This is a genomic window from Mycobacterium sp. IDUB_1, from assembly GCF_055419625.1.
Window position 1 is genome coordinate 338227 of sequence record NZ_JBVAYA010000001.1, and the last position, 444222, is coordinate 782448.

Consider the following 444222-nt stretch of genomic DNA (forward strand, 5'->3'; position numbering starts at 1 on the left):
CGGCTCACCTGGCCGCGGCAGGATCACGCGCGACAGCGGGCTCACCGCCTGCGACTGGCCTGACGCGAGCGCACCGGACGGGATGTCGGTGGTTGTCATGTGTCTGTCTCCTCGGCCAGCGGCGCACCGTCACGCAGATGCGGCGCCAGCGTGTTGTCGTACATGTTGAGCGCGCTGGCGATCGCCATGTGCATGTCCAGGTACTGGTAGGTGCCCAGCCGCCCACCGAAAAGGACCTTCGCCGAGGCGGTCTCGGCCTTGGCCCGGGTGCGGTAGGACGCGAGCAGCGCGCGGTCGGACTCGGTGTTGATCGGGTAGTAGGGCTCGTCATCGGCCTCGGCGAACCGGGAGTACTCCCGCATGATCACCGTCTTGTCTTCTGGGTAGGCCCGCTCTGGATGGAAGTGACGGAACTCGTGGATGCGCGTGAACGGCACGTCGGCGTCGTTGTAGTTCATCACCGGGGTGCCCTGGAAGTCACCGGTCGGCAGCACCTCGAGGTCGAAGTCCAGAGTGCGCCAACCCAGCCGGCCTTCGCTGTAGTCGAAGTAGCGGTCGAGCGGACCGGTGTAGACCACCGGCGCGTCGGGGTTGGCGGCGCGCAACTCGTCGCGCACGTCGAACCAATCGGTGTCGGTGCGCACCTCGATGCGGTCGTCGGCGGCCATGTTCTCCAGCCAGGCGGTGTAGCCCTCGACCGGCAGACCTTCGTAGGTGTCGTTGAAGTAGCGGTTGTCGAAGGTGTAGCGCACCGGCAGCCGGTTGATGGTCGAGGCGGGCAGCTCCTTAGGGTCGGTCTGCCACTGCTTGGCCGTGTAGTCCTTGACGAACGCCTCGTACAGCGGGCGCCCGATCAGCGAGATGGCCTTCTCTTCGAGGTTCTGCGCGTCGGCGGTCTCGATCTCGCCTGCCTGCTCGGCGATCAGCGCGCGCGCCTCGTCCGGGGTGAAGTAGCGCCCGAAGAACTGGCTGACCAGCCCCAGGCCCATCGGGAACTGATAGGCCTGCCCGTTGTGCAGGGCGAACACCCGATGCTGGTAGCCGGTGAAGTCGGTGAACTGCCGCACGTAGTCCCACACCCGCTGATTGGAGGTGTGGAAGAGGTGGGCGCCGTAGCGGTGCACCTCGATACCGGTCTGCGGCTCTGGTTCGGAGTACGCGTTGCCGCCCAGGTGCGAACGCCGTTCCAGGACCAGGACGCGCTTGTCGAGCTGGGTGGCCACCCGCTCGGCGATCGTCAGACCGAAGAACCCGGAGCCGACGACATAGAGGTCGAAGGCACCTTCGGGCAGGCGGGAATCAGAGGAGAACATCGGCAGCAAGGGTATCTGACGGTGGGTGCGCGCCCCGCGGTGGCGCAACGGCGGAGGTCGCAATTAGCTCACGATTCCATATCGTCACTCTAGTCTCACCAGTCACATCAGTACCATCAATCGCGTAGCACAAATCCGCGATCTACCGCCTGTAGTCCATGTATTGAGGAGACTTCCGTGCCGAACCGACGTCGCCGCCGGCTCTCGACAGCCCTGAGCACAGTCGCCGCTCTGGCCGTCGCAGGTCCCGTTGCAGTTGTCGCCACCACCCAGCTGACCTCGCCGTCCCCGCAGCAACCGCAGCACCGCGAGTTCCGCCAGGCCGCCACCATCACCGATCTGCCCGGCGAGCTGATTTCCGCGCTCACGCAGGGACTTTCGCAGTTCGGAATCAACCTGCCCCCGCTGCCCACCGGCCTGCTGACCGGCACCGGAGCCGCGTCACCCACCACCCTGTCCCCCGGGCTGGGCACCGGCCTGGGCACAACAGGCCTCGGTACGGGCCTCGGTACGCCGTCGCTCACCGACCCCGGTCTGGCCAACCCCGCGCTGACCAGCCCGATCGGCGCGACCCCGTCGCTGACCGACCCGGCGCTGAGCGCCCCCGGCCTGACGACTCCTGGTTTGACGACGCCTGGTTTGACGACGCCTGGTTTGACGACGCCGTCGCTCACCGATCCAGCACTGAGCGCACCCGGCCTCACGACCCCGTCGCTGACCACACCCAGCCTGACCACACCCGCAGGGCTCACCACGCCGGGGCTGAGCACTCCCCCGGCGCTCACCGATCCCGTACTCGGCGCAGCCCCGATCTCCACCGCCGGGTTGCCTGCCGCGGGCGAGGTGCCGATCTCGGCTCCCATCGGCCTCGACCCGGCGCTGGGCGCGGGCTACCCGATCCTGGGCGACCCGTCGCTGGCAGCCACCCAGCCGGTGGCCTCCAGCAGTGGCGGTCTGCTCGGTGACCTGAGCAGCGCGGCCAACTCGCTGGGTGCGGGCGAGGCCATCGACCTGCTCAAGGGCGTCCTGATGCCGGCGATCATGTCGGCCGTCAAGCCTCCTGCCGCAGCGGCGGCCGCCGCACCCGCGGCAGCGGTCGACGCGGCCGGTGCCGCGGCCGCCCCGGCCCAGGCCGGGCTCGGCGCTGCCGAAGCGGCGCTCGACTCCGGCGCCTGACCCTCGAGCCACTCACGACCCGAGCCACCCACGACCCGAGCCACCCACGACCCGAGCCACCCACGACGATGGCACCGCAGAAGCCTTGCGCTCTGCGGTGCCGTCGGCGTGTCCTGCGTGTCGGAACACCAGTAACAGCTGACACATACGTAACATCAGCCCGTGCTGTGTCGTCGCCCGAGGTCGACACTGATCGCCGCGCTGGCGGGGACGGTGTTGCTCACCGCGCTGCTCGTGCGCGCGATCGTCACCGCCGCCCCGTCGCCCACCCCCGCAATCGCCGCTCCGCAGATGGCCTCCCAGCCCCTGGCCGAGCTCGGCGGAGGCCGCACGGTCCGGGAGATCCACCAGGACACCCCGTTCTCGATGGTCGCGCTCACGTCAGGTGACCTGACGGGCACCACAGCCCGCGTGCGGCCGAAGAAGGCCGACGGCAGCTGGGGGCCGTGGTACGACGCCGAGACACTCGAAGGCGTCGGCCCGACCAGCCACGAGGCCCCCCGCGGCACCGAACCCGTCTTCGTCGGAAAAACCACGACGGTGCAGATCGAGGTCACTCGTCCCCCGAACGCCCCCGTCACCGGACGCGCAGAACCTCCGCAGGGCGCGCGACCGGGACTCGGCTACATCCCGGCCACCGTCGAGCAACCGTTCGGCGAGAACATCAACGCCGTGCTGATCAGCCCTCCACAGACGCCGGTCGATCTGCTCCCGCTGCCCAACGCCGCGACCCCGCCAGGGCAGCCGCCGAGCATCATCAACCGGGCCGCATGGGGCGCCGACGAGTCGATGCGCTGCGGAGAACCGCGCTACGACAACAAGATCCAAGCCGGCGTCGTGCACCACTCCGCGGGCAGTAACGACTACACGCCCCAAGATTCGGCAGGGATCGTCCGCTCGATCTACGAGTACCACACCCGCACCCTGGGCTGGTGCGACATCGCATACAACGCGCTCGTCGACAAGTACGGGCAGGTGTTCGAGGGCCGCGCCGGCGGCATCTTGCGACCGGTCGAAGGCAGCCACACCGGCGGGTTCAACCACAACACGTGGGGCGTGGCGATGCTCGGCAACTTCACCGACGTGCCCCCGACTCCGATCCAATTGCGCACCACAGCAAGGCTTCTCGGCTGGGTGCTGGGGCAGGCCGGAGTCGACCCGAAGGGTACCGTGGTGCTGCCGTCCGAGGGCGGGGCGTTCACCAAGTTCCCGTTCGGCTCGTCACCGACGCTGCCGACGATCTTCACCCACCGCGACGTCGGCAACACCGAATGCCCGGGTAACGCCGCCTACGCGGTGATGGACCAGATCCGCAACATGGCAGCAGCATTCAACGAGCCACCCGGTGCCGACATGCTCATCGAGCAGCTGCGCGGCGGCGCGATCTTCACCACGTGGGAGAAGCTCGGCGGGGTACGCAGCTACCTCGGGAAGCCGACCTCACCCGAAGCGTTCGGCGAAGGCCCGACCCGCTATGCCACCTTCGAGCACGGCGCGGTCTATTGGTCACCGGCCACGGGTGCCGAGCCCATCACGGGCGAGCTATACAACGCCTGGGGCACACTGGGATTCGAGCGCGGAGCGCTGGGCCTGCCGACCAGCGCAGAGATCGCCGAACCGCTGTGGATCGTGCAGAACTTCCAGCACGGCACCCTCAACTTCGACAGGGAGAAGGGCACCGTCACCCGCGTGCTCGACGGCATCCCGGTCGAGCTGACCCGCCGGGGTGACGCGCCGGTCCAACTCGAGCGCTTCACTCCCCCGATCAACCCGGCCTGAATCAGGCCCAATCACTCAGCCCCAGAACCGCTCCAGGACGCGCGCGACCCCGTCCTCGGCGTTGGTGGCCGTCACCTCGTCGGCCGCTGCCACCGCGTCGGGATGAGCGTTGCCCATCGCGACCCCCAGCCCCGCCCACGCGAGCATCGGGACGTCGTTGGGCATGTCGCCGAAGGTGACGATGTGCGCGGCGTCGATGCCGAGCGGTGCACTCAATTCCGCGATGCCGGTCGCCTTGCTGATGCCGGTGGGGACGATCTCGATCAGCCCGTTGTTGGTCGAGTAGGTGATGTCGCCGGCGCGGCCGACGTGCTCGAGCAGCACCGCCGCCATGTCGGCGCTGCGCGCACCCGCCTTGCGGATCAGCAACTTCACCGCGGGCGCACTGAGCAGATCGTCCAGCGAGACCTCGGTGTTGTCCGGATTGAGCCACGCATGTTCGTAACCCGGCGAGCTGACGAACTGCGGAGTCGCCGCGTCGTGCGCGGATCGGCCCACCCGCTCCACCGCGAGACCGGCGCCGGGGATCACCCGCGCGGCGATCTCGGCGAGCTCGGCCAAGTCATCGGCGGACAGCGTGCGTGCGCTGACGATGCGATCCGCGGACGGGTCGTAGATCACAGCGCCGTTGGCGCACACCGCCATCGGCGCGAACCCGAGTTGGTCGACGATGGGGGTGATCCAGCGCGGCGGCCTGCCCGTGGCGAGCACGAACTGTGCACCCGAGTCGACGACGGCGCGCACGGCCTCGCGGGTGCGCGGGCTGACGATCTCGTCCTCGTCGAGCAGTGTGCCGTCGACGTCGGTCGCGACCAGTTCTGGTGTCATGCGGACCCTCCCCGCTTGCGGGCCCGCTCGGCGAGCTCGGCCTCTTCGCGCCGGGCGGCTTCGACCGGCGTGGGCGCGCTTCCACCGAGCCGCCGGGGCAGCCACGGCGCCCCGGGCGGCGCCGGGTACCCCTGTTGAGCGTCGTGCAGCAGCCCGGTCATCGCCTCCCTCATCCGGCCATTGAGTTCGTCGACACCCTTGTCGGGGGCGATCGGTGCACCCACCGCAACGGTGACGGGAATCTTGTTGCGGCCCAACGCTCGTGGTTGATCTTTGGTCCAGATTCGCTGCGCGCCCCACACGATCAGCGGCACGATCGGTACCTGCGCCTCACGCGCCATTCGGGCCGCACCGCTCTTGAATTCCTTCAGCTCGAAGCTGCGGCTGATGGTGGCCTCGGGATACACCCCGACGATCTCGCCGGCCCGAAGTGCCTGCACGGCATGGGCATAGGCTTTCGCGCCGGCCCTGCGATCCACCGGAATGGTCTTGGTGTGCTTGATCAGAAAGGCGACGATCTTCACCTCGTTCATCTCGGCCTTGATCATGAACCGCATCCGGCGGCCCCGGCGCATGGCCGCCAATGCGGCGGGCAGCCAGTCGACATAGCTGGTGTGGTTGATGGCGATGACGGCGCCCCCGGCGGCAGGCAGGTTCTCCACCCCGCGAAAGGTGATCGTCGTTCCGGTGGCCCGCACCGCCAGCATCGCCGTGATCTCGAGCGAGCGGAAGACCGGCTCCACGGCTTATCCCGGCGCCTCGGTGGACGGCCCGGCGCGACGGGCGGCCTTGGCGGCTGCCTCTTCGGCGTCCATCCGATTGGCCTCGGCCAGGGTCGGCGCGCCGCCGCCGAGGCGGTGGGGCACCCAGAACTCGCCGGGCGGATGCGGCCCGTAGGCGTCTTGCACCTCGGTCAGCAGATGCTGCATCCGCGAATGCAGCAGAGCGGTCAGTTCGGCGGCGGGCAGCGTCGGGTAGATGGGCGCACCCACCGCGATCGAGATCGGCACCTTGGGTCGCCACATCTTCTTCGGATGACCCTTGGTCCAGATGCGTTGGGCGCCCCACACGATGTGCGGCACGATCGGCACGCCGGCGTCGATCGCCATCCGGGCCGCACCGGACTTGAAGTCCTTGATCTCGAAACTGCGGCTGATCGTGGCCTCGGGGTAGACGCCGACGAACTCACCGTCGGCGAGCTTCTGCACCGCCTCGGCGTAGGACGCCGCGCCGCTGTCGCGGTCGACCGCGATGTGCCGCAGGCTGCGCATGATCGGCCCGGTGATCTTGTGGTCGAAGACTTCTTTCTTCGCCATGAACCGGACCTTGCGGCCCAGGTGCTGCCGGTAGGCGGGCAGCCCGGCGAACGTGAAGTCGAAGTAGCTGGTGTGGTTGATCGCGATCACCGCACCACCGGTGCGCGGCAGGTTCTCGACGCCGGTGACGGTGAACGTCAGGCCCTGCGCCCGCCAGACGAGGCGGGCGAGCTGGATGACTGTGCCGTATACCGGTTCCACCACAGGCGCCAGCGTAGTGCGTGGCACAGTGGGGCTCGCCGTGAGTACGCCGAGCCACCCGATGCCCGTCCCTGCCGTCGTGTCCCACATCGCGGGCGGTCGGCCGGTGACCGCGGTGTGGGTCAACGAGCTGGGCGGGGTGACCTTCTCCGTCGGCGGCGACCCGCCCTGCGAGTTCGTCAAGACCTACCCCTATGCGGTTGCCCATCTGCTCGACGACGAGGCGGTGCGGCTGAGGTGGGCACGTGCGCGCCACCCCGTGCCCGAGGTGCTGGCCAGCGGTCACGGCTGGTTGCGCACCGCGGCGCTGCCCGGCCGCTCGGCTGTCGACGCGCGGTGGACCGACAGGCCCGCCGACGCCGCACGGGCCATCGGCGCCGGGTTGCGCGCGCTGCACGAGGCTCTACCGGTCCCCGACTGCCCGTTCGGACCGCCGTCGTGGATCGGCGCCGACGCTCCCCCACCAGACCGGCTCGTGGTCTGCCACGGCGACGCCTGCGCCCCCAACACCCTGATGGCCGACGACGGTTCGTTCGCCGGCCACGTCGACCTCGGCGACCTCGGTGTCGCCGACCGGTGGGCCGACCTCGCCATCGCGACGATGTCGTTGGACTGGAACTATCCGGGGGACGGTTGGCAGGCTCTCCTGCTCGACGCGTACGGGGTGCGCCCCGATGTCGAACGCATCGCGTTCTACCGGCAGCGGTGGAACGACGAGCCGTCGCCGCCGGGCTAAGCTGACAGGCGAGCAAGCAGTCGTCAGAGGGGTATTTGTGCAGGTCACCAGTGTCGGGCACGCCGGCTTTCGCATCGATACCAAGGCCGGGAGCATCCTGTGTGATCCGTGGGTGACGCCGGCGTACTTCGCGTCGTGGTTCCCCTTCCCGGACAACGGTCAGCTCGACTGGACGGCGCTGGGCGATGTCGACTACCTCTACGTCTCGCACCTGCACAAGGACCACTTCGACCCGGTGATCCTGCGCGAGCACGTCACCAAGGACGCGGTGGTGTTGCTACCCGACTACCCCGTCCCGGACCTACGCCGTGAGCTGGAGAAGCTGGGCTTCCACCGGTTCTTCGAGACCACCGATTCGGTGAAACACCGCGTCAGCGGACCCAAAGGCGATCTCGACGTGATGATCATCGCCCTGCGCGCCCCCGCCGACGGTCCGATCGGCGACTCCGGGCTGGTCGTCTCCGACGGCGAGACGGTGGCGTTCAACATGAACGACGCCCGACCGGTCGACCTCGACGTGCTGGCCGCCGACTTCGGTGACATCGACGTGCACATGCTGCAGTACTCCGGGGCGATCTGGTACCCGATGGTCTACGACATGCCCGACCGTGCCAAGCACGCATTCGGCGTGCAGAAGCGTCAACGACAGATGGACCGTTGCCGGCAGTACATCGCGCAGGTCGGCGCCACGTGGGTGGTCCCGTCGGCGGGTCCGCCCTGCTTCCTCGATCCTCAGTTGCGCGATCTCAACGACGACCACGGCGATCCGGCGAACATCTTCCCTGATCAGGTGGTGTTCCTGGACCAGATGGCCAGTCACGGACACACCGGCGGCCTGTTGATGATTCCGGGATCGACGGCGACTTTCACAGGCTCGCAACTGGATTCGCTGAACCACCCGCTGCCCGACGACGAGGTCCGGGCGATCTTCACCACCGGCAAAGCTGACTACATCGAGGCGTACGCCCAGCGGATGGCGCCGGTGCTGGCCGCCGTGAAGGCGTCCTGGGCGCCGGCGGAGGGTGAACCGCTGCTCGAGCCGCTGCGGGAACTGTTCGAGCCGATCATGTCGGCCTCCGATCAGATCTGCGACGGCATCGGCTATCCCGTCGAGCTGCGCCTGTCATCCCGAGGCCATCAAGAAACAGTGGTGCTGGACTTTCCCAAACGTGCTGTGCGCGAACCCGTCTCGGACGAGAAGTTCCGCTACGGTTTCGAGATCCCGGCCGAGCTGGTGCGCACGGTCGTGCGGGATCACGAACCGGACTGGGTCAACACCATCTTCCTGTCCACGCGGTTCCGGGCCTGGCGGGTCGGCGGATACAACGAATACCTCTACACCTTCTTCAAGTGTCTGACCGACGAGCGCATCGCCTATGCCGACGGGTGGTTCGCCGAGGCGCACGACGACACGGCATCGATCACGCTGGACGGCTGGGAGATTCAGCGGCGCTGCCCCCACCTGAAGGCTGATCTGTCGAAGTTCGGCGTGGTGGAAGGGAACACGCTGACCTGCAATCTGCACGGCTGGCAGTGGAATCTGGACAACGGCCGGTGCCTGACCACCAAGGGCCACGAGCTCAGGTCGCAGAAGCTGTGAGCGCCGGCGCCATCTCGAGCCCGTTCTACGACGACGGGCTCATCCAGCTCGACCGGGAAGCGCTGACACTGCGCCGCTACCACTTCCCGTCAGGCACCTCGAAGATCATCCCGCTGCGCGACATCCGCGGCTACGAGGTCAGCCCGCTCGGCATGTTCATGTCACGATTCCGGCTGTGGGGCACCGACTTACGGTGCTGGTTACCGCTAGATGTGAACCGGCCGCGAAAGTCCACGCTGGTCACCCTCGACGTCCGCGGGGCGTTCCCTCGGCCCGCGTGCACACCGGTGGATCCGAAGGCGTTCGTCGCGCTACTCGAAAATCTGCTCGACGGGCACTAGTTCGGCGTGAGCACCTCGGTGCCGAGGTAGGGCACCAATGCCTCGGGCACCCGCACGCTGCCGTCGGGCTGCTGGTGGTTCTCCAGGATGGCGACCAACCAGCGCGTGGTGGCCAGCGTTCCGTTGAGCGTCGCGGCGATCTGCGGCTTGCCGTTCTCTTCGCGGTAGCGCACCGCCAGCCGGCGGGCCTGGAACGTGGTGCAGTTCGAGGTCGAGGTGAGCTCCCGGTAGGTCTGCTGGGTGGGCACCCACGCCTCGCAGTCGAACTTGCGGGCCGCAGACGATCCGAGGTCGCCCGCTGCGATGTCGATCACCCGGTAGGGCACCTCGATCGCGGCCAGCATCTGGCGCTGCCAGCCCAGCAGCCTGTCGTGCTCGGCCTCGGCGTCGGAGGGCCGGCAGTAGACGAAGCCTTCGATCTTGTCGAACTGGTGCACCCGGATGATGCCGCGGGTGTCCTTGCCGTAGCTGCCCGCTTCGCGCCGGAAGCACGACGACCATCCGGCGTAGCGGCGCGGACCGGCGGACAGGTCGAGGATCTCGTCGGAGTGGTAGCCGGCCAGCGGCACCTCGGAGGTCCCGACAAGATAGAGATCGTCGTCGGCGAGGTGGTACACCTCGTCGGCGTGGGCACCCAGGAACCCGGTGCCGGCCATGATCTCGGGGCGCACCAGCACCGGCGGGATCATCAGCGTGAAGCCGTTCTCGGTCGCGGTGCGGACCGCGAGCTGGAACAGCGCCAGCTGCAGCAGCGCGCCGTAGCCGGTGAGGAAGTAGAACCGCGACCCGGAGACCTTGGCGCCGCGATCCATGTCGATCAGCCCCAACGACTCACCGAGGTCCAGGTGATCCTTGGGATTGTCCAGTGCGGGGGGTTCCCCGACGGTGTCGAGCACCACGAACGCGTCCTCGCCGCCGGCGGGCACGCCGTCGATGATGACGTTGGCGATCGCCATGTGCGCCGCGGTGAAGGCTTTCTCGGCCTCGGCCTGAGCGGCTTCGGCGGCCCGCACACGCTCGGCGAGTTCCTTGGCCGTGGCCAGCAGCGCGGGGCGCTCGTCAGGTGAGGCCTTGCCGACCGCCTTGCTGGCGGTCTTCTGCTCGGCGCGCAGGGTGTCCGCCTCGGAGATGGCGGCTCGGCGGGCGACGTCGGCATCGGCCAGGGCGTCGACGAGGCCGGGGTCTTCACCGCGCGCTCGCTGGGATGCCCGCACCGCGTCAGGGTTTTCTCGCAGCACTTTCAGGTCGATCACATCGCGCAACCCTACGGGCCGCGGCGTCAGCCGCATAACGTTACAACTGCATCACTTGTCACAGCACCTGACACGCCTGCCACAATGGTGGGCAATGTTCTCGTCGTCGTCGAACCAGCCTTCCGCACCGCCCGCCGGCCCGGAGCGGCGCTCGACGCGCTGGTGGCACAGCCTGCAGGCCGAGTCGACGCGCCGCGCTCTGCTGCTGACCGCCCTGGGTGGCCTGCTGATCGCGGGAGTCATCACCGCTCTTCCGCAGGCCGACCCTGCCGGGGGACTGACCGCCAACTCGATCTCGCTGGGCCCGCGCGGCAACGACACGTTCGACCACGCCAAGAGCGGCGACTGCCTGAATTGGCCGGAACGCACCCCCGACGCCGCCGAGGTCGTCGACTGCACTGCCGAGCACCGATTCGAGGTGGCCGAATCCGTCGACATGCGCACGTTCCCGGGGAGCGAGTACGGTCCCGACGCCGCGCCGCCGTCGACCGCCCGCATCCAGCAGATCAGCCAGGAACAGTGCACGGCCGCGGTCCGGCGCTACCTCGGCGCGAAGTTCGACCCCAACAGCAAGTTCACGATCAGCATGCTGTGGTCCGGCGACAAGGCCTGGAAGCAGTCCGGCGAGCGCCGGATGCTGTGTGGCCTGCAGCTGCCCGGCCCGAACAACCAGCAGCTGGCCTTCACCGGCAAGGTCGCCGACATCGACCAGTCCAAGGTGTGGGCCGCCGGCACCTGCCTGGGCATCGATCCGACCACGAACCAGCCCACCGACATCCCCGTCGACTGTGCGGCCCCGCACGCGATGGAGGTCACCGGCGCGGTGAACCTCGCCGAGAAGTTCCCTGGAGGGCTGCCGCTCGAGGCCGAGCAGGACACCTTCATCAAGGACACCTGCACCAAGATGACCGATGCCTATCTGGCGCCGATCCAGCTGCGCAACACCACGCTGACGCTGATCTACAGCACGGTCTCGCTGCCCAGCTGGTCCGCCGGCAGCAGGCAGGTGTCGTGCAGCATCGGCGCCACGCTCGGCAACGGCGGCTGGTCGACGCTGCTCAACAGCGCGAAAGGCCCGTTGATGATCAACGGGCAGCCGCCGGTGCCGCCGCCCGACATCCCCGAGGAACGTCTGAACCTGCCGCCGATCGACGTGCCGGACGTGCCGGACACGTCGTCGCAGTCGAGCAGCTCCAGCTCCAGTTCAGGGTCGAGCTCGAGCTCCCAGTCCACCCAATCGGACGACAGCAGCCAGCAGACGCAGCACATGCCCCAGCTGGCGACCACAGCCGCGCCGACGGCCACCCAGCAGGCGCCGGCCACCGATCAGCTGCCGCCGCAGGGCAACACGTTCCTGGGCGGCCCACCGCCCCCGCCGGCCGCGCCACCGGCAGATGTGCCGTTGCCGCCCGCCGAGCAGGCACCCCCGGCTGCGCCGGCTCCGGTCGACCAGGTACCTCCGCCGGCCGTGCCGTTCCCACCGCCTGCCCCGTGATGGCCGTGCGGATGAGTCCGCAGCGGTTCGACGAGCTGGTCGGCGACGCGCTCGACCTGATTCCCGGCGAGCTGGCCGCGGCGATCGACAACGTGGTCATCCTGGTGGCCGATCGCCATCCCGACGAGCCGGAGTTGCTCGGGCTCTACGAGGGCGTGGCGCTCACCGAACGCGACTCGTGGTACGTCGGCGCGCTGCCCGACACCATCACGATCTATCGTGACGCGCTGCTCGACATGTGCCACACCGACGCCGAGGTCATCGACGAGGTCGCGATCACCGTGATCCACGAGATCGCCCACCACTTCGGCATAGACGACGAGCGCCTGCACGAACTCGGCTGGGGCTGAACGTCACTCGAGCGCGGCAACCCGATCCTGTCGGCAATCGGTGCTATGAACGGACCATGAGCGATCAGTGCCGTGCCTGCGCGGCGGGTCTCGAGCACTGCCACGGTGCGCTGATCCACCACGCCTACCGCCGGGAAGAGTGCACCGAGGACGGCTGCCTCACTCCACCCGCCGCCCACGACATGCATCTCGACTGCGGTGCCGTCGGCTGCGCGTGCGACGACATGCGGGTCTCAGCCCATCGGGTCGGCTGACGCCTCGCCACCGTCGCCTGCGGCCGCCACCGAAACATCGGGCCCGAACGGCGGCGTCAGAGCACCCCACTGCAGGCAGCTCCAACGCCCGTCGGTGACGGGCGCCAGCACCACTGCTTCGGTGTTGGCAAGGTGGTGGTCGATCGCGAAGGTGCTGTCCACGCCGGCGAGCACGGCGGCCACCAGCCGGATGGCCGCGCCGTGGCTGACCACGACGATGTCGCTGCCCCAGCTGTCGTCGTCGAGGTAGCGCATCCGGAGGTCGTCGAGCACCGGGACGTACCGCTCCAGCACCTGGTGGCCGGATTCGCCGCCGGGTAGCGAAAGACCGAGTTCCCCCTCCTGCCAGCGCCGGTAGATCTCGGTGAACTGGTCGTGGGCAGCCTCGTCGGAGCGGTCTTCCAGGTCGCCCACCTGTACCTCGTGGAGGCCGTGGAACTCCGAAGGCGGTCGCGTGGCGCCGAGCGCCGCGCTGATCTCCTGGGCGGTCTGCACGGCGCGGGTCGCGATCGAGTGCGCGATCAGACCGGGCTCGTGCGTGAGCGTGCTCGCGAAGCCGCGGGCCTGCTCGCGGCCGAGGTCGGTGAGATGGGCACCCGGAGGGCGGGTGTCGAGCCGTCGCGCCACGTTGCTGTGCGTCTGTCCGTGGCGCACCAGCAGGAGTCGACCACTCACGGCGTGCCCTCGCGCAGCCGCCCCAGCCACGTCGTCGCCTCGTCGGTGGTCGGGGGCGGGGTGCCCGCCGGATCACCGGTGGGCCACGACCCCAGGTAGCGCACGTCGTCGCAGCGCCGATGCAACGCACGCAGCGCCTCGGCCACCGGGCCGTCGTCGATGTGGCCCACGAAGTCGAGGAAGAATTTGTAGCTGCCCAGTTCGGTCCTGGTCGGCCGCGACTCGATGCGGGTCAGGTCGATGTCGCGGATGGCCAGTTCGGTCATCGCCATCGCCAGGGAGCCCGGCACGTTCGCCAGCCGCAGCACCACCGACGTCCGGTCGGCACCGGTGCGCGCCGGAGGCGCGGCAGGCGCTCCGACGAGGACGAAGCGGGTTCTGGCGTTCGGCTCGTCGACGACGCCGGCGGCCACCGTGTCCAGGCCGTACCGCTCGGTGGCCAGCGCCGTCGTGACCCCGGCGTCGGCCCGCCCGGCTGCCACGTCCGCGGCGGCCGCCGCATTGGACAGGGCGGGCAGCAGCGTCGCGTCGGGCAGGTTCTCGGCCAGCCACTTCTTGACCTGGGCGGTGGCGACCGGGAAGCCCGCGACGGTGCGCACCGACGCGGCGGTCACTCCTGGCTGCACCGCGATCGTGAACGACACGTCGAGGGTGAGTTCGGCATAGATCTGCACGGGCGGTCCGTCGGCGAGGCTGTCCAGCGTCGGCAGCACGGATCCCTCGATGGAGTTCTCGATCGGGACACAGGCGAAGTCGGCCTCGCCGCAGCGCACGGCGGCAACGGCCGCGGGGGTGCTGTCGATGGCGATTCGGGTGACGGGGCCCGATGCGGGGATCAGCTGGTCGGCGTCGAGCTTCCGCAATGCCGCCTCGGTGAACGTCCCCTCAGGGCCGAGGTAAGCGATGCGGGACACGGGGTCAGCCTATCGGGTGGGCGCAGTTGTCCTGGTCGACGACGGAACGCCTTGCGAGATCTGCCTGACTTGATTAAGTTAGCCTCACCTTACTTTGGGAGGCGGGATGACTGTGCAGGCACCGACGACGGCTGAGCGGATTCGCAGCGCGTGTGCGCGCGCAACCGGCGCGATGGTCGCCACCGACGGGATCGACCCGACTCCCACCCCGGTGGTCCACCTGCTCTGCGACGGGTCGGTCGCCCTGACCGTCCCCGCCGCGAGCGCGCTCACCGCGACCGTCGCCGCGGCCGGTGCCGCCGGCGTCCAGGCAGTGCTCGAACTGACCGATTACGCACCGCTGCCGCTGCGTGAACCCGTCCGCTCGCTGGTCTGGATCCAGGGCCGGCTGTGGACCGTTCCGGACCGCGAGGTGCCCGCGCTGCTCGATCTGATCGCCGCGTCCAACCCCCACCCCGCTCTGCTGGAAGTCAACAGCGACGAGGCGCAGGACGAGCTGATGCGCCTCGAGATCGAGTCCGTGGTCGCCGCGGACTCGACCGGCGCCGAATCGATCTCGGTCGCGAGTCTGCTCGGCGCACTTCCCGACCCGTTCTGCGCGATGGAGTCCGCCTGGCTGCAGCATCTGGAGGCCGAGCACCGCGACGTCGTCGACCGGCTGGCGAGCCGGCTGCCCGGCACGCTGCGCAACTGCCACGTGCGTCCGCTCGGACTCGACCGCTACGGCGTCGCGCTGCGTGTGGAGTCCGCCGACGGTGACCACGACGTGCGGCTGCCGTTCCCGCAGCCGGTCGACGACGTGACGGGGCTGAGCCGGGCGATCCGGATCCTGATGGGGTGCCCGTTCCTCAACGGGTTGCGCGCCCGCCGCGTCTGACGCGCGCCCGGATCGAAAGGCCCGGCGCACCGCTACCGTAGCTGCGGTGAGCGAACCGCCGACCGATGCGCAGCGGCGCGCCCTGCGCATCGAGATCGCGGTGGTCCTGGCCGTCACCTTCGGGCTCAGCGGCTACACCGCGCTTCTGCGCCTGATCGAAGCGGTCCTGCTGGGACTGTCCGGGCAGACGGTGGCACTCAACCCGCGCCGGTCGCCGTTCAGCCTGATCGACCTCGGCCTCAACCTCGCCGGACTGTTCCAGCTGCTGGCCTGGGGCGGTCTCGCGCTGTACCTGCTCTGGCGCGCCGGCGACAGCCCCGCACGCATCGGATTGGCCCGATTCCGTTGGCGCACAGACTTTCTCCGCGGCGTCGGACTGGCCCTGATGATCGGGATTCCCGGGCTGGCGCTCTACCAGCTCGCTCGTGTCCTCGGCGTCAACGCCTCGGTCGAACCCGCCGAACTCAACGACACCTGGTGGCGCATACCGGTGCTCCTGCTGTTGTCGTTCGGCAACGGGTGGGCCGAGGAGGTGGTCGTCGTCGGCTTCCTGCTGACCCGGTTGCGTCAGCTGCAGGTCAACCCGTGGGTCGCGCTCGCGCTGTCGAGCCTGCTGCGCGGGGTCTACCACCTCTACCAGGGCTTCGGCGCGGGACTGGGCAACGTCGCGATGGGCCTGGTGTTCGGCTATGCGTGGCAACGCACCGGCCGGCTGTGGCCACTGATCGTGGCGCACACGCTGATCGACGCGGTGGCCTTCGTCGGGTATTCGTTGCTGGCCGGTCGATTGACCTGGCTGCAGTAGGTTCTTGCTGTGAACGACGAGCGGCCGCCCGTCCCCCGGCCGGCGCCACCGCCCCCGCCGCGTGGTTATCCGCCGCGGCGGGAGCCGCCGCCACAGCTGCGACGCGACCCGCGCTACCGTCCGCCGGCACCCCCGGCGCAGGCCGTTCCGCCGCCCCCGCCGCGCCGACCCCCCGCGCCCCCTCCGGTCCCGCCGCGCCGACCCCCGGCTCCGCCGCCCGCCCAGGTGCGCAGACCCCCGCCAGCCGCGCGCCCACCAGCCGCGCACCCGCCGGCCCTGCCCGTCCCGCCCCAGCGCCGCACCCCGCGACGCCGCAGACACTGGCTGCGTCTCATCCCGATCGTGCTGCTGGTGGCAGTGCTGGCGATGATCGGCGCCGGCGCCTGGATCGACACCACGCTGCGACACGTCCCCGCACTGGCCGACTACGCCGACCGACCCGCCCAGGGCGCCGGAACCACCTGGCTCCTCGTGGGTTCCGACAGCCGGTCGGACCTGACGCCCGAGCAGCAGGCCGAGCTCGCGACCGGCGGCGATCTGGGCTTCGGCGGCTCCGCGCGCACCGACACGATTCTGCTGGTCCATCTGCCCGGGCTCGGGTCGAGCACCCCGGCGACGATGGTGTCGATTCCCCGCGACTCCTACGTGCCGATCCCGGGATACGACAGCGACAAGATCAACGCTGCGTTCTCCCTCGGAGGCCCCGCGCTGCTCACCCAGACCGTCGAAGAGGCGACCGGGCTGCGCATCGACCACTACGCGGAGATCGGCTTCGGCGGGTTCGCGGGCCTCGTCGACGCGGTCGGCGGCGTCACCGTCTGCCCACCGGAACCGATCAACGATCCGCTGGCCGGCATCGATCTGCCCGCCGGCTGCCAGCACGTGGACGGGCAGCAGGCGCTCGGCTTCGTCCGCAGCCGCGCCACCCCGCGCGCCGATCTCGACCGGATGGTCAACCAGCGGGCCTTCATGTCCACACTGATGCATCGCGCGGTGAGCCCGTCGGTGCTGCTGAACCCGCTTCGCTGGTACCCCATGACCACCGCAGCCGCTGACACCGTCACCGTCGCCGACGGCGACCACGTGTGGGATCTCGCGCGGCTGGGCTGGGCGTTGCGCGGCGACATGCAGACCATCACGGTGCCGATCGGCGAGTTCACCGAGAACGGCTCCGGCTCGATCGTCGTGTGGGACAGCGACGCCGCACAGCAGCTCTTCTCGGCACTGGCGTCGGATGCGCCCATTCCGCAGGACGTGCTCGACGCCGCGAATCCCTGAGCGGGCTAGTCCCGACCCGCGCCCTTGAGTCCGTTCTGCAGCCAGTCCTTGGTACGCCCGGGATGGTTGGTTGCGATCCAGGCCACCCCGAGATCGCGGCAGTACTGCACGTCCTCGTAGTGATCGACGGTCCAGCAGTACAGAGCGCGGCCCTGCGCCGCGGCGCGATCCACCAGCTCCGGATGCTCACGCAGCGTCGCGATCGACGGCCCGACCGCGGTCGCGCCGACCGTCGTCGCCGCGCTGCCCCCGAGGAATCGTGACGTCTCGCCCAGCAGCACCGTGGGCAACAGCGGCGCCGCCCGCCGGATCCGCCACACCGCGGCAGCGGAGAACGACATGACCACCGCCCGGGAGAGATCCGCCGATGCGGGTGAGGCGATGCCGTACCGGTGCAGAAGCGCCAGCACCTTGCTCTCCACCAGCGCGCCGTACCGGACCGGATGCTTGGTCTCGATGAACATCTTCACGGGCCGGTTCCAGTCCAGGACGAGCGCCACCAGATCGTCGAGGGTGAGCAGACCGGTGTCGCCCTGACTGCCGTCGGACCGCCAACTGGGATGCCAGGAGCCGTAGTCCAGCTCTCGAAGCTGCGCCAACGTCATCTCGCTGACCAGGCCGTTGCCGGTGGAGGTGCGATCCAGCCGGCGGTCGTGCACGCAGACCAGATGCCCGTCGCGGGTCAACCGCACATCGCATTCCACCGCGTCGGCGCCCTCATCGAGCGCCCGCTCGTAGGCGGTCCTGGTGTGTTCGGGCAGATCGGCTGAAGCTCCGCGGTGAGCCACCACGAAGGGGTGGCCGTCGGACGTCCCGCCGGAGTTCATATCGCTATGCTGCCGGGTTCTGCCCTTCGGGCTCAACCGCACGCGCCTGATCGTCAGCGGAATCTTTGCCCGACGGCGCGTCGACCATCAGCCACCGCTTCGACGGTCGTTCCACCGGCTGGCGTTCGAAGCCGAGGTACACCTGGAGCGCCAGGAGCAGAGCCCCCGCCGCGAACAGATACGCCACGATCGTGGTGACCGTGTTGTCGGCAATGCCCTGCGGGTCGGTGGTGAAGCTGGTCGCGATGGAGAACACCGACACCGCGGTGCTGGCCGCCCACACCACCCACCACACCGAGATGGGCCGTCGCAGCCAGTTTTCTCGGCCTTCGACCTGCGCCAGCTCGATCACGAACACCGGCGCCCAGAACAAGTTCACCAGCGGCACCAGGCAGCACACCCGCAGCATCCAGGCCGGTCGGGGATCCTCGTGTCCGTGATGGGCGTAGGCGGCGGCCCGGCGGGCCACCAGCCACTGCGTGAGCATCAGTGCGCTGGCCACTGTGGTGAACAGGGCCACCACGCTCACCGCCACCCCGCCCCAGGTGGCGATGCCGGCGACCCACGGGTTGAGCAGCACCGTGCGGTTGACGATGAGCAGCACATACCGGATCAGGTGCACGAATGCGGCGGCGGCGAGCACAGCGGCCGTGGTCACCAGCGTCATCTGCACTGCGGTCAGGGACGGACCGGTGCGCACCGGCGTCTCTTCGGCCGGGGCGTCGAAGTGCTCGACGAGACCCCACCGCGGGATGACCGAGTATCGGGGCGTGGGGCCGAGGTCGCGGCGGGGGCGGCGCGGCGGGGGCGGCGCGCCCGGCCGCACGGCCACCCACTTGAATCCAGCAGGCAGACCGGGGGTGGGCCGCCGCTGGGTGGGCACAGCATCTCGTCGGCCCCACTCCGGCGCGGGCGCCGCGCTCCCGGGGGCGAGCAACGTGCCACGACACCGCGGGCACCACACCCGCTGCCGGTCGCGCACGTTCCACCGCGTCCCGCACTGGGAGCACACCTGGATCATTCGGCCAGCTTAATGTCGTCCCCCGGCAGGCGGCTCAGACGCGGGCTCAGACCCGAGCTCAGACACTGCCCGGCTGACCGTCATCGGTCACCACCGGCCTACCGGCCCCGGCCCACGCCGACATCCCGCCGCTGACGTTGACCGGCTCGAACCCGTTGCGTGCGAGGTAGTCGGCAACGCGCTGGGATCGTCCACCGGCGTGACAGATGACGTACAGCTCGGCGTCGGCCGGGATCTCGGCCATCCGGGCCGGCACCTCGCCCATCGGGATGTGCCGCGCGCCCGGCGCATGCCCGAGCTGCCACTCGTCGTCCTCGCGGACATCGAGCAGCACGGGCCCCTCCGACGACGAGTCGAATTCGGCCGGTATCTCGGCGATGCCTACTTGCCTCACCCCGGTGTGGTCCATGTGGCCATGCTGACACGAGCCCGCGGTCCGGCACCACCGCATCCGGGCTGCAGCGAAACTCGACTCGGCGGCCACCTATCCACAGTTTCCACAGGTTCATCCACAGGCTGTGTGGGCAGTTGCCAGCGCTCTCTCGGTGCGTTGTGGATGATCACGCCGCGACACGCACCGAGAATTCACAGCCAATCGACAGTCCAGGAAACGAACAGAGCGAAATGTCTCGGCTGCCTAACGATTTGGTGTGCGCACCCGCAGCCGGGAGGCCGATTTTTCCGAGTAGGACAAATGAGGTTATGATCGCGATCACATGGTTTGTCTGTGACAGAAGTCACTGGGGTGTGCACGTGGGGGAGGCAGCATCAACGTGCAGGTGAGGAGCATCTGATGGCGCGATCTTCCACGGGGCCGGGCTCGACTTTTCCGCCGTCGGAGTGGCAGTCGTCGTCGCGCGCATATACCCGCAGTCAGTTGATGTCATTACTACGGGCCGGCGTGATCGCACTGGTGCTGCTCGCCGTCCTGGCGCTGATCGTCCTGTTCTGAATCACGTCCTCCGGCGCACGGTCCACAGCACGCGGTAGCTGCGGTCTGCCCGCACCCACCCGAACGTTCTTGAGTCGACCACCCCCGGCGCGTTCGCGTTGTCCGACACCGCCTCGAACACCAGACCTGTCGCGTCGCGGCGCACCCGGCCCACCCGCTTGACCAGATAGCGCGACGACCGCGACGGGTCCGGGAACACCCGCAACTGGCCGGCCCGCAGACGCCCACACCGCATCGCGAGCAGGCCGTCACCGGGGTTCACAGTGGGCTTCATCGAGTCCTCGACCACCAGGAATCGGCGCACCGGCGGACCGTGTGGAAATACCGGCCGTCCGTGGTTAGGCCTCATGATCTTGAGGGTAAGTTAAAGCCATGCTGCATCGACTCTTTGACTCCGTGTTCTCCAATGCCACTCCTGCCCACGCTCACTGCGATCTGTACTGCGGCGTCTACGACCCCGCGCAGGCCAAGATCGAGGCGCTGTCGTGCCTGAAAACCATTCAGAAGTACCACGATTCGGATGACGACCACTTCAAAGCCCGCGCGATCATCATCAAGGAGCGCCAGGCCGAAGAGGTCAAGCACCACCTGATGGTCCTGTGGGCCGACTTCTTCACCAAGGACCACTTCGAGCAGTTCCCCAACCTCCACCAGTTGTTCTGGGACGGCGTTCACGGCGCAGGCGACGTCAAGAAGTCGCTCGACGCCGCGGTTGCCGAGAAGCTGCTGAAGACCATCGACGAGATCGCCGACATCTTCTGGCAGACCGACAAGGGCAAGCAGATGGGCGTCTACCCGCCTGCGTAAGCCTTTCGCACAGTCCTCCACCGGCCCGGTCCTCGTCGACCGGGCCGGTTTGTGTCTGGGGTGTATCGATCGGCCGTGTCCGCTTGCGCGGTTGCCGCAGCCTGCCGCATCCTGAGCGGATCGACCCACAGACGTGTCTGGCTGTTGCTCACCGATGCCGGGAGGCGAGATGGATTTCGGGTCCGGTCGGGCGATCGAGATCGCACCGTTTCATTCGCGGGGGTCCTTGAAGGGCTTCGTCGTCTCCGGGCGGTGGCCTGACTCGACCAAAGAGTGGGCCCAGCTGTTGATGGTCGCGGTGCGGGTGGCGTCGCTTCCGGGTCTTCTGTCCACGACGACGATCTTCGGGGCGCGGGAGGAGCTGCCCGACGAGCCGGCACCGGGGACGGTGGGGCTCGTCCTGGCCGAGGGCACGGTGGTCGGCGATTCCGCGGTGGCACCCGGACATTTCGCGGAACGCCAGCCGCCCGCCCTGTTGATGCTCCATCCCCCGTCGGAGACCACCCCGTCGTTACCTGAGTGCACCGGGGCTGCGTCGGGATGTGTCCTCCTGCCCGGGCTGCCCCACTTGGGTCTCGAGCATCGGGCCGCCTGGGTGGAGGCCGAGTCCGACGGTACGGTCACCTCGATGGTGAGTCGCGTGGGCGTCGATCCGATCAGCCACCCCGATACCGCGATTCTGGCGATGCTCCTGGCCGCCTGACCGGTCGGAAAGTCTTCTCGCCCGCTGCCATTGGCTACTGACACCGTCACGGCGCACGTGAGCGCGCGGATTTAGCAAGTTTGCGCATCACCGGGTGCGCAGCGCGGCCCCCGATCCGGTTCACACCGCCGCCGTCCGACCGTCCAGCAAATTTCCGTCTGTTCGCGTTGCGCGTGGCGGGTGGTTGCCGGCCACATCCGCAACGGCCACAGACTCCTCGGTTCTGGGAAAGCCGCACGTATGCTGGCTACGGTGGCGTTATTATTTGCCTAGCTGCACTATGCCCCGCCCGTGGCAGATGCCCCGTCTACGCCGTTCACACCAGTAGCGGCAGCCAGCGACGTAAGCCGTGGTTCACATTTCTGTGGTTTGCACTTGGTTGTGGACACATCTGTCGCTACGATGATCAGCAAATCCACCGCCCTTGGACAACGCTCGTCAGTATGTGGAGGTCAATCCGATGAGCAATACGTTTGCCGCTCGCCTGAACCGCTTGTTCGACACCGTCTACCCGCCCGGACGTGGTCCGCACACCTCTGCGGAGGTGATCGCCGCACTCAAGGCCGAGGGCGTCACCATGTCTGCCCCGTACCTGTCGCAGCTGCGTTCTGGCAACCGAACCAATCCGTCCGTCGCCACGATGGCCGCGCTTGCCAACTTCTTCCGGATCAAGCCCGCGTACTTCACCGACGACGAGTACTACGAGAAGCTCGACAAGGAGCTGACCCTGCTCGCCGGAATGCGTGACGAGGGTGTTCGCCGCATCGCCGCCCGCACGGTCGGTTTGTCCGCCGAGGCGAAGCAGGACATCGTCCAGAAGGTCGACGAGCTGCGGCGCAAAGAGAACCTCGACGTTTAGCCTTCCTCACTCCTGCGGGGTCGACCGGCGAAGACGCGCCTGGGATCCCCCGGAGTCGAGAGTTCGGTATTGACGGGCGATTTCCAGGATCCACTCGCGGTCGGAGTAGCTCGCCGGCTGCCGCAGCCAGGACAGACCTGGAAAGTCCTGCCGCTCGGCGATCCACGCCGCGACGGCGGTGGCCTGCTCTACCGGCGTCGCATCCGGTGGCGGCAACTCCGCGAGTTCGTCGTCACTGTCGGGGTCAGCAGGCTCGGCGGCCGCCGAGCCTGCGTCGACCGGGCGCAGCGCTCCTGCCGCAGCGGTCGCTTCCAGGAACAGCGCGTCCGAGATCAGGGACATGCGCTCGGCAACGCGGAACACCAGGGGGCCGCGCGGACGTACCCCGATGCCGACGTCGGGGTGACGTCGACCGAGTTCGGCCAGGATCGGCCCGATGATGCGAAGCTCGCGGCGCGCCCCGAACCAATCCTCCAGGCTGGGCAGCAGCGAACCCGCCGCCACGATCAGCATGGCAGCGCCGAGCAGCGTGGCTGCCGCACCCACTCCGACTGCGGCGCTGGTGCCGACCGCCCGCAGGAGGAAGAACGCCAAGGCCGCGACGATCAGCGCGATGCCGACGGTGAACACGAACAACGCACGCCCGCGGCGGGTCCGGTTGCTGTGCCGCAGCCCCGCCCAGGCGACCAGACTCAGCGCCAACATCACGTAGAGCAGCGGCAACAGCCACGGCAGCGAAGCGCCGTCGCCGCTGAGGCTGCGGCGCAGGTACTCCTGCGGAGCCATTTCGGTGCCACGGCCTGCGGCGAAGAACACCAAGAGGCTTGCCACCGCGATCGCCGCAGCGACCCCGTACTGCACCATGGCGATCTTCTTCGCCGCCGTGGGTGATCGATTGCTCGAGACCGTGGTGATCATCACGCAGCTTCCCGCGGCGCAGGCGATCAACGCCACCTGGCTGAAACCCATCGCGATGTTGGGCCAGTGCAGAAGCGTGTCGATCAGCAGCGCCAACGGCTGCCAGTTGAGCGCGGCGACCACACCGAGGCTGCCCAGAGCCAGGATCATGGAGGTGCTGACCAGCGACTGCTTGTTGACCAGCGCCCATCCGATGCGAAGTCCGGTTGCCAATCCCAGGAGACCGGCGATGACCCAGACGATCAACCAAACGCCTCTCCGAGACGCACCTGGACGATGGACGACCGGTCCGACGGCAACCGCCCCAGCCGGTAGATCAGCAGCGCGGCGAAGTCCTCAGCCTCCTGCTCGGCGTCCTCACCCGCGGGACCCATGCACCCGGTGCGCTGATTGAGCATGTACCCGATCAGTTCCGAGCTGGCGACCTCGGTGTTGTCCCGGGCCGCCTGCGTGACGTGGATGCCCTCATGACCGAGGACGAGGTGGCCGAGTTCGTGGGCAAGGGTGCGATCCCATGCGGGAAGCCCCTGCTGGATCAGGAACACGTCGTGATCGGCGTACTGCCGCCACTGGCCGCAGACACCCGGCGGAAGTTCTGCCGTGGTCAGTTCGATGGTGCGGCCCCGGTGCTCGCTGACCGCCTGGACCAGACGCGGCAGGGTGATCTCACCGCGTCGCGGGGCGAGATCGAGCACCTCCCCCACCGCACGGGTGACTCGCCGGCTCGCAGGCATCGCTTCCCCCTTTCGACCCTCTTCGACCCTTCGGACCCCACTCCGACAGCTTTACTATGCGCCGCTTACCCCCTGCCGGCACGCATATCGTCTCAGTTCATGAACCGCGCTGTGCCGCGAGCCCGGACCACCTGGCCTGCCTTGGCCTGGCGGTACCCCAGTACGCCGCCGGCTGCGGTCAGTATCACGATGCCTGCGACACCGGGCAACGCGAGCGCCGCCAGCTGCGATGTGCCTGCGGTGCGCAGGGTTTCGCCGTAACCCACCCGGATCGGCGCCGGTGGAGGCGAGCCGGCGAGGATGTTCTCCACGGGCTCGATCGGCCGGGCCGGTTGCGGTTCCGGTGCGGCGCGAGGCGGCGCGGCAGGTGCCGGAAGGGCCTCGACGGGGCGCGGAGCGGCTACGGCCGGTCCAGCTACGGCGGCCGGTCCAACTGCGGCGGCCGGTCCAACTGCGGCGCCTGGCGCGAACACGGGCAGCACCGGCAGCGTGATCGGTGCGCCTGCTCCCGCGGCAGGCAGGCCGGCGCCGGGCACGACGTCGAGGACGTCGGGGTCCAGGGGCAGCTCGACGGGTGGCCGCGTCTGGGGTGCACCGACACCCGGGGTGCCGATTCCGCCGGGGCGGGGCGCGACCACGGGCCGGTCGCTGACGCCGCCGTGACTCTCCGGCGGCGTCGGGGCCGGGATCCCGGGTGGCTCCGGATCATCGGGAGGCCACGGCCAGCCCGGTCCGCAGTCCTTCCCGCCGTCGTCGCAGCAGGGTCCGTCGGAGTCCCGGTCCACGTCCTGTACACCTCGGTGAGCACGGCGCCACGTCGTGCCGATCCCGCGACGGGCCGACGGTTCGTCGGCCGTCGGAGGAGGAGTCACTCGGGGCGGGTCCGCGGTGGGTTCGCCCGAGGTGGCGGGCCGCATCGTGTCGGCGGGGGCCGTGTCGGCGGATGTCGCGTCGGCGGGTGCCGCGGACGCTGTCGCCCCGACCCCACCGATCCACAGCCCGCCTACGGTCAGGCCGGCTGCCACGGCTCTGCGCGCTCGCGCACCCACGTCGTCACCACCTTCGCGGACGTCGGGCGGAAGATGGGCCCGGGTGAGGGTCGATTCTCCCACACCGGTCCCGGCCCTCCAGGCGGTTGATCACCGGGGGCGAACGATAGTGTGGGTCAGCGCCGACAATGACAGTGGAGAGGGCCCCAGGGATGAGTCTGTTCAAGCGACGTAAGTCCCGCGCCACTCGGCGAGCCGAGCGACGGGCGATCAAGACCAAGGCCAAGCTGGAGGCCAAGCTCTCGGCCAAGAACGAGGTGCGACGCTTCAAGGCCGAGCAGAAGGCCACGGCGAAGGCGCTGCGGGCGCAGTTGCGCGCCCAGCGGGACAGCGATCGCGCCGCGCTGAAGGTCGCCGAAACTCAGCTGAAGGCTGCTCGTGAGGGAAAGCTGTTCACCCCCACCAAGATTCGCCGGGCGTTGACGGTGTCTCGCCTGCTGGCGCCGGTCGTCATCCCGCTCGTGTACCGCGCGTCGATCTCGGCCAGAGGGCTGATCGACGAGCGTCGCGCCGATCGCCTCGGCATCCCCGTCAGCCAGCTCGGGCAGTTCTCGGGCCACGGGGCTGAGCTGTCCGCGCGGATCGCGGGAGCCGAGCACTCGTTGCGCCAGCTGACCGAGAAGAAGCCGAAGGACGCGGAAACCAAACAGTTCGCGGCCGCCATCAGCGAACGCCTCACCGATCTGGCGGCCGCGGTCACGGCCGCCGAGACCATGCCGCCCGCTCGCCGTAAGCCGGCGCACGCGGCGATCGCCCAGCAGCTCGACGGTATCGACGCCGATCTGTTGGCGCGCCTCGGCGTGGCCTGAGCGTCTTGTCCGACGCGACCGTCCGGCACCTGGTCCTGCTGCGTGGTGCAGCTGCGGGTCTGGTGACGGCGGCGCTGTCGCTGGCCGCCCACGCCTCCGGCGGTGGGCATCTCGCCGTCGGACCAGCCGTGATCGGCCTGCTGCTCGTCGGGGTGACCGTCGGTGCCGCGGCGGTGGCGACGTCCCGCGCCGACGGTGTTGCCGCGATGGCCCTGCTGCTGACGGTGGGGCAGGTCGCCGGCCACGCCGTGCTCGCGGTCAGTCATCCCCACGCGGCAGCTGCACCGTCCGGGGCGATGGTGGCCGCGCATGTGGGCGCGGTTGCCCTGGGCGCGCTGCTGATCACCACCGGGGAGCGGCTGTGCCGTGTGCTCGCGCGCGTGATGCGACGCGCGACGGCCCCGGCATGCGCGACGGCGTTCGCGGCGCCGGCACGGGTTCTCACCCCCGGTGACCAGCCGCTGTTCGCTGAGCTCCTGCTCGCCACGTCGATGTCGCATCGGGGTCCGCCCGTCGCGGGCTGACCCCGACCCCGACAGATTCGACACAGGAAGCAGACAACCGAATGAATGCAGTTCATCGTGGGCGGCCCCGGCGTGCCCACCTTCTCGCGGTCGGAGCGACGGCGTTGGCCCTCGTCCTGACCGCACTGATCAGTGCCGGTCCGGCATGGGCGCACGCTGCCCGCCTCGCCGGCGACCCCGCCGACAACGCCGTACTGCCCCAGGCGCCCACCAGGGTCAGCGCGACGTTCAACGAGACGATGCAACCCGAGTTCGCCGCGATGACGGTGGTCGGTCCGGACGGCGCCCAATGGGGCGAGGGGACCCCGACCGTCGACGGCGCAGTGATCAGCATCGGGGTCCGTCCCGGCGGGCCCGCGGGCACCTACACCGTCAACTACCGCGCGACATCGGCTGACGGTCACGTCGTGACCGGTTCGTGGCCCTTCCAGGTCACCACTGGTGCCACCGAGGCTTCGGCCACTCCGACGCCGTCCGGGGCTTCTGGGGCGTCGGGGGCCTCGCCGGCACCGGCCACCACGCAGGCCGCGCCCGCTTCTCCGTCCCCGGCGGGGCTGCCCGCGTGGCCGTTCGCGGTCGGCGCGGTCGCCGTCGTGGCCGCGGGTGCGGTGTGGGCGGTCCGCCGCAGGTCATGACGCACGGCCGGGCGGTGGCGGGCGGTCTGCTCGTCACCGCCGCGGCGTGCGTCCTGGCTTGGGCGCTGGCGTTCCCGGGGGCGTCGCTGTCGGCTGCGCTGGTCCGTGCACTGGCCGACGGTGCCGCGGTGGTGACCGTGGGGTTGACCGTCGTTCCCGCACTCGACGGTCCGCGCTACCGCGATGAGCTTCTGCGCCGCGCCACCGTGCCTCTGCTGGCCTCCTCGGCGGTGTGGGTGGCGGCAGAAGTCGTGCGGCTCGTCGTGGCGACGGCAGAGGCCGCGGGCCGCAGCCTCGCCGGTGTCGGCCTTCACACCGTGTGGGACTTCACCGTGCACACCGCACCTGGGCGGGCCGCTGGAGTGACGATCGCCGCCGCCGTGGCGGTCGTGCTCGCGGCGGGGTTCGCGCCCAGGAGCGAGGCGGTGGCAGCCGCCACCGCGGGGGTGGCGGCGATCGGTGTGGTGGGCCATCCGTTGACGGGCCATCTCGGCGAGGACGCGGTGGGCGGTATCGCCGTCGCTGTGCATTCGCTCTCGGCCGCGCTCTGGTGCGGGGTGCTCGCCGCGCTGGTGCTGACCGTGTCGCATCGCGGGCAATGGGCGCGGGTGTTGCCGCGGTTCTCCGCGCTGTCGCTGGCCAGCGTCGCCGTCCTGCTCGTCGGTGGCGTGATCGCGGGTCTGGCGGAGCTTCAGACGCCCATGCACCTCCTCACCACCGGATGGGGCCGTGTGCTGTGCGCCAAGCTGGTGCTCACAGCGGTCCTCCTGGCGCTGGCCTGGCGTAACCGCGCATCCTGGTTGCCCGATGCGCGTGCTCACCGCTCCAGTGCCGAGCTGTCGCGCACCCGCGCCTACACCGAGCTGGGGTTGATGGCGGTGACGCTGGCCGCGGCGGCGACGCTGGCGGTGACCGGCTGACACGGCAGTGGGTCGCCCTGGCCCACCTGGCATGATGAATTGACGCGCACGCCTGGACAGTCGAAGGAGCGGTGACATGGAGCAGTCGGATCGGCCCGAAGACCGGTCGGAAGCTGCGTCCCCCGGCAGTGATCCCGCGGCGGTTCCCGCCAAGAAGACGCCTGCCAAGAAGGCACCCGCCAAAAAGGCTCCCGCCAAGAAGGTCCCGGCGAAGAAGGTGGCGGCCAAGAAGGCGCCCGCCAAGAAAGCACCTGCCAAAAAAGCTCCGGCGACGAAGGCATCCGCGACGAAGGTCACTCCCCCGCAGAGTGCGGAAGAACTGGCTGAGGCCGCCAAAGAGGTTGCTGCCCAGGCGAAGTCGACAGTCGCCACGGCGAGCTCGGCGGCCACCGCTCCGGTACCCGCCGCTCGGGAGGAGTCGCGGTCGGCGCGGCTACCGCTCGCGGCCGCGGCCGTCACCGGCATCCTCGCTCTCGTCGTGGTACTACTCGCCGCACGGCGTAATCAGGACTGACGCCTCGGACTTGACTCTGACGCGACGTCAGGGTCGATAGTGGCGTCCATGACAGCCACACACTCCGTCGGCGTCGTCGCCGCGTTGACCGGCGTCTCGGTGCGCACGCTGCACCACTACGACCACATCGGTCTGGTCGTGCCCAGCACGCGCACCGCCGCTGGCTACCGCAACTACACCGACGCCGACATCGAACGCCTGCACATTGTGCTGGTGTACCGATCCGCCGGCTTACCCCTGGACGAGATCCGTTCGGTCCTCGACGATCCCGACACCGACATCCGCGCCGTGCTAGCCCATCAGCACGCCCTGTTGACCGCCCAGGCGAGCAGGCTCGCCGACACCATCACTGCAGTGGAGAACCTCATGGCAGCGCACCGACAAGGAATCCAGCTCACCGCCGAAGAACAGGTCGAGATCTTCGGAAGCACCGCATTCGGCGACGAGTACGCCGCCGAAGCCGAAGAGCGGTGGGGAGACACCGACGCGTGGAGACAATCACAGCAACGGGTTTCGTCGTTCACCAAGCGGGACTGGATCGCGGTCAAGGCCGACAGCGACGCGCTGCTGGCCGACCTCGCCGCCGCGAAGCGCGACGGCGTGGCGCCGAACTCGCCGAGGGCACGCGAACTACGAGCCCGCCATCGCACGTCGATCGACCAGTTCTACGACTGCAGCGACGAGATGCAGGTCTGCCTCGCCCAGATGTACATCGCCGACGAGCGGTTCACCCGCTACTACGACGACGTCGAGCCGGGACTTGCGCAGTTCCTGCACGACATCATCACGGCATAATGGCGCGGTGACTGTCACCCCTCGCCCCACCGCTGACCTGGTCGACGAGATCGGCCCCGACGTGCGTAGCTGCGATCTGCAGATGCGCCAGTTCGGCGGGCGCACCGAGTTCGCCGGCCCGATCACCACGGTGCGCTGCTTTCAGGACAATGCGCTGCTGAAGTCGGTCCTCTCGGAGCCCGGCAATGGTGGAGTGCTCGTCATCGACGGCGCCGGGTCCGTACACACCGCCCTGGTGGGCGACGTGATCGCCGAGCTCGGCCGGGCCAGCGGCTGGTCCGGCCTGATCATCAACGGGGCGGTACGCGACGCCTCGACGTTGCGCACTCTCGACATCGGCATCAAGGCGTTGGGTACCAATCCGCGCAAGAGCACCAAGACCGGCGAGGGTGTGCGCAACGAGGCGGTCGAGTTCGGCGGAGTGGTGTTCACCCCGGGCGACATCGCCCACAGCGACGACGACGGGATCGTCGTCATCGCGGCGACCGATTGATCACGCCGAAGTCGGCACCCCTGCAGGGTGTTTCGTGAACTCCAGGGCCTCGTCGTCGACCTTGCCACGGCGAATCAGCTGCAGATCGAGGAGGTAGTTCTGCTTGAGCCGCCACGGGGTGCGCGAGCCTGATTTGGGCAGGTAGTCCAGCGCCCGCAACACATACCCCGGCGTGAAGTCCATCAGAGGCGCCTCGTCGACACTGCCGCCGGGATGCCTGGGTTCCACGGTGTCGTATCCCTTGTCTTTCATGTAATTGATGACCCGACAGAAGAACTCGGACACCAGATCGGCCTTAAGCGTCCACGACGCGTTGGTGTAGCCGATCGTGAACGCCATGTTGGGCATGTTCGTCAGCAACATGCCCTTGTAGGCCATCGACTCGTTGAGCACCAGGGGCTCGCAGTTGCGGGAGATCGTCGCGCCGCCGAACAGCTGGAGGTTCAATCCTGTTGCCGTGACGATGATGTCAGCGTCGAGATGCTTTCCCGAGGACAGTGCGATACCCGTCTCGGTGAAGCGCTCGATGGTGTCGGTCACGATGTCGGCCTTGCCCGCGCGGATCGTCTTGAACAGATCGCCGTTGGGCGCCAGGCATACTCTCTCGTCCCACGGGTTGTAACGCGGGTTGAAGTGCTTGTCGACGTCGAAGCCCTCGGGTAGGCGGTGGCGGGCCATCGTCAGGAGCTGCTTGCGGAAGAAGTCGGGGAAGCGGCGGGCGATCTGGTACTGCGCGGACTGGGCCAGGATGCTCTTCCACCGGTTCAGTACGTACGCGACCTTGGCGGGCAGGCGCTTGTTGGTCGCGACGGTGAAGGGGTCGACGTCGGGGAGCGCGGCGATGAAGGTCGGCGACCGCTGCAGCATGGTCAGATGACCGGCACCTGAATTGGCAAGGGCGGGAATCAACGTGACAGCGGTGGCGCCGCTGCCGATCACGACGATGCGCTTCCCGGCGTAGTCGAGGTCAGTGGGCCAGTGCTGCGGGTGCACGATCGGTCCGGTGAAGTCGTCGGCGCCGGCGAAGTCCGGGGCGTAGCCCTGGTCGTAGTTGTAGTAGCCACTGCAGGCCATGAGGTAGCGGGCGGAGATCTCGACCTGTTCGCCGTCGCGGTCAACGGTCACCGTCCAGCGGTTCTCGTCGTCGGACCAATCGGCGTTGGTGACGTTGTGCCCGTACCGGATGTGCTTGTCGATCCCGAATTCGGCGACGGTCTCCTTCAGGTAGGCCATGATCGACGGGCCGTCGGCGATGGCCTTGTTCGATGTCCACGGTTTGAAGCGGAATCCGAGCGTGAACATGTCCGAATCGGAACGGATTCCGGGGTACTGGAACAGGTCCCAGGTGCCACCCAGGTGGGCTCGCCGCTCGAGGATGACGTAACTGGTGCCGGGGCAGCGATCCTGCACGTGCCACGCGGCGCTGATGCCGGAGATTCCGGCTCCCACGATGACGACGTCGACGAACTCGGTCATGAAGGCAAGCTATCAACGCCGCGTCGAGACAGTCAACAGTGCGTCGATATTATCAACAGGGTGTAAAGTGCAGGAAGTGTCCACCACCAGCCATGCGCGTGCCGGCCGCGGCCGGCGCAGTTCGCGCCCGTCGGGTGACGACCGAGAGCTCGCGATCCTGGAGACCGCCGAGCGCCTGCTGGAGCACCGCCCGCTGGCCGAGATCTCCGTCGACGACCTCGCCAAGGGCGCCGGGATCTCACGGCCCACGTTCTACTTCTACTTCCCCTCCAAGGACGCTGTCCTGCTGACGCTGCTCGAGCGCGTCATCGCCGAGGCCGATGCCGCGCTGGCCGAGTCGATAGCGACCCGGCCCGCCGATCGCCGGGCATTCTGGCGCCGCGGTATCGATGTGTTCGTGAGCACCTTCGGCGCTCACCGCGCGGTGTGCGCCGCGACGGTCGGTGTCCGCACCACGGACTCGGCGGCGCGCGAGATGTGGGCGCGGTCGATGCAGCGCTGGATCGACCATTCGGCGACGGTGATCGAGGCGGAACGGGCCGCCGGCGCAGCGCCGGTGACGGTGCCCGCGATCGAGCTGGCGACCGCGCTGAACCTGATGAACGAGTCGGTCATGGCGGCGACATTTGCCGGCCAGCAGCCCGCGATCCCCGATCACCGCGTGCTCGACAACCTCGAGCACATCTGGACCACCAGCATCTACGGCGACTCGGCCTAGCTTTTCGTGTCGGCCCTTGATGCGAACATGTGTTCGTGTCCGGGGAAGCCAGCATCCTCCACGCTGATCTCGACTCGTTCTACGCGTCGGTCGAGCAGCGGGACAATCCTGCGTTGCGCGGTCAGCCGGTGATCGTGGGCGCCGGGGTGGTGTTGGCGGCCAGTTACGAAGCCAAGGCGTTCGGTGTGCGGACCGCGATGGGCGGCCGGCAGGCCCGGGCGCTGTGTCCGCAGGCCATCGTGGTGCCGCCGCGTATGTCCGCATATTCGAAGGCCAGCGAGGCCGTGTTCGAGGTGTTCCGGGACACGACACCGGCTGTCGAGCCACTCTCGATCGACGAGGCGTTCCTCGACGTGTCCGGGTTGCGCCGGGTGTCCGGCACTCCGGTACAGGTCGGCGCCAGACTGCGGGAGCGGGTGCGTGACGAGGTCGGGTTGCCGATCACCGTCGGGATCGCGCGCACCAAGTTCCTCGCGAAGGTGGCCAGCCAGGAGGCCAAACCCGATGGTCTGCTGCTGGTGCCGCCCGACCGTGAGCTCGCCTTCCTCCACCCGCTGCCGGTGCGGCGGCTGTGGGGCGTGGGTGCCAAGACCGCGGCCAAGCTTCGCGAGCACGGGATCGAGACGGTGTCGGATGTCGCTGAGCTGAACGAGGCCACACTGCGGTCGATGGTCGGCGGCGCGATGGGTCGTCAACTGTTCGCGCTGGCTCACAATCAAGACCGCCGTCGGGTGGTGACGGGGCAGCGGCGCCGCTCAGTGGGAGCCCAGCGCGCGCTCGGCCGGGCCGGCAACACGATGTCGCCGGCGGAGGTGGACGCGGTCATCGTCAACCTGATCGACCGGATCACGCGGCGCATGCGCGCCGCCGACCGGACGGGACGCACCATAGTGCTGCGCCTGCGGTTCGACGACTTCACCCGTGTCACCCGCTCCCACACCCTGCCTCGAGCCACGGCGTCGACGGACGCGATCCTGCAGGCGGCGCGGGCTCTGGTGGCGGGCGCGGCACCGCTGATCGCCGAGCGGGGTCTGACGTTGGTGGGGTTCGCGGTCTGCAACATCGACCGCGACGGTGCGCAGCAGATGGAGCTGCCGTTCTCGCACTCCGCCCTCGCCGCGGACAGTACGAGCATCGACGCGGCGATCGACCGGGTGAGGGGTCGTTACGGCAACGCGGCGGTCATGCGGGGAGTGCTGGTCGGCAAGGACACGGGATGGGAGATGCCGATGCTGCCCGATTGACGCTCACGAGCGGGTCCATTCCAGCAGAGTGTCCGCGTCCCACGTGTTGACGATGCGGTCGGCGGCCAGGCCGGCGTCGAGTGCGCGTTGGGCGCCGTAGCCCAGGAAGTCGAGCTGGCCGGGTGCGTGGGAGTCGGTGTCGATGGAGAACACGCAGCCGATCTCCATCGCAAGGGTGAGCAGTCGGGTGGGCGGATCGCGGCGCTCCGGTCGCGAGTTGATCTCGACAGCGGTGCCGGCGTCCCGGCACGCCGTGAACACGGCGTCGGCGTCGAAGGTGCTCTCGGGGCGCATCCCCCGCCCGCCGGTGACCAGCCGGCCGGTGCAGTGCCCGAGGATGTCGGCGTGCGGGTTGGTGACGGCCTTGATCATCCGACGCGTCATCGCGGGAGCATCCATCGCGAGCTTGGAGTGCACGCTCGCCACGACGACGTCGAGCCGCTCGAGAAGCTCGGGCTCCTGATCGAGTGAACCGTCTTCGAGGACGTCGACCTCGATACCGGTGAGAATGCGCATGGGAGCGACACTTTCGCGGAGCTCGTCGATGACGTCGAGCTGATGGCGCAGTCGGTCGGGTGAGAGACCGTTGGCGATCTTGAGGCGCGGCGAGTGGTCGGTCAGCGCGCAGTACTCGTGCCCGAGATCGCGGGCGGCCAGCATCATCTCCTCGATGGGCGCCGAGCCGTCGGACCAGTTCGAGTGCACGTGCAGGTCGCCCCGCAGCGCGACACGGATCTCACCGCCGCCGAGATCCTGGGCGGACTCGCGCAACTCGACCAGCACGTCGGGCTCCTGCCCGGCCCAGGCCTGGGCGATGACCTTGGCGGTCTTGGGTCCGATCCGCGGGAGCGATTGCCAGCTGTTCGCGGCGCCGTGCTTCTCACGCTGGGCGTCGGTGAGCGCCTCGACGACGTCGGCGGCGTTGCGGTAGGCCATCACTCGGCGCGGATCGTCGCGGGCGCGGTCCTTGTAGTAGGCGATCTGGCGCAGGGCGGTGACCGGATCCATGCCTTCAGTGTGCCCGCAGGGCAGGGCAGAAATTCCTGTCAAGACCCCTCTTGGCCGGTTGTTAGTGTTTTCTGCGACGGACGGGGGTGTCGTGGGGCTGTTCGAGGATCTCTTCCAGATCGGCGACGGGATACGCAGCGGTGCGATGGACGCACCGAGTTTCGTCGTCAACCTGCTCAGCGGTGATGTGCACGGCGCGACCACCAACGGCCGCAATCTCATCGGCGACGTCGTCGGCGTTCTCGACGGTGTCGAGGGACTGGGGGTCAGCCTGGGCGAGATCCCCCGGCGATACCTGGGGCCGGCCGCGAAGCTCGCCGACTCGAAGATCCTGTCCGCCGCGCAACTGGCCATCGAGGGCCAGAAGGCACTGACCGGCTCCGGCGACCCGGACGAGGGCAACGGCTATCGGGAGTCCGCACGCCGGCTCGAGGACACCGTCGAGACGCTCATCGATGCCGCGCCCAAGGACGATCGGTGGGATGGCGCGGCGGCGGAGACCTACCGGAACACGAATGCGGAACATCGACGTGTGACGTCCGATGCCAGTGTCGCGGACAAAGCGATCGGTGACGTGATCGCAACGCAGGCGGGCCAGGTGCGTCGTACACGGCAGACCTTGGACGAAGCGTCTCAGAGCTTGTACGACTTCGGACTCGCAACATCGTGGATGAACTTCATCCCGGGTATGGCTGCTGCAAAGGCGGCGGCAGATCTCGCCAGCGCTAGCGCTGCTCTGGCCACCACTCAAAGCGCGTTAGCGATTCTGATCAGAAACTCGGTGGAGAACGCAGGGCGGATCGAGCGTATCCACGGCGAGTACACGGAGTCCGTCAAGTCCATGAGCGAGGAAGACAGCGCGGCAGCCCCTACACCTGAGCTTGCGGGACCCTGCGGAACCTTTGTCGAACAAAACGAGGACCTCGCGAAACTGCCTCGACGAATCCGCGAGCCGGGCACTTATGAAATACCCGATACCGAGCCCAAATGGGGTCCTCCCGCAACACCTTACGGTCTAGTTCCGCGCGCTCCCTCGGTCACGCCAAATCTCTCCGGTCCCCCTTCGCTCCCCGAGCAGAAGCGGTCTGCCGCTCATGCGACTGCGCGGACCACCCCTCACATTCTTCGCAGCCCTTCACCCGGGGGAGCGACAGGTGGCCAATCCCCGACGGTCGGCCCCGCGCCGCTAACCAGAGTCGAAGACGAGAATGAAAAGGCAGCAACCCGTGACCAACCCTGAGATCAACGTGCATGTCGTGACCGACCACATCCGCCAGTTGGCTGATACGCAGTCTCGGGCAGCTGACCAGTTCACGGGGGCGAACCGCGCAATAGCCGGTGTCTCGGACCGGGTCCGTGAGACCCACGGACTCATCTGCGCGATGACAAGCACCGCGCTGTCCGATGTCGACCAGACGCGAGTGTCGCTGGGACAGCGATTGTTCGCACGATCCACGGAGCTGTCGGCCAAACTCACTACGGCGGCATCCAACTACGAGAATGCCGACTACCTCGCCGGCCGGGACATCGGCAGTGAATGCCGCTGGTAACGAGGTGAATTCCCCACGCAAGCGAACACCGCCGCGGTGGGCCACGTGGGAGCACGATGCCAATGAGACGCCGCTTCCCAGACGCCGGTCGCACTGGCCACTCGTAGCTGGAGTATTCGTGGTCGTGTGCCTCCTCATCGCTGGGGCGGCGTTCTTCTTGAGGGGAGATCGCGGGGGCATCCCGCCAGAACTCCGCGTCAGTTGGCAACCGTCGGGCCAACACTTCGTCAGCGCGTCCATGAGTTCTCTGCCGATCCCCGGCTGGCATCTACATCTCGAAGACCTCGGCTTGCCAGAGGACAGCCAGCTGTCGACCGCTGACATGCCCATCCATTCCCGTCCGTTCATCAACAACGTCGGTGATCGAGCGTTTTTACTCGCGCGAACACCCGATGAACCCACCCAGTGGTGGCTTGCCGGCATCGACGTGTCACGCGGTGTCTCTCTTTTCCCGGCCGTCAGACTCAATACAGGAGGCAAACCGGAGTGCCTTCTCAACGGGCCTGATGCTGTTCTCTGTGTCACAAGCGATATCGCCGACCGGACAGCTTGGGTCATCGATTCGCGCTCCGGCGCGGTGACCTACAACGGACAGACTGACCTCAACGTTCGACCCAACGACCTCGAAGTGACGCAGCTAGGCATCTACGCCGTCGCAGAATCTGTGAACGAGGGGGTTTACGGCATCGGCCCCACTGCGAACACCACCTGGTTCGTACCCGGCGCCGGCGACCCGGGACCGAAGTACCTTCACCCACTGGACATCGACCCTCCCGCTTTGGCGTACCAAACCACCTCCGGGAGGGGTTCATTCGGCAAGGTGGTGTTTTCGCCGTCTGACGGACGAGTACTTCGCCCCCAGCTCCCAGACGGCGCTGAGCAACAAACCACCCTGTTGTTCCCCGGAGGCTTTGTGTCCCTGATCGACACGAGCGACCCACGAGACCAGATCGAATTCTTCGACGCAACAGGCAACCGCACGTCGACACGAAACTTCACCGGCGGGTTGTCCTCGCTGCGGGGCTATTTCGATCTACCAGTCGTCTCCTCGTTTGACGGTGAGGACAGCTGGGCCTTGGTGACATCGCGTGGCGACCTCGTGTTCTCGGCGCCGTCCGGTACGGGTGACCCTGTCCGCCTGGTCGGTTCACGCTTGATCATCAGTGCCAGCGACTTCTCGACCCGCGGTTGGGCCCAATACGACGTGCGCTCCGGGACGTGGGGAAAGCGATGCACCAATGTGGACATGGACGCCGGGTACATCGGCTTTGACGGCCGCGTCGCGGTGACGAGTGACGGGAACCAGACAATAGGACTCGACACCGAAGCTACCGACCTCGACACATGCGAGCGGTTGTGGACTATCAGCTCGGCTCCGGGTTCCTGGCGCAACGTCTGGCGCATCAACACCACGCTTGTTCAATTATCTGACGACGGAACCGAATTGATGTCACTCGTCGCGCCCTAGGGCGTCCAGGCCGGGTCCCGTCCGGTGAGCGCCACCACCCGATCGAGCAGCGGCGCATCATCATTCACGGGAACCGCCGCGGCGAAGAGTCCCTCGACCGGCGGCCCGGAGGCGAACTCCGTCACGTGCGGCAGCACCGCGCGCAGGACGTCGTCGTCCACCGCATACGGTCGGCCGGTGGCCCGCGCCAGATCCCAGCCGTGCACCACGACCTCGGTGAGCGCGATCCTGCCGCCGACCTCGGCCGGGAAATCCACGCCGCCGGCGCGCGACATCCCCTCCCACGCCGCGGGGTCTCCCCACGCCGCCGCCATTGCCGTCAGACGCTCCGGGTACGAGGTCCGCCAGTCGTCGTCGAGCCGGTCGCTGACCTCCGGCGGAGAGTTGGTCAGCTCGCAGAAGTCCTTCCGCGCCGCCGCGGTGAACGCCGCCGCCAGCCCACCCAGGTGCGACACCAACGCCGCCACGCTCATCTCCGAACAGGGCGTCGGCCCCGTCAACTCGCCGTCACCGACGGTCCGCACCAGATCCGCGGTGCCCGCACACGCTGAGGTCATATCGATCATGTGCATGCTGACTCGGATCGTTCGCCGAACTCATCGGAGCGTCCTAGAGTCGACACAGTGAGATTCGCCTTCAAGACTTCCCCGCAGAACACCACCTGGTCCGACATGCTCGCGATCTGGCAGGCCGCCGACGACATCGATGTCTTCGAATCCGGCTGGACCTTCGACCACTTCTATCCGATCTTCTCCGACTCGACCGGCCCCTGCCTGGAGGGGTGGATCACGCTCACCGCTCTGGCCCAGGCGACCACCCGATTGCGTGTGGGCGTACTCGTCACCGGCATCCACTACCGGCACCCGGCTGTACTCGCCAACATGGCCTCGGCACTCGACATCGTCTCCAACGGCCGCCTCGAGCTCGGTATCGGCGCCGGCTGGAACGAGGAGGAGTCCGGCGCCTACGGAATCGAACTCGGCAGCATCAAGGAGCGGTTCGACCGCTTCGAGGAGGCCTGTCAGGTGCTGCGGGGCCTCCTGAGTCAGGAGACCACGACCTTCGACGGCCGGTTCTATCAACTCAAGGACGCCCGCAACGAGCCGAAAGGTCCGCAGCAGCCGCATCCGCCGATCTGTATCGGCGGCAACGGCGAGAAGCGCACCCTGCGTATCACCGCCCAGTACGCCGACCACTGGAACTACGTCGGCGGCACGCCAGAGGAATTCGCACGCAAGCGAGATGTACTGAAGCGGCACTGCGCAGACGTGGGACGCGATCCCAAGGACATCATGCTGTCCTCGCATGTGCGGCTGGAGGAGCGAAACTACCGCAAGCTCATCGAGGATTGCATCGCGCTCGGCGCCGAGGGCCTCGATCTGGCGATCATCTATCTGCCCCCGCCCTACGATCCTGCGGTGCTCGAGCCGCTCGCCGAGGCGATCCGCGACTCAGGTCTGCTCAGCAAAGATCGGTGATGATCACGATTCGGTAACGAAGGGCAACGTTGCGGGTCGCAGCGTCCACCTGGAGATCGACGGACGCGACAAAATTCGCTAGAAGCCGTACCGAACGAGTTCGTCAGGGGTGATCAGGCGCTCTGCCTTGGCCGGAAATTCGCGGCTTTTGACGGGGTGGCGGAACAGTGACCAGGCAATACGACTGATCCGAGTGCGGGTAACCGGGGTGATGGACACGGTGTCTACTCCTGCGGTGTACGTATAGCTGAACCGGGGAGCCACCTTACCGCAGCGCCCTCACCAAGTCATTAGATACCTGACCGCTGGCAAACACTGGAAGGCACGCCGAAAAAAAATATGCTGTTTCTGGTGTGACTCATGGGGCTGGTGTTAACGCCGCGAAACCGGTCGTTGACCGTTCCGTGCACCGAGCGTGGCGTAGTGGTTGTGAAATCGATGCACTCGCAGCGGGCTCGCTCACGTTCGGCGGAACAGCTCCGGCGGCCTTCCGCGACAGACCGTCACCCGATCCCCGGTCGCTGTCAGTTGGGTTCCATCGCGCAGGTGTCGCGCTGCAGCGTCACTCCCGCGACGGCTTCGTAAGCCAGGCGCAGCTCCCGCAGCGTGAACGCGTCACCCAGCAGCCTTTCGAAGTCGGGCGCGCTCGCGCACCTCAGCGACAGCCATCGCGATGATCTCGCGGTGCGCACGGTCGAACCACTCGTTCGGTTGCGGGCGCGCTTCGGCGAGCCGTTGCGGGGGCCGCGATTCGAGACGACCCCCGTCGTCTGACTACCGCTGCGGCACCGCGGTCGGCTTGATGGGCGCCGGCAGCGCCGTGTGCCCCATGAGGTACGTGTCCACCGCGGAGGCCGCCGCACGTCCCTCGGCGATCGCCCACACGATCAGGGACTGGCCCCGACCCATGTCGCCGGCGACGTACACCCCGGGAACCGAGGTGGCGAACTTCGAGTCACGCCCGACGTTGCCGCGCTCGTTGATCTCGACCTTCAGATCCGTCAGCAAGCCCTCACGCTCCGGACCGGTGAAGCCCATGGCCAACAGCACCAGATCGGCCGCCATCTCGAAGTCGCTGCCCTCGACCTTCTCGAACTTGCCGGCCTTCATCTCGACCTCGTAGCCGCGCAGACCCGTCACACGGCCGTCCTCGCCGAAGAACTCTTCGGTGTTGACCGAGTAGACGCGCTCGCCACCCTCCTCGTGCGCGGAGGTGACCCGGTACACCAGCGGGTAGGTCGGCCACGGCGTCGAATCCGCGCGGGTCTCCGGCGGCCGCGGCATGATCTCGAACTGGTGCACGTGCTCGGCGCCCTGGCGGTGTGCGGTGCCCAGGCAATCGGCGCCGGTATCACCGCCGCCGATGATGATGACCCTCTTGCCCTTGGCCGTGATCGGCGGCTGGTTGTCGTCGTCGACGACGGGGTCACCGAGCTGCACGCGGTTTGCCCACGGCAGGTACTCCATGGCCTGGTGGATGCCGTCGAGTTCACGTCCGGGAATCGGCAGATCGCGCCGCGCCGTCGCGCCGCCGGCCAGCACCACAGCGTCGAACTGCGAACGCAGCTGCGCGGCAGTGATGTCGACCCCGACGTTGACGCCGGCGCGGAACTCGGTGCCCTCGGCTTCCATCTGCTCGAGGCGCCGGTCGATGTGGCGCTTCTCCATCTTGAATTCGGGGATGCCGTAGCGCAGCAGACCGCCGATGCGATCGTCCCGCTCGTACACCGTCACATCATGGCCGGCACGTGTGAGCTGTTGCGCCGCGGCCAGTCCCGCCGGGCCCGAGCCGACCACCGCGACCTTCTTGCCGGTCTTGCGGTCCGGCGGCAGCGGAACAACCCAGCCTTCGTCGAAGGCCTTGTCGATGATCTCGACCTCGACCTGCTTGATGGTCACCGGGTCCTGATTGATGCCGAGCACGCACGAGCCTTCGCACGGCGCCGGACACAGCCGCCCGGTGAACTCCGGGAAGTTGTTGGTCGCGTGCAACCGCTCGATCGCCTCGCGCCACCGGTCGGTGCGGACCAGGTCGTTCCATTCCGGAATCAGGTTGCCCAGCGGGCATCCGTTGTGACAGAACGGGATACCGCAGTCCATGCACCGGGCGGCCTGAACCTGCAGATGGTCGGGAGGGAATTCCTCGTAGACCTCTTTCCAGTCCCGCAGGCGCAGGTCGACGGGGCGACGCTGCGGCGTCTCCCGCTGGGTGTATTTCATGAAACCGCGCGGATCAGCCACTTGCGGCCGCCATGATCGCTTCGTTCACATCGTCTCCGTTGCGTTCCGCATCGGCGATGGCCTGCAACACACGCTTGAAATCGCGGGGCATCACCTTGGTGAAAGAACCGGACTGGGCGTCCCAGTCGGCCAGAATCCGTTGTCCCACGGCAGAATCGGTGGCGTCCACGTGCGCCGTGATGATGTCGCGCAGGTACTCGGTGTCCTCGTCGTCGAGGCTCTCCAAGGCCACCATCTCGCCGTTGAGATTGTCGGCCAGGACGTTGTCGGGGTCGTAGACGTAGCTGATGCCGCCGGACATACCCGCCGCGAAGTTGCGGCCGGTGGGGCCGAGGATGACGACCCGTCCACCGGTCATGTACTCGCAGCCGTGATCACCCACGCCCTCGACGACGGCGTGGGCGCCGGAGTTGCGCACCGCGAACCGCTCTCCCACCTGGCCGCGCAGGAACATCTGGCCGCTGGTGGCGCCGAACAGCACGACGTTTCCTGCGATGATGTTGTCCTCGGCGACGTAGTCCGCCGGCGCGTTCTCCGGCGGACGCACCACGATGCGCCCACCCGAAAGGCCCTTGCCGACATAGTCGTTGGCGTCGCCGTAGACGCGCAGGGTGATGCCCTTCGGGACGAACGCGCCGAAGCTGTTGCCCGCCGAACCCTGGAACGTGATGTCGATCGTGCCGTCGGGAAGTCCCTGTCCGCCGTAGGCCTTCGTCACCTCGTGGCCGAGCATGGTGCCGACGGTGCGGTTGACGTTGGCGATCGTCGTGGAGAACCGAACGGGGGACGCGTCGTCGATCGCCTCCCGGCACTGCACGATCAGCTGTTGGTCGAGCGCCTTGTCCAGCCCGTGGTCCTGCCGCGAGCTGCAGTACAGGTCCTGGTTCATGAACGCCGACTCGGGCTCGTGCAGAACCGGGGTCAGATCGAGCTTGTGCGCTTTCCAGTGCTCGGCAGCCTTGGCGGTATCGAGCGCGCCGACCTGGCCGACCATCTCGTTGACCGTCCGGAAGCCCAACTGCGCCATCAGTTCCCGAACTTCTTCGGCGATGAACATGAAGAAGTTCTCGACGAACTCGGGCTTGCCGTTGAAGCGCTGACGCAGCAACGGGTTCTGGGTGGCCACGCCGACGGGGCAGGTGTCGAGGTGGCAGACGCGCATCATGATGCAGCCCGACACCACCAGCGGGGCGGTGGCGAAGCCGAACTCCTCGGCGCCGAGCAGCGCGGCGACCACCACGTCGCGGCCTGTCTTGAGCTGGCCGTCGACCTGGACCACGATGCGGTCACGAAGTCCGTTGAGCAGCAACGTCTGCTGCGTCTCGGCCAGCCCCAGCTCCCACGGCGCGCCGGCGTGCTTCATCGACGTCAGCGGGGTGGCGCCGGTGCCGCCGTCGTGCCCGGAGATCAGCACCACGTCGGCGTGCGCCTTGGACACGCCCGCCGCCACGGTGCCGACACCGTTCTCCGACACCAGCTTCACGTGCACGCGTGCCTGCGGGTTGGCGTTCTTCAGGTCGTGGATCAGCTGAGCGAGATCCTCGATCGAGTAGATGTCGTGGTGCGGCGGCGGCGAGATCAATCCCACGCCAGGCGTCGAGTGCCGCACCTCGGCCACCCACGGGTACACCTTGTGCCCCGGGAGTTGGCCGCCTTCACCGGGTTTCGCACCCTGGGCCATCTTTATCTGGATGTCGGTGCAGTTGGACAGGTAGTGCGACGTGACGCCGAAGCGACCCGAGGCGACCTGCTTGATCGCGCTGCGCCGCCAGTCGCCGTTCTCGTCGCGGTCGAAGCGGGCGACCGCTTCACCGCCCTCCCCTGAGTTCGACCGGCCGCCGAGCCGGTTCATCGCGATGGCCAGCGTCTCGTGCGCCTCGGCGGAGATCGAGCCGTAGCTCATCGCGCCTGTGGAGAACCGCTTGACGATCTCGCTGGCCGGCTCGACCTCCTCAAGAGGAACCGACGGGCGTTCGCCCACACGGAATTTCAGGAGCCCACGCAGCGAGGCCATCCGCTCGCTCTGGTCGTCGACCAGCTTGGTGTATTCCTTGAACACCTCGTACTGACCGGTGCGCGTGGAGTGCTGGAGCTTGAACACCGTGTCCGGGTTGAACAGGTGGTACTCGCCCTCGCGGCGCCACTGGTACTCGCCGCCCACCTCGAGCTCCCGGTGCGCCCACTCGTCGGGGCGGTCCAGGTACGCCAGGGAGTGCCGAGCGGAGACGTCGTTGGCGATGTCGTCCAGGTCGATGCCGCCGACCGGACAGTTCAGCCCGGTGAAGTACTCGTCGAGCAGCTTCTGGCTGATACCGATGGCCTGGAACAGCTGCGCACCGGTGTAGGACGCCAACGTGGAGATGCCCATCTTCGACATCACCTTGAGCACGCCCTTGCCTGCGGCCTTGACGTAGTTGGCCTTGGCCTGGTCGCTGCTGATGCCGTTGATGACACCTCGATCGACCATGTCCTCGATCGACTCGAACGCCATGTAGGGGTTGATCGCGGCCGCACCGAAGCCGACCAGGCACGCCATGTGGTGCACCTCGCGGGCGTCGCCGGCCTCGACGACGAGGCCGACCTTGGTGCGGGTCCGGTCACGGACCAGGTGGTGGTGCACCGCAGCCACCGACAGCAGCGACGGGATCGGCGCCATCTGTTCGTTGGACTCGCGGTCGGAGAGCACGATGATGCGGGCACCGTCGCGGATCGCTGACGACACCTTGGCGCGGACGTTGTCGAGTGCTTCCTTGAGCCCTCGGCCGCCGCGGTTGACCGGGTAGAGGCAGCGGATGACGGCGGCGCGCATGCCGTGCTTGTGGCCGCGGATCTCGTGGTCGGGGTCGACGCAGATCAGCTTGGACAGCTCGGCGTTGCGCAGGATCGGCTGCGACAGCGCGATCTGGCGACACGACTCGGCGTCGGGATTGAGGAGGTCACCCTCCGGGCCGACGGTGCCGGCGAGGCTGGTCACCACCTCTTCGCGGATGGCATCCAACGGCGGGTTGGTGACCTGCGCGAACAGCTGCTGGAAATAGTCGAACAGCACACGTGACCGTGCGGAGAGCACCGCGATCGGGGTGTCGGTGCCCATCGAGCCCAGCGCCTCGGCGCCGGTGCGCGCCATCGGCGCGACCAGGAGGTTCAGCTCTTCGTAGGTGTAGCCGAAGATCTGCTGGCGCAGCACGACGCGGTGGTGCGGCATCCGCACGTAGTCACCGGGCGGCAGTTCTTCGAGCTTGAACAGACCGGCGTCGAGCCATTCCTGGTACGGCTGCTCGGCAGCCAGCTCGGCCTTGATCTCCTCGTCGTCGACGATGCGACCCTGCGCCGTGTCGACCAGGAACATGCGGCCGGGCTGCAGGCGCATCTTCTGCACGACGGTGGCCGGGTCGAGGTCGAGCACGCCGGCTTCGGAGGCCATCACGACGAGTCCGTCGCTGGTCACCCAGATACGGGAGGGCCGCAGACCGTTGCGGTCCAGGACCGCACCGATCACGGTGCCGTCGGTGAAGCACACTGCCGCAGGACCGTCCCAGGGCTCCATCAGCGAGGAGTGGTACTGGTAGAAGGCCCGCCGCGCCGGGTCCATCGACTCGTGGCGCTCCCAGGCCTCGGGGATCATCATCAGCACTGCGTGCGGCAGGCTGCGACCGCCGAGGTGCAGGAGTTCGAGCACCTCGTCGAAGCGGGCGGTGTCCGACGCCCCAGGCGTACAGACGGGCACGATCTTGTCGAGGTCCTGGCCCGAACCGAAGATGTCGGTCTTGATGAGCGCCTCGCGGGCCCGCATCCAGTTCTCGTTGCCGGTGACGGTGTTGATCTCGCCGTTGTGGGCGACGCGCCGGAACGGGTGAGCCAGCGGCCACGACGGGAACGTGTTCGTCGAGAAGCGGGAGTGCACGATGCCGAGCGCGCTGGTGAGGCGCTCGTCCTGCAGGTCGAGGTAGAAGGCCTTGAGCTGCGGCGTGGTCAGCATGCCTTTGTAGACGAACGTCTGCCCGGACAGGCTCGGGAAGTAGACGGTCTCGCGGCCGGGACCGTCCTGGCCCGGCCCCTTGGTGCCGAGTTCGTGCTCGGCGCGCTTGCGCACCACGTAGGCGCGGCGTTCGAGGTCCATTCCGGAGGCGCCGGCGAGGAACACCTGGCGGAAGGTCGGCATGGCATCGCGAGCCAAAGCCCCGAGCGACGATTCGTCGGTCGGCACGTCGCGCCACCCCAGCACCTGCAGGCCTTCGGCCTCGGCGATCTTGCCGACGGATTCACACGCCGTCGCAGCGTCCTTGGACGACTGCGGCAGGAACGCGATGCCCGTGGCGTAGTTTCCCGGCTCGGGCAGATCGAACTCGACGACCGCCTGGAAGTACTCGTGGGGGACCTGCAGCAGGATGCCTGCGCCGTCACCGGTGTTCGGTTCGGCGCCCTGGGCGCCGCGGTGTTCGAGGTTGAGCAGCGCCGTGATGGCCTTTTCCACGATGTCGCGGCTGCGGCGGCCGTGCATATCGGCCACCATGGCCACGCCACACGCATCGTGTTCGAATGCGGGGTTGTACAGGCCCTGAGGACTGGGCGCCATTCCCACCTACCTTATTTCTTCAGATACCTCGGCGCGAGAACGTTAGCCGGGGCGGCGGCGGAGGGGCTCTCGTGCAGCACTGAACGACGGCCCTTTTTCCACTCGCCACAAGTGCTCAAAACGATATGACAAAGGGCCCCTGACATGCCAACTTAGTGCATCCTAACGAGGTTGGGCCGCCCGGACTTCGCCCGACGGCTCACGGCGCCAGGTCACAGGCGAATAACGTTGCCATGGACGGTCTTTCACCTCGATAAAGAGGAGATCCACCGGGTGAGACCCACATCACACACTCGACACTCCCGCGTCCAGTATTTGCCACATCAGTCTCTCACCGTCATGACGTGCACGTGACGTTCTCGTTGCATTTGCTGAAAGCCTGGCGAGATTCTTAGAGTTGTCGCCCGAGTGGCTGACAGAGCCACCGAGGGTGCCCGGCGGGCACCTGCTGGCCCAAACACGCTGCGCCACAGCAGGATCGATGGCAATGACGGCCCCACCGCTGCGCGGATGAGGCACGCCGGTCAGGCTGGCTGGGTGCGCTACCCGCTGAATCATCCCCTCGGCCGGTTCGGAATCGAGACCGACGACGACGACCCCGACCTGGCGACGGCGTCCATTCCGATCGCCGGATTGGTCAATCCCCTCACCGGGCTGCCCACCGTCGCCCCGCTGGCGATGCTCGTCGACCATGTCGCCGGCGCGGCCAATCACGTCCGCCGAGCAGCTGACGAGTGGACGGTGTCCAGCGAGCTGTCGCTGGAGGTCGCTCCCGGGGCGGCAGAGGCCATCGCGGCCGCGCCCGATCACCCCGTGATCGGCGTCGCGCGGCCCGTCGGCCCCAAAGGAACGACCGCGCTGGCGCTCTGCGACCTGTCGGTCGGCGGCGCAGTGATCGCGACGGCGACCGTCCGTTCCTTCTACATCCCCGCACCGGCGACCTTCACGACATGGTCCGACGACACAGACGGGACGACAGTGGGTCCGCGATTGGCCGATCGGATGGCCGTCGAGGTCGGCGAGACCGGCGGCGCGGCGGCGGTGCTCTTCCAACGCGACGACCCCGCGGTCTACAACGGCGTGGGCACCGTCCACGGCGGAGTGTCGTCGATGGGGCTCGAGCTGGTCGGATCGGCAGCCCTGAACGGCGGCACCGGACCCGAATTCGTCACCGGCTCGCTGCGGGTGAACTTCTACCGGCCGATGCACGGCGGAGCCGGAGCGCACTACAGCGCGACGCCGACGCGCATGGGCCGGCGCAGCGCCGCCGCCGACGTCGTCGCCGTCGGGTCGGACGGTCGCACCGCACTCACGGGACGGGTGACCGCCTACCGCTGACCTGGGTGAATCGTTCATTGCCAAAGTGCATCGGTTCGGACACAGCGCGGCCTTCAGGCACCCGACCGTGTCACCGTTGAGCCCTCGACGGCGGAAGAAGGTCCCTGATGCGCGCACCGACGATGCTGCATCGAGTTGCAGCGGAGTTCATCGGCACGTTCTGGCTCGTATTCGGCGGATGCGGAAGTGCCGTGTTCGCCGCCAAGTTCCTCTCCGGCGACGGTGTCTCTCTGGGGATCGGCTTCGTCGGCGTCTCACTCGCCTTCGGTTTGACGGTTCTCACCGGCGTCTACGCCTTCGGCACCATTTCGGGCGGCCACTTCAACCCGGCCGTCACCCTCGGCGCCGCGCTGGCCAAGCGGGTGGAATGGAAAGCCGTACCCGGCTACTGGCTGACCCAGATCGTCGCTGGCGTCGTAGCCGGCGCCGCGATCTACGTGATCGCCAAGGGCCGCGACGGCTTCAGCGCGACGGGAAGTATGGCTGCCAACGGGTACGGCACGCACTCCCCCGGCGGGTACTCGCTGGTGGCGGTGATCATCGCCGAGGTGCTGCTGACGTTCATCTTCCTGCTGGTGATCCTCGGATCGACCGACGATCGCGCACCGAAGGGCTTCGCGGGGTTGTCGATCGGGTTGACCTTGACCCTGATCCACCTGATCTCGATCCCGATCTCCAACACGTCGGTCAACCCGGCACGCTCCACCGGCGTCGCGTTCTTCAACGGCGACGGGGCACCCGCGCAGCTGTGGGTGTTCTGGATCGCGCCGCTGGTCGGTGCCGCCCTGGCCGGAGTCGCCTACCCGTACCTGTTCGGCACCGCCGAGGAGCTCGCCGATCGTCCTGTTCGCGACGACACGCTCCCCGGCGGCAGCCCAGATCTGGCGACGACCTGACCGGTCAGGCGCTCTTGGCGGCGTCGGCCGCGCTCTTCTCGGTCTTCTGGCCTTCGTTGGCCAGCTGACCGCCGGCGTTCTCCAGGTGCGCCCGCACGAACCACTGGAACTTCTCCAGTTCGGCGGCGTGGCCGATCAGCATGTCCTCAGTGATCGGGTCCAGCTCGCCGACCCGCTCGATGCTCTTGCGGGTGTCCTCGATGACGCCGGTGTAGACCAGGTCGAGGGCGGCCAGGTGCGCCTGCACGGTGTCGCGCCCGACCGAGTAGTCATCCCAGGTTCGGTCCTTCTGGATCGCACCTGGGGTGCCCTGCGGGGAGGCGCCGAGAGCGGCGATGCGCTCGGCCACTTCGTCGGCGTACCCGCGGACCAGTTCGACCTGCGGGTCGATCATTTCGTGGACCCCGATGAAGTTGGGGCCCACCACATTCCAGTGCACGTGCTTGAGCGTCAGGTGCAGGTCGTTGTAGCGGCTCAGCGCCTTCTGCAGCAACTCAGCGACCTCGGCGCCCGCCTTGTCGGACAGTCCGGGCACGGTGAACGTAGTCATGTAACAACTCCTTCGTATGTCCCGCCCCGTGTACCCCTGCCGTCGGCGCGATAATCACCTGCGCTCGACGTCACAGTTCGGCAAGATTCGGGATCGCCGCCCGCGGCCCGAAGCGCGGATTCACCGCGAGCCCACTGACTTCCAGTAATCGGACGGCGCGCTGCCGGTGCGGCGCCAGGGGCGCCAGCAGTGTCACCATCTCGTCGTCGTCGATGGGATGGCCGAGCAGACTCCAGCCCACCATCGTGGACAGGTGGTAGTCCCCGATGGACAGCGCGTCGGCATCCCCCATGGCCCGCTGGGCAACCTCGGCCGCCGTCCACACGCCGACACCGGGCAGCGACATCATCGCTGCGCGCGCCGCCTCACACGACCGATGCACCAGCCGTTCGAGTGCGTCGGCGCGTTGCGCGCACCCGACCACGGTCCGCGCGCGACCCGGATCGACATTGGCGAGGTGGAAGTCCCAGGACGGCACCCGACGCCACACGTCGGCGCTCGGCGGCACCCGCATGTGCGCAGGCGCGGGACCCGGGGCAGGCGCTCCGTACTTCCCCACGAGCGTGCGCCACGCCCGTCGAGCGTCCTTGCCGTACACCCGCTGTTCCAGGATGGCGGGAACCATCGCCTCGAGCACCCGCCCCGTCCGCCCCAGCCGCAGGTGTGGCACGCGTCGGTGGGCGCGCGCGATCGTGAGCTCCTGCGGGTCGAATCCGCTCACCTCGTCCTCGGCCCCGAGTAGGGCGGGCAGCGCGGCGGTGAACTCCGCGGCGCCGGGCCCCCACGCCTCGCAGCCGACGGTGTCGACGGCTTCGCGGCCGATCCGTGCGGTGACCGGACCGCTGGCCAGCAGGCTGGTCCGCCAGATCGAACCGTCGGGAGCGACGTGGTAGCACGGGTCGGCCCGGCCCCGGCGCAGCGGCGACAGCGTCAGCGCCGGACTCGCGGGGCCGGCGAACGTGACGCTGGCCGTCCTGCTGTGCGGCACAGGCTAGGGCTCCACCACGACGTCGGCCTTGTCCGGGTAGAACGCGACGTGCCCGGCGATCGCCGCGACCGCCGGGTAGGGCTGCTCGTAGGTCCACACCGCGTCGGTGACGGTGTCGTCCCCGGTCCGGACGTCGTAATAGCCGGCGTCACCCTTGAACGGGCAGTACGTCGCGGTATCGCTGCGCTGCAACTTCTCGGCCGACACGTCTGACATCGGGATGTACTGCACCGCAGGGTAATCGGCCTCCTGCAGCGTCAACGCGGCAGAGCTGTCGGCGATCACCTCGCCGGCGATCCGGACGACGACGCGACGTCCGGTGGGGGTGACGGTGATCGGGTGGCTGCTCGACGGTTCGAGCACAGGTCGGTCGGTCATGACTCCATTGAACGCCTCGGCGCCACTCAGTGCGGGCGGCCGGCGATCTTGTCGGCGACGACGGCGATCGGTGAGGTGCCGGCACGCCCCCGCGCCTCGTGCCAGTCGGCGGCCTTGTAGGCCAGGTACATGCCCCGTACCCCGAGCCAGCGCAGCGGCTCGGGCTCCCACTGCTTCGACCGGTGTCCCACCCAGGGCAGCTCGGTCAGCGGCGTCTTGAGGCCGAGCACGAGGTCGACGAGCGTACGGCCGGCCAGATTGGTCGCGGTCACTCCATGGCCCACGTAGCCGCCCGCCCAGCCCAGCCCGCTGGCCCTGTCGAAGTCGACGGTCGCCTCCCAGTCGCGCGGCACGGCCAGCACACCGCACCAGCCGTGCGCGACACCGATGTCGGCCACCTGGGGCAGAACGGTGCGCAGTGTGGCGGTCAGCGCGGTGATCGTGCGTTCCGGCACCCGGCCGTCCCGGTCGGTGCGGGAGCCGAACCGGTAGGGCACGCTGCGCCCTCCGATCGCGATGCGGTCGTCGACAGTGCGCTGCGCGTAGAAGAACCCGTGCGCGGTGTCGCCGAGCGTTTCCCTGCCCTGCCAACCGATCTCGTCCCAGATGTGCGCCGGGATCGGATCGGTGGCGATCATCGAGCTGTTCATCGGCAACCAGCGACGCTTCAGCCCGCGCAGCCCCGCGGTGAACCCTTCCGTCGCGCGCAGGACGATCGGGGCCGTGACGGTGCCGCGCGGGGTGACCGCGCGCCCGGCCGCGATCTCGACGACGGGTGAGCGCTCGTAGATGTCGACGCCGAGCGCGGCGACGGTGTCGGCCAGCCCACGCACCAGCTGCGCCGGCTGAATCCTGGCGCAGTGCGGGTTGTGGTAGGCCGCCACCACGTCGCTGAGCCGGATGCGTTGCCGCGCTTCGTCTCTGGACAGTTCCTCGATACCGTCGATCTGCCAGCGGCGCTCGGCCGCGGCCGCGGCAGCCAGTCGACTGGCCTGCGCGCGGTTGCGGGCCACCTCCAGCGTCCCGCCCTTGACGATGCCCGCCTCGATGCCCTCCTTCGCGGCGACGTCGATGACCTCGTCGACAGCCTCGTTCAGAGCGCGCTGCCAGGCCACCACACCGTCGCGGCCGTACTGCTGCGCCATGCGCTCACGATCTCCGGGCACCAGACCCGACAGCCAGCCGCCGTTACGTCCGGACGCACCGAATCCGGCGAACCGCGCCTCGAGCACCACGATGCGCAGGCTCGGATCGGCCTTCTTCAGGTAGTACGCCGTCCACAACCCCGTGTATCCGGCACCGACGATGCAGACGTCGGCGTCACGACTGCCGGGCAGGAACGTCCGCGGTGTGGGGAGTCCGTCGTACCAGTGCGAGATGTAACCGTTGAGCACCGACAGATTGTGGCAGCCTCTACCGTTTCGCGGAGCGCAGGTTGACCCAGAACGTCGCGGCCTCCCGGATCGACTCCTCGACCGGTCGGGGCGTCCACCCCAGTTCGCGCTTGGCCTTGCTGCAGTCGACGGGGGCCTCGGCGCGCATCAACCGCACCGAATCCAGCGAGAGTCGCTCGTCGGTTCCGGTCAGGCGCGCCTTGAGGCTGCCCAGTGCCGCCATCGCGTAGGTCAGGGGCAGCGGGATCGTCCTACTCGGCGCGGGCACCCCGACGGCCTCGGCGGCAATGCGGACCACCTCGGCGTTGGAGATCATCTTCTCCGAGATCAGATAGCGCTCGCCGACCCTGCCCTTCTCCGCGGCCAGCAGGAGCGCGGCCGCAGCGTCGTCGATGCCGACGGCCTCCAACTCGATGCTCCCCAGCACGAACGGCAGCTTGCCGAACGCGGCTCCGGCGATGATCGCGCCGTGCGGGGTTCGGCCCCAATCCCCGGCGCCGTAGGTGGTGGACACGCACATCGCGACGGCGGGCAGTCCGCGGGTGCGGGCGTAGTCCAGCACGAGCCGCTCCGCCTGTACGCGCGACTGCACGTAGGGGGTGAGTGCGCGCTCGTCGGTGATGACGTCGTCCTCGGTCGCGGTGTGCCCGCGTCGCCGGGCGACGGTCGCATAGCTGCTGGTGAACACGAACTTCTGCAGTCCCGCCGCGATCGCCGGCTCGACCGCGAGGTCGAGCACGCGCCGGGTGCCCTCGACGTTGGTGCGGAACAGCGGCGCCGGGTCGCGCAGCCACCCGCGGGTGTCGACGACGCAGTAGTAGACGACGTCGGCGCCGATCATGGCCTCGCGCAGCACGTCGTCGTCGAAGATGTCGCCGACGAAGCGGGTGACGGAGAGGTCGTCGATGCCGACCGTGTTGGCGCCGTCGCGCACCATCACGCGGACGTCCACACCGGCGTCGACGAGCTGGCGGGTCACGTGGCTGCCGAGGTAGCCGTTGGCCCCGATGACGAGCGCGCTCATCGGGTCACCCCGGCCATCCACTGGGCGGCTTCGTCGGGCAGGGTGCCCAGCTCCTGGGCCTTGCGGCACCACTTCAGCGTCGCCTTGACGAAGCGCAGTGGGTTGTAGATGTCTTCCTGGCGACACCACCTGCCGTCGCCGGCGTAGGTGACGATCGAGATGTTCGTGGCGCTGATGATCGTGCCGTCACCGGGGTCGCGCATCGGGTTGTCGAGCTCGCAGATCACCCGTCCGGTGTCCTCGTCGAACACCTTCCACCGCGAGGGGAACGCCGTCATGTAGCTGCCGGGAAAGGTCTCCATGGTGTCCCAGATCCACGGCCGCACTTCCTCACGGCCGCGCATCGTGCCGGCGGCGTGCTCGATGTAGAGCACGTCGTCGGTGTACTGCGCGACCCAGGGGTCCCAGTCGCGGGTGGTCGCCGCGCGGTCGACCGTCTTCTCGAACTCGGCGAACGCCGCGGCGAGTTCGTCGCGACTGAAAGTGCTACCCGTCACACCCAGAACTAGAACACGTTCTACCTGGTCTTGTCGACCAGTCGTAGTGTCATCGACGTGAAGAAGCTGCTGGCGACAGCTATCGGAGTCATCGCCGCGCTCGCAACCGCACCGACCGCCCTCGCACAGGACGTCGCCGGGCTCATCGACATCGGCGACGGTCGCAGCCTTCATCTGGACTGCCAGGGCAGCGCCGCTGCGGGCTCGCCCACCGTCTTCGTCATCCCCGGCATGGGCAGCTACGCCCAGGCCTGGAACGCGTCGATCGCGCCGGCCGACCCGGTTCGCTCACAGCCCTACGACCTCGTCGACGAGGCTGCGATCGTCTACCCCACCGACGTCGCGACGCAGCCGACCGTCGCGAGGACGACGCGCATCTGCTCCTACGACAGACCGGACACCCGGCCCGACGGGCCGGATCGGTCGACCCCCGTCGCACAGCCGCACACCGCGGCGCAGGACGTCGACGACATCGTCGCGCTGATCGCCGCGGCACAGCTGCCCACCCCGATGGTGTTCGTCGCCCACTCCTACGGCGGCCTGGTTCTCGACCTGCTGGCTCGACAGCATCCGGAACTCGTCAGCGGCCTGCTGTTCTCCGAGCCGACGTCCGAATTCCTGGTGAGCGTCGGTCGGCCCGACCAGAACGACGCGTTCGACGCCGACGGGCGCACCAAGCCGCCGGGAGAGGAGGCGATCCTGGCGTATGACGCGTTCGCGCGGATCGCGGCCGCACCACCGCTGCCCCGCGTCCCGGCGATCGTTCTGAGCGCCGACAAGTTCGCCGCGCCGAAGAACCTCGAGCCCGACAACTACACCCAGACTCAGGTCCATCAGGCGAATGACATGTTGGCGGCCGCGCTCGGCACCACCAACGTCATCGTGCCGGGGACCGGGCACAACCAGATGCTGTATCAGCCGCAGGCCGTGGCTGACGAGATCGTGACGCTGGTCGACGAGGTCCGTAACGGGAACTAACCGCAGGCCACTCACGGTTGTACAAGTGCCAACCCGAGGAGGTTCCGTGATCCAGACCTACAACAGAAATCCCGACGCGCTCGGCGCACTGTCGCCCGAGCAGTATCACGTCACCCAGGAAAACGGCACCGAGCGCCCCTTCACCGGGGAGTACTGGGACAACCACGAACCCGGCCTCTACGTCGACGTCGTCTCCGGTGAGCCGTTGTTCGCCTCGGTCGACAAGTTCGAGAGCGGTTCGGGGTGGCCGAGCTTCACGCGCCCCGTCGACGCGGAGAACGTCATCAGCAAGCGGGACTTCTCGCACCTGATGATTCGCACCGAGGTCCGCTCCGCCCACGGAGACAGCCATCTGGGGCACGTCTTCACCGACGGTCCCCACGACCAGGGCGGCCTGCGCTACTGCATCAACTCCGCAGCCCTGCGGTTCGTCCACCTCGACGACCTCGAGGCCGAGGGCTACGGGCAGTACCGTGAATTGTTCACCCCATCCGACGAATCCACTGAGGAGCGCGCATGAGCGACTACAAGCGGGCCGTGCTGGCCGGCGGCTGCTTCTGGGGCATGCAGGACCTGATCCGGCGTCAGCCGGGCGTGGTGTCCACCCGCGTCGGCTACACCGGCGGCCAGAACGACCACCCGACCTATCGGAACCATCCGGGGCACGCCGAGGCCGTCGAGATCGTCTACGACCCGGCGCAGACCGACTACCGGGCGCTGCTCGAGTTCTTCTTCCAGATCCACGATCCGACGACGAAGAACCGGCAGGGCAACGACGTCGGGAGCAGCTACCGCTCGGAGATCTTCTACGTCGACGACGAGCAGCGTGACGTCGCGCTCGACACGATCGCCGATGTCGACGCCTCCGGCCTGTGGCCCGGCAAGGTGGTCACCGAGGTCAGCCCGGCTCCGGAGTTCTGGGAGGCCGAGCCCGAGCATCAGGACTACCTGCTGCACTACCCCAACGGGTACACCTGCCACTTTCCGCGCGCGGGCTGGAAGCTGCCCAAGCGCACGCAGGTCTGATTCGCCTACCGGTGGTGCCAGACTCAGCGGGCGTGCACCACGATGCGCCCGCCCAGCTTGGGCGTGTGGGCGACACCGCGGAAGTGCTGCTTCTCCGCCGGCTCGGTGGTCGGCTCGATGGCGAAGTGGCGCAGCACAGTTCGTAGTACGACATCCATTTCCACGTTGGCGAAGGTGGCCCCGACACAGCGTCGGGTGCCACCGCCATAGGGGATGTGCGCGACGGTGGACGGGCGCTGACCCACGAAGCGCTGCGGGTCGAACCGTGTCGGGTCCGGGAACTCCTCGGCGCGACGGTGTATCTGGTTGATGGCCACCAAGATCGAGTAGCCGTGCGGGATGACCCAGTCCCCGAGGTCGAACGACGGTGCGTACACGTGACGTCCAGCGAAATCGATGATCGTGCGGGTGCGCTGCACCTCGAGGATCGCCGCCTGCCGGTAGGTGTTGTCGTCGGTGTCGGCTTCCGCGGCGAGCTCGGTCAGTACGTCGGGGTGGCGGCTGAACCTCTCGAAGGCCCACCCGAGGGTCGCAGCGGTGGTCTCGTGGCCGGCGGCCAGCAGGGTGAGCAGTTCGTCGCCGACGTCCTCACGCGACATCGACGAGCCGTCCTCGTAGGTACTGCGCAACAGCAGCGAGAGCACGTCGTCGCGGGAGTCGAGCTCCGGATCAGACGCGACGGCATCGATCAGTCGTCCGATGATCTCGTCGTAGGTCCTGCGGTAGGCCGCCAGCTTGCCCCACGGGGTGAACCGGCCATACGTGTGCGAGGGCATCGGGAGCACAGCGAGCCTCGATCCCAGCGTCACCCAGGGCGGGATGCTGCGCCGCAACTCGTCCAGATGTGCACCGTCGGCGCCGAACACCGCCCGCAGGATGACGTTCAAGGTGATCCGCATCATCGGCTCGAGCGTCTCGAAAGGCTTTCCCTGCGGCCATGTCCGGATCTCCCGCAGCGTCTCCTCTTCGAAGATCCGCTCGTAGTTCTTGATGCTCTTCCCGTGCAGCGGCGGAGTCAACAGCTTGCGCCGGAGGCGGTGGTCGGTGCCGTCGAGAGCGAACACCGAGCCAGGCCCGAGCACCCGCGACAGATTGGGCGAAATATTGCCCACCTCGTCGGGATTGGCCATGAACACCTGCTTGGCCAGCATGGGATCGGCCACGATCACCGACGGACCGAACACCGGCAGGTGCAGCGTGAACACGTCACCGCATTGACGGGTGGCCTGCCGCACGGTCCACTTCCGTGCGAACGAGAACCCGAGCCCCTGCAGCGCATGCGGAATGCGTGGCTCCGGCGGCAAGCGATCGATGTTCACCGTTTTGGTACTGCTGTGTACCGCAGTCATGTGGGGTACGGTACCGTTTGGTACCAGGGACCGCAAGAGGTGCAGATGACCGTGACCGCAGTGCTGACGCCGGACCGACTGCTCGATGGTCTGTCCGCGTCGATCGGTGAGCGCGGCTACCGCGACACCACGGTCGCCGACATCGTCCGGCATGCACGGACCTCGAAACGCACGTTCTACGAGCACTTCGCCGGCAAGGAGCAGTGCCTGATCGAGCTGCTGCGCCGCAACAACGCCGACTTGATCGCCGGCATCCGTGCAGCTGTTGCGCCAGATGATGATTGGCGATCGCAGATCCGGCAGGCCGTCGAGGCGTACGTCGCACACATCGGGGCGCGCCCCGCGATCACCCTGTGCTGGATACGGGAGGCTCCAGCGCTGGGCGTCGTGGCCCGGCCGCTGCACCGCCAGGTGATGGGCGACCTCACCGAGCTGCTGACGACGTTGACCGCCAGCCCCGGGTTCCGACGGGCAGGCGTGCGCCCGTTGCCACCCGCCACCGCGCTGATCCTGCTGGGAGGCTTGCGCGAGCTGACGGCATTCGTCGTCGAAGACGGCCGCGACGTCGGCGACATCACCGAGCCTGCGATCGCAGCGGCGGCCGCCCTCGCCATCGGTTGAGCCACTGCCAGGAAAGTCACCACCCGTTCACCTGCCGAGAATGCGCGCGCTGCAATGCGTTCCGACCACCCATGTGCGAGCCCCGTACATTTCCGTCCGTCCTGACACCCCTTACGAAGGCGACGGTATGCACTCGTCCATTGGCAAACCCCTCGTGGCACTCGTCTCGGCCGCCTGCCTGGCAGCCCCGGCCATGACCTCGACCACTCCCGATTCCGTGCGCGCCACCGCGACGATCCCCGTCGAACTGTCAGCCGCGGTCAGCACGTTCGATCCGGTACCGCCGTCGCTCCGGACGCTGAACTCCCCTGTGGCACCGACCGATGACGCCACGCTGGTCGCTGCGGTCGACACGATGGCCGAGCTGTCGGGCGTCGACAGGGCCACGCTGCTCCTGCAGCTCCTGACCGCGCCGTACCACAATTTCGTCGGCGTCTCGAAGGCCGTCGGAAGCGCCGTCAACGCCGTCCTTCAGGTGGCGTCACTGCCGTTCTCCGTCGCGACCTACGTCCTGGCCAACCGCACCACCGAGATCCCCGCCTACGTCGACAGCGTCCGGAAGAATCTCGACGGCGCTCTCCCCGGGATCTCTACCGCGATCAAGACCGAGATCCAGTACGACCTCGACCTGATCTCGCAGGTGTTCGGATCGCAACCCGACGCCACCACCGCGGGCGCCAAGAGCGTTGCAGCACAGGCTGATCCGGTTGATCAGGGCACCGTGCTGCTTCAGCTCCTGACCATCCCCTATCACAACTTCGTCGGCGTCTCGAAGGCCGTCGGAAGTGCCGCCAACGCCGTCGTCCAGCTGGTCTCGCTGCCCTTCTCGGTCTTCACCTATGTGCTGGCTAACCGCACCGACGAGATCCCCGGGTACGTCGACACCGTCCGCGCGAACCTGAAGAGTGCGCTGCCCGGCATCTCCACCGCCGTCAAGAATGAGCTCGCCTACAACAAGAGCGTCATCGACCAGGTCTTCGGTGGCAACACCGCGTCGCTGGCACTGCAGACGCGGCACGCCCCGAACCTGCTGGCCGGCGATGACTCGGCGACTACCGTTCTCGACAGCCCGCACCCGTTCCTGGCTCGGCTCGCCGAGACTCCGAAGACCCTTGGCGGTAAGCACCGTGCACCCGAAATCCAGGAGTCGGCCGAGCCGACCGTGAGCGAATCCGAGAAGACCCCGGACACCAAAACCGAGAACGCTTCTGAGACAAAGACCGACACCACGGACGAGTCGAAGACCGAGACGAAGACCGAGCCCAAGACCGAGACGAAGGCGTCCGAGTCCGATACGACGACAGCGTCGACGTCCGATGCCAAGAGCGAGACGAAGAAGTCCGCTCCCTCGCTGGGTGGCAAGCACCGCAAGCCGGAGGCTGACGCCGCCTGACCGCTGACGCAATCGGCCCCCACCGTCTTCGGTGGGGGCCGATTGCCGTTGGGGCGCCGCGAAAGTGCACACACGGTCGCAGCCAGCGAAGAACTACAGCACTGGAGGCACTTTCGCGGAGCCGAGGACCGTCAGCCCGGCGGCGGCGGCGGAGCTGCCGGATCGGGCAGGAACTGCACCAAGCCCGGCGGAATGTTGGTGCCCGGAGGTGGAGCCGTTCCCGGCAGTGGCTCACCGAGTTGCTGCTGCGGCAACTGGTTGAGCAGTGCTCCGTGCAAGCGCCCATCCGCGGCCAGGTCGTAGAAGCGGCCCAGCCAGGTGCGGCCGTTGACATCGGCATTTTCCTGCCCAGGGGCGACGTCGAACTGCTGGCCCTGCCCCGGGGCTGATGGCACCTCGTTCTGCGGCAGCCCGTAGGCATTGTTGAACGCTCGCAGGTTCGGCACCACGCCCGGCCCCGCGCCCGGCGCCGACGGCACCGCGTTCTGGCCCAGGGCTGTGGTGCGATCGATGCCCGGAATCGCGGGCGCCCCAAGCATTCCGGGAACAGCGGGTTGCCCCGTCTGGGCGAGCATGTTCCAGCCCTCGGGTCCCAACGGTGCCCCGATGACCGGGATGGTGGGCCCCGGCGGCGCGGGCGGCGGGGCGGGTGGCGGTGGCTCCGGCGGCGCCGGCGGCTGCGCGTGGGCCGCGGCCGCGAAGACGACAGCGGCACCGGCGGCGAGAAGCGCCGCCGGTGCCTGCCGGATCACACGTGTCATACCGACTTCGTGACGCCGTAGTACGCCACGATGTCGTCGGTGTCGGTGGTGGAGCTCGTCAGTGTCGCGTAGGAGCGCAGGAACGACTGTCCCGCACAACCATCCACCTTGATATGCACGTCTTTGAGCGTCACGCGCGCAGGTGCGGCCTTGAACGACTTCTTGTCGACGGACACCTGGTTCACCGTGCCAGGCTTGAGATGGATCTCGAGCGTGCCCGAGATCGGGAAGTTCACGCCCGTCGGCACGAGCCCTCCGGTCAGAGTCGACCCCGAGGTGCCGATGCCGACGGACCCGATCAGACGGACCTGGCCGAGCTCGATACCGCAACCGATCTGGTAACCGGCCTCGAGGACACCTCCGTTGAGCTTCGTCTTGCCCGAGCCCGTCACCGTGCCGACGAATGTCCCGCCGACGAGGTATTCGCGCGAGGACACGGCAGTGGTCAGCGGAGCGATGGGCAGTTGCGTCTCACCGGTGGCGGCGACGCTGAGCTGCCAACCGTCCGGAGACATGACGGTTCCGGGAGGTGCCGACGCGACGATGCCGTTGTCCGGCGGCGGCGGTGGCGGGGCACCGTCGACCGGGGGCGGGAGCGGGGCGGGCGGAGCAGGTTGGGCGAGCGCGGTGGGCACCGCGAAGGCCGGGAGAACGAGGCCGACGACGGCCATCGCGAGCAACTTCTTCTTCATGAATGCAATTGCCTCTCAGAGTCTTTCGGGTCAGCGAAGTCTGTGGTGACGAACAAGGTCCGGATAGGGGCTCACACCGCCTTCGTCACGCCGAGGTAGGTGACGACGTCATCGGTGTTGTCGGTCGAGCTGGTCAGCGTCGCGTAGGACCGGATGAAGGACTGCCCCGCGCACTGATCGGTCTTGACCCGCACGCCGGTCAGCGTGATGCGGGTCGAGGTGCCTTTGAAAGACTTCTTGTCGAGTGCCACGGTGGTGACCGTGCCGGGCTTGAGGTAGACCTTGCCCTGCAGGCTGAGCGAGGCGCCGAAGGCTGGGTTACCCGTGAACGGGATGCCGATGCTGGGCGTGATGCTGGCGCCGGGGTTGATCTCCGTTTCGTCGGAGATGATGCCGCAGCCGATCTGCTCGCCGGCCTCCATCGACCCACCGGCCAGTGTGGTCTTGCCGGTACCGGTGATCTTGCCCGTGAAGGTGCCGCTCACCAGGTACTCGCGCGACGAGATGGCTGTGGTCAGCGGCGCCACCGGAAGCTGGGTTTCGTTGCTGCCCAGGACTTCCAGATGCCAACCGTCGGGCGTGTCGAGGATTCCGGGCGGGCCCGAGGGGACCGCGCCATCGGGCGGAGGCGGAACGGGCGCCGCATCCGCGACGGGCTGTACACCTGGATTGGCGGGTGCCGGTTCCGCAGCGACGATCGGCGCGGCCAAGACCGGCGCCGCCAGGCAGACAGCGGCGAGCGAGACATAGCGGTTGAACATGGGTCTGACGACGCCTCTCGTGGGGTGTGGACGGGTTGTATCGCCTTTGACTCGCAGAGCGTCCATGGGCCGGGTGTCCGCCGGGTGAACGCACGGTGGCTCGTTCAGGCCTGCTCGCTATCGAGTGCGCACCTTTGCTGTAAGTCAGCTGTGAGGTTTTCTGTGAAGTGGCCGGGAACCTCTGAATAGTGTGCATTCGGCCATCCGGATGTCGCCGTTCGTTCACCTTCGGCGCATTGAGTACGCACGCCAGAGCACGAAACACGTTGGCGTTGAGAATTTTCGCCGACCCACATCACGCTTCTGAATCGATCGGAGAACGAACGTGCCAACCGGGATCTGCGCCAAGCGAGCAATGCTGGCAGGACTTGTCACAACCACCATGAGTTTTTTGCTGGCGCCCACCGTCGCCGCACAACCCGTCGATGCGGTCGCCGATCCGTCGGCGCCTCCCGTGCAGGTCGCCACACCGGGAAGTGACAACGCCGATCCGGCCGCCGTCGCAGCGTGCAGCCAGTTCGCCCAGGTGCTGGACGACACCGCGACCTACTACGGTGACTTCGCCGACTCGCTCGAAGCCTTCGCCGCGGTCGACTATTCCGATCCCGCCGTGGAGAGCAGCAATGTCGTGGGCCGCACCGCCTTACGGCAGGGGGCCGTCGTCGCGATGGCCGCCGCCAATACGCCCGGTCTGGCGCCGGCTGTCGCCGACCCGATGCGGCAGTGGTCGGTCGACGCCACCAAACTCCTGATCAAGATGGGCCTGCGCGGCGGGCGCGACACCCTCAACACCACCGCTGACGAGATGAACAACGACGCGATCGCCGCCCAGCAGGCCTGCGCGGCCGCGGGTACTCACGCATGACCTACGCCCGACCACGGCGCGTCGCCGCGTTGTGCGCCGGGTCTGTCTCACTGGCATTCGTCGTAGCCGGCTGTGGCGGGACGCCTGCACCGACGCCGACCGCGCAGGAACTGGTGCCTGATTCTGCACTCAACGGACTTCTGTTGAGTGCCAACGACATCGACGCGATTATGAACGGTGCTCCACTGATCGCCGACCCCGTGAACTCCGCGATGGACGACAACCGGAACATGCTGCCCAACCTGAATTGCCTCGGTGTCTGGCATCCCGGCGAGACGGCCATCTACGGCACCGCGGACACCCCGGGGTCGTGGACGTCGGTGCGTCGGCAGCTCCTCCGGGCTCCCGGCAACGATCAGTGGCGCTCGTCGGTCGTCCAATCCGTGACGTCCTACCCGACACCCCAGGGGGCGCGCGACTTCCTCACCCAGTCCGCGGACCGATGGACCAGGTGCAGCAATCACACGGTCAACATCACACTGAATGACCAACGCTTACCCCGTTGGCGCAGTGGTGATCTCGACGCGGCACCCGAGCGCTTGAGGATGCCGATCAGTCGCTCGACCGAGACAGCCTCGTCGTCGTGCGAACACGTTCTCTCGGCGCGAGTGAACGTGGTCATCGACGTGCTGGCTTGTGCGCCGCAAGCCACCGACGTGAAGCAGGCCAGCGTGATTGCCGATCACATCGCGTCGCACGTTCCGACGCCCGGCTAGTGCGACCGCCCTCAGACAGCGCGAACAACGCCCAGGCCGACTACTACCTGACGATGCTTGCTGCGCGCTGGCAGACCCTCGAGACAGAGATCGTCGAACGGTGCAACGAACTGCGCAATCTCACCCCGGCGGCACGAAAATCCGAACGCGGCCGCAACATTCGGCGGGTCATCAAACGCAAGCAGGCCGAGGTGGCCTCGGTACGCGAGATGTGCGCCGCGCTTGTCGACCGGGCTGAGAAAGGCTAACCCAGCAGTAGGCGCGCAGATGTCGGCCAAGGCGTCCAGCGTCTCTCGTAGGCCACGCTCTCGGCGAGGCGCTCACTGCCGGTGCCGATGGCGGTGCCGATATCGGCGTGATCCTGGTGCGCTGCGAGTGCACGAGAGTTTCATGCCAGATCAGACACCACTCGTCCAGTCTTAGCCACATAAACAGTATGCAGAATCGGCTCTCCGGGCTTTGCCCCAGCAACCCGTCCCTGCGCAGTCCGTCAGTGGCTACGTCATGATGTCGCGCAGAGTTCACAATCTGATGGAAGCATCTTCCAAGTGGCCGCCACCTTGCCAGAAAACCCGCAGACCATCGCCTACCCCGCGCCGGACGCCCGCCCGCATCGCCGTGACGGCGACCCGCTCGAGCCCCACGTCATCGTCCTGTTCGGGGCGACCGGCGATCTCGCCAAGCGCAAGCTGCTCCCCGGGATGGCGTACCTCGATCAGTCCGAACTCGCGCCCAACATCCAGGTGGTCGGTACCTCACTGGAGGACCTCACCGACGACGAGTTCCGCGCGCTGGCCAAAGAGGCCATCAGCAGGTACGGCACCCATAAGCTGACCGATGAGCAGTGGGCGAACTTCGCCAAGATCGTGAGCTACGTACCTCAAGGTGCGGGCCCGGAGGCACTGGCCGCGGCAGTCGCCGACGCCGAAACAAGGCTCGGCGGCAATGCTCAACGGCTACACTATCTTTCGGTACCACCCAAGGCCGCTCGTTCTGTGATCACCATGTTGCGCGAGGCCAATCTTGTGGACCGATCGCGGGTGGTGATGGAAAAGCCGTTCGGCACCGACCTCGCCAGCGCGGTCGCGCTCAACGATTTCGTGCACGAAACCTTCAAGGAACGCCAAGTCTTCCGCATCGACCACTTCCTGGGTAAAGAAGCGGCACAGAACATCTTGGCGTTCCGATTCGCCAACGGTCTCTTCGAACCAATCTGGAACCGCAACTTCATCGACCATATTCAGATCGACATCCCGGAGATGCTCGGCTTGGACGAGCGCGCCAACTTCTACGAGAGCACCGGCGCGTACAAGGACATGGTGGTCACCCACCTGTTCCAGGTGATGGCCTTCGTGGTGATGGAGCCCCCGACCGCCCTGGAACCCCGGGCGATCAGCGAGGAGAAGAACAAGGTCTTCCGTTCCATGCTGCCGATCAAATGCAGCGACGTGGTGCGCGGCCAGTTCGCCGGCTATCGCGAACTCACCGGCGTCGCAAGGGATTCAGACACCGAGACGTTCATCGCGCTGAAGGTCGGCATCGACAACTGGCGGTGGGCCGGGGTGCCCATCTACCTACGCACCGGCAAAATGATGGCCGAGGGTATGAGGATCATCTCGATCGCCTTCAAAGAGGCCCCGCGGACGATGTTCCCGGCCGGCTCCGGTGTCGGCTCACAAGGACCGGACCACTTGACTTTCGATCTGGCGGACAACTCCAGGGTGTCACTGTCCTTCTATGGCAAACGGCCGGGGCCTGGGATGAAGCTGGACAAGATGTCGATGCAGTTCTCGACGACGGAAATCGCGACGAATGGCGACGTGCTGGAAGCATACGAACGGCTGATCCTGGACGCCATGCGGGGCGACCACACCCTGTTCACCACCGCCGAAGGAATCGAATCGCTGTGGGAGCGCTCGACACAACTGCTCGAGGACCCACCCCCGGCCAAGGTCTACCAGCCGGGAACATGGGGCCCGAACGCCATCCACCAGCTCATCGCGCCGAACGCTTGGCGGCTGCCGTTCGAGCGAGCCTGGCGCGAAAAGCCGAAGTAGTCCCCGGGCTAACCCAACAGCAGGCGCGCCGCGTTCTCCAGCCTGCGGGCGATCTCCTCGTACGAGGCATAACCCATGCCCGACCGGACGAGGGCGCCTGCGTACAGCAGTTCCAGCGTGTCGACGACACCTGAGTCGGCGTCGGGGCCGACGGCCTCGGCCAACCGATCACGGATGTCGCGGCCGATGCGTAGGCGTAGCACTTCGACATCCGGGTCGCGGCCGAGCAGCGCGGTGGTGACCGCGCCGGCGAACTCCGGCTCGTCGGCGACCGGTTTCGAGATGTGCCCGAGCACTTCGATGACCCGTACGGCAGGATCATCGGATTGGTGTGCCACACAGGGAGATCCGGTGAGACGGCGCCAAAAGACCTCCGCGACCAGATGCTCTTTCGACGAGAAGTACGTGTAGGCGGTCGCCGCACCGACACCGGCTTCGGCGGCGACCCGCCGCACTGTCAGACCGGCGAAACCTTCACGGCCGAGCACGTTCACCGCGGCCTGCCCGAGCCGTTCCACGGTCTCGGCCTGCTTGGCCGTCAGGCGCCGACGAGTCGACTCGCGGGCCGGATCGGACACATGTCCGGACGCTACTACAACCCCGTGATGCCAGCAACGGTAAGTTGGGTGTCATGACCATGCCGCCGGCCGCCACGACGCTGTTCGACCTCGCGGAACGGGTCACCGGTTTCATGCCCGCCGACGAGGGCCGAGCGCTCTACGACACCGCGCTGCGCTACCTCGGCGACGGGGTGGCCGTCGAGATCGGCACGTACTGCGGCAAGTCGACGGTGATGCTCGGTGCCGCGGCACAGCAGACCGGAGGCCTCCTGTACACCGTCGATCATCACCACGGCTCCGAGGAGCACCAGGCCGGGTGGGAGTACCACGACTCCTCCCTCGTCGACCCGGTGACCGGCTTGTTCGACACGCTGCCCACGTTGCGGCACACCCTCGACGCCGCCGGCCTCGACGAGCACGTCGTCGCGGTGGTCGGCCGCTCCCCCGTCGTCGCCCGAGGATGGCGAACACCGTTGCGGCTGTTGTTCATCGACGGCGGCCACACCGAGGAGGCAGCCCAACGCGACTTCGACGGCTGGGCGCCGTGGGTGGAGGTCGGTGGCGCCCTGGTGATCCACGATGTCTTCCCCGATCCGGCCGACGGCGGTCAGGCACCGTTCCACATCTACCGACGGGCGCTGGATTGCGGCGATTTCCGCGAGGTGTCGGCGACGGGGTCGATGAGGGTGCTGGAGAGAGTCGGCGGCGACGTCGGAACGCTGGGCGACCGCTAGCGTTCGCTGGTCGCGCACTCGCAGTCGTACTCGCCCTCCAGGCCACGGGGCAGGTCGGTGCCGCGGAAGATGCCACTGCCCGGGGTCGCCGACGACAGCGCGTCAGCAGCCAGGATCACCGCCGCCCCCGTCCACGTCGTGCGCTCCACCGGCCAGCGCTTTCCGTCGTCGTACACCAGGCCGGTCCAGTAGGAACCGTCCTCCTCGCGCAGGTGGTGCATGGCCGTGAACTGCTCGTGGGCCCTGCTACGGTCGCCCATCGCCTCGAGTGCCAGAACCAGCTCACACGTCTCGGCACCCGTCACCCAGGGACGGTCATCCACGCAGCGGATGCCCAACCCGGGAACCACGAAATCCTGCCAGCGCGCGTCGATGCGAGCCCGCGCACGCCGACCTCGGATCGCGCCGCCCAGCACCGGGTAGTACCACTCCATCGACCAGCGGTCCTTGACGACGAAGCCCTCCGGGTGTTCGGCGATGGCGTGACCGAGGCGCCCGACCGCGATCTCCCACTCCGGCTGCGGTTCGCCGACATAGTCGGCCAGCGCCAACGCACACCGAATGCTGTGGTGGATACTCGAACACCCGGTCAGCAGAGCCTCCGCGGCCGAGCCCGAAGGACCTGCGGCCCAAGCGATCTCGCCGGTACTCCTTTGCAGGCTCAGCACGAAGTCGATGGCAGCGGCCACGACCGGCCACATCGACTCGGCGAACGTGCGATCACCGGTGATCAGCACGTGGTGCCACACCCCGGTCGCGATGTAGGCGCAGAAGTTGCTGTCGCTGTTGGGATCTTCGATGATCCCGTCACGCAGCTGGATCGGCCAGCTGCCGTCGGGCCGCTGCGTGACGCGCGACCACTCGTAGGCCGCACGTGCGCTGTCCAGCAGACCGGCCGCAGTCAACGCCATCGCGTTCTCGACGTGATCCCAGGGATCTGTGTGCCCACCCACCGACCAGGGGATCGCGCCCGAGGACTCCTGCGTCGCGGCAATCGACTCCGCGGTCTGCAGACACTGCTCGGGCGTGAAAACGCCTGCCACGTGGGGGACGTCGGCCATCAGCTGGGTTTGGTGAAGTAGAGGGCGACGCTCTTGCCGATGACCGGATTGAGAACCGACTCGGCGGTCCGGGTGAGCCATGGCCGGCTCATCATGTCCCACACCAACATCTTGTGGTACGCGGTCACGGCAGGGTGGCTGTCACGTTCGGTGCCGACCGCGCACTTGAGCCACCAGTACGGCGAGTGCAGCGCATGGGCATGATGGGTGTGAGTCAACCTCAAGCCGTGCGCGAGGACCTTGTCCCGCAGCTCGTCGGCACGGTAGATGCGGATGTGGCCGCCCTCGTTGGCGTGGTAGGAGTCCGAGAGCGCCCAGCAGATGCGCTCGGGCAGCCATCGCGGCACGGTGATCGCCAGTGCCCCACCGGGTTTGAGGACACGGACGAGTTCGGCGATGGCCCGTTCGTCCTCGGGGACGTGTTCGAGGATCTCCGAGGCGATCACACAGTCGAACGTGGCATCGGGGTACGGCAGGTCGAGCGCGTCACCCTTGACGGCCTCGCCGACCGCAGACGCGGGTGCCTCCCCCTGCTCCTTCATCGCCTGCAGAATCGCGTCGACGTCGTTGAGATCAGCCGCATTCTGGTCGAATCCGACGACGTCGGCACCCCGACGGAACGCCTCGAACGTGTGGCGGCCGGCCCCACAGCCGACGTCGATCACCTTGGTTCCCGCACCGACGTCGAGGCGGTCGAAGTCCACGGTCAGCATGCAGCGACCCTCTCTCGAGCTTGTTGGTACACCGCAACCGTCTGTGCGGCAACCGATTCCCAGCTGAACACCTCGAGCGCGCGGCGCCGCCCGTTGGCCCCGAGCCGGCGCAGCTCGAGCGGCGAATCGAGCAGCTCGCCGAGCACGGCGGTCAGTTCGTCGACGTTGGCCGGGGTCACCAGCCGTGCGCAGTCACCGTCGGGGCCGACGACCTCGGGCAGCGCGCCCGCCCGGCTGGCGACGATCGGGGTACCGCTGGCCATCGCCTCGACGGCCGGAAGCGAAAAGCCTTCGTACAGCGAGGGGATGCATGCGACCTCCGCTGAGGCGAGCAGGTCGGCCAGTTCGGTGTCGGACAACCCGCTGGAGCTGTGCACGATGTCGGAGATGCCGAGTTCGGCGATGAGCTTCTCCGTGGGCCCGTTCGGTTCGAGTTTCGCGACCAGCTGCAGTTCCAGGTCCCGTTCCACACGCAGCCGCGCGATCGCGTGCAGGAGGTGACTCACGCCCTTGAGCGGCACGTCGGCACTGGCGATCGCGATGATCCGGTTGCGCACGCGGTGCTCGGACGGGCCGAACAGCTCGGTGTCCACGCCGAGGGGCACGACATGCAGCTGTCGCGGGTCGACCGCGAAGTCCTCGGCGATGTCCGCGGCCGACGTCGAGGAGACGGTGACGAGTTCAGGGATGCGCCGCGCGACGGCCTTCTGCATCTCGGCGAACGCATACCAACGGCGCACGAGCGGCTTGCGCCACCACGGGGCCGCGGCCACCTCGACGACACGATCACGAGTGATCGGGTGGTGCACGGTGGCGACCACCGGCATCCCGGCGGCGGCGATGTCCAGCAGCCCGGTCCCCAGACACTGGTTGTCGTGGACGACGTCGAAATCGTCGAGGCGATCGGCGAGCAGCCGGGCCGCCCGCTTGCTGAAGGTCTTCGGTTCGGGGAACCCGGCCGTCCACGTGGTCAGCAGTTCCTCGAGATCGACGGTGGTCTTGATCTCGCTCGGCCGCGGCACGCGGAAGGGATCCGGCTCGCGATACAGATCGAGGCTGGGCACTTTGGTGAGGCGCACCCTCGGGTCGAGCCCCTCGGGATAGGGCTGGCCGGAGAAGAGCTCGACGTCGTGGCCGAGCTCGACGAGCCCACGGCTGAGGTGGCGCACGTAGACGCCCTGCCCGCCACAGTGCGTCTTGCTCCGATAGGACAGCAAGGCGATACGCATCGTCAGTTCACCTATGCCGCGGCACGCAGGTGAGCGCGAGTCCAGCGAGAGAAGCCGCTGCGAGCTGGCCGAATCATGTGGCGCAAGGAATCCGAACCCCTCCTGGACATGTGTCCAGACTATAGTTTGACGTGCTAGCTGATGCAACGCGTCTGCTTGCTCTGACTATCACAATCGGCGCCGGCCGTCCTGCTCGCCCCTGGCGGTCACGGAGGCGGAAAGCCGCCCGTGGCCACCGGGCCCCACCGCTGCGGAGTGACTCTGATCAGGCACTTTCCCTGATCGAGCATCGCCTGCCGGTACTCGTCCCAGTTCGGATGTTCGCCGGCCACCGCGCGGAAGTAGTCGACAAGGGGCTCCACCGCCTCCGGCAGCGAGATCACCTCGGCCGGTCCGTCGACCTGCACATAGGGGCCGTTGAAATCGTCGCTGAGCACCAGGACGCTGGCGCGCGGGTCCCGGCGGATGTTGGCCGCCTTCGCCCGCTGCGGGTAGCTCGCCACCACGATGCGTCCCTGCTCGTCGAGTCCGCCCGTGACCGGCGAGGTCTGAAGCGATCCGTCGGAGCGAAACGTGGTGAGCACCATGTGGTGGCGCCCTCGGATGAAGTCGTGGAGATCGTCGGCGGCGACGGTGTCGGCTGTCGCGTACTTACGGGCCATCACCTCAGCGTATTCGACATGTCGGTGGGCTCTCCTACGCTGTCGAACATGAGTTCGAATAATCTGTTCACCACCCTCGACGCCCTCGACACCGCCTACCGTGCTCTGGACGATCTGCCGCTGCAGGACCTTCGCCCCACCGATCTGCGCGCGCTGATCGTGCGACTGGAGGAGCTGGACAAGGCCGTCGTCGCCCTCCAACGCCGAATGATCCGCCGGCTGGTGAGCGCGCCGCCTCCGGCCGAGTTCGCGGGCGCCTCGTGGGCTCAGGTGCTGTCCCGCCGCCTGCGCATCTCCGTCGGCGAGGCCCAGCGTCGCATCGTCGAGGCCGGCGGGCCGCCGCAGGCGATGTCGGCATGACCGGTGGATTTCGGTGCGCCCGCGGGTACCCGCCGACATGACCTTCGACATCACTCCGACTGCCGCGCAACACGACTTGGCAAGGCGCGCGCACGAATTCGCCGAACAGGTGGTCCGGCCCGTTGCCGCTGAGTACGACCAGCGCCAGGAGTTCCCGTGGCCGGTCCTCGAAGAGGCGGCACAGAGGGGCTTCTACAGCCCGCTGTTCTATCGCGATCTCATCGGCGACCCGACCGGTCTGTCCCTGCCGATGTTCATGGAGGAGCTGTTCTGGGGCTGCGCCGGCATCGGGCTGGCCGTGGTGATGCCCGCGCTGGCGCTATCGGCGATCGGACAGGCCGCCTCCCCCGAACAGATGCTGCAGTGGGCGCCGGAGTGTTTCGGGACTCCCGGTGACCTCAAGCTCGCTGCGCTGGCCATCTCCGAACCCGAAGGCGGCAGCGACGTCCGCAATCTGCGGACCACGGCCCGGCGCGACGGTGACGGCCCGGATGCGGACTGGATCATCGACGGCCACAAGATGTGGATAGGCAACGGCGGCATCGCCAACGTCCACGTCGTCAACGCGGTCGTGGACCAGGAGCTGGGCCACAAGGGCCAAGCGCTGTTCATCGTGCCGGGCGGCACCCCAGGGCTCGAGATGGTCCGCAAGCTCGACAAACTCGGCTGCCGCGCCTCCCACACCGCCGAGCTGAAGTTCAATGGCGTCCGGGTGCCGGCCGAGAACTTGCTGGGCGGGCAGGAGAAGTTGCAACACAAGCTGGCCCGCGCCCGCGAAGCCGTCGAAGGCGCCAAGCACTCGGGCTCGGCGACATTGGGAACCTTCGAGCAGACCCGGCCGATGGTCGCCGCCCAGGCGCTCGGAATCGCCAGAGCCGCATTGGAATACGCCACCGAGTACGCCAACCGGCGAGAAGCGTTCGGCGCACCCATCATCGACAACCAGGGCATCGCGTTCCCGCTGGCGGACCTGGCTACCGGGCTGGACGCGGCGCGACTGTTGACCTGGCGGGCGTCGTGGATGGCCGCGACCGGCGTGCCGTTCGAACGCGGCGAGGGCTCGATGTCGAAGCTGGCAGCCAGCGAACTGGCGGTACGGACCACCGAGCGCGCGATCCAGACGATGGGCGGCTGGGGGTACATCAAGGACCACCCCGTGGAGAAGTGGTATCGAGACGCCAAGCTCTACACCATCTTCGAGGGAACCAGCGAGATCCAGCGCATCGTGATCTCCAACGCGCTGGGGGCCGCGGACGGCAGACCACCGTTGCACGTCGACCTGGAGCCGACCGGCGGCCCGCTCAACCGCATGTTCGGCCGGGGCACGCCGGCGCGCACGCAAGCGGCGAACACCGCGCTGGCGATGAAGGACCGCGTGCCGGCACCGGTCATGAACGCCGCGATGAAGGTGCTCCGCCCGCCCAGGAAGTGAGGCCGAGGACAACGCGACGCTGGCGACCCGCGCTAGCGATTGCTAGCAACCGCTAGCGGTCCCTGCCGGCGGGGTCACCAGACATCGGAGCCACGCGTTTGTGGGGCGTTCGCGGCCTGATCTGGAGACGAGGGCAGAACGACGGGCGGACCGCGCGAAAGCCGGGATAGGGCCCCATATCTGCCCAGTGCCGGTTACTGTGCACGTCCTTCGCGAGGCCTCAGACACGGAAAGATGTCAGTCTGCGAAAAAACCCGATACCCCTGGTTTCACCTCACCTGCTTCTGGCAACATTACCGCCCAGTAATGACTCCATCGGTACGGGTGAAGGAATGACGATGACGCATTCTCGACCGGACATCACGGTGCTCGCACAGGGCAGCGAAGGTGGCGGCGCGGAGCTCAGCCAGGTATTCGGGCTTTCCGCAGTGGCTCTTGCCGTCACCGCGGTCCTGCTGTGGATCGGGTATCTGCACCGCCAACACAAGATCTCGTGGCTGGGCAATCTTGCCGACTGGCTGGGCCGCAAGTTCAACCGACCGGGATGGGTGGCACTGCCCATAGCGATTTTCGTCAGCGCGATCATCTGCGCGCTGTTCGGATTCATCTGGGACGTCAGCCTGCACATCGGCAAGGGTCGCGACCCCGGCCCGCTGGCCAACCCGGCGCACTATTTCATCATCATCGGGTTGTTCTTCGTGTTCATCGCCGGATGCACGGCGATCGTGCTGCCCTTCGACAAGCCCGGCCCGGCCGCAGTCCGCATCACCGACGCATGGCACGCTCCCGTCGGCGGCATCGTGATGGCCGGCTGCGGCATGTACGCACTGATCGGGTTCCCGCTCGACGACGTGTGGCACCGAATCTTCGGCCAGGACGTCACGCTGTGGGGTCCGACGCACCTGATGATGATCGGCGGCGCCGGCTTCTCCACCATCGCCGCGGCCTACCTCGAAGTCGAAGGCAAACGGGCTGCCGGCGCAGATGCGCCGCGCGACAGCATCGCCCTGAAATTCATCCAGTACCTGGCGTTCGCCGGCGTGCTGATCGGACTGTCGGTCTATCAGATCGAGTTCGACTTCGGCGTCCCCCAATTCCGGCAGGTCTTCCAGCCGATGCTGATCGCCGCCGCGGCGTCCGTCGCGCTCGTGGCCGCGCGTATCTTCCTCGGCCGTGGCGCGGCGATCATCGCCGCCGTCGTGGCCATCGGCCTGCGCGGCATCATCGCGTTCATGGTCGCGCCGCTGCTCGACGCGCCGGTGAACTGGTTCCCGCTCTATCTGGGCCCCGCGCTGGTCGTGGAGCTGGTGGCACTCACCCCGCTGATCAGAAAACCCGTGCTCTTCGGCATGGTCAGCGGGCTCGGTATCGCCACGGTCGGGCTGTGGCTGGAATCGCTGTGGATCGACGCGATCTACCCCTACCCCTGGCCCACCAGCATCTGGCCTGAAGCACTGGCGATGGCCGTCCCGGTCGCGATCCTGGCGGGTGGCTGCGGCGGCATGATCGGCATGGTCCTCACCGGCCGCAAACTGCCCGGCCGCGCAATCTCCATCGGCCTGGTCGTGCTGACGGTGCTGGCCATCGGCGGCGCGACGGCCAACGGTCTGCGCTACACGGTGCCCGAGAACGAGACCGCGACGTTCGCGCTGACCGAGGCCCAGGGCCCCGGTCCCGGCCGGTTCGTCACCGCCGACGTGCGCTTCAATCCGCCGGACGCGATCAGCGACGACCCGAACTGGGTGTCGGTGCTCGGATGGCAGGGCGGTCTGTCGAACGAACGCGGCCAGTTCATCGACCATCTGGAGCAAGTCGGCCCCGGTCATTACGTCTCGACCAAACCGATGCCCGTGTCCGGTCAGTGGAAGACCCTGTTGCGTGTCCACGACGGCACCACCCTCACCGCGGTCCCGATCTACCTGGCCGGCGATCCGGGCATCGGCGCGAAGGAGGTGCCGGCCGAAGCACAGTTCACCCGGCCGTTCGTCTCGGAGATCACTATCCTGCAGCGCGAGCGCAGCCCCGATATCCCGGCCTCGCTGTGGCTCATCGGTTGCCTGATCGTGCTGGTCTGCACGCTGGCGATGATCGCCGGTATCAGCTGGGGTGGTGGCCGGATCAACAACCACGAGCCGAGCGGCAGCGAGAACGAACTGCAGCCGTCCGGGCAGGCATGACGTCAGCCGAACAGGTGGTGATCCTCGCGGATCACTCCATCTGGTTGGCGCTGCCCGCGTTCGCCCCCGCGTTCGTGGTGGCCGGCGTGGTGTTCTACATCGCCAGAAAGAACCGCAGGAAACCCGACGAGACAGGAGAACCGTGACCAGACTGCTCGTGCTGACCGCCGCCGCGGTTCTGCTGCTCGCCGGGTGTGGAGGCAACAAGAGCGACGATGCCGACACGGGGAGTTCCAGTCCAGGAGCCCCTGCGCCCACGCAGATGAGCGATGCACAGGCAGCGCCGGAGCGGCTGGTCGTGACCGTGACGATCAAAGACGGTTCGGTGACCCCGACGAACGAACAGCTGCAGGCAAAGCTCAAGCAGCCGATCGTGATTCAGGTCGACAGTGACGCCGCCGACGAGCTGCACGTGCACTCCACCCCGGAGCACTCGTTTCCGATTGCCGTCGGCAACGGACAATCGTTCCAGTTCTCCGTCGACATGCCCGGCCGCGTCGACGTGGAACTGCACGAACTGAACAAGACCATCGCCACCATCGCCGTTCAGTGACCACCCACGTGCTCGCCCACGGGCTGGGCGGCTCGACCGATCTGCCGATCCCGTTCACCTACGCGCTGATCGGCGCGGCGTGGGCTCTGACGTTCACCTTCGCCGTCGTCGCGCTGGCGTGGAAGCGACCGAAATTCGACACCACGCGTCCAGGCCGGGCACTGCCCGACGTGGTCACGCGCGTCGTCGACGCAGCGGTGACCCGCTGGATCCTGACGGTGCTGACGCTGGTGCTGACGGCGTGGGTGGCCATGGCGGCCTTCGTCGGGCCGCAGAACTCCGACAACGCGCTGCCGGGCGTCTTCTACGTGTTGCTGTGGGTCGGCCTGGTCGCTCTGTCGCTCGTGTTCGGCCCGGTGTGGCGGGTGATCTCGCCGGTGCGCGCCCTGCACCGCATCACCGGACGGCCATCGCTGGGGCGCAGCTACCCGGACCGGTTGGGGTACTGGCCGGCCGCGGTGGGATTGTTCGCATTCGTCTGGCTCGAGCTGGCCAGCCCGGACCCCGGTTCCCTGCCGGCGATCCGCGTCTGGCTGCTCATCTACCTGGGCATCACCGTCGCGGGCACGCTGTGGTGCGGCACCCGGTGGTGTGCCCGCGCCGATCCGTTCGAGGTCTACAGCGTCGTCGCGTCGCGACTTTCTCCGATACGCCGCAACGCCGACGGCCGGATCGCGATCGGCAACCCGTTCGACCACCTGGGGACCCTGCCGGTGCGCCCCGGCATCGTCGTCGTGCTGTCGGTGCTGCTCGGCTCGACCGCGTTCGACAGCTTCTCGGCCACGCCTGCGTTCCGGAACTTCTCCGATCGGGTCACCGACTCCGCGGCGACGGCGAGCCTGCTGCGCACCGCGGGTCTACTGCTCTTCGCCACCGTCGTGGCGGTGTCCTTCACGCTCGCGGCCCGCTGCACGGGAGGCGTCGATGCGCAGCAGCGGCGCGAACTCCCTGGCAAGATGGCCCACTCGCTGATCCCGATCGTCATCGGTTACGTGTTCGCGCATTACCTCACGTATCTGGTCGAACGGGGTCAGGAGACGATCATCCGGCTCGCGGATCCCCTCGGGCGCGGCTGGAACGTGTTGGGCCTGGCCGACAACGAGGTCAGCTACCTGCTGTCGATGCATCCCGCGGTCGGCGCCACGCTCAAGGTCGGCTTCGTCGTGGCGGGCCACATCGCCGGAGTCATCGCCGCGCACGATCGCTCGCTGGCCTTGCTACCGCGCGCTCATCAGGTGACCGGACAGCTGGCGATGATGCTGGTGATGGTCGGCTACACGTTCATGGGCCTGTATCTGCTGTTCGGCGGCTGACCCGGCACCGCCGCAGCTATCGTGCTCGATGTGCCCGATGAGGAACCACTCGAGCAGGCGCCGGTAGGTGATGAATCCCAGCGCGTCGGATGGTTCACGTTCCACTTCGACGACGAGCGATGGGATTGGTCCGACGCGGTGCAGATCATGCACGGCTACGAACCCGGCACGGTGACCCCGACCACCGAACTCGTGCTCTCCCACAAGCATCCCGACGACCGGCAGACGATCGCCGCGACTCTCGAGGAGATGCGTCGCGCGCACCGGCCGTTCTCGACCCGACATCGCATCGTCGACACCCGCGGTGACGTCCGCGACGTCGTCGTCGTGGGTGACCGGATGACCGACGAGCAGGGTCAGGTCGTCGGGACGCACGGCTTCTACGTCGACGTCACTGTCAAGACGATGACCCAGGAGATGGTCACCGCCGCATTGACGGAGATCGCCGAGAACCGTGCGGCAATCGAGCAGGTCAAGGGCATGTTGATGCTCATCTACCGGGTCGACAGTGATGCCGCGTTCGAACTGCTCCGCTGGCGATCCCAAGAGTCGAACGTCAAGCTGCGCGCGCTCGCCGAGCAGCTCCTCGCCGACTACCGGCAGCTCGACTACCAGGACACCCTGCCCAGCCGTGAGACCTTCGACCACCTGCTCCTGACCGCCCACCAGCGGGTGGGAGGCGGCGCGGATACCGTAAGGCCATGAACGCGCTCATCATCGTCGACGTGCAGAACGACTTCTGCGAAGGCGGATCGCTGGCTGTCGAGGGAGGCGCCGCGGTCGCACGCTCCATCACCGACCTGCTGGCCGGCGAGCACGGCTACGACCACGTGGTGGCCACCAAGGACTTCCACATCGACCCGGGTGAGCACTTCTCCGATCACCCGGACTATGTCACGTCCTGGCCCCGACACTGCGTCGTCGGCACCGACGGTGCCGAGTTCCATCCCGACCTGGACGTCACGCCCGTGGAGGCCGTGTTCCACAAGGGCCGGTACTCGGCCGCCTACAGCGGCTTCGAAGGCGTTGACGACGACGGCACCTCGTTGGCCGACTGGATGCGCGAACGCGGCGTCGACACCGTCGACGTCGTCGGCATCGCCACCGACTACTGCGTCAAGGCGACCGCCGCGGACGCGGTCGCCGCCGGGCTGAACACCCGCGTCCTACTCGATCTCACCGCCGGGGTCGCCCCCACCACGACCGATGACGCCGTCGGCGCGCTCCGCGCGGCCGGCGTCATCGTCAATTGACGTCCCTGTGACATAACGAACGGTTGCAGCACCCCCGTTGTGGGCATCCCCTACCGCCACCCGCCGCACGCACACCAGGAGAGCTCCTTGACTCAGACCGCCGCCTCGCCCGACACCTCGTATGCGCTCGAGGTGTGGCCCGGCAAGGCTTACCCTCTCGGGGCCACCTATGACGGATACGGCACCAACTTCGCGCTGTTCAGCGAGGCCGCCGAGAAGGTCGAGCTGTGCTTGTTCGACGTCAACGGCGAGCAGACCGACTGCATCACGCTGCCCGAGGTGGACGGGTACATCTGGCACGGGTTCATCCCGAACATCGAGCCGGGCCAGCGCTACGGCTACCGCGTGTACGGCCCCTACGACCCGCCCAACGGGATGCGCTGCAACCCGAACAAGCTCCTGCTCGACCCCTACGCCAAAGCCATCGACGGACAATTCGACTGGAACCAATCGCTGTTCAGCTACGACTTCGGGGATCCCGACAGCCGCAACGACGACGACTCCGCGGCGAGCATGCCCAAGTCCGTGGTGGTCAATCCGTACTTCGACTGGGGAAACGACCGACCGCCCAACCTCGAGTACGCCGACTCGGTGATCTACGAGGCCCACGTCAAAGGCCTGACGCAAACCCATCCCGACATCCCCGAGCAGATCCGCGGAACCTACGCCGCGGTCGCGCACCCGGTGATCATCGACCACCTGAAATCGCTGGGAATCACCGCGATCGAACTGATGCCGGTGCACCACTTCGCCAACGACTCGACCCTGATCGACAAGGGGCTGTCGAACTACTGGGGCTACAACACGATCGGGTTCTTCGCCCCCGACTCCAAGTACAGCTCGAACCCGAACCCGGGCGGGCAGGTCCAGGAGTTCAAGGCGATGGTGCGGGCGCTGCACGAAGCCGGCATCGAAGTCATCCTCGACGTCGTCTACAACCACACCGCTGAGGGCAACCACATGGGGCCGACACTGTCGATGCGCGGCATCGACAACGCGGCGTACTACCAGCTCGTCGACGACGACAAGCGGTACTACATGGACTACACCGGTACGGGTAACAGCTTCAACGTGCGGCACCCGCACTCGTTGCAGCTGATCATGGACTCGCTGCGGTACTGGGTCACCGAGATGCACGTCGACGGGTTCCGCTTCGACCTGGCCTCGACCCTGGCCCGCGAGTTCTACGACGTCGACCGGCTGGCGACGTTCTTCGAACTCGTGCAGCAGGACCCGACGGTCAGCCAGGTCAAGTTGATCGCCGAGCCGTGGGACGTCGGCCCGGGCGGCTACCAGGTCGGCAACTTCCCGCCGCAGTGGACCGAGTGGAACGGCAAGTACCGCGACACGGTCCGAGACTTCTGGCGCGGTGAGGGCGCCAATCTCGACGAGTTCGCCTACCGGCTGACCGGCTCGTCGGACCTCTACGAGCACACCGCGCGACGGCCGGTCGCATCCATCAACTTCGTCATCGCCCACGACGGCTTCACGCTGCGCGACCTGGTGTCGTACAACGAGAAGCACAACGAGGCCAACGGCGAGGACAACAACGACGGCGAGAGCCACAACCGGTCGTGGAACTGCGGCGTCGAAGGGCCGACAGACGACCCGGAGATCAACGCGCTGCGGGCCCAGCAGGAACGCAACTTCCTGACCACGCTGCTGCTGTCGCAAGGTGTGCCGATGATCTGCCACGGCGACGAGCTGGGGCGCACCCAGGGCGGCAACAACAACGGTTACTGCCAGGACAACGAGATCACCTGGATCGACTGGTCGACCGTCGACGACGGTCTGCTGGACTTCACCCGGGCGGTGTCGGAGCTGCGAGCCAACCATCCGGTGTTCCGGCGGCGGCGGTTCTTCTCGGGCAAGCCCGTCGGCCGCCGCGGTGACGCCGGTCTGCCGGACATCGCGTGGTTCAGTCCCGACGGCACGGAGATGACCGGTGAGGACTGGGGCGCCGGTTTCGCGAAGTCGCTGACCGCGTTCCTCAACGGCCACGGCATCCCGGACATGGATGCCCGCGGCCAGCGCGTGATCGACGACTCGTTCCTGCTGTGCTTCAACGCCCACTACGAGCCGATCGACTTCACACTGCCTCCCAAGGAGTTCGGGGCGGCGTGGGTGCCGGTGATCAACACCGCCGAGCTGACTCCCGACGGCCAGCCGGACGAGGCTCAGCCCGCAGGGGAGACGCTGAAGGTGCCGGCGCGGACGACGGTCGTTCTGCGCGCGCAGACCGACTGAGACAGCGCTGTGAAAAGACTGCCTTGAAAGACGTTGCGCGGCATCGCGCTTAGACGCCAGGTTCAGCGTCTTTGCTGCATCGGTGTGTTAGCTTTGGGGAGCTGTTGCAGCCGTGGTCGCTAGTGGGCGAGCGTCTTGACGCGAGGCCACCGGTCGGGCGGGCCGGAGTAGGAGCCGTAGAGCGGCGGTGACCTACCGGGCGGCCACGGTTGCCAGCTTTTTATGCAGTCTTCAGCTGCCCACGATGCGTTCGATCGACCGCATCGGGATCGGCAGCCACGACGGACGGAACCTGGCTTCATAAGCCGCCTCGTAGACGGCCTTGTCCAGCTCGTAGGCAGCCAGGATCTGCCCCGCGGCAGCCGGATCCGCCCCGCCACCGGCGGCATAGCCGTCATAGAAGGCGGCGCTGTTGCGGTCCACCCACTGCCGCGCCCGCTCCGCCAGTTCACCGTCGTCGCTCGTGTCGGAGCTGCGCTCGACCACCAACTGGTAGGCGGCGTATTCGAACGACCGCAAGACACCCGCCACGTCGCGCATCGCCGAATCCGGACGGCGCCGCTCGTCGAGCGGCTGTCCCGGCTCACCCTCGAAGTCGATCAGCACCCAGCCGTCCTCGGTCCGAAGCACCTGCCCCAGGTGCAGATCGCCGTGCACGCGCTGCACCACCATCGCCTCGTCGGCCAGCGCGCGGTAGCGCGCCTCGATCCGCGGCGCGTGCTCAGCCAACGCGGGCGCTGCGTCGACCGCAGTGCGCAACCGGTGCAGCACCGTATCGACAGGAAACCGGACGGTCGACGTACCGAGGGCGTCGGCCAGCGCCGCGTGCACGGAGGCCACTGCCTGTCCCAGTCGTCGGGACTCCCCGGTGAAGTCGGAGAAGTCCTCGCGCGTGCTCGCGGTCGCCATGTCCCAGCCCTCGCAGCTGTCTGCCGCGAACGCCGTCACCATCCCGAGTGCCGACGGCTCCTCTGGACCGGTCTCGAACGATCCGAACAGCGTCGCCACGTGGGTGTTCTGTGCCCGCGCGAGGACCCGGTTCAGCTCGATGTCCGGATTGATGCCGGGGGTCACCCGCCGGAACACCTTGAGGATGGCGTCGCTGCCGAAGATCACGCTGGTATTGCTCTGCTCCGCCCCCGAGACGCGCGGCGCCGCGTCGAGCGGCAGCGCGGCGCCGGGCTCCTTGACGAAGGTCAGCGGGCCCACCGTCGCGGACTCGTCGATCAGCGTGAGCAGGCGGGTGGCCGCGGCCGGATCGAACATCGCATCGTAGGCGAAACGGTCCTGGTCCGATCCGATGGCCGCGAGGTCTCCGAAATCGGGCACCGGGGTGTCACTCCAGCGGATCAGCACCTGGTAGCGCTCGGTGGTGCCGTCGCCGTAGCCGACGTCGAGCAGGACATGGTCGAGGTCGGCACTCAGCGAAGTCACGGCGGTCGGTTCGGCACTGGTCAATTGGCGGGTGCGACCGGCGTACCAGCGCTGTCGCACGATCCAGTCAGCGAAGGGCAGTCTCATCACGGTGTCCTTGTACCCGTTCCGCCGCCGCGACCCCACGCTCAGGCGAGGAAACGCTCCGCTCCGGCGGTGCGGACGAACCTCAGACTGTTGGCCTGCCGGTAGCCGAGCACGCCCCCGCCGAAGGTCAGCAGGATGAGGCCGGCGAGCCCGGGAAGCGCGACGGCGGCGAGCTGGGTGATGGTCGGGCTGACCATGGAGCGCGGCATCGCCTCGGGTCGCGGCCCCGACGCACCGGTGGCCATGGGTTGTGCGGCGGCCCCCGGCGTCGGTTCGATCGAGCCGCGGATCGTCGGCGTGCTCGCTCCGGCGACGCCCGGCGCGGTCACACCCGGCTCGGCGGCGACGGCGTCAGGTGCGCGGGTGCCTGCCCTGGGGCTGGCGACCGTGATGGCGCGCGGAACGGTCACGACCAGCGGCGCGTGCAGCACCGTCGGATCTTGGCCTACGCCTGCGCCGCCGCCCCCTCCGCCTGCGGTCCCGGTGGCGGCGTCCACCACCGGCGCTTCCTCCTGGGTCCGGAACGCGGGGCCCGGCGGCGGCGCGGGCGGCACGATCGACAGGGCCGAGAGGAACTGCGTGAGCGTCGGCACGGGGATCTGGACGGTGGTGTAGAAATTTCGCGGCAGCGGCAGCTGGCCCGAGGGGATCTCACCGGGGGCGGGCAGCCGCAGTACCGGGATCGTCAGCGAGCGGCCCGAATCGACCTTGCCGGATTCTCGGGGTGGCTCCGGGCTGTCCGGCTCGGAGGGTTCACGGGAGCCGCCGTTGCGAGACGGTTCCTCGGGTTCGGTGTCGACGGTGACCGACGAATCGGTGTCCGGGGTGTCAACCGAGGGTGACGAGCCGCCGGAGGTGTCCGTCGACGTGTTGTTGGAACCTTCGGTACCGCCGCTGTCGGTGCCGCCGGAGTCCGTCTGCGAGGAACCGTCGCCGTCCGACGGCTGAGCGAGGACGGGCCCGACACCTATCCCAGACCCCACCCCGCCGAGGAAAAGAACCATGGAGAGCGCACCGGCAGCGGCGAAGGCACGCGATGCGGGCCGCCCCATGATGCCCCCTAATCCGGCAGACGCACTAGCGAGGAGATGCCGCCGACTATCCTCCCCATCTCGGCAATTCTCGCACATCAGCACAACCCCGCGGCCCGATCCGAGTTTGCTGACGACGGGCCGAAATCGACGCGCGCGTCAGTGCGTTATCGTGCCGTCGTGACGTCCGGAAGCCGACCCCGCGATCACGGCGACCCCGGCGATGCGCCGACCATCCCGCCGCCGCTGCGCGAACCCGTCAATCCTGCGCGCCCGTCGGCGGCCGAGGAGGCCCGCACGATCGCGGCGTCGACGAACTCCGCGACGCTGGCGACGCTGACCGGCGACGGCGACCCGTGGGCCTCGTTCGTGACGTACGGCCTCCTCGGCGGAGCTCCGGTGCTGTGCGTGTCGAACCTCGCCGAGCACGGCCGCAACCTGGCGGCCGATCCGCGCGCGAGCCTCGCGATCGTCGCCCCCGCCACCGAGTCCGACCCGCTGGCCAATGCGCGCATCACGGTCGCTGGTCGTGTGGAGCGACCGACGGGCGACGAGCAGGCGGCGGCTCGCGATGCGCACCTCTCGGCGGTGGCCGCGGCCAAGTACTACATCGACTACACCGACTTCACGCTGTGGGTGCTGCGGGTTGACCGCGTGCGATGGGTCGGTGGCTACGGCCGCATGGAGTCCACGAGCGGCGCCGACTATGCCGCGGCGCAGCCCGACCCGATCAGCCCTCATGCCGCAGGTGCCATCGCCCATCTCAACGCCGACCACGCCGATGCACTGGCCGCGATGGCCCGCGAGCTGGGTGGCTACCCCGACACGACGACCGCCTCGTGCACCGGCGTGGATCGCTACGGCCTGGATCTGCGGCTGATGACCGAACGCGGAATGGCCTACACCCGAATCGGTTTCGCCTCACCACTCGATTCCGCCGACGAATTGCGTTCCGCCGCGGTCGAGTTGACGCGTCGGGCGCGCGGGCACTGATTCGGGGCGGGCACTACCATCGCGCTATGCCCGAGCAGATGCAGCGTCCCGAGACCTGGCAGGCCGCGTTCGAACTGATCCGCACGCGCGGGCACGAGCGTCGCGAGGAGCCCTTCCGGCTGGCCAGTGGTCAGCTCAGCCACGACTACATCGACGGCAAGTTCGCGGTCGACACGGGCGAGCGCCTGTCGGTGGTCAGCCGTGCGGTGGCCGATCTGGCGGCGGCGGAGGGCATCGAGTTCGACGCCGTCGGCGGACTGACGATGGGTGCCGACCCGCTCGCGCACGGCGTGGCGATGGTGACTGGCAAGGCGTGGTTCTCGGTGCGCAAGGAGCAGAAGAGCCGCGGCCGCGAGCAGTGGATCGAGGGCACCCGGTTGCAGTCCGGGGACCGGGTGCTGCTCGTCGACGACGTGATCAGCACAGGTGGCTCCACCGAGCTGGCTCTCGAGCGCATCGCGCCCCTCGGGGTGGTGGTCACGGGTGTGATCCCCATGGTCGATCGCGGGGACATCGCGGCCGCGCGGTTCGCCAAGCGCGGCATCCCCTTCCACGCGCTGGTGAGCTACCGCGACCTGGGCATCGACCCGGTCAAGGACGTGTGATTTCGGCGTGGTTGTCGTCGCTGACCGACGATAAGCACGCCGAAATCACGCTGGGGTGACGAGCACGGCGTCGCTGTCCACTGCGACCGCGACCCGCTCCCCCGGCTGCAGGTCCCGGGCCGCCGAGCTGGCCATCTGAGCCATCAGCGCCGCTCCGTCGGCCGCCGTCAGGTGCACTCGTGAGATCGCCCCGAGAAACGACACCGACGTCACGGTCGCGGTACCCGACGGATCGGCGGTCACGCTCACCGACTCGGGCCGCACCATCGCCACACCCTCACCGTCGACGGACCCCGGCGCCGCGGGCAGTGACAGACCGAGCAGCGACGCATGTCCACCGGACACAGAAGCCGGCACCTTGTTGTTCAGCCCGACGAAGTCCGCGACGAACGGGGTCGCGGGGTGTGCGTAGAGCTCGGCGGGCGCCGCGAGCTGTTCGAGCCTGCCCTTGTTCATCACCCCGACGCGGTCCGCGACGGCCAGCGCCTCCTCCTGGTCGTGGGTGACGAACAGCGTGGTGGTGCCGACGTCGAGCTGAACACGCCGGATCTCGTCGCGCAGCTGAGTGCGCACCTTGGCGTCCAGCGCCGAGAGCGGCTCGTCGAGCAGCAGCACCCGGGGCTGGATCGCCAGCGCGCGGGCCAGCGCGACCCGCTGCTGCTGACCGCCCGACAGCTCCTTCGCGTAGCGACTGCCCAGCGCGCCCAGGCCCACCAGGTCGAGCATGTCGGCGGCACGGGAAAGCCTCTCGCTCTTGGCTTTTCCGCGCATCTTCAAACCGAACGCGACGTTGTCGAGCACCGTCAGATGCGGAAACAGGCTGTACGCCTGGAACACCATGCCCATGTCCCGCTTGCTGGCCGGCACCCTGCTGACGTCGACGCCGCCGACGGTCACCGTGCCCGACGTCGCCTCGTCGAGGCCCGCGAGGATGCGCAGTGCCGTGGTCTTTCCGCAGCCCGACGGTCCGAGCAGCGCCACCATCTCGCCCGGCTCGATGTGCAGGGTCAGCCCGTCCAGCGCCCTGGTCTCGCCGTAGAGACGGGTCAGCTCGGTGAGCTCGACGGCAACTCCGGTCACGTGGTGACTCCTGTCTGGTGGCGGCGGCCGCGGGTGACCAGCGAGAGGATCAGCAGCAGCGCGAAGCCGAACAGCAGCGTGGCCAGCGACGCTGCCACCGAGGTGGGGCCGTTGCTCTTGCCGATGGTCACGATCTGTACCTGGAGCGTCTCGTATCCCGACAGCGACGCGATCGTGTACTCGCCGAGCACGACGGCGATCGAGATGAATGCGGCCGACAGGATGCCCGACCAGATGTTGGGCACCACGACCCGCAGGATCGTCGTCGCCCAGCCCGCGCCCAACGACCGCGCGGCCTCCGAGAGGGTCTGCAGATCGATGCTCGAGAGCGCAGCATCGAGCGCCCGGTAGGAGAACGGCAGCACCACGACGACGTAGACGAACGTCAGCGTCAGTGCGGACTCACCGAGGAAGTAGGTGACCCACAGGTAGACGTTGCGCAAGCCGACGACGATCACCAGCGCCGGGATCGTCAGCGGCAACAGGCACAGGAACTCGACCAGCCCCTTGGCCCAGGGGGCGCGCAGCCGTACCCAGATCATGGTGGGCACCAACAGGATCAGCATCGCCACGACGGTCAGGACCGCCAGCGACAGCGACACGACGATGGCCCGGTACAGCTGCTCGTCGGCGATCAGGTTGGCCCAGGCCTGCCCGGTGCGTCCGCCGGAGATCAGGTCGCGGGTCGAGAAGTCGGCCATCGCGTAGAGCGGGAAGCAGAAGAACAACCCGAAGACCACCCACAGCAGCCCGCGCACCGCCCGCGTCATGACAGCCACCGCGCGCTGCGCCGCACCAGCAGGTTGTAGGCGATCATCACCAGGGCCACGACGACGATCATCTCCAGTGCCAGCGCGTAGGCGAAGCCGGCCTGCCCCAACACCACCTCACTGACCAGAGATGCTCGGATCAGCAGCGGCAGGATCGGGCTGCCCTGACTGACCAGGGCAGCGGCCGTCGCGTAGGCGGCGAAGGCGTTGGCGAACAACAGCAACATCGAACCGAGGAACGCCGGTGTCAGCAGCGGCACCGCCACCTCTCGCCAGTAGTCCCACGTGGACGCCCCGAGGCTGACCGCCGCCTCGCGCCACTGCTCGCGCAGCCCCTCGAGTGCCGGCACGAAGACGATCACCATCAGCGGGATCTGGAAGTAGGTGTAGACCAGGATCAACCCACCCAGGCCGTACAGCCAGCCCGAGCCGGCGAGGTTCCACCCGGTGGCCTGCTGCACCCACAGCGTCAGCACACCGTTCAGACCGACCGTCGCCAGGAACGCGAAAGCCAGTGCGACACCGCCGAACTGGGCCAGCACACTGCACAGCGACAGCACCGCCCGGCGCACCATCGACGTCGGTGGGCTGCTGACGATCAGCCACGCCATCACCGCACCGAGCAGCGCACCGAGCACGGCCGTGGCGGCGCTCAGCAGCACGCTGTTGAGCAGAGCCGAGAGCGCGGTTCCGGTGAACAGCGCCGCGATACGACTCAGCGAGAACACCCCGTCGATGTAGACAGAACTCACCACGACGGTGACCGTCGGGATGATCAGGAACACCACGACGACGGCCAGGAACGGCAGCAGCGGCAGGCCGTCACGGACGCGGCGCATGTCAGCCAACCGCGGCAGCCCAGTTCTCCGACAGGTACTTCGACGCCGCCTCGGTCTGCTGGGGAGTCGGCACCGTGACCGGCCCGTCCACGACCGGCAGCGACTTGGCGACCTCGGCGTTCAACGTCTTGTTGGCGAGCATGTTGTCGGCGCGCACCGGCCGAACCCCGCCCTGGGCGTACAGGTTCTGACCCTCGTCGCTGTAGAGGAACTCCTGCCACAGCCGCGCCGCCGCCGGATGCGGTGCCTCTTTGTTGATGGCCTGGTAGTAGTACCCGGCGACGGCGGCATTCGGCGGCACCACCACCGTCCACGACGGAAGCTTCTTGGTCTCACTGGAATTCGTGTAGTTCCAGTCGATCACCACCGGCGTCTGTCCGGACTCGATGGTCGCGGGCGTCGGGTCGACGGGCAGGAAGTTGCCTGCCTGCTTGAGTTTGCGGAAGAACTCGACACCCGGGGCGATGTCGTCGGCCGAACCACCCTGCGACAGCGCCACCATCAGCACCCCGGAGAACGCCGCACCGGCCTGGGTGGGATCTCCGTTGAGCGCGACCTTGCCCTGGTACTCGGGCTTGAGGAGATCGTTGACCCCTGTCACCGGGGGGACTTTGGCCGAATCGAAGCCGATCGACATGTAGCCGCCGTAGTCGTTGACCCATGTTCCGCCCGAATCTTTGAAGGCAGCCGGGATGTCGTCGAAGGTGGCCACCTTGTACGGCGCGAACATCGCGGTGTTGGCCAGGGCGACGGACTGGCCGAGGTCGAACACGTCCGGCGCGCTGCTGCGGCCCTTCTGCTGGTTGGCCGCGTTGATCTCGTCCTGGCTCGACGCATCGGGTTGCGCGGAGTTGACCTTGATGCCGTACTTGTCGGAGAAGGCCTTGATGATCGCCCCGTAGTTGGCCCAATCTGGCGGCAGCGCAATCACATTCAGCTCACCCTCGCCTTTGGCCGCCTCGACGAGGCCGTCCATGCCACCGAAGTCCTGTGCCGAGGTGGCCTCCGATGCCTTGGCGCCGGACTGCGTCTGCGAGCCGGAATCGTTCTTCTCCGGCGGGGCGCATGCCGCGGCGCCGACGACCAGCAGGGCGGAGGCGGCGCAGGCGAAGAAGCGGGACAGACGTCCAGTGGCGTTGGCAGAGGGCATGGTTGAGACCTTCCGGTGAGCAGGAGGCTGCGCAGTGGCGCGGCGATTACCTGGCCGTGTCATCGCGGTGAACCATAACCTGGCGGCGCTGTTCGCGCCTAGGGTTGAGCCGGTGAGCATGTCCCGGCCTGTCGCCGAGTTCGGTGGCGCACCGGTGGCGGTGCTCGCCACCGTGCGCCCCGACGGTGCTCCTCACGTCGTCCCGGTGGTGTTCGCGATGGCCGCCGATCGCGACGACGTGGTCTTCACCGCCGTCGACGCGAAGCCCAAGTCGACGCAGCGGCTGCGCCGGTTGGACAACATCGCCCACCAGCCGGCGGTGAGCCTGCTGGTGGAGCACTACGACGACGACTGGTCACGGCTGTGGTGGGTCCGTGCCGACGGCACGGCGACGATCCACGACGCCGGCGAGACCGTGGCGGCGGGGTACGCGGCGCTGCGCGCCAAGTACCCGCAGTACGAAAAGGTCGCGCTCACCGGGCCAGTGATCAGCATCCAGATCCACCGCTGGACGTCCTGGAGTGGGGGCTAGCCGGTAGAGGCTGCGGTGGTTGTCCGCCGCCGGGTTGGAGGTCAGCCGGGCAGACGCGGGGGCAGCCCGGCGGAAGAGTCAAGGGCATCATCCACGCGTTGCCGAGGAGCCCCGATGACCGATCAAATCCAGCTCACCGAACGATTCGAACGCGACGCGGTGCCGCTGTTGCGTCAGCTGCGCGGGCACGCGGTGCGACTGACCCGCAACCCGCTGAGCGCCGAGGACCTGCTGCAGGAGACGGCGGTCAAGGCGTTCGCGTCGTTCGGCGGGTTCACCGAGGGCACCAACCTGGCCGGCTGGCTCTACCGAATCATGGTCAACGCCCACATCAGCGAGCACCGCAGAGCGCAGCGACGCCCGACCCTGGAATTCACCGACGAGTTCTCCGAACGCCAACTGCTGAACCATCATCAACGCGCCGGTGTCGCGCACTCCCCCGAAGATCAGGTGCTGGCGCTCCTCGGCGATCCGGCGATCGCAGCGGCGATGCGCTCCCTGCCCGAGCACTACCGCACCGCGGTGTACTTCAGCGACATCGAGGGCCTCGCGGTCCGAGAGATCGCCACCCGGCTCCAGGTGCCGATCGGCACCGTGATGTCCCGCGTCCACCGCGGCCGGACCCGACTGCGGCTGGCGCTGCGGGACAGGGCCGCCTCCGTCGGCTACTCGGTGCCCGAGGCAGCCTGACGCTCTGCGAGTTCGGTAGCGGTCAATCGCTCTTCGTAGGCGCCTTCGTCGCGCCCCAGCGCGATCGTGCCCGCGGCCATCGCCAGCGTCGCGACTGTCAGCGCCACGGCATCGAGGCGGCTGACGTCGAGCTGTTCGCCGAGCACGACGGCCCCCAGGATGACCGCGATCACAGGCTCCAGGGTCAACATCGTCGGCACCGAGGTCTGCAGGGATCCCGCATGGAACGCCGACTGCTGCAGCAGCACCGCGATCACTCCGAGCACCACCAAGAGGTAAGGCACCGGCGTGATCATGACGGGGAGGAGGCCCTCGTGGGTCAGCACGTGCATGAACAATTTCGTGAGCACCGCGACGACGCCGAACAACACACCGACCGCGACCGCGAGCAGCACCGCCCGCCGCCAGTCGGCACTGCGCAGAGCGACCACGACACAGACCATCACCAGCACCGTGCAGACCACGGCGACGATCGCCGACGTGCTCAGTGAGGCCTCGTAGTCGCCGGGGCTGGGCTTGGCCAGCACCACGAACACTGCGAGCGCCGCGGTGAGCAGCAGCGCCCAGGCCCACTCCGCGCGGGTGACCCGACGATGGGCCAGCCGGGCCGACAGGGGCAGCGCAAACAGAAGCGCCGACACCAGGATCGGCTGCACCAGCAGCAGCGAACCGTTGGCCAGCGCCAGCGCCTGGAAGACGTAGCCGGCGATCGCCGCTGCCGTGCCCGCCCACCACAGCGGCCTGCGGATCAGCGTCAGCACCATCTTGCTGCTGACACCGTGTTCGGCCGGCACGTCGAGCGTGGCCCGCTGCCGCACCACGATGCCGATGGCCAGAAACACCGCCGCCAACAACGACAGCAGGACGGTCACCCCATGGCCGATCACCCGACAAGGACAGCACATCCGAGGGGCTGCTGCCCACCCGGCTCGGCGGGCGCCGATGATCGATCTTGTTTCGTCATCACAGAACTGGGCACTCCCTGCGCCATGAATCTGCGGAGAGTTGTCATGCTCGTCGGCGCGGTGGTGTTGCTCGTCGGAGTCATCGCGTTGCTGGTGCCGGTATCGGTGCCGGGACCCCAGGGCGACATCGGGTGCGGCAATGCGATCGCGTCGGATCTGTCCCAGGCGCGCGACGTCGACAGCAAGAATCTCGCGAACCTGCCGGTGCTCAACGAGATCATCCCGCACAAGGATTTCGTGGCCGAGTGCGACTCGGCGCTGTCGTCGCGGCGGTCGTGGTCGATCCCGGTGGCGGTGGTGGGTGTACTGGTGCTCGCCGGCTCGTTCTTCGTCGGCGGCCGCACCGGCCGGGTGCGGGCCTAGCAGCTAGCTGGCGCGCTCGCTCTTGACCACCCGCAGCCGGGGCCGCTCCTGCGGTTCCGGCTGCGCCGACGGTTGCGGCCCGATCTTGTCGGTGACCGTTGCTGCCACCGAGTCGATGCGGTTGACCGCGCGGTCGCACAGCCCGCGAACGCGATCCCCAGCGGTGTCGACGGCCGTGTCGACATCGTCGGCGGCGCTGAGCAGGTAGGCCCGCATGTTCAGCCGCCAGCGATCCCCGGCGAGCCGCAATCTGCGCCGGAGCCGGTCGTCGACCTCGACAGTGACATACGGCAGCACTCGAAGCTTCATCTCCCGCGCCTCCCTGTATGGATGCCTGTGCCCAGGGTAGCGGGAATCAGCGTGCCGATCGGGCCGCCGCGACGGCCGCCGCAGCCTCCCGGCTCGCCTGCTTGCCGGCCTCGTAGGCGTCCTCGGCGGTGCGCAGCGCCTCTTCGGCGGCGTGCAGCGCCTCTTCGGCGGCGGTGAGGCGGCGCCGCGCATCCTCGACGCGCAGCCGAGTCACGGCCAGATCGGACTGCAGCTCCGGTAGCGCGGCGTCGGCGTCCGCCTGTCGTGCCAACGCCGCTGTCAGCGCCGGGGACGGCCCTCGTCGGGGCGGCTCTGCCGGCGCGGCCGGCCGGGCGGGGGCGCGTGTCGCCGTCACCGGGGTGGCGACGCCGAAGTCGCCGAAACCGGACCACTGCTCGGCCTTGGTCAGCCGGCCGAGTCGAGCGAGCACGTCCGGATCCGCGACGGCGGCTTGCAGCGTCGAGACGACGTCGTCGCGCAGCGCGGCCGACGGGTCGGTGATCCCGGCGGCGACGAATCCGGCCCGGCTCAGTTCCTCAACCAGCCGGCGTTGCTGCGTGGTCAGCGCGCGGATCGCCTCACCGTCCATCGCCGCGTGCGCGTCCCGCAGGCGTGTCCGCAGATCGGTCAGTTGTGTTCGCGCCGTTCCCTTGAGCGCCAGCAGGTTGACCACCCATGCCGCGACGGTCGGTTTACGGCTGCCGCGGATCTGTGTCGCCGCGGGACCGTCGCCGGCACGCTTGGCGGCCGCCGCCAATTCCGTGCGGCGCGCGGTGAAGTCCTCCGGGCGCGCCGCGTAGAGGACGTCAAGTGCGTCGGACGCTTGAACGGCCGGAGGATCGGTCACACTGTCCACTATCACCGAGAACACTGGTCGCCATCCACTCCGCCCGGCCATCGTGGTCGGGGCACTGGGTGTGGTGTTCGGCGACATCGGCACCAGCCCGATCTACACGCTGGCCACCGTCTTCGATCCCCACGATCCGCACCCGGTGCCGGTCACGCGGGACCACGTCTACGGCGTGGTCTCGCTGATCTTCTGGTCGGTGATGATGATCGTGACGTTCACCTACGTCACGCTGGTGATGCGCGCCGACAACCACGGCGAGGGCGGCATCATGGCGCTGATCACGCTGGTCAAGAAGTTCTCGAAACCGTCCACCCGGCGGGTGTCGTCGGTGCTGGCCGCTCTCGGTGTGTTCGGCGCGGCGCTGTTCTTCGGCGACAGCATGATCACCCCGGCGATCTCGGTGCTCTCGGCGGTCGAGGGCGTCAAGGTGATCGACCCCGGGTTCGCCGACTTCGTGGTGCCGGTGACGGCGGTCATCATCGTGATCCTGTTCTCCGTGCAGCGCCGTGGCACTGAAACCGTCGGCCGGTTCTTCGGTCCGGTGATGATCCTGTGGTTCGCGGTGATCGGTGCGTGCGGCATCCGCGGCATCGTCGCCGATCCCGACATCCTCTGGGCGCTCTCCCCCACCCACGCCCTGGAGTTCCTGTCCGGACGCTTCCACATCGCGTTCTTCGCGCTCGCGGCGATCGTGCTCGCGGTCACCGGCGCTGAGGCGCTCTACGCCGACATGGGGCACTTCGGCCGCAAGGCCATCACCGTGGGCTGGCTGGGCCTGGTGTTGCCGGCCTGCACGCTCAACTACTTCGGGCAGGGCGCGCTGGTGCTGGCCGACGAACGGAACGTCTCCGCACCGTTTTTCCTTCTCGTGCCCGAGTGGGGGCGCATCCCGATCGTGCTGCTGGCCACCGCGGCGACGGTGATCGCCTCGCAGGCGGTGATCACCGGCGCGTTCTCGGTGGCGTCGCAGGCTGCGAAGCTGGGGTACCTGCCGCGGCTGCGCATCCACTACACATCGGCCACCGCGATGGGGCAGGTCTACGTGCCCTGGATCAACGGGATGCTGATGGTCGCCGTGCTGATCCTGGTGTTCGCCTTCCGCAGCTCGTCTGCGCTGGCCTATGCGTTCGGTATGGCGGTCACCGGCACGATCACGATCACCACGCTGCTGTTCTTCTACATCGCCCGCACCCGTGCAGGCGCCCCGCTGTGGCTGGTGATCGGTGGCGGCGCGGTGCTGTTGACCGTCGACCTGATGTTCTTCGCCGCCAATATGACCAAGCTGGTGCACGGGGCATGGCTGCCGCTGCTGATCGCCGTCGTCGCGTTCGTGGTGATGACGACGTGGCAGCGGGGCCGGGTGATCGTCACCGCGGAACGCCGCGAGGTCGAGGGCCCGATGCAGGAGTTCATCGACGGGCTGCGCTCGATGGACCCGCCTCTCGTGCGGCTGCCGGGCACGGCCGTGTTCCTCAACAGGGGCGACGACACGGCGCCGCTGTCGATGCGCACCAATGTCGAACACAACCACGTGTTGGCCGAGCACGTGGTGATCATGAGCCTGACGACCGAGCCGGTGCCCCGCATCCCGGATTCCGAGCGCCTCAGCGTCGACGAGCTCGGGCCGCGTGACGACGGGATCGTGCACGTGGTCGCCCGGTTCGGCTACATGGAGCACATCAACGTGCCGAGGGTGCTGGCCATGCTGGAACCCGAGCAGACCGAAGGCCGGCTCGACCTCGCGAACGCGACCTATTTCCTGTCGAAACTCGAACTGTGCGAAGGCGATCGGCCGTCGATGGCGCGGTGGCGCAAGCGGCTGTTCATCGCGACGTCCTACATCACCTCGGACGCGGCCGCCTATTTCGGACTGCCGCTGGAACGCACGGTCGTCATCGGATCACGGCTCGAGGTCTGATTTCTGCAAATGCCGACGCATCGGCTCTCGGCCGGGCGGCTGGGTCGGCGGCGGCAGAAGTGGGGTGATCGGGCGAACCTGCACCGTGGTCGGTGAGTCCGTGTTGATCTCCAGCGGTTCACCGGCGTGCCGGATGGTCAGGCGGTGGTGCGGGCCGTCGCGCAGCGTGTAGGTCACCGACGAGTGATCGGCCTCGACCGTGACGCGAAAGTTGCGCCAGCGCAACCGGAAACAGAGCCGCTTGATCCCCGCGGGCAGGTGTGGGTCCAGGCTCAGCATGCCCTCGTCGTCCCGCAGTCCGCCGAAGCCACCGACGAGCGCGGTCCAGCTGCCCGCCAGCGACGCCAGATGCAGACCGTCGCCGGTGTTGTGGTGCAGGTTGCGCAGATCGATCAGAGCGGCCTCGTAGGCGTAGTCGTGGGCGAGCTCGAGATGGCCTACCTCGGCGCACATCACCGCCTGCGTACATGCCGACAGCGACGAGTCGCGGGTGGTCCGCTTCTCGTAGTAGTCGACGTTGCGGGCCTTCTGCTCGGGCGTGAACGCGTGGCTCTGCCACTGCATGGCCAGCACCAGGTCGGCCTGTTTGACCACCTGTGCGGGATACAGCCGGACGTACGGCTCGTGAAGCAGCAGAGGGTATTCCGTGTTCTCCCGGAAGTCCCACTCCCGCAGGGTGGTGAAACCGTCGCACTGCGGATGCACGCGCAAGTCTTCGTCGTACGGGATGTGCACGGCATCAGCGGCATCGCGCCACGCGGCCGTCTCCTCGTTGTCGACGCCGAGTTCCGCCGCGGCGTCGGGATTGCGGTGGCAGGCGTCCGCGGCGATGCGCAGGTTGTTGGCCGCCATCAGATTGGTGAACACGTTGTCGCGCACCACCGCGGTGTACTCGTCGGGGCCGGTGACGCCGTCGATGCGCCACAGACCATCGCGGTCGTGGTGCCCCAGCGATATCCACAGCCGCGCCGTGTCGACGAGAACCGCCAGACCACAGTCCTTTTCGAGGGAGTCATCCCCGGTGACCACGCGGTAGCGGTCGAACGCCATCGCGATGTCGGCGTTGACGTGGAACGCGGCGGTACCTGCCGGCCAGTACGCCGAGCACTCCTCTCCGGCGATGGTGCGCCACGGAAAGCTGGCACCCTCGAGATCGAGCTCTTTGGCGCGGTCGCGCGCCAGGCCCAGCGTCGACGACCGCCACCGCAGCGCGTCGGCGGCGGCGTGCGGCGCGGTGTAGGTGAGCACCGGCAACACGTAACCCTCGGTGTCCCAAAAGGCGTGGCCGTCATAGCCGGTACCGGTGAGACCCTTGCCGGCGATCGCGCGGCGTTCGGCGCGGGCACTGGCCTGGATGACGTGGAAGAGACCGAACCGCACCGCCTGCTGGCAGTCGGCGTCGCCGTCGACCTCGACGTCGGCGCTGTCCCAGAAGTCGTCGAGATACTCCCGCTGTGAGTCGAGCAGCCCGTCCCAGCCGGTGTAGCGGGCGCCGGCGATGGCCGCGGCGACCTGGTCGCGCAGGGCGGGCCGGGACCGGATGCTCGACCAGCCGTAGGCGAGATACTTGACCAGGCGCAGCTTTTCACCCGGCTCCAGTGCGCACACCACGGTGGTACGCGCCCAGTCACCACCGGCATCGCCGCTGATGTCGACGCGTCCGGGCGCGTCCACGACGTGATCCATCGCCGCAGCCATCATCAGCTTGCTGTTGCGGGTGCGGTGGATCAGCACCGCGCCGTTGTCGCTGACCTCGTGCTGGATCGCCTTCAGCGGGTTCTTCAGGACCGACGCCACCCGCGGATCGTCCGAGGGCGCCGGCTGGTCCTCGTTGGCCACCAACTCGGACTGCAGGGTGACGCGCACGGGGTCGTCGACCGCTTCGACGATGTACTCGATGGCGGCCAGACCGCGCTGCGCGAGCGACACCAACCGCACGGAGGTCACCCGAACATGCTTGCCCGCAGGCGATTTCCACTCCGCGGTCCGCGTCAGGGTGCCCGCCCGCATGTCGAGCACCCGTTCGTGGGACAGCAGCTCGCCGTAGCGGACGTCGAACGGTTCGTCCTCGACGAGCAGTCGGATCAGCTTGCCGTTGGTGACGTCGACGATCGACTGGCCGTCCTCCGGGTAACCGAACCCTGCCTCGGCGTAGGGCAGAGGCCGCGTCTCGTAGAACCCGTTGAGGTAGGTGCCCGGCAGACCGAAGGGTTCCCCTTCGTCGAGGTTGCCGCGTAAACCGATGTGGCCGTTGGACAGTGCGAAGATCGACTCCGTCTGGGGCAGCAGGTCGAACACGAGCTGGGTTTCGCGGATCTGCCACGGTTCGACCGGGAAGGCCTCGTCGGTGATCATCATCGGTCGAGCAGCTCCCCGAGGTCGGTGACGACGATGTCGGCGCCGTGGTCGCGCAGGGCGTCGGCCTGCCCCACGCGGTCGACGCCGACGACGCTTCCGAAGTGCCCGGCGTGGCCGGCGGCCACACCCGACTGCGCGTCCTCGAACACCGCGGCATCGCCCGCTGCCACGTCGAGCAGTTCCGCGGCCCGCAGGAAGCTGTCCGGTGCGGGCTTGCCCCGCAGGTGCTCCTCCTGCAACGTCACGCCGTCGACGCGCACCTCGACGTACTGGGCCAGACCGGTGATCTCGAGAACCTGTTTGGTGTTGGCGCTCGACGACACCACGGCGCGGCGCAGCCCGGCTTCGGCGACCGCCTGCAGGTAGCGGCGCGATCCGTCGAACACCTCGACCCCGTCTTTCTCCAGGGTGTGCTGGAAGGCCGTGTTCTTCTCGTCGCCGAGCCGGCGCACGGTCGCGTCGTCGACGTCGATGTGCCGGCTCTGCAGGAAGGACCGCACCCCGTCCTCGCGCGGTTTGCCGTCGACGTAGTCGTCGTAGTCGGAGCCGATGTCGAACGGGGTGAAGTCGTCGCCGTCACGCTGCCGGAGGAACTCGTCGAACATCGCCTTCCACGCCCGCTTGTGCACGCTGGCGGTGTCGGTGAGCACTCCGTCGAGGTCGAACAGGCACGCGCGGATGCCCTCCGGTAAACCGAACACCCACCCTTTCTACCCAGACGGACTAATTTCCACGCTGTGGCGGTTGGCCCCGGTATGCGCATCGGCGTGGTTTTTCCGCAAACCGAGCTCGGCGGCGACCCCGGCGCGGTGCGCGCCATGGGGCAGCGGGTCGAGGAACTCGGGTTCACCCACCTTCTCGCCTACGACCACGTGCTCGGAGCTGACCCGGCCGTGCACCGCGATTGGGCAGGCCCGTACGACGTGGACACCACGTTCCACGAACCGCTGGTGATGTTCGGCTATCTCGCGGCCGTGACGACGACGCTGGAGCTGGTCACCGGCGTGATCATCCTGCCGCAGCGCCAGACCGCGCTGGTGGCCAAGCAGGCCGCGGAAGTGGACCTGTTGACGGGCGGACGGTTCCGGCTTGGTGTGGGGCTGGGCTGGAATGCCGTCGAGTACGAGGCGCTCGGCGAGAACTTCCGCGATCGGGGCAAACGGTCGGAAGAGCAGATGGAGCTGCTGCGCCGGCTGTGGACCCAGCGCTCGGTGACCTTCGAGGGGCGTCATCACCGCGTGGTGGGCGCGGGCGTGGCTCCGCTGCCGGTGCAGCGTCCCATCCCGTTGTGGATCGGCGCGGCGTCGCCGCGGGCCTATGACCGGGTGGGCCGGCTCGCCGACGGCTGGTTCCCGATGTTCGCGCCGGGGCCGCGTCTCGACGAGGCGCGTGCCGTGGTGGACCAGGCGGCCCGCGACGCCGGACGAGATCCGGCGAGCATCGGGATGGAAGGACGCGTCAGCTGGGAGGGCGATCTCGACGCCGCCGTCGCGGCGATCGAGTCGTGGCAGCAGACCGGCGCCACGCATCTGACGGTGAACACCATGGGCGCCGGCCTGACGTCGGTCGACGAGCACCTGGCTGCCCTGGAGGCTGTCGCGGGCGCGACGGGCCTGTCCGCTTAACCGGTCACAGCCCGAACGTCGCCTGGAGGTCTGCCGTGCGCCACACCACGATGGCGACCAGGAGAACGAGGATCGCGGCGCAGGCGCCGGCCTGGACCGCGGTGCGCTGGGCGCGCGGTGCGTAGGCGAAGACCGCGGCCACCGCGGCGCCGGTGATCAACCCGCCGACGTGGCCCTGCCAGCTGATGTTCTGCGAGCTGATCAACGGGAAGACGAACGTGAACGCCAGGTTCAAGACGATGACCCCGACGACGCCGCGGACGTCCATGTTGAGCCGCTTGCCCACGACGAACGTCGCGCCGAAGAGTCCGAACACCGCACCCGAGGCACCGGCGGTGAGCGCGTTCAGCGTCAGCAGGTAGGCCAGCGTCGAGCCGCCCAGCGCACTGAGCAGGTACAACGCAGCGAACCGCAGCCGGCCCAGCGCCACTTCCAGCGGCGGACCGACGAAGTAGAGCGCGAGCATGTTGAACGCGATGTGGGCGAACCCGAAGTGCAGGAACGCCGACGTCAACAGCCGGTACCACTCGCCGTCGGCGACCGCGATCGGCCACAGCGCCAGCGCGCGCTCCAAGCCGGGCAGCGCCATCTGCAGCGCGAACATCGCGACGTTGAGCCCGATCAGCGCGTACGTGATCACCGGCGTCGTCGACTGGCGCGCGACCGCGCCGAACGGAGTGGTGGCCTGGCGGACCGACCGGGCGCCCGCGCCGACACACTCCGCACACTGATGACCGACCGCCGCGCTGTGCATGCACTCCCCGCAGATGAAGCGGTTGCAGCGGGTGCAGCGGACGTAGGTTCCCCGGTCAGGGTGCCGGTAGCAGGCCGCGGGCGGTGGGGGCGGGTACCCGGGCTGGCTCATAGGGTGCCGAACAGTTCGACGTGGTTGCCGTCGGGGTCGGCGACGAACATGAAGCCCATCCCGGGCACCGGCGCGAACTCCGTCGGCGGCTCGACGATCTGATAAGGCGACGCCTCGAACGCCGCCGCGACGTCGCGCAGCCCGGTGACCCCGATCGTGAAGTACCGCAGGCCGGCCTGGGCACGCCCGCCGCCGGGCATCGCGGGGGCGGGCGGGGTGTCGTAGGTGACGAGCTTCAGCACGCACGTGCCGAGCGTGTAGCGGCGCTGCGATCCGCCCGCGAAGGCGATCTCCCCTTGCGGCTCGAGTTCGAGGAACCCCTCGTAGAACGCGGTCATCGCGTCGAGGTTCGTGGTGACGAGCCCCACCTCGATGCCGGGCATCAGCAGATCCAGCTTCACGCCACCAAATTAGCCGTTGGCACATAACGATTCGGACACAACGCACATCACGATCATTTAAGGAAGCGTCACCGATCGTGAGAAATCTCAACGATGACCCAACGTCAGAGGGGGTTTCGCGGTTGTTTTGAGGCCGATCTCACGCCTCGATCCTGTAACACTCCACCGGTGGATGCGGCGGCGTCATCCGGTCCGGTTTGAGCCCTCTCGCACGGGGTTACCGTGGATTTCGGGCGGGGAAACGCAATACGTACGACGTCAACAAACTCTGACAAGGACCACAATCACCATGAATTCCAGTGCTATCAGCGTGCGCAAGAATATGGCTCGCGTCGGGGCGGCGTGTGTCTTCGGCGGGCTTGCTGTCGCAGGTGTTGCCGCGCCTGTCGCGTCGGCTCAGCCCATCCAGGGCTGCAGCGCCAGCCAGGTCGCGGGCACGGTCGGTTCGGCGACCACCGCGGCACGCCAGTACCTCGACAGCCATCCCGGTGCCAACCAGGCCGTGACGGCCGCGATGCACCAGCCGCGACCCGACGCCGAAGCGAACCTGCGGACCTACTTCACCGCGAACCCGGGTGAGTATTACGACCTGCGGGGCATTCTGGCGCCGATCGGCGACACCCAGCGCACCTGCAACGTGAACGTGCTGCCCGCCGATCTGCAGTCGGCCTACAACACCTTCATGGCCGGCTGACACCGAGCAGAACACCAGGTGCTGCGGCGGCGGGTTCACGCCCGCCGCCGCAGCACTTAGACTGTCTTTCTATGAGGCTGGTTTTCTCATGAGATCGCTGCGTTTCGCGACCGCCGCCGTCGCGCTGACGTGCTCCTGCGTCGTGGCGCCCCTGGCCCACGCTCAGCCCGCGCCTCCTGCGCCCGCCCCTCCGGCCCCCGCCGGCGAGGGCCCGAAGACGACGATCGACGCCGACGGGTCGTACGCGGTCGGCAAGGACATCCTTCCCGGCGTGTACCAGTCCGCCGGCCCGGTCGACAACGGCGCCTGCTACTGGAAGCGCGCAGCCGGAGACAAGCTGGTCGACAACGCCCTGACCAAGAAGCCGGCGTTCGTGCAGATCGATGCGACCGACACGTCGTTCACCACCAGTGACTGCCAGGCCTGGCAGCTCACCAACGGCCCGATGCCGCCCCAGCCCGGCCCCGGCGACCTGCTCGGCGCACTGACCCAGGCCATCGGCAGCGGCATGTTCAACGGAGGGCCTCGCTGAGCTCGGCCGGTTCCGACCGGGGTGACGGCCGCATCGCGGTGCCAGCGGACCTCGATGCGGTGACCTCGGTCGGCGCCGAGGACCACACCGGTCTCGACCCGGCCGCCGTCGAGCGCATCTGGCAGGCGGCCCGGCACTGGTACGCGGCGGGCATGCAGCCGGCCATCCAGGTGTGTATCCGCCGCGACGGCCGCGTCGTCCTGGATCGAGCGATCGGCCACGCGTGGGGTAACGGCCCCGCCGACCCGCCCGAGGCGGAGAAGGTCGTCGTCGGCACCGACACCCCGTTCTGCGTGTACTCCACCGCCAAGGCGATCACCACCACCGTCGCGCACATGCTCATCGAGCGGGGTGTGTTCGCGCTCGACGACCGGGTCTGTGACTACCTGCCCACCTACACCAGCCACGGCAAGGACCGCACCACGATCCGGCACGTGATGACGCACAGTGCCGGTGTGCCGTTCGCGACCGGTCCGCGACCGGACCTCAAACGGATGGACGACAGCGACTACGCGCGCGACATGCTCGGCAAGATGAAGCCGGTCTACCCACCGGGTCTGGTGCACATCTATCACGGTGTGACATGGGGTCCGCTGATGCGCGAGATCATCAACGCCGCGACGGGTCGCAGCATCCGTGACATCCTGCGCGAGGAGATCCTGGCGCCGCTGAACTTCCGCTGGACCAATTACGGTGTTGCGCCGCAGGATGTTCCACTGGTCGCGCCGAGCCATGTGACCGGCAAGCCGCTGCCCGCGCCGATCGCCAAGGCGTTCAAGACCGCCGTCGGGGGTACGCCGCAGCAGATCATCCCGTTCTCCAACACCCCGGCCTTCTTGACCAGCGTGATCCCGTCGTCCAGCACGGTGTCCAACGCCAACGAGCTCTCCCGGTTCGCCGAGATACTTTGTCGCGGAGGTGAACTCGACGGTTTCCGGGTGATGTCGCCGGAGACGCTGCGCGCAGCCACCCGGGAGGCCCGCCGGTTGCGCCCGGACCTGGCGACCGGGTTGAAGCCGATGCGCTGGGGCACCGGATACATGTTGGGCTCCAAGCGCTTCGGCCCATTCGGGCGGGATGCCGCCGGCGCCTTCGGCCACACGGGCCTCACCGACATCGCGATGTGGGCCGACCCCGAGCGTGCCCTCTCGGTCGCGGTGGTGAGCAGTGGGAAGCCGAGTGGGCACCCCGAAGCCAAGCGGTATCCGCAGCTGCTGGACCGCATCAACGCCGAGATGCCCCGCCAGTAGCGGGGCATCTGCGGGTTCGTGCCGTTATTCGTTGTAGCCGAAGATCGCGTTCCAGGCCTTCTGGTCGTCGGGGGCGTGGGTGATGGAGTCGGCCGGGGTGATCCGGTGCACGCGGGGATCGTCGAAGTCGGGCAACGACACTCCGCGCACCTCGGGAGCCGGGACGTCGGTGCGCACCGAGTACTCGCCGATGTCGCGCATGACGTTCTGACCGCGCTTGGACAGGTTCCAGTTCATGAACACCTTGCCCGCCGCGACGTTGTGCGCGGTTGACGCGAGACCGGTGTAGTAGTCGTAGGCCGTGACCCCCTCCGGCGGCACGACGAACGTGACGGGTGCGTTCTCGTTGATCGCGATGTTGACGCTGCTCACCACGACGGTGCCTGCCTCGATCTCACCGCGGGCCAACGCGTCGAGCTCAGCGCCAAGGGAGTCGAAAACCCTTGTCCGGCCGGCGTAGTCCCGCAGATAGTCATCACCGAGCACCTCGCGCTGAAAGCGGGTGAGCGCCAATGCGCTGCCACCCGCCCCAGCCTGGGCGATGCCTAGCTTGTTGTCCCAGCGGGAGTCGAGCAGCGACTTCCACGCAGTCGGCGCAGCGTCCTTGTCGATCATCGCGGTGTTGTAGCCGAAGGTGTAGATCGGATCGAAGGTGCGGTAGTAGGCACCCCCGTCGAACACCACGTCGTCGCGCAGATTGACCGCGGTCGACGGCGTGTACGGCGCGAACACGCCGCGCTTGCTGAGCCCGGAGACGAATCCCGCGTCGGAGATCCGCACCACGTCGGCGTTGAGCTTGCCTGCCCCGTACTCGGCGACCAGGCGCTCGTAGAGGCGGTTGGGCGTCAACCGGATCAGCTTGACGTCCAGGCCCGTGTCGGCCTTGAACTGCTCTAGCACGGTGGCTTCGCTGTCCTGGGTGTAGCCGCTGTAGAGGACCAGCCCGCCTTCTTCCTGGGCGGTCTTCCACAGTGCCGGATCGGCGATGGTCTCTCCGTCGATCACCAGCGCGCCGTCGCGCTGGATGGACTGGGCGGGCTTGGCCAGGGGCGGGGCCTCCGGCGGGGGTGAGCAGGCGGCCAGGCCTGCACCGACCACCAGGGCGGCCAGCAGGGTGCTGATCTTTTTCATGAGATCTCCTTGGAACCGAAGCGGCGGGCCAGCACCGCGAGTACGCCGATGACCGCGCAGTAGAGCAGGCTGAGCTCAGCCGCCGACTGGAACGATCCGTTGTCGTACGCGTCGAAGATCGCGATCGACAGCAGGCGGGTGTCGGAGGTGAACAGGAACAGTGCGGCAGTCAGCTCGCGCATCGAGAGCATCAGCAGGAGAAGGAATGTCGAGGACAGTCCGACGCGCAGCAGCGGGGCGGTGACGAAGGTGATTGCCCGCCTGCGGCGGGCGCCGAGCATGATCGCGCTGTCTTCGAGGTCCTTGTCCAGCTGGATGATCGACGCCGACACCCCGCGGTAGCCCTGCGGCAGGAAGACCGCGACGAAGGCGATGACGAGCACGGCCAGCGTGCCGTAGATCGGCACGGGCAGCGCCAGCCAGGTCCACAGCAGACCCAGGCCCAGCACGATCGCCGGCACCGCGAGCGGCAGCATCGCCACGTACTCGAGCAGTTTTCGGCCGGGCGCATTGGTTCGGTAGCGGGTGTAGGCCAGCGCGAAGCACAGTGCCGTTCCGATGGCAGCAGTCGCCACGCCCACCACCACGCTGTTGATCACCACACTGTGGAAGTCCGGATCGGTCAGCGTCTGCCCCATGCCCCACAGCGAGAGTGCGCCGGGGCGGGCCAGCTGGCCGAGGTCGGCGACATAGGGGCTGGTCTGCATCGCTGCGATCACCAGGGCGCCGACGGGCAGCAGGACCGCCAGGGCGAAGTACGTCCACGCGAACACCGCGGCGGGAATCCGCCAGCCCCGCAATGGGACTCGGCGCGCACGTACACCCTTGCCGCTGACGGTGGTGTACTGCTTGTTACCCATCGCTCGCTGCTGGAAGGCGACCACCACCACGAGCAGCACGGTCAACACGACGGCCACGGCGGCGGCGTCGTTGGACCGGGCTGGTGAGGCGTTCATCAACCGGTAGATCAGCGTGGGCAGCGTGTCGACACCACCGGGGACGCCGATCACCTGGGCCACGGGGAAGTTCTCCACGGTCAGCGCGAAGACCAGGATCGCCGAGCCGAGAACTGCGGGCATCACCAGCGGGAACGTGATCTTGCGCAGCATCTGGCTGACGCGAGCGCCGTGCAGGCTCGCGGCGTCTTCGAGGTCGGGGTTCATCAGCGACAGGGCGGAATGCACCATCAGGAAGGGGTACGGGGCGTAATAGAGACCCAGCACCAGAACCATCCCGGCGAAGCTGTAGATGTTGATCAGGTGAGGCAGCCCGATCGCGTTGAGCGCGAGGTTGAGATAGCCGGTGGCCGGTCCACCCAGCAGGGCCCAGGCCAGCGCGCCGACGAGTGCGGGCAGGAACAGCGGCATGATCGCGATGCCGTACACCGCTTTTCGGCCCGGCACGTCGGTGCGTGCGGCGAGGAACGCCAGCAGGCAGCCGATCACGAGGGCCACGATCGAGGCGCCGATGCCCACGGCCGCGGAGTTCAGCAGCGCGGTGCGTGCCGTTCCGGAGCCCAGGACGGTGAAGTTGTCGAGCGTGAAACTGCCGAAGTCGAACAGGGATTCACGGTCGGAGTCGGTGGTGAACGCACCCGCCAGGATGAAGAACATCGGGCAGAGCACGATCACGGCCAGCACCGCGAGTTGCAGCAGGACCGGAATCCAGCGGCTCATCCGCCGCCGGGGCTGGGGCACCTGCACGTCCGGGCCTCCTGGGGTCGGCGGCGCCGGCCGGGTGAGGGTGGGGGCGCTCATGCCGTCACCGCCGGCGTGGTGTCGGCGCGGTCGTCGATCAGGACCTGGGCTGCGCCGGGGCGCGCGGTGACGATCGCGTCCTCGCCGATGCCCAGGACGGGGCTGCCGTGTCCGGTGGCGATGGCCTCGATCTCGGGGCCGTTGTCGAGGGTGACCCGGTAGCGGATGGAGGCGCCCTGGTAGCTGGCGACCTCGATGCGTCCGGTCCAGTGCTGACCGGCCGGGCGTGGCTCGTTCGGACCGGTGACCAACAGGTCCTCGGGGCGCAGGCACACGATCGACGGGTCGTCGCCGGCATGGTGATCGACATCGACGGTGATCGCCGGGTAGTCGGACAGGCGGAAACCGTCGGCGCCAGAGCTACCGCGGAAGATGTTGCCGATGCCGAGGAAGTCGGCGATGCTCGCGCACGTCGGCTGCTTGTAGATCTGCTCCGGGGTGCCGATCTGGACGATGCGGCCCTTCTGCATGAGCGCGATCCGATCGGCGAGCGCGAACGCCTCGATCTGGTCGTGGGTCACGTAGACGGTGGTCAGTCCCAGCCGCAGCTGCAGTTCGCGCAACTCCATCCGGAGGCGTTCGCGCAGCCGCGCGTCCAGGTTGGACAGCGGTTCGTCGAGCATGAGCACGCTGGGGCGCATGACGAGGGAGCGGGCCAGGGCGACGCGCTGCATCTGGCCGCCGGAGAGCAGGCTCGCACCCCGCGACGCGAACTCACCCAACCCGACCAGATCCAGTGCCTCGCCGACGCGCGTCGCGGTCTCGGCGCGCGAGACCTTCTGCATGCGCAGCGAGAACGCGACGTTCTCGAAGACGGTCTTGTGCGGCCACACCGCGTAGGACTGGAAGACCATGCCGACGTTGCGCTTGTGCGGCGGAACCGATTTCCCGCTGGCACTGTCGTGCACCACCCGGTCACCGATCGTGATGCGCCCGACGTTGGGCGTCTCCAGACCCGCGATGCAGCGCATGGTGCTCGTCTTGCCGCAGCCCGACTGGCCGAGCAGGACCAGGGATTCGCCGTCGTTGATCTGCAGGTCGAGATCGCTGACGACCGTGTTCCCCCCGTAGGCGAGGGTGAGGTGCTCGATCGTGACTTTCATGGTTTCCTTCATCTGCTCGAGGTGACCGCGTTCGCGGTCGCCGGTCGGGGGCTGGGTGGGATGGCTCCGGCCGGCGGGCTCGCTGCCAGTATCGGCAGGAAGAGACCCGCAAGTCCGGAGAACGGGCCGATCACGGTGCCCCCGCGAGCGCGGCGGTGGTGTCGGCGACATACAGCTCGGCGGTGGCGATGCGGCGCGCTGCCCGGTGCAGGCTGACCGAATCGACTGTGCCGTCGTCGTGCCGGGTGTAGGTCGCGTGCACGACCCCGGCGGCCGTGCCGATCCTCAGCCGTCCCGGGGCGCAGGCGCCGATGTGACCGGCGACGGTGCTGCCGTCGACGGCTGCCGCGGCGACGATCGCGACCGCGGACGTCAATCCGATCGACGGATGCGGCGCCATCATCGACACCATGCGGACCGAGACGTCGTAGTCGCGCGCGTCGACGGACTCGCCCGCGGTGGTGCGGTACGGCACTGCGGGGCCGACGATGCCGACCTTCGGGACGGCATGCGACACCGGGTCGGTGCATCGCGCCAGGCCCATCCGCAGGGCGGCCTGGCGGCGCAATTCGATGAGCACCGGGAGCCGCTCGGCGAGCACGTCGTTGCTCTCGGCGCCCGTCATCGCGAAGTCGCGTGCGGCGAACAGCGCAGCGGGCGCACCGGCGGCGACCAGTGTGGCGTCATAGTGCCGGCCGGCAGCTTCCAGCGAGTCGGTGACGGCGCCGCTGGGAAGCAGAGCAGCGGCGGACGGGACGACGGCATCGAAGGTGAGCGCGACGGGCACACCCAGCGCCGTCGTGCCGGGCACGGCGGCGGTGCCCTCGGTGGGAATGCGTGCCTGCGCTGTGTCGATCTCCGCGGTCAGGACAGCGCCCGTGTTCTGGTTGCGCATCCGGATGACAGTGCGTTCAGCGGCGACGGGCACCAACCCGGACTGCAGCGCGTACAGCCCGATCGCGGTGGCGCAGTTACCGCAGTTGCTGCCCCATTCGACCGCGCGCCGTCCGATTGCGACCTGGGCGAACAGGTAGTCGATGTCGATGCCCGGCACTGCGGACCTGCGGACCACAGCGGCTTTCGACGTCGTCGAACTGCCGCCGCCGACACCGTCCAGTTGCGCGGGGTCCCCGGAACCGAACGCGGCGCTGAGGAGACGATCGAGGTCACCGTCCTCGCGAACCAGCGGGTCGACGTCGACGGCGTTGAACAGCCAGCACTTGCTGGTCCCGCCGCGCATCCACGTGCCTCGCAGGGTGAGCATGTGACGACCTTTCGTCTGTGCGTGATACCGGTCACGTTTGGCCGGTGATTCGAGGATGCAACACATCCAGCCTCTAGAACAATCTCGGAAAACTCGATATGGCTTAAGTTCAGCTATAGTCTGGTGGGCATGAGCGATCTGGACCCGCGGCGGCTGCTGCTCCTCGTCGACGTGGTGAGGGCCGGGTCGCTGACCGCTGCCGCCACCCGGTTGAGCTACACCACCTCGGCCATCTCTCAGCAGATCGCCAAGCTGGAAGCCGAAGCGGGACAACCACTTCTGGAACGACATGCCCGCGGCGTACGCCTCACCGAGGCGGGAGGCGCCCTGATCCGGCGCGCCGAGCGGATCGAACTGCAGCTGCGCGCCGCGCGCAGCGAGCTCGACGACATCGCCGGCCTTCGGTCCGGGACCGTGCGCCTCGGCACCTTCCCCACCGCCGGCGCCGGGCTGCTGCCCCGGGTGGTCAAGGACTTCAAGTCCCGCCACCCCGCCGTCTCACTGACCGTGCGCAGTTCCCGCTTCGCCGCGCTGCGCGCGATGCTCGACGCTCGCGAGATCGAGCTCTCGCTGCTCTGGGACTATCACTGGGCCCCCGTCGCCGACACCGATCTGGTGGTCCGCGAGCTGCTCGTGGACCCCCCGATGCTGTTGGTGTCGGCCAACCATCGCTACGCGGACCGTTCCTCGATCGACATGACCGAACTCGCCGACGAGCAATGGATCACCCGTGAAGACACCCACCCGGTCGGCGAGGCCCTCGAACGAGCCTGCAGCGCAGCTGGATTCACCCCGTCAGTGGCCTTCGCCGCCAACGACTACCAGGAGGCGCAGGCGATGGTGGCCATCGACCTCGGGGTGTCGATGGCACCGCGGCTCGCGCTGTCCAATCTGCGTGACGACGTCCGCGTGGTCGCACTGCAGGGGGCACCCGCCCGCCGAATCCTGCTGGCCCATTTGGCCGAACACCGGCTCACCCCAGCCGAATCCCAGCTGTCCGTCACGTTCTTCGACGTGGCCGGGTGAGCGCTCAGCGCGCCCGGATACCCCGGTAGATGCCCCGGGCCACGATCCAGGGCATCAGCACCCGGTCGAACGACCAGGCCGGGAACCGGAACGCACGGCCGTTGGGTGCGAACACCTCCAGCCCGTCGGGCTGGATGCCCAGCACCGATCCCCACCGCCGCGTGGGCGCGCGGTAAGACTTGAGCTCACCGCCGTCGAAGAACGCACGCACGTTGCGGGCCAGCAGGCCGTCGGCACGGTTGCGCGCCGAGCTGCGCAGCGGATCGGTGGCGGCGACGTCGCCGATCGCGAACACCTCCGGGTGCCCCGGCACCTGCAGTGTCGGGGTGACGCGCACGAAGCCCTGCTCGTCGAGCACGTCGCCGGGCAGCCAGCCGGTGTTGGGCACGACTCGCCCGATCGCCCAGAGCACCACGTCGGCCGCCGCCGGAGCTTGACCGGTGCGCCACTGCACCGGGCCAGACGTCAGATCGGTCGGCAGCTCTGTCACGTCGGCCCGGTGACCGGGATGGCACCTCACTCCGGCATCGGTGAGCCTGCGCTGCACTGTCTTCCACGTTCTCGGATGGTGTCCGGCGAGCGCGCGCTCTCCGGGGAAGTACAGGTCCACTCGTTTCCCCGGCCACGTGGTCGCGATCTGCGCAGCGCTGCTGACCGCGGCCGCTCCCCCGCCGACCACGATCACCGACCGCGCCGCGGCGAGCTTCTCGTGCGGCGCGCGCAGATCCGCGTCGACCTCGTCGGCCCCCTGCAGCACGGGTGTGCGCCAGAACCCGTTGCGCACCCCGGTCGCGATGACGAGCGCGTCGTAGGGCACCTGCTGCGTTGCGCCGTCAGCGAGTTCGACAGCAACACTGCGTGATTCGAGGTCCACGCCGGTGAGTGTGCCGTGCACCGTGGTGACCCGGTCCAGCCCCCGGAACCGGCCGTAGGGGATCCAGTTGTGCCGCGCCCACTCGTCAGGCCGAGCGAGCCGCCAGCCCAACTCCTGACCGCTGACCAGGCCCGGCTTGCTGCAGATACCGGTGACCTGCGCGTGGCGCGCCAACTTGATCGCAGTCAGCACCCCGGTGTCGCCGAGGCCGGCGATCACCACCCGCTTCACGCGCGCACCTTCGCCGGCGGCCGGGGCACGAACCGGGGCACGCGGTCGATCACCGCCTGATAGTCGGGCCTGCGGGCCAAGCTGCGCTCCTCCATCATCGGGATGCTCGCGCCCAGGAACATCGCCAGCATCGCCGCGGCACCCGCGAACAGCCACCACGCCGTCGGCCAGGCCGCCACACCGAAAAGCGCTACCGCGAACCAGAACCCGAACTCCCCGAAGTAGTTCGGATGGCGCGACCAGGCCCACAGGCCGCGGTCCATCACCTGACCGGGCTCACGGTCGCGGACGAAGCGGTGCATCTGCGCGTCCGCGGTGAATTCGAGTGCCACCGCGGCCATTCCGAGCACGAACGCGACCACGCTGAGCCATGCCAGGCCGCGCTCCGGCGTCGTCACGGCCACGTAGGCGGGCACCATCGCGAGGAACACCTGCAACGTCGGGATCAGGTGGATGGCGACCAGGTCGACCACGAACTCCCAGCGGCCCGCCCTCTCGCGGAACATCGGGTAGCGCCAATCCTCGTGGTGCAGCCCGGGAAACGCGTAGAGCCAGTTGCCGGTCAGCCGCACCGCCCACACGACGACCAGAACGGCGAGCAGCCAGGACCGCAGCGGATCGCCGTGCCCCTGGCTCCACCAGTAGAAGAGCAGCAGCGGCGGGATCACGCTCCAATAGGCGTCGTAGAAGCTCGAATTGCGATAGGCGCGGCTGAACGCGAACACCACCAGGGTGGCCAGCACATCGGCGATCAGGGTGTCCAGCCACAGCCGCCCGGTGCCTGGTCCCCACAGCAACCACGCGGCGGCCACGGCAACGGCCAGCACGTAGGCCAGGGTGACGATCGACAGCGAGCGCGCCTTGCTCATCTGGGTGCTCACCGTGCTCACCCGAGCCTGACCCGGAACGTCGTCGGCCAGTACTTGCCAGTCAGCAGGAACTCGTCACCGGCGACGTGCGCGATCCCGTTGAGCACCTGCGCCGTCGGCGGAATCCCGCGCGCGCGGAGCCCGCTGGCGTCGACCGCCAGATCCACCGCACCGGTGGCCGGATCGATCCGCACGATCGTGTCGGTGGGCCACACGTTGGCCCACACCCGGTCGCCGACGCACTCGAGTTCGTTCAGGCCGGTGACCGGCAATCCGGACTTGGTGACGTCGACGCCGCCGGTCTCGGTCAGATCGTCCGGGTTCTGGAAACGCAGCCGCGACGTGCCATCGCTGCGGATCAGCCGGTCGCCGTCCCGGCACAGCCCCCAGCCCTGCGGCGTGATCGGGACTTCACGGATCGGGGTCAGCGTGGCCCGATCCCATTCGACGGCGACCCCGTCGGTGTAGGTGAGCTGCCAGACCCGGTCCCCGACCACGGTGACACCCTCACCGAAGTAGCGGCCGGGCATGTCGACGGCCTTGCGGACGGCGCCGGTGTCAGGGTCGAGCTCGCGCAGCTGGGAGGTGCCCACCTCGCCGGTGCCCTCGTACAGCACGCCGTCGTCGATCTCGAATCCCTCGGTGAACGCCATCGGATCGTGCGGCATCTCTCCCAGCACGACGGGCTCGACGACCGGCACCGCGGCGACCCCCGGAGGCGACTCGGGTTCGGCGTGCGCGCCCGGCACGACGGTGACGACGGCCAGTACCGCCAGTGCGATCCCCGCCCACTTCTGCCGTCTGGTCATAGGCCTGTTCTACCGTGCGACGATGGGCCGATGAAAGCGGTCCGCTGTGTGCACGGCTCTCTCGACGTCATCGACCTTCCCGATCCCGCCCCCGCCGAGGGCCAGCTGGTGCTCGAGGTGCTGCGCTGCGGCATCTGCGGATCGGACCTGCACGCCAAGGATCACGCCGACGAACTCCGCGAGGTGATGGCCGAAGGCGGTTACACCGACTTCATGCGCGGCGACACCCCTGTGGTGATGGGCCACGAGTTCTGCGGCGTGGTCGCCGAACGCGGACGCAAGGTGGGCAAGGAGTTCACTCCCGGCACCACGGTGGTGTCGTTCCCGCTGCTGCGTGCGCGCGGCGGCGTGCATCTGACGGGTCTTTCACCGTTGGCGCCGGGCGCCTACGCCGAGCAGGTGCTGGCCGAGGCCGCGATGACGTTCGTCGTGCCCAATGGCCTGGACCCCGCGACGGCTGCGCTCACCGAGCCGATGGCGGTGGCCTACCACGCGGTGCGGCGCAGCGAGATCGCCACCAAGGACGTCGCGATCGTGTTGGGCTGCGGCCCCGTGGGGCTCGCGGTGATCTGTCACCTGAAGACGCTGGGGGTCCGCACGATCGTCGCCAGTGACTTCTCCCCCGGCCGGCGGGCGCTGGCCGCGCGGTGCGGTGCCGACGTCGTCGTCGACCCGGCTGTCGACTCGCCGTACGAGGCCGTGCCGGGCAAGCAGCGCGGGATGACCGAACTCCCGGCGCTCTACGAGCTCGGCATGGGGTCGATGGAGAAGTTGCGCAAGATCCCGGGCTGGTCGCACGTCTATCGGCTGGCCGACCGCCTCGGCGGCACCGCGCCGAAGCGGCCGGTGATCTTCGAATGCGTCGGGGTGCCCGGGATGATCGACGGGGTCATCGGCGCCGCCCCGCTGGCCTCGCGGATCGTCGTGGTCGGCGTCTGTATGGGCGACGACAAGATCCGGCCCGCCATGGCGATCGGCAAGGAGGTCGACATCCGGTTCGCGTTCGGCTACACGCCGCTGGAGTTCCGCGACACCCTGCACATGCTGGCCGACGGCAAGCTCGACGCCTCGGCACTCGTGACCGGAACCGTGGGCCTCGACGGCGTCGCCGCGGCCTTCGACGCCCTCGGTGACCCCGAGACGCACGCCAAGATCCTCATCGACCCCGCGAGCGCCGCGGTCAGCCCCTAGAGCGGAAGCGCCGCGTTCGCGGAGTCGAGGTGCTCGACCGTGGTGAACACCAGCTCCGTGTCGCCGACGTTCTCGATGTCGTGCAGCAGGAATTCACCTGCCGCGAAACCGAAGTGGCGGGTCTCGCCGGCGTCGTAGGAGACCTCGCGGGTGGTGCCGTCGGCGGTGTGCTGTTTGCTGCGTCCGGCGGTGACCGCGGTCCAGAAGTAGTCGAGGACGTGACGGTGGGCGTGCCACCGCTGCCCCGGCGCCAGCCGGATCTCCCAGACCCGGACCCTGTCGTTCTCGCTGAGCAGCCGGGAACCGACACGACCGTCGTGCGCGTGCTCGGCGAATTCGGCGCGCAGCTCGTCGGTCCAGCCGTCGAAGTCGGTGCCCACCAGGGTCCCCGCCAGCGGGGCGTCTGTCAGGAATTCACGGGTACTTGTCATGGTCTCTCCTCGTGGGTTATCGGCCCGGGCCGTAGAGGCCGAACCGGTTGTCGGGATCGCCGGGGACCCAGGTGCAGTCCACTTGCGAGCGGGTGCCCATCTCTTTGACACGGCGCAGCAATCGCTGCCCCAGCTCGAGCTGGCCGGGCTCCCATTTGGCCAGCGCTTCGGCGACGTCGGAGCTGTCGGACAGCGCGTCGTAGAGCGCCCACGCGTTCGCCGCGGCCTTGGCGGTGCCGGCAGCCGCGTGCGGGCGGGCGGCACTGGCTGCGTCCCCGACGAGGGCCACCCGCCCGAGCGCCATCTGGGAGGCGCCGACGTCATAGACCGCCTGCAGGTAGGGCTGTTCGGTGCGCAGCACCACCTCTGCGGCCGCCGGTGCCAAGAGTTCGGTTGCAGCCGAACGCATCTCGTCCACGAATCGGTCCTGCACCTGGCCGGGATGCAGCGACACCCCGGCGACGAAGCCGCGCTTGTCGGTCATCAGTTCGTCGAGCTGGTGCCCCTCGGGGACATTGCGGTACCAGACGTAGTTCAGGAGCCGCTCGCCGATCTTCAGCCCGCCGCCGGGGGCGGGGATCGGGTAGACGTTGATATGAGTGTGCGGCGCCACGCTGTAGGTGATCGAATCGTGCAGCAGCTCGAAGGTCTCGGGCGTCACGTCCCGTTCGGGCACGGTGCCGCGCCAACCGACGTAGCCGGAGTACTCCATGTGTGATTCGGGGGCGATGCGCCGCCGGCTCGGGGACCCGATGCCGTCGGCGAAGACGACGAGCTCGGCGGTCTCGGACCGGCCCGACGCGAACCGCACCGTCACCGAGTCGGCGTCCTGGTCGAAGCCGGCGGCGTACTCGCCCAGGTGGTAGTGCTCGGTGCCACTCAGACGATCGAAGTCGGCCAGCAGCGCCCGGTAGAACGTGCCCCACGACGTGTAACTCCACGGCGCGTGTTCACGGTGCACGACGGCGTTGCCCGCACCCAGGTACTGAACGAAATGCGTTTGCGTGCTGACCGTCTCGGGGTGCTGAGTGCTGCACTCGGCGAACCAGCGCAGCGTGTCGGGCTGCAGGACGATGCCGCCGCCGCGGCCGTCGAGGTCGGTCGGCGTGCGTTCGTAGACGTCGACGTCGAAGCCGAGGCGGCGCAGCAACAGCGCTGCCGTCAGCCCGCCGATCGAACCGCCGATCACCAGCGCGCGGTGACCGCGCCAAGCAGTGTCGCTCATCGTTCATCTCCTGTGTCGAGTCCGAGGAATGCTCGGGCGTTGGCCTCCAGTGCGGCGTCGTCGATGTCCGCCGCGTGCGGAAGGTGCAGAGGGTCGGGCGTGCCCATGTCGAACGGGTAGTCGCTGCCGCACATCAGATGGGCCGGATCGGACTGTGCTTTCAGCAGCTCCAGTGCCGGCACATCGTGGGTGAGTGTGTCGAACCACAACTGGGAGAACGTCTCCCGCGGCGGCCGGGTGCCTGTGCCGCGCACGTCGGCGCGCTGCTGCCAACCGTGTGCCCAACGACCCACCAGAGCAGGTGCGCAGCCGCCCCCGTGCACCAGGCAGATCCGCAGCGACGGGTACTCGTCGAGGACGCCGCCGAGGGTGAGTGCGGCCGCGGCCGTGGTGGATTCGACGGGGTTGCCGATCAGGTTGACAAGGTAGTGCGACGCCCACTCCGGCCGGGGCAGCTGCATCGGGTGCACGAGTACGGCGAGTCCGAGTTCTGCTGCCGTGCCCACGATCTCACGCATCGGCGCGACATCGAAGGAGGTGGCGCCCAACAGTGGCGGTACCGCGACACCACGGATCGCCTCGACCCCCGCCAGCGCCTCCATCTGCCTGCGGGCGGCCACCGGGTCATGCAGCGAGATCAACCCCAGTCCGATCAGTCGACCATCGCTGTTCCGGCAGACCTTCGCGAGATCGTCGTTGTAGGTCCCGACGAACTCGTCGACCCCATCGGCGCCGTCGGCGACCGGGAACGCGAACGGCGGGGCAGACAGCACACGGGCACCCAGACCGGCGGCGTCGGTGTCGGCGAGCACCCGGCTCACATCGCTCATCGCGTCGGTCTCGATGGACAGCGGCAGTTCACCGAGATGCAGTTCGCCGTGGTGATCCCGCAGCGGTGGCAACGGAGAACCGGGGGCGAGGCCGAAGAGGTGCCGCGGCAGCCAGTGCGCGTGCACGTCGATCGGCCCGCGGCGCAGTGTCGTGCTCATACGGCGGCCCCCATCGCTTCCAGCGCCTCGAAGCGGGCGAGGACCTCGGCCTGCAGGATCGCCACCGCGGGATCGGACGCCTTGCGCGGGCGCGGCAGGTCGACGTCGATGATCTCGTGGATTCGCCCGCCGGGGGCGAGCACGACGATGCGGTCCGAGAGCTGCACCGCTTCGGTCACGTCGTGGGTGACGAACATGACGGTGCGCCGCGACTCGAGCCAGATGCGTTCCAGGTGTTCGCGCAGTGTGCGCGACGTCATCGCGTCGAGGTGGCTGAACGGTTCGTCCATCAGCAGGATGTCGGGTTCGACGGCGAACGCGCGGGCGATGCCGATGCGCTGCTGCTGCCCGCCGGAGAGCTGTGCGGGGAACCTGTCCGCGCAGTGGCTCAGCCCGACCAGGTCGAGGTAGTGCCGCGCGCGGTCCTGCCAGCCGTCGCGCTCGTGCTGTACGAAGCCGAGGTTGGCCATCACGGTGCGCCACGGCAGCAACCGGGGGTCCTGGAAGACGTAACCGACGCGGGCGTCGCGCTCCCCTGCCCGCAGCGACACCGTGCCGGACGTGTGCGGTTCGATGCCAGAGACGATGTTGAGCAGTGTGGTCTTTCCACTGCCCGACGGGCCGACCACCGACACGAACGTCTCTCCCGAGATCGTCAGGTCGATCGCGTCGATCACCCGGGTGACTGCACCCCGGCGATCGGTGTACTCCTTGATCAGCTGCTGGATGTCGATGGAAGCCATGCGTTTTCTCGCTTTCTAGACGGTGCGCCAGCGGGTGGTGCGGCGCTCGATGGGACCGAGGATCAGCAGGTCGGCGACGACCAGCAGGGCGATGAAGACGAGCACCCAGGCCAGGAACCCGTCGAGCTGGTTGGCGTCGTACCAGTAGCGGGCGCGCCAGCCGACGCCCGAGGTGGAGCCGAACCATTCGGCGAGGAGCAGACCGTTCCAGGCGCTCATGATCGCGAAGCGCACGGCGGCGACCGCGGAGCCGGCGACGGCCGGCGCGACGATCTGGCGGAGCACCGTTGGCTGGGAGACACCGAACGCGCGCGCCATCAAGAGCAGGTCCGCAGGGACCGCGCGGGTGGCCTTGGCGATGTTCACGATCACGAACGGCAGACCGGACAGGAACACGGTGACCACCGGGGTGAGCCAGCCGAAGCCGAACCACATCGTGGTCAACAGGGCCCAGATCACCGCGGGGATCGCCAGACCGGCCGCGGTCAGGTCGGCGAAGGCCAGATCGGCCAGTCGGGACAGTCCCATCAGCACGCCCAGTGCGGTACCGACGACGAGGGCCGCCAGCAGTCCGAGCGCGAATCGGTTCATGCTGATGGCCAGGTTGCCCCAGAGTTGGCCGGCGGCTGCCTCGGAACTCAACCGGGTCAGTGCATCCGGCAGCGACGGCACCCGGTTGCCGAGCACCACAGCCAAGCTCCAGACGGCCAGGATGCTCGCCACAGCCGCCAGAACTGCTGTGGCCGAACGGGTCCCGCCTGTGATCCGATGACGAGTGAGGGTGGTCATGCGATGTCCTTTCGCCAGGCGAAGAAGCGGTCTTCCAGCGCAGCCAGTCCGCGTTCGATCAGGACCATCGCGATGATGAACAGGGCGGTCCACGCAAGCATGTCGTCGACGCGAAACTCTTGGTAGGCCTTGCGGATCATGAAGCCGACGCCGCTGCTGGCGCCGAACACCTCGGTCAGCGCTTCCACCTTCCACGCCATCGCGAAGCCGTATCGGACACCGGCGAAGACGAAGGTCGTGACCGCGGGCAGGTAGAGGTGGCGCACTACGTCGAAGCGATTGCGCCCGAAGGCATGACACATCGACAGCAGCTTGCCGTCCACCGACCGCACGCCCTCGGCCACGTTGATCGCGATGAACGGCAGGGCCACCAGGGCGGAGACGACGATCGGTCCACCCGCGCCGACCCCGAAGATCAGCAGCCCGAACACGGCGTAGGTCAGCCCGGGCATGTTGCCGAGCACGAACAGCGGCAGAGAGAAGTAGGACGTCATGAACGGGCTGCGGCCCATCAGGAATCCGATCACCAGACCGCCTGCCATCGCGATCGCGAAACCGGCGGCGATCTTGGCGATGCTGACCGCGAAGTTGGTCAGTGCCTCGCCCGAGACCACGATCGCGACGACCTGCTCGGCGACTCCTGCCGGCCGGGGCACGATCGGGTCGTCGATCAAGGCTGCGACGGCCGCCCAGATCGCGATGGCGGCGACCAGCGCTGCGCCCGAGGCGAGCCACCGGAGGTTCAGCGTGCGCCGGGGCGCCTGCGTGAGGGTGGCGGTCACGGCTGGACTCCTTCGGTGGGCAGGAACTTCGGATCGGTGACGTCGTCGCCGATGACTCCGGTGGTGCGCATCAGGTCGAACACCGAGCTCTCGTCCTCCGCCCACGTGGGGTCGAAACGGACCTCGTCGACTACCCAGTCATGTTCGGCGACATAGTCTTTCATCCACGCGATGTCCTCGGGTGTGGCGACTGCGAAGTGCTGGGGGTAGCGTTCGATCATCTCGTCGCGGTGTGCCTGCCATTCGGCGAGGCCGCGGTCCCACAGGTCGAGGAAGGCCGACACCTCGGCCGGATGGCCTTCCACCCAGTCCTTGCGAGCGACGAAGACATTGCCCATCGGACCGTCGTGACCCGGCGCGACGAGTTCGGCGAACAGGTCGGCCGAGGACTTTCCGTCGTAGAGCGGGCGCACCGACCCGTCGCGCAGTTCGCGGGCAGACAGATCGGGATAGCAGATGCAGGCGTCGATCTCGCCGCGCGCCAACAAGTTCGACAGGTTCTGGATGTCTGCGACGACGACGTCGTAGTCACCGCCGGTGAGGTCGACGCCGTGCAGCTGTTTGACCAGCGCACTCCAGACGAGGGTGCCCGAGACGGTCGTGAACACGCCCAGCCGCTTGCCTTTCAGGTCGGCCAGCGTCTGGGCGGGATCGCCTGCGCGGACCAGGATTCGGCTGCGTTCGGCGTTGTAGCGGCCGATGATGAGGGTCTCGCGGCGCGTCTGCTCCTCCAGTCCGGGCACCTCGAACGACGCGGTGGAGATGATGTCGGCGTGGCCGCCGGCGAACAGACCGAACTCGTCCCAGGTCGCGCTCGTCTCGATGCGGTAGCCGGTGTCGTGCTCCCACTGCGCGACGACTCCGGTCTCGTGCATGTAGTCCCAGATCGGGTCGGGCGCGAACGTGAACCGGATGACGCCGTCGCGCGCTGTGCGCGAGGACGCCGGGCCGCCGAGTCCGGCGGCGCACCCGGTGCTCACGAGCACCGCCGATATCGACGCGAGCGCGATCGCCACGCGGACCCAGATCCGAATCGAACGTCTCACCGAAAAACCTCCTTGACGTGTGACCACCGTCACGACCACCACTGTGCGGCCCCGACCGAGATGCGGGCAATGTCTTGACACACACACTTAGACTTTTTCTTGTGTCCTCTGATACATACGGTGGCGTGCACCAGCTGGAACTCTGGCTGGATGCGCTGGCCGACATCGGTGAAGCCGTCGGCGGGGACACCCCCGTGGCGGCCGTGCTGACCCGGGTGGCCGAGACCGCCTGCACCCTGCTGGGCTACGACTTCTGCGCGGTGTTCCTGCCGACGTTTCTCACCACCGCCGGCCGCACCGCCTTGACGATCGTCGGCTCCCACGGGCTGTCGCCGGACTACGTCGCTCAGGTCAACGCCGACCGGCCGATCCTGCTCGACGTGCGCGACGAATCCGAGGCACCGACCAGCATCGCGTTTCGCACGGGTGAGGTGGTGACGGTCGACGACATCGATCGCAAGCCGGGCTTCACCTGGAGCGGGGTGGCGCACGAACAGGGCTACCGGGCGCTGATCTCGGTGCCGCTGCGGCGCGGAGCCACGATCGTGGGCGCGCTCAACGGATATCGCGCTCGTCCCCACCGATTCGATCGCGCCGAGATCGGCCTGGTCAGCACACTGGCCACCCAGGTCGCCATCGCGCTGGGCACCGCACAGCTGCGGGCCGCCGAACAGGCCACGATCGCCGAACTGCGTCGCGCAGAGGAAGTCCACATCTTGCTGACGGCGACGGCCCTGCGCGGTGAGGGCGTCGCCGGTGTCGCCGAGGCACTCGCCGAACTCCTGGGGCGGTCCGTACTGATCGACGACGCCTACGGCGAGCAGCTGGCGGCCGCGGGCTCGGTCACCGAGACAGACAGCGCCCCCGATGAGCCGAGGGCCACCGTCACCGACGTGATCCTCGACGGCGCCGCGGTGGCGCACATCCGCGTCGGCGCACCAGCAGATCAGTTGTCGCCGGTCGATGTGCGCGCCGTCGAACAGGCCGCAGTCGTCACCGCGCTCGAGCTGCTGCGTGCCCGCACGGCCGCCGAAGTGGAACAGCGCCTGCGGGGTTCGCTCGTGGCCGACGTGCTCGGCACCGCCCCCGCCGGCCTTCCCGCCATCCTCGACCGGGCCCGCAGGCTGGGCTGGGACCTCGGCGGCACCCAGACGCTGATCGGGTTGCGCTGCACCGACACCGAACGCGTGCTGGCCACCGCCGACAGGTTCTTCCGGCGTGCGCCGGTGCGGCCGCTGTCGGCCGTGCACCGCGGCGACGTCATCCTGCTCTGGCCCGCCGAATCCGCCGTGGAGACGACACGCCGACTGCTCGACACCCTTGCCGTGCCAGGGGTGTACGCCGCTGTGTCGAGAACGGCGAGTGCCTCGGAGCTGCCCGCTGCCTTCCGGACCGTGCGTGGCGCACTCGACCTGGCCGCCGGGGCAGACTCCCCCACCGTGATCGATCTGACCCAGCTGACGGTCGACCAGCTTCTGCTCGAGCTCGGCGATCCGGCGCGGCTGCGGGAGTTCGCAGTGTCCGTCCTCGGCCGCGCGATGGACTATGACCGCGCCCGCTCGACGGCACTGCTCGACACCGCCCGGGTGGTCGTCGACACCGGACTCGATCGGCGCGCCGCCGCGGAACGGCTCCACCTGCACCCCAACACGGTCGCCCAGCGGATGCGCCGGTTGGAAGACCTGACGGGGCTGGTGATGTCGCGACCCGCCGATCTGCTGCAGCTGACGTCCGCGCTGACGGTCGCGCGGATCGCCGCACTGGGCTGAGGAGATTCAGCCCGTGATCGCGTCGAGCGCGCGGTAGATGCGCTGCTCACTGATCGGGCGCGGCGTCCCCAATTGCTGCGCCCACAGGCTGACTCGCAACTCCTCGATCATCCAGGCGATGTCGCGAACGTCGGCGGCGGCCGCCCGCGCCGGGGACAGCGCCGCCACCACGTCGTCGTAGGCGTCCTGTACGGCGCCTATCCGGTCCATCCGCTCGCGGTCCGCCGCCGGCGCCTGCGGCAGCCGCTCGAGCCGTCGGCTGACGGCGGTCAGATAGCGGGTCAGGTCGGCCAGCCGCGGCGCCCCGGCGGCAGCCACGAAGCCGGCGGGGACCAGCCGCGCGAGTTGGGCGCGGATGTCGGCGACCGCATCGGCCTGCACCGACGACGGAGTGTCGGGCAGTGCGAGCGACACGTCGTGCAGCGCGACGAGCACCTTTTCCGCGCGCCGCACCACGTCGAGGGTCGTGGCGACCAAAGATTGCCCGACACGCGTACGGACTTGATCGAATTCTGTTCTGGTCCAGAGTGGTTCGGGAGCCAGCAGCTGCATCGCGGCGTCGGCGCAGTCCTCGATCAACGCCGCCAAGGAACCGTCCGGGTTGGTCCCGAGCGACAGCCGGGTCCGCATGTCGAGCGCCTTCTCGACCTGTTTGACCACCGACGGTCCGGTCAGCCGCAGCAAGCGGCGGGTGCCCGCCGGCGCAGCGATGGCCTGCTCGGCCGCACTGGCGAACACCCGCACCGCCACCGACGTTGCCTCGTCGACCAGAGCAGGGTATCCGCGCACCGTGTTCCCGGACCGTCCCTGCCGTTCGACGACGCGCGGCACCTCGTCGATATCCGGCCACGCTCGCAGCCCGGACCGTTCGAGATCCCCGGCTGCGGCCGCCACGGCGTCACGGGCCGGCGCGGCCAGCGTTCGCTGCAACTCCGTGAGGTCCTTACTACGTGCGACGACCTTGCCGTCGGCCGCCTCCACCGCGAACGTCACCCTCAGATGCGGCGGGATCTTGTCGAGGTCGAATGCGTCGATCGGGACGAGAATGCCGGTGCGCCTGCGTAGTTCCCTCTGCAGTGAGTCGAGGAGCGGACCGTCCTCCGGTGTGATCGAGGACAGCAGCGCGCGAGCGGTGTCCGGGGCGGGCACGAAATTGCGGCGCAGGTCCTTCGGCAGCGAGCGGATCAGAGCGGTCACCAGTTCCTCGCGCAGAGCGGGCACCTGCCAGGCGAAGTCGTCACCGCCGAGCCGAGCCAGGACGTCGACGGGCACGTGGACGGTGACGCCGTCGTCGGTCGCGCCCGGTTCGTAGCGGTAGGACAGCGGCAGCGCCACATCCTCGGCCTGCCACGCGTCGGGTTGATCAGCATCGGACTCGTTGCGCAGCAGATCATCTCGCGTCATCGTCAGCAGATCAGGCGCGCGGTGCCGCTCTTTGCGCCACCACCCGTCGAAGTGCCGCGCCGACACCACGTCGGCGGGAATCCGGGCGTCGTAGAACGCGAAGATCTCGTCGTCGTCGACCAACAGGTCGCGGCGGCGTGCGCGTTCCTCGAGGTCGGCGACTTCTGTTCTGAGACGGGCGTTGTCGGCGAAGAAGTGATGTTTGGTGCGCCAGTCCTGGTCGACGAGGGCGTGCCGGATGAACAGCTCACGGGCCACCGGCGGATCGATCTGCGCGTACCCCACCCGCCGTCGCGCCACCAGCGGCAGCCCGTACAGCGTCACCTTCTCGTAGGCCATCACCGCACCGCGCTCGGCATCCCAGTGCGGCTCACTGTGCGTGCGCACCACCACATGCCCCGCCACCCGTTCCACGGCCTCGGGATCGATGCGGGCCGCGATCCGCCCGTACAGCCGGCTGGTCTCCACCAGGTCGGCCACCACCACCCAGCGCGGCGGCCGGCGGGTCAGCACCGATCCGGGCGCCAGCACGAACTTCGCGTTGCGAGCGCCGAGGAACTCCCGGGACTCCCGGCCTTTGGCGTCGTCACGCATCCCGATGTGCGACAGCAGGCCGGCGGTCAGTGCCGTGTGCACCCGCTCCACGTCGGCCGGCTCGTCGGATTCGGTGATGCCCAGATCACGGCAGATGCCGCGCAACTGACCGACCAGGTCCTGCCACTCCCGGATACGCAGGTAGTGCAGGAACTCCTCGCGGCACATCCGACGAAAAGAGCTGCCGGAACGCTCTTTTCGCTGCTCCCCGAGGTAGCGCCACAGGTTCAGGAACGACACGAAGTCGGAGTTCTCGTCGGCGAAGCGCGCGTGCTTCTGCCGGGCCGCCTCCTCGTTGTCGGTCGGCCGCTCCCGCGGATCGGGGATCGACAATGCCGCGGCGAGCACCAACATCTCCCGTACACAGCCCTCGGCGTCGGCCTGCAGGATCATCCGGCCCAGCCGGGGATCGACCGGGATCTGCGCGAGCCGACGGCCCAGCGGGGTCAGTTCTCCATCGGTGAACGCACCCAGTTCGGTGAGCAGGGCGATACCGTCGCGGATGCTGCGGGCATCGGGTGGGTCCAGGAACCCGAAACCCTCGATATCCCCGAAGCCGAGCGCGGCCATCTGCAGGATGACCGCGGCGAGGTTGGTGCGCAGGATCTCCGGATCGGTGTAGCGGGGCCGTGATTCGAAGTCCTGCTCGGAGTACAGGCGGATGCACACACCGGGCGCGGTGCGTCCCGACCGGCCGGCGCGCTGGGCCGCGGAGGCTTGGGAGATCGGCTCGATCGGCAACCGCTGCACCTTGGTGCGTCGGCTGTACCGGGAGATCCGCGCGGTCCCGGGGTCGACGACGTAGCGGATGCCGGGCACCGTCAGCGATGTCTCGGCGACGTTGGTGGCCAGCACGACCCGCCGGAGCGCGCGGCTCGGGCTGAACACCTTCTGCTGCTCGGCAGTGGGCAGGCGGGCATACAGCGGCAGGATCTCGGCCCTCTCGCCGAGGTCTGCGCGCAATGCCTCTGCGGTGTCACGGATTTCACGTTCACCGGACAGGAACACGAGCACGTCACCCGGCGGCTCGCTCGCGAGCTCGGCGACAGCGTCGACGATCGCCTCGGTCGGATCGCGAACCTCGGTCCGGACCACCTCGTGGTCGGGGTCGTCAGGATCGTCACCGTCGGCGACCACCGGAACTTCCAAAGGGCGATAACGGATTTCGACCGGATATGTGCGCCCACTGACTTCCAGGATCGGGGCGCCTCCGAAGTGCCGGGCGAAACGCTCCGGCTCGATGGTCGCCGACGTGACGATCACCTTGAGATCGGGGCGGCGCGGCAGGAGCTGGCGCAGATACCCGAGCAGGAAATCGATGTTGAGGCTGCGTTCGTGCGCTTCGTCGATGATCAGGGTGTCGTAGCGCAGCAGGCGGCGGTCCCGCTGGATGTCGGCCAGCAGGATGCCGTCGGTCATCAACTTCACCAATGTGCGGTCACTGGCCTGGTCGGTGAAGCGCACGGTGTAACCGACCGCCTCGCCCAGCGGGGTGTCCAGTTCGTCGGCGATGCGCTGGGCCACGGTGCGCGCGGCGAGACGACGCGGCTGCGTGTGCCCGATGGTGCCCCGGATACCGCGGCCCAGCTCCAGGCAGATCTTCGGCAGCTGTGTGGTCTTTCCCGATCCCGTTTCGCCGGCCACGATCACCACCTGGTTCGCGGCGATCGCGGCGGCGATGTCGTCGCGGCGATCGCTGACCGGAAGGTCCGGGTAGCTGATCTGCGGAACCGCAGCCCTGCGGGTGGCGACCAGCGCCTCGGCGGCCGAGATCTGCTGGGTCAGCCGGTCCAGCTGGGAGGGCGCGGGGGACCTGAGCTGACGCAGCTTGCGGCCCAGCCGCGACGCGTCCCGCAGCGTCAGACCGTCCAGCCGCGCGCGCAGGGCGCGCACGTTCTCCGTGCTCGGCTCGGGCATCTCAGCCGGCGGACACCGTGGTCAGGCAGAACGGATGACCCACCGGATCCAGCATCACCCGCCACAGCGTCGGCTGCGGCTGCACATCGGCCTGGCGTGCGCCGAGCCGCTCGGCGGCCGCCACCGCCGCGTCGACATCGGCGACCGACACGTCCAGGTGAATCTGCGCCGGGACATCGGGATTCGGCCACGTCGGCGCGCGGTAGTCGTCGACGCGCATCAGCGCGAGGATCGCGGCACCGTCGGTGATCGCCACGACGCCGCCGTCAGGAGTCTCCACCAGTCGCCGCATACCGAGCAGCGCCGCGTAGAAGTCCGCCAGCTCGCCCGGGTTCGGACAGTCGATCGACGTCGCGCCCAGCGTGCCGACCGGAGGATCGGAGATCATGGGGTGTCTGGAGCCCAGAAGGCCAGCATCTCGGCGAACGTCTCGAACGCCGGGGTGTTGATGCCGTAGGTGGCCTCGAAGTGCACGCTGAGCGGGAAGCCCAGCTCGCCCACACCGTCGATCACGCGCTTGTACAGGTCCACCATCAGCTTGCGCCGCTCCACCGGCTCGGCGCCGGCCAGCTGCTTGACGAAGTCCTGCTCGGCGGCGACCGCGGCGTTGCCCGGGTCCTGGATCAGCCAGTTGATCAAGCCGACCTTGTTCTCCACCGCAGGCACGAAGCCGAAGGACAGCAGGATCTCGGGCCGGTACTCGTTGGTGGCGGCGAACTCGGTGAGGAAGTCGACGATCGTGTCGGAGTACAGCAGCTGCGTCATGCCGTAGGTGGCGCCGCGGCCGCATTTGAACGAGAACCGGCCCTGCTCGCCTTCGCGGGTCGGGATCAGGATGACGCCGCGGTTGTCGACGACCTCGTCGAACATCGTCAACGCATCCGTGGGCGCCACCCCGGAACCTTCGCCGTCGCTCAAGGTGCGTGGCACACCGACGAAGGCGATGCCGTCGAACCCGCTCTCGCTCAGCTCGGTCAACCGGCCACGCAGCGTCGGCTCGTCCATGAACGCGGTGACCTGGGTGCACAACCCGCGCACCTCCGGCAGTTCGGGCTTGATCATCGACCAGAACTCGAGCACGTCGAGTTTGGGCTTCATCTCCAGGGGACGGTCGTCGTCCTCCTCGATCATGCCCGGGATCATCACGTGCCGAACCCGACCGCCGATGCCCGCCTCGGCCGAGCAGCGCAGCACCTTCTCGGCGTCGGAGAGAGCCTGCTCGCGTCCGCGATCGACGTTCGGCGGCACCAGCTCCAAAGCGATGGTGTTCAGGCTCACAGCGTTGCTCCACATCTGAGGTTTCGACAGTCGGCGGCCCGGCCGACGGTGCTCGTCAGCCCACGATTCCCCCGTCGCCGGCGAGGAATCACCATACCGAGCGTGACGGTCCGGGGCGCGCCGCGGACCCACCCCGCGGCCACCCGCTCCGTCCGGCCGTCCGATCTTCGGCCACCATGGAGGGCGATCCCCTATGAGAAATTCGCTTCACAGTTCCGTCAGACATGCCCTGACCGCCGCGCTGTTCGCGCTGCTGGCCGTCCTGGTCGCAGCCTGCAGCGGTCTTCAGTCACCGCCCGGTTCGACGTCTTCGAGTAGCACGGGCTCGTCTGCACCGAAAGTCACCTCGCCCTTCGACCCGACGACAACGCCGGCCCCGCCCACCGGCCCGATGCTGGCCTACCGCGCCGCCGACGAGATCGGCATCATCGACGGCACGACCAAGGTCGCGACCGTGCCAGGAGCCTTTCCGCCCAGCAACGACCTGATCACCACCGAGGACGGCCGCTTCGTCTTCACCCGCACCGTCGACAACCACCTCGCCGCAATCGACGTGAAGAACCGGCGCGGCGGTATCCGCCAGATCTCGGTGGGGCCGACGCTCGGCACGTCGGAAGGGAGCACGATCGTCTGGTGGGAACAGCCGAACCGGCTGATGGGTCTCGACCTGTCCGCCCCCGACGCGGCACCGCGACTGATGCAGTCCGTCGAACTCCCGCCCACCCCCGGCGTCGGCGACGCGCGTCTGATCGTGGCGCGCGGCGGCACCACCGTGCTGGCCCGCGTCGAAGCGCCGCCGTCGCCGTTCGGCGGGCCGGACACCCTGTACGCCGTGCGGGGTCCCGGCGCGCCGGCCTCGCTGGGGCAGGTCGACGCCAACAGCCCGGTCTCTGTTGCCCGGCTCTCCCCCGACGGCGGCTCGCTGGCCTACGCCCTCTACCGCGCCACCGATGACGCCGCCGGGCAAGCCTGCGGCACCGCGGCCGTCGTGCAGTCCGACGCGGACGGCAACCAGCAGACGTTCGACGTCGCTGCGGCCGACCCCGCGGCCGGATTCCGCATCACCAAGCTGTGGTGGCCGCAGCAGGGGCCGCCGAAGCTCAGCCTGACCACCTGGCGCTGCGGTCAATCGCAGGCCGCGCCACCCGTGGTCTGGCAGCTGACCGGGGACCACATCGCCCAGGTCGCCCCACCGACGTCTGCGCTGCAGACCACCGAATTGACCCCGGGGCAGCGCGCGCTGATCCTGCCGCACAGCGACGGCTACGACGATCCCGCCGGCGCACTGGTGATCGAAGAGAGCAACCGCCGGATTCCCGTGAAGGACGACGTCGACGCCATCGCACTGATCGAGCCATCGCCCTGATCCACCCGTCTCCGTAGGCTCGGAAGGATGAGCATCGCGCTGGGAGACACGTTCGTCCGGGACCTTCCCGAACTCGCCGTGCGATGGCAGGCCGAGGATGCGCCCAACCCGACACTGCTGGTCCTCAACGAGGCGCTGGCCGCCGAGCTGGGCCTGGATCCGGCGTGGTTGCGCAGCCCCGACGGGGTGCGTCTGCTCGCCGGCACCGCCGTTCCTGACGACGCCACCCCGGTGGCCCAGGCCTACGCCGGCCACCAGTTCGGGGGCTTCGTCCCCCGGCTCGGTGACGGGCGCGCCCTCCTGCTCGGCGAACTCCTCGACGCCGACGGACGGGTTCGCGATCTGCACCTGAAAGGGTCGGGCCGCACCCCGTTCGCGCGCGGCGGCGACGGCCTGGCCGCGGTCGGGCCGATGCTGCGCGAATACGTGATCAGCGAGGCGATGCACGCCCTCGGCATCCCGACCACCCGCTCGCTGTCGGTGGTCGCCACCGGCCGGTCCGTCTACCGGGAGACCGAGCTGCCCGGCGCCGTCCTGGCTCGGGTGGCGGCCAGCCATCTGCGCGTCGGCAGCTTCCAGTACGCGTCGCTGGTCGCCCGCCAAAGCCACGGTGTGGGTGTGCTGCGCCGCCTCGCCGACTACGCGATCGCACGGCACCACCCCGCCTGCGCGCAAGCCGCCCAGCCGTACCGGGCGCTGCTCGAGGCGGTCATGGACGTGCAGGCCGATCTGATCGCACAGTGGATGTTGGTGGGCTTCATCCACGGCGTGATGAACACCGACAACATGACGATCTCGGGCGAGACCATCGACTACGGCCCCTGCGCGTTCATGGAGGCCTTCGATCCGGAAACAGTGTTCAGCTCGATCGACCACGGCGGCCGCTACGCCTACGGCAACCAGCCAGGCATCGCGCTGTGGAACCTGGCGCGCTTCGCCGAGGCGCTGCTCCCGCTGTTCGACGAGGACACCGACCGCGCCATCAGCCAGGCCGAGGATTCTCTGGGCCGGTTCCGCGATCGTTACCAGAGCCGCTGGGACGAGGGCATGCGCGCGAAGCTCGGCCTTGCCGGCGCCCCGGCGGAACAGGCCGATGCGCTGAGCCAGGACCTGCTCGTGCTGCTGCAGGCGAACGGCATCGACCACACATCGTTCTACCGGCGGCTGGCCGAAGCGGCCCGCGGTGAGGCCGAGCCGGTGCGCGGCGAGTTCGTCGACCTCGCCGGCGTCGACGCATGGCTGGGCCGGTGGCGTGCGCTCGATCCCGATCCGGTGGCCATGGACGCGGTGAACCCGGTCTACATCCCGCGCAACCATCTGGTGGAAGAGGCGCTCGCCGCCGCCACCGACGGGGACCTGGGTCCGGCGGAGAACCTGCTCGCCGCGGTGCGCTCGCCCTACCAGATACGACCGGGTTTCGAGCGCTACGCGGAGCCGGGCCAGCAGGAGTTCTCGGCCACGTTCCGAACATTCTGTGGGACCTGATCACACCGCGTACCGTGACGGGGTGAGCGCGACTAGCAAGAGGCTCGGCCTGCAGGACCTGCTGTTCATCTACGGGGAAACGCCCAGTTCGAAGATGCACGTGGCCGGCCTGCTGCCGTTCACGCCGCCGCCCAACGCGACGGTCGAGTATCTGCGCGAGATGATCGCCGAGGCCCGCCGCCAGGAGGTGATGCGGCCGTGGAACCTCAAGCTCGCCCACCCGCGACTGCAGTACAGCCCCCTGCACAGCTGGGTCGAGGACAAGGACTTCGACTTCGACTACCACGTGCGTCGCTCGGCACTGGCCAGCCCCGGTGACGAACGCGAGCTCGGCATCCTGGTGTCGCGGCTGCACAGCAACCACCTCGACCTGACCAGGCCGCCGTGGGAGCTGCACGTCATCGAGGGTCTCGAAGGCGGCCGGTTCGCGCTGTACATGAAGATCCACCACGCGCTGGTCGACGGCTACAGCGCGATGCGCATGCTCGCTCGCAGCCTGTCCACCGACCCGGAGTCGAACGACACCCGGATGTTCTTCAACGTGCCGATGCCCGAACGGGCGCAGGGGCCGAAGGCCACCGGATCGAACGGGACGTCGGTCAATCCGCTCACCGCGGCGCTGCGGACGATCAGCGGGATCGGCGCCACCGTCAGCGGTGGTGTCAGCGCTGCCGTCGACCTGACGACGGCGGTGGTCAACACCCAGATCCGCCGCGACGGCGAGTACGCCCAGATCGCAGGGTCGGCGTCGGCGCCGCACAGCATCCTCAACGCGCGGATCAGTCGCAATCGGCGCTTCGCGACTCAGCAGTACGACTTCGACCGTCTCAAGAAGCTCAGCTCCCAGCACGGAGCGACGATCAACGACGTGTCGCTGGCCATCCTCGGCGGCGGCCTGCGTCGCTTCCTCTCCGAGATCGACGAACTGCCCGACCGATCGCTGATCGCGTTCCTTCCCGTCAACGTCCGACCCAAGGGTGACGAAGGCGGCGGCAACGCCGTCGGCGCGATCCTGGCTCCGATGGGCACCGACATCGCCGATCCGGTGGAACGGCTGAACGTCATCACCGCCGCGACCGGGGCGGCCAAGGCGCAGCTGCAGAACATGTCTCCGGCGGCGATCATCGCCTACAGCGCGGCACTGCTGGCGCCGGCGGGCACGCAGATCGCCGGCGCTCTCACCGGTGTGCAGGCGCCCTGGCCCTACACGTTCAACCTCTGCGTCTCGAACGTGCCGGGACCACGGGAACCGTTGTGGTTCAACGGCTCCCGGCTGGAAGCCACCTACCCGGTGTCCATTCCGATCCACGGCATGGCGCTGAACATCACGCTGCAGAGCTACGCCGACACCCTGAACATCGGGTTCGTGGGCTGCCGGGATCGGCTGCCCCACCTGCAGCGCCTGGCCGTCTACACCGGCGACGCGCTGGCCGAGCTCGAGAAAGCCTCGGAGGCCTAGTCGCACCCCAAAAGGGACCCCTCGGCGAGGGGTGCACCTGTTCGCGGCTTTCACGCCGCTTCGTTGTCGGGTGGTGCGGGTCCGCCGGGTTCTGACGGTCCGCTGGTTGAGGGTGACGGGCACGCGGCGGCGCCCCTGGTCGAATCGGCTTGCGCCTCAACGTCGTTCTTCTCGTCGTCCTCGGGTGGGCGCAGGAGGCGTTCGGGTGTGTGGTGGGTGTTGACCCGGGTTTGTCCGGTGTCTAGGTCCGGTGGTGGGGTCCATTCGACTTCATGGCGGGCGTTCATCGACGTGGTCCAGCCGCCGGGTGCGACGGCGCGGTTGTCGGGCGGGCAGGCCAGGCCGAGGTCGTCGATGTTGGTCAGCCCGCCCTCGGCCCAATCCTGTGTGACGTGGTGGACCTGGCAGCCGTAAGCCCCGACCGGGCAGCCGGGTTTCGTGCAGCCACCCTCGCGGCCGATCAGCATGATCCGCTGGGCTGGTGATGCGGTGCGGCGGGTGCGGAACAAGTCGAGCGCCGCGCCGGTGGCGCGGTCAAAGATCGCCAGGTAGTGGGACGCGTGCGCCCCCATCCGGATCACGTCCTTGATCGGGAGGCGGGTGCCACCGCCGGTGACCCCGATCCCGGCGCAGGACTCGAGGTCCTGCAGCGTCGTGCGGACGATCACCGTGACCGGTAACCCGTTGAGCTGACCGAGTTCGCCGCTCATCAGGGCGATGCGTCCGACGGCGAGCAGGGCGTCGTGTTGGCGTTGGGCGAGGCTGCGGTGATCGTTGTCGATCTGCGCCTGCGTCGGTGTCCCGGAAATACAGGGCTCGTCATCGTCGGGGTTGCACATGCCGGGGGCGGCGTATTTGGCGAAGATCGCCTCCCACACCGCCGCGGCTTCCGGGGTCAGATCCGCCCACCACTGCGTCATCCCGTCGCGGCCCTGCCGAGATTTCTTCAGACCCCGTTTTCGGGTGCGTTCGGTGTCATCAGGTTCAGGCCCGTCTTGATCGAGCAGGAACAGGGTCAGGTCTGCGGCGTCGCGGGTTTCTTTCGGGCCGGCCCCGACGGCGGTGCGGACCAGTTCGACTTCGAACTGTTCCCGGGTCGTGGTGTCGCAGAAGACGGGGAGTTTGTCGACGGCTTTACGGATGATCTCCACATGCTCGCCGTTGATCAGCCCCTGCTCCTGGGCGACCGCGGTCGCGGGCAACACTGGCGGCAACGGCTCTCCGGTCAGTGACTGACACGGCGCCAGCAGCGCGGCCTCAGTCAACCGGCGATTCGCCTCCGGACCGCTGATCCGGTAGCGGATCGCGAGGACGTCTTTCCAGTTCTTGGCGCCCATCTGCTGCGGGGTGGTCTCGGCCTGCAGCCGCGCCAGGCCGCGATTGCGGGCGGCCGGCAACCGGCACCCGGCGGATTCCAGCTCGTCGAGCAGCTCCTTCAACTCGCCGGCCGTCGAGAGGTCCAGATCGCAGGCGAGCACGCCATTGACCGCGGCCCGCAGCACCGCCACCGCCTCCCGCACCTCCGACATGAATCGAACATACGTACGATCACCGACAAAAAGAGTCGCCTAAACGGCGTGGCAGCTGATCACGCAAAAGGACTACGGTTTACCTGTGGCGAACCCGACCCTGACCGACGACACCGCGACCCTGCCAAACGGCCTGACCGCCGACGAGGCCCGCGCCGAAGCCGCCCGCGCGTACGAACTCGACCGTGCCCACGTGTTCCACTCGTGGTCGGCACAGGCGGAGATCGCGCCGATGACGATCACCGCGTCGGAGGGCTGCCACGTCTGGGACGGCGACGGCAACCGGCTGCTCGACTTCTCCTCCATGTTGGTCAACACCAACATCGGCCACCAGCACCCCAAGGTCGTCGCGGCGATCGCCGAGCAGGCAGCCAAGCTGTGTACGGTCGCGCCCCAGCACGCCAACGCCGCACGCTCCGAAGCCGCCCGCCTGGTCGCCGAACGCACACCGGGCGAGCTGAACAAGATCTTCTTCACCAACGGCGGCGCCGACGCCGTCGAGCACGCCGTGCGCATGGCCCGCCTGCACACCGGCCGCTACAAGGTGCTCGCCCGCTACCGCTCCTACCACGGCGGCACCGAGACCGCGATCAACCTGACCGGCGACCCCCGCCGCTGGCCCAACGACCACGGCAACGCCGGGATCGTGCACTTCTTCGGGCCCTTCCTCTACCGCTCGCAATTCCACGCCGTCACCGAGGAGGAGGAGACCGAGCGCGCGCTCGCGCATCTGCGCGACATCATCCGGATGGAAGGCCCGTCGACGATCGCGGCGATCATCCTCGAATCCATCCCGGGCACTGCAGGCATCATGGTGCCCCCGCCCGGTTACCTCGCCGGTGTCCGCGCCTTGTGCGACGAGTACGGCATCGTCTACATCGCCGACGAGGTGATGTCGGGCTTCGGTCGCAGCGGCAAGTGGTTCGCCATCGACCATGCCGACGTCGTGCCCGATCTGCTGACGTTCGCCAAGGGAGTGAACTCCGGCTACGTGCCGCTCGGCGGGGTCGCGATCAGCCCCCACATCGCCGAGACGTTCGCCCACCGCGCCTACCCCGGCGGGCTCACCTACTCCGGGCATCCGCTCGCGACCGCCGCCGCAGTGGCGACCATCACCGCGATGGCCGAGGAAGGCATCGTCGAGAACGCCGCCCGCATCGGCACCGAGGTGCTCGGACCGGCGCTGCGCGACGTCGCGGCGCGGCACCGCAGTGTCGGTGAAGTGCGCGGCACCGGCGTGTTCTGGGCCGTCGAGCTGGTCTCCGACCAGACCACCCGCGAACCGTTGGCTCCGTACGGAAGTTCCAGCGCGGCAATGAATTCCGTGATCGCCGAATGTAAGAAGCTCGGCATGCTGCCGTTTGCCAACTACAACCGTATCCACGTGGTGCCGCCGTGCATCATCACTGAAGAGCTGGCCCGCGAAGGCGTCGACATCCTGGACCGGGCGCTCGACGTCGCCGACGCCGCGATCGGCTAATCCCCGAGTTCGCCGCTGATTCCGCGTTCCAGCGCATGTCGTGCGCGCTCGGGCAGCACCAACAGTCCGTCGAGTTCGCGCTGCGCCAGGCGGTAGGCCCGCTCACGTTCCTGCGGGGTCGCGGCGGTGTCGGCGGCGACCCGCAGTAGCCGTTGCGCGCGCGCCAGACGCTCCTGTTCCTCCGCGGTGAACGCGGCCCGTTTGCGCCGCCGCGCTTCGGCTTCCGCGACGTCGAACGCGGTCGCGTACTCACCGACCGCCTCGACATAGGCCCGTAGGGCGTCCCGGTCCTCGAGCAGATCAGCGATGTCAGCGGGCCGCAGGAAATCCGCACGCAGCTTCGCGCGGTGGAAGCGTTCGGTCAGCGGATCGCGCAGATCGGTCATCAGCGGGAAGTCCAGCACCTTCGCGGCGTCCAATTCGTACTCCAGCCAGCGGGTGTCGGTGCGATCATGCTGCTCGATCGTCCGCAGCACGGTGCGACGCTGAGCCGCCGTGGCGGGCCGCACTGCCGGCGGCGCCGCGGGGAGTTCGGGGTCGCGTTGGCGCCGCGCGGCGGCTATCCCGCGATAGGTGGCGTAGGCCACGCCGACCAGCGGCACGAGCACCACCAGCAGCTCGACCAACCGGAAGATCAGACCCATCCCGCCAGAATGCCATCAACCCGTGGTTTCGATTCGATACCGACTGGGGAACTAATTAGTCATGCGACACAAGACTCTGAATCTCGGTTCCTTGATCTTCGCGGGCGCGGCGGCGACTGCAATCGCAACTGCGCCCCTGACTTTCGCTCAGCCGGCTCCCCCGCCGTGCTTCAACCCGGACGGCACGCCCTGCGCGTCGATCGGGACAGCGGGTCCGGGTGGTGCGAGCGGCGCCATCCCCGGCGGCCCGGGCGGCGCAGCCGGTCCCGGTGGTGTCAGCGGCGCCACCAATCCCGGTGGTGTGGCTGGTGCGGCCGGTCCCGAGGGCGCCAGTGGCGCGATCCCCGGCGGGCCGTCCGGTGTGGCCGGTCCGGGTGGTGCCAGTGGCTCGACAAACCCGGGCGGTGTCGGCGGTACTGCCGGACCCGGCGGCGTCTCGGGCTGCATCCCCGGCGTGGGGTGCGCCTCCATCCCCGTCTCCTGACTCCTGACCGACAACTGACCACCGAACGCAGCCGGACCCGCAACGCGGGTCCGGCTTTTCGGTGTCTGCTCAGCGGCTAGCGTGAGCGCCATGCCGCTGCTGATCAAGAACGTGCGCATCTTCGACGGGCTGTCCGACCGGGTGACGGACGGGCACGTGCTGATCGAGGGTCAGATGATCTCCGCCGTCGAGACATCGCCCATCGCCGAGGCCGACGGCACAAGTGTGATCGACGGAGCCGGACGGACATTGATGCCCGGCATGATCGATGCGCACGTTCATCTGGTCGGGATGGCGAACTCGCTGTTGAACCTCGCCATGGGTTCTCAGACACTGCTCGCCGCGACTGCGCTGGCCGGCGCCACCGACACCCTGCTGCGCGGTTTCACCACGGTGCGCGACATGGCCGGCGACACCGCAGGCCTCAAGACGGTGATCGACGCACGACCCGCGCTCGGTCCGCGGATCTACCCCAGCCAGGCCGCGCTGTCGCAGACCGGGGGGCACGGCGACTTCGGCTTCGTCTACGAACGCCCGACCGCGCTGGGCGGCAGCGAGTCCCGCGCCGAACAGATCGGTTTCATGCGGGTCGCCGACGGGCCCGATCGCGTGCTGGCCGCGGTGCGCGAGCAGCTGAAGCTCGGCGCCAGCCAGATCAAGCTCATGGTCGGCGGCGGTGCGGCGTCGCTGTACGACCCGCTCTACACCGTGCAGTTCACCCCCGCCGAGTTGAGAGCCGCCGTGCAGGCCGCCGAGGACTACGGCACCTACGTCGCCACGCACGTCTACAACGTCACTGGGATCCGTCGCGCCGTCGACGCCGGGGTGAAGTCCATCGAGCACGGCCACCTCGCCGACGAACCGACCATCGCGATGCTCGCCGAACGCGGGGTGTGGTTGTCCACCCAGCCGTTCGCCGAGCACGACCACACGTTCGCCAATCCGGCCAGCGCGCAGAAGAACCGGGAGATCTGCGCGGGCACCGACCGGCTGTTCGGCTGGGCCGCCACCCACGGGGTGCGTCTGGCGTGGGGCACCGACCTGCTGTTCGAGCCGGAGCACGCCGATCTGCAGAGCGCGATGATGGTGCGGCTCGGCGACTACATGAGCGCCGTCGCTGCGCTCAAGCTCGTCACCTCGGGCAACGCCGCGCTGCTGCGGATGGCCGGCGACCGGGACCCCTATCGGTCGGCCCGCCTGGGTGAGATCACCGCCGGCGCATGGGCCGACGTGCTGCTGGTCGACGGCGATCCGACCGCCGATCTCTCCCTGTTGGGCGATCCGGCGAAGAACCTGCGCGTGATCGTCAAGGACGGCGTGATCGTGAAGGGGGCCGCATCGTGACGGACCTGGCCGGGCGCTCCGTCATCGTGACCGGCGCGGCCCGCGGTGTCGGCAAGGGCATCGCGACCGCGCTCACCGCGCGCGGTGCGTCGGTGCTTCTGGTCGACCGCGACGAGGAGATGCTGCACGCGACGACCGAAGAACTGTCCGGTGGTTCCGTCGTCTCGTTGGTGGAGGATCTGCGCGAGCCGGACGCCGCCGGACGCATCGTGGCGGCCGCGGTCGAAGCCTTCGGCACGGTGCACGGTCTGGTCAACAACGCGATTGCGACCAACGAGCCCAAGGCTTTTCACGAGATCACCGAGCAGGATTACGACCTCGTGTTCGACGTCGGGCCGCGCGCCACGTTCCTGCTGATGCAGGCCGTGTACCCGGTGTTCGTCGGCAACGGCGGAGGCAGCATCGTCAACCTCGGCTCGGGATCGGGGACCCAGGGTCTGTCCCGGTTCGGCGCCTACGGTGCGGCAAAGGAAGCGATCCGGGGCATGTCGAAGGTCGCGGCACTGGAGTGGGGCCGTCACCGCATTCGGGTCAACGTGGTGTGCCCGTACGCCGAAACCGAGAGCATCCGAGCGTGGCGGGAGTTGGACCCGAAGACCTACGAACGCACGGTGCGTGCTGTCCCGCTGGGCCGGCTCGGTGACGTGGCGACCGACATCGGGCCCGTCGTGTGCTTCCTGCTCAGCGACGACGCCGCGTTCGTCACCGGTCAGACGCTCATGGCCGACGGTGGATCGGCCGGTTTCCGCTGACCGATCCGGGTCACGCAGTAGGCCGCAAGAATCCTTGCCAGCGGCGCGATCTCGGCGAGATCGGCGTATCCGTCATGGGAGTAGATCTCCATCAGATAGCTGTTCTCGCCCGCGGGCACACCGATGCCCAGCACCGCCTGATATCCGAGCGCTTCCAGGAGGGCGACCTCGTCGGGATCGGCGGACTCCATCCCCACCGCGGCCAGGAAGGTCGAGCCGTCGGCGATCGCACGCGCCGAGGTGGGGTAGTCGGCGAGGGCGTAGTTCGGCGGTCCGAAGTCCACGAGCACCGTCAGCCCGGCCTCTTGCTTGCGTACGCTGGCGACGTTGCTCACCAGCCGGAGCGCCGTCCCTCCCCCGGTGGTCTCCGAGATCGCCCAGGCCGCCGCGTCCAGAGCCTGCGCGAGGGCGACGGCCACCGCCTCCAGCGCCTGGGCGAGCGTCATCTCCGGCTGCTCGTCGAGCATGCGCACCAGATCGGAGGCCAACCGGTCCACGGCGCGGCGCGGCCCCGTGCGGCGGTCCCACCCGGCGAGGTCTCGTGCATCCACTGACGCCGGTGCGCCCGTGCTGTAGCGCGCGGGTCCCTGCCGTTTGGCGTGCAGCAGTGCGGCGTCGGCGGCGGCCAGCAACTCCGCGGCACTGCGAACATCGGGACCTGTCGTCGCGGCACCCCAGCACAGGCTGACCTCGCGATCGACGACGTCGTGCAGGGCGCGGGTGGCATCGGTGGCGAACACCTGCGCCGAGGCCAGCGACGCATCGGGAAGCAGGATGCAGAACTCGTCGCCACCCAGCCGCGCGGCGATCGCGCCCTCGACGGTGTCGGCAAGACCACCCAGCACGGCGGCGACGTCGCGCAGCAGTGCATCTCCCGCAGGGTGACCGTCGCGGTCGTTGATGCGCTTGAACCCGTCCAGGTCACACAGGATGGCCACGGGAGTCGATGTCTCCCAATCCAATTCGGCGAAACGCTGGTCGATGGCGCGGCGGTTGGCGATGCCGGTGAGCGGGTCCTGGAGGGCATATCCCCACACCATGTTCAGCGTCTCGGATCGGTTGATCGCCACCGTGATGTACGCCGCGATGGCCGAGAGCAGCTGCGCGTCACCGAGGTCGAATCGCCGGCCGTCGACACCGGAGGCCCAGATCTCACCCCACATCGAGTCGCCGCTCATGATCGGTACGGCGATTTCACTCTCCTTGCCGATCTTGTTCAGCCAGGCGGTGCAGTGCGGGGGGCAGTCGGGCTCGTCCAGGGCGTTGAGGTAGGGGCGGCCGTGCAGCAGCAACTCCGCGACGTGGGGGTCGCCACCCATCGGGTAGTACTCGTCGGCGGGCCAGCGCGTCTCGTCGGGGCCGAGGTCGCCGACGTTGATCAGGGTGCGCAGCGATGCGAGGTCGGCCTCCCAGCGGCTGATCGACAGCGACGACGCCCGAAGCGCGCCGAGCGCCTGCTCGGCGATCACCTCGAGGGCCTCGTCGAATGCGTCGGCCCGAGCAACGGCCTCGGCCACGCGCAGGAGACACCGGAGTACCTGCAGGTCAGAGGCGGCATCGGGGAGCGACAGCTCTTCTGCCGTGCCACCGTCCATGTCGCCGCGCACCCGTCCCACCCCCACGATCCGCGCTCCTGGCGCGGAGAGGCTGATGCTACCGGCGAATGCTGGGAGCCGTCATTTCTTCGCGCGGCGGTAACCTGCCCAGCTGTGCAACCGATACCTGTCATCGCCCTGACCGGTTATCTCGGCGCCGGGAAGACGACGTTGCTCAACCACGTGCTGCGCAGCCCCGACGCGCGAATCGGCGTGGTGATCAACGACTTCGGCGAGCTCAACGTCGACGCCGGGCTGGTCACCGGTCAGGTCGACGAGCCCGCCTCGATCGCCGGCGGATGCATCTGCTGCCTACCCGACGACGGCGGTCTCGACGTGGCGCTGGCCCGGCTCGCCGACCCTCGTCTGCGGCTGGACGCCATCATCGTCGAGGCCAGCGGGTTGGCCGACCCGGTGGCGATCTCCCGCATCATCCGGTTCAGCGGCGTGGACGGGATCCGCTCAGGTGGCGTGGTCGACGTGCTGGATGCGGTGACGCACTTCGACACCGTCGACCGGGACGCCAGCCCACCGGCACGCTACGGCGCCGCGACGTTGGTGGTGGTCAACAAGCTGGACCAGGTCGAGCCGCAGGAGCGCGACGCGGTGCTGCGCCGCGTCACCGACCGGGTACGCGAGACCAACCCGCACGCGCAGGTCGTCGGCGCCACGGCTGGACGGATCGACCCGGCCCTGCTGTTCGACGTGGCCGCCGACGAGCAGATGGGGCAGCTGACGTTCCGGGAGCTGCTGACAGCTGCCGACGACCGTCCGCACGAGCACACGCACGCGGATTCGGTGACCGTGCTCAGCGACGGGTGCGTGGACCCCGGCGCGGTGCTCGACCTGCTCGAGGAACCGCCCGCCGGGGTGTACCGGATGAAGGGCACGGTGGCGGTCCGGTTCCGTGGCGCGGTGCGCCACTACGTGGTCAATGTCGTCGGCGCGTCCGTGCACGTCGCGCCCGCCCCGGCGAACTCGCCGGCCAACTCTCTGGTCGCGATCGGCATGCACCTCGACATCGACAGCGTGCGCGCGGCCGCGTCGGCGGCGCTGGCGCCCAGCGACGGAACCGCGGCGGCACCGGCCATCCGCCGGCTGCAGCGCTACCGCAGGCTCAGCATCTGACACCTAGGCTGAACCGGTGGCAGAACTGAACGTGCTCGGCGAGCAGCTGGACCCGTGCAGCACCGAACCCCTGACCGGGTTCTATCGCGACGGTTGCTGCAGCACCGGCGACGAGGACCTCGGCGTGCACACCATCTGCGCGGTGGTGACCGCGGAGTTCCTCGCCCATCAGCGCTCGATCGGTAACGACCTGAGCACGCCGATGCCCGCCTACCGGTTCCCCGGCCTCGTGCCCGGCGACCGCTGGTGCGTGACGGCGCGCAACTGGCTGCGAGCACATCAGGACGGGCAGGCCTGCCCCGTCGTGCTGGCCTCGACACATGAACGCACCCTCGACGTCGTACCGCTGGACGTGCTGGCGTCCTATGCCGTCGACGTGCCCGACGACTTGGCGGACCTGTGATGGCTTCGGTGTTGACGGTGAACACGGCGTCCTCGCCCATCGATCTGGGCGAGTTGCGCACCGGGATCGACAAGCGGCCCAGTGCCGAACCCCTCGAGGTGAGGGCTCCAGGGCCGCGCAAGGACGGCCTGGGCAGCGGCGTCGTCGGCGACTCGATCTGCAACCGCCGCTATCACGGCGGCGACGATCAGGCGGTGTACGCCTACGCGCGGGAGGATCTCGACCGATGGGCCGCTGAGCTCGACCGGGAACTGACCAACGGGGTGTTCGGCGAGAACCTGACCACGACCGGCGTCGACGTGACCGGTGCGCTGGTGGGTGAGCGGTGGGCGGTCGGCTCGGACGGCCTGGTGCTCGAGGTCACGAGCCCGCGCACCCCGTGCCGGACGTTCACCACCTGGCTGGGGATTCGCGGCTGGATGAAGACGTTCACCGCCGCCGCGCTGCCCGGCGCCTACCTCCGCGTCATCTCCCCCGGAACCGTGCGCGCGGGCGACGCGATCGAGATCGTCTCGCGGCCCGACCATGGCGTCACCGTGGGGGTTGTGTTCCGCGCGTTGATGTCCGAGCCGGAGCTGTTGCCCGAGCTCGCGGTGGCCGACGCGCTGCCGGACAAGATCAAGCGACAGGTGGCCAAGCGTGTGAGGTGAGTCGCAATCGCGTCGCAGATCCTGCGATGCGGTTTTGCACCGGGACATCGCAGGGAACGCTCCTGACGCGCCGACACTGCCGTCATGCGACGACGACGTCCCCTCTGGCGCAGACCCCCGATCCCGAGGAGCTGTTTTCCCTGTGGACAACGCCATCGCCCCTGCAACTCATCTGGCCACCGCCGCAGCATGGGTGGCCGGTGCCATCGCGCTCGCGTACGTGGTGGGCCTGGCCCTCTCCTGGCTGCTCCAACGACTGGGCCGGCGCAGCCGTGTCCTGCGCGATGTCGCCGATCTGACCCGCCGACCCTTACGCGCGACCCTAGTGGTGATCGCGGCATCCGTCGCCGTGCGGCACGCCTCGGACGGGCAGACTGCCTGGCGCGGCTGGCTGGACCACGCGCTGGTGATCGCTGTGATCGGCACGTTGACCTGGCTGGTGGCCAGCCTGCTGATGGTGGCCGAGCGTCAGGTCATCGGCCGGTTCGCCGGGGGTGACACCGGGCTGACAGACGCCGACCGGCACCGACGCAAGATCCGCACCCAGGTGATGACGCTACGCAGGCTCGCGGTCGCGGTCGTCGTCGTTCTGGGCGTCGCGGCGACGCTGATGACGTTCCCGTCGTTCTCCGATGTCGGGAAGACAGTGTTCGCTTCGGCGGGCGTGTTGACCGTGGTCGCCGGGCTGGCCGCCCAGACGTCACTCGGTTCGGTGTTCGCCGGTATCCAGATCGCCTTCTCCGACGCCATCCGCGTCGGCGACGTCGTGGTGCTCGAAGAGGAGTGGGGACGCATCGAGGAGATCACGCTGACCTACGTCGTCGTCCACCTGTGGGATGAGCGGCGATTGGTTCTGCCCTGCACGTACTTCACGACCACTCCGTTCCAGAACTGGACCCGCAACGCAACCCAGCTGCTGGGAACGGCGGAATTGGATGTCGATTTCACTGTGCCGTTCGACGCGATGCGCGCCGAGCTGGATCGGCTGTTGCGTGCCAACGACAAGTGGGACGGCCGCGTGGGGGTGCTGCAGGTGACCGACGCGGTCGACGGCGTGGTACGGGTTCGAATGCTGGTCAGCGCGCCCGACGCCGGGCAGCTGTTCGACCTGCGCTGCGATGTCCGCGAGGGCATGGTGGCGTGGCTGCAGCGCACCAATCCCGGCGCACTTCCTGTTCGGCGTATCGAGCACCAGACCGACGCGGTGCGCGACAATACCCGCGACGACATGTATCGCGATGCGCCACAGGCGGATTCGGGGCTGTTCAGCGGTAGCGCAGACGCCGAGCGCCGCAATCGGGCGTTCGAGAAGACCGGCTAACGGATCGTGTAGCCGCCGTCGATCAGCAGGTCGGCACCGGTGATCATCGCAGCGGCATCGGATGCGAGAAAGACTGCGGCAGCAGCGATTTCGTTAGGATACGCGAAGCGGCCGGTGGGGATCTGCTTCTTCAACTCGTCGCCGCGCGGGCCGTCCCAGGCTTTGCGCCCGAGCTCGGTGAGCACCACGGTCGGCGAGATCGTGTTCACCCGCACCCCGCGCGGTCCCCACTCCGAAGCCAGCACTTTCGACACGCCCACGACGCCGAACTTCGACGCGCAGTACGCGACGTGCTGGTCGAGGGCCACGGTCGCCGCCTGGGAGGCCATGTTGACGATCGCGCCCCCGCCCGCGGCGAGCATGTGCTGCCCGACGGCCTGGCTGACCAGGAAGGTGCCGGTGAGGTTGACCGCGATGGTCTTGGCCCACGCGTCGAGGGGCAGGTCCTCGGCGGGGGCGAGCATCACGATGCCCGCACTGTTGACGAGGATGTCGATCCGGCCGAATGCGGCGACGACCTCGTCGACGGCCGCGGTGACCGACGTCGGGTCGGCGACGTCAGCGGCGAATCCGCGGTTCTCGGAACCGATTTCGGTCGCCCTCCGCTGTGCAGCGTCGCCGTCCAGGTCGACGACGGCGACCCGGGCGCCCTTGGTCGCGAATGCGGCGGCGATGGCGGCGCCGATGCCGGACGCTCCTCCGGTCACCATTGCGGTCTTACCGGTCAGCGGGAAGCTCAGATCGACTACCGGCTCGGTCATGGTGGAGTCCTTTCGCTGGGTGGATGCGGCCTCAGTCGAGGACTGCGGCCGCGATCTCGGTGTCGGTCACCAGTGCGGAGATCAGGCCGGACCGCAGGACGGCGCGGGTGGCGACGATCTTCTCCGCTCCGGCGCAGATCGCGATGACGGTGGGGATCGCGCGCAGGCCCTGCTCGGTGATGCCCATGCGCCGCTCGTCGAGACCGGCGACGCGCAGACCGTCCGCGTCGAGCAGCAGGCCGCAGGTCTCGGCTCGCACGCCCGCCTCGTAGAGCGCCGCGGCCTCCTCTTCGGGCACCGACGTGTACACCTGTGAGGCCTCGGCGGTCCAGCCGCCGACGGACACGAGCGCGCAGGTGACCCGGGAATGGTTGGCGAAGGCGTCCTTGATCGGCGGTGTGCTCGCCAAGCTGCGGGCCGTGCGGGCGTCGCCGACGACGTAGGGGGCGTACAGCGGCCAGGATTTGCCGCCGGTGACCTCGGTGATGCGCCGGGTCAGGTCGGCGCCGTTGGAGGTGAGGCCGCCGGCCAGTCCGGTCAGCTGGACGACGTCGCAGCGCGGGAGGTCGTGCAGGTAGGGCGCGATGCGGGTCATCGTGCGGCCACAGTCGATGCCGATCACGTCGCCCTTGCGCAGGACGGAATGCAGCAGATCGGCCATCGCCTTGGCGACGGCTTCGACCCGGTCGGCGGTGTTCTTGGACTGTGCGACAACGGCATAGGCGTGCCGCAGCGAGTACCGCTTCTGCAGAGCGCTGGACAGGCCGACGTCGATGGAGCCCGGATCGTGGATCGTGATCTCGACCATGCCGGATTCGAGTGCCTCTTCGAGCATGCGGGCGACTTTGAAGCGGGACAGGCCGAATTCCTCGGCGATCTCGACCCGGGTGCGTCCCTCGAGGTAGTAGCGGCGGGCGATGACGGCGCGCTGGAACAGCTCGTCCGGTCCCATCTCGCCTCCCCTCTCGCCGATCACCAACTCCGCTCATATGAGCACACCTGCTTGACATGTGAGCATAGCCCAGAGAATGATCCACATCACAAGGATCAAATGAGCGGCTCTTGTAACAGATGAGCGCGAGGAGTGCGATGTGACCGTGGCCAGTTCCGATACCGCCGCACCAACCCCGGCCACCATGCGGGCCAGCGTCATGACCGGCGTCGGCGCCCTGCGGATCGAGGACAGACCCGTCCCGGCCCCAGGCGATCACCAGGTTCTCGTCGAGGTCGCCGCCGTGGGCGTGTGCGGCTCGGACGTGCACTACTACCGGCACGGCCGTATCGGCGACTTCATCGTCGAGCAGCCGATGATCCTCGGCCACGAGCTCTCGGGGCGTATCGCCGCGGTGGGCGCCGGCGTCGACCCGCAGCGGGTCGGCCAGCGCGTGGCGGTGGAACCGCAACATCCGTGCCGCCGGTGCACCCAGTGCCGCGCAGGCCGCTACAACCTGTGCGCGCACATCGAGTTCTATGCGACCCCGCCGATCGACGGCGCCTTCTGCCGCTACGTCCTCACCGACGACGACATGGCCCACCCGGTGCCCGATTCGATGTCTGACGACGCGGCCGCACTGCTCGAACCGCTGTCGGTCGCCATCGCCACCATGCGCAAGGCGCACGTGGCCCCGGGCACCTCGATCCTGATCGCCGGCGCCGGGCCCATCGGCGTCATCTGCGCGCAGACGGCCCGCGCATTCGGGGCCGCCCGCATCGTCGTTACCGACCTCGTGGCCTCCCGCCGGGACAAGGCGCTCCAGTTCGGCGCGACCGAGGTGCTCGATCCCACCGCCGTCGACGTCGCGAGCATCGATCCCGTGGACGCGTTCGTCGACGCGACCGGCGTGCCCGCGGCGGTGGTCAGCGGGATCAAGGCCGTCGGCCCGGCCGGGCATGTCGTCCTGGTGGGCATGGGCGCCGACGAGTACGCGCTGCCCGTCGCCCACATCGCCAACAACGAGATCAACCTCACCGGGATCTTCCGCTACACCGACACCTGGCCCGCGGCGATCCACCTGGTGTCCAGTGGCGCTGTCGATCTCGACGCGATGGTGACCGGCCGCTACGACCTCGAGCACGTCGGTGAAGCGCTCGACAGCGATTCGGACCCGGCCAGCCTGAAGTCGATCGTGGAGCCCCGATGACCAGCGGAGCGCTGTTGCGCTGCAGCGACATTCGCAAGAGCTTCGGCGGTGTGCCGGTGCTCGAAGGCATCACTCTGGACCTGCAGCCGGGCACGGTCACCGCACTGGCCGGCGAGAACGGTGCGGGCAAGTCCACGCTGATGAAGATCATCAGCGGCCAGTACAGCGCCGATCAGGGCACGGTCACTGTCGGTGATGCGACGTTGACACCGGGCAACACCAAGGACGCGGTGCGCCACGGCGTGGCGATCGTGCCGCAGGAACTGGCCTCGATCGAGAACATGTCGGTCTACGAGAACCTGTTCGTCGGACGGGAACTCACCGTCGGTCCGTTCCTGAACCGGCGCGCGATGATCGACCAGGCGCGCGATTCGCTGGCCGTCTTCGGCGTCGCGATCGACCCGTCCGCGCGGATGGGCAGCCTGCCGGTCGGGCTGCGGCAGATCGTCGAGATCGTCAAGGCCGCCAGCACCGGCGCGCAGATCGTGATGCTCGACGAACCGACGTCGGCGATCTCCGAACGCGAGGTCGAGGGCCTCTACAAGGTGGTGCGCCGGCTGCGCGAGCACGGCGTGGCGATGGTGTACACCACCCACAAGATGGCCGAGATCCGCGCGATCGCCGACCGGGTCGTCGTGCTGCGCGACGGCGGGCTCATCCTCGACAAGAAGATCGACGACGTCAGCGACGACGACATCGTCACCGCGATGATCGGCCGTGAGCTCGACGCGCTGTTCCCAGACCGCCCCACACCGGGCACCGATCCCGTGCTCGAGGTGCGTGACCTCCAGGTCGAGGGCGCCTCGGGACCGGTGTCGTTCACCGTCCACGCCGGCGAGATCGTCGGTCTCGCGGGCCTCGTCGGCGCAGGACGTACCGAGCTGCTCGAGGCGATCTTCGGGGCGCGGTCCAGCAGCGGGGGCCAGATCACGGTGCGCGGCAAGACCGTCAAGCGCAATCAGCCGGCCGCGGCGATCACCGCGGGCATGGCGATGGTGCCCGAGGACCGCAAGCTGTCCGGGGTGGTGCTGTCGATGAGCGTGCTCGACAACGGCACCCTGCCCCGGCTCTCGTCGTTCTCTCTGGCCGGCTGGCTGCGCACCCGGGCACGCAACAAGGCGGTGTCCGAGGTGATGTCGTCGGTGCGGCTCAAGACGCGCGGGCTGAGTCAGGAGGTCGGCACACTGTCCGGCGGCAACCAGCAGAAGGTGGTGCTGGCGCGCTGGCTTACCGGAGACGTCAACGTGCTGCTGCTCGACGAGCCGACCCGCGGCGTCGACGTCGGTGCCCGCAGCGAGATCTACCGCATCGTCAACGAATTCGCGGCGGGTGGGATGGCGGTGCTGATGGCATCGTCGGACATGCCCGAGATCGTCGGGCTCTCCCACCGCGCATTCGTGATGCGCGAGGGCACGTTCGTCGGAGAGCTCGACCGCGACGCCCTCGACCACCCCGAGGTCCAGGAATCGGTCTTCCGCCTGGCCACCGCACTCGACAGCAGATCAACGACGACCCCGCAGCAGGAGGCTTCATGAGTACCGACGTCGACAGCAGCGCACAGCCACCCGGCCCGTCAGCTGCCCCGACCGTCGCCTCGCCGATCACCGGCGAGCCGGTGAAACTGTTCTCGCGGCAGTGGATTTCGGGCGTGCTCCTGCGCTACTCCATGGTGATCGTGGTGCTGCTGGTCATCGCTTACTTCAGCTACCGCAGTGCGCGCTTCTCCACCCCCGACAACCTGATCACGATCCTGGTGGCCGCGGCGCCGTTCGCGCTGATCGCATTGGGTCAGACTCTGGTGATCCTGACCGGCGGCATCGATCTGTCCGTGGGCAGCGTGATCGCGGTGTCGGCGATGTCGGCCGCAGCGACAGCCAAGGCCAACCCCGGCCAGGTGTGGATGACCGTGCTGGTGGCCCTGCTGGTCGGCCTGGCCGTCGGCTGCGTGAACGGATTCCTGGTGTCGCGCATCAACGTTCCACCGTTCATCGCCACGTTGGGCACACTGACGGCGGGCTCCGGTCTGGCGTACGTGATCGGTGGCGGGGCCCCGATCAACGGGTTGCCCGCCGAGTTCGGCTCCATCGCCAACACCAAGATCCTCGGTCTGCAGATACCCGTGCTGCTGATGATCGTCGGCATCATCGCGCTGGCGATCATCATGAAGCGCACCACCTACGGCATGCGGGTGTACGCGGTGGGCGGAAACCGCAACGCCGCCGAGATCGCCGGCATCAACGCCAAGAACGTTCTGTTCAGCGTCTACGCGATCTCCGGTCTGCTGGCCGGACTCTCGGGCGTCATGCTCGCCTCCCGCGTCATCTCCGGCCCGCCGAACCTGGGCCAGGGCTACGAACTCGACGCCATCGCAGCCGTGGTGATCGGCGGCGCCAGCCTCATGGGTGGACGCGGCAGCATCTGGGGTACCGCGCTGGGCCTGTTCATGATCATGACGCTGAACAACGGCCTCGACATCCTCGTCGTCCCGGCGTACTGGCAGGACGTCATCAAGGGTGTGCTGATCGTGGCCGCCGTCGCGGTCGACGTCTGGTCCTCCAGGAGGCGTACCTGACGACAGCCTGGATCGAGTTGTACACGCTGGCAATTCCGACAACGAAAGATAGAGAGAACCCATGAGATTGCTCACCAAGATCGCGGCGATGGCCTCGGTGGGTGTCGTAGGCACTGCGCTGACCGCCTGCGGCGCCGGAGACACCACGTCCAACGCCGACACCAAGCGCATCGGCGTCACGGTGTACGACATGAGCTCGTTCATCACCGCGGGCAAAGAGGGCATGGAGGCCTACGCCAAGGACAACAACATCGAATTGGTCTGGAACTCGGCCAATCTCGACGTGTCCACGCAGGCCAGCCAGATCGATTCGATGGTCAATCAGGGTGTCGATGCGATCATCGTGGTCCCCATCCAGGCGGATTCGCTCGGCCCGCAGGTCGCCAGCGCCAAGGCCAAGGGCATCCCGCTCGTGGCGGTCAACGCGGCGCTGAACAACCCGGATGTCGCCGGCAGCGTGCAGCCCGACGACGTCAAGGCCGGTGAGCAGGAAATGCAGATGATGGCCGACCGCCTCGGTGGCAAGGGCAACATCGTGATCCTGCAGGGCCCGCTGGGGCAGTCCGGCGAGCTGGACCGCACCAAGGGCATCAACAACGTGCTGGCCAAGTACCCGGACATCAAGGTGCTGGCCAAGGACACGGCCAACTGGAAGCGCGACGAGGCCGTCAACAAGATGAAGAACTGGATCTCCGGCTTCGGCCCGCAGATCAACGCCGTGGTCTCCGAGAACGACGACATGGGCCTCGGCGCCCTGCAGGCGCTCAAGGAGTCCGGCCGCACCGACGTCCCGATCGTCGGCATCGACGGCATCGAGGACGGCCTCAACGCCGTCAAGAGCGGTGAGTTCATCGGCACCTCGCTGCAGAACGGCACCGTGGAACTCTCCGCCGGACTGGCCGTGGCCAACGCGCTGGCCAAGAAGGAAGAGGTCAACACCAAGCCTGTGTACGTGATGCCCGCCATCACCAAGGACAACGTCGACGTCGCGATCGAGCACGTAGTGACCGACCGGCAGAAGTTCCTCGACGGGCTCTCGGAGCTGACCGCTTCGAACCTCAAGACCGGCGACATCGCCTACGAGGGAATCCCGGGCCAGAAGCAGCCCTGACGCACTACAACGAGCAGGGGCCGGTCGCACCATGCGACCGGCCCCTGTTTCGTCAGCGTGTTCCGGACGCCTGCTGCCCGTAACCGGACAGCAGCCTGCCCACCTCGGCGATCTCGCCGTCGTCGAGTACCCGCACCCGCGCCCCCGTGGCCATCGCCCGCAGCTGCACGTCGCACACGTACTCGAGGTAGGGCACCAGGTTCAGCACCTTGGGTAGAGCTGCACCGGCCAGCACCGCGCCGTGGTTGCCCATCAGCGCCGCGGTGCGGTCGCGCAGGGCGGCGGTGACGTTGTCGGCCAGCCGCTGCGTACCGAAGGTGGCGTACGGAGCGACGCGTACAGGGCCGCCGAACAGCGCCGAATAGTAGTGCGACGCAGGGACTTCGTCGACGACCGTGGACAGCGCCGTCGATGCGGGCGCGTGGGTGTGCACGACGGCTGTGTGCGCCGACGAACGATAGACCGCCAGATGCAGAGCAAGCTCACTGGACGGCGCGAGGACCGCGTCGACGACGTTGCCGTCCAGGTCGTGGATGCCGACGTCGCGCGCCGACATCGCCTCGTAGTCGACACCACTGGGTGAGATGACGATGACGTCGTCGACCCGGATCGACACGTTGCCGGCCGTGCCGACCACCAGGCCCGAGCGGCTGAGGAACTGGCAGGCGTCGACGACCTGCTGCCGCTGCTCTTCGAATCGAATGGGTTGAGGTCTCATGGTTCGAGGATGTATTTCGATCCGCGGCCGGCGGCCATATCCTCCAGGCTGGGCACCAGCTCCGAGAGCGGCCGACGTTCGGTCACCAGCATCGAGCCGTCCACCTTGCGGCTGGACAGCAGTTCGACAGCGGTGCGCACGTAGTTGGGGGTGTGGTGGAAGACGCCCTTGAGGGTGTACTCCTCGTAGTGCATGGCGCTGGAGTCTACGGAAAACGCTGCGCCTGCCGGTGTTCCACCGAACAGCACGGCCGTCGCGCCGGGCCGCAGCGTGCGTACGGTCTGCTCCCACACCTGCGGCAGCCCGACCGCCTCGATCCCCACGTCAGCGCCTCGACCGTGGGGCGTGTGCCGTTTGATCAGCGCGACCCGATCGTCGAAATCCGACACCTCGGACAGATCGATGGTGTCGACGGCGCCGGCCCGCACCGCCTGCTGCAGACGCCACGGCGACTGGTCGACCGAGATCACGTTGGCGCCCCGCAGGGTCGCCAGCCGCACGAACATCAGGCCGATCGGCCCCGCCCCGTGCACCACGACGGTGTCGCCGAGTTCGATTCCCGTCTCGGCCATTCCGTGCACCACCGTGGCCAGCGGCTCCAGCGGCGCCGCGTCGGCGAAGTCGAGGTCGTCGGGCAGCGTGTAGGTGTTCCTGGCCACGATCGCCGCAGGGATCACCACTTCTTCAGCGAAGGCGCCGTTGAGGAATTCGAGGTTCTCGCAGAGGCTTTCGCGATGGCGGATACACGCCCAGCAGTACCCGCACGGCACCGTGTTGGCGGCGGTGACACGGTCGCCGACGGTGAAGCGCTCGACTCCGTCGCCGACGGCGGTCACCACACCGGCGAACTCGTGGCCGAACCGCGACGGTAGGGTGGGGAACAGCTTGGGGTGGCCGCGCCGGTAGGACTTGAGGTCGGTACCGCAGGTGGCGGCGGCGCGGACCTCGACGAGGATCTCCCCCGGCGCGGGCTCGGTCGAGCCGATGTCCTCCAGCCGTAGTTCGCCGGGACCGTAGAACATGGCGGCTCTCACGGTGGATTCTCCTTCGCTGCAGGTGTTTCGGGGGCTATTTCGTGCAGGGTGTGCAAGAGCTCGCGGGTCTGCGCGTAGACCCGCGAGTAGAGCGAACGCAGGTGCCGGTAGGCGGCGGCCGCGTCCGGGCGGGGGACGACGACGGCGTCGGTGGTGCTGACCGCCGCGGCGGCCGCGGGTAGCGAGTCGTACGCCCCGACCGCGGTCAGCGCGATCGCCGCCGCACCGAGCGCACTCACCTCACCGGACGCGCACACCTGCAGCGGTCGGTCGAAGACGTCGGCCAGTATCTGGGTCCACAGCGCGCTGCGGGCGCCTCCGCCGGTGGCGCGGATGACCTCGACCCGCTCGCCGCGCGCAGCTTCGAGCCCGTCGAGCTGCAGTCGGAGCTCGAGTGCGATGCCCTCCAACAGGGACCGGTAGAAGTGCGCACGGGTGTGACATCCCTGCCACCCCAACGTCACTCCCGAGGCCTGCCCGTCCCAGTGCGGCGTCTGCGCGCCGTTCCAATAGGGCAGTGTCATCAGCCGCTCGCTGCCGATCGGCAGCGCCGCGGCCGCGCTCTCCAGCGCCGGATCCGGCGCGCCCGCCAAGCCGGGATCGCCGAACTCGCGGCGGAACCACGTCGACAGGTACGTACCCGACGAGCTGAACGTCTCCACGGTGGACTGCCCCGGCATGGCCGAAATCATCGACCGGTAGGCCCGTGCCGGAACATAGGACATCGTCTCGCTGCCGATCACCACCGCCGTCCCGAGAACCAGGTAGGCCGCGCCCGGATCCGTCACGCCCAGGCCGATTCCGCCGGCCTGGCCGTCGCCGGTTCCGGCGATGACCGCGACGTCGTGGCCCACGCCCCATGCGTCGGCGATCTCCGGGCGCAGTGCCGCGACTGCGGTTCCGCTTGTGACGAGCTCGGGCAGCTGGTCACGACGCAGCCCGGCGAGATCGAGCAGCTCGTCACTGTAATCACCTGTGCTCTGGTCGATCACGGCCAGCGGATCGACCGATGCGGTGCTCGACACCCACCGACCGGTCATGGTGTGCACCAGGTAGGTGTGCACGTCGGCGACGCGGTGGCAGCGCGCCATGGTGTCGGGTTCGTGATCGCGCAGCCACAGCAGCTTGTAGAGCCCGGGGGTGATGTCGGCGGGCTTGCCCGACAGCAGTTCCACGCGTTCGGTGCCGTAGGTGCGGACCTCCGCCTCGGCTCGCCCGTCGAGCCACAGGATCGCCGGCCGTAGTGGCGTTCCGCCCTTGTCGAGGCAGACGAAACTCTCGCGCTGATGGGTCACGCACACCGCAGCAACGGCGCTGCGCTCGGAAATATCCTGCAGTGCAGCATGAATCGCGGCATTGGTGGCGGCCCACCACTGGGTGGCGTCCTGTTCGAACCAGTGCGGGACCGGGCTTCGGGTGTCCAGTTCCTGGCTGCCGGCGCCCACGACCCGGCCCGTCGCATCGACGACGATCGCCTTCGCGGCGGTGGTCGAGCAGTCGACCGCGATGACCAACGGGGCCGCCGGTGCGCTCACGCGCGGACCTCCTCGTCGGCCACCAGAACGTTGACACCGGCGTCGTCGAGTAGGCGCTGCTCCTCGGGATCGATCCCCGCGTCGACCACGACGACGTCGAAGTCCGTCAGATCGCAGATCCGGTGGATCGCACGGCGGGCGAGCTTGGAGTGGTCGATCAGCAGCACGCGCAGCTCGGCGCTGTCCATGAAGGCGCGCTTGAGTTGTGCTGCGGCACTGGAGGGATGGAAGCACTTGCCGCGGGCGAGCGCGGGCACCGACATGAACAGGACGTCACAGTGCACGTCATTGAGCGCGCCGGTGGCCTGCGGGCCGAGGAACGAGCAGAACTCGGGGACGAAGTCACCACCGATCGCGTTCAGGCGTACCCGCGGCTCCGCCGAGAGATCGTTGATCGCCGGCAGGAAGTTGGTGATCACGGTCAGCGGCAGGTGCGACGTGAGCAGTGGCACCACGTGCAGCGCGGTGGTGCTGTCGTCGAGGGCAACCGCAGTCATGTCGATGCGATCGGCGGCCCACGCGACGCCGGCCCGGGCGACGGCCTGTTTCTCGGCGAGGTTGAGCATGCGGCGCAGCTCGATGTTGCGTTCGAACGCCTCGCTGGGGGGCGCCTCGGCTCCGGAGCGGACCTTGCGCACCATGCCCGCCTGGTGGAGGTGGTCGAGATCGCGGTGGATGGTCATGGTGCTGACGCCGAACTGGTGGGCCAGCTCGTCGATCCGCGCGGCGCCCCTGTCGCGGATGAATTGCGCTATCTCGGCGCGCCGGGAGGAGTTACCGCTGGCGCGCAGAGGCGGGATCGACATCGCCGCGCCTCCTTGCACGCCAAGACTTCACACCGAATGTCACAAAACTAACAATCGAGGTGTGAACTTTGCAAGAGTCGTCAGTGCGGCAGGTGGTAGTCCATCGGCTGACCCGACCCGTCCGTTGCGCCTCTGTCGACGATCGCGGTGGCCACCGGTACTCCGTCACGGACAACAGCGACCACGACGACGTGCTCGCTCGGGTGGAACCCCGTCGCACCCGAGCGGTGAACCTGCGTGGTGTCGGGCGTGATGGCGAATGTGGTGGACCGTCCGGCGGCGTCGGCCATGGTCAACGACGTCGATGACACCGCGGTGACCCACCCGGTGTGCTGAATGTCCTGGGCTGCGGCCGCGACCGGTTGCGGTACGTGAGGCGCAGACACCGTCATCGTCCGGGTGCCATCGGGACTCGCGACGGCGAGCAACCAGCCCGACACACCCGCGGCGACCATCAGCGACGCCCAACCCCACCGCGGGCCGGCGTGCGCCGGCGAGAGGCGGTGTCTGCCATGCAGGTGCGTCGTGGCCATCGAGCTCCGACTACCCGGCCCGGTGCAGGCAGAAACACCGGCCGCCGGTCACCGCCAGGCGAACACCGGCTGTTCGAGCTGATCAACCGGGTCGCCGCACCCCTCCAGCCCCAGCCACCGCAACTGCAGCAGCACTGCGCCGGTCGGAGCATGAATCAGGTCGTTGCCCAACGGAATCTGCACGACGGGCCGGGGGCTCTCCGGGATCGTGATGAATCGCGGCGAGTCGTCCCGCAGCAGTTGGTGCAGTCCGACGCGGTACACCGCGACCACCTCGTCAGGCGACGGCTGCAGATCGAGCCGGCCACCGCCCCACATCACCACTGGGGTGATGACGTACCCCGAGCGCGTCGGATAGTCGTCGAGCAGTCCGAGTACGGCCGTCTCGGGCAGCGCCACGCCGACCTCCTCGTCGAGTTCACGCAACGCAGCGTCGACGGCGTCCTCCCCCGGGTCCAGCCGGCCGCCGGGCAGCGCCCACTGGGCGGCGTGCGTGGAAAGTCGAGATGCTCTGCGGCACAACAGGAAAGACGCACCACCGGAGACGTCGACCATGCGGCCGTCCAGATTTTCGGGCATCGGTCTGCCGGCGATCCAGTCGTCCACCGGAGCCGGATCCACCCGGTCCTCCCCGACCACGGAGTCGACCAGAACCACGGCGACCGCCGCGCGGCGCTTTCCGGGATCCGAGACGGTGCGCCGCTGATGCGCGGCCAGGTTGTCCCTGATGCGGTCCCGCAGTGCGTCGTCGTAGACCAGGGTCACCGCTCGACAGTAACGCCGGAGCTACCGTCCGAAGACCAGTGCCACGTTGTGGCCGCCGAATCCCAGCGTGTTGGAGATCGCGAAGCGGTAGTCGCCGGACCGCCGTTCACCGGCGACGACGTCCAACTCGATGTCGGGATCGGGAGTGCCGTAGTTCAGGGTCGGCGCCATCACCCCGTCGCGCAGCGACTGCACGGTCAGCGCGGCTGCCACCGCACCCGAAGCTCCCATCGCATGCCCGAGCGCGGCTTTCGGGGCGGTCACGGCAGGCCGGTGAGTCCCCAGCACGGCGTGCAACGCGCGGGCTTCGGCGAGATCGCCGATCCGCGTGCCCGCCGCGTGGGCGATCACGGCATCCACGTCGCCCGGGTCCACGCCCGCGAGCTGCAACGCCCGGCTCAGCGCTGCGGCGGCCAGCTCCCCGTCGGGCTCAGGCTCGATCAGGTCGTAGGTGTCCGACGTGGTGCCCACGCCGAGCAGCCGACCCAGGATGGTCGCGCCACGCGCCCTGGCGTGCTCCTCTGTCTCGAGCAGCAGCAGTGCGCCGCCCTCGCCGAACACCATGCCGTCGCGATTCCTGTCGAACGGACGGCATGCGCCGACCGGGTCGTCGTTGTGGTGGGACAGCAGCCCCATGTTGTCGAAGGCGGCGATCGGCACCGGCTCGATCCGCGACTCGACGCCACCGCAGATCGCGACGTCGGCCTCACCGAGCGTGATCAGCCGCCACGCCTCGGCGATCGCTGCCGAACCGGAGGCGTCGCCGCTGGTCGGCGCGATGACCCCGGCCTTGGCCTGCCTGTCCAGCCCGACGGCGGCCGCCGGGGCGTTGGGCATGTGCATCTGCACGGCCAGCGGCGAGACCGCACGCATACCGCGAACCTTGAACTCGTCCCACGCGGTCCACAGATCCTGAGTGGACCCGTAGGCGTGGCTCACCGAGACCAGCAGCCGGCGGGTGTCGACCTCGGGTGCACCGGCGGCCGTCCACAACCGCCGGTTGAGCACCAGAGCCATCTTCTGCATGTACGAAAGGCGCCGGACTTCCACCCGGCTGAGCTGGGAGTCGAAGTCCTCCCGAACCAATCCGCCGATGGTCACCGGCACCGGCAGATCATCGGGCAGGCGCTCGTCGATGGAACCTATGCCGCTCTTGCCGTTGAGAAGCGCGGCCCACGATTCCTCGGCGTCGGCGGCCAGCGCCGTCGTCGCCGCCAGCGCTGTCACCACGACGGCCGGCCGGTCAGCTGTGGCTGTCATCTCGTCCGATTCCCCTCGACCCGTCGGAAACTCACAAATAATTCTCTAACGAGACGTGCAGGCGCCGTCAAGGCAGTCTGTGTCAGAACGCTTCCGGCGCCGGTCAGAGACCACCGGCGCGGAACCCTAAAAGGGTCCGCGCCGGCGGCATCTGTGTCCGGTGGATCAGTTGATGCCGACCACTTCCTGCGCAATTGCGGCCAACCGGGTCTGCGCCGCAGAAACCACCCGCTGGCGGTTCTTGTGCGCTTCCTCGTATGCCACGATCACGCTGATGTCGGAGGCCTCGGTCAGCTCCTTGACCGCGGCAATCGCCTCGGTCTGGTTCAGCTCGTCATACCCGGCGATCGGCAGCTCGTCACTGTCCAGCACTCCGGCCGCGCCGCGCGCCGCGTGGATGACGTCGGCGACTTCGTCGGCCCCCTGCTCGCGGGTGATGCGCTCGGCGGCTTCCAGAGCCGAGTTGCGCGCCCCGGCCAGCGCCTTCGCGGCGATCTCACCGCTGCGGGCGCCACGGTCGACGAGGTCACCGACAGCCGGCCGCACCGAACGCACCGCTTCCACGGCACGGTCTGCGCGCTCCACCGACCACGTGAACGGCAGGTTCAGGAGCTTGACGGTCAGACCCGCCGCGGCCTGCAACGGGGTGCGCCGCAGCGCCGCCGGACCGCCGAGCGCGTCCTCGGCGAGCACGGTGGTCAGCCAGTCGACGGTCGCCGAGTGCGCTGTGATGAGCCGGTCGGCGAGGTCCTGGACGTCCTTCTCCTTGGCGGCGACAGCCAGGGCCTTGACGTAGCGCGAACGGTCCAGCAGCTGGTCCTCGAGAGCGAGGTCACCCAGCAGCGCCTCGTCGAAGGGCTCGGCCTGCTCGGTGAGGGCCTTGACGGCGGCCGCGGCACGTCCCAGAAACGGCCCGATGACGTCGGGAAATCCGCCGAGGTCGCGGATCGTCGTCTCGATCTGCTCGGCACGCGCACGCCCGTTCTCCGCGTTCTGCGTCAGTTCCTGACGGACGGCATCGGTGCGGGCCTGGGCGATGCGGGTCTCGGCGACCTGAATCTCGGTGTTGGTCAGGTCGAGAATGGTGCGCAGCTGAGCGATCAGCGTGGCCTTCGTGGCTTCAATGGTGATGGACTCGGTGGTGGCTGTGGTGGCCATGTGTGGTTCTCACCCCTTCGGGAGTTGGCTCGTGCTTCGGTCTCTGGCACTTGTGTGCGCCTGACGAAGGGCTACCCACCGACCGGGGGGCCTGAAGCTCAGGTCTCGAAATGTGAAAAAGGCAGCATCCACGTGTGATCAAGCCCCCTGTGTGGGTACGGGGGCGGTCCCGTTTGGCGGGATCTGGGCGGGGTATCTCGCAGCCGTGATGCCGACGATGGTTGAACCCGTGCTCCCCGAACCCCGCGGTCCGATCTCGCTGTCCGTGGTCGAGCTGCTGGCCGAGCGGGCACCGCTGCGCTACCTCACGAAAGTCGAGACGTCGCTGGCCGACACCGATCCCGCCGGGATCGATCTGCAGCTGGCGCTCTACCTCTGCTACGAACTGCACTACCGCGGGTTCGCGGGCGTCGACGCCGGCTGGGAGTGGAATCCCGGACTGCTCTACCTGCGGGGTCGTCTGGAGGATCTCTTCCTCGAGGACGTCAGGCGCGGAGTCGGGGCGATCGATCCCGGAACCAGTGCGCTCGACGAGCTGGACGCACTTTGCCTCGAGCCCGTCGGTGGCACCGGCCCGTCCTACTACCTGCGCGACAGCGGTACGTGGGACCAGATGCGCGAGTACTTCGCCCACCGTTCGCTGTACCACCTCAAAGAAGGCGATCCGCACGCGTGGGCAATCCCCCGCCTGACGGGACAAGCCAAGGCGTCGTTCGTCGCCGTCGAGTTCGACGAGTTCGGTGCAGGCAAGGGCGCCAGGCTGCACCAGCAGCTGTTCGCCGATCTGATGGCGGCGGCCGGGCTGGACACCGCGTACCTCGGCTACCTCGCCGACGTTCCGGCGCACTCGCTGGCCGTGGTGAACCTGATGTCCCTTTTCGGACTGCACCGCCGGTGGCGTGGCGCCGCAGTCGGCCACTTCGCGGCGACCGAGGTGACCTCACCGCCCGGGTCCAAGCGCATGGTGGCGGCACTGGAGCGTATGGGCGCGCCGGACGAATGTGCGGCCTTCTATCGGGAACACGTCGAGGCGGACGCGGTACACGAGCAGGTCGTGCGCACCGACGTGGTGGGCGACCTGGTGGCCCGTGAACCCGAACTGGACGCCGACGTGGTGTTCGGTATCCGGGCGTTCGACCTCATCGAGGGTCGGCTGGCCGATCACCTCATGCAGAGCTGGGATGCGGGGCGCAGCTCACTCCGACGCGCTCTGGACTGACTCCGCTTCTGCAGTCGACCGCTGCCGGCGGCGGTGGCTGGTGTCGCACAGCGGATAGGTCTTGGAGCGCCGGCACGCGCAGATCGCCACCATGAACCTGTCCGATTCCACGACTGACCCGTCCGGAAGTTCGACCCGCACAGGACCTTCCACCATCACCGGACCGCCGGGCACGACCCGGACGGTACGCGGGGGCTCGTCGCTCACGGTGCGTCCGCGCGGATGACCAGAATGCGTTCCATCGCACAACCTTGAGGCAAGAGCCCCGCGCTCATCAACCAGTCGGCCCGGGCCGTCATCACCGGTCCGAACGGAATGAATTGCTGGGCAACGATGTCCGCGGTCATGCCCTGACTGCGCAGCGCGTCGATCGTGCGCTCGGCATTCGAGCATTCCGAATGCACGATCAGCATCGTGCCGCCCTCGGCGAGCAGAAGCGGCGCGGCGGCGCACATCGGGTCGAGCACGAGGCGACCGTCGGCGCCGGCGTTCCACGCCTGGGCCGGTCCTGCGCCCACCGGTATCTCGTCGGTGTCGTCGACGGGTGCCTGCGGGACGTAGGGCGGATTGGCCAGCACCACGTCGAAAGGGCCGAATTCGGTTGCACGCGCCCAGGACCCGCGATGTACGGACACGTTCGCCCCTGCGGCGCGTGCGGCACGGCGCGCATGAGAGACGGCCGCGGGAGAGATGTCGAATGCTGCTACCTCGGCGGCGCCGGCCTGCGCAGCGGCCAACGCCACCACTCCGCTGCCGGTACACAGATCGGCCACTCTGGCTCCGGGAGCGAGGCCGGCGGCGACCATCGCCCCGATCAGCAGCTGCGAATCTTCCTGCGGCGGATAGACTCCGACCGGAGTGATACCGAAATCGGTGTATGCGGTGGTCACGTGGCCTCCTCGCCGACGATGACAATGACGATCCCGACGCCGGGTGGCATCGCTCCCGACTGATGCCCCCTCTGCGACCGGCCAAACCCCTGTTTGTCCCACCACGCTGCGGGAAACCGTTGCGGTGCTGCGAGTACCAGCGGCAACCATGACAGAGAGGGCTCACTGTGACCATTTGCGCGACGTGCGGCAACGACTACGACAAGGCTTTCACGGTGACCTGGCCGGACGGCCGGTCCGCGACGTTCGACAGCGTCGAGTGTGCGGCAATGCAACTCGCGCCGGAATGCGGACACTGCGGGTGTCGCATCCTCGGCCACGGCATCGAAACCGACGAAGGCATGTTCTGCTGCGCGCATTGCGCTCGCAAGGACACCAATGCCGACGTCAACGACCGCTACCCCGTGCCCGCCGGGGCGTGAGCCTCTAGAGTCGGCCGACGGCGTAGGCCGCACCCTCGTTGACCATCCCGTTGACCGGGTACAGGGCGTGCGCCACGGTCGGGCCGCCATCAGGGGCGCCCGAGCAGATCGTGTCGCCCTGCGCGCACAACTGAAGGGTCTTGTCCGCGTAGCGCGGCCCGATCGTGATGGCCGGTGCGCCGTAGCGCTGCAGGAAGGGCTCCGACGGTGTCCCGAACAGCACGACGGCGGCGACGTGATCGGCCACCTCCGGCGCCATCGGACGGGGGGCGATCGCGGCGGGCACCATTGCGGGAACAACGTCGGACGTGGCAAAGCCCGACACCAGCGCACCCTGTGAGTAGCCACCGAGCACCATCCGGGTGTTCGGGCAGTTCGCCGCCATCGCCTGCACGTGGTCGGCCTCGTCCCGAATGCCGTCGATGACGGTCTGCGCGATCTCGGTGCGAGCGTCGAAGTTGTTGGACGCGGCGTAGTTCACCGCGTACACGCCGACGGTCCGAGGTGCCGCCTGCGCACGCACCGCATCCACGAAGGCCTGCCCGACACCGCCGACGCCCGGTTGCTCACCGGTTCCACGGGCGAACACCACCTCGACGTCCGGACATCCTTGGGCAGTTGCGGTCGGGGCGGCGACAGCGCCGGCCGACACCGTGGCGGCTCCGGCAATCAGCGTTGCGGCGACTCTGGCCAAGGGGCTTCGGGTCCTGGATGGCATAGGGAGGCTTCCTCTCTCGGGCTGACGCGCGGAGAACGGCGCCGAATTTTCAGTACCCGCCCGTTTGCTGGTCAAACGATCGAATGGTGACCAAACGATGGCGTCGGTTACGGTCGACGCATGTCTGACGCCGACTCCTCGACACCCCCGGCCGACCCCACCTCTGACGATCCCATCGACGACGTCGCACCCGGTGACATCATCACGGCTGATCGCGGCGACGGGGCACGGCCGTACAAGGTGGTTCACATGACGGCCACCGACGGTGGCTACCTCGTGACGCTCGAAGACGACGGCGACGGCGAGACGTTCCAGCAGCAGTTCGCTGCAGGAACGCGCGTGACGCGGTCGCTGGAGTCCAAGTGGGAGTCAGCGCAGAGCCCTACCCCGCACACCGGCGGCACCGATACGGCGTGAGCGCCCGCGGGATTCGATCGTCGGGTTGCGGGTAACCGGCCGCACAGCCGACGAAAGGATGCCGCCATGCCGAACGAACTGCACGGACGCAAGATCGCGTTCCTGGCCACCGACGGGGTGGAGAAGGTCGAACTCGAGCAACCGCGCGCCGCGGTGACCGACGCGGGCGGGCACGCTGAACTGCTCTCGATCAGCGACGGTGAGATCGAGGCACGTGACCACGATCTCGAACCGGCGGGCACCTTTTCGGTCGACCGCATCGTGGGTGACGCACGGGTGGACGAGTACGACGCCCTCGTCATCCCCGGCGGCACCGTCAACGGCGACAAGTTGCGCCTCGAGGACGCTGCCGTCTCGTTCGTCGCGGACTTCGTCCGTTCGGGAAAGCCGGTGGCTGCGATCTGTCACGCCCCGTGGGTGCTCCTCGAGGCCGGTGTCATCGGCGGTCGCACGGTCACGTCGTACCCCAGCCTGCGGACCGATCTGCGCAACGCCGGTGCGACGGTCGTCGACCAGGAGGTGTGCATCGACGGCAACCTGATCACCAGCCGCTCGCCCGACGATCTCCCGGCCTTCTGTCAGGCCATCACCGATCGGTTCGCCGAGACGCCTGCGCACACCTGATCTGTCGAAACAGTGACCGGTCACGGTCGAGCGTGTGGGCGTGATGACGGCGGGTAGGCGACGGGAATGCATGAGCTGACACGACGTTTCACCGACGCACTCGGCCGCCTCCACGAGAGCCGTGATGTGGAGCCGTTGGTCGAACTGTTCGCCGACGACGCCACCCTCACCAAGGCGGGGCTGCCCCAGGGACAGCACGGCCGAGATGGTGCGCGCACCTTCTGGACGCAGTACCGCGACGTCTTCGACGACCTGACGTCCGATTTCTCGCACATCGTCACCGACGACGGCATCGCCTATCTGGAGTGGAGCTCGACGGGCAGGCTGCGCGACGGCACCGACTTCCGCTACGACGGGATGAGTGTGCTGGAGGGCGACGACGAGACGATCACCGCGTTCCGCACGTACTACGACACGGCGGCGTTCCTGCACGCGGAGAAGAGCGGCCGCTGAGCTCTACAGTGGCGCCATGAGCCTGGTCACCTATGAGCTCGACGGTCACGTCGCCACGATCACGCTGAATCGGCCCGAGGCCGGCAACGCCATCAACGGCGCAATGCGGCAAGAGATCAACGCGGCGTGGAACCGGTTCCGTGACGAGGAAGACGCCTGGGTCGGCATCCTGACCGCCAACGGTCGAGTGTTCTGCGCCGGCGCCGATCTCAAAGACGGGGACGGCGCGGTCGGGACGTTCGGCGGCACGTTCTGGGAGAAGCCGACCATCAACTCCTTCGAGAGCGGTATGGAGTTGTTCAAGCCGACGATCGCGGCGGTGCAGGGACCGTGCCTGGGCTACGGACTCACCGGAGTTCTGTTCTGCGACTTTGTGATTGCCAGCACCGAGGCGACGTTCGGGTTTCCCGAGGTGTCCATCGGCGTGCCGACGATCGTCGGGGCCATCCGGCTGCCACAGCGCCTGCGCTGGGCCGACGCGATGGAAGTGCTGCTCACCGGCACGCCCATCACGGCCGAACGGGCGAAGGACGTCGGACTGGTGTGGAAGCTGGTGGAACCCGACGGCCTTCTCCCCGCGGCTCAGCAGTGGGCCCGCACCCTGACCGAGGCTGCGCCGCTCGCCCAGCGGGCCACCAAGGAAGTGTCTTGGCGCACCGCCGACATGGGGTGGATCGAGTCGGTGCGGTTCGGCGAGGTGATGCGCAAGGTGGCCGGCGCGACAGCCGATGTGGCCGAAGGGATTTCGGCCTGGCGAGAGAAGCGCCGCCCGCAGTGGAAGGCCCGGTGACGGGTCAGGACAGCCATCACGACGGGCGGGGTCGCCCGGTCAGGCCGCGGATGGCAGCGATCTCTGCCGGCCGGTAGGGCTGCCCGTCGCGGGCGAGCAGGTCGTGGAACCACGGCTGCGGTTCGGCGGTATAGGGCCGGTCCCACGAATCCCACGGATAGTAGGTCTGCGTCTTGCCCGCCACGAAACCCCACGCATACGCTCCGACATTGCGGCGCTTGGTGATCGGCAGGATGTTCTCGACCGTGCAGTCCAGCGACCGGGCCATGTACTCGGTGCACAGCAGCGGGCGCCGCGTGAAGTCCAGCTCGCTGATGCGGGCGTCGAACCCGGCCGGGTTGTCGTAGCTGTGGAACGAGATCACGTCGGACTCCGCGAGCTGGATGCCTGCGATCTCACTACGCAGCCGGGCATCGGCCCACGGCCCGTCCCACACACCGCTGGTCAGCGGATGGATGGTCCCGACAGAGCGCGCCCAGCGGAACACCTGGGGTAGCAGATCGGCGACGAGCGCGAGCTTGTCGGCGCGCTCGGTGCCCCGGTACTGCTTGGCGGGGTTGTCGGGTTCGTTCCACAGATCCCACCCGAGGATGCGCCGGTCGCCGCGGAACCGGGTGAGCACGCCGACGACGTAGTCGTGCAGCACACGCTTGTAGCGCCGGTCGTCGAGATTCTCCGCGCCGGGGCTCTGCACCCAGCGGGAGTTGTGGACCCCCGGCCGCGGCGCGGCCTGCCTGCCGAGTGCCGGCAGCGGATCCCAGCAGGAGTCGAACAGGACGAACAGCGGTCGTATCCCGTGGCGCGAGGCGATGTCGACGACGTGACCCACGCGGCGCAGGAAGCCGGTGGGGTCCTGAATCCAGAGCAGGTCATGAAGGAACACCCGCACCGTGTTCAGTCCGGCCAGCCTCGCCAACCGCAACTCGACGTCGATGCGCAGCGGATCGAACGTTCCGGGCTGGAACATCTCCAGTTGGTTGACCGCGTTGCTGGGGATGTAGTTGGCGCCCACCAACCAGGCCTGTTGCTCGTACCAGCGCCCGGCACGTTCGGGCGACCAGCGGCCGTCGTCGGCCGACACCCGGGGTACCGGCGTCAACGTCATCGCCGCAGCCGCGAGGACGGACGCCTTGAGCGCGGTACGGCGGCCCAGGGCACCTCCGGGCACGGCGGAGCTGACCTGTGCGGTCGGGGGAGTCAACGCATCATCCTTTAGCAAGCCTGGACAGGAGAACGGCCGGACACGAGCCAGCCGCCCAGTGTATCGATCCACGCACGCCAGCCGTTACGCCGAAAATCAAGCAGCACTGGCGATTTCGCCCAGTGGACAGGATGGTCGGTCGAGGTGGGTGGCGCCGCTGTGCTATGCAGATCGGGTGACCTCAGCCCGTGATGACGCCCTCGGCCCCCGCGCCCGCGGCGCGGTGGGGCTGATGTTCGACCGCGTCTTCGGCGCGCTGTTCTGGGGAAAGATCTTCTCGGTCGTCGCCGTCTGGACCCACGGCATCGTCGCGGCGATCGTCATCTACGACGCCACGCGGTCGGCGCTGATGGTCGGGATGGTGGGCGTCGCCCAGTTCGGGCCGCAGCTCCTGCTCACCCCGACCAGCGGCAAGTGGGCCGACACCGGGAACCCTGTCCGGCAGATCCTGCTCGGCCGGATGTTCTGCGCCGTGGGCTCCGGCCTGGTGGCGGTGTGGTTGTTCGCTGCGCCCTCTGCGTACGGAACGGCGGCAGCTGCGGCGGTGCTCCTCGGGTCGCTGCTCGTCGGCTTCGGGTTCGCCGTCGGCGGTCCGGCGATGCAGTCCATCGTGCCCAGCCTGATCAGGGACGGCGAGCTGTCCACGGCCATGGCGCTCAACAGCATGCCGATGACGATCGGCCGCATTCTCGGTCCTGCTGCCGGCGCGTATCTGGCCGCCCATGTGGGACCGGCGTCCGCCTTCGCTGCGAGCGCTGGTCTGCACCTGGTGTTCGCGGCGCTTCTGATCGTGGTGCGCTTTCCCGCACCCCCGCCTCGGCGCGCCGGTGCCGACTACCGCGTGCGGGTCGCGGTCCGCTACGTCCTGCGCGACCGCCGGTTGCTGCTGGCGCTCATCGCGGTGACGGTGGTCGGCATAGCGTCGGACTCGTCGATCACCCTCACCCCGTCGGTGGCCGACGCGCTCGGCGGAGGCCCCCGGATGGTCGGCATGCTCTCGGCGGTCTTCGGTGTCGGCGCCGCGGTCGGGATGGCACTGCTGGCAGTGCTGCGCGGCCGCATCGGCGCCGATCTCGTCTCGTGGTTCGGCCTGTGGGGCCTGGCTGCCGGCTGTGCGGTGTTGGCCGTCGGGACGGTGGCCGCTGTCGCCGTCGCCGGGTTCGCGCTGGCCGGCCTGGGGTTCGGATGGGCGATGACAGGGCTCGGCACCGTCGTGCAGGAGCAGGCGCCCGAGGAGCTCCGCGGCCGCATCATGGCGCTGTGGCTGGTGGGTTTCCTCGGCTCACGCCCGTTGGCGGCCGTCCTGCTCGGCGGGACCGCCGACGCCGTCAGCGTGTACGCCGCGTTCGGCGTCGCGGCCGTGCTGTGCGGTGCCGTGGTGGTGCTGTGCCGACCACGTCAGATGACCCCGTCGACCGGGACGGCTCGGGCCGCGTCACCGCACAGCGGTTAGCCGCAGCGGGCGCGGAAGTCGACCGAGGGCTGCCGGATCGCGCGCAGCGAGTCACCCACGTCCGGGCGGGCGGCGATGTACGCCTCGACCGCGGTCTTCATGTCCTCGCGGCTCTTGTCCCGCAGGCTGGTGAAGAAGTCGTTCACGTCCGGGTGGGTGAACAGATACGCCGAGGTGGCGGCGGTGACGCCGGCCATCACGCCTGCCAGGTCGGCGGCCGTGCAGTTCGGCGGCGGGGGCGGCGCAGGCTGGGCGGACGCCGGGACCGCGACGGCCAACAGCGCCGCTGCCGAGGCGAGTGCCGCCATCACGGCGCTGGGGAGGAAAGTTCTCATGGTGCTCCTGTTCGGATTCAGTTGCGGCCGGGCGTGAAGATGATCGAGAGCCCGCCGTCGTCGCAGTACCAGTCGTAGTCGCAGGGATAGGGCCACGCGGGTCCGGTGTCGAGCGTTCCGGGACCCTGCCCGTTGTCGGTGCCACGCACGGAGCCCTGCGAGCAGACCGTGGTGCCGTTGGAGCTCACGCATTCCGCGCCGGCCGGCGGCGCGACCGCCAGGGTTCCGGCGACCAGTACCGACGACCCGCACAGTGCCGCGGCGGCCCCGAAGCTAGACACAGCCACTCACGCTGATGCGACGGCCGACGCTCGCGCAGACGTTGACGTTCGGCGGCGGCGGAGGCGGTGGTGGCGGCGGAGCCGCGTAGTCCTCGGGCAACGGCGCATACGCACCGGGAGGCGGCACCCACGGCGCGACCGCGTCGGCGATGTTGCCGCACCCGCTCACGGAGACGAATCGGCCGCCCACGCTGCCGCACACGTCAGCCGACGCGGTGGGTGCACACACCGCACTGCCCAGCAGCGTCGCGCCCAGACCGGCCAACACGCCCATTCGGCGATGACTCAGCAGGCACTTCACACATGAGATTCTGACGCTGCCGTCAGCCTCAGTCTGCGTTTCGCACGGATCGGTGACTTCGCGTGTCGGCTACCGTGCGAAGAGGAGACACGCGCCCCGGGAGGGTCGATGACCGAGACCGCCGCCGCCGGAGCTGCACCGCGCCAGGGCGCGCTCGACCTCTACCGGTCCGCCGCGGTGCTGCTCGTCGTGATCGGGCACTGGCTGCTGTCGGTGATGACCTACCGCGACGGCTCCTTCGGTCGGGACAACCCGCTGGTGCTGATGCCGTTCACGCAGTGGATCACGTGGTTCTTCCAGGTCGTTCCTGTGTTCTTCGCCGTCGCCGGGTATGCCAGCGCGACATCGTGGGAGCGGCAGCCCGCGGGCACCGCAAGCCGGCAGGAGTGGATCCGGCGCCGGGTGGCCGGGACGCTGGGCCCCACCGGCGTCTATGCAGGATTCATCGTGGTGGTGATGGCGCTGCTGATGGCGCTGGGCATCAGCGGCTCGGTGCTGGAACTGGGCGGCTGGGCCGTCGCGATGCACCTGTGGTTTCTCGCCGTGTACCTGATGGTCGTCGCGCTGACGCCGCTGGCGGTTGCCGCGAACCGGCGGTGGGGGCTGCGGGTGCCCCTGGCACTGGGGACCTGCCTGGTGCTCGTCGACGTGGTCGGCATCGCGACGGACCACGCCGAGATCCGGATGGCGAACTATTTCTTCTGCTGGGCCGCGGTCTACCAGCTCGGTATCACTTTCCATGACGGCCTGACGAGCCGGCGCGTGTTGCTGGGCACGGCGGCGGCCGCTGCGCTGGCGCTGCCCGCGCTGGTGCCGTGGGGCCCGTATCCCATCGCGATGATCGGTGTTCCCGGCGACCGTGTGGAGAACAGCGCACCCCCGTCGGCGGCACTGCTGGCGCTGGCCCTGGTGCAGTTCGGGGTGCTGTTCGCCCTGGCTCCGGCGCTGAACCGGGTGCTGGCACGCGGTGTCTGGCCGCGGGTGCTCGCCGTCGCGAACACGAACGTCATGGCGCTCTACCTGTGGCACATGCTGCCCGTCATCATCGTGACCTTGGTCGGCTATCCGACCGGGCTGCTGCCGCAACCCCCGCTGGGCTCGGGCGCCTGGTGGCTGGCCCGGCTGGAGTGGGAAGTGGTGCTCGCGGTGGTCGCGGCTGCACTGTTGGCGCTGCTGCACTGGCAACGCCGATTGGTCGCGGCCGCCATGCCGACGGTCGCCGTTCCGCTCGCGGTAGCACTGGCCGAGGCGACGCTGTATGCGGGTACCGCGGCGTGTGCGCTGGCTCTGGCAGTGCTGTCGGCCCAGGGATTCGCGCCCGGCGGCCACCTCCCGGTGCTTGCGGCCGCGCTGTTCTCGGGTGGCGCACTGCTGGTCGCCGTACGCCCCCGCGCCGCGGCTCAGTCGCGGTCGGCGTCCGGCATTCCCTCGGGTGGCGGCGTCGCGTAGGCCGGGTTGGCCGGCGGCATGCCCTCCCCGGAATCGGTGACGGACTCGTCCGGATCGTCAGGGGTGGTCATGGCTGCTGCTCCCGGTCCTCGGCCACCAGATCGCGCTCGTGCTGGGTGCGCCGAGCCAATTCGTCGTCGTCGGGATGGTTTGACGCTTTGGAGTGTTCGCGATGATCGGGGTGGGGTTCCTCGGTCGGCGCCATGACCTCGTTCAGGTCGGCGGGATCACCAGAGGCTGGGTCGGTTGTCATGGCAGCGGATTTACCCGTTTCCCTTCCGGCTATTCCCGCGTGACAGCGCTCACTGTCCGCAAACTCACACGTCAGCGAGTTGATTTACGTGGAATTAACACGGGAGCATGTCTGGTTGTGCCTGCTGGGCGGGCGATCCTCGCCCCGCAGGCCACACCAAGCACCCCGGCACCCCGGGGCACGAACAAGGAGTACACGCACCATGTCTGTCGCGCAGTTCCGCGCCAACCTCAGGCTCGCCAGGGATCGGCGTCGTCTGTACGCGCGAATCCGCTCTCTGCCGGATTCGTCGATCCGCGACGAACTCGTAGCCGTCGCTGAGCGGTACGAATCCTCTCAGGGCTGACGTACGCCCACCAACGTTCTGGGGAACACCCCGGAACAGCCGTAGAAGCCGGTGACCTCGCGGTCACCGGCTTTTCTGGTACTCGTCCATCGTCACGTCCCTGGCCGCCCACAGAGCCGAGACCGCCTGTGGAACGAGGACCAGGGCGAGCACGGTCATCGCGACGGTCCACGACCCCGTCGCATCGTGCAGCGCACCGATCGCGACCGGCCCGATCGCCGCGACGACATATCCGACGCTCTGCGCCATGCCCGACACCTGGCCGGTCTGGTCGGTCGAGGTGCTGCGCAACACCATGAACAGCAGCGCGAGGCTGATCGACGCACCCGGGCCCGCCATCACCAGCATCGTCCACAGCGTCGGGGCCGAGGTCGTCGTCAGCAAGCCGACGAAACCCACGGCGGTCAGCACCAGCGCCGCCAGCGTGACCGCCCGCTGATCGGTGAACCGGCCTGCCACGATCGGCGCCAGCAGCGACATCACCAGCCCGGCCACCTGGCCGAGAGCCAGTACCGCACCCGCGCTGCTGGCCGACATGCCGCGGTCCACCAGAACCTCGGGCAGCCAGGCCGTGAACGTGTAGAAGATGAACGACTGAGACGCCATGAAGGCGGTGACGGCCCACGCGATCGGGTTCCGCCACAGCGACGGTGCCGGCCCTCCCGCGCTGATCCGGTGCACCCGGCGCAGCTGCGGCACCCACACGAGCAGCGCCACCGCCGCGCACACACCCCAACTGGCCAGCGCGAGCCGCCAGTTGCCGCCCAGCGCGCCGTCGATGGGAATGGTCAGCGCCGCGGCCGCCGCGGCCCCACCCGACAGCGTCATCGAGTACAGACCGGTCATCAGGCCCGAATGGTGCACGAAGTCGCGTTTGATCAGTGACGGCAGTACGACGTTGCAGATTCCGATGCCGACGCCGGCCAGCGCTGACCCGGCGAACAGTGCGGCCGGGGTGGGCACCAGCCTCACCGCGCTGGCGACCACGAGAACCACCATTGCCCCGAACACCGTGCGTTCGATGCCGAAACGCGCCGCGCACCGGGGTGCGAGCGGGGAGACGAGGCCGAACACCAGCACCGGCAGGGTGGTCAGCAGTCCGGTGACCCCACTTCCCCACCCCGTCGCCGACTTGATGTCTCCGACGAGGGGCGCCACCGCCACCACGGCCGGCCGCAGATTCGCCGCGACGAGCATGATCGCGACCGCCGACAGAATCGTCACAACTCCCGTCCGCGGCCGATGATGCGTTACCGTCGAAGGAACAGCTGCGGTGGTGGGGGCCTTGCTCACTTCTTCCAGAGTGCTGCGACCACCGCAGTGAAGGCAAATCGCTGAACTGCTGTACCGGCGCAGAGTGATCGAGACCATCGAATGGGGGTTGACGTGCGTAAGAACGCTACCCCCGAACTGGCCGTCGGCGCTGTCAACGGAACCATCGCCGCAGAGCCCCCGTGGGACCATGTCCCCCACCCCGTGATCGTCGTGGACGCCGATGGCGTCGTGTGCGCCGTCAGCGCCGCTGCGTTGGAGCTCCTGCCCTCTGCGCAGCCTGGCGCGGCGTTGTCCGACTGTGCCCCGGACTGGCTGAACGCCGCCCACCTGGAGCTGCCTGCCACGGCCGCCGGTGACGTCTCCGGCCGCGAGATCGAGGCGCGACCGACGCGGCTGCCGGATGGCGCGATCGCCTGGTGGCTCTTCACCGACATCGACCGGGCTCTGCTGCAGGCCCAGGAGGCCGTGGGCCGCGAACGCGACCGCGCTGCGTTCCTCGACGAGGCGTCCACCGAGCTGATGGCGTCGCTGAACGTCGAACGCTGCATGGAGGCGACGGTCCGGATGGCGGCGCGCCACCTTGCCGACGCCGCGGTCGTCGTGGCTCCCGCGACGCGCCGACAGATCTCGCTGGTGTGCGCGGGTCCGGACGGCACGGTCGTGCAACGCACCGTCGAGGGCGGCCCCGAGCTGGTGTCCGGCCTCGCGGAGGCCCTACGCGGGTTCCCACCGGTGCCGTCGCGGTGGATCGATCCGGCCACGGTTCCCGAATGGCTCATCCCCGCGGGCTTCTCCGGTCCCGTCGGGTCCGTTGTCATCACCCCGCTGCCTGGCCACGGTGTGCCGGCCGGCGCGCTGGTGTTGCTGCGGCAGACCTCGCAGATGGCGTTCAGCGATGGCGAGGAGGTGTTCGCTCGCCTCTTCGCCGCCCGCGCCGGCACGGCTCTGTCCGCCGCCCGCCTCTACGGCGAGCAGGCCGCGATCACCCGCACCCTGATGCGTGACCTGCTGCCCCCGCAGCTGCATCGCTTCCACGGCATCGAGTTGGCGGGCGGCTACCGCGCCTCGGAGGACGACCATCTCATCAGCGGCGACTTCTACGACGTCCATCAGGCGGCGAGCCCTGAAGACGAGACCCTGGTCGTGCTCGGCGACGTGTGCGACAAGGGCCTCGAGGCCGCACTCGTCACCGGCAAGATCCGCAACACCCTGCAGGCCCTCGCGCCGCTGGCCGACGACCACTCCGGCGTGCTGCGTCTGCTCAACAGCGCGCTGCTGTCTGCCGAGCACACGAAGTTCGCCACGCTGGTGCTGGCCTCTGTGTGCCGCCGTGACGGCCAGGTCTGCCTGCGGCTGACGAGCGCCGGACATCTGGCGCCGCTGATCGTGCGCGCTGACGGGCGGGTGGAAGAGGCCGACACGCGCGGAACGCTGGTCGGGGCGCTGCCCGAGATCAGGTCGTCCACTTTCGAGACCACGCTCGCGCCTGGCGAGACCTGCCTGCTGTTCACCGACGGTGTGACCGAGGCACATGGCGGCCCGACGGGAGCGGAGATGTTCGGGGAGCCACGGTTGACCGCCGCTCTGCGCGAGTGCGCCGGCATGCCCGCCGAGGCCGTCGTCGAGCGCATCATGATGCTCACCTCGCAGTGGGTGAAGGGTCGCCCTCATGACGACATCGCCGTCGTGGCGATCACGTCCCCCCGCCGCACTCACCTCAGCGCGGTCGACGGGCACACGGCCGGGAGGTTCACGGCGTCCGCATGAGCACGACCATCGACACGCTGTGGACCGCGCTCCTCGACGGTGACGAGTACGCCGCCGCAGCAGCGGTTCTCGGTGCCGCCGACACCGGGGTCCCCTGTGAGGAACTGCTGCTCGACGTCATCGCTCCCGTGCAGCGCCGAGTGGGCGCGGAGTGGGCGGCCAACCGGATCACCGTCGTGCAGGAGCACGTCGCCACCGCCATCAACGACCGGGTGATCGCGGCTCTGGCGCACCACGGTGCGTGCCGGTCACCGGAGACGACGGCGGGCCGGGTCACGGTTGCCTGCGTAGACGGCGAGTGGCACGCGCTGCCTGCCCGGCTGCTCGCGGAGGTCCTGCGCCTGCGCGGGTGGCAGGTCGACTTCCTCGGCGCCCAGGTCCCCACGCCCCATCTGATCGCCCACCTGCATCACCATGGTCCGGACGCGGTGGCACTGTCCTGCATGATCCCGACGCGACTCCCCACCGCCCACGCCGCGATCACGGCGTGCCAGGCCGCGGGAGTTCCGGTGCTCGCCGGTGGCGCCGGCTTCGGAAGCGACGGGCGCTTCGCCTCACTGCTGGGGGCCGATGCGTGGGCGCCGGACGCGAGGACCGCCGCCACCCTGCTCGCCGACGGTGTCCCGCGTCGGACGCCGTGCGCGCCGCATCAACCCATCGACGACCTGCCGCACCTGGCCGACCAGGAATACACGATGGTCAGCACATCGGCCGGCAGTCTGGTCGCGACCACGATGACCGAGCTGGAAAGCCGCCTTCCCGCGATGCGCGACTTCACCGAGCAGCAACGCCAGCACACCGTCGAGGACATCGCGCACATCGTCGACTTCCTGGCCACCGCGCTGTACACCGACGACGATGCATTGTTCACCGACTTCGTCACCTGGACCGCCCAGATCCTGTCCGCCCGTGGGGTGCCCGCGGCGTCGCTGCACCCCGCACTCGACGCACTGGCCGCCCGCCTGTCCGAATTCCCCCGTACCCAGCGCCTCCTCGCCGCGGCACACCGTGCACTCGGCAGGGCCCCGATCGACCAGGCAGCATCCGCATGAATCTCACGCTGAGCACCGACATCGACGGCACGTGCACCACGCTGGCCGTGACCGGAGACCTCGACTACGAGAGCACGCCCACGCTGGTCTCGGCCGTGACGGACCTGCTGGCCGCTTCGTCGTCGGCCACCGACCTGCGCCTCGACTTCTCCGGTCTGACGTTCTGCGACTCGGCCGGCCTGTCCGGTCTTCTGCTCGTGCGCCGCAAGACCTCCGCCGCGGGCGTGCAGCTGCACCTCGACCACCGACCGGCACAGCTGCAGCGGCTGCTGGACATCACGGGCGTGCTGGATCACCTGACCACCCGGCCCACCCGCGAAGCGGCGAGCGAATCCCGCAGCGTCTGAGAACCGCGTGCCCGAGGGTGACACCGTCTACGCGCTGGCCCGGCGCCTCGATGACGCCCTGAGGGGCCGCACCCTCGTCCGCGGCGAGTTACGCGTGCCCGCGCACGCCACCGACGATCTCGCTGGCCAGACCGTGACGGCACACCTGACCCATGGCAAGCATCTGCTGACACGGCTGACCGGCGACGTCACGCTGCACACCCATCTGCGCATGTCCGGTTCGTGGACGGTGTCGCCGACGGGTCGGTGGTTGCCTCGGTCGGTAATGCCCGATGTCCGGGTGCTGCTGCGCACCGACGGTCCCACCGCCTACGGGGTGAAGCTCCCGGTGGTCGAGCTGGTGCGCACGCCCGACGAGGGGCGCTGCATCGGCCACCTCGGACCCGATCCTCTTCGCGACGACTGGGACCTCGGCGAGGCGGTCCGCCGCCTCGCCGCTGATCCGCGACGACCGCTCGTCGCCGCACTGCTCGACCAGAGGTGTGTCGCCGGTTTCGGCAATCTGTGGGCCAATGAGCTGTGTTTCCTGCGAGGGCATGATCCGTGGACACCGGTCGGGCAGGTCGACGTCGCCAGGTTGTTGGAGCTGGGTGCGCGGGCCCTGCGCCATTCGGCGACGGTTCCGGGCGCGATGCAGGTGACGACCGGGGTGCGACGCAAAGGCGAGCAGCACTGGGTGGCCGGTCGCGCAGGCCGTCCGTGTCTGCGCTGCGGGACGGCGGTGCGGGTGGTCGCCGAGGTGGCAGGAGATCCGGAACGCAGGCGCACCTGGTGGTGCCCGACCTGTCAGCGATGAATCGAATGGTCGGCGCTGGGCACCCGAGGGTCATGGACACCATCGAGTACGCACCCGGCCGCCGCGCGGACATCTACGGGGAGCCGGCCGATGCGCCACTGCTGCTGTGGCACGGGACCCAGACCGACGCCCGTGCCACCGTCGCGCGGCTGGCCACCGCTCTTGCCGAATGGGGCTTCGGAGTGGTGGCGCCCGATTGGGATTCGCATGCACCGGATCATGGCCGGGCGGACCTGCTGGCGTCGGTCGACTGCGCGCGGGGTTGGGCGGCCGCGCCGGATCGGCTCACGCTCGTCGGGTGGTCACTCGGGGGTGCTGCGGCTGCGGGTCTGACGCTGCACGCCGACGACCTGCAGGTGCCGCTGGCGCATACGGTGTGTCTGGCCGGGGCGTTCATGGTGGCCGACCCGATCAGCGGGGCGCCGCCGGCCGATGCGCTGCCGCGAGCCGCGCCCGGCGCGCCGTTCACGCTGCTGCACGGCCGGGCCGACGACGTCGTCGGCGTGGAGGTGAGCCGTCGGTTCGCCCAGCGGCTGGACTCCGCCGGATGGCCTGTGCGCGTGGTCGAACTCGACACCGACCACGGTGCGATCGCCGGAGCGCGCTACGACGCCGCGGCTGACCGTTACGCACCGTCGGACGATCCGTCCGCACTGCTCGCTGCTCAGCAGGTGGCTGAGCTCATTGCGGCTGTGCGGCACTAGTTTCCGTCACCCGTTCCGTCACCATGGCACTGTCTCGCCGAAGCGGTCGAGGAAGCGAAGACCCGGCACACCGCGCTGCGCGTCCACCGTGTCGACGAGTGGGGGGATGCTGTCGCTGATTTCGAGCATGGCACCGGGGCCACCCATCGTGGTCTTCACCCACCCGGGCGCCATGAGCAACAGCGTCCGGGTGGTGTCGGCATGCCGGGCGGCGTAGCTACGGAACATCTGGTTGAGAGCCGATTTGGTCGCCCGGTAGACCTCGAAGCCGCCGCTGGTGTTGTTGGCGAGGCTGCCTTGGCCAGATGACATGACCGCGATCGTCCCGACCGCGTCGACCAGGTCCTGCAAACGCTCGACGGTACGCATGACGCCCAGGACGTTGGTGTCCATCATGCGGTGGAAGTCGTCGGTGTCGATATCGGCGCCGACGGCGGACCGTTCGGCAAGCGAGATGCCCGCGACGACGAACATCAGGTCGAACGTCTGGCCCGCCAGACGCGCCTTCAGCGCCTCGATCTCGTCCTGGTCGGTGATGTCGACGTGCTCGACGACTACCGCGTCAGGATGCCGACGTGCGAATTCGGTGAGGGGCGAGGGTGCGCCGTCCCTCACTGTTGCCGCCACGTGGGCGCCGCGAGCGACATACGTCTTGACGATCGCTTCACCCAACCCTCGGGAGGCTCCGATGACGAGCACGTTCCGGTTCGGGGTCGTCACGGTGTGCGAGGTGCTCATGGTTGGTCCGTTCTTCACTCATCACGTGTTGAGTGAATGTACCAGGTTCACTCAACGTGTGTAGAGTGACGGTGTGCGGGAGGGGCTGAGCAGGGCCGAGCGACGAGCTGCGACGGCGGCCAAGATCCTCGAGGCGGCGCAAGAGGAATTCGGCGCTCGCGGTGAAGACGGCGCGACGATTCGCGGTATCGCGCGGCGGGCAGGGGTCGATCCGTCGCTGGTGCTCCAGCACTACGGCTCGAAGCAGGCGCTGTTCGCATTGGCGGTGCGGCCTGCGATCGACCTGACCGGTGACGACATCCCTGCGCATCTGGCCGAGGTGCTGCAGACGAGACTGCGCGAATTACCCGCTCCGACAAGAGCATTGATGCGTTCGATGCTGACGTCGCCGGAGGCCGCCGGCGTGATGCGCGAATACCTGGAAGAACGCACCGCCAATCTTGCCCACGCGATGAGCGGTGACGACACCGAACTCCGTGCGGCACTCATCGTGTCGAGCATTCTCGGCATCACCGTCGCGAGGCATTTTCTCGACCTCGCGCCGCTGATGAACGCCGATGACGCGCAGGTGTCCGCGGTCACCGACACCTGGCTGGCGATGTTCGGGGAGTAGTGGCTCTGGCTATTGTTGTGCGGCAATGGTTTCCAGCGCGGTGCGGATCCGCTCGGGAATCGGTACCGCCTTTCGCTCCTCGCGGTCGACGAACACATGAACGAAGCGGCCGCGGGCCAGCGCCGCCGTGTCGTCGGCACCGAAGACCGCCACACCCCAGGTGACCGATCGTCGGGACATCGCATCGACGCGCAGACCCGCCCGGAGTTGGTCCGGGTAGGCGGCCGGGGCGCTGTAGGTGCACGACGACTCCACCACGAGCGCGATGACCGGTGAAGTGTGGATGTCGAGGCCGCCCTCGGTGATCAGGAAGTGGTTGGCGACGGTGTCGAAGTAACTGTAGTAGGTGACGTTGTTGACGTGGCCGTACACGTCGTTGTCCATCCACCGGGTGGTGATAGGCAGGACGTAGCCGTAGCTGTCCAGAGCTGTGTCAGGCATAGCTCAGCGCTCCGCGAAAGATGCTGGCCAACAACGCTTCGTCGACATCGATCGGTGCGTTGCCCAGCAGCCGCTGCTGCGGGAACGCCCCGGCAGCCAGGGTCTCGACGTCGGCGTCGGTGTAACCGACGTCCGCGAGGCCGGCCGGCATCCCGACCGCGGCCATGATGCCGGTCAGATGTCCGGCGAGTACCTCGCCTGCGTCGGCGTCGGCGGCGTCCACGACATCGGCGCCGAGGTGGCCTGCCGCCGCGAGGTGGCGAGCCGGGTCGGCCGCCGCGGTGACCCGGAAAGCCGCCGGCGCGTTCAGAATAACCGACATGCCATGTGGCACAAGGGGTTTGTCATCGGGATAGCCGGAGGGCCGGAACTCGCGGACCTGACCGGCCACCGCATACGCCATCGCATGGGGGATGTGCACTCCCGCATTGCCGAACGCGATGCCCGCCAGCGTCGCCGCCCACATCGTCTGCTCGCGAGCCTCCCGGTCCGACGCGTCGGTGACGGCACGCACCAGGTAGCGGCCGAGCAGCGCCAGGGCTTCGCGGCTGCCCAGGTCGCTCCACGGGTTGGCGCCCTGGCTCATGGGTCGGGCGCTGGCCCGCGCCGGTGCCGCCCGCCGGGTGAACGGCCGGGCGGTGTAGGACTCCAGCGCATGGGACAGCACGTCGAGTCCGCTGCAGGCGACGACCTCGCCGGGCAGGGTGTCGGTGCTGTCGGGGTCGACGAGCGCTTCGGAGGGCCGCAGTGCGGGGCTGGCGATGCCGGTCTTGGCGTGCAGCGACAACAGATCGAAGATCGCGATGCCGGTGACTTCGCTTCCGGTACCCGACGTCGTCGGGCAGGCGATGTGCGGCGCCAGCGGTCCGGGAACCGGCCGTCCCTCTCCGATCGGAGCGTTGACGTAGGCGGAGAAGTCGGCGGGATGGCTGGCGTAGAGGTTGGCGGCTTTGGCGGTGTCGATGACCGATCCGCCGCCGACCGACACGTATCCGTCAGGTCGGGAGTCCGTGGCGAAAGCCGCTGCGGCACGGAAGGATTCGTCGGTGGGCTCGACAGCCACCTCGGCATAGGTGACGACGTCGAGGCCCGCATCACCTAATGACCGCTGTGCATCGGCGAACAGTTCCAGCCGGGCGACCGACGGATCGGTGAACAGCGCGACACGACGCATCCCCAGCGCCGCCGCCCGGTCCCCCACCTCGCGGATACAGCCGCGGCCGAATGTGATGCGGGAGGCGTCGACGGTGAATGCGGTGTCGAGGCCTGCCTCGTGCTGACAGCTCATGGCTCGATTGTGCCGCCGGCGTCACGGTGGCTGCGGGCGGCCCACGCACTGACCGCCAGGGCGGCCATCACCGCGGCGATACCGGCAGCCTCGGCGACGGTGGGCCGCTGCGCGAGAGCGAGGGCGCCGACCACGGCTGCGGTGGCGGGCAGCAATGCCAGCAGCAGTGCGAAGCGGGCCCTGCCGATCGTGGCCAGCACCGGTTGATCCAACGCGTAGGGAATGGCGCTGGAGAGCACCCCGATACCCGCGCCCCACAGCCAGGTTCGGGGTTCGGCGAGCACAGACGCGTCGACGGCGACCTGCGTCGCGAGCAGTAACGGCGCGCTGACCAGAGCAGCGACACCCATGCCCACGGCCAGCGAGTCCAGCCCGCCCCCCGCGTCGGCGACTCTCTTGCCGAGCACGATGTACCCCGCCCACAGCGCGGCGGCCAGCAGCGCGAAGGCCACACCCACCGTGTCCACATCGGACTGCGCCCCCGCCAGCAGGTAGACGCCCGCGCCGACGAGCCCCGCCGCCAGGTAGTCGAGGGGGCGGCGGGAGCCCAGCACCGCGACGGCCACCGGCCCGGTGAATTCGATGGCGACGGCGGTGCCGAGCGGAATCCGGGCGATCGCCTCGTAGAACGCGATGTTCATCGCGAGCGTGACGGCGCCGAACGCCGCGGCGGCACCCAGGCCGCGCCGGGTCCAGCCGTGGCGCCACGGCCGTCGCCACGCGAGCAGCACCACCGCGGCGCCCAGTGCACGCAGCCACGCCACCGTCGCCGGCTCGGTGGTCGCGAACAGCCACACGCCGATTGCCGCGCCGCCGTACTGCGAGATCGCGCCGACGACGAAGAACAGCGGTACCGACCAGGCCGGGATCGCACGCGCGGGCACGCCTGCGAGTACAGCAGAGTCAGTACCGGCCCGACATCAGTGCTCGACGAGATCCTTCAGGCGTCGCAGCGTTTCGTCCATCGTGCGGGTGACCTGGCTGGCGGCGACGCGGTCGGCGATCAGTCCCAGCAAACCGCCGGGCGCCTCGTACGCAAGCCGGAACGTCACCTTCGTGCGGCCGTCACCGACGTCGCGCATCCGGAAGCGACCCCGAAGCGTGATGCCGGTGATCCCGATCCACGCCAGGTCGCGGGGCTCGTCGAACTCGGACACCTCGATCACCCCGCCGATGGGCACCGAGCCCACCTTCCAGTGCACGGTGTAGCGCGCACCCGCGCCGGCCGGAGAGTCGGTGGCGATCTCCCAGCGCTCCAGGTTGGCCATGAACTCGGGGTAGCAGCCGGGATCGCTGATGTGTTTCCACACCAGGTGCGGTTCGGCGTCGACGACGATGCTGCGTGAGAGTCGCATCGCTACACCTATCCGATCACCGGGAAGCGCCGCTCGGCCGCCAACCGATCCACGGCCCCCTGCAGGCTGGCCAGCACGCGGTCGTTGACGTCGTCGTCGTCGGAGTCGGCGATGTCGGAGGCCTCGATGGGTTCTTGGACCTCGATGACCACCTTGGTGGGCAGCGGCAGCCGCGGCACCATGTCGCTGACCGTGATTCCCCACGGCGGTGCGAACAGGATCGGCACGCTCTTGAGCCGGGCGAGCTTGTCGACCATCAGCAGTTTGGCGAGCCACTGCCCGCGATCGAGGAAGAGCGCAGCTTCCTGGCCGCCGACACTGGCGATCGGGACGATCGGCACACCGGCCTCGCGCGCCAGCTTCACGTAGCCCTTGCGGCCGCCGAAATCGACCTCGTGGCGCTCCCACGACGGCCGGAACACCTCGTAGTCACCACCCGGATACACCAGAAGGGCAGCGCCCGACTTCAGGGCGAGCGTCGCGTTGTCGTGATTGGCCGCGATCGTGCCGAACTTGCGCAGAGAACCCAGCCCGGGCATGGAGACCACGAGGTTGTGCGCCAATTGGTAGAAGGGCCGCTCGACGCCGAAATACGAGCAGAACGCCAGCGTGAACACGAACGTGTCCGGGGGCAGATTGCCGCCGCTGTGGTTGCCGACCAGCAGCACCGGACCCTTGGCCGGGATGCGGTCCAGCCCACGCACGTCGGCCCGGAAGTACAGCGATGCCAGCAACCACAGCCCGGGCAGCTGTTCGAGGATGTAGTCGGCGTCGCGCTGATCCATGTCCGCTTTCGGCACGCGTGCCGAGATCTCGTGCTTGAGCCATTCCAGCGCATCACCGAACCCGGGCATGGCTGTGAGATTGACCACCATGGGGTCAGGGTAAACCTGCACCCGATCCTGGGAGCTGGCGAACGTCGTGCAAGATCGCCGGCATGGGCTCTTCCCCGAACTCCTCGCTGGTCGAAGTCCTCGCGTCGCTGGACCTGACGCGGATCGACGCGCGCTCGTTCAGCGGCGAGCAGCTGCCCGCCCCCGCCAACCACATCCTCGGCGGGCACATCTCGGCGCAGGCTCTGGTGGCCGCGAGCCTCACCGCGCCCGACCGCACCCCGCACAGCGTGCACGTCTACTTCTTGCGTCCCGGCGATGCCCGCCGGCCCGTCCGGTTCGATGTCGTCGACCTGCAGGAGGGCCGCACGTTCTCGGCACGCCGGGTGACGGCCCGCCAGGAGGATCAGATCCTGCTCGAGGCGATGTCGTCCTTCACTGCGCTGACGCCGGGGCCGACCGCCGACGGGTATCAGCCCACGTGCCCGGAGGTGCCCGCGCCGGAATCGCTGCCGGTGGTCGCGCCGCACCTCGCGGAATCGTCGGAGGCGACGGCAGGGCAGTGGGCCAGCTTGCGCTGGTTCGAGCGGCGGATCGTCGATGCCGCGTCGACGCCGCCGGCGCGCAGCCGGATCTGGTGGCGACCCGACGGCCCACTCCCCGATCAGGATCCGGTGCGGACGGCGGCGCTGGTCGCCTACCTGTCGGCGGTGACGCTGACCGAGCCCGTGTACCGGGCGCGGGGCAGGGTCGGCGTCTCGCTGCAGCGTGACCACTCGGTGTGGTTCCACGCCCCGGCCGACCTGTCCGACTGGCTGCTCTACGACCAGTGCTCGCCCAGCAGTACCGGTGCGCTGGCGTTGGGCAGCGGCTCGATGTTCAACCGCGACGGCCGGCTGGTGTGCACCGTGCGCCAGGAGTTGTATTTCGCACCCCCTCGGGGGTGACCCGGCCGCAAGCGGGTACCCGCGCGCGATGGACACCGACCAGCGCGAACTCGGCGATTCCGACAGCCCGATCGAGGACGCCCTCGAACAGGCCTTCAATCGGATGGTCGACGAGGGGACCCAGCGTCTGCACCGAAGTGTCCGCGAAGTTCTGGTCACCGGATTCTTCGGTGGCACCGAGGTGGCGATGGGTGTGCTCGCCTACCTGTCGGTGCTGCTGGCCACGGGCAACCCGCTGCTGGCCGGGCTGGCCTTCTCGGTCGGGTTCCTGGCGCTGCTGCTGGGCCGCAGCGAGCTGTTCACCGAGGGCTTCCTGGTTCCGGTCACCACCGTGGTCGCCAAACGCGCGAGCGTCGTGCAGCTGGTGAAGCTCTGGGCCGGCACGCTCGCGGCGAATCTGGTCGGTGGCTGGCTGATCATGTGGCTGGTGATGACGGCGTTCCCGAAGCTGCACGCTCAGACGATCGAGTCCGCGCAGCATTTCGTGGACGCGCCGCTGAACGCCGAATCCGTCGCGCTCGCGCTGCTGGGCGGCATGGCCATCACGCTGATGACGCGCATGCAGCACGGCACCGACTCGATGCCGGCCAAGATCGCCGCGGCGGTCGCGGGTGCGTTCCTGCTCGCCGGTCTGCAGCTGTTCCACTCGATCCTGGATTCGCTGCTGATCTTCGGCGCGCTGATCGCCGGCGGCACCTCGTTCGGCTATCTGGATTGGCTGTCCTGGTTCGGCTACACGCTCATCGGCAACATCGTCGGCGGGCTGGCGCTGGTCACGTTGCTGCGGCTGATCCGCAGCAAGGATCGGCTCAAAGAGGAACGCCGCGAGGCTGAGTCGCCGGCGGGCGAGGAACGCTAGAGCGCAGCGACGCGGTCGAACCACGGGGCGGCACGCTCCAGCTGCGCGGCGAGGCGGAGCATTAGCGCTTCCCCGGCCAGCGGCGCGACGAACTGCACCCCGAGCGGTAGTCCGTCGGCGGTCCAGTGCAGCGGCACCGACATGGCCGGGCGGCCGGTCAGGTTCGCCAGCTGCGTGTAGGGCACCCAGCCGAGGTTGTCGTCGACCATGTCGTCGACGATCTTGGTGTACCGCAGCATCTTTGCGGTGCGGGTTCTCAGCAGCACGTCGGCGCCGCGCGCCAACGCCGCCGGCAGGTCGAACGCACCGATCTTCGGCGGCGGGCTGGCCAGCGTCGGCGTGAGCAGCAGGTCATACGAGGAGAAGTAGTCGGTGAGCCGCCGCGTGTGTTCGTGTCGGCGGGCCACGGCGTCGACGTACTCCACGGCGCCGGTGGCACGACCCAGCGCGGCCATGATCAGCGTGTCCCGCTCGAAGGATGAGTCGCCGGCGCCCGTCAGCCGCTTGGCTTCGTCGACCTGGTAGGCGAGCGTGACGAACCACGTCAGCAGGAAGTCGCGGGCCAGCGCGGCGTCGTCGAACGGCGCCTCCGGCAGCTCCTCGACGTGGTGGCCCAGCTCGGTCAGTAACCGAACGGCGTGCTCGACGGCGGCATAGGCCTCCGGATGTGGGGAAGGGGTGATCGCCGACGGGACCCGGTAACCGATCCGCAGCGGGGCGGGGTCGGCCTCCAGACCGGCGGTGAACGGCTCGGCGGGGACGGCTGGGAGGTACGGCGCGCCGGGTTCGCCACCGCGCAGCACGTCGAGCATGGTCGCGGTGTCGCGAACCGACCGGGACACGACACCGTTGACGGCGGCGCCGTGCATCGGTTCGCCGGCGCTGGGACCCGACGGGATGAGGCCGCGGCCGGGTTTGAGACCGAACAGTCCGCAGCAGCCCGCCGGGATGCGGATCGAACCGCCACCGTCGCTGGCCCCCGCGCACGGGACGATGCCGGCGGCGACGGCGGCCGCCGATCCGCCCGAGGAGCCGCCGGGGCTGTGGGCGAGGTTCCATGGATTGCGCGTCGCACCGTTCGCGACAGGTTCGGTGATTCCCTTCGCGCCGAACTCCGGGGTGTTGGTCTGCCCGAAGACCACCAGGCCGGCATCGAGCCAGCGCCGCACGACCGTGGAGTGCTCGGTGGCCGGCCGCGACGCCAACGCCCGCGACCCCGAACCCGTGGGCAGGCCGGCGAAGTCCTGGCCGAGGTCCTTGATCAGGAACGGCACCCCGCGCAGCGGTCCGTCGGCGGGTTCGGGGGTGGGCACGTCGCGCACGATCGCGTTGATCCGCGGGTTGACGGCGGTGGCGCGTTCGCGGGCGACGGTCAGCAACTGGTCGGCCGACACCTGACGCGTAGCCACCAGCTCGGCCAGTCCGACGGCGTCGTACGTCCGGTAGTCCGCAAAGTCCATCACGCGACCGTAGCGCGCAATGGGAATGTTTCAATCGTTATCAACGTTTGTCTCTTTTGTCACATGGGTAACTCCTGTAACGACGCGGATGACGCGTCACACCACCGCCGAGAAAGTGACGAATGGACTATCGCCATGAACACCATTTTGTACTTCAGCACCCAGGGCCTGGTTTATGAGACTCGCGCCTACACCCGCGCCGACATCGACCGTCTCGTGCACGACCGCGGACTGCAGTCGCTGAGCAGCGCCGACCGTCAGTTCGATTTCTGGTTCAGCTCCTCGGCGGGGCTTGGCAGTAAGAGTGGTTGCCAACGCCGCGTCAACCGCCATGCCACCGAATTACTCATGGCGACGACCAATTTCACCGCCAAGAATGTTCCGCTACTGCGCGGTGCCGTCGTCGTGGCGACCCACGACGCCGACGGCGACCTCGACGGGCTGAGCTGGCAGCAGCTTGATGTCCTGTCCCAGCGCATCCGGTCCGTCAGCGATCGCGACGAGCGCCAGCTGAGCCGCCGGATCGTCCGCGATCAGCGCCGCCGACGCCGCGCGGCCGTACCCGCTGCCGCTCCGTTGCAGCCCGTGGGCGCACCCCCGCGCATCGCCGCCGCGCACTGAGTCAGCCGAACTGCGCGACCCGCTCGGCCAGCTGGTCGAGGATGCGCAGCGACTCGTCGAGCGGCTTGGTCGGCAGCAGCAATCCCGCCTCTTCGAAGCCGAGATCTGCTGCCCCCTGCCAATATTCGGGATCGTTGGGCGCCGAGAACAACCGCAACGGCACCTCGTAGTCGGCTCGGTCCCGGATCTGAGCGACGCGATCACTCAGCTCCGGCAGCGGGATCGGGTTGGCCAGCCACCCGGCCCGATGCCGGACGATGCGGGTCACCGTCGCGTTCGAGTTGCCGCCGATGAACACCGGCGGATGCGGTGTACGCACGGGTTTCGGCCGGATGAAGGACGGCTCGATGTCCACGTGACGCCCGTGGTACTCGGCAGGCTCGGTGGTCCACATCGCGATGATCGCTTCGAGGCGCTCGTCGAGCAGTGCGCCGCGGGTCGCGGGGTCGGTGCCGTGCTGGCGCATCTCCTCGAGGTTCCACCCTGCGCCGACGCCGAACACGAAGCGTCCACCGGAGATCAGGTCGATACTGGCCGCTTCCTTGGCGGTGATGATCGGATCGCGCTGGATCAGCAGGGCGATCCCGGTCATCAGCTCGATCGACGACGTCACCGCCGCCGCGGCCGCCAGCGTGACGAACGGGTCCAGCGTGCGGTAGTACACCGACGGCAGGTCACCCCCGCCGGGATACGGCGTCGCCCGGCTGGCCGGAATATGAGTGTGCTCGGCGATGCCCAGCGAAGTGAAGCCACGTTCCTCGACCGCTCGGGCCAGCGACAGCGTGTCGATGGCGTCGTCGTTGACGAAAGTCGCGATACCGAACCTCATGTCTGCGAGGGTAGACCCCTCGTTTGGACAGCCACTTCTCGTTTGGGCAGGCTTGGTTTGCTGGTGACCTGTGCGGTTTATCGCTACGGTGGCGCGGTGAGCACCGAAACCCACCCCGACGAGCCTCATCTCGGTTCGGTTGCCGCCAAGCTGAATTGGTTGCGGGCCGGCGTCTTGGGGGCCAACGACGGGATCGTCTCGACCGCGGGTTTGGTGGTCGGCGTCGCAGCGGCGACCGCAGAGCGGGCGCCGATCCTGACCGCCGGCATCGCCGGCCTCGCTGCCGGTGCGGTGTCGATGGCCCTGGGCGAGTACGTGTCGGTGAGCACCCAGCGTGACACGGAGAAGGCGCTACTGAACAAGGAGCAGCGGGAACTGCGTGACGATCCCGCCGCAGAACTCGACGAGCTCGCGGCGCTCTACGAGGCCAAGGGCCTGAATCCGGCGACGGCACGCACGGTCGCCGAAGAGCTCTCCTCGCATGACGCGTTCACCGCGCATGCCGAGGCCGAATTGGGCATCACGCCAGGCGAATACACGAATCCGTGGCAGGCGGCGCTGTCCTCGGCCCTGTCGTTCACCGTCGGTGCGCTGCTGCCGATCATCGCGATCATTCTTCCGCCGACGGCGTGGCGGGTGCCGGTCACAGTGGTGGCCGTGCTGGCCGCGCTGCTGCTCACCGGCGCGGTGTCGGCAGGGCTCGGCGGCGCACCCAAGCAACGTGCCATGGCCCGCAACGTGATCGGCGGCGGCCTGGCGCTGCTGATCACCTACGGGATCGGGCACGTGGTCGGCGCCACCGTCTGAGTCGCGGTGTAACGCTCGTCGAGCTGGGTATAGACCCGCGGTGACCACCGATCCCGCGCCCGTGCCCGACGACCTGCGCCGGCTGGCCGATGCCCACGGCGTCGCGACGTTCTACCGCAACGAGCGTCGTGAGCCGGTGAACGTCGCTGCCGACGTCGTGATCCGGGTGCTCGGCCTGCTGGACGTGGAGGCCGGCACCGAGGCTGCGCGGCGCGCCGAGCTCGCCCGCATCGAGGAGCGCGAGCGTGCAGGCGTGCTGCCGCCCACCCTTGCAGTACGGCTGACCGGCCAGGCGCGGCCGGTTCCGCAGGCGAGACTGCTGGTCGCCGAAGACGGCTCCCGCATCGACGTGCACGACGAGATTCCGGCCGACTTGGCTCCTGGCTGGTATCAGCTGCACACTCGCGACGGTCAGGAGGTCACGGTCGTCGCCGCTCCACCGACGGTGCCGACCGCCCCGGACACCTGGGGGTGGATGCTGCAGCTCTACGCACTGCGCTCCGAACGCTCCTGGGGGATCGGCGACCTCGGCGACCTGACCGAGTTCGTCAACTGGACCGCAGCCGAACATGGTTGTGGCGCAATTCTTCTCAATCCTCTGCACGCTCCGGGGCCCACGCATCCGGTGCAACCCTCGCCGTACACGCCGTCGAGCCGACGGTTCGCGAACCCGCTGGCGCTGCGGATAGAGGATCTGCCGGCCTACGCCCACGCCGATACCGCCACCCGCGCCGACGTCGACGCGCTGCGTGTGTCGGCGACCACGGAGCGGATCGATCACGACCTGGTGTGGGCGGCCAAGCGCTCGGCACTGGAGCTGTTGTGGCACTCGGCGGGCAGGCCGGACCCGCTCGCCGACGGCGCATCCGACGGGCTCCGCGACTGGGCCACCTACTGCGCGCTCGCCGAACGGCACGGCGGGCGGTGGAGCCGATGGCCGACAGAGCTGCGTCGGGTGGGTAGCGATGCGGTCGCTTCGGCTCGACGGGAGTTGGCTCCGCGGTTGGCTTTTCACGCATGGGTTCAGCGGCAGTGTGAGGCGCAGCTCGGCGCGGTCCGGGAGGCGGCGAAGGCGTCGGGGATGGCGCTGGGGATGCTGCACGACCTCGCGGTGGGCGTCGACGCGGACGGCGCTGACGCGTGGGCGCTGGCCGATGTCCTGGCCGGCGGGGTGAGCATCGGCGCGCCGCCGGACAACTTCACCCCGCGCGGCCAGGACTGGGGCTTGCCGCCCTGGCGCCCGGATCGACTGGCCGCCAGCGGTTATACGCCGTTGCGCGACATGCTGCGTGCCGTGCTCTCCCATGCCGACGGCCTGCGTATCGACCATGTCGCCGGGCTGTGGCGACTGTGGTGGATACCGCCGGGTGACGGGCCCGATCGCGGCACCTACGTCCACTACGACGCGGAGGCGATGCTGGCGGTGTTGGCCCTGGAGGCCCACCGCGCCGGTGCCACCGTCGTCGGTGAGGACCTGGGCACCGTCGAGCCGGAGGTGACGCAGGCGCTGGCGGACAACGAGATGCTCGGCTGTGCTGTCGCGTGGTTCACCCGCGACCTGGACGAGCCGGACGAACCGCTGCTCCCACCGGCGCGGTGGCCCGAGCGGGCAGCCGCGAGCATCTCGACACACGACCTTCCGACGGCGGCGGGCTTCCTGCGCGGCGAACACGTGCGGGCGCGGGCCGATCTCGGCTTGCTCAACGACGTGCCGGCCGAGCAGGCAAATGCCGACACAGAACGCGCAGAGTGGTTGGCGCTGTTGCGATCTGAGGGTGTGCTCGACACCGACGAATCCGATGACGCCGTCGTTCTCGCGATGCACCGGCTGCTGGCGCGAACACCGAGCCGACTGAAGCTGATCTCGCCCTACGACGTCATCGGGGAGATACGCCAGCCGAACCTACCGGGCACCGTCGACGAGTATCCGAATTGGCGGCTCCCGCTGCCCGAGACGCTGGAGGAACTGCGCGCCGATCCTCGCGTGGCCGCGATCACCGCCGCAATGCGCCACGCCTGACTACGCCCAGCCCCACTACGCCCCGCCTGACTACGCCCAAACCAACGTTTGGGCGCGAAAGAGGGTGTTTTCGCGCCCAAACGTTGGTTTGGGCGGGGTCGCGCGCGGCGCTAGAGATCCAGGGCGACGGGTTCGACGGGTGACGCGCAGCAGATCAACACGTTCCCTTCGCCCGGCGGCTCGAGCGGTTCGGGGTCGTAGCGCACAGCACCGGACAGCAGCGCCGTCTCGCAGTTGTGGCACACCCCGGTTCGGCAGGACCATCGCGTCGGGACATCGCACGCCTCGGCGAGTTCGAGCAGGCTCATCCGGTTCGGCCCCCACGGCACGGCGAGCCCGCTGCGGACGAACTGCACCTCGGGCCCCGGCCCCGGATCGCCGTCGGGTTGGTGTGGAGTGAGCGTGGTGGCGGCAATGCCCGGCGTGAGCGCAGGCCCGGCACCGAAGACCTCGGTGTGCACCCGCGACGGATCAAGGCCGTGCGCCAGCAGTGCCGCCTCCATGCCGGTCATGAAGGCCTGTGGGCCGCACACGTAGGCGGTGGCCTCGCGGGGGATGTCCAACGCGTCGAGCGTGGCCGCGGAGAGCCGGCCTGGCTCGCTGAAGTCCACTCCGGCTCTGTCAGTGAGCCCCGGTTGGCTGTACACGACGTGAGACACGCTGTGCGCCAGCAGTTTCAATGCATCGCGCGCCTCGGTCGCGAACGCGTGCTCCGCCCCGTTGCGTGCACCGTGCAGCCACCACACCGGTCTGGCCGACCCCGTAGAGACCAGTGCGTTGAGCATCGACAGCACCGGCGTAACCCCCACCCCCGCGGAGACGAGGACCACCGGCGACTCGCCGTCGGTCAGCCAGAACGTGCCGCGCGGCGCGGCGACGTCGAGCGAGTCGCCCGGACGCAGCGTCGTGTGCAGGTAACCGCTCGCCGCACCATGGGGTTCACGCTTGACCCCGATGCGGTAGGCGGCGCTGCCCGGCGCATTGCACAGCGAGTAGGTGCGGACGACGGCAGGCGCACCATCGACACGCGGTAGTCGGACCGTAATCGATTGTCCAGCAAGCCAATCTGGAAGAGCAGAATCCGACGGGTCGGCGAGCACCACCGACCGCACCGACCGGCTCTCAGCGACCACGTCGCGCACCACCAGCGTGCGGAAGCCGGCCCATGCGGGCGGCGGGCCCGCAGCGGCCAGGCCGGGATTGCCGGTTCCCCCTGGGTCCTGGTCGGCCAGTGCGCGCAGGGAACCCTGCCAGCCCGGGCTGAGGGCAGGAATGCGCAGTGCCCGGGCGAGCCCATCGCGCGGATGGCCGGGAAGGTAGAGCAGCGCATCGATCTCGGCGACGGTCATCTGTTCCGGACCGTCGGCGACCTTCACGATCTCCTGGCCCGCCTCGACGTCACCCTCGGTGATCACTCGGCAGTAGAACCCCGGACGACGGTGCGCGACCAGCAGCGCGGCCATCCGCGGCTCACCGATCCGCATCCCCGCGCGGTAGCACGTGACCCTGGGCTGGGTGACCTCGAGGACTGCATCACCCACGGAAAAGCGGTCACCGATACAGACTTCGTCGTCGGGCAACCCCTCCACGGTGAGGTTCTCCCCCAGCCATCCGGGTTCGAGGTCGTCGCGGCCGAACTCCCGCGCCCAGTGCCGGTATGAGTCCATCTGATACACGAGCACGGCGCGGTTCTCGCCGCCGTGCCCGCCGAGATCTCCCTGCCCGTCGCCGTCGATGTTGAGGCGACGCACCCGCCGGGGTCCGGATACCGGATCTTTCCAGGCCCCGGTGAAAACCGTGCGATCGTGCCACGACACATCACGGGGCATCCCCACATTCACGGACAGCAGGGTGGCCATCCGGTCATCTTCCTCGGATCGGTGCGGCGACGCAGCCAAACTACACCCGTGGGCGGAACAGCTGCGCTATGACAGAGCAATGCCCGACACGGTTCGTCCGCTCCAGGCGCCCACCGCGTTCCGCTACCCCGACGTGGGCGCCCGCCGCGCGCGGCTGCGCAGTGGCGTCCGCCGGCTGACGGGGGTCGACCCGTTCCCGAGCGACGCCGTCGCCCGAGCGTTCATCGCCGGCCTCACCGAGGGTGACCCCGTGGCCGAACGGTTCGTCGCCGAGACCTACCTCGGAGAACTCGGCGCACGCCGCGCCCGCCATCTCGTGGAGCAGGCCCAACGCCACGGCATCGACAGCGTGCGCGAGGCACCCGAATCCCTGCGTGCACTCTTCGCGGAGTTCGAACAAGCCCCCGACTGGTTGGATCCCGAGCTCGTCGAGCAGGGCGCCGCGGTGTGGCGGCGGTGGGCCTACGCCCTGGGCGCGCTCGGCAACGCCGGTACCACCGACACCTACACCGAGGGCTGGCTCGCGGTCCCACTCTCCCTCTCGGGCGGCTACGCCGGTCAGCGCGCGCTGCACCGCTACCTGGAGACGTCACGCTGGTGGATCGAGGTGTGCCGCCCCGGCGCGCTGCTGACCCCGGGCTCGCTCGGTCGGCAGATCTCGCTGCACGTGCGCATCATGCACGTCAGCGTCCGTGAGCGCGTGCGGCAGCACCCGGAGTGGGACGCCGCGCGATGGGGTTTGCCGATCAGCCAGTCCGCGATGCTGTTGACGCTGCTCGGTGGAAGCGTGGCGCCGGCGCTCGGCCTGTTCCTGCTCGGCCACCTCACGTCCCCCGCCGAGATGCGCGCGGTGCTGCACTTCAACCGGTACTGCGGTCACCTCGTCGGGGTGCGGTGTGACGGTTATTTTCCCGAGACGGTGGCCGACGCGTGGCGCATCCTGCTGGTGGCCGATTCGGCCCGCAGTCACGACAGTGGTTCCAGCGGAACCGAACTCGTCGAATCCTTCGTGCCGGCGTTCGCCCCGACGGCCACGCACCGTGGACTCGCCCGGGTGCGCGCCGAGTACCACTACCGGGTGCAGGCGGGCTATCTCGGCCTGTACATGCTGCCGTGGAATCGCCGCCGCTACCGGTTGCCGGCGGCGCTGCCCGGCGTCGCGCTGCTGCTTGCACGCGCGCCGGCGATCACCGCAATGGAGATCGGCCGCCGGATCTGCCCACCGCTGGACCGGTGGTGGCAGCGGACGAACATGCACCGCTGGGAGCGATGGCTCTCGTGGCAGTCGGCGGGCAAGGCGGCCCAGTTCGACGCGGCGGTTCCGCTGCGCCGCTGAACGAAATGACGCTGAACGAAATGAGGCTGAACGAAATGTAACCCGCCTGCGTATTTCTCGACGACACCCTTTGTCGAGAAAGGCAGCCCGCATGTCCGTCCTCTCCGCACGCTCCCTCCCGTTCGATCACGTGACCGCCACGCGAGCCTCGGGAGCGGTGGTCCTGATCCGCCTCTACGTCGGCCTGATCTTCGCAGGCGAGGGTGTGCTGAAATTCGTTCGCCTCGACACCCTGGGTCCGGGCCGGTTCGACAAGGCGGGGATACCTTTGCCGACAGCACTCGCGTACGCCGACGGAGTGACCGAAATCCTTTGCGGCGCAGCTATCCTCGCGGGATTGCTGGTCCGGTTGGCGGTGATCCCGATGATCGTCGACATGATCGGCGCGCTGACGATCACCAAAGTGCCGCTGCTGTGGCGAGATGCTCCCCTCTATCCGTCCGAGGGCGGTGTCTGGGATTTCTTCCACGAGGGGCGCCTCGAGATCGCCATGCTCTGCGGCAGCATCTTCCTGCTGATCGTGGGCGCGGGCAGCGTGTCTCTGGATGCCCGTAAAGGTCGCCGAGCATGACGTGCCGGCGCGCGTCGTGACCGCCCGCCACGATGAGACAGTCGGGTTCCGGACGACCCGGCGCGGGGAACTCCGGCCGGTGACCGACGATTCGTACCCCAACTGGGACGCGGTGTACCGCGACAACGTCACCTGGGTGTACCGGCTGATGTACGCCAAGGTCGGCAATCGGCCGGATGCCGAAGACCTCACGGCAGAGGTGTTCACGACGGCGCTACGTCCGCTGCGGGTGTCGGCCACGGTGCCCGAGGTACGCACCTACTTGCGCCAGACGGCGCGCACCGTCCTCGCGTCCTATTGGCGGCACCGGATGGGACGGGAGATCACCGCGATCGACGTTGCCGATGTCGCTGACGCACCCGACGTCGAGTTCGCGACGACGGCATCGTCGCCGGGCCGGGTCCGTACGCTGCTCGACGCGTTGCCCGACCACTATCGGCGCATCCTGGAGTTGCGGTTCCTGCAGGCGATGAGCGTCCGGGAGGCCGCCGCGCAGATGGGCGTCAGCATCGCGAACGCAAAGGTGTTGCAGCACCGGGCCTTACGGTTGGCCGCGCAGAACGACGAGGAGGGCACCTGATGAGCGATCGTACTGTGCGCCAGTTCGTCGAGGACCTCCTGCGGGGTAGGCGCACCCGGCCGGCCCGCCCCGACGATGCCGAAGCCGCGCAGATGGCTGCCGCGATCGAGTTGCGGGCCGCCCGCACCGGGGGCGACGCCCCGGGTGAGGAGTTCGTCGCCGACCTGCACCGCCAGTTGGCCCTGCAGATGGCCGACGACGAGCGACCGTCGGTCGCAGGCACCCGCAGGCAGGTGGTGGTCGGAACGGGTGTCGCTGCTGCCTCTGCGGTGGCCGGAATCATCGTCGGTCGGAACCTTCTGAGCGCGAAAGACAGCTCGCAGCAGACAGATGCGCTAGCCCAGGGCGTCTTGGAACCGACCGGAGGAACCTGGCGGTCCGTCGGGAGGACCGCGGACGTGCCCTCGGCCGGCGCCCTCGCGTTCGACGTCGGTTCGGTCCGCGGATTCGTCCATCGTCGTGACGGTCACCTGCAGGCGGTGTCCGGAGTGTGCACCCATCAGGGCTGCGCCCTCTGGCTCGACGCGCCCGAGGGCCGGCTGAGGTGTCCCTGCCATTCGACGTCGTTCGCCCTGTCCGGCCAGACGCTGACGCATCAGCTGCCCGTGGCTCCCCCGCCGCTGCCGGAGATCGCGGTGCGTGAGAACGACGGCGTGATCGAGATTCTCGCTCCGTCCGCACCGGCGTGACGGAATGCCGGACAGTAGACGGAGGCGGCCTACGATGAGGTGATGGCCGAGCAGTTCGCGATTCCCGACGTTCCGTTCACCCACGATCCCTGGGTGGCCTCGGCCCAGCGGTACAGCGAGATGCCCTACCGGAGGGTGGGGTCCTCGGGTCTGCTGCTCCCGGCGATCTCGCTGGGCCTCTGGTACAACTTCGGCGACAATCGGCCGTTCGACACGCAGCGAGAAGTGTTGCGGCACGCCTTCGATCGCGGCATCACACATTTCGACCTGGCCAACAATTACGGCCCGCCCTACGGTTCGGCGGAAGAGAACTTCGGCCGCATGCTGCGCCGGGACTTCAAGCCGTATCGCAACGAACTGCTGATCTCGACGAAGGCGGGCTGGGACATGTGGCCCGGTCCGTACGGTCAGCTCGGCGGTCGCACCTATGTGCTGAACAGTCTCGACGAGTCCCTCGACCGGCTCGGAGTGGACTACGTCGACATCTTCTACTCGCACCGCATCGATCCGCACACTCCGCTGGAGGAGACGATCGGCGCGCTCGACACCGCGGTGCGGACGGGCAAAACCCGCTACGTCGGTATCTCGTCGTACTCGCAGGCCAAGACGGCCGAGGCGGCCGCCATTGCACAGAGTCTGGGCACGCCGCTCGTGATCCATCAGCCGTCGTATTCGCTTCTGAACCGGTGGATCGAGGACGGCCTGACCGCCGAGCTGAACACTGCGGGCATGGGCGCGATCGCGTTCACCGCGTTGGCGCAGGGCCTGTTGACCGACCGCTATCTGACGCAGCCCGCCGACGGGGTGGAGCGCGCCACCGCCCGGCCGACGTTCGACGACGAGCAGGTCACCGACGACGTGCTGGAGCGGCTGCGGGGACTCGCGGCCATCGCCGAACGTCGCGGTCAGTCGCTGGCTCAGCTGGCGCTCGCGTGGGTGCTGCGGGAGCCGACAGTGGCGTCGACGCTGATCGGCGCGTCGAGCGTGGCGCAGCTGGACGAGAACCTGGGTGCCCTGAAGAACCTGGACTTCACCGATGAGGAGCTCGCCGAGATCGACCGCTTCGCCATCGAATCCGGCATCGATCTGTGGCGGGAGAGCTCCGACGTCTGAGCGTGTTTCGCTCGATCGGCTGGGCGCGTGGGTGATCAAAGCCAACCCGCGCCTCACACCGGTCGAGCCCATGGTCTCGGCCGGGCACACCGCGCCGCAGTGGTGCGTGGCCGACAACTATCGGACGCGGTTGATGCAGCCGGGCCAGCGGGTGGCGCTGTGGGTGACGACGCGGCCGGACCGCGGTATCTGGGGCCTCGGCCGGATCACCGGAGACGTGGTGGTCGACGGCGGCAGACATCGGGTGCCGGTGGGCATCCCGCTGCTGTCCAGGCCGTTGACCGCCGCGCAGTTGCGTACGGTTCCGGATCTTGCGTCGCTGGAGGTGTTTCGCGTTCCGATGCAGTCGAATCCGTCGTGGGCGACGGCGGCCGAGATGGCGGCCATCGATGCACTGCTGGGTGACTCAGTCCAGTGACTGCTCGTCACCACCGATGCCTGCCATCCCCGACACAGCTCTGAATGCCCGGCCGAACGGGCCCGCGGCAATGCGGCCGACGGCGTGCACGGCACCGATTCCGAAGCGTGATCGCGGATTGGCCAGACGCAGCGTGCCCTCCCGCACGACAGGCGCTGTCGCGACGAACGGTTGCATGACGTCCTGGTAGCGGCGCAGTGCGACGCTCGGCTCCTCACCGGCGGCGAGTTCGCGGGCCAGAAGGTGGCCGCCGATCAGCGCCAGGCTCGTGCCCGCCCCGCCGAACGTCGCGTTGCAGAACGCGCTGTCGCCGAGCAATCCGATGCGCCCCTTGCTCCAGACCGGCGGGTGCACCTGACCGACGGCGGAGAAGTACATCGGCGCACCGGCATCGAGCGCATCGAGGATGCGCGGCGCGGCGCCCCCGACGTCGGCGAACGTGCGGCGCAGCAGCGTGAGCAGGTCGCCCCTGCCGAGTTCCTCCAGCCCGCGCACGTCGGACATGAACGTCAGCATCCCGCGCGTGGTGCCCAGGTTATCGGGACGTAGGTGCACGCTGCGCGACTTGGTGGCGTGCTGCCATGTCCACCATCGCTCGTCGGAGTCGTCCCGCGGCAGCGTGGCGTAGGCGCAGTACATCCCCAGTGTGTGGACGTCGACGGGGGTGACGAACCGCCGCGACCGCGAATGCAGACCTTCGGCGATGACGAGGACGTCGGCGTCCAGCGTCGAGCCGTCGCCCAGAGCCGCCGTCACCCCCTCACCGTGGTCGGTGACGTCGACGAGCTGGGTGTCGAACCGGTAGTCGGTCTGCGCTTCGGTGTGCTCGACGAGAATGCGCGAGAGTTCGCCGCGCAGGATCTCCAGTTCCGCAGTGGGGCCGTCAGAATGGCCGCCGCTGCCCACCGGGAACGACGCCACCACCCTGCCGTCTCCCGCGACGAAGCGCGTTCCGATTTCGGTGGTGTTGGCCGCGCGCACGTCGGCATCGATTCCCATGCGTCGGATGACATCGCGGGCGGCGCCGCGGATGTCGACGTTCTGTCCCTCGTCGCGGCGCTGGGGGTAGCGCTCGAGAACCGTGGTGCGCCACCCGCGGGCGTTGAGCTGGTGGGCCAGTGCGGGACCGGCGATGCCGGCTCCGGAGATGATCGCGTGTGAGGGCACGATCCATTGTGCCTGCGCTTCTGTGACGACGGATTCCGTAGCCGCTCAGCCACTGTTTACCTCGAGCGTCAATATTCCGTCGGCGCGCGCGGTGCAGATGCGCTGCTGGCAGGGCATACGCGCAGAATGGACATAGACCTTTCGCTCAAACGAAATCCGTATTATCTTGACTTTGGTTGAGCTTCCAGCCTGCGGCCTGTTCACGAGTTCAACCGATCCGAGGTTTCCCGCCATGACCGCCGTTGAGAAGCACCGTAGCTTTTCACTCCACTACAGCTCGGACTACGCGCAACAACGTTGCGGCTCAGCCGTTTTCGAGGCGCGTCACTGTTCGTCCACCCGAGTCGCCATCGCGGTCATCGGTGACATCGACGCGCTGAACGGGCGCGAATTCGGCCGTTACGTGCAGCGTCACACCCGCATATCGAAACAGCTCGTCCTCGACCTGCGTGCGGTCGATTTCTTCGGCTCAGCCGGTTTCACTGCGCTGTTCTACATCAGCGTGCATTGCAGCCGCAGCGATGTCGACTGGACCATCGTGGGCGGCGACCCGGTTCGCCGCCTGCTGTCGATCTGCGACCCCGACGGCGAATTGCCGCTGGCCGCCGACCTGTCATCGGCGCTAGCCCGCCTGGACCGCCTGGGACATGGCCTCGCACACGTCATCTGGACGGCGCAGGCGGGTTGGCATCGGCCACCGAACCGCTCCGCGTCACAGCAGCGAGCGCATCGCTAACTACCCGCGACGGCCCAGGTCGTCGTCTCGGCCAGAGGGCGCCGTAGGACCGCCGGGACGTCCGGCGCGTCAGCCGGCGGCGCGCCGATGCGGAGAAGCATCTGCGGGTGCCTCGTCCCGTCGAACACTTCGCACGCCACGGCGACTCTGTCCCGCGCCGACCGCAGCGGCTCGGTCAACGGGCAGGAGGCCAGGCCCAGCGCCGTCGCCGACAGCAGGACGCGGCTGACCACCTCGCCGGCACGCAGCCGTGCCGCGTCGCCGTCGTCCTCGGTGCCCAGCGCAAGCAGCACGCCGTCCGCAGGGGCGGCAGACGGCCCGCCGTCGCCGAAGTGCAGATGCACCTGACCGGTGTCGTCGCGGTGCCAGCGGGCGGTCGGGACCACCGCCAGGTCCACACCGTGCCGCGCGGCGCGCACCAGCAGCGTTTCGATCGTCGTGTCAGGCAGCCGGGCAGCGCCGTACTCGCGGCGGTCCGATCGGCGGCGGTGGATGACGTCGGCGAGCTCACGTGCGGCCGGCCGCGGGACGGATTCGATCATCTGGAAGGAGGCCAGGCGCCCAGGATCGGGGACAGGATCGACCACGGCGTCCGGGAAGCGACGAATCCGGGTGGCCCAGCCGGCGGCGCTCAGCGCGACCGCACAGTGATCGAGGACTGCGCCGCAGGCGAGGAGGACATCGCGTCGATCGAAGGGCGAGTCGCCGAGCCGTCGGCCCCAATCGGCGTCCAGGTGCAGACCGTCAGGGTCGACGCGCCAGCGCCACGGCTGCGCGTTCTGCCGGGACGGCGCCCATCCGGCTGCCTCCAGCACCCGTGCCAGCGTCGCGGTATCGGGTCCGCTCGCCACCGCCTGTCCTTCCGCCTGGGGTCTTGCGGAAAAAATCCTACGCGGCGGGCACTCTCACCAGCCGGCGTTGCGGGCCAGGTCGATGGCGTACTGGTTGACGAACGTGCCGGCTCCCGGCTCTCCGTGGCCGCACGACCCGTCGGACTCGCCGGGTCTCTTGACCCACAGGAAGGCGTCCACCTGCGGGTTGCCGGTGTTCGCGGTGGGCGCCACGCCGAGGGCCCGTCCCTCGGGGTTGCACCAGTACAGCGGGTCGCCCTCGACTGGGCCGGCACCGTTGCGCGAGGTGTCGATGACGAACGGCTTACCGCCGGTCATGCCGGAGATCGCGGAGCCGTAGCCGACCTCTTCGTCGGTGGTGAAGAAGTTCGCGGTGTTGAGGCTGAAGCCGCGGGCCTTGGCGACGCCCACCTGGTTGAGCCGGTTGGCCATCTCCTCGGCACTGACCCAGCGGGAGTGGCCGGCATCGACGTAGACGGCGGTGCCGGGATTGCGTGTGAGTGTGTCCACGGCGTAGGAGATCAGGTCGAATCGCTCCTGACGCTGATCGCCGGAGAGGCAGTCCGCCATCGCGAGGGCGTCGGGTTCGAGGATCACGGCGGCCGGTCCGCCACCGATCGCCCCCGCGACACCGTCGATCCAGTTGCGGTAGGCGCCCGCGGATCCGAAGCCGCCCGCGGCGAAGCTGCCGCAGTCGCGGTGCGGGATGCCGTAGAGAGCGAGGATCGGCATCGTGCCCGCCGCCTGAGCGGTCGCGATGTACTTCGCGTCCACCGAAGGTGTCGACAGCTGGTCCATCCAGTACGCGGTCGGCGTGTTCACCACGCGGTCGAGCGTCGGATTTCCGGCGCCGCGGGCCGCCCGGATGCCCTTGGAGTCGGGGTTGACGTAGAACGGCAGGCCGGCCAGCGGGTTGCCGTCAGCGGCGAGCCGGATCGACGGCTGTGGGGACGACGGGTGGGCTACCAGTCCTGCGACGGTCAGAACCGCCAGGAACGGAACGGTCCAGCGCGCGATGACGCGCGCAGCGCGGGAGATCACCCCGTGAAACATAGTGCCGGTCCTCGGCGCCGCGCCAATCCGAGGTGCCAATCCGAGCCCGAGTCACGCTGCGACGGCGGTGCCGCAGATTCCGCAGACCTCGAACTCCTGTCGCTTCCACCGCGCGAGCGGAACGAAGAAGACGCTGAACTGGCGGAACTGCCTCATCCGTGTCCACTGTGTGGTGTTGTGGCACCGCGGGCAGGTCCGCACGCCTCCCGCGCCGAGGGGTTTGCGCTTGGTCCCGAATCCGAACAGCAAGAACAACACGTCACCACAGTAGTGACTACGCCGGAATAGGTGACATGTCACGCATGTTGCACGGCACGTCCACCGCGAAGAAGGGAACATCATGGGACAGCTAGAGGGAAAGACCGCACTGGTCACCGGCGGGACATCCGGGATCGGACTGGCCACCGCGCAGCGGTTGGCCGCCGAGGGTGCGCATGTCGTGATCACCGGCCGCCGGCAGGACGCCCTCGACAAGGCGGTCGCGTCGATCGGCGACGGGGCGACCGGCGTGCGCAGCGATGTGTCGAAGCCCGAGGAACTCGACGCCGTGGTCGAGGCCATCAAGGAACACGGCAAGGGCCTCGACATCGTGTTCGCCAACGCCGGCGGCGGCGAGTTCGCCGCGTTGGCCGACATCACCGTCGAGCACTTCATCACCACGTTCACCACCAATGTCGGCGGCACGCTGTTCACCGTGCAGAAGGTGCTGCCGCTGCTCAACCGCGGCGCCTCGATCGTCCTGGCGGGCTCCACCGCCGCGTCGAACGGAACGCCGTCGTTCAGTGTCTACGCGGCGACGAAGGCCGCGATCCGGTCATTCGGCCGCACCTGGGCGGGCGAACTGGCGAGCAGCGGCATCCGGGTCAACACTGTCGTCCCGGGGCCTGTGGAGACGCCGGGGCTCGTCGGGCTCGCGCCCGGCAGCGAGCAGGAGCTGCTCGACGGGATGGCGGCGGAGGTGCCGTTGGGTCGCGTCGGTCGACCCGAGGAGATCGCCGCCGCGGTGCTGTTCCTGGCCTCGGATCAGAGCAGCTTCATGACGGGTTCGGAGGTCTTCGTCGACGGCGGTGCCGAACAGGTCTGAGCTACTGGGTCGGCGAGCCGAATTCCGGAGGCGGGAGCGTGCCCGCGCGCAGAAGTGAGTCATGGACCGTGGTCAGGACGTCGGCGAGGGCCGTCTCCTGGCCACGGTCAGTGTTGGGAAACACCGTCTCGCGCACCCAGGCCGCATGGACGGGGGCGGCTGCACGGAACCGGCGGGCGCCGTCGTCGGTGAGTGTGATGTCAGTGGCGCGGCCGTCGTCGGCCGATTGCAGCCTGTCGATCAGCCCGCGGGTAGCCATGCGCTTCAGGTGGTGTGAGAGCCGGCTGCGCTCCCACCCGATGACTGTGGCCAAGCTCGACAGTTGGGCCGTGCGACCCGGCGCGTTGTAGAGCGCATTGAGAACCGTGTAGTCCGCGAGTGACAGTCCGCAGTCGCGCTGCAGGTGCCGGTTCATCTCGTACTCGAGTCGGTGGTACACCTGCATGTAGTTGATCCACGCCCGCTGCTGGGAGGCGGTGAGCCCGCCACGCGCCGCCCTCGCCGACCGTTCTGCCATGCCGATTAGTGTGCAATCCATGACTGCCGCAGCCGAAACGTCGCCGTTGGAAGCCCGGGTGGGCCACTACTACCAGATGGACGGCACGTATCTGGTCGGCCGCGAGAAGCTCCGCGAGTACGCCCGTGCGGTCCAGGACTATCACCCCGCGCACTGGGACGTCGACGCCGCCGCCGCGCTGGGCTACTCCGATCTGATCGCCCCGCTGACCTTCACCTCGGCACCGGGGATGCAGTGCAATCGGCGGATGTTCGAAGAGGTCGTGGTCGGCTACGACACCTACATGCAGACCGAAGAGGTCTTCGAGCAGCACCGCCCGATCGTCGCGGGTGACGAGCTGAAGATCGACGTCGAGCTGACCTCGGTCCGTCGCATCGCCGGGCGTGACCTGATCACGGTCACCAACACCTTCACCGATACCGAGGGCGAGCGGGTGCACACGCTGCACACCACAGTGGTCGGCGTGACGGCCGAGGACATCGGCGCCGACGTCAAGACCGCGGTGCAGAAGGCGATGATGCACGACATGAACATCCTCGACATCGGAGGATCGCAGGAGAGCTACGAGAAGACGGTGCGGCCCGACGGCGACGTCCGCCTCTCCGATGGCGGCTCGACGCGGACGCCGGGCTCCCGGGCGTTCGAGAAGGTGTCGGCGGGCGAGGAGATCCCCGTGCACCACACCCGGCTGTCGCGGGGCGACCTCGTCAACTACGCCGGCGTGGCCGGCGACGCCAACCCGATCCACTGGGACGAGGACATCGCCAAGCTGGCCGGGCTGCCCGATGTGATCGCCCACGGCATGCTGACGATGGGGCTGGGCGCCGGGTTCGCCTCGTCGTGGACCGGGGATCCCGGCGCGGCCCTGCGGTTCGCGGTGCGGTTGTCCTCGCCCGCGATCGTGTCGGCCAAAGAAGGCGCCGACGTCGAGTTCAGCGGCAAGGTCAAGTCCCTGGACACCGACACGCGGTCGGGTGTCCTGATCATCGGCGCGAAGTCGGCGGGCAAGAAGATCTTCGGCCTGGCGACCCTTGCCGTGCGCTTTGCCTGACCTCCACTAGGGCTGCGGCACAACGACACTCGGCTCCGGATCTTCCGCGGGTGCGGGCCCGGGATCGACCGGCGGCTCGACGGGCTCTGGCTGCGCGGCGGGCTCTGGCTGCGCGACGGGCTCTGACTGCTCCGCCGGCGCCGGAGTGTCCACTGACGGCTTGGGCAGTGGGTGCTTGACGACGATGGGCGGCAGCGCAGGGAGCGGCACGTTCACCACGACCACTGGCGCGGGCGGGGGCGGCACCGCGGGGTCGGCCGGCAGCACGGGCGCCGGGGCCGCAGGGGCCGGCGCAGCCACGGGAGCGACAGGCGCGGGAGCGGGCTTCTTCGTCGGGGTCTGACGCATGACGACCTGCGTGGCTGGCACGGACGGTGCCGCATCTGCCGACGGAGGCGTCGCGAGGATGGCCGCCGGTTCCACAGGTGCCGTCACCGGAGGCAGCGCGGACGCCGGAGCCGGAGTCGACGGCAGCGCCACCGCGTTCGGCCGGACGACCACCGGTGCCTGCTCGGCGGGGTGTAGATAGGCGAAGGCGACCACGCCCAGGGACCCCAACGCGAGTCCGGCGCCGACCATCGCTGCTACCAGCGCCGCGGTGACGCCGCGCTGTGCACGGTCGTCGAGATCCCCGAATTGATCACCGAACTGATCGAAGTCACCGAGGTCGTATCCGCTGTCGTCGGGCTCTCCGAGCGAGCTCGCCGACCATGCCAGGCCGCGGGCGCTGCGGTCGGTGTATTCCTGCGACGACATCGTGGGGTACTCAGCCGACGACACCGTTGCGGTCGTCATGCCGTGGTGGGCCTGGTCGTTCATGTGTGTTCCTCGGTGCAGGGCCCGCAGGGTCGGGGCCGCGTGCTGGGAAGTGAACCGGTCCCTCCGGCCTACCGATCCCAACTTGCTCTGAGGGAATGCTTCGACAGTGAAGCGAGTTGTCACCGTCAGATGCTTCGAAATCGAAGCACTTGATCGAGGAGGACACCATGAAGGCAGTGCGATTCCACGAGTACGGCGACAGTGAGGTGCTGCGTTACGAAGACGCGCCCCGCCCGGCAGCAGGCCCGCGGCAGGTGGTGGTCGAGGTTGCCGCGACGTCGTTCAACCCGGTCGACGCGGGCATCCGCGGCGGCTACCTGGCCGACGTCTACCAGGTCCGGTTCCCCCACATACCGGGCGTCGACGTCGCCGGCACGATCACAGAGATCGGTGACGACGTCACCGGGTGGAACGTCGGCGATGCAGTGGTGGCGTTCCTGCCCCTGGACGCCGACGGCGCGGCCGCCGAGTACGCCGTCGTGCCGGCCGACGCGTTGGCCGCCGCTCCCACCTCGGTGCCGCTCGCCGACGCAGCAGCACTGCCCGAGCCCGCGCTCACTGCCTGGCAGGCCCTGTTCGAGATCGCCGGCCTCACGGCCGGTCAACGTGTCCTGGTCAACGGGGCATCCGGGGCTGTGGGCGGCTACGCCGTTCAGCTCGCCACGCAGGCCGGCGCACAGGTCACCGCGACGGCCAGGGAGCGCGACGCGCAGCGGCTGCGGGATCTCGGCGCCGATCGTACGGTCGGCTATGTCGACTATGGCCGGACGCCGATCAGCGTCGAAGGCGCGCCGTTCGACGTGGTGCTCAACCTGATCTCCACCACCGACGAACAGACCGAGGCGCTGATCGGCCTCGTCGCCGATGGCGGCGTCCACGTCGGCACCATGGCGTTCGGACCGGAGAACCCGCCGCGGGGCATCCGCAGCCAGCGGGTGTTCGTTCGCAGCGATGCCGCTGGGCTGGCCGCGCTGGTGGACCGCGTCGACGACGGCCGGCTCCGCATCGAGGTCGCCGACCGACGTCCCCTCGATCACGCCGCGGCCGTGCACGACGATGCGGACAACGGCCGCCTGCACGGGAAGACGCTCCTGATCCCCGTCCGGCACTGATGCCTGCCGGGCCGTCCCTCGCCTCAGTCGGCGCGGCGCCTGCGGGGGGCGGCCGAGCGCGGTGGGCGGGCACGCATGTGGTCGCGAGCCGTGCTCATCATGTCCCCGAGTGCGCGCACGTCACGGGCAGACAGCGCGTCGAAGAGCAGCTCCTGCACCACCCGGATGTGCCCCGGCAGTACTGCCGCGACCAGGTCACGGCCCTGCTCGGTGATCTCGACGACGGTGGCGCGTTGATCGTCGGGGGAAGCGGTACGGCTGATCAGACCGTGGCTCTCCAGCAGGCCGGCCTGATGGGTCAGTCCCGAGCGGCTGTAGACCACACCGTCGGCGAGTTCGGTCATCGTGAGCGGCCGATCGCTGTCTGTCAGCTTGGCGAGGATCTCGAATTGCACATAACTCACGCCGCCGTCTTCCTGCAGCTGTTGGCGCACCGCGTACTGGAGCAGGCTGACGGCCTCCATGAGGGCGAAGTACGCCCGCAGTTGCGTCGGGTTCAGGGAGTCGGCCACGGCCCGACCTTAGTGCTTCGATATCGAAGCGGCTCACGCTCGCGCGCGGCGCCTCCGCGTCACCACGAATCGGACGAGCCACAACGCGACGCCGCCGATCACGAGGTACTGCAGCACCGCGGTGTACGGATCGATCGCGTGCCAGTTCGCCCCCAGCAGGTAGCCCGCGCCGATCAACGCGCTGTTCCAGACGAGGCTACCCAGCAGCGTGAGCACCGTGAACAGCGCAAAGTTCATGCGTTCCGCGCCCGCCGGGATCGAGATGAAGCTGCGGAACAGCGGAATCATCCGGCCGAACAGCACCGCTCTGGCGCCATGTTTGCCGAACCACGCCGTGGTCTTGTCGACATCCTGGGCGTCGACCAGGGGCATCCGCAGGATCAGTGCACGCATCCGGTCATGTCCGAGCCACGCGCCGAGCGCGTAGAGCAACCAGGCGCCGACGAGGGACCCCGCGGTGGCACCGGCGATCGCCTCGGCCAGCGAGAGGTCACCGAGACGGGCGGCGAAGCCTGCCATCGGCAGGATCACCTCGCTCGGTACGGGCGGGAAGACGTTCTCGGCCGCGATCGCGATGCCCGCGCCCAGGCCTCCCCACCGCTCCATCAGCTCGACCGTCCAGCCGGCAATACCATCCACAGCGGTCGCGGATTGTGTCGACAACGGGGCGCCTTTCGTGAGGGGATCACCCGCGAGGGTACCGACGAGCGCCTGGGCCACCCTTCCTGTGTCGTTGCTGTGAGCGCGATTCACAAACAGTTAGCCCGGGTAACCTTCTCAGTGGAACGTGAGGAGATACATCGTGGGACTCGGCCTATGGGGTGATCTGGCGGCACTTGCCGCAGTCGCCGAAATCGTGTTTGCCACATGCGTTTTCGTCTACATCGGCCGGCTCGAGCGGCGGACGTCGCATCCGCTGGGCGACACCGTCGGCGCGCACAAGGACGTGCTGGCGAAGCTGCGCAAACGGCAACCGCTGACGCGTGACGAAGCCCACTATGCCGCTGAGTTGATCGACGACGCCCGGTCCCCGCTCGCGTACGCCATCCCCGCAGCGCTGTTCACCCTTGGCTTCTTCTATGTCGTGGGGTGCCTGTTCGTCTTGCACCTCGACGGCGGCAATCCGTCGTTCCGCACGTTCATCGGCGGCATCCCGATGCTGACCTCGATGAACATGGCCAATCAGCTCCGCCGCGTCGCCGCGCTGAAGGGCAACCTGCGTGACGCCGAGGTGCTCGACACCGAGCCGATCGAACAGCGCGAACCCGCCCACGTCTGAGCCGAGCTAGTTCGAGCGTGGGCCCTGTGCACAAGATGTGTCGGAAACCTGTACCCAGGCCCCACGTTCGACCAGTGTCCCGAGCACCGTGCCCGCGCTCACTTCGCGGGCCGGACCACCGGGTCGTCGTCCTCCCACAGCAGGAGCTGACGCACCGCCGCCCGCGAGCCGTAGGGCTGCAGCATCGCACTCGCCGGCCGCGGCCGCACCCGTAGCGGCCACCAGAACCAGCGGCCCAGCAGCGCGGCTACCGCCGGGGTCATGAAGGACCGCACGATCAGGGTGTCGAACAACAAACCCAGCGCAATCGTCGTGCCGATCTGGCCCAGGATGCGCAGATCGGCGAACAGGAACGACGCCATCGTCGCCGCGAACACGAGCCCGGCCGCCGTCACGACCGATCCCGATCCCGCCATCGCCCGGATGATCCCCGTGTTCAGCCCTGCCCCGATCTCTTCCTTGAAGCGCGAGATGAGCAACAGGTTGTAGTCGGAGCCGACGGCCAGCAGCAAGATGATGGCCAGTGCCAACACGATCCAGTACAGCTGGATGCCCAACAGGTCCTGCCAGATCAGCACCGACAGGCCGAACGACGCGCCCAGCGACAACGCCACCGTGCCGACGATCACGAATGCCGCGACGATGCTGCGCGTGATGAACACCATCACCAGCAGGATCAGACACATCGCCGCGATGCCCGCGATCATCAGGTCGTACTTCGCGCCGTCGGCGATGTCCTTGTAGGTGGCCGCGGTGCCGGCGATGAAGATTCGCGAGCCGGCCAGCGGTGTGCCCTTGACGGCTTCGACCGCCGCGTGCCGGATCGAGTCGATGTGCGAGATCCCCTCGGTGGTCGCGGGATCCCCTTCGTGGGTGATGATCATCCGCGCGGACTTGCCATCGGGTGAGAGGAAAAGCTTGAGACCACGCTGAAATTCGGGGTTGGTGAACGCTTCCGGCGGCAGATAGAACGAATCGTCGGTCTTCGACGCGTCGTAGGCCGCGCCGAGCTGCGTCGAGTTCTCGAGCGCCCGCGAGTTCTGGTCGTTCAGACCGGACTGCGTCGCGTAGTTCGTCATCGTCAGATCACGGTTCGTCTGCTGATCACTGATCTGCGGTGGGATCAATGCCAGCAGTTTCGGTTGCAGCGCATCGAGTTTCGCGATACTCCCGGCGACGTTCGCGAGCTGGTCGGTCAGGTCGTTGATTCCGTCGAGTGCGTCGAACAGCGACCGCAGCGCCCAGCAGATCGGAATGTCGTAGCAGTGCGGTTCGAAGTAGAAGTAGTTACGGATCGGTCGGAAGAAGTCGTCGAAATTGGCGATCTTGTCTCGCAGATCCTGGGCTGTCGCGACGGTCTGCGCGAACGCCTGGGTCTGCTCATCAGTGACTGCTGCCGACTGCTGTTGCAGCTCATACTGTTTGCGCAACGTGTTGATCGAGTCGTTGATGACGCCGACCTGCTTGAGCAGGTCCGCGGTGCGCGCCTGCTGGAAGGGCAGCGAGTTGATCTGCGACGCGCTACTGGCGCTGAGCTGGAACGGAATCGACGTGTGGTCCAGCGGGGTGCCCAGCGGGCGCGTTATCGACTGCACCTGCGCGATGCCGTCGGTGTGGAAGACGGCCTTGGCGACCCGCTCGAGCAGGATCATGTCGGTGGGGTTGCGCAGGTCGTGGTCCGCCTCGACCATCAGCAACTCGGGCTCCAGCCGCGCCTGGGAAAAGTGTCGCTCGGCGGCGGCGTAGCCGACGTTGGCCGGCGAGTCGGCCGGCATGTAGGTGCGGTTGTCGTAGTTGGTCTTGTAGTTCGGCAGCGCCAGCAGACCGATCAGGGCGATCGCGACCGTCGCCACCAGAATCGGGCCGGGCCAGCGGACGATCGCGGTGCCGATCCGCCGCCACCCGCGGGTGCTCATCGGCCGGGCCGGTTCGAAGAGTCCGAAGTGCCGGCCGATCGACAACAGGGCCGGCGCCAACGTCAGCGCGGCTATCACGGCGACCAGGACACCGATGCCGGCAGGCACCCCGAGGCTCTGGAAGTACGGCAATCGGGTGAAGGTGAGGCAGAGCACCGCGCCCGCGATCGTCAAGCCCGACCCCAGGATGATGTGCGACGTGCCGTGGTACATCGTGGTGAACGCCGCGATGCGGTCCTCCCCCGCGTGGCGCGCCTCGTGGAACCGGCCGAGGATGAAGATCGCGTAGTCCGTGCCCGCCGCGATGACGAGCAGGGTCAGCAGATTGGTCGAGTACGTCGAGAGCTCGATGATGCCGGCGTTGGCCAGCACCGCGACCACACCGCGCGAGGCGGTCAACTCGATCATCACGGTGAAGATGACGAAGAACACCGTCGTGAGGCGCCGGAAGTAGACCATCAGCATGACCGCGATGACGCCGATGGTGAGCAGCGTCGTCTTCAACGTGCCCTGCCGTCCGACCTCGAACTGGTCGGTGATCAACGGCGCCGGGCCCGTCACGTACGCCTTGACCCCCGGTGGAGCCGGAGTGTTGTTCACGATGTCGCGCACGGAGTCGACCGACTCGTTGGCCAGTGACTCACCCTGGTTGCCGGCGAGGAACACCTGCACCAGTGCGGCCTTGCCGTCGGAGCTCTGCGAACCCGCCGCGGTCAGCGGGTCGCCCCAGAAGTTCTGGATGTGCTGAACGTGGGTGGTGTCCTGCGCCAGCTTGGCGACCAAGCCGTCGTAGTAGCGATGAGCGTCGGCGCCGAGCGGTTGGTCGCCTTCCAGCACGATCATCGCCGAGCTGTCGGAGTCGTACTCCCCGAAGTCCTTGCCGATGCGCTTGCTGGCCTGCAGCGACGGCGCGTCCTTGGGGCTCAGCGACACGTTGTGGGATTCGGCCACCGTTTCCAGCTGCGGTACGAAGACGTTGGTGATGACCGCGGTCGCGAGCCAGAACAGCGCGATCAGCACCGAGAAGCGCCGGATCAGATCCGGGATCGACCGCCACGACATCCCGGCGCTCATCCGGACTTGTCCAGGCAGAAGGTGTAGGCGTTCAGCGTGTTCACCTGCTTCTCGTCTTTGACCTCGCCGTCGATCGTGATCCGGCAGCCGATGGCGTCACCGTTGGCCTGGGCGGCGACGTTGACGAAGACGGCGGGGTCGGTGGTGATGGCGTCGTAGGACCAGGGCAGCGCAACTCCGAGCGCTTTCTGCGGCTGGGCGTGCACGTCGAGGTAGGTGACCGTGGCGGTGGTGCCCGGCGGACCGAAGACGTCGAGGACGACGTGTTTGGGGTTGAACGGCACGATCTGGCTGTCCGACCCGCTGGGCGTCGCGGTCACGTCCTCCGAGGCGAAGATCCCGTGCAATCGGTACACCGCGAACCCGGCCACAGCGATCACCACGATCGCCACGATCAGCGGCCACCGTCGCCCGAGCCGCCGAGCGAACGAGTTCCGCTGCATGCGTTGGCCTTTCAGGAGCGGCGACGAGGCGCGGACCGTCCGAGGATCGCTAGGGTCGCTAATCAACTTCGTTGACGGTACGACACGGGACCGTACCGCACAACATCAGGCCACGACATCCTCGTGGGTCGCCCTAATCCTCACTGGCCCCGGGCTTTCAGGAAGTTGACAGGTTTCTCGTCGACTGACCGGGTACGTGTGTCGCACTGTGTAGTCCACTGCCACACCTCGAGAGGGAATTCCGTGTCCGGTTGGCCGATGTGGGCTCTGCTGCTGGCCTTCGCCGCGGCTGCGGCGGCGATCTGGGTGGCCGGTATCTCGCTGTCGAACCAGACCGATGTGCTGTCCACCCGGCTTCATCTCGGATCAGCCCTCGGTGGGCTCATCCTGCTTGCGATCGCCACGAACCTGCCCGAGATCGCGATCGTCGCGAGCGCCTCACTCTCCGGCAATCTGGGCGTCGCGGTCGGCAACATCCTCGGCGGTATCGCCATCCAGACGGTGGTTCTCGTGGCACTGGACGCGTTCGGAATCCGCGGTCCGCGGCCTCTGACCTACCGCGCCGCCTCGTTGGTTCTGGTGCTGGAGGCCGCGCTCGTGGTCGCGGTGCTGGCGCTGGTGATCGCGGGGACCCAGCTCCCGGGAACATTGATCGTCTGGCGCGTGACCCCCGCCGCTCTCCTCATCCTCGTGGCCTGGGTGGCTGGGCTGCTGTTGCTGCGTCGTGCCGGGCAGTCGCTGCCATGGCACGAGTCCGGACAACCGCCGGATGGCCAGGACAAACCCAGAGGACACAGCACCGCACGCACTGAGAGCCAAGCGACCGCACGCGGCATCAGCACCGCGAGGTCAGCGCTGATCTTCGGTCTGGCCGCGGTGGCGACTCTCGTCGCGGGCGTCGTCCTCGAACGCAGCGGTGATGCCATCGCCGACGGCATCGGCCTCTCGGGGGTTCTGTTCGGCGCCACCGTCCTGGCCGCCGCGACATCACTGCCCGAGCTGTCGACCGGTCTGGCATCGGTGCGCCATGGGGACTATCAGCTCGCGGTGTCGGACATCTTCGGCGGGAACGCCTTCCTCCCCGTGCTGTTCCTGATGGCCACCATGCTGTCAGGTGACGCCGTGCTGCCGCACGCGGAACGCACCGACATCTACCTCACGGCGCTGGCAATCGTTCTGACATTGGGTTATGCGGCCGGTCTGCTGTTTCGCCCGCAGCGGCGCATCGCCCGGATGGGCATCGACTCTCTGGCTGTTCTGGTGATCTACGTCGTGGGAGTCGTCGGGTTGTTCGCCATCGCGCACGCGCGCTGACGGCATTCCCCGACCCGTACGCTGGTGCAGACCATGACTACGGTTCTCAGCGGCCGGGTGGCTGCCCTGCGCCGCTACCCCGTGAAGTCGATGCTCGGCGAGGAGTGCGCCCGCCTCGAGCTCGGCCCCCTCGGTGTCGCTGGAGACCGCCGGTTCGCCTTCGTCGATGGCGAGACGGGACGCGTGGCCACGGCCAAGAACCCTCGCCTGTGGCGGCACCTGCTGCACTGCTCGGCGAACACCGGGGACCGCGGTGTCCTGGTCACCATGCCCGACGGCCGCGCGATACCGGTCGAGCAGTCGGCCGATGCGGTGTCGGAGCTGGTGGGACGGCGCGTGGCCCTGGCCGACGAGCGCAGCGCGGGGGCCTCCGTCGAGCGCGCCGATCCGGTCGACGTGCTGACACATGGCATCGACGCCGACATCGAGGCCGAGATCCTCGAGATCGCTCAGGGCACACCGGGCGGCGCTTTCGTCGACCACTCCCCCGTGCACCTCATCACCACCGCCACACTCGACGCCATCGGGCTCGACCGCGCCGAGGCCGTGCGCTACCGACCGAACATCGTGATCGAGACACCCCCGGGCTGTCCACCTTTCGTAGAGAACGACTGGGTCGGTGTCACCCTCCACATCGGCGGTGTCGAGGTGCGAGGGACACTCCCCACGCCCCGGTGCGCCGTCCCCACGCTCGAGCACGGATCGCTGCCACGGTCGCCGCTGGCCGTGCGCTACGCCCTCGAGCACAACCGCGTCCAGGCGGGCGAATTCGGAGTTCTGCCCTGCGCGGGCATCTACGCCGAGGTCGTCACCGGCGGCTTCCTCGGTGTCGGTGACGAGGTCCGGATCACGGATGATGCAGTTCCTGCGCATCGGTGAGCGCAGGCTGGCGTACGAGGTGCGCGGGCCGGACCACAGTGCCGAACCGCCGCTGATCGCTCCCGCATGGTGGGTGAGCCACCTCGAGCTCGACTGGCAGCAGCCGGGCGTGCAGCACTTCTGGACGGGAATGGCGGGCGATCGCACACTGATCCGATACGACCGCCTGGGCGTCGGCATGTCCGACCGGGACGTGCGCGAGGCCGACCTGACCCTCGAGGCCGAGGTGGCGACGTTGCGGGCGCTGTGCGACGAGCTGGGGTTGGACCGGGTGTCGCTGCTGGGCGGCTCCTCAGGCAGCGCGACCGCAATCGCCTTCGCCGCAATGTATCCCGAGCGAGTGGACCGCCTGGTTCTCTATGGTGCGTATGCGCGCGGCGACCTGCTCACCCCGCCGGAGGTGGGCCGGGCGATCATCTCCGCGATCGAGGTGCACTGGGGTCTTGGCGCCCGCGTGCTCAGCGACGTCTTCCTCGGCAGCGCAGACATCGCCGAGCACGATCGGTTCGCCCGATTGCAACGCGCTTCGGCCACGGCGCAGACGGCTGCGGCACTGCTCGACATGGTGTATCGGCTCGATGTCAGTGCGTATCTGGCCGATGTGCGTGCTGCGACGACGGTCGTGCATCGCCGCGACGATCGTGCGGTACCGTTCCGGCTCGGGCGAGAGGTCGCCGCCGCTATCCCTGGCGCGATTTTCGTTCCACTGCAGGGTGATTCACACTTCCCCTGGCACGGTGACGTCGACGCGGTCGTCCGGGTCTGCCGCAGCGATCGCTCCGACGCTGGTGACGCGATGGCGCCGGATCCAGGACCACTGTCACTCCGCGAGCGGGAAGTCCTGGGCTACGTGGCGCGGGGTCTCAGTGATCGCGAGATCGCCGAACAGCTGGCCGTCAGCCCGCACACCGTGCACCGTCACGTCGCCAACATCCGCCACAAACTGGGCTGCCCGTCGCGCACCGCGGCTGTCGCCGAGGCGGCCCGCCGCGGGCTCCTCTGACTCACCGGAACCGGCCACCCGACCACGATGGCCGATTCAGGCGATGCAGCGCTCACCCGGTGGCTCGTACATTCGATCCGTGAACCAGGCGTGGTTGCGCGTGATGGCGCTGCTCTACGACCCCTTCTTGTGGCTGGGCGAGGTCGCGGGTATGCGTCGACGCCGAAGGGCGCTGCTCGCCCAGGCATTCGGGCGGGTGCTGGAGATCGGGGCGGGCACCGGTCTGAACCTGCCGTGGTACCCGGGCGCGATCGATGAGCTGATCCTGGCCGAACCGGAACCCGGTATGCGCGGCAGGCTGAACCGTCGGCTCCATCATCTGGGCCGGGTGGCTCGGATCATCGATGCACCGGCCGAGGATCTTCCGCTGCCCGACGGGTCGGTGGACACGGTTGTCTCGACTTTGGTGCTGTGCACCGTCGCCGAGCCCGAGAGTGCGCTGCGGGAGATCGCCCGCGTGCTTACTCCGGAAGGGCAGCTGGTGTTCGTCGAACACGTGCGGGCGCGATCGCGGTGGTTGGCGGCGTTCCAGGATCTGCTGCTACGACCCTGGCGTGCTTTCGCGGGCGGATGTGTCTGCAACAGAGACACTCTCGAGACGATGGCGGCCTGCGGTCTCATCCCGGAGGTCGAGCACGCGACCTGGCACGGCATGCCGGCGATCGTCGGGCCACTCGTCATCGGGCGGGCGCACTCGTCGGCTCGGGCTGTGGCGGACTGACGACCGTCTGATCAGACCAGCATGCGCCGGTACTCCTGCGCGGGTTCGCCTGCAGCAGTGGCGAAGTCCTCGAGCACTGTCGCGAGGAGTTCGCGCCGCTCCGGCGCCATCTGGCGCAGCGCGCGGCGGATCGCGGTCCGCCGGTGGCGGATCACGGTGTCGATCAGCGCCTGCCCCTCGTCGGTCAACGTGAGTGAGATGTTTCGTCGGTCGACGGGATCCTGACGGCGGTCGATCAGGCCGATCTTCAGCAAGCGATCGACGAGCCGGCTGGCATTGGACGGATTCACCTGCAGGCCTTCGGCGACGGCGGCGATGTTCATCGCCCCGCGGGTGGCGATCATCATCATCACCCGGACCTGAGGCACGGTCACCACGTCATCGACGGTCATGATCGATGCGGCGGTGATTCCGACCAATGCACGGGAAGCGCGCATCACCGATTCGACCTGCTCGTTGCTCACGCCGACTATCGTGCGCTCGGCCATGTCCGCGTCGCCCGTCCTCGAGATCGTCCTTGCGAAACAGTGCGCATGGACCACGAATTGGTACCTGCAGCTGAGCGTACATGCGCGACCCACCACACCGAACGAAGCTCAGCTAGCAATCATTGCGCTTGCGCACGCATCGGCGTACAAAAGGAAGATGACCGGCGCGCTCACCACGTCGGGCGCCCGCCACGCCGACGTGGACGACCTGCGCGAGACGATCGCGCAACTGCGGGACAAACTCGCCAGCCAACCTGTCATCGAACAGGCCAAAGGCATGCTGATGCAGACCTTCGGTATCGACGCCGAAGGTGCCTTCGACGTCCTTCGGGTGCTGTCGCAGGACTGCAACGTCAAGCTTCGTGATGTCGCGATCGTCATCGTCGAGTCGTGGCGCGACGACGGCCCACGGCCCGACTTCGATGCGGCCTCCGACATTCTGGTCGACCTTCGCGAGAGCCTCCGCGGCGGGAACCGTATCGCGCCTCTACGCTGACTTCTCCGGACCGGTGTTGTAACTCTGATGCACCGGCGATTCCCACGTGTAGGGCTCCTCGGGATGGCCGGAACCTCCCAGGATGAAGGTGCGGTCGCTGCGGTTGGCCCGGGCGATCGTCGCCATCCAGGTACCGACCGTGCTGAACCTGTTGCGCACTCCGGTCAGGAAGGCGATGTGTATGAAACCCCAGCCCAGCCAGCCCCATGTGCCGGCCAGCCTCACGGGTCCCGCTTGCAGCAGTGCGTTGCCGCGGCTGATGTAGGCCGCTGAGCCGAGGTCGCGGTAGCGGTAGTTCTTGCGTCGCTTTCCGCTCAGATCGCGACGGACACATGCCGCGGCGTGCAACCCGCCCTGCATCGCGTTCTCCGCCACACCGGGTAGACCGTCGCGACCTGCGAGGTCACCGATGACGAAGACCTCTCGATGGCCGGGCACCGACAGGTCGGGATCGACGGTGACGCGGCCGGATCGGTCCGTCTGCGCCCCCAAGACGTCGGCGGCGTGCCGAGCGAACGGCACCGCTTCCACGCCGGCTGTCCACAACACCGTGCGGGTGGCGTAGTTCTCCTCCGGCCCGCCCCCTTTCGGGCTCACGGTCACGCCGTCACGACGGACATCGGTGACGTGCACGCCGAAGTGCAACTCCACCCCGAGCTTCACCAGCGTCTCCTGCGCCCGGCCGGCCAGCGCGGGGGCGAAGCTCTTTAACACGCGATCGCCGCCGTCGAACAGCAACACCCGCGCCTCACGCGGCTGGATGCTGTGGAATTCGTTGGCCAGCGCCCGGGTCGCCAATTCCCTAATCTGACCGGCTAATTCGACGCCGGTGGGACCACCGCCGGCGACGGCGAAGGTCAGCCACTGGTCACGTTCAGGTCCTGGCGGCAGTGTCTCGGCGATCTCGAAGGCCGCGAACACCCGCCGCCGGATACTCAGGGCGTCGTCGAGCGTCTTCATCCCCGGCGCCCACGTGGCGAACTCCTCGTGACCGAAGTAGGACTGGCGCATGCCGGCCGCGATCACCAGGTAGTCGTAGTCGACGTCGAAGGTGGAGTCGTCGGGCCTGCGTGCGGTGACCCGTCGGGTGGCGGGGTCCAGTCGAATGGCCTCACCGAGCAATGTTCGGACGTTCGGGTGGTGTTCGAGTTCCTCGCGAAGCGACCGGCTGATCTGACCGATACTGAGGGTGCCCGTGGCGCATTGGTAGAGCAGGGGCTGGAATACGTGGCATGCGGCTCGATCGAGCAAGGTCACGTCGACGTCGATCCCGCGGAAGCGACGGGCGCAGAACAGGCCGCCGAATCCGCCGCCGATGATCACGACCCTGGGACGCTCATTAGCCATGGCACCGTCGATACCCGTTTCTCACCGGTTGCACCCGCCGACACGCTAGCCTCGACGAGAGGAATCGGGCCGGCGGGGGCGGTATGTCAGAGGAGGATACCGACGCCATCACGGCGCCGGTGGACAGCGCAGAAGGCGCCGAGCGACGCCTGCGCGCGCTGTTCGACCTGGCCAGCGACGGAATCTGTGTTCACCAAGACGGCGCGATCGTGTTCGCTAACACCACTGCGGTGCGATGGATGGGGCTGGCGGGCAGCCACGACCTGGTCGGCCGGAAAGTGTCGGACTTCCTGGCGGCCGATGTCATGCCGAGCGTGCAGCGCCGTCTCGACGGCCTGCACAACGCGGGTGACAACGCTCCTCCGGCAGAGGTTCCGATGAGCCGATCGCGCGGGGCGATGCGTGACGTCGAGGCGACGTCGACCCGCATCGACTGGCACGGCCGACCCGCGATCGTCACCTACTTTCGAGACCTGACCAAGAGCCGAGCGGCGGAGCTGCTGCGCTATCAGGCAGCTCTTCTCGATCACGTCAGCGACGGGGTTGTCGGGCTGTCGCCGGCAGGCTTGGTCAGCAGCTGGAACGCGGCGGCCGAGAAGATCTACGGCCGCACCGCCCAGAAGGTCCGTAACCGTCACATTCAGGACGTGGTCGGCGCCGACGTGGACGCTGAGCGGCTGATCGACACGCTCGGAGTTCTGCACACGACGCATGTCGCCGCCGACGGTTCGCCACGATTCATCCGGCTCACCGGAGCACGGACCGCCTCCGGCTATGTACTGATCTGCGCCGACATGACGGCTCTGCGCCGTGCCGAACGACACTTCGAGGCCGTCGTGACAGCGCTCGACGCCGGGGTGGTGGTGTTCGGCCCCGACGGTTCGGTGATGTCGACCAACCCTGCGGCGCAACGGATTCTCGCCACGGTACGGCCCGTCAACGCGCCGTTCGCGTCCGACGTCCCCCTCGTCGACGCGGAGGGCCGCGCACTACCGGTGATGCAGCAGCCCGTCTGGCAGGTCTCGCATTCCGGCGTTCCGCAGGTCGACCGCGTGGTCGGCGTCGACTGTGAGGACGGCAGCAGGGTGTGGCTGTCGATGAGCACCCGGCGCCTCAGCCCCGACGATCCGCTGCGCTCGCCGGTCGTGGCGACCTTCATCGACATCACCGCCCAGAAGGTGGCTCACGAACGCGCCGAGCACGAAGCGGTTCACGATGTGCTCACCGGACTGCTGAACCGTTCGGGGGCCTTCGCCCGCATCGCGGCGTCGCTGCGTCCGGATGCGGTACAGCGGCTCAGCGCGGTGCTGTTCATCGATCTCGACGACCTCAAGTTCGTCAACGACTCGTTCGGCCATGACGCAGGCGACGCGGTGCTGGTGACGGCCTCGGCGCGGATGAAGGCCGCGCTACGGCAGTCCGATGTCATCGCACGGTTGGCCGGTGACGAGTTCGTGGTGTTGCTGATGCAGCGCATCGAACAACCGGATCTGGATCAGCTGGTCAATCGATTACATTGCGCGGCAACCGATCCCATCCGGTACCACGACATCGAGATCACCGTGACCGCGAGCATCGGTGTCACGCTGGTCGGACGCAACGACGTACGGGATGCGCTCGAGCTGCTGCGCGCCGCCGACGAGGCGATGTACAACGCGAAGTCCTCCGGGCGCGGCCGCACGCGCTATGCGGTGTGAACCGGAGGCCGGACGGCGTGGCGCCAGGCGAGCGGATTAAGCCGACGGAACGGATCCTCGGCGCGTAGCGCACGCACCTGGTCGAGGATCGTCTCCAGCGCGCTCTGCGTCACCTGTTTGACCTCCTGCTCCCACGACTTCGCCGCGGCGTCGGCGGGCATCGTGGTCGTGATCGGCTCGCCGAAGCGCAGATACATCCGCTGCGGCCGGGGTGCGAGCGTCGGCCCCACGCCGCGCATCAGGGGGACGCCGACACCGCTCACGCCGTGCAGCCGTTCACCGATCCCCCGGGTCATCCGATCCCAGACGCCGTCGCGCTCGGTGATGCTGGAGAACACGTCATCGCCTCCGACGAGCCCAACGGGCACGATGGGGTAGTCGTGAGCGATCGCCAGCCGCGCGAAGCCGCTGCGACCCTGCCAGAGGAGGCGGTACTCCTCGCCCTTGAACTTGAGCATGTCGCGTCCCCCGCCGGGGAACACCAGCACGGTTTCGCCCCGGCTCATCAGATCCGCGGCCTGGGCGGGATCGCCGACCACGGCGCCTGCGGCTTCGGCGATGTCCCGGCTGAGCCCGCGCATGTCGGCCAGCTGTCGGGTCGCCAGCCCTCTCACCCGGACGCCCAGCTCGGCGTGCACGAAGTACGGGATCATCACGATCTCCGGCCAACCCGCCATCGTGTGGTTGCCGACCAGCAGGAATCGCCCGTCGCGTGGCAGCCGGTCGAGGCCGTCGACATAGATCCGGGACAGCGACACCGCGGCTTCCAGCCGGTCCGCCAGCGAGAAGATCGCCGATTGCAGGGCTGTCACTCGCGTCTCCCGGTCCAAGAACAGGTTCATGCGCGCAGCCTACCCCCGAAACTGACCAAAGTACCGATATGGTCAGTTTGTACACCGCGGACCTGCCCGCCGATATAGTCGGCGGGTGAGTTCCGTCGCCCTGCCCGAGCAGCAGTCGGCCAAGGCGGCGCGATTGTTGGCTGCGGCAGGCGAACTGCTGCTCAAACGGGGTGCGCGGGGTTTCACGGTGGCTGATGTCGCTGCGCGTGCCCACGTCGGCAAAGGCACCGTCTACCTGTACTGGCCCACCAAGGAAGACCTTCTCGTGGGGCTGGTGGGGCGCGGATTCATCGGGATTCTCGACGATCTGATCACCCGACTCCGCAGTGATCCCGATCTGGTACGTCCGTCCCGCTTCTGTCCGATGATGCTCGACGCGGCCGCCAACCACCCGTTGATCGCGGCGGTACAGCGCCAGGACGGCGATCTCCTCGGGATGCTGGCCGACCATCCCCGCTCCATCGCCCTGCACGAGACGCTGGGGCCGAGTGCCGTCGTCGGCGCGGTGCTGCCGGTGTGGCGTCGCCACCGGATGGCCAGGGGTGACTGGGAGCTCGCCGATCAGTCGTTCGCCCTCCACGGTCTGGTCACCGGTGTCGCGATCTCGCTGGTGTCCGGCGTCGGCGACCCCCGCCCGGTGTCCGATCCACTGCAGGTGCTCAGCACCGCAGTCACCGCCCTCCTCGGGCCGGAGGGCGCCACCGGCGACGACATCTCCACGGCGTCAACGGAAGTCGCGGAGTTCCTCGGTGAGCGCCGCAACGTCGCGGTGGGGCTCATCGCTCATGACGACGTGCAACCGCGCCCCCGCCACGCTGACCGTGCTCCATGATGATCGCCATGGAGGCGACGCGCGTGGATCGTTGGCTGTGGGCGGTCCGGCTGACCAAGACGCGTCCGGACGCCGCGGCGGCCTGCCGCGGGGGTCATGTGCGGGTCAACGACAAGCCGGCCAAGCCCTCGACGATGGTCGGTCCAGGTGACACGGTGCGCGCCCTGGTCGGTGATCGCACCAGGATCGTCGAGGTGGTCCGGGTGATCCAGAAGCGGGTCGGGGCCGCTGACGCTGTCACCTGCTACCTCGACCGCACACCGCCCCCACCTACGGTCGTGGCGGTGCCTGTTGCCGCGAGAGACCGCGGCGCCGGACGGCCGACCAAGCGGGACCGCCGTCTGCTCGACAAGTGGCGCGCCCAGCAGCGGTGAGGGCCTCAGCGATGATCCGGATCGCCAACATCGCCGCTCTGCTCGCTGTCATCGCCGTGCCCGTGGTCGGGTGGTTCAGCCAGGGTTGGTCAGGCGCCACGACGCTGATCGTGTATTGGTTCGAGACGGCGCTCGGCTGCGCTCTGATCGCGCTGCGGATTCGGTTGCACCAGCGATGGTCTCCGCGGGTGGGGCATTTCCGATATCGACCGCCCAGTGAGAGCGGGTACCGGACGACGGGTTCGTTCGTCAGCGGATTCGCGGTCACCAGTTCGGTGTTCGCGCTGGCACACGCTGCGTTCCTCGGCATCATCCTCTTCCTGTTGCATCGCAATGGAGACCCACACATCGCGGACGTCAACTGGGACCAGGTGCGCATCGGCTGCCTGGCGGTCGCTGCGTTGCTGATCCTCGACGCGGTGATCGATCTGGCGACTCTGCGGAGGTGGAGCTTCTGGCAGATCGAGCAGACCGCACAGCGCGGGCTGAGCAGGATTGTGGTCGTGCACCTCGCGCTGATCTTCGGGATGGCGGGCATCGCGGTGACCGGTGCTCCGTCGACCCTGTTCAGCGTCTTCGTGGTCCTCAAGACCATGGCCTCGCTCAGCACGCTGTTCCCGCAGTGGGAACCGGCCCGCCCTCCGGCATGGTTGAGTCGCTTCCTGAACCGAATCCCCAACGCCCACCCGGGCGAACGATTCGAGGAGTTCTGGGCCAAAGATCGCGTTCAGGAACAGAAGCGCCGGGAACGCAACGAACAGCCCTGGCCGTGAACCGTCTTCACACGTCCATGGCACGAAGCTGCCGACGCGACGTGATACCCAGCTTCTGGTAGATATTGCGCAGATGCCATTCGACCGTGCGGTGGCTGATGAGCAGCTGCGCACCGATCTCCACGTTGGTCTGGCCCTGGCGCACCAGGCGGCTGATGTGCCGTTCCTGAGTGGTCAGTTCGGCGTCGTAGCGACGCCCACGGACGCCGACTTCCTCCCGCGGCTTGCAACTCGCGAGCAGCACGCTGTGCGAATCCGTCCGCACCCATGGCTGTGCACAGGTCGTGGGCCGCGCGCAGCTGTGTACGCGCATCGCCGTCACGGCCCACTCGGCGCAACCATTCTCCATAGACGAGGTGCGTCCTGGCGCGGTAGACCGCCAACGGGCTACGTTCCAGATGCATGAGCGCCCTGCGGTAGTCGGCATCGGTCGCCCGCTCACCCCTGGCCAGCGCTGACGCGCGGGCTGCCAGCCCCAGTGCGGATTCCGTTCCACTGGCGGCCGCGCGCCGCCCCAGCTCCTCGGATGCCGCACGTGCGGCAGCGAAATCCCTTGTGTACGAGGCAGCTTCGACAGTCTCCAGCAGCAAGCTACCGGACAGTCCGATGTCGTCGAAGTCCTGCCCGCACCGGCAGGCTTCATAGGCCTCCGCGTACCGCGCCAAAACCGTTGTACAGCAGGGCTTGCGAGTAGTAGGCAACCGTCACTTCGGTCCCCTCGCCCCGCGCGGAGGCTGCCTCGACCGTTCGAGCTGACATGTCCAGCCACAGGGCTTCATCGCCGCGGTGGGCCGCGAGCAGGGCGGTGCCTGAGCGGTGCGGGGGCGCACCCGTGGCAGCCGAAACGATGAACGCCTCGTCCAAAAGTGCCTGAGCGCTGTCGAACTCACCATCAATCACCCGGACAGCAGCCGCCGTGGTCAGGGCCGCGGGTAAGACCGTGAGTTCGCCGGCGTCCCGAAGCAACTCCAGCTGCCGCATCGCCAGGGTGTCGTAGGCGCCGAAGTCGAAAAGATCCAGACAGATTCGGTTGGTGATGTCATGCCATCGCGGATCTGCCGTCCCCGCCTGTACGTCCCGCAGATAGGCATGCAACGCATGCTTGAGTAGCGGAGCGGCCTCGGTGTACCCGGTGTGCAGCCGAACAGCGAGTCCGTCCAGCAGGAGATCGACAGCCCGAGGGGGTTCCGGAGCGCGGGGGCCCCGGCGCGCAGCCTCGGCGATGCGAGCGGGCTGGAGGTCGACGTCGTCGGCCAGCCGGCCGACGATCATCGCAGCCATCAGTGCTGACAGGTAGGTCTCGCGTGCCACCAACGGCTCGTGGTCGGACAAGGCGCGGGCCGCAGCGATGAGCAATCCAGGTCCCGTTCGTCCGCGGTCGGTCGCGAATGCGACGTGAGCGCGCAGTAGGGCCATCCGTGCCCGATGCGCGTCGTCGACGGTCGTCGCATCGGCGATGTCGATCAGCCGCGTCGCCGCCGTGGCGTCGCCCGCATCGAGTTTGGCCGCTGCGGCCTCGAGCGCCCGGCGCGCCCGACGCACCGGGTCGGGAGTCAGGTCCACCGCGTACTCGAGGAACGCGGCGGTCGCGGCCACTCCGCCGCGGGCTCGGGCACGCTCGGCGGATGCGCCGAGCTCGGCGGCAACCGCTTCGCTGGGCGAGGCGATCGCGTGGGCTCGATGCCACGCCCGGTAATCGGCCGTGTCAGGTCCGGTGATCGCATCGGCCAACGCGGCGTGCACGAGGTGCCGCCGGGCGGCGGGCTCACTCCGGTACACCGCCGAACGCACCAGCGGATGGCGGAACACCACCCGGGTGTCGAGAGTGATCAGACCCGCGAGCTCCGCGGGCTGGGCGTCTACGACTCCCACCCCGACCGTCTCGGCCGCCGCCCACAACCAGGCCGGGTCACCGACCGGTTCGGCGGAGGCGAGGAGAAGGAGCATGCGCGTCGCATCGGGTAGTTCCTGCACCCGATCGATGAACGTCTCCTCCATCGTTGTGGCGACAGGGCGCCAGCGGTCGAGCGCGAAACCGCCGGCGAGTTGTGCCGGTCGAACCATCCTGGGCAGCTCGACAAGTGCGAGCGGGTTGCCGTGGGCGTCGGCCAGAATCCGCTCGCGCACTCGATGATCGAGACGACCAGGCAAGGTTGCGTCGAGCAGCGTCTGCGACTCGAGGTCGTCGAAGGGCTGCAGGTGCACGTCAGAGATGCCATCGAGGTGATCTCCTCCACCTGGGTCCCGGATGGAGAAGATCAACGCGACCCGGTCGGCGAGAAGACGCCGCGCGACGAAACCGAGCGACTGGCGTGACCTCTCGTCGATCCACTGCGCGTCGTCGACGATGCACAGCAGCGGGCTGTCCGCGCCGGCATCACTGAGCAGATTCACAACTGCCAGACCGACAAGATAAGGATCAGGGCCAGCGGCCATTTCAGCGTCCAGAGCTGCCCGCAGCGCGCGTCGTTGCCCCTCGGGCAGCGACGCGTCATCGCCGCCGATCTGTAAGCAAAGACGTTGTAGCGCAGCGAAATCGATGATCATCTCCGATTCGACGCCGCTGACTGCGATCACCCGGAATCCATCGGCATGGTCCTGGGCGACGATGGAGAGAAGGTGCGTCTTGCCCAGACCGGCACCGCCGCGCACCACAAGCGCCCCACTTCGTCCCTGCTTGGCCGCGGTGATCACCTCGGCTATCCGATCCCGTTCGGACCGCCGACCGACGAAGACGCCACGGCGCGCATCCTCACCCACCCCGTCATCATCACACGCTCCGAGACGTGGGCCCCTGCGAGTGAGCACTGGTTTCCGCACGACACCACGGGGTCGCGAACCCCGTGCTTTTCCCTGGGGTTAGGGGGGTCGTGGCGGTGATTCACTGGCCGCAGCCGACCCGTGTTCCCGTTAACCCCCACCGTGGGGTGCTCCAAATCGCCTCCTCAGCTGGTCGGCACCGGCAATGACGCCACGGGGTTTCGCCGACAAGAGTTCTCCACATCACTTCCAACCGAAAGGCACCTCCGATGTCCGATCGCATGACTGTTCATCACGCCACCTACGACTTGTTGCGCACGCTCGGACTGACAACGGTGTTCGGCAACCCCGGATCGACGGAGCAGTCGTTCCTGCGTGATTTCCCCGACGACTTCACCTACGTTCTCGGCCTGCAGGAGGCATCGGTGCTGGCGATGGCCGACGGATTCGCCCAGGTGCGCCGCAAGCCCGCATTGGTCAACCTGCACACCGCAGCAGGCACCGGCAACGCGATGGGCTCGCTGGTCGCGTCGTACAAGGCCAACACGCCGCTGATCGTCACCGCCGGACAGCAGACCCGCGAGATGGCGCTTGTCGATCCCTACCTGAACAACCGCGACGCCACCTCGTTTCCCCAGCCGTGGGTCAAGTGGGCGTACGAGCCGGCCCGCGCCGAAGACGTGCCTGCGGCCTTCATGCAGGCCTATGTCGTGGCCATGCAACCGCCGAAAGGGCCTGTGTTCCTGTCGATTCCGCTCGACGACTGGGACAAGCCGGCCCTGGGTCCCGCCGTGGTGCGCGGGATGAGTGACCGAGTGGCACCCGACGCCGGCCGACTGGCCGAGTTCGCCGAGCGCATCAGCAGGGCGAAGCGGCCGCTGCTGCTGCTCGGACCCGAGGTCGATCGCGACGGAGGGTGGGACGCCGGTATCGCCTTCGCCGAGAAGCTCAAGGCGCCCGTGTACGGCAGCACCCTGCCCGACCGGGTCTCGTTCCCCGAGAACCATCCCCTTGCGCAGGGTCCGCTGCCCATGACGATCGCAGGCGTCAACGAAGCTCTGCGCGGCTACGACCTGGTGATCGCCATCGGCGCTCAGGTCTTCCGCTATTACCCGTTCGTCGCCGGCGACTTCGTCCCCGAAGGCACCGAGGTCCTGCAGATCACCGCGGACCCCCACCTGTCGGCGATCGCGCCCGTCGGCGACAGCCTCATCGGCTCGGTCCGGATGGCGCTCGAGCAGTTGGTCGACATGATCGAGGTGCCGGAAAATCGCACCGCGCCGACGCCGCGGCAGCTGCCCGAGGTGACCGAGGTGGAGCCCGCGAACGCGCCGCTGACGGCCGATCAGGTGTATCACGTCATCAGGACCGTCAAGCCCGAGGATTCGGCGTTGGTCAACGAGTCGACGTCGACGATGGCCGAGCAGCTGTCCTGGTGCCCCACCACCAACAGCGACAGCTTCTTCTCGACGCCCAGCGGTGGCATCGGATGGGGTGTTCCCGCCGCGGTGGGTACCGCACTGGGCGACCGCGAACGCGGCGTGAACAGGCACGTGGTGGCCACCATCGGCGACGGCTCCTTCGAATACTCGGTCCAGGCCATTTGGACTGCGGCACAACACAAGTTGCCGATCGTGTTCGTTGTGTTCCGCAACGGCGAATACGCGATCCTGAAGTCCTTCGCGCTGCTGGAGAAGACTCCGCATGTGCCGGGTCTGGATCTGCCGGGTCTCGACATCGAGTCGCTGGGCAAGGGATTCGGCCTCCGATCGGTGACGGTGGACGGAACCGAGTCGCTCGCCAAGGAGTTTGAGGCGGCTCTGGAGGCCGACGGGCCCACGGTCATCGTCGTCCCGACCAAGCCCCAGCTGCCGTTCCTCGGCTGAGACGATCCCGCTGTCATGCACGCCATCCAGGTGACTCGCCACGGTGGGCCCGATGTTCTCGAGTACACCGAGGTGCCCAAACCCACTCCGGGCCCTCGACAGGTGCTGGTCAAGACCGAAGCCATTGGCGTCAACTTCATCGACACCTACTTCCGCACCGGTGCCTACCCGCACGCACTGCCGTTCATCCCCGGCTGCGAGGTGTGCGGAGTGGTCACCGAGCTGGGGAGCGAGGTCACCGGCTTCCGGGTGGGCGACCGGGTGGCGGCGGCCGACACCGACGGGACGTACGCCGAATACTGTGTGGCGAACGTCGACCTGACCGCGCATGTACCGACGGGCATCTCCCCCCAGGTCGCCGCCTCGGCACTCCTGAAAGGGGAGACGTCGCACCTGCTGATCAACTCCGTCTATGCGGTCAAGCCCGGAGACACGATCCTCGTGCACGCCGGCGCCGGTGGCGTCGGGCTGATTCTGACCCAGTGGGCCACGACCAAAGGGGCTCGGGTGATTACGACGGTCTCGACGCCGCAGAAGGCGGAGTTGTCCCGGCAGGCCGGAGCGTGGCACGTGCTCGACTACCCGGAAGATGCGGACGCTTTCGGACAGGAGATCCGAGCGCTGACGGAAGGTGAGGGGGTGGCCGCCGTGTACGACGGGGTGGGGAAGTCCACATTCGATGCCAGTCTGAAGAGCCTGGCGATCCGCGGCACGCTGGCCCTGTTCGGCGCCGCCAGCGGGCCGGTACCACCGGTCGATCCACAACGGCTCAACGCCGCTGGATCGGTGTACCTGACGAGGCCCTATCGCACCCACTTCAACCGCACCGCGGACGAATTCGCTTGGCGGGCGGGTGAACTGTTCGACGCCATCGGCTCGGGTGCGATCACGGTGACCGTCGGTGAGACCTATGCATTGCGTGATGCCGCGCAGGCGCACCGTGACCTGGAGGCTCGACGCACCCACGGCTCGACCATCCTCGTACCGAACTGACGGAGTTCCGGTTAACCCCACCTCGGAGTTACCGGCAGCCTCCAGCTGCGTCTGGCGGTACCGCCAATGCCATCAGCGATCCCCGAGGAACAGAATCGAGCGTGACCATGTACAGACCGGGCGCAGCGCGCCGCCAGCAATTAAGGTACCGAAGGTGAGGGGGGACTGGGGCGCACAGATCGACCGGCGATCGGTGCTGAAAGGTCTGGCCGCCGTCGGCGCCTTCCTCGCCGTGGACCTGGGCGCAGTGGCGTACGCGAACAACTGGATTCGGCCGGCCGCGAGCTTCACCCGGCAGACGGTGATCGACGGTCTGCGTGGGGTCTACGGGGTGCACCCCGGGTTTCGCAAGAACCACGCGAAAGGGGTTGCAGTCGAGGGCTATTTCGACAGCAGCGGGCAGGCTGCCACCCTGTCCACGGCTGCCGTCCTGCTCGCCGGCCGTACGCCGGTCGTCGGACGATTCTCCCTGGCAGGCGGCGACCCGTTCGTCGCCGATACGCCCGGTGCGGCCCGCGGACTGGGGCTGGCGTTCGGGCTGCCCGGTCGCCAGCAGTGGCGAACTGCGACGCTGAACCTGCCGGTGTTCCCGGACAATTCGGCCCAAGGCTTCCTGGACAGGGCCGTGGCAGGCAAGGTGGTCCCCGGCACGGGTAAACCCGATCCGGCTGCGATGTCCGCGTTTCTCAGCGCTCATCCCGAGACGGCCGCGGCGATGAAGATCATCAAAGCACAAACCCCGACAACGGGTTTCGCGGACAGCACCTTCTCGGGCCTCAACACCTTCTACGCCGTCGACGCCTCCGGTGAGCGGACACCGGTGCGCTGGTCGTTTATCCCCCTCCAGGCGTCGTTGCCCGCCGGAGCGGGACGTGATGGCCTGTTCGACGCCCTGGTTCGGCAGATCCGCAGCACTCCGCTTCGGTGGCGGCTCGAATTCGTCGTCGGCCAACCCTCGGACCCGCACGACGACGCGACGCTGCCGTGGCCGGCGGATCGACAGCGCGTCGACGTCGGAACGCTCACGCTGACAACCGCTCTCACGGAATCCCGCGGCAATGCGCGCGATGTCAACTTCGATCCGCTGGTGCTGCCCGACGGTATAGAGCCGTCGGCCGATCCTCTGCTGAGTGCGAGGTCCTCGGTGTACGCGGCGTCTTATCGGCTCCGCACCGGCGAACCGATCACGCCGTCGGCCGTCCAGGTCGACGAGGTGCGCGCGTGACCGGCCCGCAGCGCTTCGCGGTACGCTCCCGGATTCTGCACTGGATCACCGCGATCGGCGTGTTCGCCGCCCTGCTGATCGGCTTCGCGATGGTGAACTCCATCGGCTCGTACGCCGTATTGGTGGCGGTGCACATGAGCATCGGGATCACGATCCTGGCCGTCACGGTGCTGCGTCTGGTCAACCGCCGGATCACCCATCCACCGGCGTGGCCGCCCACCGTCGGACGGCTCGAGGGGAAGGTCGTCACGTACTCGGAACGGCTGATGTACGCCCTGCTGCTCGTGCAACCCCTGGTGGGATGGGCCATGGTGTCGGCGGCCGGGCGGCCTGCCGTCGCCTTCGGGGTGCACCTACCTGCGATCGCGCCGTTCAATGCGGCAATGTATTTTGTTCTCCGGCAGACCCATTCGGTACTGGCCTACCTCCTGGTAGCCGTCATAGCCGCGCACGTCTGTGCGGTATTGCTCCATACCCTGACCCTTCGTGATCGCATGCTCTCGCGCATGTTGTTCGGGCGATCGCCGGAGGGGCGTGCCACCACTGTGAAAGGACCGTCATGACGACCAGCCCTCAGATCCGGCGCATGAGCCACCTCGTCGGCGCGGTCGGTGCGGTCGTCGCCGCGTGCGTGGGACCTCAGGCCGCCGGGACCGCCGCGGCACAACCAGCGCCGGCCTGCCCGGCGGTCGAAGTGGTGTTCGCCCGAGGCACCTTCGAGGCGCCCGGCATCGGGGACACGGGTCAGGCTCTGGTCAATTCGTTGAATGGGCGCCTCAGCACGCCAGTGGCCACCTACGGGGTCAATTACCCTGCCTCGCTGGACTTCCAGGCCGCTGTCAATGGAGTCGCCGACGCCGCCGGCCACATCCAGTCGGTGGTGCAGAGCTGCCCGAACACCCAGATCGTGCTGGGCGGCTACTCCCAGGGTGCCGCGGTCGCGGCCTACACGACGTTCGATCACGTGCCGCCCGGATTCATCCTGCCGCCCAACATCAGCGGGCCGATGCCGGCCTCGGTGGCACCGCACGTCGCGGCGGTCGTCCTGTTCGGCACGCCGGACCCGTTCTTCCTCAACCTCGTCGATCGCAACGCACCATCGTTGACCGTCGGGCCGCTGTACGCCGACAAGACGCTGCAGCTGTGCGCTCCGGGCGATCCGGTGTGCCAGCCAGGTGCCTTCGATCGTGCCGCTCACAGCGCTTACAAGAGCAACGGCATGGCAGATCAGGCGGCCGCCTTCGTCGTCGATCACCTCAGCGGCGGCGCTGACGCCACGTGAGCCGCATCTGACAACGCAAGAAGGGCGCCCGCACGAGCGGGCGCCCTTCTCGGTGGTCGTCTATCAGGGGTGAACCGTGGTGTCCACGTGCGGCACGTGTACGTGGGGGAACAGCTGGTCGTACCACGGGTAGTAGTCGTTGCTGTATCCGTATCCGTGGTGCCCGTAGCCGTAGCCGCCGAATCCGAAACCGCTCTGGTCGGCCTGCGCCGGACCGGCGAAACCGATCACCGCCGCGGTCATTGCACCGGCGACCATGCTCATCAACCCGAACTTCTTCATCGCTCTCGCCTCTTCTTGTCTCTGCTGGGCGGTGGCGCCGCCTATGCAGGGTCAAACAGACATACGGGCGATTTGATTCCATCGCTGCTGCAAAAATCAGTCCCTGGGCCAGACGATGAGCGGCACGGGCAAGGCTCGCAGGATCTTGGCGGCCGAGCGGCCGAGGAACAGGCGCCGCGGCGCGGCCAGGCGGCTCGAACCCACCAGCGCGACCTCGTCATCGGAGAACTCGACACCTGCGACGGCGTCCTCGAGGGAATCACCCCGGCCGATGATGCTGCTCACCGAGCATTCGGCCGGCAGCCGCTGCGCGGCGGCGTCGACCAGCCCGGCCGCATGCTCTTCGGCAGCTCGCGTCCACTCGCCGCCGTCTCCGTTCGCGTCCTCGTCGAGTGCCACCAATGACATCACGCGCAACGGCACCCGCCACTCGCCCGCCAGCCGTAGCGCGTTGTCGAAGAGCACCTCGTTCCCTGGCCGCAGCCCGACCGCGCACGTGATGCGCGAGACCCTCGGCTGCGCCTGGTACTGCGCCGGCGCCAGCGCGACCGGCACCGAAGAGGCGTGAAGCAACGCATCGGCCAGGCTGCCCAGCCCGAATCGGCCCCCGAATCCGCCACTGCGCACCCGGTGGTAGGTCCCGACGACGATCAGCGCCGCCTCCCCGCGCCCGGAATCGGTGGCCGCGTCGAGCAGTCCCTGGGTGATCGAATCGGCGCGCTGCACCAGACCCTCGGCGGTCACGTCATCGGGAACGCGGGACAGGCCGTCGCGCAGCCACTCCCAGCCCTGCTCCTCGAGTTCGGTGTTGAAGGCCTGGTCGGGCGAGTAACGCTGGAATGTGGGCGCGTCGCTCGGCAGCACCGACACCAGATCGAGCGTGGCGCCCGAGGTGCGCGCCAAGGTGGCCGCGACGTTGACTCCGTCGACCCCGCGCTGGCGCGGACCGTACCCGACGACATACCGCATGGCTGGTGACGCTACAGAGCCGCCGAGGTTGTGGTAAGCCCCTTGAGTACGTTTCGTCCCCCGTGAGATGGCGGTGCCACGATGACCCAGTCAGACTCCGGCTCCACGGGTTCTCCCGTGCTCGCTCGCACGCTCGGCATGTGGGCGATCGTCTTTCTCGGCCTGGGCTACATGACCCCGACGGTCGTGTTCGACACGTTCGGCATCGTCTCCGACGAGACCAGCGGTGTCGTGCCCACGGCCTACGTCTTCGCCCTGGTGGTCATGGCCTTCACTGCGATCAGCTATGGCCGCATGACGACGGTGTTCCCCTCCGCCGGTTCGGCGTACACGTACACCTCGGCAACGATCCACCCCAACTTCGGTTTCCTGATCGGATGGGCCGCGCTTCTCGACTACCTCTTGCTCCCGCTGGTGAACGCACTGATCATCCGCAGCTACCTGTACTCGTTCTTCCCGGACGCGCCCCAGTGGCTCTTCGTCGTCGTCTACGTCGCCGCGATCACCGGGATGTGCCTGTTCAGCATGACCAACACCTCCCGCGTGAACATGCTTCTGGTGGTGTTCGAGGTGGTGCTGATCGGGGTGTTCCTGATCCTGGCGGGCAAGTCGCTGATGGACGGGATGGGCAACGGGACGTTGTTCTCGACGGAGCCGCTGTGGCACGAGGGCGTACATCTGGATCTGGTCATCACGGGCGCCACGATCGTTGCGTTCTCGTTCATCGGGTTCGACGCGATCACGATGTACACGGAGGAAGCCAAGGATGCCTCGACGGTGCCGAAGGCGATCCTGTTCGCTCTGCTCATCGGCGGCGCCATCTTCTTCGTCGCTGCCTTCTTCACGCAGTCACTGTTCCCGGACGTGTCGAATTTCAGCCAGGAGTCCCTGGAGAACAGCGCGCTGCCGGAGGTGGCGTTCAACGTCGGCGGGCATCTGTTCAAGATCCTGCTGACCGCGGCTGCGTTCGCCGCCACGGTGGCCTCCAGCCTGGCATCGCATGCATCGGTGTCACGGTTGCTGTTCGTGATGGGGCGCAACGGTCGCGGTCCGGTCGGTCGGTTCTTCGGCTATCTGCACCCGAGTTTCCAGACTCCGTCGTACGCGATCGTTTTCGTGGGTCTCGTGTCGTTGTTGGCGATCTCGTTCAACCTGGATTTCGTCGCGTCGCTGATCAACTTCGGCGCCCTGATCGCGTTCACCATGGTGAATCTGACGGTGATCATCTACTTCGCGTATCGCCGGCGCGAGGTCAGCGGGGCGGGACAGATCTTCCGCAACATCGTGCTGCCCGGCATCGGGGTCGCAGCCACCGTGTTGCTGTGGCTCTACCTTTCGCCCGAATCCACCCGATACGGAATCATCTGGTTCGCCATCGGAATCGTTGTGCTGCTGTGGCTTACACGATTGTTCCGTCGCCCGCTCTCGGTAAACATGGGCGAGGCGATTCCCGACGCCGACGAACTCGACACGCCCCCTAAGACGGCGACCTAGACTGGCGGCGCACGGTTTTTTTCGTGCCTGTGCCCAGCCCGATCATGAGGAGCGAACTGTCGATGAGCACGTCTATGTACGCAGTGGTCGACCCGTCCACCGGCGAGTTGGTCAAGGAATACCCGACGGCCACCGACGAGCAGATCGAGCAGGCGATCGCCGCGGCGGACACGGCACACCGCGAATGGTCGCGCACCTCGTCGGTCGCTGATCGGGCGGCTCTCATCCGTCGGGTGGGCGAACTGCACGAGGAGCGTAAGGAGGAGCTGGCCCGCATCATCCAGCGCGAGATGGGCAAGCCGCTGGACCAGTCGATCGGCGAGGTGGAGTTCAGCGCCGCGATCTACACCTACTACGCGGACAACGCCGAGAAGTTCCTCGCTGACGAGCCGATCGATCTCCTCGACGGCGAGGGGTCGGCGCTGATCCGCCGCAGCTCCGTGGGCGTGCTCCTGGGCATCATGCCCTGGAACTACCCGTACTACCAGGTGGCCCGGTTCGCCGGCCCCAACCTGACGATCGGCAACACGATCGTGCTCAAGCACGCGCCGCAGTGTCCGGAATCGGCGGAGGCTCTGCAGAAGATCTTCACCGACGCCGGCTTCCCCGAAGGCGCCTACGTCAACGTCTACGCCACCAACGAGCAGATCGCCGAGGCAATCGCCGACCCCCGGGTGCAGGGTGTGTCGCTCACCGGCTCGGAGCGGGCCGGCGCCGCCGTGGCCGAGATCGCGGGCCGCAACCTGAAGAAGGTCGTGCTCGAACTGGGCGGTTCCGACCCGTTCATCGTGCTGTCGACCGATGATCTGGACGCCACCGTGGAGGCCGCGGTCGACGGACGCTTCGAGAACACCGGTCAGGCCTGCAACGCGGCCAAGCGCATCATCGTCGCCGAGAGCGTTTACGACCAATTCCTCGACAAGTTCACCGAGAAGGTTCTGAGCAAGGCCGACGGCTTGGCACCGCTGTCGTCCGTCGCCGCCGCGGAGCGCCTCGAGGATCAGGTGAAGCGCGCCGTCGACGCGGGCGCCAACCTGACCAGCCAGGGTGAACGCAAGGGCGCTCACTTCCCGCCGGGGGTACTCACCGACATGCCGCGCGACTACCGCGAGGAGCTCTTCGGACCCGTTGCATCGGTGTACAAGGTCTCCGACGAGCAGGAAGCGGTGGAGCTGGCCAACGACACGCCATTCGGGCTCGGCTCCTACGTCTTCACCACCGACGGCGAACAGGCCAAGCGGGTCGCCGACAAGATCGAGGCCGGCATGGTGTTCGTCAACGCGGTCGGGGCCGAAGGCGTGGAGCTGCCCTTCGGCGGCGTGAAGCGCTCGGGCTTCGGCCGGGAATTGGGCCGCTTCGGCATGGACGAGTTCGTCAACAAGAAGCTCATCCGCATCGTCGATTAGGGCGCCGCGTCGAGTCGTAGCCGCCGGTCGAGCACCCAGTCCCGCACCCGGGTGGGCACCGCCAATCCGACGGCCATCCCGATGACGGTCAAAGTGGCGGTGACACTGTCGCCGGCGACTGCCAGCAGGACGGGTTCATTTGCCCGCGTGGCGAGTTCAGCGACGCCTGCGACGGCCCGGAAAACGTACACGCCGGGCACCATGGCGACCACAGCGGCGAAACCGACTGCGGCGAAGGGCATTCCCTTCAGGTACGCCAGGGGCGTCAGGACTGCTCCGGCGAGCAGACAGGCAATGAGCGCCGCGACGGGCAGGCTCACGTGCCATTGCACCATCGCGATCCAATGCAGGGCATGCGCCGCCATGCCGACAGCCACAGGCCAACCCAGAAGGCGGTACGGCATGGAGAAGAACACCGGGTAGCAGGCGGCGGCGACACCGGCTGCCAACACGTCAGCGGCGAAAGGCACGTTCGCAGGCGGCGCCGCAAGGGGCAGCGACTGCCCGCCGACGCCCATCCCGATCGTCAGGCCCACAGCGATGACCGCGAGAAGAAGGAGCGCATAACCCAGACGGGCCAACGCCAACGGTATTCGCGCCGCAAGCAGATCCATGGCGCCGATGAGTATCTGTGGCCCCGGCACCATCACCATGGCCGGGCAGAGCGCAACCAGACCGCCGGGAGCGTGCACTCCGACCGCATCGGCGAACCCACCGGCTGCACCCGCGATCAGCGCAGCGCCGAAGACCGGCAGCAATGGGTCGGCACTCCACCTACCGACCAGGCGGCGCAGCACGCCGCCCAGGGCTGCCGCAGCGGCGATCAGTGCGATCGTGCGGAGGTCCGTCACGCCGAAGACGACGGACAGCGCCGCCGCTCCGAGCGCGCAGGCCGTGACGAACACCGGTGTCGCGGAGACCGGGAGACGCTCGGCGGCGTCGAGCGCTCGTTCGACCTCCACGCGATCGATGGAGCGGCGCCCCGCCTCGTCCACTGTGCGCATCAGTGCGGTCACGCGACGCATGTTCACTGCGACGGGGCGCGTCGCCTCGATCAGAACGCCGCCCCCGTCGGTACGCGGGTCGTAGACGGTCAAGGCCGACCACCCGGGAACGACCTCCGCCGGTTGACCGAGTCCGTGCGCCAGCCGTCGCACCGCGGTCAGCGTCATCGATGTGGATTGACCGCTGTTGTGCAAGAGAACTGCAGCGCGCAGGATCGTCCCGAGCGCCGCGGTGTGATGTGCAGATTCGCTAGACACCGGCGACGCCGTGGCCGATCATGTCGTGCGGGTCGTGGTGTCCACGAGTCGGTGCCTCCCTTGCCATAGGAGGGAACCTATCGGCACCTGGGGGATCAGATGACGAAACCGCCGTCGACGTTCCACGTCACGCCGGTGACGTAGCCGGCTTCCGGAGACGCCAGATACGCGACCGCACTGGCGATGTCGGCGGGCTGGCCGTACCTGCCGACGGCGATCAACGGACGTACGTATTCGGAGAACTCCCCGCCCTCCTCCGGATTCATGTCGGTGGCCACCGGGCCGGGCTGGATGGTGTTGACGGTGATTCCGCGTGGAGCGAGTTCGCGCACCAGCCCGCGGGTGAAGCCGGCGACGGCGGCCTTGGTCAGGGCATAACCCGACAGGCCGGCCATCGGTGCGCGGTCGGCGTTGACGCTGCCGATCGTGATGATGCGCCCACCCTCGCCGAGGTGCGGGACTGCGGCTTTGGTGGCGGCGAACACGCCGCGCACGTTGACCGCGATGAGGCGGTCGAACTCCTCGAGGGGGAAGTCCTCGATGGGTGCCCCGTAGGCGATGCCGGCGTTGTTGACCAGGATGTCGAGACCGCCGAGCGCCGAGGCTGCCGCCTGCACCGCGTCGGTGACCGCTGCGGGGTCGGCGCTGTCGGCCTGCACTGCGACCACCGTGGCGCCCGCCGCGGTCAGGTCGTCGACCAGGCTCTGCGCGGGTGCCGGCGATGACTGGTAGGTGAACGCCACCGCGGCACCGTCGGCGACGAGCCGGCGCACGACACCTGCACCGATACCACGCGAACCGCCGGTCACCAGGGCACGTTTTCCGGACAGGGGACTCGTCATCGCGTTCTCTTTCGTCACCGGCCGAACCGTTCGGCCTCACGCCCAAGCACAAGCGCCTGGTGACCGGAAAGATTCCTCGCTCACCTGGCGGCCAGTACTGACGAAATCCTCAAGATTGAGGTCAGGCTGATATCCTGCGGCGATGGACGTGCCTGACAGCGACGGCGGCGAGCAGCCTGTCAATCGGCTCCAGCGTCGCAAGATGCGTACCCGAGCGGCGCTGGTGCGTGCAGCGCAGGGATTCATCGCCGAGGGCAAACTCGCAGTGCCGATCCTGGAGATCACGCAGACCGCCGATGTCGGAATGGGCTCGTTCTACAACCATTTCGAGAGCAAGGAGCAGCTGTTCGAGGCGGCTCTGACCGATGCTCTCGACCAGATGGGCGCGCTCCTCGACGTGTACACCGAGTCGATCACTGACCCGGCCGAGGCCTTTGTCACGCGATTTCGACTTGCCGGCAGGCTGTTTCGTCATCGACCACAGGAGGCGGCACTGCTGCTGGCCAACGCCGGATCACTCATCTTCTCCGAGCACGGATTGTCGCCGCGCGCCCGCCGCGACATCGCGGTGGCCATCGACGCCGGCCGATTCGCGGTCGCCGACCCGGACGTGGGGCTCGCGCTGGCGGGCGGCACGCTGATCGGCTTGGCCACGTTGCTGCGGGAGAAGCCTGATCGTGACGCCGACGCCACGGTCGATGAGGTCGCCGAGAGCCTGCTGCGCACCTTTGGTATCACCACGAAGCAGGCCGCGGCGCTGTGCGCGCTGCCCCTCCCCGATTTGTCGTCGCTGGCGGATGCACCGGCCGACTGGCCCACGCCCATGACTCGCCCGAACTGACTGCTCCCTTCAGACGGTCCCGACCGCGAGATGCGCTGTGGTGCTGATGCGTAACTGCCCACCGGGGCCTGCGCGCCGTTGCGCAGCAGCCAGCAATGCGGGTGCGAGGAGATCACGTTGCTCGGCCGTCAGCGCCAGAAACGGGGGCATGAAGCCGAACATCTCATCCAGCTCGTCGAGGAACCGCGGTACCGCCGGAACGTCCCAGACGATCTCGAGCGGTGTCACCGTGATGTCGTGACAGCCTGCGGCCGCCATGTGCTGTTGCAGCACATCGGGTTTCGCGGCCAACAGCACCCCTTCAGGCACCGGGACAGGTTCCTGCCCCGGGAACACCTCGGCCATGGCTTCCACGAGCAGAGCCACGGCTGCGACGGTCCGCGGATCTTTCCAACTGCTGATGCAGACGCGGCCGGCGGTGCGGGTCACTCGGGCCAACTCGCGAAGGCCGGCCCGCCAGTCAGGCAGGTTGATGACGCCGAACATCGAGAAGGCGATGTCGAACGTGTCGTCCGCGAACTCGAGCGCCTGTGCATCCATGACAGTCGCCGAGCATGCCGGGAACGGTGCCAGCCGCTGCGCCGCCCGCTCCACCATCGGTGCGGCGACGTCGGTGGCCACCACGCGGGCACCGAGCGAGGCAGCGGCCACGCTCAGCCCCCCGGGACCACAGGCGACGTCGAGCACGTGGGCACCTGGTGAGATACCTCCGACCATCTCGAATGCGGGTGGAATGCACTGGGAGGTCAGCGGTTCGCCGTTACGTTCGTACAGCGCAGAGTCGACAGGAGGAACCATGCGCACAGCCTGCCGAGGACATGACCAATCGGCAAGGAGTATTGCCGTTGAGGCAAGCTCGGCTACGGGGTCACCGCGGGGCATAGTGTGCAGACGTGACGAAATTCGCGGTGGTGAAGCCGACGCCCTCCGAATTGATGGAGGACGCGGGGACCGGGCTCGACTACGGCACCAACCCGACCCAGATGCTCGGCGACATCACACCCAACGACCGGTTCTTCATCCGCAGTCATGCTCCGTCGCCTCACATCGACGTAGACACCTGGGCACTTCGCATCGAAGGTGGCGGCGTGCGAAAGCCGCTCGAATACTCGCTAGCCCAGTTGCGCAACGACTTTCCACTCATCTCGATGATCCGCACCCTGGAGTGCGCGGGCAATCGCCGCACATTGTTCGGACAGGAGGTGCAGCACACCTTCGAGGGCACGCAATGGGGGCGGGGGGCGATCAGCACCGCGGAATGGACCGGGGTACGACTCCGCGAACTGCTGGGACCGGCAAACGTGACCGATGACGCTGTGGAGGTGATGCCAGAGTCTCTCGACCAGATCCGGGCCCGCAGGCCGCTGCCGCTGGCCAAAGCTCTCGCCGATGACACGATCGTCGCCTTCGCCATGAACGGGGAGCCGCTTCCCGTCGACCATGGCTTCCCTGCCCGGCTGGTGGTATCTGGCTGGCTGGGAGCGGCGAGCATCAAGTGGCTGGGTCGCATCGAGGTCAGCACGCAACATCTCTACACGCCCTGGAACACCGAGGATTACGTGCTGATCGGCCCCGGTCAGGCCACCGAAGGCCCAGCTCGTGGCCCGGCCATCACCGAACCGGCGCTGTCCAGCCTGGTCGAGCTCCCGTGGCCGGCGACGCTGCCCGCCGGGCCGCATCTGATCCGTGGTCGCGCCTATGCCGGCGAGGGGTTGATCACCCAGGTGCAGTACCGGATCGACGATGGTCCCTGGTCACCGGCCACCATCACCTCGCCAGGCTCGGCGGGGGTATGGGCTCGGTGGCAGTTCCGCTGGGATGCGGCTTCCGGCGAGCACGTCCTGCGGGTGCGCGCCAGCGACAACCGGGGCAACGTCCAGCCGGAGTCCACGGCGTGGAACGAGCTCGGATACATGCACGGGTCGATCCTCGCTCACCCGGTGAACATCAGTTCCCCCTAGGGTCGTCCCTGTGCAGTTGAGCGCCCGAATGCCGGACCTCACGTCGTTGGAGGTCCTGCTCGCCATCGCGCGCACCGGCAGCCTCAGTAGCGCGGGCAGGGAATGCGGGCTGACCCAGCAGGCCGTGTCCGCGCGGATCGCCGCTCTGGAGCGGCAGACCGGTGTGCGTCTGGTCATTCGGAGTAAGACCGGGTCTCGCCTGACGCCGGCGGGCGCGGTCGCTGCGCAGTGGGCCGATCGCCTGCTCACCGTGGCGCACGAGGTCGACGCAGGCCTGGCCACGCTGCGCGACGACACCAAGACCCGGTTGCGCATCACCGCGAGCCTGACCATCGCCGAGCAGCTCCTCCCCCGCTGGCTGGTCAGCTGGCGGGAGACAGTCACCCGGGAACGCGCGACACCGCCGGACGTCATCCTGACCGCAGCCAACAGCGAGCAGGTGATCACGGCTATTCGCGACGGTCGCGCCGATCTGGGCTTCGTCGAGAGCCCCGGAGTGCCCCGGCCGTTGCGCAGCACCACGGTGGCCCACGACGAGCTGGTTGTCGTGGTGCCGCCCACGCACAAGTGGGCCCGTCGACCCCAGCCGATCTCCGCCGTGGAACTCGCCGCAGCTGCGCTGGTGACCCGCGAGAAGGGCTCGGGTACAAGAGAATTCCTGACCAGCGCGCTCCGGCGTGTCACCGATGCCGAGCAGGCTGCGCCCGCGCTCGAGCTGTCCAGCGCAGCCGCGGTGCGCGCGGCGGTGCTCGCGGAGGCGGGGCCGGCTGTCCTGAGCAGGTTGGCCGTTGCCGACGATCTCGAACTCGGGCGTCTGCGTGCCGTCGAGGTGGCTGGCTTGGACTTTCGCCGCGCCCTGCGCGCGGTCTGGGTGGGCGCCAGCACTCCACCCGCGGGTGCCGCGCGTGACCTGCTGAGCCACATCGCTGCCACTCGACGCCATCGACGCGAGTGATCATGTCACAAGAATTGCTTGTGTCGTCACCGCTGTTGCGCAGTTCCAGAAGCTTCTAGCGTGACAAACATGCAGCAATCCACGCTCACCCTCACCGAGACCATCGACCTGATGGAGCCGACGCCTCGGCGGCTCCACCATGTCGGACCGAACTGGTTCGCCTCGGTGATGGGAACCGGGATCGTCGCCACCGCCGCCGCCAGCCTGCCGGTTCAGGTGCCGGGGCTGCGCGGCTTCGCCCAGGTGGTCTGGGTTCTGGCCGCAGCGCTGCTCGCGGTGCTGGTCGTGCTGGTCGGGTCGTTCTGGGTGCGCCATCCCTCCGTCGCTCGCGGCCATGCACGCAACGCGTCGATGGCACATTTCTACGGTGCCGCCCCGATGGCGCTGCTCACCGTCGGTGCAGGAGCCTTGCTGGTCGGTGGCGACCTCATCGGCGCGGACACCGCCCTCCGCCTGGCTTGGAGCCTGTGGATTCTCGGCACAGCGGGCGGGCTCGTCACCGCGGCCACCATTCCGTTCCTGATGGTCACCCAGCACGACGTCGGCCCGGATGCCGCCTTCGGCGGCTGGCTGATGCCGGTGGTGCCGCCGATGGTGTCGGCCGCGACGGGGGCTCTGCTCATCCCGCACATCGCCGGCGAGACGGGTCGCGCCACGATGCTCTACGCCTGCTTTGCGATGTTCGGCCTGTCGATGATCGCCGCGCTGATCATCACCACGATGATCTGGAGCAGGCTGGTCCATTACGGCACGTCCGGCACCGCACGGGTCGCCACGCTGTGGATCGTGCTCGGCCCACTGGGGCAGTCCATCACCGCGGCAGGACTTCTGGGGAGCAGCGCCGCCACTGCCGTCGACCCTCAGATCGCCGATGGACTGAAGATTTTCGCCGTGCTCTTCGGTGTTCCCGTGTGGGGCTTCGCGGTCCTGTGGATCGTGTTGGCGGCATCACTCACCGTTCGAACCCTGCGCCGCGGCATGCCGTTTGCGTTGACCTGGTGGAGTCTGACGTTTCCGGTCGGGACCTTCGTCACCGGCACGACGCAGCTGGCCCTGCACACGGGACTGCCGGCGCTGCGCATCGCCGCGGCGATCAGCTACGTCTGTCTGCTCGGAACCTGGTGTCTGGTGGCGACGCGGACCGTTCACGGCAGCGTTCGCGGCGAACTGCTCGGCCCCCGCTGAACCCGCCGCCCGAACCCACCGCGGAATAGAATTCCGGGCTGCTCCTGGGCCGAGATCGCGACCATGGCTGCTATCCCGATGCGATTGCCGACCGAAAACTCGTGCATCGACACCCCGTGTCAGCGGCTTAGGCTTCGAAGACAGCGATGCCGAGAAGAGGAGCTGACATGCGACGGAGCAGACGGCGACTGATTGCCATCGGGATGACCACCGCGGTGCTGCTGGCTGGCGCTGCGACACCTGCCGCGGCGTGGCCCATCGCCCTGAGCCCCGACGAGGTCAGCTTCCTCAACGGCGTGCGGGGCAACTTCCCAGGAAACGACGATCAGCTCCTCTTGGCCGGCAAGCAGGCCTGCCGGCAGCTCTACACAGGTCAGCCCGCGCAGGCCGTCATCGACGCGACGGCAGCCGGGTACGGCGCGAGCCCCGCGCAGGCCGCAGGGTTGGTGAACGCGGCGCGGGGCACCATGTGCACGCAAGCTCCCGGCTGATCCGAGTGCCCCGCAGGTAGCCTGCACGGATGCCGTCGACGCCTCTGCCCGTGGTGCTGGCCACGCTTGCGCTTCGGCGCGGTCTCAAGAGATTCGCCGACAAATTGGTGCCGCCTCAGTTCGCGATGCTCGACGTCGGAGAAGGTGTCGCAGGTGTCCAGATCGCGGCAACCATCGCGGAACTCGGAATCGCCGACGTGCTCGCCGACGGGCCCATGACCGCGCAGCAGATCGCCGCACGCGTGGACGGCGATGCGGACACCGTGCACCGCCTCTTGCGCGGTGCGGTCGCGTGCGGTCTGTGCACCCTGGATCGCCGAACGGGAGCAGCGACGTTGACCCGCATGGGCGCGGTGCTGAGCAGCGACCATCCTGCGTCGCTGCGCGCCTGGATGCGCTACAAGGGGATGCGGTCGACCGTGGACGCGTGGGGCGGTCTCGCCGAGAGCGTGCGCAGTGGCCGCAGCGCGTTCGAGATCGTGCACGGCATCTCGGTGTGGGACTGGTACGACGCCCATCCGGACGAGCAGCAAGTCTTCGCCGCGACCATGCGGCAAGCGACCAGCATGATCGCCCGCGGGATCGCCCGCGTCTACCCGTGGCCCGACGGTGCTGTGGTGTGCGACGTCGCCGGCGGGATCGGAACACTGCTGTCGGTCATCGTGACCGAGCGCGAGGACCTGCGGGGCATCCTGGTCGACAGCGCGGGCATGATCGCCGAAGCAGACCGCTTCCTCGCCGAACGAGGAGTCTTGAATCGCATCGATCGTGTGGAGGGAGACATCTTCCGGTCCATCGACGCGACCGCCGATGTGTACCTGCTCAAAGACGTACTCCACGACTGGGACGACGAGCGCTGCTCGAAGATCTTCGCAACGGTGGCAGCGAGTATGCCTGTCGGCGCCAAACTCGTTGTGGTGGAATATCTCCAACCGCCCAACCGTCCGAATCAGTTCTCGCCTCTACTCGATCTGCACACCCTCACCCAGCGCGACGGCGGAAGGCTGCGCTCCAGAGAGGAGTTCGAGGAGCTGCTCGTCGGCGCGGGGCTGCGGCCCACCGGACGGACCTTCTCGGTCGTGCCGCACGATCTCATCGAGGCCATGAAGATCGCGGAATGATCTCCGCGGCAGGCGTTTTCGTTCGAGCAGACGTACACGTCCCAGATGCTCGCGGGTTTGCGGTCGTCGGCGCGGTCAGGACGGGCCTGAGACCAGTCCATGGCGGATGATCGATTGCGCGTTGGCAACTACCTCGGCCACGGAACCGCGCCGGGGGCTCCACCACTCCACCGCAGAGTAGAGCGCGCCGAGAATCAGCATCTGGGCGATATCGACGTCGAGTTCCGGCCGAAGCCGCCCTTCCTTGGCGACATCGTTGACGATCCGGCGCCAGATCTCCCCGTAGCGTTCCTCCTCGAGGATCTGCCGTGTTCTGATGGACTGCGGAATCTGTCCAGCGTTGCGGATTGCGGCCGTCGTGTAGTCAGAGACCTCGAGCTCGTGACGTAGGTGGGCTTCGGCGGCGATGAGCAGACGATCGAGACCACTGGTGTCGACGGGGACGTCGTCGAGGGCGGACATCACGTGCGCCCGTAGGTCGGCGGCACCGGACCACATCACTTCTTCGATGAGATCCTCACGAGACGGGAAGTAGTAATAGATCGCCGGCGCCTGCAGCTCGGCAACGGCGGCGACGTCGGTGAGACGCAGGCCAGCGTATCCGCTCTTCGAAAGCACACGCGCGGCTGCGTCGAGAATGCGGGATCTTGTCGATGCGGACTTCGACGTCGATTCCTCACCTTGCCGATTTGCGGTCGACGCCAAAGGCGTTCTGTGCCTGGCCATCAAACGATGTTACGCGAGCGACGTGTCATGAAATCCGAAACACCCGACGATCGCCCGCGTTCAGGACCTGTGCACTCAGCTGACAACATTGGAGACTGATGAAAGGGCGCCGCCTGCGAGCCGAGTGTTGCGCTCCCCGGCAATCACGCTCCTATTATCGGTCGATGCCGAGGAAGACGCCCACCGCCACCGGAGGTGACTCGAAGTCACAACGCACCCGCGTTCGCATCCTCGACGCTGCGGCACACGTGCTGACTATCAAGGGATACGCAGGCACCCGGCTGACCGACGTTGCTGAGCACGCGGAACTACAAGCCCCCGCGATCTACTACTACTTTCCATCCCGAGAAGACCTGATCGAAGAGGTCATGTTCCGCGGTATTAGTGATCAGCGTCGATGCCTGCAGCAGGTCCTCAAGGCCCTTCCGCAGGACACTTCCGCCATGGATCGGATCATGGCCGCCGTCGAGTTTCACCTACGACACCAACTCGAGATGTCTGACTACGCGCGAGCGTCGATCCGCAATTCAGGCCAGGTGCCTATGCGATTGCGGACGCGACAGAAGAAGGAAGAAGCTACGTATGAACGGATCTGGCGCGGATTGATTAGAGATGCATCAGCCGAGGCACAGATTCGCGATGACCTCGATGCGCCGATGGCGCAGGCACTCATCCTCGGTGCCCTCAACTGGGCTGTGGAGTGGTGGGATCCCCGTCGCAACTCGCTGGAGTCCGCAGTAGCGAATGCACAGGTATTCGTTCGTCACAGTCTCGCGCCGCTCGCGAGCACGAAAGCCCCGCCTTCAGCTGGAGAGTGACCCCTCGGCGCGAACGGGGTCCATGCGTACCGTCGTCACCATGGACACGCGCGCCGCGGATCTGCCCCTCTCTGTGAAGGCCGCGCTCTGCAGCGGCGCATCGTTCTGGCAGACCGAGTCCGTCGACGGACTCCCTGCGATCACCCTCACCGACGGCCCGCACGGCGTTCGTGTTCAGCACGCTGCGGCAGACCACCTGGGTCTGGGCGCCAGCTCGCCCGCGACGTGCTTTCCTCCCGCGGCGGGTCTGGCACAGAGCTGGGATCGCGAACTCGTCCACCGGGTAGCCGCCGCGATCGCCGACGAGGCGCGCTCGCTCGGGGTGAGCGTCGTCCTCGGTCCCGGGGTGAACATCAAGCGTGATCCGCGCTGCGGGCGCAACTTCGAGTACTTCTCGGAAGACCCGCTGCTCAGCGGCAGCCTCGGCGCGACGTGGGTCATGGGTCTACAGGAACGCGGTGTCGGCGCCTCGGTCAAACACTTCGCGGCGAACAACACCGAGACCGACAGGATGCGCTCTGATTCGCAGGTGGACGCGCGGGCGCTGCGCGAGATCTACCTGAAGAGCTTCGAGAAAGTCGTCACCGAAGCGCGGCCCTGGACCGTCATGTGCGCCTACAACAAGGTCAACGGTGTCTACGCCTCGGAGAACCGTTGGCTGCTGACCGACGTCCTGCGCGGAGAATGGGGATTCGACGGTCTCGTGGTCAGCGATTGGGGTGCGGTCGCCGACCGGGTCGCGGCGCTGACGGCCGGCCTCGACCTCGCCATGCCCGGCGGTGACTCGGCGTTGGACGACGATGTCGTCGCTGCCGTACAGGAGGGCCGTCTCGACGAAGACCTGGTCGACGAATCCGCCACTCGCGTCGTGCGTCTGTTGCGGCGCGCAGTAGCCGCGGAACCGGCGGCGCCCGTCGATCGACGGGCCCATCACCTCCTCGCGCGTGAGGCGGCGACGCGCAGCATCGTGCTGCTCAAGAACGACGACGCTGTCCTTCCGCTCGGAGTTGACGAAACCATCGCCATCATCGGTCATTTCGCCGTCGAGCCGCGCTATCAGGGAGGTGGCAGCTCACACATCAACGCGGCTGAACTCGACATCCCCCTCGACGAGATCCGGACCCGTGCCGGCGGAGAGGTCACCTACGCCGAGGATGGCGACGCCGCGCTCTCTGCCGCGCGTTCCGCCGACGTGGCCGTCGTGTTCCTCGGGCTCACCGACCAGGAGGAGTCGGAGGGCTACGACCGCACCCACATCGACCTCCCCGACGATCAAATCCGCCTGCTGGAGTCCGTCTGCGCGGTGCAGCCCCGCACGATCGCGGTGCTCTCGCACGGCGGTGTCGTTCGTCTGTCGGAGGTCAACCGTTGCGCCGCAGCCATTCTGGACGGTGCCCTCCTCGGACAGGGCGGTGGCGCGGCGATCGCGGACGTTCTCTTCGGGGTCGCCGATCCCTCGGGCAGGCTCGCCGAGACCGTTCCCGCTCGCCTGCAGGATGCGCCCTCGTTCCTCACCTTCCCCGGTGAGCACTCACAGGTGCGTTACGGCGAGGGCATCTTCGTCGGCTATCGCGGGTACGACGCCCGCGACATCGAGGTGACCTTCCCGTTCGGGCACGGACTGTCCTACACCGATTTCCGCTACGGCGATCTTGCCGCGACTGCGGACGACCATGGAATCACCGTCTCGGTCACGGTGACCAACGTCGGGGACCGCGACGGCCGGGACGTGGTCCAGGTGTATCTGTCGTTTCCGGAGTCGACCCTGCGCCGGCCACCCCGCGAGCTGAAGGCGTTCGACGTCGTCGAGGTGGGTCGTGGAGCCGGCGTCACGGTCACGATGCACATCCCGCGCGCCGACATCGCCCATTGGGACGACCGGATCGCGACGTGGGTGGTGGAGGGCGGCAGATGTACCGTGCACGTCGGCCGGTCCAGCCGGAACATACTGTGCAGCAGCGATATTGAGGTCGATGGGGATGCGACGCGTCTGCCACTCACGACGGACTCCACGCTGGGTGAGCTGCTCTCCGATCCTGCCGTCGGCCCTCGGCTGGCAGAACAGTTCGGATCCATGACCCCCGGGGACGGCCTCGGAACCGACATGTTGAAGATGATCTCGTCGATGCCGCTGAGTCGGCTGAAAGCGTTCGGGGCAGGAGAGGCCGTGGCCGCCGTGGAGCAGATGCTCAGCGACGCCGCGGGATCCTCGTAGCCCACAGCGCCCAGGCGATCAGCACGGGCTGGAAGAGCAGTCGGACGAATCGGCTGGTGTCTGTGTTGAGGCCGAACCCATCTGCCTGGTTGACGAACTGGGCGATGTTGCCCGGGAAGACGAGCAGGAAGAACGCTGCCAGCAGCCGGCCGACCAGAACGCGATCCCGCCTCAGCAGCGCGAGACCCACGCCCAGTGTGATCTCGACACCTCCGGAGGCCATCACGACGCCGTCGGCGTCCATCGGTACCCACTTCGGCACCTGTGCCTGGAATTCCTCACGGGCCCAGAACAAATGGCTGAGCCCCGCGAAGATCATCGCCCCGGCGAGCACGAGGCGGGCGATGGTCCGCGCACGGGTGGTGGGCGGCGGTGCAGGCAGATCGGACACGGGCGACCCTTTCGTCGTTGTCAGGGCGCTGCTTTCAGTCAGGCGTGCGCGCATAGACGTCGGCGGTGATCAGATGCAGAACATCGCGCAACGCCACGAGGTCCGCTGCCGCCGAGACGTCGGAGCCCAGCAGCCGATCCGGAATGGATGCCGCACGCTCTTCGAGGGCCCGCCCGCGATCGGTCAACGAGATCTCCACGCGCCGTTCGTCCGTCGCACTACGTTGACGGCGCACCAAGCCCGCCGACTCCAGACGCTTCAGCAGCGGCGACAGAGTGCCGGAGTCGAGATGCAGGCGGTCGCCCAGATGGCCGACCGTGCACGGCTCTTCTTCCCACAGAACCATGAGCACCAGGTACTGCGGGTAGGTCAGCTCGAGTTCCTCCAGAAGCGGCCGGTAGGCAGCTGTCACCGCACGCGACGCCGAGTACAGCGCGAAACACAGCTGCTCGTCGAGACGGGGACCGGGCACATTCAAACTTTATCGCACACATCTCAATTGTGCACAATAGGTTTGGGGTGATGCCGACCCCGTGCGCCGGCGCACCGCTCACACAATCCACAGCTCCTGCAGGCCATCCACGGACTCGTCGACTACCACGCCGCGGCGGTTCCCGAGCCGGCGTACTCCGCTCCCCCTGCCGCGTACGCCCGACCCCAGTACCAAGCGCCGCAGTATCGGCAGTACTCGCAACCGGCTCGGCGCGCCGACGCATCGGTACGATCGGGAAGCACTATGGCTCGACAGCGCAGTGTGGTGCGGTCAGCGTTCGTCGCCACCGTGGTGGTGGTGTGCGCCGCGCTCGGCTCGGCCACCGCCTCGGCCAGCGGACTCGGCGACTACCTCTGGGAGCGTCGCCCCCTCGTGGTGTTCTCGCCCGCAGGGAACGACCCCAGACTGACCGAGACCCTTCGCAGGATCGACGACAGCCAGTGTGCATTCGCCGACCGGGACATGGTGCTCGCAGTGGCGGTCACCGGTGGCAGCAGCACGCTCGACGGTGCGGCGATGGACCCGGGTGAATCGGACCGCATGAGGCAGCGCTACCGCGTCGCCCCGGACGCGTTCACCGTGGTGTTGATCGGCAAGGACGGCGGCGAGAAGTGGCGCACCGACGAGGTTCCGGATCTCAAGGTCGTGTACTCGGTGATCGACGGTATGCCCATGCGGAGCCGTGAGACGAGCACCGGCGCCGGAGGATGCTGACGTGGCCCGGAACCGGCAGTGGCTGGTCGGCATCGCCCTCGCGGTCTCGGCGCTGCTGGTGGTCGCCTGCGGACGGCTGGCCAGCGCCGACGAGACGACGACCGCACCGGGCGGACGGGTCGTGAGCCTGGTCGACCTCGGCAGTCCCGGCGCGGTGGCCGGCTGGACCACGGTCAACGACCCGGTCATGGGCGGCAAGTCCACCTCGCGTGTGGCGTCCGGCGGGCGCGGCCTCGAGTTCTCCGGCACCCTGTCGCTGGAGAACAACGGCGGTTTCGCCTCTGCTCGCAGCCCACAAGACGCCGGTATCGGTCAGAGAGCCGTGGGCGCCACGGCGTTGAGCGTGCAGGCGACCGGCGACGGCAAGACGTACGTGCTGAAGCTCGGCGTCGCCGGCCAGTCGTGGTCCTACATCCAGCGCTTCCGGACCGATGCCGGTGTGGCACGCAGCTATGCCCTGCCCATCGCCGGTTTCGAGCCCGTCGGCATGCGTCTGGATCCCGCACCCGAGGCTCCGCGGCTCCTCGATCCGTCGACCATCGACGAGGTGGCCGTCTACATCCTCGACAAGCAGCAGGGCCCCTTCGCCATCACGATCACCGGGGTCGATGCGAACTCCTGACGGCGAGCACTCAGCCGCGAGGCGTGGTGGTGATGTGCACGTGGTCGTAATGCCCGTATCCGGATGCCTGCGGCCCGGCCGGTGTGGAGTAGGTGCCGCGCCAGATCACGTCCTGCAAGCCGAACCGGCCCGCGTTGGCCAGCGCGAACGCGCGGATCTGGTCACCGAGCGCGATGCCCTCGGGGCTGTCCGGGTTGGGGATCATGATGTCGATGGCGAGACCCCGCGGATGCCACGGTTTCGAGTCGGGCCGTACGCCGTCGATCGTGGAGATCTGCGGGAACTGGGCGCTGACGGCGCGTGCGACGAGGATCGTATTGGGTTGCAGGCCAGCCTCGTTGGCAACTCCCGCGGGCAGGGCGTCGGGAACCTGCGGAGGCGCCAGGTCGCCGGGCGGCAGAGCGGGCATCGCGACGACGGCGGGGTCCTGGGGCACTGGAGGCGCAGCCGGTAGCGGCGGCGGAACTGCGGCATCGATCACCGCTTGCTGCTGCGGCGTCAACGCCGCGTACTGAGCCTCCGCGGCGGCGATCCTGCGCAGCAGGTCCTGCCACTTAGCCCGCAATTCGGTCCGGATCGCAGCGGCCCTCTCCGCTGCGGAGCGGGCGTCGGCGGCTGAGCGCTCGGAATCCCGGGCGGCGGTCTCGGCGCGCTCGCGTGTCTGCCGATACGACTGCAGGTTGGCAGCCGTCGTCGCGTCCACCACGTGCTGTACGGACAGTCGGTCGATGAGTCGCTGGGGCGACGACGCGGTGAGCACCGTTGCCATCTCGCTGTCACCGCCGCTCATGTAGGTCATCGCAGCGAGGCGGTCGACCGCGTTCTGCAGCGGCGCGAGCTGGCTGTTCGCGGCGTCGAGCGCAGCCTGGTCAGCGCGGTGGCGATCGTCGGCCGCGGTCAGCTCAGCCTGCTTGGCGTCGGCGTCACGCTGAGCAGCGGTGACGGCCTCGCGGCTTTCCACCGCTTGCTGGGAGAGCTCGTTGAGCGTGGCCAGCGCGTCACCGGCGGGGTCGGCATGCGCGGCGGTCATCGCTGCGGCCATCGTCAGCAGGGCACCTGCGATGCCGGTGCACCTCACCCGAAGCGAGCGGCGCATCTCGGTCATGCGGATTGTCACGATCCTTCGTCGATGGTGTGGCCCCCCACGCGATCGATGCCCCGGGCAAGGCTACGAACTGCGTCCGGCGATGTCTAGTCGAGCGTCGCGGCGGCGACTGCATTCAGAGCGCGTTGAAGCCGGTGGTTCTCGCGATACTCATTCCGCGCGACGGCCAGGAAGTCCCGGCGGTCCTCGTCGCTGAACTGATGGCCGACGTCACGAAAGAAGCGCTGCTCGCGTTCACCGGGCGGCGCCCACCGGAGAGGTGGGTGAGCTGCGATGAAGGTCGACATCGCAGCGAGCTCGCGAAGCGGCTCACGAAGACGGCCGTGTAGATCGGCTCCGTAGATGTCCATGGCCAGGTCGTGTCCGGGGCCGAATGCCTCGACAACTAGATCGCTGGTGCCGGGGTGCTCGGCAGCGATGGCGTCCCACACCGGTTGGGCGATCATCGCCATCACCACCGGGTCGCCGTCGAGCAGAGTGCTCGGCTGCCAGAGACCGCCGTAGAGCTCGGAGCCCGTCGTCGTTCGCTCGACCAGGTACAGCAGGGTCTCGATGTCGGCCTCGGTCCACCGCGGCTCTCCGATGCGGGTCGCGTCCTGGCCGCGGAAACGGCCTGCCTCGAGGGCGTGCGAGAAAAACGTGGTAAGGGCTGCGATGCCGTGATCTGTCTCGACGAACTCGAGGCATCCGTATCCGTCATAGGCACCCTGAATCCCCAGAGAGACGGGGTGGTAGCCGCCAGACGCAGTGCGCCGCAACAGCACTGCGGTGGCCTCGATGTAGGACAAGCTGGTTCCAGTGATCAGGCATGTCGTGTCGTAGAAGCCCACGCCGTCATCTCCGCCCCTGTATCGCTGACGTTTGGACCGAAGGTACTCAATTGATGATCTCCGCGGCGTCATCGGAGAGCAGGGCGGACAGCCGCTCCCTCCACATCTGCAGCTGCTGCGGCGTCAACCGCCGCCACTCGGTGACCTCAGCCACCACCCGCAAAGGGGCGGTGCTGCGATACGAGCGGGTCGGGTTGCCAGGGAACTTCTTGTCGGTCACGTTCGGGTCGTTCTCGAAGTCGCGCGTGGGTTCGACCTGGTAGACCCGAGGCGCGGCCGTGCCGCCATGAAGTTCGGCGGCGATCTCCGCAGCCAGTCCGGCTCCGTCGACGAGGGCCGTGAAGTAGATGTGGTTCATCACGACCTCGGGGCGGTAATTCGACGGCCTGCCTGCGGTGAGCAAGTCACCGACGCCCACAGCGGCGATCGTGCCGTGAAAGAACGGGCCGTCGTCAAGAGACCGAGACACGGGGCCAATCTTTCGCGCCGAAGGGCCACTGTGCAAAGCGCGGTCCTGCCTCAGCAGAGCGCGAAGGTCTCGGTGGGTGCGATCAACTGCATGTCGGCGTTGCGGATCAACATGGCGCCCGACATCGTGACCACCGGGAACCGCTGCAGCGGCGTGAATTGTGAGACGCCGGTCAGGTGAACGCTGCCCTGGCCGGCCCAGACCTCGCCCGACAGCGCCCTCATGGTCGAGGGCACCAGCTCGGTCACCGAAGGTCCTTGACCAGGCACCGGCGAGGGGATCACTCGCAGGTTCATGGTCACGTTGTCGCCGGCAGCGGTGAGGATCTGGCTGTCCAGACGTTGGGTGGGCACGAACTGCGCCACGGCCAACGTGAGCCCGGCGGGGCGCTCCAGCCGCGCGGTGATCAGGCCGTCGAGGGTGGAGGTCCGGGCGGAGAACGTGATGTCGGCCATCATCTTCGGCCAGCCCAACCATTCGCGCCCGGCGATCATCGCGGGTTCATTGGTGACGTAGATGTGCGGTACATATCCCACAGCCTGCTCACGGTGGCGACAGGCGATGCTCTGCACCACCTCCCGGTAAGACCCCGCCCCGCTGATCCCGTAGTCCAGGAACGACAGAGTGACCACCGGGTGGTCATCGAGCTCCAGTGCGTCCGGGACGATCTGTGCGGCGCTGTCGGCATCGGTGAGATAAGTGAAGGTCAGCATGTCGACGCCGCCGAAGTCGATGGTGGGCGAGATGTGATACGCCGGCGCGTGCACCGGGGCGACAGGCGCGAAGCGGTCCTTGGTGAGCAATCCTCGACGGGTCACTGTGGTCTCCTCAGGGGGTTGGCGATGTCGACCATCTCGGGTCGATGGACTGATTTGCGCCGCGGTCGCCCGGACTGGCGGCCCCGGTTGCGTTCGTAGTCGTCGATCCGCAACCACCCACGGCGGTCGATCGGATCGTGCGGCAGTGCGTCGGCGAACACCGACGACGGTCGCGCCGGCGGGCCGAGCAACCCGCGTCGGTGATCGTCGAGCAGCGCGGCGACTGTCTCGCTGGCGCAGACCTTGTTGCTGCCGATGACACCGCTCGGGCCGCGCTTGATCCATCCCGTCACGTAGCTGCCGCGCACGAGCTGCCCCGCAGCATCGTGTATTCGGCCACCGTCGTTCGGAATGCGCGTGGTGGCGGGGTCGAACGGAATGTCGGTCACGGCTCGCCCGTCGAATCCGATACAAGACACGACCAGACCGGCCGGGACATGGCTCTCGCCCTGGATGGCGGAAGTGATGTCGACCCCATCGACCCCGTCGACCCCGGTGACGGCGCGCACCGACGTCGTGAACCGGAGATGGATTCTCCGCTCCTCAAGCGGCTTCTGCATCGAAAGTTCCTTGAGTAGAGCTAGTTTCGCATTGGCAACGAACGCTGCCCCGGGCATCCTGTCGACGGGCACCGCGGCATCGGCCAGGTCGTCGGACTCGACGACGACGTCGATGCCATCGAGGGCGGTCAGGGCCAGCAGCTGACTCAGGCTGAAGGCAGCGTGTTCGGGGCCACGCCGGCCGAGAATGACGACATCTCGAATCTTGTTGTCCGCCAGCGCGTGAAGTGCGTGATCGGCGATGTCGGTGTGCCTCATCTGCCCGCCGAGCAGTAGGACGCGCGCGACATCGAGAGCGACGTTGCCGTTGCCGACCAGGACAGCCGTGGGGTGGTCCGGGAGGATCACGCCATCAACGTGATCGGGATGCCCGTTGTACCAGGCCACGAACTCTGCCGCGGTCAGGCTGCCCGGCAGGTGCTCACCCGAGACACCCAGCCGGCGACCGACTGCAGCACCGGTGGCGTAGATGACGGCGTGGTGGTGGGCGGCGAGGTCACGATGGTGGACATCGGTGCCGACCTCGATGTCGAAGTACGCCGTCAACCGTGGATGCGCGAGGACAGCGGCGAAGTGATCGGTGATCTTCTTGGTGTCGGGGTGATCCGGCGCCACCCCCGCGCGCACCAGCCCGTACGGGGTGGGCAGGCGGTCGATCAGCGCGACGGTCACATGCGGACCCGACTCCAGCAGTTCGGCGGCGGCGTAGAAGCCACTGGGTCCCGCGCCCACGATGGCGACTCTGAGCGGTTCCGCAGTGGGCACAGGTCGCGCCGGTGGGGGCGTCGTGACCGGTTGCGGTCGGACCGCGAAGTAGTCGGCATTGAGGGCCGCATATCCGGACTCGGCATCCGGCAGTTCGTCGTCGGCGTGGATCGCATCGACGGGACACACGTCGGCGCACGCGCCACAGTCGATGCACCGTCTCGGATCGATGTACAGCATTTCGGTGCTGCCGAAATCGGCGTCACCCGGCGTGGGGTGAATGCAGTCGACCGGGCACACCGACGCGCACAGCGCATCACTGCAGCATGCCCGGGTGATCACGAACGGCATCGGTTCACCGATCCGTCTCGGCGGGGGCCACCGACACCGGCACACCGTTGAAGAAGGCGTTCCCCGAGGGCCGGTCGATATGATCGGCGGTGTTGGGGGTCAACATGTTGTAACTGCTGCCGCCTGCGGCCACGGCGGCGCGCCACCGACCGCCATGTCCCCAGCCGTGCGTCATCCCGACAGCGCCGACCGCGACGTCGTCGCAGACCCGTGCGCGCGTGCGCACTCGACCCCATGGAGACGTCACCACGATGTCGTCGTGGTCGTGGATCCCCAGCGCGCGGGCGTCGTCGGAATGCAGGATCGCGTGACAGTGACGGGCCCCGACCAGCAGTGCAGGCACGTTGTGCAGCCACGAGTTGTGCGAGCGTAGTTCACGAATGCTGAACAGACGCAGGGGAAACTGTGGATCATCGTCGTCGGCCGCGAGCATGCGCTCCACTTCGGCTGCCAATTCCGGGATATCGAGGTGGATGCGGCGGTCCGCCGTGTGCAGCTTCCTGTCGAGCACGCCCACAGGGCAGGCGTCGGCCAGTTTCACCGCGCCCTGGTGGGCGAGGAGCTTGGCCCTGTTGAGGCCGGAGCGTCTCAAGCCGAACCAGTCACCGTGGCGGCCGGTACGCAGGATCCAGTCGGTGAGTGTCGACGGCGAGGGACGAAAACCCCACCGGCCCAGGAAGCGTGCCGCCGGAGCGACGGACGCGACGATGCCGATGCGCCGCGCGATCTGGTCGAGAATCCACCAGTCGTCGCGAGCCTGCCCGCGGGGCGGGAGGACGGGCGAGACCCACTGGGCGTTGGGCACCGTCGACTGCGCCTGCGTGAACACCGGCAGCTGCTCACGTTCCAGCCACAAGGTCGGCGGCAGAATCCAGTGAGCGAGCCGGGACGTCTCGGTGACGTAGGGATCCAGCGAGACCATCAAGTCCAGGTCCTGCAGCGCCGCGGCTGTTTTCGCGTTGTCGGGTGCGCTCGTGACCATGTTGCTCGACATGGCGATCAGGGCACGCAGCTGGCCGCGCCCGGGTGTGGTGATCTCTCGCGGCAGGCAGGCCAGCGGCGCAGTGCCCATCACCTCGGGCATGCCGTCCACCCTCGTGGTCCATCGGCCCCGGCCGGCGATGCCGAAACGGGCACCCAGGGCTTCGAAGTCCACCATCGGGTCCCCGAGCACCATGCCGCCGCGCCGGTCGAAGTTCCCGGTGATGATGGCCAACGCGTCGAGCAGGTACTTGGTGAGCGTGGAATACGGACCTAGTGACGCCCCGCAGCGCCCGTACACGCTGGCGGCCGGCGCCGCTGCCAGCCCGCGCGCCAACTCGAAGATCGTCTCGACGCCGATTCCGGTCTCCGCGGCGGCGCGAGCGACATCGACTCGTTGTGCCAGCCTGCGCAGCGCTTGGAATCCCACGGTTTGGCGAGCGAGCGCTGCCTCGTCATCGAGATCCTCGTCGACGATCACACGAATCATTGCCAGCAGCAGCCACGCGTCGGCGCCTGGCGTGATCGGCACGTGCTCGAAGAGTCGGGCGGTCTCCGTCCGGCGTGGATCGACGACGACGACGCGGCCACCGCGGCGCGGGATGTCGAGCAGTACGTCACGGATGCGGCCGGTGGTGACCAGGCTGCCGTGCGACACCACCGGGTTGGCACCGACGATGAGCGCGAAATGCGTCGCGGCGAAATCCGGCAGCGGGTTGACAGTCGAGTTGCCGTACATCATGTCCGCGGCGACCCAGTAGTTGTTCACGTCGATCGAGGCAGATGTGTAGTGGTGCTTGGTCTTCAGCGCAGCCGCCAAACCATTCATGGTCACCGTCGCCGCGTAATTCCACGCAATCGGGTTTCCCCACACCACACCGATCGATTCCGTGCCGTGGTTGTCGAGTACGGCATGCAGTCGCGCGCCGATGTCGTCGAGCGCCTCGTCCCAGGTGGCCTCTTGGAAGTCGCCGCCGGGCGTGCGTCGCATCGGTACGGTCACCCGATCCGGGTCGTCGACCACTCTGCCGAATTGGACGCCCTTTGCGCAGGCGAAACCACGCGACGCCGGGTGATCAGGATCGGGCAGCAGCTCGACGAGTCGGCCCTCGTGGACCGTTGCCACCAAACCGCATGACGCTTCGCAGATGCCGCAGAAGGTCTTCTTCTGCACCACCGAACCGTGCGCGGGACTGAGAGGCTTCGTCGCCATAGTCTTATTCGTACACTATGTTCGATTAAGCGTGCAAGCGCAGGTGACCTAGAGTTTCGACTCATGGCGCCGACCCGACGTGCAGCTGCGCCCCGGCAGCGTCGCACGACCAGCGAGCAGCAGATCCTCGACGCCACCCGATCCCTCCTGCGCACTGGACAAAGACTCCCCGACATCGCGGTCGGCGACATTATCGAAGCCGCAAATGTCTCGAGATCGACTTTCTATCAACACTTCTCGGGGAAAACCGAGCTGGCGTTCCGGCTCGCCGCGCCGGCGATGACCGCTGCGCGAGAGGCCGCCGATCGCTGGTGGCGCGAGCCTGCCTGGGGAAGCTCGAAGGACATGATCGACGTCGTCCGCACGCTGATGGCGCAGGGCCGCGAGCACCGCCTCGAATGGCTCGCGGTCTTCGACATCGCTGACCGCGATCCCGAGGCCGCGGAGGGTGTCGAGGCCCTGGTGCGCGACTACGTGGCACAGATGGCTGAACGCCTCGTCCGGGAGCAGAAGGCGCAGCGAGTCTCTCGGCTCGCCGATCCAGCGCAGTTGGGCCGCCTGGTCTTGGTCACCACCCGCGCATGCATCCTCGATCAACTGGCCCACGGAGACCCGGCCAGCGACGAGACCTTCTCCGCAACACTGGGCCACATGCTGTGGCTGGCCATCAGCCAGAGGTGACGCAACCTCTGCTGCACAAGGCATACCCCTAAAGGGGTACTAACAGCTCACCTACGACGGCTGGCCCCGCGACTTCGACGGTGCTTGCATGAGCGCGTGTGTCCCGTCCCTGTAGCCGGCGCCGGTGTGAGGCACCGCGCAAGAATAACGACACATTGATGCTGCCACGTGGACCGTATCAATGATACGGTCGGTTTCATGTCCGAGGGCTCTCGACTCAGCCACCTCTCCTACGTGGTACTCGGTGTCATCGCAGTGCGCGGCCCCACCACCTCGTATCAACTCAAGCAGTACGTGGCCGAGTCCATCGCGTACCTGTGGCCTCTCCAGCACGCCACCCTCTACCGCGAACCACGCCGGCTGGAGGACTGCGGGCTGTTGCAGTCCGAGACCGAAGACGGCGGCCGGCGACGACAGTTCTTCTCCATCACCCCCGAAGGCCTTGACTGCCTGAGGAATTGGCTACGCGACGCTGGGACCGCACAACCCTCCGAGCTCCACGACGAGGCGCTGCTCAAACTCCATTTCGGTGAGCTTGCCGATCCAGCGAGCATGCGGGAGCTGGCCGAGAACCAGATCGTGGAACGCAAGGCCCGATTGGCCCGCTTCACCGATCTGCAGCACCGCTATCAGGATCGTCCCGGCATCGGTTACCCGTTGGCGACATTGAGGGCGGGCCAGATGATCGAAAGGGCATCCATCGCGTTCTGGCGGGAAATCGCAGAAACCGCAGACGAACTGGCTCCCCCACGTCCAGAACATGCCGAATCGCCATCCAACCAGACCGACAAACACGACCGAAAGTGATTGCCCCATGGCCCTTCCCGACATCCTGCGTGACAATCTCGCCCTGCCCGCCGTCGCGGCCCCACTGTTCCTCTGCTCCGGACCGGAGTTGGTGATCGCGCAGTGCAGCGCCGGCGTCGTGGGATCCTTCCCAGCACTCAACGCCCGCCCGGCCTCCGTGGTGCGCGAGTGGCTGGAACAGATCACCACCGCGTTGGACGGCCGGCGCCGTGAGCATCCCGACGCGGTGACGGCTCCGTTCGCGGTGAACCAGATCGTGCACAAGTCCAATGAGCGACTCGAGGAGGACGTGCAGGCGTGCATCGACTTCAAGGTCCCCGTCGTGATCACTTCGCTGGGTGCCCGTGCCGACGTCAACGACGCCATCCATTCCTACGGCGGCATCGTGCTGCACGACGTCATCAACGACAGGTTCGCGCGCAAAGCCATCGAGAAGGGCGCTGACGGTCTGATCGCCGTGGCTGCGGGGGCGGGCGGGCACGCCGGCACCATCTCGCCGTTCGCGCTCGTGCAGGAGATCCGTGCGTGGTTCGACGGGCCGCTGCTGCTGTCCGGCGCCATCGGGCACGGTCGGTCCATCCTGGCCGCCCAGGCCGCCGGTGCCGATCTCGCCTACATCGGATCGGCCTTCCTGGCCACGACCGAAGCTCGCACCGAGGACGCCTACAAGCAGATGGTCACCACCAGCGGTGCCAGCGACATCGTGTACTCGAACCTCTTCACCGGTGTGCACGGCAATTATCTGCGCGGCTCCATCGAGGCAGCGGGGCTGGATCCCGAGAACCTGCCCGAATCCGATCCGTCGACAATGGATTTCGGGTCCGGCGGGAACACCGATGCCAAAGCGTGGAAGGACATCTGGGGTGCCGGACAGGGCATCGGACCCATCCGGGAGGTGGTCTCCACGGCCGAGCTGGTGGCGCGGTTGAGCGAGGAGTACGCAGCCGCTCGCGCCCAGTTGTTCGCCGAGGAGCTCGCCTCAGCCGGCGTCTGATGCGGGGTCACATCGCATAGCGATGGACTGTCACAGGGTGGATGACGATCCGGACCCATTGTTCGTGCAGCATCTCGGCGAGATCGTGTGCGCGAGTGGGGTCGTCGAGGTTCCAGTAACGTGCGGCGAGTCGCTCGAGCAGGGCCTCAGCGCCGTCGTCGGCAACCGTCGCCGTTCCCGTCACCGACACCCACCGTTCGCGTTCACCCACCGGGGCGGTCACGACGAGCGAGACGCGCGGGTCCCGTCGCAATCTGCGAACCCGCACGGTGTCGGGTGCGCTGAACAGCTGGATCTCGTTGGCGTCTGTGACCTCGAACCACACCGGTCGCGGCTGCGGTGGCAGCGGACCATCTGCCGTGGACAAGAATCCGTAGAGCGGGCGGCGCAGCAACTGCAGGTCGTTCTCCGTCAGCTGGTTCATCGCGTCCAGGCCCCCGTCACGTCGACGCGCAGGGCATAGTCCTCGAACGTCCGGGCCGGGCGCCCCAGAACAGCAGCGACATCGTCCGTGGGCTCCGAGATCAGACCTCGCCCCATCAGCTCGAACATCTCGGCGACGTGTTCGGCGTCGCCTCGATCGAGGCCCTGGGCGAGCAGCGTATCGACGTACTCCTCAGAGGTGATTCTCCGATAGGACATCGGCCGGTCCGCGGCGCGCGAGATGGCTGCGACAGCGTCGGCGAAGGTGATCGAGCGAGGCCCGCTCAACTCGTAGACGCGGCCGCGGTGCGGGCCGGGGTCTGTGAGCACGGTAACGGCGACATCGGCGACGTCATCGAGGTCGATGAACGGTTCACCGACATCGCCTGCCGGCAGCGCCAATTCCCCGTCGAGAAGTGGCGCGTGCCAGAGCTCTTCGTCGAAGTTCTGCGCGAAGTTGTTGGGCCGCAGGATGGTCCACGAGAGGTCCGCGGCGCGCACCGCGTCCTCGGCGTCGCGCATGTCACGACCGAACGTCGAGTCACCCCAGTCATCGGCGCCGCGCCCCGACAAGAGGACGAGGTGCCGCACGCCCGCGTCCGCAGCCTGCGAGACGAAGTCGTGGACCGGGCCGGGTACCGACGGCGCGACGACGTAGACGGCGGTCACGCCGTGCAGCACCGCGTTCCAGCCGCTCGGCGCGGCCCAGTCGAACGGAATGGCGCTGCGTCGCGACGCGGCGCGGACCGGCACACCTCTGAGCCGGAGTCGGGCCGCGACCCGACGTCCAGACTTGCCGCTCGCGCCGAGAACCAGAGTGGTCGAAGTAGTCATGTTGTCGAGTCAACCCCGCGGCGTTGGACGAGTACATGGGTTGGAGTCCGAAATACCTGTTCAATCGTCTAGCCTCGACGATATGGATGCGTTCGGTGATCTGTTCCGCGGCGTACGAGCGCACGGCTCGTTGTTCGGAAGTTCTCTTCTGACGCCGCCGTGGTCGCTGCGCTTCGTCGATGGCGCACCGCTGACGCTGTGCACGGTCCTCGGCGGCGGCGGATGGATCGTCCCCGAGAACGGCCCGCCGCAACGCCTCGACTCCTATGAGACGGTCATTGTTCGCGGCCCCGACACCTTCACATTCGTCGATGCTCTCGACACGACAGCCGAACCGGTGGCCTGCGGTGAATTCTGCGCGACACCCGAGCAGGGTGGCACCCGACACCGCCTCGGTTGGGTTGATTCTGGAAAGAATTCCGGTGCAAGCACATTGATCGTGGGCGCCTATCCTCTGCGCGGCGAGATCAGCCGGCGACTGCTGGAGGCCTTGCCGGTCGTCGTGCACGTCGGCGCAGGCGGGACCGGTGACGCTGTCCTCGATCATCTCGCCGAGGAGGTCGCCGCTGATGTGCCGGGACAGCAGGTGGTGCTCGATCGGCTCTTGGACTGGATGCTGGTGTGCACCATCCGCGGGTGGTTCGACCGACCCGGCGGTGAACCGCCGACCTGGTGGGTCGCGCAGCGCGATCCGGTGGTTGGCGACGCGCTGCGCCTGCTGCACGACGATCCCGCCGCGCCCTGGACAGTGGCGATGCTGGCTGAACGCATCGGGGTGTCTCGGTCGACGCTCGCGAGACGCTTCAGCGAGCTGATGGGCGAGGCGCCGCTCACCTACCTCACACGATGGCGGATGGCTCTGGCGATGGATCGGTTGACCGACGAACCGGATCTTCCCATCGCCCAGGTGGGACGCGCCGTCGGTTATACGGATCCGTTCGCGTTCAGTGCGGCGTTCAAGCGAGTGCGGGGTGTCAACCCTCGTGACTTCCGTCGCGCCGCGCGCTCGGTGTCCCCACGGTGACGTGGCTCCTGGCAGATGTTGCGAAAGCTGTTATCAGCAGACCTGTTTCACCCGAGCGCCATGCCAGCGCCACCCCGGCGCCGTCCTATCAACGCTAGCTCGTGCCGTTCACCGCCTTCACCAGAACGTCGGCCGCGAGCAGGCCGAGATTGTTCGCTGCCAGTGGGCTGTCTCCGCTGAGCAACGTGCGATCTTGATGCACCCGGCCGGTCATGTCGTCATTGAGCACCGTGATTCCCTGTGCCTCCAGCGACTCTGCCAACAACCACTGTAGATGCCCGGGGATGTAGCCCATGTCGACGTTGGCGCCCTCATCGAGCGCATCCGGGAACACACACATCGAGTAACCCCTGAACGGTGACTCACGACCGTCACGACCGACCGACAGCAACGCAGCCGGCCCGTGACACAACGTGATGATGTATCTGTCACGCGCCAAGGCCCAATCCAGCGTCTGTGCCACCGACTCTGCGTCCGGCAACCCGACGAGCGCTCCGTGACCACCGGGAATGAACACCGCCAGATAGTCGGAGTCCTCGCCGAGCTCATGTGCGACGACATCGGCCAGCTTTTTCGGCTGCTGCATTTTGGGCTTGAGTCTCTCGTAGGCCTCGGGAACGGTCTCGTCCTCACCCGGCATCGCCCACCACTCCAGCTTGGCCGGGTAACCGGTCACCGTTGCGACGTCCACGTCGAAACCAGCCTCCATCAGGTGGTGAAGCGGCAGCAGCGTTTCCACGGGGTGATTACCGGTGGAGAACAGTTTCCCGTTCTTGCACAGCACATAGCGTTCCTCGGCGGCAATCGCCAAGATCTTCCACCGACCCTCGGTATAGGCACCCTCGTGCTCGACACCGTCGAAATCGGTCCGGGGTGGGACGTACTGCGTCAGCGAGTACGGCGAGGGGAAGAACGCGTTGGCCTCAGCCTCGTCGGGACGGGGCTCGCGGCTCACGGCGTCATCGTTGGCGGTCATCAGTCATCCTTTCTCGTCGATACTCCAACTGTTCGGGAAGCGCCCGTCGATCGCAATGCCCCTGGCGACACTCAGTTCATCTGCTGGATCTGGATGAGGTTGCCGCACGTGTCGTCGAGTACCGCCGTGGTCACCGGCCCCATGGTCGCCGGTTCCTGCGTGAAGTAGACGCCGTGCTCGCGGAGCCGCTCGTACTCGGCGTGGACGTCGTCGACAGCGAAAGCAGTGAACGGGATGCCGTCGGCGACGAGCGCTTCCTTGAACGGCTTCACCGCGGGATGTCCGTCCGGCTCGAGCACGACTTCGGTGCCGTCGGGGTCCTCCGGAGAGACCACAGTGATCCACCGGTGCTCGCCCATCGGGATGTCGTGTTTCGTCTGGAAGCCGAGCACGTCGGTGTAGAACCTCAGCGCCTTGTCCTGCTCGTCGACGAACACGCTAGTCAGGGTGATCTTCACGCCGATTCCTCTCTGTCGGTGTCTTTCCCGTCGTCGTAAGCCACCGCTGGACGATGGGTTCCAGTGGCGCGGTGTCGATGTCGTGGAATTTGAACCGACCTTCACGTCGCGTGGTCACCAAGCCCGCGGCCTCGAGAACGTCGAGGTGCTGCGAGATCGCCTGCCGTGACGAGCCGAGGCCGTGTTTTGACGCGAGTCGTGCACAGATCTCGAACAACGTCTGACCGTTCCGATCGGTCAGTTCGTCGAGAATCGCCCGTCGAGTGGGATCCGCCAACGCCTTGAAGACATCGCCCACCTCGTTCACGATAGGCAAGTAACCACTTGCATGTCAATGGTGAGCCCAGAGGAGGACCACGGGTTCTCCAGCGGGCCGTGCACCGATCTCACTGGCAGCGTAGAGATGTGCGCGAAACCGAGACCTCGAAGAAGATCGCCGTCGTTGGCGCGACCGGACTGATCGGCCGGCGACGCGGTGCGCGCACCGGTGGCGCTCATCCAGACCCTCGACGCCGCTGAGGTGGCCGCGATACTGGCCCGCATCGCCGTCGGTCAGCCGCTGAACTCCATTCACGACGTCGGCGGCCCGGAGAAGATGACCTTCGCCGACATGGCTCGCACCGTTCTTCGTCACCAGGGACGAACACTCGACGTGGTCGACGATCCGTCAGCCACGTACAGCGGGCTGGCGATCGACCACACGACGCTCGTCACGGGCGACGATGCCGAGCTGGGCACCACGCGACTCGAGGACTGGTTGGCGTTGAACTGACCAGGCCGTCTCGCTCGAGGGCTCCCCGGGCTACTGGGCCGCTGGTCGCTTCTGTTCGGTGCCGTCACTCTCGCCGGCAGCGTGCGCCATGGCCTTGCTCAGCAGTTTGTGCAGTGCCGCACGGTCCTTGGTGTTCAACCCGAGGATGCGTTTCTCCAGACGGGAGGTGACCTGTTCGATCGTGGCAAGGCGCCGGCGCCCCGCCGCGGTGATCACGACGTTGTGCCGGCGACGGTCCTGTGGCGAGCGTCGCCGCTCGATGAAGCCCTCGGACTCCAGGTCGTTGAGCAGAGCGACGACCCCGGTGGCGTCGATCCCGAGCGCCGAGGGCAGCTCGGATTGCGCCCGCTCACCGAAGTCCCGTAGCAGTGTCAGCGCTATCGCGTGCCGTGTCTTCAACCCGTAGTTGCGGAGATCCTCGTCAGCCTCCACCCGCATGCGTCGAACCAGGTAGTCCATCATCGCGCCCACCATGTTCTCCGGCTCATTCAGATCGTCCGGGTCGGCTGGATCGTCCACCTACAGCACTCTACGGGAGTTGGTTGACTATTCGCAATCTAGTGATAGTTTGCATCTTGCTAACTATCTTGAAAGGAAGATCATGAGTCATCTTCTCCATATCGATTCTTCGGTCCGCGGCCAGGCATCGGTCAGCCGTGCCTTGACTGCGCGCGCCGCTGGTCGCTGGCTTGAAGCGAATCCGCTTGGGACGGTTACCTATCGAGATCTGGCCGCCGATCCTGTGCCCCATCTGGATGCCGAGACCGGGTTGGCGTTGATGACCCCACCCGACCAGCACACCCCAGCTCAGGCCCGCACGTACGCATTGGCCACCATGCTGATCGACGAGATCAAGGCCGCCGACACTGTGATCCTCGGTATGCCGCTGTACAACTTCGCCGCGCCGAGCCTGGTCAAGTCCTGGGTCGATCACATCATCTGCGGTGGCTTGTCGTTCACCCCCGATGGCACGAGCCTGCTCGGCGACACCGAGTTCATCGTGCTGGAAAGCCGCGGCGGCGGTTACAGCCCAGGCACGCCTCGTCACGGCTGGGATCACGCGGAATCCTGGCTGGCTCACGGTGTTTCCATGGCCGGTCTCACACCGCGCCTGATCGTCGCCGAGCTGACCATGGCTGACATGGACGACCGGATGGCCCATGTGAAGCCCCTCGCCGACGACAGCCTCGCGCGCGCCAACGCCGAGATCGATGCCTTGTGGTCCGTCGGCGACGAGAACGTCGCCTAGGCATAGTCGGTCCGAACGACAACTGAGACAGAAAGAGAAAACGTCATGTCGCTCTGGAACCCGAGCAACATCATGGACGTCCCGCCGTACCCGAAGAACCGCTTCGGCGGCGAACCCGAGAACAGCGCCGTGCTGCGGCGCAGCGATGAGGCCGAGGACTACCGCGGCGGACCGTTGAAATTCCATTACCTGGTCGACCAGCAGAAGTCTGCGGGAGACTACGGCCTCTACCGCATCGAGATGGGTCCCCACGCGGGCGGGCCCGGCGCGCACTACCACAGGGCCATCTCCGAGGCGTTCTACGTCCTCTCCGGCGGAATGCGTCTCTACGACGGCGAAAAGTGGGTCGACGCAACGAAAGGTGACTTCCTCTACGTTCCGCCCGGCGGTATCCACGGTTTTCGCAACGAGGCCGACGAGCCGGCTGAGGTACTGGTTCTTTTCGCCCCCGGGGCCCCGCGCGAGACGTACTTCGAGGGCCTGTCACACCTGGCCGGCCTGACCGACGAGGAACGCATCGAGTGGAACCATCGCCACGACAGCTATTTCCTCTGACGGACCGGGCGGACGCCGAACATGCCCGCCGTGATCGGGCATGTTCACCGACTCCGACGGCAAGTAGGTTGGTGACCACAGCCGATCACGGGGGAATCAGATGAAGCACTCATACGCGCGCAGGGCGCTGAGCATCCCGGTCGCCATCGCCCTCGCTCTCGGCGGTGCAGCCTGCGCCCACGACAGCGCCGAACCGGCTGCAGCGTCGTCATCGTCGTCGTCGCCGTCGCCGTCGCCGTCGGCAGACAACGGGAGCACTCACGATCGCGTCGAAACGCTGCTGGACGAGGCGGAGGACGCCTTCGACTCGCCCGCACGGACGTCGTCAGCCGGGAACACCGACAAAACGGTCGACAACATGCAGATCGTCGCCGAGCGCTTGATGCAGGCACACGACCTGGCGCCCTACCGAAACGATCTCCTGTTCAGCGCGGCCTCCGCGCAGATTGCACGCAAGGACGTCGACGCGGCGATCGCGCTCTACAAGACGGCGCTCGACACAGCTCCCAATGATGTTGACGCGCAGTCGTACTTGGCCGGCTGGTCACGCTATCTCGGGCGGCAAGCCGAGGCCGACAACTACATGAATCAGGTCCGAGCGCTGGACCCCGCGCGCGCAGAGCACTTGCAGACGATGTTCGCCACGATCGATCAGAAGGTCGCGACCCCGTTGACCGATACCCTGCCACCGATGCCGGAGCCCGGACTCGGCATCGTCACCCTCGGCTACGCGCTGCACGACGACGGATCGATGGACGACATCTTGATCGACCGCCTCCAGCAGACGAAGGCCGCCGCGCAGCGCTGGCCGACCGCACCCATCATCGTCACCGGCGGCGTCGAGCAATCCGGGCGCACCGAGGGCGAGTCCATGAAGGAGTGGCTGGTGAACAACGGCGTTGCGGCCGAGCGCATTCACGACGAGAACTTCGCGCGCTCCACGGTCGAGAACGCGTCCTACGGCGTCGAGGTGTTGGCGCAACTGCGCGCGACGCATGCACTCGTCATCAGCTCTGCCAGTCACATCCGCCGCGCGCTGACAGTGTTCCAGCTCGCCGCCGCCGACACCCTGGGTAAGGACTACGTCTTCGCAGGTAGCGGAAGCGCCGACAAGCCTCTCGCCGAGCTCGCCACCGCGACTCCCGACGAGCTTCTCTCCATCTATCGCGACGCCTTCAGCTCGATCGGAATGTGGAGTTACCGCAGCGCGCCACTGCTGCGACAGTAGTTGCTCGCGAAACTCAGGAGCGTGGCCGATCTGGTGGGTCGAAGCCGGGATTGACCAGCGCCGTGGCGGAGGCGGTTCCGATCGGCCCCTTCTCATCGACGAGAAGCGCTGTACCCGTGGCGATTCCGCCGTGGCTGTGATGGGTCAGAGCGGCGAGCCCGATGAACGCACCGGAAGGCAAGCGGCTCAGCGAGACCGTGTAATCCGCATTGATGAACGGTAGGCCGTCCTCGCCGAAGCCCGTGATCGAGCTCGCGACATCACCCGCCATCGCCGCGGACCCGAATGGTGTCTTGTCCAAGGCATCGACGATCGGCAGCATGTCGCGGAACCACACGAACTTGGGCCCGCTGTGCGCCCACGCCGCAAGACCGTCTCCGGGATGTGCGTCGTTCCGCCCATAGGAGTACATCAGCATCGGCGCGTCGTCGGAGATCGTTCTGGGCATCGCCGGCAGCGGAGGCATGACCACATCGGCAGACCAGCGTGGCGCAGTCGGCTGCTCACCGGAACGTAGATAGAGCAGGCCGGCTCGGGCGATCGGCTTGCCGTCCTGGGTCATCACGACGTCAGCCAGCAGCAGCCGTCGCCCGGCTCGAACGACTTCGGTGCTCACCGATACCGGCGTCAACGCTGCGGGCCGCATCAGATCGACAGTCAACCGCGCGGGGTGCAAACCGGCCGTCTGTCCCGCGAGGTCACGCTCGCCGATGAGGCCCAGCAGCCCCCCGAGGTAGTTGCCGCTGATGGTGTCGCCCCACGGACCGCGCGCCCACTCGGTCGGCACGAAGACCTCGCGACCCGCGTCGTCGGTCTGCAACGCGAAGAACGCTCGGATGCTCATCGCTCCTGACGATAACCTGCGCGGCGAGGATGATCGTGGACAGCCCGGAATGAAGGAGAACCGTTGCCACCCCTCGAAGAGCGGCTCCGGTCTGCGTCACCTCGCCCGCGATGAAACGGCCCGTGACCTCTCGGAGGGGTCATCGGGTGCGGAAGATGGGCCAACAGATTTCGGTGGCGGTGAATCTCGCCGGTTCCAGTGAGCCGCCGAGGTAGTGCTCGCGCGTCGGACCCTGATCGCTGATCAGCTGTTCGTTGGCGTACTTCCCCAGAGCCGCGTAGCTGCGGTCGATGCCCTCGTGATTGCCGGAATGGGTCAGCACGGCATAGTCGGCCGCGGGGAGGACGCGGGCAGAAATACCTTGCGGAGCAGCCGTCGACGGTGGTGCGGGAACGAACAGCGTCGCCTCACCCCGGGAATCGCTGAACAACCCACGGTCGTAGAGACCACCTGGCACGACGGTGGAGCGATCGCTCCCGGCTGTTGCCAGCGCGTCGCCGAGCTGCGTAAGCGCCCCCACGAACCAGGTGTCGATGTCATCGATGTCGATGGTTGCACTCACCGACCACACTGCCAGCGCCCGCTCTTGGCGTACCTCCACAGTTGCGGGAACCCCGACGGGAGCGAGCAATTCACGCAAGGCACCCACGGTGTCACGCGTCTGCTGCAGCTGCTGTTCCATCTGTGCCAGATGCGTCGTGATGATGTCCGTCCGGGCGGCAGCGTCTTCTGTGCTCAGCAGCGCCTTGATGTCGGGGATGGACATGCCCAGGGATCGGAACCGCCGGATGATGTGGGCATGATCGACCTGACTGGTGTCATAGAAGCGGTAGCCGGTGTGCGGATCGATGTGCGCCGGCTCGAGAATGCCGAGATCGTGGTAGTGCCGCAACGCTTTCCGGCTCAGACTCGTCATCAACGAGAAGTCTCCGATCGACACCTGCGCACCCATGGGGTCCTCCTCCTCGATCCGGCGCCCTTCGCCGGTTGCGACGATTGTGCAGCTTCCCGCTAGGGGAAGGTCAACAGTTCTTCATGACCGCCTCGGCCAACGCGGATGCGTCATACGCATCAGGTCCGTGATGACGCCGCGCCCATGACACGAAAACCCAGGCGGTACAGGGCGAGTGCCACCGCGACAGGCGCCAGCCCCGCCAGCGCGCACACCATTAGCCACCGCGGACCCGGGCCGTCGAGGACGACGCCTCCCAGCAGCGAGCCCGCGCTGATACCGATCTGAAAGGCCAGGACGTAGAGCGCCGACGCCATCACCTTGTCTCCCGGCGCGCTGCGCAGCGCTGCGCTCTGCATCGTCGGGGCCACGCACGCCAGCGCAGCCCCCCAGAGGAAGACGCCGACAACGAAGAGCGCGGTGGGCGGCTCCAGAGCGATCACACCGAATGCCACTGCCAGTCCTGCCACCGTCTCCGTGAGCGCGGAAGCGACACTGCGGTCGATCTGCCCACCGATCACCGCGACGGCGAGCAGGCCTGCCACGCCGAAACCGATCTGCAAGCCACCGAGCAACCAGGAGCGAAAACCGTACGGCTGCGCCAGGATCGAGAAGAACGTGTACGGCACGTAACTGGCGGTGACCAGCAGTACCGTGACGACACAGACACTCACGACACTCCACGGTGGGATCGACGTCTTCTGCTGCGTCGCCGGGTCAACCGGTGGGATTCTCGGCAGGATCACCCAGAGTAGCGCGCCGATCAGCAGTGCCGTCACGGCCAACGTGACGGCCGCGGGACGCCAACCGATCCACGACGAGAGCCCCGTCATCAGCGGAGCGCCACCCACCAGCGCTGCCGAGCCCCCGAGGAAGACCTGCGCCGTCGCCCGTCCCTGTCGGTCATCGGCCGCCGACGACACTGCGACGATCGGGACGGTCGACCACAGGAGCCCATGGGGGATTGCGGCCACGGCCCTGGCCGCCAAGGCTGATGGCGCATTCGGTGCAGCAGCGAGGGCTGCCTGTGACACCGCGAGGACCATCAGTGCTCCGACGAGCACGACACGACGGTCGAGGCGCCGAGTCGCCATCACCGTCGGCACGATCGCGATCCCCGCAACCACGGCGTAGACGGTGAGCAGTCGGCCGGCTCCGGATTCGGTGGTGTGCAGGTCCGCTGCCAGATCGGGGAGCACTCCGATCGGGAACATCTCAGCGGTGAGGTAGACGAACAGCGCTCCGGCCAGAACTGCCGTGTGAACGGGTGCGGGCGCCTTCACAGTTCGTGTGCGTGCAAGAAGTCGCTGATGTCGTCGATCCACACCGATGCTTCATTCGGTGTGAAGATGTGGCCCGCATCGGCGTACTCGATGAGGATCGCTCCCGGTGTCACCGCGGCCAGATGCCGTGTCGAGTCCGGAAGCACGATGCGATCCTGCCCGCCGACGAACACGACCGTCGGCACGGCTATTTCGCAGCATGCGTCAACGATGTCGATCGATGCGGCCAGTCGCGCCTGTGCCGCGCCGCCGGCGGGATAGCTCTCGCGCGTGAGCGCGACGGCCGCGTCGGCGCTTGCCCGGTCGAGTCCTGCGAGCACTGCCGGGGAGGACAGGCTGATTAGGTACGCAGCGAGCGCCGCTCGATCTCTGCTCTCGGCAAGCGCGGTCCATGTGTCAACCACCAACCGCAGTTGCTGGTCGGTCTGCGCGAATCCGACGGTCAGGAGAAGGCCCGTCACTCGGTGCGGATGACGAACTGCAGCCGTGACGGCGACGGCTGTACCCAGTGAGAGGCTGAGGATCGGGAACGTCTCGAATCCAGCGTCGACCGCTGCAGCCACCAGCGAGTCGGCGAGAGTGGACAGTTGGAGCGCCGCGGGGTCTTCCGGAGTGGCACCGGATCCGGGGTAGTTCATTCCGATGAGGGTGCGGGTGGCGGACATGGCGTCGATCACCTGTCCGAAGTTGGCGCCGACGCTTCCACCGGCGCCGTGGGCGAGCACCAGGGGTGAACCGGTTCCGATCCGGGTGACGTCAGCGTGTACGACGGTGTGCGGTGCTGGCATACGCTGGACGCTAAACCTTCACATGGGTGTGAAGGTCAAGGCTCTTGCGACGACAGTCACACCAGGAGGGTCCGTGAGGATCGGCGAGTTGGCACAACGCTGTGCCGTATCCACCAGGTCGTTGCGGTACTACGAGGAGCAGCAGCTGCTTCAGTCAGACCGCCACTCGAACGGGTATCGCGACTATCCCGAATCGGCCGTCGCATCGGTACGGCGGATTCGCACCCTGATCAACGCCGGGTTCAACGTCGACACCATCCGGAAAGTCCTGCCCTGCCTCGACGGTGACGACGTGGACATGTGCCCTCCGTTGGCCGCTGTGATCCGCGAGACGCTGCGCGGCATCGATGATCAGCTGCAGGATCTCGATGCCAAGCGCAGCAAGATCACGGCGCTGCTGTCTGACCACCAACTGCCCACGGCGCAGGACGATGTCACGCACTCCGCCGCGCCGCGTTCTGTGCCGTGACTCGGCGTCATTCGGCACGCGCGCCGGCGGGGCGGTGCTCAGCCAGGAGCCGGAACGCCTGCATTGGTGATGCGGCGTGATCCTCGGTGAACACCTGGATGCAGACGTGGTCGGCGCCGGCTCTCAGGTGTTGGTCGATGCGGGTGTAGATAGCGTCTGGGGAGCCGTGGGCGACCAGAGCGTCGATGAGCGCATCGCTGCCCGATCCTTCGATATCTGCTTCGGTGAAACCGTGCTGGATCAGATTGTTGGTGTAGTTGCGAAGCCCCAGATACGGATACTGCACGGCGGGGCGGCCAACCCTGCGCGCCTCGACATCGTCCTCGATCAGAACAACCTTGTGCTCGGGCGCGAGGAAAGCGCTGCGTCCCATTAGTTCTCTGGCGTATCGCGTATGTGCGGGCACAGTGAGATAAGGGTGCGCACCACGTGTCTTGGCACCGGCCAGCGTGAGCGTCCTGGTTCCCAGTGCGCCGATCACGATCGCCTCTCGCGGCACTCCGCCCTCCAGCAGCGCGTCGACGTACCGGGCCATGCGGTCGTAGGGCCTGTCGTAGCTGTCCCTGGTCTCCGGATGCCCGAGTCCGACGCCGAGAAGCAGGCGAGGACCATGTCGCTCGACGATGCGGTGGTAGTGCCGAGCGACACTGCGGGCTTCGTCCTGCCACATGTTGATGATCGCGCTCGCGATGATCGCCCTCTTCGTCGCAGCAATCATCTGCTCGAAGAAATTCATGTCGCCGACAGGGGCTGCACCGATGCCCACCCAGATCGTCTGATAGCCCAACTCCTCGAGCGCAGAGGCGTATTCGATTCGCGGGGCGTCCCCGAGCGCCGGGTTGAGCCACGCGCCGTATGTCCCGAACTTCTCATGCATCCGCGTCATCTCCATTCTCATCGGCCAAGGAATGGCCAACGATCACCGTGCGGTCTCCCCCTGGGGAAGGGTCAACACCTCGAATAGATTCGCGGCAGCGCTTGACTCTCCCCTTGGGGGAAGCCCGACGGTGTGGTCATGAAAACAGATTGGGATGCGCTCCCCGACACCGTCACGACATTCATGACCGCACTGGACACCCGAGAGGTTGATCGGGTACTGGCCACGCTGACCGCCGACGCGGTGGTCACCGACGAGGGCCACGACCACAGGGGTCATCAGGACATCGGCGCGTGGGTGGCCACCGCCGCCGGCGAGTACACCTACACCACCGAGATCACCGGCGCGGCCACCACCGACGCGACCGTCGACGTCACCCAGCATCTCGAGGGCAACTTCCCCGGCGGTGTCGCCGACCTGCACTACCGATTCTCCTTTGAGGGCTCGAAGATCAGCCGGGTGGTGATCGAGCCATGAGCAAGCGATGGTTCATCACCGGCGGAACCCCCGGCAACTTCGGCGTCGCCTACGCGGAGACGGCCCTCGAGGCCGGCGACCGCGTCGTGCTCACCTCACGCCGTCCGCAGGAGCTCGCGGCGTGGGCCGAGCCCTATGGCGACCGCGTGCTCGTCGTGGCCATGGACGTCACCGACCCCGCGCAGGTTCAGCAGGCCGTGCGCTCGGCCGAGGAACACTTCGGCGGGATCGACATCCTGGTCAACAACGCCGGCCGTGGCTGGTACGGATCGATCGAGGGAATGGACGATTCGACACTGCGGGCGATGTTCGAGCTGAATTTCTTCGGGGTGCTGTCGGTGACGCGCGCAGTGCTACCCGGCATGCGCGCCCGCGGCGACGGCTGGATCGTCAACGTCTCCTCGGTGGCCGGTCTCGTCGCCGCACCGGGATTCGGCTACTACAGCGCCACGAAGTTCGCGATCGAAGCCATCACCGAAACTCTGCGTGACGAAGTCGCCTCTCAGGGCATCTCCGTGCTGGCCGTCGAACCGGGAGCGTTCCGCACCAACGCCTACACCGGATTCTCCGACGAGCCCGTCAACGAACCCATCCCGGAGTACCACGACATGCTCCAGCAGGTCCGCCAAGTCTTCATCGACATGGACGGCACCCAGCCCGGCGACCCCCACCGCGGTGCCCGTGCCGTCATCGCGGCCATGGCGCTGGACTCGCCGCCCCGGCGGCTGATTCTCGGCAACAGCGGCTACGACGCAGTTGTCGACACGCTCGAGGGCGCATTGGCCGATATCCGCGCGAACGAGACACTGTCGCGCAGTGCGGATTTCCCAGACTGATGACGCGGGAAGCACCGTGAGGGTGCACACTGTGGTGGACACTGTGGCGTGGCCCTTTCTGCAACGGTGTTCAAAGTCGAACTCGGCATCTCAGATGTCGATCACGGCTACTACGCCGATCACAGCCTGACCGTAGCCCGCCATCCCAGTGAAACCGATGAACGGATGGTGGTGCGGTTGCTGGCGTTCGGGCTGCGGGCACACCGGCTCAGCGACGTCGACGGTGAGTTGACGTTCGGGGCAGGCCTGTCCACCCCTGGCGTACCGGACCTACGGCTCGCCGACTACACGGGGCAAACCTTGGAGTGGATCAGCGTGGGCCAGCCCGACGAACGCGCCTTGGGCAAAGCGGCCAGCCAGGCCGACCAGGTGGCATTGTTCCCGTTCGCCTCGGGCGTCCCCACCTGGTGGAGAACGGTCGGTCCCAAAGTGGCTGGGCTGCAGAACCTGTCAGTGACTCAGATACCGCATCCCCCGGTGCAGCAGCTGGCCCACACCGTCGATCGACGAGTAACCGCGCAGGTGGTGGTGATCGAGGGCGAGGTGACGATGACTGTCGGCGGAGTCGACGTCACCTTCACCCCCGAGATTCTGATGTGAAACGGACTCCCTTGCTCGAGTTCGAGAGGAGCCGAGACGAGCCTCAGCCAGTTGCCGATAACCCGGTGCAATAGCGCAACGAAGTTGACAAACTCATCTGGCAGGTTTGCACTAAGGCAGGTCAGCGTTGTAACTCGATGACGGGATGCCAGCCTCATGAGTAGCTCCAGCCAGCTGCGACAGCTGCGCACAGACGACCTGCGGTACTTCCTGGCGGTTGCCAATCTGGGGCGTCTCGGGGCGGCTGCGGACCAGCTCGGCGTCGATACCAGCACCGTCTCGAGGCGGCTACGAGCGCTGGAGAAGGCCCTGGGGTCCAGTGTGCTCAAGCGCGGCGCGGACGGCTGGGAGCTGACCGACTTCGGTCGGACGATCGCCAGCCAGGCCCGGCCCATCGAGGCCGCCCTCGAAGGTGTCGCGCGTGCCGTGGAAGGCGACCCCGGGGACGTCATCCGGGGCAACTTCCGGCTGACGGTGCCCGACGGGTTCTCAGCAGTCTTTGCCGTACCAGCGATGGCCGCCCTTCGACGTGATCACCCCGAGTTGAACATCGAGATGGTGACGGCCACAAGGCAACTGAATCTGCACCAGTCGGGTTTCGACCTCGCCATCGCGGTCGGGGTGCCTGTGACCAAAAGGCTGTTCACCGAGACACTCGCCGAATACCGGCTCTCGTTCTACGCCACCGATGCCTACCTACAGGAGCACGGCCGGCCGAGCGCGCTCGAGGATCTGAGAGACCACACCCTGATCTTCTATGTCGACTCCCTGCTCCAGGTGGGCGACTTGGACCTGAGTCAGTACGCGCCCGGCATCGACGCACAGTTCACCACCACCAACATCTTCGCCCAACTCGAGGCGGCCGCGTGCGGCGCCGGCATCGCATTGATCCCGAAGTTCATGGCCTTGCGCGTGCCAGACCTGTTGGAGATCACCGATATCGCGAGCCGCACACGACTGCAATTCACCCTGGCGGCGAGACGTGAAGTGCTTTCGCGGCCCGCATTCACCGCGGTGCGCGCCGCCTTGCACCGCGAGGTCTCCGTTCGCGCAGATGAACTCCTCTGACGGTTGCCCAGATCATGTCTGCGCGAGATGCACCGGGTTCGTGGAGAGCGTCCAACTGCGGACGCTGCGGTCCGCGACCACGCCTCGTCGATGAAATGGGTCGGCATCCGCGATCTCGGTTGCCCGTTCGAGTGAATCGACGTCGAGCACGAGCAAGCCGCCCGGCGTTCCCGGGCCCCCGAATGGTCCGGCGACGACGAGCTCACCCGTATCGACGAGCCCACGCAGATAGCGCCGATGCTCGGGTCGGTGCGTGCCCACGACCTCCTCGTCGTCGACGTATCTGTAGATGACTACGAACAGTGCCATGCGCAATCGCTTTCCGCTGATGTGATCGCCTGGATGACGGACGGCGGCCTAATCGTCAAGGCCCAGAACCAAACCTGTGCAGTCCTTGTGACCCAGCCCCTTTGCGGACGCGCCGGCGAACAGCTTCTGGGCTGCGGCCGCGGTCTCCAACCGGAGGCCGAACTCGGCCGCGGTCGCATTCGCGAGGTACAGGTCTTTATGGATCAGGTCGATCATGAAACCCGGCTCGTACTGGTGTGAACTGGGCGACGTGTCGACCACGCCCGGCAGCGGGAACCAGTTGCGGAACACCCAGCTGTCACCCGACGACTCCTTGACAACGTCGAAGTAGACCCGGGGGTCGAGGTTCAATCGCTCTGCTAGTACCGACACTTCACACGCGGCGGCCATTCCCACCGCCATCATCGCGTTGTTCACGACCTTCATCGCCTGCCCGTCGCCACTGGCGCCGACGTGAACTATGTATGTGCCCAACGACTTCAGCAGAGGCTCGACAAGTGCGACGTGCTCGCTGTCACCCCCCAGCATCAGCGTGAGACTGCCATCCGCCGCCCCCTCCACCCCACCCGACACCGGCGCGTCCACGAACCCGACGCCGTGCTGCCTCGCCTCCGTGGCCAGAGTCCGCGCTGTCTCGATTCCCGTTGTCGAGCAATCGACGACAACCGAGCCCGCTGACATATGCGCAAACGCACCCTCGGGGCCTCTCATCACGTCGGTCACGACTGCGCCGTTCTGCACCATCGTGAACACAGCGTCGGCGTCACGCACCGCTTCGGCAACGGTGGGAACCACCGTCACGCCGTTCCTGCGCGCTGCATCGCGCGCCCGCTCTGCAATGTCGACACCAAGGACGGTGTGGCCCGCGTCGACCATGTTCTTGGACATCGGAAAACCCATGTGGCCCAGGCCAATCCACGCGATCTTGCTCATCATCCACTCCCTTGCACATGGACACCGGTCGCTCCGGTGTCGACGACTCTCTCCCGTCCATGGTCACCAGCCGACAGCACGGACTCAACAGTCAACAGCGCAACACCGTGTTGCAGATCTGCCCGACTCGCGGTGGGCCGGCGCTTTGCATTCGTGCACGTGCCAGTTGTCAGGTTGTTGCTTGTTTGCAGGTGCGTCTGGGTATCGAATGTGATTCGAGGCACGGCCCGCGAGGCGGACTGCCTTCCAGTGAGCGACCGTCACCAGTCGCACAACTGACACCGAGACTCTGCCGTGCTGTGCGTACGGCACCGGACCACTCCGCTGGAGGTAGCGATGACCCACCGAGACAACACCATTGAGATAGGACAGTCGAAGGGTAGGCCCGCCGCCAAAGTCATTGCTGCCTCGACGGCCGGCACCGTCATCGAGTGGTACGACTTCTTCATCTACGGCACGGCAGCGGCGCTCGTCTTCGGTCACGTGTTCTTCCCCAACGCCGGCTCCGAACTCCTCGGCATCATCGCCGCGTTCGGCACATACGCGGTCGGGTTTCTCGCCCGCCCCGTCGGCGGAGTCGTCTTCGGTCACTTCGGGGACACCATCGGTCGCAAGAAGCTGTTGCAATGGAGCCTGCTGATCATCGGATTGTGCACGGTGACAATCGGTCTGCTGCCGACATACGACCAAGTCGGCGTCTGGGCGCCAGCCCTGTTGGTGCTGTGCCGTTTCATTCAAGGGTTCGCGCTCGGCGGCGAATGGGGTGGTGCGGTGCTGCTGGTGAGCGAACACGGCGGCGCCGACCGCCGCGGTCTGTGGGCGAGTTTTCCTCAAGCCGCGGTTCCCGCCGGCAATATCCTGGCGACGGCGATGATGGCGCTACTGGCAGCGACGACGAGTTCTGAGCAGTTTCTGGCGTGGGGGTGGCGCTTCGCCTTCCTCGCGTCGGCTGCCCTGGTGCTGGTCGGCTACTTCATTCGGCGCAGCATCGATGATGCACCGGTGTTCAAGGAGGCGATAGCCAAGGCGACGCGCGCCGAGACGAGGCGATCCCCTCTGCGAGATGTGTTGCGGGAACGCCCTCGCGAGCTCCTCACGGCCATGGGAATGCGGCTCGGCGAGAACACCACCTATTACATGGCGGCGTCGTTCACGCTCACCTACCTCAAGGTCGTAGTCGGCGTGGACACCTCCGACGTCCTGGTGGTCATGCTGTTGGCACACGTGATCCACCTCGTCACCGTGCCGATCTGCGGCTACCTGTCGGATCGGCTCGGACGTAAACCCGTGATCGGCGCCGGGGTCGCGCTCGCTACCGTGTGGGCCGTCGCCGTGTTCCCCATGTACGACACCGGAGACACTAGGACGATTCTCGGGGCGCTCATCATGGGTCTCGTGGCGCAGGGTCTGATGTACGGGCCGCAAGCGGCGTACTTCACCGAGATGTTCCCCACGCGGATGCGATACACCGGAATCTCGATCAGCGCACAGGTGACATCGATCTTCGCCGGCGCCGCCGCGCCGATCATCGCCGGGTCTCTACTGGCTGCGTACAGCACGTCGACGCCCATCACCGTCTATCTCCTCATCGTGATGGCGGTGACGGCCTGCGCGTTGATCGCCGCTCGTGAGACTCGCGGGGTCGACTACTCCGACATCGACCGAGCCGTGGGTGACGTCCCACCTGCGGACGTACCGGCGCCTGCCGCCACTACCGGGACCCCGGCGTGAACGTCAGTCCCACAACCACACTCAGACGAAAGGTATCCCCATGATCACGCGTATCCCCCATTTCATCGACGGTAAGCGCAGCGAACTCGCGTCCACACGGACCGCGGATGTGATGAACCCCAGCACCGGCGAGGTCCAAGCCCAGGTGCTACTCGCCTCCACAGCTGATGTCGACACCGCCGTCGCCTCGGCCGTGCAGGCGCAGAAGGAATGGGCGGCGTGGAACCCGCAACGCCGAGCACGGGTGATGATGAAGTTCATCGAGCTGGTCAACGCCCACACCGACGAACTCGCCGAACTGCTGTCCCTCGAGCACGGCAAGACCGTCGCGGACTCCAAAGGCGACATCCAGCGCGGCATCGAGGTCATCGAGTTCGCCATCGGCATCCCCCATCTACTCAAAGGTGAGTTCACCGAAGGCGCCGGCGGCGGCATCGACGTCTACTCCATCCGCCAACCCCTGGGCGTCGTCGCCGGGATCACCCCGTTCAACTTCCCCGCGATGATCCCGCTGTGGAAAGCCGGTCCCGCCCTGGCATGCGGGAACGCGTTCATCCTCAAACCCTCCGAGCGCGACCCCTCGGTCCCCCTGCGGCTGGCCGAACTGTTCCTCGAGGCCGGTCTGCCCGCCGGGGTGTTCCAGGTCGTCCAAGGCGACAAGGAAGCCGTCGACGCGATTCTGCACCACCCCGACATCGCCGCCGTCGGCTTCGTCGGGTCCTCCGACATCGCGCAGTACATCTACTCCACCGCCGCCGCCACCGGGAAACGCTCCCAGTGCTTCGGCGGCGCCAAGAACCACATGATCGTGATGCCCGACGCCGATCTCGACCAGGCCGTCGACGCACTCATCGGCGCCGGATACGGCAGCGCCGGTGAGCGGTGCATGGCGATCAGCGTCGCCGTCCCCGTCGGCGAAGAGACCGCGAACCGGCTGCGAAACCGGCTCGTGGAAAGAGTCAACCAGCTGCGCGTCGGGCACAGCCTCGACCCGAAAGCCGACTACGGCCCGCTGGTCACCGCCGCCGCCCTCGAGCGGGTGAAGAGCTACATCGCCGCGGGCGTGGATGCCGGCGCCGACCTGGTGGTCGACGGCCGCGAACGCGCCACCGACGAACTGTCCTTCGACGACCACAGCCTCGAAGGCGGCTACTTCATCGGCCCCACGCTGTTCGACCACGTCACCACCGACATGAGCATCTACACCGACGAGATCTTCGGCCCCGTGCTGTGCATCGTGCGCGCCCACGATTACGAAGAGGCACTGAGCCTTCCGAGCACCCACGAGTACGGCAACGGCGTGGCGATCTTCACCCGCGACGGCGACGCCGCCCGCGACTTCGTCTCCCGCGTGCAGGTCGGCATGGTCGGGGTCAACGTGCCCATCCCGGTCCCGGTGGCCTACCACACCTTCGGCGGCTGGAAGCGTTCCGGCTTCGGCGACCTCAACCAGCACGGCCCCGCATCGATCCAGTTCTACACCAAAGTCAAAACCGTCACCGAACGCTGGCCCTCCGGCATCAAAGATGGCGCCGAGTTCGTCATCCCCACCATGACGTGACACGCAGTACTACAAATCACTGGACAACGTACCAACAACGCGGAAGAAGACATGAACGACGAACTGATCTACAGCGACGCAACAAGAATGGCGGAGCTCATTCGCACCGGGGCGTTGTCATCGGTCGAACTGGTAAGCGCGCACCTGGCGAGGATCGAGTCCACGAACCCGACGATCAACGCAATCGTGACGCTCGCCGACAGCGCCCTCGACGCCGCCCGCGCAGCCGATGCGGACCTGAACGCGGGCAGAGACATTGGCCCCTTGCACGGGGTGCCCTTCACCGTGAAGGACTCCATCGACACTGCAGACGTACTCACCCAGCGCGGGTCACCGATATTCGCTGGGCGAATGCCCACCACCGACGCCACCAGTGTGGCCCGGATGAAGAATGCTGGTGCAATTCTGTTGGCCAAGACCAACTTGCCGGAGTTCTCCTACTCGACAGAGAGCAACAACCTGCTCACCGGCCGCACGAACAACCCGTGGAATGTCGAGCGCACACCCGGTGGGTCCAGCGGTGGCGAATCGGCGGCCATCGCGGCCGGTATGAGCCCCGTCGGTTTGGGTACCGACCTGGCGATCTCCGTCCGCGGGCCGGCGGCTCAGACCGGAATCGTCGCACTCAAACCCACCCACGGGCGGATTCCCATGACCGGTGTCTGGCCCCGTGTTCCACGCCGGGACTGGCATGTGGGGCCCATGGCTCGAACGGTCCGCGACGTCGCCCTGACCTACACGTTGCTCGCCGGACCCGATGGCGCAGATGGCTTCTCGACGATGCCCAGGGGCTTCGACAGTGGTCTCGGAGAGGATCCCGGCCGCCCGCTGCGGGTCGGCTGGCTGGTCGACTCCGGTCTCGGACCGGTCGATCCGGAAGTCGCGACAACCGTCCGCGAGGCGGCTCGCGCCCTGTCGGATACTGGCGCTCACGTCGAAGAGGTGGCGATACCCGCCCTCGAACGCGACAATCCGCTGGCTCTGTTCAACCTGCAGCACGTGATGGAGCTCAAGCCGGCGATGGCAGACGCCACGCGGGGCCGAGAGGACGACATGTTCACGATGTCCAGGTCGATGCTCGGCACCCCGGACACCTCGATCGCGGACTACATCGCCGCAGAGCAGGGTGTGGAGCGGCTCCGCGACGCCTACGCCGAATTCTTCACCCGCTACGACGCGTTGCTGCTACCCGTGCTTCCCATCCCTGCACACCGGCACGGCCTGACCGAGTTCGTCGTCGATGGCAAAACCGTCGACGCCACACACATCCAGACGTTCACGGTCCAGTTCAACATCACCGGCCTACCGGCGCTGTCGATGCGTTTCGGCACCAGCAGCGACGGTCTCCCCATCGGGGTGCAGATCGCCGGCAACTGGCACGCGGAATCCACGGTTCTTCACATCGCCGCGATGCTGGAAGGCGTGAGTCCTGTACGAGACCTTCACCCCGCTCTGTGACGAAAACCGTTCCACCTCATCGGAAGAATGGACGCTCCTGACCGAAACTGCCCGTCAGCCTTCCGCGATGACGTCGCGCCGATACTGACGCGCGGCCACCGCGTAACATCCGATCGCCACCAGCTGCAGGGTCGGGACCAGGATCAGCAGGGCACGACCCAGTGACTGCGCGCCCAACGCACCGGCCAGCGAGTCGCTGACAACACCGGTCAGGAACGGGCCGACCGCACCGAGCGTCGCGTTGAAGAACAAAAACACGGCTGAGGCCGTCGCGCGATGCTCGGGAAGGACCAGACGCTGGATCGCCGCGATAGACGGCGCCAGGTAGGCGATACCGATGACATAGGACAGTGCCAGGAACCAGACGCACCATGAACGGTTCTCGACGACAAAGGCCAGCACAGACGCCGGCAACAGCGCTGCGATCAGGATGACCACGATCCAGAGCAACCAACGCGGGTCGCGGGACGCCAACCGATCGGCGATCCGACCCACGATGAGCAGTCCCAGAATACCGAGAAGCCCGGTGACGAGGCCGTATTCGACGCCGACCTCGCCCAGCGACATCCCCCGGGTCCGCATCAGGAAAGCAGGCGCGAAGGTGGTCAGGGAGTAGCCCGCCGCGGACACCAGCGCGGTACCGGCCACCATCGCCAGAAAGCTTCGCTTGCGCAGGAGATCCCACCAGTTCAGCGACACATCGTCCTGGCGCGGTGGCGGAGTCGGCAGGCTCTGCCGGACCCCGACAACCCACAGCACCACCGGGGCGAGAAGCACGCTGATAGCACCCATGGTCACGAAAGCAGCGCGCCAGCCCAAGCTTTCGGCGAGCAGCCCGCCACCGAGCAGGCTGGCTGCACTGGCCAGCGGGATCGCCATCGTGGTGACCGCCAGCGGTGCCGACCGCTTGTCCGGGCCGAAGTTCCGCGCCACGTAGGCATGCGCTGCCGGTGTGCTGCCCGCCTCGCCGACGGCCACGCCGACACGGGTGAGCGCGAGTTGGAAGCCGGACTGAACAGCACCACCGAGCATGGTCATCGAACCCCACAACGTCAGGCAACCCGCGATCACTACGCCGAACGCGCCGCGATCGGCGATACGCGCGATCAGGATGCCCACCACGGCGTAGACGATGAGGAACCCGAACCCGTTGATGACACCGATGGCGGTGTCGGACAACGCGAGGTCCTGCTTGATCGGCTCGGCCAGGACGCCGGGCAAGAACCGGTCGACGTAGTTCAGGGTGCCGACGAGTGCGAGCACCACGACCGCGGTCCAGGCGCGTGTCGGCGAGTGCGCGGCCTCGGTGGGCGGCTCGAGATCCTGTGGCGTCGACATCGTTCTCCTCGGTGATCGCTACCGAGCAGCTTGGCAGACGCACTGAGATGCACGCCGTCTGGGATGACGCCTGGTGGTCAACCCTGTTCGTACACTGGCCCCTACGCCTCTCCGGTTAGTTGCGACGCGTCGACTTCCGGCGCCGCGGCTCATCGACCGAAGCGTCGAGATGATGCCCGACGAGGACGATCAGTTGATCGCGGACATCGTCGAGCGGACGCAGGGATCGCTGCGCAACGGCCATGACCACGGCTCCCTCGACGGCAGCCAGGACGACGTTCGCCAGGGCCGGTGCGGTGGCCTCGTCGACTCCGTGGTGACGGAGCGATGCGGCGATCGCATCTCGCCAACGGTCGAACGTCTGCCCAGCGATATCGGCGATCCCGGGTTCCGTGGAGCGGGCCACACCGGCAGCGGCGATGGGGCAACCTGCCGCGAAATCGCTTCGCGCCACGACTTCTTTCCACGACGCGACGAACGCTGTGAGTGAGTCCTGGGGGGTGGGCAGTTCCAGAGCGGTTGCGATCTGGTGATCGATGAAGCTTCCGGCCACCCGTGTTGCTTCCTGGACGAGCTCTGACTTGCCCTCGGGGAAGTTGAGGTAGATCGACCTGCGGGAGACATGACCGTGCTCCAGAATCGCCGCGATACCTGTTCCCGCCACCCCGTGACGGCGGACGAGGTCAATTGTGCTCAGCACCAATTTGTCTCGCGCACTCATGCGTCACCCTCCACCTGCAATTCTGATCTTGCCTTGCAAGTATACCGATCGATGTACTACGTTGGCCGCCACTGATTACATCGATCGGTATACCGCTTTGTCGAGCGGTGGTGAGGAGCGGGACTGATGGGCGAGCGGTGGGATGCGATCGTGGTGGGTTCCGGACTTGGTGGCCTGTCCGCGGCCGCGTACCTTGCCGCAGCAGGGCGCAAGACGCTGCTACTCGAGCGCTACACCACCCTGGGCGGGTCCTCGCACGTCTTCGGCCGACGCGGTCAATGGGAGTTCGACTGCGGCGTGCATTACGTCAGCCACTGCGGACCCGATGGCATCGTCACCGCGATGATGCACGGAATCGGCATCGATGACCGGATCACGTGGCTGCCGATGGACCAGGGTGGCTTCGACCGCATCATTGCGCCTGGCTTCGAACTCGCCACTCCCGTGGGGTGGGACGCCTATGAGGCCGAGCTGCTCGATGCCTTTCCCGATGAGCGCAAGGCGGTTCGCCGCTTCCATGACCTCATGCGGCGGATCGGGGAGGCCCACGATCGCAACGACATGGCAACCGCCGGGGGGATGGCACGCTGGGCGGCCCGCGCCGGGCGCGGCGCGCCGTTCATGGCGCTTCCCTACGCCGCGACCTTGGCCGCTCTCGGGCTGTCACCTCGGATGGCGTACGCACTGTCAGTGCAATCCGGCGCCGTCGCGTGTAGCCCCACCGTGCTGCCCACGGCCGCGATGGCCGCGTTCTTCCAGGATTACATCGGCACCGGCTCCTACTACCCCCGTGGTGGTGGACAGATTCTGGCTGCCGGATTCGCGGCCGTGATCACCGCCTACGGCGGATCGATCCGTACCAGCAGCGAAGTCTCGGAGATCCTGCTCCACGACGGACGTGTGCAGGGCGTCCGTCTGTCCGACGGACAGGTGCTGTCGTCCGCGTCCGTGGTGTCTGACGCCGACATCATCAAGACCTACACCGAACTGATCGGCCTGGACAAGCTCCCCCGGCTGTTTCGCCGGCGAGTGGCGGGCTGGAAGATGTCGCAGCCCTTGATCAACGGATTCTTCGGCGTGGAGATGGACCTCTCGGAAAGCCCCAACAGCAACTACTTCACGATCCCTGACTGGGGACCCGCGAAGTCCTTCGCCCACATGGCAGCCTTTGGCAAGAACACTCTCAACGGCAACGGGTTCCACGTCGGTTCCGAGTGGGCGCGCGACATGGCAGCCCGCCAGCCGATGTTCGTCCAGTCCTCGTCGCGACGGGACCCGAGCAATCACCGCGCCGCTCCCGAAGGGCATGCCACCATCGAGGTCCAGACCGTCACGCCATCAGATCCCCGGCTGTGGGGATTCGATGGGTATGACGTCGCCGGCGGTCAATACAGCCGCGACGACGGCTACCTCGAGATCAAGAAGATCATCATCGACGGCATGCTGGACCGTATGGAGCAGGCTTTTCCTGGCTCATCCTCGAAGGTGAGACTCAGCGAGCTCGGAACACCGGCAACGCAAACGCGTTTCGTGAACAACACCGCAGGAGCCCCGTTCGGACTGCAACTGCGCCTCTCCCAGATCGGGCCGATGCGCCCCAGGGCCGTCACGCCGATCTCGGGCCTGTACACCGTGGGTACCAGCACTGCATGGGGTCCGGGCACTGTCGGAGCCATGCTCAGCGGCGTCAACGCCGCGGGCAGCATCATCGGCCGCGACCTTGTTCCCTTCATCCGAAGCGGCGGCCAACTCGCCGGTTCTTCTGCGCTCCCTACGTGGGCGGACGACTTCGACCCGTTCAGCACCACGCGGGCACTACACGCCTGACGCCCCCCCACTCGGGGCCATCGTCACCCGGTTGCGGCCGGTCTGCTTGGCGCTGTAGAGCGCTTGGTCGGCGAATTGCAGAAGGTCCCGCGGCGAGACGGTGCTCGCGTCGATCGCGGCCACACCGGCGCTGATCGAGATCCCGCGCCTCGGCCACGGTGCCCTCTGCACTGCGCGCCGAAACCTTTCGGCGAGCACGAAGGCGCCCTTGCAGGTGGTCTCAGGCAGAATGACTGCGAATTCTTCGCCGCCGTAACGAAACAGGGAATCACTCTCCCGCATTTCTGATTGCAGAAGTTGCGCGACGGACCGGAGCACCTCGTCGCCAGCAGGATGCCCGAACTCGTCGTTGAAGGACTTGAATTGGTCGACGTCGATCATGAGCAACGACAACGTCGTACGTCTCGATTGCGCACGGATGAACTCCTCGTCGAGTGTGAGATCAAAAGAACGCCGATTCTTCACGCCCGTCAGCACGTCGGTGACCGATTGCGATTCCAGGTGCACCCTCACCTTTTCGATATCACGTTGATACTCCTGCAAGAGTTCGACGTACTTCTCTTGGTCCAGAACGGCCTGCTCGAGGGTCGCGATGCTTCGGCGGAGCTCGAGCTGCACGATGATCTCGCGAGAGAGAATTCGGAGCGCCTCCCGCTGGATCTCGCTGAGACTGCGCGGCTCACGGTCGATCACGCAGATCGTGCCCAACGCCTCACCCGTCGGTGCCACGAGCGGTGCGCCCGCATAAAAGCGGATACGGGGGTCGCCGGTCACCAGTGGGTTCGCGGCAAAGCGTTGATCCAAGGTGGCATCCTCGACCGTCATCACCTCGCCGGGATCCATGATGGCGTGCGCACAGAACGCTTGTGATCGCGGGGTTTCACTGACACCGAGGCCCACATCCGACTTGAACCACTGACGGTGGTCATCCAGCAACGTGATGAGCGCGATCGGCGTCCCGCAGATTGCCGAAGCGAGTTTCGCGAAGTCGTCATATGCCTGCTCTGGCAGAGAGTCCATGATGTTGTAGTCGGCGAGAACTCGTAGGCGCTGGTCTTCATTCGCAGGAATCGGAAATCCGTTGTCCGACATGTTCGCCCCCCATGTTTGTCGAGCGACACCGGCGATGCCCTCACCGCGCGTCTTCACGCGAGGCCAAATCCTATCGCGGCGGACGGCTCAGTCTGGCGGAATCTCCGCCGAAGGCGGTGTGATGATCGCATCGCAACCCCGGTAGCCATTGCACTATTTGCCCCGGCGGAACCCCGGCTGTCGTGACGCCTAGGTGGATGCGAACGACTGCGGCCGAGCCGCGGGCCGCGGCCGACCCAGGTAGTACCCCTGGCCTCGCGCCACTCCGAGATCGCGGAGGGCCCGCAGCTGATCCTCGGTTTCGATCGCTTCCGCCACGGTGACAGCGCCGACCTCCGCAGACAACTCGACGATGGCCGCGGTGAGCACCCGTCGCGCCGGATCTGTCTGCACGCCCGCGGTGAACTCGGCGTCGATCTTGATGATGTCAGGCTTGAGCCGCAGGATCTGCAGCAGCGTCGCATACCCCGCTCCGACGTCGTCGACAGCGATATCGAGTCCGTGGTGACGCAACGGTGTCAGCGCGTCCAACAGGTCGTCAGGGAAGCGGTCGTGTTCAGTGAGTTCGACGCAGACCGGTCGCCCTGCAGAGAGCAGGAGGGCACGGGCGCGAGGATCTGCCGCGGCGCGTGGGCTGAGATTGACCGCGATGGGCAGATCGGCGGGCAATTGCACGCTGGCAGTGAGGATCTCATCAACAGCGTGGATCTCGAGCTCGACACCCCGCCCCGCGCGCTGCGCCACACCGAACCACTCCTCGACGTTGCGTTCTGACGCATGGGGGAAACGGCTCAGGCCCTCGTAGCCGACGGTACGACCAGTACACAGATCGACGATCGGCTGGAAGACCGGCAGCAACGCACCGGGGGCGAAGAGCCGGTCGAGTTCCTGGTGTGTGGCTTCGGCCTCGATCGAGTCGGGATAGAGCAGACTCGCCACGAACGTTGCGGTGGCCGAGGGGGCGGGCAGCTTCGCTTCCTCTCGGAATGGCAGCGTCGTAAAGAGGTCGGTGAGCTGCTTTTGCGAACTCATCAGCGCCGCGACGAAACTACTCAGCGAGATGATCGCGGCCGCCGCAGCGTCGTCGAAGGCCGACGGTGTCGACGCGACCACCGACATGGCTCCGACAACTAGATCGTTGTGGCGCAGCGGGATCACGATCCACGACCGCACATCAAGACCCTCTGCGAGGGCCCGACTGGTCCTCGGCACCCGGGGGTCGGCAGAGACGTCGTCGACGATCAGCGGTTCGCGCGACTGCATTGCCACGTCCACGAACGATCCCTCGCGCGCAAGCTTGTGACCGAGCAAGCTGGCCGTTGAGCCGTGGGCGGCGACGAAGACGAGGTTGTCGGCGCACTCCGGATCACACAGCACGATCGACGCACCAGACGCGACTGGGGTGTGGAGGCACATCTGCTCGGCCGCCCGCCGCACGAGTGACACGGTGTCCAGCGAATCTGTCAGGCTCTCGATCAGCCGCCGCATGTCGTCAACTCCTCACCGCTGTCTACTGTGCACCAACTGTCGAGGGGCACACAGAGGCTGCCCCCAAAGTCTTGGCCACACGCTGGCTGTGCCTTCTACGTCCATGTATGTCGGCAACGGAGTGCCCAGACCCCCACAAAGAGGGGCCGTCCACCAGCGGGCGCGGTCCGCGCAATGACGGGAACCGCGACTGCCGGTGGATCGCCCCGATCCTGCCCCGACGACTCCCGCCGGGTGGAGGCTGCTGATTCAACCCAAGCCCCTGCGGAAATCCGCCTACAAGTACGGTGCCATTTGGTGCGTCAATTAGTCAGGCCGCCAGCAAACGAGTAAGAATTCTGTCATATTCTAATTTCGAGATTCGATAGTGAACGGCCATGCGACGGCCCCCGCCAATCACGTCTTGTCTATTGCGTTGCTGTCCAGACGTTTACATCCCGATCCGGAGCGCTGTGGACGCTCGCCGATCTCCGAATCATGATCCTGCGCTGCGTTCCGAGATCGCGTGCGCACCGGCCAATGCGCGTTTGGGGCGAACCGGCCGCCCACACAGCGTCATCGTCGGACTAGTCCCGATATCACATCCACAGTGACCAGGAGTAATCAAAAGTGCGTGCGCCGTGAATGATTCACCTGACCGTCGCTGACGCGATGGTTGTCCGTCTGCAGGTCGGTGGCACAGCGATACTGGGGACTGTGGCTCACGAGCATCCTGACGCGGATCGCGTCATCACGTTGTATGACCGTCATGCGGAAAGCTGGGTGCGCGATCGCGGTGACCAGCTGACCGAACGCGCATGGCTCGATCAGTTCGTGGCGTCCCTGCCTGATCAGGGCCGAGCTGTACTCGATGTGGGATGCGGAACAGCGATGCCCATCGCCGCGTACCTGATCGAACGGGGATGCCAGCTCTACGGGATCGACGGGTCGGGCGCAATGATCGCGAAGAGTAGGGCGCGCTTTCCGGAGCACCAGTGGGAGGTGTCCGACATGCGCACGCTTGCGATGGACCGTCGTTTTGATGGAATCATTGCTTGGGACAGCATGTTTCACCTGTCTGCACGCCACCAGCGACGCATGTTCCCGATCTTTTCGCGACACGCAGCAGCCGGTTCGGTGTTGTTGTTCAACAGTGGCCCCGGGGCCGGCGAGCATATCGGCAGCTATCGTGGCGAACCCTTGTACCACGCCAGTCTCGACCCAATCGAATATCGCGCGCTGCTCGATGAGAACGGGTTCGAGGTCATCGCCCACGTCGCGTCAGATCCTTCGTGCGGGCAGCGCACCATCTGGCTTGCGCGAATGCGGTTACCTTGAGAGATGTGGCCTATCGCGTGGGGATGATGCGATCCCAGAGGCCATCGGCGTCTCCGGCGCGGAGTTTGTTCTCGTAGACGGTCACTTTCCACGTGATGAGGTCCCGGGCCTGTTCCAGTGCTTCGATCTGGCCGTTGACGCGGGCCCGGTGACCGTCGAGCAGAGCAAGCCGCTCTGACTCGTTACCGGGTCCCGATCGAACCAGACCGGCAAATCGCTTGAGTTCGGCCAGAGGCATCTGCGACTCGCGCAGACGGGTGCAGATCCGCAGCCAATCGATATCCATCGAGCTGTATCGCCGTCGCCCGCCCGCCGTACGGTCGACAGGTCCGAGGAGCAACCCCTCGCTTTCGTAGAACCGCAAGGTGTGCACGCTGAGCCCGAGCGCCTCGGCGGCCTCACCGATCGAATACATGCTCACTGAAACGTCCTCGTCAAGCTTGATCTAGAGTCCCCTCTAGTTTGTAGCGTCGACGCCATGAGTTCGAGATTTGCCGGAAAGCGGATCCTCATCACCGGAGCGACGCGCGGCATCGGCGCCGCCGGAGCACATCGACTGGCTCGGGAGAACGCCCAACTGGTCCTGACAGGAACCAGCGGCGAGGCGCTGACTGCCCTCGCACGCGAAATACGCTCTGCCACGGTCGTAGTCAACGACGCAGGGAGCCCAGAGGCAGGGACGCAGCTCGCGGCAGCGGTGACTGGTCTCACTTTCGACGGACTCTGGCTCAACGCCGGCTATGCGGAGATCGCACCTATCGATGCAGTCGGACCGGTTCTTTTCGACGCGATGATGGCGACGAACGTCAGGGGTCCCCTGCTACAGATGGCCGCGCTGAGACCGCTGCTGAACGACGGTGCATCCGTTGTGGTGACGTCGTCCACATCGACATACGAGGCTGCGCCGTCGACCGCCGTCTACGCGGCAACCAAGGCTGCACTCGTCGCCGTCGCACGCAGCTGGGCAGCCGAACTGGCTCCTCGCGGCATCCGCGTGAACACCCTGGTGCCAGGACCAATCGAAACCGGGTTCCGCAATTTCATGCCTGACGATGAACGGCGCGCGTTCGAGGCCGGAGTCCTCACACAGACGCCGCTGGGTCGAATGGGTACAGCGGATGAAGCGGCGGCCGTGGCGGTGTTCCTCCTGTCCGACGAATCCAGCTTCGTCACCGCGAGTCAGTATTTCGTCGACGGCGGCCTCACCCACCGATAGGCGACGCGCTGTCGCACCCGGCGGTGCACGACAAAGATGTCGCCGGTCGGGGTTCGTCGTGATCCCATGTGCTCATGGGAAACGAGCTGTGGCCCTTGGCTGACTTGGAGGTGGTGACTCCATCCGTGACGTTGCGCTACGTCAGCGACGACTTGGGCGAGCAGCTGGCTCGCCTGGCTGCCCACGGCATCCATGACCCTGCCACCACGCCCTTCTCGACACCCTGGACCGATGCGGTGTCCCCCGAGCTGGAACGCAATACATTGCAGTTCTACTGGCGCAACCGCGCCGAGACAGCTGTCGCGCATTGGCATCTCAACCTGGCCGTGGTCGTCGAGGACACTGTCGTGGGAATGTGCTCTCGCGAGGCACACGACTTTCCGCGACGACGGACCGTGGAGACGGGATCATGGTTGGGGCGCCTGTACCAGGGTCAGGGAATCGGAACCGAAATGCGCCATGCGGCACTGCACGTGATCTTCGCTGGCCTGCACGCCGCCCGCGCGACCACCAGTGCATGGCACGACAACGTCCCGTCACTGCGATTGACACGGTCCCTGCCCTACACCGAGACCGGCACCTCACGCCGCCCCCGGCGGGACCGGGACGACACCATGATCGAATTTTGCATGACTGTCGATCAGTGGAAAACAGTCCGCCGAAGCGACATACGGCTCGCGGGAATCGATGCTGTGCGCGAACAGCTCCACACCGCACCACCCAAAACGGAGCGACCTCGTTCCTAGAGGGGTCAGTCGCGTCTCCGACGTCCCAGGCCTGATGAGCCATCGCCAGTCCCGCCAGGGCATCCGCCCATCGAGTTGCAACAGCGACGGCAGTCGACGGTCGACGCCGCGAGCCATGCCGCCGAGACTTTCGTCGGCCCGAGGACGTCGCCAATGCGGGGCTGGACGTTGCGCGTGCCCGTCCTGGTGGGGTGAAACGTTCCCATGGCGGCGATTTCATGGGGGACGATGGTGCGCCGTGAGGCCGCCTCGATCAGGGGGTTGATGTGCACGATCTGCGCGCCGCGGCGATCGGCCTCGGCCAGTGCGGTCAACATTCGTGGTGCGTTGGAGGCGCGTTGACGGCCATCACGATCAGCAGATCGGCACGGTCCCAGTCGTCGATGTCACACGTGCCCTTACCGGTGCCGATCGCCGCCTGCAGTGCGCGACCGGACGCTTCATGACACATATTGGAGCAATCGGGCAGGTTGTTCGTGCCGTACTCGCGAACCCACAGTTGGTAGAGGAATGTCGCTTCGTTGGACAGTCTTCCGGAGGTGTAGAACGAGGCCTGGTGGGGGTTGTCCAGGCCCCGCAAGGTTGAGCCGACGAGTTCGAACGCGTCGTCCCACGAGATGGGAATGTAGGTGTCGCTGGCGGGGTCATAGCTCATGGGCTCGCGCGACTCCGTCGACCGGGGCCGAGTCTCTACGTGACTCATGGGCGGATGCAGTCGCGGCTGGCTCCGTGTGCGCACTTTCGGTCCGCCTACAGATGGCCAGGTCCGCGGCGCAGGTCGGCATCGTGTTGGTCCTAGCCCTTACTCACCCATCCCATCCTGCTTGGAGGGGATTGGTGAGGTAACCGACTCCCTCGACTCCGACGGTGACGGTGTCGCCTGGGTGCATGAATTCTTGGGGGGTGCGGCCCATGCCGGTTCCGCCGCAGGTGCCGCTGCTCATCAGGTCACCGGGCTGCAGGGTGACCGTTCTGGTGAGGAACTCCAGAAGCGTTGGAATGGAGTAGATCATGGTGTCGGTAGTCGTGCGCTGCTTGTACACGCCGTTGACCCGGGTGGAGATCTCCAGAGGGTTCGTGTGGGGATCTGGAACTTCGTCAGCGGTGGTGACATGCGGGCCCACCGGCGCAAAAGTGTCCGGGCACTTGCACAGAGTGATCTGCAGCGGTTCGCGGACCATCACGTCGCGGGCGCTGACGTCGTTGATCATCGTGTAACCGAAGATGTATTCATGCGCCCTCTCGGCGGATACGCGGTAAGCCGGTTTGCCGATGATGATGCACAATTCGGCTTCCCAGTCGGTGTTCGTATCGGGGGTCGGGATGCGGATGGCTTCACCGGCTCCGATGACCGACGAGCGCAACTTGGAGAAGAACACCGGCTCTGTGGGTTCCAGTCCGGTCTCGTCGAGGTGGTCCTGGTAGTTGCCGCCGGCCAGCAGCAGCGCCGCGGTGGATCCGAGCGGAGCCCGCAGTCGCGCCGGGTGAACCAGGCGTTCGGGTTTCTCACTGGCCACCCGAAGTCGGTTCAATTCGTCTGGTCCCGCTTCGATGAGCGCGGTGAGGTCGGCGTGACCGGTGGGTAGGACGCCGTCGGCGAGTTGGACGCCGACTTCGCCACGGCCGCCATCGCTTTCGTAGGCAACGAACTTCATGTCATCTCCTGATCGTCTTGTTGGTCGGCGTCAGCTGCCGTAGAGGGTGGCGAGGTTGTCGTGTAGCTGCTGGGCCAGTGGCGGTGCCGTATAGCGGTCGGTGACCACCTCGACGTAGACGCCGCCATCGTGAGTTCTGGCCGTCGCCATGGCGGCGTCCAGTTCCCCGCAGGTCTTCACCCGGGCGGTGTACCAGCCCGTGCAGCCCAGGGCGCTCGGCAGCACGGTGTAGTTCCATGGCGCGACATCGTTGTAGGCGATGTCGGGATCGGCACACAGGAGTCGCTCGATGAGATAGCCATCGTTGTTGAGCACGAAGATGATGGGTTTGAGACCGCGGCGGCCGAATTGGCCAATCTCCTGCACCGTCAACTGATGTGAGCCCTCGCCGGTGATGAGGACGACGCGTCCGGGTGGGCCTGCGACCGAGACGCCGAATGCGGCGGGTGTAGCCCACCCGATCGACCCCCACAGCGTCTGGTTGTGGAAGGTCGCACCCGCCGGTAGCCGGGCGAATGCCAAACCCATCGACGCGGTACCCGTCTCGGCGACGACCGTGTCACCCGGGGCGAAGAACTCCTCCCAGCGCGGGTACAGGGCCTCCGCGGTGATCGGATCGTCACCCGTCCCTACGACGGGACCCATCGTCGACGGGGTCGGAGTGGGACCAATGTTCCGGGGCGTAATCCGTCGAGTCAGTTCGGCGAGCACGTCGCGCATCTCGACGTTCGTGAAGATGGCCGATCCCACCTGTGTCACGTTGCGGCCGATGTCGATGGTGCGGGCGGGGTTCAGATTGGCTGTGAACGCCCCGGAGTTGAAGTCGGTCATCGCCGTCCCCACACGCAGCACCCAATCACAAGACTCGACGAAGACGCGGAGCTCCTCGTTGGCGAGCTTGCCGTCGTACATCCCAAGATGCCGTGGGTGACTCTCGTCGACGACGGACTTGTCGGCGAACATCGTGGCAAATGGCAGCCCGCTAGCATCCACGAAACCGGCGAGTGCGTCCCGCAACTGCATGCGGGCGGCCAAGATGCCGGGCAGGATGCAGGCGGTCTTCGCGTTCTCCAATGCGCTGAGCGTGGCGTCGACGGCGCTCGCAAGATTCTCCGGATCACTCGACGGCGGAACCAACGCGTCGGCCCGGGCAAGTACCGGGGCGGTGGCGAGGTCCGACGGGAACGCCATGTAGACCGGCTTGCGGTGGTACAGCGCGGCGGCGATCAGCCGCTCGGTCTCTAAGGCGACGTTCTGCGGGGTCATGATGGCGCTGCCGCACACCACCGGCTCGGCCATCCTGCGGAACACGTCGAATTCACCGTTGCCCAGGGTGTGGTGGACCAGCGATCGTGCTTCCTGGACCGGCATCGCCGGCATGCCGGTGAGGTGGAACACCGGCAGAGACTCCGCGTAGCTCCCGGCGATCGCGTTGAGCGCACTGAGTTCACCCACCCCGTAGGTGGTGCTCAAGGCCGCGGCGCCCCGCAACCGCGCATACCCGTCGGCGGCGTAGCCGGCGTTCAGTTCATTGCTACACCCCACCCACTCCATCCCGTCGGAATCCACGATCGCGTCGTGCACCGGGAAGGCGAAGTCACCCGGTACACCAAACACCGCATCGATCCCGATGTCGCGCAAGCGACGAATCACGTGCTGAATGACGCTCTCTGACATAGCCTCTCACTCCCAAATGGTCGACTCGCACGGCCAACGTCCCCCCTGACCAGTCGTGCCGGTTCGACGTCTTCATTGGCGGGCTCAAGAGCCCGCCAGTGGTGGTGACGTTCAGCGCCGGGGATGGCGCATGGGGATCGCGTCGAGCCAGGGTCCGCGGGGGTCCAGGGGTGTGTCCGGCATCGTCTGGGAGGCCATTCCGCCTGGCGGTTGCTTCATCATCCGGATGAATTTGCCGTCGGGCTCGATGATCACGACGATGGGGCCGCCGCCTCCGGGCAGGATCGGAGAGTGCTCGACGTCGTTGGCGTCCAAGTGTGCGATCCAGTCGTCGAACTGTGCGTCGGTGTCCAACGCGAGGACCATCAGGTCGCACTGGCGTAGAGCACGTGCTGCGGCGGGTGCCCAGCGCAGTTCGATGAGGACGGGAAGCGCTGGAATCTCCAGAATCGTGGCGTACCTGACGCCGTCGCCGTCGACGTGGTCGAGTCCCGTCAGATGCTGGGCGCCGAGAACCCTTACGTACCAGTCGAGACTCACGTCGAGGTCGGCGACTGGAATCTTGAGGTGATGGAATCCGGAGAGGGCAGGTGCGGTCATGAGTGCCTCGCTGAGGTCGACGCTGGGAGGTCGATCCCGAGCGCCTCGGCGATCAGCGCCCGGTCGGCGATGATCGCGTCGGGTCGGACGACGGTCGTTTCGGTCAACTCCCGGAGGGGTGGTGTGCGTGACGTCATCTGGTGCTCTCCGTTCCTCAAAGCGAAACGAACGTTTTGCTTATATGGGCAAGATAGCGCAGTCGTGCCCTTACCGCAACGACCGTTTCGCCTTAGAGTGGAGTGGTGCCGAGGATTAGTGAGGCCGCACGCTTGGAAGTGCGCAGGAAGATTCTGACCAGTGCGTGGCGGTGCTTCTCGCGAGAAGGTTTTCACGTCACGTCGATGGACGACGTGATCGCCGAAACCGGCATGTCGTCCAGTTCGGTCTACCGGTACTTCCGCAGCAAGGAGGAGCTCATCGACGCTACGGCCGAGGAGACCCTGTCACGGACGTATTCGTCGCTGGTCGGTTTGATCGACCAGGATCCGGTTCCCGGCCCGGCCGAGACGCTCGCCACCCTGATGGACAACCTCCGAAGCAGGCAGGGAGGCGAATACGACCTCTCCAAGATCGCGATCACAACCTGGGCGGAGGCACTGCGTCGCCCGGCGGTGCACGAGTTCGCCCATGACTTCTACGCCAAGATGACCGGCGTGTTCATGGCGCTGACCCAACGATGGGTGAAGGACGGTTCGCTGCCCGAGGGTAGCGATCCCACCGCGTTGTCTAGCCTGTTCGTCACGATGATGCCGGGCATGATCGTCATGAGCCACCTCTACGAACTGCCGGCGGCTCAGTCGCTGGCAAGGGGTATGGCCGACTTCGCCGACGCGGTGGACTTGCGCGCTCCGCAGTCATCCAAACAGGAGTAGTCCCCTTACGCAAACGCGTTGCGGCTAACTCAGTTTCGGATTGAGGAAGACATACAGCGCGGTGATCTTGTACTCGCGAAAGACCACGACGTCCAGCCCGGTGTACTCGGGCGGTTCGCCTTCGGGGCCCGACCCCCATGCAAGAATTCCTCCGTTGTGCAACACCTGGGCTTGTCCAGTTGTCGTGTAGACGAAATCCGGATGGGTTGCACGCAACGCACCAGCAAACTGATCCAGCGCCTGCATTCCCACTACGACGTCGTCGGGCACGTAGATCACACAGTCGTCGGTATACAACTCTCCGATCGCGGTACGTCGGCGGCCAGGGTTCCCCTCTCCGAAGACCTCCTGGAGATTGCGGTGGAGAAGTTCGGCAAGCTGCTGACTCATGTTCTGTCTCCTCTTCTCAGCGTCCGGGGATAGTCCTGTGGTGAGTGCGGCAACACGATGCGGCGTGGCAAGGGTTCTGAGTGTCCTTCCGGCGGCGCGTGGTCCGTTGGCTGGCGGCGTATCACCTGGCAACGGCTTCGATGATGCTTTGGGGAGATCCTCCAGAACGCACGGCGGTGCGATGAAGCCCAGCTTCGTTCAGGAGAGCGTCATATTCGGCTAGGGACCGTTCGCAGCCGCCGTCGGTTAGCGCGAGCATGTTGAGGTCCATCATCGCCGCCACACCCGGATGGTCGTCCTCACCGACGATCATCTCGATGATGGCGACGCGGCCGCCGGGTAGCAACGCCTCGCGGCAGCGACGGAGAATTCGCACGCACGTTGCGTCGTCCCAGTCGTGCAAGACGAACTTCAGCAACAGCAAGTCACCTGCCGGAACTTCTTCGAGGAAGTCACCGCCGACGACGCGGGTACGATCCGCGACGTCTGATTCGGCGATTGACGCAGCGACGCTCTCGGCCACATCGGGTCGGTCGAAGACGATGCCCTGCAGACGTGGGTTCGCATGCTGCAACTGGCGCAGCAAGTATCCGTTTGCGCCGCCGACGTCGACGGCGGTGCGCACCAACGTCGTATCCACGATCGCGGCGACGTCCAGTGCCCACAACGACGTCACGCTCTGCATGTAATCGCTGAACTCCTGCGCCTGGCTCGGATTGCCCTGAAGGTAGTCGAAGACCGGGGCGCCGAGCGTGTCCACTGCAAGGCTACGGCCTTCCCGGACCACCGTCGGGAACTCAGACCACGGTGCCCAATGCGAGGTGTTGGTTGCACCTAATGCCATGCCGCGTAGAGAGTTCGGTGTATCACTCCGCAGTGTGCTCAGCAATTCGGTGCCATGGAACAGCCCGCCACCGTCCTTGTCGACCAACCCCAGCGTTACGGCTGCTCGAAGCAGTCGCGCCGTAGCCTTCGGGTCGCTTCGCGCCCGAGCGGATAGCTCGGTGGCAGTGCGTGGTTCGCCGGCTAGATGGTCTGCCAGCGATAGCTCGGCGACCGCACGAACGGCCTGGCTCGTGAAGTACCCATAGATCATGTCGGCCATCTGGTGACGGTGATCGTGGTGTGTCGTCTGCGGGCTGGGCTCGGCAGTCGAGAAGTCCAGGTCATTCGCAACGGCGCCGGTGCTCGTTGGTAGGTCTTGCAGGCTGCGCGCGGTGTCGATCATCGTCTCGGTGAGGGAACGCGGTGTCCACCCGAGCAGGTCGTAGGCCTTGCCGAACCGCGGTTCACGGCGAGTACCGGCGCTGCTGGCGAGCTCACGCAACGGCTTGACGAACAAAGCGAGTGCCTTGAGCAACCAGGTCGGTATGGGTCGACTGGGAACCCTGGCAGCCGCATCGCCCAGGTGGTCCCGCAGGATGCTGGCGATCTCTGCGATCGACGTGAACGCGCTCGCGGCGATGATGCGCTGACCGATCGCCCGCTGATCGACCATCGCCTGGATGTGCAACGCCGCGACGTCGCGAACGTCGACCGCGCCGAAGGCGACGTCGGGCAGAAACGGCATCTGCCGCTCCAGTAGACCCTTCACGATGTTCAGCGAGCTCGAGTAATCGGCGCCCAATGCGGGACCAAAGATGCCGGACGGATTGATTACCACCAATTCCATTGCTCCACCGTTCGTCTCGACGAAATCCCAGGCAGCTCTCTCGGCAAGGGTCTTCGACTTGAAGTAGGCGCCGATGGGTGCGTCGACGTTGGTCCATACCGTCTCGCCAAACGGCCCGGAACCGTGATGGCCGTATCCGATTGCGGCGAACGACGACGTCAACACCACTCGCTTGACCGCGGCGTCGCGTGCGGCGCGCAGCACTCGGAGGGTGCCGTCACGGGCCGGAACGATCAATTCATACCCGTGTGAGGGGTTTACGGCTGGGAACGGTGAGGCCATGTGCAGGACGTAGTCGACGCCGGCCACTGCGTGGTCCCAACCGTCGTCGGAAGTCAGGTCGGCCAATGCGAACGCGAGCCGGTCACCGGCGTCGACGCCTGCGGCCGCGATCATCCTACGAACGTCGGCCTCACGGCTGGGTGAACGGATCGTAGTGCGAACCGTGTGCCCAGCGGCGAGTAGCTGGGCGATAGTGTGGGCTGCAAGGAACCCCGAACCTCCGGTGACCAAAACGGTGGCCTTGCTCATCAAATCATGTCCTTCCCTAGGCAATCCATCGTGCAGCCGTCGGGATCCGCGCACCAGACCCTGGTGATCCTGGTGCTGGCAGGGACATGATCGTCTCGGAAGCAACGCAATTCGCCGTCCGGCGGAGTCGGCTAGGGGCCGGCAGCGTCGGGGTCGCTGGCGAACTCGGCAAGCATGCGGAACGCATCGTGAGAGGGGCTACCGGGCTCGGCGTGGTAAGTCACCAGGAAGTGTTCGGACTCGGGTAGCACGAACTTTTGGAAACGCAGGTCAATGGGGCCAACCTGCGGATGATCGAGCTGTGTCACGCCCTCGTCGCGGACCTTGACGTCGTGTTTGGCCCACAGGGTGCGAAACCGCTCACTGCGGATACTCAATTCTCCGACGAGCTTGGTTACGCGGGGATCGTCGCCACGGCCGGCCACCACCGAACGCAGGAAGGGGACTGCTTTGGCCGTCATCCCGTCCCAGTCTCGGTAGAGCGTCCGCATGTCTGGTGACAGGAATGCCGCCCGCAGAGGGTTGGCGCCCGTGGCGAAGTGTGGTGACAAAGCCGCAGCGAGCCTGTTGGAGGCCAGAACGGTGAAGCTGTGGCCTTGGACGTAGGCAGCGGTGTGAGGCCATCCGTCAATCAGCGACACGATGTGCGGGCTGACGACTTCCGGATGCGATCGTCGCATTGGAACGGTCGTCGGCCTCGCAATGGTGTGCAGGTAAGCGGTTGCGTCGGAATCGAGACACAGTGCGCGGGCGAGGCTCGCGAGAACCTGATCACTGGGATGCAGATCCCGGCCTTGTTCGAGTCGGAGGTAGTACTCAGCGCTGATCCCGGCGAGCATCGCCACCTCTTCCCGGCGAAGCCCTTGGACCCGCCGGCGCGTGTTGGCCTGCAGCCCAACGTCCTCGGGCTGGAGCTGCGCTCGCCGGGCCCGTAGATACTCGCCCAGGTTGGTTCCGCCCACGTCGGCAACCATAGTCATGCAGCCAGCAGGTGACAGTCAATGATCGTCGTGAAGCCGCTGTCGGGGATGACCGCCTTCACCTCGATGGGCAGATATGGGTGCGCACTGAGCATGAGGGCGGTCGAGGCCCCCATCGACAGTCCGTGCAACACGACCTTGGCATCGCCGCCAACGGTGGACACCACCCGGCGCAACCAGCCGAGGTAGTCACGCTGCTCAAGCACTCCCATGCCCACGTAGTTTCCGCCGCTCATACCGTGGCCGCGAGCATCGGCGAGGAACACGTTGAATCCGCGGCGGCGGTACCAGCGCCCGAATTCCCCCATCAACGACGCGTCGGCGCGGTGCCCGTGCAGCCACACCACGGTTCGCGTCGACGGATCACGAGCGGGAAACCAGTACCCCACCGTCTCCACCCCGTCCTCCCCGTACTGCGTCCACCGCTGATGCGCGGTATCGGTGATCCAATCCCAGCCCTGCGCTCGCGCGGCCGCCATCGTTACCGGCACAGAGTCGGACGGATCAGCGGGGACGACACCCAAGGGAGCGGTCCGACACACCACCGATCGAAAGAGGCTGATTCCCAACACGATCGGCGTCACTGCGACTACTCCGGCCACCGTCATCGCAACGTTCAGCCGTCGCCTCCGCACCATACGAGCCCTTACCCGCACCCCCGTCATCGCCATTGACGGCGTCCCATCGTCATTCCACGAGCATGCCCGCCCCGCGACCGCGCACCCAGACCCCGTCACTCCTGGTACCGACAGGGTCACGAACGCCGCCCGCCGTCATCATGGACGCACCGTCTCTAGGTCACACGCTCGATGCCGTCGGCGGCTGAAGCCGTTCGGATCGCCGTCACTGGTCATCAACGGGGACCGTCGTGAATGCCGATGCCCCGAGGCGTTGAGCTGGCAGTGCCCACCCGACAAGCAATTCCAAACGTTGCGCGGAAACTGATCCCGGTTCGACCGTCGACACCCACAGGGTCTGTTCGGGATCATCGGCCGGAGTGAACGATTCGAAACCAAGTTTCAGCTCGCCCACCAAACCGCTGTGGCAGTCGCGGACGCCGAACGTGTGCTGGTTGACGTCGTGCGCAGCCCACCATCGGCGAAAGTCGAGGTCACGCACAGAGAGGTCGCCGACGAGTTCGGCCAGGGCCGGGTCGTGTGGATTGCGGCCGGCGTAGAGACGCAGCTGCGCAACGATTCCTTGCGCCGTCGAAGGCCAATCCGTGCAGAGTGCCCGCACTTCGTCGTGCAGGAAGATGAGCCGCGCCATGTTGCGGTAACGGGGCGGCAATGCGTCGAAGTCGGTGAACAGCGCATTCGCCATCGGGTTGGCGGCCAAGACGTCGAGGCGTCGGCCCAACACCAGTGCGGGCACTTCGGTGAGGCTGTCCACTACTAGCAGCAGACCTGGGCGCACCCGTTGGGGCGCTGGGGGACGCGGGCGCGCGCGGCTGGGCTTGGCCAACCGGAACAGATGCGCCCGTTCCAGTTCGTTGAGTTGAAGGGCCCGCGCCACCGCGGCCAATACAGACTCGGACACGTTGGCGCTGCGGCCACGCTCTAGGCGAACGTAGTAATCCACGCTCACGCCCGCCAATTGGGCGACTTCCTCGCGACGCAGACCCGGCACACGGCGCACACCGAACCGCTCGGGCAGGCCCACCTCAGCCGGAGTCACCCTCGCCCGGCGCGAGCGCAGAAAATCTCGCAGCTCGACGTTGGGCGACCCGCTCATTGCCTTAGTTTAGGCCCGCGAGCGGCACCCATGTGCCGCTAGAGGGGTTCTGTTGGACCCCCCGTCGGGTCAACCCTCCCTCGGACACCTCCATGGCGGTTGGGTGGTGGCAGACGCTACGAGACTTTCATGGAAGGACCCCCAATCATGCAGCGGAGGCACCTCGGCGGTACCGGCATCTCGGTCAGTGAATTCGCACTGGGCGCGATGAACTTCGGCGCCATGGGAAACGCTGACCACGACGAATCGGTGCGCATGATCCACACCGCACTGGACGCCGGTGTCAACCTGGTCGACACGGCAGACGTGTACTCGAAGGGCGAGTCGGAAACCATCGTCGGTAAGGCACTGCGTTGCCGGCGCGACGACGTGGTGCTTGCCACGAAGTTCGGCCTGCCGATGGACGAGGGACCAGATCGCCGCGGCGCGTCTGCGCGATGGATCCGGCGAGCCGTCGAGGACAGTCTCCACAGGCTGGCCACCGACTACATCGACGTCTATCAATTGCACCGGCCCGACCACGCCACCGACATCGACGAAACACTCGCCGCACTGACGGATCTCGTCCGCGCAGGCAAGGTTCGGGCAATTGGCACTTCGTCTTTCGCGCCCGAGGAGATCGTCGAGGCGCAATGGACCGCCGAACGTCGTGGCCACCAACGGTTCAGGACCGAACAACCGCCATACTCGCTGTTCACACGCGGCATCGAGAATCGAATGCTGCCGACGGCCCAGCGTTACGGTATGGGAGTAATGACCTTTGCTCCGTTGAATTCTGGCTGGCTGTCCGGTCGCGCCGACCCCACCGCATCGGCACGCAACGCCGGAATCGGCGCCCATTTGTTCGACATGGAACAGCCCGGTGTCCGGGCCAAGGCGTTTGCTCTCAAGCAGCTCACCGCGCTGGCGGGTGAGGCCGGGATACCGCTTTCGCATCTCGCCCTGGCGTTCGTACGGGCGCATCCCGCCGTCACATCGGTGTTGCTCGGGCCCCGGCGGCCCGACCAACTCGAGGATCTGTTGGCCGCTGCCGACGTCCACCTGGAAGGCGACATGCTGGATCGGATCGACGAGATCGTGCCGCCCGGCGTGGACTTCAACGCCGCCGACCTGTTCGTCGAACCAACTCCCGCGATCCAAGACAAGACACGTCGGCGCCATCCCCGCGTTGGCTCGGCGGTGGCGAGTTGACCGACGAAGAGGTGGAGGCCGTCGCTCGGGCGCTCGACGTCGGTCCGGAATCCTCCCCAGCCGAACGCACCATCGACATCACGACAGTGGGCGCGCGCAGCGGCCTACCGCGCCGCATCGAAGTGTGGTTTCACCGCGTCGGAGGGCGCTGGTATCTGACCGGGATGCCCCAACCGCGCGCTTGGTACGCGAATCTGCGCGCCCACCCGCAATTCCTCGTGCACCTCAAACACGGTTGCACCGCTGATCTGCCGGCCAGAGCTGTGCCGGTGAATGAGCCGACCCGGCGGAAGGTGATCACCGCCGTCCTACAACTGCAGGATCGTCCCGACGTCACCGCCAGGGTCGGTCAACGACAGGATCTCGACGAGTGGCTCGCCCGCAGCCCGCTTGTGGAGATCGTCTTCGACGACCCGCGGCTACAGGCACTGTCTGGTTTCTGAGCACCGGGCGCCCCTACTGCGTTGGTGAGTTGGGGGCATCGCAACACTGGTTGGCAAGACGCCGACGCTGCGGCCTGGCAGGAGAGCGTGCAGGCGTTCGCCGGACTGCTCCGTGATCACGGCGTGCGAGCAGAACTCGAACTATGGCAACCGAGCGCTTGTTGAACGGGGCACTCAGTGCAGAGTCGGGGTGACGGCGGTGTCCGGGCCCGCAAGATTGGCGAGTTCTGCCGAGTCATGGTGCACGCACGCCGCCGTCTTCGAGTCGTTGGGCGGCTCCCACAGATGCGTGCGTCGTCGGGCAAGTCCATGATGGGCGAGGCGAGAGGACCTGACCATGAGCAACCGCGAGGACAACGAGGCGCTGTATCAGGCGTATTTGGTGTGCTGCAACGCGCACGACTTCGACGCGATGACGGCGTTCTACACCCCGACCCTCGTGGTCAACGACGCTCCCATCCCGGCTGGCGCCGTCACGGAGCAGTTCAAGCCGCTGGTGCACGCCTTCCCCGATTGGCGTTGGGAGGTCCGCAGTCTGGTGACCGAACGCGACCTGATCTCCCTGCACTTCACGGTCACCGGCACCCACCAGGGTTCCTTCCAGGGGATCGAGGCCACCGGCCGCCGCATTGCGGTCCAGGAGTTCACGCTCTACCGCGTCGAGGACGGCAAGTTCGCCCAGGTGTGGGATCTGCTGGACGTCAACGCGTTGCTCGAACAGATCGGTGCGCCCTGACCGTTCCGGTCCGCTAGGGAAGGGGCGCGTCGGCGATGGCGTCGAAGACGGCCTCCAGTAGGTCCACCAGGTGATCGGGACGACGTGAGTGTGGTCACCTGACTTGGCCCCACTTCGGTCGTAGTTCTTCACGAGTTTTGGCCCCACCGGGTGGTGATTGTGTCCGTCCGGGTGGGCGCGGTGTGTCGTCACCAATGTTGGCCCCACCCTCGTTCAGATCGTTCCTGTCGCCCGTCGTCTCTGACGGTCGTCAGGGAGGGTCGGTCAGGATGCGGTCACGCGTGGAACTGTTCGAGCAGATCAGAAGGGATCGGCGGATCGAGGATTTGTCGGTCCGTGAGTTGGCGGATCGTCATGGCACACATCGTCGTACGGTGCGTCAAGCCCTGGCCGACGCGGTTCCGCCGCCACGGAAGGTCTATCCCGTCCGGCCCCGGCCAGCGATCAGTGAGTGGGTGGCGGTGATCGACGCCTGGCTGCTGGCCGACGTGGACGCCCCGCGCAAGCAACGCCACACCGCACGGCGGGTCTGGCAGCGTCTCGTTGCCGAGCATCAGGTCACGTGCTCGGAGGTGACGGTGTCGCGGTACGTCGCCCGGCGTCGGGACGAACTCGGACTGCTCCGGAACGAAGTGTCGATCCCGCAGTCCCATCTGGCCGGCGCTGAGGCCGAGGTCGACTTCGGCCAGTTCTACGCCACGATCGCCGGACTGGTCGTGAAGTGCTGGATGTTCGTGATGCGACTATCGCACTCGGGCAAAGCGTTTCACGTCGCCTTCGGCAACCAAGCCCAGGAAGCATTCTTGGAGGGCCACGTGCTGGCCTTCGAATACTTCGGGGGTTTGCCCGGCCGGATCCGGTATGACAACCTCAAACCCGCCGTCATCCGAGTCCTCAAAGGGCGTGACCGCACCGAGTCCGAACGGTTCACCGCACTGCGCAGCCACTACGGATTCGACTCGTTCTTCTGCCGCCCCGGCATCGACGGCGCTCACGAGAAGGGCATTGTGGAAGGCGAGATCGGCCGCTTCCGACGCCGCCACCTCGTTCCAGTCCCGAAGGTCGCCTCGCTGGCCGAACTCAACGAGCTGATCGCTGCCGCCGACGTGGCTGACGATGACCGGGTGATCACCGGCCGCTCGATCACCATCGGCGCGGCGTTCGCCATCGGCGCGGCGTTCGCCATCGAGTCGAGCGAGCTGATGGCATTGCCCGCCGAGGCGTTCGACTGCGCCCGGCTCCTGCAAGCCAGGGTCGACAACCGGGCCAGAGTGTCTGTGCAGCAATGCTTCTACTCCGTCCCAGCCCGCTACGCCGGGCGACGCCTCCCGGTGCGGTTGGCCGCCCGGACCGTCGAGGTCTACGACGGACCACGACTGGTCGCCTCCCACGAGCGGGCGGTCGGACGCTACGTCGAGGTGCTGTGCCTGGATCACTATCTCGAGGTCCTCAAGACCAAACCCGGGGCGCTGCCCGGCGCGACCGCACTGGCCCAGGCCAAGGCCCGCGGGGTGTTCACCGCATCGCACCAAAGCTATTGGGATGCAGCCCGATCCGTCCGCGGCGACGCCAAGGGAACCCGTGCCTTGATCGCCATCCTGCTGGCGCACCTCACCATGGCCGCCGCCGTGTTGGTCGCCGCGATGGACCGGGCCGTCACCTCAGGATGCCTGGATCCTGTCTCGAACCTCGTGGCATTCCGGCTCAAGCTCAACAGGTTCCGGGGTCTCGCTGACGGAACCGACTCGGCGCGATCCCGGACCAGCGCTTGAAAGCAACGCTAAACGCGCTCTCGGACCGGTAACCGAGCGTCGTTGCGAGCTCGGTGATCGACGCCGATCCACTGGCCAGTGCTCGTTCGGCTTGGCGCATTCGCCATCTGAACAGGTAGGTGACAGGGGGAACGCCGGCGATCTTGGTGAACCGGTCGGCAAAACTGCTCCGCGACATTGCGCATGCAGCAGCGAGTTCTGAGATATGCCAGTCTCTGCCCACGTCGGCATGCATGAGCTGCAACGCGGGCCTTAACCGGTCGTCGGCGGCAGCACGGACCCATCCTGAGGGCAGCTCATCTGCTGCTGCCGCCCAGGCCCGGAGAACCTGCACGAATAGCAGCTGCGTCAGCTGTGCTGAGGCAGCGGTGCGTCCGGCACGTTCGTAGCTGAACTCCTCGAAGAGCTCTTCGAGCAGCCAGCGCGCGGTCATGGCTTCCCGCGCTTCGCCACGCAGGTGCAGGACGGGTGGGATGGCGTCCCGAAGGAAGTCATCGCCGGCCTCGAATAATTCGATGTGCGCGGTGACGCATATATGGTCGTCGTCTCGATCGACCGGACGAACCGGATCGGTCTCGCGGAGACGAATGGGTGGTTTGTCGAGATCGCTTCCTAGGTCGAAAGGCGTGCGTCCGTCGACCACCAGTACCTCGCCTTCGGCGACCTGCAGGCCTGCGGGTTCAGCAGCGAGTCGAAACCACATGGACCCTTTCACGACTCCCATGATTTTGATCCGGCTCGGGGCCGGGGACCGAGCTGACCATGCGCCTGATCCGGAGATGCCGCCGGATAGCGCGCATCGCGCGCGGGAAACTTGGAGAAGATCAGAGATCAGGTCCACACACACCAATCTAGGACTCTGGCGAAGGGATTGAGGAGTTTGGATGATTCACAATCCCGAGATCTGCCGTCAGGCTGGACAAGACATCAAGACCCCGCCGGCCCGAGCTGCGGCGGGGAATGCCCAACAGTGAGCCTGAGCGGGTCACCTCCAGCCCAATCGAGATACCGGAGTTTCACATGGCCTTTACCGTCCTCCTGCATGCCAAAGCCAAGTCTGGGTGCAGTCAAGATGTGGTCGACTTCTACCGCGAGACCCTCGCCGCCACCCGCTCTCGGCCCGGCTGCATCGGAGTACGGGTCGTCCGCCGCGCCGACGACGACACCCAATTCGCGCTGATAGAGCAATGGGACGACAGAGCGGATCAAGAGGCCTACGCCGCATGGCGAACCGAGACCAGCGCCGATGTCATGGCGCGATTCGGTGAGCTTCTTGACGGACCGCTCAAGGTCGAGTTCTTCGAGGAGATCAACGCCTGAGCTATGTACCCGCCTCCACTCATTTGCGTCAGAATTCACAACCGAGTTCTACCCGACCAGGCAGGACCCAGATGGCTACTCCATCACGTCCGCAGCCGCCAACTGGGTCAAGTCCGGGGACGTGGTGTTGGACACGTTCTCCAGGCGGGTGGTCGGCTGGTCGATCGATTCGAGTCAGACCGCAGCGTTGGTCACCAACGCATTGAGTATGGCCATTACCAATCGCGATCCGCAGGCCGGTGGGGTCATCCACTCCGACAGGGGTAGTCAGGGCGGATTCAATCGGTTGTCGCAACACCGGCTTGTTGGAGCAACAATAGCTGGTCGTTGAAGGCCTCTGCCGGGGTTTTCCAGCCGAGTGTCTTGCGGGGTCTTGTGTTTAGGGCGTGAGCGACCGCTTCGATGTCCTCTGCGGACCATCGGGATAGGTCGGTTCCCTTCGGAAAGTACTGGCGCAGCAGACCATTGGTGTTCTCGTTCGTGCCGCGTTGCCATGGCGATTGTGGGTCGGCGAAGAGTACGGGGATACCGGTCTCAACCTTGAACTGGGCGTGAGCGGACATCTCCTTGCCGCGGTCCCAGGTCAGCGACCGGGCCAGCTGATCAGGCAAGGTCGACATCGTCTGGGCAAGTGCGTTTTTCATGGTGATCGCGCCATAGCCGGCCAAGGGTGGGCCGTTCTTGATCGTGTGCTTGTGCCGGTAACCGTGCTCGCGGGGCAGGTGCACGAGCATGGTGAACCGTGTTGTGCGTTCGACCACGGTGCCGACAGCTGAGCGCTCCAGCCCGATCAGGAGGTCTCCTTCCCAGTGCCCAGGAACCGCGCGGTCGGCAACCTCTGCGGGCCGTTCGCTGATCAGCGTCTCAGGCGTGACGTGCGCCCAGGCCTTGCGGCGGGAACGCTCCCGTGGTGCGCGCAGCGCGCGCCCGGTGCGAAGACACCACACCAGCTCGCGCTTGAGCGCGCCGCGGCCTTCGATGTAGAGCGATTGATAGACCGCCTCGTGGCTGATTCGCATGGACTCATCACCGGGGAAGTCGAGTTTGATCCGGTTGGCGATCTGTTCCGGACTCCAGGCCTGCACCCAGGCTCGGTCCTTGCGGTGCGGTTTGTTGTTGCCGGTCCACCGCGGCGGTGGCGGTCCGGCCACTACCGAACCGTCGGTTCTGCTGATCTGTCCCGAGAGCCGTTCTTGGACATAGGCATGCAGCTTCGGATTGGTGACCAGCTTGGCTGTCTTCGGGCGCTTGGCGGTCAGCTGGGCCTTCCATTGCGCGACCGTCGCGCGGTATTCGGAGGTGTATCCGCGAGTGGCAGCATTGCGGCGCAACTCGCGCGACACTGTGGATGGATCCCGACCGATCGCCCGAGCGATCTGGCGCACTCCCGCACCTTGAGCTTTGAGCAGCGCGATCTCCTCGCGTTCGCAGAAATACAGGTAGCGCCCCGACAGTGGTGTGAGATCGAATGGTGGCATGCCGCCAGCGTTGTGGAACCACCGCTGTCCGACCGGCTGCGACGCGCCGACTTCGATCGCGGCCACTGCCGGCAGCAATCCCTTGGCGATTTCGATCCAAAACAGCCGCTCGGTCTCGCGCTGATGGGGCGGAGCCCCCGGCGACCTCATCGCACGACGAATAGCGCGATCGGCTGCTTGCTGTCGACGAACCATCGAACACCCTCCAAATGTCAGGGTGTTGCTTCCACCGGTTTAACCTGGTCAGTTTCGGTCCCGAAAGTTCGTTCACGCACTGTCACACAACGGTTTACACGGATCGATGGGCCGCACCGGAGCGTGCGGAGACAACGCCGCGATGGAGTCGTTCTTCGCCCTTCTGCAAGGCAACGTGCTCGACCGGCGACGCTGGTCCACCCGAGCCGAACTGCGCCTGGCGATCGTGGCCTGGATCGAGCGGACCTACCACCGCCGCCGCCGGCAACGCGCCCTCGGCAGACTCACCCCGATAGAGTTCGAACTGCTCCACACACCAGTCGCAACCGCGGCCTGAAATTCACACCCCGCGAGTCAACTGAACTCGGTGCAGTCCCATGGCACTGTCGCAGCGCGCAGATTGGCTGCCACCACTACGCTTTTGAGTGTTCCTCCCGCAGCCAATGCGGTTACCTCTAACCACGAGTCCAGGGCTTCACCTTCAAGTGGTTGTACCTGGACAGGCAGCAGGCGGCGGTCGACTCCCATTTTGCGCAGCTACTTTGACAAAGCTTGTCGGCGCAGTGCGTCCGGACCGGCCCTACGTGGTGTTATGCACCTCCGATAGTCAGGCCCACTGACCGTGTTGTTTAACAACGGCTACACGCTTGTCAATCTTCACTGCATCTCGACAGCATATCTGTGGCTTCTCAAACTTCAAGTCCACAAGCGGTTCGCTGACCTGCGCCGACGGAGACGTTCTCACGTGGTGTCCACCCCGGGAAATCTCACTTTCATGTCCACTCGTCCAGGGACGCGAATTGAGCTCGTGCCGGGTTCAATTCGCCTCACGATGCCTCACAAGGGGTATCGTCACGTGACGGCAAAAAGTACCTGCCCAAGCGACAGAAAGCCGATGTTCTTCACGCCTGTAGCAACCAGCCGCAGCAAAGGTGAGTTCCTCACCGGAGCGCGCCGTCTGGTGCCCTCCAGCCGACACTGTTCCCCTTACCGGCGAGGTGCGTCACCGCGACGAACTACGGACGGGCTCGGGGACCCCGTACACAGGTAACCCCTGGTCGGCTTGACCAGAGCCAGCGGTCCCCGATGCACTTACTGCAAAGGGTGGTGATGGTGTCGCCCCTCGAATCCGTCGACACGCTGAAGTCAGCCAGTTCGAGCTACCGCAGGTAGTCGCGCCCAGCCTGGTCGTGATGGACCAACTACTTGTATCGAACGCCCGTTCCAGGGCGTTCACGCACCGCTTGGGACACCACGCGCCTGTCTATCGGGTAGCCCGCGACCGTGAGTGGATGCAGCCACGGGCCTGCAGGCCCGGCTCAACGTTGGCGGTCACACATACCGTCTAGAAAGCTGGCCACCCGCGAAGTGCGAGATCCGCGACCCTTGCAGTTCGTCAAGGGTGGCTCCGCTTCGGGCTTGGACGGCGAGCCCTTGGCAGACTGCTAACACCCACCGGGCGAGCAACACCGAGTCGACGCTGATCGGCTCGCCGCCGGCGACCGCCCTGTCGAACCGTTCGGCGAGCCGACGGACCGACGCCCTGCGCAGCTCGGTCAGTCCGGGTGCCCGCCCAACGGTCAGGCAGCCGGGGATGTCGCCGCTGACCGCCTTTGCTGCGCCATGCACCATGGCCTCGGCAACCTCGCGGGCCGTCGGCTGCGCGAGAGCGCCGACCAGGTAGTCGCCGGGGCCGGCGAGATAGCGCTGAACGGTGCGCGCGAACAGGTTCTCCTTGGTGCCGAACTCGGCGTAGACGCCGCGCCGGTTCACACCCGTCACGTCGCTGACGTCGGAAATCGACACCCCGTCGAAACCGCGTTCCCAGAACAACCTCATCGCGGCGTCTTCGACCCGGTCGGGGTCGAACTCCCTGGGCCGCCCTACGGCCACCTGTCGCCCCCTCTGTGGAATGCCGGTCACATTTGAGTCTGGGTTGCCGACGGGCTTATGGGTTTGATCGCAACGTGCGTGATCGCAGCATGCCGCGGGTACGGGACGTTATGGGGCTCAGTCGGTTACGCGTAAACCCGACGTCAACCGGAGACGTCAGGCCCGGTCGCGATCTCTGGATCCACGGCGGGGTGGTGGACTGTTGCGGTGAGACGTCTCTTAGACCTTGGCCAGGAACGCGCGAATGAGACCACTAATTTCCTCGCCGTGGGTTTCGAGGGCGAAGTGTCCGGCGTCGAGTAGGTGGTACTCGCCATTTGGCAGATCTCGCCGAAACGCCTCGGCGCCAGCGGCTCCGAAGATCTCGTCGTTCTTGCCCCAGGTGACCAGTAGCGGTGGTTGGTGTACACGGAAGTACTCCTGGAATGCCGGGTATCCGTCGAGATTGAATTGATAGTCCCAGAAGAGCTGCAGCTGAATCGCGTCGTTGCCGGCGCGGTCGAGCCCGGCCTGATCGAGCAGCCAGGCCTCTGGCGCGATGCGGTCCAGCCGGTCCGCGGGCACCCCGTGCGTGTACTGCCAATGGGTGGCTTTGGCGGTGAGCAGCTCCCGCACGCCGGCTTCATTGGCGGCTCGGTCCTTGGCGTGGGCGAACAGGATGTCCCAGAACGGCGTAAAGCCCTCCAGGTAGGCGTTGCCGCTCTGGGAGATGATCCCGGTGATGCGTTCTGGATGAGCGCTGGCGATCCGCAATCCGATGGGGGCGCCGTAGTCGTGGATGTAGATGGCGAAGCGTTCCAGTCCGAGCTGCTGGATGAGACCTTCGGTGATCTCGGTGAGTCGGTCGAAACTGTAGGTGAAGTCGCCGACCGACGGCATCGCCGACTGGCCGAACCCGATGTGGTCCGGCGCCACGAGGTGGTATTCGTCGGACAGCGATGTGATCAGGTTGCGAAACATGTGGGAACTCGATGGGAACCCATGCAGGAGAAGCAGGGTTGGCTTCGACGGGTCGCCTGCCTCACGGTAGAACACGTCGAGTCCGTCGATGCTCGCGGTGTGATAGCGGGTGCTGAAGTCGGTCATTGCGAAGCCATTTCTCGTAGTGGCGTGAACGTCTCGTCATTGCCCACGCTGGTAGGAAAGCGCATCCACGCGCGAACTGCTACTGTGTATACACAATCGATGCCCTGCCGTCCAGCCCTTGCCCCACGATCGAAGGAAGCACCCGATGCCGGTTCGCGTTGACTCGGCGCTCGACGATCTCGCGGTTCCGACGCTCGACAATCCCCGTGAGATCAGTTCACAATTGCACACCCATCTGCGACGGCTCATCAACGACGGCGAGATCGCCCCGGGCACCGAACTGAACCAGGCCGACCTTGCCCGCCGGTTCAGCGTGAGCCGCATCCCCATGCGCGAGGCGTTCCGAATGTTGCAGCAGGAGGGGCTCATCGACGTCGCGCTCAACCAACGCGCGGTCGTTCGGGCGCTCGACGCCACGGAGGTCGACCAGTTGTACGGGGTGCGGATCACCCTGGAAGCTCTTGGGGCGCGCATCACCGCGGGCCGCCTGAGTGAGGCAGAGGTGGCCGAGGCCCGAGTGTGCCTGAACACCATGCGAAAGACCAAGCGCGCCAAGGACATGAGTGAGTGGGTCGCCGCCCATCGACGCTTCCACAGCCTGTGCACGGCGCGGGCGGGAACGCCCCTGGCGGGGATCATTCTGTCCTATTCGGAGCGCAGCGAGCGATACGTGCGGTTCGGTCAACGGGCCCACGCGGACACATTCGCCGTGGCCGAAGCCGAACACGAACGGTTGTTGACTGCATTGGTCGAAGGACAGGGCGAAACTGCTGGTGCGTCGATGGCACATCATCTCGCACACACTGCTGCAACCGTTTTGGCCGACCTGGACGCGGGCTTCGAAGCGGTCACGGTGGCTCAGTCGTTGCAGATGTGCGGGGGCGGGTCGCTGTAGACGTCCGCGTACCCGTCAGCTGAAGACGAGACCCCCGTCCACCACCAGCGTCTGGCCAGTGATGAACCCGCTGGCCGGTGAGCACAGGAACGTGATGGCCCCGGTGAGGTCGGCGGGCGTCATCGCCCGGGGAATGGCGCGCTGTCGCTCCAGGGTGGGGAAGTACGACGTGTCGTTCAGCGCGGCTGAGGATTCGTTGTCGACGAGTCCGGGTGCGACGGCGTTGACGGTGACGCCGTCGCGACCCACTTCCTTCGCGATGGATCTGGTCATCGCCATGACGGCACCCTTGGACGCGGTGTAGTGCGCGAAGAACGGCACCCCGGCGTGCACGGTCGCGGAGGCGATGTTGACCACGCGACCGTAGCCTTGCGCCTTCATCCTGGGGTAGACCGCGGCGGTGGCCAGCCACACACCTTTGGCGTTGACGCCCATCACTTTGTCCCAGTCGTCGACTGAGATATCGGCGAAACTCTTCTTGGCGCCCAGACCTTCGTAGATGGCCGCATTGTTCACCAGGACGTCGACCCGATCGAACCTGTCCACTGCTGCCGACACCATGGCCTCCAGTGAAGCCGGATCGACGACGTCGGTGCGGTGAAAGAATGCATCCGCTCCGTCGCTGTCGAGCTTCGCGGCCAGCGCCTGACCCTCCTCGACCAGGACGTCGGCTACCACGACCTTGGCACCCTGGCCGGCGAGGTGCGTCGCCAGTGACGCTCCGATACCGCGGGCTGCACCGGTGACGACGACGACCGAGCCCGCGACGGACTTTGGCTCCACGGCAGGGGAATCCGACATCCGACTCACCTGGCCTCGTCGGGAACGGAGAAGCCGGCAACCTGGCGGTACCGTTGCGAGATCTCGTCCAACTCCGCACGGCTGATCACGGTGTCGATGTCATCGAAGGGCTTGTCGCCGGTACGTTCCCACACTTCCTTGAGGATGGCGTCCGGCGGGGTTGCGCGGTTGGTCAGTACCACCGCCGACGTCTTGGGCCGCCGGTCGGCTTCATAGGCCAAGAGGGCCGTGGGAGCATCGTCGTCGGACTGCAACGCCTCGCGAAGCGCACGGGCGTCCAGGATTGCCTGGCCGGCTCCGTTGGACCCACGTGGCACCATCGGGTGGGCGGCATCACCGAGAAGCGTTGCCCGCCCCACGGTCCACGACCCCAACGGGTCCTGGTCCACCATGGGGTACTCCAACACCGTGTCGGCGCCTCGCAGCAGGGCGGGCACGTCCAACCAGTCGAAGGTCCAGTCGGAGAAGGCGGGGGCGAAGTCTGCGGGGTCCCCTGGTTTACCCCAGTCGCGGTCCCCGGAATAGGGTCGTTCGATCTCGGCGACCCAGTTGATCAGTTGGGTGCCGTCGGGGTTGTCGCGAATCGGGTAGATGACGAGCTTTCCGTCGCGTAACCACCCGGCGCGAACCATGCTCGCCCCGGACAGGAACGGCTGCCCGACCGTGGTTCCGCGCCACATCAGGACTCCGGAGTAGCGCGGTGCGCCCTCGTCGGGATGGAATTGTTTGCGGATGGCCGAATGCACCCCGTCGCAACCGATCACGGCGCGACCAGTCACCGGCTCCTGCGGTTCGCCGGTGGTCGCCGAGCGGAAGCGCGCCGTGATGCTCGAACGATCCTGGTCCACCCCGAGGCATTGATGGTCCCCGGTGATGGCGTCATCGCCCAGCCGCTCTCTGACGATGTCTGCCAGGGTCAATTGCAGATGCCCGCGGTGGATCGACAGCTGCGGTGTGGGGTAACCGGCATATCGGCCGGCTGGTTCGGTGTAGATGTGCTGACCGAAACGGTTGAAGAACGCCGACTCGCGAGTTTCGACGGCGATGGCCTCCAAACGTTCCAAGACGCCGAGGTCTGCCAGGACCGCGGTGGCGTGCGGGAGGACGTTGATGCCGACCCCGAGCGGCCGTAGCTCGGGTGCTGCCTCGTAGACGCGGCACGGGATGCCTGCTGCGTGCAGTTCCAAGGCCAGTGTGAGGCCCCCGATCCCTGCGCCGACGATGGTGATGGGTGCTGTCGTGGTCGTCATGGCTGAGCCTTCTTCGCCTGAGTGGGGTTGGCATGCATATCGATTCGATCCGCCAGAATTTGCACTTCGGTGGCCTCGTCGACCGCGATCTCGCCGTGGCCGCGGCCGATGCCGCTCTGTTTGAAGCCACCAAAGGGCATCGACGGGTCCGAAGCGCCGACGCGGTGGATGTTGACGAAGACCGAGCCGGCTTGAATGCGCCGCCCGACGTCGAAGGCGTGCTCGACGTCGTCGGACCAGACCGACGCCGCCAGCCCGTATTCGCTGTCGTTGGCCAATGCGACGGCTTCGTCTTCGGTGTCGAACGCGAGAATGGGCACGACGGGGCCGAATTGCTCCTGCTGCACCAAGGGTGAGTCCTGACGCAGACCGGTGACGACCGTGGGCCGGATGAAGTACCCGTCCTCGGGGCTGGAATCGAGATACTGTCCGACCTCGGCGACGTGGGCACCCTCGCTGCGGCTGGTCTCGATCAGATCGGTCACCGTGCGGTGTTGCTGACCGTTGTTCAACGGCCCCATCCGGACCGCGGGGTTGAGACCCTCTCCGACCACCAGCGCGTTGGTCGCGGCGGTGAAGGCTTCGGTAAATTCCTCGAACAGATTGCGCTGCACGTAGAGCCGCTTCGGCGCGTAACACACCTGGCCGGTGCTGGTGAACGCGCCCCGGACCAGTTCGTCGACCAATTGCGTTGTCACAGTGGCGCTGTCGAGGACGATGGCGGGATCGTTGCCGCCCAGTTCGAGGCTGAGGTTCTTGAGGTTCACGCTTGCGTCACGCATGATGGCCCGGCCGGTGGCGGTACTTCCGGTGAAGCTGACCTTGCGCACCCGGGGGTGGGTGGTCAGTGACGCGCCAACCTCCGGACCGGAACCCGCGACGACGTTCACCACACCGGGGCCGACCGTCGCCGCAAGGCGGCGCAGCACCAAGGCCAGCGCCAGCGGCGAGTTGTCGGGCAACTTGACCACGACGGTATTGCCGGCCACGAGCGCCGGAGCGATCATCAGCGTCGCGAGCAGCACGGGATAGTTCCACGGCACGATGACGGCGACCACTCCCATGGGGGCACGGCGTTCGACGATGCGCCCCCGGTGGTCCTCGGTGACCGACTCCCGAGATGCATGGTCCGCGAGTCCGGCGTAATAACGCAGGGTTCGGGCCGTGTTGGCGATCTCGGCGGTGGCGTCGGCCAGGATCTTGCCGTGTTCGCGGGTGAGCAACGTCGACAGGGACGCTCGGTCCGCGTCGATGTCGTCGGCAGTCCTATGCAACGCGGCCGCCCGATCGGGGGCAGGTCGGGCGGCCCAACCCGCGAACGCGGCTTCCGCCGCCGCCACCGCGGCGTCGACCGACGCGCGATCTCCGGTGGAGTAGCCGCCGACGGTCTCAGAAAGTCTGGCCGGATTGCGCACCTCAATGATGGGCCCGTCGACGTCGCGCCCGTCGATCAGCAGCGGGATGGTGACCGTAGCGGCGTGGTTGGCGGCGGTCATGACACGTCGATCGTCACGACCGGCGTCTCGCCGGCGGCGGCCTGGATGACGCGCGATACGCAGCAGCACATCCTGCGGTTGGCGTCGCGTTGGCGGGCGCTGTAGAAGACGTCGCGATGATCCACCACGCCGTCCACCCCGAGGAGCCTGACCTCGCACAGTCCGCACTCCCCCTTGCGGCAGTCCGACATCATGTCGACGCCGGCGCCTTCGAGGGCCTGCAGCATCGACTGATGCGTTCCCACCCGGGTCTCCACCTGCAGGCGCGGGATGCGCACGATGAACTCTTCCGCGTCGAACCACCCGCTGTTGCCGAAGGTCTCATAGCGCAGATTCGAGGGCGGGAGCCCGGCGTCGGCCCAGCACCGCCGTACGGCGTCCATCAGCCGGATCGGCCCGCACACGTACAGCTCGGTGTCGTGGTCGACGGTCTCCACCAGCTTGGCGGCGTCCAGCGAGGTGCCCTCGTCGTCGACGTGGACGACCATGCTGTCTCCGTGGAGTTCCTGCAACTGCGGTAGGTAGGCCATCGCCGGTCGCGAACGTCCGACGTAGACGAAGGTGTAGTCGGCTCTGAGGTGGTGCAGCACTCGCGCCATCTCGGCCACCGCGGTGATTCCGATGCCGCCTGCGAGCAGGAGGTAACGCGGAGCACCGACACGGAGCGGGAAGTTCTGCAGCGGCTGGGTGAGTTCGACGGAATCACCCACCGTGAGCGAGTGCATGAACACCGATCCGCCCCGCGAGTTCGGCGCCCGCAGGACGCTGATGGCCAGATGCGTGCCACCGTCGTGCGATTCGATCACGGAGTACGATCGGGTGTCTCGCCGCCCGTCCACCTGGACGACGACATCGACATGTGAGCCTGGTTGGGCGGCAACGGGATTCGATACTTCGACGACGATCCGACGGATTCCCGTGGCGATGTCACGCGCCTCGACGACGGTGCCAAGTTGCCAGACTTCCTTGTTGGTGGCGGCCATTGGTCAACCCCGTCAGCTCTGGGAGGGGAGGCGGCCTTCGGCCTCCAGTTGGCGGGTGAGCAGTCGACGGATCCACATGCCACCGGCGTCGATGTTCAAGTTGTAGAACTCGTAGTCGGGGTTGGCGTCGATCGCCTTCTGCTGGGCCTGCAGCATCGCCGTGTCCTCGGTGAAGACGTGTCGAATGCCGTCGCGGATCTGCGTGGTCAGCAGTTGGCTGTCCATCAGGTAGTTGCGCATCCACGCCCAGTGGTACCGGCACGTCGTGTCGGTCTCCGGGGTGATCGTGTTCATCACGTACCCGTTGATGCCCTGACTGCGATCCCCCTGCGGTGCACCGGTCCCGGTCTTCGCGACGCCAACGTCGATGCAGATGGTGGAGGGATACCGGTAGTGGATGATCTGCCACCGGTCGACGTTGCCGTCGAAACCGGGGAACTTGTTTCGCATCTGGGCGGCCATGAACGGCACCGGCGGGATGTCGATCATCCACCTGCTGAGGGTGACGCTGTTCCCGTCGTGCACCACGTCGAACTCCGAGGTGCTGATGTTCTCCCCGCCGATGCTGCTGGTGTGCAGGAACTCTTCGTGGGTGAGGTCCATCAGGTTGTCGAGCACGAGCTGAAAATTGCATTGCAGCGCGATCGTTTCCCCGTCGCCGGCCCACTCGTCCATCTGGTGCATGTCGGGCACCTCGTCGGCCTTCGCGAGGTAGGGGTCCCCCAGCCACACCCACACGAAGCGGTGGCGCTCCACCACGGGGTATGACGGGACGGTGGCGCTGGGGTTGAGCACCTCTTGGGCCGGCATCGACGTACAGCGGCCGGCCGAGTCGTAGACGATGCCGTGGTACGGGCAGCGGATCCCGTCGCGGCCGACCAGCTTGCCCATGGACAGGGGGGCGAGGCGGTGCCAGCAGGCGTCGGCCAGCGCCACTGCCCGGCCGTCCTCGGTTCGATAGAGCACCAGCGGCGTTCCGTTGACCCGCACGGCGGTTGGGGTGCGGCCGACCTCGCGATCCCACGCGGCGGCATACCAGCCGTTCTGCGGTGCCGGCTGCGTCTTGATCGTCGTGGAGCTGCGAGATTCGACCGTGGTCATCGTCTGCACCCTTTCGGTTCGGGAGTCCCACCCATGTGGTCCGGGTCACGTTCCTCAAAGAGTATACACATTGCCGGAGGGTCCGCAAGGGGTCGAGCCGATTCGGAAATTGGCGCACGCCAAAGTGTAGACACATTGATGTGAAGTGGGTTACGGTGGTCCACGTCACAACGTCGCCCGCGTGCAGCGACCCGCTAACCCAAGGAGGCACAACATGATCGACATCAGCCGGACGATCCCGATCAACGACGGCATCCAACCCGCGTTGACGGTGGACGACGTCTGGGCCGGGCTCGTCGAGAAAGCCGAGAACCCCCTGCCCTACGTCGCCGCGATCAGCGCATGCTCCGTCGTCGAACGGTTCGAAGGTGGCCTCATCCGCGACATCGAACACGTCGGACCCGTCCGCGAAGTGGTGACGTTCTACCCCAAGAAGCTCGTCCACTTCGTCCGCACCCATGGCGCCGCTCGCGGCACCATCGACAACGAAATCTGCCTCGACGAGGCCGGCAACGACGTGCTCAAATTCAGCTTCCGACTGGTCGTGGACGGAATCGCCGAAGGCAGCGCCGAGGAGGCAGCCTTCGGCGAACAGATGCAGTCGGACTACCTCGACGCCGTCCACACGACGCTGCAAGCCGTCCGCGACCGCATCGTCGGTACCACCACGTCGGCTGCGAGCTAGGGGAATGACCGTGATGACGGCACCGACAGCGGCCCAAGTCTTCGCGATCGTCGACTCGATGGACCTGCAGGCCCTCGGCGAACTCTTCGCCGACGACGGGTCACTGGTCTTCGCCAACCGGCCGGCCTTGATCGGTCCCGACCAAATCCGGGAGGGCGTGGGATGTTTCTACGACACCATCGCCGGGCTGAAGCACACCATCCTCGCCGAGAGGACTTTCGGCGCCGACACCGTCATCGAGCTCACCGTCGACTACCTCCGCCACGACGGTGGCGAAGTCACCATCCCGGTCGCCACCATGTGGCACGTCGACCACACGGGCAAGTTCGACAGCTACCGCGTGTACTTCGATCTGGCGCCGGTCTATGCCTGACTACCCGGAGCTGGCCGGCAAGGTCGCGGTCGTCACCGGTGGCGCCGGCGGCATCGGTCGCGCCTGCGTCAACGCCTTTGCCGCCCAGCGTGTCTCGGTGGTGATCGCCGACAGCGACGACGCCGCGGGTCGAGCGGCGCTCGAGGGCTTGCCACCCAAATCTGAAGCCATCTTCGTGCCGACCGACGTGACCGACCCCGCCTCGGTCGCCGCGATGGTCCAGGCAGCCGTGGACACCTTCGGCGGGCTGGACATCGCCTTCAACAACGCCGGCGTCGAGGCCGCCGGTCGAACCATCGCCGACATGACCGACCGGGACTGGCAACGGGTTATCGACGTCAACCTGACCGGCGTATGGCAGTGCCTACGGGCCGAAATACCTGCCCTGCTTGCGCGCGGCGGCGGCTCCGTCGTGAACACGGCGTCGGCATTGGGACAAGTGGCGTTGCCGCTGCAAGCGTCCTACGTCGCGTCCAAGCACGGCGTGATCGGTTTGACCAGGGCTGCGGCACTCGAGTTTTCCGCCCGCGGGATCCGCATCAACGCGATCTGCCCCGGAGTGGTACAGACCGCCATGATCGACGAGGTGGCCGCAGCCAACCCCGGCTTCATGGCCGACATGCATACCAAGCATCCCATCGGCCGCATCGCCGCCGTCGACGAAATCGCCGACGGCGTCCTGTGGCTCAGCTCGTCGGCATCGGCGTTCGTCACCGGCAGCGCATTGAGCATCGACGGCGGATACAGCGCCGCATGAACGAGAGGGAACCCCACGTGAGCGACTTCGACGGGACGGTGGCCATGATTACCGGCGCCGCCCGCGGCATCGGCGAGGCATCCGCCAAGGCACTGTCGGACGCCGGCGCCGCGGTGGCGATTTGCGACGTCCTCGACGACGATGGCGAACGCACCGCGGCCGCCATCAACGCCGCGGGCGGCTCGGCGGTCTACATCCACACCGACGTGGCCGACCCCGCATCGGTCCAATCCGCCGTCACCGCAATCGTCGAACGGTTCGGTCGCCTGGATTTCGCCCACAACAACGCCGGAGTGTTCAGCCCCGCGCCGACGGCCGACCTGGACGTCGAGCGGTGGCGGTGGGTCATCGACGTCAACCTGACCGGGGTGTTCCTCTGCATGAAGTACCAGCTGCCGCACATCGTGAAAAGCCGCGGCGCAGTGGTCAACACGGCATCTGTATGGTCTCAGGCCGGAGCGGCCACCCAGGCGGCCTACAGCGCCAGCAAGCACGGCGTGGTCGGCCTCACCCGCACCGCCGCCTTGGACTACGGCGCCACCGGAGTACGGGTCAACGCCATCGCACCCGGACCCATCGCCACCGCCATGACCGCCTCGGTACCCGAGGACATCATGAACGTGGTGGTCGGCCGCACGGCCGCGGGCCGTTACGGCCGGCCCGAGGAGGTCGGCAAGGCCGTCGTATGGCTCTGCTCACCGGCCTCCTCCTACGTCAACGGCGTGGTCCTGCCCGTCGACGGAGGATGGCTGGCCTCGTGACGACCCCACCACCGCACATCAACCCCGACCCACTGAACGAGGAGAACCGACCATGACCGACCGCACGTGGGCGCTCGCGCAATACCGCACCCCGCACGGCATCGCGACCGGCATCCACGTCGACGACCACGTCTTCGCCGCACCGCCCGCCTTCGGCGGACTCGACGTGATGGACATCCTTGCCAACTGGGGGCACTGGGCCACGGTGCTGCGCGCCCTCGACCTCGACACCCTCACACCGGTCGGGGACGCCGAACTGGTGGCGCCCCTGACCTACCCGAACAAGGTGATCTGCGCCGGCGCGAACTACTACGACCACGCCGACGAGATGGGCGTCGGCCGGCCAGACCCGGCGGTCGAACCCTTCTTCTTCCTCAAGACTCCCACTACCACCGTCGTCGGGCCCACCGCGGAGGTCGCCATCTTCGACGACGGTCGCTCGCAGGTGGACTGGGAGGCCGAGCTGGGGGTCGTGATCGGGCGCAGGTGCGCGAACGTGGACTCCGCCGACGCCGACGACGTCATCGCCGGCTACCTCGTCGCCAACGACGTCTCCGACCGCGGGGTCTTCCATCGCAACGGCGCCGTGGCACCGCCCTTCGAGTGGGATTGGCTGGGGCACAAGAGCCAAGACGGCTTCTGCCCGCTCGGTCCAGGACTGGTGCCGGCCTGGCTGGTGCCCGATCCGCACGCGCTCAAGATCCGCCTGGACGTCAACGGCATCGTCAAGCAGGACTCCGACACCTCGCAAATGGTCGTCGACGTCCTCCGGTTGGTGTCCGCCGCCAGCCGAATCTTCACACTCGAGCCCGGCGACGTCATCCTCACCGGCACCCCCGCCGGCGTCGGTATGCCGCGCAAGGACTTCCTGCGTCCCGACGACGTCGTCACCGTGGAAATCGAAGGCATCGGCCGCATCTCGAACAAGGTCGTGGCCAAGTGAGCAGCCCCACGGCGACCACGTCGGGGTGGCCCTTCGCGGCACCGGTACCGGCCACCATGCGTGCGGTGGCCTTCCACGAATTCGGCGGACCCGAGGTGCTGCGCGTCGACGAGGTGCCCACCCCCCGAGCGGGTTCCGGTGAGGTCCTCATTCGCATCGCCGCGGTGAGCGTCGGACGCCTGCTCGACCTCGTCGCCCGCTCCGGCCGTCACCCCTATGCGACGTTCACCTTCCCGCACGTGCTCGGGGCCGAGCACGCCGGCGTCGTCGCAGCCGTCGGCGAGGGTGTCACGGGGTTCACCGTCGGCGACCGAGTCGCCACGTTTCCCGTCCTCACCGACCCGAACTGTCCCACGGTGGCTGCGGGATTCGCCGAGCTCTCCCCCACCGCACGGATCATCGGCACCCACCTGTCCGGCGCCTACGCCGACTACATCGCCGTACCCGCCACCAACGTCTTCGGAGTACCCGACGGCATGTCCCCGGCCGATGCCGTGGCACTCGCACTGGCAGGCGTGGTGGCGATGAACCAATTCACCCGTGCCGGACTCGTCGCGGGACACCGCGTCGTCGTCCAAGGGGCGTCTTCGGCGCTGGGCTCCACCACCGCACTGCTGGCCCGCCACCTCGGAGCCCGGGTGATCGTCACCTCGCGCGACGAGATCAAACGCGCCCGGCTGCGCGAACTGGGCTTCGCCGCGGTGCTGCAGGCCTCCTCGCCGACCTTCGCCGACGACGTCCGAGACGTGTTCGGTGGCCGCGGCGCCGACATCGTGGTGGACAACCTTGGCGATCCCCAGGTGTGGACCCACGGCATGGATGCGTTGGCCGCCGGCGGGGCGATGGTGTCGTCGGGCGCCTTCCTCGGCAGGACGGTGCCGGTGGACCTGCAACGCCTGTACTCGTTGGGGCAGCGCGTCATCGGGGTGCGTTCGGGCAACCTCGACGCGGCACACCGTCTCTGGGGAGAGGCGGGGGCGGGCTTCCGCAGTGTCGTCGACCGCACCTTCGCGCTCACCGAGGCGCCGCGAGCCCACGAATACGTCGAGGCCAGCGCCAACGTCGGCCGTGTCGCCCTGCTCACCGAACCCCAATCCTGAACCCCCATCCATTCCAGAAAGGGACCCTTCCCATGAGCGAAGCGCCTACGCCCGCAACCGAACCCGCCGCACCGGTGTCGAAGCTGGGCTACGTCACCTTCGACACCCCCGATGTCGAACGCATGGTGTGGTACTACACGCAGGTCCTCGACCTGGAGGTCGTCGAGCAGTCCCACGACTACGCCTACCTGACCACCGGCGCTGACCACCACTGCGTGGTGATCCGCAAGACCGACGGCGTCAAGCCCCGCTCCGCGGTCGGCTACGAGGTATGGGGTTCGCTCGGTGACGCTCACCGGCGGCTCAATGACGCCGGCTACGAGGTGTCTCGCCGCACCGACCTCGCGCCGGGAACCCCCGACGTCCTTGTCATGGCCGAGCCCTCCACCGGCGCCGAACTCCACCTCTTCGAGAGCCAAACCCTCAGCGGCGTCGACGGTCGGGCCACCCTGCGCCCAACCAAACTCGGTCACGTCGCCGCCTTCACCACCGAACTGGAACGGCTCCAGGGCTTCTACCAAGATCTGCTGGGTTTCCGCTGGTCGGACACCATCGGCGACTTCTTCGTGTTCCTGCGGTGCAACGCCGACCACCACGCCGCCAACTTTCTGCGCAGCATCAACAAGACCGGCATGCATCACATCGCCTACGAGATGCGCGATCCCAACCACCTCATCACGATGGTCGACCATTTGGCCAAGAACGACATCCGGCTGCACTGGGGCCCTGGTCGACATGGGCCCGGACACAACATGTTCACCTATCACCGCGATCCCGACGGCAACACCATCGAGTTGTTCACCCAGCTCGACCTCATCCACGACGAGTCCAAGGGGTATTTCGAGCCACGCCCGTGGCACGAGACTTACCCGCAGTACCCCCGGACCTGGGAGGTCGACATCGCCACCATCAACATGTGGGGTCCGTTCAACGAGGCGGAGTTGGAGCGATGAGCACCCCGACCCACGTCGACGACCCGGCGTTGCAACAGCTGTACGGCGACTTCGCCGCCGAGCACCTCAACCCGCTGTGGACCCAACTCGGTGACCTGATGCCGACGGCCCCGGCCCCCAGGGCGGTTCCCTTCGTGTGGAAGTGGTCGACGCTCTACCCGCTCGCCCAGCGCGCCGGCGAACTCGTCGCGGTGGGCCGCGGCGGGGAGCGACGGGCGATCGCGCTGGCCAACCCCGGCCTCGGTGGACTGCCCTACGCAACGCCGACGCTGTGGGCGGCCATCCAGTACCTCGGCCCCAAGGAGACCGCACCCGAGCACCGTCACAGCCAGAACGCCTTTCGCTTCGTCGTCGAGGGCGACGGGGTGTGGACCGTGGTCAACGGGGACCCGGTGGCGATGCGACGGGGTGATCTGCTCCTGACCCCTGGGTGGGCCTTTCACGGTCACCACAACGAGACCGATCATCCGATGGCGTGGATCGACGGTCTGGACATCCCGTTCGTCAACTACACCGACACCGGGTTCTTCGAGTTCGGCTCCGACGGTGTCACCGACGAGTCGACGCCTGATGTGTCGCGGGCCGAGCGACTGTGGTCCCACCCTGGTCTGCGACCGCTCGTCGGGCTCGGCCGGCGGACCACCACGCCCATCACCGCCTACCGGTGGGAACACACTGACGCCGCTCTGCGCGAGCAACTGGCGCTCGAGGACGAGGGTTACGCCGCCACCACCGAACCCGGGCACGCCGCGGTGCGTTTCACCAACCCCACCACCGGTGGCGACATCATGTCGACCATCCGTGCCGAGTTTCACCGGCTGCGCGGCGGCACCCGCACCCGGGCCCGCCGAGACGTCGGGTCCACGGTGTACCAGGTGTTCGACGGGGTCGGGCGGTTCCAGTTGGGGGACAACATGACCGAGGTCGCCACCGGCGACCTCGTCGTCGTCCCGTCCTGGACCGAATGGTCGATCGACGCCGAGACGGACTTCGACGTGTTCGCCTTCTCGGACGCGCCGATCATCGAGCGGCTGCACTTTGACCGCAGCCACGTCACCGAAGGAGCCTGACCATGAGACTCGCCACCCTGCGCACCGCCACCGGCACCGTGGCCGTGCGCGTCGACGATGCCGCGACCGCGACGGTGATCGACGGATACGCCGACCTGTCAGTCCTGCTGACCGAGCCCGACTGGGAGACGCTGGCCCGCGACGCGGCCGGCGTCACGGTCGACTTGGCCCACGCCGACTACGCACCGGTGGTGCCGAAACCGGGAAAGATCGTCTGCGTCGGACTGAACTACGCCACGCACATCACCGAGATGGGCCGTGAGCTTCCGCAGTACCCGACGCTGTTCGCCAAGTTCGCCGAGGCCCTCACCGGTCCGTACGACGACGTCGTCGTCCCCGGATACGCTGCGGCCGAACTCGATTGGGAGGCCGAACTGGCCGTGGTCATCGGCAGGAAGGCCTATCAGGTCCCCGAGGCCGATGCCGACGGCTACATCGCGGGGTATTCGGCGATCAACGACTACACGATGCGTGACTATCAGTACCGCACCCTGCAGTGGGACCAGGGCAAGACCTTCGAGAAGACCAGCGGCTTCGGCCCGCATCTGGTCACCGACTACACCCTCGGGACCCGCATCGAAGCGCGCCTGCAGGGCGAGGTGATGCAGAGTGCCATGACCGACGACCTGGTGTTCGGTCCGGCGAAGCTCGTCGAGTACATCAGCCACATCGTCACGCTGCAGCCCGGCGACGTCGTCATCACCGGCACCACCGGCGGTGTCGGTCACGCCCGCAAGCCCGCCCGCTACATCCAGAGCGGCGAGACCGTCGAGGTGAGCATCGAGGGCATCGGCACCGTGAAGAACACGACGATCGTCAAGTAGGCGACTGATGACGTTCGAGGCACTCGACCTTTCCGAGCGGCTGCTCACCGCCCGGCGGGGCACCGCATATCTGGCACAGCGCATCGCCGAACTGACCGACACCGACTTCGACGACGACACCCTGCTCGACGGCTGGACGCGACGACATCTGGTGGCCCACGCGTCCTACAACGCGTTGGCGCTGTGCCGGCTGCTCGACTGGGCGGCGACCGGCGAGGAGACGCCGATGTACGCCTCCACCGAGCAACGCGCTCGCGAGATCGCCGAGGGCGCCACGCTCAACGCCGGGGCGCTGCGAAACCTGTTCGCGCACAGCTGTGCCCGTTTGGATGAGAAGTGGCGACATCTGCCACGTGCCGCCTGGCAGGAGACGGTGCGCACCGCGCAGGGCCGGCAGGTGCCCGCCGAGGAGACGGTGTGGATGCGTACCCGCGAGGTGTGGATTCACGCGGTGGACCTCGACAACGGAGGCCGGTTCGCCGACTTTCCCGTCCCGGTTCTGGCGTCGTTGCTCGCCGACGTCGTCGGTGCGTGGCGCACGAGGGCCGAGGGGGCGGGTCTGGTGGTGACCGTCGACGGCCACGACGCCATGGCCGTGCACGCCGACACCGATGTCACCGCGACCATTGCCGGTACGCTGCCCGCGGTGGTCCGCTGGGCGACCGGCCGCGGAACGATCGGCATCCGCGGCGTGGGTGTCGAGGCCATCCCGGCCGCGCCGCGCTGGCTCTGAGGGACGCCTACCGCCGCGGTGAGTCCAGCCGGTGGCTGGCCAGCCAGCCGGCGAGGTCCTCGACGTCGGGATCCAGTGTGCGGGTACGTGCCCGGTCTGCCTGGTAGGCGGCTGTCTCGTTGAGCCAGTGCCACATGGCGGCCTGATCCGGGTCATCCACGTCGTCGGCCGCTCGACGCACCAAGACCGCCGGCGCGCCCAACCGCTCGGCAACACGGTCGGCGATCTGCTCGCCGGTCAGGTCGTCACCGGCGATCTCGACCGCCGACCCCGGCGCTGGTGGGGCGAGCAGAAGGGCGGCCGCGACCGCCCCGATGGTGCGGACCGACACCATCTGCAGCGACACGTCCTGCGCCAGCGGCAACACCACGCGGGTGGCACCGTCGGCCCGGTCGATCTTCGACGGCAAGTTCTCCATGAACCACGTCGGCCGAACGAAGGACACCGGCACCGAGTCCAGCAGAAGCCGCTCGACACGGCGTTTGCTGTCGAAGTGCGGCACGCCGCTGTCCCTTTCGGCCCCGCCGACCGAGCTATACACCACCGACGGCACCCGGGCCAGCTCGGCGGCGCGGGCGATGACGCCGCCGTTGGCCACCTCCTCGTCGACCCCTCCAGGTCCGGTCATCGTGGTCATCACGAACGCCGCGGCGGCGCCGTCGAACAGCGCCTGCACCGAACCGGGCGCGCTCAGATCGACTCTGGCCAGTTCCACACCGCGCCGCGCCAGCGCCGCCGCCTTGGGCGCCCCGGGTTCGCGCACCGCGGCGCGCACCGTCGCGCCGGCGCGCAGCAGCGCCTCCACCGTGGCGCCACCCTGCTGACCCGTCGCACCGATCACCGCCACCGGGCCGTCGCCGGCATTCCGGGTCACGGGCGTGGCCCTCGCCGTTGGGCCACCGCGGCCCGCACCGCGGGCACGACCTCCTCCGCGAAACGCCGAGTCTGGGCGAGGTCGTCGTCGGGGGCGCCGAAGATGAACGTGTCCATCCCGGTCTCGACGGCCAGTGTCGTCAGGTTCTCGGTCCACTGCGACACCGTCCCACGGAACGGGTCGTCAGCCTCGAGGTCACCGATTTCGCCGAAGACGTTGTAGGCGCGCACGATCGACGCGGGATTGCGACCGGCATCAGCGGCGCCGCGGTCGATTTGGGCGTTCATGTCGGGAAGTGCCTCGGGCGGGAAGTAGGAGTTCGACGGCAACCACCCGTCGGCATGCCCGCCGAGGTACCGCAACAGCTTCGGACCGCCCACGCCCAGCCAGATCTGCATGTCGTGAGCCGGCTGAGGCCCCGGATGCAGACCCTTGAGCCGGTAGAACTCGCCGTCGTAGGTGACCGACCGCTGTCCCGACCACATCAGCCGCGTCACCTCGACGGCGTCACGCAGTGCCTGTGCGGCCTCCCCCGGCGAGCGACGCGGACCGCCCATGGCCACCACTGCGTCCCAGAACGCACCGGCGCCCAGCGCCAGTTCCATCCGGCCGCCGGAGATGACGTCCAGACTCGCCGCCGCCTTCGCCACCACCGCAGGATTGTGCAGCGGCAGATTGGCCACGTCAGGCACCACCCGTACCCGCTCGGTGCGCGAGAGCAACGTCGCCATGAACGACCAGGCGTCCAAGAAGTGCTTCTGATACGGGTGATCTTGGACGCCGATGAAGTCCAGACGCGCGTCGGCGAGATCGGCGATGGCATAACTGTTGTCGAGGAGGTCCGGGCTAGGGGTCACGAACACCCCGAAGCGCAGCTCCCGTCCGTAGTCGGTCATCGCATCCACCCGCCCGCCACGTCGAGGGTCGACCCGGTGATGTAGGACGCATTCTGCGACAACAGGAACGCGACGGTGTCGGCGATCTCCTCCGGGCGCGCCAGCCGGCCAAGGGCGTTCATCGAGCGGGTCACCAGGTGCGGCTCGACGTTGGTCAGCGCGGGGTGGACGTAGTCCGCCCCGTTCTCGGCGGCCATGTCAGTGGCGGTTCCACCGGGCGCGACCGCGTTGATGGCGATGCCGGCCTCCGCCAGTTCCGGTGCGAGATTGAGCGCCATCGCACTGACCGCAGCCTTGCTCGCGGCATACAGCGTGTGGTGGTGCACCGCGATGCGAGCGCTGACCGAGGACGTCAGCACGATCCGACTGCCGGGCGGCATCACGGCGGCAGCGGCCTGCACGGCGAACAACTGGCCCCCGACGTTGGTGCGGAACACGGTCTCGAAGTCGGCCTGCGTGATGTCGGCCAGCGGGGCGAAGTGCTCGATGCCGGCGTTGCTGGCCAGCAGGTGCAGAGCCCCGAATTCCTCCACCACGGCAGCCACCACGTCGGCGATCCGCGCGGGATGGGTGACGTCTCCGCCGAAGGACTCCGCGCGGTGGCCCCGCGAACGTAGATCTTCGACCAGCTCCTCGGCGGCGCCGGCGTTGGACCGGTAGTTGACCGCGACGGTGGCGCCGGCCTCGGCCAGTCGCCGCGCGATGGCCGCACCGATGCCGCGGCTTCCGCCGGTGATCAGGGCGACCCGACCGTCGAATGTGGTTGTCATGTCAGTCTCTTCTCGTCTCTGAGGGATCACGCCGAGGTGGGCACGGCGTCGAGGGCGGGATAGTCGGTGTAGCCACGGTCGCCGCCGCCGTAGAACGTGGCGCGGTCGGGTGCGTTCAGCGCTGCCCCGGTAGCCAGCCGGCGGGGCAGATCGGGGTTGGCCAAGAACGCCGCCCCGAACGCCAACAAGTCGGTGGTGCCATCCTCGACGAGGGTGAGTTGGTCTGGACCGGTGATGCCCCCCGGGGTGGCAGGGTTGAGGATGAAGGTCCCGCCGAATTGGTGGCGAAGCTCGTGGGTGAAGTCACGATCTCCGGACTCCAGAAGGTGCAAGTAGGCCAATCCCCGCGGTGCCAGCGCCTCGACGAGCGCGAGATAGGTGTCGCGGGGGTCCTCTTCACGGATGTCGTTGAGCGGGTTGGCCGGTGAGATGCGCAGCCCCACCCGATCGGCGCCGATCGCCGCCGCAACGGCGTCGACGACGCGCAAGGTCAGACGGATGCGGTTTTCGACCGAGCCGCCCCAGCGGTCCTCGCGCAGGTTGGCGTTGGTCGACAAGAACTGGTGCAGCAGATAGCCGTTCGCACCGTGGACCTCGACACCGTCGAAGCCGGCGGCGACGGCGTTGCGAGCCGCCGCGGCGAAGTCGAGCACGGTCTGGGTGATCTGCTCCTCGGTGAGTTCGTCGGGGACCACGAAGGGCTGCATGCCGTCGGACGTGAAGACCTCGCCGGCCGGGGCGACCGGGGACGGGCCGACGGGCACCATGCCCGCGGGAAGCAGGCTCGGATGACCGATGCGGCCCGTGTGCATGAGCTGGGCGAAGACGACACCGCCGTTCGCGTGAACGGTGTCGGTGACGGGCCTCCATGCCCGGACCTGCTCCTCGGAGTGCAGTCCGGGGGTGTTCGGGTAGCCCTGACCGATGGTCGACGGCTGGATGCCCTCGGTGATGATCAAGCCCGCGCCTGCCCGTTGTCCGTAATACTCGGCCATGCTCGGCGTCGCCGACGCTCCGGGGCCATAGGCGCGGCTGCGGGTCATCGGGGACATCACGATGCGGTTCTTCAAGTCGATACTGCCGACCTTGATCGGGTCGAAAGCAGTGGTCATGATCTCTTCCTCCGTCGTCTCTGCACTCAGGCCACGGGATCGTGGCCTGGCGGTCTTGAACCCGATCCGACGTTGTCGGACCAGGTTACCTGTCCGAACAGTTAAATTGGCACATTCATTCCCCTTCTACCGTCGGTGCAGTACAGAATGCCTTTTCGCGATCCGCAGATGCGCCTATGGCCGTATGAGGCTGCAGGTATGCTGTCTGAGCATGAAACATGTGAACGGTTCCGACGACACTGCCGACGCTGGGCTCGAATCCAGCGTTCCGGTGCCTGCTGCCGCCGACAGCGGCCCGATCAGTCATGCGATCTTCCGCGTGGCGAGGCTGCACCGGATGATCGCAGGACATCTCTTGCGTGAGGTGGGCCTGCACCCCGGGCAGGAGATCGTGATGATGCATCTGTGGCAGGCCGGCCCGCAACGCCAAGTCGACCTGGTGCGCGTGCTCGACTCGGACGCCGCCACGATGACCCGCACCATCCGGCGCCTGGAGAACGCGGGGTTCGTGCGCCGCGTGGCAACCCCGGTCGACAAGCGGGCCTCGCTGATCGAACCCACCGCCGCGAGCATCTCCCTGCGCCAACGGGTCGAAGGCATCTGGGCCGAGCTCGAAGAGGCCGCCGTCGGCGGTTTTGGACGCGCGCAGCGTCACGTCATCGAGGAGAGCCTTCTCACGTTGGAGGCCCGACTGAGCCGCACCGCGGAGGGCCTCAACCGCTGAGCCGCCCGGCATTCCGGTCGTCATCGGCCCGGTGACGTGCGCCACCGCGCGTCGTCGACGTGCACTACCAGATCGGAATGTCGCAGCCTGGGCCTCGTTGGTCGGTGGGCCTCGGGCCGAAGAATCGGCGCTCGGACTCGTCGATGGCGAAGTCGTTGATGCTCGCTTCCCGGCGTGCCATGAGGCCGTTGCCGTCGAACTCCCACAACTCGTTGCCGTAACTGCGCCACCACTGACCGCGCAGGTCGCGACACTCGTACTGAAAGCGCACCGCAATCCGATTGCCGTGAAAGTCCCACAGACTCTTGCGCAACGAGTAGTCAAGCTCGCGCTGCCATTTCGCCGTGAGGAACTCGACGATGCGATCCCTGCCTGTGAGAAAGACATCACGGTTGCGCCACACGCTTTCTGGGGTGTAGGCCAGGCTCACCCGCTCTGCGTCGCAGGTGTTCCAGGCGTCTTCAGCAGCCTGCACTTTCTGCGCTGCGGTCTCCAGGTCGTACGGCGGAAATGGTGCACGGGCCTCGGACAAGTCGTAACTCCTCGGAAACGGATCGCGTAAGAATCGAGCGTCAAGCACGGTTGGCGAACGCCATCATCGAGCTGTAGGCAGGGATCGCATACTGACCGAAGATCGGTGCGACGGCCTGGCCTCCGTCGTTTCGCCAGTCGCGCAACAATTCCGCGGCGATGGCGACCGTGCTGGTGAGCACGATCCCGGCGCGAGACATCCGATTGGCGGCGGCGCTTGCCGCCAACCCACTCCAGGTTCCCGACGCGTCCAGCACGGCCCACACGCCGTACCCCTCGGCCACCGCGGACATGCCGCTGAACGCAACGCAGACGTCGGTACTGATTCCCGAGATGATCAGCTGATCACGCCCAGTCGCGGCGACGACGGCCTTGAACTCCTCGTTGTCCATGGCGTCGACTTCGCCGGGGCGCCGCACCACCTTCGCGTCGGGAAGCTCTGCGGCGAGCTCGCCGATCACCGGACCGTTGGCGCCATCGTCGGAGCTGGTGGTCACCACGATGGGAAGATCAAAGGCCTTCGCCAACTGAGCCAACGCAATCACGTTGCGGCGCAACTCTTCCTGGTCGTGATCCTTGACCCCCATGAGCAGTCCGGCCTGATGGTCGACGAAGAGCATGGCTGCCCGGTCACGGTCGAGTTTCACGGCGGGGTACGAGTCAGACGACATGCTGCGCTCCTAAAGTGGGGAAACGAATGAGCGATTCATTCGCGGGGTCACCGACGACGAAATGCCCTTCGAGTGACTCACCGAGCCTACGAAGCGCACTCGCGCAGTGCCGCAGGGTTCGCATTCAGCGGCACCAAGTTAGGTGATTTTCGCCGAATGGCCGCCGGTCACGGGCGTGGTGCGTGACGGCTGCCCGGACCGGGCGGTCCTTGTGGCGCCGACGAAGTCGCGGGCAGCGCGTGCCGGATTTCCCGACGCGACTTCACGTTCAGCTTGGAAAAGATGCTCCGAAGATGCGCGTCGACGGTGCGTGGGCTGAGCACGAGCTCGGCGGCGACTTCCTTGGAGGTCTTGCCGACCGCGACCCGCTCGGCGACGGCGAGTTCCTGCTCAGAGAGTCCGCCGGTCTGACCGCGTGGCTGCGGCGCCATCTCGCCGGCCGCCCGCAGTTCCCTCTCGGCGCGCTTTGCGAACAGCGCCGCTCCCGCATGGGAGAATGCCTCGAAGGCCTCCCGCAGCTGAGGGCGCGCCTCGCTACGCCGTTGACGGCGGCGGAGCCACTCGCCGAACAGCAATTGGGTGCGGGCCAATTGGATCGGGGATCGACTGTCCCGCAAGTGATCAACGGACCCCTGGAAGCACTCCTCCGCCGTTGATTCCGGGCTGACGAGCGCGCGGCACCGTTGGTGAACGCCCAAGGCCCACGGCGTGTTCGCCGCCTCGGCGTGCCGCCGGAGCCGCTCGGTGAGGTCGACGGCCATGTCCATGCGCCCTGCGAAGGCGGCCGCCTCGACGAGCTCGGGTGGGATGAACACGTGGAACCCGAGCTCGTCGAGACCGGAGCCGCCCTGCGCGGCCGCGAGCGCCTCCCGGTAGTTGCCCGTCCCGTTGTTGACGAGCAGGCGCGCGTAGGCCATTGCCGCCAGCTGCCTGGGTCCCGGCGGGGCGGGTGCCGACGCCGCCAGCCGCTCACAGAGCCGGTCTGCCTCTCGGCGATCACCGCTCCATGCGGCGACGCCGAGCTCGACGAGTTCGGGAACGACGTCGGAGAACTGCCGTGCCTCGGCGACGCAGTCCGCGGCGCGACGCAGCTCACCTGTGTGCAGGTGGGCCAAGGCGCGGGAGGTGAGCGCAATGGGAAGCGCGCCAACCCTTCCCGCGGCGCGCACCGCGGTGAGCTGTTCGTCGAGGATGGTGTCGAGCGCGTGATCGTCCCACGCGATGCTGCAGATGATCCACGCCGATGCCGGGTCGAAGCCTTCCGGCCGGGTTGCCTGCGGGCGCAAGGCGTCGACTGCTCGTCGCGCCTGCGTGACGGCTGCCGCCCGGTCACCGACCAACGCCGTCGTCAGCGCCGACGAGATGAGGTCGGCGAGCTCGGCGCCGGCGGACGGTTCGTCATGCTCGAGTGTGGACAGGTCGACGTCGGCGTCGGCCCCGCGTCCGGTCCAGTACGCGGCAACCAGTGCTTGCAGCCGAATGGGCACCCCCGTGCCGGGCTCTTGGGTGGCCAGTTTCCGTGCTGCAGCCAGCAGCCGGCTCGCCTCGTCTGCTCGACGCGTCCGTGCGAAGGCGGTCTGGGCGTCCACGGCATCGACATGGCTGGTGCGCACCTCGTCGGTGGCGTCCAGGCGTGCTGCGGCGGTGAGATCGGCCGCCGCGTCGACGTCGCCAGCCTCGAGTTTGACCGCAGCGGCCTCGACGGTCAGCCCAAAGCGACGTGCGGGGTCAGCGGTGAGGGCAGCGCCGCGTTCGAGGAATGCCGCAGCTGCGGCCACGCCACCTCTCGCGCCGGCGGCGCGGGCGCTGTCCTCCAGCTCCCGCGACACCACTTCGTCGAGACCGACTGCGGCTTGACCTCGATGCCACGCGCGGCGGTCCTTCGCCGTCACGGCGTCGGCGGCGGCGGCCAACATCTCGTGACCCGCACGGCGCTGCGACGCATCCGCTGCGTGATAGATCGCCGAGCGCACCAGGGGATGAGCAAACGCGACGCGTCTGCCGATGGTCATCGACACGGCATCGGCTGCTTCCGCCGCAGAACCGCACACCCCGGCCGACTGCGCAGCGCGAAACAGCAATGCGGGATCACCGGTGGGATCACAGGCAGCAAGCAGCACGAATGTTCGTGCTGCCGAGGACAGGCCGGCCAAACGCCGCGCGTAGTCGTCGAGCACGGATGCCGGAGGTGTGATCACCCCCGGCAGGGCGTACCCGCCCGCCAGGTCCGCCGCGACGCGCACACAGCCTGCCAACTCGGCGATCACCGAGGGGATTCCGCCCGCCTCGTCGAGGATGCGGTCACGCACCGCGTCGTCGATCGGCGCGGCCAGGGTCGAAGCCAGCAGACGGCGCGCACCGTCGAGCAGCAGCGGTGCCAGCGGGAGCTGGGGCAGTTCGTCGAGGGCGGGCACCCCGTGATCTGGGCGGGTAGCGAAGATTACGGTCACCGGTTCGTTGCCCAGGCGCCTCGTCGCGAGAATGAGCGCCTGAGCGCTCGACGAGTCGAGGTACTGGGCATCGTCGATGAGGCACAGGGTGGGGGTCACCACCGTGAGCAGTGCGACGACCCCCAGGCCGGCCCTGAAGGGATCGGCTTGGCCGGGTCGCAGTCCAAACGCCATCTCCAGCGCAGCACGCATGGGCCCCGGCAACGTGGGCAGCAACGGCAACCTCGGCGCCAGCAGATGCTGGAGGGCGGCGAAGGGCATGCGGGACTCGAATTCGACGGCCCGCGAGCGCAGAATCGCGAAGTCCGTCACCGCCATCGTCTCGACTTCGTCGAGCAGCAAGGACTTTCCGAGTCCGGCGGCGCCACTGACCACCACACCCGCGGACGCGCCGGAGCACGAGGCGTCCAACAGCTTTCGGAGCGCCTCGGCTTCGGTACGCCTGCCCATCTGCGCGGAATCCACGAAATCCTCCATGACCAGCGGAGCCGCCGTGTCGAATCTTCGTCGGTCTCCCAGCGTCGTCTGAGCATGACACATCACGCTTGAGCGCGGGAAGTCGTCGGCGCTTCACCTCACCGCAGGATCAGCAACGGTCAGCAGGAGCCGTTGGGCCCGATCGATCCGGCGGCCCGACCGTGACCAGGATGAGCTCGAAGGACTCCGTCAGGGTAGACAGGGCGTCCGCCGGCAGAGGATCGAAGAACAGTCGGCGAACCAGATCGAGGTGCGCCGGCGTCGCGGCCGCGATCGAGCGGCGGCCTTCGCCCGTGAGGAGGGCATCGGTGGCACGTGGATCTCTGGGCGAGGGTCGACGCGCGGTCAGGCCGCCTCGTTCACACATGCGCCGCAGTTGGTGCGACACGCGCTGCGCTCCCAGCCGATCTCGACGGCGAGGTCGGAGACCTGCGCGACCCCCTCAGGCCTGGCGCTGAGCGCCAGGAGCATTTCGTAGTCGGCCAGGGACAACCCGCTGTCCCTGAGCAGCTGCCGGTTCATTTCGTAATGGATGCGCGACTGCACATATGTGAACGCAGTCCACGCGCGTTGCTGCTGCGTCGTCAGTCCTCGCGGGTCACTACTCGATGACACTGTCTCGACCTCCGGAGAATGCGACCGACACGACGCCGTTGGACGCAGACGCCAAGCACATGGCGCGACCCGGCCAATCTTCGCAGTTGGTCGATGACCCGCCCGCGCGATTAGGCGAAGTTCACCGATGCGCAGTCGGCGTCCAGTGGTGACCATGGGCCGGTGACAGTCACAGCACGAGGACGGGGTGGGGCGAAGGCCCGGGACAGACGTCGACGTTCGCACCTGATGCCGTCGACGGTGTGTTCGATCGTGCTGTCGGCCGCCGCGATGGGCAGTCCCCCTGCTGCACAGGCCGATTCAGTGGAGATGGCCCCACAGCACTACGTGAAGAACACCCGTGACGGCTGGAGCCTGTCGATCGACATCGCCGGCGAACGCGTCAACGCCGTTCCCAACCTCGCAGCGGCGACGAACTCCCGTGAGGCCTTCGTGACGTTCAGCGCGACGGCGACGGCCGCCGGAGGAGGGGCGCCCATCACCGACAGTGTGTTCATCGCCGGGTATCAACTGGGTTGTCAATCCGACGTGTCGAGTGGTCTGGGTGTCGGCGGGGCCGGCGCCTTCGGCGGCAACGCGTCCCTGACGGGAATGCCAGCGGGCGCCGGTGGCCTGACGGGGTTCCTCCAGACCACGGTTCAGCCGGGTGTGATCGTCGACGTGCCGATGGCCAACATGGCCCTCAACGACGGCAGCGCCATGTTGGACGTGGACAACATCCACATCAAGGCCGACGCCTGCGGGGGTGACGTCACCATCAGGTCATACGCCTATCTTCGAACGTCCACCTCGGCAGCGCATTCGGAGTTCGCCATCTACGGCGATCCCATCAAGATTTGAGAAAGGGGGGTCATGAGCTCGAAGTTTCCGCTGGCGTTGTTCGTCGTCTCTCTGGCGACGCTCATCGCGACGCCCGCGCCGGCGTCCGCCGAGCCGAGTCCCGGCCCGCCGCCATTCATTCCGCCCAACTACGGCTACCCCACCGCAGGACTCCTCGCACCTGGCGTCTTGGGCAGACCCTACGGCTATGCGACGTTTTACAATCCCATCCCCCCGGGCGGCGCGCCCGGTCTGTTCGACGCGGCCGGGGTGGGGATAGCCACCAATGCCGACCCCGGTCAATCTGGCGTGGGCATGCCCGGGTCGCGACTGGGTAACGCGCCCAACAGATTTGGACCGAACGGACCCGCGCCAGGGGTTCGTACCTCCGACAGCGCTGCCGGGGGGGTGAATGTCGGCGCCACCGGTGTGTCCACTGACTTGGAGGATCCCTACGGTCGGGCCCCGGTGGCGCCACCGCAAGGCAACGAATCAACGTTGCCCGCGTCCGTCCTGGGGCCGTGACGATTGGGGAGGTCGATTACCAGTGCAGCGCCGCAGCGGCGAAGTCCGCCGCCTGGTCGATCGCACCGTTGTCGACGTAGGCGCTGTGCGCAGGGCGGTCCCGCCCTCCGGGCTCGCACACCGGATCCCCTGGGTTGCACAGCTGAAGGACCTTGCTGGCGAACGGAGCACCGATGACGATGGGCGGCGCCTGTGAGTCCAGAAGGGTCACGATGCCAGGCGATGGCAGACCAAACAGGACCACCGCGGCCACGTGTGAGGCGACGTCGGGGGACAGCGGGCCGGTGATACCCGGCGGGAGGTCGTAGTTCGGCGGCAGATGGTCGAAGGTGGTGTAAGCCGCCACCGCAGCCCCCTGCGAGAAGCCGCCAAGCACCATCTTCGTCTGCGGGCACGACTGCGCGATGTCGCGAATGGTGTTGCTCGCGTCAATGACACCATCGACGACCCGGGGAAAGTCCAGCGAAGCGGGGTAGTCGACCGGATGTTCGTCGACGGTGTGGGTGCCCGCACGGGCCCGCAGCGCCGCGATGAACGGATCGCCCACCTTGCCTGCGCCCGGCCCCTCGAACGTACCGCGGGCAAAGATTACCAAAGCATCTGAACACGCGTCCGCGGCCGCGGCAGACGGGTCGAGATTCGCAACGGCAACCGCGCCTCCGACGACCAGTGCTGCTGCCATGACGGTCTCTCCCAGAATCAATCTGTGTCGCTTGATGTTTCGCTCCCTCAGTGACCGCGCACGTTGCCCGGCCGGCTTGCCCGGGCTCTCGCGAAGTGTCACCCGTGGGCGACCCATGAGCCAAGAGATAGGCAATTCATACCGAGTGCTGGGCGTGCGCGTCGCCGTTGCGATCGTCGAATATGTCACAGTGGCAATCGCTTTCAAACGCCCAACATCATCGGGCCACACCGCATAGCATCAGCGACGATGCGCGCAATTCATTACGACCGCCAAGGTGCAGCCCGCGACGTTCTGGTGTTCGGCGAGTCGCCGACACCGGTGGCGGGACCCGGTGAGGTGCTCGTCCGTGTGCACCGGTCGGGCATCAACCCCAGTGACGTCAAGAACCGTACGGGCTTCGTCTCGACGATGGCCTTCGACAGCGTCATACCCCATCAGGACGGGTCCGGAGTCATCGAGGCGGTGGGCGACGGCATATCCTCCGACCGCGTCGGTGAACGCGTCTGGATTTACGAGGCGCAGTATGGCCGCGCCGCAGGGACGGCAGCCGACTACGTCGCGGTGCCCTCGGGCAATGCGGTCGCACTCCCCGACGGCGTGTCGTTCGACGTCGGTGCGGCGCTTGGTGTTCCGGCGATGACCGCGCACCGGTGCCTCTTTGCCGATGGCGGCCTTCGAGGTCGACGTGTCCTGGTTCACGGCGGCGCCGGCGCGGTGGGCTCCGCCGCCGTCCAGTTGGCCAAGTGGGCCGGCGCCTGGGTCGTGGCGACGGTCCGTCGGCCCGAACAGATGCAGATCGTGCGCCAATCAGGAGCCGACCTCGTGCTGAACCTGCGCGAGGTCGACGTCGCCGCCGCCGTCCGAGCCGCTACCGACGGGGCGGGCGTCGATCGCGTCGTCGACGTCGACGTCGTCGCCAACGGCGAGCTCGATCTGGCGTGTCTGGCCAACGGCGGTGCCATCAGCGCGTACTCGGTTGGCGATCCGGACGCCACCGTGTCGGTGCCGGCGATGCCGTTCATGCTGGCCAACGGCGCAGTGCGCTTCGTCTACGTCTACACGATGCCGAACCACGCGAAAGTGGCTGCAATCGGGGATATTACGAGGTGTCTCGCCGCGGATTCCTACCGACCGCAGATCGGCCTCGTCCTGCCTCTAGAGCGGACCGCCGATGGCCACGACGCGGTCGAGGCGGGCGTCGTACAGGGCAAGGTCCTCATTGCCGTCACCGACTCCTGAGTGGTCCGACCCGCCGCCCCAACGCCGTCGGATCGGTGATTACCGCCTAAAGGCCACGTGATGGCACCGAGGTCGACGTACGGTCCCCGCGTGATACCGCAGCGCCGCCCAGCGGCCCTCCCATGGTGACGCCGAGCTCGCCGACGGCACCGATTCCACTCAGTTGGCTCTGGGTCCTGGCCCTCCTCACCGCGGTTGGTCCCCTGTCGGTCGACATGTATCTGCCGGCCTTTCCCGCCATGACCGAGGAGTTTGGTGCCGCCCCGGCGACCATGCAGGTGACATTGATGACCTTCATGGTCGGCATGGCCACCGGGCAACTGGTCGGCCCGTTGTCCGACCGGTGGGGACGACGCCCGCTTCTGCTGGCGGGTACCGTGCTGTGCGCCGGCGCAGGTGTGGCCTGCGCGCTCGCCCCGTCCGTCGAACTGCTCGCGGCATTCAGATTCCTGCAAGGATTTGGGGGCGCCGCCGGTGTCGTGCTCAGCCGAGCGATCGTCTCCGACCGCGCCGAAGGCGCCGCCGCGGCGCGGATCTTCAGCCTGATGATGATCATCAACGGTGCAGCACCCATAGCGGCGCCGCTCATCGGCGGCAGCCTGTCCGGGGTCATCGGGTGGCGCGGAGTGTTCGGCATTCTCTCGGGCCTCGCCGTGGTGATGGTGCTCGGCGCCACCTTCGTGCTCTCCGAGACGCACCCCGCTTCGCGGAGCTCGGACGGTGGAAGCCGCAGCACGACGCGTGGCTTGAAGGACACCCTCGGCAATCGCCAATTCGTCGGGTATTCCCTCGCCTTTGCATCTGGCTTCTCGGTGATGTTCGCCTTCATCTCCGCCTCCCCGTTCGTTCTTCAGACCATCCTCGGCCTGTCGACCACCGGTAACGGAATCGCTGTCGCCGCCAATGCAATCGGGCTTCTGATCATGAACGCCGTCAACGCCAGACTGGTCGTACGTTTCGGCCAACGACGGCTGCTGGCCACTGGGGTAGGACTGCTTGCAGTGTTCTCCAGTCTTGTGTTGGTCGACGCGCTTACGGGACCGCGGATTTGGGTAATGCTGCCCCTGCTGTGGTGCACGGTAACCAGTCTCGGACTGGTGGTCGCAAATGCCACCTCCCTTGCGCTGGACCAAGTTCGCCGAGTGGCGGGAACGGGCTCGGCCGTACTGGGACTGCTCCAGTATGCGCTCGCGGCTGTCGTGTCGCCGGTGGTCGGCGTCGCCGGGAGCGGCACCGCAGTGCCCATGTCCATCACGATGACGGTGTGCGCGTTGGTAGCGATCGGCGCGTTCCTCAGCTCAGGTGCTGCCCACTCGCCAATCGACCGCCACGGCCGTAGCTGACGACAGCCCGGGGACAAGACCGCCAAGCCCACCCCCGGCCACCACTGCAACCACGGCGACGGCCGTCGTCTCGGACCGCGGACACGGCATCGCCCTAAAGTTGCACAGCGTGGGGGCTTTCGCCTGGGTCGACGTCCAACGTGCGCAGCCGGAACGCCGACGATGCCCCCCTGATCGAGCGGGCGGACCCCTGCGACGGAAGGCCGACGTCAGGTCAGTGCGCCGAGAAGTTGGTTGAACGCCTCGGTCATGGACGGGTGGGTGTAGATCTCGTCGCGCAGCTGTGTGGCGGTGATGCCGTGGCGCATCGCCAGGGACACCACGTTGATCACCTCGTGGGAGTCGTAGCTCAGCAGGGCCGCGCCAAGGATCGCGTCGTCGTCGGCGTCGACCACGACCTTCATCATTCCTCGGGCCTCGTCGACGATGCGCGCCCGCGGCACCGTCGCCATCGTGGCGACGGGCAGCGCCGCGACCCGTACCCGTCGCCCGGAGGCGCGGGCGTCGCGTTCGGTCAGACCCACCCGTGCCAGCGGCGGCGTCATGAAGAGCGTGTACGGCACCGCCTTTCGGTCGGTCGTGCTGCGCGTGCCGGATCCGACGAGTTGGTCGAGCACGATGCGGTAGTCGTCGAGGGAGACGTAGGTGAACTGCGGTCCGCCGTTGACGTCGCCCATCGCGAAGACGTGGGGCTGGCTGGTGCGCAGGTGGTCGTCGACGGCCACCGCCCCGGCGTCGGTCATGTCGATTCCCGCCGCGTCCAGCCGCAGCCCGTCGGTGACCGGCCGCCGGCCCGCCGCGGCGAGGACGAGGTCGGCGTCGACCGATTCGAGCGCACCGTGACCGTGGTAGGACACCGTTGCCGGTGCGTCCGCGCCGGCCCGCACCTCGCGAACCTCGGCGTCGATGACGACGGTGACACCGTTCTCGCGCAACAGGTCCCGGGCGCACGCGGCGACGTCGTCGTCCTCCTGGCCGAGGATTTCGGAGTGGCGTTCGAGCACCGTGACGTCCGAGCCGTAGGCGGCGTACATGGCCGCGAACTCCAGGCCGACGTAACCGCCACCGAGGACCACGAGACGTCGGGGCAGCTCCGGCGTCGCGAGCAGGTCGGTGCTGGTGACCATCACGCCGCTGTCTGCCAGGCCGGGGACGTCCGGAATCCGGGGTTCGGACCCGGTGCTGACGACGAGGTGCTCGGCGGACACGACCACCGTGCCGCCACCGTCGACGAGGGTGACCTTGACGGTGTGCGGGTCGACGAATTCGGCCCGGCCGGTGAGCACCGAGACCGATTCGATGCCGTCGAGCATGGCGAAGTTGTCCGCCCTCAGCTTGGCGGTCAGCGCGAGCTCGTTCTCCACTGCCCGGCGGTAGGCGGCGGGGCCGCGTTCACTAAGTTGTTCTGCTTGGTAGACAAGGGACTTCGTCGGCACGCAGCCGATGTTGATGCAGGTGCCGCCGTACATCTTCGCGGACTGCTCGATCATCACCACCCGCTTGCCCTTGCGCCCGAGGGTGGCGGCCAGGGTCTTGGCGCCCTTGCCGAATCCGATCACGGCAAGGTCCGCCGCGACGGACGTGCCGTTGGTGGTTTCGGTCATCGAGCTCTCCTGGGGGTCGGGGTCGTGCTGGGGTCGATTTCGTTGTTGAGGAGCACCGGCGCTTGTCCTGACCGGGCCAGACATAAAGCATCTAGCGTCGATGTTTCCAGGCTGCAATGGGTTTCGTCGCCGCTGCCATGGAACCAACGCCACGGTGGCCCTAACCAACAGGCGGCTCAGGGCCGAACTGTTGCGTTCGGTGAATCAGCGTCCAATTGCCGCGAAACAGCGGTGTGATGACCTGCGTCCGCCACCGCCATGAGCCGTCGACCGTCTCGAATGTGCTCTCGAACCAGCACGCCGACACCAACTCGGCTAGCCCGACCTCGTTGAGGGCGAACAGGCTCAGATAGTTGCGGACCCGCGCCCGGTTCGGCGCGGCGAGGTCGTCGAGTTCGATCGACACTGCAGACATGGCGTGCTGGGTTCGGGCATCGTCCCTGACCACCGACTTACCCCAACGAACTACCGCGTCGCTACCGTCGGCGTCGGCGAAGAAATAGCGACCCTGGCTGAAGAGGGCGGCCAGCCGTGGCCAGTCGTGTGCGTCGGAGGCGATTGCGTATTCGAAGAGCTGGCGGTGGATCTCTTGGTGGGCGGCCAATCCTCCAAGGCTCATTCGACCTCCCCGACTCAAACGATGACATGCAGACGGCGCCGCAACCGGGGCACGCGATCATCAGTGTGGCCCGGCGTGACCGCCACGCCCGGCAGGATAGGCATGTTCTGCCGAGTCCCCGCCTACTCAGCGCCCCCTGGGAGACAGGGCAGCGTTCACCTGGGCCGCTAGGTCGCGCCAGATCGTCTGGCGGGCACGGCTTCGGCGGGATGCAGGCGATCTATGAGTTTGCCCTTCGCCTCGTTCGACATCCCATGTCGACCGGTGCCGCCCACGAGCAGTCGGAGCCTTTACGTCGCTGATGCACGCTCTCCCGATTGGCCATGGGAGGTCCGCAGACCAATGACCGACCGCGGCGACATGTTCTTGCATTTGGCGTCAACCGAAACCGTTGGGGCACCGACCTGAGATTCCGGGGCCATCGTGCTCCAAAGGCCCGTGACACGTCGAAATCGGAGCGTTTGCATCAGTATGGGTTTCCTTGCAGGTCATCACGCCGTACGCAAAGGTCGGAGCGGAGGACGCGCACCAACAGCTGCGGCCCGTCAGGTCAGCGGCGCGTCGGCGATCGCGTCGAACACGGCCTCTAGCAGTTGCACCAGCTGATCGGGACGGCGGCCGTTGAGCGCCGCAGTGCCCATCACGCTCCGCATCAGCAGGACCCCACTGATCACCGACAGCAGCACGTCGCTGCGCAACTGGCGCCCTGGTGCCGAAAGTTGGCGGGCCAAGCGCCTCCCCACGTTCCGCTCTATCGCGTCGCGGACGATGGCCGCAGCACGCGGATTCGACGCCGACCTCAGCATGATCAGGAACGGTTCGAGGTGGTCGGCATCCGGACCGGAGCGAGCGACCAGCGCCGCCGCGGCGTCGCGTGACACATCGCCGGATCTCTCGGCGATGAAAACCGGGGACGAGAACGAGGTCTCGACAGCTTCGGCGAACAGTTGCTCCTTCGACCCGAAGTACCGATTCACCAGCATGGCGGTCACCCCGGCGTCGCCGGCGATGTCACGCACGCCGACACCGTCGTACCCGGCACTCGCAAAGTTGCGGATGGCGGAGGCCAATATCGCTTCACGGGTGGCGGCGGCGTTGCGCGGGCGCACACGGTCGGTAGGCATGCCCAGACGGTAGGGAATACCACGGGCAATGTCTACGTCTGTATATTTCGTTCATGTCTACAGTCGTATACCGATGGAACTTGGTGGGAGAAGCAATGAGCACAGAATCGCACGTCATCCTCGTCTCCGGCGCCTCGCGCGGGCTCGGACGCCACATCACCGAAGCTGCCCTCAACGCAGGGCATCGCGTCGTCGCCGGCGCCCGTACCACCTCCGCTCTCGATGACATCGCTCTTGCGCACCCCGACCGCCTCGCCATCGTCGAGCTCGACGTAGCCAACGACGACCACGTTCGCGCCGCCATCGCCACCGCCCTTGACCGCTTCGGCCGCCTCGACGTGTTGGTCAACAACGCCGGCTACGCCAACATGGGAGCCATCGAGGACGTCGACTTCGAAGACTTCCGCGCCCAGGTCGACACGAATTTCTTCGGCGTAGTGCGGTTGACTCGGGCGGCGTTGCCGATCATGCGGGCACAACGCAACGGGCACATCGTCCAGGTGTCGTCGGTGGGTGGCCGGATGGCGCGGCCAGGCCTCGCGGCATATCAATCGTCGAAGTGGGCCGTCACCGGTTTTTCGGGGGTACTCGCTCAAGAGGTCGCCCCGTTGGGCATCAAGGTCACCGTCTTGGAACCAGGCGGCATGCGGACCGATTGGGCCGGTTCCTCGATGCGCATCGACCCGGTGCGCGAAGACTATGAGTCCACCGTCGGCGCCGCTGCGGCGCTGAGCAATTCGACGTCGATCGGCGCCAGCGACCCTGCGAAGGTCGCCGCGCTGCTCCTCGAGATCGTCGACATGGCCGAGCCACCCCACAGACTCCTCGTCGGCCCCGACGCCTTCCGCTACGGGACCGCGGCGGGGCGCAACCTATTGGCCGCCGACGAGCAACACGAACAGCTCAGCGTGTCGACCGCCGCCGACGACGCCACCGCCGACCAGCTCGACCCGCTGGCCTCTCGAGGTCGCTAGATGGTCATGGAACTACACACCTACACGCTGAGAGACTTCGAGGCTCTGCGCCGCTACACCGAGGACTTCTGGCCCCGGCACATCCGCACCCTGCACGATTACGGCATCACCGTCCACGGAGTATGGATCGACGACGATGCCGACAAGCCTCGCGTCATCGCCCTCGTCGGCTACCCACCGAACAGCGATCCGACCGAATTAGCGGAGAGGTACTGCGCCAGTGTGGATTTCGACGAGGACCACGAGGACTTCGACGACTCGCTGATAACCGCCCGCCAGACCACACGGCTTACACCGATTGGCAACACCGCGCTGTGAACCTTCGTGTCCCGATCGCAGTGTCCCGCTCGGGGTAAGACACCGTGCGATCGATGTTCAACCGAAGCCGGGCATGACCGACAGCGCCGTCACAATCGTCGCGGTGGACACCGCCATCGAGACGACGTTGCCGATGAATGGGTGAAAGTCCGGGGGCAGCCGTCGAGCGATCGCCGCGGCGACCGGTGGCCCGACGAGTGCACCGAGTACCGCCCCGGTCACGATTGCCTGTACGGAGCCGTGGAACGCGAGAACCGTTGCCGGAGCGATGGACACGACGGGAACGAAGGTGGGATACCAGCCGTAGGTCGCCCACTGCCGGTGCCACAGCGCCGCACTGAGCGCGGCGGTCAGGACCTGTGACGTCAGCAGTTCGGGAAGCAGGTTCCCGACATTGCCTGCCATCGCAGGGTTGAGGAGGTAGCTAATCACCGTGCCGGCCAGCAATCCGGCGCCGGCCCATTCATTGCCGATGAACTGAGCCTCGGTGAAGTCGGCCAGGATGCGCCGCGACAACCATCGCGGTCCTTGTCGACTGGTGTCTACGAAATGGTGGGGAGACCCGGCGATGCAGCGCGGTACCATCACGCGCGGTGTACGCATCCAGGGCATATGCCGACACAACGCGAACGCCGCCACTGCGCTGATCGCCATGCCCGTGGTCGCCCCGACCACGGGGGGAAGACCAAGCGGGCGGCACCCAAAGTTCACCGCGACCAACGCGGCGGGGGTGCTCAGCGCCGCGCCCAGGACCGCCCCGGACAGCGCCACCGATCCTCGGCCTCCGTACACCAGGACGACGGCCGCGGGAACCGACGCAAACGGTACGAACGTGGGCTGCCACACGCCCGACGCGGCGATCGTCCACCCCCACGCTGCGTTGCTCAGCACCAGACCCAGGGCTGCGCTGCCCACTGCCCAGGCGAACAGGCCAGTGCCGGAGGTGACCGGAAAACCCCGCCAGCGCGTCTTCGACCTGGTGGCCCGGTGGGCAAGGTACCCGCCCATCAGCATCAACGCGCCGGCCAAAGCGGAATGCGCGTAGCCAGGTTCGGTGGTATCCCCAAGTATCCAGACAATCCACGATGCCACGTCGGCGTAGTCGCCCTCCCATCCGGCGTAGGCGGGCATGACCACCGGTAGCGACGGGCGCAGCCTGTCTAGACCAAGCAGCGTCACCGTCGCGGAACCCGCAATCAGCGCTGCGGTCATCCACAAGGTGAACGCTGAGGCACGTTCCCGCACGGCGGAATTGGAGTAGGTAACGACGCATCGCGCGGATGTACGTGCCACGTCCCGCCCGCGGTTCGACTGCGACGAATTACTCAATGCGTTTGAGCTCCTCCCGCGGCTCGGTGTTCCTGGAGCGCAACGCAGCGAGTCGACAGTACAGCGGAGCGAGGTGTCTGGGCACGGACTCTGTCATCAACCGGCGCCGTCGTCGCCGGACGCGGAGCGATCGCAGGCGTGGGATCGCGGCACTCCGCACAGCAACACAGCCGGCGGTGCCTTCAAGGTAGACAAGCGGTTGTCTCATTTCAACTTTGTGCCGAACCACCGCTGGTGTGCTCGCGACGCCCTGTAACCAATCCGGTTGTGGAGGCCTCTCGTGAGACCTGCGTCATGACGGTGGTGGTTCGCCCTTGCAGCCCCCGCCGTCGGCAAACGCCCATCATCCGGCTGTGGGTCAATCGCCATGGCGACGCCTTGGTTCAGCTCACGTGGGTCGACGGGCTAACGTGAATGCCTGTCCGTTCGCACCAGGGGCAACGGCGCCCAAACCGGCCCGGACCATACGCTCGCGTGGCCCCCATCGTCGCATCGATGAGCATCGGCGCCGCGAAGGATAGCGCTGCGCGAATCGTGGGCACCCCGGAAGTCACGAATTGCCGAAAGCTGCAATGACGTTGTCGGCCCCCCGAGTGACACGTCTATGTATAACCGTAGATGTTCACCACAGCCCGCGTCGGGGAGTAATTGGAGCACACCACGCATCGCCTCATGGATAATCGAGATATCCACGACGGGTAACAGGCCGCCGCGCCGTCATCGCTTGTGACAGTTGATGAAACGGCACCCCGCTTGTCGTCAAAGGACCCTCGACGTGTTGCAGCCGCCGAATGAAGCCACACCCGCCGATCGGCCCTCGTACATCACTGCAGCGGCAACCGCTGCGTTCGCGTCAGCAGCCCGCCCACCGAAATCTCACTTTCATGTCCAATTGGACACCCACGACAGGCTGGTGACGGCCGCGGCGTCGGCCCTCGCCCCGGGCCGACCGTCGAAGCCGGTGACACGCGCCGGATCCACTCAAACATTCACCGCAGTCTCATTACCGCCCCGCCAAGCGCCGGGGACCCAGAATTCTCACTTTCATGTCCAATTGGACATCAGGTGGACGTTTTACTTGAGAAGTGGACATCAAACTTGAGAAGCCACACATCGTACAACTCCCGGCTACTGCTTCGCCATATTCGCGAACCGCGACAGATGCAGCTGATGCGCGACCGTCACTGTTCGCGTCGGGCCGGCGCGGTGCTTGGCGACGATCAGATCAGCCTCGCCACCACGCGGGTCGTCATTGTCGAACGCGTCCGGACGGTGAAGCAGCACAACCATATCCGCGTCCTGCTCGATCGAGCCCGACTCACGCAGATCCGACAACTGCGGCTTCTTGTCCGTTCGCTGCTCCGGACCACGGTTCAGCTGGCTCATCGCGACCACCGGAACTTCAAGCTCTTTAGCCAAAAGCTTGATCTGGCGGGAGAATTCGGACACTTCCTGCTGGCGCGACTCGACCTTCTTGCCTGACGTCATCAGCTGCAGGTAGTCGATCACGACGAGCCGCAGGTCTGTCTTCTGCTTCAGCCTTCGCGCCTTGGCACGGATCTCCATCATCGTCAGGTTCGGCGAATCGTCGATGTAGAGCGGCGCCTCGCTGATCTCACTCATGCGGCGCGCCAGCTTCGTCCAGTCGTCGTCACTCATCTTGCCCGACCGCATATCGGCGAGCTTGATCCGCGCCTCCGCCGACAGCAGACGCATGACGATCTCGGTCTTACTCATCTCCAGCGAGAACACGATGCTCGGCAGGTGATGCTTGATCGAGCACGACCGCATGAAGTCCAGGCCCAGCGTCGAGTTGTGCGTCGGGATCATCGACCGGCTTGCCAGATACATGTGACTGGCGTTGTCGACCTCCACGCACCGAACCGGCACGCTCGGCACCGGCCGAACATCGACAATGAATCGGGAGTTGGACCGCACGCTGCTGCGGGCGCGACGCTCCTTGTGCAGCACGTCTTTTCGGTGCAACCCGAACACGCTGTCCGTGGCTGAGAAGTTGACGAGATAAGCCGTTGACGTTGCCTCCGAGCGCCCCTTGACCGTCTTCGTCGCCACCTGGCAGCGGTATCCGAGCGACACGACGAGCTCGCGGAAGTCCTCTGCCAGACGCCGATTCGTCACGCAGAACTGCACCGCGCCACCATTGGTCACTGTGCCGTCGGTATCCAGCAGCCCTGCCAGGAGCGCACGCCGCTGAGCCTCCGACGCCCGCAGGTACTCGGTCGGGATGTGCTTGTTCCCCAGCACCCCGAGCGTTCGGAGACGGCCCTGAACGGTGACCAGCCCCTCCCCTTCGATCCGCATGAGGATCTCCGGGTCGACAGTCGTGATTTGTGCAGCCATCGATGTGCCGTCGCCCAACCAAGCGCCCAGCGTGTACGGCGGCACGAGCAGTTCCGCCTCGACACCTTGGATGGGCGCCGCGTTCCGCACCGAGTGATTGAGGCGACGATCAGCTGTCGCGCACCGCAGCGTTTCGGCGATCTCGCGCGTTGTGCGGATGTCGTCGGCGTCGTGGGCGGATCTGCGCGACGCACGGGTGCGGGTCAGCCACTGATGCTCGGCATCTGCGACGATCACTGTGCCATCGGAGAACTCGACCTCGAAGCACGGGCGCTCGGTCATCACCTCGGTCGCGGCCACCACGCGCGTCGGCATGCCGTCGGGCCCGATCAGCTCGTCCCCGACGGCGACCTCACCCATCGTCGTCCAGCCCGACGGCGTCGGCAGCGGCGTGTCCAGCGCCAGCGCCTTACCCATTCCGGGACGTGCGGCGACGACGATCATCTGGCCCGGATGCAGCCCGTTGGTCAGCTCGTCGAGTTCAGTGAAGCCCGTCGGCACGCCCTTGGAGATTCCGCCCTGGGAAGCGATCGCGTCGATCTCGTCCATCGTCGGCTGCAACAGTTCTTCGAGCGGGACGAAGTCCTCGGTGGCACGCCGCTCGGTGACGTCGTAGATCTCCGCCTGTGCGCGGTCCACGATCTCGTTGACGTCCGCGCCCTCGGCACCGGCGTAGCCGTACTGCACGACCCTGGTGCCCGCCTCCACCAGCCGGCGCAGCAGCGACTTCTCCGCGACGATCTCGGCGTAGAACCCGGCATTGGCCGCCGTCGGCACCGTGGAGATCAGCGTGTGCAGATAGGGCGCGCCACCGACGCGGCGCAGCAGCCCCCTTCGGTCGAGTTCGGCGGCCACGGTGACCGCGTCAGCGGGCTCTCCGCGGCCGTACAGATCCAGCACGGCGTCGTAGACGAGTTGGTTGGCTGGCTTATAGAAGTCGCCTGGGCGCAGGCGCTCAAGGACGTCGGCGATCGCGTCCTTGCTGAGCAGCATGCCGCCCAGCACGGCCTGCTCGGCCGCGAGGTCCTGCGGCGGCTGTCGACCGAAATCCTCGTTCGGAGGAGGCTCCATGGCCGCACGATCATCAGGCCGGCCCAAGTCATCGACGACAGCCACGCGGTGACCTCACCCCTCCCAAGTGTCGAACGGACGTTCGATGAGACTGTAGACCGGCGTACCGACACTGCCCCCGCGGCGTCCGTCACCGTGTCCGCGACGGCCAACGCTAGACGTTGCTACAGAAGACGCAACCATCCCTTGTTGACAGAGCTGGGGATGGAATGTGGATAGGTCTGGTGAGTCATGTTGAGCTGCTGGGGACAACTTGTGGATCAACACTGTGATCTGGTCCGTTTCCGCAGATGATCGCCTGTTGGGAAGGTATCAGCTCTGTGGATGGTAAATCAGTCGGCGTGTCGACCCGGGTTGACTTCTCGGGCGTGTTGCGTTTCGACTGAGGGCCGAGGAGGTTAACACCGGGTTATGTTCGCTGTGGCGAGATTCGCCGGGAAAGTTCGCCGAGCACGACAACGGCCGGGTTCGGACCTCTCGGTCCTCACCCGGCCGTTGACTCGTCAGTTGTTAGTTGGCGACCACGTTCACCGACACGGTCGCGGCCACATCGTGGTGCAGCCGGATCGTGACGGCGTGCGTGCCCACGCTCTTGATGTGCGCCTTGGGCAGCTGCACGGTGCGCTTGTCGAGATTGGGTCCGCCGGCCTTCTTGATCGCTGCGACCACGTCGGCCGCGGTGACCGAGCCGAACAGCTTGCCTGAGTCCCCGGCGGTCTTCACAGACAGCTCGACGCCGTCGAGACCCTCGATCGCCGTCTTCAACTCGTTGGCATGCTCGAGGCTCTTGACGCCCTTGAGCTCCTGCGCGCGCCGGATGTCCTCGGCCTGGCGCTGCGCACCACGGGTGGCCACGATCGCCAGCCCGCGGGGCAGCAGGTAGTTACGCCCGTAGCCGTCCTTGACCTCGACCGCGTCGCCGGCCGTTCCGAGGTGCTCGACCTCGGCAGTAAGAATCAGTTTCATCTCAATCGTCCTTACCGCGTCGCCGAGCTGAACGGCAGCAGCGCGACCTCGCGGGCGTTCTTCACGGCGATCGCGATATCGCGCTGGTGCTGAACGCAATTGCCGGTCACCCGACGGGCGCGAATCTTGCCGCGCTCGCTGATGTAGGTGCGCAGTAGCGCGGTGTCCTTGTAGTCGATGTTCTGCCCCTTCTTCGAGCAGAACACGCACTTGCGTGTCTTGACCGGCTTTTCCGGAGCCGGACGCCTCTTGGTGGAGGACTTGGCCATGTGTCTAACTCTTTCTCGAAATCACTCGAATTATGTTGTCTCAGAAGGGCGGTTCATCGTCAGCGCCGCCAAAGGAGCCCGACGCGGGCGCGCTGCCCCACGGGTCGTCCTTGGGCTGCTCGGAGCCGCGCGACGAATTACCGCCACCGCCGCCGCCGAAACCGCCACCGCCGCCGCCACTGCGGCTCGCCTTGTTCACCTTCGCGGTCGCGTAGCGCAGCGACGGCCCGATCTCGTCGACCTCGACCTCGACCACCGTGCGCTTCTCACCCTCGCGGGTTTCGAAGGAGCGCTGCTTGAGCCGGCCCGTCACGATGACGCGCGACCCACGGGTCAGGCTTTCGGCCACGTTCTCGGCGGCCTCACGCCAGATGTTGCACCGCAGGAACAGCGCTTCGCCGTCCTTCCACTCCCCGCTCTGACGGTCGTAGATGCGCGGGGTGGACGCAACGGTGAAGTTGGCCACCGCGGCACCGGACGGCGTGAAACGCAGTTCCGGATCGGCGGTCAGGTTTCCTACGACGGTGATGGTGGTGTCACCAGCCACGAGTTCCTCCTTGGTGAGCGGACGTTGGGCGCGAGCCTACGCAGCGGCTCCGACGATCGGCACTCTTTAGTGCTTGTCGGTCCGCATCACCTTGGTCCGCAGAACGGACTCGTTGAGGTTGAGCTGACGATCGAGCTCAGAGACCGTCGCGGGCTCGGCTTTGACGTCGACGATCGCGTAGATGCCCTCGGCATGCTTGGCGATCTCGTACGCCAACCGGCGCCGGCCCCAGATGTCGACCTTGTCGACACTGCCACCGTCCTTGCGGATGACGTTCAGGAACGTCTCCAACGACGGAGCAACGGTGCGCTCGTCGAGTGTGGGGTCGAGAATGACCATGATTTCGTATGGACGCATAGGAACCCATCACCTCCTCTGGTCTGATCGGCCACGGCGTGTCCATGGCAGGAGGGTCGCCTGCGTCGGCAACCGGCCAAGGCTACATGACCAGGGAGGACAGAACGAAATCGCTAGCGGCGAACAGGCCAGTCCCAGACCGACATGTCGCCCTTGGGGTAGTTCATGCAGACATCCGTGGCGTGCGCCACGACACCCTTGTTGTTGAAGAACAGCTTGGCCCAGTTGCCCCAGTGCGTGGCCACGTTCTCGTAGTAGACGTTGGTGGCGGTGTCCTCGGAGTACTGACGCCGCCCGACCGGATCCAGAGAGAAGAACCAGTGGATGCGATCGAACGCCTGCTGCTGGACGTCGGCCGGGCGGTTACTCCGGTCGATCATGTACCGCTCGAAGTACACCGGGCTGGTGTCGCGGGCGGCGGCCATGTACTGCTCGACGTCGCAGGTAGTGACGATGATGCGGTGCGGGATCGGATAGTCGTCAGTGGAATCAGCCTGAGCGGTGCCCGCCGCGCCGAACAGCGCGCCCGCGGCAGCAGCCGTCGCCAGTGCGGTCCTCAGCACTCGACTCGCCAAACCGGTCATGGTCGCTCCTACCTCGTCGAATGCGGGCGCGCATCGCGCCGTGGGCCAACTATATAGCGCAGCTAGGCAGCTGCCCAGTCCGATGCTCAGCCGCCGTTGGTGACGGGGTTCGACGACAGCGTGATGAACTGGCCGTGCTTCCACACGCCCCAGCGGCCACCCCACATCGACGTCCACACCACCGGCTCGTTGTTCCACATGTCGGCCGGCTTGCGTGGCGCCCAGTTCGGCACCGGCTCACCCGGCGGATTCGGGGGGAACTCGGCCGGGCCGGGCGGAGGCGGGGGCGGTTGAGCGACGGACGTCGCCGCGCCGAAGCCCAGCGCACCCGCGGCGAATCCGCCGAGGATCAGCGCGACGGGCACGGTCTTGGTTAGAAAACTCATGAGACGACTCCAGCCTGCAGACTGCACAAAGATGCTTAGCAAATATAACCACTACGCGGCACCGGGAAACACCCCGGTTTCGAACTCCAGGGTGCCGGGTAGAGCGCGATGATGTCCCGGCCGGAGATCGTCGACCGGATTCTGGCGCACGGCGGCGTCCGCCGCACGGTACGGGCCGGCTTCGTCGCCAGCGGTCTCCTGCACTTCCTCATCGCCTACGTGATCGCCAGGATCGCGCTCGGCCGCGGTGGGCACGCCGATCCCTCAGGCGCCATGGCGACGATCGCCGCCGCCACCGACGGAGTGCTGATCCTGTGGGCGATCGCCGCGGCACTCGTGCCGCTGGCCGCCTGGCGTCTGACCGAAGCGCTCCTCGGTCTGCATCCAGCCGAGGGGGGCCGTGACCCCAGCGACGCCAGCATCGGTAACCGGCTCAAAGCCCTTGGCCTGCTGGGGGTCTACTGCAGCGTGGGGTACACCTGCGTGCGGTTCGCGATCGGGCGTCGTGAACCCAGCAGCGAGCAGAACTCCGGAGCGAGTGCTGTTCTGATGCAATCGTTTTCAGGTCGAACCCTGCTGGTCATCGTCGGAGCGGTGATCGCGGTGATCGGCGGCTACTACGCCTACAAGGGAGCTTCCCGCCGCTTCGTCGACGACCTGACCACCTCCGGCGGCAGGGTGGTCGTCGTGCTCGGGGTGTACGGCTACGTCGCCGAGGGCGCCGTCTACGCGCTGGCCGGGGTGTTGGTGATCGTGGCCGCCGTGCGGGCCGACCCGGCCAAAGCGGCCGGCCTCGACGCCGCGGTCCAAGCGCTGGGGTCGGCGACATCCGGCGACGCGATCCTGTGGTTCGCCGCCCTCGGTTTCGCTGCCTACGGGTTGTACAGCTTCGCGCTGGCTCGGTGGGCGCGGATGTGACCGCGCGGCTGTAGCCAATCCGGCACCCACGACGGATAGGCATCCGGGGCGCGCTCGAACGGGCCGCCCGCCGGATCGTCTGTGCCGTCAGCGCGGACCAGGTCGCGCTCCGGTCGATAGATCTGCCGAATGATCAACGCGCACAACGTGACGACCGCGATATCGCGCAGGAGCACGGTCGCGGTGAACCATTGCTCGGGTAGTCCCTTGTTCTGTTCGCCGAACAGGTAGAGCATGCGCGGCACCCAGACCAGCATGTCGATCGTCATCCACGCCAGCAGCACCCTCCGGTGCGGCAGCGCCAGCACCGCCAACGGCACGAGCCACAGCGAGAACTGCGGACTCCACACCTTGTTGGTCAACAGGAACGCCGCCACCACCAGAAAGGCGATCTGCGCGATGCGCGGCCGGCGTGCGGCAGTCAGGGTGATGTAGCCGATCGCGATGCAGCACGCCACGAACAGAGCGGCGCTGAAGGTGTTGAGCACCACCGGCGGCTCCCAGAAGCCGAGGTTCGGATCGAACCCCTGCCACCCGGTGAACGACTTCACCACGTTGTAGAGCGAATCCATGTCGTCGCCGCGACGGGTGTTGAGCCGGAAGAACTCCGACCACCCCCGCGGGAACAGAAGCATGATCGGCAGATTCACCACCAACCAGGTCGCCACCGCGGCGAGCGCTGTCGTGGCGACCTCCCGCAATCGCGACGTGCGTATGGCCAACAGCACCATGGGAATCAGCAGCAGGAGTGGATAGAGCTTGGCCGCCACCCCGAGGCCGATCAGCACGCCGGCGAGGACAGGCCGTCGGCGGGCCCACGCCAGCAACGCACCGGCGGCGCACGCGGTCGCGAGGGCGTCGAAGTTGGTGAAGATCTGGAAGATCACCAGCGGTGAGGCCGCCACCAGGGCGGCGTCCCAGATGCGGCGGGCACCCGCCAGCAGCGCCGTCGCCCACACCGTCGTCAGCCACGCCAGCGCAAGCCCGAACGCGGAGATGTTGAAGAACATCACCACCTCGGCGATGATCGGCACCGACGTCAGCTTGGTCAATGTCGTGTACGTCTTGGCCAGCGACATCGACAGGTACTGGTAGATCCCGGTCAGCACCGGATACTCCATGTAGCGGACCGCGGGGGTGCCGTCGTACTGGGCGCGCGGCATACCCTTCTCGTCGGTCTCCAGCCAGCTCGACTTGTACGGGAACTTCCCGAGATTCAGCAGTTCCGCGGTGTAGAGCGGCACGGTGTCGGAGTAGCAGAGCTCGTAGTAGGCCCGGTTGTTGGCCCAATTGCCCACCCGCTGATCGGCGGTACCCGTCCCCGTCGTCTGCAGGCACGCCGCCTTCGTCGAGTAGCCCAGCGCCAGGAACACCAGGGCGATGAGCAGCATCACCCGCAGCGGGGTCAGGAATCGGGTACGACCGATCAGCGCGTGCCGGCCGACGGGACCGCCGATGGTGCCCGACAGCGCGGCGCCGAGAGTGTCTGTGCGGCTGGGGAAGTCGCGGTCGTCGAGGCTCCGGAGGTCTTCTGCCAGCGGAGCCGGCGATTCGACACCTGCCAGCGGAGCCGGCGAGTCGACGTCCAGCGAATCTTCGGTACCGGCCGGCGGGACCGGCGAGGTCACGGAGGCGGCGGCGGAGCGCCTGGCACCACCGGAGCCGGGGCACCGGGTGGCGGCGAACCGGGCACCGCCTCCGGACCGGGCGGAACCCCTACCGGGGCGGGCCCCGGCGTCGCCGGGACTGTCGTCGGCGGGCCCCACGGAATCGTGATGCCGGGCGCGATCTCCAGCGTCGGCTGGATCACCGTCTCCGCCGGTGGAGGTGCCACAGTGGTCGACGGCGGGGGTGGCGGAGCCTGCGGCACACCGGCGTAGCCGCCGATCTCCTCCGGCTTCGGGAACGACTCGTTGTCGGTGCCGTCCAGTGCGCCGTCCATCGTGGCTTTCCAGATGTCGCTCGGAATGCCCGAGCCGTACACCGGCGAGCCCCATTTGTTCTCGAGAGGCTTGGTGCCGTCAACGGTGCCGACCCAGACCGCCGTCGACAGCGACGGCGTATAGCCGACCATCCAGGCATCACGGTTCGCGCCGGTGTCACCGAGCTGGTTGGTGCCGGTCTTGGCTCCCGACGAGCGGCCGCCGGCCAACGCGTGACCGTTGGAGTAGCCGGCGATCGGCTGCATGGCCGCGATGACGTTGTCGGCCACGGCCTTGTCGATGCGCTGCTCGCCCGCGTTGTCCTCCTGGCTCGCGTCGAACAGGACGGTGCCCTCGGCGTTGACGACCTTCTGCACGAAGTGCGGCTTGTGGTAGACCCCGGACGCCGCGATGGTCGCGTAGGCCGACGCCATGTCGATCACCCGGGATTGGTACTGCCCCAGCACGACGCCGTTGTTCGGCGGTCCGCCCTTGCCGTCCTCGGACAGCGTGTGCTCGACGCCGGGGAAACTCTCGGCGATACCGGCGGCATGCGCCGCGTCGGCGACGTCCTGCGGACCGTTCTTGAGCTTCAGCATCAGCCGGTAGTAGCTGGTGTTCAGCGAACGCTTCAGCGCTTCGGCGATGTTGCAGTTACCGCAGCTGCTGCCTTCGACGTTCGTGATCTTGATGCCGTCGACGGTCACCGGGGAGCTGTCCACCTGGTAGCCCAGACCCATGCCCTGCTGCAGGGCCGCGACCAACGCGAACACCTTGAACGACGACCCTGTCGGCAAGCCGGCCTGCGCGAAGTCGAAGCCGTTGGCGTCAGAGCCGCCGTAGTACGCCTTCACCCCGCCGGTCTTCGGGTCGATGGACACCACCGCCGTGCGCATGTCCGGATCCTGACCGTCCATGTACTCGTTGACGGCGTCCAGTGCCGAGGACTGCGCCTTCGAGTCGATGGTCGTGGTGACCTGCAGGCCTTCGGTGTTGAGCTGCTGTTCGCTGATGTTGAAGATGTTCATCAGCTCTTCGATGACCTGGCGTTCGATCAGGCCGTTGGGCCCGGTCGTCTGGTTCTGGGTGGTCGCCGCGTCCGGCGGGATCGTCGGCGGGAACACCTGCGCCGCGCGATCCTGCGCCGACAGCGCGCCGATCGACACCATGCCGTCGAGCACCCAGTTCCACCGCTCGGTGGCGGCCTCCGGGTCGACGGCCGGATCCAGCCCCGAGGGCCGCTGGATCAGGGCGGCGAGCAGTGCACCCTCGGCCACGCTCAGCTGCTCGACGGGCTTGTTGAAGTACGCCTTCGACGCCGCCGCCACGCCGTAGGCGCCGCGCCCGAAATAGATGATGTTCAGGTACGACTGCAGCACCTGGTCCTTCGACCATTCGCTGGACATCTTGGTGGAGATGACCAGCTCCTTGGCTTTTCGGATCAGCCCGCCCACGCCGGACCGGGCATCGCCGACCAGCGCGTTCTTGACGTACTGCTGGGTGATCGTCGAGCCGCCCTGCAGATCGCCGCCGAAGATGTTGTTCTTGAAGGCACGCAGGAAGCCGGTGAACGAGAACCCGGGGTTGGAGTAGAAGTCCCGGTCCTCGGCGGCCATCACCGCGTCGCGTACGTGCACCGGGATCTGGTCGATGTTGACGTCGACGCGGTTGCCTTCGGGCGGAACGATCTTCGCGATCTCCGACCCGTCGCTGGCCAGAATCGTCGACACCTGCGCGGTGCGGATGTCACCGGGCTTGGGCACGTCGACGATCAGGTACGCCATGCCGAAGGTCAGCAGCGGCAAGACGATGAGAACGGCGGCGCATGCGATCAGGCCGCGCCGCACCCACTTCCAGTTGACCTGCTCGCGCCACCCGGGCCGACGATCCGACGGGCCACCACCAGACCCCCCGCCTCCCGGTCCTCCGCCACCCGTCGGGCGGCGCGGCGGTGGCGGCGGTTGCTTGGGCGGGCGGCCGTCGAGCGCACGTTTGACGTCGTCGATCGGATCCTTGAGATGCCGCGGCCGTTCATCCCGAACCGGCGGCAAGACCGTGGTCAGACGATCGTCGGGACGAGGGCGCGCTGCGTGCGCGGGACCGTCGGACCGGTGCCGAGTTGGCTGGGGCCGGGGTTGAGGCTGGGGTCGCGCGCCACCGCCGTCGGCCGGCCTGCGCCCATCGCGGGCTCGGTCGGGTGAACGGTCGGGGCGCCCCGCGCTATTCACTGGCCGTCCGCGCGGTGCTGCGCGCGGTCTGCGTGCGGCGCGGACGGGATCCCTTGGGCGGCGGAATCGCGCCCAGCACGTAGGACTTCACCAGGTGATTCCAGCTGCAAGTCCGACATACCTCCACTACATGTACCGAAAACTCGTCATAGCGCGTCGCCAGCAGGACAAGCTCCTCGGCGGTGCGGGCCGATCCGGAGACGGCGCCGAGGTGATCGCCGAACACCCAGGACACCAGCGTCAGCTGTTCCTTGCGGCAGATCGGACACATGACCGAACTGGGCTTGCCGTGGAATTTCGCGGCCCGCAACAGATAGGGGTTGGCGTCGCAGACCTCCGAGACGCCGGTGCGCCCGGAATACACCTCGGCCAGCAGCGACCGGCGCCGCAGGGCGTAGTCCACCACCTGTCGCTGCAATCGCACGCTGACCAGAGTACGTCGGCGCTGCGACGGCGGAGGCGCGACCGGGCTCCCGACCCGACCGGGTTCGCGGCTGGCCTGCGGGATCAGCAACCCAACTCTTACGATCTCCGTCGTGGCTTCTGGCAGCTCAGCTCGGGGAACTTCGTGGACACGCGCGAAGGACAGTGATCGCACCGACACGTGCCAGATCCTCGACACCGCGCTCGCCGAGGGGCAGCTGTCGATGACCGAGCACGGGGAGCGGGTGAAGGCCGCCACCAACGCGGCGACGCTCGGTGAGCTCCAGGAGCTGGTGACTGATCTCCAGACCGCCAACGCGCCGACGCAGCTGCGCAAACCTCCGCGACGGCTGCCGTCGCTGCCCGGTGGCGCCGGCATCCGGATCGCGATGGCCGTCGTACTGGTGGTGTTCGGGATCGCGATCGGCTGGGGCCTCTACGGCAACACCCCCTCACCGCTGAACTTCACGTCCGATCCGGGGGCCAAGGACGACGGAATCCCCGCCGAGGTGCTCACCCCGCCACGTCAGCTGCATTCTCTGGGTGGGCTCACGGGTCTGTTCACCCAGATGAAGCAGAAGTTCGGCGACACCACCGGGTACGACATGACCATCTACCCGGACTACGCGTCGCTGGAGCGGCCGGACCCGAAAGAGCCACGGCGCGTACTGAGCTACTCCTACCGGGGCGGGTGGGACGACCCCAGCGAGACGAGCATGGGCTCCGATGCGCGGGTCGTCGATCTGGGCGCCTTCGACATCCCCAAGCTGGTCGGGATCCTGCGCGGTGCTCCCGAAGCCGTGGGGATCGAACCCAAAGACGTGAAGCTGACGTACATGATCATCGGGCCGAACAGCGACATGACCGCTGCGCCGGACCGTATCGAGATCACCATCTACGTCACGCCCAATTTCGGAAACAGCGGATACATGGAGCTCAACGGCGATTTGACCGTCAAGCGCATGAACTACGCCAACGACTGACCCCTGCCGCCTGTCCTGTGACGGCGCACCCGTGTGGCACTCAATATATCGGCGCGATACTATTGCGCGAGGTGTCGAGCCGTCGTAGCGGCTGAATCATGGAGGAGGTGCCCGGATGCTCGAACTCGCCATCCTCGGGCTGCTCCAGGAATCGCCCATGCACGGGTACGAGTTGCGTAAACGACTCACGGGCCTGTTGGGAGCGTTCCGCGCGTTCTCCTATGGTTCGCTGTATCCGGCGTTGCGCCGCATGCAGGCCGACGGCCTGATCGTCGAGGATGCCGCCCCGGAAGGCACCGTCAAGGTGCGCCGCGCGCGCCGTGTCTACCAGCTGACCGATGCCGGGAAGCAGCGCTTCACCGAGCTCGTCGCCGACACCGGGCCACAGAACTTTTCCGACGACGGATTCGGCGTACACCTCGCCTTCTTCAACCGCACCCCGGCCGAGGCCAGGATGCGGATTCTGGAAGGCCGCCGCCGTCAGGTGGAAGAGCGCCGGGAAGGTCTGCGTGAAGCAATCGCGCGGGCGAGCAACTCGTTCGATCGCTACACCCGCCAGCTCCACCAGCTGGGACTGGAATCGAGCGAACGCGAAGTCACATGGCTCAACGAGTTGATCGCGGCGGAGAAGTCGGCGCAGGGACGCGCAGAACAAAGTTGAGCCGCAGCACCACCGATACAGCCGAGTACACCAACACAGCACTGAAGTAGGACAAGAGGAGAAGTCGTCATGACCGCAAGCAATGACGTCCGGGTCGCGATCGTCGGCGTGGGGAACTGCGCGTCCTCGCTCGTGCAGGGCGTGCAGTACTACAAGGACGCCGACGAGAACGCCAGCGTGCCCGGCCTGATGCACGTCAAGCTCGGCCAGTACCACGTGCGCGACGTGAAGTTCGTCGCTGCGTTCGACGTGGACGCCAAGAAGGTCGGCTTCGACCTGTCCGAGGCGATCTTCGCGTCGGAGAACAACACCATCAAGATCGCCGACGTACCGCCCACCGACATCGTCGTGCAGCGCGGTCCGACCCTCGACGGAATCGGCAAGTACTACGCCGACACCATCGAGGTGTCCGACGCAGAGGCCGTCGACGTGGTCAAGGTTCTCAAGGACGCCGAGGTCGACGTTCTCGTGTCCTACCTGCCCGTGGGTTCCGAAGAGGCCGACAAGTTCTACGCCCAGTGCGCCATCGACGCGGGCGTCGCCTTCGTCAACGCGCTGCCGGTCTTCATCGCCTCGGACCCGGTGTGGGCCAAGAAGTTCGAAGACGCCGGTGTGCCGATCGTCGGCGACGACATCAAGAGCCAGGTCGGCGCGACCATCACCCACCGCGTGATGGCCAAGCTGTTCGAGGATCGCGGCGTCACGCTGGACCGCACCTACCAGCTCAACGTCGGCGGCAACATGGACTTCCTCAACATGCTCGAGCGCTCGCGGCTGGAGTCGAAGAAGGTCTCCAAGACCCAAGCCGTCACGTCGAACCTGCAGGGCTCGCTGGCCGGCAAGATCGACGACAAGAACGTCCACATCGGTCCGTCCGACCACGTTGCATGGCTCGACGACCGCAAGTGGGCCTACGTCCGGCTCGAGGGCCGCGCCTTCGGTGACGTGCCGCTGAACCTGGAGTACAAGCTCGAGGTGTGGGACTCCCCCAACTCGGCAGGCGTGATCATCGACGCGGTGCGCGCAGCGAAGATCGCCAAGGACCGCGGCATCGGCGGACCCATCGAAGCCGCCTCCGCCTACCTGATGAAGAGCCCACCCAAGCAGCTCGCCGACGACCTCGCGCGTGAGCAGCTGGAGAAGTTCATCGCCGGCTGAGCACTCTTCGCATCGAGTCTGCGGGGAGATCGCCATCTCACTGGGATGGCCGATCTCCCCGCAGACTCGTTTCCGGGCTAGAAGCCGAAGCCGAGTTCGGCCGGCACGTCGCTGGCGAAGGCCCTGTCGAGCGCCGTGACGATGCCAGAGTCGGTGCAGCGCAGTCGCTGTGCTGCAGCGAACGACGACGCGCGGTGCGCCCCGAGGTACAGGCTGCCCAGTACCGACACGTCGAGGTGGACATCCGCCTCGGCATCGGTGGGCTCGCACTGCGCGCGCCCGTCGCGCACCGTCAGCGCGAAACAACCACCGCGGCCCAAGAATTCGTCGGATACCTCGAGGACGACCGCCAGATCAGCCGAGTAGGTGCGTGCCTGCAACACCGCGGGGACGTCGAGCATCCGCAACCACAACCCGTCGAACACGTCTGTGGTGCGCACCAACCGCGGATCTGTCAGCAGATAGGGCAGCACACTGCCGGGATGGGTGTGGATACCGACGACGTCCCTGAGGTCGAGTCCGAGTAACACCCGCCACAGCGCGATCTCCGCCTCCGAGGTCACCGCCGCGAACTTGGTGACCTCGGCGGTGCTCTTCTCGTCGCTGCGGTGCAGGCGGTAGAACGCGAAGCCGTCCGGATGCAGCGCGCAGTACCGCGGTGTCCCCCCGCCTCTCGACGCCTCACGATCGGCCAGGACCTCGTCCCACAGCCGGGCGGGCGTCTTCAGGCCGCCGGGTGTCTGCCGTCGCCACCGCTCGTCGATGTCCTCCAGCTGGGCGCGGTACTCCGCGGGCCGGACGATGCGCACACCGCCTGTGTCCGCGGCACCCGGATGGATGCGGGCGCCTCGTCGCTGTACCTCGAGCCGCTCCCACACCGTCGCCGGGCCATAGCCGAAGCGCCCGTAGATCTCGGCTTCGCTGGCCTCCAGACCGGCGATCGGATAGGCGTCCATCCGCCGATGCAGTTCGTCGAACATCCCACTCAACGCACCACGCCGACGGTGCGTCGGAGCGACCGCGACCATCGACACACCGGCCATCGGCAGCACCGCCCCGCCGGGCACGGTCAACTCCAGATCCAGGAACAGCGCGGTTCCCACCACGTCGTCGCCGTCGCAGGCCACCACGGCACCATCGCGGGCGATGAGAGACCGCCACGCAGCAGCGGTCTCCTCGGGTTGTTCGTGAGCGAAGCCCGTCGCCGTGATCAAGTCCATCGCCGGCCAGTCGGCCTCCTCAGCACTGCGGAAGGTGATGTGGGACATGGGAGACATGGCCTCGACGGTGGCACATCCGGCACACCGGTCGCATCCCAATATCGGCGCTGTGCGTAGTGTCCAACCATGGACGACACCGACGACGAACTGGCCGGACTCTCCGAATTCGTCTTCCTTCCCGAGAACGCGCGGCAGGCCGGCGTCCTCGGTGAACCGATGTCGGCCGCACGGATCGAGCACGGTCCGGTCAGTGCATTGCGGTTCGGCGACGAGCCGGTCCGGGTGGTGTTCCTGCACGGCGGCGGCCAGAACGCCCACACCTGGGACACCGTGATCCTGGGCCTCGGCCTGCCCGCGCTGGCGATCGACCTGCCCGGGCACGGCCGGTCCGCGTGGCGCGAGGACGGCGACTACGGCCCGCTGCTCAACGCCCGCGCAGTCGAGCCGGTGGTTCGCGACCTGGCGCCCGATGCGGATCTGGTGGTCGGCATGTCGCTCGGCGGGCTCACCGCGCTGCGACTCGCTGTGGACGCGCCCGAGCTGGTGCGCCGCCTGGTCCTGGTGGACGTCACCCCGTCGGCACCCGAGCGGCACCAAAAGATGACAGACGCCCAGAAGGGGACCGTCGCGCTGGTGCAGGGTGAGCGCACCTTCCCGTCCTTCGCCGCGATGCTGGACGTGACCGTCGCCGCGGCCCCGCACCGCGATCGGGAATCGTTGCGGCGAGGTGTGTTTCACAACTCGAAGCGGCTAGAGGACGGTTCGTGGACATGGCGCTACGACTCCATCCGGACGGGAAAGGGTTTCGAGGGGCTCTGGGACGACGTGCCGCGGTTGCACACTCCGACGACGTTGATCCGCGGGGCGAACTCGTTCTTCGTCGATGACGACGATGCCGCCGAATTCGCCCGCACCGCACCGGGTTTCCAAGGCGTGCACGTCGTCGAGAACTCGGGCCACTCGGTACAGAGCGATCAACCGGGCGTGCTGGTGGAGTTGTTGCGAGGCGTTCTCGGCAACTGACCCGGGCCGCCGTTCCTGGACATGTGCTGTTCACCGTCTGGTTGTCTGCTGCTAGTCCTGCTGCCGTAGGTTCGCGGCGGTCCGGCCGTCCAGCCCACGGTCGGATTCCGCGTTGGAAGGAATCGAAAGCACCCATGACGCTCCTGCCGTTGAACCTGTTCGTCAGCCATGACGGGAAGTCCCGCCGCCAACACGTCACGTGCGTCTACAAGTGCGGGGACGCCTGCTCGAAACCGGTTCCCAACCGCAGCGACAACGAGTACTTCGGCGACATCGCCAAGGCCGTGTCGCGCCGCTCGATGCTCCAGGCGGGCGGCGTGGCCGTGCTCGCCGTCGGCGCCGGCTCCGCGCTGGCAGCCTGCTCCTCCCCCACCCAGCCCGCACCCACGTCCTCGTCGGCGGCACCCGCGCCCCGACCCGTACCCGGGATGAACTTCGCGTCGGTGGCACCGAACAGCGAGGACGCCGTCGTCGTCGCCGACGGGTACCGGCACGCCGTCGTCATCAGCTGGGGTGACCCGATCCTGCCCGGCGCGCCCGCCTTCGACGTCAACCGGCAGACCGGCGCGGCGCAGCGCGGCCAATTCGGCTTCAACAACGACTTCGCCGGACTGCTGCCGATCCCCGGCCGGCGTGATCACTTTCTGCTGGTCACCAACTTCGAATACGTGACACCGCAGTTCATGTTCCCCGGATACAAAGCGGATGCGCCCACCCGCGACCAGTTCGAGGTGGAGATCACCGCTGTGGGCATGGGTGTCGTCGAGGTCGAGCGGACCCCGGACGGTCTGAAACCGGTGGTGGGCAACTACAACCGGCGCATTACCGCCGACAGCCCGTTCACACTCGTCGGCCCCGCCGCGGGGAGCGCCTTCGTCAAGACAGCGGCCGACCCTGCAGGGCGCACCGTCGCCGGCACGTTCGCCAACTGCTCGGGCGGGGTCACCCCGTGGGGCACGGTGCTGTCCGGAGAGGAGAACTTCCACGAGTACTTCGGCGCGGCCGAGGGCGCACCGAAGCCCGGGCCCGTCGACGCCGATCGGATGGATCGCTACGGCGTCGAAGTCGAACCGACCGCGCTCAAGTGGGAGACCTTCGACCCGCGGTTCGACCTCACCAAGAACCCGAACGAGGTGAACCGGTTCGGCTACGTCGTCGAACTCAACCCGTGGGATCCGGCGTCCACCCCGGTCAAGCACACCGCTCTCGGCCGGCTCAAGCACGAAGGTGCGACCATCTACGTGACCGACGACGGCACCGTTGTCGCCTACACCGGTGACGATCAGCGCTTCGACTACATGTACAAGTTCGTGTCGTCCCAAAAGATCCAGCCCGGGTCCGGGGCGAGCGCCATGGCGCACAACATGACAATCCTCGACGAGGGCACGCTGTATGTCGCCAAGCTCTCCAGTGACATCCCGCCGGGACAGATCGACGGCTCGGGCACGCTGCCGGAGAAGGGCTCGTTCAGCGGAACCGGCACCTGGCTGCCCCTGCTGCGCAGCGGCCCAGGCGGGCAGGCGCAGTCACTGGTCGAAGGCATCACCGCGCAGGAAGCCGCGGTGTTCACCCGCATGGCGGCCGACAAGGCAGGCGCAACCAAGATGGACCGGCCCGAGGATTTCGAGGCCAACCCCAAGACCGGCAAAGTCTATGTGGCGCTGACCAACAACGACGAACGCGGCGCGCCCGGCGAAGCCGCACCTGATGCCGCGAACCCGCGCAACGACAACAAGAGCGGGCAGGTGCTCGAGATCACCGACAACCACACCGGCACCGACTTCACGTGGGAGCTGCTGCTGGTGTGCGGTGACCCGGCAGCCGCCGACACGTACTTCGCCGGCTTCGACAAGACCAAGGTCAGCCCGATCTCCTGCCCCGACAACCTCGCGTTCGACAACCACGGCAACCTGTGGATCTCGACCGACGGCAACGCGCTGGACTCCAACGACGGGTTGTTCGCCGTCGCGCTCGACGGCCCGAATCGTGGTGAGGTGAAACAGTTCCTGACCGTGCCGATCGGCGCGGAGACCTGCGGGCCCGTCGTCACCGACACGCTCGTGACGGTGTGTGTGCAGCATCCCGGCGAGAACGACGACAACAGCATCGACGATCCGCAGTCGCGCTGGCCCGAGGGCGGCAACGGCACGGCGCGGCCGTCGGTGGTGGCGGTGTGGAAGGACAACGGCTCGATCGGCGTCTGAGCGCTCGCGCGAGCAGACGCGAACTCACGTGATTACGGCCCGTAGCGCACGAGTTTGCGTCTGCTCGCCAGGGGATACTGTGCTGGAATGACGAGCCGTCCCGTGCGCATCGGCGTGCAACTGCAGCCTCAGCATTCGACCGAGTACCGCCACATCCGCGACGCCGTGCGCCGCTGCGAGGACATGGGCGTCGACATCGCCTTCAACTGGGACCACTTCTTCCCGCTGTACGGCGACCCCGACGGCGCGCACTACGAATGCTGGACCATGCTCGCGGCGTGGGCGGAGCAGACCTCGCGCATCGAGTTCGGCGCGCTGGTGACCTGTAACTCCTACCGTAACCCCGAGCTGCTCGCCGACATGGCCCGCACCGTCGACCACATCTCCGACGGCCGACTGATCCTCGGCATCGGATCCGGTTGGAAGGAAAAGGATTACGACGAGTACGGCTATGAGTTCGGCACCGCGGGCAGCCGGCTCGACGACCTCGCCGCCGCGATGCCCCGCATCACGTCGCGTCTGTCCAAACTCAACCCGGCACCGACGCGCGACATCCCGATCCTGATCGGCGGGCAGGGCGAGAAAAAGACGCTGCGCCTGGTGGCCGAGTACGCCGACATATGGCACGGCTTCACCGACGCCTCCACCTACCCGCGCAAGGCCGAGGTCCTCGACGGTCACTGCGCCGACGTCGGGCGGGATCCGTCGGCTATCGAACGGTCCTCCGGCGTGCCCGAGGGCAGCGAGGACGCGATGCTGGCCGGCGCCGAGTCGCTCGTCGGACTCGGTGTCACCCTGCTGACCATCGGGGTCAACGGCCCCGACTACGACCTCACGAAGGCCGAGGCGCTGTGCCGGTGGCGCGACCAACGCGACGGCTGACGGGCGACGTTCGACCGGCCCGGTTCTGCTCCGGATGAGCCGAACCAACCGGGCCGGTCGCACCGCCCACTACGTTGCTTGAAATGAGCTGCAAGCGGGCCCTGGGTCCGATCCTGAAATGGTTCGCGCTGCTGTGGGTAGCCGGGCTGCTCGTCGCGATGGGGCTCGCCGCCCCGGCGGGCGCCCAGAACGACCAGTGCGCGCCACCCGGGGAGCAGAGCGCCAGCGCGCTGCCGACGAATCTGTCCTCGGCGGCGGCCGGCCCCGGCGAGGACAAGTACACGACACCTGGCGCCAAGCCGCTGCAGGACATCGACGTCAACGCACTCGGCCTCTCGAGACCCGGCACCCTGACCGTCGGCACCCTCTCCGACGCCCCGCCGAGCATCTGCATCGACTCCGCGGGCCAGTTCACCGGCTACGACAACGAACTCCTGCGGGCCATCGCCGACAAGCTCGGACTCAAGATCGAATTCGTCGGCACCGAGTTCTCCGGCCTCCTCGCGCAGGTGGCCTCACGGCGGTTCGACGTCGGCTCGTCGTCGATCACGACCACCGACGCCCGCCGGCAGACCGTCGGCTTCACCAACGGCTACGACTTCGGCTACTTCTCGCTCGTCGTCCCGCAGGGTTCCGCGATCACCGGCTTCGACAAGCTCGCCGAGGGACAGCGCATCGGTGTCGTGCAGGGCACGGTGCAGGAGTCCTACGTCATCGACACCCTGAAACTGCAGCCCGTCAAGTTCCCCGACTACAACACCGTCTACGCGAGCTTGAAGACCGGGCAGATCGATGCGTGGGTCGCGCCGTCGCAGCAGGCGCAAGGCACAGTACAGCCGGGCGATCCCGCCCAGATCATCGAAAACACCTTCAGCCTGGACAATTTCGTCGCCTGGGCGGTCGCCAAGGACAACCAGCCGCTGATCGAGGCGCTGAACTCCGGCCTCGACGCGATCATCGCCGACGGCACGTGGTCGCGGCTGTACTCCGACTGGGTGCCGCGTGCCCTACCGCCGGGCTGGAAGCCCGGTTCGAAAGCCGCGCCGGTGCCCCAGCTGCCCGACTTCAACGCCATCGCCGCGCAGAACGCGTCGCAGCAGGCGCCCGCCGCACCTGTCGCACCCAAGTCGACGCTCTCCCAACTCGCGGCGTCGTTCCTCGACTGGGACCTGTACCGCCAGGCGATCCCCGATCTGTTGACGACGGGCCTGCCCAACACCGTGATCCTGACCGTCGCGGCCAGCGTCATCGGATTGGTGCTGGGCATGGTGTTGGCGGTCGCCGGTATCTCGACCTCGCGGTGGCTGCGATGGCCGGCCCGGATCTACACCGACATCTTCCGCGGTCTGCCCGAGGTCGTCATCATCCTGCTGATCGGCCTCGGCATCGGCCCCGTCGTCGGCCACCTGACCGGAAACAACCCCTACCCGCTGGGCATCGCGGCGCTCGGGTTGATGGCCGCTGCGTACGTCGGTGAGATCTTCCGCTCCGGCATCCAGAGCGTCGACCCCGGCCAGCTGGAGGCCTCCCGGGCCCTCGGCTTCAGCTACGCCACCTCGATGCGTCTCGTGGTGATTCCCCAGGGTGTGCGACGGGTGTTGCCCGCGTTGATGAATCAGTTCATCTCCCTGCTGAAGGCATCCTCGCTGGTGTATTTCCTCGGGCTGATCGCCAACCAGCGTGAGCTGTTCCAGGTGGGCCGCGACCTCAACGCGCAGACCGGCAACCTGTCCCCGCTCGTCGCCGCCGGACTGTTCTATCTGGCACTGACGATCCCGCTCACCCACCTCGTGAACTTCATCGACGCGCGCCTGCGCCGCGGACGCCGACCCGACGAGGAAGACGACCCGTTGCTCACCTCGACCGCCCAGGAGATGAACTGATGGCGACCGCCACGGGACCAACACCGGTGTCCTTGACCGCCACCGACATCCACCTGTCCTTCGGACCCAACGCGGTGCTCCGCGGTGTCGATCTCGACGTCGCCGCGGGGACGTCGACGGCCGTCATCGGTCCGTCGGGGTCGGGAAAGTCGACACTGCTGCGTACCCTCAACCGCCTCTACGAGCCCGATCGTGGGGACATCCTGCTCGACGGACGCTCGGTGCTGCGGGATGATCCCGATCAGCTGCGGCAGCGAATCGGCATGGTGTTCCAGCAGTTTCAGCTGTTCCCCCACAAGACGGTGCTGGACAACGTCACGTTGGCGCCGCGACGCCTCAAAGGCCTCGGCGCCGACGCGGCCCGCGAACTCGGGCTCGCGCAACTCGACCGGGTCGGACTCAGACACAAGGCGGAGGTGCGGCCGTCGACCCTGTCGGGCGGACAGCAGCAGCGCGTCGCGATCGCCCGCGCCCTGGCGATGTCACCGCAGGTCATGTTCTTCGACGAGGCCACCTCGGCGCTGGACCCCGAACTCGTCAAAGGCGTGCTGGCGCTCATCGCCGAGCTCGGCGCCGACGGGATGACGATGGTGATCGTGACCCACGAAATGGATTTCGCGCGATCCTTCGCCGACACCGTGGTGTTCATGGATCGCGGCCGCGTGGTCGAGACCGGATCACCGGAGCAGATCTTCGAGAAAGCCGAAACCGAGCGGTTACAGCGCTTCCTCTCGCAAGTGCTGTAGAGGTATTTGCTGCGAAAGCGGCTGACCACGCGTCGCGGGGGCTCTCGACCAGTTAGACTGCCAAAACTATGGTGACCACGGAAGCGCAGGTCAGCGACGTTGCGGGCGATCTGCAGCGGGTGCTGGCCAAGTTGATGTCCGTGCTGCGCCATACCGGCAAGACGCCGACGGCCGGCGATCTGACGCTCGCGCAGCTGTCGATCCTGCTGACGCTCCTCGACCGGGGTCCGATGCGGATGACCGAGCTGGCCGCCCACGAGCGTGTCCGCACCCCCACCACCACCGTCGCCATCCGGCGCCTCGAGAAACTCGGCCTGGTCAAGCGGTCCCGGGACACCTCGGATCTGCGTGCCGTGCTGGTGGAGATCACCCCTGAGGGGCTCGCCCAGCATCGCGACGCGCTGGCGTCCCGACAGGCGCATCTGGCTCAGCTGCTGAGCAAGCTCAGCGAAGAGGAACTCACGGCGCTGTCGAACGCGCTTGCGCCCCTCGAGCGCATCGCCGAATAACGCTCACCCCAACCAGTCGAGGACCGCGGCCGCGGTCCATGACTGTTGCATGCTGCCCAGCGGCTCCCCGGTGAACGGTTCGTAGTACTCCGCGAAGGTACCGTCACTGGCCTGGCGCAGCCCTTCACGCCGCAGCGCCGACGACCGTTCCGCCCAACCGCGCCGCGCGAAGCACCACGAGAACAACCACGTCACCACCGGCCACACCGGCCCGCGCCAGTACTCGCGGGACCGGAAGTCCCGCGACACAGGCGACGTCGACGGGATCAGGGCGTACGCCATGTCCGGATGTCCGCAGAACCGTGGGCCCTCGAGCAACCGGATCAGTGCCCGCTCCCGCTCGTGCGGCAAACCCCCGCACAGCAGCGGTGCGAACTGCGCGACCGTCTCGGTTCCGATCCACCGATCCGCGCGGACATCGTAATCCTTTGCCGCACCGGTCCTTTGGTCTGTCGTATCGATCACGCCCGCACGGAATCGGTCCGCCCACGCATACAGGTCCTTGACATCGGCGTGCGGGCGTTTGTGGTCCTCCCCGATCTCGGCGAGAACCTGGCAGGCGACCGAGAAGATCGCCGAGACGAACACATCCTCGACCGCGAAGCTGACGGCGTTGGCCAGCAGGCGATCGTCGTACCGCACCGCCTTCATCTGCTCGACGAGCCACAGGTAGCGGTCGTACTCGAGATCGCTGGGCCGCTGGCTGGCGTCGGTGTTGATCTTGTTGTCTTCGCGTTGATACGGCGGCACGTCACCGGGAATCACGTTGCCGTACGGGCCATCCCAGCGCGGGGAGTTGTCCATGCCGGACTCCCACCCGTGGTACACCGTGATGCGGCCGCGCTCCTTCTGATCGCGGCACTCCGCGAGCCACCGATGCCAGCGCACCAGATCGCTCCACCGGCGGTCAAGGAACGCATCAGCCACAGCGCGGGTGGAGCGGCCGCGCCTGCGCGCGTGATCGAGGATGCGCTGCACGGCGATCGCGTGCACCGGAGGCTGGGTGATGCCCGAGGTGTGCCTGCCCCGGGGAGCATCAGGCGAGAGCGCCGAGGCCGCCCATCGCGCCGGCCCGGGGAAGTACCCGTCGACCCCGTTGGCGAACACGATGTGCGGGATCATGCCGTTGCGCCACTGCGCCGACAGCAGGGTGTCCAGCTCCACGACAGCCCGCTCGACCGACAGCGGAGCCAGCCCGATCGAGACGAACGCGGCGTCCCAACTCCACATGTGCGGATACAGCAACGGTGCCGCGGTGGTCATCGTGCCCAGATCGTTGCCGCGCAACAGGTAGGCCGCGCGGGCGGCGAGTTGCGTGGGGGCAAAGCTCGGATCGTGTGGCATCGCCTCCAATGATGCGACGAGTTCGGGCTGGGCGCAGGTCGGTAGGGTGCGAATGTGCCAACCGCCATGATCACCGGCGCTGCCGGAGGCCTCGGGTCCGCGCTGGCCGACGCGCTGGCGCCCACCCACACGCTCTTCCTCGCCGGGCGCCCCTCAGCCCGCCTCGATGCCGTCGCCGAGCGCCTCGGTGCCACCACCTGGCCGCTCGACCTGGCCGATCCCGACGCGATCCCCGCGCTCGTGGAGCCCATCGTCGAACTCGACGTGCTGATCCACAACGCCGGCGTCGCCTACCCCGGCCGCGTCGCGGAGAGCACCGTCGACCAGTGGCGCGCCACCATGGCCGTCAACGTCGTCGGCGCCGTCGCACTCACGCTCGAACTGCTCCCCGCGCTGCGCGCCGCCGCCGGGCACGTCGTGTTCATCAACTCCGGCGCGGGCATCAACGCCTCACCGGGATTGGCGTCGTACTCGGCGAGCAAATTCGCTCTGCGTGGCTTCGCCGACTCGCTGCGGGTCGACGAACCCTCCCTGCGCGTGACGTCCGTGCACCCCGGTCGGATCGCCACCGAGATGCAGGAGGATCTGATCGCCTACGAGGGTCGTGACTACGACCCGTCGCAGTTCCTCAGCGCACGGACCGTCGCCGCGGTCACCGTCGACGCGATCAACGCACCCCGCGACGCCCACGTCCACGAGGTCGTCATCCGCCCGCGCTGACCGCGATTTCGGCGTGCCAACGTGCGCTCAGCGACGACGAGCACGCCGAAATCGCTCAGACGACGACGTTGACCAGCCGGCCGGGCACCACGATCAGCTTCTTCGGGGTGCGCCCGTCCAGGAAACCCGCGACCTTCTCGTCGGCCAGCGCGGCCGCCTCGACCACATCCGCGGCGGCATCGGCTGCCACCGTGACCCGGCTGCGCACCTTGCCGTTCACCTGAACCGGATACTCGACGGTGTCCTCGACCAGATAGGCCGGATCGGCCACCGGGAACGGACCGTGCGCCAGCGACCCCTCGTGCCCGAGCCGCGACCACAGCTCCTCGGCCAGGTGCGGGGCAAGCGGAGCGACCATCAGCACCAGGGGTTCGAGCGCCTCGCGCGCGGTGACGGACTGCTTGGTCAGGTGGTTGGTGTACTCGATCAGCTTGGCTGCCGCGGTGTTGTTCCTCAAGCCCGCATAATCCTCACCGACTCCGGCGATCGTGCGGTGCAACAGCTTTCGCGTGTCCTCGTCAGCCTCGCCGTCGGTGGCACGTACCTCGCCCGTCGCCTCGTCGACAACCAGGCGCCACACCCGCTGCAGAAAGCGGTGCGCGCCGACGACGTCCTTGGTGGCCCACGGCCGCGACGCCTCGAGTGGGCCCATCGACATCTCGTACACCCGCAGCGTGTCCGCGCCGTACTCCTCGCAGATCTCGTCGGGTGACACCGAGTTCTTCAAGCTCTTGCCGATCTTGCCGAACTCCTGGTTGACCTCCGCGCCCTCGTACCAGAACTTCCCGTCCCGCTCCACCACCTCGGCGGCAGGCACGTACGCACCGCGCGCATCCGTGTAGGCGAAGGCCTGGATGTAGCCCTGGTTGACCAGTCGCCGGTACGGTTCCCGCGAGCTGACGTGGCCCAGGTCGTAGAGCACCTTGTGCCAGAACCGCGAATACAGCAGATGCAGCACCGCGTGCTCTACACCGCCGACGTACAGATCGACACCGCCGGGATCCTGCGCGCCGTGCTCGGCCGGGCGCGGACCCATCCAGTACGCCTCGTTCTCCTTGGCGCACATCGCTTCTTTGTTGTACGGATCGGTGTAGCGCAACTCGTACCAGGAGCTACCTGCCCACTGCGGCATCACGTTGGTGTCGCGAGTGTAGGACTTCACCCCGTCACCGAGGTCGAGTTCGACGTTCACCCAGTCGGTCACCTTGGCCAGCGGCGGCGATGGCTCACTGTCGGCGTCGGTCGGATCGAACAACACCGGCGAATAGTCCGGCACATCGGGCAATTCGACGGGAAGGAGGTCTTCGGGCAGACCGTGGGCGCGGCCGTCGGCGTCGTAGACGATCGGGAACGGCTCACCCCAGTAGCGCTGCCGGGCGAACAGCCAGTCCCGCAGCTTGTATTCGACGCGCGCCCGACCGCGGCCGTCGGCGACCAGGCGCTCGGTGATCGCCTCCTTGGCGGCCGCCACATCCATCCCGTCGAGATAGTCAGAATTCACCAGAGGCCCGTCGCCGGTGTAGGCGGCCTCCGAAACATCGCCGCCGGCAACGACTTCGACGATGGGCAGACCGAACTCGGTGGCGAAATCCCAGTCCCGCTGATCTCCCCCGGGCACCGCCATGATCGCGCCCGTGCCGTAACCGGCGAGCACGTAGTCGGCGATGAAAACCGGAACCTGTTGTCCGTTGGCCGGATTCACCGCGTAAGCCCCCAGGAACACACCGGTCTTGGTTTTGTTCTCCTGGCGTTCAAGATCCGATTTCGCTGCGATGGACGCCCGGTAGGAGGCGACGGCCTCCCCCGGGGTGGCGGCGCCGAAGGTCCACCGCTCGTCCACGACATCGGGCCACTGCTCGGCCACCAGGGCGTCGACGAGATCATGCTCGGGAGCCAGCACCAGGTAGGTCGCACCGAAGAGCGTGTCCGGCCGGGTGGTGAACACCTCGACATCGCCGGCATCGGTGGCGAACAGCACGCTCGCACCGGTGGATCGGCCGATCCAGTTGCGCTGCATGGTCTTGACCTTGTCCGGCCAGTCCAGCACCTCGAGATCCTCGAGCAACCGGTCTGAGTAGGCGGTGATGCGCATCATCCACTGCCGCAAGCGTTTCCGGAACACCGGGAAGTTGCCGCGCTCGCTGCGGCCGTCGGCGGTGACCTCCTCGTTGGCCAGGACCGTGCCCAATCCGGGGCACCAGTTCACCACCGAGTCGGCCAGGTAGACCAGCCGATGGTCGGCCAGGACGTCGGCGCGCTCACCACTGGTCAGCGTCGACCAGCTGCGACCGTCACCTACCTCACGCTCGCCGCTCTCGAACGCGGCGACCAGCTCGGCGATCGGCCGGGCCTTGTTCTGTGCCGGGTCGAACCAGGCGTCGAAGATCTGCAGGAAGATCCACTGCGTCCACTTGTAGAAGTCGACGTCGGTGGTGGAGAAGCTGCGCCGCGTGTCGTGTCCGAGACCCAGCCGACCCAGCTGGCGGCGGAAGTTGACGATGTTGGCCTCGGTACGGGTGCGCGGATGCGTGCCGGTCTGTATCGCGTACTGCTCGGCAGGCAGACCGAACGCGTCGAAGCCCAACGCGTGCAACACGTTCCGGCCCGTCATGCGGTAGTAGCGGGCGTAGACGTCGGTCGCGATGTACCCCAGCGGATGCCCGACGTGCAGCCCCTCCCCCGACGGGTACGGGAACATGTCCTGCACGAACATCTTGTCGGCGGGAACCGCCGTGCCGTCCGCCGGTGCGAGCTCCCCGACCGGATTGGCCACGTTGAAGGTGCCGTCCTGCGCCCACCGTTGCTGCCAGGACCGCTCGATCTCCCCCGCCAGCTCCGCGGCATAGCGGTAGCGGGGAGTGTCGTCAGTTCCAGTCGGCGTGTCGGTCACGCCATCAGGGTATAAGCCGCAGCCCGGCCGCCTCGCGGGCCACGGGTTGATCTCGGTTCCGTTGCGGATGCGTCAGGGGTTGGTCCCAGGTCGATTCCAGCCCTGGTGAGCGGCTCGTCGGCGTGGATACATTTCTCGCCTGACCCGGTCGCCCACGCACCGGGGGGTCGGGACAAGGACTGGGAGGACTTCACTCGATGAGCGAAATCGCCCGCGGCTGGCGGGTTCTGGCAGGAGGACTCGGCGCGTGCACCGCCGCGATGGTCGGGGTGCTCGTCGGGGTGTTCGCTGTCGCGGCCACGGCATCGGCGCAGCCGCTGCCGGTCCAGCCGACCCTGCCGTCCCCGGCCACCATCGCGGCGCCGGGTGCGGCCGCGGCGCCCGTGGGTGTGGCACCGGTCACCGGTCCCGTCACCGCTCCCGTCTCCGCGGTACCCGCCGGGGTCTCTGCAGCAGTACCGGCTGCAGCACCGGCGGCTCCGCAGCCGCAGATCGTGCCGGCCACCTCCGGCACCCTGACCGACTTCTTCGCGGCCAAGGGCGTCACCCTGCAGCCGCAGTCCAGCAGCGACTTCCGTGCCCTCAACATCGTGCTGCCGATGCCGCGCGGCTGGCAGCACATCCCTGATCCGAACGTGCCCGACGCGTTCGCGGTGATCGCGGACCGCGTCGGCGGCAACGGGCTGTACTCGTCGAACGCGCAGGTCGTGGTCTACAAGCTGGTCGGCGACTTCGACCCGCGCGAAGCGATCAGCCACGGATTCATCGATGCCCAGCAGCAACCTGCGTGGCGCGCCACCGACGCCTCGTTCGCCGACTTCGGCGGGATGCCGTCGTCGCTGATCGAGGGCACGTACCGGGAGAACGCGTTGACGCTGAACACGTCGCGTCGACACGTCATCGCGACCGTCGGCCCCGACCGCTACCTGGTGTCCCTGGCCGTCACCACGAGCGTCGACCAGGTCGTCGCAGCCGCTGACGCCACCGAGGCGATCGTCAAGGGCTTCAAGGTGAGCGTTCCGTCCGCGGCGCCCGCCCCCGGCGCGCCACTGGGCGCACCCCCTGCGCCGGCACCGCCGGCGCCTCCTGCTCCTGCTGCCCCCGCTGCGGTGGCCCCCGCGCCGCAGCTGTTGGGCCTGCAGGGTTGAGCGGCGTCGTCCCCCGGGCGAAGCCTGGCGCCCGGGGGACGGCGGCCCGCCACGGAGGCCGTATTCTCGTATCTCGTGATGATCGCCGCGGTGTTGTGCCTGGGCGTCGCGCTGCTGACCGCGACGCTGGGTGTCTGGTCGCTGATGCGGCCCGCCCCATCGGGTGACTTCGTGCGGCAGGTCCTGCGCGGCGTGGCCCCGATCCAACTGGCCGCGGCCGTCATGCTCGCCGCAGGCGCAGCCGTCGCGTTCGCAGCGCCGGTGTCGACGGCAGCGGTGGTGCTCCCGGTATGCGTGCTCGGGGCGACCGCCACCGTGGCAGCAGGCTGCTGGCAGAGCGCGAAAGTCGTCGCCCGTGCCAATGCGCTGCAGAGCGCCGACGCCGGGTGTGCCGGGTCGTGCGCGGCCTGCACTCTTTCCTGCCGTTGAGGTCGGGCCGCTGACGGTCCTGCCGGTGCCGTCAGTTCCTGCTGAGATCGATCGGATGGGTTGCCAGGAGCGGCAGCGGCATCGGCTGACGGCGCAGCACCCGGCCCCACAGATCGGTCCGGGGCTCGGACAGCACGTCGGACGGCAGAGCCGACAGGACGATCCAGTCGTCGCGCTCGATCTCCCCCTCGAGTTGGCCGATGGTCCAGCCCGAGTACCCGGCGAAGATGCGAACGCCCTCGACCATCGGAGCGACGGCATCGGGGTCGGCGTCCAGATCGACCATCGCGATACGGCCCTGGATGTGGCGCAGCCCGGGCACCCCGGTGACGTCGACCCCGGTGCGCAGCGTGGCGAGGCAGAGCGCGGCATCGCGCTTGACCGGGCCGCCGACGTACATCGTCTTCGGCTTCGTGGCCAGCTTCACCCACTGCGGAAGCACGTTGTAGACGGCGGTTTCGCTGGGCCGGTTCAACACCACACCCAGCGTGCCGCTGTCGTTGTGCTCGACGACGTAGATCACGCTGCGCCGGAACGTCGGCTCCAGCAGATCAGTGTTGGCCAACAACAACGTGCCCGCGCGCACCCGGTGCGCCGCTGGGGCGACGAAATCCTCCGGGTCCTCATGCTGCGCCACCCGGCCATTCTGTCACCACCGCCGTCGCACGGAGGCGAACAAGCGCACAGCGGCGCGATATTTGTACTGTGGTGTCCGGTCGCCTCCTGCCGACCTCCGACGCGCCACCCTCTCCGCTAGGACGTGACCTCCGTGCCCGACGATCGCGCACCCCGCGCAGCGTGGCGTTCGGTGTGGACGAACACACTCTCGTCGACGAAATCGCTGCCCGGGTTCCGCCGTCTCCTGGAGTTGCGCGCCGTCAGTCAGTTCGGCGACGGGCTGTTCCAGGCCGGTCTCGCGGGCGCGCTCCTGTTCAACCCCGAGCGCGCCGCCGGTCCGTGGGCGATCGCCGGGGCGTTCGCCGTGCTGTTCCTGCCGTATTCGGTCCTCGGACCGTTCGCAGGCGCGCTGCTGGACCGATGGGATCGACGCGTGGTGCTCGTCGGCGCCAACACCGGCCGCCTCGTGCTGGTCGTCGTCGTGGGCACGCTGTTGGCCGCGGGCCTGGGTGATCTGCCGGTCCTGATGGGCGCGTTGGTGGTGAACGGGCTGACCCGGTTCGTGTCGTCCGGGCTGTCGGCGGCGCTGCCGCATGTGGTGCCGCGCGAGCAGGTGGTGGCAATGAACTCGATCGCGACGGCCACCGGCGCGGCGGCCGCGTTCTTCGGCGCGAACTTCATGCTGCTACCGCGCTGGTTGTTCGGCTCCAGCGATTCTGGCGCGTCGATGATCATCTTCCTGGTCGCGGTGCCGGTGGCACTGGCGCTGTGGTTGTCGGTGCGCTTCCCGCCCCGAATGCTGGGCCCAGACGACAGTGTCCGCGCGGTGCACGGCTCTGTCGCCTACGCCGTGGCGACGGGATGGCTGCACGGGGCTCGGACGGTGCTCTCGGTGCCGACGGTGGCGGCGACACTCGCCGGGCTCTCGGCGCACCGGATGGCGTTCGGCCTCAACACGTTGTTGGTGTTGGTGACGGTGCGGCACAGTGACACGGCCGCAGTGGCGGGGCTGGGTACCACGGTGCTGTTCGTGGCGGCAACGGGCATCGGGGCGTTCCTGGCGACCGCGGTGACACCGATGCTGGTGAAGCGCTGGGGCCGCTATGCCACCCCGATCTGGGCGCTGGCTTTCGCGGCGGCGGTGCAGCTGTGCGGTGCGACGTTGAGGCTGCCGGTGATGATCGTGTGCGGTTTCCTGCTCGGCGGCGCCGGACAGGTGGTCAAGCTCTGCGCCGACACGGCGATGCAGATCGACGTCGACGACGCGCTGCGCGGCCACGTGTTCACGGTGCAGGACGCGCTGTTCTGGATGGCGTTCATCCTCGCGATCGCCGCGGCGGCGTTCGTGATGCCCGCCGACGGGCACGCACCCGGTGTCGCGATCGCGGGTACGGGGCTCTACCTCCTGGGGCTGGCCGTGTACGCAACCGTGGCCCGGCGCCGGCGCCCGGCGGGCTAGGGTGACCGGCATGGCCGGAGCTGCCCCGATCGTCGCTGACCTGCGCGCCGAAAGCGACGACCTGGATGCGCTTGTCGCCGACCTGCCGGCAGCGCGCTGGGCGGCCGACACCCCGGCGGCCGGGTGGACGATCGCCCACCAGATCGCGCACCTGCTGTGGACCGACCGGGTCGCCTTGATCGCTGTCACCGACGACGCCGCATTCGCTACCGATGTGGTGTCCGCGGCGATGCAGAATCCCACCGGCTTCGTCGACGACGCGGCCGAGGAAGTGGCCACGGCGGCACCTGCCGAGCTGCTCAGTGACTGGCGGACCACCCGCGCCGCACTGCACGACGCGCTGCTGACGGTTGCCGACGGACGCAAGCTGCCGTGGTTCGGCCCACCGATGAGCGCCGCATCCATGGCGACCGCTCGGCTGATGGAGACCTGGGCGCACGGTCTCGACGTGGCCGACGCTCTGGGGGTGACTCGGACGCCGACGGCCCGTCTGCGCTCCATCGCCCACATCGGCGTGCGTACCCGCGATTTCGCGTACACCGTGCACGGGCTGACACCGCCGGCTGAGGTGTTCCACGTGAAACTGCGTGCGCCCGGCGGAGACGAGTGGGCGTGGGGACCCGAGGACGCGACCCAGCGGGTCGAGGGCTCAGCCGAGGATTTCTGCATGCTGGTGACGCAGCGCCGGCCGCGCACCGCTCTCGACGTGGTGGCGCTCGGCCCGGACGCCGAGCAGTGGCTGACGATCGCGCAGGCGTTCGCGGGGCCGCCCGGGACCGGCCGCGACTGATCAGAGCGGGGTCGCGCTGTCGGCGGCGCCGTCGCCATCAGCGTCGGCCAGGCGCACATCCCAGCGTCCGTCACCGTCGGTGTCGACCCAGGCCGTCCCCGTCCCGAACGCCCGATCGGCGAGCCCGTCGCCGTCGGTGTCCACCAGACGCTCCCCGGCTTGCCCGTCACCGTCGAGATCCACCGCCGCACTGCCCGCCGGATGTTCCACACCGTCGAGCCCGAGCCAGCGCAGCGCCGCCCCGCGATCCAGGTGCACCGCCCACGTACCGGTCCCGTCGTCGGTGACGTCGACCGCGCCCGCTCCCCCGACCCCGAGCACACCGCGTTCGGCGAGACCGTCGGCGTCCAGATCGGCCAGCGCGTCGTCGACCAGGCCGTCGTGATCGAGATCGAGCATCACCGCGTCCAGAACGCCGTCAGCGTCGACATCGGTCGTCGGATCGGCGCTCCACATCGTGGCGCCGCCATCGAGGTCGCCCAGGCAGTACTCCATACCCTGTCAGACGCGCGACTACCCCTGCTCGTTCCACCACCTGAGCAATTCTTCGACCGCCTCCTCGTGGCTGAGCGGGCCGCGATCGAGGCGCACCTCCTTGAGGTGGTTCCACGCCTGCCCGACCGCGGGCCCGGGTGGGATGCCGAGGATCTTCATGATCTCGTTGCCGTCGATGTCCGGCCGGACCCGGGCGAGATCCTCCTTGGCCGCCAACTCGGCGATACGGTGCTCGAGGTCGTCGTAGTTGGCCTGCAGCCGGGCCGCGCGGCGCTTGTTGCGCGTGGTGCAGTCGGCCCGCACCAGCTTGTGCAGCCGGCTCAGCAGCGGTCCCGCGTCCGTCACGTACCGGCGAACCGCCGAATCGGTCCACCGGCCTTCCCCGTAGCCGTGGAACCGCAGATGCAGGTACACCAGCTGCGACACGTCGTCGACCATCTGCTTCGAGTACTTCAGCGCCCGCATCCGCTTGCGCGTCATCTTCGCGCCCACCACCTCGTGATGGTGGAAGCTGACACCGCCGTCCGGCTCATGGCGCCGGGTCGCCGGCTTGCCGATGTCGTGCAGCAGCGCCGCCCAGCGCAACACCAGATCCGGGCCGTCATCTTCGAGATCAATGGCCTGCCGCAGCACCGTGAGCGAATGCTGGTAGACGTCCTTGTGCTGATGGTGTTCGTCGATTGCCATCCGCATCGCGCCGACCTCGGGCAGCACGATCTCGCCCAGCCCCGTCTGCACCATCAGGTCCACGCCCGCCACCGGATCGGCACCCAGCAGCATCTTGTCCAGCTCAACCGCCACCCGCTCGACGCTGATCCGGGACAGCTGCGGCGCCATCTCCGTCAACGCCTGCCGCACCCGCGGCGCCACGGTGAAGCCCAGCTGCGAGGTGAACCGCGCCGCCCGCAGCATGCGCAGCGGATCGTCGGTGAAACTGACTTCGGGTTCGGCCGGGGTGTCCAGCGTGCGGGCCTGCAGCGCGGCGAGGCCGCCGAGCGGATCCAGGAACTCCCCCAGCCCACCCGGCTGATCAGGATCCAGGCGCACGGCCATCGCGTTGACGGTGAAGTCACGGCGGACCAGATCCTCGGCCAGGTTGTCGCCGAAGCGCACCTCCGGGTGACGGGTCACGTGGTCGTAGGAGTCCGCGCGGAACGTGGTGAGCTCCAGGCGGTCGCCGTTCTTGCCGACGCCGAGGGTGCCGAACGCGATACCCGTGTCCCACAGCGCGTCCGCCCACCCGGCCAGTAGCGCCTGCATCTGCTCCGGCCGGGCGTCGGTGGTGAAGTCCAGATCTGTGTCGAGTCGGCCCAGCAGCGCGTCGCGCACGCTGCCTCCCACCAGATAGACGGAGTGCCCTGCATCGGTGAACAGTCGGCCGAGCGCCCGCAGCACCTTGTGGTGCCGCCCCAGCGATACCTGCGCGGCAGCCAGCAGTTCGGCGACGTCTTGTCCGGACGAGGGCTCAGACACGTCCGATGAGCCTACTGGTCACAGGCATGTCACCGACCGGCGAGTGGGGCGTGGCCGGCAGTTCATGGCAGCTACTATCGCTTGGGTGTCGGACGGCGAGCAGCCAAAACCTCGACGACGCCGCGGGCGGCGTCGGGGCCGACGCGCGGCAGGACCCCCCGAGGCCGGCGCCGATCAGTCGAACGGCAGTGGGCAAACGACCCCCGCTGCCACTCCCGCCGAGAATGCACCGGCAACTCCGAAACCGCAACGCTCCGGCCCGCGCCGCCCCACCGAGCGCCTCCGCACCGTGCACGAGACATCGGCGGGCGGCCTGGTCATCGACGGACTCGACGGACCCAAGGACAGCCAGGTAGCCGCGCTGATCGGCCGGATCGATCGCCGCGGGCGCATGCTGTGGTCTCTACCCAAGGGCCACATCGAACGGGGTGAGACCGCCGAGCAGACGGCGATCCGGGAGGTCGCCGAAGAGACCGGCATCCAGGGCAGCGTGCTGGCCGCCCTGGGCAGCATCGACTACTGGTTCGTCACCGAAGGCCGCCGCGTCCACAAGACCGTGCACCACTATCTGATGCGCTTCGCCGGCGGCGAGCTGTCGGACGAGGACGTGGAGGTCACCGAGGTGGCCTGGGTGCCGCTGCGGGAGCTGCCGAAGCGCCTGGCCTATGCCGACGAGCGCCGACTGGCCGAGGTCGCCGACGAGCTGATCGACAAACTGCACACCGACGGGCCGTCGGCGCTGCCTCCCCTGCCCCGCAGCACGCCGCGGCGCCGGGGACAGACGCACTCGCGCACCCGCAACCACCGGTCTGATCCGCCGGCGCAACCCCAGCCGGGCCGCCGGGCGAACGGCTACGGTCAGGGTCCGTGATCGGCCTGCCCGCGCGCCTGCTCGCCGCGGTCGTCGCACTGCTGGCTGCCGTCCTGCCGATCGTCGCCTCCGCGGTCGCGCACGCCCAGCCGCCCACGCTGCCGTTCCTCACCGTCCAGATCGACGGCATCACTCCGGATGTCGTCACCACCACCAGCGATCCGATGGTCACCGTCACCGGCACCATCCGCAACGTCGGCGACCGCGCGGTGCGCGATGTAGTGGTTCGCCTCGAACGCGCCGGCCCGGTGACCTCGTCGACCGCGCTGCGCACCAACCTCGCCGGCAATGTCGACCAGTACCAACCGGTCGCGGACTTCATCACGGTCGCCCCCGAGATGGCGCGCGGACAGACCGTCCCGTTCCGGCTCGCCTACCCGCTGCGCTCGGCAGACCATCCATCGCTCGACGTCACCGAACCGGGCGTCTACCCGGTGATGGTGAACGTCAACGGCACCCCCGACTACGGCGCGCCGGCCCGCCTCGACGACTCGCGCTTCCTGCTGCCCGTGCTGGGGGTTCCGCCGGATCAGCAGAACGATGCCGCGACCGACACGGTGACCTCCGCGGTGCCCCCCGACACCACCCGGCCCGTCGGCCTGACGATGTTCTGGCCGCTGGCCGACCGGCCGCGGCTGGCGGCGGGAGCCCCGGGCGGCACCACCCCGGTGCGGCTCATCGACGACGACCTCGCGGTGTCGCTCGCCCAAGGCGGCCGGCTCGACAGTCTGCTGGCGGCAGCGGATTTCGCGACCAGCCCGCAGGTCGATCCCGGTGGCGAGGTGACCGGCGCGCTGTGCCTGGCCGTCGACCCCGACCTGCTGGTCACGGTCAACGCGATGACCAACGGCTACGTCGTCAACGACGCCGCGGACGCGGGTCCGCGCACCACACCCACACACCCGGGTACCGGCCAGCAGGCCGCCATCGGCTGGCTCACCCGGCTCAAGGCGCTGGCGCAGCGCATGTGCGTCACCGCAACGCCGTACGCGCAAGCCGACCTCGACGCGCTGCACCGTGTCGCCGATCCTGTCCTGGCCGCGGCGGCGACGGGCGGAGCCGCCGACGTCGTCGACCAGATCCTCGGCGTGGCATCCACCCGCGGCGCCACCATCGTCGGCGACGGTCCCCTCACCGCGGACGCCGTCGATCTCCTCTCGGCGCAGGGTCCGACCGTCGCTCTCGCCGCAGCGAACCTGACCGGACCCGACGAGGCCGACGGCGGACAACCCCAGACCGCCGATACGGCGCCGGTGCGGTACACGCCCAACGTGGTGACCGCACCGTTCGATCCGGCCGTCGGCGCGGCACTGGCAGGCATGGGCACTTCGCCGGAATCCCCCTCGTACCTGGTGCCGTCGCTGAGCATCCCGGTGAAACAGGATTCGGCGACCGTCCGCCGCCAGGACGCCCTCGGTGCGCTGCTGTGGCGTGGACTCGACATCGACGCCGCACCGCGCGGTCAGCTGATCATGCCGCCGTTGATGTGGAACGCGACCGCCGACGACGCGCAGGCCGTGCTGACGACGGTCGCCACCACGATCCGTTCGGGCCTGGCGGTGCCGCGGCCGCTGCGAGCCGTGCTCGACGAAGCCGCCGCGGTCCACGGCAGCGAGGCGCCCCCGACCGCCGGCGTCGTCAACCCCCGCGGACGCTTCGACGACGCCGTCGTGTCCGGCATCGCGGCGACCACCGACCGACTTCGCGGTCTCACCGACGCGCTGAGCACCGACGAGCGCACCGGGCTGACGGGACCGCAGTACACGGCGCCGCTGCGCGAGGACATGCTGCGGGCCTTGAGTCAGTCGGTGCCGCCCGACGCCCGCAACGGGCTGGCCCAGCAGCGGCTGACGACCGTCGGCTCGACCGTGGAGGATCTGTTCAAGGCCGTCACGATCGTCAACCCCGGCGGTTCCTACACGCTGGCCACCGAACGCAGCCCGCTGCCGCTCGCTTTGCGCAACGATCTACCCGTCCCGATTCGGGTTCGGCTGCAGATCGACGCCCCGCCCGGCATGACAGTGACCGATCCCGGCGAGATCGTGCTGCCTCCCGGCTTCCTGCCGCTGAAGGTGCCCATCGAGGTCCACTTCACGCAGCGCGTCGCGGTGGACGTGTCGCTGCGCACCGTCGACGGGCTGACCCTCGGGGAGCCCGTGCGATTGTCGGTGCACTCCAACGCCTACGGAAAGGTGCTGTTCTTCATCACGTTGACCGGCGGCGCCGTGCTGGTGCTGCTCGTCGGGCGCCGCCTGTGGCACCGATTCCGCGGCCAGCCCGACCGCGCCGATCTCGAAGCGGACCCGCACCGCCCTGACCCGATCGAGGTGGCGCTGGCGTACTCCGACGACGACGGGAGGCGACGATGAGCACGGCGCAACCGCGGCGGGCCGAGCTGTCCGACGCCGCCGTGGTGTCACGCTCGTGGGGTATGGCGCTCGCGACGCTGGTCAGCCGGCTCACCGGGTTCGCACGCATCGTCCTGCTCGCTGCGATCCTCGGCGCGGCGCTCTCGAGCGCGTTCACGGTGGCCAACCAGCTGCCCAACATGATCGCCGCGCTCGTCCTGGAGGCGACGTTCACCGCGATCTTCGTACCGGTACTCGCCCGCGCCGAACGTGACGATCCCGACGGCGGAACCGCATTCATCCGCAGGCTCCTGACCCTGGCCACCACCCTGCTGCTGGTGGTCACGGTCATCTCGACGGTCGGTGCCCCGCTTCTCGTCGACCTCATGCTGGGTTCGGAGCCGTTGGTGGATCGGCCGCTGACGACGGCGTTCGCCTACCTGCTGCTGCCGCAGATCATCTTCTACGGATTGTCCTCGGTGTTCATGGCGATCCTGAACACCCGCAACATCTTCGGGCCACCCGCATGGGCGCCGGTGGTCAACAACGTCGTCGCGATCGCGACCCTGGGTCTGTATCTCCTTGTGCCGGGCGAACTCTCGCTGAACCCGGTGACGATGGGCGATGCCAAGCTGCTGGTGCTCGGCATCGGCACCACGCTGGGTGTCGTCGCGCAGGCCGCGGTGCTGTTCGTGGCGATCCGCCGAGAACGGATCAGCCTGAGGCCGCTGTGGGGCATCGACGCGCGGCTGAAGAAGTTCGGGATGATGGCGCTGGCGATGGTGCTCTACGTGCTCATCAGCCAGGTCGGGTTCATCGTCGGCAATCAGGTCGCCAGCGGTGCGGCGGCCTCAGGTCCCGCGATCTACAACTACACCTGGCTCATCCTGCAGCTCCCGTTCGGGATCGTCGGCGTGACGGTGCTGACGGTCGTGATGCCACGCCTGTCGCGCAACGCCGCAGCGAACGACGGCCCGGCCGTGCTCGACGATCTGTCGCTCGCGACGCGGTTGACGATGGTGACGTTGATTCCCGTCGTCGCGCTGATGACCGTCGGTGGTCCGGCGATCGGCAGCGCGCTGTTCTCCTACGGCAACTTCGGCGCCGTCGATGCGGGATATCTCGGCATGGCGATCACGCTGTCGGCGTTCACGCTGATCCCCTACGCGCTGGTACTCCTGCAGCTGCGGGTGTTCTACGCTCGCGAGGAGCCGTGGACGCCGATCCTGCTGGTCGTGCTGATCACTGCCGTGAAGGTCGCGGGGTCGCTGGCAGCGCCGCACCTGACCACCGATCCCGAACTGGTCGCCGGCTACCTCGGTCTGGCCAATGGACTGGGCTTCCTGGCGGGCGCCACGCTCGGCTACCTGCTGCTTCGCAGCCGGCTCGACCCGCCCGGCGGGCGCCTGTTTCCCGCCGACGTGGTGCGCACCGTGCTGGTGACCATCACCGCCGCGCTGGCGGCGGGGCTGACCGCGCACGTGCTCGACCGGTTGGCCGGACTGGCGTCGCTGACCGAACACTTCGGTGCGGCCGGGTCGCTGCTCCGGTTGGCCGTCCTGGGCCTGGTCATGGGGCCGATCATCGCCGGTGTCCTGCTCGGCGCGAAGGTCCCGGAGGCGATTGCGGCGACGGCCGCAGTGCGGTCGCGCCTCGGTCGCCGGCGTGTGCCGGCCGACGCGTCCGTCCAGACCCGGTCGAGCGGCGGGCTCACGTACCCTGATCTCACCTCGACGCGACGGACGCGTCAGTTTCCCGGCGCGATGCAGCGGGGACACGAGGGCGTGGTTGGCGAACGCCGGACCGGGAAAGGAGCTGCCGTGAGCGACACCCCCGCCGGTGGTTCCCCGACACCGCCGCAGACCTTCGACCCGTCGACGGCACGGCCGTTGGCCGACGACTTCCAGCCCGATGTGCCGGATGTCTCCCCCGAACCCGAACGCGAACCGGCCGCGGTCGAACCCGAGCGCCCGACGGAAGCCATCCCCGCCGCCGGCCCGCCGCGCCCTCGTGCCGACTACAGCAACGACCCCACCCGCGAATCGCTGGCGTTCGACCCGCCCCGCGAACCGCCGCTCGAGGCTGCGACCGCCGCCGAGGACCTGCACCTCATCCCCGGCGCCACCGTCGGCAAGGGGCGCTACCGCTTGCTCGTCTTCCACGGGGGACCACCCCCCCTGCAGTTCTGGCAGGCCCTCGACACCGCGCTGGACCGGCAGGTGGCGCTGACGTTCGTCGACCCTGACGGCACCCTGCCCGCCAGCGAGGTCCAGGCCATCCTGGACCGCACGCAGCGGCTCGGACGCCTCGACATGCCTGGGGTGGCACGGGTGCTCGACGTGATGACCACCGGCTCCGGCGGGCTCGTCGTCTCCGAGTGGATCCGCGGCGGTTCCCTCGCCGAAGTCGCGGACACCTCCCCCTCCCCCATTGGGGGTGCCCGCGCGATCCAGTCACTGGCCGCGGCGGCCGAGGCAGCGCACCGCAACGGTGTCGCGTTGTCCGTCGATCACCCGGCCCGTATCCGGGTCAGCATCGAAGGCGATGTGGCGCTTGCCTTCCCGGCCACACTGTCCTCGGCGACGCCGGATGACGACATCCGCGGCATCGGCGCGGCGCTGTATGCGCTGCTGATCAACCGCTGGCCACTACCGGAGAGCGGCGAGCCCAGCGGGCTGGCCGCCGCCGAGCTGGATCCGGCGGGGCAACCACTCGAACCGCGTGCCGTCGACCGCGACATCCCATTCCAGATCTCCGCGGCCGCCGCCCGCGCGGCCCAGGAGAACGGCGGTATCCGCAGCGCGTCGACGATGCTGAATCTGCTGCAGCAGGCGACGGCGATCGCCGACCGCACCGACCATCTCGCCCCCGTGAACGAATCGGCGACCGAAGCACCGTCGGCACCCGACGCGGCGGTCGATCCCGACGAGGCAGCTCGCCGACGCAAGCGCCTGATCATCGGAGCCAGTGTGGCCGCTGCCGCGGTGGTGCTCGTGGTGATCCTGCTGGCCACCATGCTCAGCCGCATCTTCGGTGACGTCGGCAACGGGCTCAGCGGTGACGAGCTCGGCCTCAACGCGCCGACCTCGTCGGAGCCGGGTAGCAGCACTCCCGATGCCGGTGCGGTCGTGAAACCCGTTCGCGCAACTGTGTTTTCGCCCGAGGGCGAGGCCGACGCACCTGACCTGGCGGGGTTGGCGATCGACGGTGATCCATCGACGGTGTGGCCGACCGACACCTACAGCGACGCGGCTCCCTTCCCGGGGTTCAAGAACGGTGTCGGTCTGATGCTGCAGCTGGCGCAGCCGACCACGATCGGCTCGGTGGGCATCAGTGTCAACAGCACCGGTACCGCGGTCCAGATCCGTTCGGCGACGTCGGCGTCGCCGTCCTCACTGGACGACACGACCGCACTGACCCAACCGACGACGCTCAAGCCCGGAACCAACACCATCCCGGTCGAGAACGCCGCACCCACGTCCTACGTCCTGGTGTGGATCTCCACACTCGGACAGGTCAACGGCCAGAGCCGCAGCGACGTCGCGGAGATCACGCTCAAAGCCGCCGGCTGAGCGAAAACTGGTGCGCTGAGCCCCCGCTCGGGCCGCCTAGGGTTCGGCTGTGGGGATTTTCGGAGCGCACAGCGGCGGCGAGCTTCGGCCGCGCACCGACGCCGAGCTGCTGGCCGCCCACGTCGCCGGAGACCGGTACGCGTTCGAGGAACTGTTCTACCGACACCACCGGCAGCTCTACCGGCTCGCCACGCTGACCACGGCCAACCCCGACGACGCCGCCGATGCGCTGCAGGACGCCCTGCTGGCAGCGCACCGCACCGCCGGCGCCTTCCGCAACGATTCGGCGGTCAGCAGCTGGCTACACCGCATCGTGGTCAACGCCTGCTTGGACCGTCTGCGCCGCAACAAGTTCCGCGATCATGCCGCGCTCGACGAACAGCTGACCTGCGGTACGGATCCGACCCGCCGCATCGACACCGCGATCGTGATCGAACGGGCTCTGATGGGCCTGCCGGTCGAGCAACGCGCCGCGGTGGTCGCTGTCGACATGCAAGGGTTCTCCATCGCCGAGACCGCGCGGATGCTCGGTGTGGCGGAAGGAACGGTCAAGAGCCGATGCGCCAGGGCGCGGGCCAAGCTCGCGGCGTCGCTGACGGTCTTCGCCGCCGAACACATCGACTGAACCCTGTCGGATAACCTCGGACGGTCAGCGGACAACGCAACCGGCGGGGGAACACGATGGGCAACGACCTCGAACCCGTCACACCGGAGCTGCTCGCCGACCTCCAGGCCGGGCTCCTCGACGACGACACCGCCGCGCAGGTTCGCCGGCGCGTGCGCGCCGATCCCGAGGCCGCCCGCGCGTTGGCGGCGCTCGACACCGTCCGTCGGGAACTGGGCCTTCTCGGTGCCGACACCGCCTCAGCGCCCGAGGTGCCCGCCGACGTCACCGCCCGCATGGGGGCAGCGCTGCGCGACGCCCAACCGCCCCCGAAACGCCACTGACCCGCCCGAGCGGCCAACGGGAACACCCCGGCCTACCCTGGTGTTCAAGGATTGCAGGCAGAAAGGCACTCATGACCTCCTCGTCCACCGTCCACGACGTCATCATCGTCGGTTCCGGTCCCGCCGGGTACACCGCCGCTGTGTACAGCGCGCGGGCCCAGCTGAAGCCCCTCGTCTTCGAAGGCAGCCAGTTCGGCGGTGCCTTGATGACCACGACCGAGGTGGAGAACTACCCCGGCTTCAAGGACGGCATCACCGGGCCCGAACTGATGGATCAGATGCGCGAGCAGGCGCTGCGCTTCGGCGCGGACCTGCGCATGGAAGACGTCGATGCCGTCGACCTCACCGGACCGGTGAAGAAGGTCACCGTCGGCGACGAGACCTACCAGGCGCGCGCGGTCATCCTCGCGATGGGTGCGGCGGCCCGCCACCTCGGCGTCCCCGGTGAGGACGCGCTACTCGGCATGGGTGTGAGCACCTGCGCCACCTGTGACGGCTTCTTCTTCCGCGATCAGGACATCGCCGTGGTGGGCGGCGGCGACTCGGCGATGGAGGAGGCGACCTTCCTCACCCGCTTCGCGCGCAGTGTGACGCTGATCCACCGTCGCGACGAGTTCCGCGCTTCGAAGATCATGCTGGAGCGCGCCGAACAGAACGAGAAGATCACCATCCTGACCAACACCGCGGTGGAGGCCGTCGAAGGGGATCCGAAGGTCACCGGCATCAAGCTCCGCAACACCATCACCGGCGAGGAATCCTCACTCGCGGTGACCGGTGTGTTCGTGGCGATCGGGCACGATCCGCGATCGGATCTGGTGCGTGGGCAGGTCGACCTCGACGACGAGGGATACGTCCAGGTCGTCGGCCGCACCACCTACACGTCGGTCGACGGTGTCTTCGCCGCAGGCGATCTGGTGGACCACACCTATCGGCAGGCGATCACCGCCGCCGGAAGTGGTTGCGCCGCAGCCATCGATGCGGAGCGGTGGCTGGCCGATCACGCCGAGCCGGGCGAAAGAACTTCCACCACAACCGAAGACAGCGACCTGATTGGAGCACAGCAATGAGCGAGACCACCTCGGCGACCGTAGCTGTCACCGACGATTCCTTCTCTCAGGACGTTCTGGCCAGCGGCACCCCGGTGCTGGTGGATTTCTGGGCGACGTGGTGTGGGCCGTGCAAGATGGTCGCTCCCGTGCTCGAAGAGATCGCATCCGAGAAGGCCGGGGCGCTGACCGTGGCCAAACTGGACGTCGACGAGAACCCGGCGACGGCGCGTGACTTCTCGGTGGTGTCCATCCCGACCATGATCCTGTTCAAGGACGGCCAGCCGGTGAAGCGGATCGTGGGCGCAAAAGGCAAGGCTGCGCTGCTGCGCGAGCTCGCTGACGTCCTCTAGCGAACCGCATCGGACCCCCGGACACTTCCCTGGGGTTTTCCGAAATCCTCTCCCCTTCTGAGAGAATGCTGCCTATGTCGAGTCTGCGTCGCGGTGACCGTTCTGCGGCGGTCACCGAGATCCGGACCGCGTTGGCCGCCCTGGGGATGCTGCACGATCCGGACGACGACCTGGTCACCGGGCGCAGAGTCGCCCCTGACGTGTTCGACGGTGAGCTGGACCACGCAGTGCGCGCCTTTCAGCAAAACCGCGGCCTCCTCGTCGACGGAGTCGTCGGGGAGGCGACCTACCGGGCGATCAAAGAGGCCTCGTACCGCCTCGGCGCGCGGACCCTCAACCACCAGTTCGGTGCCCCGATGTACGGCGACGACGTCGCCACCCTGCAGGCGCGCCTGCAGGATCTCGGGTTCTACACCGGATTGGTCGACGGACACTTCGGCTTGCAGACCCACAACGCCTTGATGTCGTACCAGCGCGAGTACGGGCTTTTTCCGGACGGCATCTGCGGTCCGGAAACGCTGCGCTCGCTGTACAACCTCGGGTCCCGGGTGACCGGTGGTTCGCCGCACGCGATCCGCGAGGAGGAGCTGGTGCGCAGCTCCGGGCCGTGGCTTTCCGGCAAGAGGATCATCATCGATCCGGGTCGCGGCGGGGGCGACCACGGTCTGATCACCCAGGGTCCGTCGGGGCCTATTAGCGAGGCAGACATCCTGTGGGACTTGGCCAGTCGGCTCGAAGGCCGGATGACGGCCATCGGCATGGAGACGTTCCTGTCCCGTTCCGCGACCGCCTCCCCCACTGACGCCGAACGTGCCGCGACTGCGAACTCCGTCGGTGCCGACCTGATGATCAGCCTGCGATGTGAGAACCAGAAGAGCATGGCGGCCAACGGTGTCGCCTCGTTCCACTTCGGCAACTCGCACGGCTCGGTGTCCACCATCGGACGCAATCTCGCCGACTTCATCCAGCGGGAAGTCGTCGCGCGCACCGGGTTACGTGATTGCCGCGTGCACGGCCGGACGTGGGATCTGCTGCGCCTGACCCGCATGCCCACCGTTCAGGTGGACGTCGGCTACATCACCAATCCCGGCGATCGGGCCACGCTGGTCTCCCCGTCGGCCCGTGATTCCCTTGCCGAAGGCATTCTCGCAGCGGTGAAGCGGCTCTACTTGCTCGGCAAGAACGACCGCCCCACGGGCACGTTCACGTTCGCCGAGTTGCTCGCCCACGAATTGGCCGTCGAACAGTCCCGCAACAGCTAGCAGCCGCTTCAGCAGTTGGATGCCGCGCCGGCGCCGACCGGCTGCTGCAACTCCGCGCTCTCCAGCAGACGTTCCAGCGCGGCTTCGACGCCGGCTTTCCACCCGAGACCCTGCTCCAGCTCGAGCCGCAGTCGAGGGAAGTAGGTGTGGTGCGACACCACCTCGAAGCCGGCGTCGAGTAACAGATCGCTCGGAATCACGCAGGTGCCCAGTGCACAGTCGCCGAGGGTGTCGAGTACCGGTGCCACATCGGTCGGCACCTGGGCGACGTCGGCGAGCTCGTCCGCTGCGGCAGACCGCCCGAAGGCTTCCAGTGCTCGCACTCCTCGTCGTACGAGATCTCCGACCACGGCGGTGATCAGTGCGCGGGACAGGTCGTCGTGCCCGGGCCCTGTCTCGACACCCAACGACGTCAGAAGCACGGCATCCGGACTGACCGGGCCGGTCGGGAATTGTGCCGCGCGTGGCACGCTGCGTGGCGGCGCATAGAACGCGTAGCCGAGGCACGGTTCGTCGCCCGTCTCATCCTCCGGCAGCGGGGTTCGCGATTCGACAGCCAGCTGTCCGCACGACCCCCACTCCAGCATGACCATCGACAGCCAGGCTTCTTTCTCGAACTCAGGGTCCGAGAGGTGCTGGTCGTCGCCGACGATGCTCGGATCGACCTCCCAGTACACGCATCGTCGCGCATGCTTCGGCAATTGCTCGAACGCTTCGAGCCGCAGAGGGGTGATTCGTGCGGTCACTACGCTCCCGGGTGTCTCCGCCGCGAGGGGATGCGCGGCTGCTGCCCCTCAAGGATAGAAGGCACGGGTCCATTGGGCTCGATCCGGAGCAGTCCGACAGGCCGCCACGGCGTCGAGCTCGAAAACCACTGCCGCTCAGCGGCTTTCCCCGGCGTTCCGGAATCGGCGTCGGACCACTGTGCCCTAGTGTCACAGTGACGTATCGGCCGCGTGTGGTTGGTCACCGGGTTGTCGAGTTCATGAGGTCCACTATCCGCTGCAAATCGTCCACGGAACCGAACTCGACGACGATCTTGCCTTTCCGCTTGCCGAGGCTGACCGTCACGCGTGTGTCGAACGCGGACGACAGCTGCTCCGCGACATCCTGCAGCCCGGGCATCTGGATCGGCTTCCGGCGCGGCGCCGGCGGGGCGCCCGCACCTTCGCGGTTGGCCAGCGTGACGGCTTCTTCCGTCGCCCGGACAGACAGGCCCTCCGCGACGATCCGGGCAGCGAGTTCCTCTTGCTTGTCCGGTCCGCCCTCGAGGGCGAGCAACGCCCGGGCATGGCCCGCGGAGAGCACTCCCGCCGCTACTCGGCGCTGCACCGCGATCGGCAGACGCAGCAGACGGATCATGTTGGTGATCACGGGACGGGATCGCCCGATCCGCGCCGCGAGTTCATCGTGGGTGACGGCGAACTCGTCGAGCAACTGCTGATAGGCCGCCGCCTCTTCCAACGGGTTCAGCTGAGCGCGATGGATGTTCTCCAGCAGCGCGTCCCGCAGCATGCTGTCATCGGCGGTCTCGCGGACGATCGCGGGGATCGAGGCGACACCCGCTTTCTGCGCGGCCCGCCACCGGCGCTCCCCCATCACCAGCTGGTAGCGCGTCGGCGCATCCCCACTGTCCGGTATCGCACGCACCACGATCGGCTGCATCAATCCGAACTCGCGGATCGAATGCACGAGTTCGTTCAGCGCTTCTTCGTCGAATACCTGGCGCGGCTGACGCGGGTTCGGGTCGATCAGCGACGGGGCGATTTCCCGGTACACCGCGCCGACGTCACCCGCCGGTGGCGTGACGTCCGGCGGTCCGCCGAAGACAGCATCGGCGGCGGCGGCACCCATCCGGGGCCCGGTGGTGGCCGGCTCGTCGCCTTCGGCAGGGCCGGTCGGGATCAGCGACGCCAGGCCGCGTCCGAGGCCACTGCGCTTACGTGCCGGGTTGTTCATCCAAGTCCTTCGTTCGTCACACCGCTGCCGGATCGGGAGGTCGTCACTGTCGCGCCTCGGGGGCTCCGCGCTGGGCGAGCTCACGGCTGGCGTCGAGATAACTCATCGCACCCCGTGAGCCTGGGTCGTAGTCGATGATCGTCATCCCGTATCCGGGTGCTTCGGACACCTTCACGCTGCGCGGAATCACGGTTCGCAGGACCTTGTCACCGAAGTGCGCACGTACGTCGACGGCGACCTGGTCGGCCAGTTTGGTCCGACCGTCGTACATCGTCAGCACCACGGTCGTCACGTCCAGCTCGGGGTTCAGATGCGACTTCACCATCTCGATGTTCCGGAGCAGCTGGCCTACGCCCTCGAGAGCGTAGTACTCGCACTGGATCGGAATGAGGACCTCTGGGGCGGCGACAAGTGCGTTGATCGTGAGCAGACCGAGAGAGGGCGGGCAGTCGATGAAGACGTAGTCGAAGTCGTGATGCTTCAACTCGGCGAGTGCGGTGCGCAGTCGCCCTTCTCGAGCGACCATGCTCACGAGCTCGATCTCGGCGCCGGCCAGGTCGATTGTCGCCGGAACGCAGAACAACAGCTCGTTGTGCGGGCTCTGCTGGAGCGCCGACTCGACGGAGATCTCACCGATGAGCACCTCGTACGACGACGGTGTCCCGGGACGGTGCTCGATGCCGAGCGCGGTGCTCGCGTTGCCCTGCGGATCGAGATCGATGACGAGCGTACGTGCGCCCTGCAGGGCCAGGGCTGCCGCGATGTTCACTGCCGTCGTGGTCTTGCCGACGCCGCCCTTCTGGTTCGCGACCGTGAAGATCCGCTGGCGAGCTGGCTTGGGCAGCAGGCCCTCGGACGCGGCATGCATCAGTCGGACGGCGCGTTCGGCCTCGGCTCCGATCGGGGTGTCGACGTCATGGGTACCCCACGTTTCACGTGAAACATCCGGGGTGGGCTCCTCGGCCGTTGACGTCACCGTTGTCTCCTTCCCGCCGGAGTCCGACGACGTCGCTCCTCTTCCAGAAACCCTACGACCACTGTCGCGGGCGGGTCCACGAATTGCGCGCCACACGTCCTCACCTCAACCTCGGTCAGTCCGAGCGCGGCCAACGACTGGCGATGCTCGTGCACCTCATCGGCAGCGCGCTCGCCTTTCATCGCGAGCATCCGACCACCGACCCGCAGAAGTGGCACGCTCCATTTCGCGATCTTGTCCAGAGACGCCACCGCACGGGACACCACTGCATCCTGCTCCCCCACGACCTCGCGAACGGATCGATCCTCAGCCCTGCCTCGTACGACCACGGACCCCAGGCCGAGCTCGGTGACCACCTCGCGGAGGAAGTCGCTGCGCCGAAGCAAGGGTTCGATCAGAGTCACGGAGACGTCGGGCCGGGCCAGCGCCAACGGTATCCCGGGAAGGCCCGCACCGCTGCCGATGTCGGCGACAGCCTCTCCGCGGTCGACCACATCGGCAATCGCGGCGCTGTTCAGAATGTGGCGATCCCACAGCCGCTCGACTTCACGCGGACCCAGCAGTCCGCGTTCGACACCGTCACCGGCCAAGATCTCTGCGTAACGGAGCGCGGCATCGGCAGCGTCACCGAAGACTGCCGTCACCGCCGCAGGCGGCGCTGGCACCTCCGCATGTTTCACGTGAAACATCCCCTGCCTCGAGTCCGACACTGGTCCGCCCACCGAACTACATCGGTGTAACTCCAGGAGTCTCAGTCGACGAGGACGACCACGCGACGCGACGGCTCCACGCCCTCGCTCTCGCTGTGCACCCCGTCCACCTCTGCCACGGCGTCGTGCACGATCTTGCGCTCGAACGGCGTCATGGGGGACAGCTCTTCGCGCTCACCGGTCTCGAGAACGCGATGGGCCACCTTGCTACCCAGAGTCGCCAGCTCGTCGCGACGGCGCTTACGCCACTGCGCGATGTCGAGCATCAAGCGACTCCGCTCCCCCGTCTTCTGGTGGACAGCCAACCGAGTCAGCTCCTGGAGGGCGTCGAGCACCTCACCCTTACGGCCGACCAACTTCGTCAGGTCGCCACCGCCGTCGATGCTCACGACCGCGCGGTCGCCCTCGACGTCAAGATCGATGTCACCGTCGAAGTCCAACAGATCCAGTAGCTCCTCGAGATAGTCACCGGCGATCTCGCCCTCGGCGACGAGCCGGTCCTCGAGATCGCCCGTGCCCGACGGAACATCGCTCGTCGACTCATCGACGACGACGTCCGAGCTCGTCTCGTGGATCTCTTCCAGGGACGTCGTCTCTGAATTCGTCATGGATATACCTCTCCCTCGTTCGCGGTCACCCGCGCGTCAACGTTTCCGCTTCTTGGGGCGCGCGCCGGGTTTCGGGGTTCGGCTCACCGCCCCGTTGCGTGTCGCAGCATCGCCAGCGCTCTCGCTCGAGCCCGACGACCCCTGTTCCGTTCCACTGGACTCGACGATCTCCAGGTCATCGGCAGCTGTGGCATCCGCAGATTCACCATCGAGGCGCGCGGCCTTCTTCCGGCTCGGCTTCGCTCCCGGCGCGGGTGCGTTCGCCGCGCGGCGCTCCAGCGCCTCCTGCTTCTTGGCTTCCTCTTCCTTCTCGATCTTGCCGAACACGTAGTGCTGCTGACCGAAGGTCCAGATGTTGTTGGCGAACCAGTACAACAAGATGGCCAACGGAAGGAACGGGCCGCCGACAACCACGCCCAGCGGGAAGACGTAGAGCGCGAGCTTGTTCATCATCGCGGTCTGCGGGTTGGCGGCCGCTTCCGGACTCTGACGAGCCACCGACGCGCGGCTGTTGAAGTACGTGGCGACACCGGCAGCGATCATGATGGGGACGCCCACGGCGATCACGGCCGGGCGGTGGAACTCGGTGAATGCCTCGAGGCCGTGCTTCTGGATCATCGTCGCGCCGAGCGGAGCCCCGAACAGGTTGGCGTCCAGGAAGTGCCCGACGTCGGTGGCGCTGAAGAAGTAGTTGCCGAGGCTCTTGTTCTCCTCGACCGAGAGGCCAAGTCGACCGATGCCCGTCTGTGTCCGGTTGAAGGACATCAGCACGTGATACAGACCCAGGAACACCGGAATCTGCGCCAGCATCGGCAAGCAGCCGAGGATCGGGTTGAACCCGTGCTCCTTCTGCAGCTTCTGCATCTCCAGCGCCATGCGCTGCCGATCCTTGCCGTACTTCTTCTGCAGAGCCTTGATCTGCGGCTGCAGCTCCTGCATCTGGCGCGTGGTGCGGATCTGCCGAACGAACGGCTTGTAGAGGATCGCTCGCAGCGTGAACACGAGGAACATCACCGACAGCGCCCAGGCGAAGAAGTTCGAGGGGCCCAGCAGGAACGCGAACGCCTTGTACCAGACCCACATGATCGCCGACACCGGGTAATAGATGATGTCGAGGCTGAAGAAGTTAAACACGCGGCAGACTCTTCCCTTGCTGATCCGGTTGGTCTTCTAGGTCTACGGGGTTCTCGCGGGGACCACCGACTGTCACAGCGGTGGCGTCACTGTGACGATCACACTCCGGGCGTACGTGACCGGGAGAACGATCGGGAATCGGGTCCCACCCTCCGTTATGCCATGGTCCGCATTTGAGCAGACGAACCAGAGCCAGCCAGCTCCCCCGCACCAAGCCGAACTCGGTGAGAGCCTCGACGGCGTACTGGCTGCAGGTGGGTGTGAATCGGCACGTCGGGAGACGCAGCGGAGAGACGGTGGTGCGGTAGAGCTGAATCGTCCACACGAGAGCGCGGACCGCGCGGGAACTCACGGCGCGGGAACTCACGAGGAGGCCTCCGCACGACTCCTGATGCGGCGCAACGCGGTACGCACCTGCTGCTCGAGACGAAGGGATACTGCGTGTCGGCTACCCGGGAGCGCGCGGATGACCACTCGATCGGTGGAGTTCAGATCAGGCAGGAGGGTACGGGCGACATGACGAAGACGCCTCGACACCTGATGCCGCTGGACGGCATTGCCGACCGCTTTGGAGACGACCAAGCCAATCCGTGGTCCGGCTTCCTCGGTCTGATCAGAACGCAGGCAGTAGACGACGAGATCAGGCTGAGCCGCCCGCGTCCCTCGACTGACTGTGGCACCGAACTCGGTCGACCTGGTCATCCGGTTCTGTGCCGGAAGCACCGCGTCAGACCTGGCGTCGTGTCACGCAGTCAGTGACTGGCGGCCTTTGCGGCGCCGACCGGACACGATGGCGCGCCCCGCACGGGTGCGCATCCGCAGCCGGAACCCGTGCACGCGTGCGCGGCGCCGGTTGTTGGGCTGGAAGGTCCGCTTGCCCTTGGCCACGGCAGTCACTCCTTGTTGGTCTGGCCCCCACGCTCTGTCCGTGTCTCACGACGGGCATCGCGCTGTCGGCCGTTGGTAAGTTCGGCGGTCTTACTTTGCCGGCGCGGCCTCCGACGTAAGCCGGATCGCAGCCGTATCACCACGTGCGGGCGACTGTTCGAGGGTACTGACGAGAATTCGCCGGGTCAAACCTGCGTCGAACCACCTCCGGTGGTGACGAGCACCGGCAGAGTCGCACGTCAGGAGCATCACATTCACCTCAGCCGTCACGCGGATCTGGAACGATTGCGCCAGGCGGACTTACGCTTCCCCGCAATGTTGCAGAACTGTTGGCACTCGGAGAGAAAACTGTTAGCTTCTGGCAAGGCCGATTCCATGCCGGGACGGCGCAAGACAACGAAGCGAGGATCGTCCACTCGATCGAGAGCCCACCACGTGTCATCGCGTGGTGATGAGTTCCGAGGATTGGCAGCCTCGCTGGTAGACAGCGAACAACGACGGATCCCTGTATTTCCACAACCTGTGGATAACTTTGTGGACAGTTCGTCGTTGTGGTGTAGCCGTCCTCGCGGCGGCCGGTAGGGGGTGGGTGTTCTTGTCAGCCGACCCCGACCCTCCGTTCGTCTCGATCTGGAACAACGTCGTCACCGAACTCAACGGTGATCGCGGTTCCTCCAGCGGCACCCTCACCCCGCAGCAGCGGGCGTGGCTCAAGCTCGTCCAACCCCTCGTCATCACCGAGGGGTTCGCTCTGTTGTCGGTACCCACCCCGTTCGTCCAGAACGAGATCGAACGTCATCTGCGGGAGCCGATCATCGCCGCGCTGAGCCGCCAGCTCGGCCAGCGCGTGGAGTTGGGGGTTCGTATTGCCGACCCCGAACCCGACGACTCCCCCGTCTTCACCCCGGTCTCTGTTCCTGATACCGACGACGACCTCGTCGACGACGATCTGGCCGCCCGCGCCAGCGCCGAGGAGAACTGGCCGAGCTTCTTCGCCAATCGTGGGCAGAACACCGCTCCCGACGACGCGACAGCGATCAACCTCAATCGCCGCTACACCTTCGACACTTTCGTGATCGGGGCCTCCAACCGTTTCGCCCATGCCGCGTCACTCGCGATCGCCGAGGCGCCGGCGCGCGCCTACAACCCGTTGTTCATCTGGGGCGAATCGGGTTTGGGCAAAACACATCTGCTCCACGCGGCGGGCAACTACGCCCAGCGGTTGTTTCCCGGCATGCGGGTCAAGTACGTGTCAACCGAGGAATTCACCAACGACTTCATCAACTCCCTGCGCGATGATCGCCGCGCGTCGTTCAAGCGCACCTACCGCGACATCGACGTGCTGCTGGTCGACGACATCCAGTTCATCGAGGGCAAAGACGGTATCCAGGAAGAGTTCTTCCACACCTTCAACACCCTGCACAACGCGAACAAGCAGATCGTCATCTCCTCCGATCGCCCGCCCAAACAGCTCGCGACCCTGGAGGACAGGCTTCGGACCCGCTTCGAGTGGGGCCTGATCACCGATGTCCAGCCGCCCGAGCTCGAGACCCGGATCGCGATCCTGCGCAAGAAGGCGCAGATGGACCGTCTCGACGTGCCCGATGACGTGCTCGAACTGATCGCCAGCCGCATCGAACGCAACATCCGCGAACTCGAGGGCGCCCTCATCCGGGTGACCGCGTTCGCCTCGCTGAACAAGACATCGATCGACAAGTCGCTGGCCGAAATCGTGCTGCGTGACCTGATTTCCGATTCGTCGACGATGCAGATCAGCACCGCGGCGATCATGGCCGCCACCGCCGAGTACTTCGAGACCAGCATCGACGAACTACGCGGCCCCGGCAAGACCCGTGCGTTGGCGCAGTCGCGCCAGATCGCGATGTACCTGTGTCGCGAACTCACCGATCTCTCCCTGCCCAAGATCGGTCAGGCATTCGGCCGCGACCACACCACAGTCATGTACGCGGAGAAGAAGATTCGCGGCGAGATGGCTGAGCGACGTGAAGTCTTCGATCACGTCAAAGAACTCACCACGCGGATCCGTCAGCGCGCCAAGCGCTGACCGCCGACCCCCGTTTCTCCCCCTCCGCCGCCGACACGCGGCCCTGTGTCGTACTCACGACACGCCGGGTACTGCCCTCTCTCCCGGCCGTCCGCCCGAAAAACTTCTCTCTCGTTCGCACCACGAGTCACAGCCGCGGTCTGGGGAGCACCTGTGTACAACCTGTCGTCAACCCGCGTGCACAGTGGGGTGTTCTTCCCCAGATCGCTGTTCATCCCCAACCGGCCGATGTCATCCCACCGCCGATACACAGATGCCCCACAGCCGTTCACCGCGCTGGCCTGCGCGAAACCCCTCATATCCCCAGATTGCACAACACCTAGTACTACTGCTCATTTCTCTCTATCAATATCTCTTGGAAGAAGACCCCTGGGGAAAGCACACGGTGGACGGCCCCACGGGGACCTCTCGGCGTGGGCCTGTCGGCCCGATCGTTTAGCTTTCAAGTTGGAGCGGAAAGCTCTACGGTGGTTCATCGACAGCCGTTCCGGTCGTCGCAGCGTGTCGTAGCGGCGCGGTGTGCCCGTCGGAGAAATCGCTGATCAAGGCTTCATCGGGGTGTACATCGAAGGGACGCAATAAACGTGGCGACGTCAACGGTAGGTCTCACGGACTTGAAGTTCCGGCTGAGCCGCGAAGAGTTCGCCGACGCAGTCGCCTGGGTGGCCCGTAATCTGCCGTCACGGCCGACGGTGCCCGTCCTGGCCGGCGTCCTGCTGACCGGATCCGACGAGGGTCTCACGATCTCCGGATTCGACTACGAAGTCTCCGCCGAAGTCCAGATCGCCGCCGAAATAGCCTCTCCGGGAAGTGTTTTGGTGTCCGGTCGGTTGTTGTCCGACATCGTCCGGGCCTTGCCCGCCAAACCTGTCGATGTCAGCGTCGAAGGCACCCGCGTCGCGTTGACCTGCGGAAGTGCCCGCTTCTCACTGCCGACCATGGCAGTCGAGGACTACCCGACGCTGCCCACCCTGCCCGACGAGACCGGTGTCGTCGCCACAGATGTGTTCGCCGAGGCCATCGGCCAGGTCGCCGTCGCCGCCGGCCGCGATGATACGCTGCCGATGCTGACCGGGGTCCGCGTCGAGATTTCCGGTGAGAAGGTGGTTTTGGCGGCCACCGACCGGTTCCGCCTCGCCGTTCGCGAACTGACATGGTCGACGGCCACCCCCGGCGTGGAAGCTGCAGTCCTGGTGCCCGCGAAGACTTTGTCGGAGGCCGCCAAAGCGGGCAGCGACGGCAACGAAGTGCATCTCGCGCTCGGATCCGGCCCCACCGTCGGCAAAGAAGGCCTGCTGGGTATTCGCAGCAAGGGCAAGCGCAGCACCACTCGCCTGCTCGACGCCGAATTCCCGAAGTTCCGCCAGCTCCTGCCGACCGAACACACCGCGGTGGCCACCATCGGGGTCGCCGAGTTGACCGAGGCGATCAAGCGTGTCGCCCTGGTGGCCGATCGTGGTGCCCAAGTGCGGATGGAATTCTCCGATGACGTGCTGCGGCTCTCGGCCGGCGCCGACGACGTCGGTCGCGCCGAGGAGGATCTGCCGGTCGAGTTCTCCGGTGAACCACTGACCATCGCGTTCAACCCGACGTATCTGACCGACGGGCTGGGCTCGCTGCATGCCGACCGGGTCACTTTCGGTTTCACGACGCCCAGCCGGCCTGCGGTGCTCCGCCCCGCGGGCCAGGATGATGTGAGTAGCGACGGTGCGGGACCGTATCCGGCGGCACAGACGGATTACGTCTATCTGCTGATGCCGGTGCGCCTCCCCGGCTGATCGCACTCACCGACTACAGGAGGGCGCTGACATGCAGCTCGGTCTCATCGGCCTGGGCAAGATGGGCTTCAACATGCGGGCTCGCCTGCGTGATGGCGGACACGAGGTCATCGGGTACGACCCGCGGCCCGAGGTGTCCGACGTGGCCACGCTGGCCGACCTCGCGGCAGCGTTGCAGGCTCCTCGGGTGGTCTGGGTGATGGTGCCATCCGGATCCATCACCGATCAGACCATCACCGAGCTGGCCGGCGTGCTCTCGCAGGGTGACCTCGTCATCGACGGCGGCAACTCCCGCTACACCGAAGACAAGCCGCACGCAGAACTGTTGGCGCAGAAGGGCATTGCCTTCATCGATGCGGGTGTATCCGGCGGTATCTGGGGTTTGACGGAGGGCTACGGCCTGATGGTGGGAGGCAGTGACGACGATGTCGCGCGGGCCATGCCCATCTTCGACACGCTGCGTCCACCGGGACCGGTGGAAGACGGCTTCGTCCATGTCGGTCCCGTCGGTGCCGGGCACTTCGCCAAAATGGTGCACAACGGCGTGGAGTACGCCCTGATGACGGCATACGCCGAGGGTTACGAGATGTTGGCAGCTGAGGATCTGGTGAAGGATCCGCAGGCGGTGTACCAGGCGTGGACCAACGGCACCGTGGTCCGCTCGTGGTTGCAGCAGCTCCTGGCCAAGGCGCTGAAGGAAGATCCGAACCTCAACGAGATCAGCGGTTACACAGAGGATTCCGGTGAAGGGCGGTGGACGGTCGAAGAAGCCATCCGGCTGCGGGTACCGGTTCCGAGCATCGCCGCGTCGCTGTTTGCGCGGTTCCTGTCCCGCCAGGATGACTCGCCGACGATGAAGGCCGTCGCGGCACTGCGGAACCAATTCGGTGGGCATGCGGTGAAGAGGGTGAGCGAGTCCGGGTGAGCGAGGCGAACCGGTGTACGTACGTCGCCTCGCGCTGACGGATTTCCGGTCGTGGCCGCGGGTGGAGTTGGATCTCGACCCGGGACGCACCGTCTTCGTCGGATCCAACGGCTTTGGTAAGACGAATCTCGTTGAAGCACTGTGGTATTCGTCAACCCTCGGCTCGCACCGTGTGGCCACTGACGCCCCGCTGATCCGGGAGGGCGCGGACCGCGCGGTGATCTCCACCATCGTCGTCAGTGACGGGCGTGAGCTCGCCATCGACCTCGACATCACCTCGGGGCGCGCCAACAAGGCACGCCTGAACCGCTCCCCCGTCCGATCGGCCCGCGAGATTCTCGGTGTGTTGCGCGCTGTGCTGTTCGCACCCGAAGATCTGGCGCTGGTCCGGGGTGACCCGGGGGAGCGCCGGCGCTATCTCGACGAGCTGGCCACCATCCGTCGTCCTCGTATCGCGGGCGTCCGCGCAGATTACGACAAAGTCGTGCGGCAGCGCACCGCGCTGCTGAAAACCGCGTCAGCAGCCCGCTTTCGGGGAGATCGTGGGGCGTTGGAGACTCTCGACGTATGGGATGGCCACCTCGCGTCGCACGGGGCGCAGCTGATCGCGGCGCGGGTCGACCTCGTCAATGAGTTGGCGCCCGAAGTAGAGAAGGCCTACCAGTTGTTGGCCCCTGCGTCGCGGCCAGCGGCGGCTCGGTACCGCAGCGGCGTGGAGGTCGTGGAAGCTGAAGCGGCTGTGGGGAACACCGATGTGGGGGTGTTCGAAGCCGCGTTGCTCGATGCGCTGAGTCGGCGCCGCGACGCCGAATTGGAGCGCGGCGTCTGTCTTGTCGGACCCCACCGGGATGATCTGGAGCTGAGGTTGGGTGAACAGCCTGCGAAGGGTTTCGCCAGTCATGGCGAGAGCTGGTCGATGGCGTTGGCGTTGCGGCTGGCCGCCTACGAGCTGCTCCGGACAGAGGGGGGAGATCCCGTGCTGCTGCTCGACGATGTGTTCGCCGAACTCGATACCGCACGCCGTGACGCGCTCGCTCGTGTCGCGGCGACCGCGGAACAGGTTCTGGTGACAGCGGCGGTGCCGGAGGACATTCCGCGAGAGTGGGACGCGCGGCGTATCGAGATCACGATGGGCGACGGCGATCAGGGGCGGGTATCGGAGGTGGTGTCATGACCGACGCAGAGGATCAGCCTGTCGAACCGCCCGCACATCTGGCCCATGTCAAAGGGATGGATCTCGTACGGCGGGCACTGGAAGAGGCCCGGGGCGCCGCTCGGGAACAAGGAAAGAACGTGGGTCGCGGCCGCACCTCCTCTGCGCCGCGGCGCACCGGGGCCTCCAGCCGTCGTCGATGGTCAGGTCCCGGACCTGATGAGCGGGATCCTCAGCCGCTGGGGGCGGCGACCAGTGCTGTGGCGCGCAACCGCGGATGGACGGGCCGGGTTGCCGAGGGTGCGGTGTTCGGTCGGTGGCGTGAGGTGGTCGGGGCCCAGATCGCCGACCATGCGGTACCGGCGTCACTCACCGAGGGTGTGCTGACGGTGACGGCGGAATCGACAGCATGGGCGACACAGTTGCGGATGGTCCAGGCACAGCTGTTGGCCAAGATCGCCGCGGCCGTCGGAGACGGCGTGGTCACCTCGGTGAAGATCGTCGGTCCGGTCGGCCCGTCATGGCGGAAAGGCCCGTATCGGGTACCGGGTCGGGGGCCTCGCGACACCTATGGCTGAGAGCCGCGAGAACGCCATCGGCGGCTCTGCGAAGCGTCTCGACCTATCTTCTGTCGGAAAAATCGGCGCACGGCGCGATTAGGTGTGTCAAAACGTGGTTCCAGTATCAGTCCTGATGCCATGTTTCGGTAGACTGATCAGAGTGATTCACGAGGGGGTCGTCAGATTCCCCGTGCAGGCCCCTGCCTGCCCAAGACCAAGGAGACCCGCTCAACGTGGCTGCCCAGAAGAAGAATGCTCCCAGTGAGTACGGCGCCGAGTCGATCAAAGTTCTCGAAGGTCTGGAAGCGGTTCGCAAGCGCCCGGGTATGTACATCGGTTCCACCGGTGAACGCGGCCTGCACCATCTGATCTGGGAAGTCGTCGACAATGCAGTGGACGAGGCGATGGCCGGCTTCGCCACCAAGGTCGACGTGCGCATTCTCGAAGATGGCGGAGTGCAGGTCACAGACGACGGCCGCGGTATCCCGGTGGCCATGCACTCCACCGGCATCCCCACCATCGATGTCGTCATGACAGTCCTGCATGCCGGTGGCAAATTCGAAGAGGGCGCCTATCAGGTCTCCGGCGGTCTGCACGGCGTGGGCGTCTCCGTCGTCAACGCGCTCTCCACCCGGCTCGAGGCCGACGTGCACAAGGACGGTTTCGAATGGCATCAGACCTACGACAGGTCGGTGCCCGGGACCCTGCGCAAGGGCGAGCCGTCGTCCAAGACCGGCAGCACCATCCGATTCTGGGCGGACCCGGACATCTTCGAAACCACCACCTATGACTTCGAGACCATTGCCCGTCGTCTGCAGGAAATGGCGTTCCTCAACAAGGGGCTGACCATCGAGCTCACCGATGAGCGGGTCGCACCCGAAGAGGTCGTCGACGACGTGGTCAGTGATCACGCGGAAGCGCCCAAGTCGGCAGAAGAGAAGGCCGCCGAGAAGGCCGCCCCGCAGAAGGTCAAGCATCGGGTGTTCCACTACCCCGGCGGACTGGTGGATTTCGTCAAGCACATCAACCGGACCAAGACGGCGATCCAGCCCAGCGTCATCGACTTCGACGGCAAGGGTCCGGGTCACGAGGTCGAGATCGCGATGCAATGGAACGCCGGTTACTCCGAGTCGGTCCACACGTTCGCGAACACGATCAACACGCACGAGGGCGGCACCCACGAGGAGGGCTTCCGCGCCGCACTCACCACGGTGGTGAACAAGTACGCCAAAGACAAGAAGCTCCTCAAGGACAAGGATCCGAACCTCACCGGCGACGACATCCGTGAGGGCCTGGCCGCGGTCATCTCGGTGAAGGTGTCGCAGCCTCAGTTCGAGGGTCAGACGAAAACCAAGCTCGGCAACACCGAGGTGAAGTCGTTCGTGCAGAAGATCTGCAACGAGCAGCTCACCCATTGGTTCGAGGCAAACCCAGCCGAAGCGAAAACCGTTGTGAACAAAGCGGTGTCGTCGGCACAGGCCCGTATGGCCGCGCGTAAAGCGCGCGAGCTGGTGCGCCGTAAGAGTGCGACCGACATCGGTGGCCTGCCTGGCAAGCTCGCTGACTGCCGCTCGACGGATCCGACCAAGTCGGAACTGTATGTGGTGGAGGGTGATTCGGCCGGTGGCTCGGCCAAGAGTGGTCGGGATTCGATGTTCCAGGCGATCCTGCCGCTGCGCGGCAAGATCATCAACGTCGAGAAGGCCCGTATCGACCGCGTGCTGAAGAACACCGAAGTGCAGGCGATCATCACCGCGCTCGGTACCGGTATCCACGACGAGTTCGACCTGAGCAAGCTGCGCTATCACAAGATCGTGTTGATGGCCGACGCCGATGTCGACGGTCAGCACATCTCGACGCTGCTGCTGACGCTGCTGTTCCGGTTCATGAAGCCGCTGGTGGAAAACGGGCACATTTTCTTGGCCCAGCCGCCGCTGTACAAGCTGAAGTGGCAGCGCTCAGAGCCGGAGTTCGCCTACTCCGACCGGGAACGCGACGGTCTGCTCGAGGCCGGCCGTGCGGCGGGCAAGCGCATCAATGTCGACGACGGTATCCAGCGCTACAAGGGTCTGGGTGAGATGGACGCCAAGGAGCTGTGGGAGACCACGATGGATCCGTCGGTGCGGGTGTTGCGCCAGGTCACCCTCGATGACGCCGCCGCCGCCGACGAGCTGTTCTCCATCCTGATGGGCGAGGACGTCGAAGCGCGACGCAGCTTCATCACCCGCAACGCCAAAGACGTTCGCTTCCTTGACGTTTAATCACAGAGGCTGAGGAAACTCCATGACTGACACCACCCTGCCGCCCGGCGACGAAGCCGGCGACCGGATCGAACCGGTCGACATCCAGCAGGAGATGCAGCGCAGCTACATCGACTACGCGATGAGCGTGATCGTCGGCCGCGCACTGCCCGAGGTCCGCGACGGCCTCAAGCCGGTGCATCGCCGCGTGCTGTACGCGATGTTCGATTCCGGGTTCCGGCCCGACCGCGGCCACGCCAAGTCCGCGCGCTCGGTGGCCGAGACGATGGGTAACTATCACCCGCACGGTGACTCGTCGATCTACGACACCCTCGTGCGCATGGCGCAGCCGTGGTCGCTGCGCTACCCACTGGTCGACGGACAGGGCAACTTCGGCTCGCCGGGCAACGATCCGCCGGCCGCGATGAGGTACACCGAGGCGCGGCTGACTCCGCTCGCGATGGAGATGCTGCGGGAAATCGACGAGGAGACAGTCGATTTCATTCCGAACTATGACGGCCGGGTACAGGAGCCGACGGTTCTGCCGAGCCGGTTCCCGAACCTGCTCGCCAATGGTTCGGGCGGTATCGCCGTCGGCATGGCCACCAACATGCCGCCGCACAACCTGCGCGAGCTCGCCGACGCGGTGTACTGGTGCCTGGAGAACCACGAAGCCGACGAGGAAGCGACCCTCGCCGCGGTGTGTGAACACGTCAAGGGTCCGGATTTCCCGACCCACGGCTTGATCGTTGGCTCGCAAGGGATTTCGGATACCTATCGCACCGGCCGCGGCTCGATCCGCATGCGTGGCGTCGTGGAGATCGAAGAGGATTCGCGCGGGCGGACCTCGCTGGTGATCACCGAACTCCCCTACCAGGTCAACCACGACAACTTCATCACCTCGATCGCCGAGCAGGTGCGCGACGGCAGGCTCACCGGGATCTCCAACATCGAGGACCAGTCCAGCGATCGCGTGGGTCTGCGAATTGTCGTGGAGGTCAAGCGCGATGCGGTCGCGAAGGTGGTGCTGAACAACCTCTACAAGCACACCCAGCTGCAGACCAGCTTCGGCGCGAACATGCTGTCGATCGTCGACGGGGTGCCGCGCACGCTGCGCCTCGACCAGCTGATCCGGCACTACGTCAACCACCAGTTGGACGTCATCGTCCGGCGCACGCGCTACCGGTTGCGTAAAGCCAACGAGCGGGCCCACATCCTGCGTGGTCTGGTCAAAGCGCTCGACGCCCTCGACGAGGTCATCGCGTTGATCCGTGCGTCGGCCAACGTCGACGTCGCGCGTCAGGGCCTGATCGAGTTGCTCGACGTCGACGAGATCCAGGCCCAGGCGATCCTGGACATGCAGCTGCGGCGCCTGGCCGCCCTGGAACGTCAGCGCATCGTCGACGACCTGGCCAAGATCGAGGCCGAGATCGCCGACCTCGAGGACATCCTGGCCAAGCCGGAGCGGCAGCGCGCCATCGTGCGCGACGAGCTCAAGGAGATCGTCGACAAGTACGGCGACGACCGCCGCACCCGCATCATCGCCGCCGACGGTGAAGTTGCCGACGAGGATCTGATCGCCCGCGAAGACGTCGTCGTCACGATCACCGAGACCGGCTACGCCAAGCGGACCAAGACCGACCTCTACCGCAGCCAGAAGCGCGGCGGCAAGGGCGTGCAGGGCGCGGGGCTCAAGCAGGACGACATCGTCAACCACTTCTTCGTCTGCTCCACCCACGACTGGATCCTGTTCTTCACCACACAGGGCCGGGTGTACCGCGCGAAGGCGTACGACCTGCCCGAGGCGTCGCGCACGGCCCGCGGTCAGCACGTCGCCAACCTGCTGGCGTTCCAGCCGGAGGAGCGCATTGCCCAGGTCATCCAGATCAAGGGCTACGAGGACGCGCCCTACCTGGTGCTGGCGACCCGCAACGGCCTGGTGAAGAAGTCGCGTCTGGTCGACTTCGACTCGAACCGGTCCGGCGGCATCGTCGCGGTCAACCTGCGTGACGGCGACGAGCTCGTCGGCGCGGTGCTGTGCTCCAGCGAGGACGATCTGCTGCTGGTGTCGGCCAACGGCCAGTCGATCCGGTTCTCGGCCACCGACGAGGCGCTGCGGCCGATGGGTCGCGCGACCTCCGGCGTGCAGGGCATGCGGTTCAACGCCGATGACGCACTGTTGTCGCTCAACGTGGTCCAACCGGACACGTACCTGCTGGTGGCGACATCGGGCGGCTACGCCAAGCGCACCGCCATCGACGAGTACCCCGTCCAGGGCCGCGGCGGCAAGGGGGTGCTGACCATCATGTTCGACAAGCGTCGTGGCACTCTTGTGGGCGCGTTGATCGTCGACGACGAGACCGAGCTGTACGCCATCACCTCAGGTGGCGGCGTCATCCGGACCGCCGCGCGACAGGTTCGCAAGGCCGGCCGCCAGACCAAGGGCGTCCGGTTGATGAATCTCGGTGACGGCGACACCCTGATCGCGATCGCGCGCAACGCCGAAGAGGGCGACGGTACCGACGAGGTCGACACCGACATCGGCGACGAGCCGACGACGCAGGAGTGAGGAGCGGTCAGTGAGCTCACCGAACGAGCCGGGGCACCCGCGTACGGGTGAGGCCTCCGGCGGGGCCGGCAACGGATCGGCGGCGGGGACACCGGCGCCGAGCCACAGCGGTCCGCCGCCCCAGGCGCCGGCTCGCGGGGCCGAGCACAGCGATGTGCCGCCGTGGCAGCGGGGCCCGCAGACGCGGGCGCGTCAGCAGCAGGCACCTGACGCTCCGGGCGGGCTCGATGCGCGGCTGAACCGCTTCATCGCGGGCGGCCCCGAGACGGAGCAGGCGCCGCGGGGTGACCGGCCCGAGGCGCAGCGTCCCGACTCGCGTCCCGACGGCAACCGTCCGGAACCTCGTCCTGAGTCGCGTCCCGAAGCTCGGCCGGAGGGCAACCGTCCCGAGGCTGCGCGCACCGATGTGCACCGCCCCGAACCCCCGACCCGCGTTGACGGCCCCGGGGGCGCCGCGTATGCCAGCGAGCTCCCCGATCTCTCGGGTCCTCTCCCCCGGTCGGCGCAGCAGCGCAAACCTGCGGAGCGACCGTCTGAGTCGACGGCGAAGCCGCCGCAGAAAACCTCGACGAACCGGGGCGTACAGGTGGGTCCGCGTCAGCACACCGGGCCGGTGCGGGCGAGCATGCAGATCCGCCGCGTGGATCCGTGGAGCGCGCTGAAGGTGTCGCTGGTGCTGTCGGTGGCGCTGTTCTTCGTGTGGATGATCGCGGTGGCGTTCCTGTACCTGGTGCTGGGCGGCATGGGCGTGTGGAGCAAGCTGAACAGCAACGTCGGTGACTTGCTCACCAGTGCCAGCGGCAGCTCCGGTGGCGAGCTGGTGTCGGCCAGCACGATCTTCGGTGGTGCGGCGCTGATCGGCCTGATCAACATCGTGCTGCTGGCCGCGGCGGCGACGATCGGGGCGTTCATCTACAACCTGACCACCGACCTCGTGGGCGGTGTCGAGGTCACGCTGGCCGACCGCGACTGAGCTGGTTTGGGAGTCGGGTTGTCCGTGAGGTAATCTCGCTGCTCGGCCGTGCGATTGATGGCGGCGGAACGGGGCTATAGCTCAGGCGGTTAGAGCGCTTCGCTGATAACGAAGAGGTCGGAGGTTCGAGTCCTCCTAGCCCCACGGAAAGGTTCACATCGATGAAGGTGATGCTGCTTCTCGTGGCCGGCATTGCCGCGGCCGCCGCGCTGATGGTGTGGCGGACCCAGCACAGTCCCGAAATTTGGCACACCATCGCCGATGCACCTTCCTGACGAGGGGCCTTAGCTCAGTTGGTAGAGCGCTGCCTTTGCAAGGCAGATGTCAGGAGTTCGAATCTCCTAGGCTCCACTCCTATCGCGCGGCGGTCTGAAGCCGCTCTCCTCCAATAAGTGCAGTACTCCTCTACTGACGACATCGGCTGATTCAAGAGCGCACTCTGCTGTTGTCGAGGGAGATCTGCCATGACGACAACGACCTGTGCGGCCGTCACCTACGGAAAGCACCTCAGTCTGGCCGGGGCCCTCGCGGTCACTGTCGGCATCGGGATCGCCGTCGCCGATCAGTGGACGGCATCGGCCGCACCCGCCGATTCAGCGGCTTCGTCGGCATCGGAGACGCCGCACTCTGCAACCCGCCTCACCAGACGCAGCGAACGCGCCTCCGATGGCCGGCCGACCGCACGGCGACACACCGACCGACCGGACGCCCGACCGGGGCGCCGATCGCTGCAGAACTCCGAGGCCGTGTCGAAAGACACTGCGACGGAGACTCTTTCACCACGCGCTTTGACTCGACGCGTGACCGAGCGCAGGTCGAGCAGCGATGCGCCTGGCCTCCCCGCGGACGGTCCCACCGCGCTGACGTTCCTCGCCCTCGCCCGACGCGACACCGAGGAGTCCGTCTCGACCGATCCTGTGGTGAGGGAGCCGGCGCGAACGGTCGTTGCCGAGGTTGTCGTCGCCGAAGCACCCGCGCTGGATGCACCGGTGTTCACCGGAAGGCCGTCTTTGTTGTCGAAGGCCCTGTCCGCAACCTTCGGCGTGGTCGGAAAGATCGGCTCACTGATCCACGTGGACCTCACGCTCCCGGCCACGGGGCTGCTGCAGAGCGATCATCCGCCACGGGGATCGTTGAGGGGGCTGACCGCCGAGCAGACCGAATTCGAGGGCATGCCGGTGTGGACACTGCAGTCCCGCCGGCTGACCTCGGACAAGGCCGTCGTGGCCGTTCACGGCGGCGCTCTGGTCCTGCAGCCGACGCTGTTCAACTGGCTCTTCTACAGCGCGATGGCGCGCAAGACCGGGGCGACGGTGATCGTGCCGTTGTACCCGTTGGTGCCCGAGGGGACGGCGCGAGAGGTCGTGCCGACGGTGGCCGACCTCATCGCCGCTCAGATCGACCAGCGAAGCGCAGCGAACGTGAGCGTGTTCGGCGACTCTTCCGGCGGCAACATCGCACTCGCGGCGGTGCAACTGCTCGTGAAGGACGGGCGTACGGTCCCTTCGTTCATGGTGCTGAGCGCGCCCGGGGTGGACAGCACGCTGAGCAATCCGGCCATCGCACTCGTCGACGACCCGGTGTTCACGCCGGAAGTACTCGCAGACCTGCAGAAGAATGTCGGTCAGTGGGCCGACGGACTGGACCTGAAAGACCCGCTGCTGAGTCCGCTGTACGGATCGCTGGAAGGGCTTCCGCCCACGGCCATCTACGTCGGCAGTCGCGACGTCGTCGCACCCGATCTGCTGGTGCTGAGGGAAAAGGCCGCGGGGACACCCGGCGCCGACTTCACCTTCGTGCTACGCGCAGGCGAACCCCACGACTGGGCGATCTTCACGATTCTTCGGGAGACCAGGGCGATTCTCCCCGACATCTACCGCCAGCTCGGCCTCGTCTAGTTCCCGGCTACGGCTTGGGGTCGACCTCGACACTGGGCGGCAGCGGCGAGGGCTCCGGCTGCGTCGAGCGGCGGGCGATCGAGAACGCCGCCGCTCCCCCGGCCAGCACGGCCACGCCGACAGCCACCACGAGTAGGCGTGGCCGGCGGCGCCGCTTCGGCGCGCGCAGGTTCTCCAGCGTGTCGGGCAGATTCACCACGACCTCCTGGGCCGCGGCGAGCTCGTCCTTGAGCTGCTGAGCCACGTCACTGCTGCGGTACTTCTGGCCGATCCACGACGCCGACGACCGCACCGAGTTCACCCCGATACCCACGGCGCCCCGGGTGACGTCCACGGGCCCGACCGTCGAGTACTTCAGGCCGCGGCTGAGCCGTTGGCTCGGGGTCAGTCGGACTCGGGTCTTGGAGCTCATGGCCCACCTTTCTCGGCACCGGATGACAACGAGCTTCAGCCTGCCATCTCCGCCAACCGCACGGTGCCCGGTTGGGCTTCAGAGGCGCGTGGCACACTGACTTTCCGTGACGAGCCCCATTCAGACAGCGACCGCGACCCTGCACACAAACCGCGGTGACATCAAGATCGCCCTGTTCGGAAACCACGCCCCCAAGACCGTGGCCAACTTCGTCGGCCTGTCCCAGGGCACCAAGGACTACAGCACCGAGAACGCCTCGGGCGGCTCGTCGGGGCCGTTCTACGACGGCGCCGTCTTCCATCGCGTCATCGACGGATTCATGATCCAGGGCGGCGACCCGACCGGCACCGGTCGGGGCGGCCCGGGCTACCAGTTCGCCGACGAATTCCATCCCGAGCTGCAGTTCGACAAGCCCTACCTGCTGGCAATGGCCAACGCCGGGCCGGGTACCAATGGCTCGCAGTTCTTCATCACCGTCGGCAAGACCCCGCACCTGAACCGCCGCCACACCATCTTCGGCGAGGTCGTCGATCCGGAGTCGCAGAAGGTGGTCGACGCGATCGCCACCACGGCGACCGACCGCAGCGATCGCCCCACCGATCCCGTGGTCATCGAGTCGGTCACGATCTCCTAGCCATCACCGACCGGCGCCGCGCGCGAAGCCGGCGTCGGTCAGAACATCGAGCACGCGCACCGGGTCCGTGCCCACATCCCACCGGCTCAGCACCAGGAGCCGGCCATCGATCGTGTCGATCTCGAGTAGTCGTACTTTTCGCCCGATGCGGCGGAACTCCGTGATGCGGACCAGGCTGATGTCGGCCCGGGTGAGCCGTCGCGTGCCGATCCAGCCGCGGTAGATCAGGGTGTCGCCGTCGATTGCCAGTTTCGGACGAGCGCGCCACGACAGGGTGGCGAACACGAGCAAACCCACAGCCGCGGTACCGATCAGAATGCGCCCCGGCACGTCTGTGACCAGCGTCACAACACCGACAGCCAGCAGAATGCCCAGTCCGGCGGCACCGATGATGCCTGCCGTCGGCGGACCCCAAGTTGTTTGCTGGGAGGACAATTCACACCCTCCTACCGGGACTTACCCCGTTATCCACAAGTGCTATCCACAGTGGGGATGAATAACATCGATGTGATCCGGTTACGAGCAGGTTGCATGCGATCGAACGGCGGACGACTGCCAGGACACGCGGACAGGGTCGGCGCCCGTCACCGCCAGCGCATCGTGAGCAGCAAACCGGTGATCATGAAGCCGAACGCGATGGCGTAGTTCCACACATTCAGGTTGCTCATCCACTGCAGGAAGCTCGGCACGTCCGGGCCGCTGCCGGCCAGCTGGAACACGATCAACCACGCCAGCCCGATCAGCATCAGGCCGCAGAACAGCACCACGAACCACACGCTCGACGGGCCGGCCTTCACCTTGACCGGCGTACGGCTCACCGGGTTGATGGTGAAGTCGTTCTTCTTGCGGACCTTGGACTTGGGCATGGGTACCTTCGGACGATTCGGTGCGACGATATTTGGGACGACAGTGTTGGGCCGACGATGTTGAGCCAAAGCCTAACGCAGCCGCGATCAGCACCGACTCCCGGAGAGATGCAACCGATGGACGCCCGTGACCGAACCGTTCGCTCCCGCTCGGCTTGGCGCTGGGGTGTTCCCGTGGTTTGCGCGGCGGCCGGCCTGCTGCTCGGTGCCACCTACAGCGTCTCCGGTGGAGACGAGATCCGCCGCAGCGACGCCCCGCGCCTGGTCGACCTGGTCCGTGAGACCCAGCAGTCGGTGGACCGTCTGACCGCCGAGCGCGACGCGCTGACCCCGCAGATCGAGAACCACCACGGCGGCTCCCCCAGTGCCGCAGCCGCGCTGACGGCCATCTCCGGTCGCGCCGACGCGCTGGCCCCCGACGCCGGGCTGACCCCGATGCGGGGCCCCGGCCTGGTCGTCACCCTCAACGACGCCCAGCGCGACGCCCAGGGCCGCTTCCCCCGCGACGCGTCGCCCGACGATCTCGTCGTCCACCAGCAGGACATCCAGGCTGTCCTCAACGCCCTGTGGAGCGCCGGCGCGGAAGGCATCCAGATGCAGGATCAACGCCTGATCGCGACCTCGGCGCCGCGATGCGTCGGTAACACCCTGCTGCTCAACGGACGCACCTACAGCCCGCCCTATGTCGTCACCGCGATCGGCGACGCCGCGGCCATGCAGCGCGCGCTGTCCGAGGCGCCGCTGGTGACGCTGTACAAGCAGTACGCGGTCCGGTTCGGCCTCGGCTATTCAGAGAACGTCCGTGACGTGGAGCTCGTCGGCTACACCGCGCCGGTCACGATGAAGTACGCCCAACCGATGGGACCCCTGGGGTACTGACGTGCGGCGGTAGCCTGTGCGCATGCAGGTTCTCGTCGTCGACAACTACGACAGCTTTGTGTTCAACCTCGTCCAGTACCTGGGCCAGCTCGGGGTGGACGCGCAGGTCTGGCGTAACGACGACGAACGGCTGTCCTCCGAGGCGGCTGTCGCCGCGGTGGCCGATGAATTCGACGGGGTGCTGCTGAGCCCCGGCCCCGGCACCCCGGAGCGCGCCGGTGCATCCATCCCCCTGGTCCACGCCTGTGCGGCGGCCGCCACTCCCCTGCTCGGCGTGTGCCTGGGCCACCAGGCCATCGGGGTGGCGTTCGGCGGCACCGTGGATCGTGCGCCGGAGCTGCTGCACGGCAAGACCAGCACGGTCTTCCACACCGACCGCGGGGTGCTTCACGGCCTCCCGGATCCGTTCATTGCCACGCGGTACCACTCGCTGACGATCCTGCCTGAGACGATGCCCGCCGACCTCGAGGTCATCGCGCGCACCGAAGGCGGCGTCGTGATGGGCGTACGCCACGTGGAGTTGCCCATCCACGGCGTGCAGTTCCACCCGGAATCGATCCTCACCCAAGGCGGCCACCGCATGCTGGCCAACTGGCTCGCCGACTGCGGCACCGCGCCGGATGAGGCGTTGGTGGCCCGTCTCGAAAACGAGGTCGCGACGGCCGTAGCGGCGGCTACGACGCGAAGTTCAGCGTGATCCTGGCGGTGTAGTTCACCGCAGACCCCGCGGGAGGGGTCTGGGAGACGACCGCGTTGGTCCGCTGCCCGCTGTTCTGCACGTCGGCACCCTTGTCGAGAACGCCCGTCCAGCCCAGCGCGCGCAACCGCGGTTCGGCGTCTGTCCAGAACTGGCCCGTGAGGTCCGGCATGACGAACTGGTTGCCGCGCGACACCTGGATCTGGATCACCGTGTCCTGCGGGACCGTCTGGCCGGCGGCCGGGTCGCTGCCGATGATCTGCCCGGCGGCGGTGGTGCTGTCTACCTGGACCGGCACCGTCTTGGCGAACCCGGAGGCCGTCATGATCTGCTGGCACACCTCGATGGTCTGCCCCACGCAGTCAGGCACGATGGCCGTCGCCGGGCCCTTCCCGACCACGATCGTGATTTCATTCGTGATCGCCGACGTCTGGTTGGCCGGCGGCACCGTGGACAGCACCCGGTCCCTCTGCTCCGGGAGGGACGCCGACGTGGTCTGCCGGAACCGGCTGAACCCGGCATCGGTCAGCTTGCGCACCGCATCGGCGTAGCTCAGACCCGAGACGTCGGGCACCTCGGCCTGTTGCGGGCCGTACGACAGCTTCAGGGTGATCTCGGAGCCTGCGGGAACGGAGCTGTCCGCAGCCGGGTCCGTGTCGATCACATGGTCCGGCGGTACCTCGGAGCTGGAGTCCTGCTCGGTGTTGATCGTGAATCCGCGGTTCTGCAGCGTCGCGATGGCATCGGCGGACGCCTGACCACGAACGTCGGGCACCTGGACGTCGCGAGTCTCCCCGCCGAAGGAGTTGATCGCGATCGTGACGAGGACGGTGAGCACGGCGAGCACCGCTACCGCCACCACCCACTTGCCGACCGACCCGGAACGTTCCTTCGGCTGATAACGCGGCTGGTGGGACACGGGGCCGCCGCGTGACGGCGCGGCTGACAGCAGCGAGGTGCGCTCGGCGTCGGTGAAGATCTTCGGGGCGTCGGGCCTCTCCCCGCTGTGCACCTTGACCAGATCTGCACGCATCTCCGCGGCCGTCTGGTATCGGTTGTCGGGGTTCTTCGACAGCGCCTTGAGGACCACGGCGTCGAGATCGGGGGAGATGTCGGCGTGGCGCGCCGACGGTGGCACCGGGTCCTCACGGACGTGCTGGTAAGCCACAGCGACAGGCGAATCACCGACGAAAGGTGGCTCGCCCGTGAGCATTTCGTAGAGCACGCAGCCCAGCGAGTACACATCCGAGCGGGCATCGACCTTCACGCCGCGCGCCTGCTCGGGGGACAGGTACTGAGCGGTGCCGATCACCGCGGCCGTCTGCGTGACGGGGTTGCCGGCGTCGGCGATGGCCCGGGCGATACCGAAGTCCATCACCTTCACGGCGCCGGTCTTGCTGATCATGATGTTGGCCGGCTTGACGTCGCGGTGGATGATGCCGTGCTGGTGGCTGAAGTTCAGCGCCTGGCACGCGTCGGCGATCACCTCGATCGCCCGCTTGGCCGGCATCGGGCCCTCGGTGTGCACGATGTCGCGCAGCGTGACGCCGTCGACGTACTCCATGACGATGTAGGGCAGCGGGCCCGTCGGGGTCTCCGCCTCACCGGTGTCGTAGACGGCGACGATCGCCGGGTGGTTCAGCGCCGCCGCGTTCTGCGCTTCGCGGCGGAAGCGCAGGTAGAAGCTCGGGTCGCGGGCGAGGTCGGCGCGCAGCACCTTGATCGCCACATCGCGGTGCAGGCGCATGTCGCGGGCCAGGTGGACTTCGGACATGCCGCCGAAGCCGAGGATCTCGCCGACTTCGTAGCGGTCGGACAGGTGCTGGGGCGTCGTCATGACAGTTCTCGTTGGGGCGGCGCTGCCGGAGGTGGCGCGGATTGAACGGCACGGGCTACCCACATGCGCACGACGCCGTCGTCATCGACAGTCAGGGCCGGTGCGGCAGCGGGTGTCTCGGTGGTCGCGGACGGTGTCTCGGTCACCGTGGCCGGCGCGGGCGCGCGGTCCTTGCGGTCCTGTGCGTTGAGGACGATCAGGATCGCGATGACGATCGCGAGCGCCCCGAGCACGCCGGCGGCCCAGAGCAGGGCCCGCTGGCCGGAGGAGAAGGTGCGTCGCGCGGGTGGTGCCGAGCGGTGATGGCTGCCGGTGGTGCGGGTGCGGGGCGCTGCGGCGGGGGCGCGTCCGGTCGGCTGGGCGGGGCTGGGCGCGATGGTCGGCTTGACCGCGGCCGGGGCGGCGCGCCCGATCGCGGGAGCCGCGTTGGGCCGGGGTGGACGGCGACCGGCACGCACGGCGGCGACGGCGTCGGCGAACGGGCCGCCGGACTTGTAGCGCATGCCGGGGTTCTTCACGAGTGTGATCTCGATCAGTTCCCGCACGTTCGGCGGCAGGTCGGCGGGCAGCGGGGGAGGAGTCTCCTTGATGTGCTTCATCGCCACCGTCAGGGCACCGTCGCCGGTGAACGGCCGTTTGCCCGAAACTGCTTCGTAGCCAACGACTCCCAGGGAGTAGACGTCGCTGGCAGCCGTGGCGTCGTGACCCAGGGCCTGCTCTGGCGCGATGTACTGCGCGGTGCCCATGACCATGCCGGTCTGCGTGACCGGGGCCGCGTCGACGGCCTTGGCGATGCCGAAGTCGGTCAGCTTGACCTGGCCGGTCGGGGTGATCAGGATGTTGCCCGGTTTGACGTCGCGGTGCACCAGGCCCGCGGTGTGAGCGACCTGCAAGGCCCGTCCGGTCTGCTCGAGCATGTCGAGGGCGTGCCTCAGTGAGAGCCGACCGGTGCGCTTGAGCACCGAGTTCAGCGGCTCGCCGTTGACGAGCTCCATGACCAGGTAGGCGGTGCGGCCCTCCCCGTCCATGTCGGTCTCGCCGTAGTCGTACACCCCGGCAATGCCCGGATGGTTCAGCATGGCGACCGTGCGGGCTTCGGCGCGGAATCGTTCAACGAACTCCGCATCGGTCGAATACTCGGCCTTGAGCACCTTGATCGCGACGCGGCGGCCCAGTCGGGAGTCCACGCCTTCCCACACCTGGCCCATGCCGCCGGTGGCGATCAGCCTCTGCAGCCGATACCGCCCCGACAGCGTGACACCGACGCGGGGGCTCATCTCTCGCCTCGCTTCGCTCGGCTTCGGCGGCTCATCTCTCGCCTCGCTTCGCTCGGCTTCGGGGGCTCACGACGCCTGCCTCAGGGCTGCTGCGATCGTCGCGCGGCCGATCGGGGCCGCCACCGCACCGCCAGTGGCGTCGAGGCGGTCACCGCCGTTCTCGACCAGTACCGCCACCGCCACTTTGGGTGCCTGAGCAGGCGCAAAGGCGATGTACCAGGCATGCGGGGGCGTGTTGCGCGGGTCAGTGCCGTGTTCCGCAGTGCCGGTTTTTGATGCGATCTGCACGCCGGCGATGGCTCCCTTCTGCTGAGTCACCTGCTCGGCGGCGACCATCAAGTTCGTAAGTGTATCTGCGACCGGTTCGGGGATGGCTCGCCGCACTTCGCTGGGCGCCGTGGTGGCGATGTTCGACAGGTCTGGGCCCTTGAGGCTGTCGACCAGGAACGGCTGCATCGTGACCCCCTTGTTGGCCACGGTCGCGGCCACCATCGCGTTCTGCAGCGGCGTCAGCGCAACGTCCTTCTGTCCGATGCTGGACATCCCCAGCGCCGCGGCGTCCGGTACCGGCCCCAACGTCGACTCAGCGACCTGCAGCGGAATCGGCGCAGGCGCGGTGTCCACCCCGAAGCTCTGCGCGGTGTCACGCAGCGCATCGACGCCGGTGTCGATGCCGAGCTGAACGAACGCGGTGTTGCACGAGTGCGCGAAGGCGTACTGCAGCGACGTCGTCGGCGCGCCTCCGCACGAGGAGCCGCCGAAGTTCTCCAACGTCGCGGTGCTGTCGGGCAACGCGATCTGCGGCGCCGCGGTCACCTGGGTGTCGGGGGTGGCGCGGTTCTGCAGCGCCGCAGCGGTGGTGATGACCTTGAACGTCGACCCCGGCGGGTAGGTCTCCGAGATCGCGCGGTTCAGCAGCGGCGAGTTCGGGTCGTCACGGAGGCGCTGCCAGGCCTGCTCCTGCTCGTTCACGTCATGGGTGGCCAGCAGGTTCGGGTCGTAGGACGGCGCCGAGACCATGGCCAGGATCTTGCCCGTCGACGGCTCCAGGGCGACGACGGCGCCCTTGCACGGCCCGTTGCAGCCCTTGTCCATCGCGTCCCACGCTGCCTGCTGCACCTCGGGGCGGATCGTCGTCGCGACGGTGCCGCCGCGGGGATCGCGGCCGGTGAAGAAGTCGGCCAGGCGGCGTCCGAACAGGCGCTGGTCCGACCCGTTGAGCACCGTGTCCTCGGCGCGCTCCAGGCCGGTGCTCGAGTAGCTCAGCGAGTAGAACCCGGTCACCGGCGCATAGGTCTGCGGGTTGGGGTACACGCGCAGGAACCGGAACCGGCCCTCGGTGGACACCGAGTAGGCCAGCAGCTGCCCGCCGGCAGAGATCTGGCCGCGCTGGCGGGAGTACTCGTCGAGCAACACCCGCTGGTTGCGCGGATCCGAACGCAGGCCGTCGGCGGTGAAGACCTGGGTGAGGGTCACGTTGGCGAGCAGCAGCACGACCAGACCCATGATCATGACCGAGATACGGCGCAGTGAGGTGTTCATACTTTCTCGATCACCTCGGTGCTCGCCGCGGCGATCGGGCCCGGAGGAGTGCCGCGGCCGTCCAGCGGGCGGCGCGCGTTGTGCGAGATGCGGACCAGGATCGCGAGCAGCAGGTAGTTCGCCACCAGGGACGAGCCGCCGTAGGACATCCACGGCGTGGTGAGGCCGGTCAACGGGATGAGTTTGGTGACGCCGCCGACGACGATGAACAGCTGGATGCCCAGGGTGGCGGCCAGGCCGGCGGCGAGGAGCTTGCCGAAGCTGTCACGCACCGCGATCGCGGTGCGCATGCCGCGGATCACCACGATCGTGTAGAGCATCAGTACAGCGGCCAGGCCGACGAGGCCCAGCTCTTCGCCGACGGCGGCGATGATGAAGTCGGTCGAGGCGGCAGGCACGGTCCCGGGCTGGCCGTTGCCCAGGCCCGTCCCGAAGATCCCGCCCGTCGCGAAACTGAACAGCGACTGCACCATCTGATAGCCGGCGCCGTCGGGATCGGCGAAGGGGTCCTGCCACGTCTGCACGCGGACGCGGACGTGATCGAAGACGTAGTAGGCGATCACGCTTCCGGCGGCGAACAGGCTCAGCCCGAGCACCACCCAGCTGAAGCGCTCGGTGGCGATGTAGACCAGCACGAGGAACGAGGCGTAGAGCAGAAGCGACGTGCCGAGGTCTTTTTCGAAGACCATCACGCCGATCGAGGCGATCCACGCCGCCAGCAGCGGGGCCAGATCGCGCGGCCGCGGCAGATCCATGCCGAGGACGTGTTTGCCTGCGCTGGTGAACAAATTGCGCTTCGACACCAGCACCGAGGCGAAGAAGATCAGCAGCAGGATCTTGGAGAACTCGGCGGGCTGAATTGAGAAGCCGGGCAACCGAATCCAGATCTTGGCGCCGTTCTGTTCGGACATCGAACTGGGCAGCAGCGCGGGGATGACGAGCAGGACGAGTCCGACCAACCCGCACACGTAGCCGTACCGCGAGAGCAGCCGGTGGTCACTGAGGAAGATCACCACGAGCGAGAACCCGATGACGCCCACGAGGGTCCACAGCATCTGCTGGTTGGCGGTACCGCCCAGTCCGCGTGCGGTGGGCTCACCGGCGGCCAGGTCGAGACGGTGGATCATGACCAACCCGAGGCCATTCAGCAGCGCGACCACAGGCAACAGCAGGGGATCGGCGTAGGGGGCGAAGCGTCGTACCGCGAGGTGCGCGCCGGCGAACAGTGCCAGGTACGCGACGGCGTACTGCGCGAGATCCCAGCGCAGACCCTGTTCCTGATTGGCCTCGACGAGCAGCAGCGCCACCGTGGTGATGAACGCGGCGAAGCCGAGCAGGAAGACTTCGGCGTTGCGGCGGTTCGGCAGGGCCGGTGTCACCGCAACCGGGGACTGCGGTTGGGTCGTCATGCCACTTCCCGGCAGTTCGTTCCCGGTTGAGGCGGCGGGGGAGGCAGCGCTGTCACGGTGGGCGACGGCGAGGGCGACGGACTAGGAGCCTGCGCCGATGTCGGTGATGACGTCACGGTGCGCGGTGTCTCCGGCGCGGGTGTCGCCGTCGTCGACGTCGGATCCGCGCTTGGCGCAGGGCTTCCCGGGGCAGGGGTGGTCTGGGTCGTCGACGGCCGCGGGGAGGGCGGCGGCGTGGGACGGCTGGACGTCGCGGGTGCCGGCGGCGCGCACACAGGGAGCACCGAACTGCGCGACAGTTCCTCGATCTGACCGATGGCGTCGTCGAGGGTGCCCGACGGCAACCCGGCGACCACCTGGGCGCGCTCGGACGGCCGCATATCCCCGACGGCCAGCAGTCGGCAGCCCAGATTGTCCCGAGGCTGATCGGCACTGATGAGAGACAACTCGTTGCGGGCGTTCAAGCAGCCCAGCAGATACGGCTCCTGGAGAGCGATCCCGAGAAAGGAGCCTTGAACACCGCGCATGATCGAGACGACGCCGTCGTGTTCACTGACGTAGTAGTTGTTGCGGACGATTTCCCGTGCGACCGCCAAACCGGCGAGCACCGCCAAGACCAATACAGCCACCGCAAGGTAGATGCGGCGTCGTGAACGGGCTCGCGGCGGAGGCTCTTCAGGTTGCTGCACAACAGGTTTGACGGCATTGCGTTTCGGGTTGAACGCCGATGCGCGGCCGGCCGCGGTGTTGGGCGGCGCGGTCTGGTCGTCCGCGCCGGAGACGGCGCCCGCGAGAATCGGTTGGGTCTGCCCGAAGTCGTGGTTGGTGACGTCGACGACGTCGGCCACCACCACGGTGACGTTGTCCGGTCCGCCGCCGCGCAGCGCCAATTCGATGAGTCGGTCGGCGCTTTCGGCGACATCGGGGATCTGCAGTGCCTCGGCGATGGTGTCGTGGCTGACGGGATCGGACAGCCCGTCAGAGCACAGCAGGTAGCGGTCGCCCGCCCGCGCCTCGCGCATGATCAGCGTCGGCTCGACCTCATGACCGGTGAGCGCGCGCATGATCAGCGAGCGTTGCGGGTGGCTGTGGGCCTCTTCGGCGGTGATGCGACCTTCGTCGACAAGGGTCTGGACGAACGTGTCGTCCTTGGTGATCTGGGTGAGTTCGCCGTCGCGCATCATGTAACCGCGGGAGTCACCGATGTGGACCATGCCAAGCCGGTTGCCGGCGAACAGGATTGCGGTGAGCGTCGTGCCCATGCCGTCGAGCTCGGGATCGGCCTCGACGTGCGCAGCGATCGCCGAGTTGCCTTCGCGCACCGCGGCATCGAGCTTGCTGAGCAGGTCGCCACCGGGCTCGTCATCGTCGAGGTGTGCGAGTGCGGCGATCACCAGTTGTGAGGCGACCTCGCCGGCCGCGTGGCCGCCCATTCCGTCGGCGAGTGCCAGCAGTCGGGCGCCCGCGTAGACGGAGTCCTCGTTGTTGGCGCGCACCAAGCCGCGGTCGCTGCGGGCGGCGTATCGAAGCACGAGGGTCACGGGCGCAGCTCGATCACTGTCTTGCCGATTCGCACCGGTGTGCCCATCGGAACGCGTACTGCCGTTGTCACCTTCGCCCTGTCGAGGTATGTGCCGTTGGTCGATCCTAGGTCCTCGACGTACCATTCCGGACCTCGAGGCGAGAGTCTGGCGTGGCGCGTCGACGCGTAATCGTCGGTCAGCACCAGTGTGGAGTCATCGGCGCGGCCGATCAGCACCGGTTGGGTGCCCAGCGGAATCCTGGTGCCGACCAGTGCGCCCTCGGTGACGACCAGTTGTCGCGGAACACTGCGGTCTTTGGTCGGTAACAGCGTGCCGCGCAGTGCGAGGCCACGGCGCATCATCACCGCGCCGGTCGGCGCATAGATGTCAGTGCGCAAGATGCGGAGCACCGACCAGATGAACAGCCAGAGCAGCAACAGGAAACCGACGCGCGTCAGCTGCAGCATCAGCCCCTGCATCTGACGTCCTCTCCGTCCGGGTCATGCTCCTCGCGCGAGCGCTCGTCGGTGCCCTTTCGGCCCCGCCACCATACGCAGACGGCGGTCGACGTGATCGCCACGTCACCGCCGTCCCCGCGCAGCGATCCTCAGTGAACGCGAACGATGATCTCAGAGTGGCCCAGCCGGATCACGTCGCCGTCAGCCAGCTGCCACTCCTGAACGGGCGCGTTGTTCACCGTGGTGCCGTTGGTGGAGTTGAGGTCTGACAATAGCGCCACTTGGCCGTCCCAGCGGATCTCGAGATGACGACGTGACACACCCGTGTCGGGAAGCCGGAACTGGGCGTCCTGACCGCGGCCGATGACGTTGGCGCCTTCGCGCAACTGGTAGGTGCGCCCGCTGCCGTCGTCGAGCTGCAAGGTGACGGTAGAGCCGGCGGACGGGTACTCGCCCTGGCTGGCGCCGTAGCCGCCGCCGTAACCAGCGGCGCCGTAGCCACCCTGGTCGCCGCCGTAGCCGCCCTGCTCGCCGTAGCCCTGGTCGGCGTAGCCGGCCGGTGCCTCGCCGTAGCGTCCGTAGTCGGGCTGCCCGTACTCCTGGCGGCCGTAGCCACCGCCGTAGCCGCCCTGGTCCGGATAGCCGCCCTGGTCGGGGTACGACGGACGACGCCCGTAGTCGTAGTCACCGGCGGGAGCCCCGCCCTGGGGTCCGTAACCCTGCTGACCACCCTGCGGCGGGCCGTAGCCGCCGGGACCGGGCCGGTAGCCCTGGTCGGGGTATCCGCCCGGGGGAGGGCCGTAGCCGGCCGGAGGGCGCTGGTCGTATTGCGGAGCCGGGTAACCGCCCTGCTCGGGGTAGCCGCCCTGGTCCGGGTAGCCGCCGCGTTGGGGGTAGCCCTGCTCGCCGGGTGGCGGGTAGCCACCCTGATCTGCCGGCGGGTAGCCACCGGGCTCAGCCGGCGGATAGCCACCCTGGTCGGCCGGCGGGTAGCCGCCGCGATCGTCCTGGCGGGGGTAGCGGTCATCGTCGGGACGGGGGTAGTAGTCATCCCCGGGCCGCCCCGGCCCCTGGCCGCCGCGATAGGTCGGATTGTCGCTCATCGGTCGTACTCCTGGTTCTGCGTGGGACGAGTGATCTCGAGGTGGTGGGGCTGGTGGATCCGAGGTCGAGTCGGGATTGACCGCACCGCGCGCGCGAAACTGTCCGGTGTGCAGGCTGGGCGATTGTTCGAATCGGACAACCACATCACCATACGTTTGCCATCCCTGCTCATGGATGAAGCCCTCCAGGTGCTTGGCGAACGTGGTCGGGGTGATGTCCGGGTCGGCACTCACCTTCTGATAGTCAGGCACACTGAGGGTAATGACGTAGTCGTTCGGCGCCAAAACGTAGCCGCCGTGCACTTCACGTGCCCCGGTCTCGGCTTCACGCCGCAGAAGCGATTCGACTTCAGCGGGCACAATCGAGCCGCCGAAGACCCGGGCGAAGGCATTGCCGACCGAATCCTCGAGCTTGCGCTCGAATCGATCGACCAGACCCATGTTCCGGCTCGCCTCCCTCGATGGTGAAAAGCCGCCAGCGTGTCGGCTGGCAGCGATGCTTGCAAGCATGCTATCGGCCACCTGTACCCCGTCGTGACTCTCAGAACTCTGAGAATTGCATCGCTCCTGGTCACAGGATTGTGAGCAGCGGTTTTGGTGTTCAGGGGCCTGCCGACGTACGGTTGGAGCCCGGGGTTGCCTGCGTGATAGGCTCCCCCGGTTGTTTTCGGGCGAGTGGCGGAATGGCAGACGCGCTGGCTTCAGGTGCCAGTGTCCTTCGGGACGTGGGGGTTCAAGTCCCCCTTCGCCCACACTGAGCGGTTCCAGTAACCGCAACGACAAGGGTCACGAATCAGAAATGGTTCGTGGCCTTTCTCGTTGGCGGGCCTTTCAGGCTCGGGCGCTGCGGAAACCAGCAGTGGAGAGATGTCGATCCGCAGACCTCAGGTGGCGGGGTGCACTGCCATCAGAACGATGCGGAGGCGGGTCTGATCGCGGGCGACCAGATACGTCATGCCCAGGGTGGCGATCTCACCGCCGTCCGCTGCGCGCCGGACCAGTCGGGTGTGCAGGATCGCTGACGTCGCATTGAGCACTGTCGCTTCGAAGGCGAGCACGTCAGTGGTGCCGTAGCCCTGTGCGTGTAGCGCATCCACCTGCTGCTGAATCGCGGAGGCTACCTGTTCGCCGCTGGTCACCGTCATCACTTCTTCGTCGGTGGTGATGGTCAGCGGCACCGTGTAGTGGTCCAAGAGTGTCGCGATGGGTCCGTCTCGGCGGGCGCTCGCGGCAAACGCCATCAAGTAGCCGTCGAACCACTGACGAAGGACATCCGGAGTCACAGGCGCATTCAACCCCACCCGATCGAGCGGCTCATCGCTTGACGACGACTCGAGCTCCCCGTCCTGAGAACGGATCTGGGTTGCCTCCATCCTCGAACGGGGCCTCTTCAGATAAGCGACCGGCCTTGGAGGAGGAGTTCGAGTGCGATCTGGTCGACAGCGATGGCTGTGTTGGCCAAGACGAGTACGGCCGATGCATTGTCGCGATCAAGGGCCAGCATGCTGGCGAAGCCCCCTGTAACTCCGTTGTGCCAGTTGATGGTCGCATCGCCGATCTGGTTGGTGAACCACGCGTAGCCAACACGCGCGCCGCCGTCTGCCTGCCACCGTGGAGTGAGCGCGTCCATCCCTGGGGCATCGGAGTCGAGAAGAGCGCGCGCATACCTGGCCAAGTCGGCGGGTGTCGAACGAACTCCGCCGGCAGGCGCGTAAGCGCCCATGGTCCATGCCTGTTCGCGATGGCCGCGGGCGTTGAAACCTGTCGTCACATCGGTGAGTAGTTCGCTAGCGGTGAGAGGTGTCGTGGACCCGGTCATGCCATGACGGTCGAGCATCTGGTCCCGCAGCAGTTGCGGGTAGGTTGTACCGACGTGCGCGGCGACTGCCTGCCCGAGCAAGGCAAAGCCGAGGTTGGAATACGAAAACCGGCCTCTTCCGGACACTTTCGAGGCACGCGCCTGCTGTAGCAGTGTCTTGAGATCGGCGGTGTACGGGTTCCGGTGACGCAGGACCGCGAGGCCGGCTGCAATGCGATCCGTCAGTCGAGGTGCGATGCGGGGCAGTCCTGATCGGTGGCCGGCCAGCTCTTCGAGAGTGATGTCGCTCGCCGGGCTGCCGCCGAGATCGAGGACGCTTCCGAGGGTGGTGTCGGCGTGGAGCTGACCGCATTCCACGGCATGAGCAAAAAGCTGCGCGGTCATGGTCTTGGTGATCGAGCCGATTTCGTAGACCGTGTCGGGCTGCGCACCGTAGTGCGCCTCCAGGCGCGCTCCGCCCACCAGAGCAACGACACTCACCCTGTCGGTGAGCCCACGAGAGCGAAGCAGCGGTGCCACCCGGGCAATCAGATCCGCGTCACCTGTCGCGGTTCTCGGCTCGCGCGGCGACAAGGAACCCACGCATCAATACTCCACCCAGGGGCCCCACACCCCGCACAAGCTTCTGCCGTTCACCACGTCGATTGACCGTGCGACGTCTCACGCGGACGATGCGGCGGCGGTCGGGACGGCGGCACGCGTGGTCACGATGAGTCGGTCCAGACGGTCGCGCGTGGCTGCGAGCCTGCGTACTTCGGTGTCGATGCGCGCGCGTTCCTGCGCCAGGAGTTCCACCATTGCTGGTGTCGCTGTACCTGTGTGAATGCAGGGCAGCAATTGCACGACGGCATCGCTGCCGACTCCCGCGGCGAAGAGTTCTCGGATCAGTGCGACCCGCTCGACCGCGTCCTGATCGTAGATCCGCTGGCCGCCGGCAGTGCGGCGCGACAACAGCAGCTGCCGCTCTTCGTAGTAGCGCAGTGACCGCACGCTGGCGCCGGTGATCCGGGCGAGCTCTCCGATCTTCATGTCGACTCCCGGTGAGACGTGTGGGCTACGTCACGGCATGTGGACCTTGAACCTGACATCGATGTGAGATTCTAGGCTCGGGAAATGGACCTGAACAACTCGACAGCCCTGGTCACCGGTGCCAACCGCGGAATAGGCGCGGAGTTCGTGCGCCAGTTGCTCGCGCGAGGTGCCGCCAAGGTGTACGCCGCCGCGCGGCGGCCAAAAACACTGCCCGACAACGACTCCCGCATCATTCCGGTCCGATTGGACATCACGGACGACACCATGGTGGCTGAGGTGGCCGACGCAGCTGCCGACGTCGACGTGCTGATCAACAATGCCGGGGTCGCGACGCTGCAGAACTTGGTGAGCGGAGACCTGGACGCCATTCGGCTGGAAATGGCCACCCACTTCTGGGGCACGTTGTCGATGACTCGTGCCTTCGCCCCGGTCTTGGCGCGCAATGGCGGCGGCGCGCTTCTCAACGTGATGTCGGTCGGTTCTTTCCAGGTGTACCCCGGCAACGGCGCATACGCCGCGGCCAAGGCTGCCGAATGGCAACTGACCAACAGCACTCGGCTCGAGCTGGCAGCGCAGGGCACCCAGGTGCTCGGATTGCACTTATCGGCCACCGATACCGATATGGTCGCCGGCTTCGAGATCGAGAAGAACGACCCAGCCGACGTGGTACGCCTCGCGCTGGACGGGATCGAGTCAGGTGCCGATGAGGTGTTGGCGGACCACGACACCAGGACGGCGAAAGAACTTCTGTCTCAACCGCCTTCAGCGATGTACGACGGCATCAGCCTGTGAGCCGCCTGCCGGCAGTCCGTTGTCATGTGATCGCTACCAGTGCCACGCGTGGCCTCCGACGTTGGTGATCGTCCGCTGCAGCACCTCGATGGTGGTCGCGTAGTCACTGTCGGATATCCCCTGGCGCCGCTCATCATTCAGCTGCCGCTGAACTCCGGCGGCCGCATGGAATAGCCGCCGGCCGGCATTCGTCAGGCGAACACGGTCGCCCGAGCGAGCGATCCACCCTTTGCCGACGCCGGCGACGATCGCCTGCACGATGCTCTCGTCAGACTCGTTCGGTCCGACGATGGAGACGATCTCGCTTTCCGTCATACCCGTCGGGTGCATCGCGAGCTGGTGCAGCACCCACCACTCTGGCTGGGTCACCCCCAGTTCTGACAGTCGTCCGCGGGTGCGTGCACGGATGGCTTCTCCAGCTCGTATAGTCCAGAATCCCAACGGTTGTAGCTCGGGGGGCTGCATCTCGGATGTCATGCCCACACGCTAGGAACTCAAGCGCTATTGAGGTCAAGACATCGGTTCCGGCAGTCCGATGGGAGATAGTCACAGACGCTCTGCCGGTGGTCGCCATCGGCTGACAGATCCTGCCAATGCACCGAATACAGGGTCTGGGGTGAGGGCCAGCGCTCCGTTGCGCACCCTTTCGGCCGCCGGAGCCTTCGGAGTCGCGAAGTAGGAGCCGGCTTTCGATGCCGCATAGAGCAATTGGAGGCGAAGCCTGCGCCGCACGAGCGACGCTACACCGCCCCGGACCAGCGTGATGGCGTCCTCCATCGCCAGCGCAGCCCCCTGGCCAAAAGTGGGGCGCATGGCGTGGGCGGCGTCGCCGATCACCACGACCCTTCCGCGGACCAAAGACCGAGGAGGTCGGGCCTCGAAGATCTCCGGGGTGGATACGGCGCAGGAGCGCCCATCGTCGATGAGGTCAGGAAGGGGATCCGGCCATGAGCAGTAGTCAGTGAGCAGCGCTTGCGAGAGTGATGTTCCACCGTAGATGTAGGTCCGCCCATCGTGAAGCGGAAGAATGCCGAAATCAGTTGTGCAGCCCCAGATTGTGCCGTAGCCGGTAGACAGCTCTCGGTCGACGATCCAGGACCATCCGTTGATGCCGGTGGATCGCACGGGTGATGCATCCGGCCACAGCTGTTGTCGGCAGATTCCGCGGGCTCCGTCGGCTGCAATGACCAGGTCGAACCGGTGTTCTGCACCGCCCACCGTCAGCACTCCGTCGGCGCCGACGTGGGTCACGGCAGCGGAGTAGTGCAGGCAACCGGAGGGAATCTGATCGGTCAGCCAGCTCAGCAGCAGTCGCCGAGGCACCGCTGAATACTCGGTGCCACCCGTCAGTTGGGCCAACGTCCTGCGGACCAGTATCCGCCCCGTCGGCGTCCGTATGGTGGCCGGCAGGTGTGACCACGGATTGGTGACCACGCGTTCCCGGATGCCGAGAATGGACAGGCATGCGAGCGCGTTCGTCGACAGGGAGATTGCGCCGCCCGCCTTGGTGGGGCCGGGCGCCTTCTCGAAGACCTTGACCTCGTGTCCTTCTCGGGATAGCAGGACTGCCGCGGCCAATCCGGCAAATCCACCTCCGACGATCCCCACCCGCATACCTCGACTCTACGACGATGTGTAGTAGACGTCTAGGGTCGCCCCGAAATCTCTGCGGCCAGAGTGCGCTCGTCACCCCGGTGGCAACACCGGCCTCGGCGGGAGCGGCGATGAGTAGACCACGTTGGTGGTGACACTGCCGAGGGTCCCGATCCTGCCGCTGATCTGTTCGAGGTGTTTCATGCTCGTGGCGACGACTTTCATGATGAAGCAGTCATCCCCGGTGACGTGGTGGGCTTCGGTGACCTCCGGGAGGTTCGCGAGCAGCCGGTGCAGCGGCTCGTAGGTGCTGCTGGGGTAGCGCAGTCGGAGATAGGCCAGGATCGTGAAGCCGAGTCGTTCGGGATTGACATGCGCCGTAGCCGCTGATCACACCGGAGTCCTCGAGGCGCCGCACACGCTCGGCGGCCGCGCTGTGGCTCATGTTGATGTGCCGCGCTAGCTCCGCGATGCTCTGTCTTCCGTTGGCCTGCAACGCTTTCAGAATGGCAGTGTCAACCTTGTCGGGTTCGAAGGGGATATTCGCGGCCACGTTGCGAGATTGCCATAAAAATGCGGCTGAAGCGGCCGAGATGCAGTGAAATTGCCCTGTCGCTCCGGACGGGTCGTCACTACCGTTTTCCGTATGACGACCACGGCCGCCTCGATGGACCTCCGCATCGCCCATTTCGCCGGCAAGCTGGCTTTCGAAACGGACGCTTCTGACGTGTACGCCGACCAGGAACGCGGCGTCAGTTTCGTATTGATCGACTCCCGCGGTGACGGCGCATGGCTGCAGGGTCGGGCCGTCGGGGCGGTCCACATGCCGACTGACCAGATCGCTGCCCGCGCGACCAGCGAGATCTCACGGGAGACGCCGGTCGTGACGTACTGCTGGGGGCCGGGTTGCAACGGCGCGACGCGTGCTGCGCTGGAATTCGCCGGGCTGGGGTACGAGGTCAGAGAAATGATCGGTGGGTTCGAGTACTGGGCCCGCGAAGGCTATCCCGTCGAGAACGACCACGGCCCCGTCGTTCGCGCCACAGACCCACTCACCGCACCCGTGGACGCGATCACCTGCGAATGCTGAAGCCCTTGCGCGGACGTGAATTTGTGCCGAGGGCGAAAGACGACACAGAGAGCTGCTGCCCGTTCCTAGTCTGAGTTCATGAGTGCCACGCACGATGTCGCGTATGTCGTCGACGGGATGACGATGGTCGGCTACCTGGTGCGGCCCGATGGCGAGGGGCCGTGGCCCGCGGTGCTGATCGGTCACGACGGGGTCGGCCTCGACTCCTATCAGCGCACGCGTGCCGACATTCTCGCCGAGCACGGGTACGTCGCCTTCGCCATGGACTATCACGGCGGACGTACGTACTTCGGGCACCCGGAGGCCATGCTGGCCCGCGTCATGCCGTTGTTGGACGACACGGCGCGCATGCTCGCCATCGGACAGGCTGCCCTCGACGTCCTTCTGGCGGAACCCGGTGTCGATCAGCGCCGTCTTTCTGCACTCGGATACGGCGCAGGCGGCCGGATCGTGCTCGAACTCGCCCGCAACGGAACACCTTTCGCTGCACTTGCCGTCGTTCACCCCGGTCTACCGCGCGAGGCCCGCCCCGAGGACTGGACGAGCGTCGGGGGAGCGGTGTTGTTGTGTACTGGCTCCGAGGATCCCCTGTGCACACCCGCGCAGCTCCTCACCTTCGGGGCCGCTTTGCAGGGCGCCGGTGTGGATTGGCGCGTCACCGTCCTCGGCGGTGCCCAGCACGCCTTCTGGGCCGTCGAGGCGTCACCCGGGGCCGATACGGGCGCCGAGCCGATGGCCACCGTTCCCGGGGTGGGTTACCACGCCGTCCAGTCCCGACGAGCGTGGCAGGCAGTGCTCGAAATGCTCGATGACGAGATGCCGGCGTAGAGACCTCAGTCCGGGACGCTTGCGTACGCGCGGACGGGAAACGTACCGAAGCCTTCGACACGTGGAGGGACCGCGGTGAAACATGCACCGTGGTCGGGCAGGGCGGCCAGATTCGTCAGATGTTCCACCACGTGGATGCCATGCCCCAGCAGTGTGGTGTGAATGGGCCGTCGCCCCGCGGCGGCAGCGCTGGTGTCGTCGATGTTGACCGAGTCGATGCCGACGAGCGCAACGCCGCATTCGACCAGCCGCTCGGCGGCAGCCACACTGACAAACGGGGCGTCGGTGCCGTAGGCAGGGGTGCCGAAGTGCCGGTCCCACCCGGTGTCGATCAACACGGCGCTGCCGCGCGCGATCGTGTCGGGAAGTTCGTCGGCGTCGACCGATCTCGCTGACGTGGTGCGGTGGCGTACGACCACGGTCGGGAGATCGACCAACGTGGCCAGGTCGAGACCGGCAAGGTCAGCACCGTCAGCGAAGCGGTGAAACGGTGAGTCGATGTACGTACCGGTGTTACCGATCATGGTGATGGTGTCCATCGCGAATTCGGTTCCCGCGGCGTACACCTCGCGCGAGGCTTCGCGGGTGAGGTGCGGCTGGATCGACGGGGCCGGCAACCCCGGATACGTCACCAATCCCGCCCGTATCGTGTGCGACAGGTCAACGAGCACGTGCGCCTCCTTCTGCCGGCCAGGTGGCGGCCCTCTGCAGGCTGAACAGTAAACGACGACAAGAGGATGCGGCTTTTCACCCTCAGGGGTAGGCGTGGTGTGTATGAACTCGTGACGCCCTGTGCCACGCTGCTCCTATGGTGGAGGTCGTGATCGCCGAGCCCGGGCAGCTCAGCGAGGCGGAATTGGATTCCGCGGAAGAGTTGGTGCGCTCGGCGTTCGGCTCTGGGTTCCGTTCTCACGACTGGCTTCATGCCGTGAACGGCGTACACATCGTGATCAAGGATGCTGATCAGGCTGTGGTCGGGTTCACTGCCGTCGTACCGAGGACGCTGTGCCACAACGGTAGTGCTTTCAACACCGGCTATGTCGAAGCGGTCGCGGTTCGCAGCGACCACCAGGGACGCGGACTGGGCCGGATCGTGATGGACAACGCTGAACACATCATCACGTCGCGCCATCAACTCGGCGCGCTCAATGCTGTCGAGGCAGCAGCGCCCTTCTATGAGGCACGTGGCTGGCGCCCGTGGACTGGGCCCACTCGAGCCGCCGGTCCAGCCGGCATCGTCGACACATATGACGTCACTGACAAGATCTACCTTTTCAGAGGAGATCTCGACGACGCTGCTCCTCTCGTCTGTGACTGGCGACCAGGCCATCTCTGGTAAACGCGTGGCAGGCTGTCATGCGTGAGCAGTGAGACCGCCGAGGAGCGACATCTCGCCGACCTGAGGTTGCTCCGACGCGTTCGCGACAGGATGGACCGCGATTACGCGCAGCCACTCGATGTCGAGACCCTCGCACGGGGAGTGAACATGTCGGCCGGTCATCTCAGCCGCCGCTTCAAGGCCGCCTTCGGCGAGTCGCCCTATGCGTACCTGATGACGCGGCGCATCGAGCGCGCGATGGCGTTGCTGCGGCGCGGCGACCTCAGCGTGACAGAAGTGTGCTTCGCTGTCGGGTGTTCGTCGCTCGGGACGTTCAGCACGCGTTTCACCGAGCTGGTCGGGGTGCCACCCAGTACGTACCGCGATCGCACGGCGGGCGCGACCGACGGGTTGCCCTCCTGCATGGAGAAGCACGTGAGCAGACCGATCAGGAATCGAGAAGCACCCGCCGCTGCACTCGATTTAGCGTGACACTCATGGACTTGACTATTCACACCACGTTCCTGCCCCACGAGGACCCGGAGGCATCGCTGGCGTTCTACCGCGACGTCCTGGGTTTCGAGGTCCGTCTCGACGTCGGGGGAGGCGCGATGCGCTGGATCACGGTCGGCCCGCCGAACCAGCCCGAGACGTCCATCGTTCTTCACCCGCCGGCGGCTGATCCCGGCGTCACCGACGACGAGCGCCGCCTCATCGCCGAGATGATGGCAAAGGGCACCTACTCGATCATCGTGCTGGCTACAAAAGATCTGGACGGAACGTTCGAACGCCTCCAGGCCAGCGATGCCGATATCGTCCAGGAACCGATCGAGCAACCCTACGGCGTACGCGATTGTGCACTGCGCGATCCCGCGGGCACGATGATCCGCATCCAGGAGGTTCGGTGAGCACGGAACAATCCCCGTCCGAGAAGATCGACGCGAGGATCGCGGAGCTCGGCGATTGGCGCGGCGACACGCTTGCGCTCGTCCGCGCGCTGATCAAGAAGGCCGAACCCGACGTCACCGAAGAGTGGAAATGGCGAGGTGTGCCTACGTGGTATCACGACGGAATGCTCTGCACCGGTGAGACTTACAAGGACAAGGTCAAGCTGACGTTCGCAAAGGGCGCATCGCTGGACGACCCGACGGGGCTCTTCAACTCCAGCCTTGGCGGCAACACCCGACGGGCGATCGACATCGGCGAGAACGACGTGCTCGACGAGGATGCCTTCGTGGCGTTGATCCGCGCGGCGGTGGCGCTCAACGCGCGGTGACACCGCACGCCCGAGATCTGGTCAGATAGGTCCATGGACATCATCTGGCGGGAGCAGCACGTGCAGCGTTTACGACCAGTGGTCGTCGGCTGGGACGGCACCGAGGTGGGGGCGCCGTGCTTCCCTCCGGACTGGGACACACACCCCGACGACGTGCACCTGCTGCGTATCGCCACTTCCTACGGCACCTGCCCGGCGGGCGGGTACCCCTACCGGCGTCCTCCCGAAGACGTCGAATTCTCCCCGTATGTGCAGGGATTGGCTGAAGAGAACCATTTCGAGTTCACCGATTGGCACCGCACGTTGTTGACGGCGATGAGCTGGGAACTGACCGATCCCTACGACGTCGAGGACATCCCCGGTGCCGATCCCAAACGCCCGTACGGGGACTTCACCTTTTATCAGCTGGAGATGGCGCTACATCTTGGCCTGATCCCCGCGCAGAAGCCCGCCGACTACGACCCGATGACCCCGGAGATCATCGACGCGATGACGCAATTGCACGCACAGATGCAGCCGGCATTGCAGGTGTTCCTCGAGAACTTCGACATGGCCACCGGCCGGGTGTTCGTCGGCGAGGACTGGGGTGGTTGGACGGAGGCCGTTTCGTGACCGGGGGCCGTCACCGAGATGTGTTGCTGTGGGACCAACACACCTGCCTGCCCCTGCAGGTCGGCACGAGCGTCGAACCGCTGACCCGCTTCCAGCGCCCCGGCGGAGCTTTCCTGTCGGTCAACGTGGGATATTCGCCGCAATCCTTCTCCGACTCGGTGGCGCTGCTGAGGCACTTCCGCTCCGCCGTCGAAGGCCATCCTGATCTCGAATTAGCCTCTGGCATAAACGATGTCGACCACATCACTTCCACCGGGCGGATCGCGGTGGTGTTCGACCTCGAAGACTCCGGCCCGCTCGACGACGATCTCGACAACGTGGCGCGGCTGGTCGGGCTCGGGGTGCGGACCCTGCTCCCGACCTACAACCACGCCAACCGCGCGGGCAGCGGATGCCTGGACGCACACGACGAAGGCCTGACGGCGTGGGGTGAGCAGATCGTCGCCGAGATGAATGCGGCGGGAATGGTCGCCGACGGATCGCACTGCAGTCGCAAGACCGGCCTGGACCTGTGCCGTGTCTCGACCATGCCTATGGTGTACAGCCATTCGTGTATGGCGGCGGTTTGGGACCACCCCCGCAACATCACCGATGACCAGGCCCGCGCCTGTGCGGACACCGGCGGTGTCGTCGGCATCACCGGGGTCGGCATCTTTCTCGGCCCGAACACCCCGACGTTGGAGGCCATGCAGCGTCACCTGGACCACGCCATCGACGTGGTCGGTATCGACCGCGTCGGGATCAGCAGCGACTTCTCCTTCGATCACGCCGACTTCAACGACGAGATGGCGCGCAACCCAGACTGTTTCGACGACAGCTACACCCGATGGGGGCCCATCCAGTGGATGCCCCCCGAGACGTTCATCACGCTGGGAGATCACCTGCGCGGGCAGGGCTGGAGGGACCCCGACATCCGCGCCGTCCTCGGCGGCAACTTCCACCGAGTCGCCACTCAGGCGTGGTCCGGATGATCGGCGGGCTCGAGGCGGTCAGATCACGCTGCCGTGATGACGGCACTGGTTGCCGCCGTCGTTCTTGGCGTCGTACATGGCCTTGTCCGCCGCGGTGATGAGCTGGTCCATGGTCAGGTCGAACGATTCCTCGCTCAACAGGCTGACGTCCAGGAATGCGGTCCCGATGCTGCCGGTGAGCTCACAGGGCAGCTGGGCAATCGCCGCGCGCACGTCCTCGTAACGCAGGACAGCGTCCTCGGAGGCCACGACGTCGGCGAAGAGGAACTCCTCTCCGCCGCTGCGTGCAATGACGGTGGTGGGGGTGGCTGTCGCACGCAGTGCGTCGGCGACCGCAACCAGAGCCCGGTCGCCGGCTGCGTGGCCGCGAGTGTCGTTCACCACCTTGAACCGGTCCAGGTCCAGCAGCGCGGTCAACAGATAGCCCTCTTGGACGCCATGATGGAAGAGGTTGGCCCGCAACATATTTCGGAACGCACGCCGGTTGAGCAACCCGGTCAGCGGGTCGAGGTCGGCGATCGCGAGATCGCCACGCAACGTTCGCACCAGCGTGTAGAACACGAGGCCCACTCCGACGCTGCACTGCAGTATCAGGAACAGATCGACCAGGGCCATCGCCGGGCGCCCCTGGGCCGCGACCGCCACGGTCTGACTGACGGCGACCACGGTGATCACAGAGAGGACGCCGAGCACCACCCGCGGTGAATGAAAGAAGGCGGCGTAGCTGACGATCGTGGTGAAAGCGATGCAGCCCAGCAGCGCCGCCAGCGGATCCGGGTAGGCCAGACAGGCCAGCGTGATCGACAGGGTGGTCGCGACCACGAAGGCCAGCGACCAATGCCGCGACGGCCAGCGCCACACGAAGAGCATGGTCCCGAAGACACCGCCGGCCACTGCCGCCCACATCATCGTTCGACCGAGCGTGCTGTTCGGGTGACCGGTGCCGAACAACAGAGCGAGAACACCGCCCGCCATTGCGGCTGTGGTGGCCGCCAGCCACCATCGTGCCCGATTCTTCAGGCCGCGCGAGTCGAGGAAATCGGTGATCCAGTCGAAGTGCTCGACGGATCGTAGGAGCCGTTCCACGCTCCTGCCTACCGCTGGTCCGGCGGGGCGTTGCCCCCGGCCGGCGGCCATGAGGGAGGCGTGGCTTGCTGCGGCCACGGGCCCGGCGGCGGCTGCTGGGGTGGCCAGTAGCCGGGCGGCGATGGCGGAGGCCAGTATCCGGGCGGCGGGGGTTGCTGTGGCCACTGACCGGGCGGGCCCTGCTGGTAGTACGCACCGGGGTAGGGCTGCTGGGGCGGCATCGGGCGTTTGGGCGCTCGTGACTGACGAACAGCCCACACGACGAGCCAGATCAGGCCGCCGACCACGGCTACCTGCGCCACCATGTAACCCACCCAGCGCCACGGATGTGCCGCTGCGGCGAGTTCGAGCGCCAGGTAACTGGTCGACACAGACAATTCCCCCTTGTCGGCCCACACGGCAGCGCACAGGCGTGCCGCCCAGCATATGGCCGAAGTTCGACGCGGCGGACAGCAATTCGTCTTCTGTGGAAATCCGTTGCCGGTCGGACCGGCACAGGCTTGACTGGCGGGCGTGAGCGATGTGCTGAGTGACTTGACGCGTAAGCCCGACCGGCGAGGCGATCGGCCTGTGCTCGATGCCGTGTTCGACGAGTGCGTGGTTGCCACCGTGTCGACGGTCATCGATGGTCAGCCGTGGGTCATCCCGGTGCTGGTGGTCCGCGACGGCGACCGGCTGCTGATCCACGGCTCGACAGGAGCGGGCGCGCTCCGGCACGCCGCTGCCGGTGCGCCGGTGGCGATCAGCGCGTTCGTCCTCGACGGCATCGTCGTCGCCGAGCGACAGTTCGACCACTCCGCGAACTACCGTTCGGCGGTGGTGCGCGGCACCTGTCGCGTGGTCGACACGGCCGACCGCGCCGCGACACTCGACGTGTTCACCGACGCCCTGCTGCCGGGCCGCCCCGCCGAGTGTCCGCCGCACACGGCGAGTGAAGTGGCCGCCACGGTGGTGTTGGAACTGCCGATCGCCGAGGACAACTGGGTGGCCAAGCAGCGCAGTGGGCCGCCCGCCCGCCCTGAGGGTGAGGTGTGGACGGGCGTGATCCCCGTCAGGCAGACCTACTCCGCACCAGAGTCGACGTCGGGTCGTGCCGTTCCTGCGTCGGTGGCGGCCGTTGTCGCCCGACACGGATTACCCTGACGCCATGACGGTCGGCGAGATCCTCGGTGGGGTGGTGCACGAGCTGCCGGACGATCTGAAAGCCGCGCTGGAGAACAACCCCGCCGCGCTGACCGCGTGGAACGACATCACCGAGCTGGCGCGCAACGAATTCATCTGCTGGGTCACCGATGCCAAGCAGGCGACGACGCGCGAACGGCGCATCCGGCGAACACAGGAAGAGCTCGAGGAAGGTAAACGTCGGCCGTGCTGCTGGCCTGGGTGCAAGCACCGTGAGCGCACCGGCAAGCCCTAGCTGTCGCGTCGGCTCTCCCGCCGGTTCGCCTTCTTGATCTCCTCGACCAATTCGGCCTTGGTCATCCTGGAGCGGCCGGTGATGTCGAGTCGGCGCGCAAGATCCACGAGGTGCTTCTTGGTGGCGTTGGCGTCGACACCCTCGGCGGTCTCACCGGACGCGTTCGGCCCGCCACTTTCCGCGCGTTCATCGGACGGACCGCGGTGTTCCTTCTCTTCCCAGTGGTCGCCGACCTTCTCGAAGCTGTGCTTCAGCGCGCTGTAGGCGGTCCGGTAGGCACGCTCGCCCTCGCCGTACTCCTCGGCGGCCGCGTCATGCGTCTTGGCGAACGTGCGCTGAGCTTTGTCGTCCGACTTCTGCAGCGTGCTGGGCAGCTCGCTCTGCTTGGGCTCACCCGACTTGGTGACCTTCGGCATCGTGTCCGACCTCCCCTCAAACCGGTGTGATCTGCCGGCCCGAGTACCCGAGTGGGAGCGATCGACACGCGCCGGTGGGCGTTCAGCGCGTGGGTTGGCTCGCGGGGTGATCGGCGATCTTGCTGGCCGCGAAGTCGGCCGCCTGGTCGACGAGTCCGTCGGAGATGTAGCGGGCGTGGGCGCCGATGTCGTTGCCGGCCGAACAGACGAAGTCCTCAGGCACGCACAGCTCGACGGTCTTCGGCTGGTACAGCGATCCGATCGTGATCGCGGGCTGGTTGATGACGCCCATGAACCGCTCTGACGGCGTCCCGAGCAGTGCGACGGCGGCGACGTGGTCGGCGACGGCGGGCGGCATGACCTGCGGAACATTGGGGTCTGTGACGCCGTCAGGGATCACGTCGGAGGTCACGAAGCCCATGACCGCGGCACCTTGTGAATATCCGCCGAGCACCATCGAGGTCTTCGGGCACGCGTTCGCGGTGTTCTGGATCTGGGTGCTGGCGTCGACGACACCCTGCAGTGCGGTCGGGAAGTCGGGGCTCGCCGGGTAGTTGACGGGGTAGACGGCGACAGACTTGGGCGCCACGCGAGTCTTCAGGTCTTCGACGAATGCATCGCCCACCGCGCCGAGGCCCGGCGGTTCCGTGGTTCCGCGGGCGAAAAGCACCTGCACGTCCGGACATCCCGGTGGCGGCGCGGGCGCCGGCGGCGCGTCGGGTTGGGCTCCCGCAGACGGGGCGGGACCCAGCATCAGACAGGCGGCGATCGTTACGGCAACGCGGAGCGTGTGAACGGAGATCACCTAATAATCGTGGCACGGATGGCAGCGCTTCGCCCACCGCTGCGGCCCCGGTATGAAGGAATGATGGGGATCACGCAGCCACCCGACCTGATCGCCGGAGTCCGTGCGGTGCGCGACACGGCAACGGCGGCGGTCGGTTTCGCGGGGGACGTCTTCGGTGCCGACGGTGAGTACTTCACGGCGATGTTGACGATCGACGAGGCCGTGGCGGTGCCGGCCGCCGAGGTCCTGCACCCGGGAGCGACCTACAACGCGATAGTGCAAGCCGGGCCCGACGATCGTGGGCAGGCAGCCAGAAAACTGTGCATCACCCTGCCGGATGTGTACGGGCGGGGCCGCAGCCAAGACTTCCTGCTCGCGTCGTCTGCGGACGGCGCACCGTTGCACCACGCGGTGTTGCCGAGTGATCCGGTGGCACCGCTCTACTCGTCGCTGTGGCTGTATCTGGCCGGACTGCAACCTGTCCTGTTCGGTGCGCGCCCGCGCACCACGGGCAGGGATCTGCGATTCGCGCCGGGGAGCGAACTCAGCTTCATGATCAGTGCGCCCGTCGGACAGTTCCGCCGCATCGGCACCCTGACGCTGACCGGGCCGCACCACGGAACCGTCCGGTTCGCGGGCAGACACAGCGGCGGGGGACTACGCCCGCTGCCACCCGTGACCTTCTACTGAGCCGTCCTCACGCGCCGCGGCCGGTCTGCTGCTGTAACTGATCGATCATCTCCGACGCTTGCGCTTTCGTGGCGTCCTCGGGAATCTCGGTGTCTGCTTCCTGGGCCAACGTGTGCAGATAGCTACGTTGTGCGCCTGTCATCGGCTCGTCGCCGGTCACCCACTGCGACGGATCCTTTTCGGCATTCTCTTGTGGCGCTTGGTTATCGGTCATGCACGCGGGATGCCCGTCGCACAAATGTTCGAAACCTGAGATTCCAGACGGCCCCGCGGGCTGTTTGCTTAACCCGCGGGGCCTTGGGACTACGGCCGCCCCGTAGCTACCCCATTGGTCGCGTACCTCCACAGCTCATGTTCAAACGACCCAACCGTTGTCTAAGTGGGCGACCTGGAAGTATGCGAGTCGTGGGCAAGAACGAACGCGCGAAAATCGTGATGACCGACGACGAGATCACCGAGTTCATCGACCGACACCGCACAGCCACGCTGGCGACCGTGCTGCCGAACGGGCGGCCGCACCTGGTGGCGATGTGGTACGCCGTGATCGACGGTGAGATCTGGTTCGAGACCAAAGCCAAGTCGCAGAAGGCAGTCAATATCCGCCGTGACCCGACCGTCACCGTGATGATCGAGGACGGGCTGACCTACGACACCCTGCGGGGCGTGTCCATCGACGGCACCGCCGAGATCCACGACGATCCGGAGACCAATCTGCGGGTCGGGATCAGTGTGTGGGAGCGCTACACCGGGCCCTACACCGAGGACATGCGCCCGTTCGTCGATCAGATGATGAACAACCGCATCAGTGTGCGCGTGGTCCCGTCGCGGACCCGCAGCTGGGACCACCGCAAGCTCGGCATGGGCGCCATGCCGGTCTCCGGGAGCACCGCGCAGTACCTCTGAGGTTCAGCGGCGCGACAGCACGCGCTTCACGTCGGTGGTGATCGGATCGACGATGTCGTTGAACTCCGGGTGCTTGTCGATGAAGCCGGCGACCATGGAGCAGACCGGCACGATCCGCAGCCCCGCCTCGCGGGTGGACTCCAACGCCTCGCCGACGAGGATCGTCGCCAGGCCACGCCCCGAGAACTCCTCGTCGACGACGGTGTGCGGGAAGATGCGCTGACCGTCGTGGTCGATGAACTCGGTGAAGCCGGCGGTGCGGCCGTCGACGGAAATGGTGAAGCGGTCCTGCTCGGCGCTCACCTCGGTGGGTGCGCCCGTCTTGTCGGTGGTCACGAAGCCTCTCCTGTCATGTCCGCGAACTCGGGGTTCTTCTCGATGAATTCGGCGACCATCCAGCACTGCGGTACCACGCGCAGACCCGCGGCGCGGGTGGCCGTGAGCGCTTCACGGACGAGGATGGTCGCCAGCCCGCGGCCTTGATAGCGCGGATCGACCTCGGTGTGGGGGAAGACCCGGGCGCCGTCGCGGTCGTAGAAGTCGGCAAGGCCCACCTGCCGGCCGTCGACGTTGATCGTGAAGCGGTCCTGCTCGGCCACCACCTCGGTGGGTGCGCCGGTTCTGTCCTCGGTCATGGCCCCTCTATACCCCAGGTTGGGGCCGTGGCTTCAAGGTGGCGTGCGGCAGTGGGGGCGCCAGCAGCCGGGTGCCCGCACCCGCGTAACCCGTCACCGCACCGAATCGGGCGTCGTGGTTCTGCCATTGCTCCCGGTAGGCGACGATCTCGTCATGGCTGCGGCCGACGAAGTTCCACCACATCACGAGTTCCTCCCGGAACGGCACGCCGCCGAGCAACACGACGCGGGCCGGGCCGTCGCCGCGGTTGATCAGCTGCAGGCTGTCGTGCCCGGTGCCCTGGAACCCGAGATCCGCGGTGGCGAGCTCGGCACCACAGGCATCGACCCGACCCTGGTCGACGAGGACGCCGTGCTCGAAGTCCGCATCGACATCGAGCACCACCTGCGCCCCGCGGTCCAGATCGAGCTGGGCGCCGACCAACGCGGTGAACGTGTGCACCGGAGACCGATCGCCCTCGAGTTCACCGAGGAAGACCCGTGTGGTGAGCCCGCCTCGGGTCCGGGAGCGGGGCACGTAGTGGGCGAAATCGCGTGCGGAGTGCCGGTCGGAGTCGGGGAGCGCCACCCAGAGCTGCACCCCGTGCAGAATCGGACTGCTGGGCACCGACACCTCGGAGTGACAGATGCCTGCCCCGGCCGTCATCAGGTTCAGCTCGCCCGGGCGCACCATCGCATGCACACCGTTGCTGTCCCGGTGTTCGATCAGTCCGCTGAACAGCCAGCTCACGGTCTGCAGTCCGGTGTGGGGGTGTGGCGGCACGTCCATGCCGGGCCCGCCCCGCAGGTCGTGCGGACCGTAATGGTCGGCGAAGCACCACGCCCCGATCAGCGACCGTTCCCGCTGTGGAAGCGTCCGTCGCACCTGGATCGCGCGCGGCCCGCCCAGCGGGACCTGCCGTGGATGCAGCACGCCTCCCAAGCCGGCACCGAATGCCGAAGGGCCGCAATCCAGTTCGGCAGGCGCCGCATCGGTGTTGCTCACCCGTTCACCGTAGCCTCCTCCCGGTCGGGCTGAACCATCGTCGACCGGATGATCTCGAGGTCGTGGTCGTCGATCCGGAACACCCCGAAGCGGAACTTGTACCCCCACCGGGATTTGTCCTCGATGAAGTCGAGATCCTCGATCAGGGGCCGGATGGGAACTTCTCGGCACGCGAGGAAATCGACGTTGCGCCGCCAGGGCGTGACGCCCTCCGACTGCTCCAGCTGGTACGGCTCGTCGTCGGCGACCTGACCGATGGCCGTGAACGCCTGCAGCGGCGGTCCGTCGGGATAGACCGTCCTGGGGGAGTAGAAGACCAGCCAGTCTCCCCGGGCCATCTTGCGCAGCATGTGCGGTTTGCCGTGGTTGGCCTGCGTGAAGCGCCCGCGCACTCCACGCTCGACATGGTCGCGGCTGACCGTGTTGATCCAGTTCGTCATGAGGCCAACGTAGGGACACCCACCGACGGTCGAGGCGTTTTGTGCACAGGCCCTGTGGATAACTCGCTAGAGTCGGACGCCATGGGCGAGCATGTGCTGACGGCCGACGAACTGCGCAACGTCACCTTCGACAAACCGCCCTGGGGCAAGCGCGGTTACGACGAGAAAGCAGTGCACGACCTCGTCGCACTGGCCGCACGCCGCCTCGATGGCCGCGGGCATCTGTCGGCCGACGATGTGCGCGCGGTGCGCTTCAATAAGCCGAAGCTCGGTAAGCGCGGCTACGACGAGAACCAGGTCGATGCGCTGCTCGACGAGATCGCCTCGGCCATCAGTCTTCTCGATGGCTGATCACGGCGAACTGCGTCCCGACCTGGCCGAGCTGTTACGCCGGGGAGCGCTGACCGAGGACGCTGCGCGGCCTGATGCCGTCGCGCGTCGGCACGCCCGCGGGGGACGCACCGCACGAGAGAACGTCGCCGATCTCGTCGACCCGGAATCGTTCGTCGAATACGGGCGGTTCGCGATCGCGCCGCAGAGAATGCGGCGCGATCTCGACGACCTGATCGCCCGCACCCCGGCCGACGGCCTGATCGGTGGGACCGCGCGCGTCGCGGGCAGCCCGTGCGCCGTGCTCTCCTACGACTACACCGTGCTCGCGGGAACTCAAGGGGCACTGGGTCACCGGAAGAAAGACCGGTTGTTCGAACTGATCGAGCGGATGCGGCTGCCGACGGTGCTGTTCGCCGAGGGCGGAGGCGGCAGGCCGGGGGACACCGACTACCCGGTCGTCTCCGCGCTCGACACGCGGGCGTTCGCGCTGTGGGCACGACTGTCGGGCGTCGTTCCGCGGATCGCCGTGGTGAAGGGCCGCTGCTTCGCCGGCAACGCCGTGCTGGCCGGCACGTCCGACCTGATCGTGGCGACGCGTGACGCGTCGTTGGGGATGGGCGGGCCTGCGATGATCGCCGGCGGTGGCCTCGGCGATGTGGCACCGGACGACGTCGGCCCGATGAGTGTCCAGGAACCCAACGGCAACGTCGATGTCGTCGTCGATGACGAAGCGGCCGCAGTCGCGGTGACCAAGCAGCTGCTCACCTACTTCCGGCCTGGCCGCAGAGAGTGGACCGCCCCGGATCAGACCGCGCTGCGCACCGCCGTGCCCGAGCGGGAACGTCGCGCCTACGACGTCGCGCCGATCATCGAGACGCTCGCCGACACCGAGTCGGTGACACTTCTTCGCCCGAGATTCGCGCGCGAGATGGTCACCGCATTGGCCCGTATCGAGGGTCGTTCGGTCGGGATTCTGGCCAACGACACTCGGTTCATGGCCGGCGCCATCACCGCCGCCGCTTCCGACAAGGCCGCCCGCTTCCTACAGCTGTGCAACGGATTCGGGCTTCCGGTCATCTCGCTCGTCGACTGTCCGGGATACATGGTGGGGCCGGCAGCCGAGGCGGATTCGCTGGTGCGGCGGGCGTCGCGCATGCTCGTCGCGGGGGCAGCGCTGCAGGTGCCGATGATCGCGGTGGTGCTGCGGAGGGGATACGGCCTGGGTGCCCAGGCGATGGCGGGCGGGAGCCTGCACGAACCGGTGCTCACCGTCGCATGGCCCGGGGCGCATCTGGGCCCGATGGGTCTGGAAGGCGCCGTGCGGCTGGGGTTGCGCAAAGAGCTCGAGGCGATTGCCGATGAGACAGAACGCGAGGACCGAGTCCGGGCGGCGACCGTCGCGGCTCAGGACAACGCGAAAGCGCTCAACGCAGCGATGCTGTTCGAGATCGACGACGTCATCGATCCGGCCGAGACGCGATCGGTGATCGCCTCGACGCTCACCGCGGCCGACACCCCGCACCGCATCAGCGGGCGGTTCGTCGACACGTGGTGAGCGTCGGGCTTTCGGTGGGCGGTACCGTCATGGCGCCTCTCGGCGAGTGGTCGCTCGAAACGACGGAAATGGTTGGAGCCCGGGGCATGTCCGGCACCGCCGAACTCCTCAACGGGCCGGGCGGCGGTGCTATTCCCCCGGCAGACGCTCAGGCGATGTCGGCGTAGTACACGCGACGTTCGCCGACAGGATGGCCGTTCAGTTCGGCCAGCGACTTGAGTTGGCGCAGCGCGAAGGTGCGGCCGCGGCCCGCCTCGGGCACGTAGATCCCTGCCCACAGCCCCTCGGCTCGCGGGGACTCGCACGCCTCTTTGGCGCACAGCCACCGACGTGGGCAGGACCGGCAGATCGCCTTCGCTTCGTCGTCAGCGGTGGTGGTCCAACGCTCGGGATCCCGGGTGCATTCGCCGATCGGGGTGTCATCCCATGGGGTTGCGGTCATCGGGTAGCTCCTTGTGCCTGGGCGGCGCATCCGCCGCGATGGAAGGAAAGCTAACCGAGAAACCGTAGCGTTGCAACAGTTTGAGCTCCGAAACTGTCGCGGTGTCCCGCCTCGCCAGTCGCGGATGGCCACAAATACGCATGTCAAGGCCGATTCGGCTGGTGCTGCGGTGTCACAAAAATTGCATCGCGATGATGCGGTTTCTCCGCCCCGGACGGTGTAGTTTTACTGGGAAACCGTTGCAGTGCGAGCTCGAGCCGTAGCGCCGCGCCCACGCGACACCGCCGCCCACTGACATCGAGGACTGCTGGTACATGACCAACGCGGAGTCGGTCGGCGCGTACGCCGATGCTGCCGACCCCGGGATGGTCAGGGCCGGCGCGGCGGCGGCTGCGCGTCGGCGTGAGCTCGACATCAGCCAGCGTCGCCTGGCGGCCGAGGGCATCATCAACGCCGGCGCGCTCATCGCCTTCGAGAAGGGGCGCAGCTGGCCGCGTGAGCGGACCCGAGCCAAGCTCGAAGAGGTACTGCAGTGGCCGCCGGGCACGATCGAGCGGCTACGCAGCGGTGCCCCCGAACGCCGTCGGGAATCCCTCACTCCCCCCAGCGGCGACGAGACCTCGTTGATCGCCCAGGCGGTTCTCACAGCGGTGGGGACGCTGTCGGGCACCGTGTCGTCGCTCCCCCTCGACGACGACCCAGCGTTTCCCGCCCGGATCTCTGCCATGCTCGCCGACCTGCGCCAGCTCGAGGCCGTGGCCGCCAGGGCAGCGCGCATCGGCCGGGTCACCCCGCCGCTGATCAAAGCACTGGGCACGGTACGCAGCCTCTACGACGAGCTGATGGTGCGTGCAGCCCGCGCGCCCGCCGCCGGTCTGGGTCCGCGCCTGTACACCGCGCGCCGCGGGGCCAACCTCACGGTTGCGGAAACAGCGCAGGCCGCCGGTGTCGCCGAGCAGGTGGTGTCCCAGGCAGAGGCCGGTGAGCCGATAGCGCCCACCGAGGCCGAGGCTCTGGAAGCGCTGATCGCGGAGATCGTCTGACGGCGGCGCCGGAAGACATCTCCGGGTTTCGTCCGCGCCAGGATGGGCACGATGCGGACCGGGACGGAGGGCGGATGGCACCAGGGACAGACGAACTCTGCACGGACGGCTGCCCGAAGCACATGCAGTACGGCCCGTGCGGCGGTGTTCGCCCTGATGGCCAGTGCGAAATGCGCTCAGGTCCATGCGCATTCCCCGACGTCGTAGCGTGGGACGGCGCGGTGACGCCCTCCCGTGCGGCGACGGCGCCGCTGATACTCACCGACTTCAGCTGCACGCCCTTCGATCCCGACGATCTGTCGGCGACGGCGTCGTTACTCGCGGGATCCTGCGATGCGGTTCTGGTGGGGGAGCATCAGAACCGCCCGGATTTCCCGCCGACGGTGATGGCCGCGCTTCTCCTTGAAGCCGGGGTGTCTCCCTGGATCACGCTGTCGTGTCGCGACCGGAACCGGGTGGTCCTCGAGCAGGAGCTGCGCGGTCTCTCCCTGCTGGAGGTGCAGACAGTGCTCTGCGTGACGGGCGACGGGCGCGCCTACGACGTCCGTCCGGATGTCACCCAGACCTTCGATCTCGATGGCCCGCGCCTTGTCTCGCTGGCCGCATCACTGGGGATCACTGCTGCCGTACCCGAAACCGTGACCGCACCACCGGTTTCCAGGCGGCCCGCGCGGCTGGTTGCCAAGCAGCACGCCGGAGCGGGCCTTGCGGTGCTCAATCATGTGTCGACCCCAGCCGTGGTCGACGAATTCGTGACGGCCGCGCGAGCGGCAGGCCTGACGATCCCGCTGCTGGGGGCGGTCGCGGTGGTCACCGACGATGTGTCGGCAGCTGTCCTGCAGGGGTTGCCCGGCCTCGAGTTGGACCATGCCGTCGTCGAGGGGATCCTGACGGCGCCGGACCCCGTACAGGCCGGCATCGATGCCGCGGTCGCCGAGGCACGCGCACTGTTGGCCATCGACGGCGTCGACGGCGTGAACATCTCGGGCTCGGCCTCCGCCCACGGCACGCGGGCGGGTGCCGAGATCAAGGCCGAGGTCGGTCGGCGCGTACGTGAGGAGGCTGGGCGTGGGCGATGACGCGATGTCGGCCGAATTCGACACCGTCGCCGAGTGGACGGCGGAGGTGGCCGCCGATCTGGGGCCGGCCTATCACGTCCCCGCCGGATGCCGCGGTAGTGGCAATCCGGCCGCGCTCGACTGGCTGGTCGACCACCTCGGGCTGCGTGCGGGGGAGACTCTGCTGGACTGTGGCGCGGGCGTGGGTGGGCCCGCTGCATACGCGCGGGAGCGACGGTCGGTGCGGCCGATCCTCGTGGAACCGGAGGGGGGTGCCTGCCGCGCTGCCGTGTCGCTGTTCGGCTACCCGACCGTGCAGGGCAGCGCCGACGCCCTGCCGCTGGCTGACGAATCCGTCGATGCGGCATGGTCTCTCGGCGTGCTGTGCACGATGCGGGCGCACACAGCCGTCCTCGCCGAGTTGCGTCGCGTGGTTCGCGCCCCCGGCCGCATCGGGCTGCTGGTGTTCGTCGCAGAGAAGCAGGTGGGGGCCTCGGACCGGCCCGAGGGCAATCACTTCCCGACACCTGCCTCCCTGCGAGGCTCACTCACCGCGGCCGGGTTGGCCGTCGATGCGCGGGTGCAGACATCGGATCTTCCTGCGATTCCCGACGATTGGCAGACACGGGTCGGCAGGGTCGACGACGAGCTCGTTCGCCGCCACGGCGGAGATCCTGCGTGGACGACGTCGGAGCGCCAGTCCGCTCGGATGGGCGAGTTACTCGCCGCGGGCCGCATCACCGGCGAGGTGTTGAGCCTGCGACGTGCCGGGGCTCAGCGCGGCGGGAAGTGAGTGGCGAGTGCGGCGCAGATCTCGATGAACTTGACGCGTGCGGCGTCGGACATGTCAGTGGTGCCCTCGATGATGCCGCCGGGTCGGAGGTTGCCGTCGAAGGGGACCTCCACAACCAGCTGGCCGTGTCCTGAGAACTGTTGTGCGAGAATGCTTCTCGTGCGCTTGCTGGCGTGGCCGTCGGAGTCGTTGAGCACGACGACGGTGCGTTGCAGCAGGCTGTTCAACCCTCGTGCGGCCAACCAGTCCAGCGTCTGACCCGCCGCGGCGGCGCCGTCGACCCAGGGTGAGGACACCACCACGAGCGCATCCAGGTCGCGCAATGCCTCCTGGGTCACCGGCGCATCCATCGTCGAACTGCAGTCGACGACGGCGATCGTGAAGTACCGATCGAGCCGCGCCACCGCCTCGCGGTACAGGGGTGGGTCGAGCACACGGCGCCGGGCCGGAGTCGCCTCGCCGGCGAGCACGAACAACCCCGCGGCATTGCTCCCGACGCGATTGCGGACGTCGGCGAAGGTCTCGAGATGCCGATCGGTGGCCAGCTCCCAGAAAGAGCCCTGCACGCGTGGGTCTACACGGCTGCCCAGCTTGCCGAACGCGGTGTCAGCGTCCACGGCGACCACGCGGTCGTCCTGGCGGAGTTCGGCGAACACCGAGCCGATGCAGGCCGAGACGGTGGTCTTCCCGACCCCGCCCTTGCCGAGGACCCCGACCTTGAAGTGGCCCCGCATCGGCGCCCGGATCGCCGCTTCGAGCGCGGCGATCCGTCGCTCTGCCGGGGACGGGCCCACGTTGACCGTTCCGAAGGTGATCTTGTAGAGCGCCCGCCGCCAACCCCGCGCCGGCACGCTCTTGCGCGTCGGCACCAGGTCTGCCGGCCGGATGCGCTCGGCGTAGGAACTCGGCTGCGCGTGCAGCACGGTGGTATCGGGGTCGGGAGGACCGGCGGGCCACGGAGCAGGCGGCGCTCCCTGCGGCGGCCTCACGGGCATGTGGAGTCGCGGCACCGGTCCGGTCGAGCCGTCGACCGGCGGTTGCGACCCGAACACGGGTGGTTGCGGCGCCGGCGGTGTGTCGTCGGGCCGGCTGGGTTCTCTGCGCACGATGTCATCGCGGTCGGTCACAGCGGGTCTCCTCCTCGATGCGGTCCGCGGCAGCTTCTCAGGGTACGGGGCGGCCGCACGAGCAAAGAAGTCTGTGAGCGCCGGCCGTTGCTGGTCCGGAGGGGGCCGGTCACCGGGTGTGGCCCTGCCTTCCGCGGTCCAGGATGTCTGCGGTGTCGGAGCGGAGCGGCCTGTTGTGCCAGGTCCGCAGGCTGCAGCCGGGTTGTGGCAGCGCTGTCGGCGGGGAAAAATAGTGTCCGAGGAGGGGGTTGAGCGCTGGTAGGCTGCCCGTGGGAAGGGGTGGTCGAGCATGGATGTGTCCAATGCTGCCGGTGCGCTCGGCAAAGTCGCCGATGGCGGCTGGGAGGCCGTCGGCTCCGACATCCTCGGTGCTGGGCAACGCCTGATCGCCGGGATGCGGTCGACGACGGGACAGGGCCGGCCCGATTCCGGTGAGACCTTCGCGCAGGGCGCCACCAGCTTCCTCGGCGCGGTCCAGACGCTGCACTGGGCCTACCCGCGCGACCACTGGGAGGGCGCCGGGGCCCGGTCGTACACCGGGGCCACCCGCCGCGTGGTCGGCGCTGCAGAAGCGCTGGCGGTGCTCGATCGTGACGTCCACACGGTGATCGACCGGGAGGCCACCCAGATCGTCCGCCGCCGCGAGACACTCGACGACCAGGCTGATCACCTGTCCTCGCTGCGCCGAGTGACGGGGTCGCTCGCGGCGATTCCCGGCGTCGGGCCCGCAATGACGTCGTCCATCGAGCTGGCCGCCGTCACCGCAGCGGTGAGCGTGTGCAGTACCGAGCTGCGCGATCTCGCGACCGAGACGGCGGACAACGCGAGCAGGCTGCGACGCATCGCCGGCGACTACGAAGCACTCGTCGACGAGGCGGCAGATGCGGCTGCGCCCACCGACGAGGCCGAGCCTGCCGAACCCGTCACTGAGCCGGCACCCACCGACGAGGCCGCGGCACCGGACGACCTCCCCGAGCCGACCGCAGGCATGCCGGCGCCGGTCCCGTCGCCGGTTCCCTCCCCGCCGGTGTGCCCGGCCTCCACTCCGGCCAGCGCCGCCGCCGAGCAGTCACCGATGCAGGGAGACTTGATGTCGGGGCTGACCTCGGCGTTCGGCGCGGTGGGCGGCTTGATCGGTACCGCGGTGGCCCCACTGGCCGCGGCGTTGGGTGGAGTCGTCAGCGCCGCCGGGCAGCTCCCGTCGCTGGCTTCGCAGGCGGCCGCGCCGCAGACACCTCAGGTCGACGTGTCGACAGACACGAAAAACGAGGACGACACGGCCGACAGCACCGAGAAGGCCGACGATCGTCCCGCCGCGGCCGCCACCGACCTCGCAGACTCCGCGGGCGCCGCGCCGCCTGAGACACCGGCTCCGCCGGAACGGGAGCCGAGTCCGCCACCGTCGCCTCCGGCGCCGGCCGCCACCCGCCCACCGCAGTGACTAAGCAGGAGACGAATCGGTCATGTCCCACGTCGAACTCGGAGTGACCCCGGCGCACCTGCGCGAACTCGCAGCCGTGCAGCAGCGGATCGCCGCGGAGGTGATCTCTGCCGGTGCTCGGGTGCTCGACGCCGACGTCCGGGTGCTGGCGTCCCACGGCCCGATCGCGTCGCTCACCGCCGGTGCGTTGCAGACCGTGCAGCATGCCCGTGCGCTCGCCGCGTCGGCCGTCGCTGAACGGGCGGGATCGCTGGGCGAGCACCTGGTCGGTGCGGCGCACCGCTACGAGGCCACCGACGACGCATCGGCTCGACGGCTGCAGTGATGGCGAGCCCGCTGTTCGGCGACGCCGAACCCACCCACTTCGACGACGTGGTCGGCGTCGAAGTGACCATCGACGGCATGCTCGTCATCGCGGATCTGCTGCACCTGGTGGACTTCCCGCTGGCCCTCGGTATCCGCCCCAACATTCCCTACGAGGATCAGCGCCGCATCGTCGCCGAGCAGGTCACCCGCGACCTCACCGCGCAGGGAATCCTCACCGCATTCGGCGATCCGCACCCCGAGGTGGCGGCCATGGTCGACGCACTGAGCCGGCCCGACCGCACGCTCGACTGCCGGTGGTGGCGCCGGGACGTCGGCGGAAAGATGGTCCGTTTCGTCGTCTGCCGCAAGGGCGACCGCCACGTGGTCGCCGCGCGCGACGAAGAGATGCTGGTTCTCCAGCGGGTCGCCCCGCAGATCGGCCTGGCCGGCATGGTGAACGTCGTGATCGGGGCGGCGGAGCCGGCCGCCGTCGAACCGCTCACCGGCATCGCGAAGCGGCTCGCCGAGGTGCGCACGGCGGATCAGCTGGCGAGCTACGGCCAACCCCCGCTGTCGGCGAAGATCTACGCCGAGGCGCTCGCGCATCCGTCGAGCTGGGTCGAGATCACCGCCAACGAGCGGCACCCGGGCGGAACGTACTCTCAAGCCGGGGTCGGAGCAGGGGTCCTCGACTCGTCGCACGGTCGCATCGTGTCGATCCCGCGCCGCGTCAACGGTGAGCTGTACGGGAGCTTCCTGCCGGGCAGCCCGGAGAACCTGCAGCGCGCGCTCGACGGGCTGATGGAGTTCCTGCCGTCGGCGGCATGGTTCGAACGTAACGACTCCGCAGGCGCGCACGCCGCGTATCCGGACTGAGAAAGGCAACCGTAGGTGACACACTCCCCGCACGGTCCCTCCGACGGCGAGGACCACGATGACTTGGCGGCGCTGGACTTCAGCGCCGCCGATTCCGATGCGGGTGAGACGGATCTGTCCGCGTTGCTGGCCGACTACCCGACCGAGGAACCTGGCGCCGACGACAGCGTCGGGTTCGAGATCGACGCCGAGCCCGACGCCGCGGCGTCCATGCCGTTGTTCACGGTCACCAACCCGCCGGGAACGGTGACGGTGACGACCTACATGGACGGTCGCGTCCACCGGGTCGACCTCTCGCCCGGCGCTGCGGCGCTGGCCGAGGCCGTGCTGGGCGAGGAGATCGTCGTCATCGCCGGGCTGGCCACTCAGGACGCCCGGTCTGCGCAGTACTCGATCATGCTCGAGGAGATGCGCGAGCAGGGCCACGACAACGCCACCACCCGGGACTTCCTGACCCGCGACCTGGACCTACCCACCCCCGAACAGGCGCAGGCCGCACGGGCCGAGCTGTTCACGACCCGGTATGCGAGCGAGCATGACTGACCATCTGGCAAGCGTTTTCGGCACCGCGGTGGGCATGCTGCCCACCTCTCCGGCGCGGTCGCTGGAGATGTTCACCGAGATCACCGACTACGACGAGACCGCCTGCGACGCCTGGGTGGGCCGCATCCGATGCGGCGACACCGACCGGGTGACCATGTTCCGCGCCTGGTACTCGCGTACCAATTTCGGACAGCTCGCGGGTGCCGCCGAGCTGTCGATGAACAGCCTCGGGGCCCGGGTGCCGATCGGCGGGATGTTCGGCCAGATCACCTATCCGGTGAACTCGCCGCTGGCCATCACGATGGGCTTCGCGGTCACCGAGGCCGGGGTGGGCAACTACGCCGACGCGATGGAGGCGCTCGACGACGTGCCGTCCGCCGGCGCCGAACACCTGGTGTCCTGGGTGAAAGCCGTCGTCTATGGTGCCGCGCAGCGGTGGACCGACGTCATCGACGAGGTGCGCAGCGCCGCCAACACCTGGCCCGACAAGTTCCTGGCCGCCGCCGCCGGAGTGGCCCACGGAGTGGCGGCAGCCAACCTGGGACTGTTCACCGAAGCGGAAAGTCGCCTGGTGGAGGCCAATTCGTCGCCGGCGGGGGAAGCGTGCAACCGCGCGATCGCGTGGTATCTGGCCATGTCGTATCGCGGCCTGGGCAACGAAGAAGCCGCGGTGCGGTTGCTCGAGTGGCTGCAGGCGTCCTACCCGTCGCCGGACGTGGCTGCCGCGCTGCGAGATCCGGCATACCGACTACAGACCACGACCGCCGAGAAGATCGCCTCCCGCCGGGATCCGTGGGATCCCGCCAGCGTCGAGGCCGACACGTCCGGGCGGGAGGCGCTGCTCGCCGAGGCGCAGGCCGAACTGGACCGCCAAATCGGCCTGACCCGCGTCAAAGAGCAGATCGAGCGCTACCGGGCCGCCACGCAGATGGCCAAAGTGCGCGCCGCCCGGGGCATGAAGGTCGCCCAGGCGTCCAAGCACATGATCTTCACCGGGCCGCCCGGCACCGGAAAGACGACGATCGCCCGCGTGGTGGCCAACATCCTGGCCGGGCTCGGGGTCATCGCGGAGCCCAAGCTCGTGGAGACCTCGCGCAAGGACTTCGTCGCCGAATACGAGGGGCAGTCGGCGGTCAAGACCGCCAGGACCATCGACCGGGCGATGGGCGGTGTGCTGTTCATCGACGAGGCGTACACGCTGGTGCAGGAACGCGACGGCCGGGCTGACCCGTTCGGCACCGAGGCGCTCGACACGCTGCTGGCCCGGATGGAGAACGACCGCGACCGCCTCGTCGTGATCATCGCGGGCTACCGCAACGACATCGACCGGTTGCTGGAGACCAACGACGGCCTGCGATCCCGCTTCTCGACCCGCATCGAGTTCGACTCCTACTCGCCGGAGGAGATCGTCGACATCGCCAAAGTCATTGCCGAAGCCAATGATTCGACACTCAGCGAGGCCGCAGCCAAACAGGTGCTCGACGCGGCCCTGCTGCTGAGCCAGAGCACCTCCGCCGGAAAGCCCGCACTCGACGTGGCCGGTAACGGTCGCTACGCCCGCCAGCTGGTCGAAGCCGGCGAGCAGAGCCGGGACATGCGGCTGGCCCGGTCAATGGATTTCGAGAGCCTCGGTGTCGAGGAGCTCAGCGAGATCAGCGGTGAGGACATGGCGGCGGCGATCGCGTCGGTGCACGGCCGAATGAACATCAGCGGGTAGACGATGGCAGGTTTCCGACTCACCACCAAGGTCCAGGTCAGCGGCTGGCGGTTCCTGCTGCGCCGCGTCGAGCACG

Annotated in this window: 466 protein-coding genes, 3 tRNA genes and 5 pseudogenes (2 of these 474 cut by a window edge); 242 read left to right on the plus strand and 232 right to left on the minus strand. The window is 67.5% G+C overall.

Annotation, left to right across the window (positions count from 1 at the left end):
- Both ACZYYX_RS01665 and glf read right to left on the minus strand, forming a co-directional pair.
- A protein-coding gene (locus tag ACZYYX_RS01665) for a glycosyltransferase (RefSeq protein WP_463812661.1) crosses the window boundary here: on the minus strand, window positions 1-99 show its 5' end (the start). The gene continues 1851 nt to the left of window position 1, outside the view; 99 of the gene's 1950 nt are visible here — the first part of the coding sequence; the start codon lies at window positions 97-99; its stop codon lies beyond the left edge, outside the window.
- Window positions 96-1313: a UDP-galactopyranose mutase gene (gene glf, locus ACZYYX_RS01670; protein WP_463812662.1), complete on the minus strand. Its 1218-nt coding sequence runs from the start codon at window positions 1311-1313 to the stop codon at window positions 96-98. Before glf ends, ACZYYX_RS01665 begins: the two co-directional genes overlap by 4 nt.
- Before the next feature lie 177 nt (window positions 1314-1490).
- Between glf and ACZYYX_RS01675 the strand changes: the two genes are divergently transcribed.
- Entirely contained in the window at window positions 1491-2489 is a 999-nt protein-coding gene (locus tag ACZYYX_RS01675; protein ID WP_463812664.1) for a hypothetical protein, read from the plus strand.
- A gap of 162 nt (window positions 2490-2651) precedes the next feature.
- Window positions 2652-4268 (plus strand): N-acetylmuramoyl-L-alanine amidase, encoded by a 1617-nt coding sequence (locus ACZYYX_RS01680; RefSeq protein ID WP_463812665.1) that lies wholly within the window; start codon window positions 2652-2654, stop codon window positions 4266-4268.
- 15 nt (window positions 4269-4283) lie between these two features.
- Here ACZYYX_RS01680 and ACZYYX_RS01685 read toward each other — a convergent pair whose 3' ends face one another.
- From ACZYYX_RS01685 to ACZYYX_RS01695, 3 genes are read right to left on the minus strand one after another with little or no spacing between them, the layout of a single operon-like run.
- A complete protein-coding gene (locus tag ACZYYX_RS01685; protein WP_463812666.1) occupies window positions 4284-5096 on the minus strand; it encodes an HAD family hydrolase in 813 nt (270 codons plus the stop codon).
- Window positions 5093-5839: a lysophospholipid acyltransferase family protein gene (locus ACZYYX_RS01690; protein WP_463812667.1), complete on the minus strand. Its 747-nt coding sequence runs from the start codon at window positions 5837-5839 to the stop codon at window positions 5093-5095. The genes ACZYYX_RS01685 and ACZYYX_RS01690 overlap by 4 nt, the downstream gene beginning before the upstream one ends.
- Window positions 5840-5842: 3 nt before the next feature.
- On the minus strand, window positions 5843-6613 hold the full coding sequence (locus ACZYYX_RS01695) for a lysophospholipid acyltransferase family protein (protein ID WP_463814759.1): 771 nt from the start codon (window positions 6611-6613) through the stop codon (window positions 5843-5845).
- A 40-nt stretch (window positions 6614-6653) separates the two neighbouring features.
- On the opposite strand from ACZYYX_RS01695, the gene ACZYYX_RS01700 reads away from it, so the two are divergent.
- The 3 genes from ACZYYX_RS01700 to ACZYYX_RS01710 are packed head-to-tail and all read left to right on the plus strand — an operon-like array spanning window position 6654 to window position 9290.
- A complete protein-coding gene (locus tag ACZYYX_RS01700) occupies window positions 6654-7349 on the plus strand; it encodes a phosphotransferase (RefSeq protein ID WP_463812668.1) in 696 nt (231 codons plus the stop codon).
- Window positions 7350-7386: 37 nt separating this feature from the next.
- Window positions 7387-8949 (plus strand): Rieske 2Fe-2S domain-containing protein, encoded by a 1563-nt coding sequence (locus ACZYYX_RS01705; protein ID WP_463812669.1) that lies wholly within the window; start codon window positions 7387-7389, stop codon window positions 8947-8949.
- Window positions 8946-9290: a hypothetical protein gene (locus tag ACZYYX_RS01710; RefSeq protein WP_463812670.1), complete on the plus strand. Its 345-nt coding sequence runs from the start codon at window positions 8946-8948 to the stop codon at window positions 9288-9290. Before ACZYYX_RS01705 ends, ACZYYX_RS01710 begins: the two co-directional genes overlap by 4 nt.
- Here ACZYYX_RS01710 and serS read toward each other — a convergent pair.
- Complete coding sequence (serS, locus tag ACZYYX_RS01715; protein WP_463812671.1) at window positions 9287-10543, minus strand: serine--tRNA ligase; 1257 nt, start codon at window positions 10541-10543, stop codon at window positions 9287-9289. The genes ACZYYX_RS01710 and serS overlap by 4 nt on opposite strands.
- Window positions 10544-10637: 94 nt before the next feature.
- Between serS and ACZYYX_RS01720 the strand changes: the two genes are divergently transcribed.
- From ACZYYX_RS01720 to ACZYYX_RS01730, 3 genes are read left to right on the plus strand one after another with little or no spacing between them, the layout of a single operon-like run.
- Complete coding sequence (locus tag ACZYYX_RS01720; RefSeq protein ID WP_463812672.1) at window positions 10638-12038, plus strand: septum formation family protein; 1401 nt, start codon at window positions 10638-10640, stop codon at window positions 12036-12038.
- Window positions 12038-12388, plus strand: coding sequence for a metallopeptidase family protein (locus ACZYYX_RS01725; RefSeq protein ID WP_463814760.1), 351 nt, complete (start codon window positions 12038-12040; stop codon window positions 12386-12388). The genes ACZYYX_RS01720 and ACZYYX_RS01725 overlap by 1 nt, the downstream gene beginning before the upstream one ends.
- Window positions 12389-12444: 56 nt before the next feature.
- Complete coding sequence (locus ACZYYX_RS01730) at window positions 12445-12642, plus strand: hypothetical protein (protein WP_463812673.1); 198 nt, start codon at window positions 12445-12447, stop codon at window positions 12640-12642.
- On the opposite strand, the gene ACZYYX_RS01735 is transcribed toward ACZYYX_RS01730, so the two are convergent.
- Together ACZYYX_RS01735 and pheA are read right to left on the minus strand one after the other, a co-directional pair.
- Window positions 12622-13317, minus strand: a complete 696-nt coding sequence (locus tag ACZYYX_RS01735; protein WP_463812674.1) for a histidine phosphatase family protein — start codon at window positions 13315-13317, stop codon at window positions 12622-12624. The genes ACZYYX_RS01730 and ACZYYX_RS01735 overlap by 21 nt on opposite strands.
- Window positions 13314-14231: a prephenate dehydratase gene (gene pheA / locus ACZYYX_RS01740; protein WP_463812675.1), complete on the minus strand. Its 918-nt coding sequence runs from the start codon at window positions 14229-14231 to the stop codon at window positions 13314-13316. The genes ACZYYX_RS01735 and pheA overlap by 4 nt, the downstream gene beginning before the upstream one ends.
- Window positions 14232-14337: 106 nt before the next feature.
- Here pheA and ACZYYX_RS01745 point away from each other — a divergent pair, with 106 nt between their 5' ends.
- Genes ACZYYX_RS01745 through ACZYYX_RS01755 form a run of 3 tightly spaced genes read left to right on the plus strand, consistent with a single transcriptional unit; the run spans window position 14338 to window position 17191 of the window.
- Window positions 14338-15108 carry a DUF2470 domain-containing protein gene (locus ACZYYX_RS01745; protein ID WP_463812676.1) on the plus strand — a complete coding sequence of 257 codons (771 nt, stop codon included), beginning with the start codon at window positions 14338-14340 and terminating at the stop codon, window positions 15106-15108.
- Window positions 15109-15154: 46 nt separating this feature from the next.
- Window positions 15155-15913, plus strand: coding sequence for a CPBP family intramembrane glutamic endopeptidase (locus ACZYYX_RS01750; protein ID WP_463812677.1), 759 nt, complete (start codon window positions 15155-15157; stop codon window positions 15911-15913).
- Window positions 15914-15922: 9 nt separating this feature from the next.
- Window positions 15923-17191, plus strand: a complete 1269-nt coding sequence (locus ACZYYX_RS01755; protein ID WP_463812678.1) for an LCP family protein — start codon at window positions 15923-15925, stop codon at window positions 17189-17191.
- A 5-nt stretch (window positions 17192-17196) separates the two neighbouring features.
- Here the strand turns inward: ACZYYX_RS01755 and ACZYYX_RS01760 are convergent, their stop codons facing one another.
- From ACZYYX_RS01760 to ACZYYX_RS01770, 3 genes are read right to left on the minus strand one after another with little or no spacing between them, the layout of a single operon-like run.
- Window positions 17197-18018, minus strand: coding sequence for a glycerophosphodiester phosphodiesterase (locus ACZYYX_RS01760; RefSeq protein WP_463812679.1), 822 nt, complete (start codon window positions 18016-18018; stop codon window positions 17197-17199).
- 4 nt (window positions 18019-18022) lie between these two features.
- The gene (locus ACZYYX_RS01765; RefSeq protein ID WP_463812680.1) at window positions 18023-19039 is read right to left on the minus strand and encodes a DUF4328 domain-containing protein; all 1017 of its coding nucleotides are present in this window, start codon (window positions 19037-19039) and stop codon (window positions 18023-18025) included.
- Window positions 19040-19097: 58 nt separating this feature from the next.
- A complete protein-coding gene (locus ACZYYX_RS01770) occupies window positions 19098-19448 on the minus strand; it encodes a rhodanese-like domain-containing protein (RefSeq protein ID WP_463812681.1) in 351 nt (116 codons plus the stop codon).
- A gap of 384 nt (window positions 19449-19832) precedes the next feature.
- On the opposite strand from ACZYYX_RS01770, the gene ACZYYX_RS01775 reads away from it, so the two are divergent.
- Window positions 19833-19991, plus strand: coding sequence for a hypothetical protein (locus ACZYYX_RS01775; protein ID WP_463812682.1), 159 nt, complete (start codon window positions 19833-19835; stop codon window positions 19989-19991).
- A gap of 1 nt (window position 19992) precedes the next feature.
- Here ACZYYX_RS01775 and ACZYYX_RS01780 read toward each other — a convergent pair whose 3' ends face one another.
- The gene (locus ACZYYX_RS01780; protein WP_463812683.1) at window positions 19993-20340 is read right to left on the minus strand and encodes a S24/S26 family peptidase; all 348 of its coding nucleotides are present in this window, start codon (window positions 20338-20340) and stop codon (window positions 19993-19995) included.
- A gap of 23 nt (window positions 20341-20363) precedes the next feature.
- Between ACZYYX_RS01780 and sodN the strand changes: the two genes are divergently transcribed.
- The 3 genes from sodN to ACZYYX_RS01795 all read left to right on the plus strand — a co-directional run bounded on the left by sodN (window position 20364) and on the right by ACZYYX_RS01795 (window position 22360).
- Window positions 20364-20798: a superoxide dismutase, Ni gene (sodN, locus tag ACZYYX_RS01785; protein ID WP_335332737.1), complete on the plus strand. Its 435-nt coding sequence runs from the start codon at window positions 20364-20366 to the stop codon at window positions 20796-20798.
- Between the two features lie 169 nt (window positions 20799-20967).
- Window positions 20968-21501 (plus strand): peptidase, encoded by a 534-nt coding sequence (locus tag ACZYYX_RS01790; RefSeq protein WP_463812684.1) that lies wholly within the window; start codon window positions 20968-20970, stop codon window positions 21499-21501.
- Window positions 21502-21961: 460 nt separating this feature from the next.
- Entirely contained in the window at window positions 21962-22360 is a 399-nt protein-coding gene (locus tag ACZYYX_RS01795; protein WP_046363341.1) for a helix-turn-helix domain-containing protein, read from the plus strand.
- A gap of 6 nt (window positions 22361-22366) precedes the next feature.
- On the opposite strand, the gene ACZYYX_RS01800 is transcribed toward ACZYYX_RS01795, so the two are convergent.
- The 3 genes from ACZYYX_RS01800 to ACZYYX_RS01810 all read right to left on the minus strand — a co-directional run bounded on the left by ACZYYX_RS01800 (window position 22367) and on the right by ACZYYX_RS01810 (window position 25124).
- Window positions 22367-23524 carry a hypothetical protein gene (locus tag ACZYYX_RS01800; protein WP_463812685.1) on the minus strand — a complete coding sequence of 386 codons (1158 nt, stop codon included), beginning with the start codon at window positions 23522-23524 and terminating at the stop codon, window positions 22367-22369.
- Entirely contained in the window at window positions 23521-24012 is a 492-nt protein-coding gene (locus ACZYYX_RS01805; protein WP_463812686.1) for an ImmA/IrrE family metallo-endopeptidase, read from the minus strand. Before ACZYYX_RS01805 ends, ACZYYX_RS01800 begins: the two co-directional genes overlap by 4 nt.
- Window positions 24013-24104: 92 nt before the next feature.
- Window positions 24105-25124, minus strand: a complete 1020-nt coding sequence (locus ACZYYX_RS01810; protein ID WP_463812687.1) for a hypothetical protein — start codon at window positions 25122-25124, stop codon at window positions 24105-24107.
- Between the two features lie 89 nt (window positions 25125-25213).
- Between ACZYYX_RS01810 and ACZYYX_RS01815 the strand changes: the two genes are divergently transcribed.
- From ACZYYX_RS01815 to rraA, 7 genes are all read left to right on the plus strand, one after another.
- Complete coding sequence (locus ACZYYX_RS01815) at window positions 25214-25870, plus strand: DUF6474 family protein (protein WP_463812688.1); 657 nt, start codon at window positions 25214-25216, stop codon at window positions 25868-25870.
- A gap of 5 nt (window positions 25871-25875) precedes the next feature.
- The gene (locus ACZYYX_RS01820; RefSeq protein ID WP_463812689.1) at window positions 25876-26394 is read left to right on the plus strand and encodes a hypothetical protein; all 519 of its coding nucleotides are present in this window, start codon (window positions 25876-25878) and stop codon (window positions 26392-26394) included.
- Between the two features lie 41 nt (window positions 26395-26435).
- Window positions 26436-27029: a copper resistance CopC family protein gene (locus ACZYYX_RS01825; RefSeq protein ID WP_463812690.1), complete on the plus strand. Its 594-nt coding sequence runs from the start codon at window positions 26436-26438 to the stop codon at window positions 27027-27029.
- A complete protein-coding gene (locus ACZYYX_RS01830) occupies window positions 27026-27949 on the plus strand; it encodes a CopD family protein (protein WP_463812691.1) in 924 nt (307 codons plus the stop codon). The genes ACZYYX_RS01825 and ACZYYX_RS01830 overlap by 4 nt, the downstream gene beginning before the upstream one ends.
- 76 nt (window positions 27950-28025) lie before the next feature.
- Entirely contained in the window at window positions 28026-28463 is a 438-nt protein-coding gene (locus ACZYYX_RS01835) for a hypothetical protein (RefSeq protein WP_463812692.1), read from the plus strand.
- Window positions 28464-28511: 48 nt separating this feature from the next.
- Window positions 28512-29258 (plus strand): MerR family transcriptional regulator, encoded by a 747-nt coding sequence (locus ACZYYX_RS01840; RefSeq protein ID WP_463812693.1) that lies wholly within the window; start codon window positions 28512-28514, stop codon window positions 29256-29258.
- Between the two features lie 7 nt (window positions 29259-29265).
- Complete coding sequence (rraA, locus tag ACZYYX_RS01845; RefSeq protein WP_463812694.1) at window positions 29266-29751, plus strand: ribonuclease E activity regulator RraA; 486 nt, start codon at window positions 29266-29268, stop codon at window positions 29749-29751.
- Here the strand turns inward: rraA and ACZYYX_RS01850 are convergent, their stop codons facing one another.
- The gene (locus ACZYYX_RS01850; protein ID WP_463812695.1) at window positions 29752-31227 is read right to left on the minus strand and encodes a flavin-containing monooxygenase; all 1476 of its coding nucleotides are present in this window, start codon (window positions 31225-31227) and stop codon (window positions 29752-29754) included.
- Window positions 31228-31303: 76 nt separating this feature from the next.
- Here ACZYYX_RS01850 and ACZYYX_RS01855 point away from each other — a divergent pair, with 76 nt between their 5' ends.
- Window positions 31304-31945, plus strand: a complete 642-nt coding sequence (locus ACZYYX_RS01855) for a TetR/AcrR family transcriptional regulator (RefSeq protein ID WP_463812696.1) — start codon at window positions 31304-31306, stop codon at window positions 31943-31945.
- Between the two features lie 29 nt (window positions 31946-31974).
- A complete protein-coding gene (dinB, locus tag ACZYYX_RS01860) occupies window positions 31975-33189 on the plus strand; it encodes a DNA polymerase IV (RefSeq protein ID WP_463812697.1) in 1215 nt (404 codons plus the stop codon).
- Between the two features lie 3 nt (window positions 33190-33192).
- Here dinB and ACZYYX_RS01865 read toward each other — a convergent pair whose 3' ends face one another.
- Complete coding sequence (locus tag ACZYYX_RS01865; protein ID WP_463812698.1) at window positions 33193-34197, minus strand: PHP domain-containing protein; 1005 nt, start codon at window positions 34195-34197, stop codon at window positions 33193-33195.
- Window positions 34198-34288: 91 nt separating this feature from the next.
- On the opposite strand from ACZYYX_RS01865, the gene ACZYYX_RS01870 reads away from it, so the two are divergent.
- The 3 genes from ACZYYX_RS01870 to ACZYYX_RS01880 all read left to right on the plus strand — a co-directional run bounded on the left by ACZYYX_RS01870 (window position 34289) and on the right by ACZYYX_RS01880 (window position 37215).
- Window positions 34289-35437 carry an EspA/EspE family type VII secretion system effector gene (locus ACZYYX_RS01870; protein WP_463812699.1) on the plus strand — a complete coding sequence of 383 codons (1149 nt, stop codon included), beginning with the start codon at window positions 34289-34291 and terminating at the stop codon, window positions 35435-35437.
- Window positions 35424-35747 carry an ESX-1 secretion-associated protein gene (locus ACZYYX_RS01875; RefSeq protein WP_463812700.1) on the plus strand — a complete coding sequence of 108 codons (324 nt, stop codon included), beginning with the start codon at window positions 35424-35426 and terminating at the stop codon, window positions 35745-35747. Before ACZYYX_RS01870 ends, ACZYYX_RS01875 begins: the two co-directional genes overlap by 14 nt.
- A 238-nt stretch (window positions 35748-35985) precedes the next feature.
- The gene (locus ACZYYX_RS01880; protein ID WP_463812701.1) at window positions 35986-37215 is read left to right on the plus strand and encodes a hypothetical protein; all 1230 of its coding nucleotides are present in this window, start codon (window positions 35986-35988) and stop codon (window positions 37213-37215) included.
- Here the strand turns inward: ACZYYX_RS01880 and ACZYYX_RS01885 are convergent.
- Window positions 37212-37781 carry a TIGR03086 family metal-binding protein gene (locus ACZYYX_RS01885; RefSeq protein WP_463814761.1) on the minus strand — a complete coding sequence of 190 codons (570 nt, stop codon included), beginning with the start codon at window positions 37779-37781 and terminating at the stop codon, window positions 37212-37214. The two genes, ACZYYX_RS01880 and ACZYYX_RS01885, sit on opposite strands and share 4 nt — an antisense overlap.
- A gap of 57 nt (window positions 37782-37838) precedes the next feature.
- Here ACZYYX_RS01885 and ACZYYX_RS01890 point away from each other — a divergent pair, with 57 nt between their 5' ends.
- Window positions 37839-38693 carry an LLM class F420-dependent oxidoreductase gene (locus ACZYYX_RS01890; protein ID WP_463812702.1) on the plus strand — a complete coding sequence of 285 codons (855 nt, stop codon included), beginning with the start codon at window positions 37839-37841 and terminating at the stop codon, window positions 38691-38693.
- Window positions 38694-38771: 78 nt separating this feature from the next.
- On the opposite strand, the gene ACZYYX_RS01895 is transcribed toward ACZYYX_RS01890, so the two are convergent.
- From ACZYYX_RS01895 to gltB, 4 genes are all read right to left on the minus strand, one after another.
- Window positions 38772-38912 (minus strand): hypothetical protein, encoded by a 141-nt coding sequence (locus ACZYYX_RS01895; protein ID WP_463812703.1) that lies wholly within the window; start codon window positions 38910-38912, stop codon window positions 38772-38774.
- A 305-nt stretch (window positions 38913-39217) separates the two neighbouring features.
- Entirely contained in the window at window positions 39218-39385 is a 168-nt protein-coding gene (locus ACZYYX_RS01900) for a hypothetical protein (protein WP_463812704.1), read from the minus strand.
- A gap of 82 nt (window positions 39386-39467) precedes the next feature.
- Window positions 39468-40934, minus strand: a complete 1467-nt coding sequence (locus ACZYYX_RS01905; RefSeq protein WP_463812705.1) for a glutamate synthase subunit beta — start codon at window positions 40932-40934, stop codon at window positions 39468-39470.
- Window positions 40927-45510 carry a glutamate synthase large subunit gene (gene gltB, locus ACZYYX_RS01910; RefSeq protein WP_463812706.1) on the minus strand — a complete coding sequence of 1528 codons (4584 nt, stop codon included), beginning with the start codon at window positions 45508-45510 and terminating at the stop codon, window positions 40927-40929. Before gltB ends, ACZYYX_RS01905 begins: the two co-directional genes overlap by 8 nt.
- Window positions 45511-46047: 537 nt before the next feature.
- On the opposite strand from gltB, the gene ACZYYX_RS01915 reads away from it, so the two are divergent.
- The gene (locus tag ACZYYX_RS01915; RefSeq protein WP_463812707.1) at window positions 46048-46848 is read left to right on the plus strand and encodes a PaaI family thioesterase; all 801 of its coding nucleotides are present in this window, start codon (window positions 46048-46050) and stop codon (window positions 46846-46848) included.
- Between the two features lie 107 nt (window positions 46849-46955).
- Window positions 46956-47744: an aquaporin Z gene (aqpZ, locus tag ACZYYX_RS01920; protein ID WP_463812708.1), complete on the plus strand. Its 789-nt coding sequence runs from the start codon at window positions 46956-46958 to the stop codon at window positions 47742-47744.
- 4 nt (window positions 47745-47748) lie between these two features.
- On the opposite strand, the gene ACZYYX_RS01925 is transcribed toward aqpZ, so the two are convergent.
- The 6 genes from ACZYYX_RS01925 to ACZYYX_RS01950 all read right to left on the minus strand — a co-directional run bounded on the left by ACZYYX_RS01925 (window position 47749) and on the right by ACZYYX_RS01950 (window position 52575).
- Complete coding sequence (locus tag ACZYYX_RS01925) at window positions 47749-48294, minus strand: Dps family protein (RefSeq protein ID WP_463812709.1); 546 nt, start codon at window positions 48292-48294, stop codon at window positions 47749-47751.
- Window positions 48295-48364: 70 nt separating this feature from the next.
- On the minus strand, window positions 48365-49282 hold the full coding sequence (locus ACZYYX_RS01930) for a DNA-3-methyladenine glycosylase family protein (protein ID WP_463812710.1): 918 nt from the start codon (window positions 49280-49282) through the stop codon (window positions 48365-48367).
- A gap of 3 nt (window positions 49283-49285) precedes the next feature.
- On the minus strand, window positions 49286-49660 hold the full coding sequence (locus ACZYYX_RS01935) for a DUF427 domain-containing protein (protein WP_463812711.1): 375 nt from the start codon (window positions 49658-49660) through the stop codon (window positions 49286-49288).
- A 26-nt stretch (window positions 49661-49686) separates the two neighbouring features.
- On the minus strand, window positions 49687-51060 hold the full coding sequence (locus ACZYYX_RS01940) for an NAD(P)/FAD-dependent oxidoreductase (protein WP_463814762.1): 1374 nt from the start codon (window positions 51058-51060) through the stop codon (window positions 49687-49689).
- Window positions 51061-51073: 13 nt separating this feature from the next.
- Window positions 51074-52078 (minus strand): NAD-dependent epimerase/dehydratase family protein, encoded by a 1005-nt coding sequence (locus ACZYYX_RS01945; protein ID WP_463812712.1) that lies wholly within the window; start codon window positions 52076-52078, stop codon window positions 51074-51076.
- The gene (locus tag ACZYYX_RS01950; RefSeq protein WP_463812713.1) at window positions 52075-52575 is read right to left on the minus strand and encodes a nuclear transport factor 2 family protein; all 501 of its coding nucleotides are present in this window, start codon (window positions 52573-52575) and stop codon (window positions 52075-52077) included. The genes ACZYYX_RS01945 and ACZYYX_RS01950 overlap by 4 nt, the downstream gene beginning before the upstream one ends.
- Before the next feature lie 57 nt (window positions 52576-52632).
- Between ACZYYX_RS01950 and ACZYYX_RS01955 the strand changes: the two genes are divergently transcribed.
- From ACZYYX_RS01955 to msrA, 3 genes are read left to right on the plus strand one after another with little or no spacing between them, the layout of a single operon-like run.
- Window positions 52633-53553 (plus strand): alpha/beta fold hydrolase, encoded by a 921-nt coding sequence (locus tag ACZYYX_RS01955; protein WP_463812715.1) that lies wholly within the window; start codon window positions 52633-52635, stop codon window positions 53551-53553.
- A gap of 46 nt (window positions 53554-53599) precedes the next feature.
- A complete protein-coding gene (gene msrB / locus ACZYYX_RS01960; RefSeq protein WP_463812716.1) occupies window positions 53600-54073 on the plus strand; it encodes a peptide-methionine (R)-S-oxide reductase MsrB in 474 nt (157 codons plus the stop codon).
- Window positions 54070-54579 carry a peptide-methionine (S)-S-oxide reductase MsrA gene (msrA, locus tag ACZYYX_RS01965; protein ID WP_463812717.1) on the plus strand — a complete coding sequence of 170 codons (510 nt, stop codon included), beginning with the start codon at window positions 54070-54072 and terminating at the stop codon, window positions 54577-54579. The genes msrB and msrA overlap by 4 nt, the downstream gene beginning before the upstream one ends.
- A gap of 23 nt (window positions 54580-54602) precedes the next feature.
- Here the strand turns inward: msrA and ACZYYX_RS01970 are convergent, their stop codons facing one another.
- Entirely contained in the window at window positions 54603-55928 is a 1326-nt protein-coding gene (locus ACZYYX_RS01970; RefSeq protein ID WP_463812718.1) for a cytochrome P450, read from the minus strand.
- A gap of 45 nt (window positions 55929-55973) precedes the next feature.
- Between ACZYYX_RS01970 and ACZYYX_RS01975 the strand changes: the two genes are divergently transcribed.
- Both ACZYYX_RS01975 and ACZYYX_RS01980 read left to right on the plus strand, forming a co-directional pair.
- Complete coding sequence (locus ACZYYX_RS01975) at window positions 55974-56549, plus strand: TetR/AcrR family transcriptional regulator (protein ID WP_463812719.1); 576 nt, start codon at window positions 55974-55976, stop codon at window positions 56547-56549.
- A gap of 127 nt (window positions 56550-56676) precedes the next feature.
- Complete coding sequence (locus ACZYYX_RS01980; protein ID WP_463812720.1) at window positions 56677-57942, plus strand: hypothetical protein; 1266 nt, start codon at window positions 56677-56679, stop codon at window positions 57940-57942.
- Window positions 57943-58073: 131 nt separating this feature from the next.
- On the opposite strand, the gene ACZYYX_RS01985 is transcribed toward ACZYYX_RS01980, so the two are convergent.
- The 3 genes from ACZYYX_RS01985 to ACZYYX_RS01995 form a co-directional block, all read right to left on the minus strand.
- Entirely contained in the window at window positions 58074-58703 is a 630-nt protein-coding gene (locus ACZYYX_RS01985; protein ID WP_463812721.1) for a hypothetical protein, read from the minus strand.
- Complete coding sequence (locus ACZYYX_RS01990; RefSeq protein WP_463812722.1) at window positions 58700-59395, minus strand: MspA family porin; 696 nt, start codon at window positions 59393-59395, stop codon at window positions 58700-58702. The genes ACZYYX_RS01985 and ACZYYX_RS01990 overlap by 4 nt, the downstream gene beginning before the upstream one ends.
- Window positions 59396-59466: 71 nt before the next feature.
- Window positions 59467-60156 (minus strand): MspA family porin, encoded by a 690-nt coding sequence (locus tag ACZYYX_RS01995; RefSeq protein ID WP_463812723.1) that lies wholly within the window; start codon window positions 60154-60156, stop codon window positions 59467-59469.
- A gap of 382 nt (window positions 60157-60538) precedes the next feature.
- Between ACZYYX_RS01995 and ACZYYX_RS02000 the strand changes: the two genes are divergently transcribed.
- The 4 genes from ACZYYX_RS02000 to zwf all read left to right on the plus strand — a co-directional run bounded on the left by ACZYYX_RS02000 (window position 60539) and on the right by zwf (window position 63794).
- Window positions 60539-61021, plus strand: a complete 483-nt coding sequence (locus tag ACZYYX_RS02000; protein ID WP_463812724.1) for a hypothetical protein — start codon at window positions 60539-60541, stop codon at window positions 61019-61021.
- 113 nt (window positions 61022-61134) lie between these two features.
- Window positions 61135-61737 carry a sensor domain-containing protein gene (locus ACZYYX_RS02005; protein WP_463812725.1) on the plus strand — a complete coding sequence of 201 codons (603 nt, stop codon included), beginning with the start codon at window positions 61135-61137 and terminating at the stop codon, window positions 61735-61737.
- Entirely contained in the window at window positions 61737-61985 is a 249-nt protein-coding gene (locus ACZYYX_RS02010) for a hypothetical protein (RefSeq protein WP_463812726.1), read from the plus strand. The genes ACZYYX_RS02005 and ACZYYX_RS02010 overlap by 1 nt, the downstream gene beginning before the upstream one ends.
- A gap of 300 nt (window positions 61986-62285) precedes the next feature.
- Entirely contained in the window at window positions 62286-63794 is a 1509-nt protein-coding gene (gene zwf, locus ACZYYX_RS02015; protein ID WP_463812727.1) for a glucose-6-phosphate dehydrogenase, read from the plus strand.
- A gap of 8 nt (window positions 63795-63802) precedes the next feature.
- On the opposite strand, the gene ACZYYX_RS02020 is transcribed toward zwf, so the two are convergent.
- A complete protein-coding gene (locus ACZYYX_RS02020; protein WP_463812728.1) occupies window positions 63803-64372 on the minus strand; it encodes a TetR family transcriptional regulator in 570 nt (189 codons plus the stop codon).
- 53 nt (window positions 64373-64425) lie between these two features.
- Here ACZYYX_RS02020 and ACZYYX_RS02025 point away from each other — a divergent pair, with 53 nt between their 5' ends.
- Window positions 64426-65088: a class I SAM-dependent methyltransferase gene (locus ACZYYX_RS02025; protein ID WP_463812729.1), complete on the plus strand. Its 663-nt coding sequence runs from the start codon at window positions 64426-64428 to the stop codon at window positions 65086-65088.
- Here ACZYYX_RS02025 and ACZYYX_RS02030 read toward each other — a convergent pair.
- From ACZYYX_RS02030 to ACZYYX_RS02045, 4 genes are all read right to left on the minus strand, one after another.
- Window positions 65085-66149: a prenyltransferase gene (locus ACZYYX_RS02030; RefSeq protein WP_463812730.1), complete on the minus strand. Its 1065-nt coding sequence runs from the start codon at window positions 66147-66149 to the stop codon at window positions 65085-65087. The genes ACZYYX_RS02025 and ACZYYX_RS02030 overlap by 4 nt on opposite strands.
- A complete protein-coding gene (locus tag ACZYYX_RS02035; protein ID WP_463814764.1) occupies window positions 66149-66919 on the minus strand; it encodes a class I SAM-dependent methyltransferase in 771 nt (256 codons plus the stop codon). Before ACZYYX_RS02035 ends, ACZYYX_RS02030 begins: the two co-directional genes overlap by 1 nt.
- Window positions 66856-68091 carry a glycosyltransferase family 4 protein gene (locus ACZYYX_RS02040; RefSeq protein WP_463812731.1) on the minus strand — a complete coding sequence of 412 codons (1236 nt, stop codon included), beginning with the start codon at window positions 68089-68091 and terminating at the stop codon, window positions 66856-66858. Before ACZYYX_RS02040 ends, ACZYYX_RS02035 begins: the two co-directional genes overlap by 64 nt.
- A 206-nt stretch (window positions 68092-68297) precedes the next feature.
- On the minus strand, window positions 68298-68753 hold the full coding sequence (locus ACZYYX_RS02045) for a PPOX class F420-dependent oxidoreductase (protein WP_463812732.1): 456 nt from the start codon (window positions 68751-68753) through the stop codon (window positions 68298-68300).
- 48 nt (window positions 68754-68801) lie between these two features.
- On the opposite strand from ACZYYX_RS02045, the gene ACZYYX_RS02050 reads away from it, so the two are divergent.
- The 9 genes from ACZYYX_RS02050 to glgX all read left to right on the plus strand — a co-directional run bounded on the left by ACZYYX_RS02050 (window position 68802) and on the right by glgX (window position 78088).
- On the plus strand, window positions 68802-69113 hold the full coding sequence (locus tag ACZYYX_RS02050) for a hypothetical protein (RefSeq protein ID WP_463812733.1): 312 nt from the start codon (window positions 68802-68804) through the stop codon (window positions 69111-69113).
- A gap of 37 nt (window positions 69114-69150) precedes the next feature.
- Window positions 69151-70545 carry an acyl-CoA dehydrogenase family protein gene (locus ACZYYX_RS02055; RefSeq protein WP_463812734.1) on the plus strand — a complete coding sequence of 465 codons (1395 nt, stop codon included), beginning with the start codon at window positions 69151-69153 and terminating at the stop codon, window positions 70543-70545.
- A 332-nt stretch (window positions 70546-70877) separates the two neighbouring features.
- Complete coding sequence (locus tag ACZYYX_RS02060) at window positions 70878-72722, plus strand: hypothetical protein (RefSeq protein ID WP_463812735.1); 1845 nt, start codon at window positions 70878-70880, stop codon at window positions 72720-72722.
- The gene (locus ACZYYX_RS02065) at window positions 72719-72868 is read left to right on the plus strand and encodes a hypothetical protein (protein WP_463812736.1); all 150 of its coding nucleotides are present in this window, start codon (window positions 72719-72721) and stop codon (window positions 72866-72868) included. The genes ACZYYX_RS02060 and ACZYYX_RS02065 overlap by 4 nt, the downstream gene beginning before the upstream one ends.
- Window positions 72865-73275, plus strand: a complete 411-nt coding sequence (locus tag ACZYYX_RS02070) for a hypothetical protein (protein ID WP_463812737.1) — start codon at window positions 72865-72867, stop codon at window positions 73273-73275. The genes ACZYYX_RS02065 and ACZYYX_RS02070 overlap by 4 nt, the downstream gene beginning before the upstream one ends.
- Window positions 73272-74588, plus strand: coding sequence for a hypothetical protein (locus ACZYYX_RS02075; RefSeq protein WP_463812738.1), 1317 nt, complete (start codon window positions 73272-73274; stop codon window positions 74586-74588). Before ACZYYX_RS02070 ends, ACZYYX_RS02075 begins: the two co-directional genes overlap by 4 nt.
- 30 nt (window positions 74589-74618) lie before the next feature.
- Entirely contained in the window at window positions 74619-75293 is a 675-nt protein-coding gene (locus ACZYYX_RS02080; RefSeq protein WP_463812739.1) for an ANTAR domain-containing protein, read from the plus strand.
- Window positions 75290-75841 carry an isochorismatase family protein gene (locus ACZYYX_RS02085; RefSeq protein ID WP_463812740.1) on the plus strand — a complete coding sequence of 184 codons (552 nt, stop codon included), beginning with the start codon at window positions 75290-75292 and terminating at the stop codon, window positions 75839-75841. Before ACZYYX_RS02080 ends, ACZYYX_RS02085 begins: the two co-directional genes overlap by 4 nt.
- Before the next feature lie 87 nt (window positions 75842-75928).
- Window positions 75929-78088 carry a glycogen debranching protein GlgX gene (gene glgX, locus ACZYYX_RS02090; RefSeq protein ID WP_463812742.1) on the plus strand — a complete coding sequence of 720 codons (2160 nt, stop codon included), beginning with the start codon at window positions 75929-75931 and terminating at the stop codon, window positions 78086-78088.
- Between the two features lie 231 nt (window positions 78089-78319).
- Here the strand turns inward: glgX and ACZYYX_RS02095 are convergent, their stop codons facing one another.
- Together ACZYYX_RS02095 and ACZYYX_RS02100 are read right to left on the minus strand one after the other, a co-directional pair.
- Entirely contained in the window at window positions 78320-79609 is a 1290-nt protein-coding gene (locus ACZYYX_RS02095) for a maltokinase N-terminal cap-like domain-containing protein (RefSeq protein ID WP_463812743.1), read from the minus strand.
- A 41-nt stretch (window positions 79610-79650) separates the two neighbouring features.
- Window positions 79651-80661: a hypothetical protein gene (locus ACZYYX_RS02100; protein ID WP_463812744.1), complete on the minus strand. Its 1011-nt coding sequence runs from the start codon at window positions 80659-80661 to the stop codon at window positions 79651-79653.
- A gap of 159 nt (window positions 80662-80820) precedes the next feature.
- Between ACZYYX_RS02100 and ACZYYX_RS02105 the strand changes: the two genes are divergently transcribed.
- On the plus strand, window positions 80821-81633 hold the full coding sequence (locus ACZYYX_RS02105; protein ID WP_463812745.1) for a HugZ family pyridoxamine 5'-phosphate oxidase: 813 nt from the start codon (window positions 80821-80823) through the stop codon (window positions 81631-81633).
- Window positions 81634-81659: 26 nt separating this feature from the next.
- Window positions 81660-82238: an orotate phosphoribosyltransferase gene (pyrE, locus tag ACZYYX_RS02110; RefSeq protein ID WP_463812746.1), complete on the plus strand. Its 579-nt coding sequence runs from the start codon at window positions 81660-81662 to the stop codon at window positions 82236-82238.
- Window positions 82239-82283: 45 nt separating this feature from the next.
- Here the strand turns inward: pyrE and ACZYYX_RS02115 are convergent, their stop codons facing one another.
- From ACZYYX_RS02115 to ACZYYX_RS02130, 4 genes are read right to left on the minus strand one after another with little or no spacing between them, the layout of a single operon-like run.
- Window positions 82284-83318 carry an ABC transporter ATP-binding protein gene (locus tag ACZYYX_RS02115; RefSeq protein WP_463812747.1) on the minus strand — a complete coding sequence of 345 codons (1035 nt, stop codon included), beginning with the start codon at window positions 83316-83318 and terminating at the stop codon, window positions 82284-82286.
- Complete coding sequence (locus ACZYYX_RS02120) at window positions 83315-84088, minus strand: ABC transporter permease (RefSeq protein ID WP_463812748.1); 774 nt, start codon at window positions 84086-84088, stop codon at window positions 83315-83317. The genes ACZYYX_RS02115 and ACZYYX_RS02120 overlap by 4 nt, the downstream gene beginning before the upstream one ends.
- The gene (locus tag ACZYYX_RS02125; protein ID WP_463812749.1) at window positions 84085-84927 is read right to left on the minus strand and encodes an ABC transporter permease; all 843 of its coding nucleotides are present in this window, start codon (window positions 84925-84927) and stop codon (window positions 84085-84087) included. The genes ACZYYX_RS02120 and ACZYYX_RS02125 overlap by 4 nt, the downstream gene beginning before the upstream one ends.
- Window position 84928: 1 nt before the next feature.
- Window positions 84929-86077 (minus strand): ABC transporter substrate-binding protein, encoded by a 1149-nt coding sequence (locus ACZYYX_RS02130; protein ID WP_463812750.1) that lies wholly within the window; start codon window positions 86075-86077, stop codon window positions 84929-84931.
- 118 nt (window positions 86078-86195) lie between these two features.
- Here ACZYYX_RS02130 and ACZYYX_RS02135 point away from each other — a divergent pair, with 118 nt between their 5' ends.
- Window positions 86196-86609, plus strand: a complete 414-nt coding sequence (locus tag ACZYYX_RS02135) for a TIGR03668 family PPOX class F420-dependent oxidoreductase (RefSeq protein WP_463814765.1) — start codon at window positions 86196-86198, stop codon at window positions 86607-86609.
- 114 nt (window positions 86610-86723) lie between these two features.
- Window positions 86724-87299, plus strand: coding sequence for a sigma-70 family RNA polymerase sigma factor (locus tag ACZYYX_RS02140; RefSeq protein WP_463812751.1), 576 nt, complete (start codon window positions 86724-86726; stop codon window positions 87297-87299).
- On the opposite strand, the gene ACZYYX_RS02145 is transcribed toward ACZYYX_RS02140, so the two are convergent.
- Window positions 87275-88186: a DMT family transporter gene (locus ACZYYX_RS02145; RefSeq protein ID WP_463812752.1), complete on the minus strand. Its 912-nt coding sequence runs from the start codon at window positions 88184-88186 to the stop codon at window positions 87275-87277. The two genes, ACZYYX_RS02140 and ACZYYX_RS02145, sit on opposite strands and share 25 nt — an antisense overlap.
- Before the next feature lie 102 nt (window positions 88187-88288).
- On the opposite strand from ACZYYX_RS02145, the gene ACZYYX_RS02150 reads away from it, so the two are divergent.
- The gene (locus ACZYYX_RS02150) at window positions 88289-88627 is read left to right on the plus strand and encodes an aminopeptidase (RefSeq protein WP_463812753.1); all 339 of its coding nucleotides are present in this window, start codon (window positions 88289-88291) and stop codon (window positions 88625-88627) included.
- A gap of 3 nt (window positions 88628-88630) precedes the next feature.
- Here ACZYYX_RS02150 and ACZYYX_RS02155 read toward each other — a convergent pair whose 3' ends face one another.
- Window positions 88631-88936: a hypothetical protein gene (locus ACZYYX_RS02155; protein ID WP_463812754.1), complete on the minus strand. Its 306-nt coding sequence runs from the start codon at window positions 88934-88936 to the stop codon at window positions 88631-88633.
- Between the two features lie 46 nt (window positions 88937-88982).
- Window positions 88983-89783, minus strand: a complete 801-nt coding sequence (locus ACZYYX_RS02160; RefSeq protein ID WP_463812755.1) for a hypothetical protein — start codon at window positions 89781-89783, stop codon at window positions 88983-88985.
- A 10-nt stretch (window positions 89784-89793) separates the two neighbouring features.
- Here ACZYYX_RS02160 and ACZYYX_RS02165 point away from each other — a divergent pair, with 10 nt between their 5' ends.
- Entirely contained in the window at window positions 89794-91704 is a 1911-nt protein-coding gene (locus tag ACZYYX_RS02165; RefSeq protein WP_463814766.1) for a potassium transporter Kup, read from the plus strand.
- On the opposite strand, the gene ACZYYX_RS02170 is transcribed toward ACZYYX_RS02165, so the two are convergent.
- Both ACZYYX_RS02170 and ACZYYX_RS02175 read right to left on the minus strand, forming a co-directional pair.
- A complete protein-coding gene (locus ACZYYX_RS02170; RefSeq protein ID WP_463814767.1) occupies window positions 91687-94059 on the minus strand; it encodes a glycoside hydrolase family 65 protein in 2373 nt (790 codons plus the stop codon). The genes ACZYYX_RS02165 and ACZYYX_RS02170 overlap by 18 nt on opposite strands.
- Window positions 94059-94763: a beta-phosphoglucomutase family hydrolase gene (locus tag ACZYYX_RS02175; protein ID WP_463812756.1), complete on the minus strand. Its 705-nt coding sequence runs from the start codon at window positions 94761-94763 to the stop codon at window positions 94059-94061. Before ACZYYX_RS02175 ends, ACZYYX_RS02170 begins: the two co-directional genes overlap by 1 nt.
- A gap of 54 nt (window positions 94764-94817) precedes the next feature.
- Between ACZYYX_RS02175 and ACZYYX_RS02180 the strand changes: the two genes are divergently transcribed.
- The gene (locus ACZYYX_RS02180) at window positions 94818-95687 is read left to right on the plus strand and encodes an LLM class F420-dependent oxidoreductase (protein ID WP_463814768.1); all 870 of its coding nucleotides are present in this window, start codon (window positions 94818-94820) and stop codon (window positions 95685-95687) included.
- Window positions 95688-95691: 4 nt separating this feature from the next.
- Here the strand turns inward: ACZYYX_RS02180 and ACZYYX_RS02185 are convergent, their stop codons facing one another.
- Complete coding sequence (locus tag ACZYYX_RS02185; RefSeq protein WP_463812757.1) at window positions 95692-96552, minus strand: rhomboid family intramembrane serine protease; 861 nt, start codon at window positions 96550-96552, stop codon at window positions 95692-95694.
- On the minus strand, window positions 96549-96935 hold the full coding sequence (locus ACZYYX_RS02190; RefSeq protein WP_463814769.1) for a VOC family protein: 387 nt from the start codon (window positions 96933-96935) through the stop codon (window positions 96549-96551). Before ACZYYX_RS02190 ends, ACZYYX_RS02185 begins: the two co-directional genes overlap by 4 nt.
- 307 nt (window positions 96936-97242) lie before the next feature.
- Between ACZYYX_RS02190 and ACZYYX_RS02195 the strand changes: the two genes are divergently transcribed.
- The 3 genes from ACZYYX_RS02195 to lipE all read left to right on the plus strand — a co-directional run bounded on the left by ACZYYX_RS02195 (window position 97243) and on the right by lipE (window position 99429).
- On the plus strand, window positions 97243-97647 hold the full coding sequence (locus ACZYYX_RS02195) for a heme-binding protein (RefSeq protein WP_463812758.1): 405 nt from the start codon (window positions 97243-97245) through the stop codon (window positions 97645-97647).
- Window positions 97648-97735: 88 nt separating this feature from the next.
- Window positions 97736-98179: a hypothetical protein gene (locus ACZYYX_RS02200; protein WP_463812759.1), complete on the plus strand. Its 444-nt coding sequence runs from the start codon at window positions 97736-97738 to the stop codon at window positions 98177-98179.
- Entirely contained in the window at window positions 98176-99429 is a 1254-nt protein-coding gene (gene lipE, locus ACZYYX_RS02205; protein WP_463814770.1) for a lipase LipE, read from the plus strand. Before ACZYYX_RS02200 ends, lipE begins: the two co-directional genes overlap by 4 nt.
- A gap of 24 nt (window positions 99430-99453) precedes the next feature.
- Here the strand turns inward: lipE and ACZYYX_RS02210 are convergent, their stop codons facing one another.
- From ACZYYX_RS02210 to ACZYYX_RS02225, 4 genes are all read right to left on the minus strand, one after another.
- The gene (locus ACZYYX_RS02210) at window positions 99454-100560 is read right to left on the minus strand and encodes an ABC transporter substrate-binding protein (protein ID WP_463812760.1); all 1107 of its coding nucleotides are present in this window, start codon (window positions 100558-100560) and stop codon (window positions 99454-99456) included.
- Window positions 100557-102317 (minus strand): ABC transporter permease, encoded by a 1761-nt coding sequence (locus ACZYYX_RS02215; protein ID WP_463812761.1) that lies wholly within the window; start codon window positions 102315-102317, stop codon window positions 100557-100559. The genes ACZYYX_RS02210 and ACZYYX_RS02215 overlap by 4 nt, the downstream gene beginning before the upstream one ends.
- Window positions 102314-103420 carry an ABC transporter ATP-binding protein gene (locus tag ACZYYX_RS02220; RefSeq protein ID WP_463812762.1) on the minus strand — a complete coding sequence of 369 codons (1107 nt, stop codon included), beginning with the start codon at window positions 103418-103420 and terminating at the stop codon, window positions 102314-102316. Before ACZYYX_RS02220 ends, ACZYYX_RS02215 begins: the two co-directional genes overlap by 4 nt.
- A gap of 130 nt (window positions 103421-103550) precedes the next feature.
- Window positions 103551-104684 carry a PrpF domain-containing protein gene (locus tag ACZYYX_RS02225; RefSeq protein WP_463812763.1) on the minus strand — a complete coding sequence of 378 codons (1134 nt, stop codon included), beginning with the start codon at window positions 104682-104684 and terminating at the stop codon, window positions 103551-103553.
- A gap of 129 nt (window positions 104685-104813) precedes the next feature.
- Between ACZYYX_RS02225 and ACZYYX_RS02230 the strand changes: the two genes are divergently transcribed.
- Window positions 104814-105710: a LysR family transcriptional regulator gene (locus ACZYYX_RS02230; protein ID WP_463812764.1), complete on the plus strand. Its 897-nt coding sequence runs from the start codon at window positions 104814-104816 to the stop codon at window positions 105708-105710.
- Window positions 105711-105714: 4 nt separating this feature from the next.
- Here ACZYYX_RS02230 and ACZYYX_RS02235 read toward each other — a convergent pair whose 3' ends face one another.
- The 3 genes from ACZYYX_RS02235 to ACZYYX_RS02245 are packed head-to-tail and all read right to left on the minus strand — an operon-like array spanning window position 105715 to window position 108493.
- Window positions 105715-106815, minus strand: coding sequence for an FAD-dependent oxidoreductase (locus ACZYYX_RS02235; protein ID WP_463812765.1), 1101 nt, complete (start codon window positions 106813-106815; stop codon window positions 105715-105717).
- Window positions 106812-107684 (minus strand): DUF1295 domain-containing protein, encoded by an 873-nt coding sequence (locus tag ACZYYX_RS02240; protein ID WP_463814771.1) that lies wholly within the window; start codon window positions 107682-107684, stop codon window positions 106812-106814. The genes ACZYYX_RS02235 and ACZYYX_RS02240 overlap by 4 nt, the downstream gene beginning before the upstream one ends.
- A 17-nt stretch (window positions 107685-107701) precedes the next feature.
- Entirely contained in the window at window positions 107702-108493 is a 792-nt protein-coding gene (locus ACZYYX_RS02245) for a glutaminyl-peptide cyclotransferase (protein WP_463812767.1), read from the minus strand.
- Window positions 108494-108523: 30 nt separating this feature from the next.
- On the opposite strand from ACZYYX_RS02245, the gene ACZYYX_RS02250 reads away from it, so the two are divergent.
- Entirely contained in the window at window positions 108524-109684 is a 1161-nt protein-coding gene (locus ACZYYX_RS02250) for a zinc-binding dehydrogenase (protein WP_463812768.1), read from the plus strand.
- On the opposite strand, the gene ACZYYX_RS02255 is transcribed toward ACZYYX_RS02250, so the two are convergent.
- The 7 genes from ACZYYX_RS02255 to ACZYYX_RS02285 are packed head-to-tail and all read right to left on the minus strand — an operon-like array spanning window position 109681 to window position 115689.
- The gene (locus ACZYYX_RS02255) at window positions 109681-110115 is read right to left on the minus strand and encodes a cupin domain-containing protein (RefSeq protein ID WP_463812769.1); all 435 of its coding nucleotides are present in this window, start codon (window positions 110113-110115) and stop codon (window positions 109681-109683) included. The two genes, ACZYYX_RS02250 and ACZYYX_RS02255, sit on opposite strands and share 4 nt — an antisense overlap.
- Window positions 110116-110131: 16 nt before the next feature.
- Window positions 110132-111340, minus strand: a complete 1209-nt coding sequence (locus tag ACZYYX_RS02260) for an FAD binding domain-containing protein (protein WP_463812770.1) — start codon at window positions 111338-111340, stop codon at window positions 110132-110134.
- Window positions 111337-112329 (minus strand): amidohydrolase family protein, encoded by a 993-nt coding sequence (locus ACZYYX_RS02265; protein WP_463812771.1) that lies wholly within the window; start codon window positions 112327-112329, stop codon window positions 111337-111339. Before ACZYYX_RS02265 ends, ACZYYX_RS02260 begins: the two co-directional genes overlap by 4 nt.
- On the minus strand, window positions 112326-113072 hold the full coding sequence (locus tag ACZYYX_RS02270) for an ABC transporter ATP-binding protein (RefSeq protein WP_463812772.1): 747 nt from the start codon (window positions 113070-113072) through the stop codon (window positions 112326-112328). Before ACZYYX_RS02270 ends, ACZYYX_RS02265 begins: the two co-directional genes overlap by 4 nt.
- A 15-nt stretch (window positions 113073-113087) precedes the next feature.
- The gene (locus ACZYYX_RS02275; RefSeq protein WP_463812773.1) at window positions 113088-113861 is read right to left on the minus strand and encodes an ABC transporter permease; all 774 of its coding nucleotides are present in this window, start codon (window positions 113859-113861) and stop codon (window positions 113088-113090) included.
- Entirely contained in the window at window positions 113858-114643 is a 786-nt protein-coding gene (locus ACZYYX_RS02280) for an ABC transporter permease (RefSeq protein ID WP_463812774.1), read from the minus strand. The genes ACZYYX_RS02275 and ACZYYX_RS02280 overlap by 4 nt, the downstream gene beginning before the upstream one ends.
- On the minus strand, window positions 114640-115689 hold the full coding sequence (locus tag ACZYYX_RS02285) for an ABC transporter substrate-binding protein (RefSeq protein ID WP_463812775.1): 1050 nt from the start codon (window positions 115687-115689) through the stop codon (window positions 114640-114642). Before ACZYYX_RS02285 ends, ACZYYX_RS02280 begins: the two co-directional genes overlap by 4 nt.
- Window positions 115690-115790: 101 nt before the next feature.
- Between ACZYYX_RS02285 and ACZYYX_RS02290 the strand changes: the two genes are divergently transcribed.
- Complete coding sequence (locus ACZYYX_RS02290; protein ID WP_463812776.1) at window positions 115791-117458, plus strand: helix-turn-helix domain-containing protein; 1668 nt, start codon at window positions 115791-115793, stop codon at window positions 117456-117458.
- A 6-nt stretch (window positions 117459-117464) separates the two neighbouring features.
- On the opposite strand, the gene hrpA is transcribed toward ACZYYX_RS02290, so the two are convergent.
- Genes hrpA through ACZYYX_RS02305 form a run of 3 tightly spaced genes read right to left on the minus strand, consistent with a single transcriptional unit; the run spans window position 117465 to window position 122651 of the window.
- Window positions 117465-121373, minus strand: coding sequence for an ATP-dependent RNA helicase HrpA (gene hrpA / locus ACZYYX_RS02295; protein WP_463812777.1), 3909 nt, complete (start codon window positions 121371-121373; stop codon window positions 117465-117467).
- A gap of 1 nt (window position 121374) precedes the next feature.
- Window positions 121375-121761, minus strand: a complete 387-nt coding sequence (locus ACZYYX_RS02300) for a VOC family protein (RefSeq protein WP_463812778.1) — start codon at window positions 121759-121761, stop codon at window positions 121375-121377.
- A complete protein-coding gene (locus tag ACZYYX_RS02305; RefSeq protein ID WP_463812779.1) occupies window positions 121758-122651 on the minus strand; it encodes a mycobacterial-type methylenetetrahydrofolate reductase in 894 nt (297 codons plus the stop codon). Before ACZYYX_RS02305 ends, ACZYYX_RS02300 begins: the two co-directional genes overlap by 4 nt.
- A gap of 193 nt (window positions 122652-122844) precedes the next feature.
- On the opposite strand from ACZYYX_RS02305, the gene ACZYYX_RS02310 reads away from it, so the two are divergent.
- Genes ACZYYX_RS02310 through ACZYYX_RS02320 form a run of 3 tightly spaced genes read left to right on the plus strand, consistent with a single transcriptional unit; the run spans window position 122845 to window position 126961 of the window.
- Window positions 122845-124017, plus strand: coding sequence for a hypothetical protein (locus tag ACZYYX_RS02310; protein ID WP_463812780.1), 1173 nt, complete (start codon window positions 122845-122847; stop codon window positions 124015-124017).
- 27 nt (window positions 124018-124044) lie between these two features.
- Window positions 124045-125502 carry a protein adenylyltransferase SelO gene (locus ACZYYX_RS02315; RefSeq protein ID WP_463812781.1) on the plus strand — a complete coding sequence of 486 codons (1458 nt, stop codon included), beginning with the start codon at window positions 124045-124047 and terminating at the stop codon, window positions 125500-125502.
- Window positions 125503-125524: 22 nt separating this feature from the next.
- On the plus strand, window positions 125525-126961 hold the full coding sequence (locus ACZYYX_RS02320; protein WP_463812782.1) for a WS/DGAT/MGAT family O-acyltransferase: 1437 nt from the start codon (window positions 125525-125527) through the stop codon (window positions 126959-126961).
- A 50-nt stretch (window positions 126962-127011) separates the two neighbouring features.
- Here the strand turns inward: ACZYYX_RS02320 and ACZYYX_RS02325 are convergent, their stop codons facing one another.
- Entirely contained in the window at window positions 127012-128490 is a 1479-nt protein-coding gene (locus ACZYYX_RS02325) for an HNH endonuclease signature motif containing protein (RefSeq protein WP_463812783.1), read from the minus strand.
- Between the two features lie 85 nt (window positions 128491-128575).
- Here ACZYYX_RS02325 and ACZYYX_RS02330 point away from each other — a divergent pair, with 85 nt between their 5' ends.
- Window positions 128576-129970, plus strand: a complete 1395-nt coding sequence (locus ACZYYX_RS02330) for an aminotransferase class III-fold pyridoxal phosphate-dependent enzyme (RefSeq protein ID WP_463812784.1) — start codon at window positions 128576-128578, stop codon at window positions 129968-129970.
- On the opposite strand, the gene ACZYYX_RS02335 is transcribed toward ACZYYX_RS02330, so the two are convergent.
- The gene (locus ACZYYX_RS02335; RefSeq protein WP_463812785.1) at window positions 129967-130614 is read right to left on the minus strand and encodes a hypothetical protein; all 648 of its coding nucleotides are present in this window, start codon (window positions 130612-130614) and stop codon (window positions 129967-129969) included. The two genes, ACZYYX_RS02330 and ACZYYX_RS02335, sit on opposite strands and share 4 nt — an antisense overlap.
- 61 nt (window positions 130615-130675) lie before the next feature.
- Between ACZYYX_RS02335 and ACZYYX_RS02340 the strand changes: the two genes are divergently transcribed.
- From ACZYYX_RS02340 to ACZYYX_RS02350, 3 genes are all read left to right on the plus strand, one after another.
- The gene (locus tag ACZYYX_RS02340; RefSeq protein ID WP_463812786.1) at window positions 130676-131098 is read left to right on the plus strand and encodes a hypothetical protein; all 423 of its coding nucleotides are present in this window, start codon (window positions 130676-130678) and stop codon (window positions 131096-131098) included.
- 90 nt (window positions 131099-131188) lie between these two features.
- Window positions 131189-132442, plus strand: a complete 1254-nt coding sequence (locus ACZYYX_RS02345) for a metal-dependent hydrolase family protein (protein ID WP_463812787.1) — start codon at window positions 131189-131191, stop codon at window positions 132440-132442.
- Window positions 132439-133194: an SDR family NAD(P)-dependent oxidoreductase gene (locus tag ACZYYX_RS02350; RefSeq protein WP_463812788.1), complete on the plus strand. Its 756-nt coding sequence runs from the start codon at window positions 132439-132441 to the stop codon at window positions 133192-133194. Before ACZYYX_RS02345 ends, ACZYYX_RS02350 begins: the two co-directional genes overlap by 4 nt.
- Here ACZYYX_RS02350 and ACZYYX_RS02355 read toward each other — a convergent pair.
- Window positions 133152-134816: a diguanylate cyclase domain-containing protein gene (locus ACZYYX_RS02355; protein WP_463812789.1), complete on the minus strand. Its 1665-nt coding sequence runs from the start codon at window positions 134814-134816 to the stop codon at window positions 133152-133154. The genes ACZYYX_RS02350 and ACZYYX_RS02355 overlap by 43 nt on opposite strands.
- A gap of 87 nt (window positions 134817-134903) precedes the next feature.
- Between ACZYYX_RS02355 and ACZYYX_RS02360 the strand changes: the two genes are divergently transcribed.
- The 4 genes from ACZYYX_RS02360 (at window position 134904) to ACZYYX_RS02375 (ending at window position 138291) form a co-directional block, all read left to right on the plus strand.
- Window positions 134904-135917, plus strand: a complete 1014-nt coding sequence (locus tag ACZYYX_RS02360; protein ID WP_463812790.1) for a CobW family GTP-binding protein — start codon at window positions 134904-134906, stop codon at window positions 135915-135917.
- 16 nt (window positions 135918-135933) lie between these two features.
- Complete coding sequence (locus tag ACZYYX_RS02365) at window positions 135934-136320, plus strand: DUF2237 family protein (RefSeq protein ID WP_463812791.1); 387 nt, start codon at window positions 135934-135936, stop codon at window positions 136318-136320.
- Complete coding sequence (locus ACZYYX_RS02370; RefSeq protein ID WP_463812792.1) at window positions 136320-136970, plus strand: MOSC domain-containing protein; 651 nt, start codon at window positions 136320-136322, stop codon at window positions 136968-136970. Before ACZYYX_RS02365 ends, ACZYYX_RS02370 begins: the two co-directional genes overlap by 1 nt.
- A 142-nt stretch (window positions 136971-137112) precedes the next feature.
- Window positions 137113-138291 carry a mechanosensitive ion channel family protein gene (locus ACZYYX_RS02375; RefSeq protein WP_463812793.1) on the plus strand — a complete coding sequence of 393 codons (1179 nt, stop codon included), beginning with the start codon at window positions 137113-137115 and terminating at the stop codon, window positions 138289-138291.
- On the opposite strand, the gene ACZYYX_RS02380 is transcribed toward ACZYYX_RS02375, so the two are convergent.
- Together ACZYYX_RS02380 and ACZYYX_RS02385 are read right to left on the minus strand one after the other, a co-directional pair.
- A complete protein-coding gene (locus ACZYYX_RS02380) occupies window positions 138288-139052 on the minus strand; it encodes a GolD/DthD family dehydrogenase (protein WP_463812794.1) in 765 nt (254 codons plus the stop codon). The two genes, ACZYYX_RS02375 and ACZYYX_RS02380, sit on opposite strands and share 4 nt — an antisense overlap.
- Before the next feature lie 31 nt (window positions 139053-139083).
- Complete coding sequence (locus ACZYYX_RS02385; RefSeq protein ID WP_463812795.1) at window positions 139084-140004, minus strand: sugar-binding transcriptional regulator; 921 nt, start codon at window positions 140002-140004, stop codon at window positions 139084-139086.
- 184 nt (window positions 140005-140188) lie between these two features.
- Between ACZYYX_RS02385 and ACZYYX_RS02390 the strand changes: the two genes are divergently transcribed.
- From ACZYYX_RS02390 to ACZYYX_RS02405, 4 genes are all read left to right on the plus strand, one after another.
- Window positions 140189-141193, plus strand: a complete 1005-nt coding sequence (locus tag ACZYYX_RS02390; protein WP_463814772.1) for an NAD(P)-dependent alcohol dehydrogenase — start codon at window positions 140189-140191, stop codon at window positions 141191-141193.
- Window positions 141190-142728, plus strand: coding sequence for a sugar ABC transporter ATP-binding protein (locus ACZYYX_RS02395; protein ID WP_463812796.1), 1539 nt, complete (start codon window positions 141190-141192; stop codon window positions 142726-142728). Before ACZYYX_RS02390 ends, ACZYYX_RS02395 begins: the two co-directional genes overlap by 4 nt.
- Window positions 142725-143765 carry an ABC transporter permease gene (locus tag ACZYYX_RS02400; RefSeq protein ID WP_463812797.1) on the plus strand — a complete coding sequence of 347 codons (1041 nt, stop codon included), beginning with the start codon at window positions 142725-142727 and terminating at the stop codon, window positions 143763-143765. The genes ACZYYX_RS02395 and ACZYYX_RS02400 overlap by 4 nt, the downstream gene beginning before the upstream one ends.
- 61 nt (window positions 143766-143826) lie before the next feature.
- The gene (locus ACZYYX_RS02405; protein WP_463812798.1) at window positions 143827-144876 is read left to right on the plus strand and encodes a substrate-binding domain-containing protein; all 1050 of its coding nucleotides are present in this window, start codon (window positions 143827-143829) and stop codon (window positions 144874-144876) included.
- Between the two features lie 52 nt (window positions 144877-144928).
- Here ACZYYX_RS02405 and ACZYYX_RS02410 read toward each other — a convergent pair whose 3' ends face one another.
- The 8 genes from ACZYYX_RS02410 to ACZYYX_RS02445 all read right to left on the minus strand — a co-directional run bounded on the left by ACZYYX_RS02410 (window position 144929) and on the right by ACZYYX_RS02445 (window position 152685).
- A complete protein-coding gene (locus tag ACZYYX_RS02410; RefSeq protein ID WP_463812799.1) occupies window positions 144929-145594 on the minus strand; it encodes a class II aldolase/adducin family protein in 666 nt (221 codons plus the stop codon).
- Window positions 145591-146628: a zinc-dependent alcohol dehydrogenase gene (locus tag ACZYYX_RS02415; RefSeq protein WP_463812800.1), complete on the minus strand. Its 1038-nt coding sequence runs from the start codon at window positions 146626-146628 to the stop codon at window positions 145591-145593. Before ACZYYX_RS02415 ends, ACZYYX_RS02410 begins: the two co-directional genes overlap by 4 nt.
- Window positions 146625-148163: a xylulokinase gene (locus tag ACZYYX_RS02420; protein WP_463812801.1), complete on the minus strand. Its 1539-nt coding sequence runs from the start codon at window positions 148161-148163 to the stop codon at window positions 146625-146627. The genes ACZYYX_RS02415 and ACZYYX_RS02420 overlap by 4 nt, the downstream gene beginning before the upstream one ends.
- A complete protein-coding gene (locus ACZYYX_RS02425) occupies window positions 148160-148969 on the minus strand; it encodes a DeoR/GlpR family DNA-binding transcription regulator (RefSeq protein WP_463812802.1) in 810 nt (269 codons plus the stop codon). Before ACZYYX_RS02425 ends, ACZYYX_RS02420 begins: the two co-directional genes overlap by 4 nt.
- Window positions 148970-149049: 80 nt before the next feature.
- Window positions 149050-149502, minus strand: a complete 453-nt coding sequence (locus ACZYYX_RS02430) for a hypothetical protein (protein ID WP_463812803.1) — start codon at window positions 149500-149502, stop codon at window positions 149050-149052.
- Window positions 149503-149550: 48 nt separating this feature from the next.
- Window positions 149551-150267, minus strand: a complete 717-nt coding sequence (locus ACZYYX_RS02435) for an NUDIX hydrolase (protein WP_463812804.1) — start codon at window positions 150265-150267, stop codon at window positions 149551-149553.
- 21 nt (window positions 150268-150288) lie between these two features.
- Entirely contained in the window at window positions 150289-151527 is a 1239-nt protein-coding gene (locus tag ACZYYX_RS02440; RefSeq protein WP_463812805.1) for a KasA/KasB family beta-ketoacyl-ACP synthase, read from the minus strand.
- A gap of 165 nt (window positions 151528-151692) precedes the next feature.
- Window positions 151693-152685, minus strand: coding sequence for a ferritin-like domain-containing protein (locus tag ACZYYX_RS02445; protein ID WP_463812806.1), 993 nt, complete (start codon window positions 152683-152685; stop codon window positions 151693-151695).
- Between the two features lie 208 nt (window positions 152686-152893).
- On the opposite strand from ACZYYX_RS02445, the gene ACZYYX_RS02450 reads away from it, so the two are divergent.
- Complete coding sequence (locus tag ACZYYX_RS02450; protein ID WP_463812808.1) at window positions 152894-153904, plus strand: iron-containing redox enzyme family protein; 1011 nt, start codon at window positions 152894-152896, stop codon at window positions 153902-153904.
- Here the strand turns inward: ACZYYX_RS02450 and ACZYYX_RS02455 are convergent.
- Window positions 153881-154111: a CDGSH iron-sulfur domain-containing protein gene (locus ACZYYX_RS02455; RefSeq protein ID WP_463812809.1), complete on the minus strand. Its 231-nt coding sequence runs from the start codon at window positions 154109-154111 to the stop codon at window positions 153881-153883. The genes ACZYYX_RS02450 and ACZYYX_RS02455 overlap by 24 nt on opposite strands.
- The gene (locus ACZYYX_RS02460) at window positions 154108-154794 is read right to left on the minus strand and encodes a HemK2/MTQ2 family protein methyltransferase (protein ID WP_463812810.1); all 687 of its coding nucleotides are present in this window, start codon (window positions 154792-154794) and stop codon (window positions 154108-154110) included. The genes ACZYYX_RS02455 and ACZYYX_RS02460 overlap by 4 nt, the downstream gene beginning before the upstream one ends.
- Window positions 154795-154961: 167 nt before the next feature.
- Between ACZYYX_RS02460 and ACZYYX_RS02465 the strand changes: the two genes are divergently transcribed.
- Window positions 154962-155216, plus strand: coding sequence for a hypothetical protein (locus ACZYYX_RS02465; protein ID WP_143815934.1), 255 nt, complete (start codon window positions 154962-154964; stop codon window positions 155214-155216).
- Between the two features lie 4 nt (window positions 155217-155220).
- Here ACZYYX_RS02465 and ACZYYX_RS02470 read toward each other — a convergent pair whose 3' ends face one another.
- Window positions 155221-155934: a cutinase family protein gene (locus ACZYYX_RS02470; RefSeq protein WP_463812811.1), complete on the minus strand. Its 714-nt coding sequence runs from the start codon at window positions 155932-155934 to the stop codon at window positions 155221-155223.
- A 120-nt stretch (window positions 155935-156054) separates the two neighbouring features.
- Between ACZYYX_RS02470 and ACZYYX_RS02475 the strand changes: the two genes are divergently transcribed.
- The 4 genes from ACZYYX_RS02475 to ACZYYX_RS02490 all read left to right on the plus strand — a co-directional run bounded on the left by ACZYYX_RS02475 (window position 156055) and on the right by ACZYYX_RS02490 (window position 158218).
- Window positions 156055-156351, plus strand: coding sequence for a hypothetical protein (locus ACZYYX_RS02475; RefSeq protein WP_463812812.1), 297 nt, complete (start codon window positions 156055-156057; stop codon window positions 156349-156351).
- Between the two features lie 66 nt (window positions 156352-156417).
- Window positions 156418-156975, plus strand: a complete 558-nt coding sequence (locus tag ACZYYX_RS02480; protein ID WP_463812813.1) for a type 1 glutamine amidotransferase domain-containing protein — start codon at window positions 156418-156420, stop codon at window positions 156973-156975.
- Between the two features lie 66 nt (window positions 156976-157041).
- Window positions 157042-157428 carry a nuclear transport factor 2 family protein gene (locus ACZYYX_RS02485; RefSeq protein WP_463812814.1) on the plus strand — a complete coding sequence of 129 codons (387 nt, stop codon included), beginning with the start codon at window positions 157042-157044 and terminating at the stop codon, window positions 157426-157428.
- A 16-nt stretch (window positions 157429-157444) separates the two neighbouring features.
- Window positions 157445-158218 (plus strand): enoyl-CoA hydratase/isomerase family protein, encoded by a 774-nt coding sequence (locus tag ACZYYX_RS02490; protein WP_463812815.1) that lies wholly within the window; start codon window positions 157445-157447, stop codon window positions 158216-158218.
- A gap of 16 nt (window positions 158219-158234) precedes the next feature.
- On the opposite strand, the gene ACZYYX_RS02495 is transcribed toward ACZYYX_RS02490, so the two are convergent.
- On the minus strand, window positions 158235-159323 hold the full coding sequence (locus ACZYYX_RS02495; RefSeq protein ID WP_463814774.1) for a glycoside hydrolase 5 family protein: 1089 nt from the start codon (window positions 159321-159323) through the stop codon (window positions 158235-158237).
- 328 nt (window positions 159324-159651) lie between these two features.
- Here ACZYYX_RS02495 and ACZYYX_RS02500 point away from each other — a divergent pair, with 328 nt between their 5' ends.
- A complete protein-coding gene (locus ACZYYX_RS02500) occupies window positions 159652-160872 on the plus strand; it encodes an MFS transporter (RefSeq protein ID WP_463814775.1) in 1221 nt (406 codons plus the stop codon).
- On the opposite strand, the gene ACZYYX_RS02505 is transcribed toward ACZYYX_RS02500, so the two are convergent.
- The 3 genes from ACZYYX_RS02505 to ACZYYX_RS02515 are packed head-to-tail and all read right to left on the minus strand — an operon-like array spanning window position 160869 to window position 161762.
- Window positions 160869-161207, minus strand: coding sequence for a heme-binding protein (locus tag ACZYYX_RS02505; protein WP_463812816.1), 339 nt, complete (start codon window positions 161205-161207; stop codon window positions 160869-160871). The genes ACZYYX_RS02500 and ACZYYX_RS02505 overlap by 4 nt on opposite strands.
- 17 nt (window positions 161208-161224) lie before the next feature.
- Window positions 161225-161488: a hypothetical protein gene (locus ACZYYX_RS02510; protein WP_463812817.1), complete on the minus strand. Its 264-nt coding sequence runs from the start codon at window positions 161486-161488 to the stop codon at window positions 161225-161227.
- Entirely contained in the window at window positions 161481-161762 is a 282-nt protein-coding gene (locus ACZYYX_RS02515; RefSeq protein WP_463814776.1) for a hypothetical protein, read from the minus strand. The genes ACZYYX_RS02510 and ACZYYX_RS02515 overlap by 8 nt, the downstream gene beginning before the upstream one ends.
- Window positions 161763-161897: 135 nt before the next feature.
- On the opposite strand from ACZYYX_RS02515, the gene ACZYYX_RS02520 reads away from it, so the two are divergent.
- Complete coding sequence (locus tag ACZYYX_RS02520) at window positions 161898-163238, plus strand: acyltransferase family protein (RefSeq protein ID WP_463812818.1); 1341 nt, start codon at window positions 161898-161900, stop codon at window positions 163236-163238.
- Window positions 163239-163305: 67 nt separating this feature from the next.
- Here ACZYYX_RS02520 and ACZYYX_RS02525 read toward each other — a convergent pair whose 3' ends face one another.
- The gene (locus ACZYYX_RS02525) at window positions 163306-163491 is read right to left on the minus strand and encodes a hypothetical protein (RefSeq protein ID WP_463812819.1); all 186 of its coding nucleotides are present in this window, start codon (window positions 163489-163491) and stop codon (window positions 163306-163308) included.
- A gap of 202 nt (window positions 163492-163693) precedes the next feature.
- Here ACZYYX_RS02525 and ACZYYX_RS02530 point away from each other — a divergent pair, with 202 nt between their 5' ends.
- Window positions 163694-163837 (plus strand): hypothetical protein, encoded by a 144-nt coding sequence (locus ACZYYX_RS02530; protein ID WP_463812820.1) that lies wholly within the window; start codon window positions 163694-163696, stop codon window positions 163835-163837.
- A 63-nt stretch (window positions 163838-163900) separates the two neighbouring features.
- On the opposite strand, the gene ACZYYX_RS02535 is transcribed toward ACZYYX_RS02530, so the two are convergent.
- Window positions 163901-165034 carry a CynX/NimT family MFS transporter gene (locus ACZYYX_RS02535; protein WP_463814777.1) on the minus strand — a complete coding sequence of 378 codons (1134 nt, stop codon included), beginning with the start codon at window positions 165032-165034 and terminating at the stop codon, window positions 163901-163903.
- A 213-nt stretch (window positions 165035-165247) separates the two neighbouring features.
- On the opposite strand from ACZYYX_RS02535, the gene ACZYYX_RS02540 reads away from it, so the two are divergent.
- From ACZYYX_RS02540 to ACZYYX_RS02560, 5 genes are read left to right on the plus strand one after another with little or no spacing between them, the layout of a single operon-like run.
- Complete coding sequence (locus ACZYYX_RS02540; RefSeq protein ID WP_463814778.1) at window positions 165248-166879, plus strand: PP2C family protein-serine/threonine phosphatase; 1632 nt, start codon at window positions 165248-165250, stop codon at window positions 166877-166879.
- Window positions 166876-167931, plus strand: a complete 1056-nt coding sequence (locus ACZYYX_RS02545) for a cobalamin B12-binding domain-containing protein (RefSeq protein ID WP_463812821.1) — start codon at window positions 166876-166878, stop codon at window positions 167929-167931. Before ACZYYX_RS02540 ends, ACZYYX_RS02545 begins: the two co-directional genes overlap by 4 nt.
- Window positions 167928-168278, plus strand: a complete 351-nt coding sequence (locus ACZYYX_RS02550; protein WP_463812822.1) for an STAS domain-containing protein — start codon at window positions 167928-167930, stop codon at window positions 168276-168278. The genes ACZYYX_RS02545 and ACZYYX_RS02550 overlap by 4 nt, the downstream gene beginning before the upstream one ends.
- Window positions 168279-168285: 7 nt before the next feature.
- The gene (locus tag ACZYYX_RS02555) at window positions 168286-169074 is read left to right on the plus strand and encodes a DNA-formamidopyrimidine glycosylase family protein (protein WP_463812823.1); all 789 of its coding nucleotides are present in this window, start codon (window positions 168286-168288) and stop codon (window positions 169072-169074) included.
- Window positions 169075-169106: 32 nt separating this feature from the next.
- Window positions 169107-169778, plus strand: a complete 672-nt coding sequence (locus tag ACZYYX_RS02560) for an alpha/beta hydrolase (protein WP_463812824.1) — start codon at window positions 169107-169109, stop codon at window positions 169776-169778.
- 18 nt (window positions 169779-169796) lie between these two features.
- Here ACZYYX_RS02560 and ACZYYX_RS02565 read toward each other — a convergent pair whose 3' ends face one another.
- A complete protein-coding gene (locus tag ACZYYX_RS02565) occupies window positions 169797-170516 on the minus strand; it encodes an SDR family NAD(P)-dependent oxidoreductase (protein WP_463812825.1) in 720 nt (239 codons plus the stop codon).
- A gap of 73 nt (window positions 170517-170589) precedes the next feature.
- On the opposite strand from ACZYYX_RS02565, the gene ACZYYX_RS02570 reads away from it, so the two are divergent.
- Window positions 170590-171129, plus strand: a complete 540-nt coding sequence (locus ACZYYX_RS02570) for a TetR/AcrR family transcriptional regulator (RefSeq protein WP_463812826.1) — start codon at window positions 170590-170592, stop codon at window positions 171127-171129.
- Between the two features lie 9 nt (window positions 171130-171138).
- On the opposite strand, the gene ACZYYX_RS02575 is transcribed toward ACZYYX_RS02570, so the two are convergent.
- The 5 genes from ACZYYX_RS02575 to ACZYYX_RS02595 are packed head-to-tail and all read right to left on the minus strand — an operon-like array spanning window position 171139 to window position 175067.
- Window positions 171139-171570: an acyl-CoA thioesterase gene (locus tag ACZYYX_RS02575; RefSeq protein WP_463812827.1), complete on the minus strand. Its 432-nt coding sequence runs from the start codon at window positions 171568-171570 to the stop codon at window positions 171139-171141.
- Window positions 171563-172858, minus strand: a complete 1296-nt coding sequence (locus ACZYYX_RS02580; protein WP_463812828.1) for a hydroxyacid-oxoacid transhydrogenase — start codon at window positions 172856-172858, stop codon at window positions 171563-171565. The genes ACZYYX_RS02575 and ACZYYX_RS02580 overlap by 8 nt, the downstream gene beginning before the upstream one ends.
- On the minus strand, window positions 172855-173742 hold the full coding sequence (locus tag ACZYYX_RS02585; RefSeq protein ID WP_463812829.1) for an EamA family transporter: 888 nt from the start codon (window positions 173740-173742) through the stop codon (window positions 172855-172857). Before ACZYYX_RS02585 ends, ACZYYX_RS02580 begins: the two co-directional genes overlap by 4 nt.
- 36 nt (window positions 173743-173778) lie before the next feature.
- Window positions 173779-174213 carry an SRPBCC family protein gene (locus tag ACZYYX_RS02590; RefSeq protein WP_463812830.1) on the minus strand — a complete coding sequence of 145 codons (435 nt, stop codon included), beginning with the start codon at window positions 174211-174213 and terminating at the stop codon, window positions 173779-173781.
- Window positions 174214-174221: 8 nt separating this feature from the next.
- A complete protein-coding gene (locus ACZYYX_RS02595) occupies window positions 174222-175067 on the minus strand; it encodes a lysophospholipid acyltransferase family protein (protein WP_463814779.1) in 846 nt (281 codons plus the stop codon).
- 83 nt (window positions 175068-175150) lie between these two features.
- Between ACZYYX_RS02595 and ACZYYX_RS02600 the strand changes: the two genes are divergently transcribed.
- Together ACZYYX_RS02600 and ACZYYX_RS02605 are read left to right on the plus strand one after the other, a co-directional pair.
- Complete coding sequence (locus ACZYYX_RS02600; RefSeq protein ID WP_463812831.1) at window positions 175151-175993, plus strand: acyl-CoA thioesterase; 843 nt, start codon at window positions 175151-175153, stop codon at window positions 175991-175993.
- 28 nt (window positions 175994-176021) lie between these two features.
- On the plus strand, window positions 176022-176852 hold the full coding sequence (locus tag ACZYYX_RS02605) for a formate/nitrite transporter family protein (protein WP_463812832.1): 831 nt from the start codon (window positions 176022-176024) through the stop codon (window positions 176850-176852).
- Here the strand turns inward: ACZYYX_RS02605 and ACZYYX_RS02610 are convergent.
- Window positions 176849-178312, minus strand: coding sequence for an amidase (locus ACZYYX_RS02610; protein WP_463812833.1), 1464 nt, complete (start codon window positions 178310-178312; stop codon window positions 176849-176851). The genes ACZYYX_RS02605 and ACZYYX_RS02610 overlap by 4 nt on opposite strands.
- 135 nt (window positions 178313-178447) lie before the next feature.
- Between ACZYYX_RS02610 and ACZYYX_RS02615 the strand changes: the two genes are divergently transcribed.
- Complete coding sequence (locus ACZYYX_RS02615; protein ID WP_463812834.1) at window positions 178448-178933, plus strand: hypothetical protein; 486 nt, start codon at window positions 178448-178450, stop codon at window positions 178931-178933.
- Window position 178934: 1 nt separating this feature from the next.
- Here the strand turns inward: ACZYYX_RS02615 and ACZYYX_RS02620 are convergent, their stop codons facing one another.
- Window positions 178935-179762 carry an LLM class F420-dependent oxidoreductase gene (locus ACZYYX_RS02620; protein WP_463812835.1) on the minus strand — a complete coding sequence of 276 codons (828 nt, stop codon included), beginning with the start codon at window positions 179760-179762 and terminating at the stop codon, window positions 178935-178937.
- A 96-nt stretch (window positions 179763-179858) separates the two neighbouring features.
- Between ACZYYX_RS02620 and ACZYYX_RS02625 the strand changes: the two genes are divergently transcribed.
- Both ACZYYX_RS02625 and malQ read left to right on the plus strand, forming a co-directional pair.
- Window positions 179859-180569 carry a VIT1/CCC1 transporter family protein gene (locus ACZYYX_RS02625; protein ID WP_463812836.1) on the plus strand — a complete coding sequence of 237 codons (711 nt, stop codon included), beginning with the start codon at window positions 179859-179861 and terminating at the stop codon, window positions 180567-180569.
- 40 nt (window positions 180570-180609) lie between these two features.
- A complete protein-coding gene (malQ, locus tag ACZYYX_RS02630) occupies window positions 180610-182589 on the plus strand; it encodes a 4-alpha-glucanotransferase (protein ID WP_463812837.1) in 1980 nt (659 codons plus the stop codon).
- 110 nt (window positions 182590-182699) lie between these two features.
- Here malQ and ACZYYX_RS02635 read toward each other — a convergent pair whose 3' ends face one another.
- Window positions 182700-184448, minus strand: coding sequence for an MOSC domain-containing protein (locus ACZYYX_RS02635; protein WP_463812838.1), 1749 nt, complete (start codon window positions 184446-184448; stop codon window positions 182700-182702).
- A gap of 79 nt (window positions 184449-184527) precedes the next feature.
- Here ACZYYX_RS02635 and ACZYYX_RS02640 point away from each other — a divergent pair, with 79 nt between their 5' ends.
- The 6 genes from ACZYYX_RS02640 (at window position 184528) to ACZYYX_RS02665 (ending at window position 189155) form a co-directional block, all read left to right on the plus strand.
- Window positions 184528-185784: an oxygenase MpaB family protein gene (locus ACZYYX_RS02640; RefSeq protein WP_463812839.1), complete on the plus strand. Its 1257-nt coding sequence runs from the start codon at window positions 184528-184530 to the stop codon at window positions 185782-185784.
- A 91-nt stretch (window positions 185785-185875) separates the two neighbouring features.
- A complete protein-coding gene (locus ACZYYX_RS02645) occupies window positions 185876-186355 on the plus strand; it encodes a DoxX family protein (RefSeq protein WP_463812840.1) in 480 nt (159 codons plus the stop codon).
- Window positions 186330-186935: an RNA polymerase sigma factor gene (locus tag ACZYYX_RS02650; protein WP_463812842.1), complete on the plus strand. Its 606-nt coding sequence runs from the start codon at window positions 186330-186332 to the stop codon at window positions 186933-186935. Before ACZYYX_RS02645 ends, ACZYYX_RS02650 begins: the two co-directional genes overlap by 26 nt.
- On the plus strand, window positions 186935-187624 hold the full coding sequence (locus ACZYYX_RS02655) for a Rieske (2Fe-2S) protein (RefSeq protein ID WP_463812843.1): 690 nt from the start codon (window positions 186935-186937) through the stop codon (window positions 187622-187624). The genes ACZYYX_RS02650 and ACZYYX_RS02655 overlap by 1 nt, the downstream gene beginning before the upstream one ends.
- A 42-nt stretch (window positions 187625-187666) precedes the next feature.
- Window positions 187667-188737, plus strand: coding sequence for an aldo/keto reductase (locus ACZYYX_RS02660; protein ID WP_463812844.1), 1071 nt, complete (start codon window positions 187667-187669; stop codon window positions 188735-188737).
- A 31-nt stretch (window positions 188738-188768) separates the two neighbouring features.
- Complete coding sequence (locus ACZYYX_RS02665; RefSeq protein ID WP_463812845.1) at window positions 188769-189155, plus strand: hypothetical protein; 387 nt, start codon at window positions 188769-188771, stop codon at window positions 189153-189155.
- Here the strand turns inward: ACZYYX_RS02665 and ACZYYX_RS02670 are convergent.
- On the minus strand, window positions 189144-190322 hold the full coding sequence (locus tag ACZYYX_RS02670; protein WP_463812846.1) for an FAD-dependent monooxygenase: 1179 nt from the start codon (window positions 190320-190322) through the stop codon (window positions 189144-189146). The two genes, ACZYYX_RS02665 and ACZYYX_RS02670, sit on opposite strands and share 12 nt — an antisense overlap.
- Before the next feature lie 232 nt (window positions 190323-190554).
- On the opposite strand from ACZYYX_RS02670, the gene ACZYYX_RS02675 reads away from it, so the two are divergent.
- Complete coding sequence (locus tag ACZYYX_RS02675; RefSeq protein WP_463814780.1) at window positions 190555-191058, plus strand: STAS domain-containing protein; 504 nt, start codon at window positions 190555-190557, stop codon at window positions 191056-191058.
- Here ACZYYX_RS02675 and ACZYYX_RS02680 read toward each other — a convergent pair.
- The 3 genes from ACZYYX_RS02680 to ACZYYX_RS02690 all read right to left on the minus strand — a co-directional run bounded on the left by ACZYYX_RS02680 (window position 191055) and on the right by ACZYYX_RS02690 (window position 193217).
- On the minus strand, window positions 191055-191909 hold the full coding sequence (locus ACZYYX_RS02680; protein ID WP_463812847.1) for a nitroreductase family protein: 855 nt from the start codon (window positions 191907-191909) through the stop codon (window positions 191055-191057). The two genes, ACZYYX_RS02675 and ACZYYX_RS02680, sit on opposite strands and share 4 nt — an antisense overlap.
- A 54-nt stretch (window positions 191910-191963) precedes the next feature.
- The gene (locus tag ACZYYX_RS02685) at window positions 191964-192947 is read right to left on the minus strand and encodes a glycoside hydrolase family 6 protein (protein ID WP_463814781.1); all 984 of its coding nucleotides are present in this window, start codon (window positions 192945-192947) and stop codon (window positions 191964-191966) included.
- A 66-nt stretch (window positions 192948-193013) separates the two neighbouring features.
- Window positions 193014-193217: a zinc-ribbon domain-containing protein gene (locus ACZYYX_RS02690; protein ID WP_463814782.1), complete on the minus strand. Its 204-nt coding sequence runs from the start codon at window positions 193215-193217 to the stop codon at window positions 193014-193016.
- An 85-nt stretch (window positions 193218-193302) separates the two neighbouring features.
- Here ACZYYX_RS02690 and ACZYYX_RS02695 point away from each other — a divergent pair, with 85 nt between their 5' ends.
- Window positions 193303-194046: an SDR family oxidoreductase gene (locus ACZYYX_RS02695; RefSeq protein WP_463812848.1), complete on the plus strand. Its 744-nt coding sequence runs from the start codon at window positions 193303-193305 to the stop codon at window positions 194044-194046.
- Window position 194047: 1 nt separating this feature from the next.
- Here the strand turns inward: ACZYYX_RS02695 and ACZYYX_RS02700 are convergent, their stop codons facing one another.
- Window positions 194048-194563, minus strand: coding sequence for a MarR family winged helix-turn-helix transcriptional regulator (locus ACZYYX_RS02700; RefSeq protein ID WP_463812849.1), 516 nt, complete (start codon window positions 194561-194563; stop codon window positions 194048-194050).
- 19 nt (window positions 194564-194582) lie between these two features.
- Between ACZYYX_RS02700 and ACZYYX_RS02705 the strand changes: the two genes are divergently transcribed.
- Complete coding sequence (locus tag ACZYYX_RS02705; RefSeq protein ID WP_463812850.1) at window positions 194583-195614, plus strand: fused (3R)-hydroxyacyl-ACP dehydratase subunits HadA/HadB; 1032 nt, start codon at window positions 194583-194585, stop codon at window positions 195612-195614.
- A 6-nt stretch (window positions 195615-195620) separates the two neighbouring features.
- Here ACZYYX_RS02705 and ACZYYX_RS02710 read toward each other — a convergent pair whose 3' ends face one another.
- The gene (locus ACZYYX_RS02710; RefSeq protein WP_463812851.1) at window positions 195621-196433 is read right to left on the minus strand and encodes a hypothetical protein; all 813 of its coding nucleotides are present in this window, start codon (window positions 196431-196433) and stop codon (window positions 195621-195623) included.
- 167 nt (window positions 196434-196600) lie between these two features.
- Between ACZYYX_RS02710 and ACZYYX_RS02715 the strand changes: the two genes are divergently transcribed.
- The gene (locus tag ACZYYX_RS02715) at window positions 196601-197545 is read left to right on the plus strand and encodes an NADP-dependent oxidoreductase (protein ID WP_463812852.1); all 945 of its coding nucleotides are present in this window, start codon (window positions 196601-196603) and stop codon (window positions 197543-197545) included.
- A 23-nt stretch (window positions 197546-197568) separates the two neighbouring features.
- Here the strand turns inward: ACZYYX_RS02715 and ACZYYX_RS02720 are convergent, their stop codons facing one another.
- Entirely contained in the window at window positions 197569-198057 is a 489-nt protein-coding gene (locus tag ACZYYX_RS02720; protein ID WP_463812853.1) for a MarR family winged helix-turn-helix transcriptional regulator, read from the minus strand.
- A gap of 33 nt (window positions 198058-198090) precedes the next feature.
- Window positions 198091-198663: a DedA family protein gene (locus ACZYYX_RS02725; protein ID WP_463814783.1), complete on the minus strand. Its 573-nt coding sequence runs from the start codon at window positions 198661-198663 to the stop codon at window positions 198091-198093.
- Between the two features lie 196 nt (window positions 198664-198859).
- On the opposite strand from ACZYYX_RS02725, the gene ACZYYX_RS02730 reads away from it, so the two are divergent.
- Window positions 198860-199336 (plus strand): hypothetical protein, encoded by a 477-nt coding sequence (locus tag ACZYYX_RS02730; RefSeq protein ID WP_463812854.1) that lies wholly within the window; start codon window positions 198860-198862, stop codon window positions 199334-199336.
- A 98-nt stretch (window positions 199337-199434) separates the two neighbouring features.
- Here ACZYYX_RS02730 and ACZYYX_RS02735 read toward each other — a convergent pair whose 3' ends face one another.
- Window positions 199435-202326 (minus strand): MMPL/RND family transporter, encoded by a 2892-nt coding sequence (locus ACZYYX_RS02735; protein WP_463812855.1) that lies wholly within the window; start codon window positions 202324-202326, stop codon window positions 199435-199437.
- Complete coding sequence (locus ACZYYX_RS02740; RefSeq protein ID WP_463812856.1) at window positions 202323-202769, minus strand: MmpS family transport accessory protein; 447 nt, start codon at window positions 202767-202769, stop codon at window positions 202323-202325. The genes ACZYYX_RS02735 and ACZYYX_RS02740 overlap by 4 nt, the downstream gene beginning before the upstream one ends.
- A 243-nt stretch (window positions 202770-203012) precedes the next feature.
- Between ACZYYX_RS02740 and ACZYYX_RS02745 the strand changes: the two genes are divergently transcribed.
- The 4 genes from ACZYYX_RS02745 to ACZYYX_RS02760 all read left to right on the plus strand — a co-directional run bounded on the left by ACZYYX_RS02745 (window position 203013) and on the right by ACZYYX_RS02760 (window position 206686).
- Window positions 203013-204083, plus strand: coding sequence for a sodium:calcium antiporter (locus ACZYYX_RS02745; RefSeq protein ID WP_463812857.1), 1071 nt, complete (start codon window positions 203013-203015; stop codon window positions 204081-204083).
- 33 nt (window positions 204084-204116) lie between these two features.
- Entirely contained in the window at window positions 204117-204962 is an 846-nt protein-coding gene (locus tag ACZYYX_RS02750; protein WP_463812858.1) for an MOSC domain-containing protein, read from the plus strand.
- On the plus strand, window positions 204937-205965 hold the full coding sequence (locus ACZYYX_RS02755) for an alpha/beta fold hydrolase (protein ID WP_463812859.1): 1029 nt from the start codon (window positions 204937-204939) through the stop codon (window positions 205963-205965). The genes ACZYYX_RS02750 and ACZYYX_RS02755 overlap by 26 nt, the downstream gene beginning before the upstream one ends.
- A 79-nt stretch (window positions 205966-206044) precedes the next feature.
- The gene (locus ACZYYX_RS02760; RefSeq protein WP_463812860.1) at window positions 206045-206686 is read left to right on the plus strand and encodes a class I SAM-dependent methyltransferase; all 642 of its coding nucleotides are present in this window, start codon (window positions 206045-206047) and stop codon (window positions 206684-206686) included.
- An 11-nt stretch (window positions 206687-206697) separates the two neighbouring features.
- Here ACZYYX_RS02760 and ACZYYX_RS02765 read toward each other — a convergent pair whose 3' ends face one another.
- Window positions 206698-207078, minus strand: a complete 381-nt coding sequence (locus tag ACZYYX_RS02765; protein ID WP_463812861.1) for a MarR family transcriptional regulator — start codon at window positions 207076-207078, stop codon at window positions 206698-206700.
- Here ACZYYX_RS02765 and ACZYYX_RS02770 point away from each other — a divergent pair.
- Window positions 207077-207670, plus strand: coding sequence for an ANTAR domain-containing response regulator (locus ACZYYX_RS02770; RefSeq protein ID WP_463812862.1), 594 nt, complete (start codon window positions 207077-207079; stop codon window positions 207668-207670). The genes ACZYYX_RS02765 and ACZYYX_RS02770 overlap by 2 nt on opposite strands.
- Here ACZYYX_RS02770 and ACZYYX_RS02775 read toward each other — a convergent pair.
- On the minus strand, window positions 207662-209017 hold the full coding sequence (locus ACZYYX_RS02775; RefSeq protein WP_463812863.1) for an NAD(P)/FAD-dependent oxidoreductase: 1356 nt from the start codon (window positions 209015-209017) through the stop codon (window positions 207662-207664). The two genes, ACZYYX_RS02770 and ACZYYX_RS02775, sit on opposite strands and share 9 nt — an antisense overlap.
- 83 nt (window positions 209018-209100) lie before the next feature.
- Between ACZYYX_RS02775 and ACZYYX_RS02780 the strand changes: the two genes are divergently transcribed.
- A complete protein-coding gene (locus tag ACZYYX_RS02780) occupies window positions 209101-210714 on the plus strand; it encodes a sensor domain-containing protein (protein ID WP_463812864.1) in 1614 nt (537 codons plus the stop codon).
- On the opposite strand, the gene ACZYYX_RS02785 is transcribed toward ACZYYX_RS02780, so the two are convergent.
- Window positions 210702-211556, minus strand: a complete 855-nt coding sequence (locus tag ACZYYX_RS02785) for a lysophospholipid acyltransferase family protein (RefSeq protein ID WP_463812865.1) — start codon at window positions 211554-211556, stop codon at window positions 210702-210704. The genes ACZYYX_RS02780 and ACZYYX_RS02785 overlap by 13 nt on opposite strands.
- 85 nt (window positions 211557-211641) lie before the next feature.
- Between ACZYYX_RS02785 and ACZYYX_RS02790 the strand changes: the two genes are divergently transcribed.
- From ACZYYX_RS02790 to ACZYYX_RS02800, 3 genes are read left to right on the plus strand one after another with little or no spacing between them, the layout of a single operon-like run.
- Entirely contained in the window at window positions 211642-212388 is a 747-nt protein-coding gene (locus tag ACZYYX_RS02790; protein ID WP_463812866.1) for a TetR/AcrR family transcriptional regulator, read from the plus strand.
- An 8-nt stretch (window positions 212389-212396) separates the two neighbouring features.
- On the plus strand, window positions 212397-212762 hold the full coding sequence (locus ACZYYX_RS02795) for an RNA-binding S4 domain-containing protein (RefSeq protein WP_463812867.1): 366 nt from the start codon (window positions 212397-212399) through the stop codon (window positions 212760-212762).
- 11 nt (window positions 212763-212773) lie between these two features.
- A complete protein-coding gene (locus ACZYYX_RS02800; RefSeq protein WP_463814784.1) occupies window positions 212774-213535 on the plus strand; it encodes a DUF6498-containing protein in 762 nt (253 codons plus the stop codon).
- A gap of 7 nt (window positions 213536-213542) precedes the next feature.
- On the opposite strand, the gene ACZYYX_RS02805 is transcribed toward ACZYYX_RS02800, so the two are convergent.
- Window positions 213543-213800 (minus strand): helix-turn-helix domain-containing protein, encoded by a 258-nt coding sequence (locus tag ACZYYX_RS02805; RefSeq protein ID WP_463812868.1) that lies wholly within the window; start codon window positions 213798-213800, stop codon window positions 213543-213545.
- A gap of 374 nt (window positions 213801-214174) precedes the next feature.
- On the minus strand, window positions 214175-216295 hold the full coding sequence (locus ACZYYX_RS02810) for an AAA family ATPase (protein ID WP_463812869.1): 2121 nt from the start codon (window positions 216293-216295) through the stop codon (window positions 214175-214177).
- Between the two features lie 269 nt (window positions 216296-216564).
- Here ACZYYX_RS02810 and mdlC point away from each other — a divergent pair, with 269 nt between their 5' ends.
- The 5 genes from mdlC (at window position 216565) to ACZYYX_RS02835 (ending at window position 221681) form a co-directional block, all read left to right on the plus strand.
- On the plus strand, window positions 216565-218181 hold the full coding sequence (gene mdlC / locus ACZYYX_RS02815; protein WP_463812870.1) for a benzoylformate decarboxylase: 1617 nt from the start codon (window positions 216565-216567) through the stop codon (window positions 218179-218181).
- Between the two features lie 15 nt (window positions 218182-218196).
- A complete protein-coding gene (locus ACZYYX_RS02820; protein ID WP_463812871.1) occupies window positions 218197-219174 on the plus strand; it encodes a quinone oxidoreductase family protein in 978 nt (325 codons plus the stop codon).
- A gap of 154 nt (window positions 219175-219328) precedes the next feature.
- Window positions 219329-220399 (plus strand): catalase family peroxidase, encoded by a 1071-nt coding sequence (locus ACZYYX_RS02825; RefSeq protein WP_463812872.1) that lies wholly within the window; start codon window positions 219329-219331, stop codon window positions 220397-220399.
- Window positions 220396-220962, plus strand: coding sequence for a cytochrome b (locus ACZYYX_RS02830; RefSeq protein ID WP_463812873.1), 567 nt, complete (start codon window positions 220396-220398; stop codon window positions 220960-220962). The genes ACZYYX_RS02825 and ACZYYX_RS02830 overlap by 4 nt, the downstream gene beginning before the upstream one ends.
- Window positions 220959-221681, plus strand: a complete 723-nt coding sequence (locus ACZYYX_RS02835; protein WP_463812874.1) for a cutinase family protein — start codon at window positions 220959-220961, stop codon at window positions 221679-221681. Before ACZYYX_RS02830 ends, ACZYYX_RS02835 begins: the two co-directional genes overlap by 4 nt.
- 63 nt (window positions 221682-221744) lie before the next feature.
- Here the strand turns inward: ACZYYX_RS02835 and ACZYYX_RS02840 are convergent, their stop codons facing one another.
- Together ACZYYX_RS02840 and ACZYYX_RS02845 are read right to left on the minus strand one after the other, a co-directional pair.
- A complete protein-coding gene (locus tag ACZYYX_RS02840; RefSeq protein ID WP_335332121.1) occupies window positions 221745-221963 on the minus strand; it encodes a hypothetical protein in 219 nt (72 codons plus the stop codon).
- A 96-nt stretch (window positions 221964-222059) separates the two neighbouring features.
- The gene (locus ACZYYX_RS02845) at window positions 222060-222932 is read right to left on the minus strand and encodes a universal stress protein (RefSeq protein ID WP_463812875.1); all 873 of its coding nucleotides are present in this window, start codon (window positions 222930-222932) and stop codon (window positions 222060-222062) included.
- Between the two features lie 81 nt (window positions 222933-223013).
- On the opposite strand from ACZYYX_RS02845, the gene ACZYYX_RS02850 reads away from it, so the two are divergent.
- Window positions 223014-224426, plus strand: coding sequence for an APC family permease (locus tag ACZYYX_RS02850; RefSeq protein ID WP_463812876.1), 1413 nt, complete (start codon window positions 223014-223016; stop codon window positions 224424-224426).
- Window positions 224427-224488: 62 nt separating this feature from the next.
- Window positions 224489-225832 (plus strand): NAD-dependent succinate-semialdehyde dehydrogenase, encoded by a 1344-nt coding sequence (locus ACZYYX_RS02855; protein ID WP_463812877.1) that lies wholly within the window; start codon window positions 224489-224491, stop codon window positions 225830-225832.
- Here ACZYYX_RS02855 and ACZYYX_RS02860 read toward each other — a convergent pair.
- Entirely contained in the window at window positions 225829-227094 is a 1266-nt protein-coding gene (locus ACZYYX_RS02860) for a threonine/serine exporter family protein (RefSeq protein ID WP_463812879.1), read from the minus strand. The genes ACZYYX_RS02855 and ACZYYX_RS02860 overlap by 4 nt on opposite strands.
- A gap of 95 nt (window positions 227095-227189) precedes the next feature.
- The gene (locus ACZYYX_RS02865; RefSeq protein ID WP_463812880.1) at window positions 227190-227936 is read right to left on the minus strand and encodes a 3-oxoacyl-ACP reductase family protein; all 747 of its coding nucleotides are present in this window, start codon (window positions 227934-227936) and stop codon (window positions 227190-227192) included.
- A gap of 142 nt (window positions 227937-228078) precedes the next feature.
- On the opposite strand from ACZYYX_RS02865, the gene ACZYYX_RS02870 reads away from it, so the two are divergent.
- Entirely contained in the window at window positions 228079-228777 is a 699-nt protein-coding gene (locus ACZYYX_RS02870; RefSeq protein ID WP_463812881.1) for a TetR/AcrR family transcriptional regulator, read from the plus strand.
- A 9-nt stretch (window positions 228778-228786) separates the two neighbouring features.
- On the opposite strand, the gene ACZYYX_RS02875 is transcribed toward ACZYYX_RS02870, so the two are convergent.
- Window positions 228787-229575 (minus strand): class I SAM-dependent methyltransferase, encoded by a 789-nt coding sequence (locus tag ACZYYX_RS02875; RefSeq protein ID WP_463812882.1) that lies wholly within the window; start codon window positions 229573-229575, stop codon window positions 228787-228789.
- 95 nt (window positions 229576-229670) lie between these two features.
- Here ACZYYX_RS02875 and ACZYYX_RS02880 point away from each other — a divergent pair, with 95 nt between their 5' ends.
- From ACZYYX_RS02880 to ACZYYX_RS02900, 5 genes are all read left to right on the plus strand, one after another.
- Window positions 229671-230738: a sulfite oxidase gene (locus ACZYYX_RS02880; RefSeq protein ID WP_463812883.1), complete on the plus strand. Its 1068-nt coding sequence runs from the start codon at window positions 229671-229673 to the stop codon at window positions 230736-230738.
- Window positions 230739-230748: 10 nt separating this feature from the next.
- Window positions 230749-231693: a LysR family transcriptional regulator gene (locus tag ACZYYX_RS02885; protein WP_463812884.1), complete on the plus strand. Its 945-nt coding sequence runs from the start codon at window positions 230749-230751 to the stop codon at window positions 231691-231693.
- 111 nt (window positions 231694-231804) lie between these two features.
- Complete coding sequence (locus ACZYYX_RS02890) at window positions 231805-232878, plus strand: TDT family transporter (protein ID WP_463814785.1); 1074 nt, start codon at window positions 231805-231807, stop codon at window positions 232876-232878.
- Between the two features lie 167 nt (window positions 232879-233045).
- Window positions 233046-233369 carry a DUF732 domain-containing protein gene (locus tag ACZYYX_RS02895; RefSeq protein ID WP_463812885.1) on the plus strand — a complete coding sequence of 108 codons (324 nt, stop codon included), beginning with the start codon at window positions 233046-233048 and terminating at the stop codon, window positions 233367-233369.
- 29 nt (window positions 233370-233398) lie between these two features.
- On the plus strand, window positions 233399-234490 hold the full coding sequence (locus tag ACZYYX_RS02900) for a methyltransferase (protein ID WP_463812886.1): 1092 nt from the start codon (window positions 233399-233401) through the stop codon (window positions 234488-234490).
- 75 nt (window positions 234491-234565) lie between these two features.
- Here the strand turns inward: ACZYYX_RS02900 and ACZYYX_RS02905 are convergent, their stop codons facing one another.
- Window positions 234566-235216, minus strand: coding sequence for a TetR/AcrR family transcriptional regulator (locus tag ACZYYX_RS02905; RefSeq protein ID WP_463812887.1), 651 nt, complete (start codon window positions 235214-235216; stop codon window positions 234566-234568).
- Between the two features lie 164 nt (window positions 235217-235380).
- Between ACZYYX_RS02905 and ACZYYX_RS02910 the strand changes: the two genes are divergently transcribed.
- Both ACZYYX_RS02910 and ACZYYX_RS02915 read left to right on the plus strand, forming a co-directional pair.
- Window positions 235381-236034 carry a TetR/AcrR family transcriptional regulator gene (locus tag ACZYYX_RS02910; RefSeq protein WP_463812888.1) on the plus strand — a complete coding sequence of 218 codons (654 nt, stop codon included), beginning with the start codon at window positions 235381-235383 and terminating at the stop codon, window positions 236032-236034.
- Between the two features lie 40 nt (window positions 236035-236074).
- On the plus strand, window positions 236075-238249 hold the full coding sequence (locus tag ACZYYX_RS02915) for a glycoside hydrolase family 3 C-terminal domain-containing protein (RefSeq protein WP_463812889.1): 2175 nt from the start codon (window positions 236075-236077) through the stop codon (window positions 238247-238249).
- Here ACZYYX_RS02915 and ACZYYX_RS02920 read toward each other — a convergent pair.
- Together ACZYYX_RS02920 and ACZYYX_RS02925 are read right to left on the minus strand one after the other, a co-directional pair.
- Complete coding sequence (locus ACZYYX_RS02920; RefSeq protein ID WP_463814786.1) at window positions 238224-238568, minus strand: DoxX family protein; 345 nt, start codon at window positions 238566-238568, stop codon at window positions 238224-238226. The genes ACZYYX_RS02915 and ACZYYX_RS02920 overlap by 26 nt on opposite strands.
- Window positions 238569-238674: 106 nt before the next feature.
- Window positions 238675-239112 (minus strand): MarR family winged helix-turn-helix transcriptional regulator, encoded by a 438-nt coding sequence (locus ACZYYX_RS02925; RefSeq protein WP_463812890.1) that lies wholly within the window; start codon window positions 239110-239112, stop codon window positions 238675-238677.
- Between the two features lie 264 nt (window positions 239113-239376).
- Here ACZYYX_RS02925 and ACZYYX_RS02930 point away from each other — a divergent pair, with 264 nt between their 5' ends.
- On the plus strand, window positions 239377-239847 hold the full coding sequence (locus tag ACZYYX_RS02930; protein WP_463812891.1) for a DUF4174 domain-containing protein: 471 nt from the start codon (window positions 239377-239379) through the stop codon (window positions 239845-239847).
- Between the two features lies 1 nt (window position 239848).
- Window positions 239849-240469 (plus strand): CIA30 family protein, encoded by a 621-nt coding sequence (locus ACZYYX_RS02935; RefSeq protein WP_463812892.1) that lies wholly within the window; start codon window positions 239849-239851, stop codon window positions 240467-240469.
- A 10-nt stretch (window positions 240470-240479) separates the two neighbouring features.
- On the opposite strand, the gene ACZYYX_RS02940 is transcribed toward ACZYYX_RS02935, so the two are convergent.
- The 6 genes from ACZYYX_RS02940 to ACZYYX_RS02965 all read right to left on the minus strand — a co-directional run bounded on the left by ACZYYX_RS02940 (window position 240480) and on the right by ACZYYX_RS02965 (window position 247501).
- Window positions 240480-241574 (minus strand): coiled-coil domain-containing protein, encoded by a 1095-nt coding sequence (locus ACZYYX_RS02940; RefSeq protein ID WP_463814787.1) that lies wholly within the window; start codon window positions 241572-241574, stop codon window positions 240480-240482.
- Window positions 241575-241660: 86 nt separating this feature from the next.
- Entirely contained in the window at window positions 241661-242404 is a 744-nt protein-coding gene (locus ACZYYX_RS02945; RefSeq protein WP_463812893.1) for a hypothetical protein, read from the minus strand.
- Window positions 242405-242450: 46 nt separating this feature from the next.
- Complete coding sequence (gene arr, locus ACZYYX_RS02950) at window positions 242451-242873, minus strand: NAD(+)--rifampin ADP-ribosyltransferase (protein WP_463812894.1); 423 nt, start codon at window positions 242871-242873, stop codon at window positions 242451-242453.
- 50 nt (window positions 242874-242923) lie between these two features.
- Window positions 242924-243691 carry an acetoacetate decarboxylase family protein gene (locus ACZYYX_RS02955; RefSeq protein WP_463812895.1) on the minus strand — a complete coding sequence of 256 codons (768 nt, stop codon included), beginning with the start codon at window positions 243689-243691 and terminating at the stop codon, window positions 242924-242926.
- Complete coding sequence (locus ACZYYX_RS02960) at window positions 243688-245307, minus strand: FAD-dependent oxidoreductase (protein ID WP_463812896.1); 1620 nt, start codon at window positions 245305-245307, stop codon at window positions 243688-243690. The genes ACZYYX_RS02955 and ACZYYX_RS02960 overlap by 4 nt, the downstream gene beginning before the upstream one ends.
- A gap of 4 nt (window positions 245308-245311) precedes the next feature.
- A complete protein-coding gene (locus tag ACZYYX_RS02965) occupies window positions 245312-247501 on the minus strand; it encodes a molybdopterin-containing oxidoreductase family protein (protein ID WP_463812897.1) in 2190 nt (729 codons plus the stop codon).
- Window positions 247502-247564: 63 nt separating this feature from the next.
- Between ACZYYX_RS02965 and ACZYYX_RS02970 the strand changes: the two genes are divergently transcribed.
- The 3 genes from ACZYYX_RS02970 (at window position 247565) to ACZYYX_RS02980 (ending at window position 249983) form a co-directional block, all read left to right on the plus strand.
- Window positions 247565-248182, plus strand: coding sequence for a TetR/AcrR family transcriptional regulator (locus tag ACZYYX_RS02970; protein ID WP_463812898.1), 618 nt, complete (start codon window positions 247565-247567; stop codon window positions 248180-248182).
- A 198-nt stretch (window positions 248183-248380) separates the two neighbouring features.
- Window positions 248381-248989, plus strand: a complete 609-nt coding sequence (locus ACZYYX_RS02975; RefSeq protein ID WP_463812899.1) for a PadR family transcriptional regulator — start codon at window positions 248381-248383, stop codon at window positions 248987-248989.
- Window positions 248990-248996: 7 nt separating this feature from the next.
- A complete protein-coding gene (locus ACZYYX_RS02980) occupies window positions 248997-249983 on the plus strand; it encodes an NAD(P)H-dependent flavin oxidoreductase (protein ID WP_463812900.1) in 987 nt (328 codons plus the stop codon).
- Between the two features lie 7 nt (window positions 249984-249990).
- Here ACZYYX_RS02980 and ACZYYX_RS02985 read toward each other — a convergent pair whose 3' ends face one another.
- Window positions 249991-250407, minus strand: coding sequence for a pyridoxamine 5'-phosphate oxidase family protein (locus ACZYYX_RS02985; RefSeq protein ID WP_463812901.1), 417 nt, complete (start codon window positions 250405-250407; stop codon window positions 249991-249993).
- The gene (locus ACZYYX_RS02990) at window positions 250404-251240 is read right to left on the minus strand and encodes an NAD(P)H-binding protein (protein WP_463812902.1); all 837 of its coding nucleotides are present in this window, start codon (window positions 251238-251240) and stop codon (window positions 250404-250406) included. The genes ACZYYX_RS02985 and ACZYYX_RS02990 overlap by 4 nt, the downstream gene beginning before the upstream one ends.
- Before the next feature lie 82 nt (window positions 251241-251322).
- Between ACZYYX_RS02990 and ACZYYX_RS02995 the strand changes: the two genes are divergently transcribed.
- Entirely contained in the window at window positions 251323-252264 is a 942-nt protein-coding gene (locus ACZYYX_RS02995; protein ID WP_463812904.1) for an AraC family transcriptional regulator, read from the plus strand.
- A gap of 94 nt (window positions 252265-252358) precedes the next feature.
- On the opposite strand, the gene hchA is transcribed toward ACZYYX_RS02995, so the two are convergent.
- From hchA to ACZYYX_RS03010, 3 genes are all read right to left on the minus strand, one after another.
- Window positions 252359-253240 (minus strand): glyoxalase III HchA, encoded by an 882-nt coding sequence (gene hchA / locus ACZYYX_RS03000; RefSeq protein ID WP_463812905.1) that lies wholly within the window; start codon window positions 253238-253240, stop codon window positions 252359-252361.
- 71 nt (window positions 253241-253311) lie between these two features.
- Complete coding sequence (locus ACZYYX_RS03005) at window positions 253312-253698, minus strand: VOC family protein (RefSeq protein WP_463812906.1); 387 nt, start codon at window positions 253696-253698, stop codon at window positions 253312-253314.
- Complete coding sequence (locus ACZYYX_RS03010; protein WP_463812907.1) at window positions 253679-253996, minus strand: ArsR/SmtB family transcription factor; 318 nt, start codon at window positions 253994-253996, stop codon at window positions 253679-253681. The genes ACZYYX_RS03005 and ACZYYX_RS03010 overlap by 20 nt, the downstream gene beginning before the upstream one ends.
- Before the next feature lie 189 nt (window positions 253997-254185).
- Between ACZYYX_RS03010 and ACZYYX_RS03015 the strand changes: the two genes are divergently transcribed.
- On the plus strand, window positions 254186-254470 hold the full coding sequence (locus tag ACZYYX_RS03015; protein ID WP_463812908.1) for a hypothetical protein: 285 nt from the start codon (window positions 254186-254188) through the stop codon (window positions 254468-254470).
- A 30-nt stretch (window positions 254471-254500) separates the two neighbouring features.
- Here the strand turns inward: ACZYYX_RS03015 and ACZYYX_RS03020 are convergent, their stop codons facing one another.
- Window positions 254501-254989, minus strand: coding sequence for a MarR family winged helix-turn-helix transcriptional regulator (locus tag ACZYYX_RS03020; protein WP_463812909.1), 489 nt, complete (start codon window positions 254987-254989; stop codon window positions 254501-254503).
- 19 nt (window positions 254990-255008) lie between these two features.
- On the opposite strand from ACZYYX_RS03020, the gene ACZYYX_RS03025 reads away from it, so the two are divergent.
- The 3 genes from ACZYYX_RS03025 to ACZYYX_RS03035 all read left to right on the plus strand — a co-directional run bounded on the left by ACZYYX_RS03025 (window position 255009) and on the right by ACZYYX_RS03035 (window position 257502).
- Window positions 255009-255719, plus strand: a complete 711-nt coding sequence (locus ACZYYX_RS03025) for an FMN-dependent NADH-azoreductase (protein ID WP_463812910.1) — start codon at window positions 255009-255011, stop codon at window positions 255717-255719.
- Window positions 255720-255764: 45 nt separating this feature from the next.
- Complete coding sequence (locus ACZYYX_RS03030; protein ID WP_463812911.1) at window positions 255765-256274, plus strand: cupin domain-containing protein; 510 nt, start codon at window positions 255765-255767, stop codon at window positions 256272-256274.
- 100 nt (window positions 256275-256374) lie between these two features.
- Window positions 256375-257502, plus strand: coding sequence for an ElyC/SanA/YdcF family protein (locus ACZYYX_RS03035; protein ID WP_463812912.1), 1128 nt, complete (start codon window positions 256375-256377; stop codon window positions 257500-257502).
- Between the two features lie 13 nt (window positions 257503-257515).
- Here ACZYYX_RS03035 and ACZYYX_RS03040 read toward each other — a convergent pair whose 3' ends face one another.
- The 4 genes from ACZYYX_RS03040 to ACZYYX_RS03055 all read right to left on the minus strand — a co-directional run bounded on the left by ACZYYX_RS03040 (window position 257516) and on the right by ACZYYX_RS03055 (window position 261369).
- Entirely contained in the window at window positions 257516-258346 is an 831-nt protein-coding gene (locus tag ACZYYX_RS03040; protein WP_463812913.1) for an acyl-CoA thioesterase domain-containing protein, read from the minus strand.
- Between the two features lie 139 nt (window positions 258347-258485).
- Window positions 258486-259298 carry a MerR family transcriptional regulator gene (locus ACZYYX_RS03045; protein WP_463812914.1) on the minus strand — a complete coding sequence of 271 codons (813 nt, stop codon included), beginning with the start codon at window positions 259296-259298 and terminating at the stop codon, window positions 258486-258488.
- A gap of 119 nt (window positions 259299-259417) precedes the next feature.
- Entirely contained in the window at window positions 259418-260581 is a 1164-nt protein-coding gene (locus tag ACZYYX_RS03050; RefSeq protein WP_463812915.1) for an MFS transporter, read from the minus strand.
- Window positions 260578-261369: an alpha/beta fold hydrolase gene (locus ACZYYX_RS03055; RefSeq protein WP_463812916.1), complete on the minus strand. Its 792-nt coding sequence runs from the start codon at window positions 261367-261369 to the stop codon at window positions 260578-260580. Before ACZYYX_RS03055 ends, ACZYYX_RS03050 begins: the two co-directional genes overlap by 4 nt.
- Window positions 261370-261442: 73 nt before the next feature.
- Here ACZYYX_RS03055 and ACZYYX_RS03060 point away from each other — a divergent pair, with 73 nt between their 5' ends.
- A complete protein-coding gene (locus ACZYYX_RS03060) occupies window positions 261443-261838 on the plus strand; it encodes a MerR family transcriptional regulator (protein ID WP_463812917.1) in 396 nt (131 codons plus the stop codon).
- Window positions 261839-261845: 7 nt separating this feature from the next.
- On the opposite strand, the gene ACZYYX_RS03065 is transcribed toward ACZYYX_RS03060, so the two are convergent.
- Window positions 261846-262715, minus strand: a complete 870-nt coding sequence (locus tag ACZYYX_RS03065) for a TIGR03620 family F420-dependent LLM class oxidoreductase (RefSeq protein WP_463812918.1) — start codon at window positions 262713-262715, stop codon at window positions 261846-261848.
- 138 nt (window positions 262716-262853) lie between these two features.
- Here ACZYYX_RS03065 and ACZYYX_RS03070 point away from each other — a divergent pair, with 138 nt between their 5' ends.
- The 4 genes from ACZYYX_RS03070 to ACZYYX_RS03085 all read left to right on the plus strand — a co-directional run bounded on the left by ACZYYX_RS03070 (window position 262854) and on the right by ACZYYX_RS03085 (window position 265696).
- A complete protein-coding gene (locus ACZYYX_RS03070; protein WP_463812919.1) occupies window positions 262854-263192 on the plus strand; it encodes a nuclear transport factor 2 family protein in 339 nt (112 codons plus the stop codon).
- Window positions 263189-264028, plus strand: coding sequence for an oxidoreductase (locus ACZYYX_RS03075; RefSeq protein ID WP_463812920.1), 840 nt, complete (start codon window positions 263189-263191; stop codon window positions 264026-264028). The genes ACZYYX_RS03070 and ACZYYX_RS03075 overlap by 4 nt, the downstream gene beginning before the upstream one ends.
- 48 nt (window positions 264029-264076) lie before the next feature.
- The gene (locus ACZYYX_RS03080) at window positions 264077-264628 is read left to right on the plus strand and encodes a YaeQ family protein (RefSeq protein WP_463812921.1); all 552 of its coding nucleotides are present in this window, start codon (window positions 264077-264079) and stop codon (window positions 264626-264628) included.
- Between the two features lie 156 nt (window positions 264629-264784).
- The gene (locus tag ACZYYX_RS03085; protein ID WP_463812922.1) at window positions 264785-265696 is read left to right on the plus strand and encodes a LysR family transcriptional regulator; all 912 of its coding nucleotides are present in this window, start codon (window positions 264785-264787) and stop codon (window positions 265694-265696) included.
- A gap of 12 nt (window positions 265697-265708) precedes the next feature.
- Here ACZYYX_RS03085 and ACZYYX_RS03090 read toward each other — a convergent pair whose 3' ends face one another.
- Window positions 265709-266005 (minus strand): YciI family protein, encoded by a 297-nt coding sequence (locus tag ACZYYX_RS03090; RefSeq protein ID WP_463812923.1) that lies wholly within the window; start codon window positions 266003-266005, stop codon window positions 265709-265711.
- A gap of 48 nt (window positions 266006-266053) precedes the next feature.
- Window positions 266054-266938 (minus strand): NAD(P)-dependent oxidoreductase, encoded by an 885-nt coding sequence (locus tag ACZYYX_RS03095; RefSeq protein WP_463812924.1) that lies wholly within the window; start codon window positions 266936-266938, stop codon window positions 266054-266056.
- 336 nt (window positions 266939-267274) lie between these two features.
- Here ACZYYX_RS03095 and ACZYYX_RS03100 point away from each other — a divergent pair, with 336 nt between their 5' ends.
- The 3 genes from ACZYYX_RS03100 to ACZYYX_RS03110 are packed head-to-tail and all read left to right on the plus strand — an operon-like array spanning window position 267275 to window position 271688.
- A complete protein-coding gene (locus ACZYYX_RS03100) occupies window positions 267275-268669 on the plus strand; it encodes an MFS transporter (RefSeq protein WP_463812925.1) in 1395 nt (464 codons plus the stop codon).
- Window positions 268670-268709: 40 nt separating this feature from the next.
- Complete coding sequence (locus tag ACZYYX_RS03105) at window positions 268710-270230, plus strand: CoA-acylating methylmalonate-semialdehyde dehydrogenase (protein ID WP_463812926.1); 1521 nt, start codon at window positions 268710-268712, stop codon at window positions 270228-270230.
- A gap of 51 nt (window positions 270231-270281) precedes the next feature.
- The gene (locus ACZYYX_RS03110) at window positions 270282-271688 is read left to right on the plus strand and encodes an amidase (RefSeq protein ID WP_463812927.1); all 1407 of its coding nucleotides are present in this window, start codon (window positions 270282-270284) and stop codon (window positions 271686-271688) included.
- Window positions 271689-271742: 54 nt separating this feature from the next.
- Here the strand turns inward: ACZYYX_RS03110 and ACZYYX_RS03115 are convergent, their stop codons facing one another.
- The gene (locus ACZYYX_RS03115; RefSeq protein WP_463812929.1) at window positions 271743-273026 is read right to left on the minus strand and encodes a spinster family MFS transporter; all 1284 of its coding nucleotides are present in this window, start codon (window positions 273024-273026) and stop codon (window positions 271743-271745) included.
- Window positions 273027-273141: 115 nt separating this feature from the next.
- A complete protein-coding gene (locus tag ACZYYX_RS03120; protein WP_463812930.1) occupies window positions 273142-273747 on the minus strand; it encodes a TetR/AcrR family transcriptional regulator in 606 nt (201 codons plus the stop codon).
- 126 nt (window positions 273748-273873) lie between these two features.
- On the opposite strand from ACZYYX_RS03120, the gene ACZYYX_RS03125 reads away from it, so the two are divergent.
- On the plus strand, window positions 273874-275574 hold the full coding sequence (locus ACZYYX_RS03125) for a phytoene desaturase family protein (RefSeq protein ID WP_463812931.1): 1701 nt from the start codon (window positions 273874-273876) through the stop codon (window positions 275572-275574).
- Here ACZYYX_RS03125 and ACZYYX_RS03130 read toward each other — a convergent pair.
- Both ACZYYX_RS03130 and ACZYYX_RS03135 read right to left on the minus strand, forming a co-directional pair.
- Window positions 275563-276723, minus strand: a complete 1161-nt coding sequence (locus tag ACZYYX_RS03130) for a sensor domain-containing diguanylate cyclase (protein WP_463812932.1) — start codon at window positions 276721-276723, stop codon at window positions 275563-275565. The genes ACZYYX_RS03125 and ACZYYX_RS03130 overlap by 12 nt on opposite strands.
- 132 nt (window positions 276724-276855) lie before the next feature.
- Window positions 276856-278154: a sensor domain-containing phosphodiesterase gene (locus ACZYYX_RS03135; protein WP_463812933.1), complete on the minus strand. Its 1299-nt coding sequence runs from the start codon at window positions 278152-278154 to the stop codon at window positions 276856-276858.
- 696 nt (window positions 278155-278850) lie between these two features.
- Here ACZYYX_RS03135 and ACZYYX_RS03140 point away from each other — a divergent pair.
- Window positions 278851-279471 (plus strand): class I SAM-dependent DNA methyltransferase, encoded by a 621-nt coding sequence (locus ACZYYX_RS03140; RefSeq protein ID WP_463812934.1) that lies wholly within the window; start codon window positions 278851-278853, stop codon window positions 279469-279471.
- A gap of 10 nt (window positions 279472-279481) precedes the next feature.
- Here ACZYYX_RS03140 and ACZYYX_RS03145 read toward each other — a convergent pair whose 3' ends face one another.
- On the minus strand, window positions 279482-279886 hold the full coding sequence (locus tag ACZYYX_RS03145; RefSeq protein WP_463814788.1) for a MerR family transcriptional regulator: 405 nt from the start codon (window positions 279884-279886) through the stop codon (window positions 279482-279484).
- 63 nt (window positions 279887-279949) lie between these two features.
- Here ACZYYX_RS03145 and ACZYYX_RS03150 point away from each other — a divergent pair, with 63 nt between their 5' ends.
- Window positions 279950-280687, plus strand: coding sequence for an SDR family oxidoreductase (locus ACZYYX_RS03150; RefSeq protein WP_463812935.1), 738 nt, complete (start codon window positions 279950-279952; stop codon window positions 280685-280687).
- 95 nt (window positions 280688-280782) lie between these two features.
- A complete protein-coding gene (locus ACZYYX_RS03155; RefSeq protein WP_463812936.1) occupies window positions 280783-281433 on the plus strand; it encodes a GNAT family N-acetyltransferase in 651 nt (216 codons plus the stop codon).
- 149 nt (window positions 281434-281582) lie between these two features.
- On the opposite strand, the pseudogene ACZYYX_RS03160 reads toward ACZYYX_RS03155, so the two are convergent.
- The 5 genes and pseudogenes from ACZYYX_RS03160 to ACZYYX_RS03180 form a co-directional block, all read right to left on the minus strand.
- Window positions 281583-282094, minus strand: a pseudogene (locus ACZYYX_RS03160) (molybdopterin-dependent oxidoreductase); the annotation flags it as partial.
- Between the two features lie 145 nt (window positions 282095-282239).
- Window positions 282240-283088 carry a fumarylacetoacetate hydrolase family protein gene (locus ACZYYX_RS03165; RefSeq protein ID WP_463812937.1) on the minus strand — a complete coding sequence of 283 codons (849 nt, stop codon included), beginning with the start codon at window positions 283086-283088 and terminating at the stop codon, window positions 282240-282242.
- A gap of 30 nt (window positions 283089-283118) precedes the next feature.
- Entirely contained in the window at window positions 283119-284765 is a 1647-nt protein-coding gene (locus ACZYYX_RS03170; RefSeq protein WP_463812938.1) for an alpha-keto acid decarboxylase family protein, read from the minus strand.
- Between the two features lie 111 nt (window positions 284766-284876).
- On the minus strand, window positions 284877-285365 hold the full coding sequence (locus ACZYYX_RS03175; protein WP_463812939.1) for a VOC family protein: 489 nt from the start codon (window positions 285363-285365) through the stop codon (window positions 284877-284879).
- Window positions 285362-285502 (minus strand): hypothetical protein, encoded by a 141-nt coding sequence (locus ACZYYX_RS03180; RefSeq protein WP_463812940.1) that lies wholly within the window; start codon window positions 285500-285502, stop codon window positions 285362-285364. The genes ACZYYX_RS03175 and ACZYYX_RS03180 overlap by 4 nt, the downstream gene beginning before the upstream one ends.
- A 105-nt stretch (window positions 285503-285607) precedes the next feature.
- On the opposite strand from ACZYYX_RS03180, the gene ACZYYX_RS03185 reads away from it, so the two are divergent.
- On the plus strand, window positions 285608-286237 hold the full coding sequence (locus ACZYYX_RS03185; protein WP_463812941.1) for a TetR/AcrR family transcriptional regulator: 630 nt from the start codon (window positions 285608-285610) through the stop codon (window positions 286235-286237).
- Window positions 286238-286261: 24 nt separating this feature from the next.
- Here the strand turns inward: ACZYYX_RS03185 and ACZYYX_RS03190 are convergent, their stop codons facing one another.
- The 5 genes from ACZYYX_RS03190 to ACZYYX_RS03210 all read right to left on the minus strand — a co-directional run bounded on the left by ACZYYX_RS03190 (window position 286262) and on the right by ACZYYX_RS03210 (window position 291544).
- On the minus strand, window positions 286262-286627 hold the full coding sequence (locus tag ACZYYX_RS03190; protein WP_463812942.1) for a nuclear transport factor 2-like protein: 366 nt from the start codon (window positions 286625-286627) through the stop codon (window positions 286262-286264).
- Window positions 286628-286748: 121 nt separating this feature from the next.
- Window positions 286749-288830, minus strand: coding sequence for a methyltransferase (locus tag ACZYYX_RS03195; protein ID WP_463812943.1), 2082 nt, complete (start codon window positions 288828-288830; stop codon window positions 286749-286751).
- A gap of 131 nt (window positions 288831-288961) precedes the next feature.
- On the minus strand, window positions 288962-289810 hold the full coding sequence (locus tag ACZYYX_RS03200) for a helix-turn-helix transcriptional regulator (protein ID WP_463812944.1): 849 nt from the start codon (window positions 289808-289810) through the stop codon (window positions 288962-288964).
- Window positions 289807-290481, minus strand: a complete 675-nt coding sequence (locus ACZYYX_RS03205) for an alpha/beta hydrolase (protein WP_463812945.1) — start codon at window positions 290479-290481, stop codon at window positions 289807-289809. Before ACZYYX_RS03205 ends, ACZYYX_RS03200 begins: the two co-directional genes overlap by 4 nt.
- Before the next feature lie 172 nt (window positions 290482-290653).
- Window positions 290654-291544, minus strand: coding sequence for a helix-turn-helix domain-containing protein (locus tag ACZYYX_RS03210; RefSeq protein ID WP_463812946.1), 891 nt, complete (start codon window positions 291542-291544; stop codon window positions 290654-290656).
- A 147-nt stretch (window positions 291545-291691) separates the two neighbouring features.
- Between ACZYYX_RS03210 and ACZYYX_RS03215 the strand changes: the two genes are divergently transcribed.
- The 4 genes from ACZYYX_RS03215 to istA all read left to right on the plus strand — a co-directional run bounded on the left by ACZYYX_RS03215 (window position 291692) and on the right by istA (window position 295686).
- Window positions 291692-292735, plus strand: coding sequence for an aldo/keto reductase (locus tag ACZYYX_RS03215; protein ID WP_463812947.1), 1044 nt, complete (start codon window positions 291692-291694; stop codon window positions 292733-292735).
- A complete protein-coding gene (locus ACZYYX_RS03220) occupies window positions 292732-293178 on the plus strand; it encodes a nitroreductase/quinone reductase family protein (RefSeq protein ID WP_463812948.1) in 447 nt (148 codons plus the stop codon). The genes ACZYYX_RS03215 and ACZYYX_RS03220 overlap by 4 nt, the downstream gene beginning before the upstream one ends.
- Before the next feature lie 337 nt (window positions 293179-293515).
- Entirely contained in the window at window positions 293516-293914 is a 399-nt protein-coding gene (locus ACZYYX_RS03225) for an ester cyclase (protein WP_463812949.1), read from the plus strand.
- Between the two features lie 269 nt (window positions 293915-294183).
- On the plus strand, window positions 294184-295686 hold the full coding sequence (istA, locus tag ACZYYX_RS03230; protein ID WP_463812950.1) for an IS21 family transposase: 1503 nt from the start codon (window positions 294184-294186) through the stop codon (window positions 295684-295686).
- Here the strand turns inward: istA and ACZYYX_RS03235 are convergent.
- Window positions 295625-296527: an AraC family transcriptional regulator gene (locus tag ACZYYX_RS03235; protein WP_463812951.1), complete on the minus strand. Its 903-nt coding sequence runs from the start codon at window positions 296525-296527 to the stop codon at window positions 295625-295627. The genes istA and ACZYYX_RS03235 overlap by 62 nt on opposite strands.
- Before the next feature lie 119 nt (window positions 296528-296646).
- Here ACZYYX_RS03235 and ACZYYX_RS03240 point away from each other — a divergent pair, with 119 nt between their 5' ends.
- Entirely contained in the window at window positions 296647-297006 is a 360-nt protein-coding gene (locus ACZYYX_RS03240; protein WP_463812952.1) for a putative quinol monooxygenase, read from the plus strand.
- Window positions 296933-297337: a DDE-type integrase/transposase/recombinase gene (locus tag ACZYYX_RS03245; protein WP_463812953.1), complete on the plus strand. Its 405-nt coding sequence runs from the start codon at window positions 296933-296935 to the stop codon at window positions 297335-297337. The genes ACZYYX_RS03240 and ACZYYX_RS03245 overlap by 74 nt, the downstream gene beginning before the upstream one ends.
- Here ACZYYX_RS03245 and ACZYYX_RS03250 read toward each other — a convergent pair.
- A complete protein-coding gene (locus tag ACZYYX_RS03250) occupies window positions 297285-298679 on the minus strand; it encodes an IS30 family transposase (protein WP_463812954.1) in 1395 nt (464 codons plus the stop codon). The genes ACZYYX_RS03245 and ACZYYX_RS03250 overlap by 53 nt on opposite strands.
- Window positions 298680-298728: 49 nt before the next feature.
- Here ACZYYX_RS03250 and ACZYYX_RS03255 point away from each other — a divergent pair.
- A pseudogene (locus ACZYYX_RS03255) lies at window positions 298729-299016 on the plus strand (integrase core domain-containing protein); the annotation flags it as partial.
- Window positions 299017-300024: 1008 nt separating this feature from the next.
- Here the strand turns inward: ACZYYX_RS03255 and ACZYYX_RS03260 are convergent.
- A pseudogene (locus ACZYYX_RS03260) lies at window positions 300025-300572 on the minus strand (TetR/AcrR family transcriptional regulator).
- A gap of 219 nt (window positions 300573-300791) precedes the next feature.
- Entirely contained in the window at window positions 300792-301658 is an 867-nt protein-coding gene (locus ACZYYX_RS03265; RefSeq protein WP_463812955.1) for an alpha/beta fold hydrolase, read from the minus strand.
- 145 nt (window positions 301659-301803) lie between these two features.
- Between ACZYYX_RS03265 and ACZYYX_RS03270 the strand changes: the two genes are divergently transcribed.
- Entirely contained in the window at window positions 301804-302553 is a 750-nt protein-coding gene (locus tag ACZYYX_RS03270) for a GntR family transcriptional regulator (protein ID WP_463812956.1), read from the plus strand.
- A gap of 15 nt (window positions 302554-302568) precedes the next feature.
- On the opposite strand, the gene ACZYYX_RS03275 is transcribed toward ACZYYX_RS03270, so the two are convergent.
- From ACZYYX_RS03275 to ACZYYX_RS03295, 5 genes are read right to left on the minus strand one after another with little or no spacing between them, the layout of a single operon-like run.
- Window positions 302569-303354 (minus strand): SDR family NAD(P)-dependent oxidoreductase, encoded by a 786-nt coding sequence (locus ACZYYX_RS03275; protein WP_463812957.1) that lies wholly within the window; start codon window positions 303352-303354, stop codon window positions 302569-302571.
- A gap of 5 nt (window positions 303355-303359) precedes the next feature.
- Window positions 303360-304604: a flavin-dependent oxidoreductase gene (locus ACZYYX_RS03280; RefSeq protein ID WP_463812959.1), complete on the minus strand. Its 1245-nt coding sequence runs from the start codon at window positions 304602-304604 to the stop codon at window positions 303360-303362.
- A complete protein-coding gene (locus ACZYYX_RS03285) occupies window positions 304601-306100 on the minus strand; it encodes an aldehyde dehydrogenase family protein (RefSeq protein ID WP_463812960.1) in 1500 nt (499 codons plus the stop codon). Before ACZYYX_RS03285 ends, ACZYYX_RS03280 begins: the two co-directional genes overlap by 4 nt.
- Window positions 306097-307083 (minus strand): PDR/VanB family oxidoreductase, encoded by a 987-nt coding sequence (locus tag ACZYYX_RS03290; protein WP_463812961.1) that lies wholly within the window; start codon window positions 307081-307083, stop codon window positions 306097-306099. The genes ACZYYX_RS03285 and ACZYYX_RS03290 overlap by 4 nt, the downstream gene beginning before the upstream one ends.
- Window positions 307084-307095: 12 nt before the next feature.
- A complete protein-coding gene (locus ACZYYX_RS03295) occupies window positions 307096-308184 on the minus strand; it encodes an aromatic ring-hydroxylating dioxygenase subunit alpha (protein WP_463812963.1) in 1089 nt (362 codons plus the stop codon).
- A gap of 214 nt (window positions 308185-308398) precedes the next feature.
- Between ACZYYX_RS03295 and ACZYYX_RS03300 the strand changes: the two genes are divergently transcribed.
- The 10 genes from ACZYYX_RS03300 to ACZYYX_RS03345 are packed head-to-tail and all read left to right on the plus strand — an operon-like array spanning window position 308399 to window position 316383.
- Entirely contained in the window at window positions 308399-308869 is a 471-nt protein-coding gene (locus ACZYYX_RS03300) for an SRPBCC family protein (protein WP_463812964.1), read from the plus strand.
- A 13-nt stretch (window positions 308870-308882) separates the two neighbouring features.
- A complete protein-coding gene (locus ACZYYX_RS03305) occupies window positions 308883-309242 on the plus strand; it encodes a nuclear transport factor 2 family protein (protein ID WP_463812965.1) in 360 nt (119 codons plus the stop codon).
- A complete protein-coding gene (locus ACZYYX_RS03310) occupies window positions 309235-309999 on the plus strand; it encodes an SDR family oxidoreductase (RefSeq protein ID WP_463812966.1) in 765 nt (254 codons plus the stop codon). Before ACZYYX_RS03305 ends, ACZYYX_RS03310 begins: the two co-directional genes overlap by 8 nt.
- A gap of 17 nt (window positions 310000-310016) precedes the next feature.
- Window positions 310017-310760 (plus strand): SDR family NAD(P)-dependent oxidoreductase, encoded by a 744-nt coding sequence (locus tag ACZYYX_RS03315; protein ID WP_463812967.1) that lies wholly within the window; start codon window positions 310017-310019, stop codon window positions 310758-310760.
- Between the two features lie 52 nt (window positions 310761-310812).
- Window positions 310813-311703, plus strand: a complete 891-nt coding sequence (locus tag ACZYYX_RS03320; RefSeq protein ID WP_463812968.1) for a fumarylacetoacetate hydrolase family protein — start codon at window positions 310813-310815, stop codon at window positions 311701-311703.
- Window positions 311700-312803: a quinone oxidoreductase family protein gene (locus ACZYYX_RS03325; RefSeq protein WP_463812969.1), complete on the plus strand. Its 1104-nt coding sequence runs from the start codon at window positions 311700-311702 to the stop codon at window positions 312801-312803. The genes ACZYYX_RS03320 and ACZYYX_RS03325 overlap by 4 nt, the downstream gene beginning before the upstream one ends.
- Window positions 312804-312835: 32 nt before the next feature.
- Entirely contained in the window at window positions 312836-313756 is a 921-nt protein-coding gene (locus tag ACZYYX_RS03330; RefSeq protein WP_463812970.1) for a VOC family protein, read from the plus strand.
- On the plus strand, window positions 313753-314826 hold the full coding sequence (locus ACZYYX_RS03335) for a cupin domain-containing protein (protein ID WP_463812972.1): 1074 nt from the start codon (window positions 313753-313755) through the stop codon (window positions 314824-314826). Before ACZYYX_RS03330 ends, ACZYYX_RS03335 begins: the two co-directional genes overlap by 4 nt.
- Window positions 314827-314828: 2 nt before the next feature.
- Window positions 314829-315650 (plus strand): fumarylacetoacetate hydrolase family protein, encoded by an 822-nt coding sequence (locus ACZYYX_RS03340; RefSeq protein WP_463812973.1) that lies wholly within the window; start codon window positions 314829-314831, stop codon window positions 315648-315650.
- Between the two features lie 7 nt (window positions 315651-315657).
- The gene (locus ACZYYX_RS03345; protein WP_463812974.1) at window positions 315658-316383 is read left to right on the plus strand and encodes a maleylpyruvate isomerase family mycothiol-dependent enzyme; all 726 of its coding nucleotides are present in this window, start codon (window positions 315658-315660) and stop codon (window positions 316381-316383) included.
- Window positions 316384-316390: 7 nt separating this feature from the next.
- On the opposite strand, the gene ACZYYX_RS03350 is transcribed toward ACZYYX_RS03345, so the two are convergent.
- Genes ACZYYX_RS03350 through ACZYYX_RS03365 form a run of 4 tightly spaced genes read right to left on the minus strand, consistent with a single transcriptional unit; the run spans window position 316391 to window position 320035 of the window.
- Window positions 316391-317257, minus strand: coding sequence for an NmrA family NAD(P)-binding protein (locus tag ACZYYX_RS03350; RefSeq protein ID WP_463812976.1), 867 nt, complete (start codon window positions 317255-317257; stop codon window positions 316391-316393).
- Window positions 317254-318153, minus strand: coding sequence for an LLM class flavin-dependent oxidoreductase (locus ACZYYX_RS03355; protein WP_463812977.1), 900 nt, complete (start codon window positions 318151-318153; stop codon window positions 317254-317256). Before ACZYYX_RS03355 ends, ACZYYX_RS03350 begins: the two co-directional genes overlap by 4 nt.
- Complete coding sequence (locus ACZYYX_RS03360) at window positions 318150-318923, minus strand: SDR family NAD(P)-dependent oxidoreductase (RefSeq protein WP_463812978.1); 774 nt, start codon at window positions 318921-318923, stop codon at window positions 318150-318152. The genes ACZYYX_RS03355 and ACZYYX_RS03360 overlap by 4 nt, the downstream gene beginning before the upstream one ends.
- 26 nt (window positions 318924-318949) lie before the next feature.
- On the minus strand, window positions 318950-320035 hold the full coding sequence (locus tag ACZYYX_RS03365; RefSeq protein ID WP_463812979.1) for an alkene reductase: 1086 nt from the start codon (window positions 320033-320035) through the stop codon (window positions 318950-318952).
- Window positions 320036-320246: 211 nt separating this feature from the next.
- Between ACZYYX_RS03365 and ACZYYX_RS03370 the strand changes: the two genes are divergently transcribed.
- Window positions 320247-320759 (plus strand): MarR family winged helix-turn-helix transcriptional regulator, encoded by a 513-nt coding sequence (locus ACZYYX_RS03370; protein ID WP_463812981.1) that lies wholly within the window; start codon window positions 320247-320249, stop codon window positions 320757-320759.
- Between the two features lie 64 nt (window positions 320760-320823).
- Here the strand turns inward: ACZYYX_RS03370 and ACZYYX_RS03375 are convergent, their stop codons facing one another.
- The 4 genes from ACZYYX_RS03375 to ACZYYX_RS03390 form a co-directional block, all read right to left on the minus strand.
- Window positions 320824-321291 (minus strand): DUF1348 family protein, encoded by a 468-nt coding sequence (locus ACZYYX_RS03375; protein WP_463812982.1) that lies wholly within the window; start codon window positions 321289-321291, stop codon window positions 320824-320826.
- 40 nt (window positions 321292-321331) lie between these two features.
- Window positions 321332-321961, minus strand: a complete 630-nt coding sequence (locus ACZYYX_RS03380) for an isochorismatase family protein (RefSeq protein ID WP_463812984.1) — start codon at window positions 321959-321961, stop codon at window positions 321332-321334.
- A gap of 167 nt (window positions 321962-322128) precedes the next feature.
- Window positions 322129-324876 carry a LuxR C-terminal-related transcriptional regulator gene (locus ACZYYX_RS03385; protein WP_463812985.1) on the minus strand — a complete coding sequence of 916 codons (2748 nt, stop codon included), beginning with the start codon at window positions 324874-324876 and terminating at the stop codon, window positions 322129-322131.
- Between the two features lie 357 nt (window positions 324877-325233).
- Window positions 325234-325410: a hypothetical protein gene (locus tag ACZYYX_RS03390; RefSeq protein ID WP_463812986.1), complete on the minus strand. Its 177-nt coding sequence runs from the start codon at window positions 325408-325410 to the stop codon at window positions 325234-325236.
- A 321-nt stretch (window positions 325411-325731) separates the two neighbouring features.
- Between ACZYYX_RS03390 and ACZYYX_RS03395 the strand changes: the two genes are divergently transcribed.
- The gene (locus tag ACZYYX_RS03395; protein WP_463812988.1) at window positions 325732-326343 is read left to right on the plus strand and encodes an MspA family porin; all 612 of its coding nucleotides are present in this window, start codon (window positions 325732-325734) and stop codon (window positions 326341-326343) included.
- A gap of 12 nt (window positions 326344-326355) precedes the next feature.
- On the plus strand, window positions 326356-326847 hold the full coding sequence (locus ACZYYX_RS03400; RefSeq protein WP_463812989.1) for a hypothetical protein: 492 nt from the start codon (window positions 326356-326358) through the stop codon (window positions 326845-326847).
- 16 nt (window positions 326848-326863) lie between these two features.
- Here the strand turns inward: ACZYYX_RS03400 and ACZYYX_RS03405 are convergent, their stop codons facing one another.
- On the minus strand, window positions 326864-327529 hold the full coding sequence (locus ACZYYX_RS03405; protein WP_463812991.1) for a cutinase family protein: 666 nt from the start codon (window positions 327527-327529) through the stop codon (window positions 326864-326866).
- A gap of 249 nt (window positions 327530-327778) precedes the next feature.
- Here ACZYYX_RS03405 and ACZYYX_RS03410 point away from each other — a divergent pair, with 249 nt between their 5' ends.
- Entirely contained in the window at window positions 327779-328771 is a 993-nt protein-coding gene (locus ACZYYX_RS03410; protein ID WP_463812993.1) for an NADPH:quinone reductase, read from the plus strand.
- Between the two features lie 122 nt (window positions 328772-328893).
- On the plus strand, window positions 328894-330114 hold the full coding sequence (locus tag ACZYYX_RS03415) for a multidrug effflux MFS transporter (protein ID WP_463812995.1): 1221 nt from the start codon (window positions 328894-328896) through the stop codon (window positions 330112-330114).
- Between the two features lie 209 nt (window positions 330115-330323).
- Here ACZYYX_RS03415 and ACZYYX_RS03420 read toward each other — a convergent pair whose 3' ends face one another.
- From ACZYYX_RS03420 to ACZYYX_RS03430, 3 genes are all read right to left on the minus strand, one after another.
- Window positions 330324-331718, minus strand: coding sequence for an FAD-dependent oxidoreductase (locus ACZYYX_RS03420; protein ID WP_463812996.1), 1395 nt, complete (start codon window positions 331716-331718; stop codon window positions 330324-330326).
- Between the two features lie 160 nt (window positions 331719-331878).
- Complete coding sequence (locus ACZYYX_RS03425; RefSeq protein WP_463812998.1) at window positions 331879-332337, minus strand: nuclear transport factor 2 family protein; 459 nt, start codon at window positions 332335-332337, stop codon at window positions 331879-331881.
- Between the two features lie 545 nt (window positions 332338-332882).
- A complete protein-coding gene (locus ACZYYX_RS03430; protein ID WP_463813000.1) occupies window positions 332883-333461 on the minus strand; it encodes a TetR/AcrR family transcriptional regulator in 579 nt (192 codons plus the stop codon).
- A 95-nt stretch (window positions 333462-333556) separates the two neighbouring features.
- Here ACZYYX_RS03430 and ACZYYX_RS03435 point away from each other — a divergent pair, with 95 nt between their 5' ends.
- Complete coding sequence (locus ACZYYX_RS03435; protein WP_463813002.1) at window positions 333557-334435, plus strand: SDR family NAD(P)-dependent oxidoreductase; 879 nt, start codon at window positions 333557-333559, stop codon at window positions 334433-334435.
- Window positions 334436-334753, plus strand: a complete 318-nt coding sequence (locus ACZYYX_RS03440) for an NIPSNAP domain-containing protein (protein WP_463813004.1) — start codon at window positions 334436-334438, stop codon at window positions 334751-334753. It begins immediately after the preceding gene.
- A gap of 57 nt (window positions 334754-334810) precedes the next feature.
- On the opposite strand, the gene ACZYYX_RS03445 is transcribed toward ACZYYX_RS03440, so the two are convergent.
- The 8 genes from ACZYYX_RS03445 to ACZYYX_RS03480 form a co-directional block, all read right to left on the minus strand.
- Window positions 334811-335965: a hypothetical protein gene (locus tag ACZYYX_RS03445; protein WP_463813006.1), complete on the minus strand. Its 1155-nt coding sequence runs from the start codon at window positions 335963-335965 to the stop codon at window positions 334811-334813.
- Between the two features lie 1245 nt (window positions 335966-337210).
- Window positions 337211-339559, minus strand: coding sequence for a replicative DNA helicase (dnaB, locus tag ACZYYX_RS03450; RefSeq protein WP_463813008.1), 2349 nt, complete (start codon window positions 339557-339559; stop codon window positions 337211-337213).
- Window positions 339560-340024: 465 nt separating this feature from the next.
- Complete coding sequence (gene rplI, locus ACZYYX_RS03455; protein WP_463813010.1) at window positions 340025-340480, minus strand: 50S ribosomal protein L9; 456 nt, start codon at window positions 340478-340480, stop codon at window positions 340025-340027.
- An 11-nt stretch (window positions 340481-340491) separates the two neighbouring features.
- Window positions 340492-340749 carry a 30S ribosomal protein S18 gene (rpsR, locus tag ACZYYX_RS03460; RefSeq protein ID WP_335330002.1) on the minus strand — a complete coding sequence of 86 codons (258 nt, stop codon included), beginning with the start codon at window positions 340747-340749 and terminating at the stop codon, window positions 340492-340494.
- A gap of 40 nt (window positions 340750-340789) precedes the next feature.
- On the minus strand, window positions 340790-341296 hold the full coding sequence (locus ACZYYX_RS03465) for a single-stranded DNA-binding protein (protein WP_043403644.1): 507 nt from the start codon (window positions 341294-341296) through the stop codon (window positions 340790-340792).
- Between the two features lie 66 nt (window positions 341297-341362).
- Window positions 341363-341653, minus strand: coding sequence for a 30S ribosomal protein S6 (gene rpsF, locus ACZYYX_RS03470; RefSeq protein ID WP_003931678.1), 291 nt, complete (start codon window positions 341651-341653; stop codon window positions 341363-341365).
- A 113-nt stretch (window positions 341654-341766) separates the two neighbouring features.
- The gene (locus tag ACZYYX_RS03475) at window positions 341767-342237 is read right to left on the minus strand and encodes a DUF5078 domain-containing protein (protein ID WP_463813013.1); all 471 of its coding nucleotides are present in this window, start codon (window positions 342235-342237) and stop codon (window positions 341767-341769) included.
- An 86-nt stretch (window positions 342238-342323) separates the two neighbouring features.
- Window positions 342324-342623 (minus strand): hypothetical protein, encoded by a 300-nt coding sequence (locus ACZYYX_RS03480; protein WP_463813015.1) that lies wholly within the window; start codon window positions 342621-342623, stop codon window positions 342324-342326.
- Between the two features lie 108 nt (window positions 342624-342731).
- Here ACZYYX_RS03480 and ACZYYX_RS03485 point away from each other — a divergent pair, with 108 nt between their 5' ends.
- Window positions 342732-343541 (plus strand): DUF1206 domain-containing protein, encoded by an 810-nt coding sequence (locus ACZYYX_RS03485; protein WP_463813017.1) that lies wholly within the window; start codon window positions 342732-342734, stop codon window positions 343539-343541.
- Here ACZYYX_RS03485 and ACZYYX_RS03490 read toward each other — a convergent pair.
- The 4 genes from ACZYYX_RS03490 to ACZYYX_RS03505 are packed head-to-tail and all read right to left on the minus strand — an operon-like array spanning window position 343496 to window position 348115.
- Entirely contained in the window at window positions 343496-345106 is a 1611-nt protein-coding gene (locus ACZYYX_RS03490) for a glycosyltransferase family 87 protein (protein ID WP_463814789.1), read from the minus strand. The genes ACZYYX_RS03485 and ACZYYX_RS03490 overlap by 46 nt on opposite strands.
- Before the next feature lie 59 nt (window positions 345107-345165).
- Complete coding sequence (locus tag ACZYYX_RS03495) at window positions 345166-347514, minus strand: transglycosylase domain-containing protein (RefSeq protein WP_463813019.1); 2349 nt, start codon at window positions 347512-347514, stop codon at window positions 345166-345168.
- A gap of 8 nt (window positions 347515-347522) precedes the next feature.
- Window positions 347523-347645 (minus strand): hypothetical protein, encoded by a 123-nt coding sequence (locus tag ACZYYX_RS03500; RefSeq protein ID WP_463813021.1) that lies wholly within the window; start codon window positions 347643-347645, stop codon window positions 347523-347525.
- Between the two features lie 38 nt (window positions 347646-347683).
- A complete protein-coding gene (locus ACZYYX_RS03505; RefSeq protein WP_335329994.1) occupies window positions 347684-348115 on the minus strand; it encodes a DUF5318 domain-containing protein in 432 nt (143 codons plus the stop codon).
- A 112-nt stretch (window positions 348116-348227) separates the two neighbouring features.
- Here ACZYYX_RS03505 and ACZYYX_RS03510 point away from each other — a divergent pair, with 112 nt between their 5' ends.
- The 3 genes from ACZYYX_RS03510 (at window position 348228) to ACZYYX_RS03520 (ending at window position 350916) form a co-directional block, all read left to right on the plus strand.
- Complete coding sequence (locus ACZYYX_RS03510; RefSeq protein WP_463813023.1) at window positions 348228-349097, plus strand: DUF1707 SHOCT-like domain-containing protein; 870 nt, start codon at window positions 348228-348230, stop codon at window positions 349095-349097.
- A gap of 115 nt (window positions 349098-349212) precedes the next feature.
- Window positions 349213-349758 (plus strand): PadR family transcriptional regulator, encoded by a 546-nt coding sequence (locus ACZYYX_RS03515; protein ID WP_463813025.1) that lies wholly within the window; start codon window positions 349213-349215, stop codon window positions 349756-349758.
- A 69-nt stretch (window positions 349759-349827) separates the two neighbouring features.
- Window positions 349828-350916, plus strand: coding sequence for an inositol-3-phosphate synthase (locus ACZYYX_RS03520; protein WP_463813027.1), 1089 nt, complete (start codon window positions 349828-349830; stop codon window positions 350914-350916).
- Window positions 350917-350993: 77 nt separating this feature from the next.
- Here the strand turns inward: ACZYYX_RS03520 and ACZYYX_RS03525 are convergent, their stop codons facing one another.
- Entirely contained in the window at window positions 350994-352193 is a 1200-nt protein-coding gene (locus tag ACZYYX_RS03525; protein ID WP_463813029.1) for an enhanced intracellular survival protein Eis, read from the minus strand.
- A gap of 69 nt (window positions 352194-352262) precedes the next feature.
- Between ACZYYX_RS03525 and ACZYYX_RS03530 the strand changes: the two genes are divergently transcribed.
- The 6 genes from ACZYYX_RS03530 (at window position 352263) to ACZYYX_RS03555 (ending at window position 359383) form a co-directional block, all read left to right on the plus strand.
- Window positions 352263-353159 carry an alpha/beta fold hydrolase gene (locus ACZYYX_RS03530; protein WP_463813031.1) on the plus strand — a complete coding sequence of 299 codons (897 nt, stop codon included), beginning with the start codon at window positions 352263-352265 and terminating at the stop codon, window positions 353157-353159.
- Between the two features lie 134 nt (window positions 353160-353293).
- The gene (locus ACZYYX_RS03535; protein ID WP_463813033.1) at window positions 353294-355363 is read left to right on the plus strand and encodes a PhoX family protein; all 2070 of its coding nucleotides are present in this window, start codon (window positions 353294-353296) and stop codon (window positions 355361-355363) included.
- An 87-nt stretch (window positions 355364-355450) separates the two neighbouring features.
- On the plus strand, window positions 355451-356245 hold the full coding sequence (locus ACZYYX_RS03540; RefSeq protein ID WP_463813035.1) for an LLM class F420-dependent oxidoreductase: 795 nt from the start codon (window positions 355451-355453) through the stop codon (window positions 356243-356245).
- An 83-nt stretch (window positions 356246-356328) separates the two neighbouring features.
- Window positions 356329-358128: an ABC transporter substrate-binding protein/permease gene (locus ACZYYX_RS03545; RefSeq protein ID WP_463813037.1), complete on the plus strand. Its 1800-nt coding sequence runs from the start codon at window positions 356329-356331 to the stop codon at window positions 358126-358128.
- Window positions 358128-358874, plus strand: coding sequence for an amino acid ABC transporter ATP-binding protein (locus ACZYYX_RS03550; protein ID WP_463813039.1), 747 nt, complete (start codon window positions 358128-358130; stop codon window positions 358872-358874). Before ACZYYX_RS03545 ends, ACZYYX_RS03550 begins: the two co-directional genes overlap by 1 nt.
- A gap of 68 nt (window positions 358875-358942) precedes the next feature.
- Window positions 358943-359383: a MarR family winged helix-turn-helix transcriptional regulator gene (locus tag ACZYYX_RS03555; RefSeq protein WP_463813041.1), complete on the plus strand. Its 441-nt coding sequence runs from the start codon at window positions 358943-358945 to the stop codon at window positions 359381-359383.
- Window positions 359384-359386: 3 nt separating this feature from the next.
- On the opposite strand, the gene ggh is transcribed toward ACZYYX_RS03555, so the two are convergent.
- The gene (gene ggh, locus ACZYYX_RS03560; protein ID WP_463813043.1) at window positions 359387-360727 is read right to left on the minus strand and encodes a glucosylglycerate hydrolase; all 1341 of its coding nucleotides are present in this window, start codon (window positions 360725-360727) and stop codon (window positions 359387-359389) included.
- A gap of 54 nt (window positions 360728-360781) precedes the next feature.
- On the opposite strand from ggh, the gene ACZYYX_RS03565 reads away from it, so the two are divergent.
- Entirely contained in the window at window positions 360782-361447 is a 666-nt protein-coding gene (locus ACZYYX_RS03565; protein ID WP_463813044.1) for an SDR family oxidoreductase, read from the plus strand.
- Between the two features lie 55 nt (window positions 361448-361502).
- Here the strand turns inward: ACZYYX_RS03565 and leuS are convergent, their stop codons facing one another.
- Window positions 361503-364337 (minus strand): leucine--tRNA ligase, encoded by a 2835-nt coding sequence (gene leuS, locus ACZYYX_RS03570; RefSeq protein WP_463813046.1) that lies wholly within the window; start codon window positions 364335-364337, stop codon window positions 361503-361505.
- Window positions 364338-364534: 197 nt separating this feature from the next.
- Here leuS and ACZYYX_RS03575 point away from each other — a divergent pair, with 197 nt between their 5' ends.
- Together ACZYYX_RS03575 and ACZYYX_RS03580 are read left to right on the plus strand one after the other, a co-directional pair.
- Complete coding sequence (locus ACZYYX_RS03575; protein WP_463813048.1) at window positions 364535-365485, plus strand: LpqN/LpqT family lipoprotein; 951 nt, start codon at window positions 364535-364537, stop codon at window positions 365483-365485.
- A gap of 75 nt (window positions 365486-365560) precedes the next feature.
- Entirely contained in the window at window positions 365561-365914 is a 354-nt protein-coding gene (locus ACZYYX_RS03580; RefSeq protein WP_463813050.1) for a hypothetical protein, read from the plus strand.
- 31 nt (window positions 365915-365945) lie between these two features.
- Here ACZYYX_RS03580 and ACZYYX_RS03585 read toward each other — a convergent pair whose 3' ends face one another.
- Complete coding sequence (locus ACZYYX_RS03585) at window positions 365946-366551, minus strand: YqgE/AlgH family protein (protein WP_463813052.1); 606 nt, start codon at window positions 366549-366551, stop codon at window positions 365946-365948.
- A gap of 132 nt (window positions 366552-366683) precedes the next feature.
- Between ACZYYX_RS03585 and ACZYYX_RS03590 the strand changes: the two genes are divergently transcribed.
- Both ACZYYX_RS03590 and ACZYYX_RS03595 read left to right on the plus strand, forming a co-directional pair.
- The gene (locus tag ACZYYX_RS03590; RefSeq protein WP_463813054.1) at window positions 366684-367991 is read left to right on the plus strand and encodes an MFS transporter; all 1308 of its coding nucleotides are present in this window, start codon (window positions 366684-366686) and stop codon (window positions 367989-367991) included.
- 10 nt (window positions 367992-368001) lie between these two features.
- Window positions 368002-368781, plus strand: coding sequence for a TIGR03084 family metal-binding protein (locus ACZYYX_RS03595; RefSeq protein WP_463813056.1), 780 nt, complete (start codon window positions 368002-368004; stop codon window positions 368779-368781).
- Here ACZYYX_RS03595 and ACZYYX_RS03600 read toward each other — a convergent pair whose 3' ends face one another.
- Together ACZYYX_RS03600 and ACZYYX_RS03605 are read right to left on the minus strand one after the other, a co-directional pair.
- Entirely contained in the window at window positions 368782-369276 is a 495-nt protein-coding gene (locus ACZYYX_RS03600; protein WP_463813058.1) for a pullulanase, read from the minus strand.
- An 18-nt stretch (window positions 369277-369294) separates the two neighbouring features.
- Window positions 369295-370749 (minus strand): CCA tRNA nucleotidyltransferase, encoded by a 1455-nt coding sequence (locus ACZYYX_RS03605; RefSeq protein ID WP_463813059.1) that lies wholly within the window; start codon window positions 370747-370749, stop codon window positions 369295-369297.
- Window positions 370750-370834: 85 nt separating this feature from the next.
- Here ACZYYX_RS03605 and ACZYYX_RS03610 point away from each other — a divergent pair, with 85 nt between their 5' ends.
- The 8 genes and pseudogenes from ACZYYX_RS03610 (at window position 370835) to ACZYYX_RS03645 (ending at window position 381149) form a co-directional block, all read left to right on the plus strand.
- Entirely contained in the window at window positions 370835-371620 is a 786-nt protein-coding gene (locus tag ACZYYX_RS03610) for an NUDIX hydrolase (protein ID WP_463813060.1), read from the plus strand.
- Window positions 371617-373989, plus strand: a complete 2373-nt coding sequence (locus ACZYYX_RS03615; RefSeq protein ID WP_463813061.1) for a hypothetical protein — start codon at window positions 371617-371619, stop codon at window positions 373987-373989. The genes ACZYYX_RS03610 and ACZYYX_RS03615 overlap by 4 nt, the downstream gene beginning before the upstream one ends.
- Entirely contained in the window at window positions 373986-377540 is a 3555-nt protein-coding gene (murJ, locus tag ACZYYX_RS03620) for a murein biosynthesis integral membrane protein MurJ (protein ID WP_463813062.1), read from the plus strand. Before ACZYYX_RS03615 ends, murJ begins: the two co-directional genes overlap by 4 nt.
- Before the next feature lie 49 nt (window positions 377541-377589).
- Complete coding sequence (sigM, locus tag ACZYYX_RS03625) at window positions 377590-378165, plus strand: RNA polymerase sigma factor SigM (protein WP_463813063.1); 576 nt, start codon at window positions 377590-377592, stop codon at window positions 378163-378165.
- Between the two features lie 56 nt (window positions 378166-378221).
- Window positions 378222-378482 (plus strand): annotated as a pseudogene (locus tag ACZYYX_RS03630) (hypothetical protein); the annotation flags it as partial.
- Window positions 378483-378559: 77 nt separating this feature from the next.
- On the plus strand, window positions 378560-379555 hold the full coding sequence (gene trxB, locus ACZYYX_RS03635) for a thioredoxin-disulfide reductase (RefSeq protein WP_463813064.1): 996 nt from the start codon (window positions 378560-378562) through the stop codon (window positions 379553-379555).
- A complete protein-coding gene (gene trxA / locus ACZYYX_RS03640) occupies window positions 379552-379887 on the plus strand; it encodes a thioredoxin (protein ID WP_463813065.1) in 336 nt (111 codons plus the stop codon). Before trxB ends, trxA begins: the two co-directional genes overlap by 4 nt.
- A gap of 74 nt (window positions 379888-379961) precedes the next feature.
- Window positions 379962-381149 carry an N-acetylmuramoyl-L-alanine amidase gene (locus tag ACZYYX_RS03645; protein WP_463813066.1) on the plus strand — a complete coding sequence of 396 codons (1188 nt, stop codon included), beginning with the start codon at window positions 379962-379964 and terminating at the stop codon, window positions 381147-381149.
- Between the two features lie 8 nt (window positions 381150-381157).
- Here ACZYYX_RS03645 and ACZYYX_RS03650 read toward each other — a convergent pair whose 3' ends face one another.
- The 9 genes from ACZYYX_RS03650 to rpmH all read right to left on the minus strand — a co-directional run bounded on the left by ACZYYX_RS03650 (window position 381158) and on the right by rpmH (window position 387424).
- A complete protein-coding gene (locus tag ACZYYX_RS03650; RefSeq protein ID WP_463813067.1) occupies window positions 381158-381895 on the minus strand; it encodes an acetyltransferase in 738 nt (245 codons plus the stop codon).
- A gap of 220 nt (window positions 381896-382115) precedes the next feature.
- Window positions 382116-383108 carry a ParB/RepB/Spo0J family partition protein gene (locus tag ACZYYX_RS03655; protein ID WP_463813068.1) on the minus strand — a complete coding sequence of 331 codons (993 nt, stop codon included), beginning with the start codon at window positions 383106-383108 and terminating at the stop codon, window positions 382116-382118.
- A gap of 43 nt (window positions 383109-383151) precedes the next feature.
- Window positions 383152-384084 carry a ParA family protein gene (locus ACZYYX_RS03660; protein WP_463813069.1) on the minus strand — a complete coding sequence of 311 codons (933 nt, stop codon included), beginning with the start codon at window positions 384082-384084 and terminating at the stop codon, window positions 383152-383154.
- Window positions 384081-384764, minus strand: a complete 684-nt coding sequence (rsmG, locus tag ACZYYX_RS03665) for a 16S rRNA (guanine(527)-N(7))-methyltransferase RsmG (protein WP_463813070.1) — start codon at window positions 384762-384764, stop codon at window positions 384081-384083. Before rsmG ends, ACZYYX_RS03660 begins: the two co-directional genes overlap by 4 nt.
- Before the next feature lie 71 nt (window positions 384765-384835).
- On the minus strand, window positions 384836-385402 hold the full coding sequence (locus ACZYYX_RS03670) for a Jag family protein (RefSeq protein ID WP_463813071.1): 567 nt from the start codon (window positions 385400-385402) through the stop codon (window positions 384836-384838).
- 36 nt (window positions 385403-385438) lie between these two features.
- Window positions 385439-386485 (minus strand): membrane protein insertase YidC, encoded by a 1047-nt coding sequence (yidC, locus tag ACZYYX_RS03675; RefSeq protein ID WP_463814790.1) that lies wholly within the window; start codon window positions 386483-386485, stop codon window positions 385439-385441.
- A gap of 43 nt (window positions 386486-386528) precedes the next feature.
- The gene (gene yidD / locus ACZYYX_RS03680; protein ID WP_463813072.1) at window positions 386529-386903 is read right to left on the minus strand and encodes a membrane protein insertion efficiency factor YidD; all 375 of its coding nucleotides are present in this window, start codon (window positions 386901-386903) and stop codon (window positions 386529-386531) included.
- A complete protein-coding gene (gene rnpA / locus ACZYYX_RS03685; protein ID WP_463813073.1) occupies window positions 386900-387259 on the minus strand; it encodes a ribonuclease P protein component in 360 nt (119 codons plus the stop codon). The genes yidD and rnpA overlap by 4 nt, the downstream gene beginning before the upstream one ends.
- A 21-nt stretch (window positions 387260-387280) precedes the next feature.
- Window positions 387281-387424, minus strand: a complete 144-nt coding sequence (gene rpmH, locus ACZYYX_RS03690; RefSeq protein ID WP_046365060.1) for a 50S ribosomal protein L34 — start codon at window positions 387422-387424, stop codon at window positions 387281-387283.
- Between the two features lie 595 nt (window positions 387425-388019).
- On the opposite strand from rpmH, the gene dnaA reads away from it, so the two are divergent.
- The 11 genes and pseudogenes from dnaA to ACZYYX_RS03745 all read left to right on the plus strand — a co-directional run bounded on the left by dnaA (window position 388020) and on the right by ACZYYX_RS03745 (window position 401585).
- Window positions 388020-389489, plus strand: coding sequence for a chromosomal replication initiator protein DnaA (dnaA, locus tag ACZYYX_RS03695; protein ID WP_463813074.1), 1470 nt, complete (start codon window positions 388020-388022; stop codon window positions 389487-389489).
- Window positions 389490-390073: 584 nt separating this feature from the next.
- Window positions 390074-391267, plus strand: a complete 1194-nt coding sequence (dnaN, locus tag ACZYYX_RS03700) for a DNA polymerase III subunit beta (protein WP_463813075.1) — start codon at window positions 390074-390076, stop codon at window positions 391265-391267.
- 19 nt (window positions 391268-391286) lie between these two features.
- Window positions 391287-392192 (plus strand): annotated as a pseudogene (gene gnd, locus ACZYYX_RS03705) (phosphogluconate dehydrogenase (NAD(+)-dependent, decarboxylating)); the annotation flags it as partial.
- A gap of 13 nt (window positions 392193-392205) precedes the next feature.
- The gene (gene recF / locus ACZYYX_RS03710) at window positions 392206-393366 is read left to right on the plus strand and encodes a DNA replication/repair protein RecF (protein ID WP_463813076.1); all 1161 of its coding nucleotides are present in this window, start codon (window positions 392206-392208) and stop codon (window positions 393364-393366) included.
- The gene (locus ACZYYX_RS03715) at window positions 393363-393923 is read left to right on the plus strand and encodes a DUF721 family protein (protein ID WP_463813077.1); all 561 of its coding nucleotides are present in this window, start codon (window positions 393363-393365) and stop codon (window positions 393921-393923) included. The genes recF and ACZYYX_RS03715 overlap by 4 nt, the downstream gene beginning before the upstream one ends.
- A 215-nt stretch (window positions 393924-394138) precedes the next feature.
- On the plus strand, window positions 394139-396166 hold the full coding sequence (gene gyrB, locus ACZYYX_RS03720; RefSeq protein WP_463813078.1) for a DNA topoisomerase (ATP-hydrolyzing) subunit B: 2028 nt from the start codon (window positions 394139-394141) through the stop codon (window positions 396164-396166).
- Window positions 396167-396188: 22 nt separating this feature from the next.
- A complete protein-coding gene (gyrA, locus tag ACZYYX_RS03725) occupies window positions 396189-398714 on the plus strand; it encodes a DNA gyrase subunit A (protein WP_463813079.1) in 2526 nt (841 codons plus the stop codon).
- A 10-nt stretch (window positions 398715-398724) separates the two neighbouring features.
- On the plus strand, window positions 398725-399687 hold the full coding sequence (locus tag ACZYYX_RS03730) for a DUF3566 domain-containing protein (RefSeq protein ID WP_463813080.1): 963 nt from the start codon (window positions 398725-398727) through the stop codon (window positions 399685-399687).
- 70 nt (window positions 399688-399757) lie between these two features.
- Window positions 399758-399831 (plus strand) — tRNA-Ile (locus ACZYYX_RS03735).
- 134 nt (window positions 399832-399965) lie between these two features.
- A tRNA-Ala gene (locus tag ACZYYX_RS03740) sits at window positions 399966-400038 on the plus strand.
- A gap of 113 nt (window positions 400039-400151) precedes the next feature.
- The gene (locus ACZYYX_RS03745; protein ID WP_463813081.1) at window positions 400152-401585 is read left to right on the plus strand and encodes an alpha/beta hydrolase fold domain-containing protein; all 1434 of its coding nucleotides are present in this window, start codon (window positions 400152-400154) and stop codon (window positions 401583-401585) included.
- 7 nt (window positions 401586-401592) lie between these two features.
- On the opposite strand, the gene cwsA is transcribed toward ACZYYX_RS03745, so the two are convergent.
- Window positions 401593-401997, minus strand: a complete 405-nt coding sequence (gene cwsA / locus ACZYYX_RS03750) for a cell wall synthesis protein CwsA (protein WP_463813082.1) — start codon at window positions 401995-401997, stop codon at window positions 401593-401595.
- 106 nt (window positions 401998-402103) lie between these two features.
- Between cwsA and ACZYYX_RS03755 the strand changes: the two genes are divergently transcribed.
- Window positions 402104-402631, plus strand: coding sequence for a peptidylprolyl isomerase (locus ACZYYX_RS03755; protein WP_046365545.1), 528 nt, complete (start codon window positions 402104-402106; stop codon window positions 402629-402631).
- 3 nt (window positions 402632-402634) lie between these two features.
- Here ACZYYX_RS03755 and ACZYYX_RS03760 read toward each other — a convergent pair whose 3' ends face one another.
- Together ACZYYX_RS03760 and crgA are read right to left on the minus strand one after the other, a co-directional pair.
- Window positions 402635-403066 carry a PH domain-containing protein gene (locus tag ACZYYX_RS03760; RefSeq protein WP_463813083.1) on the minus strand — a complete coding sequence of 144 codons (432 nt, stop codon included), beginning with the start codon at window positions 403064-403066 and terminating at the stop codon, window positions 402635-402637.
- Between the two features lie 149 nt (window positions 403067-403215).
- A complete protein-coding gene (gene crgA, locus ACZYYX_RS03765; protein WP_046365546.1) occupies window positions 403216-403497 on the minus strand; it encodes a cell division protein CrgA in 282 nt (93 codons plus the stop codon).
- Between the two features lie 117 nt (window positions 403498-403614).
- Here crgA and ACZYYX_RS03770 point away from each other — a divergent pair, with 117 nt between their 5' ends.
- A complete protein-coding gene (locus ACZYYX_RS03770) occupies window positions 403615-404376 on the plus strand; it encodes a DUF881 domain-containing protein (protein WP_463813084.1) in 762 nt (253 codons plus the stop codon).
- A gap of 22 nt (window positions 404377-404398) precedes the next feature.
- Window positions 404399-405073, plus strand: coding sequence for an aminodeoxychorismate/anthranilate synthase component II (locus ACZYYX_RS03775; protein ID WP_463813085.1), 675 nt, complete (start codon window positions 404399-404401; stop codon window positions 405071-405073).
- Here ACZYYX_RS03775 and pknB read toward each other — a convergent pair.
- The 7 genes from pknB to ACZYYX_RS03810 form a co-directional block, all read right to left on the minus strand.
- Window positions 405051-406910: a Stk1 family PASTA domain-containing Ser/Thr kinase gene (pknB, locus tag ACZYYX_RS03780; RefSeq protein ID WP_463813086.1), complete on the minus strand. Its 1860-nt coding sequence runs from the start codon at window positions 406908-406910 to the stop codon at window positions 405051-405053. The two genes, ACZYYX_RS03775 and pknB, sit on opposite strands and share 23 nt — an antisense overlap.
- On the minus strand, window positions 406907-408187 hold the full coding sequence (locus ACZYYX_RS03785; RefSeq protein WP_463813087.1) for a protein kinase domain-containing protein: 1281 nt from the start codon (window positions 408185-408187) through the stop codon (window positions 406907-406909). Before ACZYYX_RS03785 ends, pknB begins: the two co-directional genes overlap by 4 nt.
- A gap of 66 nt (window positions 408188-408253) precedes the next feature.
- A complete protein-coding gene (pbpA, locus tag ACZYYX_RS03790; RefSeq protein ID WP_463813088.1) occupies window positions 408254-409729 on the minus strand; it encodes a D,D-transpeptidase PbpA in 1476 nt (491 codons plus the stop codon).
- Entirely contained in the window at window positions 409726-411138 is a 1413-nt protein-coding gene (locus ACZYYX_RS03795; RefSeq protein WP_463813089.1) for an FtsW/RodA/SpoVE family cell cycle protein, read from the minus strand. The genes pbpA and ACZYYX_RS03795 overlap by 4 nt, the downstream gene beginning before the upstream one ends.
- Window positions 411135-412679 (minus strand): PP2C family protein-serine/threonine phosphatase, encoded by a 1545-nt coding sequence (locus ACZYYX_RS03800; RefSeq protein ID WP_463813090.1) that lies wholly within the window; start codon window positions 412677-412679, stop codon window positions 411135-411137. Before ACZYYX_RS03800 ends, ACZYYX_RS03795 begins: the two co-directional genes overlap by 4 nt.
- On the minus strand, window positions 412676-413140 hold the full coding sequence (locus ACZYYX_RS03805) for an FHA domain-containing protein FhaB/FipA (RefSeq protein WP_463813091.1): 465 nt from the start codon (window positions 413138-413140) through the stop codon (window positions 412676-412678). The genes ACZYYX_RS03800 and ACZYYX_RS03805 overlap by 4 nt, the downstream gene beginning before the upstream one ends.
- Window positions 413141-413268: 128 nt before the next feature.
- Window positions 413269-414663: a DUF3662 and FHA domain-containing protein gene (locus ACZYYX_RS03810; RefSeq protein WP_463813092.1), complete on the minus strand. Its 1395-nt coding sequence runs from the start codon at window positions 414661-414663 to the stop codon at window positions 413269-413271.
- A 228-nt stretch (window positions 414664-414891) separates the two neighbouring features.
- On the opposite strand from ACZYYX_RS03810, the gene ACZYYX_RS03815 reads away from it, so the two are divergent.
- A tRNA-Leu gene (locus ACZYYX_RS03815) sits at window positions 414892-414974 on the plus strand.
- 132 nt (window positions 414975-415106) lie between these two features.
- On the opposite strand, the gene ACZYYX_RS03820 is transcribed toward ACZYYX_RS03815, so the two are convergent.
- From ACZYYX_RS03820 to ACZYYX_RS03830, 3 genes are all read right to left on the minus strand, one after another.
- Complete coding sequence (locus ACZYYX_RS03820) at window positions 415107-415505, minus strand: DUF6841 family protein (RefSeq protein ID WP_463813093.1); 399 nt, start codon at window positions 415503-415505, stop codon at window positions 415107-415109.
- 107 nt (window positions 415506-415612) lie between these two features.
- Window positions 415613-416560, minus strand: a complete 948-nt coding sequence (locus tag ACZYYX_RS03825) for a serine hydrolase domain-containing protein (RefSeq protein WP_463813094.1) — start codon at window positions 416558-416560, stop codon at window positions 415613-415615.
- Between the two features lie 141 nt (window positions 416561-416701).
- Window positions 416702-417070: a MerR family transcriptional regulator gene (locus tag ACZYYX_RS03830; RefSeq protein ID WP_463813095.1), complete on the minus strand. Its 369-nt coding sequence runs from the start codon at window positions 417068-417070 to the stop codon at window positions 416702-416704.
- An 84-nt stretch (window positions 417071-417154) separates the two neighbouring features.
- Between ACZYYX_RS03830 and ACZYYX_RS03835 the strand changes: the two genes are divergently transcribed.
- Complete coding sequence (locus tag ACZYYX_RS03835; RefSeq protein ID WP_463813096.1) at window positions 417155-417865, plus strand: SDR family oxidoreductase; 711 nt, start codon at window positions 417155-417157, stop codon at window positions 417863-417865.
- 33 nt (window positions 417866-417898) lie between these two features.
- Here the strand turns inward: ACZYYX_RS03835 and ACZYYX_RS03840 are convergent, their stop codons facing one another.
- From ACZYYX_RS03840 to ACZYYX_RS03855, 4 genes are all read right to left on the minus strand, one after another.
- Window positions 417899-418342 carry a MarR family winged helix-turn-helix transcriptional regulator gene (locus ACZYYX_RS03840; protein WP_463813097.1) on the minus strand — a complete coding sequence of 148 codons (444 nt, stop codon included), beginning with the start codon at window positions 418340-418342 and terminating at the stop codon, window positions 417899-417901.
- Window positions 418343-418411: 69 nt separating this feature from the next.
- Window positions 418412-419479 (minus strand): FAD-dependent monooxygenase, encoded by a 1068-nt coding sequence (locus ACZYYX_RS03845; RefSeq protein ID WP_463813098.1) that lies wholly within the window; start codon window positions 419477-419479, stop codon window positions 418412-418414.
- A gap of 72 nt (window positions 419480-419551) precedes the next feature.
- Window positions 419552-419803: an Lrp/AsnC ligand binding domain-containing protein gene (locus tag ACZYYX_RS03850; RefSeq protein WP_463814791.1), complete on the minus strand. Its 252-nt coding sequence runs from the start codon at window positions 419801-419803 to the stop codon at window positions 419552-419554.
- The gene (locus ACZYYX_RS03855) at window positions 419694-420146 is read right to left on the minus strand and encodes an Lrp/AsnC family transcriptional regulator (RefSeq protein ID WP_463813099.1); all 453 of its coding nucleotides are present in this window, start codon (window positions 420144-420146) and stop codon (window positions 419694-419696) included. Before ACZYYX_RS03855 ends, ACZYYX_RS03850 begins: the two co-directional genes overlap by 110 nt.
- On the opposite strand from ACZYYX_RS03855, the gene ACZYYX_RS03860 reads away from it, so the two are divergent.
- Both ACZYYX_RS03860 and ACZYYX_RS03865 read left to right on the plus strand, forming a co-directional pair.
- A complete protein-coding gene (locus tag ACZYYX_RS03860) occupies window positions 420105-420548 on the plus strand; it encodes a rhodanese-like domain-containing protein (RefSeq protein ID WP_463813100.1) in 444 nt (147 codons plus the stop codon). The genes ACZYYX_RS03855 and ACZYYX_RS03860 overlap by 42 nt on opposite strands.
- A 78-nt stretch (window positions 420549-420626) precedes the next feature.
- Entirely contained in the window at window positions 420627-421376 is a 750-nt protein-coding gene (locus ACZYYX_RS03865) for a dienelactone hydrolase family protein (RefSeq protein ID WP_463813101.1), read from the plus strand.
- Between the two features lie 5 nt (window positions 421377-421381).
- Here ACZYYX_RS03865 and ACZYYX_RS03870 read toward each other — a convergent pair whose 3' ends face one another.
- Entirely contained in the window at window positions 421382-422047 is a 666-nt protein-coding gene (locus ACZYYX_RS03870) for a cyclase family protein (RefSeq protein ID WP_463813102.1), read from the minus strand.
- Window positions 422048-422184: 137 nt separating this feature from the next.
- Between ACZYYX_RS03870 and ACZYYX_RS03875 the strand changes: the two genes are divergently transcribed.
- The 6 genes from ACZYYX_RS03875 to ACZYYX_RS03900 are packed head-to-tail and all read left to right on the plus strand — an operon-like array spanning window position 422185 to window position 425553.
- Window positions 422185-422715 carry a GNAT family N-acetyltransferase gene (locus tag ACZYYX_RS03875; protein WP_463813103.1) on the plus strand — a complete coding sequence of 177 codons (531 nt, stop codon included), beginning with the start codon at window positions 422185-422187 and terminating at the stop codon, window positions 422713-422715.
- A gap of 21 nt (window positions 422716-422736) precedes the next feature.
- Entirely contained in the window at window positions 422737-423186 is a 450-nt protein-coding gene (locus ACZYYX_RS03880) for a helix-turn-helix transcriptional regulator (protein ID WP_463813104.1), read from the plus strand.
- A 5-nt stretch (window positions 423187-423191) separates the two neighbouring features.
- A complete protein-coding gene (locus ACZYYX_RS03885; RefSeq protein ID WP_463813105.1) occupies window positions 423192-423602 on the plus strand; it encodes a VOC family protein in 411 nt (136 codons plus the stop codon).
- Window positions 423599-423970 (plus strand): DUF1801 domain-containing protein, encoded by a 372-nt coding sequence (locus ACZYYX_RS03890; protein ID WP_463813106.1) that lies wholly within the window; start codon window positions 423599-423601, stop codon window positions 423968-423970. Before ACZYYX_RS03885 ends, ACZYYX_RS03890 begins: the two co-directional genes overlap by 4 nt.
- Window positions 423971-424003: 33 nt before the next feature.
- Window positions 424004-424582, plus strand: coding sequence for a hypothetical protein (locus ACZYYX_RS03895; protein ID WP_463813107.1), 579 nt, complete (start codon window positions 424004-424006; stop codon window positions 424580-424582).
- Window positions 424579-425553 (plus strand): dipeptidase, encoded by a 975-nt coding sequence (locus tag ACZYYX_RS03900; RefSeq protein WP_463813108.1) that lies wholly within the window; start codon window positions 424579-424581, stop codon window positions 425551-425553. The genes ACZYYX_RS03895 and ACZYYX_RS03900 overlap by 4 nt, the downstream gene beginning before the upstream one ends.
- Before the next feature lie 18 nt (window positions 425554-425571).
- Here the strand turns inward: ACZYYX_RS03900 and ACZYYX_RS03905 are convergent, their stop codons facing one another.
- Together ACZYYX_RS03905 and ACZYYX_RS03910 are read right to left on the minus strand one after the other, a co-directional pair.
- On the minus strand, window positions 425572-426639 hold the full coding sequence (locus ACZYYX_RS03905) for a GGDEF domain-containing protein (protein ID WP_463813109.1): 1068 nt from the start codon (window positions 426637-426639) through the stop codon (window positions 425572-425574).
- A gap of 8 nt (window positions 426640-426647) precedes the next feature.
- On the minus strand, window positions 426648-427010 hold the full coding sequence (locus tag ACZYYX_RS03910) for a hypothetical protein (RefSeq protein WP_463813110.1): 363 nt from the start codon (window positions 427008-427010) through the stop codon (window positions 426648-426650).
- A gap of 142 nt (window positions 427011-427152) precedes the next feature.
- Between ACZYYX_RS03910 and ACZYYX_RS03915 the strand changes: the two genes are divergently transcribed.
- On the plus strand, window positions 427153-427782 hold the full coding sequence (locus ACZYYX_RS03915; protein ID WP_463813111.1) for a pyridoxamine 5'-phosphate oxidase family protein: 630 nt from the start codon (window positions 427153-427155) through the stop codon (window positions 427780-427782).
- A 4-nt stretch (window positions 427783-427786) separates the two neighbouring features.
- Window positions 427787-428056, plus strand: a complete 270-nt coding sequence (locus ACZYYX_RS03920; RefSeq protein WP_463813112.1) for a YdeI/OmpD-associated family protein — start codon at window positions 427787-427789, stop codon at window positions 428054-428056.
- Here the strand turns inward: ACZYYX_RS03920 and ACZYYX_RS03925 are convergent.
- Together ACZYYX_RS03925 and ACZYYX_RS03930 are read right to left on the minus strand one after the other, a co-directional pair.
- Window positions 428053-428472 carry a ChaB family protein gene (locus ACZYYX_RS03925; protein ID WP_463813113.1) on the minus strand — a complete coding sequence of 140 codons (420 nt, stop codon included), beginning with the start codon at window positions 428470-428472 and terminating at the stop codon, window positions 428053-428055. The two genes, ACZYYX_RS03920 and ACZYYX_RS03925, sit on opposite strands and share 4 nt — an antisense overlap.
- An 82-nt stretch (window positions 428473-428554) precedes the next feature.
- On the minus strand, window positions 428555-429226 hold the full coding sequence (locus tag ACZYYX_RS03930; RefSeq protein ID WP_463814792.1) for a cutinase family protein: 672 nt from the start codon (window positions 429224-429226) through the stop codon (window positions 428555-428557).
- A 114-nt stretch (window positions 429227-429340) separates the two neighbouring features.
- Here ACZYYX_RS03930 and ACZYYX_RS03935 point away from each other — a divergent pair, with 114 nt between their 5' ends.
- On the plus strand, window positions 429341-429949 hold the full coding sequence (locus ACZYYX_RS03935; RefSeq protein WP_463813114.1) for a hypothetical protein: 609 nt from the start codon (window positions 429341-429343) through the stop codon (window positions 429947-429949).
- Window positions 429950-429956: 7 nt separating this feature from the next.
- Here ACZYYX_RS03935 and ACZYYX_RS03940 read toward each other — a convergent pair whose 3' ends face one another.
- Window positions 429957-430163 (minus strand): DUF3072 domain-containing protein, encoded by a 207-nt coding sequence (locus ACZYYX_RS03940; RefSeq protein WP_463813115.1) that lies wholly within the window; start codon window positions 430161-430163, stop codon window positions 429957-429959.
- A 191-nt stretch (window positions 430164-430354) separates the two neighbouring features.
- On the opposite strand from ACZYYX_RS03940, the gene ACZYYX_RS03945 reads away from it, so the two are divergent.
- Window positions 430355-430852: a pyridoxamine 5'-phosphate oxidase family protein gene (locus tag ACZYYX_RS03945; RefSeq protein WP_463813116.1), complete on the plus strand. Its 498-nt coding sequence runs from the start codon at window positions 430355-430357 to the stop codon at window positions 430850-430852.
- 3 nt (window positions 430853-430855) lie between these two features.
- Here ACZYYX_RS03945 and ACZYYX_RS03950 read toward each other — a convergent pair whose 3' ends face one another.
- From ACZYYX_RS03950 to ACZYYX_RS03965, 4 genes are read right to left on the minus strand one after another with little or no spacing between them, the layout of a single operon-like run.
- Entirely contained in the window at window positions 430856-431188 is a 333-nt protein-coding gene (locus ACZYYX_RS03950) for a GNAT family N-acetyltransferase (RefSeq protein ID WP_463813117.1), read from the minus strand.
- Window positions 431185-431487, minus strand: coding sequence for a GNAT family N-acetyltransferase (locus ACZYYX_RS03955; protein ID WP_463813118.1), 303 nt, complete (start codon window positions 431485-431487; stop codon window positions 431185-431187). The genes ACZYYX_RS03950 and ACZYYX_RS03955 overlap by 4 nt, the downstream gene beginning before the upstream one ends.
- A 7-nt stretch (window positions 431488-431494) precedes the next feature.
- The gene (locus ACZYYX_RS03960; RefSeq protein WP_463813119.1) at window positions 431495-432472 is read right to left on the minus strand and encodes a pirin family protein; all 978 of its coding nucleotides are present in this window, start codon (window positions 432470-432472) and stop codon (window positions 431495-431497) included.
- Window positions 432469-432912 (minus strand): EVE domain-containing protein, encoded by a 444-nt coding sequence (locus ACZYYX_RS03965; protein WP_463813120.1) that lies wholly within the window; start codon window positions 432910-432912, stop codon window positions 432469-432471. Before ACZYYX_RS03965 ends, ACZYYX_RS03960 begins: the two co-directional genes overlap by 4 nt.
- A gap of 81 nt (window positions 432913-432993) precedes the next feature.
- On the opposite strand from ACZYYX_RS03965, the gene ACZYYX_RS03970 reads away from it, so the two are divergent.
- Complete coding sequence (locus tag ACZYYX_RS03970) at window positions 432994-433263, plus strand: DivIVA domain-containing protein (RefSeq protein ID WP_463813121.1); 270 nt, start codon at window positions 432994-432996, stop codon at window positions 433261-433263.
- Window positions 433256-434800 (plus strand): acyl-CoA carboxylase subunit beta, encoded by a 1545-nt coding sequence (locus tag ACZYYX_RS03975; protein ID WP_463813122.1) that lies wholly within the window; start codon window positions 433256-433258, stop codon window positions 434798-434800. The genes ACZYYX_RS03970 and ACZYYX_RS03975 overlap by 8 nt, the downstream gene beginning before the upstream one ends.
- 148 nt (window positions 434801-434948) lie before the next feature.
- On the opposite strand, the gene ACZYYX_RS03980 is transcribed toward ACZYYX_RS03975, so the two are convergent.
- The gene (locus ACZYYX_RS03980; protein WP_463813123.1) at window positions 434949-435242 is read right to left on the minus strand and encodes a WhiB family transcriptional regulator; all 294 of its coding nucleotides are present in this window, start codon (window positions 435240-435242) and stop codon (window positions 434949-434951) included.
- 314 nt (window positions 435243-435556) lie between these two features.
- On the opposite strand from ACZYYX_RS03980, the gene ACZYYX_RS03985 reads away from it, so the two are divergent.
- From ACZYYX_RS03985 to ACZYYX_RS03995, 3 genes are all read left to right on the plus strand, one after another.
- Window positions 435557-436285: a transcriptional regulator gene (locus ACZYYX_RS03985; RefSeq protein ID WP_463813124.1), complete on the plus strand. Its 729-nt coding sequence runs from the start codon at window positions 435557-435559 to the stop codon at window positions 436283-436285.
- Between the two features lie 74 nt (window positions 436286-436359).
- Window positions 436360-437364 (plus strand): methylenetetrahydrofolate reductase C-terminal domain-containing protein, encoded by a 1005-nt coding sequence (locus ACZYYX_RS03990; RefSeq protein ID WP_463813125.1) that lies wholly within the window; start codon window positions 436360-436362, stop codon window positions 437362-437364.
- Between the two features lie 4 nt (window positions 437365-437368).
- Window positions 437369-438136 carry a class I SAM-dependent methyltransferase gene (locus tag ACZYYX_RS03995; RefSeq protein ID WP_463814794.1) on the plus strand — a complete coding sequence of 256 codons (768 nt, stop codon included), beginning with the start codon at window positions 437369-437371 and terminating at the stop codon, window positions 438134-438136.
- Here ACZYYX_RS03995 and ACZYYX_RS04000 read toward each other — a convergent pair.
- Window positions 438118-439263, minus strand: a complete 1146-nt coding sequence (locus tag ACZYYX_RS04000; protein ID WP_463813126.1) for a MinD/ParA family ATP-binding protein — start codon at window positions 439261-439263, stop codon at window positions 438118-438120. The two genes, ACZYYX_RS03995 and ACZYYX_RS04000, sit on opposite strands and share 19 nt — an antisense overlap.
- 289 nt (window positions 439264-439552) lie before the next feature.
- On the opposite strand from ACZYYX_RS04000, the gene ACZYYX_RS04005 reads away from it, so the two are divergent.
- The 6 genes in view from ACZYYX_RS04005 to eccB are tightly spaced (at most 22 nt apart) and all read left to right on the plus strand, a layout consistent with a single transcriptional unit that may run on beyond the window.
- Window positions 439553-440704 carry an EspA/EspE family type VII secretion system effector gene (locus ACZYYX_RS04005; protein ID WP_463813127.1) on the plus strand — a complete coding sequence of 384 codons (1152 nt, stop codon included), beginning with the start codon at window positions 439553-439555 and terminating at the stop codon, window positions 440702-440704.
- Between the two features lie 22 nt (window positions 440705-440726).
- Window positions 440727-441029 (plus strand): type VII secretion target, encoded by a 303-nt coding sequence (locus tag ACZYYX_RS04010; RefSeq protein WP_463813128.1) that lies wholly within the window; start codon window positions 440727-440729, stop codon window positions 441027-441029.
- Window positions 441029-441886 (plus strand): ESX secretion-associated protein EspG, encoded by an 858-nt coding sequence (locus ACZYYX_RS04015; RefSeq protein WP_463813129.1) that lies wholly within the window; start codon window positions 441029-441031, stop codon window positions 441884-441886. The genes ACZYYX_RS04010 and ACZYYX_RS04015 overlap by 1 nt, the downstream gene beginning before the upstream one ends.
- Before the next feature lie 15 nt (window positions 441887-441901).
- Window positions 441902-442429, plus strand: coding sequence for a hypothetical protein (locus ACZYYX_RS04020; RefSeq protein ID WP_463813130.1), 528 nt, complete (start codon window positions 441902-441904; stop codon window positions 442427-442429).
- Complete coding sequence (gene eccA, locus ACZYYX_RS04025; protein ID WP_463813131.1) at window positions 442422-444146, plus strand: type VII secretion AAA-ATPase EccA; 1725 nt, start codon at window positions 442422-442424, stop codon at window positions 444144-444146. Before ACZYYX_RS04020 ends, eccA begins: the two co-directional genes overlap by 8 nt.
- Before the next feature lie 3 nt (window positions 444147-444149).
- Window positions 444150-444222, plus strand: the 5' end (the start) of a protein-coding gene (eccB, locus tag ACZYYX_RS04030) for a type VII secretion protein EccB (protein WP_463813132.1). Its footprint extends 1397 nt past the window's final position; only the first 73 of its 1470 coding nucleotides appear in the window; the start codon lies at window positions 444150-444152; its stop codon lies beyond the right edge, outside the window.

What these genes read in the sequence shown, in the direction of transcription:
- ACZYYX_RS02180 (WP_463814768.1), top strand. Translation starts at nt 94,818, where the DNA reads ATGCGCATCGGCGTGGTTTTTCCGCAAACCGAGCTCGGCGGCGACCCC.
- ACZYYX_RS03065 (WP_463812918.1), bottom strand. Translation starts at nt 262,715, where the DNA reads ATGCATGAGAAGTTCGGGACATACGGCGCGTGGCTCAACCCGGCGCTC.
- cwsA (WP_463813082.1), bottom strand. Translation starts at nt 401,997, where the DNA reads ATGAGCTCCAAGACCCGAGTCCGACTGACCCCGAGCCAACGGCTCAGC.
- ACZYYX_RS02960 (WP_463812896.1), bottom strand. Translation starts at nt 245,307, where the DNA reads ATGCCGTTCGTGATCACCCGGGCATGCTGCAGTGATGCGCTGTGCGCG.
- ACZYYX_RS03095 (WP_463812924.1), bottom strand. Translation starts at nt 266,938, where the DNA reads ATGAGCAAGATCGCGTGGATTGGCCTGGGCCACATGGGTTTTCCGATG.
- ACZYYX_RS02770 (WP_463812862.1), top strand. Translation starts at nt 207,077, where the DNA reads ATGATCGATGCGGCGGTGATTCCGACCAATGCACGGGAAGCGCGCATC.
- ACZYYX_RS02030 (WP_463812730.1), bottom strand. Translation starts at nt 66,149, where the DNA reads ATGGCCGACGTCCCCCACGTGGCAGGCGTTTTCACGCCCGAGCAGTGT.
- ACZYYX_RS03115 (WP_463812929.1), bottom strand. Translation starts at nt 273,026, where the DNA reads ATGTCGACGCCACAGGATCTCGAGCCGCCCACCGAGGCCGCGCACTCG.
- ACZYYX_RS02250 (WP_463812768.1), top strand. Translation starts at nt 108,524, where the DNA reads ATGAAAGCGGTCCGCTGTGTGCACGGCTCTCTCGACGTCATCGACCTT.
- ACZYYX_RS03745 (WP_463813081.1), top strand. Translation starts at nt 400,152, where the DNA reads ATGACGACAACGACCTGTGCGGCCGTCACCTACGGAAAGCACCTCAGT.
- ACZYYX_RS03165 (WP_463812937.1), bottom strand. Translation starts at nt 283,088, where the DNA reads ATGAAGTTCGTTGCCTACGAAAGCGATGGCGGCCGTGGCGAAGTCGGC.
- ACZYYX_RS02000 (WP_463812724.1), top strand. Translation starts at nt 60,539, where the DNA reads ATGAGTTTTTTGCTGGCGCCCACCGTCGCCGCACAACCCGTCGATGCG.
- ACZYYX_RS02575 (WP_463812827.1), bottom strand. Translation starts at nt 171,570, where the DNA reads ATGCCTGACACAGCTCTGGACAGCTACGGCTACGTCCTGCCTATCACC.
- ACZYYX_RS03275 (WP_463812957.1), bottom strand. Translation starts at nt 303,354, where the DNA reads ATGTCGGATTCCCCTGCCGTGGAGCCAAAGTCCGTCGCGGGCTCGGTC.
- ACZYYX_RS03930 (WP_463814792.1), bottom strand. Translation starts at nt 429,226, where the DNA reads ATGCTGGGTCCCGCCCCGTCTGCGGGAGCCCAACCCGACGCGCCGCCG.
- ACZYYX_RS02600 (WP_463812831.1), top strand. Translation starts at nt 175,151, where the DNA reads ATGGGCTCTTCCCCGAACTCCTCGCTGGTCGAAGTCCTCGCGTCGCTG.
- ACZYYX_RS02780 (WP_463812864.1), top strand. Translation starts at nt 209,101, where the DNA reads ATGTCAGAGGAGGATACCGACGCCATCACGGCGCCGGTGGACAGCGCA.
- ACZYYX_RS01925 (WP_463812709.1), bottom strand. Translation starts at nt 48,294, where the DNA reads ATGACTACGTTCACCGTGCCCGGACTGTCCGACAAGGCGGGCGCCGAG.
- ACZYYX_RS02130 (WP_463812750.1), bottom strand. Translation starts at nt 86,077, where the DNA reads ATGCCCTCTGCCAACGCCACTGGACGTCTGTCCCGCTTCTTCGCCTGC.
- ACZYYX_RS03280 (WP_463812959.1), bottom strand. Translation starts at nt 304,604, where the DNA reads ATGACGACCACGACAGCACCCATCACCATCGTCGGCGCAGGGATCGGG.
- ACZYYX_RS02400 (WP_463812797.1), top strand. Translation starts at nt 142,725, where the DNA reads ATGAGTACCGACGTCGACAGCAGCGCACAGCCACCCGGCCCGTCAGCT.
- ACZYYX_RS02650 (WP_463812842.1), top strand. Translation starts at nt 186,330, where the DNA reads ATGCCCGTAAAGGTCGCCGAGCATGACGTGCCGGCGCGCGTCGTGACC.
- ACZYYX_RS02240 (WP_463814771.1), bottom strand. Translation starts at nt 107,684, where the DNA reads ATGAGCAAGGCGCGCTCGCTGTCGATCGTCACCCTGGCCTACGTGCTG.
- ACZYYX_RS03810 (WP_463813092.1), bottom strand. Translation starts at nt 414,663, where the DNA reads ATGGGTCTGGTCGATCGATTCGAGCGCAAGCTCGAGGATTCGGTCGGC.
- ACZYYX_RS01885 (WP_463814761.1), bottom strand. Translation starts at nt 37,781, where the DNA reads ATGATCGATATGACCTCAGCGTGTGCGGGCACCGCGGATCTGGTGCGG.
- ACZYYX_RS03215 (WP_463812947.1), top strand. Translation starts at nt 291,692, where the DNA reads ATGCAGCGGAGGCACCTCGGCGGTACCGGCATCTCGGTCAGTGAATTC.
- ggh (WP_463813043.1), bottom strand. Translation starts at nt 360,727, where the DNA reads ATGCCACACGATCCGAGCTTTGCCCCCACGCAACTCGCCGCCCGCGCG.
- ACZYYX_RS03875 (WP_463813103.1), top strand. Translation starts at nt 422,185, where the DNA reads ATGGTGGAGGTCGTGATCGCCGAGCCCGGGCAGCTCAGCGAGGCGGAA.
- ACZYYX_RS02040 (WP_463812731.1), bottom strand. Translation starts at nt 68,091, where the DNA reads ATGCGTATCGCCTTGCTGTCCTATCGGAGCAAGACGCACTGTGGCGGG.
- ACZYYX_RS02270 (WP_463812772.1), bottom strand. Translation starts at nt 113,072, where the DNA reads ATGGCTTCCATCGACATCCAGCAGCTGATCAAGGAGTACACCGATCGC.
- ACZYYX_RS03965 (WP_463813120.1), bottom strand. Translation starts at nt 432,912, where the DNA reads ATGACGAACTGGATCAACACGGTCAGCCGCGACCATGTCGAGCGTGGA.
- ACZYYX_RS03545 (WP_463813037.1), top strand. Translation starts at nt 356,329, where the DNA reads ATGAGCTGCAAGCGGGCCCTGGGTCCGATCCTGAAATGGTTCGCGCTG.
- murJ (WP_463813062.1), top strand. Translation starts at nt 373,986, where the DNA reads ATGAGCACGGCGCAACCGCGGCGGGCCGAGCTGTCCGACGCCGCCGTG.
- ACZYYX_RS02560 (WP_463812824.1), top strand. Translation starts at nt 169,107, where the DNA reads ATGGACACCATCGAGTACGCACCCGGCCGCCGCGCGGACATCTACGGG.
- ACZYYX_RS01745 (WP_463812676.1), top strand. Translation starts at nt 14,338, where the DNA reads ATGACTGTGCAGGCACCGACGACGGCTGAGCGGATTCGCAGCGCGTGT.
- ACZYYX_RS02515 (WP_463814776.1), bottom strand. Translation starts at nt 161,762, where the DNA reads ATGGGCGTGTTGGCCGGTCTGGGCGCGACGCTGCTGGGCAGTGCGGTG.
- ACZYYX_RS03345 (WP_463812974.1), top strand. Translation starts at nt 315,658, where the DNA reads ATGACGTTCGAGGCACTCGACCTTTCCGAGCGGCTGCTCACCGCCCGG.
- ACZYYX_RS03305 (WP_463812965.1), top strand. Translation starts at nt 308,883, where the DNA reads ATGACGGCACCGACAGCGGCCCAAGTCTTCGCGATCGTCGACTCGATG.
- gltB (WP_463812706.1), bottom strand. Translation starts at nt 45,510, where the DNA reads ATGGCGCCCAGTCCTCAGGGCCTGTACAACCCCGCATTCGAACACGAT.
- ACZYYX_RS02340 (WP_463812786.1), top strand. Translation starts at nt 130,676, where the DNA reads ATGCGACACAAGACTCTGAATCTCGGTTCCTTGATCTTCGCGGGCGCG.
- ACZYYX_RS01945 (WP_463812712.1), bottom strand. Translation starts at nt 52,078, where the DNA reads ATGAGCGCGCTCGTCATCGGGGCCAACGGCTACCTCGGCAGCCACGTG.
- ACZYYX_RS02230 (WP_463812764.1), top strand. Translation starts at nt 104,814, where the DNA reads ATGAGCGATCTGGACCCGCGGCGGCTGCTGCTCCTCGTCGACGTGGTG.
- ACZYYX_RS02795 (WP_463812867.1), top strand. Translation starts at nt 212,397, where the DNA reads ATGGAGGCGACGCGCGTGGATCGTTGGCTGTGGGCGGTCCGGCTGACC.
- ACZYYX_RS04010 (WP_463813128.1), top strand. Translation starts at nt 440,727, where the DNA reads ATGTCCCACGTCGAACTCGGAGTGACCCCGGCGCACCTGCGCGAACTC.
- ACZYYX_RS03540 (WP_463813035.1), top strand. Translation starts at nt 355,451, where the DNA reads ATGACGAGCCGTCCCGTGCGCATCGGCGTGCAACTGCAGCCTCAGCAT.
- ACZYYX_RS02920 (WP_463814786.1), bottom strand. Translation starts at nt 238,568, where the DNA reads ATGATCTTCGCGGGGCTCAGCCATTTGTTCTGGGCCCGTGAGGAATTC.
- ACZYYX_RS03990 (WP_463813125.1), top strand. Translation starts at nt 436,360, where the DNA reads ATGGCACCAGGGACAGACGAACTCTGCACGGACGGCTGCCCGAAGCAC.
- ACZYYX_RS03935 (WP_463813114.1), top strand. Translation starts at nt 429,341, where the DNA reads ATGGGGATCACGCAGCCACCCGACCTGATCGCCGGAGTCCGTGCGGTG.
- ACZYYX_RS02325 (WP_463812783.1), bottom strand. Translation starts at nt 128,490, where the DNA reads ATGTCGGAGGTGCGGGAGGCGGTGGCGGTGCTGCGGGCCGCGGTCAAT.
- ACZYYX_RS03440 (WP_463813004.1), top strand. Translation starts at nt 334,436, where the DNA reads ATGGTCATGGAACTACACACCTACACGCTGAGAGACTTCGAGGCTCTG.
- ACZYYX_RS02440 (WP_463812805.1), bottom strand. Translation starts at nt 151,527, where the DNA reads ATGACAGCCACAGCTGACCGGCCGGCCGTCGTGGTGACAGCGCTGGCG.
- ACZYYX_RS03400 (WP_463812989.1), top strand. Translation starts at nt 326,356, where the DNA reads ATGAGCTCGAAGTTTCCGCTGGCGTTGTTCGTCGTCTCTCTGGCGACG.
- ACZYYX_RS03175 (WP_463812939.1), bottom strand. Translation starts at nt 285,365, where the DNA reads ATGACCGCACCTGCCCTCTCCGGATTCCATCACCTCAAGATTCCAGTC.
- ACZYYX_RS02310 (WP_463812780.1), top strand. Translation starts at nt 122,845, where the DNA reads ATGAGAAATTCGCTTCACAGTTCCGTCAGACATGCCCTGACCGCCGCG.
- ACZYYX_RS02985 (WP_463812901.1), bottom strand. Translation starts at nt 250,407, where the DNA reads ATGAACCAGCTGACGGAGAACGACCTGCAGTTGCTGCGCCGCCCGCTC.
- ACZYYX_RS02550 (WP_463812822.1), top strand. Translation starts at nt 167,928, where the DNA reads ATGAATCTCACGCTGAGCACCGACATCGACGGCACGTGCACCACGCTG.
- ACZYYX_RS03380 (WP_463812984.1), bottom strand. Translation starts at nt 321,961, where the DNA reads ATGTCGTCTGACTCGTACCCCGCCGTGAAACTCGACCGTGACCGGGCA.
- ACZYYX_RS02495 (WP_463814774.1), bottom strand. Translation starts at nt 159,323, where the DNA reads ATGACGTTGACGCCGGTACCCCGGGTGTCGGCCGACGACGGCCGCTGG.
- ACZYYX_RS01830 (WP_463812691.1), top strand. Translation starts at nt 27,026, where the DNA reads ATGACGCACGGCCGGGCGGTGGCGGGCGGTCTGCTCGTCACCGCCGCG.
- ACZYYX_RS03245 (WP_463812953.1), top strand. Translation starts at nt 296,933, where the DNA reads ATGTCATGGCGCGATTCGGTGAGCTTCTTGACGGACCGCTCAAGGTCG.
- ACZYYX_RS03145 (WP_463814788.1), bottom strand. Translation starts at nt 279,886, where the DNA reads ATGTATTCGATCGGTGAGGCCGCCGAGGCGCTCGGGCTCAGCGTGCAC.
- ACZYYX_RS02410 (WP_463812799.1), bottom strand. Translation starts at nt 145,594, where the DNA reads ATGAGACCTCAACCCATTCGATTCGAAGAGCAGCGGCAGCAGGTCGTC.
- ACZYYX_RS02590 (WP_463812830.1), bottom strand. Translation starts at nt 174,213, where the DNA reads ATGCGACTCTCACGCAGCATCGTCGTCGACGCCGAACCGCACCTGGTG.
- ACZYYX_RS03125 (WP_463812931.1), top strand. Translation starts at nt 273,874, where the DNA reads ATGGGCGAGCGGTGGGATGCGATCGTGGTGGGTTCCGGACTTGGTGGC.
- ACZYYX_RS02095 (WP_463812743.1), bottom strand. Translation starts at nt 79,609, where the DNA reads ATGAGACTGCCCTTCGCTGACTGGATCGTGCGACAGCGCTGGTACGCC.
- ACZYYX_RS03975 (WP_463813122.1), top strand. Translation starts at nt 433,256, where the DNA reads ATGGCTGATCACGGCGAACTGCGTCCCGACCTGGCCGAGCTGTTACGC.
- ACZYYX_RS03895 (WP_463813107.1), top strand. Translation starts at nt 424,004, where the DNA reads ATGGACATCATCTGGCGGGAGCAGCACGTGCAGCGTTTACGACCAGTG.
- ACZYYX_RS01990 (WP_463812722.1), bottom strand. Translation starts at nt 59,395, where the DNA reads ATGAAGAAGAAGTTGCTCGCGATGGCCGTCGTCGGCCTCGTTCTCCCG.
- rplI (WP_463813010.1), bottom strand. Translation starts at nt 340,480, where the DNA reads ATGAAACTGATTCTTACTGCCGAGGTCGAGCACCTCGGAACGGCCGGC.
- ACZYYX_RS02740 (WP_463812856.1), bottom strand. Translation starts at nt 202,769, where the DNA reads ATGCAGCGGAACTCGTTCGCTCGGCGGCTCGGGCGACGGTGGCCGCTG.
- ACZYYX_RS03885 (WP_463813105.1), top strand. Translation starts at nt 423,192, where the DNA reads ATGGACTTGACTATTCACACCACGTTCCTGCCCCACGAGGACCCGGAG.
- ACZYYX_RS03600 (WP_463813058.1), bottom strand. Translation starts at nt 369,276, where the DNA reads ATGGAGTACTGCCTGGGCGACCTCGATGGCGGCGCCACGATGTGGAGC.
- ACZYYX_RS03285 (WP_463812960.1), bottom strand. Translation starts at nt 306,100, where the DNA reads ATGACCGCCGCCAACCACGCCGCTACGGTCACCATCCCGCTGCTGATC.
- ACZYYX_RS02490 (WP_463812815.1), top strand. Translation starts at nt 157,445, where the DNA reads ATGAGCCTGGTCACCTATGAGCTCGACGGTCACGTCGCCACGATCACG.
- ACZYYX_RS03715 (WP_463813077.1), top strand. Translation starts at nt 393,363, where the DNA reads ATGACCGACGCAGAGGATCAGCCTGTCGAACCGCCCGCACATCTGGCC.
- ACZYYX_RS02755 (WP_463812859.1), top strand. Translation starts at nt 204,937, where the DNA reads ATGATGCAGTTCCTGCGCATCGGTGAGCGCAGGCTGGCGTACGAGGTG.
- ACZYYX_RS02220 (WP_463812762.1), bottom strand. Translation starts at nt 103,420, where the DNA reads ATGAAAGTCACGATCGAGCACCTCACCCTCGCCTACGGGGGGAACACG.
- aqpZ (WP_463812708.1), top strand. Translation starts at nt 46,956, where the DNA reads ATGCGCGCACCGACGATGCTGCATCGAGTTGCAGCGGAGTTCATCGGC.
- ACZYYX_RS02530 (WP_463812820.1), top strand. Translation starts at nt 163,694, where the DNA reads ATGTCTGTCGCGCAGTTCCGCGCCAACCTCAGGCTCGCCAGGGATCGG.
- ACZYYX_RS01980 (WP_463812720.1), top strand. Translation starts at nt 56,677, where the DNA reads ATGCACTCGTCCATTGGCAAACCCCTCGTGGCACTCGTCTCGGCCGCC.
- ACZYYX_RS03805 (WP_463813091.1), bottom strand. Translation starts at nt 413,140, where the DNA reads ATGCAGGGGCTGATGCTGCAGCTGACGCGCGTCGGTTTCCTGTTGCTG.
- ACZYYX_RS03105 (WP_463812926.1), top strand. Translation starts at nt 268,710, where the DNA reads ATGATCACGCGTATCCCCCATTTCATCGACGGTAAGCGCAGCGAACTC.
- ACZYYX_RS03520 (WP_463813027.1), top strand. Translation starts at nt 349,828, where the DNA reads ATGACCGCAAGCAATGACGTCCGGGTCGCGATCGTCGGCGTGGGGAAC.
- ACZYYX_RS02380 (WP_463812794.1), bottom strand. Translation starts at nt 139,052, where the DNA reads ATGACCGAGCCGGTAGTCGATCTGAGCTTCCCGCTGACCGGTAAGACC.
- ACZYYX_RS03655 (WP_463813068.1), bottom strand. Translation starts at nt 383,108, where the DNA reads ATGAACAACCCGGCACGTAAGCGCAGTGGCCTCGGACGCGGCCTGGCG.
- trxA (WP_463813065.1), top strand. Translation starts at nt 379,552, where the DNA reads ATGAGCGAGACCACCTCGGCGACCGTAGCTGTCACCGACGATTCCTTC.
- ACZYYX_RS02700 (WP_463812849.1), bottom strand. Translation starts at nt 194,563, where the DNA reads ATGGCAGAACGGTCGGCGAGGGCGGCGCGTGGCGGGCTCACCGCCTCC.
- ACZYYX_RS02100 (WP_463812744.1), bottom strand. Translation starts at nt 80,661, where the DNA reads ATGGGGCGGCCCGCATCGCGTGCCTTCGCCGCTGCCGGTGCGCTCTCC.
- ACZYYX_RS01935 (WP_463812711.1), bottom strand. Translation starts at nt 49,660, where the DNA reads ATGACCGACCGACCTGTGCTCGAACCGTCGAGCAGCCACCCGATCACC.
- ACZYYX_RS03200 (WP_463812944.1), bottom strand. Translation starts at nt 289,810, where the DNA reads ATGACTATGGTTGCCGACGTGGGCGGAACCAACCTGGGCGAGTATCTA.
- ACZYYX_RS03195 (WP_463812943.1), bottom strand. Translation starts at nt 288,830, where the DNA reads ATGAGCAAGGCCACCGTTTTGGTCACCGGAGGTTCGGGGTTCCTTGCA.
- ACZYYX_RS02335 (WP_463812785.1), bottom strand. Translation starts at nt 130,614, where the DNA reads ATGGGTCTGATCTTCCGGTTGGTCGAGCTGCTGGTGGTGCTCGTGCCG.
- ACZYYX_RS02930 (WP_463812891.1), top strand. Translation starts at nt 239,377, where the DNA reads ATGGCTCGACAGCGCAGTGTGGTGCGGTCAGCGTTCGTCGCCACCGTG.
- ACZYYX_RS03150 (WP_463812935.1), top strand. Translation starts at nt 279,950, where the DNA reads ATGAGTTCGAGATTTGCCGGAAAGCGGATCCTCATCACCGGAGCGACG.
- ACZYYX_RS02735 (WP_463812855.1), bottom strand. Translation starts at nt 202,326, where the DNA reads ATGAGCGCCGGGATGTCGTGGCGGTCGATCCCGGATCTGATCCGGCGC.
- ACZYYX_RS03860 (WP_463813100.1), top strand. Translation starts at nt 420,105, where the DNA reads ATGACGACCACGGCCGCCTCGATGGACCTCCGCATCGCCCATTTCGCC.
- ACZYYX_RS03855 (WP_463813099.1), bottom strand. Translation starts at nt 420,146, where the DNA reads ATGGGCGATGCGGAGGTCCATCGAGGCGGCCGTGGTCGTCATACGGAA.
- ACZYYX_RS03535 (WP_463813033.1), top strand. Translation starts at nt 353,294, where the DNA reads ATGACGCTCCTGCCGTTGAACCTGTTCGTCAGCCATGACGGGAAGTCC.
- ACZYYX_RS03995 (WP_463814794.1), top strand. Translation starts at nt 437,369, where the DNA reads ATGTCGGCCGAATTCGACACCGTCGCCGAGTGGACGGCGGAGGTGGCC.
- ACZYYX_RS03210 (WP_463812946.1), bottom strand. Translation starts at nt 291,544, where the DNA reads ATGAGCGGGTCGCCCAACGTCGAGCTGCGAGATTTTCTGCGCTCGCGC.
- ACZYYX_RS03250 (WP_463812954.1), bottom strand. Translation starts at nt 298,679, where the DNA reads ATGGTTCGTCGACAGCAAGCAGCCGATCGCGCTATTCGTCGTGCGATG.
- ACZYYX_RS02055 (WP_463812734.1), top strand. Translation starts at nt 69,151, where the DNA reads ATGACCTTCGACATCACTCCGACTGCCGCGCAACACGACTTGGCAAGG.
- ACZYYX_RS02900 (WP_463812886.1), top strand. Translation starts at nt 233,399, where the DNA reads ATGCCGTCGACGCCTCTGCCCGTGGTGCTGGCCACGCTTGCGCTTCGG.
- ACZYYX_RS02715 (WP_463812852.1), top strand. Translation starts at nt 196,601, where the DNA reads ATGAAGGCAGTGCGATTCCACGAGTACGGCGACAGTGAGGTGCTGCGT.
- ACZYYX_RS02705 (WP_463812850.1), top strand. Translation starts at nt 194,583, where the DNA reads ATGACTGCCGCAGCCGAAACGTCGCCGTTGGAAGCCCGGGTGGGCCAC.
- ACZYYX_RS02200 (WP_463812759.1), top strand. Translation starts at nt 97,736, where the DNA reads ATGAGATCGCTGCGTTTCGCGACCGCCGCCGTCGCGCTGACGTGCTCC.
- ACZYYX_RS03435 (WP_463813002.1), top strand. Translation starts at nt 333,557, where the DNA reads ATGAGCACAGAATCGCACGTCATCCTCGTCTCCGGCGCCTCGCGCGGG.
- ACZYYX_RS02875 (WP_463812882.1), bottom strand. Translation starts at nt 229,575, where the DNA reads ATGGTTCCTCCTGTCGACTCTGCGCTGTACGAACGTAACGGCGAACCG.
- ACZYYX_RS03845 (WP_463813098.1), bottom strand. Translation starts at nt 419,479, where the DNA reads ATGCGGGTGGGGATCGTCGGAGGTGGATTTGCCGGATTGGCCGCGGCA.
- ACZYYX_RS02045 (WP_463812732.1), bottom strand. Translation starts at nt 68,753, where the DNA reads ATGGCCCGTAAGTACGCGACAGCCGACACCGTCGCCGCCGACGATCTC.
- ACZYYX_RS02405 (WP_463812798.1), top strand. Translation starts at nt 143,827, where the DNA reads ATGAGATTGCTCACCAAGATCGCGGCGATGGCCTCGGTGGGTGTCGTA.
- ACZYYX_RS01850 (WP_463812695.1), bottom strand. Translation starts at nt 31,227, where the DNA reads ATGACCGAGTTCGTCGACGTCGTCATCGTGGGAGCCGGAATCTCCGGC.
- ACZYYX_RS02800 (WP_463814784.1), top strand. Translation starts at nt 212,774, where the DNA reads ATGATCCGGATCGCCAACATCGCCGCTCTGCTCGCTGTCATCGCCGTG.
- ACZYYX_RS02535 (WP_463814777.1), bottom strand. Translation starts at nt 165,034, where the DNA reads ATGCTCGTCGCGGCGAATCTGCGGCCGGCCGTGGTGGCGGTGGCGCCC.
- ACZYYX_RS03410 (WP_463812993.1), top strand. Translation starts at nt 327,779, where the DNA reads ATGCGCGCAATTCATTACGACCGCCAAGGTGCAGCCCGCGACGTTCTG.
- ACZYYX_RS03475 (WP_463813013.1), bottom strand. Translation starts at nt 342,237, where the DNA reads ATGACCGGTTTGGCGAGTCGAGTGCTGAGGACCGCACTGGCGACGGCT.
- istA (WP_463812950.1), top strand. Translation starts at nt 294,184, where the DNA reads ATGCGGTCACGCGTGGAACTGTTCGAGCAGATCAGAAGGGATCGGCGG.
- ACZYYX_RS02855 (WP_463812877.1), top strand. Translation starts at nt 224,489, where the DNA reads ATGAGCACGTCTATGTACGCAGTGGTCGACCCGTCCACCGGCGAGTTG.
- ACZYYX_RS03530 (WP_463813031.1), top strand. Translation starts at nt 352,263, where the DNA reads ATGGACGACACCGACGACGAACTGGCCGGACTCTCCGAATTCGTCTTC.
- ACZYYX_RS03365 (WP_463812979.1), bottom strand. Translation starts at nt 320,035, where the DNA reads ATGACCACTGCTTTCGACCCGATCAAGGTCGGCAGTATCGACTTGAAG.
- ACZYYX_RS01970 (WP_463812718.1), bottom strand. Translation starts at nt 55,928, where the DNA reads ATGACTGCGGTACACAGCAGTACCAAAACGGTGAACATCGATCGCTTG.
- ACZYYX_RS02120 (WP_463812748.1), bottom strand. Translation starts at nt 84,088, where the DNA reads ATGACGCGGGCGGTGCGCGGGCTGCTGTGGGTGGTCTTCGGGTTGTTC.
- ACZYYX_RS02140 (WP_463812751.1), top strand. Translation starts at nt 86,724, where the DNA reads ATGACCGATCAAATCCAGCTCACCGAACGATTCGAACGCGACGCGGTG.
- gyrA (WP_463813079.1), top strand. Translation starts at nt 396,189, where the DNA reads ATGACTGACACCACCCTGCCGCCCGGCGACGAAGCCGGCGACCGGATC.
- ACZYYX_RS02545 (WP_463812821.1), top strand. Translation starts at nt 166,876, where the DNA reads ATGAGCACGACCATCGACACGCTGTGGACCGCGCTCCTCGACGGTGAC.
- ACZYYX_RS02620 (WP_463812835.1), bottom strand. Translation starts at nt 179,762, where the DNA reads ATGAGGTTCGGTATCGCGACTTTCGTCAACGACGACGCCATCGACACG.
- ACZYYX_RS03090 (WP_463812923.1), bottom strand. Translation starts at nt 266,005, where the DNA reads ATGGCACTGTTCGTAGTCATCTACAGATACGTCGACGACGAGGAGGTC.
- eccA (WP_463813131.1), top strand. Translation starts at nt 442,422, where the DNA reads ATGACTGACCATCTGGCAAGCGTTTTCGGCACCGCGGTGGGCATGCTG.
- ACZYYX_RS03575 (WP_463813048.1), top strand. Translation starts at nt 364,535, where the DNA reads ATGAGCGAAATCGCCCGCGGCTGGCGGGTTCTGGCAGGAGGACTCGGC.
- ACZYYX_RS03550 (WP_463813039.1), top strand. Translation starts at nt 358,128, where the DNA reads ATGGCGACCGCCACGGGACCAACACCGGTGTCCTTGACCGCCACCGAC.
- ACZYYX_RS02765 (WP_463812861.1), bottom strand. Translation starts at nt 207,078, where the DNA reads ATGACCGTCGATGACGTGGTGACCGTGCCTCAGGTCCGGGTGATGATG.
- ACZYYX_RS02475 (WP_463812812.1), top strand. Translation starts at nt 156,055, where the DNA reads ATGTCTGACGCCGACTCCTCGACACCCCCGGCCGACCCCACCTCTGAC.
- ACZYYX_RS03120 (WP_463812930.1), bottom strand. Translation starts at nt 273,747, where the DNA reads ATGAGTGCGCGAGACAAATTGGTGCTGAGCACAATTGACCTCGTCCGC.
- yidC (WP_463814790.1), bottom strand. Translation starts at nt 386,485, where the DNA reads ATGTGGGTCTGGTACAAGGCGTTCGCGTTCCTGCTGGGCCCCTCGAAC.
- ACZYYX_RS01765 (WP_463812680.1), bottom strand. Translation starts at nt 19,039, where the DNA reads ATGATCCAGGTGTGCTCCCAGTGCGGGACGCGGTGGAACGTGCGCGAC.
- ACZYYX_RS02470 (WP_463812811.1), bottom strand. Translation starts at nt 155,934, where the DNA reads ATGCCATCCAGGACCCGAAGCCCCTTGGCCAGAGTCGCCGCAACGCTG.
- pyrE (WP_463812746.1), top strand. Translation starts at nt 81,660, where the DNA reads ATGCCCGAGCAGATGCAGCGTCCCGAGACCTGGCAGGCCGCGTTCGAA.
- ACZYYX_RS02445 (WP_463812806.1), bottom strand. Translation starts at nt 152,685, where the DNA reads ATGGCCACCACAGCCACCACCGAGTCCATCACCATTGAAGCCACGAAG.
- ACZYYX_RS02725 (WP_463814783.1), bottom strand. Translation starts at nt 198,663, where the DNA reads ATGGAGCGGTGGGGAGGCCTGGGCGCGGGCATCGCGATCGCGGCCGAG.
- ACZYYX_RS02710 (WP_463812851.1), bottom strand. Translation starts at nt 196,433, where the DNA reads ATGAACGACCAGGCCCACCACGGCATGACGACCGCAACGGTGTCGTCG.
- ACZYYX_RS01835 (WP_463812692.1), top strand. Translation starts at nt 28,026, where the DNA reads ATGGAGCAGTCGGATCGGCCCGAAGACCGGTCGGAAGCTGCGTCCCCC.
- ACZYYX_RS02210 (WP_463812760.1), bottom strand. Translation starts at nt 100,560, where the DNA reads ATGAAAAAGATCAGCACCCTGCTGGCCGCCCTGGTGGTCGGTGCAGGC.
- ACZYYX_RS02300 (WP_463812778.1), bottom strand. Translation starts at nt 121,761, where the DNA reads ATGATCTCCGATCCTCCGGTCGGCACGCTGGGCGCGACGTCGATCGAC.
- ACZYYX_RS02225 (WP_463812763.1), bottom strand. Translation starts at nt 104,684, where the DNA reads ATGCTCACCCTGCGAGGCACGTGGATGCGCGGCGGGACCAGCAAGTGC.
- ACZYYX_RS02370 (WP_463812792.1), top strand. Translation starts at nt 136,320, where the DNA reads ATGGCTTCGGTGTTGACGGTGAACACGGCGTCCTCGCCCATCGATCTG.
- msrA (WP_463812717.1), top strand. Translation starts at nt 54,070, where the DNA reads ATGAGCGACTACAAGCGGGCCGTGCTGGCCGGCGGCTGCTTCTGGGGC.
- ACZYYX_RS02580 (WP_463812828.1), bottom strand. Translation starts at nt 172,858, where the DNA reads ATGAGCTGTCAGCACGAGGCAGGCCTCGACACCGCATTCACCGTCGAC.
- ACZYYX_RS02260 (WP_463812770.1), bottom strand. Translation starts at nt 111,340, where the DNA reads ATGAGCGACACTGCTTGGCGCGGTCACCGCGCGCTGGTGATCGGCGGT.
- rpsR (WP_335330002.1), bottom strand. Translation starts at nt 340,749, where the DNA reads ATGGCCAAGTCCTCCACCAAGAGGCGTCCGGCTCCGGAAAAGCCGGTC.
- ACZYYX_RS03190 (WP_463812942.1), bottom strand. Translation starts at nt 286,627, where the DNA reads ATGAGTCAGCAGCTTGCCGAACTTCTCCACCGCAATCTCCAGGAGGTC.
- ACZYYX_RS02450 (WP_463812808.1), top strand. Translation starts at nt 152,894, where the DNA reads ATGCCGACGATGGTTGAACCCGTGCTCCCCGAACCCCGCGGTCCGATC.
- ACZYYX_RS02190 (WP_463814769.1), bottom strand. Translation starts at nt 96,935, where the DNA reads ATGCCCGGCATCGAGGTGGGGCTCGTCACCACGAACCTCGACGCGATG.
- ACZYYX_RS02890 (WP_463814785.1), top strand. Translation starts at nt 231,805, where the DNA reads ATGGAGCCGACGCCTCGGCGGCTCCACCATGTCGGACCGAACTGGTTC.
- pknB (WP_463813086.1), bottom strand. Translation starts at nt 406,910, where the DNA reads ATGACGACGCCCCAGCACCTGTCCGACCGCTACGAAGTCGGCGAGATC.
- ACZYYX_RS03100 (WP_463812925.1), top strand. Translation starts at nt 267,275, where the DNA reads ATGACCCACCGAGACAACACCATTGAGATAGGACAGTCGAAGGGTAGG.
- ACZYYX_RS02170 (WP_463814767.1), bottom strand. Translation starts at nt 94,059, where the DNA reads ATGATCACCGACGAGGCCTTCCCGGTCGAACCGTGGCAGATCCGCGAA.
- ACZYYX_RS04005 (WP_463813127.1), top strand. Translation starts at nt 439,553, where the DNA reads ATGGATGTGTCCAATGCTGCCGGTGCGCTCGGCAAAGTCGCCGATGGC.
- ACZYYX_RS02500 (WP_463814775.1), top strand. Translation starts at nt 159,652, where the DNA reads ATGTTCGACCGCGTCTTCGGCGCGCTGTTCTGGGGAAAGATCTTCTCG.
- ACZYYX_RS01795 (WP_046363341.1), top strand. Translation starts at nt 21,962, where the DNA reads ATGAGCAATACGTTTGCCGCTCGCCTGAACCGCTTGTTCGACACCGTC.
- ACZYYX_RS02980 (WP_463812900.1), top strand. Translation starts at nt 248,997, where the DNA reads ATGGCCCTTCCCGACATCCTGCGTGACAATCTCGCCCTGCCCGCCGTC.
- ACZYYX_RS03985 (WP_463813124.1), top strand. Translation starts at nt 435,557, where the DNA reads ATGACCAACGCGGAGTCGGTCGGCGCGTACGCCGATGCTGCCGACCCC.
- hchA (WP_463812905.1), bottom strand. Translation starts at nt 253,240, where the DNA reads ATGACCGCCAACGATGACGCCGTGAGCCGCGAGCCCCGTCCCGACGAG.
- ACZYYX_RS03030 (WP_463812911.1), top strand. Translation starts at nt 255,765, where the DNA reads ATGTCGCTCTGGAACCCGAGCAACATCATGGACGTCCCGCCGTACCCG.
- ACZYYX_RS03795 (WP_463813089.1), bottom strand. Translation starts at nt 411,138, where the DNA reads ATGACGACCCAACCGCAGTCCCCGGTTGCGGTGACACCGGCCCTGCCG.
- ACZYYX_RS03865 (WP_463813101.1), top strand. Translation starts at nt 420,627, where the DNA reads ATGAGTGCCACGCACGATGTCGCGTATGTCGTCGACGGGATGACGATG.
- ACZYYX_RS02425 (WP_463812802.1), bottom strand. Translation starts at nt 148,969, where the DNA reads ATGTCGATCCCGCCTCTGCGCGCCAGCGGTAACTCCTCCCGGCGCGCC.
- ACZYYX_RS02155 (WP_463812754.1), bottom strand. Translation starts at nt 88,936, where the DNA reads ATGAAGCTTCGAGTGCTGCCGTATGTCACTGTCGAGGTCGACGACCGG.
- ACZYYX_RS01815 (WP_463812688.1), top strand. Translation starts at nt 25,214, where the DNA reads ATGAGTCTGTTCAAGCGACGTAAGTCCCGCGCCACTCGGCGAGCCGAG.
- ACZYYX_RS02660 (WP_463812844.1), top strand. Translation starts at nt 187,667, where the DNA reads ATGGCCGAGCAGTTCGCGATTCCCGACGTTCCGTTCACCCACGATCCC.
- ACZYYX_RS03670 (WP_463813071.1), bottom strand. Translation starts at nt 385,402, where the DNA reads ATGACGAATTCAGAGACGACGTCCCTGGAAGAGATCCACGAGACGAGC.
- ACZYYX_RS01775 (WP_463812682.1), top strand. Translation starts at nt 19,833, where the DNA reads ATGGCGCGATCTTCCACGGGGCCGGGCTCGACTTTTCCGCCGTCGGAG.
- ACZYYX_RS03300 (WP_463812964.1), top strand. Translation starts at nt 308,399, where the DNA reads ATGATCGACATCAGCCGGACGATCCCGATCAACGACGGCATCCAACCC.
- ACZYYX_RS02645 (WP_463812840.1), top strand. Translation starts at nt 185,876, where the DNA reads ATGTCCGTCCTCTCCGCACGCTCCCTCCCGTTCGATCACGTGACCGCC.
- ACZYYX_RS02430 (WP_463812803.1), bottom strand. Translation starts at nt 149,502, where the DNA reads ATGGCCACGACGCACCTGCATGGCAGACACCGCCTCTCGCCGGCGCAC.
- ACZYYX_RS02675 (WP_463814780.1), top strand. Translation starts at nt 190,555, where the DNA reads ATGACCGCCGTTGAGAAGCACCGTAGCTTTTCACTCCACTACAGCTCG.
- ACZYYX_RS02150 (WP_463812753.1), top strand. Translation starts at nt 88,289, where the DNA reads ATGAATCTGCGGAGAGTTGTCATGCTCGTCGGCGCGGTGGTGTTGCTC.
- ACZYYX_RS02195 (WP_463812758.1), top strand. Translation starts at nt 97,243, where the DNA reads ATGAATTCCAGTGCTATCAGCGTGCGCAAGAATATGGCTCGCGTCGGG.
- ACZYYX_RS03355 (WP_463812977.1), bottom strand. Translation starts at nt 318,153, where the DNA reads ATGACCGACTACGGACGGGAGCTGCGCTTCGGGGTGTTCGTGACCCCT.
- ACZYYX_RS03270 (WP_463812956.1), top strand. Translation starts at nt 301,804, where the DNA reads ATGCCGGTTCGCGTTGACTCGGCGCTCGACGATCTCGCGGTTCCGACG.
- rpsF (WP_003931678.1), bottom strand. Translation starts at nt 341,653, where the DNA reads ATGCGTCCATACGAAATCATGGTCATTCTCGACCCCACACTCGACGAG.
- ACZYYX_RS02655 (WP_463812843.1), top strand. Translation starts at nt 186,935, where the DNA reads ATGAGCGATCGTACTGTGCGCCAGTTCGTCGAGGACCTCCTGCGGGGT.
- ACZYYX_RS03135 (WP_463812933.1), bottom strand. Translation starts at nt 278,154, where the DNA reads ATGCGGCGGCTGATCGAGAGCCTGACAGATTCGCTGGACACCGTGTCA.
- ACZYYX_RS03395 (WP_463812988.1), top strand. Translation starts at nt 325,732, where the DNA reads ATGCCGTCGACGGTGTGTTCGATCGTGCTGTCGGCCGCCGCGATGGGC.
- ACZYYX_RS03925 (WP_463813113.1), bottom strand. Translation starts at nt 428,472, where the DNA reads ATGCCGAAGGTCACCAAGTCGGGTGAGCCCAAGCAGAGCGAGCTGCCC.
- ACZYYX_RS01760 (WP_463812679.1), bottom strand. Translation starts at nt 18,018, where the DNA reads ATGAACTCCGGCGGGACGTCCGACGGCCACCCCTTCGTGGTGGCTCAC.
- ACZYYX_RS03045 (WP_463812914.1), bottom strand. Translation starts at nt 259,298, where the DNA reads ATGGGTGCGCAGGTGTCGATCGGAGACTTCTCGTTGATGACGAGTCTG.
- ACZYYX_RS02640 (WP_463812839.1), top strand. Translation starts at nt 184,528, where the DNA reads ATGCCCGACACGGTTCGTCCGCTCCAGGCGCCCACCGCGTTCCGCTAC.
- ACZYYX_RS02865 (WP_463812880.1), bottom strand. Translation starts at nt 227,936, where the DNA reads ATGACGAGTCCCCTGTCCGGAAAACGTGCCCTGGTGACCGGCGGTTCG.
- ACZYYX_RS02135 (WP_463814765.1), top strand. Translation starts at nt 86,196, where the DNA reads ATGTCCCGGCCTGTCGCCGAGTTCGGTGGCGCACCGGTGGCGGTGCTC.
- ACZYYX_RS03265 (WP_463812955.1), bottom strand. Translation starts at nt 301,658, where the DNA reads ATGACCGACTTCAGCACCCGCTATCACACCGCGAGCATCGACGGACTC.
- ACZYYX_RS03835 (WP_463813096.1), top strand. Translation starts at nt 417,155, where the DNA reads ATGGACCTGAACAACTCGACAGCCCTGGTCACCGGTGCCAACCGCGGA.
- ACZYYX_RS02485 (WP_463812814.1), top strand. Translation starts at nt 157,042, where the DNA reads ATGCATGAGCTGACACGACGTTTCACCGACGCACTCGGCCGCCTCCAC.
- ACZYYX_RS03955 (WP_463813118.1), bottom strand. Translation starts at nt 431,487, where the DNA reads ATGACCGAGGACAGAACCGGCGCACCCACCGAGGTGGTGGCCGAGCAG.
- ACZYYX_RS02315 (WP_463812781.1), top strand. Translation starts at nt 124,045, where the DNA reads ATGAGCATCGCGCTGGGAGACACGTTCGTCCGGGACCTTCCCGAACTC.
- ACZYYX_RS03645 (WP_463813066.1), top strand. Translation starts at nt 379,962, where the DNA reads ATGTCGAGTCTGCGTCGCGGTGACCGTTCTGCGGCGGTCACCGAGATC.
- ACZYYX_RS02255 (WP_463812769.1), bottom strand. Translation starts at nt 110,115, where the DNA reads ATGACAAGTACCCGTGAATTCCTGACAGACGCCCCGCTGGCGGGGACC.
- ACZYYX_RS03320 (WP_463812968.1), top strand. Translation starts at nt 310,813, where the DNA reads ATGACCGACCGCACGTGGGCGCTCGCGCAATACCGCACCCCGCACGGC.
- ACZYYX_RS03330 (WP_463812970.1), top strand. Translation starts at nt 312,836, where the DNA reads ATGAGCGAAGCGCCTACGCCCGCAACCGAACCCGCCGCACCGGTGTCG.
- ACZYYX_RS03555 (WP_463813041.1), top strand. Translation starts at nt 358,943, where the DNA reads ATGGTGACCACGGAAGCGCAGGTCAGCGACGTTGCGGGCGATCTGCAG.
- ACZYYX_RS02215 (WP_463812761.1), bottom strand. Translation starts at nt 102,317, where the DNA reads ATGAGCGCCCCCACCCTCACCCGGCCGGCGCCGCCGACCCCAGGAGGC.
- ACZYYX_RS01975 (WP_463812719.1), top strand. Translation starts at nt 55,974, where the DNA reads ATGACCGTGACCGCAGTGCTGACGCCGGACCGACTGCTCGATGGTCTG.
- ACZYYX_RS02965 (WP_463812897.1), bottom strand. Translation starts at nt 247,501, where the DNA reads ATGGCGACGAAGCCTCTCAGTCCCGCGCACGGTTCGGTGGTGCAGAAG.
- ACZYYX_RS03515 (WP_463813025.1), top strand. Translation starts at nt 349,213, where the DNA reads ATGCTCGAACTCGCCATCCTCGGGCTGCTCCAGGAATCGCCCATGCAC.
- ACZYYX_RS02940 (WP_463814787.1), bottom strand. Translation starts at nt 241,574, where the DNA reads ATGACCGAGATGCGCCGCTCGCTTCGGGTGAGGTGCACCGGCATCGCA.
- ACZYYX_RS02125 (WP_463812749.1), bottom strand. Translation starts at nt 84,927, where the DNA reads ATGCGCCGCGTCCGTGACGGCCTGCCGCTGCTGCCGTTCCTGGCCGTC.
- ACZYYX_RS02785 (WP_463812865.1), bottom strand. Translation starts at nt 211,556, where the DNA reads ATGAACCTGTTCTTGGACCGGGAGACGCGAGTGACAGCCCTGCAATCG.
- ACZYYX_RS01790 (WP_463812684.1), top strand. Translation starts at nt 20,968, where the DNA reads ATGGATTTCGGGTCCGGTCGGGCGATCGAGATCGCACCGTTTCATTCG.
- ACZYYX_RS02835 (WP_463812874.1), top strand. Translation starts at nt 220,959, where the DNA reads ATGACGACCAGCCCTCAGATCCGGCGCATGAGCCACCTCGTCGGCGCG.
- ACZYYX_RS02505 (WP_463812816.1), bottom strand. Translation starts at nt 161,207, where the DNA reads ATGAGAACTTTCCTCCCCAGCGCCGTGATGGCGGCACTCGCCTCGGCA.
- ACZYYX_RS02275 (WP_463812773.1), bottom strand. Translation starts at nt 113,861, where the DNA reads ATGACCACCCTCACTCGTCATCGGATCACAGGCGGGACCCGTTCGGCC.
- ACZYYX_RS03445 (WP_463813006.1), bottom strand. Translation starts at nt 335,965, where the DNA reads ATGACCGCAGCGCTGATTGCGGGTTCCGCGACGGTGACGCTGCTTGGT.
- ACZYYX_RS02820 (WP_463812871.1), top strand. Translation starts at nt 218,197, where the DNA reads ATGCACGCCATCCAGGTGACTCGCCACGGTGGGCCCGATGTTCTCGAG.
- ACZYYX_RS03225 (WP_463812949.1), top strand. Translation starts at nt 293,516, where the DNA reads ATGAGCAACCGCGAGGACAACGAGGCGCTGTATCAGGCGTATTTGGTG.
- ACZYYX_RS01685 (WP_463812666.1), bottom strand. Translation starts at nt 5,096, where the DNA reads ATGACACCAGAACTGGTCGCGACCGACGTCGACGGCACACTGCTCGAC.
- ACZYYX_RS03920 (WP_463813112.1), top strand. Translation starts at nt 427,787, where the DNA reads ATGACGGTCGGCGAGATCCTCGGTGGGGTGGTGCACGAGCTGCCGGAC.
- ACZYYX_RS02905 (WP_463812887.1), bottom strand. Translation starts at nt 235,216, where the DNA reads ATGGCCAGGCACAGAACGCCTTTGGCGTCGACCGCAAATCGGCAAGGT.
- ACZYYX_RS02850 (WP_463812876.1), top strand. Translation starts at nt 223,014, where the DNA reads ATGACCCAGTCAGACTCCGGCTCCACGGGTTCTCCCGTGCTCGCTCGC.
- ACZYYX_RS01985 (WP_463812721.1), bottom strand. Translation starts at nt 58,703, where the DNA reads ATGACACGTGTGATCCGGCAGGCACCGGCGGCGCTTCTCGCCGCCGGT.
- ACZYYX_RS02775 (WP_463812863.1), bottom strand. Translation starts at nt 209,017, where the DNA reads ATGGCTAATGAGCGTCCCAGGGTCGTGATCATCGGCGGCGGATTCGGC.
- ACZYYX_RS01730 (WP_463812673.1), top strand. Translation starts at nt 12,445, where the DNA reads ATGAGCGATCAGTGCCGTGCCTGCGCGGCGGGTCTCGAGCACTGCCAC.
- ACZYYX_RS02635 (WP_463812838.1), bottom strand. Translation starts at nt 184,448, where the DNA reads ATGGCCACCCTGCTGTCCGTGAATGTGGGGATGCCCCGTGATGTGTCG.
- ACZYYX_RS03830 (WP_463813095.1), bottom strand. Translation starts at nt 417,070, where the DNA reads ATGAAGATCGGAGAGCTCGCCCGGATCACCGGCGCCAGCGTGCGGTCA.
- ACZYYX_RS02520 (WP_463812818.1), top strand. Translation starts at nt 161,898, where the DNA reads ATGACCGAGACCGCCGCCGCCGGAGCTGCACCGCGCCAGGGCGCGCTC.
- ACZYYX_RS02060 (WP_463812735.1), top strand. Translation starts at nt 70,878, where the DNA reads ATGACGATGACGCATTCTCGACCGGACATCACGGTGCTCGCACAGGGC.
- ACZYYX_RS02085 (WP_463812740.1), top strand. Translation starts at nt 75,290, where the DNA reads ATGAACGCGCTCATCATCGTCGACGTGCAGAACGACTTCTGCGAAGGC.
- ACZYYX_RS03430 (WP_463813000.1), bottom strand. Translation starts at nt 333,461, where the DNA reads ATGCCTACCGACCGTGTGCGCCCGCGCAACGCCGCCGCCACCCGTGAA.
- ACZYYX_RS02695 (WP_463812848.1), top strand. Translation starts at nt 193,303, where the DNA reads ATGGGACAGCTAGAGGGAAAGACCGCACTGGTCACCGGCGGGACATCC.
- pbpA (WP_463813088.1), bottom strand. Translation starts at nt 409,729, where the DNA reads ATGAACACCTCACTGCGCCGTATCTCGGTCATGATCATGGGTCTGGTC.
- ACZYYX_RS03405 (WP_463812991.1), bottom strand. Translation starts at nt 327,529, where the DNA reads ATGGCAGCAGCACTGGTCGTCGGAGGCGCGGTTGCCGTTGCGAATCTC.
- ACZYYX_RS03420 (WP_463812996.1), bottom strand. Translation starts at nt 331,718, where the DNA reads ATGACCGAAACCACCAACGGCACGTCCGTCGCGGCGGACCTTGCCGTG.
- ACZYYX_RS02385 (WP_463812795.1), bottom strand. Translation starts at nt 140,004, where the DNA reads ATGGGACCGGACGAGCTGTTCCAGCGCGCCGTCATCGCCCGCCGCTAC.
- mdlC (WP_463812870.1), top strand. Translation starts at nt 216,565, where the DNA reads ATGTCCGATCGCATGACTGTTCATCACGCCACCTACGACTTGTTGCGC.
- ACZYYX_RS03085 (WP_463812922.1), top strand. Translation starts at nt 264,785, where the DNA reads ATGAGTAGCTCCAGCCAGCTGCGACAGCTGCGCACAGACGACCTGCGG.
- ACZYYX_RS02975 (WP_463812899.1), top strand. Translation starts at nt 248,381, where the DNA reads ATGTCCGAGGGCTCTCGACTCAGCCACCTCTCCTACGTGGTACTCGGT.
- ACZYYX_RS02525 (WP_463812819.1), bottom strand. Translation starts at nt 163,491, where the DNA reads ATGACAACCGACCCAGCCTCTGGTGATCCCGCCGACCTGAACGAGGTC.
- ACZYYX_RS01770 (WP_463812681.1), bottom strand. Translation starts at nt 19,448, where the DNA reads ATGGACCACACCGGGGTGAGGCAAGTAGGCATCGCCGAGATACCGGCC.
- ACZYYX_RS03775 (WP_463813085.1), top strand. Translation starts at nt 404,399, where the DNA reads ATGCAGGTTCTCGTCGTCGACAACTACGACAGCTTTGTGTTCAACCTC.
- ACZYYX_RS02995 (WP_463812904.1), top strand. Translation starts at nt 251,323, where the DNA reads ATGGATGCGTTCGGTGATCTGTTCCGCGGCGTACGAGCGCACGGCTCG.
- ACZYYX_RS03035 (WP_463812912.1), top strand. Translation starts at nt 256,375, where the DNA reads ATGAAGCACTCATACGCGCGCAGGGCGCTGAGCATCCCGGTCGCCATC.
- ACZYYX_RS03785 (WP_463813087.1), bottom strand. Translation starts at nt 408,187, where the DNA reads ATGAGCCCCCGCGTCGGTGTCACGCTGTCGGGGCGGTATCGGCTGCAG.
- hrpA (WP_463812777.1), bottom strand. Translation starts at nt 121,373, where the DNA reads ATGCCCGAGCCGAGCACGGAGAACGTGCGCGCCCTGCGCGCGCGGCTG.
- ACZYYX_RS03055 (WP_463812916.1), bottom strand. Translation starts at nt 261,369, where the DNA reads ATGCCAGCACCGCACACCGTCGTACACGCTGACGTCACCCGGATCGGA.
- ACZYYX_RS03290 (WP_463812961.1), bottom strand. Translation starts at nt 307,083, where the DNA reads ATGGCCGCCACCAACAAGGAAGTCTGGCAACTTGGCACCGTCGTCGAG.
- ACZYYX_RS02245 (WP_463812767.1), bottom strand. Translation starts at nt 108,493, where the DNA reads ATGACCAGACGGCAGAAGTGGGCGGGGATCGCACTGGCGGTACTGGCC.
- ACZYYX_RS02610 (WP_463812833.1), bottom strand. Translation starts at nt 178,312, where the DNA reads ATGGACTTTGCGGACTACCGGACGTACGACGCCGTCGGACTGGCCGAG.
- ACZYYX_RS03485 (WP_463813017.1), top strand. Translation starts at nt 342,732, where the DNA reads ATGATGTCCCGGCCGGAGATCGTCGACCGGATTCTGGCGCACGGCGGC.
- ACZYYX_RS04015 (WP_463813129.1), top strand. Translation starts at nt 441,029, where the DNA reads ATGGCGAGCCCGCTGTTCGGCGACGCCGAACCCACCCACTTCGACGAC.
- ACZYYX_RS01825 (WP_463812690.1), top strand. Translation starts at nt 26,436, where the DNA reads ATGAATGCAGTTCATCGTGGGCGGCCCCGGCGTGCCCACCTTCTCGCG.
- ACZYYX_RS02750 (WP_463812858.1), top strand. Translation starts at nt 204,117, where the DNA reads ATGACTACGGTTCTCAGCGGCCGGGTGGCTGCCCTGCGCCGCTACCCC.
- ACZYYX_RS02595 (WP_463814779.1), bottom strand. Translation starts at nt 175,067, where the DNA reads ATGCCCGGGTTCGGTGATGCGCTGGAATGGCTCAAGCACGAGATCTCG.
- ACZYYX_RS03390 (WP_463812986.1), bottom strand. Translation starts at nt 325,410, where the DNA reads ATGAACCGGCAGCTGCTCAGGGACAGCGGGTTGTCCCTGGCCGACTAC.
- ACZYYX_RS01720 (WP_463812672.1), top strand. Translation starts at nt 10,638, where the DNA reads ATGTTCTCGTCGTCGTCGAACCAGCCTTCCGCACCGCCCGCCGGCCCG.
- ACZYYX_RS03370 (WP_463812981.1), top strand. Translation starts at nt 320,247, where the DNA reads ATGAAACATGTGAACGGTTCCGACGACACTGCCGACGCTGGGCTCGAA.
- ACZYYX_RS03075 (WP_463812920.1), top strand. Translation starts at nt 263,189, where the DNA reads ATGAGCAAGCGATGGTTCATCACCGGCGGAACCCCCGGCAACTTCGGC.
- ACZYYX_RS03070 (WP_463812919.1), top strand. Translation starts at nt 262,854, where the DNA reads ATGAAAACAGATTGGGATGCGCTCCCCGACACCGTCACGACATTCATG.
- ACZYYX_RS02870 (WP_463812881.1), top strand. Translation starts at nt 228,079, where the DNA reads ATGGACGTGCCTGACAGCGACGGCGGCGAGCAGCCTGTCAATCGGCTC.
- ACZYYX_RS03500 (WP_463813021.1), bottom strand. Translation starts at nt 347,645, where the DNA reads ATGGGCGCAGGCCGGCCGACGGCGGTGGCGCGCGACCCCAGCCTCAAC.
- ACZYYX_RS01865 (WP_463812698.1), bottom strand. Translation starts at nt 34,197, where the DNA reads ATGGATCCGGTCACCGCCCTGCGCCAGATCGCCTACTACAAGGACCGC.
- ACZYYX_RS03180 (WP_463812940.1), bottom strand. Translation starts at nt 285,502, where the DNA reads ATGACGTCACGCACACCACCCCTCCGGGAGTTGACCGAAACGACCGTC.
- ACZYYX_RS02840 (WP_335332121.1), bottom strand. Translation starts at nt 221,963, where the DNA reads ATGAAGAAGTTCGGGTTGATGAGCATGGTCGCCGGTGCAATGACCGCG.
- ACZYYX_RS02050 (WP_463812733.1), top strand. Translation starts at nt 68,802, where the DNA reads ATGAGTTCGAATAATCTGTTCACCACCCTCGACGCCCTCGACACCGCC.
- ACZYYX_RS03970 (WP_463813121.1), top strand. Translation starts at nt 432,994, where the DNA reads ATGGGCGAGCATGTGCTGACGGCCGACGAACTGCGCAACGTCACCTTC.
- ACZYYX_RS03310 (WP_463812966.1), top strand. Translation starts at nt 309,235, where the DNA reads ATGCCTGACTACCCGGAGCTGGCCGGCAAGGTCGCGGTCGTCACCGGT.
- ACZYYX_RS02065 (WP_463812736.1), top strand. Translation starts at nt 72,719, where the DNA reads ATGACGTCAGCCGAACAGGTGGTGATCCTCGCGGATCACTCCATCTGG.
- ACZYYX_RS02895 (WP_463812885.1), top strand. Translation starts at nt 233,046, where the DNA reads ATGCGACGGAGCAGACGGCGACTGATTGCCATCGGGATGACCACCGCG.
- ACZYYX_RS03205 (WP_463812945.1), bottom strand. Translation starts at nt 290,481, where the DNA reads ATGGCGATGACGGGGGTGCGGGTAAGGGCTCGTATGGTGCGGAGGCGA.
- ACZYYX_RS03425 (WP_463812998.1), bottom strand. Translation starts at nt 332,337, where the DNA reads ATGAGCCTTGGAGGATTGGCCGCCCACCAAGAGATCCACCGCCAGCTC.
- ACZYYX_RS01995 (WP_463812723.1), bottom strand. Translation starts at nt 60,156, where the DNA reads ATGTTCAACCGCTATGTCTCGCTCGCCGCTGTCTGCCTGGCGGCGCCG.
- ACZYYX_RS03360 (WP_463812978.1), bottom strand. Translation starts at nt 318,923, where the DNA reads ATGACAACCACATTCGACGGTCGGGTCGCCCTGATCACCGGCGGAAGC.
- ACZYYX_RS02565 (WP_463812825.1), bottom strand. Translation starts at nt 170,516, where the DNA reads ATGAGCACCTCGCACACCGTGACGACCCCGAACCGGAACGTGCTCGTC.
- ACZYYX_RS02185 (WP_463812757.1), bottom strand. Translation starts at nt 96,552, where the DNA reads ATGAGCCAGCCCGGGTACCCGCCCCCACCGCCCGCGGCCTGCTACCGG.
- ACZYYX_RS02390 (WP_463814772.1), top strand. Translation starts at nt 140,189, where the DNA reads ATGCGGGCCAGCGTCATGACCGGCGTCGGCGCCCTGCGGATCGAGGAC.
- sodN (WP_335332737.1), top strand. Translation starts at nt 20,364, where the DNA reads ATGCTGCATCGACTCTTTGACTCCGTGTTCTCCAATGCCACTCCTGCC.
- crgA (WP_046365546.1), bottom strand. Translation starts at nt 403,497, where the DNA reads ATGCCCAAGTCCAAGGTCCGCAAGAAGAACGACTTCACCATCAACCCG.
- ACZYYX_RS03295 (WP_463812963.1), bottom strand. Translation starts at nt 308,184, where the DNA reads ATGACCACGGTCGAATCTCGCAGCTCCACGACGATCAAGACGCAGCCG.
- ACZYYX_RS03525 (WP_463813029.1), bottom strand. Translation starts at nt 352,193, where the DNA reads ATGTCTCCCATGTCCCACATCACCTTCCGCAGTGCTGAGGAGGCCGAC.
- ACZYYX_RS02480 (WP_463812813.1), top strand. Translation starts at nt 156,418, where the DNA reads ATGCCGAACGAACTGCACGGACGCAAGATCGCGTTCCTGGCCACCGAC.
- ACZYYX_RS03110 (WP_463812927.1), top strand. Translation starts at nt 270,282, where the DNA reads ATGAACGACGAACTGATCTACAGCGACGCAACAAGAATGGCGGAGCTC.
- ACZYYX_RS03415 (WP_463812995.1), top strand. Translation starts at nt 328,894, where the DNA reads ATGGTGACGCCGAGCTCGCCGACGGCACCGATTCCACTCAGTTGGCTC.
- ACZYYX_RS03595 (WP_463813056.1), top strand. Translation starts at nt 368,002, where the DNA reads ATGGCCGGAGCTGCCCCGATCGTCGCTGACCTGCGCGCCGAAAGCGAC.
- ACZYYX_RS02970 (WP_463812898.1), top strand. Translation starts at nt 247,565, where the DNA reads ATGGCGCCGACCCGACGTGCAGCTGCGCCCCGGCAGCGTCGCACGACC.
- ACZYYX_RS02395 (WP_463812796.1), top strand. Translation starts at nt 141,190, where the DNA reads ATGACCAGCGGAGCGCTGTTGCGCTGCAGCGACATTCGCAAGAGCTTC.
- ACZYYX_RS01805 (WP_463812686.1), bottom strand. Translation starts at nt 24,012, where the DNA reads ATGCCTGCGAGCCGGCGAGTCACCCGTGCGGTGGGGGAGGTGCTCGAT.
- trxB (WP_463813064.1), top strand. Translation starts at nt 378,560, where the DNA reads ATGACCTCCTCGTCCACCGTCCACGACGTCATCATCGTCGGTTCCGGT.
- ACZYYX_RS02990 (WP_463812902.1), bottom strand. Translation starts at nt 251,240, where the DNA reads ATGACTACTTCGACCACTCTGGTTCTCGGCGCGAGCGGCAAGTCTGGA.
- ACZYYX_RS02345 (WP_463812787.1), top strand. Translation starts at nt 131,189, where the DNA reads ATGCCGCTGCTGATCAAGAACGTGCGCATCTTCGACGGGCTGTCCGAC.
- ACZYYX_RS03480 (WP_463813015.1), bottom strand. Translation starts at nt 342,623, where the DNA reads ATGAGTTTTCTAACCAAGACCGTGCCCGTCGCGCTGATCCTCGGCGGA.
- ACZYYX_RS02615 (WP_463812834.1), top strand. Translation starts at nt 178,448, where the DNA reads ATGAACACCATTTTGTACTTCAGCACCCAGGGCCTGGTTTATGAGACT.
- ACZYYX_RS03840 (WP_463813097.1), bottom strand. Translation starts at nt 418,342, where the DNA reads ATGACATCCGAGATGCAGCCCCCCGAGCTACAACCGTTGGGATTCTGG.
- ACZYYX_RS03770 (WP_463813084.1), top strand. Translation starts at nt 403,615, where the DNA reads ATGGACGCCCGTGACCGAACCGTTCGCTCCCGCTCGGCTTGGCGCTGG.
- ACZYYX_RS02845 (WP_463812875.1), bottom strand. Translation starts at nt 222,932, where the DNA reads ATGCGGTATGTCGTCGGGTACGGTCCGCGCCAGCGCGGGGTCGACGGA.
- ACZYYX_RS03170 (WP_463812938.1), bottom strand. Translation starts at nt 284,765, where the DNA reads ATGTCAGAGAGCGTCATTCAGCACGTGATTCGTCGCTTGCGCGACATC.
- ACZYYX_RS02915 (WP_463812889.1), top strand. Translation starts at nt 236,075, where the DNA reads ATGGACACGCGCGCCGCGGATCTGCCCCTCTCTGTGAAGGCCGCGCTC.
- ACZYYX_RS02605 (WP_463812832.1), top strand. Translation starts at nt 176,022, where the DNA reads ATGGACACCGACCAGCGCGAACTCGGCGATTCCGACAGCCCGATCGAG.
- glf (WP_463812662.1), bottom strand. Translation starts at nt 1,313, where the DNA reads ATGTTCTCCTCTGATTCCCGCCTGCCCGAAGGTGCCTTCGACCTCTAT.
- ACZYYX_RS01725 (WP_463814760.1), top strand. Translation starts at nt 12,038, where the DNA reads ATGGCCGTGCGGATGAGTCCGCAGCGGTTCGACGAGCTGGTCGGCGAC.
- ACZYYX_RS01880 (WP_463812701.1), top strand. Translation starts at nt 35,986, where the DNA reads ATGAGTTCTCTGCCGATCCCCGGCTGGCATCTACATCTCGAAGACCTC.
- ACZYYX_RS03940 (WP_463813115.1), bottom strand. Translation starts at nt 430,163, where the DNA reads ATGACCGATAACCAAGCGCCACAAGAGAATGCCGAAAAGGATCCGTCG.
- ACZYYX_RS03340 (WP_463812973.1), top strand. Translation starts at nt 314,829, where the DNA reads ATGAGACTCGCCACCCTGCGCACCGCCACCGGCACCGTGGCCGTGCGC.
- ACZYYX_RS01840 (WP_463812693.1), top strand. Translation starts at nt 28,512, where the DNA reads ATGACAGCCACACACTCCGTCGGCGTCGTCGCCGCGTTGACCGGCGTC.
- ACZYYX_RS03240 (WP_463812952.1), top strand. Translation starts at nt 296,647, where the DNA reads ATGCCCAACAGTGAGCCTGAGCGGGTCACCTCCAGCCCAATCGAGATA.
- ACZYYX_RS02265 (WP_463812771.1), bottom strand. Translation starts at nt 112,329, where the DNA reads ATGAGCACGACACTGCGCCGCGGGCCGATCGACGTGCACGCGCACTGG.
- ACZYYX_RS02025 (WP_463812729.1), top strand. Translation starts at nt 64,426, where the DNA reads ATGACCATGCCGCCGGCCGCCACGACGCTGTTCGACCTCGCGGAACGG.
- ACZYYX_RS03040 (WP_463812913.1), bottom strand. Translation starts at nt 258,346, where the DNA reads ATGAGCATCCGAGCGTTCTTCGCGTTGCAGACCGACGACGCGGGTCGC.
- ACZYYX_RS02910 (WP_463812888.1), top strand. Translation starts at nt 235,381, where the DNA reads ATGCCGAGGAAGACGCCCACCGCCACCGGAGGTGACTCGAAGTCACAA.
- ACZYYX_RS01780 (WP_463812683.1), bottom strand. Translation starts at nt 20,340, where the DNA reads ATGAGGCCTAACCACGGACGGCCGGTATTTCCACACGGTCCGCCGGTG.
- ACZYYX_RS03980 (WP_463813123.1), bottom strand. Translation starts at nt 435,242, where the DNA reads ATGACCGCAACCCCATGGGATGACACCCCGATCGGCGAATGCACCCGG.
- ACZYYX_RS03335 (WP_463812972.1), top strand. Translation starts at nt 313,753, where the DNA reads ATGAGCACCCCGACCCACGTCGACGACCCGGCGTTGCAACAGCTGTAC.